The sequence below is a fragment of the Clostridium sp. KNHs216 genome, assembly GCF_006714885.1.
In the GTDB taxonomy this organism is placed as follows: Bacteria; Bacillota; Clostridia; order Oscillospirales; family Acutalibacteraceae; genus Caproiciproducens.
In genome coordinates this window covers 3398085-3854952 of the sequence record NZ_VFMF01000001.1, presented here as the reverse complement: position 1 = coordinate 3854952, position 456868 = coordinate 3398085, and the positions used below count along the sequence as shown (strand labels likewise).

Annotated in this window: 469 protein-coding genes, 4 tRNA genes, 2 other RNA genes, 1 riboswitch and 1 other annotated feature; of the genes, 145 read left to right on the top strand and 330 right to left on the bottom strand. The window is 51.2% G+C overall.

Features of this window, described 5'->3' with window-relative positions; translation table 11 throughout:
* Positions 1-27: 27 nt before the first annotated feature.
* The gene (locus LY85_RS18645) at positions 28-582 is read left to right on the top strand and encodes an NAD(P)H-dependent oxidoreductase (protein WP_141827850.1); all 555 of its coding nucleotides are present in this window, start codon (positions 28-30) and stop codon (positions 580-582) included.
* 81 nt (positions 583-663) lie between these two features.
* Here LY85_RS18645 and LY85_RS18640 read toward each other — a convergent pair whose 3' ends face one another.
* Together LY85_RS18640 and LY85_RS18635 are read right to left on the bottom strand one after the other, a co-directional pair.
* Positions 664-930, bottom strand: a complete 267-nt coding sequence (locus LY85_RS18640; protein WP_052010497.1) for an AbrB/MazE/SpoVT family DNA-binding domain-containing protein — start codon at positions 928-930, stop codon at positions 664-666.
* 288 nt (positions 931-1218) lie between these two features.
* The gene (locus LY85_RS18635; RefSeq protein WP_141827849.1) at positions 1219-1443 is read right to left on the bottom strand and encodes a helix-turn-helix transcriptional regulator; all 225 of its coding nucleotides are present in this window, start codon (positions 1441-1443) and stop codon (positions 1219-1221) included.
* 100 nt (positions 1444-1543) lie between these two features.
* Between LY85_RS18635 and LY85_RS18630 the strand changes: the two genes are divergently transcribed.
* On the top strand, positions 1544-1732 hold the full coding sequence (locus LY85_RS18630) for a hypothetical protein (RefSeq protein ID WP_141827848.1): 189 nt from the start codon (positions 1544-1546) through the stop codon (positions 1730-1732).
* Between the two features lie 57 nt (positions 1733-1789).
* Here the strand turns inward: LY85_RS18630 and ligD are convergent, their stop codons facing one another.
* Positions 1790-4231: a DNA ligase D gene (gene ligD / locus LY85_RS18625; protein WP_141827847.1), complete on the bottom strand. Its 2442-nt coding sequence runs from the start codon at positions 4229-4231 to the stop codon at positions 1790-1792.
* Positions 4232-4394: 163 nt separating this feature from the next.
* On the opposite strand from ligD, the gene LY85_RS18620 reads away from it, so the two are divergent.
* Positions 4395-5213 carry a Ku protein gene (locus LY85_RS18620; protein ID WP_141827846.1) on the top strand — a complete coding sequence of 273 codons (819 nt, stop codon included), beginning with the start codon at positions 4395-4397 and terminating at the stop codon, positions 5211-5213.
* A 206-nt stretch (positions 5214-5419) separates the two neighbouring features.
* Here the strand turns inward: LY85_RS18620 and LY85_RS18615 are convergent, their stop codons facing one another.
* From LY85_RS18615 to LY85_RS18590, 6 genes are all read right to left on the bottom strand, one after another.
* On the bottom strand, positions 5420-5767 hold the full coding sequence (locus LY85_RS18615) for a cupin domain-containing protein (RefSeq protein WP_185741290.1): 348 nt from the start codon (positions 5765-5767) through the stop codon (positions 5420-5422).
* A gap of 225 nt (positions 5768-5992) precedes the next feature.
* A complete protein-coding gene (locus LY85_RS18610; RefSeq protein ID WP_141827845.1) occupies positions 5993-6958 on the bottom strand; it encodes an alpha/beta hydrolase in 966 nt (321 codons plus the stop codon).
* Positions 6939-7520, bottom strand: a complete 582-nt coding sequence (locus LY85_RS18605; RefSeq protein WP_141827844.1) for a MarR family transcriptional regulator — start codon at positions 7518-7520, stop codon at positions 6939-6941. The genes LY85_RS18610 and LY85_RS18605 overlap by 20 nt, the downstream gene beginning before the upstream one ends.
* Before the next feature lie 399 nt (positions 7521-7919).
* A complete protein-coding gene (locus tag LY85_RS18600) occupies positions 7920-9485 on the bottom strand; it encodes a recombinase family protein (RefSeq protein ID WP_141827843.1) in 1566 nt (521 codons plus the stop codon).
* Between the two features lie 182 nt (positions 9486-9667).
* Complete coding sequence (locus LY85_RS18595) at positions 9668-10036, bottom strand: helix-turn-helix transcriptional regulator (protein WP_141827842.1); 369 nt, start codon at positions 10034-10036, stop codon at positions 9668-9670.
* A 148-nt stretch (positions 10037-10184) separates the two neighbouring features.
* On the bottom strand, positions 10185-11348 hold the full coding sequence (locus LY85_RS18590) for a hypothetical protein (protein WP_185741289.1): 1164 nt from the start codon (positions 11346-11348) through the stop codon (positions 10185-10187).
* Positions 11349-11571: 223 nt separating this feature from the next.
* Between LY85_RS18590 and LY85_RS18585 the strand changes: the two genes are divergently transcribed.
* Entirely contained in the window at positions 11572-11814 is a 243-nt protein-coding gene (locus tag LY85_RS18585) for a helix-turn-helix transcriptional regulator (RefSeq protein WP_141827840.1), read from the top strand.
* Positions 11815-12095: 281 nt separating this feature from the next.
* Here the strand turns inward: LY85_RS18585 and LY85_RS18580 are convergent, their stop codons facing one another.
* The gene (locus LY85_RS18580; RefSeq protein WP_141827839.1) at positions 12096-12275 is read right to left on the bottom strand and encodes a helix-turn-helix transcriptional regulator; all 180 of its coding nucleotides are present in this window, start codon (positions 12273-12275) and stop codon (positions 12096-12098) included.
* Between the two features lie 226 nt (positions 12276-12501).
* Between LY85_RS18580 and LY85_RS18575 the strand changes: the two genes are divergently transcribed.
* The 10 genes from LY85_RS18575 (at position 12502) to LY85_RS18530 (ending at position 19453) form a co-directional block, all read left to right on the top strand.
* The gene (locus tag LY85_RS18575; protein ID WP_141827838.1) at positions 12502-12738 is read left to right on the top strand and encodes a hypothetical protein; all 237 of its coding nucleotides are present in this window, start codon (positions 12502-12504) and stop codon (positions 12736-12738) included.
* A 79-nt stretch (positions 12739-12817) separates the two neighbouring features.
* On the top strand, positions 12818-13435 hold the full coding sequence (locus tag LY85_RS18570) for a hypothetical protein (protein ID WP_141827837.1): 618 nt from the start codon (positions 12818-12820) through the stop codon (positions 13433-13435).
* Positions 13419-13952: a DUF87 domain-containing protein gene (locus LY85_RS18565; protein ID WP_243122618.1), complete on the top strand. Its 534-nt coding sequence runs from the start codon at positions 13419-13421 to the stop codon at positions 13950-13952. The genes LY85_RS18570 and LY85_RS18565 overlap by 17 nt, the downstream gene beginning before the upstream one ends.
* 211 nt (positions 13953-14163) lie before the next feature.
* On the top strand, positions 14164-14346 hold the full coding sequence (locus tag LY85_RS19420; protein ID WP_185741288.1) for a hypothetical protein: 183 nt from the start codon (positions 14164-14166) through the stop codon (positions 14344-14346).
* A complete protein-coding gene (locus LY85_RS18555) occupies positions 14300-15316 on the top strand; it encodes a hypothetical protein (RefSeq protein ID WP_141827836.1) in 1017 nt (338 codons plus the stop codon). Before LY85_RS19420 ends, LY85_RS18555 begins: the two co-directional genes overlap by 47 nt.
* A 3-nt stretch (positions 15317-15319) precedes the next feature.
* On the top strand, positions 15320-15517 hold the full coding sequence (locus tag LY85_RS18550) for a hypothetical protein (RefSeq protein WP_141827835.1): 198 nt from the start codon (positions 15320-15322) through the stop codon (positions 15515-15517).
* Positions 15518-15683: 166 nt separating this feature from the next.
* Positions 15684-15932, top strand: coding sequence for a helix-turn-helix domain-containing protein (locus LY85_RS18545; protein ID WP_185741287.1), 249 nt, complete (start codon positions 15684-15686; stop codon positions 15930-15932).
* Positions 15925-17787 (top strand): N-6 DNA methylase, encoded by a 1863-nt coding sequence (locus LY85_RS18540; protein ID WP_141827833.1) that lies wholly within the window; start codon positions 15925-15927, stop codon positions 17785-17787. The genes LY85_RS18545 and LY85_RS18540 overlap by 8 nt, the downstream gene beginning before the upstream one ends.
* Positions 17780-18823 (top strand): restriction endonuclease subunit S, encoded by a 1044-nt coding sequence (locus LY85_RS18535; RefSeq protein ID WP_141827832.1) that lies wholly within the window; start codon positions 17780-17782, stop codon positions 18821-18823. Before LY85_RS18540 ends, LY85_RS18535 begins: the two co-directional genes overlap by 8 nt.
* Positions 18824-19162: 339 nt before the next feature.
* Complete coding sequence (locus LY85_RS18530) at positions 19163-19453, top strand: hypothetical protein (protein ID WP_141827831.1); 291 nt, start codon at positions 19163-19165, stop codon at positions 19451-19453.
* A gap of 228 nt (positions 19454-19681) precedes the next feature.
* Here LY85_RS18530 and LY85_RS19415 read toward each other — a convergent pair whose 3' ends face one another.
* The 15 genes from LY85_RS19415 to LY85_RS18460 form a co-directional block, all read right to left on the bottom strand.
* Positions 19682-19852 carry a hypothetical protein gene (locus LY85_RS19415; RefSeq protein ID WP_185741097.1) on the bottom strand — a complete coding sequence of 57 codons (171 nt, stop codon included), beginning with the start codon at positions 19850-19852 and terminating at the stop codon, positions 19682-19684.
* Between the two features lie 105 nt (positions 19853-19957).
* Entirely contained in the window at positions 19958-20293 is a 336-nt protein-coding gene (locus LY85_RS19805; protein WP_347562408.1) for a hypothetical protein, read from the bottom strand.
* Positions 20294-20324: 31 nt separating this feature from the next.
* Positions 20325-20606, bottom strand: coding sequence for a hypothetical protein (locus LY85_RS18520; protein ID WP_141825651.1), 282 nt, complete (start codon positions 20604-20606; stop codon positions 20325-20327).
* A 13-nt stretch (positions 20607-20619) separates the two neighbouring features.
* Positions 20620-21459, bottom strand: a complete 840-nt coding sequence (locus LY85_RS18515; protein WP_141825650.1) for a GH25 family lysozyme — start codon at positions 21457-21459, stop codon at positions 20620-20622.
* The gene (locus LY85_RS18510; RefSeq protein ID WP_141825649.1) at positions 21456-21596 is read right to left on the bottom strand and encodes an XkdX family protein; all 141 of its coding nucleotides are present in this window, start codon (positions 21594-21596) and stop codon (positions 21456-21458) included. Before LY85_RS18510 ends, LY85_RS18515 begins: the two co-directional genes overlap by 4 nt.
* Positions 21596-21961: a M3 family oligoendopeptidase gene (locus LY85_RS18505; RefSeq protein WP_141825648.1), complete on the bottom strand. Its 366-nt coding sequence runs from the start codon at positions 21959-21961 to the stop codon at positions 21596-21598. Before LY85_RS18505 ends, LY85_RS18510 begins: the two co-directional genes overlap by 1 nt.
* An 8-nt stretch (positions 21962-21969) precedes the next feature.
* Positions 21970-23070, bottom strand: coding sequence for a DUF6273 domain-containing protein (locus LY85_RS18500; protein ID WP_141825647.1), 1101 nt, complete (start codon positions 23068-23070; stop codon positions 21970-21972).
* The gene (locus LY85_RS18495; protein ID WP_141827830.1) at positions 23067-23525 is read right to left on the bottom strand and encodes a hypothetical protein; all 459 of its coding nucleotides are present in this window, start codon (positions 23523-23525) and stop codon (positions 23067-23069) included. The genes LY85_RS18500 and LY85_RS18495 overlap by 4 nt, the downstream gene beginning before the upstream one ends.
* Entirely contained in the window at positions 23522-24082 is a 561-nt protein-coding gene (locus LY85_RS18490) for a putative phage tail protein (RefSeq protein ID WP_141827829.1), read from the bottom strand. Before LY85_RS18490 ends, LY85_RS18495 begins: the two co-directional genes overlap by 4 nt.
* Positions 24082-25161: a baseplate J/gp47 family protein gene (locus LY85_RS18485; protein WP_141827828.1), complete on the bottom strand. Its 1080-nt coding sequence runs from the start codon at positions 25159-25161 to the stop codon at positions 24082-24084. The genes LY85_RS18490 and LY85_RS18485 overlap by 1 nt, the downstream gene beginning before the upstream one ends.
* Positions 25154-25543 (bottom strand): DUF2634 domain-containing protein, encoded by a 390-nt coding sequence (locus LY85_RS18480; RefSeq protein ID WP_141827827.1) that lies wholly within the window; start codon positions 25541-25543, stop codon positions 25154-25156. Before LY85_RS18480 ends, LY85_RS18485 begins: the two co-directional genes overlap by 8 nt.
* The gene (locus LY85_RS18475) at positions 25540-25782 is read right to left on the bottom strand and encodes a hypothetical protein (RefSeq protein ID WP_141827826.1); all 243 of its coding nucleotides are present in this window, start codon (positions 25780-25782) and stop codon (positions 25540-25542) included. Before LY85_RS18475 ends, LY85_RS18480 begins: the two co-directional genes overlap by 4 nt.
* A gap of 14 nt (positions 25783-25796) precedes the next feature.
* Complete coding sequence (locus LY85_RS18470; RefSeq protein WP_141827825.1) at positions 25797-26747, bottom strand: hypothetical protein; 951 nt, start codon at positions 26745-26747, stop codon at positions 25797-25799.
* A gap of 4 nt (positions 26748-26751) precedes the next feature.
* A complete protein-coding gene (locus tag LY85_RS18465) occupies positions 26752-27564 on the bottom strand; it encodes a hypothetical protein (protein WP_141827824.1) in 813 nt (270 codons plus the stop codon).
* A complete protein-coding gene (locus LY85_RS18460) occupies positions 27564-29024 on the bottom strand; it encodes a hypothetical protein (protein ID WP_141827823.1) in 1461 nt (486 codons plus the stop codon). Before LY85_RS18460 ends, LY85_RS18465 begins: the two co-directional genes overlap by 1 nt.
* 61 nt (positions 29025-29085) lie before the next feature.
* Here LY85_RS18460 and LY85_RS18455 point away from each other — a divergent pair, with 61 nt between their 5' ends.
* Positions 29086-29265 carry a hypothetical protein gene (locus tag LY85_RS18455; RefSeq protein WP_141827822.1) on the top strand — a complete coding sequence of 60 codons (180 nt, stop codon included), beginning with the start codon at positions 29086-29088 and terminating at the stop codon, positions 29263-29265.
* Between the two features lie 29 nt (positions 29266-29294).
* On the opposite strand, the gene LY85_RS19410 is transcribed toward LY85_RS18455, so the two are convergent.
* From LY85_RS19410 to LY85_RS18335, 25 genes are all read right to left on the bottom strand, one after another.
* Positions 29295-29441, bottom strand: coding sequence for a hypothetical protein (locus LY85_RS19410; RefSeq protein ID WP_185741286.1), 147 nt, complete (start codon positions 29439-29441; stop codon positions 29295-29297).
* Positions 29442-29470: 29 nt separating this feature from the next.
* A complete protein-coding gene (locus LY85_RS18450; RefSeq protein ID WP_141827821.1) occupies positions 29471-29860 on the bottom strand; it encodes a hypothetical protein in 390 nt (129 codons plus the stop codon).
* A gap of 70 nt (positions 29861-29930) precedes the next feature.
* Positions 29931-30371, bottom strand: a complete 441-nt coding sequence (locus LY85_RS18445; RefSeq protein WP_141827820.1) for a phage tail tube protein — start codon at positions 30369-30371, stop codon at positions 29931-29933.
* Between the two features lie 14 nt (positions 30372-30385).
* Entirely contained in the window at positions 30386-31690 is a 1305-nt protein-coding gene (locus LY85_RS18440; protein ID WP_141827819.1) for a phage tail sheath N-terminal beta-sandwich domain-containing protein, read from the bottom strand.
* Positions 31687-32196: a DUF6838 family protein gene (locus LY85_RS18435; protein ID WP_141827818.1), complete on the bottom strand. Its 510-nt coding sequence runs from the start codon at positions 32194-32196 to the stop codon at positions 31687-31689. Before LY85_RS18435 ends, LY85_RS18440 begins: the two co-directional genes overlap by 4 nt.
* A gap of 1 nt (position 32197) precedes the next feature.
* Positions 32198-32620: an HK97 gp10 family phage protein gene (locus LY85_RS18430; protein ID WP_141827817.1), complete on the bottom strand. Its 423-nt coding sequence runs from the start codon at positions 32618-32620 to the stop codon at positions 32198-32200.
* Positions 32617-32979 (bottom strand): hypothetical protein, encoded by a 363-nt coding sequence (locus tag LY85_RS18425; RefSeq protein ID WP_141827816.1) that lies wholly within the window; start codon positions 32977-32979, stop codon positions 32617-32619. Before LY85_RS18425 ends, LY85_RS18430 begins: the two co-directional genes overlap by 4 nt.
* 9 nt (positions 32980-32988) lie before the next feature.
* Positions 32989-33399 (bottom strand): hypothetical protein, encoded by a 411-nt coding sequence (locus LY85_RS18420; protein ID WP_141827815.1) that lies wholly within the window; start codon positions 33397-33399, stop codon positions 32989-32991.
* On the bottom strand, positions 33377-33637 hold the full coding sequence (locus LY85_RS18415; protein ID WP_141827814.1) for a hypothetical protein: 261 nt from the start codon (positions 33635-33637) through the stop codon (positions 33377-33379). Before LY85_RS18415 ends, LY85_RS18420 begins: the two co-directional genes overlap by 23 nt.
* 13 nt (positions 33638-33650) lie before the next feature.
* Positions 33651-34592, bottom strand: coding sequence for a hypothetical protein (locus LY85_RS18410; protein ID WP_141827813.1), 942 nt, complete (start codon positions 34590-34592; stop codon positions 33651-33653).
* A gap of 16 nt (positions 34593-34608) precedes the next feature.
* Positions 34609-35172 (bottom strand): phage scaffolding protein, encoded by a 564-nt coding sequence (locus LY85_RS18405; protein WP_141827812.1) that lies wholly within the window; start codon positions 35170-35172, stop codon positions 34609-34611.
* A 116-nt stretch (positions 35173-35288) separates the two neighbouring features.
* Positions 35289-36347 (bottom strand): minor capsid protein, encoded by a 1059-nt coding sequence (locus LY85_RS18400; protein WP_141827811.1) that lies wholly within the window; start codon positions 36345-36347, stop codon positions 35289-35291.
* Positions 36344-37942: a phage portal protein gene (locus LY85_RS18395; RefSeq protein ID WP_141827810.1), complete on the bottom strand. Its 1599-nt coding sequence runs from the start codon at positions 37940-37942 to the stop codon at positions 36344-36346. The genes LY85_RS18400 and LY85_RS18395 overlap by 4 nt, the downstream gene beginning before the upstream one ends.
* A gap of 4 nt (positions 37943-37946) precedes the next feature.
* Positions 37947-39227 carry a PBSX family phage terminase large subunit gene (locus tag LY85_RS18390; RefSeq protein WP_141827809.1) on the bottom strand — a complete coding sequence of 427 codons (1281 nt, stop codon included), beginning with the start codon at positions 39225-39227 and terminating at the stop codon, positions 37947-37949.
* Complete coding sequence (locus LY85_RS18385; RefSeq protein WP_141827808.1) at positions 39190-39765, bottom strand: terminase small subunit; 576 nt, start codon at positions 39763-39765, stop codon at positions 39190-39192. The genes LY85_RS18390 and LY85_RS18385 overlap by 38 nt, the downstream gene beginning before the upstream one ends.
* A 99-nt stretch (positions 39766-39864) precedes the next feature.
* A complete protein-coding gene (locus LY85_RS18380) occupies positions 39865-40332 on the bottom strand; it encodes a cupin domain-containing protein (protein ID WP_243122617.1) in 468 nt (155 codons plus the stop codon).
* A gap of 418 nt (positions 40333-40750) precedes the next feature.
* Positions 40751-41119: a hypothetical protein gene (locus LY85_RS18375; RefSeq protein WP_141827807.1), complete on the bottom strand. Its 369-nt coding sequence runs from the start codon at positions 41117-41119 to the stop codon at positions 40751-40753.
* Positions 41116-41325, bottom strand: a complete 210-nt coding sequence (locus LY85_RS18370; protein ID WP_141827806.1) for a helix-turn-helix transcriptional regulator — start codon at positions 41323-41325, stop codon at positions 41116-41118. Before LY85_RS18370 ends, LY85_RS18375 begins: the two co-directional genes overlap by 4 nt.
* Entirely contained in the window at positions 41322-41810 is a 489-nt protein-coding gene (locus LY85_RS18365; protein ID WP_185741096.1) for a class I SAM-dependent methyltransferase, read from the bottom strand. Before LY85_RS18365 ends, LY85_RS18370 begins: the two co-directional genes overlap by 4 nt.
* Positions 41807-42367 carry a hypothetical protein gene (locus tag LY85_RS18360; protein WP_141827805.1) on the bottom strand — a complete coding sequence of 187 codons (561 nt, stop codon included), beginning with the start codon at positions 42365-42367 and terminating at the stop codon, positions 41807-41809. Before LY85_RS18360 ends, LY85_RS18365 begins: the two co-directional genes overlap by 4 nt.
* Positions 42368-42372: 5 nt before the next feature.
* The gene (locus LY85_RS18355; RefSeq protein WP_141827804.1) at positions 42373-42912 is read right to left on the bottom strand and encodes an HNH endonuclease signature motif containing protein; all 540 of its coding nucleotides are present in this window, start codon (positions 42910-42912) and stop codon (positions 42373-42375) included.
* Positions 42909-43130, bottom strand: a complete 222-nt coding sequence (locus LY85_RS18350; protein ID WP_141827803.1) for a hypothetical protein — start codon at positions 43128-43130, stop codon at positions 42909-42911. Before LY85_RS18350 ends, LY85_RS18355 begins: the two co-directional genes overlap by 4 nt.
* Before the next feature lie 111 nt (positions 43131-43241).
* Positions 43242-44420: a hypothetical protein gene (locus LY85_RS18345; protein ID WP_141827802.1), complete on the bottom strand. Its 1179-nt coding sequence runs from the start codon at positions 44418-44420 to the stop codon at positions 43242-43244.
* 3 nt (positions 44421-44423) lie between these two features.
* Entirely contained in the window at positions 44424-44630 is a 207-nt protein-coding gene (locus LY85_RS18340) for a hypothetical protein (protein WP_141827801.1), read from the bottom strand.
* Complete coding sequence (locus LY85_RS18335; protein WP_141827800.1) at positions 44623-44997, bottom strand: hypothetical protein; 375 nt, start codon at positions 44995-44997, stop codon at positions 44623-44625. Before LY85_RS18335 ends, LY85_RS18340 begins: the two co-directional genes overlap by 8 nt.
* A gap of 56 nt (positions 44998-45053) precedes the next feature.
* On the opposite strand from LY85_RS18335, the gene LY85_RS19610 reads away from it, so the two are divergent.
* Positions 45054-45314, top strand: a complete 261-nt coding sequence (locus LY85_RS19610; RefSeq protein WP_243122616.1) for a hypothetical protein — start codon at positions 45054-45056, stop codon at positions 45312-45314.
* Between the two features lie 71 nt (positions 45315-45385).
* Here the strand turns inward: LY85_RS19610 and LY85_RS19405 are convergent, their stop codons facing one another.
* From LY85_RS19405 to LY85_RS18280, 12 genes are all read right to left on the bottom strand, one after another.
* Positions 45386-45547 (bottom strand): hypothetical protein, encoded by a 162-nt coding sequence (locus tag LY85_RS19405; protein ID WP_185741285.1) that lies wholly within the window; start codon positions 45545-45547, stop codon positions 45386-45388.
* Positions 45544-46329 carry a DNA adenine methylase gene (locus LY85_RS18325; RefSeq protein ID WP_243122615.1) on the bottom strand — a complete coding sequence of 262 codons (786 nt, stop codon included), beginning with the start codon at positions 46327-46329 and terminating at the stop codon, positions 45544-45546. Before LY85_RS18325 ends, LY85_RS19405 begins: the two co-directional genes overlap by 4 nt.
* On the bottom strand, positions 46326-47846 hold the full coding sequence (locus LY85_RS18320; protein ID WP_141827798.1) for a DEAD/DEAH box helicase: 1521 nt from the start codon (positions 47844-47846) through the stop codon (positions 46326-46328). The genes LY85_RS18325 and LY85_RS18320 overlap by 4 nt, the downstream gene beginning before the upstream one ends.
* Positions 47847-48139: 293 nt before the next feature.
* Positions 48140-49918, bottom strand: coding sequence for a DUF927 domain-containing protein (locus LY85_RS18315; protein WP_185741284.1), 1779 nt, complete (start codon positions 49916-49918; stop codon positions 48140-48142).
* Between the two features lie 128 nt (positions 49919-50046).
* On the bottom strand, positions 50047-50556 hold the full coding sequence (locus LY85_RS18310; RefSeq protein WP_279231008.1) for a CHC2 zinc finger domain-containing protein: 510 nt from the start codon (positions 50554-50556) through the stop codon (positions 50047-50049).
* On the bottom strand, positions 50546-50824 hold the full coding sequence (locus LY85_RS19400) for a hypothetical protein (RefSeq protein ID WP_185741282.1): 279 nt from the start codon (positions 50822-50824) through the stop codon (positions 50546-50548). Before LY85_RS19400 ends, LY85_RS18310 begins: the two co-directional genes overlap by 11 nt.
* A gap of 16 nt (positions 50825-50840) precedes the next feature.
* Positions 50841-51284: a single-stranded DNA-binding protein gene (locus LY85_RS18305; protein WP_243122614.1), complete on the bottom strand. Its 444-nt coding sequence runs from the start codon at positions 51282-51284 to the stop codon at positions 50841-50843.
* Entirely contained in the window at positions 51285-52055 is a 771-nt protein-coding gene (locus tag LY85_RS18300; RefSeq protein WP_141827795.1) for a PD-(D/E)XK nuclease-like domain-containing protein, read from the bottom strand. It lies immediately after the preceding gene.
* Entirely contained in the window at positions 52052-52642 is a 591-nt protein-coding gene (locus LY85_RS18295) for a hypothetical protein (RefSeq protein ID WP_141827794.1), read from the bottom strand. Before LY85_RS18295 ends, LY85_RS18300 begins: the two co-directional genes overlap by 4 nt.
* A complete protein-coding gene (locus tag LY85_RS18290; protein WP_141827793.1) occupies positions 52639-54072 on the bottom strand; it encodes a hypothetical protein in 1434 nt (477 codons plus the stop codon). Before LY85_RS18290 ends, LY85_RS18295 begins: the two co-directional genes overlap by 4 nt.
* 86 nt (positions 54073-54158) lie before the next feature.
* On the bottom strand, positions 54159-54680 hold the full coding sequence (locus tag LY85_RS18285) for a sigma-70 family RNA polymerase sigma factor (protein ID WP_141827792.1): 522 nt from the start codon (positions 54678-54680) through the stop codon (positions 54159-54161).
* A complete protein-coding gene (locus tag LY85_RS18280; RefSeq protein WP_141827791.1) occupies positions 54677-54859 on the bottom strand; it encodes a hypothetical protein in 183 nt (60 codons plus the stop codon). Before LY85_RS18280 ends, LY85_RS18285 begins: the two co-directional genes overlap by 4 nt.
* Before the next feature lie 70 nt (positions 54860-54929).
* Between LY85_RS18280 and LY85_RS19395 the strand changes: the two genes are divergently transcribed.
* Positions 54930-55091 carry a hypothetical protein gene (locus tag LY85_RS19395; protein WP_185741281.1) on the top strand — a complete coding sequence of 54 codons (162 nt, stop codon included), beginning with the start codon at positions 54930-54932 and terminating at the stop codon, positions 55089-55091.
* Here the strand turns inward: LY85_RS19395 and LY85_RS19390 are convergent.
* Together LY85_RS19390 and LY85_RS18275 are read right to left on the bottom strand one after the other, a co-directional pair.
* The gene (locus tag LY85_RS19390; RefSeq protein WP_185741280.1) at positions 55078-55227 is read right to left on the bottom strand and encodes a hypothetical protein; all 150 of its coding nucleotides are present in this window, start codon (positions 55225-55227) and stop codon (positions 55078-55080) included. The two genes, LY85_RS19395 and LY85_RS19390, sit on opposite strands and share 14 nt — an antisense overlap.
* A 426-nt stretch (positions 55228-55653) precedes the next feature.
* Positions 55654-56343 (bottom strand): antA/AntB antirepressor family protein, encoded by a 690-nt coding sequence (locus tag LY85_RS18275; RefSeq protein ID WP_185741279.1) that lies wholly within the window; start codon positions 56341-56343, stop codon positions 55654-55656.
* 127 nt (positions 56344-56470) lie between these two features.
* On the opposite strand from LY85_RS18275, the gene LY85_RS18270 reads away from it, so the two are divergent.
* Entirely contained in the window at positions 56471-56785 is a 315-nt protein-coding gene (locus LY85_RS18270) for a hypothetical protein (RefSeq protein ID WP_141827789.1), read from the top strand.
* Between the two features lie 91 nt (positions 56786-56876).
* Here LY85_RS18270 and LY85_RS18265 read toward each other — a convergent pair whose 3' ends face one another.
* A complete protein-coding gene (locus tag LY85_RS18265; protein ID WP_141827788.1) occupies positions 56877-57101 on the bottom strand; it encodes an XRE family transcriptional regulator in 225 nt (74 codons plus the stop codon).
* Positions 57102-57291: 190 nt separating this feature from the next.
* Here LY85_RS18265 and LY85_RS18260 point away from each other — a divergent pair, with 190 nt between their 5' ends.
* Positions 57292-57735 (top strand): XRE family transcriptional regulator, encoded by a 444-nt coding sequence (locus LY85_RS18260; RefSeq protein ID WP_207705562.1) that lies wholly within the window; start codon positions 57292-57294, stop codon positions 57733-57735.
* Positions 57736-58320: 585 nt separating this feature from the next.
* Positions 58321-59490, top strand: a complete 1170-nt coding sequence (locus LY85_RS18250) for a tyrosine-type recombinase/integrase (protein WP_185741278.1) — start codon at positions 58321-58323, stop codon at positions 59488-59490.
* 103 nt (positions 59491-59593) lie between these two features.
* On the opposite strand, the gene ssrA is transcribed toward LY85_RS18250, so the two are convergent.
* The 6 genes from ssrA to ffs form a co-directional block, all read right to left on the bottom strand.
* Positions 59594-59941: a transfer-messenger RNA gene (gene ssrA, locus LY85_RS18245) on the bottom strand.
* 78 nt (positions 59942-60019) lie between these two features.
* The gene (gene smpB / locus LY85_RS18240) at positions 60020-60484 is read right to left on the bottom strand and encodes an SsrA-binding protein SmpB (RefSeq protein ID WP_141827785.1); all 465 of its coding nucleotides are present in this window, start codon (positions 60482-60484) and stop codon (positions 60020-60022) included.
* Between the two features lie 76 nt (positions 60485-60560).
* On the bottom strand, positions 60561-61163 hold the full coding sequence (recR, locus tag LY85_RS18235) for a recombination mediator RecR (RefSeq protein ID WP_038323593.1): 603 nt from the start codon (positions 61161-61163) through the stop codon (positions 60561-60563).
* A 2-nt stretch (positions 61164-61165) separates the two neighbouring features.
* Complete coding sequence (locus LY85_RS18230; RefSeq protein ID WP_141827784.1) at positions 61166-61516, bottom strand: YbaB/EbfC family nucleoid-associated protein; 351 nt, start codon at positions 61514-61516, stop codon at positions 61166-61168.
* 25 nt (positions 61517-61541) lie between these two features.
* A complete protein-coding gene (gene dnaX, locus LY85_RS18225; RefSeq protein WP_141827783.1) occupies positions 61542-63179 on the bottom strand; it encodes a DNA polymerase III subunit gamma/tau in 1638 nt (545 codons plus the stop codon).
* 75 nt (positions 63180-63254) lie between these two features.
* Positions 63255-63353, bottom strand: an RNA gene (ffs, locus tag LY85_RS18220) — signal recognition particle sRNA small type.
* A gap of 195 nt (positions 63354-63548) precedes the next feature.
* Here ffs and LY85_RS18215 point away from each other — a divergent pair.
* The 5 genes from LY85_RS18215 to LY85_RS18195 all read left to right on the top strand — a co-directional run bounded on the left by LY85_RS18215 (position 63549) and on the right by LY85_RS18195 (position 67157).
* Positions 63549-63833: an autorepressor SdpR family transcription factor gene (locus LY85_RS18215; RefSeq protein WP_038323758.1), complete on the top strand. Its 285-nt coding sequence runs from the start codon at positions 63549-63551 to the stop codon at positions 63831-63833.
* Positions 63823-64458: an SdpI family protein gene (locus LY85_RS18210; protein ID WP_185741276.1), complete on the top strand. Its 636-nt coding sequence runs from the start codon at positions 63823-63825 to the stop codon at positions 64456-64458. The genes LY85_RS18215 and LY85_RS18210 overlap by 11 nt, the downstream gene beginning before the upstream one ends.
* 252 nt (positions 64459-64710) lie before the next feature.
* A complete protein-coding gene (locus LY85_RS18205) occupies positions 64711-65529 on the top strand; it encodes a MotA/TolQ/ExbB proton channel family protein (protein ID WP_141827781.1) in 819 nt (272 codons plus the stop codon).
* Positions 65530-65535: 6 nt separating this feature from the next.
* Positions 65536-66318, top strand: a complete 783-nt coding sequence (locus LY85_RS18200) for a flagellar motor protein MotB (RefSeq protein WP_141827780.1) — start codon at positions 65536-65538, stop codon at positions 66316-66318.
* 275 nt (positions 66319-66593) lie between these two features.
* Positions 66594-67157, top strand: coding sequence for a uracil-DNA glycosylase (locus tag LY85_RS18195; RefSeq protein ID WP_141827779.1), 564 nt, complete (start codon positions 66594-66596; stop codon positions 67155-67157).
* A gap of 52 nt (positions 67158-67209) precedes the next feature.
* On the opposite strand, the gene LY85_RS18190 is transcribed toward LY85_RS18195, so the two are convergent.
* The 6 genes from LY85_RS18190 to LY85_RS18165 all read right to left on the bottom strand — a co-directional run bounded on the left by LY85_RS18190 (position 67210) and on the right by LY85_RS18165 (position 73883).
* Entirely contained in the window at positions 67210-68463 is a 1254-nt protein-coding gene (locus LY85_RS18190) for a glycosyltransferase family 4 protein (protein WP_141827778.1), read from the bottom strand.
* Positions 68464-68500: 37 nt separating this feature from the next.
* Positions 68501-69595, bottom strand: a complete 1095-nt coding sequence (wecB, locus tag LY85_RS18185) for a UDP-N-acetylglucosamine 2-epimerase (non-hydrolyzing) (protein WP_141827777.1) — start codon at positions 69593-69595, stop codon at positions 68501-68503.
* A gap of 16 nt (positions 69596-69611) precedes the next feature.
* Positions 69612-70712, bottom strand: a complete 1101-nt coding sequence (locus LY85_RS18180; protein ID WP_141828201.1) for a Gfo/Idh/MocA family oxidoreductase — start codon at positions 70710-70712, stop codon at positions 69612-69614.
* 93 nt (positions 70713-70805) lie between these two features.
* The gene (locus LY85_RS18175) at positions 70806-72125 is read right to left on the bottom strand and encodes a nucleotide sugar dehydrogenase (RefSeq protein ID WP_141827776.1); all 1320 of its coding nucleotides are present in this window, start codon (positions 72123-72125) and stop codon (positions 70806-70808) included.
* An 18-nt stretch (positions 72126-72143) separates the two neighbouring features.
* Positions 72144-73271 carry a DegT/DnrJ/EryC1/StrS family aminotransferase gene (locus LY85_RS18170; RefSeq protein ID WP_141827775.1) on the bottom strand — a complete coding sequence of 376 codons (1128 nt, stop codon included), beginning with the start codon at positions 73269-73271 and terminating at the stop codon, positions 72144-72146.
* Positions 73272-73883, bottom strand: coding sequence for an acyltransferase (locus tag LY85_RS18165; RefSeq protein ID WP_243122613.1), 612 nt, complete (start codon positions 73881-73883; stop codon positions 73272-73274).
* A 313-nt stretch (positions 73884-74196) separates the two neighbouring features.
* Between LY85_RS18165 and LY85_RS18160 the strand changes: the two genes are divergently transcribed.
* On the top strand, positions 74197-75375 hold the full coding sequence (locus tag LY85_RS18160; RefSeq protein WP_141827774.1) for a DegT/DnrJ/EryC1/StrS family aminotransferase: 1179 nt from the start codon (positions 74197-74199) through the stop codon (positions 75373-75375).
* A 184-nt stretch (positions 75376-75559) separates the two neighbouring features.
* Here LY85_RS18160 and LY85_RS18155 read toward each other — a convergent pair whose 3' ends face one another.
* From LY85_RS18155 to LY85_RS18140, 4 genes are all read right to left on the bottom strand, one after another.
* Complete coding sequence (locus LY85_RS18155; protein WP_141827773.1) at positions 75560-76324, bottom strand: type III pantothenate kinase; 765 nt, start codon at positions 76322-76324, stop codon at positions 75560-75562.
* Positions 76325-76542: 218 nt separating this feature from the next.
* Positions 76543-78396, bottom strand: coding sequence for a ferrous iron transport protein B (feoB, locus tag LY85_RS18150; protein WP_141827772.1), 1854 nt, complete (start codon positions 78394-78396; stop codon positions 76543-76545).
* A 9-nt stretch (positions 78397-78405) separates the two neighbouring features.
* The gene (locus tag LY85_RS18145; RefSeq protein ID WP_185741275.1) at positions 78406-78927 is read right to left on the bottom strand and encodes a nucleoside recognition domain-containing protein; all 522 of its coding nucleotides are present in this window, start codon (positions 78925-78927) and stop codon (positions 78406-78408) included.
* Positions 78920-79468: a nucleoside recognition domain-containing protein gene (locus tag LY85_RS18140; RefSeq protein ID WP_243122612.1), complete on the bottom strand. Its 549-nt coding sequence runs from the start codon at positions 79466-79468 to the stop codon at positions 78920-78922. The genes LY85_RS18145 and LY85_RS18140 overlap by 8 nt, the downstream gene beginning before the upstream one ends.
* A gap of 210 nt (positions 79469-79678) precedes the next feature.
* On the opposite strand from LY85_RS18140, the gene LY85_RS18135 reads away from it, so the two are divergent.
* The 3 genes from LY85_RS18135 (at position 79679) to LY85_RS18125 (ending at position 81312) form a co-directional block, all read left to right on the top strand.
* Entirely contained in the window at positions 79679-79933 is a 255-nt protein-coding gene (locus LY85_RS18135) for an AbrB/MazE/SpoVT family DNA-binding domain-containing protein (protein ID WP_141827771.1), read from the top strand.
* Positions 79934-80049: 116 nt separating this feature from the next.
* Positions 80050-80523: an HD domain-containing protein gene (locus tag LY85_RS18130; protein ID WP_038323576.1), complete on the top strand. Its 474-nt coding sequence runs from the start codon at positions 80050-80052 to the stop codon at positions 80521-80523.
* Between the two features lie 54 nt (positions 80524-80577).
* The gene (locus LY85_RS18125) at positions 80578-81312 is read left to right on the top strand and encodes an MBL fold metallo-hydrolase (RefSeq protein ID WP_141827770.1); all 735 of its coding nucleotides are present in this window, start codon (positions 80578-80580) and stop codon (positions 81310-81312) included.
* 117 nt (positions 81313-81429) lie between these two features.
* On the opposite strand, the gene LY85_RS18120 is transcribed toward LY85_RS18125, so the two are convergent.
* The 4 genes from LY85_RS18120 to LY85_RS18105 all read right to left on the bottom strand — a co-directional run bounded on the left by LY85_RS18120 (position 81430) and on the right by LY85_RS18105 (position 86768).
* A complete protein-coding gene (locus LY85_RS18120) occupies positions 81430-82104 on the bottom strand; it encodes an HD domain-containing protein (protein WP_038323574.1) in 675 nt (224 codons plus the stop codon).
* An 11-nt stretch (positions 82105-82115) separates the two neighbouring features.
* Positions 82116-83474, bottom strand: a complete 1359-nt coding sequence (locus tag LY85_RS18115) for a Sapep family Mn(2+)-dependent dipeptidase (protein ID WP_185741274.1) — start codon at positions 83472-83474, stop codon at positions 82116-82118.
* A gap of 134 nt (positions 83475-83608) precedes the next feature.
* Entirely contained in the window at positions 83609-84361 is a 753-nt protein-coding gene (gene nagB, locus LY85_RS18110; protein ID WP_141827768.1) for a glucosamine-6-phosphate deaminase, read from the bottom strand.
* A gap of 160 nt (positions 84362-84521) precedes the next feature.
* Positions 84522-86768, bottom strand: coding sequence for an EAL domain-containing protein (locus LY85_RS18105; RefSeq protein ID WP_141827767.1), 2247 nt, complete (start codon positions 86766-86768; stop codon positions 84522-84524).
* Positions 86769-86971: 203 nt separating this feature from the next.
* Between LY85_RS18105 and LY85_RS18100 the strand changes: the two genes are divergently transcribed.
* From LY85_RS18100 to LY85_RS18090, 3 genes are all read left to right on the top strand, one after another.
* Complete coding sequence (locus LY85_RS18100; protein ID WP_042081644.1) at positions 86972-87358, top strand: hypothetical protein; 387 nt, start codon at positions 86972-86974, stop codon at positions 87356-87358.
* A 113-nt stretch (positions 87359-87471) separates the two neighbouring features.
* Positions 87472-87560: transfer RNA gene (locus LY85_RS18095), tRNA-Ser, on the top strand.
* 38 nt (positions 87561-87598) lie between these two features.
* A tRNA-Ser gene (locus LY85_RS18090) sits at positions 87599-87688 on the top strand.
* A 302-nt stretch (positions 87689-87990) separates the two neighbouring features.
* Here the strand turns inward: LY85_RS18090 and LY85_RS18085 are convergent.
* From LY85_RS18085 to LY85_RS18040, 10 genes are all read right to left on the bottom strand, one after another.
* On the bottom strand, positions 87991-88278 hold the full coding sequence (locus tag LY85_RS18085) for an HPr family phosphocarrier protein (protein ID WP_141827766.1): 288 nt from the start codon (positions 88276-88278) through the stop codon (positions 87991-87993).
* Positions 88279-88303: 25 nt separating this feature from the next.
* Positions 88304-90025, bottom strand: coding sequence for a phosphoenolpyruvate--protein phosphotransferase (gene ptsP, locus LY85_RS18080; protein WP_141827765.1), 1722 nt, complete (start codon positions 90023-90025; stop codon positions 88304-88306).
* The gene (locus LY85_RS18075; protein WP_141827764.1) at positions 90025-92139 is read right to left on the bottom strand and encodes a PTS sugar transporter subunit IIA; all 2115 of its coding nucleotides are present in this window, start codon (positions 92137-92139) and stop codon (positions 90025-90027) included. Before LY85_RS18075 ends, ptsP (LY85_RS18080) begins: the two co-directional genes overlap by 1 nt.
* A gap of 38 nt (positions 92140-92177) precedes the next feature.
* A complete protein-coding gene (locus tag LY85_RS18070; RefSeq protein WP_141827763.1) occupies positions 92178-92603 on the bottom strand; it encodes a GNAT family N-acetyltransferase in 426 nt (141 codons plus the stop codon).
* Between the two features lie 147 nt (positions 92604-92750).
* Positions 92751-93194: a PTS sugar transporter subunit IIA gene (locus tag LY85_RS18065; RefSeq protein WP_141827762.1), complete on the bottom strand. Its 444-nt coding sequence runs from the start codon at positions 93192-93194 to the stop codon at positions 92751-92753.
* A gap of 22 nt (positions 93195-93216) precedes the next feature.
* Positions 93217-94350 carry a hypothetical protein gene (locus LY85_RS18060; RefSeq protein WP_141827761.1) on the bottom strand — a complete coding sequence of 378 codons (1134 nt, stop codon included), beginning with the start codon at positions 94348-94350 and terminating at the stop codon, positions 93217-93219.
* Between the two features lie 21 nt (positions 94351-94371).
* The gene (locus LY85_RS18055) at positions 94372-96135 is read right to left on the bottom strand and encodes a class I mannose-6-phosphate isomerase (protein WP_141827760.1); all 1764 of its coding nucleotides are present in this window, start codon (positions 96133-96135) and stop codon (positions 94372-94374) included.
* Between the two features lie 94 nt (positions 96136-96229).
* Entirely contained in the window at positions 96230-97510 is a 1281-nt protein-coding gene (locus tag LY85_RS18050; protein WP_141827759.1) for a PTS transporter subunit IIC, read from the bottom strand.
* 74 nt (positions 97511-97584) lie between these two features.
* Positions 97585-97884, bottom strand: coding sequence for a hypothetical protein (locus LY85_RS18045; RefSeq protein ID WP_141827758.1), 300 nt, complete (start codon positions 97882-97884; stop codon positions 97585-97587).
* A 62-nt stretch (positions 97885-97946) separates the two neighbouring features.
* A complete protein-coding gene (locus LY85_RS18040; protein WP_141827757.1) occupies positions 97947-98906 on the bottom strand; it encodes a type I phosphomannose isomerase catalytic subunit in 960 nt (319 codons plus the stop codon).
* Between the two features lie 771 nt (positions 98907-99677).
* Here LY85_RS18040 and LY85_RS18035 point away from each other — a divergent pair.
* Positions 99678-100211 (top strand): cysteine hydrolase family protein, encoded by a 534-nt coding sequence (locus LY85_RS18035; RefSeq protein ID WP_141827756.1) that lies wholly within the window; start codon positions 99678-99680, stop codon positions 100209-100211.
* 254 nt (positions 100212-100465) lie between these two features.
* Positions 100466-101731 (top strand): hypothetical protein, encoded by a 1266-nt coding sequence (locus LY85_RS18030; protein ID WP_141827755.1) that lies wholly within the window; start codon positions 100466-100468, stop codon positions 101729-101731.
* A gap of 50 nt (positions 101732-101781) precedes the next feature.
* On the opposite strand, the gene LY85_RS18025 is transcribed toward LY85_RS18030, so the two are convergent.
* The 8 genes from LY85_RS18025 to LY85_RS17990 all read right to left on the bottom strand — a co-directional run bounded on the left by LY85_RS18025 (position 101782) and on the right by LY85_RS17990 (position 108947).
* A complete protein-coding gene (locus LY85_RS18025) occupies positions 101782-102417 on the bottom strand; it encodes a DedA family protein (RefSeq protein ID WP_243122611.1) in 636 nt (211 codons plus the stop codon).
* Positions 102402-102953 carry a phosphatase PAP2 family protein gene (locus LY85_RS18020; RefSeq protein ID WP_243122610.1) on the bottom strand — a complete coding sequence of 184 codons (552 nt, stop codon included), beginning with the start codon at positions 102951-102953 and terminating at the stop codon, positions 102402-102404. Before LY85_RS18020 ends, LY85_RS18025 begins: the two co-directional genes overlap by 16 nt.
* 169 nt (positions 102954-103122) lie before the next feature.
* Positions 103123-103815: a response regulator transcription factor gene (locus tag LY85_RS18015; protein WP_141827754.1), complete on the bottom strand. Its 693-nt coding sequence runs from the start codon at positions 103813-103815 to the stop codon at positions 103123-103125.
* Complete coding sequence (locus tag LY85_RS18010; RefSeq protein ID WP_141827753.1) at positions 103808-105259, bottom strand: HAMP domain-containing sensor histidine kinase; 1452 nt, start codon at positions 105257-105259, stop codon at positions 103808-103810. Before LY85_RS18010 ends, LY85_RS18015 begins: the two co-directional genes overlap by 8 nt.
* A 74-nt stretch (positions 105260-105333) precedes the next feature.
* Positions 105334-106566: an MFS transporter gene (locus LY85_RS18005; RefSeq protein WP_141827752.1), complete on the bottom strand. Its 1233-nt coding sequence runs from the start codon at positions 106564-106566 to the stop codon at positions 105334-105336.
* 23 nt (positions 106567-106589) lie between these two features.
* A complete protein-coding gene (locus LY85_RS18000) occupies positions 106590-107603 on the bottom strand; it encodes an ROK family protein (protein ID WP_141827751.1) in 1014 nt (337 codons plus the stop codon).
* A 27-nt stretch (positions 107604-107630) separates the two neighbouring features.
* Positions 107631-108491: a PHP domain-containing protein gene (locus LY85_RS17995; protein ID WP_141827750.1), complete on the bottom strand. Its 861-nt coding sequence runs from the start codon at positions 108489-108491 to the stop codon at positions 107631-107633.
* Positions 108492-108728: 237 nt separating this feature from the next.
* On the bottom strand, positions 108729-108947 hold the full coding sequence (locus LY85_RS17990) for a hypothetical protein (protein ID WP_141827749.1): 219 nt from the start codon (positions 108945-108947) through the stop codon (positions 108729-108731).
* 191 nt (positions 108948-109138) lie between these two features.
* On the opposite strand from LY85_RS17990, the gene LY85_RS17985 reads away from it, so the two are divergent.
* Positions 109139-109354: a hypothetical protein gene (locus LY85_RS17985; RefSeq protein WP_243122609.1), complete on the top strand. Its 216-nt coding sequence runs from the start codon at positions 109139-109141 to the stop codon at positions 109352-109354.
* 144 nt (positions 109355-109498) lie between these two features.
* Here the strand turns inward: LY85_RS17985 and LY85_RS17980 are convergent, their stop codons facing one another.
* Positions 109499-109708 (bottom strand): hypothetical protein, encoded by a 210-nt coding sequence (locus LY85_RS17980; protein WP_141827748.1) that lies wholly within the window; start codon positions 109706-109708, stop codon positions 109499-109501.
* 62 nt (positions 109709-109770) lie between these two features.
* Here LY85_RS17980 and LY85_RS17975 point away from each other — a divergent pair, with 62 nt between their 5' ends.
* Positions 109771-110301 carry a manganese catalase family protein gene (locus LY85_RS17975; protein WP_185741273.1) on the top strand — a complete coding sequence of 177 codons (531 nt, stop codon included), beginning with the start codon at positions 109771-109773 and terminating at the stop codon, positions 110299-110301.
* 96 nt (positions 110302-110397) lie between these two features.
* Here LY85_RS17975 and LY85_RS17970 read toward each other — a convergent pair whose 3' ends face one another.
* Positions 110398-111516 carry an aldo/keto reductase gene (locus tag LY85_RS17970; RefSeq protein ID WP_141827746.1) on the bottom strand — a complete coding sequence of 373 codons (1119 nt, stop codon included), beginning with the start codon at positions 111514-111516 and terminating at the stop codon, positions 110398-110400.
* Positions 111517-111845: 329 nt separating this feature from the next.
* Between LY85_RS17970 and LY85_RS19730 the strand changes: the two genes are divergently transcribed.
* Together LY85_RS19730 and LY85_RS17965 are read left to right on the top strand one after the other, a co-directional pair.
* Positions 111846-111968 (top strand): hypothetical protein, encoded by a 123-nt coding sequence (locus LY85_RS19730; RefSeq protein ID WP_279231006.1) that lies wholly within the window; start codon positions 111846-111848, stop codon positions 111966-111968.
* 102 nt (positions 111969-112070) lie between these two features.
* On the top strand, positions 112071-112571 hold the full coding sequence (locus LY85_RS17965) for a superoxide dismutase family protein (protein WP_347562448.1): 501 nt from the start codon (positions 112071-112073) through the stop codon (positions 112569-112571).
* Between the two features lie 62 nt (positions 112572-112633).
* Here the strand turns inward: LY85_RS17965 and LY85_RS17960 are convergent, their stop codons facing one another.
* From LY85_RS17960 to LY85_RS17945, 4 genes are all read right to left on the bottom strand, one after another.
* Positions 112634-114214: an FAD-dependent protein gene (locus tag LY85_RS17960; RefSeq protein ID WP_141827745.1), complete on the bottom strand. Its 1581-nt coding sequence runs from the start codon at positions 114212-114214 to the stop codon at positions 112634-112636.
* A gap of 10 nt (positions 114215-114224) precedes the next feature.
* Complete coding sequence (locus LY85_RS17955; protein WP_141827744.1) at positions 114225-115475, bottom strand: aminoacetone oxidase family FAD-binding enzyme; 1251 nt, start codon at positions 115473-115475, stop codon at positions 114225-114227.
* A 268-nt stretch (positions 115476-115743) separates the two neighbouring features.
* A complete protein-coding gene (locus LY85_RS17950; RefSeq protein WP_141827743.1) occupies positions 115744-116286 on the bottom strand; it encodes an NADH peroxidase in 543 nt (180 codons plus the stop codon).
* Positions 116287-116313: 27 nt separating this feature from the next.
* Positions 116314-116721 (bottom strand): transcriptional repressor, encoded by a 408-nt coding sequence (locus tag LY85_RS17945; RefSeq protein ID WP_141827742.1) that lies wholly within the window; start codon positions 116719-116721, stop codon positions 116314-116316.
* A gap of 204 nt (positions 116722-116925) precedes the next feature.
* On the opposite strand from LY85_RS17945, the gene LY85_RS17940 reads away from it, so the two are divergent.
* The 3 genes from LY85_RS17940 (at position 116926) to LY85_RS17930 (ending at position 118724) form a co-directional block, all read left to right on the top strand.
* Positions 116926-117771 carry a YitT family protein gene (locus tag LY85_RS17940; protein ID WP_038323486.1) on the top strand — a complete coding sequence of 282 codons (846 nt, stop codon included), beginning with the start codon at positions 116926-116928 and terminating at the stop codon, positions 117769-117771.
* Between the two features lie 123 nt (positions 117772-117894).
* On the top strand, positions 117895-118374 hold the full coding sequence (locus tag LY85_RS17935; protein ID WP_038323485.1) for a DUF6530 family protein: 480 nt from the start codon (positions 117895-117897) through the stop codon (positions 118372-118374).
* 5 nt (positions 118375-118379) lie between these two features.
* The gene (locus tag LY85_RS17930; protein WP_141827741.1) at positions 118380-118724 is read left to right on the top strand and encodes a GIY-YIG nuclease family protein; all 345 of its coding nucleotides are present in this window, start codon (positions 118380-118382) and stop codon (positions 118722-118724) included.
* Between the two features lie 42 nt (positions 118725-118766).
* On the opposite strand, the gene LY85_RS17925 is transcribed toward LY85_RS17930, so the two are convergent.
* Positions 118767-120335: a bifunctional diguanylate cyclase/phosphodiesterase gene (locus LY85_RS17925; RefSeq protein ID WP_141827740.1), complete on the bottom strand. Its 1569-nt coding sequence runs from the start codon at positions 120333-120335 to the stop codon at positions 118767-118769.
* Positions 120336-120718: 383 nt separating this feature from the next.
* On the opposite strand from LY85_RS17925, the gene LY85_RS17920 reads away from it, so the two are divergent.
* The 6 genes from LY85_RS17920 to feoB (LY85_RS17895) all read left to right on the top strand — a co-directional run bounded on the left by LY85_RS17920 (position 120719) and on the right by feoB (LY85_RS17895) (position 127442).
* Entirely contained in the window at positions 120719-121384 is a 666-nt protein-coding gene (locus tag LY85_RS17920) for a hypothetical protein (protein WP_038323482.1), read from the top strand.
* 27 nt (positions 121385-121411) lie between these two features.
* Positions 121412-124036 (top strand): ATP-dependent chaperone ClpB, encoded by a 2625-nt coding sequence (gene clpB, locus LY85_RS17915; protein WP_141827739.1) that lies wholly within the window; start codon positions 121412-121414, stop codon positions 124034-124036.
* Complete coding sequence (locus tag LY85_RS17910) at positions 124033-124452, top strand: PPC domain-containing DNA-binding protein (RefSeq protein ID WP_141827738.1); 420 nt, start codon at positions 124033-124035, stop codon at positions 124450-124452. Before clpB ends, LY85_RS17910 begins: the two co-directional genes overlap by 4 nt.
* A 49-nt stretch (positions 124453-124501) precedes the next feature.
* Complete coding sequence (locus LY85_RS17905; RefSeq protein WP_141827737.1) at positions 124502-124795, top strand: Dabb family protein; 294 nt, start codon at positions 124502-124504, stop codon at positions 124793-124795.
* A 173-nt stretch (positions 124796-124968) separates the two neighbouring features.
* Positions 124969-125205: a FeoA family protein gene (locus LY85_RS17900; protein ID WP_038323477.1), complete on the top strand. Its 237-nt coding sequence runs from the start codon at positions 124969-124971 to the stop codon at positions 125203-125205.
* A gap of 89 nt (positions 125206-125294) precedes the next feature.
* Positions 125295-127442 carry a ferrous iron transport protein B gene (gene feoB, locus LY85_RS17895; protein WP_038323475.1) on the top strand — a complete coding sequence of 716 codons (2148 nt, stop codon included), beginning with the start codon at positions 125295-125297 and terminating at the stop codon, positions 127440-127442.
* Positions 127443-127533: 91 nt separating this feature from the next.
* Here the strand turns inward: feoB (LY85_RS17895) and deoC are convergent, their stop codons facing one another.
* The 18 genes from deoC to LY85_RS17805 form a co-directional block, all read right to left on the bottom strand.
* Positions 127534-128178, bottom strand: coding sequence for a deoxyribose-phosphate aldolase (gene deoC, locus LY85_RS17890; protein ID WP_141827736.1), 645 nt, complete (start codon positions 128176-128178; stop codon positions 127534-127536).
* 101 nt (positions 128179-128279) lie between these two features.
* Positions 128280-129275, bottom strand: coding sequence for a substrate-binding domain-containing protein (locus LY85_RS17885; protein WP_141827735.1), 996 nt, complete (start codon positions 129273-129275; stop codon positions 128280-128282).
* 26 nt (positions 129276-129301) lie between these two features.
* On the bottom strand, positions 129302-130261 hold the full coding sequence (locus LY85_RS17880; protein WP_141827734.1) for a ribose ABC transporter permease: 960 nt from the start codon (positions 130259-130261) through the stop codon (positions 129302-129304).
* The gene (locus LY85_RS17875; protein ID WP_141827733.1) at positions 130258-131757 is read right to left on the bottom strand and encodes a sugar ABC transporter ATP-binding protein; all 1500 of its coding nucleotides are present in this window, start codon (positions 131755-131757) and stop codon (positions 130258-130260) included. The genes LY85_RS17880 and LY85_RS17875 overlap by 4 nt, the downstream gene beginning before the upstream one ends.
* A gap of 18 nt (positions 131758-131775) precedes the next feature.
* On the bottom strand, positions 131776-132174 hold the full coding sequence (gene rbsD, locus LY85_RS17870; protein WP_141827732.1) for a D-ribose pyranase: 399 nt from the start codon (positions 132172-132174) through the stop codon (positions 131776-131778).
* Positions 132175-132212: 38 nt separating this feature from the next.
* The gene (gene rbsK, locus LY85_RS17865) at positions 132213-133142 is read right to left on the bottom strand and encodes a ribokinase (RefSeq protein ID WP_243122608.1); all 930 of its coding nucleotides are present in this window, start codon (positions 133140-133142) and stop codon (positions 132213-132215) included.
* A 53-nt stretch (positions 133143-133195) separates the two neighbouring features.
* On the bottom strand, positions 133196-134221 hold the full coding sequence (locus LY85_RS17860; protein WP_243122607.1) for a LacI family DNA-binding transcriptional regulator: 1026 nt from the start codon (positions 134219-134221) through the stop codon (positions 133196-133198).
* A 478-nt stretch (positions 134222-134699) separates the two neighbouring features.
* Positions 134700-136049: an APC family permease gene (locus LY85_RS17855; protein WP_141827730.1), complete on the bottom strand. Its 1350-nt coding sequence runs from the start codon at positions 136047-136049 to the stop codon at positions 134700-134702.
* A gap of 135 nt (positions 136050-136184) precedes the next feature.
* Positions 136185-136334, bottom strand: coding sequence for a FeoB-associated Cys-rich membrane protein (locus tag LY85_RS17850; protein WP_141827729.1), 150 nt, complete (start codon positions 136332-136334; stop codon positions 136185-136187).
* Positions 136335-136351: 17 nt separating this feature from the next.
* Positions 136352-138358 carry a ferrous iron transport protein B gene (feoB, locus tag LY85_RS17845; RefSeq protein WP_038323465.1) on the bottom strand — a complete coding sequence of 669 codons (2007 nt, stop codon included), beginning with the start codon at positions 138356-138358 and terminating at the stop codon, positions 136352-136354.
* Positions 138355-138588, bottom strand: coding sequence for a FeoA family protein (locus LY85_RS17840; RefSeq protein WP_243122606.1), 234 nt, complete (start codon positions 138586-138588; stop codon positions 138355-138357). Before LY85_RS17840 ends, feoB (LY85_RS17845) begins: the two co-directional genes overlap by 4 nt.
* Positions 138589-138891: 303 nt before the next feature.
* A complete protein-coding gene (locus tag LY85_RS17835; RefSeq protein ID WP_141827728.1) occupies positions 138892-140127 on the bottom strand; it encodes an aminopeptidase in 1236 nt (411 codons plus the stop codon).
* Positions 140128-140198: 71 nt separating this feature from the next.
* A complete protein-coding gene (locus tag LY85_RS17830; protein ID WP_141827727.1) occupies positions 140199-140864 on the bottom strand; it encodes a SprT family zinc-dependent metalloprotease in 666 nt (221 codons plus the stop codon).
* On the bottom strand, positions 140865-141578 hold the full coding sequence (locus LY85_RS17825) for a DNA alkylation repair protein (protein ID WP_141827726.1): 714 nt from the start codon (positions 141576-141578) through the stop codon (positions 140865-140867). It abuts the gene before it with no gap.
* Positions 141579-141815: 237 nt separating this feature from the next.
* Positions 141816-143855, bottom strand: coding sequence for an ABC transporter permease (locus LY85_RS17820; RefSeq protein WP_141827725.1), 2040 nt, complete (start codon positions 143853-143855; stop codon positions 141816-141818).
* The gene (locus LY85_RS17815) at positions 143845-144612 is read right to left on the bottom strand and encodes an ABC transporter ATP-binding protein (RefSeq protein WP_141827724.1); all 768 of its coding nucleotides are present in this window, start codon (positions 144610-144612) and stop codon (positions 143845-143847) included. The genes LY85_RS17820 and LY85_RS17815 overlap by 11 nt, the downstream gene beginning before the upstream one ends.
* Before the next feature lie 104 nt (positions 144613-144716).
* The gene (locus LY85_RS17810) at positions 144717-145721 is read right to left on the bottom strand and encodes a sensor histidine kinase (protein ID WP_141827723.1); all 1005 of its coding nucleotides are present in this window, start codon (positions 145719-145721) and stop codon (positions 144717-144719) included.
* Positions 145718-146413, bottom strand: coding sequence for a response regulator transcription factor (locus LY85_RS17805; protein WP_141828194.1), 696 nt, complete (start codon positions 146411-146413; stop codon positions 145718-145720). The genes LY85_RS17810 and LY85_RS17805 overlap by 4 nt, the downstream gene beginning before the upstream one ends.
* 186 nt (positions 146414-146599) lie before the next feature.
* Between LY85_RS17805 and LY85_RS17800 the strand changes: the two genes are divergently transcribed.
* From LY85_RS17800 to LY85_RS17790, 3 genes are all read left to right on the top strand, one after another.
* Positions 146600-147595 carry an asparaginase gene (locus LY85_RS17800; RefSeq protein WP_141827722.1) on the top strand — a complete coding sequence of 332 codons (996 nt, stop codon included), beginning with the start codon at positions 146600-146602 and terminating at the stop codon, positions 147593-147595.
* Positions 147596-147700: 105 nt separating this feature from the next.
* Entirely contained in the window at positions 147701-148384 is a 684-nt protein-coding gene (locus tag LY85_RS17795) for an SGNH/GDSL hydrolase family protein (RefSeq protein WP_141827721.1), read from the top strand.
* A 325-nt stretch (positions 148385-148709) separates the two neighbouring features.
* Positions 148710-149036, top strand: a complete 327-nt coding sequence (locus LY85_RS17790; protein WP_141827720.1) for a hypothetical protein — start codon at positions 148710-148712, stop codon at positions 149034-149036.
* A gap of 13 nt (positions 149037-149049) precedes the next feature.
* Here the strand turns inward: LY85_RS17790 and LY85_RS17785 are convergent, their stop codons facing one another.
* The 4 genes from LY85_RS17785 to LY85_RS17770 form a co-directional block, all read right to left on the bottom strand.
* The gene (locus LY85_RS17785; protein WP_141827719.1) at positions 149050-149286 is read right to left on the bottom strand and encodes a helix-turn-helix transcriptional regulator; all 237 of its coding nucleotides are present in this window, start codon (positions 149284-149286) and stop codon (positions 149050-149052) included.
* Between the two features lie 52 nt (positions 149287-149338).
* Positions 149339-150364: a hypothetical protein gene (locus tag LY85_RS17780; RefSeq protein ID WP_141827718.1), complete on the bottom strand. Its 1026-nt coding sequence runs from the start codon at positions 150362-150364 to the stop codon at positions 149339-149341.
* Between the two features lie 115 nt (positions 150365-150479).
* Positions 150480-151901 carry an FAD-dependent protein gene (locus LY85_RS17775; RefSeq protein WP_141827717.1) on the bottom strand — a complete coding sequence of 474 codons (1422 nt, stop codon included), beginning with the start codon at positions 151899-151901 and terminating at the stop codon, positions 150480-150482.
* A gap of 198 nt (positions 151902-152099) precedes the next feature.
* Entirely contained in the window at positions 152100-152537 is a 438-nt protein-coding gene (locus tag LY85_RS17770) for a YaiI/YqxD family protein (protein ID WP_141828193.1), read from the bottom strand.
* Between the two features lie 226 nt (positions 152538-152763).
* Here LY85_RS17770 and LY85_RS17765 point away from each other — a divergent pair, with 226 nt between their 5' ends.
* The gene (locus LY85_RS17765; protein ID WP_141827716.1) at positions 152764-153537 is read left to right on the top strand and encodes a hypothetical protein; all 774 of its coding nucleotides are present in this window, start codon (positions 152764-152766) and stop codon (positions 153535-153537) included.
* A 56-nt stretch (positions 153538-153593) separates the two neighbouring features.
* On the opposite strand, the gene LY85_RS17760 is transcribed toward LY85_RS17765, so the two are convergent.
* The 3 genes from LY85_RS17760 to pglX form a co-directional block, all read right to left on the bottom strand.
* Positions 153594-154196 (bottom strand): DUF5050 domain-containing protein, encoded by a 603-nt coding sequence (locus tag LY85_RS17760; RefSeq protein ID WP_185741272.1) that lies wholly within the window; start codon positions 154194-154196, stop codon positions 153594-153596.
* 262 nt (positions 154197-154458) lie between these two features.
* Positions 154459-155121: an HAD family phosphatase gene (locus LY85_RS17755; protein ID WP_141827714.1), complete on the bottom strand. Its 663-nt coding sequence runs from the start codon at positions 155119-155121 to the stop codon at positions 154459-154461.
* 28 nt (positions 155122-155149) lie between these two features.
* On the bottom strand, positions 155150-158410 hold the full coding sequence (gene pglX / locus LY85_RS17750; protein ID WP_185741271.1) for a BREX-1 system adenine-specific DNA-methyltransferase PglX: 3261 nt from the start codon (positions 158408-158410) through the stop codon (positions 155150-155152).
* A gap of 130 nt (positions 158411-158540) precedes the next feature.
* Here pglX and LY85_RS17745 point away from each other — a divergent pair, with 130 nt between their 5' ends.
* Positions 158541-159233, top strand: a complete 693-nt coding sequence (locus LY85_RS17745) for a DUF554 domain-containing protein (protein ID WP_141827712.1) — start codon at positions 158541-158543, stop codon at positions 159231-159233.
* Between the two features lie 71 nt (positions 159234-159304).
* Here LY85_RS17745 and LY85_RS17740 read toward each other — a convergent pair whose 3' ends face one another.
* Positions 159305-160153 carry an HD domain-containing phosphohydrolase gene (locus LY85_RS17740; RefSeq protein ID WP_185741270.1) on the bottom strand — a complete coding sequence of 283 codons (849 nt, stop codon included), beginning with the start codon at positions 160151-160153 and terminating at the stop codon, positions 159305-159307.
* A 253-nt stretch (positions 160154-160406) separates the two neighbouring features.
* Positions 160407-160751 carry a hypothetical protein gene (locus tag LY85_RS17735; protein ID WP_038323437.1) on the bottom strand — a complete coding sequence of 115 codons (345 nt, stop codon included), beginning with the start codon at positions 160749-160751 and terminating at the stop codon, positions 160407-160409.
* A 389-nt stretch (positions 160752-161140) separates the two neighbouring features.
* Here LY85_RS17735 and LY85_RS17730 point away from each other — a divergent pair, with 389 nt between their 5' ends.
* Entirely contained in the window at positions 161141-161479 is a 339-nt protein-coding gene (locus LY85_RS17730) for a helix-turn-helix transcriptional regulator (protein WP_185741269.1), read from the top strand.
* Positions 161480-161641: 162 nt separating this feature from the next.
* Here the strand turns inward: LY85_RS17730 and LY85_RS17725 are convergent, their stop codons facing one another.
* Together LY85_RS17725 and LY85_RS17720 are read right to left on the bottom strand one after the other, a co-directional pair.
* A complete protein-coding gene (locus LY85_RS17725) occupies positions 161642-162028 on the bottom strand; it encodes a hypothetical protein (protein ID WP_038323433.1) in 387 nt (128 codons plus the stop codon).
* Between the two features lie 22 nt (positions 162029-162050).
* Positions 162051-162335, bottom strand: coding sequence for a hypothetical protein (locus LY85_RS17720; RefSeq protein ID WP_141827709.1), 285 nt, complete (start codon positions 162333-162335; stop codon positions 162051-162053).
* Between LY85_RS17720 and LY85_RS17715 the strand changes: the two genes are divergently transcribed.
* Positions 162327-163556 carry a class I SAM-dependent rRNA methyltransferase gene (locus tag LY85_RS17715; protein WP_141827708.1) on the top strand — a complete coding sequence of 410 codons (1230 nt, stop codon included), beginning with the start codon at positions 162327-162329 and terminating at the stop codon, positions 163554-163556. The genes LY85_RS17720 and LY85_RS17715 overlap by 9 nt on opposite strands.
* A 312-nt stretch (positions 163557-163868) precedes the next feature.
* Positions 163869-165149 carry an O-acetylhomoserine aminocarboxypropyltransferase/cysteine synthase family protein gene (locus tag LY85_RS17710; RefSeq protein WP_141827707.1) on the top strand — a complete coding sequence of 427 codons (1281 nt, stop codon included), beginning with the start codon at positions 163869-163871 and terminating at the stop codon, positions 165147-165149.
* 123 nt (positions 165150-165272) lie between these two features.
* Here LY85_RS17710 and LY85_RS17705 read toward each other — a convergent pair whose 3' ends face one another.
* Positions 165273-166094: a mechanosensitive ion channel family protein gene (locus LY85_RS17705; protein ID WP_185741268.1), complete on the bottom strand. Its 822-nt coding sequence runs from the start codon at positions 166092-166094 to the stop codon at positions 165273-165275.
* 137 nt (positions 166095-166231) lie between these two features.
* Between LY85_RS17705 and mltG the strand changes: the two genes are divergently transcribed.
* Positions 166232-167215, top strand: a complete 984-nt coding sequence (mltG, locus tag LY85_RS17700) for an endolytic transglycosylase MltG (protein ID WP_141827705.1) — start codon at positions 166232-166234, stop codon at positions 167213-167215.
* A 25-nt stretch (positions 167216-167240) separates the two neighbouring features.
* Positions 167241-167969 carry an MBL fold metallo-hydrolase gene (locus tag LY85_RS17695; RefSeq protein WP_141827704.1) on the top strand — a complete coding sequence of 243 codons (729 nt, stop codon included), beginning with the start codon at positions 167241-167243 and terminating at the stop codon, positions 167967-167969.
* Between the two features lie 101 nt (positions 167970-168070).
* On the opposite strand, the gene LY85_RS17690 is transcribed toward LY85_RS17695, so the two are convergent.
* The 3 genes from LY85_RS17690 to LY85_RS17680 are packed head-to-tail and all read right to left on the bottom strand — an operon-like array spanning position 168071 to position 170317.
* Entirely contained in the window at positions 168071-169006 is a 936-nt protein-coding gene (locus LY85_RS17690; RefSeq protein WP_141827703.1) for a TIGR01212 family radical SAM protein, read from the bottom strand.
* Positions 169003-169518, bottom strand: coding sequence for an HD domain-containing protein (locus LY85_RS17685; protein ID WP_141827702.1), 516 nt, complete (start codon positions 169516-169518; stop codon positions 169003-169005). Before LY85_RS17685 ends, LY85_RS17690 begins: the two co-directional genes overlap by 4 nt.
* Before the next feature lie 28 nt (positions 169519-169546).
* The gene (locus LY85_RS17680) at positions 169547-170317 is read right to left on the bottom strand and encodes a Crp/Fnr family transcriptional regulator (RefSeq protein ID WP_141827701.1); all 771 of its coding nucleotides are present in this window, start codon (positions 170315-170317) and stop codon (positions 169547-169549) included.
* 215 nt (positions 170318-170532) lie between these two features.
* Between LY85_RS17680 and LY85_RS17675 the strand changes: the two genes are divergently transcribed.
* Positions 170533-170907: a VOC family protein gene (locus LY85_RS17675; protein ID WP_141827700.1), complete on the top strand. Its 375-nt coding sequence runs from the start codon at positions 170533-170535 to the stop codon at positions 170905-170907.
* Positions 170908-171037: 130 nt separating this feature from the next.
* Here LY85_RS17675 and LY85_RS17670 read toward each other — a convergent pair whose 3' ends face one another.
* Together LY85_RS17670 and LY85_RS17665 are read right to left on the bottom strand one after the other, a co-directional pair.
* Complete coding sequence (locus LY85_RS17670) at positions 171038-171985, bottom strand: bile acid:sodium symporter family protein (protein WP_141828192.1); 948 nt, start codon at positions 171983-171985, stop codon at positions 171038-171040.
* A gap of 37 nt (positions 171986-172022) precedes the next feature.
* The gene (locus tag LY85_RS17665) at positions 172023-173606 is read right to left on the bottom strand and encodes a peptide chain release factor 3 (RefSeq protein ID WP_141827699.1); all 1584 of its coding nucleotides are present in this window, start codon (positions 173604-173606) and stop codon (positions 172023-172025) included.
* Positions 173607-174133: 527 nt separating this feature from the next.
* Between LY85_RS17665 and LY85_RS17660 the strand changes: the two genes are divergently transcribed.
* Complete coding sequence (locus LY85_RS17660; protein WP_141827698.1) at positions 174134-175609, top strand: glycoside hydrolase family 25 protein; 1476 nt, start codon at positions 174134-174136, stop codon at positions 175607-175609.
* 117 nt (positions 175610-175726) lie between these two features.
* On the opposite strand, the gene ndk is transcribed toward LY85_RS17660, so the two are convergent.
* Positions 175727-176131 (bottom strand): nucleoside-diphosphate kinase, encoded by a 405-nt coding sequence (ndk, locus tag LY85_RS17655; protein WP_141827697.1) that lies wholly within the window; start codon positions 176129-176131, stop codon positions 175727-175729.
* A 326-nt stretch (positions 176132-176457) separates the two neighbouring features.
* On the opposite strand from ndk, the gene LY85_RS17650 reads away from it, so the two are divergent.
* On the top strand, positions 176458-176628 hold the full coding sequence (locus LY85_RS17650; protein WP_243122605.1) for a hypothetical protein: 171 nt from the start codon (positions 176458-176460) through the stop codon (positions 176626-176628).
* Between the two features lie 140 nt (positions 176629-176768).
* On the opposite strand, the gene LY85_RS19385 is transcribed toward LY85_RS17650, so the two are convergent.
* The 11 genes from LY85_RS19385 to LY85_RS17605 all read right to left on the bottom strand — a co-directional run bounded on the left by LY85_RS19385 (position 176769) and on the right by LY85_RS17605 (position 186567).
* Positions 176769-176921 carry a hypothetical protein gene (locus tag LY85_RS19385; protein WP_170949883.1) on the bottom strand — a complete coding sequence of 51 codons (153 nt, stop codon included), beginning with the start codon at positions 176919-176921 and terminating at the stop codon, positions 176769-176771.
* A gap of 12 nt (positions 176922-176933) precedes the next feature.
* Positions 176934-177068, bottom strand: a complete 135-nt coding sequence (locus LY85_RS19725) for a hypothetical protein (RefSeq protein ID WP_275716845.1) — start codon at positions 177066-177068, stop codon at positions 176934-176936.
* Between the two features lie 66 nt (positions 177069-177134).
* Positions 177135-178019 (bottom strand): tocopherol cyclase family protein, encoded by an 885-nt coding sequence (locus LY85_RS17645; RefSeq protein ID WP_141827695.1) that lies wholly within the window; start codon positions 178017-178019, stop codon positions 177135-177137.
* Positions 178012-179346, bottom strand: a complete 1335-nt coding sequence (locus LY85_RS17640; protein ID WP_141827694.1) for an FAD-dependent oxidoreductase — start codon at positions 179344-179346, stop codon at positions 178012-178014. Before LY85_RS17640 ends, LY85_RS17645 begins: the two co-directional genes overlap by 8 nt.
* 141 nt (positions 179347-179487) lie before the next feature.
* Entirely contained in the window at positions 179488-181221 is a 1734-nt protein-coding gene (locus LY85_RS17635) for an ATP-binding protein (RefSeq protein WP_141827693.1), read from the bottom strand.
* Positions 181222-181248: 27 nt separating this feature from the next.
* Positions 181249-181944: a response regulator transcription factor gene (locus LY85_RS17630; RefSeq protein WP_038323413.1), complete on the bottom strand. Its 696-nt coding sequence runs from the start codon at positions 181942-181944 to the stop codon at positions 181249-181251.
* 11 nt (positions 181945-181955) lie between these two features.
* Positions 181956-182621, bottom strand: a complete 666-nt coding sequence (phoU, locus tag LY85_RS17625; RefSeq protein WP_141827692.1) for a phosphate signaling complex protein PhoU — start codon at positions 182619-182621, stop codon at positions 181956-181958.
* A 72-nt stretch (positions 182622-182693) separates the two neighbouring features.
* The gene (pstB, locus tag LY85_RS17620) at positions 182694-183449 is read right to left on the bottom strand and encodes a phosphate ABC transporter ATP-binding protein PstB (protein ID WP_038323411.1); all 756 of its coding nucleotides are present in this window, start codon (positions 183447-183449) and stop codon (positions 182694-182696) included.
* 13 nt (positions 183450-183462) lie between these two features.
* Entirely contained in the window at positions 183463-184335 is an 873-nt protein-coding gene (gene pstA, locus LY85_RS17615) for a phosphate ABC transporter permease PstA (protein ID WP_141827691.1), read from the bottom strand.
* The gene (pstC, locus tag LY85_RS17610) at positions 184325-185683 is read right to left on the bottom strand and encodes a phosphate ABC transporter permease subunit PstC (RefSeq protein WP_243122604.1); all 1359 of its coding nucleotides are present in this window, start codon (positions 185681-185683) and stop codon (positions 184325-184327) included. Before pstC ends, pstA begins: the two co-directional genes overlap by 11 nt.
* The gene (locus LY85_RS17605) at positions 185680-186567 is read right to left on the bottom strand and encodes a phosphate ABC transporter substrate-binding protein (RefSeq protein WP_038323407.1); all 888 of its coding nucleotides are present in this window, start codon (positions 186565-186567) and stop codon (positions 185680-185682) included. The genes pstC and LY85_RS17605 overlap by 4 nt, the downstream gene beginning before the upstream one ends.
* A gap of 377 nt (positions 186568-186944) precedes the next feature.
* On the opposite strand from LY85_RS17605, the gene LY85_RS17600 reads away from it, so the two are divergent.
* The 6 genes from LY85_RS17600 (at position 186945) to LY85_RS17575 (ending at position 192687) form a co-directional block, all read left to right on the top strand.
* The gene (locus tag LY85_RS17600; RefSeq protein ID WP_141827690.1) at positions 186945-187982 is read left to right on the top strand and encodes an ABC transporter substrate-binding protein; all 1038 of its coding nucleotides are present in this window, start codon (positions 186945-186947) and stop codon (positions 187980-187982) included.
* 73 nt (positions 187983-188055) lie between these two features.
* Entirely contained in the window at positions 188056-189030 is a 975-nt protein-coding gene (locus LY85_RS17595) for an ABC transporter permease (protein ID WP_141827689.1), read from the top strand.
* Complete coding sequence (locus tag LY85_RS17590) at positions 189027-189821, top strand: ABC transporter ATP-binding protein (protein WP_038323404.1); 795 nt, start codon at positions 189027-189029, stop codon at positions 189819-189821. Before LY85_RS17595 ends, LY85_RS17590 begins: the two co-directional genes overlap by 4 nt.
* A 404-nt stretch (positions 189822-190225) precedes the next feature.
* Positions 190226-191083, top strand: a complete 858-nt coding sequence (locus LY85_RS17585; RefSeq protein WP_141827688.1) for an amino acid ABC transporter substrate-binding protein — start codon at positions 190226-190228, stop codon at positions 191081-191083.
* Positions 191084-191270: 187 nt separating this feature from the next.
* Positions 191271-191912: an amino acid ABC transporter permease gene (locus LY85_RS17580; protein ID WP_141827687.1), complete on the top strand. Its 642-nt coding sequence runs from the start codon at positions 191271-191273 to the stop codon at positions 191910-191912.
* Positions 191913-191922: 10 nt separating this feature from the next.
* Positions 191923-192687 (top strand): amino acid ABC transporter ATP-binding protein, encoded by a 765-nt coding sequence (locus LY85_RS17575; RefSeq protein WP_141827686.1) that lies wholly within the window; start codon positions 191923-191925, stop codon positions 192685-192687.
* Positions 192688-192825: 138 nt separating this feature from the next.
* On the opposite strand, the gene LY85_RS17570 is transcribed toward LY85_RS17575, so the two are convergent.
* On the bottom strand, positions 192826-194619 hold the full coding sequence (locus LY85_RS17570) for an aminopeptidase P family protein (RefSeq protein ID WP_141827685.1): 1794 nt from the start codon (positions 194617-194619) through the stop codon (positions 192826-192828).
* Between the two features lie 253 nt (positions 194620-194872).
* Positions 194873-195358, bottom strand: coding sequence for a hypothetical protein (locus LY85_RS19605; protein ID WP_243122603.1), 486 nt, complete (start codon positions 195356-195358; stop codon positions 194873-194875).
* A gap of 387 nt (positions 195359-195745) precedes the next feature.
* Here LY85_RS19605 and sigK point away from each other — a divergent pair, with 387 nt between their 5' ends.
* Positions 195746-196432 carry an RNA polymerase sporulation sigma factor SigK gene (gene sigK, locus LY85_RS17560; RefSeq protein WP_038323394.1) on the top strand — a complete coding sequence of 229 codons (687 nt, stop codon included), beginning with the start codon at positions 195746-195748 and terminating at the stop codon, positions 196430-196432.
* A 237-nt stretch (positions 196433-196669) separates the two neighbouring features.
* Here sigK and LY85_RS17555 read toward each other — a convergent pair whose 3' ends face one another.
* From LY85_RS17555 to LY85_RS17515, 9 genes are all read right to left on the bottom strand, one after another.
* Complete coding sequence (locus LY85_RS17555; protein WP_141827684.1) at positions 196670-197347, bottom strand: transaldolase family protein; 678 nt, start codon at positions 197345-197347, stop codon at positions 196670-196672.
* Between the two features lie 37 nt (positions 197348-197384).
* Positions 197385-199019 carry a phosphoenolpyruvate--protein phosphotransferase gene (ptsP, locus tag LY85_RS17550; RefSeq protein WP_141827683.1) on the bottom strand — a complete coding sequence of 545 codons (1635 nt, stop codon included), beginning with the start codon at positions 199017-199019 and terminating at the stop codon, positions 197385-197387.
* 114 nt (positions 199020-199133) lie between these two features.
* A complete protein-coding gene (locus LY85_RS17545) occupies positions 199134-199397 on the bottom strand; it encodes an HPr family phosphocarrier protein (protein WP_141827682.1) in 264 nt (87 codons plus the stop codon).
* A gap of 58 nt (positions 199398-199455) precedes the next feature.
* On the bottom strand, positions 199456-200334 hold the full coding sequence (locus LY85_RS17540; RefSeq protein ID WP_141827681.1) for a class II fructose-bisphosphate aldolase: 879 nt from the start codon (positions 200332-200334) through the stop codon (positions 199456-199458).
* Positions 200335-200441: 107 nt separating this feature from the next.
* Positions 200442-201488, bottom strand: coding sequence for an alcohol dehydrogenase catalytic domain-containing protein (locus tag LY85_RS17535; protein WP_207705561.1), 1047 nt, complete (start codon positions 201486-201488; stop codon positions 200442-200444).
* Between the two features lie 210 nt (positions 201489-201698).
* Positions 201699-202541: a PTS system mannose/fructose/sorbose family transporter subunit IID gene (locus LY85_RS17530; RefSeq protein ID WP_141827680.1), complete on the bottom strand. Its 843-nt coding sequence runs from the start codon at positions 202539-202541 to the stop codon at positions 201699-201701.
* Between the two features lie 20 nt (positions 202542-202561).
* On the bottom strand, positions 202562-203341 hold the full coding sequence (locus LY85_RS17525) for a PTS sugar transporter subunit IIC (protein WP_141827679.1): 780 nt from the start codon (positions 203339-203341) through the stop codon (positions 202562-202564).
* Positions 203342-203380: 39 nt separating this feature from the next.
* The gene (locus LY85_RS17520; RefSeq protein ID WP_141827678.1) at positions 203381-203857 is read right to left on the bottom strand and encodes a PTS sugar transporter subunit IIB; all 477 of its coding nucleotides are present in this window, start codon (positions 203855-203857) and stop codon (positions 203381-203383) included.
* Between the two features lie 18 nt (positions 203858-203875).
* Positions 203876-204295, bottom strand: a complete 420-nt coding sequence (locus LY85_RS17515) for a hypothetical protein (protein ID WP_141827677.1) — start codon at positions 204293-204295, stop codon at positions 203876-203878.
* Between the two features lie 586 nt (positions 204296-204881).
* Between LY85_RS17515 and LY85_RS17510 the strand changes: the two genes are divergently transcribed.
* From LY85_RS17510 to sufU, 9 genes are all read left to right on the top strand, one after another.
* A complete protein-coding gene (locus tag LY85_RS17510; RefSeq protein ID WP_243122602.1) occupies positions 204882-205583 on the top strand; it encodes a ribulose-phosphate 3-epimerase in 702 nt (233 codons plus the stop codon).
* A gap of 44 nt (positions 205584-205627) precedes the next feature.
* The gene (locus LY85_RS17505) at positions 205628-206368 is read left to right on the top strand and encodes a GntR family transcriptional regulator (RefSeq protein WP_141827675.1); all 741 of its coding nucleotides are present in this window, start codon (positions 205628-205630) and stop codon (positions 206366-206368) included.
* A 62-nt stretch (positions 206369-206430) separates the two neighbouring features.
* A complete protein-coding gene (locus LY85_RS17500; RefSeq protein ID WP_243122601.1) occupies positions 206431-207813 on the top strand; it encodes a sn-glycerol-1-phosphate dehydrogenase in 1383 nt (460 codons plus the stop codon).
* Between the two features lie 335 nt (positions 207814-208148).
* Positions 208149-209627 carry a ribosomal protection-like ABC-F family protein gene (gene abc-f, locus LY85_RS17495; protein WP_141827673.1) on the top strand — a complete coding sequence of 493 codons (1479 nt, stop codon included), beginning with the start codon at positions 208149-208151 and terminating at the stop codon, positions 209625-209627.
* Positions 209628-209769: 142 nt separating this feature from the next.
* Complete coding sequence (gene sufC / locus LY85_RS17490) at positions 209770-210516, top strand: Fe-S cluster assembly ATPase SufC (RefSeq protein WP_141827672.1); 747 nt, start codon at positions 209770-209772, stop codon at positions 210514-210516.
* Between the two features lie 17 nt (positions 210517-210533).
* Positions 210534-211955, top strand: a complete 1422-nt coding sequence (gene sufB / locus LY85_RS17485; RefSeq protein WP_141827671.1) for a Fe-S cluster assembly protein SufB — start codon at positions 210534-210536, stop codon at positions 211953-211955.
* Between the two features lie 22 nt (positions 211956-211977).
* Positions 211978-213075 carry a SufD family Fe-S cluster assembly protein gene (locus LY85_RS17480; protein ID WP_141827670.1) on the top strand — a complete coding sequence of 366 codons (1098 nt, stop codon included), beginning with the start codon at positions 211978-211980 and terminating at the stop codon, positions 213073-213075.
* Positions 213050-214282, top strand: a complete 1233-nt coding sequence (locus LY85_RS17475) for a cysteine desulfurase (protein WP_141827669.1) — start codon at positions 213050-213052, stop codon at positions 214280-214282. Before LY85_RS17480 ends, LY85_RS17475 begins: the two co-directional genes overlap by 26 nt.
* Positions 214272-214721: a Fe-S cluster assembly sulfur transfer protein SufU gene (sufU, locus tag LY85_RS17470; RefSeq protein WP_038323369.1), complete on the top strand. Its 450-nt coding sequence runs from the start codon at positions 214272-214274 to the stop codon at positions 214719-214721. Before LY85_RS17475 ends, sufU begins: the two co-directional genes overlap by 11 nt.
* 71 nt (positions 214722-214792) lie before the next feature.
* On the opposite strand, the gene gpmA is transcribed toward sufU, so the two are convergent.
* The 9 genes from gpmA to LY85_RS17425 form a co-directional block, all read right to left on the bottom strand.
* The gene (gene gpmA / locus LY85_RS17465) at positions 214793-215545 is read right to left on the bottom strand and encodes a 2,3-diphosphoglycerate-dependent phosphoglycerate mutase (protein ID WP_141827668.1); all 753 of its coding nucleotides are present in this window, start codon (positions 215543-215545) and stop codon (positions 214793-214795) included.
* Between the two features lie 299 nt (positions 215546-215844).
* The gene (locus LY85_RS17460) at positions 215845-217746 is read right to left on the bottom strand and encodes an ABC transporter ATP-binding protein (protein ID WP_141827667.1); all 1902 of its coding nucleotides are present in this window, start codon (positions 217744-217746) and stop codon (positions 215845-215847) included.
* A complete protein-coding gene (locus LY85_RS17455; protein WP_141827666.1) occupies positions 217743-219986 on the bottom strand; it encodes an ABC transporter ATP-binding protein in 2244 nt (747 codons plus the stop codon). The genes LY85_RS17460 and LY85_RS17455 overlap by 4 nt, the downstream gene beginning before the upstream one ends.
* A gap of 6 nt (positions 219987-219992) precedes the next feature.
* Positions 219993-220460, bottom strand: coding sequence for a MarR family transcriptional regulator (locus tag LY85_RS17450; protein ID WP_141827665.1), 468 nt, complete (start codon positions 220458-220460; stop codon positions 219993-219995).
* Positions 220461-220791: 331 nt separating this feature from the next.
* The gene (locus LY85_RS17445; protein ID WP_141827664.1) at positions 220792-221637 is read right to left on the bottom strand and encodes an Mrp/NBP35 family ATP-binding protein; all 846 of its coding nucleotides are present in this window, start codon (positions 221635-221637) and stop codon (positions 220792-220794) included.
* A 282-nt stretch (positions 221638-221919) separates the two neighbouring features.
* The gene (locus tag LY85_RS17440) at positions 221920-222651 is read right to left on the bottom strand and encodes a GNAT family N-acetyltransferase (RefSeq protein ID WP_141827663.1); all 732 of its coding nucleotides are present in this window, start codon (positions 222649-222651) and stop codon (positions 221920-221922) included.
* A 106-nt stretch (positions 222652-222757) separates the two neighbouring features.
* Positions 222758-223714: an NAD(P)H-dependent glycerol-3-phosphate dehydrogenase gene (locus LY85_RS17435; RefSeq protein ID WP_141827662.1), complete on the bottom strand. Its 957-nt coding sequence runs from the start codon at positions 223712-223714 to the stop codon at positions 222758-222760.
* A 183-nt stretch (positions 223715-223897) separates the two neighbouring features.
* On the bottom strand, positions 223898-225328 hold the full coding sequence (locus LY85_RS17430; protein ID WP_141827661.1) for a HAMP domain-containing sensor histidine kinase: 1431 nt from the start codon (positions 225326-225328) through the stop codon (positions 223898-223900).
* Positions 225306-225998 carry a response regulator transcription factor gene (locus tag LY85_RS17425; protein WP_038323728.1) on the bottom strand — a complete coding sequence of 231 codons (693 nt, stop codon included), beginning with the start codon at positions 225996-225998 and terminating at the stop codon, positions 225306-225308. Before LY85_RS17425 ends, LY85_RS17430 begins: the two co-directional genes overlap by 23 nt.
* A 205-nt stretch (positions 225999-226203) precedes the next feature.
* Here LY85_RS17425 and LY85_RS17420 point away from each other — a divergent pair, with 205 nt between their 5' ends.
* Positions 226204-227064 carry a VanW family protein gene (locus LY85_RS17420; protein ID WP_207705560.1) on the top strand — a complete coding sequence of 287 codons (861 nt, stop codon included), beginning with the start codon at positions 226204-226206 and terminating at the stop codon, positions 227062-227064.
* 49 nt (positions 227065-227113) lie between these two features.
* Here LY85_RS17420 and cysK read toward each other — a convergent pair whose 3' ends face one another.
* On the bottom strand, positions 227114-228043 hold the full coding sequence (cysK, locus tag LY85_RS17415; protein ID WP_096832482.1) for a cysteine synthase A: 930 nt from the start codon (positions 228041-228043) through the stop codon (positions 227114-227116).
* A gap of 288 nt (positions 228044-228331) precedes the next feature.
* On the opposite strand from cysK, the gene LY85_RS17410 reads away from it, so the two are divergent.
* Both LY85_RS17410 and LY85_RS17405 read left to right on the top strand, forming a co-directional pair.
* Positions 228332-228766, top strand: coding sequence for an Rrf2 family transcriptional regulator (locus LY85_RS17410; RefSeq protein ID WP_038323359.1), 435 nt, complete (start codon positions 228332-228334; stop codon positions 228764-228766).
* Positions 228763-229194 carry an Rrf2 family transcriptional regulator gene (locus LY85_RS17405; RefSeq protein WP_141827660.1) on the top strand — a complete coding sequence of 144 codons (432 nt, stop codon included), beginning with the start codon at positions 228763-228765 and terminating at the stop codon, positions 229192-229194. Before LY85_RS17410 ends, LY85_RS17405 begins: the two co-directional genes overlap by 4 nt.
* A 92-nt stretch (positions 229195-229286) precedes the next feature.
* Here the strand turns inward: LY85_RS17405 and LY85_RS17400 are convergent, their stop codons facing one another.
* From LY85_RS17400 to LY85_RS17385, 4 genes are all read right to left on the bottom strand, one after another.
* On the bottom strand, positions 229287-230096 hold the full coding sequence (locus LY85_RS17400) for an ATP-binding cassette domain-containing protein (RefSeq protein WP_141827659.1): 810 nt from the start codon (positions 230094-230096) through the stop codon (positions 229287-229289).
* On the bottom strand, positions 230074-230991 hold the full coding sequence (locus LY85_RS17395) for an ABC transporter (protein WP_038323356.1): 918 nt from the start codon (positions 230989-230991) through the stop codon (positions 230074-230076). The genes LY85_RS17400 and LY85_RS17395 overlap by 23 nt, the downstream gene beginning before the upstream one ends.
* Positions 230992-231012: 21 nt before the next feature.
* Positions 231013-232068, bottom strand: coding sequence for an ABC transporter substrate-binding protein (locus LY85_RS17390; RefSeq protein WP_243122598.1), 1056 nt, complete (start codon positions 232066-232068; stop codon positions 231013-231015).
* Positions 232069-232529: 461 nt separating this feature from the next.
* Positions 232530-232895, bottom strand: coding sequence for an MmcQ/YjbR family DNA-binding protein (locus LY85_RS17385; protein ID WP_207705559.1), 366 nt, complete (start codon positions 232893-232895; stop codon positions 232530-232532).
* 315 nt (positions 232896-233210) lie between these two features.
* Here LY85_RS17385 and LY85_RS17380 point away from each other — a divergent pair, with 315 nt between their 5' ends.
* The 5 genes from LY85_RS17380 to LY85_RS17360 all read left to right on the top strand — a co-directional run bounded on the left by LY85_RS17380 (position 233211) and on the right by LY85_RS17360 (position 236832).
* Positions 233211-234014: a MotA/TolQ/ExbB proton channel family protein gene (locus LY85_RS17380; RefSeq protein ID WP_141827657.1), complete on the top strand. Its 804-nt coding sequence runs from the start codon at positions 233211-233213 to the stop codon at positions 234012-234014.
* A 15-nt stretch (positions 234015-234029) separates the two neighbouring features.
* Positions 234030-234839 (top strand): flagellar motor protein MotB, encoded by an 810-nt coding sequence (locus tag LY85_RS17375; RefSeq protein ID WP_141827656.1) that lies wholly within the window; start codon positions 234030-234032, stop codon positions 234837-234839.
* Positions 234840-234995: 156 nt separating this feature from the next.
* Positions 234996-235319, top strand: a complete 324-nt coding sequence (locus LY85_RS17370; RefSeq protein ID WP_038323352.1) for a DUF1540 domain-containing protein — start codon at positions 234996-234998, stop codon at positions 235317-235319.
* Between the two features lie 181 nt (positions 235320-235500).
* Entirely contained in the window at positions 235501-236355 is an 855-nt protein-coding gene (locus LY85_RS17365) for a GDSL-type esterase/lipase family protein (RefSeq protein WP_141827655.1), read from the top strand.
* Positions 236356-236367: 12 nt separating this feature from the next.
* Positions 236368-236832, top strand: coding sequence for a DUF4358 domain-containing protein (locus tag LY85_RS17360; protein ID WP_141827654.1), 465 nt, complete (start codon positions 236368-236370; stop codon positions 236830-236832).
* A gap of 163 nt (positions 236833-236995) precedes the next feature.
* Here the strand turns inward: LY85_RS17360 and LY85_RS17355 are convergent, their stop codons facing one another.
* Positions 236996-237718: an NAD-dependent protein deacylase gene (locus tag LY85_RS17355; RefSeq protein WP_141827653.1), complete on the bottom strand. Its 723-nt coding sequence runs from the start codon at positions 237716-237718 to the stop codon at positions 236996-236998.
* 154 nt (positions 237719-237872) lie between these two features.
* On the opposite strand from LY85_RS17355, the gene LY85_RS17350 reads away from it, so the two are divergent.
* From LY85_RS17350 to LY85_RS17340, 3 genes are read left to right on the top strand one after another with little or no spacing between them, the layout of a single operon-like run.
* Entirely contained in the window at positions 237873-238811 is a 939-nt protein-coding gene (locus LY85_RS17350) for a MoxR family ATPase (RefSeq protein ID WP_141828186.1), read from the top strand.
* Between the two features lie 9 nt (positions 238812-238820).
* Positions 238821-240008, top strand: a complete 1188-nt coding sequence (locus tag LY85_RS17345) for a DUF58 domain-containing protein (protein WP_141827652.1) — start codon at positions 238821-238823, stop codon at positions 240006-240008.
* A 17-nt stretch (positions 240009-240025) separates the two neighbouring features.
* Entirely contained in the window at positions 240026-242581 is a 2556-nt protein-coding gene (locus tag LY85_RS17340) for a transglutaminaseTgpA domain-containing protein (RefSeq protein ID WP_141827651.1), read from the top strand.
* A 337-nt stretch (positions 242582-242918) separates the two neighbouring features.
* On the opposite strand, the gene htpG is transcribed toward LY85_RS17340, so the two are convergent.
* From htpG to LY85_RS17145, 39 genes are all read right to left on the bottom strand, one after another.
* Positions 242919-244802 (bottom strand): molecular chaperone HtpG, encoded by a 1884-nt coding sequence (gene htpG / locus LY85_RS17335; protein WP_141827650.1) that lies wholly within the window; start codon positions 244800-244802, stop codon positions 242919-242921.
* 123 nt (positions 244803-244925) lie between these two features.
* Complete coding sequence (locus tag LY85_RS17330; protein WP_141827649.1) at positions 244926-246101, bottom strand: cation diffusion facilitator family transporter; 1176 nt, start codon at positions 246099-246101, stop codon at positions 244926-244928.
* A 2-nt stretch (positions 246102-246103) separates the two neighbouring features.
* Positions 246104-246634: a FumA C-terminus/TtdB family hydratase beta subunit gene (locus LY85_RS17325; RefSeq protein WP_038323339.1), complete on the bottom strand. Its 531-nt coding sequence runs from the start codon at positions 246632-246634 to the stop codon at positions 246104-246106.
* 92 nt (positions 246635-246726) lie between these two features.
* The gene (locus LY85_RS17320) at positions 246727-247650 is read right to left on the bottom strand and encodes a magnesium transporter CorA family protein (RefSeq protein WP_141827648.1); all 924 of its coding nucleotides are present in this window, start codon (positions 247648-247650) and stop codon (positions 246727-246729) included.
* Between the two features lie 313 nt (positions 247651-247963).
* Positions 247964-249055: a cell division protein FtsZ gene (gene ftsZ / locus LY85_RS17315; RefSeq protein ID WP_038323336.1), complete on the bottom strand. Its 1092-nt coding sequence runs from the start codon at positions 249053-249055 to the stop codon at positions 247964-247966.
* Positions 249056-249228: 173 nt separating this feature from the next.
* Positions 249229-250185 (bottom strand): FtsQ-type POTRA domain-containing protein, encoded by a 957-nt coding sequence (locus tag LY85_RS17310; protein WP_141827647.1) that lies wholly within the window; start codon positions 250183-250185, stop codon positions 249229-249231.
* A 23-nt stretch (positions 250186-250208) separates the two neighbouring features.
* Entirely contained in the window at positions 250209-251462 is a 1254-nt protein-coding gene (gene murA / locus LY85_RS17305) for a UDP-N-acetylglucosamine 1-carboxyvinyltransferase (RefSeq protein WP_038323335.1), read from the bottom strand.
* A gap of 65 nt (positions 251463-251527) precedes the next feature.
* Positions 251528-252649, bottom strand: a complete 1122-nt coding sequence (murG, locus tag LY85_RS17300) for an undecaprenyldiphospho-muramoylpentapeptide beta-N-acetylglucosaminyltransferase (RefSeq protein ID WP_141827646.1) — start codon at positions 252647-252649, stop codon at positions 251528-251530.
* 38 nt (positions 252650-252687) lie between these two features.
* Entirely contained in the window at positions 252688-253791 is a 1104-nt protein-coding gene (ftsW, locus tag LY85_RS17295; protein ID WP_347562456.1) for a putative lipid II flippase FtsW, read from the bottom strand.
* Positions 253792-254027: 236 nt separating this feature from the next.
* Positions 254028-255035 carry a phospho-N-acetylmuramoyl-pentapeptide-transferase gene (gene mraY / locus LY85_RS17290; protein ID WP_141827645.1) on the bottom strand — a complete coding sequence of 336 codons (1008 nt, stop codon included), beginning with the start codon at positions 255033-255035 and terminating at the stop codon, positions 254028-254030.
* 81 nt (positions 255036-255116) lie between these two features.
* Positions 255117-255617, bottom strand: coding sequence for a hypothetical protein (locus tag LY85_RS17285; protein WP_141827644.1), 501 nt, complete (start codon positions 255615-255617; stop codon positions 255117-255119).
* Positions 255618-255647: 30 nt separating this feature from the next.
* On the bottom strand, positions 255648-257867 hold the full coding sequence (locus LY85_RS17280) for a penicillin-binding transpeptidase domain-containing protein (protein ID WP_038323331.1): 2220 nt from the start codon (positions 257865-257867) through the stop codon (positions 255648-255650).
* Positions 257868-257997: 130 nt separating this feature from the next.
* Complete coding sequence (locus tag LY85_RS17275) at positions 257998-258495, bottom strand: hypothetical protein (RefSeq protein WP_038323330.1); 498 nt, start codon at positions 258493-258495, stop codon at positions 257998-258000.
* A 41-nt stretch (positions 258496-258536) separates the two neighbouring features.
* Positions 258537-259463: a 16S rRNA (cytosine(1402)-N(4))-methyltransferase RsmH gene (rsmH, locus tag LY85_RS17270; protein ID WP_141827643.1), complete on the bottom strand. Its 927-nt coding sequence runs from the start codon at positions 259461-259463 to the stop codon at positions 258537-258539.
* Between the two features lie 15 nt (positions 259464-259478).
* Positions 259479-259898: a division/cell wall cluster transcriptional repressor MraZ gene (mraZ, locus tag LY85_RS17265; protein ID WP_038323326.1), complete on the bottom strand. Its 420-nt coding sequence runs from the start codon at positions 259896-259898 to the stop codon at positions 259479-259481.
* Positions 259899-260135: 237 nt separating this feature from the next.
* Positions 260136-260609 carry an ATP synthase F0 subunit B gene (locus tag LY85_RS17260; protein ID WP_141827642.1) on the bottom strand — a complete coding sequence of 158 codons (474 nt, stop codon included), beginning with the start codon at positions 260607-260609 and terminating at the stop codon, positions 260136-260138.
* Positions 260602-261102: a pantetheine-phosphate adenylyltransferase gene (coaD, locus tag LY85_RS17255; RefSeq protein ID WP_141827641.1), complete on the bottom strand. Its 501-nt coding sequence runs from the start codon at positions 261100-261102 to the stop codon at positions 260602-260604. Before coaD ends, LY85_RS17260 begins: the two co-directional genes overlap by 8 nt.
* The gene (gene rsmD / locus LY85_RS17250) at positions 261099-261650 is read right to left on the bottom strand and encodes a 16S rRNA (guanine(966)-N(2))-methyltransferase RsmD (RefSeq protein ID WP_141827640.1); all 552 of its coding nucleotides are present in this window, start codon (positions 261648-261650) and stop codon (positions 261099-261101) included. The genes coaD and rsmD overlap by 4 nt, the downstream gene beginning before the upstream one ends.
* A gap of 68 nt (positions 261651-261718) precedes the next feature.
* Complete coding sequence (gene uvrC, locus LY85_RS17245) at positions 261719-263575, bottom strand: excinuclease ABC subunit UvrC (protein WP_141827639.1); 1857 nt, start codon at positions 263573-263575, stop codon at positions 261719-261721.
* A gap of 95 nt (positions 263576-263670) precedes the next feature.
* Entirely contained in the window at positions 263671-263934 is a 264-nt protein-coding gene (locus LY85_RS17240; RefSeq protein ID WP_038323319.1) for an HPr family phosphocarrier protein, read from the bottom strand.
* Between the two features lie 256 nt (positions 263935-264190).
* Positions 264191-264958, bottom strand: coding sequence for a tRNA (guanosine(37)-N1)-methyltransferase TrmD (gene trmD / locus LY85_RS17235; RefSeq protein WP_141828185.1), 768 nt, complete (start codon positions 264956-264958; stop codon positions 264191-264193).
* Complete coding sequence (gene rimM / locus LY85_RS17230; RefSeq protein WP_141827638.1) at positions 264948-265463, bottom strand: ribosome maturation factor RimM; 516 nt, start codon at positions 265461-265463, stop codon at positions 264948-264950. Before rimM ends, trmD begins: the two co-directional genes overlap by 11 nt.
* Positions 265464-265629: 166 nt before the next feature.
* Positions 265630-266184, bottom strand: coding sequence for a folate family ECF transporter S component (locus LY85_RS17225; protein WP_038323314.1), 555 nt, complete (start codon positions 266182-266184; stop codon positions 265630-265632).
* A 65-nt stretch (positions 266185-266249) separates the two neighbouring features.
* A riboswitch (THF riboswitch) is annotated at positions 266250-266346 on the bottom strand.
* 90 nt (positions 266347-266436) lie between these two features.
* On the bottom strand, positions 266437-266670 hold the full coding sequence (locus LY85_RS17220; protein ID WP_038323313.1) for a KH domain-containing protein: 234 nt from the start codon (positions 266668-266670) through the stop codon (positions 266437-266439).
* 17 nt (positions 266671-266687) lie between these two features.
* Positions 266688-266930, bottom strand: coding sequence for a 30S ribosomal protein S16 (gene rpsP, locus LY85_RS17215; RefSeq protein WP_038323312.1), 243 nt, complete (start codon positions 266928-266930; stop codon positions 266688-266690).
* A 67-nt stretch (positions 266931-266997) separates the two neighbouring features.
* Positions 266998-268323: a signal recognition particle protein gene (gene ffh / locus LY85_RS17210; protein WP_141827637.1), complete on the bottom strand. Its 1326-nt coding sequence runs from the start codon at positions 268321-268323 to the stop codon at positions 266998-267000.
* A gap of 15 nt (positions 268324-268338) precedes the next feature.
* Positions 268339-268701, bottom strand: a complete 363-nt coding sequence (gene ylxM, locus LY85_RS17205) for a YlxM family DNA-binding protein (protein WP_038323309.1) — start codon at positions 268699-268701, stop codon at positions 268339-268341.
* Positions 268702-268818: 117 nt separating this feature from the next.
* Positions 268819-269454, bottom strand: coding sequence for a hypothetical protein (locus LY85_RS17200; RefSeq protein ID WP_141827636.1), 636 nt, complete (start codon positions 269452-269454; stop codon positions 268819-268821).
* Positions 269455-269515: 61 nt separating this feature from the next.
* Positions 269516-269929, bottom strand: coding sequence for an EamA family transporter (locus LY85_RS17195; RefSeq protein WP_038323307.1), 414 nt, complete (start codon positions 269927-269929; stop codon positions 269516-269518).
* A gap of 22 nt (positions 269930-269951) precedes the next feature.
* Complete coding sequence (locus tag LY85_RS17190) at positions 269952-272330, bottom strand: endonuclease MutS2 (protein WP_243122597.1); 2379 nt, start codon at positions 272328-272330, stop codon at positions 269952-269954.
* Positions 272331-272376: 46 nt separating this feature from the next.
* On the bottom strand, positions 272377-272712 hold the full coding sequence (locus LY85_RS17185) for a branched-chain amino acid transporter permease (protein ID WP_141827635.1): 336 nt from the start codon (positions 272710-272712) through the stop codon (positions 272377-272379).
* A complete protein-coding gene (locus tag LY85_RS17180) occupies positions 272709-273422 on the bottom strand; it encodes an AzlC family ABC transporter permease (RefSeq protein ID WP_141827634.1) in 714 nt (237 codons plus the stop codon). Before LY85_RS17180 ends, LY85_RS17185 begins: the two co-directional genes overlap by 4 nt.
* Before the next feature lies 1 nt (position 273423).
* On the bottom strand, positions 273424-274191 hold the full coding sequence (gene recO, locus LY85_RS17175) for a DNA repair protein RecO (RefSeq protein WP_141827633.1): 768 nt from the start codon (positions 274189-274191) through the stop codon (positions 273424-273426).
* A 235-nt stretch (positions 274192-274426) separates the two neighbouring features.
* Positions 274427-275350 (bottom strand): GTPase Era, encoded by a 924-nt coding sequence (era, locus tag LY85_RS17170; protein WP_141827632.1) that lies wholly within the window; start codon positions 275348-275350, stop codon positions 274427-274429.
* Between the two features lie 12 nt (positions 275351-275362).
* Complete coding sequence (locus LY85_RS17165; RefSeq protein WP_243122596.1) at positions 275363-275845, bottom strand: diacylglycerol kinase family protein; 483 nt, start codon at positions 275843-275845, stop codon at positions 275363-275365.
* Between the two features lie 2 nt (positions 275846-275847).
* Complete coding sequence (gene ybeY / locus LY85_RS17160; RefSeq protein ID WP_038323234.1) at positions 275848-276357, bottom strand: rRNA maturation RNase YbeY; 510 nt, start codon at positions 276355-276357, stop codon at positions 275848-275850.
* A gap of 5 nt (positions 276358-276362) precedes the next feature.
* On the bottom strand, positions 276363-277322 hold the full coding sequence (locus LY85_RS17155) for a PhoH family protein (protein WP_038323233.1): 960 nt from the start codon (positions 277320-277322) through the stop codon (positions 276363-276365).
* A gap of 113 nt (positions 277323-277435) precedes the next feature.
* Positions 277436-278617, bottom strand: a complete 1182-nt coding sequence (yqfD, locus tag LY85_RS17150; protein WP_141827630.1) for a sporulation protein YqfD — start codon at positions 278615-278617, stop codon at positions 277436-277438.
* Between the two features lie 9 nt (positions 278618-278626).
* Entirely contained in the window at positions 278627-278878 is a 252-nt protein-coding gene (locus LY85_RS17145; protein ID WP_038323230.1) for a YabP/YqfC family sporulation protein, read from the bottom strand.
* Between the two features lie 106 nt (positions 278879-278984).
* Here LY85_RS17145 and LY85_RS17140 point away from each other — a divergent pair, with 106 nt between their 5' ends.
* Together LY85_RS17140 and LY85_RS17135 are read left to right on the top strand one after the other, a co-directional pair.
* Positions 278985-280046 carry a sporulation protein gene (locus tag LY85_RS17140; protein ID WP_141827629.1) on the top strand — a complete coding sequence of 354 codons (1062 nt, stop codon included), beginning with the start codon at positions 278985-278987 and terminating at the stop codon, positions 280044-280046.
* A gap of 95 nt (positions 280047-280141) precedes the next feature.
* The gene (locus LY85_RS17135; RefSeq protein WP_038323228.1) at positions 280142-280363 is read left to right on the top strand and encodes a hypothetical protein; all 222 of its coding nucleotides are present in this window, start codon (positions 280142-280144) and stop codon (positions 280361-280363) included.
* A gap of 148 nt (positions 280364-280511) precedes the next feature.
* Here the strand turns inward: LY85_RS17135 and LY85_RS17130 are convergent, their stop codons facing one another.
* The 3 genes from LY85_RS17130 to LY85_RS19440 all read right to left on the bottom strand — a co-directional run bounded on the left by LY85_RS17130 (position 280512) and on the right by LY85_RS19440 (position 285623).
* Positions 280512-281786: an MFS transporter gene (locus LY85_RS17130; RefSeq protein ID WP_185741267.1), complete on the bottom strand. Its 1275-nt coding sequence runs from the start codon at positions 281784-281786 to the stop codon at positions 280512-280514.
* A gap of 28 nt (positions 281787-281814) precedes the next feature.
* On the bottom strand, positions 281815-282372 hold the full coding sequence (locus LY85_RS17125) for a winged helix-turn-helix domain-containing protein (protein WP_185741266.1): 558 nt from the start codon (positions 282370-282372) through the stop codon (positions 281815-281817).
* 149 nt (positions 282373-282521) lie between these two features.
* Positions 282522-285623, bottom strand: coding sequence for an Ig-like domain-containing protein (locus tag LY85_RS19440; RefSeq protein WP_141827626.1), 3102 nt, complete (start codon positions 285621-285623; stop codon positions 282522-282524).
* Between the two features lie 237 nt (positions 285624-285860).
* Between LY85_RS19440 and LY85_RS17115 the strand changes: the two genes are divergently transcribed.
* Entirely contained in the window at positions 285861-286184 is a 324-nt protein-coding gene (locus tag LY85_RS17115) for a helix-turn-helix transcriptional regulator (RefSeq protein ID WP_038323226.1), read from the top strand.
* A gap of 85 nt (positions 286185-286269) precedes the next feature.
* Here LY85_RS17115 and LY85_RS17110 read toward each other — a convergent pair whose 3' ends face one another.
* Positions 286270-287604: a DEAD/DEAH box helicase gene (locus tag LY85_RS17110; RefSeq protein WP_141827625.1), complete on the bottom strand. Its 1335-nt coding sequence runs from the start codon at positions 287602-287604 to the stop codon at positions 286270-286272.
* Between the two features lie 217 nt (positions 287605-287821).
* Here LY85_RS17110 and LY85_RS17105 point away from each other — a divergent pair, with 217 nt between their 5' ends.
* From LY85_RS17105 to LY85_RS17095, 3 genes are all read left to right on the top strand, one after another.
* Positions 287822-288016: a hypothetical protein gene (locus LY85_RS17105; RefSeq protein ID WP_038323224.1), complete on the top strand. Its 195-nt coding sequence runs from the start codon at positions 287822-287824 to the stop codon at positions 288014-288016.
* A gap of 27 nt (positions 288017-288043) precedes the next feature.
* Positions 288044-288232, top strand: a complete 189-nt coding sequence (locus tag LY85_RS17100) for a hypothetical protein (RefSeq protein WP_141827624.1) — start codon at positions 288044-288046, stop codon at positions 288230-288232.
* A 585-nt stretch (positions 288233-288817) separates the two neighbouring features.
* Complete coding sequence (locus tag LY85_RS17095) at positions 288818-289681, top strand: patatin-like phospholipase family protein (RefSeq protein ID WP_141827623.1); 864 nt, start codon at positions 288818-288820, stop codon at positions 289679-289681.
* An 83-nt stretch (positions 289682-289764) separates the two neighbouring features.
* Here LY85_RS17095 and LY85_RS17090 read toward each other — a convergent pair whose 3' ends face one another.
* Positions 289765-290493 carry a LytTR family DNA-binding domain-containing protein gene (locus LY85_RS17090; protein WP_141827622.1) on the bottom strand — a complete coding sequence of 243 codons (729 nt, stop codon included), beginning with the start codon at positions 290491-290493 and terminating at the stop codon, positions 289765-289767.
* A gap of 354 nt (positions 290494-290847) precedes the next feature.
* Here LY85_RS17090 and LY85_RS17085 point away from each other — a divergent pair, with 354 nt between their 5' ends.
* The 8 genes from LY85_RS17085 (at position 290848) to LY85_RS17050 (ending at position 297316) form a co-directional block, all read left to right on the top strand.
* Positions 290848-292086, top strand: a complete 1239-nt coding sequence (locus LY85_RS17085; protein ID WP_185741265.1) for a BTAD domain-containing putative transcriptional regulator — start codon at positions 290848-290850, stop codon at positions 292084-292086.
* A 214-nt stretch (positions 292087-292300) separates the two neighbouring features.
* Positions 292301-292579: a hypothetical protein gene (locus tag LY85_RS17080; RefSeq protein WP_141827620.1), complete on the top strand. Its 279-nt coding sequence runs from the start codon at positions 292301-292303 to the stop codon at positions 292577-292579.
* A gap of 30 nt (positions 292580-292609) precedes the next feature.
* Positions 292610-293116 (top strand): hypothetical protein, encoded by a 507-nt coding sequence (locus tag LY85_RS17075; RefSeq protein WP_141827619.1) that lies wholly within the window; start codon positions 292610-292612, stop codon positions 293114-293116.
* Between the two features lie 27 nt (positions 293117-293143).
* Positions 293144-293803 (top strand): signal peptidase I, encoded by a 660-nt coding sequence (locus LY85_RS17070; RefSeq protein WP_141827618.1) that lies wholly within the window; start codon positions 293144-293146, stop codon positions 293801-293803.
* Positions 293800-294435, top strand: a complete 636-nt coding sequence (locus tag LY85_RS17065) for a SipW-dependent-type signal peptide-containing protein (protein WP_141827617.1) — start codon at positions 293800-293802, stop codon at positions 294433-294435. Before LY85_RS17070 ends, LY85_RS17065 begins: the two co-directional genes overlap by 4 nt.
* 56 nt (positions 294436-294491) lie before the next feature.
* A complete protein-coding gene (locus LY85_RS17060) occupies positions 294492-295634 on the top strand; it encodes a TasA family protein (protein WP_141827616.1) in 1143 nt (380 codons plus the stop codon).
* Between the two features lie 117 nt (positions 295635-295751).
* Positions 295752-296399 carry a TasA family protein gene (locus tag LY85_RS17055; RefSeq protein WP_185741264.1) on the top strand — a complete coding sequence of 216 codons (648 nt, stop codon included), beginning with the start codon at positions 295752-295754 and terminating at the stop codon, positions 296397-296399.
* 98 nt (positions 296400-296497) lie between these two features.
* Positions 296498-297316, top strand: a complete 819-nt coding sequence (locus tag LY85_RS17050) for a hypothetical protein (protein WP_141827614.1) — start codon at positions 296498-296500, stop codon at positions 297314-297316.
* Between the two features lie 261 nt (positions 297317-297577).
* Here the strand turns inward: LY85_RS17050 and LY85_RS17045 are convergent, their stop codons facing one another.
* The 8 genes from LY85_RS17045 to LY85_RS17010 all read right to left on the bottom strand — a co-directional run bounded on the left by LY85_RS17045 (position 297578) and on the right by LY85_RS17010 (position 303537).
* On the bottom strand, positions 297578-297835 hold the full coding sequence (locus LY85_RS17045) for an HPr family phosphocarrier protein (protein ID WP_038323206.1): 258 nt from the start codon (positions 297833-297835) through the stop codon (positions 297578-297580).
* A gap of 69 nt (positions 297836-297904) precedes the next feature.
* Positions 297905-298969, bottom strand: a complete 1065-nt coding sequence (locus tag LY85_RS17040) for a MupG family TIM beta-alpha barrel fold protein (protein ID WP_141827613.1) — start codon at positions 298967-298969, stop codon at positions 297905-297907.
* A complete protein-coding gene (gene murQ, locus LY85_RS17035; protein ID WP_347562447.1) occupies positions 298966-299874 on the bottom strand; it encodes an N-acetylmuramic acid 6-phosphate etherase in 909 nt (302 codons plus the stop codon). The genes LY85_RS17040 and murQ overlap by 4 nt, the downstream gene beginning before the upstream one ends.
* Positions 299871-300218 carry a PTS lactose/cellobiose transporter subunit IIA gene (locus LY85_RS17030; protein WP_185741263.1) on the bottom strand — a complete coding sequence of 116 codons (348 nt, stop codon included), beginning with the start codon at positions 300216-300218 and terminating at the stop codon, positions 299871-299873. Before LY85_RS17030 ends, murQ begins: the two co-directional genes overlap by 4 nt.
* Positions 300219-300222: 4 nt before the next feature.
* Positions 300223-300525, bottom strand: a complete 303-nt coding sequence (locus LY85_RS17025; RefSeq protein ID WP_038323282.1) for a PTS sugar transporter subunit IIB — start codon at positions 300523-300525, stop codon at positions 300223-300225.
* A 30-nt stretch (positions 300526-300555) separates the two neighbouring features.
* On the bottom strand, positions 300556-301230 hold the full coding sequence (locus tag LY85_RS17020) for a PIG-L family deacetylase (protein WP_141827612.1): 675 nt from the start codon (positions 301228-301230) through the stop codon (positions 300556-300558).
* 17 nt (positions 301231-301247) lie between these two features.
* Positions 301248-302192 carry a GNAT family N-acetyltransferase gene (locus LY85_RS17015; protein WP_141827611.1) on the bottom strand — a complete coding sequence of 315 codons (945 nt, stop codon included), beginning with the start codon at positions 302190-302192 and terminating at the stop codon, positions 301248-301250.
* On the bottom strand, positions 302185-303537 hold the full coding sequence (locus LY85_RS17010; protein ID WP_038323197.1) for a PTS transporter subunit EIIC: 1353 nt from the start codon (positions 303535-303537) through the stop codon (positions 302185-302187). The genes LY85_RS17015 and LY85_RS17010 overlap by 8 nt, the downstream gene beginning before the upstream one ends.
* A 245-nt stretch (positions 303538-303782) precedes the next feature.
* On the opposite strand from LY85_RS17010, the gene LY85_RS17005 reads away from it, so the two are divergent.
* Positions 303783-304541 (top strand): MurR/RpiR family transcriptional regulator, encoded by a 759-nt coding sequence (locus LY85_RS17005; protein WP_185741262.1) that lies wholly within the window; start codon positions 303783-303785, stop codon positions 304539-304541.
* Positions 304542-304756: 215 nt separating this feature from the next.
* Positions 304757-304999 carry a helix-turn-helix transcriptional regulator gene (locus LY85_RS17000; RefSeq protein WP_038323193.1) on the top strand — a complete coding sequence of 81 codons (243 nt, stop codon included), beginning with the start codon at positions 304757-304759 and terminating at the stop codon, positions 304997-304999.
* A 184-nt stretch (positions 305000-305183) separates the two neighbouring features.
* Here LY85_RS17000 and LY85_RS16995 read toward each other — a convergent pair whose 3' ends face one another.
* The 7 genes from LY85_RS16995 to thrS all read right to left on the bottom strand — a co-directional run bounded on the left by LY85_RS16995 (position 305184) and on the right by thrS (position 311375).
* Positions 305184-306065 carry a DegV family protein gene (locus LY85_RS16995; protein ID WP_141827609.1) on the bottom strand — a complete coding sequence of 294 codons (882 nt, stop codon included), beginning with the start codon at positions 306063-306065 and terminating at the stop codon, positions 305184-305186.
* A gap of 183 nt (positions 306066-306248) precedes the next feature.
* Positions 306249-307061, bottom strand: coding sequence for a hypothetical protein (locus tag LY85_RS16990; protein ID WP_141827608.1), 813 nt, complete (start codon positions 307059-307061; stop codon positions 306249-306251).
* Between the two features lie 90 nt (positions 307062-307151).
* Positions 307152-307715, bottom strand: coding sequence for a 50S ribosomal protein L25 (locus LY85_RS16985; RefSeq protein ID WP_141827607.1), 564 nt, complete (start codon positions 307713-307715; stop codon positions 307152-307154).
* A 199-nt stretch (positions 307716-307914) separates the two neighbouring features.
* Positions 307915-308130 carry a helix-turn-helix transcriptional regulator gene (locus tag LY85_RS16980; protein ID WP_141827606.1) on the bottom strand — a complete coding sequence of 72 codons (216 nt, stop codon included), beginning with the start codon at positions 308128-308130 and terminating at the stop codon, positions 307915-307917.
* 258 nt (positions 308131-308388) lie between these two features.
* Positions 308389-308462 (bottom strand) — tRNA-Gly (locus LY85_RS16975).
* 47 nt (positions 308463-308509) lie between these two features.
* On the bottom strand, positions 308510-309019 hold the full coding sequence (locus LY85_RS16970) for a DUF4358 domain-containing protein (RefSeq protein WP_141827605.1): 510 nt from the start codon (positions 309017-309019) through the stop codon (positions 308510-308512).
* Positions 309020-309434: 415 nt separating this feature from the next.
* Positions 309435-311375 (bottom strand): threonine--tRNA ligase, encoded by a 1941-nt coding sequence (gene thrS, locus LY85_RS16965; RefSeq protein WP_141827604.1) that lies wholly within the window; start codon positions 311373-311375, stop codon positions 309435-309437.
* 563 nt (positions 311376-311938) lie between these two features.
* On the opposite strand from thrS, the gene rny reads away from it, so the two are divergent.
* From rny to recG, 5 genes are all read left to right on the top strand, one after another.
* A complete protein-coding gene (rny, locus tag LY85_RS16960; protein ID WP_243122595.1) occupies positions 311939-313507 on the top strand; it encodes a ribonuclease Y in 1569 nt (522 codons plus the stop codon).
* A gap of 281 nt (positions 313508-313788) precedes the next feature.
* Complete coding sequence (locus LY85_RS16955; RefSeq protein WP_141827603.1) at positions 313789-314553, top strand: TIGR00282 family metallophosphoesterase; 765 nt, start codon at positions 313789-313791, stop codon at positions 314551-314553.
* A gap of 126 nt (positions 314554-314679) precedes the next feature.
* Positions 314680-314940, top strand: a complete 261-nt coding sequence (locus tag LY85_RS16950; RefSeq protein WP_038323180.1) for a stage V sporulation protein S — start codon at positions 314680-314682, stop codon at positions 314938-314940.
* Positions 314941-315120: 180 nt separating this feature from the next.
* Positions 315121-316785 carry a DAK2 domain-containing protein gene (locus LY85_RS16945; RefSeq protein WP_141828181.1) on the top strand — a complete coding sequence of 555 codons (1665 nt, stop codon included), beginning with the start codon at positions 315121-315123 and terminating at the stop codon, positions 316783-316785.
* Positions 316782-318809 carry an ATP-dependent DNA helicase RecG gene (gene recG, locus LY85_RS16940; RefSeq protein WP_347562446.1) on the top strand — a complete coding sequence of 676 codons (2028 nt, stop codon included), beginning with the start codon at positions 316782-316784 and terminating at the stop codon, positions 318807-318809. Before LY85_RS16945 ends, recG begins: the two co-directional genes overlap by 4 nt.
* Positions 318810-318958: 149 nt before the next feature.
* On the opposite strand, the gene LY85_RS16935 is transcribed toward recG, so the two are convergent.
* Positions 318959-319648, bottom strand: coding sequence for a metallophosphoesterase (locus LY85_RS16935; RefSeq protein ID WP_141827602.1), 690 nt, complete (start codon positions 319646-319648; stop codon positions 318959-318961).
* Between the two features lie 154 nt (positions 319649-319802).
* On the opposite strand from LY85_RS16935, the gene LY85_RS16930 reads away from it, so the two are divergent.
* On the top strand, positions 319803-321155 hold the full coding sequence (locus LY85_RS16930) for a D-alanyl-D-alanine carboxypeptidase family protein (RefSeq protein WP_141827601.1): 1353 nt from the start codon (positions 319803-319805) through the stop codon (positions 321153-321155).
* Positions 321156-321260: 105 nt separating this feature from the next.
* On the opposite strand, the gene rplL is transcribed toward LY85_RS16930, so the two are convergent.
* From rplL to LY85_RS16890, 8 genes are all read right to left on the bottom strand, one after another.
* Positions 321261-321635, bottom strand: coding sequence for a 50S ribosomal protein L7/L12 (rplL, locus tag LY85_RS16925; protein WP_038323173.1), 375 nt, complete (start codon positions 321633-321635; stop codon positions 321261-321263).
* 36 nt (positions 321636-321671) lie between these two features.
* Entirely contained in the window at positions 321672-322208 is a 537-nt protein-coding gene (gene rplJ / locus LY85_RS16920; protein WP_141827600.1) for a 50S ribosomal protein L10, read from the bottom strand.
* 34 nt (positions 322209-322242) lie between these two features.
* Positions 322243-322393, bottom strand: a sequence feature (ribosomal protein L10 leader region).
* A gap of 42 nt (positions 322394-322435) precedes the next feature.
* Positions 322436-323131, bottom strand: a complete 696-nt coding sequence (gene rplA, locus LY85_RS16915; protein ID WP_038323171.1) for a 50S ribosomal protein L1 — start codon at positions 323129-323131, stop codon at positions 322436-322438.
* 59 nt (positions 323132-323190) lie between these two features.
* A complete protein-coding gene (gene rplK, locus LY85_RS16910; RefSeq protein WP_038323170.1) occupies positions 323191-323616 on the bottom strand; it encodes a 50S ribosomal protein L11 in 426 nt (141 codons plus the stop codon).
* Between the two features lie 119 nt (positions 323617-323735).
* The gene (nusG, locus tag LY85_RS16905) at positions 323736-324257 is read right to left on the bottom strand and encodes a transcription termination/antitermination protein NusG (protein WP_038323169.1); all 522 of its coding nucleotides are present in this window, start codon (positions 324255-324257) and stop codon (positions 323736-323738) included.
* Between the two features lie 20 nt (positions 324258-324277).
* Complete coding sequence (secE, locus tag LY85_RS16900) at positions 324278-324511, bottom strand: preprotein translocase subunit SecE (RefSeq protein ID WP_038323167.1); 234 nt, start codon at positions 324509-324511, stop codon at positions 324278-324280.
* A gap of 20 nt (positions 324512-324531) precedes the next feature.
* Positions 324532-324681: a 50S ribosomal protein L33 gene (gene rpmG, locus LY85_RS16895; protein WP_038323165.1), complete on the bottom strand. Its 150-nt coding sequence runs from the start codon at positions 324679-324681 to the stop codon at positions 324532-324534.
* A 181-nt stretch (positions 324682-324862) separates the two neighbouring features.
* On the bottom strand, positions 324863-325651 hold the full coding sequence (locus LY85_RS16890; protein ID WP_141827599.1) for a hypothetical protein: 789 nt from the start codon (positions 325649-325651) through the stop codon (positions 324863-324865).
* A gap of 268 nt (positions 325652-325919) precedes the next feature.
* Between LY85_RS16890 and LY85_RS16885 the strand changes: the two genes are divergently transcribed.
* From LY85_RS16885 to LY85_RS16865, 5 genes are read left to right on the top strand one after another with little or no spacing between them, the layout of a single operon-like run.
* Positions 325920-326993: a D-alanine--D-alanine ligase family protein gene (locus LY85_RS16885; RefSeq protein ID WP_141827598.1), complete on the top strand. Its 1074-nt coding sequence runs from the start codon at positions 325920-325922 to the stop codon at positions 326991-326993.
* Positions 326994-327020: 27 nt separating this feature from the next.
* Positions 327021-327833, top strand: coding sequence for a glutamate racemase (gene murI, locus LY85_RS16880; protein WP_141827597.1), 813 nt, complete (start codon positions 327021-327023; stop codon positions 327831-327833).
* Positions 327834-327871: 38 nt separating this feature from the next.
* Positions 327872-328336 carry a DUF1934 domain-containing protein gene (locus LY85_RS16875; RefSeq protein WP_038323161.1) on the top strand — a complete coding sequence of 155 codons (465 nt, stop codon included), beginning with the start codon at positions 327872-327874 and terminating at the stop codon, positions 328334-328336.
* Positions 328305-329999, top strand: coding sequence for an arginine--tRNA ligase (gene argS / locus LY85_RS16870; RefSeq protein WP_141827596.1), 1695 nt, complete (start codon positions 328305-328307; stop codon positions 329997-329999). Before LY85_RS16875 ends, argS begins: the two co-directional genes overlap by 32 nt.
* A 34-nt stretch (positions 330000-330033) precedes the next feature.
* The gene (locus tag LY85_RS16865) at positions 330034-331263 is read left to right on the top strand and encodes a homocysteine S-methyltransferase family protein (protein WP_141827595.1); all 1230 of its coding nucleotides are present in this window, start codon (positions 330034-330036) and stop codon (positions 331261-331263) included.
* A gap of 211 nt (positions 331264-331474) precedes the next feature.
* Here LY85_RS16865 and LY85_RS16860 read toward each other — a convergent pair whose 3' ends face one another.
* Both LY85_RS16860 and rsmA read right to left on the bottom strand, forming a co-directional pair.
* A complete protein-coding gene (locus tag LY85_RS16860; protein ID WP_141827594.1) occupies positions 331475-331708 on the bottom strand; it encodes a hypothetical protein in 234 nt (77 codons plus the stop codon).
* A 51-nt stretch (positions 331709-331759) separates the two neighbouring features.
* The gene (gene rsmA / locus LY85_RS16855) at positions 331760-332611 is read right to left on the bottom strand and encodes a 16S rRNA (adenine(1518)-N(6)/adenine(1519)-N(6))-dimethyltransferase RsmA (protein WP_141827593.1); all 852 of its coding nucleotides are present in this window, start codon (positions 332609-332611) and stop codon (positions 331760-331762) included.
* A gap of 232 nt (positions 332612-332843) precedes the next feature.
* Here rsmA and LY85_RS16850 point away from each other — a divergent pair, with 232 nt between their 5' ends.
* Positions 332844-333332 carry a deaminase gene (locus LY85_RS16850; RefSeq protein WP_038323154.1) on the top strand — a complete coding sequence of 163 codons (489 nt, stop codon included), beginning with the start codon at positions 332844-332846 and terminating at the stop codon, positions 333330-333332.
* A 122-nt stretch (positions 333333-333454) separates the two neighbouring features.
* Here the strand turns inward: LY85_RS16850 and LY85_RS16845 are convergent, their stop codons facing one another.
* The 5 genes from LY85_RS16845 to LY85_RS16825 form a co-directional block, all read right to left on the bottom strand.
* Complete coding sequence (locus LY85_RS16845; protein WP_038323153.1) at positions 333455-333775, bottom strand: AzlD domain-containing protein; 321 nt, start codon at positions 333773-333775, stop codon at positions 333455-333457.
* Positions 333772-334491 (bottom strand): AzlC family ABC transporter permease, encoded by a 720-nt coding sequence (locus tag LY85_RS16840; RefSeq protein ID WP_141827592.1) that lies wholly within the window; start codon positions 334489-334491, stop codon positions 333772-333774. The genes LY85_RS16845 and LY85_RS16840 overlap by 4 nt, the downstream gene beginning before the upstream one ends.
* Positions 334492-334630: 139 nt before the next feature.
* On the bottom strand, positions 334631-335704 hold the full coding sequence (gene leuB / locus LY85_RS16835) for a 3-isopropylmalate dehydrogenase (RefSeq protein ID WP_141827591.1): 1074 nt from the start codon (positions 335702-335704) through the stop codon (positions 334631-334633).
* Positions 335705-335717: 13 nt separating this feature from the next.
* Positions 335718-337421: a 2-isopropylmalate synthase gene (leuA, locus tag LY85_RS16830; RefSeq protein ID WP_185741261.1), complete on the bottom strand. Its 1704-nt coding sequence runs from the start codon at positions 337419-337421 to the stop codon at positions 335718-335720.
* Positions 337422-337789: 368 nt separating this feature from the next.
* Entirely contained in the window at positions 337790-338494 is a 705-nt protein-coding gene (locus tag LY85_RS16825) for a histidine phosphatase family protein (protein ID WP_141827590.1), read from the bottom strand.
* Positions 338495-338668: 174 nt separating this feature from the next.
* On the opposite strand from LY85_RS16825, the gene LY85_RS16820 reads away from it, so the two are divergent.
* Complete coding sequence (locus LY85_RS16820; protein ID WP_141827589.1) at positions 338669-339373, top strand: helix-turn-helix transcriptional regulator; 705 nt, start codon at positions 338669-338671, stop codon at positions 339371-339373.
* A 66-nt stretch (positions 339374-339439) separates the two neighbouring features.
* Here LY85_RS16820 and LY85_RS16815 read toward each other — a convergent pair whose 3' ends face one another.
* The 6 genes from LY85_RS16815 to glgB are packed head-to-tail and all read right to left on the bottom strand — an operon-like array spanning position 339440 to position 347006.
* Positions 339440-339847, bottom strand: a complete 408-nt coding sequence (locus LY85_RS16815) for a hypothetical protein (protein ID WP_141827588.1) — start codon at positions 339845-339847, stop codon at positions 339440-339442.
* Between the two features lie 28 nt (positions 339848-339875).
* Positions 339876-341150 (bottom strand): glycoside hydrolase family 3 N-terminal domain-containing protein, encoded by a 1275-nt coding sequence (locus LY85_RS16810; protein WP_141827587.1) that lies wholly within the window; start codon positions 341148-341150, stop codon positions 339876-339878.
* 50 nt (positions 341151-341200) lie between these two features.
* Positions 341201-342634: a glycogen synthase GlgA gene (glgA, locus tag LY85_RS16805; protein WP_141827586.1), complete on the bottom strand. Its 1434-nt coding sequence runs from the start codon at positions 342632-342634 to the stop codon at positions 341201-341203.
* Between the two features lie 39 nt (positions 342635-342673).
* On the bottom strand, positions 342674-343789 hold the full coding sequence (gene glgD / locus LY85_RS16800) for a glucose-1-phosphate adenylyltransferase subunit GlgD (RefSeq protein WP_141827585.1): 1116 nt from the start codon (positions 343787-343789) through the stop codon (positions 342674-342676).
* Positions 343789-345012 carry a glucose-1-phosphate adenylyltransferase gene (locus LY85_RS16795; protein ID WP_038323138.1) on the bottom strand — a complete coding sequence of 408 codons (1224 nt, stop codon included), beginning with the start codon at positions 345010-345012 and terminating at the stop codon, positions 343789-343791. The genes glgD and LY85_RS16795 overlap by 1 nt, the downstream gene beginning before the upstream one ends.
* Before the next feature lie 23 nt (positions 345013-345035).
* A complete protein-coding gene (gene glgB / locus LY85_RS16790) occupies positions 345036-347006 on the bottom strand; it encodes a 1,4-alpha-glucan branching protein GlgB (protein ID WP_243122594.1) in 1971 nt (656 codons plus the stop codon).
* A 578-nt stretch (positions 347007-347584) separates the two neighbouring features.
* On the opposite strand from glgB, the gene LY85_RS16785 reads away from it, so the two are divergent.
* From LY85_RS16785 to LY85_RS16775, 3 genes are all read left to right on the top strand, one after another.
* Positions 347585-348412 carry a PRD domain-containing protein gene (locus LY85_RS16785; protein WP_141827584.1) on the top strand — a complete coding sequence of 276 codons (828 nt, stop codon included), beginning with the start codon at positions 347585-347587 and terminating at the stop codon, positions 348410-348412.
* Positions 348413-348458: 46 nt separating this feature from the next.
* Entirely contained in the window at positions 348459-349928 is a 1470-nt protein-coding gene (nagE, locus tag LY85_RS16780) for an N-acetylglucosamine-specific PTS transporter subunit IIBC (protein WP_141827583.1), read from the top strand.
* 93 nt (positions 349929-350021) lie between these two features.
* A complete protein-coding gene (locus LY85_RS16775) occupies positions 350022-350501 on the top strand; it encodes a PTS glucose transporter subunit IIA (RefSeq protein ID WP_141827582.1) in 480 nt (159 codons plus the stop codon).
* A 226-nt stretch (positions 350502-350727) separates the two neighbouring features.
* On the opposite strand, the gene gap is transcribed toward LY85_RS16775, so the two are convergent.
* From gap to LY85_RS16760, 3 genes are all read right to left on the bottom strand, one after another.
* On the bottom strand, positions 350728-351747 hold the full coding sequence (gene gap, locus LY85_RS16770) for a type I glyceraldehyde-3-phosphate dehydrogenase (protein ID WP_141827581.1): 1020 nt from the start codon (positions 351745-351747) through the stop codon (positions 350728-350730).
* 101 nt (positions 351748-351848) lie between these two features.
* Positions 351849-352841, bottom strand: coding sequence for a hypothetical protein (locus LY85_RS16765; protein ID WP_141827580.1), 993 nt, complete (start codon positions 352839-352841; stop codon positions 351849-351851).
* Positions 352842-352861: 20 nt separating this feature from the next.
* The gene (locus tag LY85_RS16760; RefSeq protein WP_042081539.1) at positions 352862-354235 is read right to left on the bottom strand and encodes a citrate/2-methylcitrate synthase; all 1374 of its coding nucleotides are present in this window, start codon (positions 354233-354235) and stop codon (positions 352862-352864) included.
* 392 nt (positions 354236-354627) lie between these two features.
* Here LY85_RS16760 and spoIID point away from each other — a divergent pair, with 392 nt between their 5' ends.
* Positions 354628-355698, top strand: a complete 1071-nt coding sequence (gene spoIID / locus LY85_RS16755; RefSeq protein WP_141828177.1) for a stage II sporulation protein D — start codon at positions 354628-354630, stop codon at positions 355696-355698.
* A 33-nt stretch (positions 355699-355731) separates the two neighbouring features.
* Here spoIID and LY85_RS16750 read toward each other — a convergent pair whose 3' ends face one another.
* The 10 genes from LY85_RS16750 to LY85_RS16705 all read right to left on the bottom strand — a co-directional run bounded on the left by LY85_RS16750 (position 355732) and on the right by LY85_RS16705 (position 366521).
* Entirely contained in the window at positions 355732-356445 is a 714-nt protein-coding gene (locus tag LY85_RS16750; protein ID WP_081928211.1) for an ABC transporter ATP-binding protein, read from the bottom strand.
* Between the two features lie 2 nt (positions 356446-356447).
* Positions 356448-357209 (bottom strand): ABC transporter ATP-binding protein, encoded by a 762-nt coding sequence (locus LY85_RS16745; RefSeq protein ID WP_141827579.1) that lies wholly within the window; start codon positions 357207-357209, stop codon positions 356448-356450.
* A gap of 3 nt (positions 357210-357212) precedes the next feature.
* Positions 357213-358238, bottom strand: a complete 1026-nt coding sequence (locus LY85_RS16740; RefSeq protein WP_347562445.1) for a branched-chain amino acid ABC transporter permease — start codon at positions 358236-358238, stop codon at positions 357213-357215.
* Between the two features lie 3 nt (positions 358239-358241).
* On the bottom strand, positions 358242-359123 hold the full coding sequence (locus LY85_RS16735; protein ID WP_038323126.1) for a branched-chain amino acid ABC transporter permease: 882 nt from the start codon (positions 359121-359123) through the stop codon (positions 358242-358244).
* Positions 359124-359240: 117 nt separating this feature from the next.
* Complete coding sequence (locus LY85_RS16730; RefSeq protein ID WP_243122593.1) at positions 359241-360425, bottom strand: ABC transporter substrate-binding protein; 1185 nt, start codon at positions 360423-360425, stop codon at positions 359241-359243.
* Between the two features lie 388 nt (positions 360426-360813).
* On the bottom strand, positions 360814-362469 hold the full coding sequence (locus tag LY85_RS16725) for a peptide ABC transporter substrate-binding protein (protein WP_141827578.1): 1656 nt from the start codon (positions 362467-362469) through the stop codon (positions 360814-360816).
* 70 nt (positions 362470-362539) lie between these two features.
* Positions 362540-363508, bottom strand: coding sequence for an ABC transporter ATP-binding protein (locus LY85_RS16720; protein ID WP_141827577.1), 969 nt, complete (start codon positions 363506-363508; stop codon positions 362540-362542).
* Positions 363505-364515, bottom strand: coding sequence for an ABC transporter ATP-binding protein (locus LY85_RS16715; protein ID WP_141827576.1), 1011 nt, complete (start codon positions 364513-364515; stop codon positions 363505-363507). Before LY85_RS16715 ends, LY85_RS16720 begins: the two co-directional genes overlap by 4 nt.
* A gap of 11 nt (positions 364516-364526) precedes the next feature.
* Positions 364527-365588, bottom strand: a complete 1062-nt coding sequence (locus LY85_RS16710) for an ABC transporter permease (protein ID WP_141827575.1) — start codon at positions 365586-365588, stop codon at positions 364527-364529.
* Between the two features lie 15 nt (positions 365589-365603).
* Positions 365604-366521 (bottom strand): ABC transporter permease, encoded by a 918-nt coding sequence (locus LY85_RS16705; protein ID WP_141827574.1) that lies wholly within the window; start codon positions 366519-366521, stop codon positions 365604-365606.
* 611 nt (positions 366522-367132) lie between these two features.
* Between LY85_RS16705 and LY85_RS16700 the strand changes: the two genes are divergently transcribed.
* Positions 367133-367504: a metalloregulator ArsR/SmtB family transcription factor gene (locus LY85_RS16700; protein WP_038323119.1), complete on the top strand. Its 372-nt coding sequence runs from the start codon at positions 367133-367135 to the stop codon at positions 367502-367504.
* The gene (locus LY85_RS16695; protein WP_141827573.1) at positions 367497-369524 is read left to right on the top strand and encodes a heavy metal translocating P-type ATPase; all 2028 of its coding nucleotides are present in this window, start codon (positions 367497-367499) and stop codon (positions 369522-369524) included. The genes LY85_RS16700 and LY85_RS16695 overlap by 8 nt, the downstream gene beginning before the upstream one ends.
* 75 nt (positions 369525-369599) lie before the next feature.
* On the opposite strand, the gene ptsP (LY85_RS16690) is transcribed toward LY85_RS16695, so the two are convergent.
* The 11 genes from ptsP (LY85_RS16690) to LY85_RS16640 form a co-directional block, all read right to left on the bottom strand.
* Positions 369600-371225: a phosphoenolpyruvate--protein phosphotransferase gene (gene ptsP / locus LY85_RS16690; RefSeq protein ID WP_141827572.1), complete on the bottom strand. Its 1626-nt coding sequence runs from the start codon at positions 371223-371225 to the stop codon at positions 369600-369602.
* Between the two features lie 13 nt (positions 371226-371238).
* Positions 371239-371496 (bottom strand): HPr family phosphocarrier protein, encoded by a 258-nt coding sequence (locus LY85_RS16685; RefSeq protein WP_038323116.1) that lies wholly within the window; start codon positions 371494-371496, stop codon positions 371239-371241.
* A gap of 117 nt (positions 371497-371613) precedes the next feature.
* Complete coding sequence (locus LY85_RS16680) at positions 371614-372807, bottom strand: DHHW family protein (protein ID WP_141827571.1); 1194 nt, start codon at positions 372805-372807, stop codon at positions 371614-371616.
* A gap of 92 nt (positions 372808-372899) precedes the next feature.
* Entirely contained in the window at positions 372900-374291 is a 1392-nt protein-coding gene (locus LY85_RS16675; RefSeq protein WP_141827570.1) for an MBOAT family O-acyltransferase, read from the bottom strand.
* Between the two features lie 255 nt (positions 374292-374546).
* Entirely contained in the window at positions 374547-377603 is a 3057-nt protein-coding gene (locus LY85_RS16670; protein ID WP_141827569.1) for a hypothetical protein, read from the bottom strand.
* Positions 377604-377956: 353 nt separating this feature from the next.
* A complete protein-coding gene (locus tag LY85_RS16665) occupies positions 377957-379210 on the bottom strand; it encodes a hypothetical protein (RefSeq protein ID WP_141827568.1) in 1254 nt (417 codons plus the stop codon).
* A 38-nt stretch (positions 379211-379248) separates the two neighbouring features.
* Positions 379249-380616: a hypothetical protein gene (locus LY85_RS16660; protein ID WP_141827567.1), complete on the bottom strand. Its 1368-nt coding sequence runs from the start codon at positions 380614-380616 to the stop codon at positions 379249-379251.
* A 92-nt stretch (positions 380617-380708) separates the two neighbouring features.
* A complete protein-coding gene (locus LY85_RS16655; protein ID WP_141827566.1) occupies positions 380709-382064 on the bottom strand; it encodes a hypothetical protein in 1356 nt (451 codons plus the stop codon).
* Positions 382065-382209: 145 nt separating this feature from the next.
* On the bottom strand, positions 382210-382725 hold the full coding sequence (locus LY85_RS16650; RefSeq protein ID WP_141827565.1) for a hypothetical protein: 516 nt from the start codon (positions 382723-382725) through the stop codon (positions 382210-382212).
* Positions 382722-383153, bottom strand: coding sequence for a type II secretion system protein (locus LY85_RS16645; RefSeq protein WP_141827564.1), 432 nt, complete (start codon positions 383151-383153; stop codon positions 382722-382724). Before LY85_RS16645 ends, LY85_RS16650 begins: the two co-directional genes overlap by 4 nt.
* Before the next feature lie 7 nt (positions 383154-383160).
* Positions 383161-384765: a hypothetical protein gene (locus LY85_RS16640; RefSeq protein WP_141827563.1), complete on the bottom strand. Its 1605-nt coding sequence runs from the start codon at positions 384763-384765 to the stop codon at positions 383161-383163.
* 251 nt (positions 384766-385016) lie between these two features.
* Here LY85_RS16640 and LY85_RS16635 point away from each other — a divergent pair, with 251 nt between their 5' ends.
* The 7 genes from LY85_RS16635 to LY85_RS16605 all read left to right on the top strand — a co-directional run bounded on the left by LY85_RS16635 (position 385017) and on the right by LY85_RS16605 (position 392513).
* Positions 385017-385433 (top strand): prepilin-type N-terminal cleavage/methylation domain-containing protein, encoded by a 417-nt coding sequence (locus tag LY85_RS16635; protein ID WP_141827562.1) that lies wholly within the window; start codon positions 385017-385019, stop codon positions 385431-385433.
* A gap of 146 nt (positions 385434-385579) precedes the next feature.
* Positions 385580-387172 carry a hypothetical protein gene (locus LY85_RS16630; RefSeq protein WP_141827561.1) on the top strand — a complete coding sequence of 531 codons (1593 nt, stop codon included), beginning with the start codon at positions 385580-385582 and terminating at the stop codon, positions 387170-387172.
* Positions 387169-387735: a hypothetical protein gene (locus LY85_RS16625; protein WP_141827560.1), complete on the top strand. Its 567-nt coding sequence runs from the start codon at positions 387169-387171 to the stop codon at positions 387733-387735. Before LY85_RS16630 ends, LY85_RS16625 begins: the two co-directional genes overlap by 4 nt.
* Complete coding sequence (locus LY85_RS16620) at positions 387732-388508, top strand: A24 family peptidase (protein ID WP_141827559.1); 777 nt, start codon at positions 387732-387734, stop codon at positions 388506-388508. Before LY85_RS16625 ends, LY85_RS16620 begins: the two co-directional genes overlap by 4 nt.
* Positions 388509-388519: 11 nt before the next feature.
* Positions 388520-390196 carry a GspE/PulE family protein gene (locus LY85_RS16615; protein ID WP_207705558.1) on the top strand — a complete coding sequence of 559 codons (1677 nt, stop codon included), beginning with the start codon at positions 388520-388522 and terminating at the stop codon, positions 390194-390196.
* Positions 390197-390207: 11 nt separating this feature from the next.
* A complete protein-coding gene (locus tag LY85_RS16610; RefSeq protein ID WP_141827558.1) occupies positions 390208-391251 on the top strand; it encodes a PilT/PilU family type 4a pilus ATPase in 1044 nt (347 codons plus the stop codon).
* Positions 391252-391268: 17 nt separating this feature from the next.
* Positions 391269-392513 carry a type II secretion system F family protein gene (locus LY85_RS16605; RefSeq protein ID WP_141827557.1) on the top strand — a complete coding sequence of 415 codons (1245 nt, stop codon included), beginning with the start codon at positions 391269-391271 and terminating at the stop codon, positions 392511-392513.
* Positions 392514-392591: 78 nt separating this feature from the next.
* Here the strand turns inward: LY85_RS16605 and LY85_RS16600 are convergent, their stop codons facing one another.
* Positions 392592-392774: a hypothetical protein gene (locus LY85_RS16600; RefSeq protein ID WP_038323089.1), complete on the bottom strand. Its 183-nt coding sequence runs from the start codon at positions 392772-392774 to the stop codon at positions 392592-392594.
* 115 nt (positions 392775-392889) lie between these two features.
* Between LY85_RS16600 and LY85_RS16595 the strand changes: the two genes are divergently transcribed.
* From LY85_RS16595 to LY85_RS16575, 5 genes are all read left to right on the top strand, one after another.
* Positions 392890-393390, top strand: a complete 501-nt coding sequence (locus LY85_RS16595; RefSeq protein WP_141827556.1) for a tRNA (cytidine(34)-2'-O)-methyltransferase — start codon at positions 392890-392892, stop codon at positions 393388-393390.
* A 130-nt stretch (positions 393391-393520) separates the two neighbouring features.
* A complete protein-coding gene (pgk, locus tag LY85_RS16590; RefSeq protein ID WP_141827555.1) occupies positions 393521-394714 on the top strand; it encodes a phosphoglycerate kinase in 1194 nt (397 codons plus the stop codon).
* 95 nt (positions 394715-394809) lie between these two features.
* Positions 394810-395577 carry a triose-phosphate isomerase gene (gene tpiA, locus LY85_RS16585; RefSeq protein WP_141827554.1) on the top strand — a complete coding sequence of 256 codons (768 nt, stop codon included), beginning with the start codon at positions 394810-394812 and terminating at the stop codon, positions 395575-395577.
* A 31-nt stretch (positions 395578-395608) separates the two neighbouring features.
* Positions 395609-397120, top strand: coding sequence for a 2,3-bisphosphoglycerate-independent phosphoglycerate mutase (gene gpmI, locus LY85_RS16580; RefSeq protein ID WP_141827553.1), 1512 nt, complete (start codon positions 395609-395611; stop codon positions 397118-397120).
* 172 nt (positions 397121-397292) lie between these two features.
* Entirely contained in the window at positions 397293-398912 is a 1620-nt protein-coding gene (locus LY85_RS16575; protein ID WP_141827552.1) for a peptide ABC transporter substrate-binding protein, read from the top strand.
* 299 nt (positions 398913-399211) lie between these two features.
* Here the strand turns inward: LY85_RS16575 and LY85_RS16570 are convergent, their stop codons facing one another.
* The gene (locus tag LY85_RS16570; protein WP_141827551.1) at positions 399212-399565 is read right to left on the bottom strand and encodes a helix-turn-helix transcriptional regulator; all 354 of its coding nucleotides are present in this window, start codon (positions 399563-399565) and stop codon (positions 399212-399214) included.
* A 192-nt stretch (positions 399566-399757) separates the two neighbouring features.
* Between LY85_RS16570 and LY85_RS16565 the strand changes: the two genes are divergently transcribed.
* The 5 genes from LY85_RS16565 (at position 399758) to LY85_RS16545 (ending at position 405232) form a co-directional block, all read left to right on the top strand.
* Positions 399758-400012, top strand: coding sequence for a hypothetical protein (locus tag LY85_RS16565; RefSeq protein ID WP_038323082.1), 255 nt, complete (start codon positions 399758-399760; stop codon positions 400010-400012).
* A gap of 156 nt (positions 400013-400168) precedes the next feature.
* Entirely contained in the window at positions 400169-401311 is a 1143-nt protein-coding gene (locus LY85_RS16560; RefSeq protein ID WP_141827550.1) for an LCP family protein, read from the top strand.
* A 201-nt stretch (positions 401312-401512) separates the two neighbouring features.
* On the top strand, positions 401513-403456 hold the full coding sequence (gene metG / locus LY85_RS16555) for a methionine--tRNA ligase (protein ID WP_141827549.1): 1944 nt from the start codon (positions 401513-401515) through the stop codon (positions 403454-403456).
* Positions 403456-404235: a TatD family hydrolase gene (locus LY85_RS16550; RefSeq protein WP_141827548.1), complete on the top strand. Its 780-nt coding sequence runs from the start codon at positions 403456-403458 to the stop codon at positions 404233-404235. The genes metG and LY85_RS16550 overlap by 1 nt, the downstream gene beginning before the upstream one ends.
* A 229-nt stretch (positions 404236-404464) precedes the next feature.
* The gene (locus LY85_RS16545; protein WP_141827547.1) at positions 404465-405232 is read left to right on the top strand and encodes a helix-turn-helix transcriptional regulator; all 768 of its coding nucleotides are present in this window, start codon (positions 404465-404467) and stop codon (positions 405230-405232) included.
* Between the two features lie 178 nt (positions 405233-405410).
* Here the strand turns inward: LY85_RS16545 and LY85_RS16540 are convergent, their stop codons facing one another.
* A complete protein-coding gene (locus tag LY85_RS16540; protein WP_141827546.1) occupies positions 405411-406079 on the bottom strand; it encodes a YjgB family protein in 669 nt (222 codons plus the stop codon).
* Between the two features lie 305 nt (positions 406080-406384).
* Between LY85_RS16540 and LY85_RS16535 the strand changes: the two genes are divergently transcribed.
* On the top strand, positions 406385-406588 hold the full coding sequence (locus tag LY85_RS16535; RefSeq protein WP_038323073.1) for a CopG family transcriptional regulator: 204 nt from the start codon (positions 406385-406387) through the stop codon (positions 406586-406588).
* A gap of 47 nt (positions 406589-406635) precedes the next feature.
* On the opposite strand, the gene LY85_RS16530 is transcribed toward LY85_RS16535, so the two are convergent.
* A complete protein-coding gene (locus LY85_RS16530; protein WP_141827545.1) occupies positions 406636-408960 on the bottom strand; it encodes a SpoIIE family protein phosphatase in 2325 nt (774 codons plus the stop codon).
* A gap of 288 nt (positions 408961-409248) precedes the next feature.
* Between LY85_RS16530 and LY85_RS16525 the strand changes: the two genes are divergently transcribed.
* The 3 genes from LY85_RS16525 to LY85_RS16515 all read left to right on the top strand — a co-directional run bounded on the left by LY85_RS16525 (position 409249) and on the right by LY85_RS16515 (position 413231).
* The gene (locus LY85_RS16525; RefSeq protein WP_141827544.1) at positions 409249-410442 is read left to right on the top strand and encodes a PLP-dependent aminotransferase family protein; all 1194 of its coding nucleotides are present in this window, start codon (positions 409249-409251) and stop codon (positions 410440-410442) included.
* A gap of 18 nt (positions 410443-410460) precedes the next feature.
* Positions 410461-411477 (top strand): tryptophan--tRNA ligase, encoded by a 1017-nt coding sequence (trpS, locus tag LY85_RS16520; RefSeq protein WP_141827543.1) that lies wholly within the window; start codon positions 410461-410463, stop codon positions 411475-411477.
* Positions 411478-411698: 221 nt separating this feature from the next.
* On the top strand, positions 411699-413231 hold the full coding sequence (locus LY85_RS16515) for an MATE family efflux transporter (protein ID WP_141827542.1): 1533 nt from the start codon (positions 411699-411701) through the stop codon (positions 413229-413231).
* An 80-nt stretch (positions 413232-413311) separates the two neighbouring features.
* Here the strand turns inward: LY85_RS16515 and alr are convergent, their stop codons facing one another.
* The 7 genes from alr to LY85_RS16480 form a co-directional block, all read right to left on the bottom strand.
* Positions 413312-414499, bottom strand: a complete 1188-nt coding sequence (gene alr / locus LY85_RS16510) for an alanine racemase (protein WP_038323063.1) — start codon at positions 414497-414499, stop codon at positions 413312-413314.
* An 18-nt stretch (positions 414500-414517) separates the two neighbouring features.
* Complete coding sequence (locus tag LY85_RS16505; RefSeq protein WP_141827541.1) at positions 414518-418282, bottom strand: phosphoribosylformylglycinamidine synthase; 3765 nt, start codon at positions 418280-418282, stop codon at positions 414518-414520.
* Positions 418283-418456: 174 nt separating this feature from the next.
* Entirely contained in the window at positions 418457-419683 is a 1227-nt protein-coding gene (locus LY85_RS16500; protein ID WP_141827540.1) for a DUF1015 domain-containing protein, read from the bottom strand.
* A 91-nt stretch (positions 419684-419774) separates the two neighbouring features.
* Positions 419775-420620, bottom strand: coding sequence for a metal ABC transporter permease (locus LY85_RS16495; protein ID WP_096832464.1), 846 nt, complete (start codon positions 420618-420620; stop codon positions 419775-419777).
* A complete protein-coding gene (locus LY85_RS16490; protein ID WP_141827539.1) occupies positions 420617-421360 on the bottom strand; it encodes a metal ABC transporter ATP-binding protein in 744 nt (247 codons plus the stop codon). The genes LY85_RS16495 and LY85_RS16490 overlap by 4 nt, the downstream gene beginning before the upstream one ends.
* A gap of 12 nt (positions 421361-421372) precedes the next feature.
* Positions 421373-422254, bottom strand: a complete 882-nt coding sequence (locus LY85_RS16485) for a metal ABC transporter substrate-binding protein (protein ID WP_243122592.1) — start codon at positions 422252-422254, stop codon at positions 421373-421375.
* A 107-nt stretch (positions 422255-422361) separates the two neighbouring features.
* Positions 422362-423216, bottom strand: a complete 855-nt coding sequence (locus tag LY85_RS16480; RefSeq protein WP_141827538.1) for a patatin family protein — start codon at positions 423214-423216, stop codon at positions 422362-422364.
* Between the two features lie 149 nt (positions 423217-423365).
* Here LY85_RS16480 and LY85_RS16475 point away from each other — a divergent pair.
* Positions 423366-423441 (top strand) — tRNA-Val (locus tag LY85_RS16475).
* A 1036-nt stretch (positions 423442-424477) separates the two neighbouring features.
* Here LY85_RS16475 and LY85_RS16470 read toward each other — a convergent pair.
* The 14 genes from LY85_RS16470 to LY85_RS16405 all read right to left on the bottom strand — a co-directional run bounded on the left by LY85_RS16470 (position 424478) and on the right by LY85_RS16405 (position 439560).
* Positions 424478-425455, bottom strand: a complete 978-nt coding sequence (locus tag LY85_RS16470) for an XdhC family protein (RefSeq protein WP_185741260.1) — start codon at positions 425453-425455, stop codon at positions 424478-424480.
* Between the two features lie 13 nt (positions 425456-425468).
* Positions 425469-426509 (bottom strand): ATP-binding cassette domain-containing protein, encoded by a 1041-nt coding sequence (locus tag LY85_RS16465; protein WP_141827536.1) that lies wholly within the window; start codon positions 426507-426509, stop codon positions 425469-425471.
* Entirely contained in the window at positions 426510-427178 is a 669-nt protein-coding gene (gene modB, locus LY85_RS16460; protein WP_141827535.1) for a molybdate ABC transporter permease subunit, read from the bottom strand.
* Between the two features lie 77 nt (positions 427179-427255).
* A complete protein-coding gene (gene modA / locus LY85_RS16455; protein ID WP_141827534.1) occupies positions 427256-428137 on the bottom strand; it encodes a molybdate ABC transporter substrate-binding protein in 882 nt (293 codons plus the stop codon).
* Between the two features lie 72 nt (positions 428138-428209).
* Complete coding sequence (locus LY85_RS16450) at positions 428210-429142, bottom strand: MOSC domain-containing protein (protein WP_141827533.1); 933 nt, start codon at positions 429140-429142, stop codon at positions 428210-428212.
* Position 429143: 1 nt separating this feature from the next.
* A complete protein-coding gene (gene moaA / locus LY85_RS16445) occupies positions 429144-430115 on the bottom strand; it encodes a GTP 3',8-cyclase MoaA (protein ID WP_141827532.1) in 972 nt (323 codons plus the stop codon).
* Positions 430112-430600: a cyclic pyranopterin monophosphate synthase MoaC gene (gene moaC, locus LY85_RS16440; protein WP_141827531.1), complete on the bottom strand. Its 489-nt coding sequence runs from the start codon at positions 430598-430600 to the stop codon at positions 430112-430114. The genes moaA and moaC overlap by 4 nt, the downstream gene beginning before the upstream one ends.
* Positions 430601-430618: 18 nt before the next feature.
* On the bottom strand, positions 430619-431644 hold the full coding sequence (locus LY85_RS16435) for a molybdopterin-binding protein (protein WP_141827530.1): 1026 nt from the start codon (positions 431642-431644) through the stop codon (positions 430619-430621).
* Positions 431641-432696 (bottom strand): histidine phosphatase family protein, encoded by a 1056-nt coding sequence (locus LY85_RS16430; protein ID WP_141827529.1) that lies wholly within the window; start codon positions 432694-432696, stop codon positions 431641-431643. The genes LY85_RS16435 and LY85_RS16430 overlap by 4 nt, the downstream gene beginning before the upstream one ends.
* A gap of 98 nt (positions 432697-432794) precedes the next feature.
* Positions 432795-433721 (bottom strand): NTP transferase domain-containing protein, encoded by a 927-nt coding sequence (locus tag LY85_RS16425; RefSeq protein WP_141827528.1) that lies wholly within the window; start codon positions 433719-433721, stop codon positions 432795-432797.
* A 12-nt stretch (positions 433722-433733) separates the two neighbouring features.
* Positions 433734-434219, bottom strand: coding sequence for a sodium/proton-translocating pyrophosphatase (locus LY85_RS16420; RefSeq protein WP_141827527.1), 486 nt, complete (start codon positions 434217-434219; stop codon positions 433734-433736).
* Between the two features lie 150 nt (positions 434220-434369).
* The gene (locus LY85_RS16415; protein WP_141827526.1) at positions 434370-436736 is read right to left on the bottom strand and encodes an FAD-dependent oxidoreductase; all 2367 of its coding nucleotides are present in this window, start codon (positions 436734-436736) and stop codon (positions 434370-434372) included.
* 12 nt (positions 436737-436748) lie between these two features.
* Positions 436749-439058: a molybdopterin cofactor-binding domain-containing protein gene (locus LY85_RS16410; RefSeq protein WP_243122591.1), complete on the bottom strand. Its 2310-nt coding sequence runs from the start codon at positions 439056-439058 to the stop codon at positions 436749-436751.
* Between the two features lies 1 nt (position 439059).
* A complete protein-coding gene (locus LY85_RS16405) occupies positions 439060-439560 on the bottom strand; it encodes a (2Fe-2S)-binding protein (protein ID WP_141827524.1) in 501 nt (166 codons plus the stop codon).
* A gap of 323 nt (positions 439561-439883) precedes the next feature.
* Here LY85_RS16405 and LY85_RS16400 point away from each other — a divergent pair, with 323 nt between their 5' ends.
* A complete protein-coding gene (locus tag LY85_RS16400; protein ID WP_141827523.1) occupies positions 439884-440543 on the top strand; it encodes a TetR family transcriptional regulator in 660 nt (219 codons plus the stop codon).
* Between the two features lie 35 nt (positions 440544-440578).
* Here LY85_RS16400 and LY85_RS19600 read toward each other — a convergent pair whose 3' ends face one another.
* The 17 genes from LY85_RS19600 to LY85_RS16315 form a co-directional block, all read right to left on the bottom strand.
* On the bottom strand, positions 440579-440989 hold the full coding sequence (locus LY85_RS19600) for a hypothetical protein (RefSeq protein WP_243122590.1): 411 nt from the start codon (positions 440987-440989) through the stop codon (positions 440579-440581).
* 247 nt (positions 440990-441236) lie between these two features.
* A complete protein-coding gene (locus LY85_RS16390; protein ID WP_141827522.1) occupies positions 441237-441557 on the bottom strand; it encodes a hypothetical protein in 321 nt (106 codons plus the stop codon).
* Complete coding sequence (locus LY85_RS16385) at positions 441554-441895, bottom strand: hypothetical protein (RefSeq protein ID WP_141827521.1); 342 nt, start codon at positions 441893-441895, stop codon at positions 441554-441556. The genes LY85_RS16390 and LY85_RS16385 overlap by 4 nt, the downstream gene beginning before the upstream one ends.
* Before the next feature lie 143 nt (positions 441896-442038).
* Entirely contained in the window at positions 442039-442761 is a 723-nt protein-coding gene (locus LY85_RS16380) for a helix-turn-helix domain-containing protein (RefSeq protein ID WP_141827520.1), read from the bottom strand.
* A gap of 65 nt (positions 442762-442826) precedes the next feature.
* On the bottom strand, positions 442827-444629 hold the full coding sequence (locus tag LY85_RS16375) for a type IV secretory system conjugative DNA transfer family protein (RefSeq protein WP_141827519.1): 1803 nt from the start codon (positions 444627-444629) through the stop codon (positions 442827-442829).
* Positions 444630-444701: 72 nt separating this feature from the next.
* On the bottom strand, positions 444702-446141 hold the full coding sequence (locus LY85_RS16370; RefSeq protein ID WP_141827518.1) for a hypothetical protein: 1440 nt from the start codon (positions 446139-446141) through the stop codon (positions 444702-444704).
* A 77-nt stretch (positions 446142-446218) separates the two neighbouring features.
* A complete protein-coding gene (locus tag LY85_RS16365) occupies positions 446219-447178 on the bottom strand; it encodes a DUF3991 and toprim domain-containing protein (RefSeq protein WP_141827517.1) in 960 nt (319 codons plus the stop codon).
* 12 nt (positions 447179-447190) lie between these two features.
* On the bottom strand, positions 447191-452068 hold the full coding sequence (mobP3, locus tag LY85_RS16360) for a MobP3 family relaxase (protein WP_141827516.1): 4878 nt from the start codon (positions 452066-452068) through the stop codon (positions 447191-447193).
* A 122-nt stretch (positions 452069-452190) separates the two neighbouring features.
* Positions 452191-452763, bottom strand: a complete 573-nt coding sequence (locus tag LY85_RS16355) for a hypothetical protein (protein ID WP_141827515.1) — start codon at positions 452761-452763, stop codon at positions 452191-452193.
* Positions 452764-452811: 48 nt separating this feature from the next.
* Complete coding sequence (locus tag LY85_RS16350) at positions 452812-453270, bottom strand: hypothetical protein (RefSeq protein WP_141827514.1); 459 nt, start codon at positions 453268-453270, stop codon at positions 452812-452814.
* A 314-nt stretch (positions 453271-453584) separates the two neighbouring features.
* Positions 453585-453887 (bottom strand): hypothetical protein, encoded by a 303-nt coding sequence (locus LY85_RS16345; RefSeq protein ID WP_141827513.1) that lies wholly within the window; start codon positions 453885-453887, stop codon positions 453585-453587.
* A gap of 144 nt (positions 453888-454031) precedes the next feature.
* Entirely contained in the window at positions 454032-454976 is a 945-nt protein-coding gene (locus tag LY85_RS16340) for a hypothetical protein (RefSeq protein WP_141827512.1), read from the bottom strand.
* Positions 454973-455179, bottom strand: a complete 207-nt coding sequence (locus LY85_RS16335) for a hypothetical protein (RefSeq protein WP_141827511.1) — start codon at positions 455177-455179, stop codon at positions 454973-454975. Before LY85_RS16335 ends, LY85_RS16340 begins: the two co-directional genes overlap by 4 nt.
* Before the next feature lie 332 nt (positions 455180-455511).
* Entirely contained in the window at positions 455512-455733 is a 222-nt protein-coding gene (locus LY85_RS16330) for a hypothetical protein (protein WP_141827510.1), read from the bottom strand.
* Positions 455733-455960 (bottom strand): hypothetical protein, encoded by a 228-nt coding sequence (locus LY85_RS16325; protein ID WP_141827509.1) that lies wholly within the window; start codon positions 455958-455960, stop codon positions 455733-455735. Before LY85_RS16325 ends, LY85_RS16330 begins: the two co-directional genes overlap by 1 nt.
* A 16-nt stretch (positions 455961-455976) precedes the next feature.
* On the bottom strand, positions 455977-456351 hold the full coding sequence (locus LY85_RS16320) for a hypothetical protein (RefSeq protein WP_141827508.1): 375 nt from the start codon (positions 456349-456351) through the stop codon (positions 455977-455979).
* Positions 456352-456424: 73 nt separating this feature from the next.
* Positions 456425-456652 carry a hypothetical protein gene (locus LY85_RS16315; RefSeq protein ID WP_141827507.1) on the bottom strand — a complete coding sequence of 76 codons (228 nt, stop codon included), beginning with the start codon at positions 456650-456652 and terminating at the stop codon, positions 456425-456427.
* Between the last annotated feature and the right edge of the window lie 216 nt (positions 456653-456868).

Sequence of the window (456868 nt, the reverse complement as noted above, 5' to 3'; positions counted from 1 at the left end):
TCAAATACTTTTAAGGGGTGACCTAATATGAGCAAAAAAGCAATTGGCGTCTTTGTAGGAAGTCTTCGAAAAGATTCTTTCAGCAAAAAGATCGCTCAAAATGTCATTGATCTTATGCCGGAAGATTTTACCGCGCAAATCATCGATATCGGAAGTCTTGAATTATATAATCAGGATTATGACGATACTTCCGCTCCGCCTGCTTCCTGGACTGAATTCAGACAAGCTGTCGGCAAATTGGATGCATTTCTGTTTGTAACGCCGGAATACAACCGTTCCGTCCCTGCCGTATTGAAAAACGCGCTTGATGTAGGCTCCCGTCCATATGGGAAAAGCGTCTGGGACGCAAAGCCCGGAGCAATCATCAGTGTATCCCCGGGGAAACTGAGTGCCTTCGGCGCAAACCACCATCTACGTCAGTCTTTGGTGTTTTTGAACGTTTACACGATGCAGCAGCCGGAAGCGTATCTTGGAAATGTAACGGACGTTCTGGGACCTGACGGTAAACTGGCTTCAGAAAATACCATATCGTTTCTGAAAAGCTATGTGGATGCTTTTGTAACATGGATTAACCATTTCTAATGGTTCCATTCGGCTCCTGCCGTAAGGCAGGAGCCTCTTTTTTTGTTTGTTCCGCGGTTTCCGCAGGATATCCGGGGTTTATTACGCTTTTGGTTTTTTTCTCACTTTGTCGAGATATTCCTCCGGGTTTCTTCCGGCATCCTTTGCGGCCGCGAACAGCGCTTCGCGCAGCTCTTCTTTCGTCCAATCCTCATATGGCACATATTTGTGCAGGATAATATTTTCTTCGTCATCCGTATAGAACTCGATCGGATCTCCGTCCTCGATTCCATTGATTTCGCGAAGCTCTTTTGGAACGACAATACGCCCCGTGTTATCAATTTTGCGGACAATGCCTGTTGCCCTCATAGATTTTTCCTCCCTTAAATTTCCCTATCTCATGTAAGACGGAAATACCCGATTTTCCGTCATGGTCTTTTCATCAATAGTATATCAAACAATACACAGAATCTGCTATTTAAAATCCAATCTGCCAGGGAAACGTTAAGACGGCTCTTTATATTTCTGCCTCTCCGAAGTTCTCTGTGGGCATCACACCAAAAAAGGAAAGCACCCCAAAGGGTGCTTTCCTTTTTATGTCATTCTGATATTGACGCGTCTTCAAATCAAAGCAAAAAATATTTCCCATCTTATCCGCTAAACAAACAAATCTTCATACCGAATTTCAAGCACTGTTTTCAACGCTTTTATCTCGTCTGGATATAGATGACGCTGTCCTACTTCAATTTTTGCCAAAGCACTTCTGGTAATATCACAACCGATAACCTGCAGTTGGGCAGATAACTGCTCCTGTGTTAAGCCTTTTAACTGCCGGATAGTGCTAAGATTTTTTCCAACTGCTTTACTATACTGATAATTCATATCCAATACCTCACTGCACTTATTCAGGTGCAACTATGTATTGATTTTACAGGTTATTTATGGTATCATTGCACTAATATAGTGCAATAGGAGAATCTTTATGCCAGATTACAAAGAAATGTATTTAAAAATGTTACGGACTTCCGAACAGGCTGTCAACATCCTGATTACGGCACAGCGAGAATGCGAGGAGCTTTATATATCCTCTCCACAGCCGGAGTTCCAAGTAATTCCGCCGCCATCAAAAAGCAATAATGGTGTGGGGCCGGACATAAAAAACGGCGGCTGATCTTCGGACATTTCAAAATGTTCCAAAATACCAGCCACCGTTCATTGACCGATTTGCTTATTTTAACACCTGATTATTTTGAAAAAAATCTTTCCAGGGGTCATTGCCGCCGATCCTCTGGAGTGCATCCTCCATAGTAATGCCGTCGGGGGCAACCGTTTCAAGTTCATCCCAGGCGATCGGCATGGACACTTTGGCCCCTTCTCTCGCTCTTATGGAATAGGGTGAAACACTTGTAGCGCCCCTGCCGTTTCGGATCCAATCGATAAAGATTTTGTTTTTCCGTTTTTCCTTCCGGATATTGCTCGTATAACGGTCGGGCCACTTCTGTTCCATCACTTCGGCAATGCGTTTTGCAAAATCGTGGAACACATCCCACGAAGCAACGGGTTTGAAAGGGACGACCACATGGTACCCTTTGCCGCCGCTGGTCTTAAGGTACGAGTTGAGCGAGAGCTCGGCAAGAATGCTTTTGACATCTTTCACCCCCTGGCGCACCGTTTCGAGGTCCATTCCCTCGTCAGGATCAAGGTCAAATACCATTACGTCGGGGTTTTCAAGCTTGTCTATCCTGCTCCCCCAGGTATGAAATTCCAGCGTACCCATCTGTGCTTCGGATATCAGTCCGGACACATTCTCAATATAGAAATAATCTTCCGTTTCCCCATCGTTGGTGGGGATCGATACTGAAACGACCCCTTTACTGTCCGAACCGGGATGCTTTTTAAAAAAGCAGCTCTGTGATATTCCCTTGGGACAGCGTACGATGCTTAAAATTCTGTTGGATACATAGGGCAGCATGTGCGCCGCTGCTTTTTCATAATACCGGATCACATCCGCCTTGGTTATGTCAGGATCGTGAAACATGATCTTTTCCGGGTGGGTAATCTTAACGCCTTCTATGATAAGGTCATCGTCAGCTGCTTTCATGGGTTTCTCCACATTTTTGGCGGATGCCCGAGGCTCTGCCTCATCATCCGCTTCCTCCTTTTTGATATCCTTTGGGTTTTTATCGGTCCGCAGGCCCTTGAAGCTTGCCTGCCGCAGCAGATTTTCTTCGGTCCACTGTGCGAACTTGATTTCCGCAACCAATCGGGGTTCAAGCCAGGTGATTTTTTCGTGAGTTCTCTCCTGGGGCGCCTGGCTGAAAGGAGCGGATCCTCTTTCTAAACTTTTAAACTGATGCTCAAGCTCTGCCGCGCTGCGGGCGCTCAGGCCCGTTCCGGCCCGTCCGGCATAGACCAGTTTTTCTCCTTTATAAACGCCAAGGAGCAGCGAGCTTACCCCGCTTGTCTTTTTATCGGACAGGGTATATCCTCCAATGACGAATTCCTGCCTTTTATCACATTTAAGCTTGATCCAGTCACCGTTTCTGGTCCCGCTGTATACGGAGTCGGCTTTTTTACCTATAATTCCTTCCAGATTCGCCTGACCGGCGGCCGCAAAGCTTTCTTTTCCATTGCCTTTGATATGCTGGCAATAATAAAGATTTTTCGGTGAACTCTTCATAAGGGTTCCAAGCGCTTCTTTTCTGTCAATCAGGCGCTGTCCCCTTAGGTCCGCTCCGTCCAGGGCCAGAAGGTCAAAAACGATATAGATGCAGTTTTTACCTTTCGGAGCTTTCATATGGTTTTGAAGAGCCTGAAAATCCGTCCTGCCGTGGACGTCCGTGACCGCTATTTCACCGTCCAGAACCATTGCCCTTCCGGCGGCCAGATCAATAAGGGAATTGGCGACTTCCGGAAACCGGTCTGTATAATCGTTGCCGCTGCGGGTTTGCAGCCGAACGTTGTTGCCTTCCATAAACGCCAGAATCCTGTAGCCGTCGTACTTTACCTCGTAAAGCCAGTCCTCGCCTTCGGGAACCGTGCCGACAAGTCTGGCAAGCTGTACATCTGCCTTTTCAAAAGGATTACGGGTGAATTTTTCACCCTCGCCTTTTTCAATTTCCTCTAGGGTGCGTCCGGTCCGGACGCTTGTGGTGAACCCGGAAATTCCATCGCCGGTTTTGCTGTAATCATCTTTTTCTTTGAGCAGAAGCCAGTTGCTTCGGGTCTCGTCCGCTTTTGCTTTCATTCGGATCAAAGCCCATTTCCCCTTTAGTCTTTTGCCTTTCAGGATAAACTTAAGCGAGCCTGTACGGAGTCCTTCCGCTGCATCCGCCTGAGGTTCCCAGAAACCTTCGTCCCAGAGCATTACGACTCCGCCGCCGTATTCGCCCTTGGGAATCAGCCCCTCAAAGTTTCTGTATTCCAGTGGATGGTCTTCCACCTGTACGGCAAGCCTCTTATCGTGGGTATCATAGGAAGGACCCTTGGGTACCGCCCAGCTTAAAAGTACCCCGTCCCATTCGAGGCGGAAGTCGAAATGATCCCTGCGGGCAATATGATGCTGAACGACAAATTTCAGGCGTTCTTCGGGATTTTCCGATTCACCCTCTGGTTCTTCGGTTTTTTCAAAATTTCTTTTCCGATTGTATTCTTCCAGCTTTGTAACCATTGATACGCACCCTTTTGACAAGCAGTTCCATCAGTCCGGAACCTGCGCTTTCCGTTATTATCCGCCGGTTCCCCAATATTTATCCTATTGAGAAATCACACGAGCCGAATTTCAATTATTTGCCGTTACTTTTGGTTATACTAAATCCGGAGGTGATATTTTTATGCCAGTAGCACATCATTCCGTTATTTCATTTGGACTTGTGGCGATTCCTGTGGCTATGTACACAGCCACTCAGGATAACGATATTCATTTTAATCAGCTGCATAAAGAAGACCAGAGCCGTGTACGGTATAAAAAGACCTGTGCTCATTGCGGAAAAGAACTGAAAAGTGAAGATATTATCAAAGGCTATGAGTATGACAAGGACCAGTATGTCGTTGTATCGGATGAAGAAATAGAAAAAATCAAAACTGAAAAGGAAAAATCGATCCAGATCCTGCATTTTGCGCAATTAAACCAGATTTCGCCGGTTTATTACGATAAGACGTATCAGGTGATTCCGGATAAGGGCGGAGAAAAAGCTTTTGAACTTCTGAGGTCCGCTCTGATGAAGGAGCAGAAGATTGCAATAGGCAAGACCGTTATGGGAACAAAAGACACTTTGATGGCGATCATCCCGCGTGAAAACGGGGTGTTGATTTCAACCATGTTTTATCAGGATGACATTAAGGATCTGCAGAAGTCTTACGATATTCCACAGCCAAACGAACAGGAATCAAAAATGGCTCAGGCTCTGATTGACACAATGGATACGCCTTTTGATCCGTCTCAGTATAAGGATGAATACCAGGGAAGGCTCAAAGAGCTGATTGAAGCAAAAATCGCCGGAAAAGACGTTGTCGCTGCCAGTTCCGAGGAACAGACCGGAAAAGTTATCGATCTTATGGATGCACTGAAAGCCAGCATTGAGAAGCAGAATGAGGATAGAACAAAGAATGAGCCGACAAAAAAGAAGGCAAGTAAAACGAAAGGTGCGTAAAGCACTAGATACTATATTTTTATTTTTGTTCTAGAATTATACAGGGACTGACAGTCATTGAGAATGCTGCTTCCTGCCTGCGCAGGAGTTTGCTGTGGGCACCCCACAATGAAAAGAGGCAGCCGGTGAAGGGTGCCTCTTTTCATTGTGTCACCAAGTCAAAATAGATACAGACATTTCGTTCTCATTATGCTCATTAGTGGAAGTTAATCTTCATATGCATCCCCACTATTTTCTTTGTTCAAAGTACCGTCAAGCTCGATCATCAAAAATTTAGTCAGCTCTTTTACAACAGGTCTATGCAGCTTTCCTTTTGGAACAATAATCAATTCGTTTTCATTAAGCTTAATAAGTCCTTCTTCGGTTTCAAGATGAAAACTCCCCTCAATCACGTAAAAAAGTTCATCTGAATCTTCATGAACATGAAAATCCAAAGTACGGTTTTCAACCTTAACAACGCTTAATACATGATCATTTAAGCGCCCTACCTTATTATAAACATATAGATTCTCAATAGCATCGACGGCTTTTTTTATATTCACTTTCTCCAACATATGAAACCTCTCCTGCATTATAAACAATTTGAAGTTGAAATATATTTTTTAGTATAACAGAAAAGCAAGCTAAAAGAAATACCATTCTGTATCTATTTTAGCCTGCTGACCTTGGTGAAGATAACTGCCCTAAATCCGAAGACATCTATCTCGTAAACGGTATGCTGGTTCTACATCTAAATCGATTTGCGTATTGAAAACTACAAGGGGCGCACGTTAGTTGAATCACGACCTTCTGCTTTCTCTATTACGAATGTCTACCAAGGTATCAATGAACAAGTCAGGCTGGTCAACCATTGTCATATGTCCAGCGTCAGGAATTAAATATATTTTTTTACGCGGCGCTTCAATTGTTTTGAAATACTCTTCAGAAATAACATGAGGGGTTTGCCAATCATTTTCACCTAAAACATAATAGATTGGCATTTTATATTCTGCCGATTCTGATCTTAGATCAAATCTACTCCAAAATTCAATTACTTCTTGATTAGGTTTATCCATTTTTATCAAAGCAGTAATATCTGATAACTTAAAAATCGGACTTTTAATTAAAGCTAGTATCGCAGAAGTATTTCCTGTAGCAGCTAAATTATATTTACCTTGAACAGCACGTAGTTTCGCCGATTTATTCTTAAAGGCAATACCATGGTTATCACCTGGATAATCTCCCAAAGCTTCAAGTTTTTGTAGAGATTTTTTATCATTGGCCCGCGATGCTAATTCTTTCACTTTTTCGTAACCGACATGCTCATTTTCAAACATATTTATAACTTGTCCTGTTCCGATATAATAGGATATTTCTTCTGGATGCTTTTTTATAAATATGCTTCCTAAAATAGTTCCCCATGAATGTCCGAATAGAATGATTTTTTGCTTATGATATTTTCCTTTTAGGTATTGAATTATTTCCAATAAATCCTCAAGTAATAAATCGATCGTAGGGTATTGATCTGGATTTTTCGTAAGTGTTTTCCCGGCACCGCGCTGATCCCAATGAATAACAGTAAAAATTTTTTCCCACTTTTCTTGAAAAATATAGGAAAGCGTTGATTCTGCAAAACCGGGCCCACCATGCAAAAAAAGCATCACTGGATTATCATACTTTGTACCAGCATGAAATAGGTACTGGTCGATTGTGTTGATATGTGCATATTCCTCAAAATAAATTAATCTATTGGATTTGTTTTTCAAATGATTCCGCTTCCCTTTCTAATTTTTGCTCTACTAATTTCAAATTTTTTGTTTGCCTGCAGTTGGGATTCTGAAAAAATTCTTCACTTTCGTAATTCATATTTTCTTGAAATCCATCCTGTTCAACCCCATCATAGCTGTACAGCTTTTTTAAAAGTTTCCACAGAATCTCCATATCTTGAGTAGTGAATTGCGAAAAAACATCAGTCATAAGTTCTAATGATCGTCCGTCACAAATTATAATGGCCTTTTTACCTAATTCAGTTATTTGCACATTAGACGCACGTTTATCCTGCTCAGAAGGTATCGTTACAACAAAACCTTTCTTCGCCATAAGTGCTATTAGTTGCTTTACGCTCTGCCTTGTAGTCCCAAGTTTTTTTGCAATATTATTATAAGTTGCCTTCTCACCAGGCAAATGTATAATAGCAAGCATCGCCATCATTTGCCTTGCGGTCAGAATTTGTAGTGACTGATCGCCTTTTGCTTGAATTTTGTTAGCCAATGCGAATATAGTAGCATAAATCTGTTGCATTAAATAAAGATCTTTTTCATAATTCATAAGAACGTCTCCTATATATGCAATATATTGCATATATAATTATAATCAAATCATATCATATTGTCAATAACTTACGGTTAATCAATGAGATGTGCAATATACGGAGCATTCGGATCAGTACGACGTGTAAGCATCGCAGGGGTAAATAGTTAGCGCCAGTGTAAAAATGCGGGAAAAATGTCCATGGGTTCAAGCCTGTGATTTGCTCACATTGATCGCTGCAAAAGTTGCTGATGCAAAATTACAAAGTTAAGCATTGCATAAAAATAGCATATATTCCAAATGAAGGAATATATGCTATTAATTACCATGGTGGAGATGACGAGAGTCGGGCGGTCTGGTTTCTGCCCGCGTTCCGCGAGTCCCTACCTATTTTCTATTGCAAATTTAAAAATCCTGCTACTTCCTGCCTGCGCCGGAGTTTACTATGGGCACCCCTTCAATGAAAAGAGACACCCCATGAAGGGTGCCTCTTTTCATTGGTGGAGCGTCTGCAATCATAGACGAACTAACAAATGCTCCATTATCGACTTCAATTTCATCAAGAAGAATATCGTCAATCGTGATTGGCTTGTCCCCGCCGTTCAGAATTAGCGTTATTTTATCGTCCCATAGATAAACTGCTCGAAGAAAAATATTGATAATCCCTTTGCGGTTGTTTTCATCGTCCACTTTACCCTTTTTCAGTGAATAGAGAAATGCTTCAATCTGTGGAGCAGTGAAAATAACCTGTTTTCCAGTTTCAATCGCAAGCTGCCCCTGCAATTCCTCTTTTTCCTGCTTTCGCTGGTTGATGCGTTCGGTTATCATATCGATGGCCTGTCCATGCTCCAAGGCTTTCCAGAGATTTTCAATCGCTCGGTCTGCTTCCTGTATCGCGTCCTTTATTCGCTTAATAGCTGAACTATCATAGTCCGCTTTGCAAGCAGTGGACACCGCTTCCGCAATTTTTATAATATTGCTGTCGGTCAGTAGCTTTCGGCACTCTGAAACAACTCTGTCCTCGATAGCCTGTTTGTTGACAACTTTCTTTTTACACAGCTTTTTCCGGCTGTTCTTGCAGATATAATAATGGTATGTAGTTCCAGTCTTACTTGTTCCGCTGTAACCAATCATCATTTCCCGGCAGTACCCGCAAAACAACTTAGTTGTCAAGATGTATTCTTCTTTTGCTCTCGCCCTCGCGGGGGCTTTTTTATTGCGGTCGAGAATTCGCTGCACTCGGTTAAAAAGTTCATCATCAAGAATGCGGGGCATTGCGTCCGGGACTTCCGTATCCTTGTAAATGTAATAACCAACATACCGCTTATTCCTCAAAAGCCGATGTAAGCTGTTTTTATTAAATTGATTGCCGTGGGTAGTTTTGATTTGCTTTTCATTTAGATACCGATTGATTTCCGTCACAGTTTTGCCGCTTGCATACATTTCAAAAATTTCACGGACAATGGGCGCGGTCTGCGAGTCAATATGGAACCGGCGTTCTTCATCAACCACATAACCAAGGCCGGGATTGCTACCGTTGCTCAAATGCTTTTCCGCATTAATGCTCATACCTCGGCGGATTTTTTGTGACAGCTCGGCAGAGTAATATTCCGCCATGCTTTCCAGCACACCTTCTACAAGAATACCGCTTGCATCGTCGCTGATGTTCTCCCGCGCGGAAATGACTCGTACACCGTTCTTTTTCAGCCTTTGCTTATTGATTGCACTGTCATATCGGTTACGCGCGAAACGGTCAAGCTGGTAAACAAGGACAGCTTCAAAAGTGTGTTTGTCGCTGTCAGAAATCATGCGTTGAAATTCGGTTCTGTTGTCTGTGGTGCCGCTCTGTGCGCGGTCGATGTATTCACCCACCACAATGTACCCATTATTTTTGGCATATTGGTAACAGGTGTCAAGCTGCCCTTCAATAGATTGTTCTGTCTGATTGTGACTGGAATATCGGGCGTAAATCACAATGTTCATTTGCGCACTACCTTTCGTAACTTCATGGGCGGTTTTTCAAAACCCGCCACACAGGGGGCGTTCCCCTTATTTGCCGCAGATTCAAAAATTCCCTCCTGTCAAGGTCTGATTGTAAATCAGTTCATTTTAACCTTGACTGGCGGGAATTTTTGAATATCATACGCAAGGGGAAACGTACCCGCCTATTTGCTTTGCTCCTGCAACATCTGTGTTAAAACTTCACGCAGCTTTTCACTGACTGGTGAAGATGGGTCAAAGCACATATCCACAAACTGCCGTAGTTCCTTATTATCCTGCGTGATAGCTTCAATCACTTTGAGTTTATGCTCGTATAGCTTGCCCTCTGGCTGCTCTGTTCGAGCGAATATATAATCCATAGAAACATCAAAAAAATCGGCATACCAAAGCAGAACTTTTAGCGGCGGCGAAGTCTGGCCGTTTTCATATCTGTTTATGCTGGCTTGCGTCGCTCCCATAAGTGCCGCTATCTTTGCTTGGGATAGGCTCACACTCTCCCGCAAACTCTTTAACCGCTGCGCTACCTCTTGCATAGTCAACGCCCCTTTCTTATAATTTAATAATACAATAATTGAGTTGTTTATTCAACTCTATTTTTGTATAATATAATAAGGCAGTTAAAGCCACTGCCTTAACTGCCCTGCTGATTTTAAATAATTCAGTTTTATATTGCGGAAAAACTCATTTCAACTTGGCTGTCAGAGTAGAAATTTTCACCGGGGTGGTCTGCATAGCGTATCCATATATATCTGTACTGTTGCTTGTGCTACCGTTCCCCAATTCACCACTGCGTCCACATGCCCATACGGAACCGTCCGTTTTAACGATAATGGTATGGAGCGTGCCACCGCTGACGGCTGCCACACCATCCATTAATTTGGCAGGAAGAGTTTGCACAGGGAAGTCCCCACGGCCTTGATTTATCTTCTCATTTCCGACGTAACCATTACCCAATGCCCCTTGACCATTATCTCCCCACATCCATAGAGAGCCGTCGCGCTTGATAGCTGCGGTATAGCTACTGCCACAGCTAACAGCAGCGACGTCATCCATCACCTTTACCGGGACTGTTGAGGTTTTTCTGGAGCCGTTACCCAATTGTCCGTATTCGTTACCTCCCCACGCCCACAGAGAACCATCAGTCTTGACCGCCGCAGTGTACATCATACCTAGACTGACAGCAGTCACGTTATCCATTACCTTGACGGGAACATCCTGCACAGAAATAGGCCCATCTAAACTATATGCTTCTTGATTGCCCTTTCCGCCGTTACCGAGTTCCCCGTTTTTGTTGTATCCCCACATCCAAAGAGATCCGTCGGTCTTAATAGCGGCGGTATGCCCCCAGCGACCACAACTAACAGCAGCTACATTATCCAACACTTTTACCGGAATTACAGAATTTCCGGGTACACCCTTGCCCAGCTGTCCATAGTTGTTATTTCCCCACATCCACAGGGAACCATCTGTCTTGATAGCAGCAGTATAGTTATTGCCACAACTGACAGCAGCTACGTTATCCAATACTTTGACAGGGACTAAAGAATCTTTAGTGGAATTGTTACCTAACTGTCCGTCGTAGTTTCCACCCCACGTCCATAGAGAACCGTCCGTTTTGATAGCGGCAGTATGATTTTCACCGCTACTGACGGACATTACATTGTCCAACACCTTGACAGGGATGGTTTGATATTTTCCAATGCCATCTTCACCGTTTCCAATGCCGCCGTTGCCTAATTGCCCCTCATAGTTAGCGCCCCACATCCACAGGGAGTTATTGGTATCTATTAATCCGCTATGATGAATTCCTGAGCTGACAATATTCGCCTTTCCAATCTTGCTCATATCGTGCGCCGAAGCTGGAACAGCCGTCCCCAAGCATATTAGTACAGCTAGAGCACAAGAAAGCCATTTCTTCCTCATTTGATTCGCCCCAATCTTTGTTCAGATTCGTAAACTATTATCATCTTATCATATCTTTTTAGGAAGCACAAGAAAAATTTGTGAGCCAATGCCTAACATACTTCCGCGTCGCCTTTCGGTACAATTTTGTTAGGTGGTGGCTAATATGAAAAAGGTGGAGCAATTACAGTTTGATGAGGATATTTATAACACGATACGACGCAATATTAAAAAATACCGCAATGAAAAAGAGCTGACGTCCGCTCAGCTTGCGGAAATGGTTGATCTCTCCCACGATTTTATACGGCAGATTGAAAGTGAAAAGACACGGTACAACTTTTCGGTAGAAACCTTTTATAAAATCTCCGTGGCGTTAGGGGTTAGCTTAGATAAACTGGTTGAGAAGTAAACGGGTTAAGAAAACAGCCAACAGTTTAATATCATTTGCACAAGAGCCAACTGGATTTGCTCCAGTTGGCTCTTGTGCTTTCATAGGCGATTATTTTTTTGCATCAGAATAATGGTTGCGCTTAGAAAGTTTAATCACGCCTGACGGTTCTTTCTCAGCAAGTTCTCGTTCTTGTATACAGCTAAGTGCCTCTTTTGCTCTTGCCTGACGTTCAGGGCTTAACATTTCTTCACCGCGCCCAAAAAGCCAGTCAAGGCTAATTCCATGCCTATCCGCAATTTTCAATGTATGTCAGATGAAAGGCTCATTTCTTCACGCTCAATACGGCTGATTGTATTGGGTGAAACTTCAATACTTTCTGCAAATTCGGCTTGTGTTAGCTTTTCCCACTCTCTTAAATCCTTAATACGCCCAAGTACAATATCCTTTTTGCGCTTGCTAGCACCCGTTTTATTGTTCATTTAATCTCCTTTCCAGAGTTTGTATTTTTATTTTACTATACAAGGTCGTATAGTGCCAATCGCGGAAAATGACGACCTCAATTAGACATATAGGTTCTCGCTATCGGAACGTAGCTCCGTTACAATAAAGCTACGACATGGCCATGTTGTCACGATTAACTCTGTGTTGCTCTGGCGTTCAAACGTATGAGGGACACATCATCAACAATTTAGGAGGAATACATTTATGAAAGCAAAACTGATTGGCGCTCGCGAACTGAATTTTCAGAGCGGTGATGGAACGACGGTAAAGGGTGTTCAGTTGTACATCAGCTTTCCCGAAGAAAGTGTTGTCGGCGAAATGACAGATAAACTTTTCCTAAGTGAAAACTTTGCACTGCCCGCTTGTAAGCCGGGAGATATGCTGGACATTACATTTAACCGCAAGGGCAAGCCGGAGACCATCACAGTTATTGGCAAGTAAATTCTAAACCGCACAGCTTGTACCGCTTGGGGAAATTTCTCCCGGCGGTGCAACTGGTGCTTGATGTGGAGGAAACAATATGAAATCAAAAAATATTGTTCATCAGACAAAAGTTCTGGCTCATAGGCGGCGTAATCGTTCCATTCTGCGGCTGCGATTGTGGTCGGGAATAAAAGAAGTAATTGCAAAGCCGTGGAAAGGAATTTTAATTCTGCTGCTGTGTGCTGCTTTTATCTTCCTTTGGAGTGCCCGTGATACGTTAGTACCCTTTCATAGCGATATACCACTGCTGATTACTGTTTGGGACTATATTATTGCCGCTTTCATCCCGCTACTGTTCCTGTTGCTATTGGTTGGGCTGCTGCTCCTTTTAGGAACACCGTTCCGGGCAAAGGCGGTTGAAAGCAGTCTGCTGCAAATCGGTCTTGCCAACCGCTACGGATATGCCCCGGCGTTGATTTCATGCAGGCGTATCAAAAATACACAGGTCAGCGTAATGGCGTTCTATTCGCTTGGTGTTGGTACGGAAACATGGGAAACGCACCGCACGGAAATACAGGATGCGCTTAACGTCCATTTTGTAGAGCCTATCAAGTACGGCGGCAGAAATGGACGAAACCGCAATATCATTGTCATTACTGCCGCGCCCGGAGCCGAAGTACGCAGAGAGGATGTGCTGCATGATGATGAATTCTGACGCGCCAAAGTTGCTGACGCTCGGTTACGATTTGGACGCATGGAACGGTTATGGGGCTAAAATCCCCATAATCACTGATGTTTCTCCAGCTGCTAACAGCCATATTCTCATTTGCGGGATGTCCGGTTCGGGGAAATCTTATTTTGAAAACGCCCTGTTTGCAAAGCTTATTATGGCAGAATCGGGCGGGGAATACCATTTCGCGGACTACAAAGGGGATGACAACTTTGCGTATCTGCGCGGATGTTCTCGATATTATTCTTACAAGAGTACACTGCAAGCGTTAGAGGCCGTGTATGCCCGCTTAAACGCCCGTCAGTCGGGAGAGGACAAAAGCAAGCATCCCATTACGCTAATTTGGGATGAATACATGGCAAATGTCTTGTCGCTTGTAAATGAGGATAAAAAAGCGGCGGCTGTGGTGATGAACAAGGTAAGCGAAATATTGCTGCTTGGGCGCTCCCTGTCTGTGCGCTTAAGACAATGCCTTTACGCATATCTGTCGCATTCGTTCTGAATTTTGTACCGTTCCTACCTTGATAAAATACAGTTGCGAAGCTTGAAGTAAGGCAACGCCTTCACTCTTTTCAAATATACGGCCTTTGACTTGCTCCATGAAATCAGGTAAGAGCATTTCATAGATACTCTTGATAGCCGCGCCGAGAACGATTACAACGCCGTAGTTAAGGCGTGAACCAGAAGGAAAAGCAACCGCATCAAGGCGCTGCATGGTGGTAATCAAAGAAACGCACGCGCTCGCCCGCCGCGCGAAGCGTAAGGCGGGCGAGCGCGTGTGTCTGGTTAGTATTACCCAGACACCTCTGTACCACCACTGCGAAAATCACGCAAAGGAAGTGAAAACCTTTGAAAAAAGATACACGACACAGAAAATACTTACTTACAATCAATAATCCCGGCGCTGAATGGACACACGATAAAATCCGTGAAGCACTTGGGAAAATGCAGCTGAAATACTGGTGCATGGCTGACGAACGGGGCTTACAGGAACAGACCCCGCATACGCATGTGTTCTTTGTCGCTAACAGCCCAATTCGCTTTTCTACCGTCAAAGGCTGTTTCCCAACCGCTCACATTGACCCGGCTCGCGGTACTTCTGATGAGAATCGTATTTATGTTCAAAAGAGCGGGAAATGGACGGATGATGAAAAGGCAGATACCAGTATTCCCGGCACGTTTGAAGAATGGGGAGAGTTACCGATAGAAAGCCCCGGTCAGCGCACCGATTGGGATATAGCGTTAGCCATGCTTGAGGACGGTCACAGCGCAATGGATATTATCCGTTCGCAAACCCACTTAATGCACTACCGCTCCACCTTGGAGCAAGTTAGGCAAGAACTGATTGCAGAAGAATACCGCACAAAGTTCCGAACGCTGGAAGTTACCTATATCAGCGGGTCAACCGGATTGGGCAAGACACGGTATGTCATGGAAAAATACGGCTATGAAAATGTTTGCCAAATCACCGGCTATCAGTATGGATGCTTTGATAAATACCAGAGCGAAGATGTAATTGTATTTGATGAGTTTTCATCCAGTATGAAAATTCAGGATATGAACAATTTTCTTGATGGCTACCCGCTGATGCTGCCTTGCCGCTATGCAAACCGTGTGGCGTGCTATACAAAAGCATACATCATCAGCAACATTCCGTTGGAATATCAGTATGCCAACGTGCGTTTAGATACCCCTGCGGTCTGGAATGCCTTTATACGCCGTATTCACAAGGTTGTGCATTTTACCGGCATTAACCAGTATGACGAAATGACCACACAGGAATATTTTGCACCACGCCAAAAGGCGTTGGATGGCTGGAGGGAAATCAAGGATACAAGGAGTTGCCCTTTCACAGAGGGAGGGTAGGCGATGGAAAAGTCTAAGGAACCACAGAATCCATATGATGTAGAATTACCGCAGTCAATTATTGAATCCTTTGCCCGATTCCTCGTGCCTGAGATATGCAAGTTTTACGACAGTGAACAGGGACAAAAGGAGTTTGCCGAATGGCAGAAAACGCTGGAGCAGAGCGAAAAAATGATTAATAAAACAAGGGTTAAGGAATAACTCCTTACCCTTGTTTTATTATGAAAAAGTCCTTGACGCTATAATAATTTATAGTATAATAATTTTAAAACCAATTTTATTTTAATATAAATTATTATAGAAGGATGGTGATACTTCTGTGTTAGATAAGTCAATAGAATTGTTTGGCTCGAAGGAGTATCGCTTTTTGAGTTGGTTGGAACGTCACGAGCAGAAAACCTCACGAGGGACAGTTATTAACTTCTCGCAAGAGGAAATCGCTACTGAGTATGGTAGCAGTCCTGCCACTATAAATAGATGGATTCAAGCGTTACAATCGGCTAATTGTGTGGAGCAAAAGAAAAAGGGCAGTTACAGCATCACAAAAACTGGACATGCAGTAATTACCAAAATGGAAGAAATTGAAAAAATTCTTGGGGGAAAGAAAAATGGCTAAGGTAATATATCGTACTGAAGATGAAGTTAGAGATAGTGCAAAGATTATCTTAGGCTTTGATAGGGCTGAAGCGAAAATAAAACAAGGCACAGGGCAAATCACAACGTTTAATCAGCTGGGATTCAAAGGTGTAAATGATAAACCTGATGGATGGTATCTGCCGGAAGATCATAATTCTCCAGCTATCATACTGGAAACAAAGTCAGAATCGGAGGACATTTCCCTTAAAAAATGGGTCAATGAGTTGATTAAGAATTGTAATATTGCATTGACACAATATAAACAGGTTGTAGGCATTTTATTTAATGGTAATGAAAACAGGGTTTTTCTTAACAATTTAGAGATTCCTAATCCTGCAAGTGAGCTTCAAGAAAAGTCATATTATATTTCTCTGTTTACACAAAATACAATTGATAAGCAGCGTATTTATAACCTAACAAAGCGCATAAACGATTGCCTTCACACAGAGTTCGGGATCAAAAATTTGTATCATAGAATGATATTTACTGCGTGCGCATTGGTTGCAAAAAGATATGGTGCTATGCTGATAAAAGGTATGGGGTTCACTTTGATGAAAAACTCCATTTTAAGCACACTTTCCAAATCGCTTGAAGAAAGCCGAAAACAAAACTTAAAACTCGATTTACTGACAGAAGTCTATTCTGAAATCAAAATGAACAACACCACCAATCAAGAAGCTATTGATAACTTTATTGAATGGATTGTTGAAATATCTAATTGCGTTAACTCTGACTACTGGAATGGCGAAGATGTAATGGGTATCTTTTTCAATGAATTTAACCGTTATAAAAAGAAATCCGAAAGTGGACAGGTTTTTACACCGGATCATATTACATCGTTTATGTATCGCCTCATTGAAGTCAATCAGAATGACATTGTATTAGACGCTGCTTGCGGTTCAGGTGCTTTTCTTGTCAAATCTATGTGTAACATGATAAAAGAGTCCGGTGGCTTAAAATCCAAAAAAGCTCAAATTATTAAGGATGTGCAACTATATGGTATAGAATTTGACAGAGAGATATATGCCTTAGCCTGTGCCAATATGCTTATTCACAAGGATGGCAAAACTAACCTAGAACAGTTAGATTCAAGGACTCAGGAAGCTTGCGACTGGATGAAATCCAAAAGTTTTGAAATGGATAAGAAAGGGGATTTCAAGAAGGACGAGAACGGTAATTATTTGTTATTGAAAAAACATATTACTAAGGTTCTAATGAATCCTCCATTTGAGCGAAAATATGGTTGTCTCACTATCGTAAACAATGTTTTGGAAAGTGTCCCGGAACATACGATGTGTGCTTTTGTTTTACCAGACAAAAAGCTAGAAAAGGACAATGGAAAAAAGCTGTTGAAGCACAGCAGACTTAAAAAAATAATCAAACTACCGGAGAAAGTGTTTTCGGAAGGTGTAACAACTTCTGTGTTCGTTTTTGAAGCAGGGGTGCCACAGAATAATCAAGAAATATTTGCTTGTTACATACAAGAGGATGGGCTTGAAACAGTTAAAAATCAAGGCCGTCAGGATATAAAAGATAGATGGCAAAGTATCGAAGATGAATGGGTTGAAATCATTCGGAAGCAATCAGGTGATGAAACAATTCAATGGATAAAGCCCTCTGAGCATTTGAGTTATCAAAAGCCTGAAAAACCGTTTGAAATTTCAGATGAAGATTTTACAAAGACTATGATGGACTATCTTATGTTTAAAGAAGGTATAGATGTAAAAGAGTTCAGTGAGAAGCTTGTAAACAAAGTAATGTACGAAAGCAGTATTTCTGCTGATGATAAAGCTGTCTCTATTTCGTTGAAAAGTGAGGCAAAGCCCAATGAGTAAAATTGATACAAGTAATTGGGAACACTTTCCTATAAGTTTATTTTTCAATATTGCTAAAGGAACTAGACTAACGAAAGCTGATATGAAGGAAGGTACCATTAGGTTTATTGGGGCAAGTTCGGTCAATAATGGTATTACTGCTTATATTTCAAATGATGAGCACTTACATTCCAAAAACACAATTACTGTCACTTATAATGGTTCTATAGGAGAAGCATTTTACCAGGATGAAAGATTTTGGGCTTCAGATGATGTAAACATTCTATATCCGAAATTTCAAATGAACAAAAGCATTGCAATGTTCTTTATTCCACTAATAAAAAAGGTCGGAAAACAATATGCATTTATTGACAAATGGAAGAAAGAGGATATGGAGAATGAGTTTATAAAAGTGCCTGTTGACTTAACTGGTAATCCGGATTTTGCGTATATGGAGTCATATATGCAAAACTTAGAAACCGAAGTCAGCGCTTCGCTAATAAAGCTACAGTCAGCGAGGCAATCACGAAACTCAAATATTGATATTTCTAAATGGAAATTATTTCACTTATATGATATTTTTGAAATTGATTCTGGAACAAAACTGGACAAGGTAAAGATGGACACCTCTCTTATTGAAATAGATTTTGTTGGAAGGTCAAATTTTAATAATGGCATAACTGAAAAAGTCAAAAAGATAGATGGATTGGTTCCGTATGAACCGGGAAACTTAACACTGGCTTTAGGTGGTGCTTATCTCGGAGCGTGCTTCGTGCAGGAAAATCAATTTTACACAAGCCAAAATGTTGTCGTACTTATTCCTAAAGTGAAGATTTCTTTCTGGGCAAAGCAATTTATTGCTACGGCAATTTTCAAAGAAAGTCAAAACAACTATCAGGCTTTTATAAAAGAACTAAATGCACATATAAAAAGGGATTTTTCTATAAAACTTCCTGCAACGCCGGAAGGTATGCCAGATTATGATTATATGGCTACCTACATGAAAAAAATGGAGTCAAAAGCGGAACATACGCTCAATTCTTTAAAGACTTTATAGCTTCATCAAACGCTTCGTTGACCAAACTACAGTTACAAAAGAAGACTCGAAACGTTAATTTTTAAAAGGCAAAAGAGCAGCCAAGGCTTAACCCTTGACCGCTCTTTCTTGTTGTTGGCATTACAACCACACCGTTACGGCAAAGCCGCCTTTGAAAAAGTAGGTGTTCGTGTAATGTCCATTTGGTGGAGATGACGAGAGTCGAACTCTATTAAAAGTCATGTTTATAGCCGTTTTCTTAATCACGCCTACCAAAACGCCTACTTTAATACACATACCTAAACATTTTTATTGCAATTCTTCGTTCAATCGCTCATAATAATTCGCGGAGGCGATTTGATGAATTTTCACGAACAAGGAGCAATACCCGGAATTATGTATTTTCAAAACAATAATGAATTTACGGGAGGCGTGGACAACAGGGGAACCGATTTGAAGCAGTTCAGGTATAGAATTTCCCCGTCCCAAAATACGATGACCGCGGAGGTCTGGTACGGTCCTTTCTGCCACGATAAAAGCGAAATAATCGATACCAGAGAATTCATAATGGACAATGAAAACCTAGAAGATATGATAAACTGGCTTGAAGAAAAATATACAACCATGATCGTTCATGGTGCAGATTCATGACCCGCGAATTAATGATGATCATAATGGTCATTTCCGCCGTATTGCTTGCTATCGGCCTGTCCCGTATCGTAATATGGGTGTCACATCGGGTCCGCAAGCCCGAAGCGGCCTGTATGATCAGTGCATTACTCGGGGTAGTCTTGTCTATTATTTTGATGGCTCTGGCGTACTGGGTGCTACCGGCGGTGAGTAGGGCGACGATGTGCCGGGAGTGGCGGTGTAAATGCTCTATCTTTTCCACTTCCACGCCATGTACTGTTCCATCAGATCATGGGTGGACAGGTTGTTTTCCTTTGCCCACTCTATCATAAGTTTGCGTAGCTTCGGGAAGCCGCTGCCGAACGGATCGACAATTAGCCGTACTCGTTTATCATAGCGTTTCCAATCTTCAGCATTCACGTTATAACCACCTTATCAATATTCTTTTGATAATATTATACTACAGAATTTGACAAGGCTGTGTGAAAAAAGCCCACCGGTTAATCCGATGCCCTTTCGTTAAGTCTATTCTGTTTTCTCGCTCCCGGACAGCGCCGCATCCGTCTTAACCTCCGCGGCCTGATCTGCTCCGGTCTGTGCGGCTTCAGCGGGTGCGGGGTCAACCGTTCCAATAATCGGCGCACTGAGCTGCGTGATCGATGCCGCCCCGGCGCTGGCAGCATCCACGAGGCCCTCACCGATGATGTAGGCTACGACGGTTGCACCGGCCATAATCAATGCAGTGATCTGCGTCGCCTGCGCCTCGGTGCCACCCAGGGCGACGACAAGCAACGCGGCAAACGATACGATTGCCGCCCACAGTTTCCGGGATGTAAGTTTCCGTTTCCAATCGATTTTCATATGTATCCTTCTTTCCTGCCGGGTTGACCGGCTATTTTAATATAAGTGCCAGTATTGCAGTTACCAACCCTCCGGCCAGTGTCGTAATAATCGCTTTTGTAAGCCAGTCCCATTTTTGCCCGGGCTGAGCGGTGATAGCTTTGACGTCTGATTTTATCTCTTTGACGTCGCTGTCCAGCCCGTCCACCTTTGTGCTGACTGTCGCTACTGCTGCCGTCAGGCTGCGGATGTCTTTGATTTCCTGCTCCATGCCATCAATACGGTGGTGAGCTGATTTCGCGCTGTCCAATGCCTCCTGTGCAATATCCGTCATGTTTTACCCTCGCTTATATAATATTCACCACAAACTGCTTGTCACCGTTAACATAGATTCCCGTGCCTGTACCCGGCTCACCCACGGCCACAATGTAGTACAGCCAATCGTCGCCCTGGGTAACACGGTGCAGAATTGTTACGACGCCCGGCGTACCGTCGGTAACACGTGGGGCTTCTTTTGTTGTGATTTTGACCTGATACGCCTTCCCGTGCTCAAGAGTAATTGGCATTGTGGTGTCGCAAGTGTAAGATTTGACCCCAAAGTCCCGATAAGACACATCCATATCAAGTCCATTGCTGGTAACACCGTCTGCCTCGCCATCACTCGCATACTGCCACATGTCGCACAGCGCGGACCGGTCGGTATTGTCCGGCGTCGCCTTGCTGTACCATGCCATCCAGATCGGGATGCCTGCAGCCTTGATACGGGCGACGTCAAGATACTTGGCAACGTACAGCCAATTGTAATTGCTGTAGATCATTGGCTGGTATCCGGCAGCCTTAATCCTCGCGCAGAAGTCAAGCACCATGTCGGTCAGCTTGTCCCGGCCCATTGAAAGCAGATCGTTGTGCTCCACGTCCACGGCGACCGGCCACGTAATCCGATATGGCTTAATTGCTGCCAGACAATCCCGTACCTGATCGGATACGCTCCCCGTGCGGAGGAAGTGATATACCCCGATCGGCAACCCTGCGGAAATCGCGGCCGCAGCGTTGGCCTTGAAACATGGGTCTATGTAGTTGACTCCCTCGGTCGCCTTGAGCATCACATACTGGATACCGGCTGCCTTGACGCGCTTGAAATCAGGACTCCCCTGATACCTGGCAATGTCAATTCCTTTTATCATCATGCGAATTCCTCCCCTGTAATCGTCTGAAACTGCTCCGGTGTAATCTGGCCGTATGGATTGCTGTCAGTCTTTACGGCCTGCCGGAGCTGATCGATCGTTACCCACTTGCGGGTAAAAGCAAGTGACCAAAATGCCATCAGGATGCACCTCCTTTCGCCGCGATATTTTCAAGTTGTAACTGCGCCACGGTCGCGCCCAGCGTGTCTACTGTGGAATTAAGCTGCATATTATCCAGCTGGAGCTGTGCGGCTGTCTGACCTAAGATATCATTCTCGGCCTGTAATTCATTGATTTTTTGCAGCAATTCCGGGTTGATAATCTCGATTGAATTGATGATGAACCAGTAATGGTACTTGCTATCCTCCTGCCACTCCCGGAATGGCGACACGTTGTACCGCTTATCGCCGTCCTCAATGACAGAGCCGTAAGATCGCTCCGTGTCGCTCTGAATCATAAGGACTTCCGTCCACACGTTGTTAAGATTAATATAATTAGTTATCATAATTCACCTCACAGTACGGTATAACAGCCGTTACCATCGACCGATAGCGAGCAGAGGACGGAAGAATCAAGGACGCAGAGCGGGCGAACGCCATATGTCCCACCGTTGTACGCATCGACATACGACTGTGCACCAGCGGTATTTACGGCCCTAACTATGCTTGTATAACTGGTCGATGTGGAACTGTGCGGAGTGCGGAGCAAATAGTTTGCTACTGGACTTGAAATCCGACTCGCATCATCTGAAAAGGCTGAAAGCTGTGTCCCTTCCGTATATCCAAATCCCGTATATCCAACCTCGGTTCCAGATGGTAGCCATATCCTTGCGGTGATCGTTTCGGTCCCGCCGCCGTCTAACGAAGGGATTCCGACCGTGACCGTTTTGGTTTTAAGGTAGTTTTTTTCTTTTGTACTGAATCCGTTGAGGAAGCCCGCCTTCGAGCTGTAGGGGTTCGCCGAAACAACGCTTGTGCTATCTGGGGCTTGATCTGCTGAGTGTTGCGCAGTGTACCATGAGCCAGCACCCGCATCAGAGTTAAGCCATTGATGGATATTGCTGTACTTATATCTATTGTTTCCTTTACTTTGACGGTTGGAATCGCTATTCAAAGGTTCCATCGCGTCAAAAGCATATGTACCCACCACTCCGTTTGAAATCAGAGTGATATCATTACCCGATTTATTGACTATCTTTTGTACAATCGGGTTTCCGGACGGATTTCCGGAAACAGAACCAAACTTAATTTTTGTTCCGACCGGAAAACTCCCCAGCGTATATCCGGCTTGCGGCGTCATGGTCGCAACACAATACTCGGTCTGGTATTCGTGCTTGCTGTTATACGAAAACGCACGATAATAATACTGTGTGCCGTTCTCCAAACCAGTGTCGGTGTACGTCTGCGCAGTTCCTTGATATATCTTCGTACCGTCACCCGGCTTCGCAGGATAACTGCCGGTCTTGCGGACAATCAGCACACCGGCGAAATTTTCATCAGCCGGGTTGCTCCATGTGAGTTTTACGGACGCGGCTCCAATAGTTGCATAAAAATTGCTTATTTGGGCGGGAAGCGTTCCGTAGCCGCCCCCGCCCTGCGCTGTATTAATAATCAAGATACATCCCCCCTGATGGTTACTGCAATCGGTATGTCAATCTCAGGCTTATCTCCGTCCGCCAGCAATGTAATGCTGTCCGTACCCTGCCCGCCACCACGTATCAGAGCAGCCCGCCACGCCGCCCACTGCGCCGCTGTTGCATCCGTTGTCGGCTGGACCTCTATGCGAGTCGGCTCCGGCTTCGCGCCCGCTACAGTGACCGTCTGGCTATATGGGGCCTCGCCGCCCGTCCAACCGGATGCCGGGAGGGTTGCGGTGGCGAGGGTGGATTTGGTGGCGGCGGCGGTGATCTTGTCGTGATCCGCTTGGGTGACGTGAGCGACGGCGTCGGCTTCGTGAGCGGAGAGGATGGAATCTTGCGCTTCAAACTCGGCGTTTGCCTCCTGTATTCTTTCATTAAAATTCGCTCGCGTTGCACCGTCTGTGCCCTGAAATTCTGTAATCGCGCTCAAATCCATTCCCCCTTTTCTAAATCAGTCATTGTCAGGTTTTTAGCGTCCAGTTGGTCGAATGTAAGGTTTTGTATGTCCAGTTCGTCCCATATCAGATAGAGGTACGCGATATCCAGCAGCATATTGGCCGGGATCTTTTCATATGCCGTTGCTATGAGCGGGTTTAAATCCGCAATCCGGGATTCCCCGCGGTATCGGATTTTCACGGTATATCCGTCGACAAGCACATCAACTTCCAGCCCCATATAAGCTTCCACAATGGCTTTTAAGGTCTGCAAATTGATAGGCGGCTTAGTCATCAGCTTCGCTTTGAGCGCATCCCTGCGGGCCTGTAGAGTGGCGTTCATCGGAGCGTTTACGCCCAGCATCTTTTCCCACCGGGCGCAGCCGTCTTCGTCCGCCGTGGATACACTTTTGTTATCGGCCATGCTCTTAACAATCGCGGACAGCTTGTCGATCTGGATATTGATCGTTCCGGCCAGTGCGTCTACCTCGACCACTTTCTGAAACGGTTCGGGCAAATAAGCTTTGTAGTCTGCTGGATCGTCATAAAACATCAGCTTGCTACCTCCGTAACTGTAACCGCCCCGACTGTCGGCACCTGATAGTTGTCATAAGTCTTGTTGAGCGCGATATTGGCCGAAGCCCCATTCATTGTGACGGTTCCCACATCCATGATCTGGTCGCTGCAATTGAGAATCGCTGCCACCAATTTTGCATAGAATACGGTTTCATCGGTGAAGCCAATGGACTCTATGTAATTGGTAATGGTCTGCTCTACAATCGGCTGAACGATTGCAAAGCTTGACTCGGGCCGGATTTTTATCTCTGCATCCACATTCACCGGTAAATCGGTCGAGGTTCCTACGGTTACTGTGTGCCCGATCGGGGCGATTCCGCTACCGTTCGCCCCCATAAGGTTTTGCACATCGTTGATCAGCGTTTGCGTCGCCCGGTTTCCCTGTTCGTCACCGATAATCAGTCCGACATTCCCCGGGCCCTGCGACACAGCGCTAAATACCTTTACGGAACCCACGCCGTCGATGGAAAGCGTTTTTTCCTCATAGTCCGCGATATTTCCGCCGTAGGGAGAACGCCGGGCGGCGGCATTGAAGCGCTCCCGTAGGCTGTCGTCGGTTTCTTCATCCCTTGCGGGAACCAAAGGCGCTGGAAGCAGCTCTGCACTGCCCAAGCCGTTAATATTGTCTTCCGGCAGAATCACACCGCTATAGGCGTTCCCCTGGGTGCCGATCTGCTCACAGGTTGCCTTAAACTGCCCCGTGGCAATCTTTTCAATCAGTTTAAATTTCAGGTCATTAACCCCGAACCGGCTGCCGATCGGAACATCCATCGCGTCGCCGGAAGAATCCAGCGTGTTGATCTGCCGGACAGAATAAGTCGCCGCATCTCTATCAATTCCGAAATCGCTGCAGACACGGGTAAGCCATTCCGCTTCTGCTGTGTCCGCAAAGAGCAGATTTGTAAGATACCCGATCATATACGCCTGCTGAGCGCAGAGAAAGGCACAGGGGGCAAGCGTGTTATAAATAACGCTCCCCTCGCGCTTGTCGAGCGTGTCCGGAACCCGGTCAAGCATTTCCTGCAGCAGGGCGTCATACTCATAGTTTTCAGCCAACCGTAACACTCCTTTCCCCCTGAAAATCACCAAATATGGAATTGACCGTGAATGTCACAAGGGCAGTTTCACGGTCAAAGTCAATATTAAAATCAGATATTCCGGTAATCCTGTCATCCTCTGCCAAAGTTTCGCGTATCCTTCGTTCGAGGTCCCCGCGAATATATTCACGGTCCGCACCGATCAGGTCTTTGGTTTCCACGCCATAATCAGTCGAGTAGATTTCATACTCGAACCGTTCTGTTGAAAGAAGCAGTTTAACGGCCTGTGCCACCGCGTCGACTCCGTCCAATATCCCCTCGATACGTTTATCTCTGATCTGATAGGTTTTGGAAGGGTGAAAGCTTTCTGTATCGCTGCCGTAGGTCTTCAATACACTCATCCCAGCACCCCCAGCAATGCATACCGCTGCCCGCCCTGCTTCTGCAGCAGTGACACGCGCTTTCCGACGGTGACGGTAGTCCCCTGCGGGACATCAACCATATCAATCGGTATGGGCATAGGCTTTGTATCGATTTTTACAGTAGACCCGCCCCAGGTGCCGTAAACAAGATCGGCCGGCTGGTAGTTCTGCAAGTAACTTTCAACAATCTGCTTTACCGCAGTATGTAAATAATCCATTATTTCAACTCCTATCAGGATGAAGATACACCGGAAAATATCAAGTCAAGTTTCATGGAATGGGAATCTTTCTTGAATTCGTGAGTGCAGGCATCTACCACCGCCCATTTGTCGATCCCGGCATCTGAGATAAGCGCTCGTATGCTGTTCCCGGCAAAAATTCGATTGTCCCCCATGCACTCAATGCTGAGTTTTTCCGTTTCCCGGTTCTTGACCGATAGTAGGCGGTTTGCTCGTGAAGCAAGCTGCGTATCGTTCAGATCGGCGGATACCTTGTCATAGATCATCAGCTTGCCCCATTTGGCGATGCTGGTGCTATCCTGAGAGACATACACGTTCCGAACACCCTTTTCGCTGTCGTCTTTCGCGACCTTGACGTAATTATAAGTATCGTCGTCGATGGACTTTTCATAATCGAAATCCTTCGCAAGCGACCCGTCGCCGATCACAATCGGCAGACGTAGGTTATACACATCTCGCAGCTCCAGCGCGCCGAAATTGTCCCGGAACACATACCAATAGCCGTTTGCAATTAAGTTGTCCTGGATGGACTGATAGACCATATCCAGGCGGGTTTTGTTGTCAAACAGATATTTCCCAAGCTTAACCTCAGTGCTTTCAATCGTACCAAGCCGGATACGGTCTCCGCAATCCAATGCAACGGTGTTCACCCAGTCTGACAGAGTGGTTACAGGGCGCATAAGGGAGTTGCTGCCTTTGAAATACCGGAGTTGATCGTAGCAGGTGCAGGAATATTTCTTTCCGCTTTGCTTTGTATTGAACAGCCAGCCATAAAATATATTGGATCCATCATGCTGGAAAGTCGCCACGGTGCCATTTGCATATCTTCCGGCCTTTGCTACCGGGTATTCAAAGGTCAGCTTTCCGGGTCCGTCATTCCATCGGGTTTCATGCTTGACAGCTCCGGCGATCTCCGAAATATCCTGATTATTTACAAGGAGCATACGATCACACCATTCCTCGTTTTGGGCTGCTACTTGACGACGAAATAAAATTATTAACTGCTTTTTTCATAGAATTAAAAATATCAATAGTCCATTTTTCCGATTCGGTTTGATCTCCCAATACAGCGCTTGTAGTGGCCATCCCGTTAATTTTATATGCCGTACCAGATTTAGCAGTGTTCGGATTTGTAAGAGGCTTTCCCGTTTTAGGCTCTATAAGATATTTTTCTCCCGTTTTCCAATCTGTTCGGGAAGTAAACGGATTACTATACAACCCTGTTTCCTTGGTTTTGCTATCGGTTTTAGTTCCCACACCCGTCTTTTTGAAACTTTTATACACGTCACTACTTTTCTTAATCGTTACCTTCGGAGGAATCGGAATCTTTCCCGGTCGTGCCACATAAGGTATATCCGTTGTTTTAACTCCGACCGGCTTATATTCTTCGAGCCGGAATGTAACATCGTATACTCCCGGTTCCTTTTCTTCTTTGGTATAGCCTTTAAACCATGCGAGCACAGAGATGTTTGCTGACGGATAATTCTTGTTGGTTACCACCAGCCGCGACGGGTCTTTAGCGTTGTCAAGCAACGAATCACAAGCTTTCATAATTTCAGAGGCACGCCACATATTGTATTTTGAGGATTCACTTAGTTCGGCTTCAATCTCCCATGTTTTCGGATTGCGGCTGTCCGGAACGTTGAATTTCCCGCCTCCTACACTGTCATAGCTGGACAGTTCACGTCCATTTTCATCGCGTACAGATGCAGCCGTATAGAGGGAAAATCCGCCAAAGCTGATATAATACTGTGAGCTCATCAGTAATTCCCTCCCCCGGTCACTCCGGCCGCTTCGGTAATCATCCCTGCCAACTGCCGGTTGATCTCCTGCACGTCAGCCTTTTCCGTGATATTTTGATTCTGGACCGTAAAGATCGGTTCGACTTTTGTTGCGTTGAATGAAGCAAAAAATTTCGCAGTCGATGCTTCAAACACATATTTCAGGTTTTCTTTCTCGATCTCCACAGTACCGGAGACCTTAATGGGGTCCTTGTTTGTAACGGTCGTGTCGACATTCGGAGAGAGGCCGGCTGCTTTTTGGTCAGCAGCATATTTTTGGGCGGCTTGCGCCGTTGTAAGTGCTTCTGCCGATTTTTTCAGTTCATCGTTCTGGCTGTTTAAAGACGTTGCAAGCCCTATTGTTGCGGCGGCTCCCGCAATAAGCGCAGCGGCTGTAATCCATCTTCCAGCCACGATGCTCATCGTTATTCCGGTCACCTCTGAAATAGTTCGTGCGAGGCTCATTGCTGTATTAAACACAACAAGAGCAGTAACAACCCCGCCTATAGTTGGGATTAAAAAGCCTGCGTTTTGCGCAACCCATGAGAGTCCATTCGCAAGGGCATTTGTTCCCTTTGACATCGTTGTGAAAAAAGGTTGAAATTTTCCTGCGTCCATATCAGCGTTTAGGCGTTGAAAAGTTTGAGAAAGCCCTTGAACTGCCCCAGTAGATTCATCCCCAAGGGCAGACATCAGATTTGACTTAAAAAGCTGCATTTGGACTGTCAGGCCTTTAAAGTTTGCATCTACTACACCCTGCGTCGCGCCAAAACGGTTAAACACCTGGTTCAGATAATTGATGGTCCCTGAGATATCTCCTTTTTGAGCAAATTTCTGGATTTGCTCCGCAGACACGCCGTTCATATTGAACCGGTTTTTCAAAGACATCGTCTGCCCGGTCATAACCTCTTTCAGAGCAAACACCGCACCCTCTGCCCCTTGCTCCGGGTTGAACATATACAGGCGCTGCGTCAGGTTTAAAAGCTGCTGAAGCTGATTCACGTCATGCGTAAAGGCCAAAAAAGAAGTAGTTGCACTTGATAAGTTCTCACGGTCAAGAGCAGATTTTTTAGCGTAAGCTGTGACGAAGTTGTATAGATCGGTTCCCACTTGTTGATTTTTTAGCAAGGACTGAAACGTTGTTCTCTGAACCTGTTGCTTTGAACCGGTTTGAATGGACTCCCACAGGAACCCAAACGCTTTTCTGACGAGGTATACTGTAGAAACAAGTGTGGTTAATCTTCCAACCAAACCGTTAACCCCCGCTTGAGCAAGCGACGCGGCAGGAGAAGTATTTCTGAGCGTATCGTTCAGCGACTTCGCTTCTTTTTCAGCGTTTCCCGTCGCCTTCCCGCCTTCCTCTGCGGAGCGCACAATTTTAGACATAGTTGCTGTATACTCGTCGGTCAGGCGCATAATGGATTCAAGCGTATTTGCCAAGGTATCACCCCTTTACATGGCGGGTTTAATGTGATATTCTAAATAAAAGGAGTTGGGTCTGATGATAAAAGTAAAACAAATATCTGAAAATAAAAACGAAAAAGCAGAAAAAGCTTTAGCCGATTTTTTAAATCAAATCGGAGAGGACAAAATAGTTAATATTGTGGCTTCTCCAGATGCAATCATGGCTCGTTCTCCAATAACCCCCACCACTTTATACACGGTAATCTACAGGGACTAAGCGGCAGGCTAACCACCTGCCGCTTTTATTTATCTTTCTTTCATATGCTTCGCCGCCACAAGGTCGCTCGCGACCAGAAAGGCCCGCTGCCTCGTCAGATCGACAAGCTGAAAGTTGAGGAAAGCTGCCGGAAGAATGTCATGGTTTTGGAAAATCATGTGCGCATAAGCCCACATGCCATCACCCTGGCCCCGGCAACTTTCCTCTATGCGTTTTTTGCGGTTTCAACATCCTTGGAATACTCGGCCGCCGTTGTTGTCAACTTACTATACTCGTCGATAAGTACCGCCATTTCGGAATCAGTGAACAAGGCCAGCGCCGCGTCATAAGGCTCCATGATCTTTTTACCGGTTTTCTCAGCAAGTGCATCCTGCAGTTCCTTGTTCCTGAGATTCGGCGTCACGAGCGATTCGGCGACATTCGGCATCATAGACAGTCCGGCGGGGACGCCTCTCTGGTCCGCGAACACAGCGCAATTGATTCCTTCCTGCGCAGTGAGCGCCCGCATCTCAAATTCCCCGTCAAATGCCGGGAGTCGAAACTTTACGTTCGGCTTGCGGTGCGGACGCAGAAACGATTCAAGTGTTTTATCCATATTGGTTCTCCTTAATGGTAATGTTATTGTTATTTCGTCCTGCCCCTCTATTTGAGGGCGGAACGGATATTCATAAGACATCAAAGTCGTCGAACGTATACGAGGTATCCAGTTTCTGCGCGTCGTTGCTGGAATCGTCCAGCGCGCCGAACGGGATGTTTGCCGGGATAGCGCCAGTCATGACAACCTCAACCCTTTCTGAATTGCTTGTCTCAGGGTCGGAATAATACTGCAGCTCAATGTCAGGGACGTCACCGCCGTTTTTATAGTCCCTCCATGCTTTGATGAACTCTGCCGTGACCTGGTAATATGACATGTCTCCGGTACCTTTAAGGCCCCGGACTGCGTGTTGCTGCATCCGGTCGCCGAGGAATTTCTTTTCTTCAACAATCGGCTCCAATTTGCCTGTGATTTTCGCGATCCGGAAAGCATCCAGACGGGAGCCATTCAAATTGAAATATGCCTTGCCGTCGCCCCCGGAAGGAACGTCCTGTAATCTTTGCTTATTCAATCCTTATCCCTCCTTTATGCCACTGCTTGGGCCGCCAGAGACGTCACAGCGACCTGAATTTTATCGGTCGTATCAACTACTTGAACGTCGACCGTCGCCGTGATGGCGTCACTTTCAGTTCCTATGTCAATCGTCACATCATCGGCTGTGAAATCCTCGATGTACTCGGGTTTAACATAGTTCTCTGTAATGAGTTTGACAACCATCGCCTTGATCTGCTGCCTCCCATTTTTATGGTTGCGAATCTTGCCAACCGCTTTCGTGTCGAGCAGCTTCTGGATATTCATAGCGATATTATCAAGTGTCCTCATAATCAACCCTTTATGGAAATCTTCCGGCTGATCATCCGTGTAAGTCGTCAGGCTGTTGATATCGTACAGGACCGCAGGAATGCCGTACAAAAGGGTAAACAGTATTTCCCCAGCCTGTGTACGGGATTCCATCTGCTCACGGGTTAAGTGCGGGTTAACGTCCGTCCAGCCTGTCAGACTGTTGTAATGCGTTAGGCTCCCGGTTATCCCCTGCTTTGCAATCAGGCCGGCCAATGTTGCGCAAGCCTCCCGAGCCGTCAGCGCGTAGTTCTCAGTGACTCCGCCGACTGTGGAATTGTAGACAGCAACATTATTCGCTGCAATACCACTCATAACTGCCTGAATCATATTGTTCTTTTTCCGCTGCTCCGCGACAAAGGCACGCAATTTGGTAATTGTGTCTGGCGTACTGCCCGTATAGCACAGTACGTTAAGCTCATGTTTTTCCAGCTCGGTAATAAGCAGGTCTACCGTACCGGGCTGAATCGTACCGTTTGCTCCGTTGGTCAATTTTACCGTAGCTGCCGCCAGAGTACCTTCTCCGGTAATGCTGAGGAAATCATTTGGCTGAAATTCACTCGGTTCCGAAACGATCTGCGAATCGACTTCAATAGACCCGAGCAGAGTCTTGATAATCCATTGCTCCCCACTCGCTGTTACGGTCACTGTAATATCATTGCCGCGGGTGCCGACATACTTCGCTGTCGCCGTGACATCTGCTGCCAATGTTCCGGATGCCTGTACCCCTCCGGCTGTGTTGGACCGGTAAAGGATCAGCTTGTCAGCATAATTCAGTACCTCGTTAATAAGCTTCATACCGGCGCCGGTAAAATCACTGCGCTTGTAGCCGAGGCTGTACAGCGTGTCGTTCCCGGAATTGATTTCCGCCAAAATGCCGCCCCAATTGAGCTCCAGCGGCATAGCGACAATCCCGGTCGAAACGAGCTGCGTCGGACGCGCCCCGGCTTTCACCGTTACCTGCGTGCCGGGCAAAATTTGTATACTCATGGAATAACCTCCGTTTCTGCTTTTCTAATAATCTGATCCGCTTCCTGGATAACCGGGGCTTCTTCGTCAGTTGGAACGCTTTGCTCCGCAGCCGTGATGTTTCCGGTGATATGCCCGAGGCTGTCCGTAGTGTCAGACGCCTTATCCCGGAGCCGGAACGTGCCGATATCACTATCCAGCCGGTCCAGTGAGAGCAGGAGAAACAGCGCGTGATTGATCTCCGCGCGGTCCGCAGAATCGGCAGGGATATAGGTAATCTCCACACTAAACCGATACTGGTTTGTATCTGCAAGCATCTGTCGGTTCGTCTGGCCGTACAGATTCACGCCGAGCTCCGGGGGCTTGACACCGGAGGTTCTGTTTCCAATATCCACCTTGGAATCCGGGAACAGCACGGCAACCGCGGAAGCGGCGGCAATCAGCACATGGTCTTCCAGCGTCAGAGCGTTGGCTTTGCGCCGAGCGGCCAGCGCCGGATTGAACAAAATGTTTTTCGGTATGCCCAAATCACCATCCGCCTTTCTGCTTCACTCGCTGAATTTCCTCGTTAAAAATAGCAGGGGCAGCCTCTTTCGCGGCCTCCTGCCCCTGCTCCAACATACGCCGTCCCTCAACATAACCGACCGTTTCATGACGGTGGTTTACCAGCCTGTGGCCATTGTTGACATAGCCGGAGTAGTACACGTTGTTGTAATATCGGCTTTCATGGCCATTACCGACTTTACGGGTGCCGCCGTTGTGCCAGTTTTTTCGGAGCGTGCCGCCCACCTTGCCGCTGCCCTTTGGGTACTGCCCGACCGGCGTGTTTTTGATTGTAATCTCCATGCCCTTGGCATTCATCCTTGACAGCGTCCTCTGAGCACTCTCATCGAGGTCTGCCCCGAGCTGCTTCAGGGCGGCCATATAAGTTGAAAAATCCATCGTACTCATGCGATATCCACCCCCGACAGCGGCACGGCGTTACAAAACGTCCGATGAAATGGCTTTCCGGCCAGACCTTTAAGGGTCTGGCCGTTGTGCTGCACCGTCACCGCGTCGCCACCGTGCAGGATAACCGCCGTGTCGACTTCCAGCGTAAAGACCGGCTCCGTCAGGGCGGCCGCCTCGCTGGTGTCGAGTGTCGGCGCGTTTTTCTGTACCAGGTGACAGACGATATTTTCATAGACCTTCTGGGGCTCCGTGGTCTGCTCTTCCTCGTTGTCTACCTCGCGGGTAACGGTTGCCGTGTCACTCCAAAGGGATTGCACGGCTGCTTTGCCGCTTGCCACAATGTTAGCCGGTAAATTCATGTTCTCACCTCAAAAGAGCGTCCGGAAGCCGTCCATAATCCGGATGTTGTTGGCGCTTACGCTGTTCAATGCCGCCGCCCGGTTGACTGTGGTTGACACGCTGGATGATGCACCGCCGAACTGGATGGAGGTGTCCCCGTCCGAAATGGACTTGATCGCTCCCGGCGTGGAATTGCTGGTAGACATGGCGTAAGATTCCGCCGTGCTGTTGTTCATAAGAGCGGTCGCAATCTCAACCCACGGGTATTTCAGCACGCCCGGAACCTCCTGAATGTTCTGCGGTAATGTGCAGTATTCCAACATGATCGGTTTGGCCTCGTCGATGTAGGACTGAATGGCGACATCGTCCAGCCCCGCAGGAATTGTTTGTGGGCGGGACCGGATCACAGCGAGAATATCACTTGCCTGTATTGCCATCATCCTCACCGGCTTCCGGGGCGGCTGGCGGCTCCTTGCCTGCCGCAGGTTTCTTCGGCTTCTTTTCCAGTTTCTCCGGGGCGGCTGGCGGCTCCTTGCCTGCCGCAGGTTTCTTCGGCTTCTTTTCCAGTTTCTCCGGGGCGGCTGGCGGGGTATAGACCTCGAACCCCTCCCCGGTATACTTTGTTACCTGAGTATCGTCCACAAGTAAGACCATACCTCTGCGTTTTACGTACGTCATAGATCAGACCTCCTTAAGCCTGTGCGGTCGCGGCGGTGTGGATGTAAACGCCCGCAGTGTCGTTGTCGTTGACAATCAGGTCGTGATGCAGGCGGTAAAAGATATCGTATGCGTCCGCACTCTGGTTGACGTCCGGCGTGACGATCTTGTCAGCGTTGCGCTTGATTACGCCGCGCAGTGATGCCTTGCGGGCATACAGGAAATTGATCGGCTTGTTGCCCGTAATAGTGACAAAACCGCCCGCGGTCTGGCCTGTGGTCTTGCCGTCGTTGAGCTGGATGAGGCTGTTAAAACGTCCCTGCGGCACCTTGATGATCGGCGTAATGCCGTCCAGCGATTCAATCCGCCGGTCGATGTTGGTATTGGACTGTCCCACATCAATTCTGCGGGAAATCTTGGAATCGGATTTCAGCATCTTGTAAACCGTGTTGGTGACGTACAGGACGCGGCCCTCTTCCGGGACCTCCTTCTCGTTCATCGCCGCTTCGGCAGCGTCGAACAGATCGAGAATGCTGTCGGAGGCCGTGAGGTCCTTGCTCACTACCGCTGCAAGCGTGCCGGAACGTGTGGCCGCTGCATAGATTTCTGCGAAACGTACAGCGTCGATCTCCGGTACCTCTTTCGTGCGCACGTACTCGGACGACACGCGGCGGTAAAGGTCAAATGCGACCTCGTCGTTGTCGATCACGTCGATACGGAACTTCCGGCCGCGGTCGTACTGCAGGGTGTGTTCCTCCCAGGTCACGCCGGCGGAACCCTGAACATAGCCGTTATCCCGGTCATAGGTCCCGGCGCCGTCCACGGACACTTTGGGCAGCTTGATTTTGTTGGTCCCGACGAACTGTGTGGCAAGCGCGGAGTCATCCAGATCAGACGTCTTGGACACCTGCTTGTAAATCAGGTCGAGAATTGGGATAAATTTTGTTACCTTTTCAGAGAAAGTATTGATAGGCATAAGTAAATATCACTCCTTAATTTGTCGTAGGCAAAGTAACGCCTGCCTCGGTCGCCCACTTTGCCATGTCATCTTTGTTCTCTTTCGGAGGTTTCCCGCCAACCGGAGGAGGCGGGTTCTGCGACTGAGCCTCACCGAACAGATACGAGGCATCTTTCTTAAGCTGTTCAAGTTGCTCGTTCAGGCCGAGCACATTCTCGCCGTCCAGGCTGATTTTGGATTCGTCCAGCAGAGCACGGGCCGCTTTGGTATTCTTTGCCTGGGCACCCAGCAGGGCGGATTCAATCTTGCTGTCGAGCGTAACCTTCTTGAGGTTAGCCTCATATTCAGACTTTGCCGTTTTGTTCGCCGCCTGAAGGTCTGTGATCTGCTTTTTCAGATCCTCGTTGTCCCCGGATGACTTTTTGAGCGTTTCAAGCTGCTTGTCACGGTCGCCGATCTGCTTTTGCAAATCTGCAAGCGTGGTTTTCGACGCCTCGGACGCCGATTTCAGTTCATTGATGTCCTTGCCGTTCTCGGCCATGATTTTTTCTATGGCTTCATCGGCAATGCCGAGGTCTTTCAGAAATTTGCGTTCCATATGAATCCTTTCTGCGGCTACGCTTTTTTACGAGGTCGCGCCTCGCGCCGCTCTGCCGATTACGCCCGCAGTCGGCGAAATGGTATAAAAAACGCCCTACCGCGAGGCGGGACGAATTAAACAATATTGTTTTCCTTGGCCCACTCGTCGTAAGTCTGCGCCGCAGTCGGCGCACTCTTACCCGTTACCGGGTCGCGGGACATGCGCTGGCCTATGATTCCGGCGGCCTCGGCAATGTAAGGCGCCGTGGTGCACCGGCAATTCACATGGAAGGACGGGTGATTGACGCCTTCGACCGCTTTTTCTACTGGGTAATGTTTTCCGTCTTGCGGTGCGCAGATTTCACAGGTGGCTTTGTCAAGCGTGGCGACGATCTCATACTCGTCAAGACCATCATCCCGATACGCCTGTAAATGTGCCTGATTTACCGCGTGAGCCGACTCGTTGTACAGTAGCCGGTACGCCTCGTACTTTTTACCGGTTCCGCCCGGCGTACCGTCCGGGTTAGTACGGACCGCGCCGATTACCTTTTGCAGCTCAGCGGCGAAGTCCTGCGGCGGTCGGCCGGTAACGAACATGTTGTTTAAGGTCTGCCGGATGCGGAAGCCTGTGTCGATATCCTGCCGCCAGATCCGTGTTGATATGTCCATACCCTGAACCGGCTGTGCAAGGACCTTGCGGATTGCTTCGTTGCCCGGCGCAGAATACTGGAACTGAAAGCCCGTGTACTGCTCAATGTCGAACAGGCGGCGGTAATACTCTTCGGTGTAGACGCCCGCCGCCGTGCTCTCAATCTGCCGCCGCTGCTCCTGATAGAGTTTTTGCAATGCTCCATCGCACTGAGTTAAAAGCGCCTCGTAGCGGGTGATCCGCGCCTTAACGGACAGGTTATCAACCTGAAGATTAAACGTGCCAATGGAATCTTTGGCGAGCTGCTCGAATTCATCCAGACTATCCCGAAACTCCCGCAATTCCGAGAGAGAAAGAACTTTCTGCGCCTCGTCCAGCGTGATGCTGTTGTTTTTGGCGTACCGGGCGTAAAAGCGGAAAACAGTATCATTCAGATCACGCTTGGCCTGCTCAAATGAGGCTATGAGATCGGGGAGCTGACCGTTTACGGCGTGTTCCATGCGGCCTATGCTGTCGACGGCCCTTTTCTCCCAATAGTTGCTCATGCGGCACCGCCATCATTTGCGTTCGGCTCCGGCTTACCGGGCGGCTGTTTCTGCCCCGGAGCGCCCGCCTGCTGGTTATATTGATCGAGCAGGTTCTTCTCCCGCTCCTGCTGTTCCTTTTCGATCTGCGCGCGCTCAGCCTGCCAATCATCAATCAGCGGGTGTACTTTGGTTTTGGTTTCGTCCGACATGACCGTGTCCGGTGTCTGTGCAATGATCTGCGAGGTTTCAACCGCGTTCTGCGGCTTCGTGCGCTTCCACGTTTGCACAAACTGCTTTGTTTCATCTACACCGAGATAGTGCAGGATCGCCCGGAGGAACTCGTCAATCGAGGACCGGAATTCCGCTTCCATGAGCCCGGCCTTTTCTTCCAACTCCCCGTACAAAAATGAGATATACACACCGGACTGATTGCCGACGGTATCGGGAGCCGGGTCAACAGCTTTGGCCGCAATCCAGAATTCTTTGTCGAGGATTTCGAGCAGCTTTGAGCGGGCCTCATACGGGACCTCGCCGTGGACAGCTTCCAAACCGCCCTTGTCATCGACGCTAACCCACTTTCTGGCCTTCAACATCTGTAAAAGGTCGATCGGCTTTGAAATCGGGTTGCCCTCGGCATCCGCCAGCGGCTTGCCTGTCTTCTCGTCGTAAGCCGGAGCCGACTGCTGTCCGGAATAATTCTTGATTACCCAGATGATTTCCTGCAGATCGTCCACGTCGTTACAGAATCCCGAAATAACTTTTTCCTCTGCGTCTATAATGTCTTTGTACATTGGCAGATCGGGCAGGAGCGCCGCTTTGTTGCGAAATTCAATAAATGGGATCCTGCCGTAGGCGTGCTGCTGGACGTTGTACTCGCCGCCAGGGAGAGCTTCAAAGTCAATCGCTGGGGCCGGATTTCCCGACGTCGCCAGAGGGCGAACGAGATATGCAACCTCGTTGTCATCCCAAAACTCATACCGCGTAACTGGGTTACCCCCGGCGTCCAGGTAGAAATAACAGTGGATCAGGTATTTCAGACGTTTTTTCACCGTGGACCGGTCGTAGATCGGCCAGACCGTCAGAGGATTGATGAACCAATAATCAAGCGGACCTCTTACGTCATTTTTCTGCGGATACCAATAGGTCAACCACGCCCGGCCAGTGTTTGAGGCGTCAATACCGAGTTGCTTGACCACCTTCGCCCATTGCGTCCCGATCGCATCGTTTACGCGCTGCAGCAATGCCTCGTCCGGATTGGCTTTCTGTTCCGGTTTCTTACCAAACAGTTTCCCGAGTAATCCCGGCTTTTTCTTCTGGACTGTTTCGTCTGCTGGCAAGTCAAATGATGGAGGCGTAGAAAACAGGTATCCGGCTTTCTGGTCCACAACAATGCTGTGCAGATTCAGGCCGACGCGATTGTCTGCGCTGTGCAACGGATTGGCGCCTTTCTTCTTCAAAAAGTCATTGACATCGTGGATCGCCGCCGCTCCGGTGTTCTTGATCTTGCCATTGTTGTCATAGTAGTCGAATCCTTCCTGTGCCTGTTTGCAAAAGGCTGCGTAATCCTGCTGCGTGTTCTCAATAAATTTTCGGATTGCTGCAAGGTCCTGCAAAGTTTCACCACCCTCCTATCGTTGTGCCGCCGCGGTGCATCTCGTCTTCTAATGCATAACGGCAGGCGTCTATCGTATGGTTATCCCGGTCTGGATACCCGGCCTTGAAATTTCCGTTTGCGTCCCGGTCCAGCTCGTAACCGTAAAACTCTCGCCAAGTGTTCGGGCATCGGTCCGGGTCGATAATGATTTCCTCAATCTCTTCTGCAAGCCACTTGACGCCGTAGTCCACGCTGTCCGGACCTTTGCGGGCGCCTCGGATGTGAACACCAGCCTCGCGATAATCCGCAATGCTCTTCGGCTCCGCGCTATCCGCCGTAACCTCCTGATTCAGAGGATTGTGCCGCTTCACCAACCGTGCAGACGCCGCGTTGCTCAATCGGACTTGATAGATTTCATCGAAAATATACAGCCGTCGGCGCGTCTTATCGTACTGGCAGGACACATAGGCGAATGGGTCAGATGCATAGCCCCAGTCGAGCCCTCGCCGGATGTGGTCGAAGTGTTTGATCTCCTCGTCGATGATGGTCCGGTGAGTCAAGTTTGTGAAGACCTCTGCACCGGTCCCGGTGATCTCTCCGAGATACTCATGCCGGTACGCTTCCGGCTTGACGGATTTCAGGTGCTCTGCATCGGCTATGAACTGCTCCCCGAGCCATGCCCGCGGCACCGTAAGGTAATTGCTATGGTGCTGAAGCATGTTGGGCGCCGAAAACTCGACCGGATCATTTACCCAGTTGCGCTGCGACTTTGGCGGGTTATAAGTATAGAACACCGTAAACTGCTCGCCGCCGCGTACAACCGACTGCCGAATGCTGCGGATTTTTTCGGAACCTTCGAATTCGTCCAGCTCTTCAAACCAGAGGTATTTAATATAGCCCTTCGATACCTTGATAGACTTGGACTTTTTAACCTTGTCAGCCCCGCGAAACAAAATCATCTGCCCTGTTGGGATATAAGTCAGGCGCAGCGGAGAAATGGTATCTTTCCATAACCCTGCTACGCCCAGTTTATCGATCGCCCATAAGAGCTGCTCATAAACACTGTCATGCAAATTTTCTTTATACCGGCGAAACGCAACGGCATTTGTCATTTTCCCTGCCGTACCATCCCGCATCATGCCAAGGATAATCTCGCAGCTCGCAAACGATGATTTTGTCGAGCCACGACCGCCGTCGAGTTTATAATAAGTGTGCTGCCCAGCTACAATATCCTGATGCACAGGATAAAACGCTGGCGCGATGATATCAGTCAGGCGGACTGTCGGCTTTTGGTATGTCGTCAACAATGGTCACCCCAACATCCCCGTTCAGATTCACATTATCTGTAAACAGGCCCAACCGACGTCCAAGCAGTTCCAGCGCTTTCAATTTGTCGGCCAGCTTTATTTCACGTTCAACACCTTCCCCATCGGACGTAGGAATCGTTTTAACTTTAACCGATGCAATGGCGGCGGTATCATCACGGCATGAACCTGATTTAATCGTTGCGCTGTCAAAGTTGATTACATCCTCTGCATTTACGAACGCCACCTTTGCGAGCTCCCGGACCACTCGATCAGCGGTCACGCCGGTTCTTTTCGACTGCTCCGCCAATGCGGTATCTATGCGCGCGCGAATTTCAGGTTTTTCAAGGTTTTCTCCCCCAATTGCACCTGCGCTGTTGGGGCTGTACCCGGCGCGAATAGCTGCCTGTGTGGCGTTCAGATCAATTAAGTATTCCTCGCAGAACTTTTTTTGTTTTGCTGTCAATCTGGCTGACACTATTCTCACCCCGCAATCTGTTTTTCCAATACCGGTCTGCACGTTTCTCAGCCGGTCCATATACTTTCGCGTTGAAATCAGGTCTGTAATGATAATGTTTCATAACGGCCCTCTCAAGGCATAAATAAAAGCGTACCGTCGAAGCGATACGCTGCTTAACTATTCTGCTGCCTGTGCGTCAGCCTTAGTTCTTTGAACCGTGCCCCACGGATGATGAGGCGGCGCATAAAGGGTGTATATTTTCAGTGGGATATTTCCAGTATTAATCACATTGTGCCATGTTCCTGCCGGTACTAATATTGCATATCCAGAACAGACCTTTTTCTGAAAGACTAAATTATCCTTGCTGCTCCCCATCTTTACAATTCCTTGCCCTTGCTCAATCCGAAGGAACTGGTCTGTATCGGGGTGTATCTCCAAGCCTATATCTTCATCAACCCTGATACTCATTAAAGTCAATTGCAGATGGTTTCCTGTCCATAATGCCGTTCGATAATTATTATTTTGCTTTGTCACTGCTTCAATATTAACCACAAACGGCTCCGGTCCATAATCTTCTAAGGCCATACTATTACAGTTATCCTGACGTGGACACCTATTATTCATATCCTTTTTTACTCCTTTCATATTCTTGCATGCTATCATATGAGAGGTACTCCGGGAAAGTGTTTAATAAAGAATTGATAATACAAAAGGACGGCCCGCTAAGGTCGTCCTTTGAAATACGAATCGGCGCGCTACAGGTGGCCGGTCTTCCCGCGCTCGAAGGTTCCTTTTTGGTAAGGCGGAAGCTTTTTGGTGCACCATTAACCTTGAATCCTAACCGCCTCGGAGTGGCCTCATGTAGAATCATAAAAGTTTGTGCCGAATGATCGGCTTGTGCCAGTGTCCGGCTCTGACCCGGTAAGCCCTCGGCGGCTGCCGTGCTCACTGACATATAGCGCCGCGAAAGGACGTTAGAACCTGCGCGGCGCTTGAAGGGAGGTTGTCGGATGAAAGCCCCTTGTACTCTTTACAATTTCCTACTTTCTAGTATAACGCGACATTAGTGGACATGGTTGGACATTTTAAAAAATCTTTGTAAATATTTTAAATCCGCATTATGCGATCCCCCCGTCTCTGCTTCAATTTCTTTCCAAGTGAGATTTCTCCGATATTTCATGTCGAGAAGCATTCTTGCCCTCACGTCGTCGAGCCCGTCTATGTACTCGTCTATGGCGTTTTTCTTTTGGGTAAGTATCTCTGCCTCCTTACAAGCTTTCGCGTCCCTGCGCACGCCGTGGATAGAAATTGGATGACTCGTATATGGATACTCGTCCGACGATCCGTTGACCGTATCTGTAACAATGGTCGAAGTCAGCATTTTCAAGCGGACCGTGATATCATGATATCTTTCAAGCTGCTCTCGTGTCATTCTCGGCGATCACTCCTTCCCAGTAAATAATCCGTCGTAACGTGGAAATAGTCGGCTAGGCAGCACAGCATGAACGATCTTGGGTCCGCTTTTCCCCGCTCGTACAGTCTCAGGGTATTCTCGTGGATGCCGACTTTTATCGATAGTTGCGGGATGGTAATTTTTTGGGCTGTGCGGAGGTGGTGGAGGCGGTCGGGGAAGGTCATGGGGCGTCAATTCCTTTCATAAAGCACAACCAGTGTGTTTTGTTTCCGCGCTTACGACAGCGGTTTCCGAATAACGGTTCTTGGCTAAACAGTGGAAGTACTTCTGACAACGGAATCCGTATCTCACTCCACTTGAATACAAGCGTTCCGTTTGGTTTCAATACTCTCATACATTCATTAAATCCCTTTGACAGCATTGTTTTCCAGTCGCCTTTGAGGCACCCGTATTTCAGCGCCATAATTGAGGTATCACCTGCATCCGGTAAATGCGGCGGGTCAAATACAACCAGATAAAAAGCATTGTCCGGAAACGGAAGATGTGTAAAGTCGCATACGGTATCTGGGGCGATCTCTATGTATCTGCCGGGATAGTATTCGTGGTACGGTACAACACGGTTATCGCAGTATTCAACACTTGGATTGTGTTTGTCAAACCAGAACATTTTGCTGCCGCAGCAGGCATCAAGTATCTGTTTTTGTTTCATGTTCTTCCCTCCTGTTCCGGCTTGCGGGCGTAAGCAAGCCACGTTTTGCCATAATTATTAAAAACGTCGTACCTTACTCCACACAGTACGTAAGCGGCGGCTCCACCATTGTTTATAACAGCTCCCTTAACAGTGCCATCAAGCAAAGATTTTACCCACACAGGTTCTGATTCCATCTTCCGCAACTGTTCCAGCGTCAGCGGCTTGTTTTCCGGGGTGTATTGCAGCATTTTAAGTTCTGCTAGCCAGTCCCGCAACTGTGCGTGGTTAGCACCACAAGCGTCACCAGATTGTGCCTTGTCATTACAATGCTTAATTGCTTCGTCCAGTGTCATGGCTTCGCAAAGTTCGTTTTCCGGGACGGTGCGGCGGTTCTCAAGTTCACGGCGCAGACCAAGCAATTCTTCCATGTAATTAAGTATTGCAGTTAAAAAAGCCTTGTTAACCTGCATAGTGCCGGTTTCTCCCATTTGAGATATCCCAAGTCCAAGATTAATTATTCTTTCATTGAGCTGTTGCAAATTGCACTGTAACGGGCACGGTTTCAATTCATCCATCGTTTTCACTCCTTTAAAGCATAAAATAATTCGCACCATTTGATAGCTGCAAGCGTGATTTCTGGGTTCTTAAAAAACCATTTGTTCATGCACAACATCATATTAATTTTCTTTGGCACCGCATATAAATTGCTTGGGTCAAAATTTCTTTTGTTTCCGTCCAGAGCTATAATCTGGTACCCGTCTGGCAATTCTTCATGTGCCTGTTCATAAACATATCGATTCTTTTGTACCCAGTTTCTTATTCTTGACTTTCCAGCAGGAACCAGGTTGTTTGCAATTTTTATGTATACCTTTCCTGCACTAACCATTTCTGATCCGATAGGGAGCGTAGGGGAAAACGGATTGCGTTCCCCCTTAGCAAATGTTGCTCCCGGGTGTCCGTGGTCAATACCAGTTCGCTTACAAATATGTTCTATCGCTGCTTTGGTCAGATTAAGCCCAAACTCTGCGTTAAATTTATTTTTTAATTCAGTATAGCTATTATTAGCTATGTTTTTTCGCAGAAATTCACGCTCCATTTCTGAATACTGATGCCGTTTCATCCGATCATCTTCTCAATATTAGAGCCAGTTATTTTTCCTTCTGCCTTAAGCTTATCGGCTCTCAAAACAATATCCGCGTTGTTAATCATTTGTTTTGCAAGGGAAGATATAGTCTGTGATAAATCAGTTTCCATTTTTCTTTCCTCTGTCGAAAGATTTTCGTTCTTTGCAATTAAAATTCTTTCGCCTAAAATATCTTGCAATTCTAATAATGTCACTGCTTTCACTCCAATCTAAATTTGTTTGGCTCTTGCTTTACGGCAGGAGCCGATTTTTTGTCCCTCCATCGTCATGGAGGCGGCGCGCCTTTAAACCGGTACCTATGACTCTTAAAATAATTTGGTTTGTTCTCCAGTAATAAAGCTTTTTTCAAGTGCTTTTCTGTTTTCTAATTCTTCTGCAATTTCGTCCTCCTCTTCGGGCTTGAACCACTTTCGGAATCGGTTAAGTTCGATATTGTCCAATCCTCCGAATCCTACTTCAAAAATTCGTTTTTTTAGCTTGTTCTTGTTGGCTTCTCTGGCAGAAACACGGCGTTCGTGTTTTTCGGCCTTGGCAGCTTTTTGTTGATCGCTTGCATGGATAATCTCTATCCCTTCACTGATGTCTGCCAAATCTTGCACCAGATCGCGAGCGTCTCTATTTTCAGCCCTGAAATTTGTGTACTGTATCGCGAACGCAGGGTCGCTCCTGATTTTCAGCCGTTCCTTGTGCTCATATGAGTTTGTTTTTTGTTCGATAATCCTCCACTTTGCGTATTTTGCGATTGCTTCACAGATTGTAAGTGATGCCTGGTGATTAAGTATCTTTTTGCCTTTAGTCGCCGTGGTAACCACTTTATCCGGGAATAGCCCTTTCCCTTTTTCGGTTCGGGTAACGATTTCGTCGTAATACACATTGCCTTTTTTACGGGATAATTCGGTTTGAAGTGCGCTGCAATAAGAGCAGCCATATTCAGCGCACATCCTCGGGTCGTAATTCATATGCCATTGCTTGGTATGTCGGTCGTAATAGCTTTGGAGTCTGCAAGCTCGACCGCTCTTTTTGGTGTTGAACACCTCGAAAAGCTCGTTGCTTTCCTTTTCCACATCATCAAGCACCTTATCAAGACTGTGCTCGTAATCGTAAGGCTCATTGACTTGATGACACGCGCAGGAAACCATCTCTCCTATCCGGCTGAAAAGTTTTTCCCCGCGCAGCAGTTCATGCCTGAGTAAGCAGGGCTCTTGAACGCTGAAATAAGGGCATGTGACAGTTGGATTGTCGTTTTCCGGCATCCATTCAACCCCGGCATATGACATGTGCCCGTTGGTAAAGTGACCCCCTGACAAGAGCAATCCGCATGGAGTCGAAAAAACCATTTCGCACAAATGCTTTGCTTTGTAGGTAAATCCACCATAAAACCAGTTGTAAGAATCCACATAATCCGGATAGCTTTCTCGAGTATACCCTTCTGCAAAAAGTCTTTTGGTAAGCTTGTTTGGTTCATGCTCTGGTTCCGTCCACATAGTTCATATCCCCTGACAGGGACGCATTCCAAAGAAATTTTCCATCGTGTCCCGAAGTTCATCGACCGTTTTGTCATACTCTTTGGCAATGCATTTTTCACAGATCGGGTGCTTATAGACCAGCGCTTTGCTGCATCGAGCATCCCAACTATTAAGCTGCTCTCCGCATATGTAGCAATTCTGGTCAAGCCATTTCACTTTTTCAGGCATTATTCCCAACCTCCGTTATGGTGACTTCCGTGCGGGGATTACTCCGGTCAATCTGACGTCCATCAAATATCCGCATCAGCTTTTTACACCGATCGCACGTCCCGTCTTCAACCTCTTTGGAGTAACCGGCCAGTTTCACGCGAATGTCGCAGGTGTTCCGATATATCTGTTCCCAGCGCTGATTGTCCATGAATCGGGCAATCAGCGCTTTCTTTTCGATCTGCGCCTGCTCGCGGTCGATCTTCCCGGCGTGGTACGCTATGTACAGGCACCGGAACGACTGGAATAGAAGCTGTTCAGGCTGAGTCAGACCCTCCGGCATGGGATCACCGTGCATGGCGTGGCGTTCAATACTTAACGGTTCCATTGGAATTCACCAAGATTCAAATACCATTCCAGAACACGCACGGCTGATTCCCATCCGTGGCAGCACTCGGCGAAATATCCTCGCTCCCGGAGCTCACCGAGCCACCAATCCTGATCCGGACTTGTACGTCCGTCATCGTCCTTCATTTCTATGCGCAAACCATGGTACTTTCCGCGAGGGACAGGGAGGTCAAGGTCAGGGACGCCGGGTTTCAAGCCCTCGTCTTGCAGGTGCTTTGCTTCGATTGGATCGCGCCTACCGCCATTCGGTACGGCATGCAGCAGTTTAAGATCTGGATATTGTGTCCGATGAGCTAAAGACCAGCGCATAACATTGACTTGGTGCTGATGCTCGTTTGAGGGGTGTGCATATAACTTAATCATCTGTTTCATGATTCGTCAGCCCCTTTCCAGTACTCCACGAAAGCAACCGCTTTACCGGTCCCGCGGTCCTTTTCACGACCTTGCCGGACAGTATAGCCATTCCGGGCGAGGATGACAATGACGGCTTCGCGGTCGTCAGGTTTGGCAATATGAAGTTTATTTTTCATTTGGCCGCCTCCTTAATCCATAAGGTTTCCGTGCGGCGCAAGCCTTTTTCGGCGGTAGTCAATATTTGATCCTTCTGCCAACCCGACAGCATATCGTTATACAGATCGTTATCGTAGCCAGAGAGTAACACCGGGCCTTTATGCTGCAGCAACACTTTCAGCAATTCGGCGTGATCGGTATCGGTCATTTCACAGGCATACTGCTTTTTCATCTTCCGGGTGCTAAGCAAATAAGGCGGATCGGCGTAAATCAGCACATCCGGCCGGTTAAACCGCTGAATAACATCTACGGCAGGACGGCACTCAATTTGGGCATCTTTGAGCCGCCAGCACGCTTGCATGACCCACTCGGGCAATTGATTCCAGTACCGGACAGCGTATGCATATTCGCGCCCCGCGACGTCGTTTTTCCAGCCAGAGCGGCAGTATGTACGGAAGCCGTGCCCCTGCCAACACTGCAAGAGAAACAAGCGTGCCTGTTCAAAAGGGTCTTCGGTCGGACTGTCAAAAGCCGAATAATATTCCTGCCTGGCATACGGAGTCGTTGCAACCATGCCAGCGAGTCGTTCAGGGTCTTCCCTGATGCGCGAAAACAGATTGACAATTTGCCCGTCTAAATCATTAATTGTCTCAATACGGCTTGGCTCTTTCCTAAAGAAAACGGCTCCGCTGCCGAAAAATGGTTCAAGGTAACTTTTATGTTCTGGCATATGGCCAATAATCCAGTCTGCAATGCGCCATTTTGCACCGGGATATTTTAGAACAGTTCTGGTTTGTTTCACGCCGTCCGCCTCCCGCCATTCATAACTCGGTTCAAAATCTGACTTGCTTCCATCTTGGTTAAGCCTGTCGGGTCAAAGTCTTTGCACCTGCGCTGAATAAGCTGCACCTGCTTCTCGCTGGCCGGAGCCTTGCCCCAGTACTTTGCCTTTTCAAGATTCCAGATATATTCCTGATCCTTGTAATTCGTCGTCAACCTGACATAGGCGAAATCCAAAGCGCTCTGCATCGGTATCAGCCGGCCATTGAAAAGGACACGACCCAGCTCGTCCTGACAGGGGATAACGATCTTTTCACGGTTCATTAGGCTGCATACCATGGAGCCGTCAGGCATCTTGAAGAAGTTCACGCCATGGGTGTTGTACTTCTGCTCCTGCGCCCAGAGGTCGACAATCTGCACGTTCTTGATCCAACTCTCCGGGCAGTCTGCAGCGCGTTCAACTTTTTCAGGCAGTTCAAAGAGCATACCGTCCATTTCAGAAAGCCTTTTCTCAGGTACATCAGATAGATCAATCCCGAGCAGCGACGGAGCCGTGCAGAGCGATGCCCTTCCGGACACGCCAACACAATCGATCAGATTTAGGCGTTCCTTCCCGGGATAGAGTCGCAGGCCACGCCCGACCATCTGCGTATAAAGGCTGTCGGATTGTGTGGGCCGTGCTACAATAACCGTTTCGACGCGGGGAATGTCGGTACCCTCAGTAAAGACCATGCAGTTTACGATGCAGGGAATCTTTCCGTCAGTGAACGCCTGAATAATACTTGCCCGGCTTTTTGTCTCTCCTGTGACGACCACGGCGCCCGGAATCTTTGCGGCGATGTCATTCGCATGTTGCACCGACACGGCGAAGATCAGCGTTGCGCCGGCCGCCATAGTGCGGTATGTCTCGGCGATTGCATCAGCGGTGCCGTCCATCGCCTTTTCTAGCTCGCCCGGAGCATAATCTCCACCGCGGGAATGAACGTTTCTGAGATCACACCCGATATTTACCCGCCGGCAATAAATGTCTGAGAGATAGCCGCTTTTGATGCCCCATTTCAGGTCACGCTGGAAGATAATGTCGTCGTAAATATCATTCATTCGGACATTGTCGGAACGGTTCGGCGTGGCCGTAAAGCCCAGAAGCAGCCGCGGAGTGAAATAGTCAAATATTCTGCGGTATGTCCTTGCTGCGCTGTGGTGGGCCTCATCACATACGATGATATCGAATTCGTCCGGCGCAAATCGTTCCAGACGGTGCGTCATGGTCTGAACCGACGCGGAAACAACTTGATCCATGGGTGTTGCGTGCTCTCCTGCCATCTCGACACCGGTCATGCAGTCGAAGTATTTTAGCGGCTGTCGTACCAGTTCTTCGCGATGCGACAGGATCAGCATTTTACCTTTGCGCTCGATATTTGCAAACGTTACTGTCTTCCCTAGGCCCGTTGCCATCTGGATCAGATAGGCGCCGGGATCTTTATTGTTTATGATTTCAGTGCACTCCCGCTGATAATCACGTAAAGTTATTGATTTCAAATAAATATAACCTCCTTTTGTGGGAATTTATTTGCCTTGTGGGACGGTGTGGGACAGGCTGTCCCACGGAAAAGATCAGTATTCATGCGGGTTCTCGGTATGTTGTGGGACCGTGGGACAGATTTGCACATTTTTTCTTACGCGCGAGAAGTGTGTGTATATCGTTACCACAACAGGGTATATACTCATGCAATATAAGAGTGATATTTTTTCGTCCCACTTGTCCCACAGTCCCACACGTCAGCATTCATGCGGGTTTCGGGACGGGAACTCTGTGGGACTGTCCCACAGAATCAGATTGGAAACGGAAGGTCATCATCTGGCGTGATTTCCTCAAAACCGTCATCGATCAACGGCATTTTCAGTGCAACGCATTCCGTGTTTACACCGTTGATACGCTTTCCGCGGGTGTTGTTGCGCCCCCTGATCAGTATCAAATCATTTTCCCTGAGATAACTCAGCAGGGCCGTCGCGGAAAATCCTGCGTCCTCTGCGGCGCGTCGGAATGTTGAATTGATTATGTATGCTATGCTCCGGCCGGTTTTTAGAATGCCGTCCATCTCATCCTCAATTACACCGTAAATATCGCCTTGCTTCGCGTCAATGCTGAATTTGTTACTGTTCTGTGCAACCCAGTCGCACATATAATGATATCCGCGTTCTCCGGCTGAAACAGATGAACGAGACGTAAGAAACTTTGAAATGTCCGCTACAGTCAATCCCTGACCGTCTTGAAAGATCCATTCCGTAGCAAGTTGATCCGCAGTAATGATTGCCGCTGCAGCCATCGCCTGTTTTTCGGTTGAACTGCCGTCAGAAAACTCTTTATAATAGCTTTGATACATTGCCTCCGCTCTTTTAATGGAGTCTTCATCCAAATGCTGAACAAATTGTTTTCCGGCAAATCCATAGTTTTTTCGAACTGAACTTGCTACCAACTGCGGGTCTTCAAACAACTTTTTCGTACATTCAATTTCAACCACCCTGTTGACAGCTCCGCCTCCGGACCCCACGCTGGTTATGGGGGTCTCACCATTTGTGATAATGCAATTCGACCAGGTAGGGATTTTATCAATCCCTCCGGTCTTTGTTCCTCTAAGCCGCCCAACTCCTTCAGCAAGGCTATAAATAATCGAATCAAACGTTTTTTTGTTGTTTCCTACCCTCTCAAGCTGAAAATCATCCATCATGAGCGGCATACTGTTGAAAAACGCAGCCGTTTTTTCCTGCCCGACATTTGTGGAATTGAATGTAAACCAGTAGCGACCTTTTTCGGGATTTGCCCAAACGGATGCCGCAAGCATAAGTGCGACTGTTTTTCCCGCTTCCGTGCCCCCCCACAAGTGGAGAAAAAACGGGAGGCACCCCAAAGGGCCAACCAACACGGATGAAAGCGATGCTGATAACACAATCTTTGTAATTACAGAGAACTTCCTTGCGCACCTCGCGATTGTAAGCCACTCTTTATTGCTTCCTTTGTTGCAAATGCTCTTGAAGAAAGTTCCGAAGTTTGTATCGCCGTCAAAAGTTAAGCCGTCAACGTATGGAGAAAACCCTTCACCTTCAATCCATCCCAACCGAGAAACACACTGCTTTTCCGGTATTTTGTCATAATTTAAATTCTCAACATCTGATATGTATCTAACCAGCGCACGGGAATTTTCACTTGTAACAGCAATTCCTAAGTCAGACAGTTGCAATATCTTTTGATTGCTGGCAAGCACGCTCTTGTCAACGATCGCATCCCGCCATTTTCTGCCTTTCGAATAGGCGATCTTGAGCTTTTCAATTCCGGTATCAATATTGACTAGCCGTTCGACCGGCTCAATCGGATGGCAGCAGGCAACTTCCTCACCAAACGGTCCGCTACTGCGGGAAACGCCGAGATCATTTGCCTGCCACTCTCCGGCATCCAACTCAAGCGGCTGATTTTGAAAGTTGGTCGCATTTTCAACATAGATTTCCGTTGAACTGCGTTTAAGTGAATTTGTATATTCAGCAAACAGCTTCTTGAAGTTTCTGATTCCAACTAATTCCGCTGCCTTTGCCATTTTTGAAAGCTTCCGTTCCATTTGAAACGGATCCTCGCGATAAGCATAGACTTCTTCATATGGCGTTGTGCTGTTAAAAAAGTCCTCTTGCGTATACTTTGGGGCCGGCGCGGTAATCTGCGGCTTATCGTTCTGTTTGTCCGTGCCCGTCACCTCCATTTGTTTTGAGTAAAATAGTAGTTATCCAGATAATCCAGCCGTCCGAGCAGTGCCGCATATTCGCCCCATAGCGGGCTGTCAGGCGGTGGCTTTAAAGCAGACCGAATCAGGTATGCTTCGCGACATTTCGCGTCGTAATCGGCGCGGTAGGCGGCAAGTTCAGCCTGCTCTTTTCGGCGCCGCTGCAGTTCCTTGCTGACTGCCGCCCGATCCGGTTTCTCCGTGGACAGGCCGAGCGCAAAATCATTGTCAATGCGGATCGCAGCTTGCCGGGTGTTGATGTTGAACAGCTTCGCGACGAAATCGATCACCGTTCCGCCCTCGTTGCAGACAAAGCACCACCAGCCGCGGGAGCCAGGATAGACATGCAGCGACGGCTCAGAATCATTGTGAAAGGGACAGAGCATATCGCCTGACCGGTTCACCTCGAAGCCGTACCGCGCCGCAACGTCCGCCATTGTGAGGGTTTCCTTGATACGGGAATAAATGTCACCGTACATTTTGGGAAAGTGCCTTTTCGAGCCGGTCAATTTTTCCGTGCAGACGACGGTTTTCAGTATTGGCACGGACAATTTCATCGGTCAGGCGTTCAATTGAATCCTTCCGGTTATAACATGCAGACAGAACAATTTCGCAAAGATAGCAAGACTTTTTTGATTCTGTAAAAGTGGAATCCGTTTTTTCAATCTGCAAAACAATAGCTGCGGAATCTCTAATTTGGTCCAGAGTATATAATGCAAATCTGCTATCAGGATGGGTTTTTACCATAATTTTTCAACTCCTTTTAAAATGGCAAATCATCGTCGATCGGCATCTGCTCAAAGTCACCGGTATCGCCTTTCGCATATTGTGGCGCATCAGGCGGAATATCAGGCGCGTGCGTAACAGGCTGATATGAGCCGCCAGAGTTGCCCTCGCTATCCGATTTGCTGCCGCAGAACTCAACATTAGAGGCGATCACGTCCCACGCGGTCCGTTTGTTGCCGTCGCGGTCTGTGTATTCCCGGCTCTGCATTTCACCTTGAACGGCGATTTCCTGCCCTTTGTGGAAGTATTTATCGACAAACTCGCCGGTCTTTTCCCATGCGGTCACATTGAAAAAATCCGCTTTATCCTTTTGAAATCGGCGGTTGACGGCTACGGAAAAGTTTGTTACGGATTTTCCGGAATCGGTATGCCGCATTTCCGGGTCGCGAACCAGGCGCCCTTTTATGATGATGGTGTTCAATTATCCCGCCTCCCGATACTCAACAATCTCACTCAACACAGCCGTTTCAGCGCAATAATCACACTGCTCGCACCGTTCCGCCTCGATCTCTCCACGCTTCATGGTAGCGAACCGCGGCGCTTCGTGCCTTACGATATCAAGGCAGTAATCGAGCCGCCCCGGGTCGATCTGGCCGATTTGCATACGGGTGGTTTTTTGCTTTGTGGCTGCGGCTATCATAAACGGCAGCGTGTCGCCGGTATTCTGCCGAACGATCTCGCGGTAGATAGCGCCCTGACAGTCATAGCCCCAAAATTGCCAGTACGGAACGCGGTGACCCTCCGCAGGGCTCCAGATATCCTCTAAGTCCTTGATGATCTTCATATCAACAATTACACGCCCTTGGTGAAAGCTATCCACCTTGATCTTAAACGGTACGCCGGCAATCTCGCCGGTCATGATGACCTGTTTTTCGCCCGCCATGTACCGCATGAACATTTCGTCACGTTCAATGCGCTGGATGATCTGCTCTGCCTGCACATAGTCGGATTTCAGGCCGCCGTCTTTTTTAAACAGCGTCGGGTGCTTTGCTTTGAAAACATCGAGCGTGCCCTCGAAATAAGCGTCAACGTAGGAACCAACCAGCAGCGCCGTTGTTTCTTCCTGCCGGTATTCGCCGCGAATTTCAGCGAGTGCGGCGGCAGGACAGGCCATGAATGCTTTGAATTGAGACGATCCCATATAGGCGAGCTGATTCTCTGGGGAGAAATAGTTTTCAGCGGTAAGAATCATATCATCTCACCATCCTCTCCGGACGAGACAGGCTGCTCCGGGGTGTCGACCGCCGTGTTAGCCAGCGGATCAGTCGGGTTTTCCGCTTTCTCTTTTTCGGCTCGTTTCTGAGCACAAACAGCGCAAAGTGGCTTTCCGTAATGCTGCTGATTCCGTTCGGCTATGTATTTTGCATCATATTTCCCGAACGGCTGAATTTCTGCGCCACAATCTGCACAAACCGGTTTTTCCGAGACTTTGACATCAGGCTTGTATGGTCTGATGCGGAGTGCGTCGACAACGTCACCAAATGCCTTGACTTGTGCGACGTAAATCTGAATCTTACAGCCGTGCCAATCCTCAATATACGGAGTCTTATAGATTTTGCTGATTGTCTTAGCGTTCGTGACATTCAGCACCATAGGCTTAATATCGCGCTCTGCGAAGTGAACAACGGTGCATTCTTCCTTTTTTCCGTCGGAGCCAATAACCTTTTCCTCTCCGACAGATTTGATTGTCGCAATCAAATCCTGACCTGGTTCGAGCGCATACGCGCCGAGGTAATCCGGGTTTTGGAGCTTTTTCCAGTGAGTTTTATGTTCATTCACAGTTCCGTCACCTTCAATTCATCATCGTTTGTGGTTCTCGTCGCGATAAACTGCAGCCCCTTGGCCTTGCACTTCGCGTACAGCGCTGCCCGGCTGTTATCGTCCAGACGTTCCGCACCGTCGATTAGGATGATCTGGAGCCCCTTCGGGTTCGAAATAGCAACATCCACACACAGGTCCAGCTTTTCGCCGTCGGACAAATTACTCAGCGGAAGACCATGAACCAGAGGAATGCCCTTTTCAACCGTAAGCCCCTCGACCGGGATTTTTGCCTCTTTGAGGATTTGGCCAGGAAGCTTCCGGGCGAGCTCAATCTTTTCGGTCAGAGCGTCGGATTTCTCCTGCAGATCATCAACTTCCTGCTGCATCCGGACCATACGGCGATATTCGTTGAGGTGCTTTTTCATAGCCTCCGCTGTGTTGATTTCCGCCTGTAAAGCGGACGTGTCCGTAACTGTACGGTCGGCATACTGCGAAGCAATCCCGACATTTGCGTCAAGTTCTGCCTTGGCAGCTTTGTATTCAGAATCGGCTACGGCAATTTTATCGTTTTGCTTCGATTCCAGATTGCCAAGTTTATCCTGCGCGGCTTGGATTTCCGCTTTCAGGCGCTCAATCGTCCGGAGCAATCCCTCCCGCTCGTTGGCAATTTCCTGCTTTGCGGCCGCAACCGCAATGTCCCGATCAGCCTGGATGCCGCGAAGCTTATCATCATAAGACGCTTTATAAGCTTTGGACTTTTCAATATTGGCGTTCTCGCGACGGATTTTTTCAAGTTCCTGATACTTCGCGCCGGTGTCGTACGCCTCCCATTTCTCGGCGTTGAAATTGTCGGGGATGGAAAGGCCGATATCTTCGGCCGCCTTGCGCTTAAACAGCTTTTCCGAATTGATCTGCTGCCGGGTCAGATAATAGACACCGTTTTCGGCCTGAATCTGATTCAGGACGGAAAGAATATTTTGATGCCAATCAACGCCTTTCGGAATCTCGCCAAACCATTCCTGAATCGTCTGCATGTCCCACTTGTAATCGATCAGATTCAGGATAATGCGGTTTTGCTCCGATATGGGCTTGCTGATAAATTCCACCGGGTTGAGCTGCAGGGGTGTGATGATATCATCCAAAAACGTCTGCGGCCGCGGCACGTTCAGGCCGTTCTCTTTAAGACCGAGCTGGGACGTATCCATGGATGCCTTGCGTTTCCGGTCTATCCGGATGCCGGTATCCGTTTCAATAATGATTTCCGCCTCGTCAGCGCCTTGCTTAACTATGTAATCCCGGTCGGAGCGGTTGGTCAGACCGTAACGGATCGCGTCCAGAACAGACGATTTTCCGGTCCCTTTCCGGCCTGTGATCTCAACCGATTTGTCCGTAAGTTGCTGTTCGGTAACACCAAACGCAGTACGAACTTTGATTAAACTGGTTTTCATTTGACTTTTTCCTCCAATCTGCTATAATGCAGGTAAGATATTTTTGGTTACGCCGCTATTCCGATGCCAGTCGGGAAGCGGCATTTTTATACGACTAATTTCTCGCACTCCTTTCTGATTTTGAATTTCTGAGCGCTGATTCTTTGCGCTGAAACCCCTAAAATTCTGGATATCTCCGTCTGGTTATACCCCGCCTTAAACAGTCGGATAAGGGTCGATCTGTTCGGCGGCACGCTCTTTTCGATGCATTCGGCGATACACTTGATTTCCACTGTGCTTTCGATGTTCTCTCCGCTTTCAATGCTTTCGATTCTTTCATCCACATAAGCGGCATCGTAGCTGATTACGTTCGCCGTGTTTTTCTGACGGCTCCTACGGTCAAACTCGTGGGATACCTGCCCGCCCATGTAGTAATAGGCCGTCCGGCTAAATGGATACTCAGGGTGCCTATGCCATTCCTTGACTGCCAGAATGTACCCGTATGCTGCGATATCGTACCACTCGTCATAAGGGAGCCTTTTACTGACCAGATAGGAATATATGAGATTATGGTTCCTTTCGGCAAAATCGCGCTCTTTGGACGTCAACGGTTCGACTGCGTGTTTCATGTCTTGCCCTCGCTGAGTATGTATCCCGCCAGTCCAATCGCCATACAGACAGCAGAAGCGGCGCACAGATATACAAGTTGATTAAGTGTTATCCGATCTGCATCAGAGGCACCGGCTGCGAAAAACATGCCGGAGAATCCGAGAAATGCGAGCACGGAGAATATTACTGATTTACGCAAGGTTGTCCCTCCTTTACTTGAAATATTTACCTTTCCGAAGTAGAATAATGTCGGAAAGGAGGTGATTGCATTGAATAAGTCTTATGTCGAGATTGCTGCCGAAATAACTATTGCCCACATACAGGCAAGGGCTGCGGGAACCGATTCGGCGACATTAAAAACGGATGAAGTGTGTAAGTCGCTTCGCGCAATTTATGACACGCTGCAAACTCTAGACACTAACAATCAGTAGTAGGATATACTGCAATTGCATTGACAATTTCTATCATTGCGTGGCTTAACGCTGGTAAATCCGAACCCGGTGTATCTGAACGCTCTGAAAGTAGCTGTAACTGCTTTTGGAGCGCTTCTTTAATTTCTGCATCCATCCCTTGCCCCTCCTTCCATCGTAATAATCCCCGCCCTAACAAGCCTGCCCCTCATGGCACAGTGCGGGCATATGTAACCGCCCCGGGGTATGTGCTGCAGGATACTGATTATCCAGCGCTTGCCGCAGCGGGCGCATAGGGCGGTCATGCGAATGCCCTCGCGAGCTGTTCAGCAGTGATGAAATGACTTAGACCCCGATTTTGAAGCGTCTTTGTGCAAACACCCATGATCTTTGCGGCTTCCTCTTGCCGAAAAAGCAGCTTATCCGGGTAAAGTTCTTTTGCGCGAGATCGGATGGATTCCAGCGTTGGTCCGTATAGTTCTTTTTCACGTGGCATAATTTGCTTTCCTTTCTTTGAAGTACCAAAAATGGGACTGCAAAATTTTGAGGGATTGTTAAATAGAACATTTGTGCTATACTTTTATTAAGCAGATTTTGATGTCGCTCCATATTTGACGGCCATCTCTTTAACAATCGCCATATAGATTTCGATCAGCTTTTTGTCATCTGCGATAATATCAACCTGCGTGAGCTTGTCCCTCTTACTCTTACAAATACCTTCGTCGGCCATGCGCTGGCGTTTGTTCGTAAGTCTTGTTTTTAGACTGACCCCGCCACGGGAATCGACCAGCCGAAAGATTTCGGTGTTGATGTCACGGATGTAATCGTACCCGCCCCTGACTTGGGCGATCCTGATAATTAGGTCGTGAGCGTCTTTACGCCATGAACGGGTGTCGAGTGCGATTACGTCACCGATGCGGTCAATCCGGTCGTTGGTTTCCTGCAGGGCCTTCTGCTGTTGTTTTTGGGAAACTTCCAATTTAATAAGCAGCCTGAGCTCAGGGGAAAGACTTTCGATATTTGTGTCGAGCTCGATCAGCTTGTCCCGGATCGCTTTGCCCTCCGGCGTGCGCTGTATCATGGAAATGTGCTTGGCCATGTCGAGAGTCATGATGTGATTGACTGACGGACGGCCACCAGAGGGTTTTTCCGATTTTTCGGAAAAACTGCTGTAGTCCTCATTTTCCGTGAACCCGTAGCCCACCATGCGTGGAAACCAGTCGGCATACTTTTCACTGATTTTGAGTTTCTCGTGAAGCTCCCTCCCTGCCACAACTTTTTCACCGGTATCTGTGGTATAAACCGGGATGACGTCGCTGTTGAATACTGTAAGATTGTTCGTAAAATCATTCCTTCCTTTTTGTTTTGGGTAATGGTAAAATATGGTTGAGGTGATGCCAATGCTCAGTAAAATGGAAATTGAGATTTTAAAAGTTCTTAAACTCAATCCCCGCTTGTTTATTGGTCAGCAAGAATTGCATGGGTATTTCAAGTTTTGCAAATTGGATAATATCAGAGAAGCGTTGTTTAACCTTCTGGAAAATGGCTGCATAGAAGCATTTCAGAAGCCGGCATATGGATATTTCATTACCGATAAAGGTAAGCACCAATTGTCCGAATTAAGAAAGCAGAGAACAAAAACAGCATGGGCGGTTTTTGCTACAGTCCTCGGGCTGATTTTTGCCGCAATCTCTGCATGGAGCGATTTGTTTTAGTTAATAAGATATGCCAATTTGATAATCCCAATAGAATTCAGGATGCACATCGCCAGTAAAGCCCACCAGCCCCACCAATATCTGTTATCTTTCATTGTTCACTTCCTTTCTCGGAGATTTTAAGAACATCCCGAACTGCGTTTTCAAGGCGCTTGCTATGCAGTTGCCCAGTCATGAGCTTGTACAGATTTGAACTGTCGACGTACATCCCGGTACATTCCTTTGCCTGAGCAATTAGCCATTCTTGCGTTTGCCCGATGGAAAGCAGTTTTGTTTTGACTTCCATCCCAAAGGGTGTTAATGCCCTTTTAAGCATAAAATTCCTCCTTTTTCTGCAAAATAAGGTTGACAATTACGGATAAATGTAATATATTATAACTGCTAAGCCAATAAATTACATTTTTCCGAATCTCTGACTATAGGATATTACATTTCGATGTAATTGTCAATAGCCGGTTTACAAGTTGATGTAATTTGTTGTATCCTACAAAAGGAGCAATAAATTTATGTGCGAACTGTATATGCGCATTGAGGCGCTGTGTAAAACAAAAGGAATAAATATTACCCAAATGTGCAAAGAAGCCCATGTGAGTCGCGCGTCATTATCCGAATTGAAAATGGGAAGAAGTGAAGTATTAGCTCCCGCTCCTTTATCCAAAATAGCGGATTACTTTGGTGTTACGGTTGACTATCTTTTGAACGGACAAAAAGAAACGCCCGCCCTTACTAAAAAGGACGAGCGCGACATATATAAAAAATGGAGAGCCGATCTGGAAGAGTTGGAGAATTCTCAGGACGGATTAATGTTTGACGGGCAGCCCTTAGATGATGAGACCAAAGAGCTTCTGGCCATCAGCCTAAAGAATAGCTTGGAACTAAGTAAAAAGATTGCGAAACAAAAATATACGCCTAAAAAATATCGAAAGCAGGATAAATCAGAGGGTGATTGAGTGCGAATTGAAAAGGTCGTAGAATCTCTTTGCCGGGAATGCGGAACCCGGAATCCCTATGAAATAGCTTCATATAAAAACATAAGGGTGTTGTTTGAATCTCTTGGGACGCTCAGAGGCTATTACAACAAAAGATATCGCTATAGGATGATACATATCAATAACGCTATGAGTGAGGAATCTCAGCGGTTTACTTGTGCGCACGAATTAGGGCATGCAATTCTTCATCCGGCGTACAATGCGATATATTTACAAACCAACACACTGTATTGTATGAATCGGTACGAAAACGAAGCAAATTATTTCGCTGCGGACCTTTTAATCTCAAATGAGGATTTGCGCGAATATGAAGCCTTTTCTATACCTGAACTCTCGTCAGTATTTTGTATGGACGAAAAGCTAATCGAGCACAGACTGAAAAGTCTGAGAAAATAAAAAAGCCGCCCCACCCTGTTTGCACCAGGATAGAGCGGCTCACCATCAGCAGGGCTGACAGTACGATAAATACGCAACTATATTGTACCAGTTCGGCCCGGAATAATCAATATCCCGGGCATTTTTATGCCCAAATTTTGGAGGTACAATATGTCACGACGTAAAATTACAGACGGACTACACCAACGAGCAGACGGGCGCTGGGAGCGAAAAGAAATCATCAATGAAAAACCGCGCTGGTTCTCTTCGATGGACCCGGCGAAGGTCTGGGAGAAACGAGATGCGGCTGTTGCCGCTGGAGTAGAAGAAAAGGAAAAACAAGATGCCGGGCCTCTTTTTAAAGAAGTAGCAGAGGTATATAAAGGCAAAGTAATGGAGATGAAGCACGGTACGCAAAGAAGTTATTTACCAGCGATCGCCCGTGCGAAAAAGCAATTCGGTGAACTCCATATGCGCGAAATTGAACCATACATGATATCTGAATATTTAGAATCCATTTCAAGCATGGCAAGAACAACAGTGTCAAATCAAAAATCTGTGCTCAATGCTATATTTCAGACCTGGATTAAAAGTCCGATTTGGCATGGGGATTATAACCCATCAAAAATTGTTAGCATTCCGCGTGGACTAAAGCATACCAAACGTGAGCCGCCTACGGACGACCAGGTAAAGATCGTAAAGGACCATTATCTCGACGCAGACGCCTTACCGGCTGTCGTGTTTCTGTGTACTGGGGAACGACGCGGCGAAGCTTGCGGGATACAACTTAAGGACATCGATTTTGATAAAAAAATAATACACATTCGCAATGCTGTCGAGCATATCGGAGACCGGCCACACGTCACTACAACAAAAACGCCGGCAGGTGTACGGCAGGTACCGCTTTTAAAAATGTTAGAAGAGGCCCTGCAACCGCTTAAAAATTTGCCTGGCGGCACTTATATTCTCGGTGGTGAAAAGGAACCGCTTACTACTTCAAAGTATAACCGCCAGTGGGCGAACTTCTGGCGCAAGTATGGATATGCAACCGAATTATGTTACAGCAGTAAAACAAGGCTTTCAAACGGTAAAACAAAAGAATACATACATAAAGAATGGCGTGCCGACGTGTGCGCGCACCAGTTCCGGCACGAGTATGTTTGTATGTTGGCAGAAGCCGAAGTCCCAGAAGCCATTGCAATTCAAATTGTAGGACATGCAAACGCTAAAATGATTCATGAAGTTTATATGAGCCTTAAGCCTAAGATGGTCGACAGCACTCGGTCAAAGCTCGACGCTCTTATTTTTTCGCCTACAACACCTACCAAAACGCCTACTTAAAATGTTCTTAAACGTTCTTTTACATACCGAACAATTTTGATTCATGATATAGCGAAAGCCGCATGAATACTGGATTTTTCAGTACCCACGCGGCTTTTAAATTTGGTGGAGATGACGAGAGTCGAACTCGTGTCCGAAAATCACTTACCAAAGCTTTCTACGAGTGTATCCGTTGATTTTACATTCCCTCCCCGCAGCGCCCAAAGGCAGGCTCTGCGGCTCAGTAGCCTTTTAGTCATGACCGGGGTAAAGGCGTTCCCCGGTTCACGTTCACCGCTAATCGACGCCCTTATCCGGGCCGCGGTGTACCCGGTAAGGACGGCAGCCTAATTAGGCTGCGTAAGCAACAGTATTGTTGTCGTTTACTTTTAAGTTTGCGGCTTTTAAAGCGGTTCCGCGCCGCTACTCGCTTACTAAGGCTCACAATCCCCGTCGAAACCTTTACATCCCCATATTAACCGACAGATAATTTGTTTGCCTGATCCTATTATACACGCATTCCAAAGAAAAAAATACAAGAATCTTTTTCTTACCGGTTCTTTTCCTTCATCGCGCGGTCAATGTCCCGCTTTGCGGATTTCGCCGCCATATCCGCGCGTTTGTCATAAAGCTTTTTGCCTTTGCACAAACCAACCTGCACCTTGACCATGGACCCCTTCAGATAAACGGACAGCGGTATCAGCGAATAACCGTCCTGCTTGACCAGCCCGAACAAACGCATGATCTCGCGCCTGTGCATTAAAAGCCGCCGCACCCGCATAGGGTCCTGATTAAAAATATTGCCGTGCTCATAGGGGCTGATATGCATTCCGTTGATCAGAAGTTCTTCCTTGACAATGGAACACCACGCATCCTTCAGGTTTACCTGCGCCTTGCGGAGCGATTTGACCTCTGTTCCGCGAAGCTCGATGCCCGCTTCCATGCTTTCTTCCACAAAGTAGTCGTGAAAGGCTTTCTTATTTTGCGCCAGCGTTTTTAAATTGTCTTTTGCCATCTAAAAAAGCCTCCCGTCCACGATGTTGATATATGAGCATATCATACTCGTTGAAAATTGTCAAGCATTCTGTCAGCTACATCTCGCTGCGGCCCTCGATCGCGCGGGTCAGCGTTACCTCATCCGCATACTCCAGATCGCCGCCCACGGGAATTCCGTAGGCAAGCCGCGTCACTTTGACGCCGAGAGGCTTCAAAAGGCGCGAAATATACATGGCGGTGGCCTCGCCCTCAACGGTCGGATTGGTCGCCATAATGACCTCTTTCACTTCGCCGTTGTTTACGCGCGCCAGAAGCTCCTTGATACAAAGCTGGTCCGGACCGACGCCGCTGAGCGGGGAAATGGCCCCGTGCAGCACGTGATAGGTCGCGTTAAACTCGTTGGTACGCTCCAGTGCGATCACGTCGCGGGGGTCCTCCACCACACAGATGACGGATTTGTCCCGCGCCTCGTTGCGGCAGACGGGACAAAGCTCCTGATCGGTCAGATTGCAGCATATTTTGCAATAATGTATTTTTTCGTGAGCGTCCATAATGGCGTCTGCGAAATTCTGCGCACCCTCTTTGGAAAGGCCGAGCACATAATAGGCCAGCCGCTGCGCGCTCTTATGTCCGATGCCGGGCAGCCGCTCGAACTGCTCAATCAGGCGCGACAAAGGCGCCACGTTATAGGATGGCATCGTTAAAGCATACCCGGCATATTGATTCCGCCGGAGATTTTCTCCATGCGCTGGCTCTTGTCTGCGGCGGCGGCCCGGAGCGCCTCGTTGACCGCGGCAAGAACAAGGTCGGAAAGCATTTCCACATCCTCGGGGTCGACGACCTCGGGCTTGATATCGATGGCCTTTACCTCCATCTTACCCGTCACCGTTGCCTTTACGGCATCCCCGCCGGCCGCTGCGGTATATTCCTTTGCTTCCAGTTCTGCTGTCGCCTGATCCATATCCTCCTGTATCTTCTGGGCCTGGCGCGCCAGCTGCTGCAAATTGGAAGCTCCGCCTCCGCCGTATCCCTGCGGCAATCTTGCTTTCATATAAAATTCCTCCTAATAAATCCTTTTATTTTTTAATAACCTGAATCCCCTCGCTCTCAGCCAGCCCGGCCAGCTGTGCGAGCGGATCCGTTTCCTTTTCGCTGTTATGGGTTTTGTAAGGGCCCAGCTTATAGGTTCTGCCCGTCACCTGCTGAATCGCCTTGCGCATATTTTCACGCTGCGCGGGCTCTCTCAGCAGCCGGAACGCCAGATCGTTCGGCGCGTCAATCAGCACATAGGCACCGCTGATATATGCGGCGGAGCCGTTGAACGCGGCCGCAATGGTATGGGAATAATTTTTCAGAATCTGAAGGATCTCCGGCCATTCGGAAAGGCGCTCCGCGTCCTTCTGCAGCTCCCCGATCTCTTTTTTCGGTTCCACAACGGGGTCGTCCGGCCTTTCAAAGGAGGGCTCCGGCGGTTCTTCCGGCAGCATTTGTGCAGGCGGGCTTTCCGGTACCCTTTCTTCCGGCTTTGGTTTCTTTTCCGGCTCCGCCGCTCTGACGGGCTTCGGCTTCGAAACAGCCGTACCGCGCTCAAGGGCTTCTATCCTGCGAATCAGCGCGTCTGGCGTGGAATCCAGCTCTGGCGAACACAGGCGGATCATCGCCATTTCAAATTCGATACGCCTGTCCCCTCCCCGGTACATCCGTTCCAGCGCGGACTGCATGGTATCCAGACCGTGCAGAATGGCGGGCAGCGGCGTGGAAAGCGCCTGCTTTGTCAGGCTTTCGTATTCCGCATCGGGTACGGCGATCATGTTGTGGGCATCCTTCGTGGTTTTTATCAGCATCAGATTCCGGAAATGGGATGACAGCTCCTCACAGAGCCTCGCCATATCCTTGGAAGAATTGTGCAGCCGATCGATCAGCTCCAGCGCGGCGCCGGAATCATGTTCCTTCATGGCGTCGGTCAGTTCAAAAAGATGTTCCCGCCCGACCAGACCGGCCGTTTCGTTCACCACTTCCACCGTGATGTTTTTACTTCGGCCCAGGCACTGATCCAAAAGGGACAACGCGTCGCGCAAAGCGCCGTCCGCCAGACGCGCAATCAGAAGCGCGGCCTGCGGGTCGAGCTCCGCGTTCTCCTGCCGGGTAACATAAGTAAGACGCTCCGCGATTTCCTTGGGCGGAATGCGGCGAAAATCAAAGCGCTGGCACCGTGACAAAATGGTCGCGGGCAGCTTGTGTACTTCCGTTGTCGCAAGGATAAAGATGACGTGGGCGGGCGGCTCTTCCAGCGTTTTGAGCAGCGCGTTGAACGCTCCTGTGGAGAGCATGTGTACCTCGTCGATAATATAAACCCGGTATTTCGCGGCGGCCGGGGTAAAATTGGCCTCTTCCCTTAAAGAGCGGATATTGTCTACGCCGTTGTTGCTGGCGGCGTCAATTTCCACAATGTCCATCAGCGAACCGGCGTCCGCTGCGCGGCAGATCTCACATTCGCCGCAGGGGTCGCCTTCCGCCGGGTTCAGACAGTTGACCGCCTTGGCAAGAATCTTCGCACACGTGGTTTTCCCCGTTCCCCTGGAACCGGTAAACAGGTACGCATGGGCAATGCGGCCCGCCGTCAGTTCATTTTTCAGCGTAACGGTGACCTGCGGCTGGCCGACAACATCGGCAAACACCCTTGGCCTCCATTTCCTGTACAGAACCTGATACATGCGAACACCACCCCCAGACAAATTGAAAGCAAGACAGACCGTCATAAAACGGTTTATCATGCATCAGGATATGCAGACGAACAGACCGCCTGTATCGCGCGGGACAGTCCACTTAATGCTGCTCGGTTCCCCGCCTGACATGGTTCATGGCGTCCCGCCGTACAGAGCCCGCCCGCCTGCATATCCTATTGCATGCATTTCTGCCTTGCTTCTCATTTCCGACTATCCTATTATAAACGATCCCGTTAAAAAAGACAACCTCTATTTTTTGAATTCCCCCGCCCGCATTGCTGAAAATCCATGTTGACAACGGAAGGAAACGTGCTATTATACATTTAGATAAATTTCTAAATGAAAGGAACTGATGTTGTGTCGTTCCCTGAAACGTTTAAGGCTCTCTCCGACCCGACACGCAGGGAAATCCTGAATATTCTGAAGAGCGGGGCGCTGCCCGCCGGGGAAATTTCAGAGCACTTTCCAATGACCGGCGCGACGGTCTCCCATCATCTGTCCATACTGAAGGACGCCGATCTGATTACGGACCGTAAATCCGGCAAATTTATCTACTATGAATTGAATCTGTCCGTCTTTGAAGAGGTCCTGAACTGGTTCCAGGGTTTTTTAGATAAGGAGAATGTATGCGATGAAAAATAAAATCGGTAAATATCTGTATTGGCTGGCCGCGGTGTTTCCCTTCCTTCTTTCGGCAGCCTTCTATTCCCGGCTGCCGGAGACGATGCCCACACACTGGGACATACAGGGAAATCCCAACGGCTATTCCTCCCGCTTTTTTGCCGCGTTCGGGCTACCCGCCATCCTTCTGATTTGCACGGTATTTGTAAATTTCAGCATTTCCGCCGACCCGAAGAAGCAAAATATCGACCGCTCCCCGCAGATGAAGCTGATCTCCAGATGGCTGATCGTCATCGTCGCCAACGTGACGCAGGCTTCCGTCATTGCGAAAGTGCTGTACAAGGACTTCAATATCAGTGTGCTGATCACCGTCCTTGTCGGCATTGTGATTGCCGTCTTAGGCAACTATCTTCCCAAATGCAAACCGAATTATACGGTGGGAATCAAGCTGCCCTGGACGCTGGCCAGCGAGGAAAACTGGAGAAAAACGCACCGGTTCGCCGGTTTTGTCTGGATTTTGGGCGGGATCATGATCGCCGCTTCCGCGTTTACCCCATACAAATGGCTGATGCTTGCGGCTGTTGTTCTGCTGAGCGTTATTCCGGCCATATACTCTTATTACCTCTACCGGAAGGGCAATGTCTGACACCGCCCTTTGAGAATTCCCTTCTGACCGGCGACAATGGCTGGTCTGAAGGGAATTCCTGTTTTATCCGCAAACACGTGTATTACCTTAAAAACGCAGAAAAGACGAAATAAAAGAGAAAGCAGCAGCCGGGTCACATTTTTTATGTTTTGGCTGTGTAATCATGATATTTGGGCTGATTCCCCTAAAATATCTGACGAATTGTCCGATATACAAAATAATGGGAAACTTTAGCTATTAGGGGGTCTTTCAATGAAGAAAACAGCCGTCTCCACAATGATTGGATTTGGGATCGGGATTTTTTGTATTATTTCTTCTATCAAGATGTCGGGAAATTTCAGTTCCTTTTTGAACTGGCCTTCTGTTTTTATTACGGTAGGCGGCACAACAGGTGCTGTTGTCGTTTCGTTCCCGCCAAATAAATTAAAAACGCTCGGGCATGTTATGAGAAAATCTTTCAGAAAAGTGCAGTATGATTTTGTAAAAGACATTCAGACGATCGTGTCACTCAGCGAGATTGCCAGAAGCAAAGGGCTTCTGGCCCTTGAAGATGCTGCCCCCAAGTATGCCGACGACGAATTCCTTCAGAAAGGAATCCTGCTGATTGCCGACGGCGTCGGCGAGGATGTCCTCAAAAAAGCCCTCCGGTCTGAAATATATTTCGCTAAGAAAAGGCATCAGGACGGGCACGCCATGCTGGATATGATTGCAAACACCTCGACCTCCCTGGGCCTGCTCGGAACGTATATCGGCCTGATTCCCATGCTGGAAAACCTGGAGGACCCGACAAAGCTGGGCCCCTTGATGGCCATCGAACTGGTCACTTCCTTTTATGGCGCTTTTATCGCTTATGTTGTTTTTATGCCGATGTCAAAAAGGCTCAAGGTAATGAGCGCGGATGAAGCGCTGAGAAAAGAATTTCTGCTTGAAGGATTGACCTCCATTATGGAAGGAAAAAATCCGAGGACGATTCAGGAAAACATGATTTCCTGCCTGACCAAAAAGGATGTCAAAAAAATGGGCTCGGTCAGTAAGCAGATACGCGAATTGAAGATGAAGGGGGTTGCATAATAACTCATGCCGGAAGATGAAAGATATTTCGATGAGGACGAGCCGGAAGGCGGAGATGATGAAGAAGCTCCCGCATGGCTGACCAGTTACAGCGACATGATGACCGACCTGCTGGCGATCTTTGTAATCCTGTTTTCCTTCGCCATGATGGCCGTATCCCAGCAAAACTACAGCATCAGGACCGAATTGGAAAAAAGCAAACAAGCCGCCGCCGGCAGCGCATCCGTTGCTCAGGAGACGGTAAGCGGAACGGCAGGCCAGGCAGAAAATCAAGCGGCAAGTAATGATTTTGACGAGATTTATGAATCCATTCAGAAAAAAATCAATCAAAGCGGTTATTCCGAATCTATTCTGCTTGAAAAAGGAGAAGGATTCATTAAATTTCGTTTTAAGGACAACGTGCTGTTCTATCCGGACAGCCCCACGATGAGAGAATCCAGCTTCGATATCCTTCAATATATGGGCGGTCTTCTTCTGAGCGTGGACGACCAGATCGGTTCCATAGAAATCAGCGGACATACCGCCATGGCGGGAGATGAGTCCCAGAACAACTACTTTGCGTGGGAGCTTTCGTCCGACCGCGCCATCGCGGTACTGAAATTCTTTTCCAGCAAATGCAATCTTCCTCAATCTAAAATGATTGTTTCGGGGTATTCCTACTACCATCCGGTAGCCGGCAACGAAGCGGAGGAAGGACGGTCACAGAACCGGCGCGTGGAAGTAAAGATCAACCAGACCGGTTCCTCTTCGGATAAAATGGCGGGCTTCGCCGAGGATGAAACCCACTAAGCCCGGAGCGGCAATAAACTTTTTCCCCGCAGAACAGTTCTCCCCTGCTGCAGCGCGTATGACGGCAGGGGAGATTTTTCGTCTTTCCCGTAAAATTTTCTGCACAACAGCATTCGATTTCGCGATATTCATGCTATAATAACCTTACGGCGCAAGCCGAAGCAAAGCTTCGGGCGCCTGAAAGAACATGGAAGCAGGACAGGCGCCGTCCGTACCTTTGCGGCGGTTGTCATGCTATCATAAAAGAGGATTCAAATAGGAAGGTGGATACCGCATTGTTTGATAACTGGGAAGAACTGAAATCCGCTTGTCTGGAATGCCGTAAATGCGATCTTTGCACCGGGCGGACGAATGTTGTGTTCGGTGTCGGAAACGAGAAAGCCGGCGTACTTTTTATTGGAGAGGGCCCCGGCGAAAACGAGGATTTGCAGGGGGAACCGTTCGTAGGCCGGAGCGGGCAGCTGCTTGACAAAATGCTGGACGCCGTCGACCTTGACCGGCACAAAAATATTTACATTGCGAATATCGTCAAATGCAGGCCGCCGCAGAACCGCGACCCGCTTCCGGAAGAGCAGGAGCGGTGCGTCGACTGGCTGCGCAACCAGGTGGCGCTGATCCGCCCGAAAATCATTGTCTGCCTTGGCCGCATCGCCGCTATGAAGATCATCAAGCCGGACATCAAAATCACCAGGGAACACGGTATTTTCTTTGAACACAACGGCGTTCTGATGATGGCCACGCTCCACCCCGCCGCGCTTCTGCGCAACCCAAGCAGCAAACCCGACGCGTTTGACGATTTCATCAAGCTGCGCGATAAAATCAAAGAGCTCGGACTATAAAAGAGGGCAGCCGGATCGGCTGCCCTCTTTGTCATTGCTGAAAAGCAATCAGCTATTTTGTTTTGGGTTCATAGGGCATGGAAAATACGTCGAGAAATTTCTGCGACAGCACGTCATACTCATTGTTCTGCAGGATGTATTCCCTGCCGCGGCGGCCCATGGCGCTAAGCTCTTCTTTGGAAAGGCCGGCAAGCTTCTTCGCCGCCTTCGCAATGGCCGAGCTGTCCTCCGGCGGAATGGAGATTCCGCATTTGGCGTCCTTCACCATGTCGTTTCCGGCCTCAATCGCAAAAATGACCGGCTTTGCAGCCATCATATAGTCCATCAGCTTGTTCGGGCTGACCCCAAAGCGGAACAGCGGCTGCCGCTGCAAGCCGACGTAAAGGGCGTCCATCTGACCCAGCAGCTCCGGAATCTGGTCGCGCTTGACCGGCTGCAGCATCTCCACGACATCGCGCAGGTTGCTGTCGACCACCTCCTGCGCGAGACGCTCGCGCTCGGGGCCGGGGCCGACCATAATCAGCTTGATTTTTTTGCCGCGGAGCTTCTCCCCCGCCTGGACAAGGCTGTCCAGCGCGTTGGCGATTCCGTGCGCGCCGGTGTAGCCGATCAGGAAATATCCCTCGTCATGGAACTGCTTCAAAAGCTCATAGTAAACCGGAGGGTCCGCCATCGGCTTTTCCCAGTCGGCTTTGACGATCCCGTTGGGGATGCAGATGTATTTTTCAGGCTTCAAGCCGTGCTCCACCATATGTTCCTTCGCGTTCGGCAGAAGCGAAACGACATAGTCGCTGTGTTTATAGCAGTAATTCTCCGCCGCCTGCATCAGCATGATGTAGGGGTGGCGCGGGCTCATGCCGCCGAGCTCGATCGGGCTGAGCGGCCAGAGGTCGTGCACCTCGTAAATCAGCATCGCCCCGTATTTTTTCGAGAGCCGGTGCGTGGGATAAATGTCCAGCGGATACGTGGAGGACGCGATGACCGCGTCGGGCTTTCCCTGCGCGGCAATCTGATCGGCGTATTGATAAAGGCCGTGCAGAAAAGACAGCATATTTCTGATTCGTCCCACGCCGTTGCCGTGGTACTCGGGGCCCTCAATCCAGAAATAGCGGACGCCGTCCAGCGTCTCCTCCATCGTCTTTTTCCCCTGCAGATCCGGATTCACGGTGCGCAGATGGGAATAGGAGCTGGCGACAACCGTCACATTGTGACCGGCGGCGGCCCAGCGCTTCGCCATAAAATACGGACGGAACTCCATTCCGTGCCGGTCGGAACCGGCGTAATGATTGATATAAATGATATTCATAAATTACCTTTTCCCCTTTTACAGGAATTGCCTTGGTTTACGGACGCGCGGCGCCTGTTTCCCGTGACAGAGCATCCGCGATCTTCTGCGACGCGTGACCGTCGCCGAACGGCATCTGTTCGTGCGCGGCCTCGTCCACGACGGTGTGCATCGCTTTCCGGTAAATGTCCTCCGTGGTGAGCGCGGAAAGCACGTTCCAGTTTCCTCTGAGCGTCTCCACCCATTCGGTTTCCCCGCGCAGCGTAATGCACGGCACCTTCATAAACCACGCTTCTTTCTGCAGGCCGCCCGAATCGGTCATGACCTGGCAGGCGTTGGAGGTCAGCAGCAGCATTTCCAGATAGCCGACCGGATCGATCAGTTTGATATTCCGGAAGCCGCATTTTTCAATCGCTTCCTGCGCGAGCGGCCTTGTCCTTGGGTGAATCGGCAGCACGACCAGCTGCGGAAGCCGCTCGAAGGCTTTGAAGATCGCAATGATCGCGTCAAGCCCGCCATCGGTCGTTTCCGCGCGGTGCAGGGTGGCAAGGCGGTAGTTTTTCGGCTCGATGCCGAGCTGAGCGAAAACGGCGGCTTTGGACGGATTGTTTTTCGCGACCTGCAGAAAATGCAGCACGGAATCCAGCATCACGTCCCCGCAGACGGAAACGCCCGCGGTAACGCCCTCTTTTTTCAGGTTGTCCGCCGCAGTCTGCGTCGGGCAGAAAAGCCATCTGGAAATATGGTCGGTCAGAACGCGGTTCTGCTCCTCCGGCATGCGCATGTTGTAGGAGCGCAGCCCGGCTTCCACATGGGCGACCGGAATGTGCAGCTTGGACGCGGCCAGAGCGCCTGCCAGCGTGGAGTTGGTGTCGCCGTAAACAAGCAGGATATCCGGCTTTTCCTCCAGAAGGACGTCTTCGATTTTCATCAGCATTTCGCCGGTCTGGTGTCCGTGGGAACCGGAACCGACCCCCAGATTGTAAGCCGGTCTGGGAATGGAAAGCTCCTCAAAAAACACGTCCGACATATTGCGGTCATAGTGCTGGCCGGTATGGACCAGCACCTCGGTGCAGACCGGCTTTAAGGCCGCCGATACCACCGACGCCTTGACAAACTGCGGCCTCGCGCCAACTACGGTTACAATCTTCATCTTCCGTTCCCCCGGCTCAGCGGCAGCGGACGTCGGAATCGTCCATGTCGAGCGTGGAGAAGCTCAGGCCCTCAAACGGGACCGCCTGGCCTGTTTTCTGGGACTTGTAGGCGGCCAGAATAATCTTCATGGCCTTGATTCCCTCTTCGCCGCTCACAAGCGGGTCGGTGTGCGTATTGACCGCACGGATATAATCGGCGTAAAGCAGGTTGTGGCCGCTTCCGTAAACATCCTTCGGGTCCGTGCCGGCCAGCGCGGCAATGCGGGAATCCTGTTCCGCCGGAGTCTCAAAGTTCCAGGTTTCCACACGGTTGACGGCAATCCCGCCGATGACCGCGGTACCGGTGCCGCCCAGAATCGTCAGCGTTTCCTCCAGGTTCTTGGGGTATACGCAGGTGGTGCCTTCCACAAGGCCGATCGCACCGTTTTTGAAGCGGATCAGGATGGCGCCGAAATCCTCGGCGTGAATATCGCGCAGATAATTTCCGGTCATAGCCATGACGGTCTCGGGTTCGCCGCCGAGGTTCCACTGGAGAAGGTCGATATCATGGATGCACTGGTTCATCAGCGTGCCGCCGTCCTGTTCCCAGGTGCCGCGCCACGGGGCCTGCTCGTAATACGGCATCCCGCGGTTCCAGAAGACGCAGGCCGTGCCGCTGACCAGCTTGCCGAAACGCCCGTCCCCGATCGCCTTGTGAAGCTCCTGAATCGGCGCGTTGAATCGGTTCTGGTGGCAGACGCCGAGGGCAACGCCTTTTTCCTTCGCCTCGCGGATCATCTGCTCCGCGTCGGCGGTGCTCAGCGCCATCGGCTTTTCAATCAGGACATGCTTGCCCAGACGGATGCAGTACAGCGCGATTTCCGCGTGATAGCCGCTCTCCGTGGCAATGGCGCAGCAGTCGATTTCCTGCTCGTCCAGCGCCTTTTTATAATCCTCGTAAACAGCCGGTTTGACGCCGGTCGCTTCCAGATAATCCCCGGCTTTTTTCTCGGCGTTTTCCAGCACCGGGTCACAAACCACGGCCAAATCCATGGTTTCGGCGTTTGCAATCGCCGCGGCGATATGATTTTTTGAAATGCGGCCGCAGCCGATCAAAGCAAAACGAAGTTTCTTCATCATCATTCTCCTTTATTACATTATTTTCCAAAACGTCCCTGTTTATTCCACACAAAATTCCCCCGTCACTTTTCGGAAACGGGGGAGAATATTTTATAAAAGCTCAATGTTGGAACGGTCTTTTACATCCTTCATGGCGTTTCTGGTATCAAAAACCTCTTTGGAGAGCTTTTGAATCCGGTCATAATCAAAGCAGGCGTGCGCCGTGCAGATGATGGCGATATCCGCGCTCTTCAGCAGGTCGTCCGTCAGCTCCTTCGCGCCGGTGTACGTAACGCCCTTATGCCTGTATTCCGGAATATACGGGTCGTAGTAAGTGGTATCCGCGCCCTCGCCGATTAAATGCTCGATGACGTTCAGAGCCGGGCTTTCGCGGTAATCGTCGATATCCGATTTATAGGCGACGCCGAGAACGAGCACCTTGGCGCCGTTCATCGCGGTCTTGTTGCGGTTGAGGACCTTCATGGCGCGGTCGACGACATACTCCGGCATGCCGGTGTTGATTTCGCCGGAGGTCTCGATCAGACGGGTGTGATAGTCGAACTCGCGGGCCTTCCAGGCAAGGTAAAACGGGTCGAGCGGAATGCAGTGGCCGCCGAGTCCCGGTCCCGGATAAAACGCCTGAAAGCCGTACGGCTTTGTTTTGGCCGCGTCAATCACGTCCCACACATTGATGCCCATACGGTTGCAGATGATCGCCATTTCGTTTGCGAGACCGATATTGATATTGCGGTAGGTGTTTTCAAGGAGCTTTTCCATTTCGGCAACGGCCGGGGAGGAAACCTCGTATACGCCGCCCTCCAGCACATTGCGGTACAGCGCGGCGGCAACCTCTGTGCCGTCTTTTCCGACGCCGCCGACGACCTTCGGGGTATTTTTCGTCTTATACTGCTTGTTGCCCGGGTCCACGCGCTCCGGTGAGAAGGCAAGGTAAAAATCCTCGCCGCATTTGAGGCCGCTTGCCTCAAGGATCGGCTTTAAAAGCTCCTCCGTAGTCCCCGGATAGGTGGTGGATTCCAGAATGATTACCATGCCCCTGTGCAGGTATTTGGCGACGGATTCCGTGGAACCCTTCACATAGCTGATATCCGGCTGCTGGTACTTGTCCAGCGGAGTGGGAACGGCGATCGCCACCGCGTCCACGCCCTTGATGAAGGAAAAATCGCTGGTCGCGGAAAGGGTCCCGCTTTCCACCACATGTTTCAGCGTATCGCCCACAATGTCGCCGATATAATTTTTGCCCGCGTTGACGGAATCGACCTTTTGGGACTGAACGTCAAAGCCGATGGTCCGGTAGCCGGCCTTTGCAAATTCCACGGCGAGGGGAAGCCCGACATACCCCAGACCGACAATGCCGACGACGGCGGACTTGTCCTGAATTTTATTCAACAACTCAGTTTTCACGTTTGACATTTAAATTCTCCTCATAAATCAGATATTTTGCAGCGTCGTGCAAATATAATCGATAACTTCTTCTGTGATATAACCATGCATCGGAAGGCTGAAAACCGTTTTGCTGAGCTTTTCGCTCACGGGCAGATCGCCCTCCCGGTAGCCGAGCGGCGCGTAAACCTTCTGCAGATGCAAAGGCAGGGGATAATAAACCATGGTGGGAACCCCCGCCGCCTTCAGCCCGTCTGTCAGCTTTGAACGCTGCTCATCGCTTTCCGCTTTCAGCGTATAATATCCATAACTGGAGAAAAATCCGTCCTTTAAGACCGGAACCCGGAATTTGCCCTTCAGAAGCTCGGCGTAACGGGAAGCGGCACAGTTGCGGTGCTGTGTCTCTTTGTCAAACTCGTGAAGCTTCGGCAGCAGAATGGCCGCCTGCAGGGTGTCCAGCCTTGCGTTCAAACCGATACGCACGTTTTCATATTTAAAAGAGCCCTTGCCGTGTACGCGGATGGAGACAAGCAGCCGATACATTTCTTCGTCGTCCGTAAAGACCGCGCCGCCGTCGCCGTAGCAGCCGAGTGCCTTGGCCGGAAAAAAGCTCGTCGCGGAAACATCGCCGAAGCTGCAGGCCTTTCTGGAGCCGATCGCGCCGCCGAAACCCTGCGCCGCATCCTCTATCAGGAAAAGGCCGTACTTTTTACAGAGCGGTTCCATTTCCGTAAAATCGGCGGGCTGGCCGAACAGGTCGACCGCGATCACGGCCTTTGGCTTTAGTTTGCCCTCTTCGAGCACTCTTTTAATCTGTTTTTCAAGGGATTTGGGGTCCATGTTGAAGGTGTCTTCGTCCACATCGCAGAAAACAGGGGTCGCTCCTACAAAGCTGGCTACCTCCGCCGTAGCGAAAAAGGTGAACGCGGGAACGAATACCGCGTCACCCTCGCCGATCCCCTTCGCCATCAGCGGCATCAGAAGCGCGTCGGTGCCGTTGCTGGTGCTGACGCAATATTTGCGCCCCGTATAGCGGCAAAGCTCTTTTTCCAGTTCCTCCGTCTGGGGGCCGGAAATAAAATGGCAGCCGTCGATCACATCGGCAATGCCTTTATCAATTTCATCCTTTAAATGGCGGTATTGCGCGCCAAGATCGTTAAAAGCAATCTTTTCCATTTATTTTGTTTCCTCCTGAAGGCCGTTTTCGGCCTGCACATATGTTTTCCCGCATTTTGGGCATGCCAAATCCTCACCCAGCTTCTCCCCGCATTCACAGGCCCACCCGTGCTGACGGGCGGGATTGCCCATCATGATCGCATAGTCGGGAACGTCCTTTGTCACGACGCTGCCGGCCGCGATAAACGCGTTTTTGCCGATTCTGTGGCCGCAGACGATGGTGGCGTTCGCGCCGATGCTGGCACCCTCCCCAATGGGGGTATGGGCGTAAAAGGCCGCGCCGCGCTGGGGATATTTGCAGCGCGGGCGCTGAACATTGGTAAACACCATGGAAGGCCCGCAGAACACATAGTCGCTCAGCTCCACGCCCTCATAAATGGATACGTTGTTCTGGATTTTGCAGAAGCTGCCGATCTTTACCCCGGGAGCCACAAATACATTCTGCCCGATGGAGCAGTTTTCGCCGATTTGGGAACCGCCGCCGATGTGGCAGAAATGCCATACTTTTGTACCGTTTCCAATTTTCGCGCCGTCATCCACACACGCGCTGGGATGTACAAAAAAATTTTCCTTGCCGTTCACTTTAACACCATTCTTTACAAACTGCGGCAAAATTTTTTCATGCTTTCGCCCGGCCCGACAGGCCGCCGCAGTTAAAAATTATTCTGCTATAACTTGTACATTATATAACCAACGGGGCTTTTAGTCAATATTTCAGGGGGCAATATAGTTGACATTAACCATCAATCGTATTATCATTTACTTTGATTTATTGGTAAAACTGATACTGCAACATTTCCAGTTAAGTTGTAGAATTGATATCCGTTTCTCCCCGTTTTTGGGGCCGGAAGCGTATCCCGTCTTACAGCCGCAAACGGATTTGCTGTGAAAAGGGAAAATCAACTGAAAAAAGAGGATGACAAGTATGAGTCAGTTCGTGAAACGAGAAAAATTCATTCCATACAATCTGCCCAACATCACCGATCTGGAAATCAACGAGGTCGTCGACACGCTGAAATCCGGCTGGGTGGCCAAAGGTCCCCGGACCAACGAATTCGAGAACGAATTCGCCGCATATCTGGGCGCGAAGCATGCAATCGCCATGAATTCCTGTACGGCGGCGCTGCACGTGGCGCTGCTCACAAAGGACATCGGCCCGGGCGACGAGGTCATTACCACGCCGATGACGTTCGCCTCCACCGCGAACACGATTCTCCACACGGGCGCGACCCCCGTCTTTGCGGACGTGGATTTTAAAACCGCCTGCATCGACCCGGACGAAATCGAAAAGAAAATCACGCCGAAAACCAAAGCGATCGTTCCGGTGCATTACAGCGGACAGGTCTGCGACCTTGACCGGATTTATGAGATTGCCGACAGGCACGGCCTGTTTGTTTCGGAGGACGCCGCTCACGCCCTTTGGAGCCGCTACAAGGGCAGGCTGATCGGCAGCAGGCTTCCGGGCGCCGCTTCCTACAGCTTTTACGCCACGAAGAACCTGTGCACGGGCGACGGCGGGATGCTGGTCACCGACGACGACGAGATCGACCGCAGAGCACGCATCTTCGCCGGACAGGGCATGAGCAAAAACGCATGGAACCGCTACGCCAAGGGCGGCACCTGGAAATACGATATCTGCGAGCCCGGCTTCAAGTACAACATGTTTGACATTCAGGCGGCGCTCGGCTTAAAGCAGCTGTCCCGTCTGGAGGAAATGCAGGCGGCGCGCCTGAAGATCGCCGCGAAATATCAGGAGGCGTTCGGCAAAATCGACGCGATGGACCCGCCGTACGTTCCCGACTACACGACGCACTGCTGGCATCTGTACGTCGTGCGCATCGTCCCCGAGCTGCTGACCATTGACCGCGACCGGTTCATCACCGAGCTGAACGAGCGCAACGTCGGAACCAGCGTGCATTTCATCCCGGTAACGTATATGAGCGCCTACACGGACCGTTACGGCTACAAAGAGGGCGATTTCCCGAATGCCGAAAAGCATTTCGACCGCCTGATTTCCCTGCCGCTCTACCCCACCATGACGGACGAGGAAGTCCAGTATGTCATCGACGCCGTGAAAGATATTGTGGAAACCTATCACAAATAACCGCCGATAGTCCCGACGGGACCGATCAAGCATATCCGAATAGAAGAAGGCGCTGTACCGGGACGGTCAGCACTTCGTTTGATTAAAAAAGATAACCGCGGCTTTGGACGAGCGGTTATCTTTTTTCTGCATACAAAAAACGGAGCCGTGTAACGCCGCACGGCTCCGTTTTCCCTACGGGTCTTTATTTGTTATCCTCGTAAATGATCCTGAGGCCTTCGAGCAGAAGCGTGTCGCAGAAATGGATGCTACGTTTACATAGCGGAACGATTTCACGCGAAAGGCCGCCGGTGGCAACGACCTCGCATTTCTCCCCAAGCTCCGCTTCCATACGCTCGATCATGCCGTCGATCATACAGGCGGTTCCCAGCAGAATACCCGAACGCATACTCTCAATCGTATTGTTCCCGATGACGCTCCTAGGCGGCTCCAGGCTGATGCGCGGAAGCTGCGAGGTACGGCGGGTCAGCGCGTCCAGAGAGATCGCGACACCCGGAATAATGGCGCCGCCCAGCATATTTTTATCCCTGTCCATCACCTCAAAGGTCGTCGCCGTCCCCATGTCCAGAACAATACACGGACCGTCGAACATTTTGCCGGCGGCGACACAGCCGACAACGAGATCCGCACCGGTCAGTTCGGGGTGTTCGATTTTGTTTTGAATGCCGGTTTTTGTCTTCGGCCCGACACAGATCGGTTCCACCCCGGTCAGGTAGCGGATGGCGCGTACGATATACGTGGTGAGCGGCGGAACCACCGAGCTGATCGCCGCGCCCGTAATATCGCACAGCGAAACGCCGTGGATGTCCAGAATATCCCGCAGTTCTATAGCATACTGGTCCTCCATACGGGAGCAGTCGGTCGCCATACGGGAGACAAAAAGCAGCTTTTTATCGTCGTAAACACCGATCGTTATATTGGTATTGCCCATATCCAATGTCAGAATCATCCTCTTAACTCCCCATCTTTTTCAGATTCTCAAATTATACCAACTATTTTTTTAATATGCAATGCTAAATTGATAATAATTTAACGATTATTGCAAAAGAAATTCTTTCCCTGTATAATTTAATTTGCGCGATTTTTGTCTTACCATGTTTTTCCAGGGAAAAAAAGGGGAAAACCGACCTAACTGCATAAAAATGCCTCGGCAGAGATTGCCGGGGCTTATTTACGGAATAAATTCTGAATCAGAACAGCGCACTGATAGAACATTGCGGACCAGTACCAGGCCGTAACCAGCTGGTAAATTGCCGTAACGGCCGTCCATTTCAGGCTGCCCATCTCACGGCGTACGGCGGACAGCGCCGCGACGCAAGGGGTGTAAAGCAGCACGAAAATCAAATAGGAGCACGCGCTCAGCGTGGTGAAGTTTGCGCGCAGGGCGTCTGTCAAGCTGCCCGGATACAGCACACTCATGGTGCTGATGACGGACTCCTTCGCGACAAGCCCCGTCAGAAGCGCGACCACCGGTTTCCAGGTGCCGAAGCCGCAGAGCGTAAAAACGGGGGCAATCGCCCTGCCTACCACGGCGATGATGCTGTTTGAGCTGTCGCCGGTCATCCGCAGCCCGACGGTAAAGGACTGGAGAAGCCATACCGCCACCGTCGCAATAAACACGGTGGTTCCGGCTCTCTGCAGAAAATCGCCCACCCGGCGCCGGACGTGAAGCCAGACCGTCCGCACCGTGGGCAGCCGGTAATCCGGCAGCTCCATGACGAACGGCGCGGGGGGCCCCTTCAGGATACTGTTTTTGAACAGCAGCGCGGACAGAAGGCCGATGAGAATGCCGAAGGAGTAAATCAGGAACATGGCAAGCGGTTTGTTACCAACAAAAAACGCCGCGATAAACAGGGAATAAATCGGAGTTTTCGCGCTGCAGGACATGAACGGCGTAATCAGGATGGTCAGCCGCTTATCCTTTTCGCTCTCCAGAATCCGGGTTCCCATGACCGCCGGAACGGTACAGCCGAAACCCATCAAAAGCGGGACGAACGCGCGCCCGGACAGCCCGATTCGGCGCATCGGCGCGTCCATGATAAAGGCGGCGCGCGCCATGTAGCCGCTGTCCTCCAGCAACGAAAGCAGCAGGAAGAGCAGCAGGATCTGCGGCAGAAATTCCAGCACCGCCCCCACCCCCGCTATGATCCCGTCCACAATCAGGCTGCGCAGCCAGGACGAAGCACCGGCGGACACGAGCGCTGTGTCCGCGTTCGGAGAAAGGCAGGCTGAGATAAAATAGTCAACGCCGTGGACCAGATAAGAGCCCACCGAACCAAAGGTAATGTAAAAGACGAAAAAGATCAGCAGAAAGAACACGGGAATTGCCAGAAAGCGGTTGGTCGCAATCCAGTCGATTTTTTCCGAGACGCTCCTGACCGACGCGCTGTGCTTTTTTACTGCTTTTCGCGTTATGGCCTCTATGTAACGGTACCGCGCGTCGGCCAGCGCCGTATCCGGGTCTTTGCTGTCCTTCCCCGGTTTGGGAATATGATGGTAGGCGGCCGGCCTTCCTGCCGCGCTGTCCGCGGCTTTCAGAAGCCCGGACAGCCCCTCCCCCTTTGACGCCGAAATCGGTACAACCGCAATGCCGGTCAGCCGGGACAGCAGCGCACAGTCCACCGAATCCCCGCGCTTTTCCACCACATCCATCATATTCATCGCGATGACGAGCGGGACGTTCAGCTCCATGAGCTGCGTAGTGAGATACAGATTCCGCTCGATATTGGACGCGTCGACAATATCGATAATCAAATCCGGCCTTTCCCGTTCAAGGAACCTTCCGGCGATCGCTTCCTCCGGCGAGTACGGCACGAGCGAATAAATACCCGGCAGATCAACGATTTCCAGCGTATCGTTCCCATACCGGGCGCTGCCGCTTTTCTTTTCCACGGTTACGCCGGGCCAGTTTCCCACATAGGCGGTGGAGCCGGTCAGGGCGTTGAACAGAGTCGTTTTTCCGCAGTTGGGATTTCCCGCAAGCGCAACGACATAATGATTTGTTGTTTTACGATCATTCATAGGCAGTCCTTAATGAAAAAACAGTCTGACGGTCAGCGCCGAAACCACAAAAGCGGTCAGGTCGGCGGTCATCGCCGCGGGAATCGTATGACGCGTTTTTTTGACGCCGACCGAACCGAAATACACGGCGATAGCGTAAAAGGTCGTCTCGGTGGAGCCGGACATCACCGACGCCACGCGGCCCGCAAAGCTCTCCGTGCCGTTGTTCTGAAAAATCTGTGCCAGAACCGCCGTCGCGCCGCTGCCGGAAACCGGCTTGATGAGCGCAAGCGGCATCACCTCCGGCGGCAAACCCAATAAACGGGCGGCGGGGGCCAGAAGCGAGGAAAGGATATCCAGAGCGCCGGAGGCGTTCAGCATGGATACCGCCATCATCAGCCCCACAAGGGAGGGAAGGATGGAGATGGAGGAAGAAAAGCCCTCCTTTGCCCCGGCGACGAAGGTGTCGAACAGGGGCACGCCGCGCATCAGCCCGAAAATCACGATCAGGAAAACGACCACGGGGATGGCGTACACGCCCAGTTTATCCACTTTTTCTTCCCTCCAGCAGCTTGGCGGCCGTAACCCCCACGGCAAGCGCACAGACGGAAGTCAGCCACACCGCCGGCAGAATGTCAAACGGGGCGGGGGAACCGTACTGAGCCCGCAGGGTCCCCATAAAGGTGGGGATCAGCTGAATGGACGCTGAATTGATCACAACGAACATGACCATGGAATTGTCCGCGGTCTGTGTCGGGTTCAGCTTCGCCATTTCCTTCATGGCGGCAATTCCCAGGGGCGTGGCGGCATTGCCGAGACCCAGCAGGTTTGCGGTAACGTTCATGCAGATCGCTTTTTCGGCGGGGCTCCCTTTTTTCAGATTCGGGAAAATCCGCCGCATCAGCGGGTCAAACAGCTTGGACAGCATCAGTGTAATCCCGCCCGCGTCCGCGATTTTCATCAGACCGGTCCAGGCGCACATCATGCCCATCATGGTAATGACCAGTTCCACCGCGCCGGCCGTCCCGCTCATAATTCCGGCGGACAGCTGCGGCATCCGCCCCGTAACGGCGGCGCAGATAACGCTCAGCACAATCAGCCCCGCCCAAATATAATTCAGCAGTGCGCTCACCCCTTTCCGGATTGTTCCGTATTATATGTATTCATAAAATTTTCCGCTTATCACATATTTTTTTGCTTTCCAAACATGCATTTAATTGACATTTTTGGAAAAATATACTATAATTTTGTCGTTAAATTGAATAATCAAACACTGATTTTAAAGTGAAAGGTGATGAATAAAATGAAGTCTACCGGTATTGTGCGCAAAGTTGACGAATTAGGGAGAATTGTGTTGCCAAAGGAGCTCAGAATAACCCTTAACATAAACGAAAAGGACCCTCTGGAGATTTTTGTTGATGAGGATGGAAAGATCATTCTGAAAAAATACGAGCCTGCCTGTATTTTCTGCAACAGCATGAATGACGTTGTTTCGTTTAAAGGCCATAATGTCTGTCACGAGTGCATGAAGAAAATCGCAAACAGACTGGAGGAATAGCAGCGTTAAAGCCGCCCTGCGCTGCAGGGCGGCTGATTTTTTTCATTTCCCCTTGCCATGAATGAAGAAAAGAATTATGATAAGAATAATTCCATAGTAAATACGGAGATGGCAAAATGAAATTATCCCAGAGTGAAAGACAGTATTTTACGGACTGTTCCCTGGAACTGCTGAAATCCGAGATCGTTCAGCGGATGGGGACGTTTATTCAGCACGCCAATGTTTCGTGCTTGGAGCACAGCATTTCCGTGGCTTATTACAGTTACTGGCTGTGCAGAAAACTGAATCTGAACGTGGACTGCCGGAGTATCATCCGGGGCGCGCTGCTGCATGATTTCTTTCTGTACGACTGGCACGTGACGAAGAACCCCAAGGGCCTTCACGGCTTTAAGCATCCTCTGACCGCGCTGGAAAACGCCGAGGAGCACTTTTCGCTCAACGACTGTGAAAAGGAGATCATCGTCAAGCACATGTGGCCGCTGACGCTGACCCCGCCGAAGTGCAGGGAGGCGCTGATCGTCAGCCTTTCGGACAAATTCTGCTCCATCATTGAGATTTTGAGAATCTACCCCGCGCTGATTTCCCGATAGCGCGGCTGATTGTCCCGCATCCATTCTGACACGAAAACAGGACGGAGGAATCAGATGATTAAACTGAGCGACAGAGTCTATTATACCGCGCACAATGACGAGACGGACAGATCGGTTTTGGGCTATGTACGGGGCAGCCGATACGCGCTGATGGTGGATGCCGGCAATTCCTCCAGACATGCGGAGCTTTTCCTGCAAAGCCTTCGGGAGGAGCGTCTGCCCTACCCTGATTATGTGGCGATCACGCACTGGCACTGGGACCACATTTTCGGCATGGACACGGTTCAGGCCAAGACGATTACAAACTCGCTTACCGATCGCCAGCTGAAGAAAATGCAGCTTTGGAAATGGGACGACGCTTCGATGGACCTGCGCGCCGCAAACGGAGAGGAAAGCCCGGTCTGCAACCGGAATATCCGGAAGGAATTGCCCGACCGGACAGGGCTGACGATTAAAAGCGGTGATATTGTCTACGACAGCCGGCTGACCGTGGATTTAGGCGGCGTTCACTGCGAACTGATCCGTGTCGGAGGCTGCCACAGCGAAGACTGCTCCGTTGTTTTCGTGCCGGAGGAGAAGGTCCTGTTTATCGGAGACGCGGACTGCGGCGGCAGTAAAACGGAGAATCCCCTCGAAAAGACCGAAAAGCTTCTTGCTCTCTTCGAAAGCCTTGATTTCGAGCTCTGCGTGCACGGACATACAGAGCACGAAGGCAGGCACGATTTTCTGGCTTCCCTCAGGGAGGACATTGAACAGTACCGCAGGGAAAGCGATAAGCGGCCCGTGTAATAAAACATACATATGATGATCGACCTGCAAAAAAAGCCCGGAGAAGCGTCTGACGACGCCAATCCGGGCTCTTTTACTTCTTGTCAGTAATTCTCCCCGACGTTACGGCGAAAACGCCTATAAAAGCCGGGTATCGTTGATAATCAGCTCAAACTGCAGGCCGAGGTAGATCGCCGCCTGACGGCAAAGCACCATGCGGGTCATAAAGATTTCAAAATACTCCATGACGGGGCAGATCTGCGTATCGATCTTAATGTCGAGCATAGCCGTCTTTTTTTCGGCGTCCACCTTGGTGGACGCCCGTTCCACAGCGTAATTGACACGGTCGTGGATATCCGCGCCGACGGTTTCCTTGTCGCGGACGCGGGTGCGGCGCACATCTCCTTTGTCGGAAAGGATCAGGGCCGCGGCAATCGGATTGACGGCGGCCGCGGTCCCCTCGTCGTGATTGCCGATGGCGGCGACGATCAGGGCCACTTCGTTCGGGGGCATCCCGAGCCGGTTCAAAATCTGAAAGGCCATCAGCGCGCCGCTCTGGGCGTGGTCGACACGGTTGACCACATTGCCGATATCGTGCATGTATCCCGCAATGGCCGCCAGCTCGCAGGTGCGGTCGTCGTAGTGCAGGGTGCGCAAAATATAGCTTGCGTAATTGGAGGAACGCTTGGCGTGGGCAAAGCCGTGCTCCGTATAGCCGATTACCCCCAGATTCTCGTTGCCGTTGGTGATATACGCATTGATTTCTTCATTTTTTAAGATGTCTTCGAGAGTGACGTGATTATATTTTTCCATTTATTCTCCGTTTACTGCGTCAGCATCCGATACATTGCTTCCAGGCACACCTGTGCGTGAACCATGAAGCGGTCAATGTCAATATTCTCATTCGTGTTGTGCAGGCGGCGGTCGGGTTCGTCGGGGAAAAACGGGCCAAACGCGACGGCGCGGCCTTCAAAGGCGCGCGCGTAGGTTCCGCCGCCGGTAGCGTAGAGCTCTGCCGGTTTGCCGGTAACCGCCGCGTAGGCATCCTGAAGCAGGGTGATGAACGGACTGCTTTCCGGAAGGAAGAGCGGCTTATTTTCCTGACTCAGCGTAGTTTCCAGTCCGTACTGCAGAGCCTTTTCCGCGATGGAAGCAAAGATATCCTTTCCCTTTGCGGTAACCGGATAGCGGATATCGATTCCGACAGACGCGGAGCTGTCATAAATGCCGGCAAGCCCGAGGTTCAGCGTCAGGGGACCGGATTCCTCGTCGCTTACGTAAACGCCGAGAGATTCGCCGTGCAGCTCAGTCCCGATATTCCGGTTGACAAAGCTGATCAGCCCGCCGAGCTCTTCCTCGGAAAAGATTTCACCCAGCAGTTTCATCAGATGGGTCGCGGCGTTGAAGCCCTCCTGCGGCTGCATGGCATGGGACGCTTTGCCGATGGACGTAATTTCGGTCCCGTCCTCCGTTTTTTCAAAGCTGAAATCCCCTTCCATACGGGAAGCGGCGCTTTGGAGCTTTGCAAGGACTTCGTCCGTACACATCACGACCGCCTTCGCCTTGGCAGGAACGGCGTTGACAACGGTACCGGCGGAAAATTCGCGGACCACCGCCGAGCTGTGCTCCCGTGAGGAGACAGCCAGACGCATGATCCCCTTTTCGCGGTTGCAGATACCGTACTCGGAATCTGGGGTGAACGCCATAACGGGCATCTGCTCCGATTTCAGGTACATTTCAAGATCGTTGCTCGCGGTTTCCTCCCCCGCGCCGAAAATAACCCGCAGGCGGCGTTTCGACTGAATATCTTCATCCTTCAGAGCTTTTAAGCAATACAGGGCGACCACCGCCGCTCCCTTGTCGTCCGCCGTGCCGCGGCCATAGTACAGGTTTCCCTTCCTGGTGAGCGTAAACGGGTCGGTATCCCAGCCCTCACCCGCCGGTACGACATCCATGTGGGCGACCACTGCGGCGACCTCGTTTCCCTCTCCGTACTCCGCGTGACCGGCATAGTTTCCGACATTCTTTGTGGTAAAGCCCATATCGGCGGCCATTTGCAAAACCCGGTTCAAAGCCTCTGCGGGCGCTTTGCCGAACGGCATTCCCTCCACGGCCTCGCCGCGCACGGAGGGGATGGCAACCAGCTGTTCCAAATCATGTATGATCGCATCTTGGTATTTCAAAATTTTGCTTCCAAAACTCACGGATATTCTTCCTTTCCTGTTTATGTCGCTTGTTATGTTGCTTTTATTATAGCACAAAAAATACCAAAAAATAAGGGTGAACCGAAGCTCACCCTGTAAAATCGCTATTAAATTTATCCGATCGCAGAGGGATACTTGCCGCGGATGACCGCAAGCGCCTCTTCGTCCGCGACAACCGTCAGGTCGTTGTGGAGCTGAAGAATGGATGCGGGGACTTCCGGGGTAATCGGCCCGAAGAGTGAACGGCAGAGGATCTCTGCTTTGCTGGAGCCGTTGGCGACCAGAAGAATCTTTTTCGCCTGCATGATCGCCTTGATGCCCATCGTGAGAGCACGCTGCGGCACTTCCGAGGCGTTTTCAAAGAAACGCGCGTTTGCATCGATGGTTTTCTGTTTCAGCTTCACACAGTGCGTCGTTTTGTCAAAGTCGTCGTCCGGCTCGTTGAACCCGATGTGGCCGGTGTGCCCGATGCCCAGAAGCTGCAGGTCGATGCCGCCCAGGCTGGTGATGACGTTGTCGTACCGTTTACATTCCGCGTCGATGTCCTTTGCAAGCCCGTTCGGGACATTCGTGTTCTCGATCGGAAGATTGACCTGGCTAAAGAAATTTGCATTCATATAATAACGGTAGCTCTGCTCATGCTCGCCCGACAGCCCGCAATATTCGTCAAGATTGACACTGTGTACCTTTGAGAAGTCGATATCGTCTTTTTTATACCATTCTATCAGCTGCTTGTATACACCAAGCGGTGTGGAACCGGTGGCAAGACCCAAAACCGAATTTGGAAACAGAATAACCTGTGCGGAAATAATGTTGGCCGCTTTCCGGCTCATGCTCTGATAATCCGGTGCGCTGATAATTTTCATAAAACTCTTCCTTTCCTGTGGCGGCTGAAGCTCGCAAATAAAAATTATTTTTATTTGCGGCGGAAATTATCGAAAATTTCTTTTCTAAATCAAATTATAGCACAAAAAGCAAAAAAAACTACGGGGCAAAATCAATCAATCTTACCCCGCAGTATGTCCATTATTTATGCACTCCATCCAACAGTGCGATTGCTTTTTCCCAGGGTACCGGCGGACTGATGAAGTACCCCTGAATCATCCTGCAGCCGCAGCTGTAAATACAGTCGACCTGGGCCTGCGTTTCCACGCCCTCCGCAATGACCTCCAGATTCAGCCTTTTGGCCAGCCGGACAATCATGTCCACAATATCGCGTCCCACCCGGTCGGTTACCACCTCGTCAATAAAGCTTTTATCGATTTTCACCGAATGGATGGGGAGATTTTTCAGATAGGTCAGCGAAGAAAATCCCGTCCCAAAATCGTCAAGGTACACGGAAATGCCGTGACCGCTCAGAATTTCGAGCTTTTTAATGACCCCGTCGAAAGATTCTATGAGGGTGGATTCCGTTACCTCGATCGCCACGCTGCCGGGAGCCAGCCCGTAGTAGCAGAAGCGTTCCAGCACATAATCCACGTAGTCCGCCTGCAGGAGCTCCACAGGGGAGGTGTTGAAGGAAACCCTGAGCCCGCGGCCCTGTACTTCCTGTGCAAAAGCAAACGTCCGGTCAACGACAAACCGTCCCAGTTCCTTGATGAAGCCGGTGTTTTCCGCCATCGCGATAAACGTAACCGGCGATACCATCCCGAATTTGGCGCTGTTCCAGCGGGCCAGGGACTCAAAGCCGACAATCGCCTTTTTCTCATAATCGTACTGCGGCTGAAAATAACAGCAGAGCTCGCCATTGTGAATGGACAGCTTAAGCTCCCGCTGCATCTGATGCTGGCGGTCAATCGTAATTCCGAATTCTTCGTTGAACAGGGCATAGCTTCCCTTCGACGAGCTCTTCGCTTCATGCAGGACAAATTCGCCGCGATTAATGATTTCGTCGAAGCGATCTTCCTCAATAATTTCACTGCAATTAAACAGGATGGCGCCGATGCTGCACGTCAGCTGAATGATGTTATCATGAATCAGAAACGGCTCCTCAAACAGACGCAGAATATTTTTAGCGTAGCTTTCAAGCTCTTCCGAAGTATTCACATTGGAAATCAGCAGGGTGAACTCATCCCCCCCGATTCTGCCGACCAGCATGTTTTCTCCTTCCACAGAGGCCAGACGGGCCGCCGCCGAAGCGAGGAAAGAGTCCCCGATGTCACTGCCGAAGGTATTATTGACCGACTGGAAATTGTCGATATCGAGAAAAAAAGCCGCTCCATTTTTGCTTTCCGCACGGCAGAGCCCGATCCATTCGGAAATATTCTTTTTCACTCCCTTGCGGTTCGGCAGATTCGTCAGAGGGTCGGTGTAAGTGTAATAGCTGATGTCCTCTTTGCGCCGCATATTCGCTTCATAGCTGCTTTTTTTAAATTTAAAAAAGCCGATGGAGGCAACGACGAATTCAAGAATCAGCAGTCCGAATAAAATTCCGCTCATGATCAGGATCTGATTGCCCGGAGCCATCATTTTATTTTTTTCCACCGTGACCACAAACATCCAGCCGTCCGTTCCCCGAATGCCGCTGTATCCAACCAGCCTGTCGATTCCGTTAACCTTACAGACTCCTTTGCCCGACTGCCGGGACAGAAAGTCCTCCTTCATTTTACTGATCTCCGTGTGTGAGGACTGTGCTCCTATGTATTGAAAGAAGTTGCTGAACTGATCCTGGCCGCTCCGGTTGGAAACCACCGTTCCGTCACTGGAAATAATATAAATGGAATAATCCGAATCAACGGCAATATTATCCATGATGTTCAGCTCTTCATCATCCGGCGTCGTCGCGACCAGTACGCCGACAATTTTTCGTGTACGGATCACCGGCACCGCATACGCGATAATTTTGTTTTGGGGGGCAAACAGATCATAGAGTTCCCCCGAAATATTGGCGTGACCGGCCAGTGCCTTCTGAAAGTATTCCCTTTCTTTAATCATCATCGTCTTGCCGTCGTTGGTAACCGCCCGGCCCGACCTGTCGACATAAGCCACCCGCACGAAATTCTTTCTTCTGGCTTCATCCGAAAGGACCTTCCTTTGCTCAGCCTCGCTCTGGGTAAGCCCGTTCTGCTCCGCAAGGGCGCTGAGTACATCCAGATTACCCACAATCGCCGCGCGAACCGCATTTGAACCCTGTTCCGATATTTTTTGCAGGGAGGTCTGCGTATTCGCTGTTAAAATACTGCGCACACCAAAGACAAAACCCAGCCCCAGCGCAATCAATATTGCGACAATCCCGACAATAATCGGAACCATTTTATTTCTCTGGTATTTCATTTAGCCACCCATTTCGACAGATTTTGCGTAATTGAATAAGTGAATGGTTCTAAATCTTTTATGAAATGATTTTAAAATATTTTACAAACTTTTAACACTATTTAACTATAATATCGGACCTTCCTTTTTAAATTTGAGTCCGAACGAATAAATTTATTCACCCTGCAAACAATTTCAATGAACGCAAAGTGGGGTGATATAGGATGAAAAAAAATGCGTTTCTATTTTTGACCGGAGGAACTGTATATCCGGCGCTGGAAATGATCTGCCGCGGGAAGACGGATATTTCCATGGCTGCGGCAGGCGGGCTTTGCCTGTGCCTGATTGACCGCGTATGCAACCACACGATGAGAAGCAGACCGATTTCCGTCAAATGCTTTGCCGGTTCGGGAATTATCACTACAGTGGAATTTGCCACCGGGCTTCTTGTAAATGTCGCTCTGAAGCAGAACGTTTGGGATTATTCCGCACTGCCGCTGAACATTATGGGGCAGATCTGCGTGCCGTTTTCCCTGCTGTGGTTTGTGGTCACTCTTCCCGCCATGGGACTCTGCGGGCTGTGTGAAAAAGCCTCTTTCCTTGCCGAATAGCAGAATATCCGCCTCCCCGCATAAAACGGAGGCGGATATTTGTTTAAGAAATTTAATGGAATGCATTGACACAAGCCCCTAAAATATGATATTATTATTCTCGCACTTGTGATGGAGAGGTGTCCGAGTGGTTTAAGGAGCTAGTCTTGAAAACTAGTGATCCCGCAAGGGACCAAGAGTTCGAATCTCTTCCTCTCCGCCATCTAAAAACTTCATAATTTGTTTTGTTTTCACCAATAAGGAGAAATACCCAAGTGGTGAAGGGGCTCCCCTGCTAAGGGAGTAGGTCGGGTAACCGGCGCAAGGGTTCAAATCCCTTTTTCTCCGCCAAAGCATTGTAATCCGAACTCATTATCGCCAGTTGGCGAGGGGTTCGGATTTGTGCTATTTATAGCATAAAAAAGACGAGGGATAACCGTAAAGGTTGTCCCTCGTCTTTTACAATTATGTATTATAAGATGATTTATACTGCATGGTATTTTCCCAGAATCTTTCTTTTTCAAAAGAGGCAATATCCACAACGAAACCTTCCCCCAGAAGTCGGATAAGATGTACTTACCTCCGAATCGTCAAAATCATCATAAGTGACCATCAACGCTTTCATGAGTTATCCTCCTTATCGATCAACATCTTTATCTTTTGGACGACATTTCTCCGAATCCGGAATCCATCAGTGCAATAAGCGCTTCTACTGCTGCCTTTTCATCATCGCCATCTGCGCTAATCTCTACAATTTCCCCTTGGGGCAATCCCAGCGAAAGCAACATAATAATGGATTTGGCATCCACTGCACTTTCGTTCTCTTTCATTCGCTTTATGTACACCTTGGATTTAAATTTGCCCGCGCAGGCAATAAAATCAGATGCGGGACGAGCGTGCAACCCAGTAGGGTTAATAATCTTCGTACTTTTTTTATACATCACAATTCCTCCATTTTTGTCTTGTTTACAAGCCTAGTTCCCTTAATTCATTTTTTAAAAGCTCTTCAGCTTCTGCTGCCGTAGGGCAATTCACCACTTTTCCGGCAATGAGCCTTGCCTGTTGGGTTGAAAGCAGCCCAATCATCTCTTTAATTTTCCCAACAGATGATCTGCTCATAGACAACTGCCTCATACCCATGCCAATCAATGCCATCGCCGAAAGGCAGTCTCCTCCCATTTCTCCGCATACACAAATCTGTTTTCCTGCTATTACAAAATGATGAACCACATAACTGATCAGTCTGAATACTGCCGGATGATATGTCTGATAATACCCGGAAACGGCAGGATTCATTCTATCGACTGCAATGGCATACTGAATCAAGTCATTGGAACCTATACTGGCAAAATCAACTTCCTGCGCCACCATATCCGCCATCAGTGCAATCGACGGGATCTCAATCATGATCCCAATTTTAATATTTTTGCTGTAGGATATTTTTTCTCTGTCAAGATCAAGCCTTACCTCTGCTAAAACCGTTTTGGCTCTGCGGACATCTTCTATATTGGCGACCATTGGGAACATTATGCGCAAATTGCCATAAGTGGACGCCCTTAACGCCGCTCTTAACTGTGTTTTGAAAATATCCATGTGTTCAAAACACAATCTCAAGGCCCGGTTGCCTAAAAAAGGGTTATCCTCCTTTGGCAGGTTTAAACATTCCAGTTTCTTATCACCCCCAATATCTAAGGTTCGCAATGTGACTGCACGGTCTCCGAATCTGATAAGCACCTTTTTGTATATTTCGAACTGCTCTTCTTCTGAAGGCAGACAGCTTCGGCCCATAAAGAGAAATTCCGTTCGGAACAGCCCCACTCCGTCTGTAAACTGGGCGCCTTCAAGCTCCAATTCATCCGCAGATGCAATATTCAGATTCACTTCAATGGGGATACCGTCTACTGTGATTGCCGCTGCTGCCTCAAACATTTTGGCCTTCTCAATTTCCGCCAGATAGTTTGATTGTTTTTTGCTGTAACTTTCCAACTGCTCTTTACTGGGGTCTGTAATCAGTAAGCCACCCATGGCATCTACAACCACTGGCCCGGGTTGGTCAAGAATCTTTTCTATATCACTGAACCCTGAGAGCGCGGGGATTCCGAAGTTCCTGGCTATAATGGCGCTGTGTGAAGAATAGCCGCCGTTCTCCGTGAGGATAGCTACTATTTTGGCCGGATCCATCATGACGGTATCGGATGGAGTGAGCTCATGGGCCGCAATGATTACCGGCTTTTCGAAACAGGCAATGTCCGCTTCCCTCTCCCCAGAGCAGTTGCGAAGAAGACGCATTTCCACATCTTTTAAATCAATTGCCCTTTCACGGATAACAGGGTCCTTCGCGGCACTCAGAATTTTAATATACTTTTCATACGTGTCGAAAATGGCCCAGTCGACATTGAAATGACGCCGTATAATCCCATCCTTGATTTCGCCGTTCATTACTGGATCATCTAAAATATCCAAGTGCGCTGTAAAAATTTTCGCCTTTTCAGCATCCTCCGAAAGTTTAAGCTTCAATAAATCAATCTCAGCTTTTGCCTTTATCCTGATCTCTTCATACCAATTAATTGCCTGTTCCTCTGTATCGGGTTCTATTAGGCTTTCTACCACTGACGGATGAAAAGTTTTGTATAGAAATACTTCTCCAATCCCTATTCCTTTGGAAACTGAATTCGCTTTATAGACCATTATGATTCTCCTTCATTGCTCTTTGCATATCTCGCTTCATATTTTTTGATTACGTCGATGATTTCCAGGGGTGTAGCAGCGGACCGCATCTCCTTGACAGCGGATTGATTGCATAGAATATTCATTAAACAAAACAGCAACGCTTTCCGTTCTTTGGCATTATCAAGAGAAACCACCGCTACAATATCAACAGGATCGTTATCTTTATGCCCAAATCTGGCGGGTTCTGACAGCATTAAGATGGATATTCCAAATCTCAATACTCCGTCTGTCGAATTTGCATGTGCGACGGCAACCCCCGGAGCAAAAACAATATAGGGCCCATGGTTCATGACGTTTTTAATCATGCTGTGAACATAATTCTCCGTCACGATCTTTTTCTGTACCAAAGGCCTCGCCGCTATCGCAAGCGCATCTTTCCAATCCGTTGCTTTTTCTTCAAAGACAATATTCCACGGGAAAAACCAATTGCTCAGCAGTACGGCTCTGTGAGTACCCACCATGATGCCTTTCCTTTTTTCGCTGCCTGTATCGACTGGTCTGCCGTCTTCCACAGAGTTTTCGCTACCTTCGTCTAACCGCGGTGCCTCAACCCCACCATTTACCGCGGATTCAGCCGTCACCTTGGACAGCATCTTTTGTATACCGCTCAAATCTTCTCCCGAGAGCATCGCGCCAACTTGTATCCAGGGTAAAGGTATATCTTTAAGAGGAATTGTGCTAATAATCAAATCACATTCCAGGTTCCGTTTATTTTTTGCAATCAGCAGTTCTTTCTTAAGGTCATGATAGGACAGAATGTGCGTTATATTTACATTAAAATGTTTCTTTACCATTTCTGAAAGAAACACAGAAGTCCCCAGCCCCGAATTGCAAACAATGATTACTTTTGGCATATTCACTTTCTGCTTAAGCCTTTCGACCGCAGCCAGCACATGAACTAGAATGAAACATTTTTCATCGTCATTCAACTCAATATGAATATAGTCTTGAATCACCCAAATATTTTTATTTATAATATCAAAGTCGGCACTGTATTTTTCGATAATCTGATTTTTCAGCGGATTCACAATTCTTTCGCCCTTTTTGATACGGTTACAAATCCCGGCAATATGACTGGTCAACAGCTCCTGCAGCTGATAATCCCGAGAAATCTCTTTTTTATATACATAAGCCAACTTATTCAAAAAACTTTTCACTATAAAATAGTAGTTATCCGGAACATCTCCCGCCGTTTTTTTGATGGTACATCCGTTCAGTTTTTCGGCAAGATACAATTCTTCCGTGCTGTTTTTCTGACTGTCTAATTCCACCCTATTCAACAGGTATTTCGCTACCTGGATGCAATTTGTTGCACCAGGATTGCCTGTAAAGGCCGATTCAATCATTTTTTCGCCACAAGTCCGTGCAATGGAAATGCAGAGTACCAGCACCGTCTCATAAAATTCATTATCCGTCATGGAAAAATTGAATATTTGTTCGGCAAGCATGACTGCCTCTTCTGCTTTCGGGTAATAGTCTTCCAAATTTAGTCTATGCCGAATAATCTTTGAGCAAATGTTAAACGTGTTCTCATCAAACAGATCCATGATCGGCATCGATACGTCTTTCACCAAGGAAAGAATGGCATCTCTCCGCTGGCTTTCCGTGAGCTTCGGCAAAAAGCCCCTATGCTTGTTTTCGTAAAATTCAATTCCGTTTTGATGAAAATAATTTTCAACTTCCGCAATATCTTTAAGAAGAGTCGCTCTGCTCACATATAGCAGCTCATTCATCTTTGACACAGTAATAGGTCCATCTGTCAGAAGCAGTGAGAACGTTATAATAAACTTTCTTTCTTTTGGGGAAAGCTTGTATTCATAAAAATCCTCTTTGATCGCCAAGTCAAGGACATAATCCGCTTGATCGGAGGATCTGTCGACAACAATATTCCCGGTCTTTACCGTAACCAGGTCGGTCATATTATTTTCCAGCAAAAATTCTTCAATCGCCGCCAGATAGTTTCTGATTGTGCGATCGCCAACCGCGAACTTTTCGCTAAGCGACTCAATCGTGAAGGTACTATTGCTATTTTTCAACAAATAGCGGAGCAGCTCATATACTCTCTCGTTCATTCATTTTGCCCCTTTCTTTCAGCGAAGGCAACATCCTCTCACAAATCAAAACGATAGATATATCTTAGCAGAGACGTTTTGGAACATAGTTCCAAATGAGACTCCGGTATCATCGTTCCCTCCAAAGTTCCTCCCAAATGATCACAAATCTTCTTTGTTACTATATTTTCCAAATTAAACGCAATATAAAGCGTTTGCATTCCTTTTGCCTTTGCTATCTCCAGCAATTGCCTGCAAGCGCTGGTCGCAAAGCCATTTCTTCTAAAGGGTTCGTCTATGTGAAATCCTATGTTTCCCATATGACTTGGCCTGCCGTCATTGACAATCAGGTAGCAATACCCACATGAATCAGTGCCAACAGATTTAAAAATTCGATAATGGCATATTTCCTGAATGCTCCCTTTTTCCTCGAATGCAAAAGGGATTTCATCCGGTACCAGAACAACATGCGATTCCCTACTCATTTTTTACTTCCTATCCAATTGATTAAAATCCTATTGTACTCCAAGCAATGCTCACTTTATACGCTGTTTAAGCTAATTTTAAATGCGGCCCCATGTAAAAGAGTTTGTGTGTACTCAGCCTTCTACGGCTAAGTACACACAGAAGATTTACTTTTGCATTTCTATCTGAAATAATTCCCGTATTTCATTCAGGGGCATCTCTTTCACCTTATCAAGGTCGTCAAACTCCTGAAACAATTTGGTAATTGCTCTTAGCGCGCTAAGCTGATCACTATTATCCATAATGGCAATATTGAACACAAAGCTGACGTTTACGGATTCTTCCGGATTCTGCATGCTGTTAAAAAGGACTGGCCGGTTCAGCCTCAGCAGGCAAGCACCCGGCTTATTCACATGGGCGCAACCTGTATGCGGCAGCGCCACGGGTATTTTGGTGGGTAATCCTGTCGGATATATTTTTTCTCTGTCGATGCAGCCCTGCAAAAAGCTTTTTTTCACATAACCGTGTTCAGCAAGAACACCGGCGGTCATTTGAATTGCCTCTTCCCAGCTTGCTGCATCTCCATCAATTACAAATATTTCTTCAATCATTATGTCCCTCGCAAAAAGGAGTTTAATCCATCATCTTCGCAACGCTGGCGTAAATAGCTTCTCCGGTCTCATCCATCCGCCACATTGCTCCGATTTTATCCAGCGTTTCCGCTTTGCTCAAATGATCTTCTTTAGCAAGATACTTTACCATCATCACAATGATGTGTATGCCGCTGTCTATCTCATATCCATTTCTTTTCAATACTACCAGCGGTTTTATAAATCGCTCATCATAGCTAAGTTTTCTCCACATGTCTCTTGCTATATCGACGAGTTTTCTTTCATCTTTTGACGAAGCTTTTTTTGATTGCTTGCCCCTTTCATTCCAGTAGAAGGAGGCCCACTTTTCCACTTCCTCTTTCTCCATTCCAAACCCAACTTCAAGACTCTTTTTTACAAGATCAAAATAAGGAGTGACTTCATTCATGATCTTTTCGCTCTTTTTCAATTCCGTAAAATTATTGAGGCCGTAATACAGACCGACAAAGGCTAAAGCGTCTACGCGGGTATTCAGCAAAAATCTTTTCCTATAAAAATGCTGTTCCAGATTGTCCACAGAGGGAATCAGGCGGATTCCCGTATCAGGCAGCTCTTTTTTATCCACACCAATTTCATAAAATCTCTCCGTATATACTACCGTGGGGTCGCTGTACGACTGAGAGCAGCCTCTGTCCACCATGGTATCCGGAACTTTGATTTTCATTAACCGTTCTTTCTGTTTTTCATCCCTGGCACAATCGGCTAATAAAGATTTAAAATATCCGGACGCATTTTCAAGATTCTCGCAGCAAATTACTGCTCTGTCTGAATTTTCTTCATCGCCCCAAACCTCGCTGATGGTTTTTGCAACATGAATAAGGTTCTCCTGTCTAACGGAGGTTGTTACCGTTTTTACTGTTTTCAGCACATCTTTCAGGATATCCGCGTCTGTTCTTGCCGACAAAACACGGTCCACTTTGATCTGCTTTTGCTGTTTTCCCTCTTCTTCGTCTACAATAACAAGGGTATAGCTATGAGTTTCCTTCAATTTATTCACCAATTCCTCATTGGCGTCAACCAGTGTTACGTTGCAGCCGCTTTCCAATAAAATAGGGACGATAAATCCTCTTCCCAGAGAACCGGCGCCAAAATGAACGACCAATTCTTTATGATCCATAATAATACTCCTAACATAAGCTTATTTCTGAGGATAGAAAATCTGTAAAACAGCCAGTTCTTCATTCACAGATTTCCCGTACGGCTTAATGACATACTGACCTATGTTTGCCGGAACAAAAACTGCCTCCGCATAATGAATCACATAAGGCTCAAAAGAGTTGTCCAGACTTTCAATCACGGCCTCTTCCCCTTCGACTAAAACATGAATAATAATTGCGTCATCCGTATTCAGGCAGATAGGCTTTGTAAACCAATATCTGTTGACCGTCATGGGTTCATAGCTCATGGTAGAGCTATTCTCCATCCTCCAGCCATTGCCTCTTGCCAGCTCTTTCTGTTTTGAAACCAAATTGTCGGTAACCCAGTCCCCTTGGAAATTTTCCTGAATATTATATTGGCCATGGTCGATGTTGATAGGACGCGGTCTGCCATCATAATCAACACGATCCCAATCCCACAGCTTGAAGGTTGCAAAACAAAACAGATCAATTTCCAGTACCACTGTTCCTTCGCCGGAACAATGCACCGTTCCGCCGGGAATAAACACATGGTCATGCTTTTTGACCGGCAGCTTGTTTATGTATTTTGTATCATCAAAGCCGACACCGGGATTTTGCGCATCCTTTAATGCCTGGACTAACTCAGGAACCTTCGTGCCCTCTTTGAGACCCAAATAGACAGAGGAGTGATCCGTGGCGTCCATAATATAGTAGCTCTCATGATGACCGTAGGAAGAATTGAATACTTCAAACGCGTAGTCCGTCGTGGGGTGAACCTGCAAGCTTAAATTTCCGCCGCCCCAGGTATCCAGATAGTTTACATGAACGGGGCTTTTGTATCCCCAGAAGTAGAAAATCTTATTCCCAAGAATTTCTCTTGGTTTATAGAACAGCAAATCATTACACGGAACTTCCAGCGTATTCTCTCCACAGCGAAGATTAATCGACTGAATTTCCAAAATTCCGGTCAGCGCCCAGCCAACGTTTTCCCAATCCGGCTTTGCCCCCAACACCTTTTGTAGCCATTGACCGCCCCAAATACTTTTCGTAAAAATCGGATTCGGCTTGAATGGCCGATTGGTGATCTCTTCAATGGCCTTTCTGTAATCATCGCCTGTTACGGCCACCGGTTTGTCTTCCTTGGTAAAATCAATCATATAATCCATTGCTTTCAGCAAAGGACGTTTATGGCGGTCTAACATCCGCCACTCGATAAACATGCCCCTCTTCTGTTTTTTCAGAAGCTCTTCGCTGTAATTCTTGGCTCCCCAGTTATCTAATCCCTGTGCAAGCCGGATATTCAGTTCCGGATATGCTATATTTCCATAAACAAGAATATCTCCGCGGGTCAGAATACTGGAGGCAATTCCGTAAACAACGACTAAGCCTGCCGCATTATCGATTTTTTCTTTTAATGCTTCCACCATTGCCTCATCAAAGTACTCATCAACGGTGCTGACACTATACATCCCATAAGTTCTATCTTCCGGAACAATGAACTTTTTGAACCTTTCAAAGATAACTTCTTCAGGGAGCCTTGCTGTCTCTGAATCAATGACCAAATCCGCGCCTAAACCTTTAATTATGTTTTTGTAAATTTTGCTTTGATTAACGCCGTGATAACTATCGAAGACTACGACCAATTTTTCCTTTTCCGCTTTTTCCTTTGCAATCCTGTTTTTCAAAAGTTGGGTGATTTGTTCATATCCACTGTATGAAGTGACACCATCAATGACAGTGACCGGATGCAAGTCAAAATTCGGTTGCCTGTTTTTTTCGTACATTTTCTTACCTCACATTACAATAAACGTCAAACTCGTAGTCTGCACCATAGCCGATTCACTCGGGACCGGATCGGCCATGATGCAAAAACTAAATTTATCCAATTGTGGACATTCCAAGCAAGTCAAAAAGCTTTCTGAAAGCAAAGCCGATAATACTGGAGCCTTCGTCCCAAAATGTGACCTTTGTTCCACTTTTAATAACATCCGTAAACTGACCTGTAAGTAACGCCATATTCGTAATAACATCAGCCATAGAACTCGCTATTAAACTCGCCATTACTACGTAGAGGGTCATGATGATTACATTATGTACAACGTTCCCTTTTGTGTAAGGAGTGACACCGCCAATCCAATAGGGCATTCCCGCAAGACTGGCAATAGGAACAAAAGCGACGCCGGGCACCAAAAGGGAGATAGCAATAGAGATTGGGGCCATGATAATAAAGGTCGCCATGACGGAGGGGTCCCCTAAAAGGATAGCGGGGTCACAGGCAACATTTAGCTTTCTGTCGCCAAATCTTTTTTTCATGAACGCAGTGATTGTCATTGACAACGGCACGATTCCCTCACAGAGCAGAGCTGCCATTTTGGGGAAAAGGGCCATCGTCGCGGACATGACAACGCCAATTGTCAATATACCGGCCAAAGAATACCCGGCCAAAATGCCTAGGAGGATGCCGACAATCATTCCAATGACCATTACTTCACCGAAGATACCGAACTTCTCTTTGATATCCTCTGAAGAAGCGTTAATTTTCTTAAGGAATGGAATTCTGTTGATCACTTTCATGACTAGAAATGCAAACAGCCCGGGAATAGTGGCAGAAGTTGCGATTACCGATACATTGTCTATATTGTTAAATTCTTGAAAAGTCGGCGCGGTCCAGTCCGCCAGTTTCATCATAAGAACTAATGTGACTATTCCAACAAGGATACTCACAACCACATTTCCTGTCTGTGCCCAGACGAAGGCCCCTATTACGACCCCATGCCACGTATTGTTAATATCACTCCACATGGTATTTGTCCATTTTAGCAGAATAAAAGCAACGTTAATCAATAAAATTGCAAGTAGACAGATAAAAAATCCCGGATAAAGGGCCATGCCGTTAACGATTGCATAGCCTCCGTCAACAACGTTAAGCGAAATTCCCAACCTCTGAGAGAGCGCGGTTGAAATAGATTGCATTTGTCCTACGCAATAATTCATAACCAGATTAATACCGGTAATTCCAATTGCGAAAAGACAGGCGCTTCGCAGTGCATTCTTAAATCCGCCGCCAAACACCAGACAAATCGTCCCCATGATCAGCCCAACTAATACCGGAGACGGTAAAGTGAATATCCAAGTTACAACTGCCGTTACATATTGCATGTTGACGCCTCTTTTCAATATATTAAATTAACAACCATTCCCCTATTAAACTGGTATCTCCGACTCCAATTGCATCAATTGGCTTTTAATAGTGCAACCAGTTCTTCAATGACCTTTTCTTCCCCCGCCTGATCCTGAACGACGAACGGCAATCCGTTTAACACTGGAAAACTATGCTTGGCAGTATAGGATGTTGAACAAACGAGAATGTCAATTCTGTCCTCATATCTCGGGATATCGCTGATCATCCCATGTTCTATCTTTACATCTTTAATTCCACGCTTTTTTAGACCATTTCGGACCCCCTCTGCAGCCATATAGGAGGTTAGTTTTCCCGCGCCACAGCAGACATAGATGAATTTTTTATCCGGCATAATCATTCTCCTCTCAAATATAAGCGTCAGGCCTTCAACATTTCTTTTTCAGAGTCTTGGTATTAACCATGTGCAGCTAAGACTTTCATATTCCCGTCCAGAGAAAACCCTTTTACTTTCGCCGTCAGGAGAAAACTGTCGCCCGCTTTAATGGGAATATCATTGATTTTGCCTTCCCCTTCAACGACAAAGCAGGCATAATAAGGCTTTTTCTTGACGACTTTCCCATTTCCGTTTACATCGAAGATTCTCACGGAAAAATTCGGATTATCTGTAAGTTCCCGTTCGTGCACATCCCCATATTCACTGTCAATAAAATTGTAGGTCATTTCTTCGTAAGGTATCAACACATTGGCCTTTACTTTGTCAATGTCTATTTCCCTCTCTTTTCCATCTCGATCTTTTCTGTGGTAATCATATAAGCGATAGGTCAAAAGGCAGGATGTACATACTTCAATAAATGTTGTCCCTTTTTGAAGAGCATGGATTGTGCCCGCTTCCAGATTAAAAAAGGAGCCTTTGTGAATTGGCTTTTCCTGTACCAGCTCATCAAAAGCATCTCTGGCAATGTAATCTTCGAATTGCTCCATTGTTTTTGCATTGTGTCCGAGTACTACTTTGGCGGGTTCGTTATCCACATCGGCAATATACCAGCACTCAGCCTTTCCATGAGAATTTTCGTATTTCATCGCATACTCTTCTCTTGGATGAACCTGAATACTTAAATCTGACGCCGCGTGGCATACAGCGACTTGAATCGGTATAATTTCCCACCTTCGCTCATTTTCACTTCCGAACAATTCCGGTTCCGAATCGTAAAGATCATGCAAGTTTTTTCCGGCATATTTACCGTTTACGATTTCATTAGATACTAATGGGTGCCCCGAGAACGCCAACAGACTTGATATCGTGCTCTTGTCCGCTTGTTCATCCACAGGTACCGGGTACCGCTTCAGGATACTGCCGTCTCCCCAAATGGTAGATCCCACAGGTGTTTTTAGAAATAAAATTTCTTCCGACATTTTTTATCAACCTTTCACAGTTTTTGTTGAATACGCCCAACTTCATCGTCTACATGATATCAGAATTGAAAGTCACGGAAAAGACTAGCTTCTAGCAAAAAATAGTGAATAAAATTATACCATAGTTTTTGTTTTATAATAGTAAACTTGTAGAATTCCTTACCTTTCCACGCGTATACTTCTCATTATGCAATTCAACAATGGTTGCATGGTGCCTTATTCAGTCTAGCCCGGCTAAGAAAATGCAATAGGTTAGGCAAATATTTTTGCATGCAAGAAAGGCCAGGATCAGGTAAGCCCTACGCCATAGGCAAGGATATACCTAATTCTGGAAAACAAAAATATGGCTTCCATGACAAATGCGCATACGGACCCTTATGATCCCTTGAATCTACGAAAAAACGCCACCCGTTGGTTCACTGGGTGGCGTTGCAAGGGTATTGTTCAATTGTCACTTTGGCGAATGATAAGCCCATAAGCCGCCTTTTTGCGGTCATGGTATTGATATTCTTCTCACTTTCTCCGCCAAAGACCGACAAATTTCATTTTTGAAATTTGTCGGTCTTTTTGTTTGTTTATAAGCTATAATAAAAATAAATGATTTATAATATGTGCAACCAAACAGGACTCTGATGAGATAAGGGCTAATGGTCGAAAAAACTTTAAAATCCGGGATCGGTATGTCGGCGTTGTTCTGTCTTGCTTTTTGTTTTCCAAGCTTTCAATAATACATATCCTCTATTTTTTATTCTATGTTTAAGGAGGGGCAAAATGAACTACGATGCATTGATTATAATAGATATGCAGACAGCCCTTGTTGAAGGGCATCCTTATAATGAAACTATCGTTATTCAAAACATAAAGAATTTGCTACAGGCATGCAGGAAGAAAAAAATTCCTGTTATTTACGTCCAGCACGACGGCGGGGCCGGTGATGAATTAGAACACGGCAGCAAAGGGTGGAAAATCTACAGGGAGATTGCGCCATTGCCCGATGATAAGATTTTCGAAAAGCAGTATAACAGCGCATTCCGAAATACGGGATTGCATGAGTATCTTCAAAAAATCCATACGAAAAATATTATTATGTGTGGCATGCAAACAGAATATTGCTTCGATGTTTCCTGTAAAGTCGCCTTTGAATACGAGTACAATGTGACTGTGCCGCGAGCAACGACAACGACATTTGATAATACATTTGCAAGCGCAGAAGCTTTATCTGAATACTATGAGAATAAAATTTGGAACAATCGTTATGCTCGGGTTATTTCAATGGAGCAAACCATTTCTGAGATAGACGACTAACTTGATATCATAGGCATAACGCGAGCCAACAGGCTTGCATCTTTTATTGCCTGACTTCTCAAAGCCGCACGAATGTTGAATTCGTGCGGCTTTTCTCTAAAAAGGCCTTCAGGCACTTGACAACACCGTTTCTGAATCATAGAATGACTCTGAAAGGGCTCTAAAACGAAAAATAGCGGATCATGGTAGTGATCCACGGTGCTAGCACCGTGAGAAAACTATTGAGGCAGCGGAGCGGAGAGGGGTGTTAAGTCATGTACAGGAAAAAAATCAAAGCGCAGGCTTTTGACTGCATGCAAAATTTCTATGGGACGGTACAGGAGCCGCGCATCCGTTGTTATGTCCGGTTCCATGACCATATCAGCGAAACCTCTCTTAAAAAAGCGGTTCAATTGTCTGTGGGAGCAATTCCGGAGCTTACCTGCGTATTTGATAAAAAACGGCATTGCTGGGAAAAACGGCCCTTTACCGCTGAAGACATGTTCTGCCTGATAAACATTTCAGGTGAAGGTGAAAGCTCTCGATTTCCATATTTGCTTACTGCAATCGAGCCTACCTGTGAACCTCAGATAAAAATTCTGCTTCTAAGAGACGAAAGGCATGACACGCTCTGCCTGATTATCAACCACATGGTTAGTGATGGAGCCGGCTTCAAGCAATACCTGTATCTGCTCTGTGACCTATATTCCAAGTGTGAAAAAGATGCGAAATTCAGTAAAAGTCCGGAGCCTCTCGGAAGGCGCAACCTGAATCAGCTTTTGAAAAATCTGAGTTTCAAAGAGAAACTGGCAATATTGTTTTCAAAATCAAATTATGGGAAGCCCGATCCCGCTATCGTTCTTCCGCTGACAGGGGACTCTTCCCATCCGATTATCTGCAGAACACAGATAGAAAAAGAACAATTTAACGCCATACGGCATTTTACAAATGATTGCCATGTGAGTGTAAACGACATGATCCTCACAGCGTATATCCGTGTTCTTCATCAAATAACAGGGTGCAAAAAAATAACGGTTCCATGTCCCGTTGATTTGCGAAAATATAAAAAGGAAGGCCAGCAGTGCGGAATTTGCAACCTGACCGGAAATTACTGGTGTGACACGGAAATAGCCCCAGGGGAAATATTTTCCGAAACCCTCCAAAAGGTGTCCGGGCAAATGCGTTCCCAAAAACAAAGCAACGATTGCCTGAAAGGACCAATGCTGTTTCATATGCTGTTCCATATACTGCCCTTTTCCGCCGTGCAGAAATCTTTTCTCAGGATTTCGCCCGTTCCCGTCACTTCCTATTCGAATTTAGGCATCCTCGATAACGAAAGGCTCTGTTTCGGCGGGCACGAGATTGAAGACGCATTTATCAGCACGGCAGTAAAAAAGGTTCCCTACTTTCAGCTTTCAGTTTCTACCTATCAGGGACGCTGTACCTTGACGAGCAGTTTGTACGGCTCGGAGGAAGATCGAAAACTTGTCAGCGGCGTTTTAAATCAAATCGTTCAGGAAATAAGATTGAATTTTGCATAAATAGAAAAATTCCGGCAAGCTGCCGCAGGCAAGACGCGTATTCCCCTATTCTACGATTTCTCCCTTTTTCTGAAAATCTTCCAGGCTGCATAACCGAAAGCAGCTATGATACACACAATCACTGCGACTGTAGAATACTGGCTGAGATAAGGCAGAGCAGATTCCCAGGCGCTTCCCAGAAAGGCGCCGGACAGAACCAGGGCAGTATTCCATACGGTACTGCCAATCACAGTCAGCACCAAGAACAGCGGAATATTCATTTCATTACATCCGGCGGGGATGGAAATCAGGCTGCGCATCAGCGGAATACAACGGCAGATAAATACGGCCTTGTTCTGATATCGGGAAAACCACCGTGTAGAGCGGTTCACATATTCCGGCTTCAGATGCATAACCTGTCCGAATTTACCGGCAAACAAAGTCTTCAGGCGCTCCGCTTTTAGAATGCGTCCGAGTCCATAGAGGACGACGGCTCCAGCCAGCGAACCGAACGTGGCAAAGACAATGACCAGTGGAACATTCATGGATGTGCTGAGTGTCAAAGCCCCGCCGAACAGCAACACCACTTCCGACGGAATAGGCGGAAAAATGTTTTCAATAAAGATCAAAAGAAAAATTCCAAGATAGCCAAAACTATTAATGATGGAAATGATACCGTCCTGCATAATCGTTACCTCTGATTCCATTTAGAATGCCTTTGATTCCACAGGGTAGAACCAATATCGGCAAATTTGTAGGCAACCCAGCCCAGAATAATCCCCAGAATTGCTCCGGCAAGAACATCGCTGGGATAATGCACGTAAAGATACAGTCTGGAAAAAGCCATCAGCACAGAAGAGATGGCGATTGGAATCCACAGCCTTTTCCTGCTGAAAAACAGTGCGGAAGCCGTCGCGAAAGCAGCAGCGGTATGCCCTGACGGAAAAGAAAAATCATTTGGGCGTGGAACAAGGAGTTGAATTGCCGTGACGTCGCACGGCCTGACGCGGGCAACCCATGGTTTAAGAATCAGGCTGCTGCAGACTGCGGTCATTCCAATCGCCAGAACAATCGTAAAGCCGGCCTTCCGGTATTTGGGAATAAGGCACAGAAAGGCCGCTGTTATCAGCCAAATTGCCGCATAGTCTCCCAGTTTGGAAATGAACGGCATGATCACATCTCCAAAGCCGCTGCGTAGGTGCTGCTGGATAAAGTCCAGGAGGGAGAGCTCAAAAGAAATCAACGAATCACATCCTTTATGCATTTGATGATGAGTATATCAGCAACATTTAAACTTTCGCTTTACAGCGGTTAAACAGGAGATAAACTATTATTTAAATGCATTTGAACCCAAAGACGCCCGCCCGTACTGATTTAAGTCAGTACGGGCGGGCGTTATGTCTCTCTTATGCTTAAGCTATCCCCCCGAAGCGGTATCCTGCACCCCACACCGTTTGAATGTAGCGTGGTCTGGCCGGGTCCCTCTCAATTTTTTCCCGCAGACGGTTGATATGAACGGCGACCGTCGCATTATCGCCCATGGCGTCCATCCCCCAAATTTTTTCATACAGTGTTTCCCGATCGAATACAATATCGACGTTCAGCATGAAAAAAAGCAACAGCTCATACTCCTTGTTTTTCAGTTCGATTTCTTTCCCATCTACATAAACACGGTGGGTATCCGTATGGACTGCAATCGTATCGATCGATACGATTGCAGGAGCTCTCCGGGAATGTGTCAGTCTGGCATATTGGGCCAGATTTGCTTTCACACGCGCCACCAGAACACCGGGAGAAAACGGCTTTTCAATATAATCGTCCGCACCAAGGCCAAGGCCGCGGATCTTATCGATATCCTCCCGACGGGCGGTCACCATCAGAATCGGAATATCGAGCGTTTCCCTGACTTTTCGGCATACGGCGAAACCGTCCATACCCGGCAGCATCAGGTCCAGCAGTATCAGATCGAATTCTCCGCTTAAAGCCCGTTCCAGCCCCGTCATCCCATCTGCGGCAATTTCCACTTCAAAACGGTCGATTTCCAGATAATCCCGCTCGATTGCAGCGATATCTGCATCGTCTTCAACGATCAGTATTTTACTCATCGGTTCCAATCTCCTTTGGCAGCGAAACAGCAATAGTAAGCCCGCCCCCCGCAGCGTTTCGCGCTTCCACGGAACCACCCATTTGCTGCACCGCCTTTGCGACAATGGCAAGCCCAAGGCCGCTGCCCTTCTCCGGATCGCGCCTTGCCGGATCCGTGCGATAAAACGTGTCAAACAGCTTCGGAAGGTCTTCCTCTGCAACGCTCGGTCCGTCATCCGTCAATGTAACGATCGCAAAATTCTCCGTATTCTGCAAAACAATGGTCAGATGTCCCATTTCTTTGTTCTTATATTTCAAGCTGTTGTCGGCAATATTCATCAGTACGCGGTGGAGCTGTTCCGGATCGGCATTCACAGCTGCCGGTTCCAGCGCAGGCTTTACTGCCAGACTCAATCCGCGTGTTGCATACTCCGCTCCAAAATTCTTGACAAAATCTTCGATCAGAGAGTCCAGGTGCAGCATTTTCATATGGAGAGGATACTCATCCAATTCCATTTTGGAAAACAGAAAAATCTGCGATACCATCCGCTCAATGTCCTCTGCCTTGGCCTTAATGGTAAGAAGATATTTTTTCCGCGCTTCCGGCGTCTTCGCAACGCCATCCAGTAACCCTTCCACATACGCTTGGACGGAAGTAAGCGGTGAACGCAGGTCGTGAGAAATACCCGCAAGCAATTCCTTTTGGCTTTCCTCATGCCGCCGAGTCTGTTCCACAGATACTTTCAGTCTTGCCGCCATTTCATTGAAGTCGGCGCATACCAATGCAAACTCATCCTGATTGTCATATTGGATACGAAAGTCCAGGTTACCGTCGCGGATTTGGTGCACACCGTCCGCCAGAATATCCAGCGGACGTTCAATTTTCTGAAACACAAACTTTGTCAGAAAACGATTGGTCAGCAGAATTGAGAGGAAAATCGTAAACACCAGGATAAGCGCAATCAGTACGATCAGCATTTTTAAAGTTGCATTGGAAAATTTGGAGGAACTGCACAGTAAAAAAATTTGATAATGATCGTTTCCAACTTTAATTTGATGGGCGTAAAGGCTGCGGTTTCCGCTCGAAAGAGTCCCCTCGTTTCCAAGCGAGGCTGAAGCTTTCAAGAGAGCAGCGTCGGCGGCGTTTGCATTTCCGTAACGATAGTAATTGGTACCGTTTGCTTCAACCGTCAATGTCATTGCTTCGCGGTCAAGCAGACTGCTCAGCAAAGTCAGTTTTTCCAGACGTTCTTCCGGGGCCGCTTTTAACGCTTTTTCAACAGCGGCAGAGATTCCCTGACCTGCATGGTAAAAATCTTCACTGTCGTCAAAGCTCAAACCCGTTCCGTTTGTGACCGCGTACCAGATAACTCCAATGCTTCCCAGTGCAATCAGCAAAGTAATGCCGACAGGGACTAGGATCATTAACAAATTAGACAGAAACAGACGCTTTTTAATGGTCATGCTGATTGCCGCCTCCAATTTATTTTATCATAGCATAAATTGATGACAGAAATGATAAACTCCAGATAAACTATTCAGGATTCCAATGTTTGTCCGGCTTCATGATCCCCGGCCTTATCTTCCGATCCCTGATCCGGGGATTTCTTTTTTGTGATTGAGATCAGATGTGTCCTGCAGGCAAGTAATCCAACAGCGCAGACCAGAAGCACACAGGGCATCAGCGAAAAGGAAACGTTCGCGAAAAGCTGCCCGAACAGAGGGGCCATTAAAGTGTTTCCTGTGTATGCAAACGACATCTGCAAGCCCATGACCGCCTGTGCGTTTTCTTTCCCGAAATAGACGGGCGTCTGGTGCAGCATGGAAGGATAAATCGGTGCAAGCCCCAGCCCGACGAGGATAAACGCGCCGATTGCAAACAGGGCGGGTAAAGGCAGGATCATAAAAACAAAACCGACGATCAGAAAGATGGTACCTATGTGGATTAATGCTTCGTTGCTTAATTTCATGGAAACAAACCCGCTCACCATACGCCCGACCGTTACACCAAGGAAGAACAGCGACACCCATCCGGCCGCGCTTTCCGGTAAAATCCCCTTCATTTTCACCAGATAGCTGGCTCCCCAAAGCATCATGGAAGCTTCCATCGAGGCATTCAATAAAAAGGAAAGCATGACAAAAACAGAACCTTTTGCCCGGAGCATCGTAAAAAGGCTGTGTTTTTCCTTGCCCTGCCGTATTTCCTCCACAGGCTCGGCGGATGGGTTTTCAAACTTTTTCCACATAGGAAGAGAGAATATCAGCAGCGCAACCAAAGCGAACTGGATAATGGATATGCTGAAATACCCGCTTCTCCAGGTGCGCCCCCAAAGTGCCAGGACAGAAATCAGAGCAGGCCCGAGCATGGCTCCCACGCCCCAGAAGCAGTGCAGCCAGTTCATATGCTTTGCCTCATAATGCTCGGCTACAAATTCATTCAGCCCCGAATCCACCGCTCCGGCTCCAAGCCCGAGCGGAACAGCACAGGCCAGCAGCCATAGAAAGGAAGGCGACACAGAAAAGCCCAGCAGTGCAACGGCCGTCAGGGCGACGCTTACGACCGTGACTTTACCCGTACCGAACCGTCGGATCAGCCGATGCGAAAATAAGCTGGACAGGATGGTGCAGGCCGATATCATGATGGAAACGAATCCCGCGTTTCCTACCGGAACCCTGAACTCCACATTCATGATGGGCCATGAGGAACCAAGCACGGCATCTGGAAGTCCTAAACTGATAAACGCTAAATAAATCAAAGCTAAAAAAATCATATGGAATCTCCTATATTCATCTGCTAAAATTCCGTTTTCTGAAATTGTCCCCTCAGCCCGGACTGGTAAACGGACACCGCCTGTGCGATTAATCCGGCAGTAATATCGGAATTCAAATCCCTTCGATAGATTACGGAGGGGAATATCTCCCGTATCGCCTGTGTGGGGACTTCCCTTTCAAGCGTTTTCTGAAAAGCATCGGTAAAAAAATCGCCGTACAAAACGACATGCCCCGGATTGACAATGCCGCAGAAAACACTGATCAATCTGGATATTGCGGGACCAGCCTCCTGCGGTTTTTCATAGTCGATCGAAAGCCAGTCGATCCCCAATGGCAGCAGGGTCACTTCACCGGCAAATCCGCAAGCTCCTTTCAGGATTTTGCCGTCAATCACGATTCCTGCACCGGGGCCGAAACGCTTCGGAAAGTAGATTCCCGCGATGACGGAAACCTCCACGTTTCTGCTGTATCCAAATACAGCGGCATTGACATCATTTTCTATGACCACAGGCAAATGATATTTCCCCTGAAAATGCTCTGTGAAAGAAGCGCCTTCCAATTCTGCATAGTCATTGGTCAGGATAACGCCGCCGCGCTCCACACCCGGCAGGGAGAAGGCGGCGATACTGATCGTCGGATACGCGCGCAGGGATAAATCCAGCATGGTCTCAAAGCTCGCAAGCCGTATATTCTCAAAGGATTGTTCCGTCCGCCATACTGCCTCGCCGTACAAATTTCCGACACAGGCACTGATGACATTTTTTCCGTTCCGTGTCCGTACCGACAGCGCGAGCACATGGGCGTATTCCGCATTGAAGGTATATGCCTGTGACGGCCTCCCGCCGGTAGCAGAATGCATTTCGCCCAGGGTCACTTCCCCGCTTTCCACAAAGCTATTCAATATATTTCCAACCGTAGCAAAGCTGAGCCCCGTCCGCTGCGTCATCTCTTTGATGGTGGAGGTTTTGCAGGAACACAAATCCCAGAGAACGGTCTGTGCATTGCTTTGTTTCATATCCAACATATTGATTCCCATCAAAATCACCTTTCTTATCAGCTGACCTTATCCCGCGCCACAGCAGCCCAGCCGGACCATTGGCTTTGTTTTACCGTGAAAATCGCTTCCGCGTGTAACAAACAAGTCAAACTGTTCCGCTTTATTCAAAAACCACCGGGCGGTTTCGGTGGTGTGGTAGCTGCTGTAAGCTTCTATCCCTTTCAGCCCCAAAGGAATCAGCTGATCGATCCTCTCAAAATTGCCCCGCAGATTGACCCCCGGATGGGCCAGCACGGATTTACCGCCGTTTCGGTGTATGATCCCGATTACATCCCTCATATCAGGAAAGGTCATGCCGGCGTAACAGGGCTTTCCCTGCGAGCAGTAATCCCAATAGAAATTGACATACGGGTTATCGCTTCGGCCGCCGCCCTCCCTGTAAGGGCGCAAAATGTCGCTCTCGAGATATTTTTCATTTTTTAGCAAGGCTTCGGCAAAAGCTTCTCCCGTCCAATGCTCGCTCCAATACCCTCCGGCGGTGATCGCTTTCAGCTCCGTTTCGGTAAGGGTAAAGCCCAGGCGGTTGATCAGCCGAAGTCTTTCTTTGGATGCATCGACACACTGTTTTCTCACATTTTGCTCTATGGCCCCAAAATCAGGACTTTCGAGCTGAATATCATAGCCGAGGACATGAAAATTGGTATTTTGATAAGTACAGTCAATTTCGACAGCCGGATAACACCTCAGGTGTTCATGCCTTGCCAGTTCAACTGCTTCCTGAGAACCTTTCACACAGTTATGATCGGCTATTGCCATGATGGCAACACCCGCTCCCACGCACATCTGAACAAGCTTTGCGGGTGTGTATTCCCCATCTTCGCTGTAACAGGAATGAATATGCAGGTCGATATTATGAAACCCATTCATCTGTTTGCCCTCCCATCGTTAATAGCAGGCGAACATTGCTCAATATTCTCAGAGGCTGATATATTTCACAAGTTATTATAATTAATATAATAACTAGCGAGATAAGTATAGATCAAGTGATCGGGAAAGTCAATAGCTTCAAATCGCCTGAACCACTCAAAGTATCTGCTAAAAATACCTGTTTGACGATTGTCTGAAATAAAAAAAGCGCCCCCAAACTGGCGGCGCCGGAATCGCTTAACGAAATGAGATATTGTCTTTTGAAATTCCAAACTTTCTGGTTATGGCAGATTTAATTTTTTCTTCATTCAAGAAAGGGACTTTATTTATCTCATCAATAAATCTCCTCGTTGCTTGAATGTGCATATTCCTGCTGCCAACAAAGATGTCTATGTCGATCACGCTCATTCCTTCTGCCGTACTGTTGGCGATCACGGTGACTTTGTTAGTATCCATCAAATTCCCCTCCCTATTTGTTTTTATAATAATTCCAATAATAAAAAAAGTCAACAGAAGAAAATGAGGATGCGACGTTTTTTCCTTCTTCGACAAATTATGCCATAAAACAGGAATAATTCCTGTTATAATAAACATGATCCCTCATAGAACACAAAGGGTGATAAAGCGTAAGAGAAAGGATGTTCAAAATGAAAATTATGGTTGATAGAAATGAATTGGAAAAAAGACTGACGCAAGCCCGAAAGGGAAAACTGATTGAATTTTGTATTGTCCCTTCTCAATTTGATTCCGGTAGATTGAATCCGGCTCTGTTACATATCGGTACCGTATATAACGACGGTTCCTATGAAGATCTGGAAAGCATTTACGAATTCAGAAGATTGCAGTTAGTCGACGATTTCTGATTCCCGCGGCCCCTGTCTTACGGCAGGGGCCGCTTCTATTTTATTTCCAGTAATTACACTTGCAAAATGATTACAATTTTGTTACTATTTAATCGTCCTCGAGAGACAAATAACAAAGGAGGTCGCTGTATGAATTGCCAGGAATTAATTCAACTGCTGCTCCAGTATATCAGCAAGTGTAATCAGTAAAAATGGAATATCAGTTTCTTTTCGGCTCCTGCTTATGACAGGAGCCGCTTTTTTTATAAAGCCGGACTCTCCGGACACCCTAAGTCCGAAAGAAGGCAGGTTCATGAACAGTAAAAATTCACCGGTATCGGATTCGGCAGGGTCACAGCGGTATTTTCCTTTCACTGAATAAACCGCCGAGCATTCTCATATATATGTAGATGTATCCGAATATAGGAGGCATTTGCATGGCAGTGACCAGCAATCATGTAATCTACCGTGGATATACCGATTCATCGCCGTATCCGCCAATCAGGATTCAAGCTCCCAACAAGGATTACGCCAACATATTGATGGATGACCTCGCCGGTCCAAAAGGGGAATTCACCGCAATGATCATGTATTTTTACCAGCATAACATGGCAGGTAAAGATTCAGGAGATTACGGCGCCGTCATCATGCGCATAGCCATTGCGGAGCTGCATCATATGGATATTCTGACGGCGGTAATACGCAAACTGGGCGGAAATCCTCAGTTTCGCGGCAGCAGCAAATCCAACAAGCGATATTGGAATGCGAACAGTGTTTCCTATAGCCAGGACCTGTGCAAAAGCTTGAAAATTGCCTTGGAGGGTGAAAATCACGCCATCGAAGCATATGAAAACCATATACAAATTATTGAAGACCCGAATATTAAGAACATCCTTACAAGGATCGTCGTTGACGAAAAGCTGCACAAAAATTATATTACACAGATGATTGAAAAATATTGTACATAAAAGTTCAGCCACAATGGATTTCTCCATTGTGGCCTTTTTATTTCGGGTCCGCTTTTGAAAAGATGAAAATGCCTGCAGAAGGCATTCCTTATTGTATTATTCCAGTGTTGCGGCTACGCGCTTCAGCTCAGATATGATGCCTATATGCTGGGGACAGACGGATTCGCACTGCCCGCACTCAATACAATCGCTGGCGGCGCTCCCCCCTTGCGTCGCCCACATATAACCGTGTTTCGCAATATCAAGGCTGCCGAAAATAAGCCGGCGGTTCATCGCATCAAAGATATCGGGGATGGCGATTTCCTGCGGACAGCCTTTCGTGCAGTACCGGCAGCCCGTACACGGGATGCCCGGAATCTGGTCGAACGCCTCTTTTGCCTTGGCAATCACCTGACGCTCGGAGGGCTCCAGCGGCCGGAAAGCCGACATCGTGGCAAGATTGTCTTTCATCTGTTCGACATTGGACATTCCGCTGAGCACAGTGATGACATGGTCGAGCGACGCAGCATAGCGGAGCGCCCAGGAAGCGAACGAAGCGTCCGGGTTCCCTTTGCGCAGCACCTCCGCCACCGACTCGGGTGGGTTGGCGAGCAGTCCTCCCTTGACCGGCTCCATGATGATTACAGGTTTGCCGTGCTTTTTCGCTACCTCGAAGCACTTGCCGGACTGTACGGTGGGGCTGTCCCAATCGGCGTAATTGATCTGCAGCTGCACAAATTCCATTTCCGGGTGCAGGGTGAGGATTTCATCGAGCGCCTCGGGTTTGTCATGCATGGAGAACCCCACATGCCTGATCAGACCTTTCGCGCGCTGCTCGAGCACAAAATCCCACATGCCGTAATCGTCGAACGCTTTGGTTCGGTCGCCGCCGCAGTTGTGAAGCAGATAAAAATCAAAATACCCCGCCCCGGTCCTCCTGAGCGACGTGTAAAACATCTGTCTGGCTTCTTCGGCGTTCTTTGCCCCGGCCCAGGCGGGCAATTTTGTGGCCAGCTGGAATTTTTCGCGCGGATAGCGGTCCACCAACGCCGTTTTGACTGCTTCCTCTGATTTTCCGCCGATGTAACCGTAAGCCGTGTCAAAATAGGTAAAACCCGCCGCAAGAAACTGATCCACCATGGTCTTCGTCTGTTCGATGTCGACCTCCTTGCCAAGCATCGGCAGACGCATCAGTCCAAAACCGAGTTTGGGAATGTCTTTACCCAGATAATCCATTCATTTTCCTCCTTATCCTATTGACTCTTACGCTGTTTTCCTACAGTATTTCCAGTTGATTCTGCAACAAGGTTATGTTCCTCCCCCGCCGAAGGCGGGGGAGGAACATGTTTTGCAAACTGAAATGGAATCGCTGTAGAATCATTCTACAACTTAAACTTAACTTTAAGTCAAGGCTTTTTTGAAAATATTGATACCCGCCATTGAAACAACGGCAAGATATGGAGATTCACCATGCGGATGTTGAGGCGCATTCGATAAATTCATCCAGCCATCACTGAAAATTCACAAAACATCAATACACTGAGAATGTTAAGGAGGCTTCTGCATTGGAAGAACTGGTTTCTCAGGTGTTGCTATACATACTGAATCATCCGGCCAAAATCTGTATCGCCGCCGTAGTCTTCGGCTGTCTTCTGGGGGTAATGAAAGCAAGAAAAACATGGCCCTGAAAATCCCGGATATTTCGGTTCCCGCCGTCGGCGGGAACCTTTTTTCTGTTTGGATTAACTGGAATGGAAGAAACAACATAAAATGGCTCAGGAGGTGTTCGTTTGTATTTAGAACCACAATTCGATCAAATGCAAAACATTTTGAAAAGTGTGCCCTCCGCATATGCCATGGTGAAAGGCGGCCCGGGGTTTCCTAATATAAATGGTATGGTCTGCTTTTATCAGTTAGCGGACGGCGTTCTCGTGCTCACACAGATCAACGGTCTGCCCCACAGCACAGGGAGCTGCCCTGCCGATATCTTTGGCTTCCATATTCACGAAGGAAATCAATGTACCGGGAACGCTCAGGACCCCTTTGCCAACGCAGGAGCGCATTATAACCCAAATCACTGCCCTCACCCCGCACACGCGGGCGACATGCCCCCGTTATTCGGGAATCATGGATTCGCTTTTATGGCGTTTATGACGGACAGATTTTCAGTAAACGAAATCATAGGACGTACCGTCATCGTCCATTCATCACCGGACGATTTTAAAACCCAGCCGTCAGGAAATTCAGGAAACAAAATAGCATGCGGCCAAATCGTGCGAAACGGCATGTAAAAAATTTTCATTGTCAGGGGGTGCAGAAAGCATTGTTTCGGGCAGACGCCCGCAAACCGTGCTCAGCATCCCCTGACGACCTGCTCCGCGCACTTGATTCCGTCCACCGCGGCGGAAATAATACCGCCCGCGTACCCCGCGCCTTCCCCGCACGGATAAAGCCCCTCTACGGCGACGGACTGCATGCCGTCACCGCGCAGAATGCGCACCGGCGACGAGCTGCGACTTTCCACCGCGGTCAGAAGGGCGTCCGGATCAGAAAAGCCCTTCAGCTTATGCTCCATCAGAAGAATCCCCTGCCGCATGGAATCGGTAATAAAGTCCGGCAGGCAGTTGTCCAGGCTGCAGGGCGTTACCCCCGGAAGATAGGTCGGCTGACAGCCGCCGATCTTTTTAGACGGCACGCGTTTGAGAAAATCTTCCACCCGCTGTACCGGCGCGCGGAAGTCCCCGCCCCCCAGCTGAAACGCCTGTTCTTCCAGCCTGCGCTGAAATTCCACACCGGCGAGCGGATGCCCGCTGCCGAAATCTTTCGGTCCTACGCTGACAAGCAGCGCCGCGTTCGCGTTTCTTCCGTTCCGGGCGAAATTGCTCATCCCGTTTGTTACCAGACGCCCTTCCTCGCTCGCGGCGGCGACCACCTGCCCGCCCGGACACATGCAGAACGTATAGACTCCCCTGCCGTTTTTCAGGTGTACGGCCAGCTTGTAATCGGCCGCTCCCAAAGCCGGATGCCCGGCAAACGAGCCGTACTGGGAACGGCTGACCAGTTCCTGTGGATGCTCGATCCGGGCGCCGACGGAAAATGGCTTCTGTTCCATCGGCAGCTTCAGGGAATACAGCATTTCAAAGGTGTCCCGTGCGCTGTGGCCGACAGCCAGAATGACGCGGTCCGCTTCCAGCGTATAGGACGAGCCGCCGCGCGGTTTCACCTCCACCCCGGTCACCCGGCCGTCCTTCATCAGGATATTTTGCAGACAGGTTTCAAAATGCACCTCTCCGCCGAGCGCAATAATCCGCTCCCGGATATTTTTGACCGCGCCGGGCAGCCTGTCCGTACCGATATGCGGCTTTGCCAGATACAGAATTTCCTGCGGCGCGCCCGCGGCCACAAATTCCTCCAGCACCTTGCGGGCGCGGGAATCCTTTGTCCCGGTATTCAGCTTTCCGTCCGAAAAGGTACCGGCGCCGCCCTCTCCGAACTGAACGTTGCTTTCCGTGTCAAGCTTCCCTGTTTTCCAGAAAAGGGCGACCTGCTCCTTTCGGCGCTCTACGGCGCTTCCGCGTTCAAACACGACCGGTCTCTGCCCCGCCTGCGCCAGAATCAGCGCGGCAAAAAGCCCCGCCGGGCCGAAGCCCACGACCACGGGACGGATTTCGCGCGGTTTCCCGGCGGGAAGCTCATAGCGGTATGGTTCGGCTTCCGTAATTTTGGGGTCCCGGGGGCTGTGATTTTGACCGCAGTCCACATCCACCGTACAAATAAAATGTACGTCGTTCTTTTTGCGTGCATCCACGGATTTTTTATAAAGCTTGAAAGCACGGATCTGGCCGGAAGAGACTTTCAGCCGCGCGGCGGCCTCCCGCTTTAAATCCTCCTCGGTTCCATCCAGCTTCATGCTGATTTCAGAAATTCGATACATGGTTTCCCCTCTACGATTTTAATAAGGAACGCGCGGCGGCGCTTCCCGCGGTAATTCCGGAGCTCCACGCCCAGTGAAGGTTGAAGCCGCCGCAGTCGCCGTCTATGTTCAGCAACTCCCCCGCAAGGTACAGGCCCGGACACGGTTTGGACTGCAGGTTTTCGTCCGTCTCCCCCAGCGGGACGCCGCCCGCCGTGACCTGTGCGTCTTTCCAGGAAAGCGTTCCCAAAACGGCAAAACGGAAATCCTTTACCCGACCGACAACGGAAACCAGCTCCGCCTGTTTCAGCTGTGCGGCACGCTCCGGCACCCGGGAAAGCGCAGCCCGGACCACTTCCCGCCCTACCAGCTTATGGACGCACCCGCTCAGAAGGTCGCCCGCCGGCAGCACTTCCAGCGCTTCTTTTCTGTCTTTGAGCATGGAAAGAATCTGCTGGACGGAATACTCCGGCAGCAGGTCGAGCGAGATTTCCGTTTTTCCGCCGGTACCGCCTTCCCCCACCAGACGGGAAAGCTCAAAAATGCAGATACCCGACAGCCCGTTTTCTGTAAACTGAACCTCGCCGCTGACGGTTTTTACAGGTTCGCCGTTAAAAAACAGGGTTGCAGCCGCCGCGCTGCGCGCCCCTTTCAGCGGTTTCGCCCGTCGGGGATCGGTTTTTACCTGAACCAGAGACGGAAACAGCTTCGTAACGCTGTGGCCCAGAGAGGACGCGATCTGATATCCGCTCCCGTCGGAGCCGAGCTGCGGATAGGCCTTTCCTCCGCAGGCCAGAATCAGGCGCTTTGCGTGAATCTGGCCGGACGCCGAGGAAATTTCAAACCCGGACGCGGACTTTCTGACCGCGGCAACAGGAAAATCGCAGACGGTTTCCACCTTCAGCCGCTCCAGCTGCAACCGAAGGACGTCCAGAACGGCGGAAGCCTGCAGGCTGTTCGGATAAACGCGGCCTTCGTCCAGTTCCCTGCAAAGCAGGCCGAACGACAAAAAGCGTTCGATGATCTCCTGCGGGGGACAGGCATTGATAATCGACGCCGCCAGACCGGTATCCCCGTGATAATGCGCGATGCCGGCGTTCCTGTTCGTCAGGTTGCAGCGCCCGTTTCCGGTCGCCAGCAGCTTTTTGCCGACGCGCGGATTGGCTTCCAGCACCGCTGTTTTCACGTGAATATGCCTTCGTCCGCATTCCTCAGCCGCAGCCGCGGCGGCCATCAGGCCGGACGCTCCCCCGCCGATTACGGCAATATCGCAAGAATCCATGATATCCTCCTAAAACTGCCGGACCTGCCCGGGCATTCGGCAAAAGTTACTTACAGTATAAGGCATTTTACGGGTAAATGGCAAGCTGTTTAAAGCATTCTGTTACGGGATTCTTCATTGCTGCGGACCTGTATTTGATTGATCCTGACAAAAGTTTCTCAGGATTTTCGGCGGATATTCCAAAGCTTTTGGATAAAAGACGACAAAACCGGCGCGGCTCAAAAGAACCGCGCCGGTTATCTATGAATATTCAGGGAAGGATAACAGCTTAGCCGAAATATCTTGCAAGCAAACCCTTGAAGCCGGCACCGTGGCGGGCTTCATCCTTTGCCATTTCATGTACGGTATCATGGATCGCATCGTAATTCAGTGATTTTGCTCTCTTCGCAAGATCGAGCTTTCCGGAGCAGGCACCCGCTTCGGCATCCGCGCGCATCTGAAGATTTTTCTTGGTGCTGTTGGTTACGACCTCGCCGAGGAGTTCCGCAAATCTGGAAGCATGGTCGGCTTCTTCCAGTGCGTATCTCTTAAACGCTTCGGCAATTTCGGGGTATCCCTCACGGTCGGCCTGACGGGACATTGCCAGATACATGCCGACTTCGCAGCATTCGCCGTTGAAGTTTGCAACCAGTCCGTCGTAAACTTCCTTGTCGATACCCTTTGCAATGCCGACTTCATGCTCGCAGGCAAACGGGGCTTCCGCACTCTGCTCTACAAACTTTTCCTTGGGAGCCTTGCACTGCGGGCAAAAATCAGGGGCCTCTTCGCCCTCGTAAACATAACCACATACAGAACATACAAATTTCTTCATCTTAAAAAATCCTCCATATTAAAATATTTATTCTAAAGGCGGCTGCCTTTTTAAGCATTCTGAGCACAGTCCGTGAAACTGAACATCCGTGGAATCGACAAGGACACAATATTCCCTGGCAATTGCATCTTTGACCGCCGAAGGGACAAATTCGCCGGGAATATCAATCACAGCACCGCAGGAGGAACAGATAAAATGCGTGTGCGGTTCCGTGTTTCCGTCAAACCGTTCCTGACCGTTCACCGTTCCCACGCTGACAATGACCCCGTCATTTTTAAACTGGGCCAGATTGCGGTAGACCGTACCAAGGCTCAAGTCCGGATAGACTGGCTTCAGCGTTTGATACACCCATTCCGCCGTAGGATGGATGGACGTGCTTTTGATCGCATTTAAAATCGCTTCGCGTTTTCTGCTGTAATTTTGTTTCTTTTCCATATCGCTCTCCGTAATTAGTAATGATTACTGTTCTTGTTTTATATATTAGCACACTGTTTCCGGGTTGTAAAGGGGTTTTACAAAAATATTTATAAATAATTGAAAATGTTGAAGCAGAAATCACAATTATCGGTTGATTTATGCCTGTTTTCTGATACAATAAGCAATGGATTTGAAAAAGAGGAATATTGGAAGAGGATTTTTATGAAATACGGGACAGTTATCAAAGAATATTTTTATATTACGGTCAGCACGCTGTTAATTGTTGTGGGTGTCTATTTCTTCAAATTTCCGAACAACTTCACCTTCGGCGGCGTGACCGGCCTTTCGGTCGTTCTCGGCAGGGTCACCCCTATCTCGCCGAGTACTGTCAACCTGATTCTGAATGTGCTGCTCCTGATTCTGGGCTTTCTGTTTCTGGGAAGAAATTTCGCCGTTAAAACCGTGTATTCCAGTCTGCTGCTTTCCCTGTGCCTTTCGGGCCTTGAGCGCTTTTACCCGATGAGCAGACCGCTCACCGATCAGCCGATGCTGGAACTGGTATTTGCGGTGGCACTGCCCGCGTTCGGTTCAGCCCTGCTGTTCAACATAGACGCTTCCAGCGGCGGCACGGACATTGCCGCCCTGATCATGCAAAAACACACCACCTCCGATATTGGACACGCACTGTTTTACAGCGACGTGCTGATTACCCTGTCCGCTTTTTTTGTTTTCGATATCAAGACCGCCCTTTTCTCCACCTTCGGCCTGCTGGCCAAATCGCTGGCCATTGACAACGTGATTGAAAGCATCAACCTCGCCAAATATTTTAACGTGGTCTGCTCCAATCCGGAGATCATCTGTCATTACATTGTACATGACCTGAAACGAAGCGCTACGGTCTGCGACGCGGAAGGGGCTTTTTCCCACAAGCACAAATATATTATCTTCACCGCCATGCGCCGCCCACAGGCGGTACAGCTCAGACGGTACATTAAAAAAGTGGAGCCCGACGCCTTCATCCTGATCTCCAACACCAGCGAAATCATCGGCAAAGGCTTTCACGGCTGACAAGAAAATCCGGCAGAAGCGAAGCGGAAACTTTCCGTTTCGCTTTTTTATTTGACAATTCCGCCGTTTTGATCTATTATAATTTAGTAATTTACTAATTTACTAAATTTTTGAGGTGAGGTTATGAAAATTCCTGCGACACTGAAGCACAAACCCGTGATCGTATCGGAAAATTACGAAAACATTGACGGAAGAAGCGCTTACCATTCCGACACAAAGGGGCTTTCTTTGGGGCTGGCGCAATGGAACGACCGCGGCAAGGTGGACATTTCCGCAAAGGTATGGCGCTATACGGGCGAAAAATGGTCGCGCCAGTCGGAAGAGCTGCCGCTGCACCGCGTGATCGACCTCGCCATACTGATCTGCCGGGCAAAGCAGTATTTTTCGGAAGCCTACCGCTTTGAAAAGCTGTACGACCCGGAGCATACCACCATCGACCGCATCGGGCTGCAGGGCGACGCCATGACCGTCTCCGTCTGTACGGACAACCCGATGATCGACGAGGATATCCGGCTTTTCTCACAGGCGCTCAGCAACAACGATGAATTTTTAAGCGAACGCCTGAAAACGCTCGCGCTTATTTTGAAGGACATGGGGTATTAGAAAAGATGGACAAGCAAAACAAAAAGGAACTGACCGCAAGATATAAGGAACGCAAAATTACCGGCGGCGTATACGCGGTTGTAAACAGCGCGACCGGCAAAATGCTGGTCCTGTCGGCCAACGACCTGCAGGGCAGCAGAAACCGGTTCGAGTTTTCCCAGAAAACGGGCAGCTGTATCAACTTAAAGCTGCGGGACGACTGGCAGAAATACGGAAGCGCCGCCTTCCGCTTTGAGGTTCTGGAGGAGCTGGCAAAAAAGGAGACCCAAACAACGGAGGAATTTGCACAGGATATCGATACTCTGTACGAACTCTGGGCGGAAAAGACCTGTATTGACCGGAAAATGTAAAAAGCCTGTCAGGCATCGATAAAGCTGCGGCAGGGCCGGCGCTCAAGCGCCGGCCCTGCCGTTGTCGTATGCCTGTTCCCAAACCAGCTTTTCATACTCCCCGACCGGCATCGGCTTCGCGAAATAAAAGCCCTGGATCGCATCGCATCCCGCTTTTTTCAGGAAATCCACCTGCTGCTCCGTCTCGATCCCTTCCGCGACGGTAGTAATGTTCAGCTGTTTCGTCATGGCAATAATATGATTCACGATGATTTCCGACCGCCGCTGCTCCTGTTCGTCACTGACAAGGAAAAAACCGCGGTCCAGCTTCAGCGTGTCCAGATTCAAGCATTTCAGGGTGTTCAGCGAGGAATATCCCGTACCGAAATCGTCCATGGAAAGCCGGAATCCGATCCGGTGAAGCTCGTCTATCAAAGTGACAAAGAGCCGAATGTTATCGAAAACGGCGCTCTCCGTCAGTTCGAGCTCAATCAGGTTCGGCGGAATTTCATGTCGAATCAGCGGCTGGCAGATGCTGTCCACAAAATCGGCCCGGTATAAATCCGTTCTTGAAATGTTGATGGAGACCGGCAGAGGGTCCAGCCCCAGATCAAGCCACTTGCGCTGCTGCCTGCAGACCTGCTCCAGAATATTGAGATCAAGGTCGATCACGGAACCGTTCTTTTCAAAGATGGGGATAAACTCGTTCGGCTGAAGCATGCCGTATTTCGGGCTGTTCCAGCGGACCAGAGCCTCCGCGGCGCAAACGGTCCCCTCCGGCAGCCTGTATTTCGGCTGATAATATACGATAAACTGGTTTTCCCGGAGCGCTTCCTCCATCTGCTCCTCTATTTCCCTGTTCCGCTTCATTTCCCGGCGCATGGCCTCGTCAAAGAAAGCGTAATTACCGCCGAGTCCGCCCGCAACGGCTTCGCGCGCAAGATTTGCCCGGTCGATCATTCTTCTGACGGAAATGCTTTTATCCGAAATTCTGTAAATTCCAAATGTAAAAGCCTGTTTTTCTATAAAATTCACATTGCTCAGCTGATGCGCCCTCGCGGTAAAACAGCGGATAAAATCAAGGGCTTCCTGATCGTTTCCGCACCGCACAAACGCCAGGAACGAGCCGTCCTTGCTTCTGCAGCACAGTTCCCCTTCCTTCAGGACGTCGGCCAGCGCCCGCGCAAGGCGGCAAAGAAGCTGGTCCACCGTCTGATGGCCGTAAATATCATTGATCACCGCCAGCTTATTGATATCGAAAACGAGGATGCAATACTTGCCTGACGGATTCCTGCCGAGCTTATCCCCCACATCCATTTCAAATTTATAGATATTGGAGATGCCGGTAAGACTATCGTAATAAGCCATCTTTTCCAGCTTGCTCTCACTCTGCCTGCGCCCGTGATAAATATAGAGAAGAAATCCGCAGTAAGCCAGCACCGTAGCGGCGGCAAGAACCGCTTCCCGGGCCATGAGCTCTCTGGAAATCTCCCTGAGGTACGGCTGGGCGGAAGCATTCAGCATATGATAAAGACTGATCGCATTGACAATCGCGCTCAGACAGACAAACCCAATGGAAGCAGCGGCCATAAAAACAGATTTTGTATCATTTCTTCTGAATTGTTTTTTCAATCGTACACCGCCTAACAAAAGTTGGATGGGAAACCGATTTCTATTTTAGAATACTACAAAATTCCCCAAATTACAATTCAAATTTCCCATAGGAAAATTTGAAATTTTCCGGGCTTTAAATTTTTGTAATTAAAATTATATAATCTTATTGACAAATTATATAACATGTATATAATGTTAATAAAGGAACCGAAGAGGTTTTTACCAGCAGGCCTACGCCCGGCGCACCGGAGGAAACGGACGCCGGCGGGGTTTTCCGTCACCCCCCTCAATCAGGCTTTGCCTGCCGGTTCCCTCAAAGAGGGCGCCTAAGGGAGCTGCATGGCCTGACCGGCTGCCTGAACAGAAATACACGTAATAACAATTGGATTGGGATGAGCATCATGGGAAGAAGCGTATACAGCCTGGTACTGATCGACGACGTTGTAGACGCCATAGACAAAATCGCGTATGAAAAGAAGACGAGCCGCAGCAATCTGATCAATCAGATTCTGGCCGAATACTGTTCGTACTCCACTCCCGAAATGCGCATGCGGGATATTTTTGAAGGCGTAGAGCAGATGATGTCCGACTGGGAAAGCTTTCAGGTACAGCTTCAGCCCAGCGACGCGATGATCTCTATCCGTAGCGCATTAAGGTACCGATACAAGCCCACTATCCGTTATATGTTGGAGCTGTATCGGACGTGCGGGCCAACGGTGGGCGAGCTGCGCGTTTCGATGAGAACGCAGAGCCGGCAGCTGATTGAAATTCTAAACGATTTTTTTGATTTCTGGTTTGCATTGGAAAACAAATATATCGGTTCCCTGTTCCCGCACGGAGAGGTTTTCTGCGAAATTACGCCCGGAAAGTACGCCCGGCAGTTTTTGCTGCCGCAGGACAGCGCCCGGCAGACAAACGAAGCCATCGCGGCCGCGATTTCAGATTATATTCACGTATTCGATACCTGTATGAAGCTGTACTTTGCCCATCTGGACGAACCGGAGAAGGCGCTTGCGGCTCTTGAGAAAAAATATCTTCAATATAGGAAAAACAGTGTCATGATATAGCAACGATGAGCAAGGAGGTTTGATTTTATGAACGCTCAGAAATTCACCCAAAAATCACTGGAGGCTATCCAGGAAGCGCAGAACATCGCGATTGAACACAACAATATGCAGATCGAGGAAGAGCATTTGCTGCAGGCGCTTCTGACGCAGGAAAACGGCCTGATTCCCCAGCTTTTCAAAAAGATGGATATCCAGCCGGAAGCAGTTCTGCGCAGCGTGGAACAGCAGGTCGCAAAGCTGCCCGGCGTGACCGGTCCGGGACGTGAGCCCGGAAAGGTCTATGTTTCGGCTGATGTGGACGCGGCGCTGGTCGGCGCGGAAAAGGAAGCCGAGCGCATGAAGGACGAATACGTCTCGGTTGAACATATTCTGCTGGCCCTCCTGAACCGCCCGAACGCCGGGGTACAGGCTGTTTTCAACACCTTCGGCATCAATAAGAACAAATTCCTCACCGCGCTGTCCACCGTGCGCGGCAATACCCGGGTGACGAGCGATACCCCGGAGGAAACCTACGATTCGCTTTCCAAGTACGGGCAGGATCTGGTGGAGCTGGCGAAAAACCACAAGCTGGACCCGGTCATCGGCAGGGACTCCGAAATCCGCAACGTCATCCGCATCCTTTCCCGCAAAAGCAAGAACAACCCCGTTTTGATCGGCGAGCCCGGCGTGGGCAAAACGGCCATTGCCGAGGGCCTTGCCATCCGCATTGTGCGCGGGGACGTGCCGAACAATCTGAAGGAACGAAAACTGTTCTCCCTGGACATGGGCGCGCTGATCGCCGGGGCAAAGTTCCGCGGTGAGTTTGAGGAAAGGCTCAAGGCCGTCCTGAATGAGGTCAAAAAGAGCGAGGGCAGGATTCTTCTGTTTATCGACGAGCTGCACACCATTGTGGGCGCGGGCAAAACCGAAGGCTCCATGGACGCGGGCAATATTTTAAAGCCCATGCTTGCGCGCGGCGAGCTGCACTGCATCGGTGCCACCACCCTGAACGAGTACCACCAGTACATTGAAAAGGACGCGGCGCTGGAACGGCGTTTCCAGCCGGTCATGGTGGAGGAACCCAGCGTTGCGGACACCATTTCCATCCTGCGCGGGCTGAAGGAACGGTACGAGGTTTTCCACGGCGTCAAAATTCAGGATCAGGCGCTGATCGCGGCCGCCGTGCTTTCCAACCGCTACATCTCCGACCGGTTCCTGCCGGACAAGGCGATCGACCTGGTGGACGAAGCCTGTGCGATGGTCCGTACGGAGATCGATTCGATGCCGACGGAGCTCGATGAGATTTCCCGGAAAATCATGCAGCATGAAATTGAAGAAGCGGCGCTGAAAAAGGAAACCGACTCCCTTTCCCAGGAGCATCTGAAGGAAATCCAGAAGGAGCTGGCCGATCTGCGCGCACAATTCAAGGAAATGAAAGCAAAATGGGAAAATGAAAAGCAGGCTATTTCCAAGGTTCAGAAGCTGCGCGAGGAAATCGAAAAGGTCAATGCCGAGATTGAAAAGGCGGAGCGCAGCTATGACCTGAATAAAGCGGCGGAATACAAATACGGCAAGCTCCCCGAGCTGACCAAGCAGCTGGAAGCGGAGGAACAGATTGCGGAACAGACGCAGGCTTCCGACTCCCTGCTGCGCGACAGGGTCACCGACGAGGAGATCGCAAAGATCATCGGACGCTGGACCGGTATCCCGGTTTCCAGGCTGATGGAAGGCGAGCGCGAAAAGCTTCTCAGGCTGGACGATATCCTGCACGAACGGGTGATCGGTCAGAACGAGGCCGTGGAAAAGGTGACGGAAGCTATTCTTCGCTCCCGCGCGGGCATTCAGGACCCTAACCGGCCGATCGGCTCGTTCCTGTTCCTCGGCCCCACCGGCGTAGGCAAAACCGAGCTGGCCAAGGCGCTGGCTCAGGCGCTGTTCGACGACGAGCACAACATGGTGCGCATCGATATGACGGAATACATGGAAAAATATTCGGTGTCCCGCCTGATCGGAGCGCCTCCGGGCTACGTCGGCTACGAGGAGGGCGGCCAGCTGACGGAAGCAGTGCGCCGGCACCCGTACTCCGTCGTACTGTTCGACGAGGTGGAAAAGGCCCATCCCGACGTGTTCAATATTTTGCTGCAGGTTCTGGACGACGGCAGAATCACCGACTCCCAGGGCAGGACGGTGGACTTTAAAAATACCATCATCATCCTCACCTCCAATCTGGGCTCCGGCACGATACTGGAGGGGATACAGCCGGACGGGCAAATCGGCGAGGAAGCCAAGGAGCAGGTACACGCCATGCTCAGGCAGCAGTTCCGCCCGGAATTCTTAAACCGGCTGGACGAAATCGTCTTCTACAAGCCGCTGACCAGACCGGAAATCAACCGGATCGTCGACCTGCTGATCGCGGACCTGCAGAAGCGACTGGAAGAAAAGCAGCTCGGCGTAAAATTGACGCCCGCCGCCAAAGAGTACGTCGTAGATCAGGGCTATGATCCCGTTTACGGCGCCCGTCCGCTGAAAAGGCTGATTCAGAGCAAGGTGGAGACTTTGATCGCAAAGGCCATCATCTCTCAGGATCTAAAGCCCAAAACAACGTTGACAATCGATTACGATGGCAGTAAGCTTATTGTAAAAGAAAAGGAAACGGGGAATGAACCATCATGATGTACAGGATTTTCGGGGACACCATCGTGGCCCGAATCGACCGCGGTGAGGAAATCGTCCAAAGTCTGAAGGCTATCTGTGAGAAGGAAAACGTCGGGCTTGCCAGCGTCACCGCCCTTGGCGCGGTGGGGCACGCGGTCGTGGGCCTCTACCGTGTCGGGGAAAAGAAGTATTATTCCAACACCCTTGACGGGGAAATGGAAATGACCGCGCTGACCGGCAATGTTACGCAAAAAGACGGAGAAGTATATCTGCACCTGCATGCCAATTTTGCCGACGCGCAGGGGCATGTGTTCGGCGGCCATCTGAACGAAGCCGTCGTCAGCGCTACGTGTGAAATGTTTATCCATACTCTAAAGGGTTCCGTGGGACGCCGTCCGGATGAAGCTACGGGATTGAACTTATTTGATATGTAAAAATGATCTGCTCAGATAAAATGATATAATAAGAAATGAGGAAAATCACATGGTAAAACACATCGTCCTATGGACTCTGACGGAAGATGCCAGGAAAAACATTGACACGGTTGCGGAGGATCTGCAAAAAAGGTTCAAAGCGCTGCTGGGCGTGGTGGACGGGCTGACGGCGATTGAAATTGGCCGCAACTACAACGGCGGGACCTTCGATTTGGTTCTGTACTGTGAATTCACCACCAGGGAAGCGCAGGACAACTATCAGGACCACCCCGCGCACGTCGCCGTGAAACAGGTTGTCCACTCGCTTGTGTGCGGCAGGGACTGCGTCGATTACGAAATTTAACAGGTTAATTCTTTAAAAGAAGCAGGGAAGACAGCGATCGGGCTGGCTTCCCTGCTTCTTTCGTTTCGCGCCGAATATTCGGCATCTGAATGGTACAAAAATCGTTTTCACCAATATTATAGTGTAAGAGGACTCAAAAAGAACGATATTCAGGATACAAGGAGGCTTCTGAATTGAATGAAATCAGTACGTTGAACAGCCTAAAGGTCGGCCAAACCGCTACTGTGAAAAAGCTGCGCTCAACCGGAAGCATGAGACGGCGGCTTCAAGATATTGGATTGATCGAAGGAACACAGGTCGAATGCCTTCAAAAAAGCCCTTCAGGCGACCCCATTGCCTATTTAATCCGCGGCGCGGTCATCGCGCTCAGACAGGAAGACAGCAGCAACGTGATGATCAGCGCGAATTAATCCGGACTCAATGCAATTCTGCGAATACAAATGAAAATTTGCGCTTGCAGAATTGCTTTTCCATAAAAAACTGATAAGGAGTGATTGTGGTGGGATTGGCTGCAAACCCGACCGGGATCAAATGGATTGATTCCGGTCTTACTATAAACAGGGAAAACCCCGACGACAGGGTCATAGCGCTGGCCGGAAATCCCAATGTGGGCAAAAGCACTGTTTTCAACGCCCTGACCGGCATGAACCAGCACACTGGCAACTGGCCGGGCAAAACCGTAACGAACGCACAGGGAAAATGCTCCTACGACGGGGTCAATTATATCATGGTCGATATTCCCGGTACATATTCCCTGATGGCGCATTCCGCCGAAGAGGAGGTAGCGCGGGATTTTATCTGCTTTGGAAGCCCGGACGCGGTCATCGTCGTCTGTGACGCGACCTGTCTGGAAAGAAACATGAATCTGGTGCTGCAGACCATTGAAATCACCGATCATGTAGTGGTCTGTGTGAATCTGATGGATGAAGCAAAAAAGAAACACATCCATATTGATTTCGGCAGCCTGCAGAAGGATTTGGGCGTTCCCGTAATCGGCGTTACGGCCCGGAGCGGAAAAAAGCTCGGGAAGCTGATGGAAACGGTCGGCAGCCTGAAAACGGAAAATTTCATCAGGCCGATTCAATTAAAATACACCGCGCCGATCGAAGAAGCCATTTCCATTGTGGAACCCGCCGTGAAAGCATGCCTCGGCGAAAAGCTGAATTCCCGCTGGGCGGCGCTGAAGCTGATCGACAACGACGAAAGTCTTCTCAGAAGCATGAGCGACTATCTTGGGTTCAATCCCGCGCTGGAGGAACCCGTCGCCTCAAAAATCGCGCAGGCAAGACAGCGTCTGGAGGAAAACGGCATCAGCGGCGAAGCGCTGCGCGACCAGATCGTTTCCTGCCTGATTATCACCGCCGAGGGAATCTGCGCCGACGCGGTGACGTTTGAATCCGACAGCTACAATGCAAGGGACCGGAAAATCGACCGGATACTGACCAGCAAATGGAGCGGCTTTCCCATTATGATTCTGCTTCTGATGCTGATTTTTTACATCACCATTACCGGCGCGAACTACCCGTCCGCGCTGCTTTCGGATGCCCTGTTCCGCTTTCAGGATATTTTGCTCGCGTTTTTCAGCCGGATCGGCGCGCCCTCGTGGGTTTCCGGCATGCTGGTCATGGGCATTTACCGTGTGCTTGCGTGGGTCGTATCGGTGATGCTGCCGCCCATGGCGATTTTCTTCCCCCTGTTTACCCTGCTGGAGGACTTGGGGTACCTGCCCCGGATTGCCTTCAATCTGGATAAATATTTCAAAAAAGCCCACACCTGCGGAAAACAGGCGCTGACCATGTGTATGGGATTCGGCTGCAACGCGTGCGGCGTGTCGGGATGCCGGATCATCGATTCGCCGCGGGAAAGGCTGATTGCCACCATTACCAACTGCTTTGTTCCCTGCAACGGACGGTTCCCCACCCTGGTCGCGATTATCTCCATGTTCTTTGTCGGAACGGTTTCCGCGCCGTTTCAATCCTTTTTTTCCACCTGCCTGCTGACCGGTACGATCATTCTGGGAATCTTTATGACTTTTATCGTCTCAAAGCTTCTCTCCGTTACCATTCTGAAAGGAATCCCCTCCTCCTTTACACTGGAGCTTCCCCCCTACCGCAGGCCGCAGATCGGAAAAGTGATCGTCCGCTCCATCTGCGACCGCACCCTGTTCGTTCTGGGCAGAGCGGTGGTCGTGGCCGCCCCCGCCGGGCTGATTATCTGGCTTTTGGCAAATATCCATGTCGGCGGAGCCAGCCTGCTGCTCCACTGCTCGAATTTTCTCGACCCGTTCGCAAATCTTCTGGGGCTGGACGGGGTGATTCTGCTCGCATTTATTCTGGGCTTTCCCGCCAATGAAATCGTGGTGCCGATCATCATTATGGCGTACATGTCCACAGGGAGCATTCTGGAACTGGGAAGTCTGGAAGAGCTGAAAAACCTCCTCCTCAGCAACGGGTGGACCTGGCTGACCGCCGTATGCACCATGCTGTTTTCCTTAATGCACTGGCCGTGCTCCACCACCTGCCTGACCATCCATAAGGAAACGCAGAGCTGGAAATGGACGGCTGTCTCGTTCGCAGTTCCCACCGCCGCGGGCATGGTGATCTGTTTCCTCTTCGCCGGCACAGTAAGGCTTTTAGGCCTGCTGTAATAAATAAAGCCTGATAACAAGGAAATGCCGTTACTGCACAGCTGGACTGTTGCAATACGGCATTTCCCTTTGTATTTTAGAGAATATTTTCTCAGTGTTCCATCATCTTGACGCCGTTGCTTGTACCGATCCGGTCCGCACCGGCGTGAATCATGTTCATGGCATCCTCATAGGTCCGGACACCGCCCGAAGCTTTTACCTTTGCTTTTCCCTGTACGGCACGTTTCATCAGCTCTACATCGTGGACAGTAGCACCCCCGGTGCTGAAGCCGGTCGACGTTTTCACAAAATCGGCGCCCGCCTCCACAGCGAGTTCACAGGCTTTTCCTTTTTGTTCATCGTTCAAAAGGCAGGTTTCAATAATTACTTTTAATAACGCCTTTGGATGTGCTTCGCGGACAACCGCCCGGATATCCTGAAGCACGGCCTCATAATTCCCGTCCAGCAACGCACCGATATTGATCACCATATCCACCTCTCCGGCGCCGTCCTGTACCGCCTGCTTTGCCTCAAAGGCCTTTCCCTGCGTGGACATTGCGCCGAGCGGAAAGCCGACGACACAGCACACAGTGACTCCGGAATCCTTTAAAAGCGTATTTGCCAAAGGGACATAATACGAATTGACGCAAACGGAAGCAAAATGGTATTGCCTTGCCTCCTTACAGAGTGTTTCTATCTGTCCTTTGGTTGCGTTCGGCTTTAAAAGCGTGTGATCAATATAAGTTTCCAGTTCCATAATCTTTCCTCCTGTATCATTCATAAAGGGCAGACTCCGCCCGTATTTTCACCGAAAACCGGTGGGCCGCTTCCGTGCCGCGGTCCACCGGTAAAATCAGACTAATCTCTGGTCTTTACGGAATCGACGTTTTCTTTTGTAACCAGAGTGGATTCAAGGATCACGCTCTTTTCAACCTTTTCGCCCTTCAGGTATTTTACAGCGGTCTGAACCGCGTTTTTGCCCAGGAAATAAGGGGGCTCGTTGATGGTGGCCTTCATCTTATCTTCCTTAATTGCTTTCATGGTATCATCGAGGCAGTCATTGCCGACCAGTACGATGTCCTTTGTCCGTCCGGTCGCTTCAATGGCTTCGAGGCATCCGAGCGCCATCTCGTCGTTCGCCGCGTAGACGGCCTGGATATCCTTGTTCGCCTGAAGAATATTTTCCATGACCTTCATTGCTTTGGCTCTGTCAAAATCCGCGCTCTGCGTGGCAACCTTCTTGATGTCCGGATATTTTGCAATGACATCGTTAAAGCCTTTGCTTCTGTCCTGCGCAACATTCGTGCCCATAATGCCCTGAATTTCCACTACATTTCCTTTGCCTTTCAGCGTATCGGCGATAAACTGTCCCTCAAGGCCGCCCGCTTTGATCGCGTTAAAGCCCATGTGGCTGACGACTTCTCCGCCCTTCGCGGCACGGTCAATCGTAATCACCGGGATTTTCGCATCGTTCGCTTCCTGAATGGCGGACACGATCGCGTCGCTGTCGGCCGGGTCGATGATGATGAGGTCCGGTTTCTGTGTAATCAGGTTTTCAACATCCTTCATCTGGGTGGACGCATCGTTCTGCGCATCGGTTACCACCAGCTTGGCTCCCAGCTCCTCCGCGCCTTTCTGGGCGCCCTCTTTCACGCTGACGAAGAACGGATTGGTCTGCGTATTCATTGAAAGACCAATGACGAGCTGTTTGTTTGAGCTTTGGGCGGGTGCGGCGCTCTCCGCCGCTTTTGATTCAGCGGTGCTGGTCGCGGCTCCGGTGGAACAGCCCGCGGCTGTCGCGGCAATCATTGCTGCGGATAGTACCAACGCCAATAATTTTTTTGACCTTTTCATAAACTTCTCCCTTTCTTTCTACCAATTTATTGATTAACTTTAGCTGACAAGTCCTTGAATTTCTTGTCGGCCAATACGGCGATAAGAATAACAACGCCCTTCACAATATTGGTGGCAAACGGGTTTACGTTCATCAGTGTGAGGATATTGTCAAGCACCCCCAGAATCAGTGCGCCGATTACCGTCGGAAGAATAAAGCCCTGGCCCCCCGCCAGACTGGTTCCGCCGATGATAACGGAGGCGATGGCATCCATTTCATATCCTTCCCCCGCCGTGGCGGCCGCTGTACCAAGCCTTGCGGTGAGGATGATGCCGGCCAGGCCGGAAAGCAAAGCGATGATGATATAGACAATCCATTCGTTCTTTACAACGGAAATCCCGGAAAGTCTGGCCGCCTCACGGTTCCCGCCGATCGCGTAAACCGTGCGCCCGTATGCGGTGTGCGTAAGTAAAATATAGGCGGCCAGATAAACGAACAATAGAATGATAATCGGAACGGGAATTCCGGCAAGGCTGCCTTTTCCCACAGCCTTATAGATATCCGACTGTACGGAGATCGGCGTGCCGTTGGTATAAACAAGAATGCAGCCTCTCAGGAGGGTCATCATTGCCAATGTGGCGATAAAGGCTGGAATTCCGCACTTTGCAATAAAGAATCCATTGATGAATCCACAAATAAGACCGGTTAAAAGGCCGATGCCGACGGCGAGCGGAACGGAGTCCGTCGTCTGCAGCGCACCGGCGGAAAATGCGCCGGCCAGTCCCACTACGGAGCCTACCGAAAGATCAATTCCGCCTGTCAGGATCACAAACGTCATCCCTGCGCCGATAATGGCGGTAATGGAAACCTGCCGGATTACGTTCAGCATGTTGGAGACGCTTAAAAAGGCGGGCGACAGGAATGCGGCAACAATCAGGATCAGGGCAAGAATGATGCTCGTTCTATGTACGGTTAAAACCCGAAAGGCTTTCTCTTTCGCATTCATTCACCAACACCTCCTGCGGCATAGGCCAAAATCAATTCCTGATTAGATTCATTTCTATTTAAGGACATGACAATTTTTCCTTCCCTCATAATCAGTATGCGGTCGCTCATCCCAATGAGCTCCGGTAAATCTGATGAAACCAGGATGATGCTTTTCCCTTCCTCCGTCATCCGGTTCATGATTTGATAAATTTCCGACTTGGCGCCGACATCGACTCCGCGGGTAGGCTCATCCATGATACAGATCGACGGGACCGTTTCAAGGATTTTTGCAAAGACCACCTTCTGCTGATTTCCGCCGCTTAAATTCTGTCCCAGCTGGTTGTAGGAACTTACCTTAATATTCAGGGAGCGAATGTTTTTGGTTACCATTTTCTCCTCTGCCTTATGGTTTACGAAAGAATGGCTGCATATTTTTTTCAGCGATGACAGCGAAATGTTTTCCTTTACGCTCCGGATGAGAATCAATCCCTCGTTTTTCCGGTCGTCGGAAACAAATCCGATTCCGGCCCGAAGCGCTTTGCGCGGAGTGCCGCAGTCCGCCGGTGCATTCCCGATTTTTATTTCGCCCTTTTCCATGGGGATGGCTCCGTACAAAATTTTGGAAAGCTCGATATTTCCGGATCCCATCAGCCCGGCGATTCCGAGGATCTCCTCCTTTTTCAGCTCGAAGCTGACGTCCTTTACCCCGCACCCCGTAATGTTCTTTGCTTCCAAAACCGTTTCCTGTCCGGAATACTCTCTGTGGGGATACAGGTCCGAAATGTCCTTACCCACCATCATCGACACCAGCTCCTGGTAACCAATATCCCCGATACTTTTTGTCGCCACATTTTTTCCGTCGCGGAAAACCGTGACCCGGTCAGCCAGCTTGAAGATTTCATCCAGACGATGGGATATGTAAATGATCGAAATACCTTCCTGTGAGAGTGACCGGATGATGGAGAACAGGATGTCGATTTCCTCATCGGTCAGCGCCGCTGTCGGCTCATCCATAATAATGACCTTTGCGTTTCTGGACAGGCACTTGGCAATTTCGACCATTTGCGCCTGTGCAACAGACAGCTTATTGACCGGAAGCTGTGGATCAACGTTCAGCTTGAGCCGATCCAGCAGCTCCTTTGCTTTCTGATTCAGCGTTTTCCAGTCAAACAGCCCGTTCTTCTTTTTGGGAAGAGCTTCCAAAAAAATGTTTTCGGCAACTGAAAGATAGGGGATCAGGTTGAACTCCTGATAAATCATGGAAATTCCTTTGTCCCTGGCTTCTTTCGTAGAGTGGAAAGAAACTTTTTCACCTTCAAAATACATGTTCCCGGAAGTATAAGGATGCGCGCCGGAAATAATCTTCATCAGCGTGGATTTGCCTGCGCCGTTTTCACCGCACAGAGCATGAATTTCGCCTTTTTTTATTTCAAGGTGTACACCGTCAAGTGCTTTTACGCCTGGAAAAATTTTGACAATGGAGTTCAGTTTTAAAATGATATCGTCTTCCGGCATTCTTTGACCTCCCTTCCTTCAGTAGGCACATGCACAAACCAAAATAACGCTTGGATAAGGGGTGAATTCCCCGGTGCGGACAATCGCCCTGGAGGATTTGCTTTTTTCTTTCAGGTCCACATGATCTACATATTCTATTGGAATATCCTTTGGAAGCACTTCCAGAATCTTCTGATGCATGTCCGGGCTGACCGTTTTCAGTTCTTTTGCAAGAATCGCCTTTTCCACCACAATGCTGCTCAGAATTTCTTTCAATACATCCAGATACTTTGGTTCGTTCGGTTTCCATGCCAAATCCACCTTTTCCACTCCGTCCGGAACGGGCAGACCGGCATCGCTGACAACCAGCGTATCCTTATGGCCGAGATCAGCCAGCACATGGGCAAGCTGCGCGTTTAAAATTCCACCTTTTAACATTTGCGTTCTCTCCTTTGACTGTTTTCAGGACGTTTGCTTTATTTATGTTCTGATAAGAACTGATCGATCTCGCTGCGCACAGGCATGGAGGGAGTCGTCCCCATCCGTGTGACGGAAATGGACGCCGCCGCGTTTGCAAACCCGCAGGCTTCCCAGATATCCTTGCCCTCCGCAAGAGATGCAACCAGCGCGCCGTTGAAGGCGTCGCCCGCGCCCGTAGTGTCAAGCACATCCACCTTGGGTACGGGAAGAATTCCGTGCTTTTGAGCCGTTGAAACGAACACGCCCCGTTTTCCAAGGGTGATGACAACGGTTTTTACTCCTTTGCCGAAGAAATACTCCGCCGCTTTCTGGGCGTTTTCCTCGCTGTCAACCTTAATGCCTGTCAGAATTTCCGCTTCCACCTCATTGGGCGTAATAATATCGACCTTTCTCAGAAGCTCGTCGCTGATCGGCTGTACGGGAGCCGTATTGAAAACAACGGTTACACCGTAACGGTGCGCCATGTCCACGACGCGCTCCACGGCATCCACGTTGGTTTCCAGCTGCGTTAAAAGATACCCCGAATTTTTGACGATTTCTTCAATGGAGTCCACGTCTTCCTTCGTAATTTCGGAACATGCGCCCAGCGTAACCATGATTGCGTTCTGGCTGGTCGTTTCATCCACCATGATCAATGCGGCACCGGTTTCACTTTTTTCCGAAAAAAACACATGGCTTGCATCCATATCCAGCTCCTTCATCGTATTCAGTGCAATATTACCGAAGGTATCGTGCCGGATTTTTGTCACCATTGTGACATCCGCGCCGGCTTTCTTGGCCGCGACCCCCTGATTGAAACCTTTTCCGCCGGGTCCGATCCGGAACATCGACCCTTTTACAGTCTCTCCGGGTACGGGCAGATGGGGCGCTCTGGACATTAGATCAACAACAAAGCTTCCGAATACGGTAATGTGCTGCTGTTTCATAATCATTCCTCCATTAAAAATATGTAACCGGTTCCATATCACGGCATAAAAAATCAGCTGAGCCCTTTTAATTTTTCGGAACCACGCAGAATCAGTTTCGGCATCAGAATGGTCCGCTGGATGTTATCCGTATTCTTGCTGGATTCCAGTTTTTCCATCAGCAGTGTAATGGCCACTTCACCCATGGCAAAAGTGGGACGGTCAATCACCGATATCTTGATATTGAGAATATTCAGCATTTCAATTTCATCGAACCCAAGCAATGAAATATCTTCCCCGATTTTCTTTCCGGTTTCATTCAGATATTTAATGCACCCAAGCGTCATCATATTGTTGGAAGAAAAAATAGCGGTGGGAAGCGGTGACATGGAAAATATTTTCTTCGTGATTTCATATCCGCTTTCAAGCCTGAAATCGCCGTAGAAAATCAGGTTTTCATCCAAAGGAATCTGATAGGCTTCGAGGGCCTGTTTGTACCCCCTGAGACGGTCGCGCCCCGGCTTGGAAGTCTTGGGGCCCGCGATAATGGCGATCCGCCGGTGTCCGTTCTGAATCAGCGCCTGCATTCCCTCAAAGGTGCCGGCAATATTATCAATAAACACGCCGTCAAATTTGGAATGCTTCACATCTCTGTCGATCAGGACAATGGGAATGCCGATGCTTTCCATAAATTTCAGATATTCCGCATTGAATTCATTGGCGTCTGAGGTTGGCGTAATAATGATTCCCTTCAGCTTCTGCCCTTTCAGCATTTTCAGTGAACGCCGCTCATTCTCTTCGCGCTCATTGGTATCGCAGAGCAGAATATTCAGGTTGGACTTCTCCGCTTTCATTGTAATTCCCTTGATGACCTCGCCAAAAAACGGATTGTTGATATCCGGTACCACAACGCCGATGGTATTTGTTTCATTTTTACTCAGATTTCTTGCCAGAACATTGGGGACATATCCGTTTTCGCGGATAGTTTCCTCCACAATGGTTCTGGTTTCCATCTTTACATAGCCGCTGTTATTGATGACTCTGGAAACCGTTGCAGGGGATACTTTTGCAATTTTTGCAATGTCTTTTATTGTAAGCAATGGCCAATACACCTTTCGCAAAGATTTTGCAGAAAATTTATAAAACTGGTTTCATAAAATTGTAGATTAATCAGTTCATCTCTTAGTGTGGTTTTATTATATCTTAATAATTTTTAGATATCAATTATAATATTATCCAATAATATAAAAAATAATTAAACAATTTAAATAATGGAAACGATTTCACTATATTTGTTCATATCTGAAATCAGGGCTTTGATATCAGATCCATTTAAAGAATTCTGACATAAAAGGAGAGCTTTGTCAGGCACAAAGATCAACCAGAAGAGCAAAATTTCAATGAATTCAAACGCTTTTATGGAATCCATTTCATATATTCAGGGACCAAACAGGCCTCTATTGATCCATAGCAAAAGGGCTCAGAACAATGATTGTTCTGAGCCCTTTTGCTATCATCGGTTTGCGAGGCAGACAGTTGTATGCCGTACATAAAACCCCTGCCTTTCAGGGAATCCATTCAATTTTGTGAAACGGATAAATGATGCCTGCGGTAATAAAGCAGAGCGGCCAGCACCACCAGAATGCAGAGCGCCGCATACAGGAAGAAGAGCTTGCTCTGCAGGCCGCCCGAAAGAATAAAGAGGGAGCCGAGCGTCGCCAGAATGGGAACGGCGACCCCGCGGAAAGCACTCTTGATTTCTCCCGCGCGGTAAAGCGCAAACACCTTGTAGTACAGAATAATATAAAAAATATAGCTCATAACGATAGCGATTTCAGAAACATCCGAATTGGGGAGCAGCCCGAATTTGACGGTAATAAAATGGATTGCCGCCCAGAATGTGGTGATAACATAGCAGAAGATTGCGGAATTCACCGGCATCCCGTGTTTTTCGTCCAGCTTTGAGAGCTTGTCCGAAAGCGGAAACATCCCTTCCCCGCGCAGGGCCATAGAGTATGGAAGGCGGATATAACCCAGAATAATGCCGTTTGCCGTACCCATTACCGCAATAATAACGAAAACCAGAACCAGCTGCGCGCCGAAACCTCCGAACAGATTTTTGGCGACCGTATAGACATGGGCGTCCTGCAGCGCGACGATTTTCTGAGGGTCCAGCAGGCTGGAAACGCCGACAAAATACGCGACATAGGTAATCAGGATAATGACCGGCGCAATAATCAGCGCGCGGGGCAGGTTCTTTTTGGAATCGCGGATTTCCGGCGCAATGGAAGTGGAAATGGACCAGCCGTCAAAGGAATAGGCGATCGGCCCAATGGCGGAAAGCCAGGCCGCTCCCCCCAGAGTACTGGGGGCAATGCTTTGAAACCCTTTGGCGGGATTGCCGAAAAACAGGCCGCATACCGCAATGACGGCCAGAGGAAGCATCTTGCTGACGGTGGAAAAATTCTGGAACCCGCCGCCCAGTCTGGCGGACAGGGAATTCATCATAAAGTTCAGCGTAAAAAAGAGGAAGCCGATCAGCATTTGATTTTCCAGTGTGCCATCCCATCCGAACAAAAGGCAGACGTAAATGCCAACCACCCACGAAACAACCGCGGCAATGGTGGGCAGATACACGAAAATCTGGAACCACCCCATCCCGCAGGCGAGTTTTTCGCTCGCGAATTCCTCTACATACGTGATGACCCCGCCCGGGCGGTCGGTGCGGGAGGCCAGCTCGCTGATACAGAGCCCCCCGAAAATAATGCTGGTCGCACCCAGCACGAAAACAAGTACACCAAGCGGGACGCTTCCTCCGGTAGCTGCCAGAATATTGTCGCTCTTAAAGAAAATTCCAGAGCCGATGCAAATACCGATAATCATGGTTACCGTAGTAAATAGTCCGTAATGGTGCCTTGTCTGTTCCATATATTATTATCTCCCCAAACCAATTTTCCTGCCTGATTGCAGCGTTTCTATTCTATCACAGCGCAATGCATTTGAATAGTGTCTGAGCAAGAAAAAATCTCTCTTTTGCCGGGAAGGCAAAGGAGAGATAAAACCCTATTTTTTATTCTTTCTGGTACAGGAATGGCAGGATGAGCACCGGCTGCAGTCGCCGCAGCATTCCTTTCTGTGCCGGTAGGAATACCGGATTGCGAACACAAGCAATACGGCGATCACCGCCAGAATCGCATAATCAATCAGCTGCATAACGCTCCCTTCCGCCGTCAGCGGCAAATCAAAAGGCCGATATGATAGACAAAAAATGCCACGATCCAGGCGACGCCCGTCTGGTAAAGCACCATGGCCACCGCATTTTTCGAGCTGTTCATTTCACGCCGGACGGCGCTGATTGCCGCAACACAGGGCGTATAAAGCAGCGTAAAGGTCAGGTACGACCACGCGGTCAGCGGAGTGAAAAGCTGGGACAGCGCCGCGGGCAGATTGGAAACGCTGGTTCCTGTCAGAACCGCAAGCGTGCTGACGACCGCTTCTTTGGCGGTAAAGCCGGTAATCAAAGCGGTGGAAACACGCCAGTCGGTAAAGCCGAGCGGAGCAAACAGCGGCGCGATCACCTTGCCGACGCCGGCGAGCATGCTGTCGGCGCTTGTGGCCACCACATTGAAGCGCGTGTCAAAGGTCTGAAGAAACCATATGATAATCGTTGCCACAAAGATAACGGTAAATGCACGCGTTAAAAAATCCTTTGCCTTATCCCACATCAGCAGCGCAACACTTTTCGCACTGGGAAGGCGATAGTTCGGCAGTTCCATGACAAACGGCACCGGTTTCCCGTGGAAAAGCGTGCTCTTCAGGATCAGACCGCTGATAATGCCGACGAGGATACCGGTAACATAAAGGGCAATCATCACCAGCGCACGGTGCTTCGGGAAGAACGCGACGGTAAACATCGCGTAAATCGGCAGCTTTGCGCTGCAGCTCATAAAGGGCGTCAGAAGGATGGTCATTTTGCGGTCGCGTTCACTGGAAAGAGTACGGGTCGCCATGATGGCGGGAACGGAGCAGCCGAACCCGATCAGCATCGGCACAAAGCTGCGGCCCGAAAGCCCGATCTTGCGCAGCAGCTTATCCATGACAAAGGCGACCCGGGCCATATACCCGCTGTCCTCCAGAATGGAAAGGAAAAAAAACAGCACCACGATGATGGGTAAAAACGAAAGCACGCTGCCGACCCCGGCGAATACGCCGTCGATCAGAAGCGAATGCACGACCGGGTTGATGCCGTACGCGGTCAGGCCCGCGCTGACGGCTTCGGTAACGAAGTCGATGGCAAGGGAAAGAAGGTCGCTCAGCGCGCTGCCGATCACCCCGAAAGTCAGGTAAAACACCAGCATCATAATGGCAAGGAAAATCGGAATAGCGAGATATTTGTGCGTCAGGATTTCGTCGATCGCCACACTGCGCCGGTGTTCTTTGGATTCCCCTATTTTTACGACGGAATCCTTGCACAGTCCCTCGATAAACGTGTAGCGCATATCCGCCAGGGCGGCTTCCCTGTCGGTGCCGAGCTCCCGCTCCATTTCCGTTACGCTGTGGCCCACCATATCCTTTTCGTTGTCCGAAAGGCCCAGCGCGTTCATCATGGGATCGTCGCCCTCGACCAGCTTCGTCGCCGCAAAGCGCGGAGGTACGCCGATCCGTTCGGCGTGATCCTCCACCAGATGGGCCACGGAATGAATGGCTCTATGTACTGCACCGGTGCAAAAGTCCTGGCGCCTCGGTTTCTGCTTTGCTGCGGCGGTGCTGATCGCCGTTTCAATCAGCTCGTCGATCCCTTCGTTCTTGCTGGCGGAAATGGGAACGACCGGCACGCCGAGTTCTTTTTGAAATTTCTCTATAATAATGGTCCCGCCGTTGGCGCGGACCTCATCCATCATATTTAAAGCAATTACCATGGGAAGATTCAGCTCGATCAGCTGCATGCTCAGGTAAAGATTGCGCTCAACATTGGTTGCGTCCACGATATTGATAATCCCGTCCGGATGGTTGTTCAGTATAAAGTCGCGGGTGACAATTTCTTCACTGGTATAGGGAGAAAGAGAATAAATGCCCGGAAGGTCCACCACCGTCACGTCGCGGTGCCCGCGGATGACCCCGTCCTTTCTCTCAACCGTAACCCCCGGAAAATTTCCTACATGCTGGTTGGAACCGGTGAGCTGGTTGAACAGCGTTGTTTTCCCGCTGTTCTGGTTCCCGGCTAACGCAAAAATCATCGGCTTAACGTCCCTTCCACTTCAATCTTTTTTGCATCCTCAATCCGAATGGTCAGTTCGTAGCCCCGAAGATGGATTTCAATCGGATCGCCCATCGGCGCAACCTTTCTCACCATCACCTCCGTGTGGGGAGTCAGTCCCATATCTAACAGCCTGCGCCGCAGCGCGCCCTCACCCCTGACTTCAACAATCTTTGATTTACGGCCGATTTGCAGTTCATTTAAGGTCATAAGAGCCTCCATCATCTGATTTCTTATTTACTTGTGATGCTCCTCAAGCATTATATGTTAGCCTCTGCTAACATATAATATTTTAGTCTGTACAATGGGATTTGTCAAGGAAAGCGTGGCTAATTGTTAAATGTTTTTCAAAAACAGATTCCCGCATTCCTTCCCTCGATTTTTTACTTTAGAGCGCAAAAAAGCGGCCGCAACAGCGAACCGCTTTTTCATATTGTGAGACAAAACACGTTCCTCCCCACCGAAGGCGGGGAGGAACGTAACCTTGTTGCAGAATGAACTGAAAATGCTGTATTATATGATGAAATTTCCGTTCCGGAACACAGCGATCTGTTTTCCGTCCCATGTGGTACCGGTAATCTCCATATCCGCGCTTCCGAACATAAAATCGCAGTGGATTTTGGAATAGTTGGAGCCGAGTTTTTCCCGTTCTTCCCGCTTTAATTCCGCGCCGTTTTTCAGATTGTCCGGATAGGAAGCGCCGAGCGCCAGATGACAGGAAGCGTTTTCGTCAAAGAGCGTGTTCAGGAACAGAATCCCCAGCCGTGAAATGGGAGAGTCGTACGGAATCAGCGCCACTTCGCCGAGGTAACAGCTGCCCTCGTCGAAGCCGATCAGATTTTTCAGGGTGTCTTGTTCCTTTTCCGCCTGAAAACCGATTACCTTTCCGTCCTGAAAATCCAGATGGAAATTTTCGATCAGCTTGCCCTGGTAGCTCAGCGGCTTTGTGGCGTATACACGGCCGTCCACTCTGTATTTATCCGGCATGGTAAAGACTTCCTCGGTCGGCATATTCGGATTGAAAACCGCGCCGTTTTTCGCCTTGTCGCAGCCGCCCGCCCAGATGTGGTCTTTCACAAGTCCGACCGTCAGGTCCGTTCCCATTCCGTTTTTAAAATGGAGGGACTTGAAACGGAACCCGTTCATTAAATCGCAGTGATGACTGAGCTCCTCATTGTGTCGCTCCCACTCGGCGACCGGGTCGTTGTCCTCCTTAATCCGGACGCTTGTGAGAACCGCGTCCCACAGCGCGGCAAGGGCCTTTTCGTCGCTGAGGTCCGGAAAGACTTTTTTCGCCCACGGGACGGTCGGAATCGCGACGATGGACCACTGGCCGTAGTTCGCCATCGTATAGTATTCAAACGGCTCAAACGCGGTTTCTTTGGCCATACGGACGGTCTGGAGCTTCTTTCCGTCAATTTCCGCCAGAAGTCCGGGAGTCGCGGATTCGACATACAGGAAACAACATTTTTGGTCGATGCAGTTTCTCTTCTGCTCAATTTTCCACGGGGCTATCCGGGCCAACGTTTCCGTGCTTTCATGCTGAAGGGCAAGCTTTGCCACCGCTTCGTCCTTCCAAAGGACAAGCACTTCCCCGGCGCCCGCCCGGTACGCTTCCTCCACGCACAGGCGGGTAAAATACGCACACTCGACGGACGACGTAAGGACAAGAAGCTGCCCCGGCTGCACATGGACCCCCATACAGACTGCCAGGCGCGCATATTTGCGCAATATTTCCTCTTTTACCATCAATAATCTTCCCTTCTTTTTGATGTTCAATGTTCCCGCTGCAAATCAGTTTATACCCATTGGGGCCGCAATCAATCCCATCCCTGCTGCTGAAGCTTCCGCGCGGAAGCTTTCAGCTGTTTGCGCCTCGCCGGATAGTCCGGCAAAACCTGCCCGACCAGCGCCCAGAAGCGCGGAGAATGGTTATGCTCTACGGTATGCGCAAGCTCATGGACGATCACATAATCGATCTGCTCCGGCGGTACAAGAATCAGTTTCCACGAATAGCTCAGACGGTTTTTTCCGGAGCAGGAGCCCCAGCAGGTACGCGCCGAGCCAATCCGCACGCCCGAGGGCCGAAAGCCGGTGCGCACGGCATAATCCTCCGTCCTGCGCGAAAGGACGTCCAGCGCAATCGACTGATACAGGCGGACAAGCTTCGGTTTCAGCGTTTCAAACGCTTCCTGCGGCAGGATGAACCCTGTCCCGTCAAAAGCGACGCGTTCCCCGGGCAGTACCGGGTATTCCTTCCCCATCAGCGGCAGCGTCGAGCCCGGGGAAACGCTGAATTCCTGCCGGGCCGCGGCGTTCGCCGCCATCTGAGAGGACTTCTCCTCTATCCATTCCTGCTTTTCACGGATAAAGCGGTCGATTATCCCCTGGGCGGCCCTCAGCGGGGCGCGAACGGTCACGTTGCCGTCCCGGTCCACACAGATGGCAATGGTTTTGCGCCGGGAGCGGATCAGCTGATATTCCATTTACTTCCCCCTGCGTTTCATTCCCCGTATGACCGCTTTGGTGCGGTCGTCCACACGGAAGGATTCCACGATTTTCTGCAGCGTTTTGTTGTAGGTCCAGTCGTCCAAGCCGTCCGTGCGCAGATAAGCCATGGTCTTTTCCGGATATTTCACAAAGCAGACGGACAGCGCCCACGCCACACCCATCCTGACATAATAGCCGTCGTGGCGCACCCGGTAGTAAATTTTCAGAACCGGATCGATGGTTTCGTCCGTAATAAAATAATCCATCAGCATGATGACGGCAAAGCGCAGCTCGTATTCGCTGCCGCTTTGCAGATACGGCTGTAAAAAGGCGAACAGCCTTTCCCGGTCCTTCGCCGCCGCTTTCAAAGTGGAGCAAAAGCCGTCGCACACCGCCCAGCTGTTGATTCTCGGGACAAAGTCCGCTATCAGGGCGAAAAGCTCGTCCTGCTCCATTTTGGCATAGCCGATGAGAAACCCGCGCAGCATAATTTCTTCCATGGAGGCGTCCCGCAGCCCAGCAAGGCAGGCGCGCCAGTCACCCTTTCCGATCTGCTTTGCAAGCGCCCGCAGCTTTGGGATACGCACGCCGAGAATATGCTCTACCCCGGGGACAATTTTATACTGCATCTCTCGGTACGGCTCGTCGGCCAGCGAAAGAAGGTGCTCCGAGAGCGAAGGATAACCGGTGTATACAAAATCGTTTTTCATATCATTTCCCCTGCTGTGATTTGGTAATTCCATTATATATTTTTTTGGGAAGAAAGACAACAGCCGCCGGTCATTTTGACCAGCGGCTGAGAGCTTCGCCTGCCAGCTCCCTTAGAGAGGGAGCCAGAGGGAGGAAAAACTACTTCTTTAACGGCGGCTGAAAGGGCTTAAAGAAAGCTTCCACAGCCGGAAAGGAGATAAACGAGCAGCAGCTTAACCAATAAAAGAATGATCATATCAGTTCTGCCTTTGATGAATCATGCTCCTGCTGCCGAAATAGGTCGTGAGGAAATAGCCCCCGTAAATAACAAGGAAAAACACGGCGGTAATGAGGGTGTTTCCCAAAATATCCAGATGGCCGAACTGCGCCACCACCGAATTGGCGACATAGATGCCGACCGCCGAATGGACGACCGCAAGAGAAAGCGGAAGCATAAAATAAATGGCGATCTGGACAAACAGGGAATGATCGATCATCCTCTGCTCCGCGCCGAGCCGTTTCAGCAGGCCATAGCGCTCCAGATTATCGGAGGCTTCGGAAAGCTGCTGCAGCGCAAGCACGGCGGCGCTGGTAATCAGGAAGACGAGCCCGATATAGATCGCGAGATACGAAATCATCGTTTTGATCCCCGTGCTCTGATCGTAGACCAGCTGTTTGGTAAGAGATGTGTGATAGGGAGCGGAAGACTCATCAGCCGATGCCTCGGGATAAACCTTTTCGACCGCCGTAACGAACTGTTCGTCGGTAACGCCGTCTTTATACTGGAGATTGAGAAAAGTGATCTCTTTTTTCAGGCCTTCCGCCAGCGCGTCCGGCACAATCAGCGTTCCGGGATCGGCCATCATCATGCTTGTCTGGAGGGCGGTATCCAGATACTGGCGGCTCTGCGCCTTCAGCGTTTTCCCGTTCAGCACAACCGTACCCTTATGATTCAGAAAATACTCGATCACGGGCTTCATATCGCTGTAGTTGCAGTTGATCAGGAATTCATCGTCCTTCAGGGAAACCGTGGGCCTGCCCTGCAGCTTCGCGGCAGCGTTGTAGTCGCTTTGCGAAACGCAGACCACCGCAACTTCCTTGCTTCCTTCCATCAGTTTGCCCAGTGACGGCGCACCGGGAAGGAACAGCTCGGAGTATTTCAGATGATCGGTGTAATAAACAGTCGTCTGTGCGTACGACCTGGTCAGTCCGTCCAAATCGACGCCATGGGCAATCATCTGCCCGGCGATATCATCCGCCAGCGCATTGCGTTCCAGTTCGTCCCCGCCGTACGAATAATAATAGGTATAGGTCGCGTCATACGGCGTAGCGCCCTTCAGGTCCTTGCTGAGCACGTCGGAAAGCCCCATCCCCGTGGACAGCGTCCCGATGGTGACCAGCAGCATGATGCAGATGACGGACATGGAGACGAAGGTCGTATTGATTTTGGAATTGATCTGGCGCAGCACGAACATGTTCAGGTTTTTGAGATACAGCCTTTTGTTCGCCTTCACCACGCGGAGCAAAAACCCGGACAGGGACATAAAGAACAGCAGCGTACCGACGCTGCCCAGAACAATGGCCGCCGTAAACTGGGAGTTCACCTCCAGCATACCGTTGTCGATAATCAGGCGATAGGCGGTAAGGATGCAGACAAGCGCCAAAAGAAACAGGATCACCGAAATCCAGAGATGCGTAAACCGCAGCTTCTGATTTTTCTTCGAAGCATTCAGCAGATCGATCAGTTTATACCGCGAGATTGCAATCGTATTGAAGACAATCACGATCAGAAAGATGATTCCGAAATACAGGACGGTCTTGTAAAACGCGTGGGCGGAAAATGTAAAAACGAACGCTTTCATGTCCACCTCGAACAGCTTCGCGGTGACAACGGAAAGCCACTGGGAGGCAAACACGCCGACCAAAAGGCCCACCGCAAGCGAAAACACGCCGATAATCATCGTTTCCAGAATCAAAATGCGCGATATCTTGCCTTTCGCCATGCCGAGCGTCATGTAAACGGCAAGCTCTTTTTTCCGGCGTTTGATCAGGAACTGGTTCGCGTAAACGACCAGAAAGCCCAGAATGACGGAAATAAAAACGGACACATAGTCGATCATGGTAATCAGCGATGCAATGATTCTCGCCTGCGCCTTGCTGACCTCCAGCAGCGCGGTCTGGGAATCGATGGAATTGAAAACATAAAACAGGCTTACACCGAACGTCAGGGTCAAAAAATAGACGGTGAAGTCGCGGATGCTTTTCGTGACATTCTTGAAAGCGAGCTTAGAGAACATTGGCGTTGTCACCTCCGAGCAGGGTCACGACCTCAATGATCTTATTGAAAAACTGCCTGCGGGTATCGCCGCCGCGGACCAGCTCGTTGAAAATCCTGCCGTCCTTGATAAACAGGATCCGGTGGCAGTAGCTGGCGGTAAACGCGTCGTGCGTGACCATCAGGATGGTCGCTTCCAGATTGCTGTTGAGCGTTTCAAAGCTTTCCAGCAGCATCCGGGAGGATTTGGAGTCCAGCGCGCCGGTGGGCTCATCCGCCAGAATCAGCGCGGGCTGGGTAACGATGGCGCGGGCCGAGGCGACGCGCTGCTTCTGCCCGCCGGACATCTGGTAAGGATACTTTTTCAGGACATCCTCGATCTCCAGCTTTTTCGCGACCTGACGCACGCGCACGTCGATTTCTCCCGCCGGGGTTTTGATAATGGTCAGCGCGAGCGCAATATTTTCATACGCGGTCAGTGTGTCCAGCAGATTGAAGTCCTGAAAGATAAACCCGAGCTGTTCGCGGCGGAACCGGGACAGCCTTGCGGAGTTCAGCCGGGTAATGTCCTTTCCGTCGATAATGATATGGCCGGCCGTCGGGGAATCAATAGTGGAAATACAGTTCAGCAGCGTCGTTTTTCCGCTGCCGGAAGCGCCCATGATGCCGACGAATTCCCCTTTTTCCACCTCAAAGCTGATATCGTCCACCGCTTTGGTCAGATTGCCTTTATTTCCGTAATATTTCTCAACATTCTCAACCGTCAGAATTTTTTGCATCTGTTTTTCTCCTTTTCAAATTGTATTAACAGTATAATACAATTTTGCGGAACAAACCATTGATTTCCCTTACGGCAGACTTACAGTTTTGTAAGCTTGAAAAATCATTCAAACATGTTGCTTCTCGGGAAAACGATGGAAACCAGCGTCCCCTTTCCCTCGGTGGAAGCGATGGAAATGCCGAGGCTCAGCTTATTGCAGAGCTTTTTGCACAGATACAGTCCGATCCCGGTCGATTTTGCGGCGGTTCTGCCGTTTTCGCCGGTAAAACCCTTTTCAAACACCCTGCCCAGGTCCTTTTTCGAAATTCCGATCCCGTTGTCGGAAATCATCAGCGTAACGCTGTTCGGATTCTGAAGCCCGTAAATTTTGATTTCCGGCTCCCTGCTCCGGTACTTAACGGAGTTCATCAAAATCTGGCCGATAATGAAGTCCGTCCACTTCCCGTCGGTAAACACCGTTTTGTCCAGCGCGGAGGTTTCCACATGGGTCCTGCTCTCGATCAGCGCGGCGGAATTCTTTTTGAGCGCCGAACCGACCAGCGCTTTCAGCGTGGTGCTTTTGATGACGTAATCCTTTTCCACATGGTTGCTTCTGGAATAGAAAAGCGCCTGTTCCACGTAATTCTCTATTTTGGATAGTTCCTCATTTAAGCTGAGTGTAATCTCATTTTTATTGTTTTCAATCATCAGCCTGCTGGAGGAAATCGGCGTTTTGACCTCGTGCACCCACGTCTCGATGTATTCCCGGTATTCGCGGGAAGCGCGGCGGTACCCGGCGATCTCGTCGTTCATCGCCTTGCCGGCCGTCTTTACGCATTCGCAAAGCAGCTTTCCCTCAAGAAAGGACGGCTCGTCCAGCATTTCGGAAATCAGATATTTTTTGTCCAGCTTTTCAAGGTTTTGAAGCATTCCGTTATAAAATTCCCTTTTTCTGAGAAATTCCAATGCCAGCGCAGCCGCTTCCCCCGCCAGAAACACCAGCGGAACAAAAAGGGCGGCATAAGCGCCCACTCTCAGAATGGACAGCAGCGCGGCCGCGAAAAAGGCCGTCAGCACCACAAAGAGTAAATGATAAACCTTATCCGCTAAAAAATTTTTCACACTCATACCAGATACCCCAGCCCCCGTTTGGTCGTCAGATAATCGCGCACGCCGATGCCGTCCAGCTTTTTGCGCAGCCGGTTGATGTTGACCGTCAGCGTGTTGTCGTCCACGAATTCCTCCGACTGCCACAGGTCGTTCATGATTTCCTCCCGGGAAACGATACGGCCCCGGTTGCACAGAAGCATGTGCAGGATGCGCAGTTCGTTTTTGGAAAGCTCCGTCTCGTTTTCCCCGAAACGCGCGGTCCCGCGGGAAAGGTCGAGCTCCAACCCCCGGTGGGAAAGGATGCTGACCGGTTCGGACGGATAAGCGCGCTTTAAAACGGAGACGATCCGCGCAAGCAGAATCTGCGTATTGTAAGGCTTCGTGATAAAATCGTCCGCGCCCAGACTCATGCTCATCAGTTCGTCGACGTCGCTGTCGCGGCTGGTCACGATGATAATGGGAAGCTGGGAGCCACGCCGGATTTCCCGGCAGATATGGTACCCGTCGTAAACCGGCAGGTTGATATCCAGAAGCACGAGCTGTGGATTCTCCTTCAGGATCACTTCCGGCATATGGGCAAAATCATCCGACGAAGCACAGGTATAGCCGTATTTTTCAAGGAGCCTTGTCAGCTCCTGTCTGATTTTCACATCATCTTCCACAATAAAAACAGAGGACACGCAAATCCCGCCCTTTCCGTTCAGTAGCATTGGTCCCATTTTTCTGATTTTCATTATAAAGCATTCCGTGTTGGGAAGCAATCGGGCGGTTTTGTAGAAACTGCGCGAAAAAGCTTGGGGAATGCCTCTGATTTTAGAGATCGCTTCATTTACTTTCTATGCTATTAATGATAGTATATTGTAAATCACGCTCATCAACATAACCGGGGTGTTACCATGAATCAATTACTGCTGATTACCACCGGGGGAACCATCGCCTCCGAACCGACGGACGAAGGTCTTGCGCCGTCGCTGAGCAGCCGGCAGCTGGCCGACTTCATCGGCGGGCTTACCGCCGAATACGACGTTGCGGTTGAAGACTTATTTCAGCTTGACAGCTCCAACATACAGCCTGAGGAATGGCAGTGCATTGCGCGCACCATTGCCCGCGAATACCGCAACTATGACGGAATCGTTCTGACCCACGGCACGGACACTATGGCGTACACCGCCTCCGTGCTGTCGTTTATGCTGCGCAATATCCCCATTCCGGTGGTCATCACCGGCTCCCAGCTGCCGATCAATCACCCCCTGACGGACGGCGCGGAAAACCTGCGCTGCGCCTTTGCAATGGCCTGTTCCAAAAGGCCGGGGGTCTTTCTTGCGTTTGACCGCAAGGTCATTTTGGGGACAAGGGCGGTGAAGGTGCGCACCACGGGCTTTGACGCCTTTGAAAGCGTCAACTGTCCCCCCGCCGCAACCGTCGACGCGGGCGGCCTAACGTTCAACGAAAGCATTCTGCCACGAATGGAAGGCGAATTCTTTCTGGAAGACCGGCTTTGCACCGATGTTTTTCTGATTAAGCTGACCCCCGGACTGAACCCGGAGATTTTCGACATGCTTCTGAAAATGAACTACAAGGGAATCGTGATTGAAGCGTTCGGCGCGGGCGGGCTGAATTTTATCCGCCGCGATCTGATCGCACAGCTGCAAAAGATCGTGGAGCGCGGCATTTCCGTTGTCGTATGCAGCCAGTGCCTGTACGAACGGAGCGACTTCACCATTTATCAGACCGGACAGAAGGCGCTGCAGAGCGGGGTCGTCCAGGGATTTGACATGACGACGGAAGCGGCTGTCACAAAGCTGATGTGGGCGCTGGGCAAAACAGAAAAATCCGAGGAAATAAAGCAGATTTTTGCCACAAATTTTGTGGGAGAGATCAGCCTTACATAATATTCTGCACTCTTTGCGTAATAATATTGACATATGGTCAATTATGTTATATAGTATTTAATACTATATAACAGATTTATTATAATTACAAAAGGGAGTGCTGTTATGATTCAATCCGTATGTGTATTCGGCGATTCCGTGGCTAAAGGGATCGCGTTTGACAGTGCCCGTAACAAATACACCCTGTTAAAGGACAGCTTTGTCAGCATGATTGCAAAAAACAGCCATATTGCCATCAAAAACTTTTCAAAATTCGGCTGTACCGTCACAAAGGGCGGCGAGGTACTGAAAAAGCACATGTCCGAGCTGGGCCGGTACGACTACACGGTACTGGAATTCGGCGGAAACGACTGCGATTTCAACTGGGCGGAGGTCTCGGCTTCGCCGGAAAGCAGCCATGTCCCGAACACCCCGGTTTCCGTATTTGAAGAATATTATTCCCAGATGATCGACGAAGTGAAAGCGTGCGGCGGCAAACCGGTGCTGCTTTCCCTGCCGCCGATCGACGCGAAACGGTACTTTGACTGGATTTCACGCGGGCTGAACCCGGAAAATATTCTTCGCTGGCTCGGCGACGTGGAATTTATCTACCGCTGGCACGAGATGTATAATCTTGCCGTCAACCGGCTGGCGATCCTGCACCATGTTCCGCTGATCGACATCAGCAGCGCGTTTCTGAAAACCGGAAATTATCAGGACCTGATCTGCGAGGACGGAATCCATCCCAATGAAAACGGACACCGGCTGATCGGCCAGACCATTGAAAAATACGCACTTGCAAACGCATAGTTTCGCGGTATTAAAGCCCATAAAACCGCGGGCGCAACCACCAAAAAGGGGCAGTTGCAATTTCCATTTTGCAACTGCCCCTAGACAAATTAAAAAGTTATTAAATTCATATACAATTATAGAAGAGCATATGTCACCTTTTTAATTCAAAATATAATACTATTAATAAAATTTGATTATAAATACTAAATATACAAAATGGAAGTGATTTCCAGAAATGAAGAAAAATAAATTATTATCTTTCGTTTTATGTATTATATTTTTCTTCTCTATTGCCTTAAATTTATATTTCCTAATTCCAAAGAAACATTCGGAGTCCATTTCAATGGGGTATTACCTTTCACGCGGTACGAATGGAATATCTTATAAACTTTCAGTCATGGAAAATAATGAAGTGCTTCTTTATGGTGATGAAGACAACCTGTTGTATAAAGGAAAACTAGAATACAATGAAAAAGAAAACTACTACTTGATTAAAACGGATTCAAGTACATATCAGGTTGTAGTGCGTGATGATGTTATTTTCCTACCAATCACTGAAAATGGCCGAATCGTCAGTAAGTTATTTACGAAAATAGGTTCTGTTCCTGTTTCCTATGTAAAAGCTTGCCGCCCGCTTTACACAGGCGACAAGCCCCTTTCGGTTGCTTAATCAAAATATTTGTCTAACTTTTTAGGGTTGCGCCTTCCATGGGATAAGGCGTTTTTGTATTGGTCAGGCTAACCAGATAATCCACGCTCACCCGATAATACCGGGCAAGTCTTACAATCAGATGCAGTGGAATCCCCCTTTCCTCCCGTTCGTATTTGGAGTACAGGGACTGATCGCACATTAAGTAGTCGGCTATCTGTTTTTGGGTAAGGTCCCGGTCTTCTCTGATATCACGGATCCTCAATTTCATTTATGATCACCAAATGCATTATACTTTAGTACAATCTGATTGTCTATTGACATTATGGACTATTTGCGAATACAGTATCCCTAATTTTCTTTTCGGCAAGGCCGAGCGCCTCAGCGCTGATTTTTGAAATGATTCCCTTTTGCACTTCGTCGTAATATCGCTTCGCGCGGGCCAATTGTTTGGCCGCCTTTGCGACTTCCGCCTTATAATCCATCATGATGGCCGTGATTTCCGTGCGGTATTTTTCGTCTGTTTTTTCCGCGACTGCGGCTTTGTAAATATCGATGACCTCGTCGTCCGGGCGGGACGGAAAATATTCGTGCGGGGAAGTGCTGTCAAACAGGACCACGCTCAGTTCCCGCAGAATCACCATATCCAGGCTGTTCGGGTCAAACGCGCAGTGGTAAATTTCCGTATCGAATCCCGCCGCTGCGGCATACTCCGCGATTTTCCCCAGAAAAGTCGATTTTCCAGTACCGGGCCGGCCTTTGATAAAGTAGCGTTTTTCAAGGTCCTCCGTCAGATTGTCAATGTAATCATAAGCGCCGTTCACGGTTGACGCGCCGAAGTAGCGGTGAACCTGCGCTCCCTTTTTTCCCAATGTTTTTTCTCCGATTACTTTTTCAATTGTCCGGGCCGTCAGCCTGTTGGCGGCGTCGAAATCCATATTGGAAACGTAGATTTGCTCCCATCTGTCATGGATAGTGCGTGCGGCGGAAAAATGCCGGACCGCGCCCGCCAGGCAGGCATGGGTCTGGCTCAGATTGTCGTCATTGAGAATTGCCGCCACGGGATATTCCTCTTCCCCGTAAAGCGGAAAATTGATCACTCCCGCGTTTTTTTCCGGGATAATGACCCCTTCCATGGAATTGTCCAGACAATTGTGGATCAATTGCGCATGACAGCCGCTGTCACGCGCGGCGGAGCAAAGCCCGCTCACAATGTCCGACACGACGATGGACGGATAACCGCTGAGACGGACAACCGTTTTCAGGCGGCCGAAATTCGATTGAAAAAAGCTGACATATCCCCTTGAGCTGTTGGAAGCGATAAAATAGTTCAAAGAAAAATCCGGCAATGAAACGTCCTCCCCCCAATATTGTTTATCACATTATATGATTGGATTTTTAAGACATGCATAAAAGCGGCAAACCCGCCGGAGGGGTTTGCCGCTTTCCAAACTTTTAAAAAAATCAGTTTTGCTTGTTCGCGATATCCCGCGCAACCACAACGCCGGTTACGGAAGCCTGCATCAGCCCGCGGGTAATGCCGGCGCCGTCGCCGATGGTGTACAGATTTTCGATTTCGGTCTCAAAATTCTTTTTGACCGATACCTTGGAGGAATAGAACTTGACCTCCACCCCGTAAAGCAGGGTGTTCTTGGAGTAAAGTCCCGGGGCCAGCTTGTCAAACGCGCGGAGCGACTCCACAATACTGGTCAGATGACGGTGAGGAAGCACAAAGGACAAGTCGCCCGGCACCGCGTTTTTCAGGGTGGGCACCGTTGTGGACTTTTTCAGTCTGGTATAGTCCGTGCGCCTTCCCATCAGAAGGTCGCCCAGCCGCTGCACCATAATGCCGCCGCCCGTAAGCATGTTCCCCAGCTGCGCGATATACCGGCCGTACTCGATCGGCTGATTGAACGGCTCCGTAAAACGGGTGGAAACCAGCATGGCAAAATTGGTGTTTTCGCTGTGCTTGTCTTCGTCGGCGTAGGAATGGCCGTTTACAACCGCGATCCCCCCGCCGATGCCGCCGTCGTAATGCTCCTCGCTGACAATGCCGCCCGGATTCATGCAGAAGGTACGCACCTTATTTTCAAACGTATCCGAATAATAAACCAGCTTCGCCTCATACAGGTTTTTGGTAAGGTGGTCCATCACCGCGTTCGGTACTTCCACACGCACGCCGATGTCGACCTCGTTGTTGGTGGTGGCCAGCTTGTTTTCCTGGGCAATGCGGGCCAGCCACTCGGCGCCGCCGCGTCCCGGCGCTGCCACCACGTAGGGTGCGCGGACAAGGGTGCGCTCGCCGGAACGGTCAACCAGCCACACGCCCTCCGCTTTTCCGTTTTCCACAAAGATGGAATCCGCTGTGGTGTGTTCCCTGAACTCGAAATTCGGTCTGCCGGAAAGGTAACGGTACATGCCCCTCAGCACTTCAAAGGAATATTCCGTACCCATATGGCGCACCGGGCAGGGAATCAGCTGGATATTTTCCCTGCGCGCCTCATAGGACACCTTTTCCGCGAATTTGTCGCTTTTTCCGAAAATCTTGTCCGGAGCCCCGTAATGCAGATAAATATCGTCGGCGTAGCGGATGAGCTCCCGCGCCTTTTGCACCGGCATATAATCCGTGATATTGCCGCCGACTTCCTCAGAAAGGGACAGCTTTCCGTCCGAAAAAGCGCCGGCGCCGGCCCAGCCGTTCATAATATTGCAGGTTTTGCAGTGGGCGCACTGCCCGGAGGTCCTCGCCGGGCAGGCGCGCCGGTCAATCGTGCTGCCGCTGTCTACCACCAGCATCTTTTTCCCGGGCGCGAGCTTATCCATCTCCAGCGCCGTAAAAATGCCGGCAGGGCCGGCACCGATGACAATCAGATCATAATCGTACATATTTTCAACCTCACAATATTCGTGTTAATCGCTATTTTTTAACCACAGCATTTCCAGTGGATTCTGCAAACAAGGTTGCGTTTCTCCCCAACCTTAGGCGGAGAGAAACGTATTTTATCTCGCAAACTGAAATGGATTTGCTATATGATCTTTTGCTTCAGGCAAAACAATGGTATTATAACATATCCATTTCGTTTGTCAAATATTTTCTTCCAGCATGCGTGAAAGGACCCGCTCAAACGATTCGTCGTCCTGCCTGCTTCTCTTTTTGAACTTCCCGCTCCTTGCCCCCGCGCGGCGCATTTCCTGACCGAGCGCGCGTTCAAACAAAAGACGGTCCATATTGGAATCGTCGTAGACCATGCCGTTTTGGTTCAGCGCCTTTGCGCCCTTGGCAAGCGCCATCGCCGCCACGCCGAAATCCTGAGTGACGACAATGTCCCCGCTCCCGGCCAGATTGACCAGACGGATATCCGCGCTGTCACGGCCCTTGTCCACCGTAATCACTTTGCTGTACCCGTCGTCGAGCAGATGGCTCGTGTCGGTCAGCATGATGACAGGCACCTTCTGTTTTTTCGCCAGCCGGACAATAATTTCCTTGACCGGGCAGGCATCGGCATCCACCAGAATATTCATCAAATAACCGCCGCCTTCTAAAATTTCCCAATCTCAGCGCCGGGGCTTCGCCCCGTTTTACGCTACGAGGTTATTATAGCACGAAACCGCAAAAGATGGATTGATGGATTGTATTAAAATATAACAGAATTGTAATGAATTATTACAATTTTTACATCATAATTGACTTTTACAAGCACCCGGAATATGATGTAGCTGTAAAGTTATGCCCGAATGGAGGAGATTTATGAGGAAACTGAAGCTTTTCATACCGTTACTATCGGTTCTGCTGGTTTTGCTGACCGCATGCGCGTCAAAAACGGAAGCTCCCGCTGTCATGCTTGCGGAAACCGCCCCGTCTGAAATCAGAGCCAAAAGCAACGCAAAAAGCAGTGCTGTTCAGAAATTTTATACAAACGACAAATTGAGTTTTTCACTTGCAGTCCCCGACAGCTGGGAGGATAAGAATTATACCCCGGTGGTTACTACGGAAACCATGTCGGACGGCGGCACAAAATATACGAAAGTGGATTTTCTTTTTCAAAATGACAAAAACTGCTCACTGCTTACGATTTTCCTTGTTTCAAAGGACTGGTGGGAGAAAACAAAGGGCGAAACGCTTGATCCCAAACCCACCTATCTGGGAACAAAGGAAGACGTCGTTTACTGCTTTACTCTGCCGAAGAACTCCCCTTACGAAGTAGGGGAAAAGTCGGACCTGTTCAACAGTATGGTTCTGCCGGACAGCGACGTCCTCAACCGGTTCAAGATTCTGGACGCGAATGCTTCCTCCAGCGGTATTTCCACTGTGGAAGGAACGCTGGAAGAGATCATGACGCAGACCATTACCATCAAGACGGACGACGGCCGCTCGATCACCTTCCTCAGGGACGGAACAGATGCGGATACTTCCGGCAAGGGTCTGCAGTTGGGGCGCAGGCTGAGAATCTATTATGAAGGTGCCATAGACGGCTCCAACACCAGAAGCGTTACCATCACCAAAATCGAAAGACTGAGCTGAACACGCGAAAAAGCTGCCGCACAAGCGGCAGCTTTTTTATTGGATCATCTCCGGCATTACTGGTCCTTCACTTCTGTTATCTGATTAGTATCCGGATCCAGTTGATAATAGTGCACGGGATACGAGCTGTTGTTTCCCACCTCATGGCATTGCTGCGTTGTATACAAAATAAATCCGTTTTGATACGCGGCGGTAATGGACATATTGCCATTTAGATTTTCTATTGCGTCGGTTCCGCAGACTTTTGTCCTCTGCGAACCATCCAGTTTTACTTTTTCAATTGTGCCCAGGTCCGAAAGAAAATACACCCATTCGCCCGCCACACACGGCGCTAACACAGGATCGTCTACCAGGACCTTGTCTTCGGTGCCGTCCGCTTTTTTGATATGAAGCTTGTAGCTGTCCTTGTTCGTGTCGTATGCCACCCACTCGCCGCCTTCCTCTTTTCTGCTGCTGATCCCGGGGGCGGAAGATATACCGGCCGGATTGCCGGGAGCCGGTTCAGAAACTATGCTTTGCGCGGATACTAAAGATTCGGGAGAAGAAACGCCTGATACCGGACCGGAGCCAACCGTGTTCACTCCGTTTGGCGCACTGCAGCCGGCCGTCAGAACGAACAGCGCCGAGAAACAAATAAAAAACAGCTTTCTTAATGTCATATAGAGCATACTCCTTTACTATTTTTTGATAGTGATCCCGGATGATGCAAAACATTCCGTAAGCTCTCGAAAAGCGCTTAAAAAGCTATTTTTTTATGGCAATCTCATCCCCCTTGATTGATTCTACCTTTAAGTTGGTTCCCGTGTCCAGCGTCCCGCGCCGGCGGCGGAAGAATAGCGCAAAAGCCGCAAGGCCCCTGCGCCATTGTAACATGATATGGAAAAACTTTTCTATTACGTCCTGACCCAAGCGGCAGCTTTTTTATTTTCCTTTTTTCAGGTTCTCCAGCACCGGAATGACGCCGCGAAGAGTGGAGACGCACGCAAAGAGCATTTCCTCCAGCTCCGGATTTGCGGGAACCGTGTCCGGTATCATAACGGTTTTCATCCCCGCGCGGTAAGCGGAAAGAATTCCGTTCGGAGAATCCTCCAGCGCCATGCACTCCTGCGGGGGAACCTGGAGCGCCTGGGCCGCTTTCAGATAAATATCGGGGTCGGGCTTACTTTTTTCAATCATGTCGCCGCAAATGATCTGATCAAAGTATCCGGTTATCTTTGTATTTTCAAAATGGCTCATGGTGCTGCTGCGTGAAGAGGACGTTGCGACCGCGATTCTGTAGCCTTCCCGTTTCAGATAGTCCAGCAGTTCAAACAGCCCCTCTTTTACCGGGACGCCGTTCTCTTTGATATAGTCCCTGCTGTAATCCACGCTGATCCTTCTGAATTCTTCAAACGGAAAGTCGGGGCCGTACTTTGTTAAAAACAGTTCTTTTTCAGCGGCGGCGGTAATTCCCATCGCCTGTTCAATCAATTCCATCACATTGCCGCACCCGAGCGCCTCGCCGGCCTTCTTCCAGCCGTCGATCGAAAGGCGTTCGGTGTCGAACATGGTTCCGTCCATATCCAGTACCACTGCTTTAATCATGCGTAAACCTCACCTATTCATTACTTATTCATTTGATTTGGGGAAAAAGCGCTTCCCCTCCCTGCACCTTTGCGTAATTCGTCAACACACCGTCATCCGGATCAATCCGGATTTTCTTTTTCGCGGCAATTTCCAGCCGTCCGCCGAAATCCCGCAGCCGGGTAAGCTGCTCCGTCAGTCTTTCCTGCCGTTTTTTGGTCAGCCCCTCCTTTTCCGTATATTTTTCAAGCCCGAACTGCGTTTTTTCCAAAAAATCCAGCCCGCGGGCGAAGGTGTTTTCATCATAGGCATGCATATAACAGAGCGCCTGAAAAGCGCCGCCGTCAATCATCCAGTAAATCGGCCTCTTTTTATAAATACGAATATGCTCACGGTAAAATTCATTCCCGTAATAGCTCCGGATAACATCCACCGCGCCGCCGCTCCCGCCGAGCGCGGAAACGATCAAAGAGAGATTCTCTTCCAGCGTTTCTTCACCGAACACAAGCTTCACAAAGGAAACCAGCCGCACGGCAAGGTCGTTTTCCAGATACGGGGTAACGGGCAGAAGATCTGTCCCTTCCTGCGGGTCATAGCCGGGGACGGCGTACCGCCCGAACATGCAGCCCACCGCGAAGCTGAGGAAGCTGCGGATATCGCGGGAAAGCTCCGCGCGGCGTATGGTGACGTCCCCTTCCTCCACATCCGGCTTCAGCTCGTTTTGCAGACCGTAAAGGTCAATAAAAATCCGGTTGAGCTCTTCCTCGTTTTGCTTCATTCGCTGAAAACGGAGGTCGGTAAAATCCTTCCATGCTGCAAAGGCATCGGCAATTTTACAGTTTTTTCCCTTCGTCCTGAAATGAAGCAGCGGATGAGTTCGAAAATTCCAGCTGGTTTCAAAGGAATCCCAGTCCTCCCTGGAAATTTCGATATTTTCAGCGACCAGCATACCGACCCGCTGTTTCACGGTTTCATCCACCCGCAGCGGAAGCTTGGCGATATTGCCCGCCTGATAATTCAGCGTGGGATTCATCAGGTTCAGCATGGAAAAAGCACAGCTGCTGGACAAAAACCCAAGGATATAATAGAAATCGTCCTCCCGGTTCGGGAAAACGGAGGACCCGGCGATGTCGAACACAAAGCCCTTCGGATAATACCTTACGCCAAATTTGGAGGAGCTGACGAACGACCAGGACACGCTCTGCTCAAAATAAAAGCCCTGGCCGGGAAAGGAAGCGGATTGTCCCGACTTTACGCGGAACTCGCTGATCTCCTGCCCGAAATGCTGAAAATTGACCACGTATTCCTGATTGCCGTACCATTTCCGGAAATCGCCGCCCTTGTTATAGGGATACCATTTCCGGCTGCTCTGCAGGCAGTCAGCCCGGTCGGTACAATGGAAATGGATGTTTTCAGGAGCTACCTCGTACCAGAAACGCAGGAAGCGTTTATTGTCACAGGTAAAAAGCCCGTTCGTAACCGCTGCGCTTTCGGAAAGGGGCGGGACGGAGGAAAATATCTCCCCCGGCTTTTCGCCCGCCCAGTAGGCGATCGGCATACCGGGAATACGAGCGAACTGCTTTGCAGAAGTCTCAAAGCGGTAGGAGCAGTGCGGGTTCTGCACCGCTTCCCTCACCTTTTGTTTCTGCACCTCCATGCCGCCCCGGAAGTCGGAGAGCTTCAGATACACGCCGGGCCTGGTTTCCGGCCCGTTTTTCAGCACAAAGGTACAGATCGGCACAGTGGCCTCGTCAAAAGCGGAATACTCCAGCTGAATCAGCGAGGAGATCGATTTTTCCCGGATGATGTATTCCCTTAATTTCTGATACGATTTGATGAACATCCAGACAAACGGCGACATAAACGCGCAGTAGCCGTCTGGAATGCAGAAGCCGAAGCTGCGGTAAATAAATACGGAGAACAGGTCCCCGGCATAGTCGCGGTAATGCCGATTGATATAGGATTTCAACCTTTTATTCATGCGGTTCAGATAAGGCGGATTGGTCGCAACCACCGTATATTTTCCTGCCATTGCCCGGGCCTGCCGCAGCAGCGGCAAAAGCTTATGAACGGTATCTTCCCGGTACGCGAGCGCAAACAGGCTGTCGCACGGCTGCCGCCTGATTTCCTCCACCCGCCGGAAAATCCGGTCAAAGCCGACCGGCTCCACACGGAGCAGGCTTCCGTATTCGGCGGCCCCGTGAAGGGCCGAAAGAAGATTCTGCAAATCCGCTTTGATCTGCCCGTCGCCGTCCGCCACAAAGGACAGCAGGTTCTCACCGATCCCGGGCCCTTCCCGGATGACATACAGGTTCAGCGGGATTCCAAGCGTCAGAATATCCGCATTGTATCCGCGCGCCTTCATCAGCAGCGCAAAGCAGGCAAGCTGCCAGGAACGCCTGTCGATGTCAAACCCGTAAAGGTTGCGGCGAAGAATCAACTCCGCCGCGTCCCGCGGGCTCACCCCGCATTCCCGGTAAATTTCAATCAGCAGGTCAAATGCGTAGACAAGGATATGCCCGCTGCCCATGCACGGATCGAGAAGCTTCAGCTCCTGAGGTGATATGTTTTCCCGGACGGCAGCATTTTCCGCCCCAAGATAAAATTCCAGCTTTTCTCTGAGCGCGCTGTCCGGATTCCGTTCCAGCCAGTACTGGCCGAGAGAATTGTCCACCATGCTGCGCACGACCCAGTCCGTGGTAAAAAACTGCGTGGCCGCCGGGACGTCCTCTTTTTTTACCCTGCCGCCGTAAAGGCTGATGACCTCGTTCCGGCGGGCGTCGTTGTAATACTGGTACAGCCAGCCGATGATCTCAACCGCCTCCCGGAAGTCCTCCTCGGAAATTCCGTCCACAAGGCTGCGGACAACCCCGTCCGCTTCCCGAAAGGACAGCTCCAGCAGCGGTTCCAGATAATTGCATTCTCTTTCAAAATACTCCGGAAGAACTTTGGCGAGGGACTGGCAGACAGAAATAAAAAGCGCGGTAAAGCGCTCGTCCGACCGGTCCTCCGGCGGCTCGGCCGCCAGGATATCCGGAAGAATCTGTCCCGGCTGTTCGGAAGAAAGGACGCGCACCTTCCCCGGGAGATAGCCGTTGACCTCCATGAACCGGATGCCGATGATACGGATAAACCACGTATAGGAAACTTCCTCCACCACGGTCTGAAAGCCGGTGTTTTCAATGTCCTGCGTCAGTCCGGGAAACGGGTTCCGTTTCTGCGCCGTCAGTTCGACGGTGCGCCGGGAGACGGACGCGATGAGTTTTTCTCTGGCGCCAACCGCAAAAGCCCGGATCGCCGCCTTATTCACCCTACCATCCCCCTTCTCTTCGAATGAGACTATCATACCATATCTTCGCCAAAAAGTTAATCTTATTGACACCGATTCCCAAAATGATATATGATTAAAACCATATGAAGAAACGGGGAAGTGCTGAAACATGTTAGGAACCATTGTCAACGCGCTGTCCATTGCGCTGGGAACGGCGCTGGGACTGATTTTAAAAAGCGGTATCCGGAATAATTACCGTGAAACCATTATGGACGGGGTCGCGCTGTCCGTCCTGCTGATCGGAATGATGAGCGCCATCAAAACAAACGATTTGGTGCTGCTGATTTTCAGCCTGGTGATCGGCAGCATCATCGGCGAGGCGCTGAAAATTGAGGACCGGCTCGCGGGGCTGGGCCAGCTGATCGAAAGCAGGACTTCAAGCACGGACGGCAGCGTCGCAAAAGCCTTTGTGACCGCCAGTCTTGTGTTCTGCGTCGGCTCCATGGCGATCGTCGGCTCCATTGAAAGCGGGCTGACCGGCAATCACCAGACGCTGTTCGCCAAATCGGTGCTCGACGGCATCGTGTCCATTTTCCTCAGCTCGACCATGGGCTTCGGCGTGATTTTTTCCGCCGCAGCCGTATTTCTCTATCAGGGCATTATCACGCTGCTGGCGTCTTCTCTCAAGTCCCTGCTGACCGACGAAATGGTACGGGAAATTTCGGCCATCGGCGGCGTCCTGATTATGGCGATCGGGCTGAACATGCTGAAAATCAAAAAAATAAAGGTCGGCAACATGCTGCCGGCCATTCTTCTTCCTTTTCTGTATTATTTCATCAAAAAAGCAATCGGTATCGCATAAGGTTTTTCCCGATATCGGCATATCCCGAAAAGGCCGCTGCCGGATTCTCGGCAGCGGCCTTTTCGGGTATCCTACCCTGTTTTCCCGTGGCCCAGCAGTTTTTCAAACTGCTTCAGCAAATCAGGATTGAACAGCCCTTCTTCTTTCTGCAGCTCCAGAAAGGCTTCGCTCATGCTTTTTTCTTTCTTATAGGGACGATAAGAAGTCATTGCGTCCAGAACGTCCGCAATCATGACGATCTGGGCTTCCTCTGAAATTTGATTTTCCTTCAGCCCGTTCGGATATCCGCTGCCGTCGAGCCTTTCATGATGCTGCAGAATAATGTTCAGACAAACGGACGGGACCTCAATGCCCTGTAACATTTCCGCTCCCAGAACACAGTGCTGCTTCATAATCGTATATTCGTCCCTGCTCAATTTGGAGGGCTTCTGAATCATGGATTTGGGGATCAAGAGTTTGCCGACGTCATGCAAAAAACCGCCCAGCGCAAGCTGAGTGAGCCGGGAATCGGAATACTGGAGCTCAATCGCCATCATCGTCGACAGAAGCGCAACATCAACACAGTGGGTATAAAGCCAGTCTATGTAATTTTCCAGAGCAAGCACCGCTGCCCACCACGGCATTTCTTTGGACTGAAAAAGGACGGCGGTCAGAATATCCGAAGCCTTTGACAGCAGAGCAGTGCAGTTTTGTCCCATTTTCTCCTGCATATGATCACAGCTTTTCCGTATGGTCTCTTCCGCACCGACGCCGTCTGTTTTTTCCGGTGAATCACTTTTGGGATACCGGAAATTCAGAGCGCCGATCGACTTCAGCCTTGCCTGTGCTTCTTTGGTCAGCAATTCATTTTTCGCTACCAGTAAGATTCCGTTTTTATTATAGACATCCCTGCTCGTGTATACCTTCTTTTCAGTGACCACCTTATCCATCTCCTTTATTTCGGTCTGTTTTCTGAAAGCCAAATTTGGTTTGATAATTTCGGTTTCAAATTCCATAGCAAAGAAAAAATGTTTTCTTGTAACTATTATGCATAATATGGATTAATATGTCAATATTAACCTATAGGTAAATATTTTCAAGATATTTCCGCTATTCATTTTCTATTCCGTGTAATTTCACAAAAAGGCGGCAGACGAGTCCGTCTGCCGCCCTATATTACAGAATTTCAGCTCATTATGGATCTGTTTTTTCATCCTGCAGAACCTGACAGTTCATTACACCCCTCCATCGTCCCTTATAGTAGTTCTGGCAATCCATTAACCCACGCTCATAGAACCACCGGTCAAGACCAAAATATTTCTGGCAAAGATGGTCCGTATAATCGATCAGCAGGCTCTTTTTATCCTTCTCCAGCAGGGTCAGCAGCTCGTTAAACTCCTGATCCAGCTTGCGGTTCAGCTTAAAATCACGTTTTTCCTTTTCCTGTTTATATTTTCTATGATGAATTTTCAGACGAAGCTTTACAAATTCCGTCAATCCTCTCTGCAGCGTTTTATCAACACTCTCAAACGATTCCATCTATTAAAATTCCTTCCTTTCATTTAAAAAAGCTCCGAAAAAAGCACACAACTTTAAAAGCCCACCTGATCAAGTCAACATCCACACCTTGATTATGTGAGCAGATTAACGAATATTTTCCGTCCGGTTTCTATTCCTGTTATGTCGACTTTTCTGGAACTTTTTGTCATTATAACATCCCATTTATTGACATGCAATGAGGGTAAAGGAAACAAGCCTTTCCGAATTCACCGAAAAATCGGGCCGAAAAATCGCCTGGTTGCGTCAACTCTTAATATAGCATAAGAACCTATATGATCAATATTTACTTATATATTCCTTTATGGCATTCTTCCATACACTATACTTAAAAATATCAATTAATGAAAAACATTGGACAGGTGGATTTTATGACTATTGATTATAAGGCGATCGGGCACAGGATTAAGCAGGCACGCCGTGACAGAAATTATACTCAGGCCCATCTGGCGGAACTGCTTTCCGTTACGCCGGAATATATTTCAAGGGTTGAACGGGCCAATACGCAGCCAAGTCTGAAAATACTGGGCAAAATCGCCGACCTTCTCTCGGTCAACTTAACCTATCTGTTGGAAGGGACCTCCACCGGAAACGGCAATTATAAGCTGGAGGAATTCACGGACCTGCTGAAAGAGCTCCCCGCGGAAAAACGAAAGCTGCTTTATGAAATAGCGGTCGTGCTTCTTCGGGATGAATCCGCAAGGGAATAAACGACCATTCTTTTTCCAGCCGCCTGAAGCCGCATACTGCCGCCTTTACGGAAAAGGAGCCGGACCTTGCGGTAAATTCCTGAAAAAGGTTATAAAAAAGCCGCCCGACGGGCGGCTTTTTCTGCTTAACAGCAGCTATTTATTGAGTGCTTCTGAAAGATGTTAGCATTTGGATTTGAATACTCCGTCCTGATAGACCTCCGTCACGGTGTCGTCCGGGTAATAGCAAAGGACGGTGCCGTTGTGCTTGCTGACAATGATGGACGGCTCTATGGACTCGTTTTTATCGGAAATCAGGAACTGATAGTACTGATTTCCCTGATATTCAAAATTTCCGTTGATCAGACCGATTTTGTATTTTGTATAATCCATACGGATCATATTTTTGACGGCGTTCATTGCTTCGTTCCGGTCGATGTTCTGTACCGACTGCGCGGGCTGAAAGATTTCCGGTTTCCCGTTCTGAGCCGTTCCGGCTTTTGAGCAGGCGGTCAGAATTGTCAATAAAGCCACCAAAACAATCGCAGCCGCAAACTTCCCTGTTTTCATTGAAATTCCTCCCATATCATTTTCACTTTACAAATTTATCATAGTACCCGCCGGCGGTGAAAGCAAGAAAAGCAACAAGACTGTAAGTGGTTGCTACAAAACTGTAAACGATGGCGGCGAGAAATGATAAATCTGTATTTTTTTGACGGATGGGAACAGAAAATGAATGAGACGCTTTCCTTGTAAGCAGGCAATTTTGTGCTATAATAAATCCATCATTACAGGCTTGTCCTTCGCCGCGCTTGATACGAAATCCGGCGGCCGGCTGTAAAATCATTTCAGGTTGTGAGGAAAATTCATGAAGCAAAACAGAAGATACCCTAAGATCACTCTGACCCGCAAGGCGGAAAACAGCATTCTGTCCGGACACCCGTGGGTCTACAATACGGAGATTCTCAACATTGAGGGCCCGTATGAAAACGGCGGTCTGGCCGACGTTTTCAGCATCCGCGAAAAATATCTGGGCACCGGATTTATCAACGACCACTCCAAAATCAGGATCCGGCTGATTTCCCGCAGCGCGAACGACGTCTTTGACGAAGCTTTTTTCGAGCGCCGCCTGCGTCACGCGTGGGAGTACCGCAAAACCGTGATGGGGGACGACGTCTCCTGCTGCCGGATCATTTTCGGCGAGGCGGATCTTTTCCCCGGGCTGACGGTGGACCGCTTTCGCAACATACTGGTCGCACAGACGCTTTCTCTCGGCATGGAAAAGCTGAAGCCCGTCCTCTTCCCCCTGCTGTGCAAAATTCTGAGGGAGGACGGCCAGAACATAGACGGCATCTACGAGCGCAACGACGTCGCTATCCGCGAGCTGGAAGGAATGCAGCAAGACAAGGGCTTCTTCCCTGTCGCCGGGGTGGAAACGCCGCAGGCAACCCGCACAACGATCACGGAGAACGGGATCGAATACGCCGTCGATTTTGAAAACGGGCAAAAAACCGGGTTTTTCCTCGACCAGAAGTACAACCGGCAGGCGGTCGCGAAAATCAGCCGCGGCAAACGGGTGCTGGACTGCTTTACCCACACCGGCTCCTTTGCGCTGAACGCGGCAAAGGGCGGAGCGGAACACGTACACGCGGTGGACATTTCCGCCGACGCGGTCGCCATGGCGGGGGAAAACGCCACTCGAAACCAATTGCAGGAAAAAATGAGCTTCCAGACGGCCAACGTGTTCGACCTGCTTCCGCAGATGCCGATGGGCAAAAAGGACGGCTACGACCTGATCGTGCTCGACCCGCCGGCCTTTACCAAATCGCGCCAGACCGTCGACCACGCGATGAAGGGGTACAAGGAAATCAATCTGCGCGCCATGAAGCTGCTGCCGCGCGGCGGCTACCTTGCGACCTGCTCCTGCTCCCATTTCATGACGGAGGACCTCTTTTGCAGCATGCTGCGCAGCGCGGCGTTTGACGCCCAAGTGTCGCTCCGCCAGATCGAAGCAAGGCAGCAGTCCCCCGACCACCCTATTCTATGGAATGTGCCGGAAACCAATTACCTAAAGTTTTACATTTTTCAGATTACCTGAACCATTGTGCGCCCCGGAAAATCAGGAGCTTTCGGGCCTGATACCGGGGCGCTTTTTTAGAAAAAAGCCCTTGACATTTCTCTTTTAACGTAGTACTATGTCAACAATATATATTACTAATTTGATATGAATTGTAATATTACATAAAAGGAGGAGCTCTATGAAGACAAAGTCCCACTCTTTTCACAAGCTGAATCGTCCCCTCTTTCTGTATAACCGAATGTGCACCTCCTATTGTTGTAACAGGAAATAAATTTTGTGATTTCCCGGGATACGAAATACGGAAATAAATATACAGAAGGAGTAACGACAATGAGTGAAAGAAAATACAAGTTTGAAACCATACAGGTACACGCGGGACAGGAAAAGCCGGATTCCGCAACGGATGCGAGAGCGGTTCCGATTTACCAGACCACTTCCTTTGTGTTTAAGGATTCCGCGCAGGCTGCGGGCCGCTTCGGCCTGACGGAAGGCGGCAACGTCTACGGCAGACTGATGAACCCCACCTCCGATGTATTTGAACAGCGCATTGCCGCTCTGGAAGGCGGCGTAGCGGCGCTGGCCACCGCGTCCGGCGCGTCCGCCATCACCTATGCGATTGAAAATGTTGCCCACGCGGGCGACCATATCGTCTCCGCCAACACCATTTACGGCGGGACCTACAATCTTCTGGAACATACGCTCGCGGCTTTCGGCATTACCACCACGTTTGTCGACCCCGACGTGGAGGGAAGCTTTGAAAAAGCGATTCAGCCGAATACCAAGGCGATTTTTATTGAGACACTCGGCAACCCGAACTCCAGCATTATCGACATCGACGCGGTCGCCGCGATTGCGCACAAAAACGGAATTCCCCTGATTGTGGACAACACCTTTGCGACGCCGTACCTTCTGCGCCCCATTGAGCACGGCGCGGACGTAGTCGTCCATTCCGCAACAAAGTTTATCGGCGGCCACGGCTCCTCTTTGGGCGGAGTCATCGTCGACGGCGGCAACTTCGACTGGGAGGCCTCCGGCAAATTCCCGTGGCTGAGCGAGCCCGATCCGAGCTACCACGGCATCAGCTTTACAAAGAATGTCGGTGCGGCGGCTTTTGTGACCAGAATCCGCGTGATCCTGCTGAGAGATACCGGCGCAACCATCAGCCCGTTTAACTCCTTCCTGCTGCTGCAGGGCCTTGAGACCCTCTCCCTTCGTGTGGAGCGTCATGTTGAGAACGCTCTGAAGGTAGTGGATTTCCTTTCTAAACACCCGAAGGTGGAGCGCGTCAATCACCCCGCCTTACCGGACAGCAAATACAACTTTTTATATAACCAATATTTCCCCAACGGCGCAGGCTCCATCTTCACGTTTGAGATCAAAGGCGGCGCCGAGGAAGCCAAAGACTTTATCGACCGTCTTGAAATTTTCTCCCTGCTGGCAAACGTGGCCGACGTGAAATCGCTGGTCATCCACCCGGCGAGCACCACCCATTCCCAGATGAACGAAAGCGAGCTGCTCCAGTCCGGCATCAAGCCGAACACCGTCCGTCTTTCTATCGGCACCGAGCACATCGACGATATTCTGTACGATCTTCAGCAGGCGCTGGCGTAAGCTATACATTTCCGGCAAAGCAGTTTCTAAAAGGCACGTCGAAAAGCTTGTCAGGCGTCCAGCCTGAAAGAGCGGCAGTCCTGTTTTACAGGGCTGCCGCTCTTCATCGTTTGGACCGCACTTTTATTCTCCGGTCTTTACATGGACATCGAGCTGATTGTGAGGAATCCGGATACCCGCTTCGTCAAACGCAAGCTTTACCTTTTCCTGCATGTCAAAATAGAGGGTCAGGTAATCGTCCGTCTTGCACCATGCCCTTACCTCCACAGTGATGCCGTTTTCCCCGTGTTCACCGACTACAACCAGCGGAGCGGGGCTGTCGAGCACCATCGAATTCCGTCCGGACAGATTTTCGAGCAGGCTTTTCACCTTTCCGATATCCTCGTCATAACCGACGATATATTTCAGGTCCAGACGGCGGGTCGCCATGGCGGAATAATTGACGATGACGCCGGAGGTGATTTTGGAGTTCGGAATGACGACCTCTTTATTGTCGAAGGTCCTGAGCGTGGTGAACATGGTTTCGATGCGCTCGACCGTTCCTTCCGTCTCCTCAAAGAGGATGTAATCCCCGACGCGGAACGGCTTTGTAAAGATGATCTGCGCGCCGCAGGCGATGTTGGCCATGTTGTCTTTCACGGCAAGGCCGATCGTCAGGCCCGCCGCACCGATCGCGGCAATAATGGAGCCGACGTTCATGCCGAGCTGGGCCGCCGCCGTAATGCATACGATCATCTTCAGCAGCACTTTGGCGAGAGAGCTGATAAAAGTAACGAGGCCCGTGTCCGTCTTTGAGCGCGACATCGCACGGAACATCAGTCTGACCGCCTGGTTGCTCAGCCACCAGCCGATCCCTAAAATCAGCAGGGCGCCCAGAATTCTCGGCAGGGACGATTCCAGCAGCAGAAGGAACTGCTGTCCATATTTTTCAAAGCTGAATTCCAAAAAAATTACCTCCCTTAACGGTTCAGTGATCTGTTTTCCTGTTTTTGGAGATGTCAAAGAATGACGCATTCTATTGAATTACATCAAAAAAGGTTATAAAATAGTAGAAAATGATAGAATAAAAGGTGATTCAATACATGAAACAATTTCTTGCAATGCTGACCGTACTGGCAGTCTGCTTTTCTCTTTCCGCCTGTTCAAAAAACGACGGAAGCAGTGAGTCCTCCAGTCAGGCAAGCAGCGCCTCAGTCAGCGAGACGGGTTCTTCCGAACCGGAGGCGTCCTCCAGCCCAGCGGACAGCTCCGGAGTTTCTTCCGTCTCCTCCCAGGCAGTGACCTCTTCCAAGGGGACCTCCTCCCAAAAGCAGAGTGCTTCTTCCGCGCCCGCTTCCCCTTCCCAGCCGGAAAAGGCCCAGACCGTGCGCGTGGTGATCCCCGAAGGATATACACTGTCGCAGATCGGCGACCGGCTGGAAGCGAACGGCGTCTGTAAAAAAAGCGAACTGCTGAGCACCGCGAATTCCTACGATTTCAGCTATTATTCCCTGATCGGCAAGCTGGGTTCCAACGCGAACCGCTGCTACAAGCTGGAAGGATACCTTTTTCCCGATACCTATGAATTTTACAAGGACATGAAGCCGCAGGACGCGCTCGGCAAAATGCTGAAAAACGCCGAAAGCAGAATCGGCGGCAGCTACAGCTATTCCGGTATGACCACCGACCAGATCGTCACCCTTGCCTCGATTATCGAGAAGGAATCGGGAAACGTAAACGAAATGGCAAAAGTGTCCTCTGTGTTCCACAACCGGCTGAAGGCCGGTATGAAGCTTCAGGCGGATGTAACGGTCATTTATGTGGAAAAATATCTGAAGCCCAACCTCACCGGCGATATCAACCGCTACAATTCCTATTATAATACCCGGAAATGCCCCGCTCTGCCGGTCGGGGCCATCTGCAATCCCGGCAAAGCCGCGCTGAACGCCGCGGTCAACCCGGCAGACACCGACTACCTTTACTTTGCCGCAGATTCCAGCGGAAATTACTACTACGCGAAAACCTATGAGGAACACAAGCAGAACCTGAACAAAGCGGGCATCATCGAGGGCGGCAGCATGCAGTAACCGCTCCGAACGGAAGGAGAATCGTATGAAAGCCGAAATCAGATATCTGTACAACAGCGGATTCACGCTGAAAACGGACTGCCATTTTTTTATCTTCGATTATTACCTTGACTCCCCAAAAGGCTGCGGGCTCGCAAAGGGCGTCATCGACCCGGAGGAAATCAAAGACCTCGATGTGGTCGTCTTTGTCTCTCACAGCCACCCCGACCACTATAACCCGAGGATTTTCAGCTGGCGCAAAACCGTCGAAAAAATCCGCTACGTACTCTCCGACGATATCAAAACCTCTGAGGACGTAATCAGGGTCGCTCCCGGACAGGAATACGACCTTGGCGACCTGAGCGTGCGCACGCTCGATTCCACCGATATCGGCGTGGCGTTCCTCATTCAGGCGGACGGCCTGTGCATTTATCACGCCGGGGATTTAAACGACTGGTACTGGAACGGGGAGCCCGACAGCGACAACCGCGAAATGACCCGCCGTTACAGGGAACAGATCGACACGCTGAAGGGCGAAGCGATCGATATCGCGTTTGTTCCCGCGGACCCCAGGCTGGAAGAACACGCGCTGCGCGGTTTGGACTACTTTATGAGAACCGTGGGCGCAGAGCTGGCAGTCCCGATGCATTTCAGCGAAAACACCGCTGTGTTTGAAGAGCTGAAAACCGACAGCCGTACGGAAAGCTACCGCGGCCGGATCGCGTTCTTTACCCAAAGGGGAGACATCATTCCCTATCCGAACGCCGACAGATAGAGCGAAAACGCGTTCCTGACAGCCGATAAAGCCGCACAGCCGCAGAATTGCCGGATATTTTACGACATCCCGGGAGGCCGAATTTGATTCGGCCTCCTTTTTTATGGATACCGTTTTCCCTGCCAGGTATCCTTTTGGACAAGCGCGCGGTCAATGCCGCCGAGCACGGCGATTTTATCCACACCCCAGCGCGGCGCGATCAGCTGATCGTGGGCGCCGTCCCCCGTAATCCGTTCGATCACCGTTTCGGGCGGCAGAACCTCCAGTTGGGAACAGACGACATCGAGATACCCTTCCCGCGTCATGGGAACGACTTCCCCCGCCGCAAGCTGGCGCTCCATGGGAGTCCCCCGCATGATCTGCAGAAGATGGATTTTCACCGCGTCCGCTCCCAGCGCGCCGACCGCCCGGGCGGTGCCCAGCATCATTTCCGGGGTCTCCCCCGGAAGCCCGTTGATGATGTGCACACAGACACGGATTCCGCGGGATTTGAGCGCCTGAAAAGCCTCGGTAAACGCGGCGTAAGAATGGCAGCGGTTGATTTTTTCGGCGGTGGCGTCATGGACGGTCTGCAAGCCCAGCTCCACCGTCAGATACGTTTTTCCGGACAGTCCGGCCAGATAATCCATCGTTTCGGCTTCCAGTGCATCCGCGCGCGTGGCAATGCTGATGCCGCACACGCCTTCGACGCCCAGGGCGGATTCATACAGCTCCCGCAGCCTGGGAAGCGGCGCGTAGGTGTTGGTGTGCGCCTGAAAGTAGGCGATCACATCCGCGCCGGGTGTCTTTTCGCGCACCCGACCAAGCTCCATGCGCACCTGTTCTGCAACGCTCCTGTCCGTCCCGTGGGTAAAGTCCCCGCTGCCGGACAGGCAATACGTGCAGCCGCCGAGGCCCTTGGAGCCGTCCAGATTCGGACAGGTAAATCCCGCGTCGATCACCGCCTTGAAAACCCGGCGGTCAAACCGCTTTTTCAGATGATAGCTCAGCGTATGATACCGTTTATTGTCATTGGAATAAAGGAAAGGACTTTTCAAACCGCCGCTCCGTCCCGGGAGCTCAGATACATTTCAGAAAGATATTCCTTACCCGTTTCCGTTTTGAAATATTTTTGCAGAACGGACCGTGCCTGCGCTTCGGCCATGCCGTCCTCATAAAGATTGACCAGAAAATCCGCCTCGACCAGAATCTGATAATCCAAACCGCTGATTTCCGTATAGGTGTGGTGGTGGCCGATCAGAAAGCAGACGCGGTCGATCACCGCCCGCGGGATACCGGCTTCCAAAAGGATTGCTTCCGCTACCGGAGGGCCCTCCAGCTCCTGATATTTTCCGGAGGAGGAGCCGTATTTCCGTTCGCTGTTCCGGATTCCGATATCGTGAAGGATGGCGGCAAGCTCCAGAATCTCCATCATGTTTTCATCCAGACCTTCCAGCTCGCCGATGGACTTTGCAAACGCATATACCTTCAGCGCGTGCTGTACCCTTTTCGGGTCCCCCTCGTTGTAGCGGACCATTTCTTTTAGAATCCGGCTGTTTTGGCTGTTCATTTGTCTCTCTCCTTCCGTTTTCAGGTTTCTACTGTACAAAGCTTTTCAGCTTTTCCACGTCGAGCAGTTCAAAGCTGTCCCCGCGAAAGGCGAGGATTCCCTCGTCGCGCATCCGGCCGAGCTCGCGGGACATGGACGGGCGGGAAACATTGAGAAAATCCGCAAGCTCATTGCGGTTGTACGGCAGAGTGAACCGCTGTTTTCCCGACTTGCGGTACTGCTCGAAGAGATAAGTGCAGAGCTTCCCGCGCATACTTTTGATCGTCAGAAAGTCGATCTTGCGGTTCAGATACAGCGCCCTGTCCGCCACAATATGAATCAGATTTTCTGTCAGCAGAGTATGCCAGCGGCAGGTTCTGCTGCATGGCATTAAAATTTTAGACGGCCTGATAAACATCACCGTGCTTTTTTCCAGCGCAAAAATCGTCGCGGGGGAACGCTGAAGGTCGGACAGAGCCGCCACTTCCCCAAAAATTCCCCCGGGCTGGATTTTGTTTAAAACGATCCGTTCACCGAGCGGGGTTTCCTTCGTCACCGCGACCGCGCCGTCAAGCACGATCCCGATTTCTTGCATCGGCCCCGAGGCCTGAGCGACCAGGCCGCCCTTTGCGTAATCCGCTCCGCGGGGAGAAAGGCAGTTCAGCATCTGTGCGATCTCACTGGGGGTAATGCCCTTGAACAGCACGCATTTTTCGAGAACGCCAATGAATGTCTCAAAAATAAAACCACTTCCCCTTGAGGTGTTTTCCCTTACTGTAAATCCGTATAGCCGCAGTCCTTCCAGTTGATTCTGCAACAAGATTGCGTTCTTTCCCCGCCTTCGGCGGGGAAAGAACGTGTTTTGTCTCGCAAACTGAAATGGAGTTGCTGTTGGGCATATTGGAAATACTTAAAATGATTATATCTTGATTTCCTTAAAAAAACAACCTGAGCGCTCTGCTTTTAGACGATCAGAGCATTGAAAAGCAGCCCGATATGAAATATAATAAACCCATAAAAGACGGAGGTGTTTTTATGAAAGCAAAATTTCTGCACAACAACCTGAATGTGTTTGATTTAGACAAGAGCATCGCGTTTTACAAAAAGGCGCTCGGGCTGACGGAAATCAGGCGCAAAACCGCCTCGGACGGTTCCTTTATCCTTGCGTTTTTAGGGGACGGGCAGACGGAGCATCAGCTTGAGCTGACCTGGCTGCGCGACCGCAAGGAACCGTACAATCTGGGCGACAACGAAATCCACATCGCGTTCAGTGTGCCCGACAAGGCAGAAGCCTATGCCCTGCACAAGGAAATGGGATGTATCTGCTACGAAAATCACGACATGGACCTGTATTTCATCGCCGACCCCGACGGATACTGGCTGGAAATTCTGGCGGAAAACAGGAACTGAACCGAAAGGCCACCCAAAACAGATATCAAAAAAACGCGCCCTGACCCGGATCAAGACCCCGGTCAGGGCGCGTTTTATGTGATTCAGTCATTTGATTAAGCACTGAAAGCAACTCTCTGTTCGTGGAAAGTCAGGCTGCTTTCTGAACGCCGCAGCGCTTTATAAGCAGCTGGGCAAAACACGCGGCCAGCACCTGCTGAAAGAGCGTCCCGATCATAACCGGGAACATGACCTCCGCCGGAAAATACGCCGCGGCAATGACCGCGCCCGCGCTGATATTTCTCATTCCGCAGCCGAACGTCATGGATACGACAAGCTCCCGTTTCAGTTTCAGCACCATCGCAAAGGCCCAGCCCAGTGCGTACCCCAGCACGGCAAGCAGCAGAATGGCCCCGGCCACCGCAAAGAGGCGCGGCGTCATATTGCGGATAAAGGGCGCCACCTTGGACGAATTGGCACAGACCACCAGCATCAGCGCGATTTTCCCGAACGGCGCGAGCCTGGGTGACAGGGTCTGTTTGACCGTGCCCCCGGTAAGCTGATTCAGCGTCATCCCCACAAGCGCCGGGATGCCCACCATCAGCAAAAGCTCCTTCATCATGCCCACGGTGTCGACCTGCACATTCGAGCCGACGAGAAGATGTAAGCTGAACGGTACGCTGAGCGGCGCCAGAAGCGTGTCGATCAGCAAAAGGGAAAGCGTGAACGGGGCGCTGCCGCAATAGATGGAAACCCACATGGTGCTGACCACGGCACTCGGCACAACGAATTCCAAAACCATCCCGGTAATGATATACGGGCTTTGGGGGAAAAACAGATTCCCCGCACCGAGCGCGAGAAGCGGCAGGACCGCATGCAAAATCAAAACGGACAGAAACAGCGGCAGCGGGTGCTGCACCACCCGCCTGATGTCGGAAAACCTTGACCCCAGGCTGCCGCAAAAAGTCATAAACGCGAAAATATAAGGCACCAGAAACAAAATCCGGCTGAACTGAGGCGCGAAAACCACGCCCATAAAAAGGCAGAACGGCGTAACCAGCGCCATCCATTTCTCAACAAACGCATTAAAGCTCCTCATAAACCGCACAAGAGCCCCTCCAATACCGTATTCGCCGTTATCTGCCGAATTCCGCGAGGTTCAGGCCCTGATTGTGCTCCTGTGCCCAGCGGATGCTCCATTCGTTTGCGAAAATCAGAAGGCGGCTGCCCTTCAGGTCCTGAATCCGCTTGGTGTCGGACGTCAGGTTCAGCGTTTTGGGGTCAAGCCCTTCGTTTTCAATCCAGCGGATATACTGATACGGCAGCCCTTCCATGCGGATGTCGACATTATACTCGTTTTTCAGACGGTATTCCAGAACGTCGAACTGAAGGGTCCCCACCACGCCGACGATCACTTCTTCCATACCGCCGCCCAGCTCCTGAAAAATCTGGATGGCACCCTCCTGCGCAATCTGCGAGATTCCCTTGACGAACTGTTTTCTTTTCATGGTGTCCACCTGCTGCACCCGGTTGAAATGCTCCGGCGCAAAGGTCGGAATTCCGCCGAACAGGAATTTTTGCGGCGGGGTGCAGATGGTGTCGCCGATGGAAAAGATGCCGGGATCAAACACGCCGATGATATCGCCTGCGTAGGCCTCGTCAATCACCTCGCGGTCCTGCGCCATCAGCTGCTGGGGCTGCGAAAGCTTCATCTTTTTTCCGCCCTGCATGTGCATGACTTCCATGTTCTTCTCAAACCTGCCCGAGCAGATGCGCATGAACGCGATTCTGTCGCGGTGCGCCTTGTTCATATTGGCCTGAATCTTAAAGACAAAGGCGGAAAACTCGTTGGTCAGAGGGTCGATCAGACCGGTGTCCGCCTCCCTGGGAAGCGGGGTGGTGGTCATGTTCAGAAATTCCTCAAGAAACGGCTCCACGCCGAAATTGGTGAGCGCAGAACCGAAGAAAACCGGAGAAAGCTTTCCGTTCCGGACGGCTTCCAGATCAAATTCGTAGCCCGCGCCGTCGAGCAGCTCGATATCGTCCACCAAAGCCCTGCGGTGATCCCCGCCGATCAGGGCTTCCAGCTTTTCATCGTTGAGTTCGACTTCCGTCGCCTCCACTTCCCGCTGGCCGTTGTTGGCGGTAAAGGCGATGATTTCCTTTTTATTTCTGTCGTAAACACCCTTGAATTCTTTTCCGGAACCGATCGGCCAGTTCATGGGAAAGGTCTGGATGCCCAGTTCCTTTTCGATCTCTTCCAGAAGATCGAACGGGCTTCTGGCTTCCCTGTCCATTTTATTGATAAAGGTGAAAATAGGGATATGCCTCAGCGTGCAGACCTTAAAAAGCTTGCGGGTCTGCTTTTCAACGCCCTTGGAAGCGTCGATCACCATGACGGCGGAATCCGCCGCCATCAGAGTGCGGTAGGTGTCCTCTGAAAAGTCCTGATGTCCCGGGGTATCCAGAATATTGATACAGTAATCGTTATAATTAAACTGCATAACGGAAGAAGTAACCGAAATTCCCCTCTGTTTTTCGATCTCCATCCAGTCGGAAACCGCGTGCTTCGCGGTTTTTTTCCCTTTGACTGAACCGGCCAGCGTGATGGCTCCGCCGTAAAGCAAAAGCTTTTCCGTCAAGGTCGTCTTTCCCGCATCCGGGTGGGAAATAATAGCGAACGTCCTTCTTCTCTTAATCTCATTTACATAACTTGACAAATTACTTCCTCCAACCAACTACAGCATTTTCAGTTGATTCTACAACAAGTTTGCGTTTCTTCCCCGCCTTCGGCGGGGAAGAAACGTGTTTTGTCTCGCAAACTGAAATGGAATTGCTGTAAAAATACACTTGTTCATTGTAAAGCATTTACTGAAAATAATCAAATATAATTTTGCCGTTCTTCCGGGTGCGAATAAAAAAAGCAAAAGGGAATTTATCCCAGAAAGCAGGGGACAAAGCAGGGGATTTTCAAACGCAATCCCAGAAATATTCAGGAATACTGCCACTTTTTGCTTTCATCGGTCTGTTTTGTTATTCTTTTGAGGGAATTTGACGTATTTTAAGGGATGGAGTTTTTTGGTGTAATTACTTGACATAATTAGTAATAAAAAATATAATTGAAATTGTATCGTTCCTGCTGTATTGTGCAGTGTTGCTACTTCAAAATCGAGAAGAAAAATGCATGCCTTTTGCGAATTTCAGTGGGTAAACATAGTGGAACAACGAAAACAATTGGAGGAAAATTATGAAAAGAAAGCTCGTCTCTCTCGTATTGGCGCTCGCAATGATTGCATCGCTCTGCACAACCGCCGCTTATGCGACGGACACCAGCACCGTTACTTCCGCAGCTATGACTCTTGACAGCACCAAGCTGGCTTTAAGAGTCGGCGAAAGCGCTTCCCTGACGGCTTCCGTTATGGGATGCATTATGAGCGACGCCGTGCTGACTTCCAGCGACCCCGGTGTGGCGACCGTCGTAGGCAACACGGTAACGGGCGCCGGTCTGGGAAGAGCGGTCATTACAGCGACAACAAGCGACGGACAGACCGCGACCTGCAATGTACACGTGGTCCTGAAAGGAATTGATGTTTCCGCCTGGCAGGGCAGCATTAACTGGACCAGTGTAAAAAGCAGCGGCGTTGATTTCGCTATCATCCGCACCGGCTACGGCAGTGAGCAGTGGGATAAGCAGACCGACGCTTATTTTAATGCCAACTACGATGGGGCGACCGCGAACGGGATCAAGGTGGGCGTCTATCATTTCAGCTATGCAACGACCGTGGCGGCTGCGGCTGAGGAAGCGAGAATGTGCCTCAGCATCTTAAATGGCCGCAAGCTCGATTACCCCGTATTTTACGATATTGAAGACAGCACTCAGCGTGTTCTTTCGCGGGAGCTTCTTTCCAGTATCGCCCAGACCTTCTGCTCCGCGATCGAAAGCGCGGGCTACAAGGCCGGTATTTACAGTTCTCCCAGCATCTTCAACTCCAACCTCTCCAGCTCCGTTCTGGACCCCTACGACAAATGGGTGGCACACTGGGGCGTAGACATTGCCCGGTACAGCAATCCTTATACCGTATGGCAGTACGGTTCCGCGAGTGTTCCCGGGATCAGCGGCGCGGTCGACCAGGACTACTCCTATGTGGATTACTCCTCCTCCAGCCAGCCCACCAATCCGGTGCAGGACCCCTCTCAGACGCCCTCTACCACTACTTTCAAATCAGATACCACAGCGCCGTATTCTTTCGGCACCAACAGCTCTTATATCTATAAAATAACCACCACCTCATCCACTATTCCCAAGGCGGTTTCCTCCAATTCTTCGGCGGTTTCCGTAGCGTTTTATCAGAAAACAACGGGCGGTTATCTTTATAGAATCACAAATGTGAACCAGGGTTCCGCTACCATTACCACCACCCTTGGGGACCTTTCCACCAGCTTCACCGCCAACGGCAAGGCAAACGGAGTGATTTCCGACACGACCTATCCGTTCACGATCAAGCGGGGCGGAACTTATCAGTTCAAATTTACCCCGAGCGGCACCAGCGCCACTCCGACATTCACTACGGGGAACGGCAGTGTGCTCAAACCCGTCCTTCAGCAGAAGGTCGGTTCGAGCTACTATTATAAAATCAGCGGCCTAAGCGCCGGCTGCACCGGCGTTTATTCCACACTGCCCGGCCAGCAGGCGGTCCGTCAGTGTATTGTGACCGTAGCGTAATATTATTAAAATTGAGCGTATCAAAAATCGTACAAGGCAAGGCGGCGGAGAATTCTCCGCCGCTTTTTTATCGCCTGATTTTCTCGCGGAAAAACGGTATGGACGGACGTCAGGCATTCACTGCCGGGCAAAAAACCGCCTGATTTCAATTTCCGCGCTTTCTGCCGAATCCGAGCCGTGAATCAGGTTCTGCCGGGTGCTGAAGGCATAATCGCCGCGGATGGTTCCGGCGGCCGCGTCCTCAAAGCGGGTGGCGCCGATGATTTTGCGCGTTCCCTCAACGACGTTTTCCCCCTCCACAATCATGGCGAGCACGGGACCGGATACCATGTATCTGACGATGTCGAGAAAAAAAGGCTGGTCTGCAAGATGGGAATAGTGCTCCCGTAAAACAGCCTCGTCCAGCTGCAGCATTCTGGCATCCGCAATTATGTATCCCTTGTCTTCAATCCTTGAAATAATTCTGCCCGCCAGCCGGCGTTTCAGCGCATCCGGCTTCAGTAAAATACAGGTTCTTTCCATCGTTTCATCCTCCTGTCGGCATTGATTGATTCCACTGATCTTTGATTCAGTATATCATAATTTCCGAAAGTTTTCATGGAAACGGATTTTTCTTTTCCTGTTTCTTCCGTCTACGGAAAGGTCCGCCAATCACAGCATTCCCATTTCAGTCTGCAAGACAAAACACGTTCCTCCCCCTCCGAAGGAGGGGGAGGAACGCAACCTTGTTGCAGAATCAACCGGAAATGCTGTCATTATTTTTATCAATCAATTTTCAAGCTGCTATCACGTAAATTTGCTGAATGATTCGACGCGCCGGGCAAACACTAATCCGGGAGGTGATAACAGTGGAGCTTCCGCTGGGTTTTGGCATGGCGCTCGCCCAAAACGCGCAGGCAATGGAATATTTTTCAGCTCTTCCTCAACAGAGGCAGGAGGACATTGTCCAGCAGACGCACGCGATCCAGTCCAAACAGGAAATGCAGGATTATGTGCAGGGCCTGATAAACAAATATTAACAGTCATATCTCCGCTGTGCGCGGAGAAGATATTAGCGGCGGGGCATTTATCATCTTTATAAAAACGTGCCTTGTGCATGGATATATACCCTGTTAGGGCGAGGCCCAAACCTCGCCCGGTCTACATATTGAATTACCCGCTACATGGGCGGGGCTTTCTCTTTGGTACGCTTTGCTTTTCCCTGAAGCTCCGGAACGGGCTGAACATCATTTTTCGGGATATGCGTCTTATGGTTGCTTTCCGTTCCGTGCGGTTCCTTCGGGTCCGGCCGTCTCATCCCTGCTTTTGCCAAGATTCTTCCCCCTTAAACGTCGTTGTTTTTGATGGACTGTTTTTTGGCGTTTTTATTTTGATTCTGATTTTCCCGGGTAATCGGCGTCTGTCCGTTCGCCTTTTTCACCCGGCTTTCCTTGTTGTCCGGCTGGCTGTCCTTCGGCAATGCATCCACCTCCCTTTGCCGTTATTATGTGCACGGGGAAATACCTTATTCAGTTTTAAGAGGGCGCTATTTTACATACTCGTACCCCGCGTCCCTGCCGGTCAGGTCAAAGAGAAGCGCATTGTCCTCATACAGGCGGAACCGTACACGGGAGGACATATTTTCACGGACGATCCGGGACATTTCGCCCGACTGCGGCGCAAACAGCTTGTGGGCGGGCTGGGAGAGGATGTCCGCTTCCAGCAGATATTTCCCCTGCTTCAGAAGAAATCCCTGCTCCGCACAGCGAAGTATTTTGACGCCGCAGTAGGTGGCAAAGCGGTATTCTTTGCCCTGAAAGCAGACAACGGCAATGCATCCCTGAAAACGAAACAGGCCGAACGGAATCCTGGCAATGGAAACCATTACGCTGCAGGAAGGATCGGGAAAACGGTTGCACTGCACCCAGAGATAGCTTGCGGGAAACGAAGTTCCCCAATCCTTTTCAATGTATCCGTCGCCCCCGCCAAAATCGATTTTTTCGCCGTTCAGGATCATGGAACCCGTCAGGGGATGCTTCATGCTGATGACGCCGTGATTGCACTCCATAAAAGGAACAAAACGAAACGGACCCATAATGTCCGACGCAATCGGCGTAAGCGGACCGTACCGGATATCCCCCGTACAGCGGATGTCCGGGCCGGCCAGATCAATATGAACACCCTTTTTGGTAAAAATATTTTTACCGATGCGTACGGAAAACCGTTTCCGGCAGACGCGGAACGCGGAATACGGATAATCCAGCTGAAAAGAGCCTTCCCGGGTAATCACCTGAAGGAAGGCTCTTTTTTCCCCCTGCGGGCTGAAGCTGACTCCCGGGATAAAGGCGACGGCGCCGTCCGCGTTTTGGTGCTTGAAATACCATCCCTCGAAGAAGGAACGGGTTTTGTGAAGGGCGTGGTAATCAGTCATGCTTGATCCCTCTTAACGCGGGATCGCCGATCAGCTCTCCCTGTGCGGTGAATCTTGACCCATGGCAGGGACAGTCCCACGTTTCCTCCTCCGGATTCCAGTGCAGGCGGCAGCCCAGGTGCGTACATTTCCGTTTCGGCGGGGAAAACAGACCGGCTGTCAGCTCCACGGCGGAGGTTCCGAAGTCGGCCAGCATATTTTTCGCGGACGCCGCCGCGTGGAAGCGCTGGGGAGAAAAGACTTCCGCTTCCCCGTTCCTCCGTCCGCAGATCATATCCGTAAGGATCATGGCGGAGGCCATGGAGGTCGTCATTCCCCATTTTTGAAAGCCTGTCGCAACATACAGGTTCGGGGTGGACGAAGCGTAGCGGCCGATATAGGGAAGATTGTCCCACGTCATGCAGTCCTGCGCGGACCAGTGGCAGACCTCTTCGCTTTGCGGAAAAAACTGTCTGGCTGCGCTGCGGAGCTTTTCATAGCAGCCCGTCCCCGGATGCTTGCCCGTACGGTGCCCGGCCCCGCCCAGAAGGACATACTCCCCGTAGGTGCGGAACGAATAGCCGTCCGGGTCCGCGTCGATATACATTCCCTCGAGCCGGCCCGCATTTTTCAGCGCGATAACATAGGAGCGCTCCTGATGCATCCGCGCAAAGTACCAGCCGGGAACATTGACGATCGGGAAATGCGTGGCAACGACGATCTGATCCGCCGTCACCCTGCCCCGGTTGGTAATAATGGAATCGTCGCGGACGATCAGCGCCCGGGTGTTTTCATAAACCGTAAGGTCCGCTGAGATGGATTTCAGAAATTTCAGGGGATGGAACTGGGCCTGACCGTTGAATTTCACCGCCGCCGGAACCGGAAACGGCAGGTCGGTTTCCGTTGTAAACTCCGCGTCGATGCCCAGTTTCTCCGCCGCCTGTGCCTCGGACATCAGCTCCTCTTCCCTGTCGAGGGAATAGAGAAAGGCGGGTTTTGTTTCAAACTCGCAGTCAATGCCGTTCTCCGTAATGATCTTCTCAAACTCGCCGATCGCCTTCTGGTTGGCAACGGCATACTGCCTTGCGGATTCTTCCCCGAAGTCCCGGATCATACTGTCATAAATCAGATCATGCTGTGAGGTGATCTTTGCCGTTGTGTTTCTGGTCACGCCGCCTGCGACCTGATCTGCTTCCAGTACAGCGACGTTTCGTCCTTCCTTCTGCAGAAGGTACGCGGTCAGAAGTCCGGCCATGCCCGCCCCAATCACCGCGGTATCGACCACGATATCGTTTTTCAGTGAATCTCTTTTTGGAAAACTGCAGCTTTCGCTCCATATTGATTTCATTTCAGATCCCTCCGCCATTAAGGTTTACTAAAAGAAAAACAATATGCAAAGAAGCCGCCTGTTCCGGCGGCTTTTTTGAATGGGGAGGAATACTCCCGCTCTCAGATATTCTATTTCTAAAAGATAATAGGACAAAAACTGTTATCCCTCGTTCAGCGCAAGAGGCAGACGGACGATAAAGGTGCTGCCCTTTCCGACTTCGCTTTCCACGCCGACCTCTCCGCCGTAAAGCGCGGCAAGGTGCTTGACGATCGACAGTCCCAGACCGGTTCCCCCGATTTCCCGCGAGCGGCTGGCGTCCACGCGGTAGAAACGCTCAAACAGCCGGTCAAAATGCTCCGGCGCGATGCCGATCCCGGTATCCTTCACCCGGATGATCGCCATCTGACGCTGGCGGCGCGCCGTAACGGAGACGCTGCCGCCGGACCTGTTGTATTTGATTCCGTTTTCGATCAGATTGCCGAACATCTGCTGAAGCCGGGTCGGGGAACAGGCGACAAACAGCGTGCTGTCGGCGTCCAGCGTAAGACTGATCCGGCTTTTTTCCGCCAGAGGCTCAAGCCGCTCAATGCACTGCTCCAGCTCGTTGCGGACACTGCACCGGCGCATGGAGGGGTCCTCCTTCGCATTTTCAATCTGCGACAGCGCCAGCATATCGTCGATCAGCCGGTGCAGCCGTTCGGCTTCTATATCCAGTACGTCGTAGAAATAGCGGCGGGTCTCCTCGTCCCTGTCCGCGCTTTTTAAAAGCTCGATACTGCCGCGGATGGAAGTCAGCGGCGTTTTCAGCTCGTGGGTGACATTCGCCACGAACTCGCTTCGCATCTGCTCCAGCTTGTGCATCCGCGTGACGTCGGTGATGACGGCGAGAGCGGACTGCTCCTGCGGCCCCGCTATGGGAGAGACATAAACGGTAAACTGCTTTTCATTGGGCCCGCCCAGCACCGTCTCTTTTCCGGCTGACGAATTCTCAATGGCACGCTTCATCATATTTGCGATTTTTCCAATCAGCAGACTGCCTTCCAGCTTTCCTTTTTCGGCAAGGCTCTGCTTTTCCAGAAGGCGGCGCGCGCTCTGGTTCAAAAACAGGATTTCATTTTCGGCGTTGACCGCGAGCACTCCGTCGTCCATGCCCTGAAGCACGCCCTCCAGCTGATTCTGTTTGCTGACCAGCTGGGAAACGGCTGTCTCGGTGCTCTGCGCCATCATGTTGAAGGAACGGGCAAGCTCCCCTACTTCATCCTTGTAACTCCCCGTCACACGGCTCGAATAATCGCCGCCGGAGATTTCCCTCGCCGCGTCGGTCAGCTGCTTGAGCGGTTCCGTCGTGCGGTAAACAAGAACGCCGGTCACAACGCAGACAATAGCGATGCCCAGAAGCATGCTGAGCGCGGCGACCATCCACAGCCGGTACAGGACCCTGTCGAGGTCCGCGGTGGGAAGCGCGGCGCGGATAAAGAAGCGGTCCTTAATATAGACGGCCTCGTAATAATAGCGCTGGTTCAGGCTGGCGCTGATGCGCGTATCGTATCCCCGGCCGTTTTTCCGCGCCTGAAGGATCTCCGGCCGGCTGCTGTGGTTCTGATTGATCTCTTCCCTGGCGCTGTCGCCGGTCACCTTGCCGTCCAGACCAATGATGCTGATGCGCATTTCCTGGCCGGTTTTTTCCAGCTCGACACCGACATTGGTCGCGGCGGTCTCGGGGTCGCGCTCGATCTCTTCGAGCTGCGTGGAAAGGATGCTCAGCGCGGTGTCGAGCCGCCGGGTGAATTCAGTCTGATACTGCCGCTGGATCTGAAGCGCGGCAAGCAAAAAAGCTGCGATAAATCCGAGCACGATAATGACTGCATTGCTGAGCATCAACTTCCTTTTCATAGCCGCGCCGCCTCCGATTCATTCAGATTAATTCTGTCCGCTGAATTTATATCCTACCCCGCGCACCGTCTGAATATAGGCCGGGTCGTCGGGATTATTCTCTATTTTCTGGCGCAGGTAGCGCACGTGGACGTCCACCGTTCTGGTATCGCCGTAATACTCGATCCCCCACACCTTATCCAGAAGGGTGTCGCGGGTAAGTACCTTGCCGCTGTTTTTCATCAGCATGACAAGCAGGTCGAATTCCTTCACGGTCAGTTCGATCGCGGCATCCCCTTTGGTCACGCTGTGCCGGGTAATATCCACGGTTAGGTCGCCGCTGGTCAGCACCTGATCCGCCGCATTGTCCTGCCGCGCCGCCCTGCGCAGAACCGCGCGCACGCGGGCGCAGAGCTCTTTGATGCTGAACGGTTTCACTATATAATCATCCGCGCCGATTTCCAGCCCCAGCACGCGGTCGATTTCTTCGCCCCTCGCCGTAAGCATCAGCACCGGTACGGCGCGCGTACTCTCGTTTTCCCGCAGCATGCGGCAGACGGCAAGGCCGTCCGGCTGCGGCATCATCCAGTCCAGGATGATTGCGTCCGGCACCTTCTGCCGGACAGCGTTCATCAGCTGGGTCCCGTCCGGAAATTCCGCGGTTTCAAACCCGCTGTCCTTCAGCCCGAAAGAAACCAGCTTACGGATATTCAGCTCGTCGTCCGCAATATAAATCAGAGCCATGTGGTCCTCCTTTAGCTTTCTTTGGTATTCAGGTCGGGATGCATCCCGGTTTCCATATAAATGACCCATTCGGCAATATTGGTGGCGTGGTCGCCCATGCGTTCAATATATTTTGAAATGAAGAGAAGGTCAACCTCGCGCATCACGTTCTGCGGATTCTGGGTAATGATGCCGCAGACCTCCAGTATGATTTTCGAGAACATTCCGTCGACGATATCGTCGCTTTCGCAGACCGCCTGAGCCGCTTCCACGTTGCGGCTGAGGAAAACGTCCATTGCGCGGCGGAACATGTCGTGCGCCGCCTCCAGCATCTGCACCACGTGCGTGATGGCCAGGCTGTTGGTGTTCAGCTCCCCGATGGTGAGTATATCGCAGATATCCGCGCACTGGTCGGCCTCGCGTTCAATATCCGTCAGGATTTTCAGGCAGGCCGCAATCACCCGCAGGTCCGTGGCGATCGGCTGCTGCATCGCAATCAGGTTCATGCACATTTTCTCGATATTGTGCTCGAGCCGGTCAATTTCATTGTCGCCGTTCGCAACCTCCGCGGCTTTTTCCAGGTCCATGGTGCGCAGGGCGGCAATCGTGTCCTCTATGCGCTGATTGACCGTGTTGCCCATATCGGTCATCTGTGTGATCAGACTGGCAAGCTCCCGGTCAAAGATTTTTCTCGGCATGATATTTCCTCCTTTATTATACAATTTCCTTTCTGAAATAGCTATAGGCAACTGACTTTTCCGGCTCCAAAATCAGCCGAAACGTCCCGTAATATAGCGCTCCGTGCGCTCATCCTTCGGATTGTTGAACATGGAAAGCGTATCGGTGTATTCCACAATTTCCCCCAAAAGGAAAAACGCGGTCATGTCCGCGATACGCGCGGCCTGCTGCATATTGTGCGTCACAATAATCACAGTATACCTGGCGCGCAGGTCGTCCATCAAGTCCTCGATTTTCAGGGTGGAAATCGGGTCCAGCGCGCTGGTCGGCTCATCCATCAGAATAATGTCCGGCTCCACGGCCAGCGCGCGCGCAATGCACAGGCGCTGCTGCTGTCCGCCCGAAAGGCCGAGCGCGGATTTTCTGAGCCGGTCCTTGACTTCCTCCCAGAGCGCCGCACTTCTGAGCGACTGCTCCACGATTTCATCGAGCTTCTGTTTATTTTTAATCCCGTGAACACGCGGGCCGTAGGCAATGTTGTCGTACAGTGTCATGGGGAACGGGTTCGGCTTCTGGAACACCATGCCGGCGCGCTTGCGCAGCAGGGTAACGTCGGTGCGGGGGTCGTAGATATCCTCGCCGTCGATCGTTACCTTTCCCGTAATTTTGCAGTTTTCAATCAGATCGTTCATCCGGTTGATCGTTTTCAGGCAGGTGGATTTTCCGCAGCCGGAGGGTCCGATAAAAGCCGTTACTTTATTGCGCGGGATTTCCATATTGACGCTTTTCAGAGCCTGGAAATCTCCGTAAAACAAATTTAAGTCCTGAATTGATATCTTCGTTTCCATATTCTTTTTCTTCTTATCCTTTCCTGAGAGTCCTGGAGAGCAGCGCCGCAAGCCGGTTGAGTAAAAAAACCAGAATCAGCAGCACGGACGCCGTGGCAAACGCGATGTGCATGGCGTCGGGCGAGTTGGCCTCCCGCGCGGTCTGGTAAAGGTGCAGGGTCAGCGTGCGGCCACTTGCAAAGATCTGCTGGACAAATCCCTTCGGCATATTATAGGACAATCCCGAGGTAAACAGAAGGGCCGCGCTTTCGCCCACGATTCTTCCCATCGCGAGAATCACGGCGGTCAGTACGCCGGGCATGGCGCAGGGAAGCACAATCCCCATCACGACGCGCAGCTTTCCGGCGCCGAGGGCCAGAGCGCCCTCTTTATAGCTGCCCGGGACGGACAGGAGCGACTCCTCCGTCGTGCGGATGATCGTCGGCAGAATGCACAGGGTCATGGTAAGGCATCCGGCCAGAAGCGACGTCTGCAGGCGGAACAGGATACAGAAGACCGTATAGCCGAACAAACCGAAGATAATGGACGGGATACCCGAAAGAATCTCCGTGGTAAAGCGGATCGCTTTGACCAGTCTGCCCTGCTTTGCATACTGTGTCAGATAAATTGCCGAGGAAATGCCGATGGGGGCGGAAATCAGCAGAGTGATGACCACAATATACATGGTGTTGATAATCATGGGCAGAATGCCCTTTAAGTCGTCATTCGTTTCCGAATAAGGGGTGGAAATGAATTTCCACGAAAGATAGGAGACCCCGTTGGCCAGGATGTAGAAAATAATCCCCAGAAGCACGATCACCGTGACCGCCGCGGCGGTATTGATCAGCACCTTCAGGAAGGTATCGAAGGGTCGCTTCCGTTTTCCGTAAAGAGAGCTACTCGGCATCCATCTGCACTCCCTTCCTTGAAATATAGGTAAAGCTGATATTGACAATCATGATAAACACAAACAGCACCAGTCCGATGGCAAAAAGCGCCTGACGGTGCAGACCGGAGGCATAGCTCATCTCCATGGCGATACCGGTCGTCAGGAAACGCACCGTTCCCAGAAGGGACGGCATGTTGGCGACGTTGCCCGCCACCATAATGACCGCCATCGTCTCGCCGATCGCGCGGCCGACGCCCAGAATAACGCCCGCGAGGATTCCGGACCGGGCAGCCGGGATACTGACCTTAAAAATTGTCGCGACGGGCGTTGCGCCCAGCGCGAGGGACGCCTCCCGGTAAGCCTCAGGCACCGCTTTTAACGAGGTCTCCGTTACGCTGACGATGGTGGGAAGCACCATGATCGCAAGGATCAGGATCGACGCCAGCAGGCTGTCGCCGATGGTGTTGTTCCGGAACGGCGGAAAATCGCGGATAGCCGGAACAATGACCAGCATCCCGAAAAAGCCGTAGATAACGGACGGGATTCCGGCGAGCAGCTCTATCGCCGGGTGGACCAGACGGGCAAGCTGTGGCTTCGCCGTTTCCGCAAGGAAAACAGCCGTCAGAATTCCGACGGGGACCCCCAGCAGGATGGCCCCCACCGTCCCCGCAATGGAGGAGAGAATCAGCGGCAGGATGCCGAAGATGTTCGCCTCCGCGTTCCACTCCCTGCCGAACAGGAACTGCCCCAGGCCGATCTGCAGAACGGCGGGAGAACCCGCGGCGAAAATGTACACGGTAATGAGGACGACCGAGCCGACGGACACACAGGAAAAGACCAGAAAAATGGATTCCGCAAGCTTTTCCGTTCCCTGCGTCCACAGGGACAGGACCGCGCACACGATTCCGCCGACCAGCACATAAATGGACGGCCAGAGGTAGGAAATCGAAATTTTGCTGATGTTCAGCTGCGTGACCGCCGTCTGGATGCTGGAGGTGGTAATCAGGACAATCAGGGGAGTAACCGCAGACAGCACAAACGCCGTTCCGGCCATCACCGGTTTTTTAAGCAGAAGCAAAAGGATTCCAGCGGCCGGAAGAAGCACCCCGGCAATCACCGAAATTCTGGTCAGGAGCGGGATCGTGACAAGACCGCTGAGTTCCGCCCCCTGTACGCGCATCCCTCGCACCGTCGCCAGCTGGAAAGCGCTGAGGACATATGTTGTATTTTTAAAGACAAACTGAATGTACGGAAGAAAAAACGCAAGGACGGAAATAAGGCCTAACAAAATTGCCAGGCCTTTTTTCACACTATTCTTTTTTTTGTTTTTCAGCGCGTTCTCCGCGCTGTCCATCGCTATGCTCATTTTGCCAGTACCAGTCCAGCTTTCTTAATAACATCCTGTCCTTCGCTCGATTTGATGAACTCAAACCATGCCTTCACAAGATCGCTGTCGGTGCCCTTTTTGTAGATTTCGATGAAAGGTCTCTGCGCTTTATAGCTTCCGTTTACAATATTTTCTTCATTTGCTTTGACGCCGTCGACATCGACCGCTTTTACGGTATCGTTTACCGAGTCGAGGGAAACGTAGCCGATTGCACCCTTGTCGCTGCCTACTTTGGTGACTACTTCACCGGTGGAGGAAAGCTCCGCGGCGTATTTGCACTTTTTCTCTACCTTGAAGATGCTTTCAAAGCCGTCGCGCGTGCCGCTTGCCGCTTCACGTCCGAGCACTGTGATTTTGGCGTCGTCGCCGCCGACATCTTTCCAGTTTGTAATTTCGCCTGTGAAGATTTTGGAAATCTGTTCGGATGTAAGACCGTTCACCTTGTTGTCCTTATTGACCGCAATGGCGATACCGTCGATGGCGATCTGTACGATTTCATAATCTTCCGGTTTCTCTTCGTCCTTCATTTTTCTGGAAAGGTCGCCGATCAGGGCCGTACCCGCGCTGACCGCCTTTGCCGCGTCACCGGAACCGGTTCCGCTTTTTTCAACCGTTACGTCGGGGTATTTCGCCTGGAAAGCTTCGCCCAGAGCCTGGCAGACCTTTGCCATGGAAGTGGAACCGTTGAGTGTCAGCTTGCCGCTCAACTGCTCCGTGGCAGACGACCCGCTCTCGGATACCGCTGTATTGGATGTATCTGCGGCGGAAGCGGCGGAAGAAGTTCCTTCAACTTCCGAACTACACCCCACAAATACAGACCCCAGAATCGCAGCTGTTAAAACAGCAGATATGATTTTCTTCATTTTGGACAGTCCTCCTACAAAATTATGTTTTTCGGTTTCTTTAACACATTGCCATTTTACGAATTCAATGTTAAATCCCTGTTAAGCTTAGTTTAGATTGAATTTAAATAAATATGCCGACTATAATCCGCTTTGAAATTCATTTTTCAAACTATATTTTCTCCTCTTTTTCTCCCTCTATATTATTAATCAGAAGCGTTTTTCAGCCATCGGGAATGATTTTGATCAATTTACCATAACCCGCCGGCATATTTTGTGAAATTAAAGATTGACGAACCGAAAAAAATATTGTAAAATTAATAAATCAATTTAAAGCGATAAAGTATTTATAGCTTTAAAGCAATAAAATTTGAAATAGGCGAGAGGATGGGTATTTCATGAAAAAAACACTCGCATTGCTGTTGGCCGGGGTGATTGCGCTTTCCGCGACGGCTTGTACTTCCAGTACTTCCGCTTCTTCTGCCGCAGGCCCGGCGGCCGGTTCGCAGGCGGCTTCCGGAGCGGCTGAAAAGAAACTGAAAATCGGCATTGTACAGCTTGTGGAGCATCCCGCGCTGGACGCGGCGTATAAGGGCTTTGTCGACGGGCTTGCAGAAGCAGGCTATGTTGACGGGAAGAACATTACGCTGGACTATCAGAATGCGCAGGGCGAGCAGCCGAACTGCCAGACCATAGCAAGCAAGCTGGTCAACGACAAATCCGACCTGATCCTTGCGATCGCGACCCCGGCCGCTCAGGCAGTCGCAAACACGACCAAGGACATTCCGGTTCTGGTAACTGCGGTGACCGACCCCGCGGACGCGAAGCTCGTCGCTTCCAATGAGAAGCCGGGCGGAAACGTAACGGGCACCTCCGACCTGACCCCGGTGGCCGAGCAGATGAAGCTGTTGAAACAGCTGCTGCCGAACGCGAAGAAGGTTGCGATGCTCTACTGCTCCAGTGAAACCAACTCCAAATTCCAGGTGGACATCGCGAAGAAGAGCGCTGCCGAACTCGGGCTGGAAGCGGTGGAAGCGACGGTTTCCAATTCCAACGAGATTCAGCAGGTGGTCCAGTCGCTGGTCAGTAAGGTCGACGCGATCTACGCTCCGACGGACAATATGATCGCCGCCGGCATGGCGACGGTTTCCATGGTTGCGCAGCCCGCGAAGCTGCCGATCATCGTGGGCGAATCCGGCATGGTGGACAACGGCGGACTTGCTACATACGGCATCAATTACTACGACCTCGGACTGCTTACCGCGAAACAGGCGGTGAAAATTCTGAAGGACGGCGCAAAACCGGCGGATATGCCGATTGAGTATTCCACCAACTGCGACCTGACCATCAACAAAGAGGTCGCCGAAAAGATCGGCGTGACCATCCCGCAGGAGCTGCTGGATAAGGCGGGGGCCGCAAGCACTGCCAGCAAATAAACACCAAAAACAGAATAGCACGGCGATAGGGGGAAATCCCCTATCGCTCATGTTGCGTTAAGGAGAATTTACAATGGGTCTATTACAGGCAATGCAGGGCGCGGCGGCGCAGGGTGTTCTATGGAGCATTATGACGCTGGGCGTTTACATCACCTTCAAGGTACTGGATTTTGCCGATCTGACGGTTGACGGCAGCTTTGCCACCGGCGGCGCAGTCACGGCGATTCTGATTTCTCACGGAATGAATCCTTTCCTCTCGCTTTTATTTGCTTTGGCCGCCGGTATGGCCTGCGGCTTTATCACCGGCTTTTTACACACCAAACTGGAGATTCCGGGGATCCTGGCGGGGATTCTGACCATGATCGCCCTCTACTCCATCAATATCCGCATCATGGGACAGGCGAACATTCCCCTTCTCGGCATCTCCACCATCATCACCACGGTTTCCGGGCTGTATCCGGTGCTCAGCGTGAACATGATTTCGCTGACGATCGGCCTGATTTTCACCGCCGCGGTGATCCTGTTCCTGTACTGGTTCTTCGGTACGGAGATCGGATGCTCAATCCGCGCGACCGGCAACAACGAATACATGGTCCGCGCGCTGGGCGTCAATACCGACAAGACAAAAATCCTGGGACTGGTACTGAGCAACGGCCTTGTCGCGCTGTCCGGCGCGACGGTGGCGCAGAGCCAGGGGTACGCGGATGTCGGCATGGGCACCGGCACCATCATGATCGGCCTTGCATCCGTCATCATCGGCGAGGTTCTGATGGGCAACCGCTTCTCATTCGCCTACAAACTGATTTCGGCAGTCGTCGGCTCCGTGATCTATCGCGTGATTATCGCCCTTGTACTGTGGTTCGGCCTGAAATCCACGGACCTGAAGCTTCTCACAGCGGTCATGGTTGCGGTGGCTCTGGCCATTCCGGTTGTAAAACGGAAGTTCCCCGCCTTTTTTAATAATCTGGTGGAAAAATGGAAGAGTTTCTTCAGCCGCTTCAGGAAAGGCAAAAAAGCATCTGCCGCGAACGGAGGGGAAACAAGATGATTCAACTGACAAATGTGAGCAAGACCTTCAATGCCAACACCATCAACGAGAAAAAAGCGTTGGTCGATTTGAATCTGACCATTGAGACCGGTGATTTCATTACGGTCATCGGCGGAAACGGCGCCGGAAAATCCACGCTGCTGAACCTGATCGCGGGCGTTTTCCCCTGTGACGGCGGGCAGATTTTGCTGGACGACATCGACTTGACTAAGCAGCCCGAATACCGCCGGGCAAAGCTTCTGGGCCGCGTGTTTCAAGACCCGATGATGGGCACCGCCGCGGACATGGGCATTGAGGAAAATCTGGCCATGGCGTACCGCAGAGGAAAGAAACGCGGTTTGGGTTGGGGAATCAAAAAAGGCGAACGGGCCATCTATAAAGAAAAACTGGAAACGCTGGAGCTCGGGCTGGAAACCAGGCTTTCCAGCAAGGTGGGGCTGTTGTCCGGCGGTCAGCGCCAGGCTCTGACCCTGCTGATGGCTACGCTTCAGAAGCCGAAGCTTCTGCTTTTGGATGAGCATACCGCGGCGCTGGACCCCAAAACCGCGCGCAAGGTGCTGGAACTGACCGACGAGATGGTCAGCCGGGACAGCCTGACCACACTGATGGTCACACATAACATGAAAGACGCCATCCGTCTGGGCAACCGCCTGATCATGATGCATGAAGGCAGAATTATTTTCGATATCAAGGGTCAGGAAAAGAAAAGCCTGCAGGTAAAAGACCTGCTTGAAAAATTCGAGACCGTGAGCGGAGACACCATGGATAACGACAGAATGCTCCTGTCATAGCTCACTTAAGAACCCGCCGTGCTTCAGGCTGTTGAAAGCCGCAACGCCTGACTGAGGGAGTTTCATAGAAGCCTGACGGGGTACTCCTTCCGACGCGCCGAGCGCGCCACCTCCCTCACAAAGGGAGGCTCGTTCGGTCTGCACTTGCTTTTTGAATGATTCATCGAAACCTGCCAGTTTTGGGACATTCTTGTGCGCGGCAGTTTTTTTGCCGCGCTCTTTCTGTGCCTTTGTTCTTTTTCAATCGGTATGTTTTGTCCATATCGCGGTGAAAGAAAGCGGGATTTCCGGTCATCCTTCGTACAATATCCCCAAATTTTAAAATACCCCTTTACTTTAGCGTGCTAATAAGGTAAAATACTGATATTGGAGAGTCCAATGAGAAGAGAAGTGGGGTATTTAAAATGAAAAAAATATTATCTTTATTATTAGCGGCGGGCATCGCCCTTTCCTGCGCCGCCTGCGGCGGCACCGCTGCCAGCAGCGCCGGCAGTACCGGTACCGCGTCGGCCGCGGACGAATCCTGGACCAAGGTTGAGAAAGCGGGCAAGCTGGTGCTCGGCCTTGACGACGCCTTTCCCCCGATGGGATATGTGGACACCAAAACAGGCGAGCTGGTCGGCTTTGATATCGACCTTGCCAAAGAAGCCTGCAAACGCCTCAACATTGAGCTGAAAACACAGCCGATCGACTGGGACAGCAAAACCGCGGAGTTAAACAACGGCAACATCGACTGCCTGTGGAACGGTTTCAGCAAAACCGACGAGCGCGAAAAGGAGTTCAGTCTGAGCATTCCCTATATGAAAAACGAGCAGATCATCCTCGTCAAAACGGATTCTTCCTATCAGGGGCTTGAGTCCCTGGCCGGAAAGACCATCGGCGTGCAGTCGGATTCCTCCGCGGAAGTCGCCCTGAACGAGAATGAGGATTTCAAGAAAACCTTAAAATCCGTTGTACAGATCGACGACTATTCCAAAGCGGTCATGGAGCTGCAGAACGGCACCATCGACGCGATCAGCATTGATGAAGTGGTTGCCCGTTACTACCTGACCAACAACCCAAACGCCTATAAGGTGCTTCAGGACAAGGACGGCAAGGACGCCTCTCTTGCCACCGAGGACTATGTCATCGGCTTCCGCAAGGCGGACAGCGCGCTGACAGAAAAGATCAACGGTGTTTTGAAGGAAATGGCGTCGGACGGTACGATGGCGACGATTTCCCAGAAATGGTTCGGCGAGGATGTTACCACCGTAGAAAAATAAAACGATTTCACGTTGCATTCTGAGGGATAACTGTAACCGAAGAATCCATGTTATAACTGTCGTCTGGGACACTCTCTTCACTCAGAAGGACAGATTCAGATTTTTCCCCTGCGCGGCATAGAGCCGGACTCTGTCCGGTTCTGTGCCTTTGGCTTTTTTACACAAACACTTTATGGAGGTCGCGTTCATGAATTATCAGGCGCTTTTGATACAGATGCTGGAAGCAACCCTTATGTCACTGCGTATCTTTTTTGTCACCCTTATTTTTTCGCTGCCGCTGGGTCTGCTGGTGGCCAAAGGACGCATGACGAAGGTCAGGCTCATCAATCTTCCGGTCAGGCTTTACATACTGCTGATGCGCGGAACACCGCTGATGCTGCAGCTTCTGTTCTTCTTTTACGCCCTGAAGCCCCTGTTCGGGATTCAGCTTAACCGCGTTCTGGCGGCGGAGGTCGCCTTTGTCCTGAACTACGCGGCGTATTTCGCGGAAATCTTCCGCGGGGGGATCGAGGGGATTCCCCGCGGCCAGCACGAGGCGGCAAAAGTGCTTGGTTTTACGCGCGGCCAGACCTTCTTTCGCATCATCCTGCCGCAGGTCGTCAAGCACATTATCCCGCCGATGGGAAACGAGTTCATCACGCTCGTGAAGGACACCTCCCTGGCGCAGGTGATCGGCATTGTAGAGCTGCTCAAGGTAACCTCCAACTGGGTTTCCTCGGCGGTCAACATGACGCCGCTGGTGATTGCAGGCGTGTTCTATCTTGTGATGAACGGCGTGGTCACCAGATTCTTTACGATGGCTGAAAACCGGCTGGACTATTATCGTTAGGAGGATGGAAATGCATATCTTAACCGCTAAAGACATCTGCAAAAGCTTCGACGGCACAAAAGTGCTGAACGGCATTTCAATAGAAGTAACCAAAGGGCAGGTGCTCGCGATCATCGGGCCGTCCGGCTCGGGAAAAAGCACTCTGCTGCGCTGCGTCACCCAGCTGGAAACGGTGGATTCCGGCGAGATCACCATCTGTGGAGATACGCTGGTGAAAAACGACGGGAACGGCAGGGCCGTCTATTCGGACAAGGCCGCATGCAGCAAAATCGGGCTGCATATCGGGCTGGTTTTCCAGAATTTCAACCTTTTCCCCCACCTCTCCGTGATGCAGAACATTATGGAAGCGCCCATCCGCGTACTGCGCCGTTCAAAGACGGAGGCGGAAGCCGCCGCGAAGGAGCTTCTCCAAAAAATGGATCTGGCGGATAAGGCGGACGCCTACCCCTGCCAGCTTTCCGGCGGACAGCAGCAGCGCGTGTCCATTGCCCGCGCGCTCGCAATGAATCCGGATATCCTGTTTTTCGACGAGCCGACCAGCGCGCTCGACCCGGAGCTGACGGGAGAAATCCTCAAGGTCATCCGCGAGCTTGCGGCGGAGCATATGACGATGGTGGTCGTCACCCACGAAATGAAATTCGCCCGGGACGTAGCCGACTACGTAGTCTTTATGGACAACGGAACGATTGTCGAGCAGGGAAACCCGGAACAGCTTTTCGGCAATACGCAGAACGACCGCACCAAAGCGTTCCTGTCCCGTTTCAATGAGAATTAAAAGAGTACTGTAAACGAAGCGGAATGAATCATACAAAGAACTTCCCAAAATGAAAAATGCGCCTTGAGACGGCTTTGAAAGCCCAATCAAGACGCATTTTTTATGTACTATTATACTGTTTTCAACAGTCTCTTTGCTTTATCCCTTTTTAACCGGCTGAGTATGGTCCTTCAGCCACTGTAGCTCTTTTCCGGAAAGGCCCGGGGAAAGCTTTTCACAGACCGTCCGATGGTAGTTGTTCAGCCATTCCAGCTCGTCGTCCGTCATCAGCTCGGTCAGGATTCCCGCGGTATCGATCGGGAAATACGTAATGGGTTCAAATTTTAAGAACTGACCGTACTCGTTATTGACAAAATCGGTGACAAGAAGAATGTTTTCGGTGCGGATTCCGTGCTTGCCCTCTTCATAAATACCGGGTTCGTCGGTGATGGTCATGCCCTTTTTGAAAACGACATTGTTGCTGATCCTCAGGTTCTGCGGGCCCTCGTGCACTCCGCTGAACATCCCCACGCCGTGGCCCGTTCCGCAGCGGTAATCGATACCGTGCTTCCACACCTGTTCGCGGCTGAGGATATCGATGTTGCCGCCGGTGCAGCCCTCCAGAAATACGGCCGCAGCCAGCGCGATATGCGCTTTCAGCACATAGGTGTAATGCTCCTTTTCCTCCCGGCTGAGCGGCCCTAAGACGAAGGTGCGGGTGATGTCGGTCGTCCCCTCCAGATACTGTCCGCCGGAATCGATCAGCAGGAAGCCCTGATTTTTCAAAATGCTGCAGGTTTCCGGTTTCGGGCTGTAATGCATCATTGCGGCGTTTGCTCCGTAGGCCGCGATGGTGCCGAAGCTCTCGCCCTTGTTGTTCGGCTGATTTGCCCTGCACTCCCGCAGCATATCGCACACGGTGCATTCGGTGACGGTCTCCCCGTTCTTCATCCTATCCTCGAATTGGACACAGAATTCAACGAGCGCGCGGCCGTCCTTGATATGCGCCTCTACAATATTTTTAATCTCCGTTTCATTCTTGACCCCCTTGAGGGCAATGACGGTATCGCCGCCCTCTTTGACGGTCACATGCCGGTTCTGCTTCAGAAGCTGATACAGGTCGTAATTCACGTTGACCGGGTCAACCAGAATCGTCTTATCGGAACTGATTTTTTCCAGAGCGCGGTCGATTTCCTCGTATTCCTTTACCGTGACGCCGTTTTCCTTCAGGTAGGCAAGCGTTTCCGGCAGAACGCGGCCGGTATTGATAAACAGGTAAGCGGAATCGGAATAAACCATCGCGTAGGAAACCGCGAGCGGATTGTATTCGATGTCGTCCGCACGGATATTCATCAGCCAGGCAACGCAGTCCAGCTTGGTAAAGATCTCCCCGTCGGCATGCTGCTTTTTCAGCTCCGCGCGGACCTGTTCCAGCTTTTCTTTGCAGGTATAGCCCGCGTACTTTGCGTCGTGAACAAACACCTTGCTTGCGGGCATTTGCGGCCTGTCCGTCCAGATATCCTTAATGAGGTCGACCGCCTTGATTTTCAGCTTTTTCTCGGCGAATTTCTCACGCATTTCCTCGACGGCGGCAGCGGAAAGCATTTTGCCGTCAAATCCAACCGTTTCGCCCTCATTCAGCTCCTCGGCCAAAAATTCGGTATAGGTCGGCACACCCTTGACCGCCATGCGGTACAGAGTAATTTCGCTGCCCTCCAGCTGATGCGCGGCCTGAATAAAATACCGCCCGTCCGTCCAGAGCCCGCTTTGCGTTTCCGTAACCACCAGCGTTCCCGCGGAGCCGGTAAAGCCGGAAAAATAGCTTCTTGCCGCCCAGTGATCGGGCAGGTACTCGCTCATATGCGGGTCGGCGGAAGGCACGATACAGGCCTGCACGCCGTTCTGCTTCATCTGGCGGCGCAGCGCGGCAAGCCTTTCATTTACGCTGTTCATGATTCATTTCTCCTTCTATCTTAAAATGGCATCTTCCCTGAATCTGTATTACAGATTTCCAGTCGATTCTGCAACAAGTTTACGTTTCTCCCCCGCAAACTGAAATAGAATCGCTGTAGTGCGAATATAAAAAAGTATAGGCTCAATCATAGGGATTGTCAAGCCGATCCCTCGCGGGCCACTTTACCTGGTCGGAAGTTTTCCCGGGACAACAAATGCCGCCCGGGTGCTGACTCGGACGGCATTTGTTCTTCTATTTTCGTTCGGATTTCTTTCCGTCCCAGCTGACGACCGGTACGGCTCCGTTCATGGCAGCCTGCTCCATCAGCTTGAGCATTTCCAGGGCGCTGCGGAAATGAAGCGTCTGATTCTGCTCAACCCAGGTAATCGTACCCTGCCAGGTGGCATTCTTACGGTACTGCACGTTTACGACAAAGGTCGCCGGTGTTTCACTCATGATTTTATTCATTGTCTCTTCCACAGCGTCATCCACCCTTTTTATTTTTGCCTTTACCCTTTTTATATCAAATTCCCGCTCCTGAAAAGAAGCCTGAGGAAAGGAAATGCTGTCAAACAGATCATCCATTCCGCGCAGAAGCTCGCATTCATTGCGAAACGGCATAATCCTGTTGTAGTACTCACTGTAGACATGCCCTCTCAGCATTTCGTTTTTTATGGGATTCAGATAGATAATGCTTCGGGAGTTGGCAGGAGCCTGTCCCCTTTGCCCGTTTGGCATCTTTATCACCTGTATTTCAAATATGTTCTGTTCCGCTCCCGTTGTCTTCCTGTAAACCCGGAACACAGCCGTCCGCCGGCATTTATTGCAGGCAGGACCAGCCAAGGCTATTTTAACATAACCATGTAAAATAATCAAAGAATTTCAGCGTTTTTTTATAAACCCATATATAATCAGGATACACGCCGCCATCGACACCGTACCCATTTTATTTTCCGCTTCCTGCAAATACTCCCTTCCTTCCTTCATCGTCCCCATTTTACACGATCATTCGGCCTTTTCCAACTCTGTTTACGGAAATAAAAGGGCTGCAAAACCTGCCGGACTTGCAACGGACAGGCGCCCGACGGCATATAATGGCAAACGACAATATAAAGGAGTGGTTATATGCTTGGTGCCGTACTTGGATTTGCGCTCTCCGGACTGCTGTTTTTTATTCTTCACGTCACAGGCTCGGGTTCCTTTCCCAGACCGCTTACGGCACAGGAAGAGCGGGACTGTCTGGAGCGGCTGAAAAACGGGGACATGAAGGCTAAAAATGAACTGATTGAACACAACCTCCGCCTGGTCGCCCATATCATCAAGAAATACTACGCCAACTCAAACGATCAGGACGACCTGATTTCCATCGGAACCATCGGTTTAATTAAAGCGGTAAACACGTTTGACAGCAGCAAGGGAATCCGCCTTTCCAGCTACGCGGCCCGGTGCATTGAAAATGAAGTGCTGATGTTCTTCCGCTCTTCCAAAAAAACCGCGCAGGATATCTCCATCAACGAGCCGATCGATACCGACAAGGACGGAAACGCACTGACACTGATGGACGTAATGGCTACAGAAGACAACATCATTGACAACCTTGACTGTAAAATCAAATCGGAGCAGCTCAAACGGTATATCCGCGAGGTCCTGTCCCCCCGGGAGCAGACCATTATTGAGCTGCGGTACGGTCTGACCGGCCGCAGTCCGCTGACACAGCGGGAAGTGGCTCAGAAGCTGGGAATCTCCCGCTCGTATGTATCCCGCATTGAAAAGAAGTCGCTTGGCGCTCTGTATAAGCGCTTTACAAAATAGTCTGGATGAGACTACATAACAGCTTCTTATTTATGATACCGCCGGGCAATCATGCTCCGTTTCTCTTGTGCACTGTAAAGATTCTCCCTACAAAACAAGAAAGAGGAAGGGCCGGGATGTTAACATCCCGGCCCTTCCTCTTCTGGTTTCCGCCTGACTGACAAAGATTTTTGAATATGAGAGAAGGACAAGAAGTCAAGACCGGCAATTCCCGATGCATAACAGCGGACACCGGCCTTAGAAATCGAGCATTGTTTTCCCGGTTCCTGCCAATTGATTGAAGTCCCTACGGAAATCAGCGTCCGCCTTATCGGTGGCAGGATGCCGGATCAGCATCTCCATCACGTCGGGAGCCGCCGTCACCGCCGATACCCCGGCCGCGCACAGCTCCGTAATCTGGCGGGAATTTTTAAAGCTGGCGGCCAGAACCCCGCAGTCCATTTTTTGTTCGGCAAAAATGGTTTGAATCTCTTTTACCGCCTGCACGCCATCCACTCCCATGTTATCGATCCGGTTTACATAGGGAGCCACATAGCTTGCTCCGGCTTTCGCTGCAAAAAACGCCTGCATCGGCGCATGGACGACTGTCGCGGTAACAGACACCCCTTCCTTGGAAAGGGCCTTTATGGCTTTAATTCCCTGCGCGGTTACAGGGATTTTCACATAAATATTTCCGCCGATCGTATTGACAATATGATGTGCTTCTATGACCATCTTCTCCGCATTTTCGGACAAGAGCTGCACATGAAGCTGTGTGTCTGAAGGCAAAATTTCTCTGATTTTCTTCAGATGTCCCATGGGACTTTGTTTTTCCCTGTTCAGGATGGTGGGGTTGGTAGTAACCCCGTCAATAGGAAACAGGTCGCATAATCTTTTTATTTCCTGCAGATCGGCCGTATCCAACAATAAAAGCATTCGTTTCTTTCCTCCATTTCAATATGATATATGATTATTACAGGCATTCTCTGTCGATCGCCCTCACCGTTTTTCTCAAAGGCAGAATCCGTGAGGCGGAAACGGACAGTTCATCGATTCCAAAGTCCAGAAAAGTCTGTGTCAGCTCCGAGTCCGCGCCAAGCTCCCCACAGATACCGACTTGAATCCCATGCCTGTGTGCGCTTTCCGCTGTCATCTGAATCAATTTCAGTACAGCGCTGTGATGCGGATGATAGAACCGCTCCAGATTTGGATTCTGGCGGTCCACCGCCAAAGTATACTGGGTAAGATCGTTGGTCCCGATACTGAAAAAATCCACCTCGGCAGCCAGTTCGTCACTGACAAGCGCCGCTGCGGGCGTCTCCACCATGATTCCCGTTTTTACATCCGGACGAAAGACCAGTCCTTCCGCCAGAAGATCATTTTGCACTTCCTGCACGATTTTCTTGCAATCGCGGACCTCTTCCACCGAAGTGATCATGGGAAACATGATTGCAAGATTGCCGTAAACTGAAGCGCGGTACAGCGCGCGCAGCTGCGTGCGGAAAATTTCCGGTCTGGTCAGGCAGATACGGATGGCCCGGCAGCCCATGGCCGGATTTTCTTCCTTAGGCATCTGAAAATAATCCACCTGTTTGTCGGCGCCAATATCCAGCGTCCGTATGATGACTTCTTTTCCTTCCATCTTCTCAACGGCAGTTTTATAAATCTGGAATTGCTCCTCCTCCGCAGGAAAGTCGCTGCGTCCAAGATAGATAAACTCGCTGCGGAACAGGCCGATTCCGCCCGCGTCATTTTCCAGCGCCGTTTCCACGTCGGACAGGCTGCCCACATTCGCGTATATTTTGATTTTCCTTCCGTCCTTTGTAATATTTTCTTTCCCTTTTAATTGCTGAAGCTCCGACGCGGTTTCCAGCTGTTCCGCCTTTGCCTTTCCGTAAACACGGAGAGTCTCTGCATCAGGGTCCAGATAAATGGTTCCGGAGGCCCCGTCGACAACGGCCTGCCGTCCATTGCAGTCCGGATTCAGGGACTCGCCCACGGCTACGACGGCGGGAATCCCCATGCTTCTGGCCAGAATGGCCGTGTGTGAATTCAACGACCCTTTCGCCGTGATGAAAGCAAGGATTTTGGATTTATCCAGTTTTATTGTCTCACCCGGAGTAAGGTCGTCCGCGGCGAGAATTACCGGCTGATCAGACTGAATTTCCTGCGCCGCCGCACCCGAAAGGATTTTCACAAGGCCGGAAAACACCTCCCGGATATCCGAGGCGCGCGACCTGAGGTATTCGTCCTGCGAGCCGGCAAGCACCTGCTCCGCGGCGGAAGCGGCCTGATGAACGGCATACTCGGCGTTGATTTTCTCCGTCCGAATGATTTCTTCAACCGACCGGAAGAAATCTTCGTCCTCCAGCATCATCTGATGAATCTGAAAAATCCGGGCGTCTTTTTCCCCTACCTCCTCTACGGCTTTTTTAAACAGCGTTTCCAGTTCCGCTGTTTCCTGCCGTACGGCCGCATGAAAGCGCCCGATTTCCTTTTCGATGTCTTCTACATTGTATTTTTCGATCTGTTCCTGATGGAATGTAAAGTAGCGGATTCTTCCTATTGCAATCGCGCTAAAAACGCCTTTACCATTCAAAGTTATCAACGTCGTTTCCTCCTTTAAAAGCCTGATGAAGCAGGCAGGGGTAATTGCTTCATCAAAATTCATCCCCGAAAAGAAGTCTGATCCACCGGATGATAAAAGCCGGTGGATCAGGCGTTATTCTCCCAGTCCGGATTCAATTGCCGGGATGATCGCATGCAGCGCTTTGATTTCATCCTCACCGGTACATCTGATCTGAATCTCCGTACCGTTCTGGATACCGGCGGCAAGCAGCCCCATGATGGATTTGGCATTATACTCTTTTTCGCCGATGACCACTTTTACATCCGACGCAAACTGCTGCGCGATTTTCGCCAGGACGCCGGCCGGTCTGGCGTGAAGTCCGAATTTGATTCTGATAACAATTCTCTGATTAACCATAAGATTGTTCTCGCTTTTCTGTTATTTTTTGAATTTTATGGTGGACCGTTATTCGGATTTATTTGTTGTTAAATACTTTCATCGCTCTTTTGGCGTCCTCTTTCATTCCTTCCATTCCCGCTAGGACAACGTCATGGAAAAATACCTTTTCGTCCTCTTTTTTGACTCTTACATGAGCGGCGACGGCATCCCCTCCCGCCAGGGACATATAGGTGTAATAATTGATCTTGGCAATGCCGCGGCTGATGGCTTCACGGTAGCCTTCATCCGATACCCCGGAGCCGCCATGCATGACAAAGGGCATATCAATCTTGTCCTTCACTGCCGTAATGCGATTGAAATCCAATACCGGCTTGGTAAGGTAAACGCCGTGCGTCGTCCCGAAGGCAATGGCCAGCGCGTCCACGCCGGTTTTTTCCGCAAATTCCTTCGCAAGGTCCGGATTGGTATAGCAGTCGTCCAGACTGGCGTAGCTGGAGGAATCCACCGCGCCGCGGCCTTCGCCGCCGCCGATCGCGGAGGTGAAAATATGGCCCAGCTCCGCTTCCACCGAAACTCCCACGGAATGGGCGATCCGGACAATCTCCGTCGTCTCCGCCAGATTTTCTTCATAGGATTTGCCCGAGGCGTCATACATGATGGAGGTAAAGCCCAAACGAATTGCCTGTATGCATTTGTCAAAGGAAACGCCGTGATCAAAATGGACACAAACGGGAACCTTCGCCTTTTTTGCAAAATCCAGCATAATGGGACCGATGACATCTATTGGTATGTACGAGTCGTGCAGCTCGGCGTGCGCTAAAATAACGGGCACATTCAGTTCCTCGGCCGCGCTCACCACCGCCATGACCGCTTCCAGATTCGGAACATTGAAGGCCCCGACGGCATATTTCTTTTCTTTTGCGTCCCGCAGGATTTCATTGAGTGTAACTAACATCTTCTGCATCTCCATTCTGTTTTTAGTCGAGAATCAAATTCTTCTGCCGTATGTATTCACAGGCAATTTATTCAGGATGTCGAATATAAATTTTCAGGCAGGCTCCCTCACATTTTTAAAACGACCCTGAATTTGTCTCCCTTGATTGCGGACTCAAGCGCGCTCTGAATATCTTCAAACTCGTAAACCTCGCTGACAAAGGGCTTTACATTTACAACGCCTTCCGAAAGCATGCGGGTCGCCCTGACAAAATCGCGTTCATTGGAATTGGCTGTGCCGAGAATCTGCACCGCCCCCTTGTGAAGCCAGTCCGGGCTGAATTTGACCGGGGTGTCCGGATAGAATGAGCTGTACAGGACGACTTTTCCCATCTGCCCGGCGCATTTGATCGCGTCTTCCGCGACAGCGGCGATCGGCGTCGTATCGAATACAACCTGCGCCCCGATTCCCCCGGAAATTTCTTTCACCCTGTCCCGCAGATTCTCTTCGGACGGGTTCACCGTATAGGCCGCGCCCAGCTCCTTCGCTAGCTTCAGCCGTTCCCCGTTTACGTCGGACGCGACGACAACCGCTCCTTTTCTGACGGACAGCAGCACATGGAGCAGTCCCATAATGCCGCAGCCGATGACAAGCACCGTGTCCCCGAACTGGACGTTTGCGGTCTCCACGCTGTGCAGGACACACGAAAGAGGCTCCGTGATCGTGGCTTCTTCGGGTGAAATTTTGTCATATTTAAAAAGGTTCTCAGAAGGGACCAGTAAATATTCGCTGAATCCTCCCATCCCCTTTTCGGGAAGGCCCTCCAGATGCTTGCTGTGGTCAAAGTATTCGCAGCTCTGCGTATTTCCCGTTTTGCAGAAGTAGCAGTTCTGGCAGGCAAGCATGACGCCCACCGCTACCCTTTCCTCGACTTTCCACTGACGTTTGTCCACCCTGGACCCCATTTCAACAATCCGGCCCACCATTTCATGTCCGCCGATAAAGGGAAATTCCACTTTTTTTACGCCGGTATAAACTCTCTGCTCCCATGTACAAATCGCACAGGCGTCAATTTTTACCAGCACATCTTCCTTTCCCACCTGCGGAATCGGGCATTGCCGAAGCTCTACTTTTTTCGGGCCTGTGAAAACAGCCGTTTTCATCGTACCATCCATTTCTTCAACCTCCAATTTATATAACATTTACTAAAATGTTTGTTGTCTGTGTAATATCGGTCATATTTCTATGACCGGCGATTTCCCATAATTCAGATGGAACAGTTCGTGCAGAAGGACACAAAAGAGTCCCATTTTTCACATAAGCCACATGCCTGACCAGATAATACCGACCGCCCGGCAGAGTTTCCGCAGGCGGCCGGCATACTATCAGAATATTCCAAACAGGCCGCAGACAGCGCCCAATGCAATCAGGATAAACAGGACGGTCGTAGACTTCATCCGTCTGTTTTTCAGCAGGAACAAGGTGCCCAGAGTAATAAGCAGCGGAATAATGCCCTTGAACAGCTTATCAAAAACGTCGGCCTGCAGGGACAGCTTCACCGCGCCGATCTGGATGATCAGGGGGGAAGAGACCGCCACAAACGAGGAGGCCAATGCACCCAGGACGATCGCCCCCATTGCCGAAGCGCCCGTGATAATCATTTTCAGCTGATTTCCGCCCAGCAGGGACTCCAATCCTTCTTTGCCAAGCTGATATCCTTTCATCCAAACAATGTAGGCAATCGGCAGCATGATGCCGAACATCAGAAGGCCGTAGAGCACCGGGCCCATCAGGTTCCCCTGCGCTCCCAGGCTGATACCGAACGCAAGCAGGATCGGCGTGAGCGTGCCCTGCCACAGTGTGTCGCCGATTCCCGCGAAGGGACCCATCAGGCCGGTTTTGACACCGTTGATCGCCTCATCGCTGATGTCCGCGCCGTTCGCCCTTTCTTCCTCCATGGCGATGACGATTCCGTTGATGACCCCGCCGAAATGCGGTTCCGTGTTGTAAAACTGCATATGGCGAAGGATCGCCGCTTTGTACTCTTCGGGATTGTCGCCGTACAGTTTTTTAATGATGGGAGACATTGAATAGACCAGTCCGGTTGCTTCCAGACGTTCGTAGTTGTAGTTGGCATGAGAGAAAAAGGTCCATCTCCAGAATGCCTTTACTACGTCCTTTTTCGATAATTTCTTTGCCTTTACGGCATTGTTGTTCGTTTCTGCCATTCTATTTCACCCCTTCTCCGTTATCCTGCAAGGCTGTTGCCCGCAGAAGAGTTTCCTTCCGTCAGTTTCGTATAGAAATATGCGACAATGCCGGCCATAATGGCGATGGTAATAACATTCAGACTGGTGTACGTCTTCAGAATGAAGCCAAGGATAAAGAACAGCAGGGTCCCGGGCCGGCTGATGGCACGAAGATTCATCGCGATTCCAATAGCCGGAAGGATCTGGCCGATTACCTGGAGTACGTGCAGCGGAGTCCCCGTCAGCGCCTTGATCATCGGGGAAATATAGCTGACGCCGAAATATGCGCCCAGCGTAACCGGAACCACACAGATGAGGAACATAAAGATCTGCGGCGGAACAATATGTAGGAAACAGATTTTCTTCAGATCGCTTTCCGCGGCGGCCTTATCCGCCATATGGACAAAGAACACATCCACCGTCATATGGAGAACCCAGATCAGTGTTCCCAGAAGGCCCAGCGGAATCGCGACCGTTGTGGCAACGGCCGGCTGCACATTCGCGGCCAGCGCCAGAGCGGTTCCAAGGCTTCCAGCAAGGCCCGGGTCCACCGGGACGGTTCCGCCTGCCGAAATAAACGCAATATACGGCAGATTGATCGCGGCGCCGATGATACATCCCTGTACCGGGTCCCCCATAATGAACCCGACAATGGTACCTGCCACCAGCGGTTTGTACATGAAGCTGATACTTCCCAACAGAGTCAGCCACGGTGTACCGACGGTGCCAAGGTAATAAACCACGCCGATCAGAAACGCTTGCAATAAAGTAATATGCACTGTTTTTTCCTCCCCTTTTTTAATATATAAATGCTGTACCTACAGCAATTTCGATATATCCGTCGCCTTGTCTTCGGCAATGATCTGGATCGTCACAGTACATCCGGTCGCTATTATTTTTTTGAAGATTTCCTTTTCTTCCTCCGAAACCGCGATATTCTTATAGAATTTCTTTCTGGTTCCGCTTACGCCCATTCCGCCGACATTGACCTTGTCAAGAGTCACGCCGTTTTCCATCATCCGCCAGATGGTAGCAGGTAATTTGGCCAGGATAATAACCTTATCCTTCGGTGAAAATCCTTTTTTGATTCTTTCACTCGCATCGGCAATGTCATAGATTTCGAGGGATATGTTGGCGGGCAGCACGGTAGCCAGCACGCTTTTCATAAACATATCCTTTGCGACGCCGTCATCAACGATCATAATTTTGTTCGCGCTGGTGTAATTCAGCCATGATGTCATTACCTGTCCGTGAACCAGTCTGTCATCGATTCTTGTCAAAACGATTTCGCTCATGATTCTTTCCACTCCTTCTTAATTCTCCGATCGATTCATCAGGGACCTGAACATTTCGTGAAGTTCAATGAAGCTGCTTTCCCCCGCCGCAATGCAGTTTTTTTCCAGCTGCTCCACTGTACAGCCCTTTCTCATAGTGAGCGCCTCGACCATCATGGGCATATTTACCCCCGCAATACACAGGAATTCACTGGAGCACATGCATTTCAGAACGAGGTTGGCCGGGGTTCCTCCGTAAAAATCAACCAGTACAAGTACCCCTTCCCCTTCATCCAGTTCCTTCACCGCATTGAGGATATCTTTTTCAAGTTCCTCCGGGGCGTCTCCGTGATGCAGACCCAGCGCCCTGACGTTGCTCTGAGGCCCCGCGATCAGTTCGACTGCTTCCACACACGCTTTTCCCAAATCGCCATGGGTAACAACCACCACTCCGATCATTCCTTTTCACCTCCTTCATTGTCATACCGAATTATTATACCAAATGTTATTATTATTAAAATACATTTGGTACCTATCTCTCGTGCTTTTAATATAGCATGCCATGCCATTAGTGTCAATAATATTTGATGTATTTAAATTAATTTGTATATTAATCACATATAGTCTTAGCCATATTCTTAACATTGCACAAATAAACTTAAAAATAAATTTATATATAGGCATTAAGTCCAAACCATTGGCATTTAATTAACAAGCAGCTTTTCTTTAAAATGAGCTCGTTATTAAAAATACAAAAGGTCTTCTACTTTTTTATAAATCTGCTCTTTCCCTTAAATATAGTATCCATTGGCGCACATTCTGTTCTATTGGAAGAATCCGCGCCGTTTTGCTCGAAAAATCCACTATATCTGTATAAAAATGGAAGAAACAGCGCATTTTAGAGATATCTTTTTATTGTATACCGGAATTTATCGAAAAATGCTTTTCAAAAATAAATACCACTTGTATTTTAAATAAATCAGTGCTATGATAATATCAGGTTTTAAAAGCAAGCCCTATTTCACAGAACTGGGGGAAGATGATCGTGCGTACGGTACAGCGAAAACCATTTTACATATCCGCCTCCGTATCCTGCATGGACCTGTGCAACCTGGAAAGTCAGATCAAAGAGGTTGAACAGTCATCCGTGTCCTTTTTCCACTTTGATGTTGTCGACGGACGTTTTAACGATTGCTTTATATTGGGACAGACCACACTGGAAAAAATGCGTCCGGTGACCGCACTTCCCATTGAAGTGCACCTCGCAGTCTACGAGCCTGAGAAATACATAGAGTCCTTTGCTAAGGCGGGCGCGGACTATATTTCCGTCCATTACGAAGCCATGCAGAACCCTCTTGCGACCTTCGACCTTATCCGAAAGTACGGTTCTCAGCCTGTTCTAGCCTATAAGTGCACGACCGAACCCGGCGATGATTTTATATCCCTCTCAAGGGAGGTCCCCATGATTCTCAAATTAACCGTAAACCCCGGATTTTCCGGCCAGAAAATCCAGAGCCAGGCGGTAGAGCATATCCGCAAAATGCGCCGGATGCTGAACAATGCCGGGCTTACCGCGGATATTCAGGCCGACGGCAACATAAACATCACAACGATACCACTTGTCACACAAGCGGGTGCAAATGTTCTTACGGGAGGAACCTCCGGACTTTTCACAGGCAAAAAGAGTATTTCAGAAAACGCACTGGATATGCTCCGAGCCATAAAACCCCATATTCCTGCTTCCTAAGGAAAAGAAAATGTCTCATTAACAGTATTCGGGAGGAATTTCCAATGGTAAAAAAAGAAACAGACAGCGAGAGCAAATCGCTTTATCTGCAAATTAAAAACGATATTCTGGAATTGTATGGCGACAAGGACTATTTTTTCAGTCTGCCGAGCGAACGGGAGCTGTGTGAAAAATTCGATGTCAGCCGCTCCACCATCAGAAAGGCGATGGATTTGCTGGAAGCGGACGGAAAAATCATCCGGATGCGCGGAAAAGGGGCCTTTTTCACAGGCAATCAGGCGGACAGCTGCCACCGGCTTCACAGTGGGATCGGTTTTTATAACGACGAGCTGGATCAGGGCAAAATCACCAAAAGCAAGGTGCTCCTTCAGAATGTGGAGCATGCGTCGTCCCAGATCGCGGAAAAGCTGGGGATCGCACAGGATGACGACGTTTTTCATCTGCTGCGTCTCAGATTTATCGACGATCAGCCCGTGACCCTGACGGAAAGCTATATTCCCCTGTACATTTCCCCCGATCTGATAAAGATCGACTTTACCGATAAGTCGCTTTACAATACTTTCCGGGAGCATGGGATTAATCCCGACGTGGAATATCAGGCCATTGAAGTCCGTCCGGCAAACGCTTATCAGGCCATGCACCTGCAGATCGACCCGGGAGACCCGCTGATGATCCTTTTCGCTCTGGCGCATGACAGCGACAACAGAATTATCGAATACGTCACTACAAAGGTCCCTGCCTATAAAACCCGGTTTGAATTTAACAGGGACGCACATACCCGGTAATCCGTTTCCGCGCAGCACATCTGCTCTGCAGAAACCGCTTATCAAGGGAAGGAGTAATAATCATGAATCCTGAAGCTTTTTCTATTTCCGATTACTTAAATCAGACCTTTCCCTGCGACTGTGGAAAAAGCCATAGCACAAGCCTGAAGGATGTGGACATATCCTCCGAAGCCGTGGAAAAGCTTCCATACTACATCCAAAAGAACGGCCACCGCAGATCCTTTCTTGTCTGTGATGCCAATACTTACAAGGCAGGCGGAAAGAGAGTCAAAGAAATACTGGATAAGGCCGGATGCGAAAATTCCTTGTATGTTTTAAACCAGGAGGACGTTGTTCCGGACGAAGAAGCCCTCGGCGAAGTAATCGCCGCTTTCGACAGGAGCGCGGACCTCATCATTGCCGTCGGCACCGGAACCATCAACGATCTCTGCAAATTTATCAGCTATAAGCTGGGGCTCGACTATTTTATCGTCGCAACCGCACCCTCCATGGACGGTTTCGCTTCCGACGGCGCCCCTTTGATTATCCGACATTTAAAAACGACCTACCCCACCCACATCCCACAGGTCATCATCGGGGATCTGGACATTCTCTGCAAAGCTCCTATGAATATGATTACGGCCGGGCTGGGCGACATTCTGGGGAAATATACCTGTATTACCGACTGGAAAATTTCTCATATAGTAAACGGAGAATATTACTGTAAAAACATTGTCAAGATGGTGGATATCTCCATTCAAAAGGTCGTCGGCAATATTGAACTGGTAAAGACCCGCGACCCGAAGGTGATCGGAAACATTATGGAAGCGCTGGTGCTGACGGGCATGGCAATGGGGTTTGCCGGAAATTCCCGTCCCGCCTCCGGCAGCGAGCATCATATTTCCCATTTCTGGGAGATGAAATTTTTATTTGAAGGGCGCAGGCCCGTGCTTCACGGAACGAAGGTCGGGATCGGAACGGTCGCCGTTGTTTATCTTTATAAAGAGCTTGCAAAGATGTCCGTTGATTTTGAAAAAGCGCACCGTACCGTCCAGAATTTTGATTACGGCCAATGGGAGAAAAAAATCACGGCTACCTTCGGCCCGGCCGCCCTGGGCGTCATCGAGTTGGAGAAGAAAGCCAAAAAGAACGCGCCGGAAACCCATGCGGTACGCATCCGGAGCATTGAGCAGCACTGGCCGGAAATTCTGGAAATCATTTCGCGGCTGCCGCCTGTGGAGGAAATAGAAAAGATGCTGTCCAGACTGGACGCGCCGATCAATCCCCGCCAGGTGGGCGTGGATGACGAAACGGTGGTTGACAGTATTCTTGTCGCCAAGGAAGTACGCGACCGTTACACGCTGCTGCAGCTTTTATGGGATCTCGGTATTGCGGAGGAAATGGCGCTGAAAGCAGCCGATTATTTTAAAAGCCTACAGCCGAAAGACCGGGCCTCCGCTGTTTAGATGTTTGTATCTCCCGTTCCGGTTTTGCCTGTTGACTTGACACGGCAAAACGGGCATGATATAGTAAGAACGATAAAAATAAGAACTGGAGTTGAAAAGATGCGCAATTTTTCTTGCTGACTATGAATTGAATAGTGTACTTCAAAAGAAACAGTGTTTGGGCTGTTTGTTTTGCTGTGCGTAAGCAGGAAAGTTGCAAGTTTAATACCCCGGAATTCGGAATAAAGTTCAGAACATCTCCATGCCTTTGGGTGTGGAGTGTCCGGCGCTGTATTTTCGGTCTGCAGGAATTGACTTTCCTGCAGACCTTTTATTTTTATCGGAGGTGTATGCTTATGTCGCTGATTCAGATCAGCAACCTGACCTTCTGCTATGACGGAAGCTATGATACCATATTTGAAAACGTCTCCTTCCAGATCGACACCGACTGGAAGCTTGGATTTACAGGCAGGAACGGGCGGGGAAAAACCACGTTTCTAAATCTTCTGATGGGAAAATACGAGTATGCCGGGACGATTTCGTCTTCCGTGCCGTTCGGCTATTTCCCCTTCGACATTCCGGACAAAGCGCAGGACACGCTGGACGCGGTCAACAGCATCTGCCCTCATGCGGAACTCTGGCAGCTGAACCGGGAGCTGTCCCTGCTGGACGTTTCTCAGGACGTCCTGTACCGCCCATTTAAGACACTGAGCAACGGGGAGCAGACCAAGGTTCTGCTGGCCGCGCTGTTTCTGAACGACCATCATTTTCTGCTGATTGACGAGCCGACCAATCATCTGGACATGGAAGCCCGCAAAATCGTCGGCGATTATCTGAACACAAAAAAGGGATTTATTCTGGTTTCCCACGACCGTGCGTTTCTGGACCGCTGCATCGATCACGTCCTGTCCATCAACAAAACCAATATTGAAATCCAGAAAGGGAATTTTTCTTCGTGGCTGCATAACAAGGAAATGCAGGACCAGTTTGAAACCGAGGAAAACGCAAAGCTGAAAAAACAGATCGGCCAGCTTTCCGCCGCGGCGAAAAGAACCGCCGGATGGTCGGATAAAGTGGAAAAAACAAAAATCGGCAGCCTGAATTCCGGCCTGAAGCCGGACAAAGGCTACATCGGCCACAAGGCGGCCAAAATGATGAAGCGGGCGGGCGCGATTGAAGCGCGCAAGGAAAAGGCGGCGCAGGAAAAGGCACAGCTTCTGAAAAATATCGAAACAGCCGAAAGCCTGTCCGTCAAGCCGCTGGAATACCCCAAAAACGGGCTGGTCGAACTCGAAAACCTCTCCGTTCTTTACGGGGACAAAAGGGTCTTCGGCGGTCTTTCTTTCACGGTCAGCCGGGGCGACCGGATTGCGCTGTGCGGCAAAAACGGCTGTGGAAAATCCAGTATCCTCAAGCTTCTGACCGGGGAAGAAATCAATTTCACCGGCAGTCTGCAAGTGGGAAAAAATTTGATCATTTCCTACGTTCCCCAGGATACCTCCTTTTTGCGGGGAAATTTAAAAGACTACGCGGAAGAAAGCCATATTGACGAAAGCCTGTTCAAGGCGATTCTGCGCAAGCTGGACTTTTCAAGGACGCAGTTTGAAAAGGACATGATGGATTTCAGCGGAGGCCAGAAAAAGAAGGTGCTTATCGCGAGAAGCCTCTGCGAGCAGGCGCATCTGTATCTTTGGGATGAACCGCTCAACTTCATCGACGTTCTGTCGCGTATGCAGATCGAAGAGCTCCTTCTGAAATACCGGCCGACCATGCTGTTTGTGGAACACGACAGTTCGTTTGTCGACTCCATAGCAACCCGCCGGATTCTTCTTTAAGCTTTGAAACATAATAACCAAAGTCAGCCGTGTGAAACTCTTGAATTTAATGGATTATTTCGCTTGTAAAACAAAAAAATGGTGTTATAATGATAATGTACACTAATTTAGTATACATTAAGTTTAAAAGAGGTGTAATGCGGTGTCACTGTTGGAAATAAAAAATCTGCGCGTCAGCGCAGATGACAAAGCGATATTAAAAGGGATCAACCTGTCCGTAGGCCAAGGGGAAATCCATGTGCTGATGGGACCCAACGGCGGGGGGAAATCCACGCTGGTCAATACGGTTATGGGACATCCTCAATACCGTGTGGACGAAGGTTCGATCGTGTTCGACGGCAAGGACATCACCCGGGAACCCACGAATGAGCGCGCAAAGGCGGGGCTGTTTTTATCGTTCCAAAATCCGGAAGAGGTTCCGGGGGTCACGCTGGAAAACTTTATGAGGACTTCACGCACGGCAATTACCGGCAAGCCCGTGAAGCTGTTTGCCTATCAGAAAGATCTAAAAGGAAAAATGGAAGAACTCGGCATGGACGGGGAATACGCTTCGCGCTACCTGAACGTGGGGTTCTCCGGCGGCGAAAAGAAAAAGTCCGAAATCCTTCAGATGCTGATGCTGAACCCGAAGCTCGCCATTCTTGACGAAACGGATTCGGGGCTGGACGTGGACGCGGTAAAAATCGTTTCACAGGGTGTGGAGAAATTCAAGAACAGGGACAATTCCCTGCTTGTGATTACGCACAATACCAAAATTCTCGAATACCTGAACGTGGATTATGTCCACGTCCTGATGGACGGAAAAATCGTGAAAACCGGTCCCCGCTCGCTGATCGACCAGATCAACAAAGCCGGCTTTCAGCAGCTCACCGCGGCCGCCGCGGGCTGACGGAGGAGGAAACCGAATTGAGAGATACAGGTGTCAGAAAGACCTATGTGGAAGATATCGACCGCAGTATTTACGATGTGAAAGACAAGGTCAACGCCTCTTTTCAGGTCGAAAAGGGACTGACCGCAAAGATCGTCAACGAAATTGCAATCAAGAAAAACGACCCGGAGTGGATGCGGCTTTTCCGGCTGAAATCCCTTCAGGTTTACAACCGCCTCCCCATGCCCTCGTGGGGCCCGTCGCTGGACGGACTGGATATGGAGCAGATCATCACCTATATCCGCCCGGATACCCGAATGAGCGCCAAATGGACGGAGGTCCCGGACGATATCAAAAACACCTTTGAACGGCTCGGCATTCCGAAGGCGGAACGGGATTATCTTTCCGGCGTCGGCGCGCAGTACGATTCCGAGGTGGTTTATCACAACCTGCGCGAGGAAGTCAGCCGCCAGGGCGTGATTTATACCGATATGGAAAGCGCTATTCACGACCCGGTGTACGGGCCGATGGTGAAAAAGCACTTTATGAAGCTGGTTCCGCCCGAGGACCACAAATTTGTGGCGCTGCACGGGGCGGTCTGGTCCGGCGGGTCGTTCGTATATGTGCCGCCCGGAGTCAATGTGGAAGTACCGCTGCAGTCCTATTTCCGGCTGAACGCGCCGGGCGCGGGGCAGTTTGAGCATACCCTGATTATCGTGGGCGCGGGCGCAAGCCTCCATTTTATCGAAGGCTGCTCGGCTCCCAAATACAACGTCGCCAATCTGCACGCGGGCTGTGTGGAGCTGTACGTGGGCGAAAACGCGCACCTGCGCTACTCGACCGTGGAAAACTGGTCGAAGAACATGTACAATCTGAACACCAAGCGCGCGCTGGTCGAAAAGGGCGCCAGCATGGAATGGGTTTCCGGCTCGTTCGGCTCCCATGTATCGTATCTGTACCCGATGAGCATCCTAAAGGGTGAAAAAGCCCGCATGGAATTCACGGGCATCACCTTCTCCGGCAAGGGTCAGTCGCTCGACACCGGCATGAAGGTCGTACACGCCGCGCCCTACACCTACTCCAATATCAGCACCAAATCGATTTCCAAGGACGGCGGGAACTGCACCTACCGCAGCTCCGTCAAAATCCTGCCGGACGCGCACGACTGCAAATCCTCCGTTTCATGCGAATCCCTGATGCTGGACGACCGCTCCCGCTCGGACACCATCCCGGTAACGGATATCCAGAACGACAATGTCGACATCGGGCACGAGGCGAAGATCGGGCGCATCAGCGATGACGCGATCTTCTACCTGATGAGCAGGGGGCTGTCCGAAGAGGACGCAAAGGCGATGATCGTCACCGGCTTTGCGGAGCCGATCGCGAAGGAGCTTCCGATGGAATACGCGGTGGAAATGAACAACCTGATCAGACTGGAAATGGAGGGGTCCATCGGCTGACGCCGGTGCAAAGGAGACATCCATGAATACAACTTTTCAGAAAATAAACAGCCTGCCCGTTCCCACCTGGGGCTGGCTTGGCGTAAACGGCACGGACGTTCCGGCGGAAATACCGGAAATCGTACCCTGCAAAAAAGAAAATAAAATTGTCCGGGTTCCGGACAGCGTAAAACTTTTCAGCGGCGTGCTTCCCGTCCCGGAGCTGGAAACAGCACTGGGGGCCGATGCCACAAATTTTGTCCAGGACCATTGGAATTGCGGCATCACCGCCGTCGTTCCCGCGGGAACCCGGCCGGAACAGCCGATTTTCCTTTCCTACCATATAGATGAAAGCAATCCGGCCATTGTAGACAGGAATACGTTGGTGGCGGAGGAGGGAAGCGAGGTCACGGTAGTCATGAGCTATCTCTCCAAGGAAGGCGTTTCCGGCTTCCACAGCGGACTGACGCGCCTGTTTGCGGGAAAAAACGCCGTCATCCATCTGGTGCAGGTTCAGCTGCTCGGTGACACCTGCGTAAACTTTGACAATATCGGCGCGGTAACACAGGAAAACGGCGCGGTCGACATCGTACAGGTGGAGTTCGGCGCCAAGAGCTCTTACGCGGGCTGCAAGACCCGTCTGCTCGGAAAAGGCAGCCGGATGGACTACAACACGATTTACTTCGGCGATCAGGACCGCTCCCTCGATATGAATGTCGTCGCGGAACACGCAGGTCCGAAAACGAACAGTGAAATCAGTGCCTCCGGCGCGCTGCTGGACGAAAGCAGCAAGATTTTCCGCGGCACCATCGACTTTCTGCGGGGCGCAAAGCAGGCGGTCGGCCACGAAAGCGAATACAGCCTGCTGTTCAGCCCGAAGGTGCGCAGCCGCACCGCGCCGCTGATTTTATGCGGAGAAGAAAATGTCGAGGGGCAGCATGCCGCGACAACCGGAAAGATCGACGAAAACAAGCTGTTTTACCTGATGTCGCGCGGGCTGGACGAACTCGCCGCCAAAAAGCTGGTGATTGAAGCACAGTTCCGTCCGGCAACCGAAAAGATTCCGGACGATGCGCTCAGGCACGCCGTATCCGATTTTGTGGAAAAGAGGCTGAATAAAATTGAATCCTTATCTCAATGATTTTCCCATTTTAGAGAAAAAAGGAGACGGCAAGCGTCTGGTCTATCTGGATAACGCCGCCACCACCCAAAAGCCTCTTTCCGTTTTGAAAGCCGTCGAGGAATACTACCGTTGTGAAAATGCCAATCCGTACCGCGGGCTATACGAACTGAGCGTTCAGGCGACACAAGCGTATGAAAACGCGCGCCATACGGTCGCCGAATGGATCGGGGCTCGGGACGACAGCGAGATCATTTTTACGCGCAACGCTACGGAATCTCTCAATCTTGTGGCGTACAGCTACGGTCTCCCCTTCCTGCGCGAAGGGGACGAAATCACCCTCTCCGTTCTGGAGCATCACAGCAATCTGGTGCCGTGGCAGATGGTCGCCAAGGCAAAGGGCGTCAAACTAAACTTTTTATATCCTGACGCGTCCGGGCGCCTGACTGACGAAGAGATCGAAAAAAAGATCACCCCGAACACCCGTGTGGTCGCGGTGACGTATGTTTCCAATGTTCTGGGCACGGTGAATCCGGCCGCGAAAATCATTGACGCGGCGCACCGCGCCGGCGCTGTCGTCGTTCTGGACTGCGCACAGAGCGTTCCCCATTTTCCCCTGAACGTCGGAGAGCTCGATGTGGATTTCGCCGCGTTTTCCGGGCATAAAATGCTTGCGCCGATGGGCATCGGCGTCCTGTACGGCAAAAAGGCCCTTCTGGAAAAGATGCCGCCCTTCCTCACTGGCGGCGAAATGATTGAATATGTATATGAGCAGGACGCGACCTTCGCCGAACTTCCGCAGAAATTCGAGGCCGGAACCCCGAACGTCGGCGGCGCTGTCGGCCTTGCGGAGGCAATCCGCTATCTGCAAAAGGTCGGCTATGATACGATTCAAAAGACGGAGGCCGAACTGCTTGCGTATGCGCTTCAGGGACTTGCGGCCATCCCCCACGTGTCGGTATACGGAGACAAAGCCGGCAGCCGGGACCGCTGCGGCGTCATCGCCTTCAATGTGGACGGGGTGCATCCGCACGACGTGGCCACGATCCTGAATGAGGACGGCGTGGCAATCCGCGCGGGTCACCACTGCGCCCAGCCACTGATGCGGTATCTGGGTATCAACGCCGCGTGCAGGCTGAGCCTGTATTTTTACAATACGAAAGAGGATATCGATATTTTTCTCGAGGGCCTGAAAAAGGTCAGGGGGTGGCTCGGTTATGGAGCTTAAAGAGCTTTATACACAGATTCTTACGGAACACAACAATTCCAGCCGCAACAAGCACCATATTGAAAATCCCACAACGGTGCTGAAAGGGGTCAACCCCAGCTGCGGCGACGAAATCGAACTCGAACTGAGAATAAAAGACAACGTCATTGAGGACGCCGCGTTCACCGGAGTCGGCTGCGCGATCTCGCAGGCGTCCGCCTCCATCATGATCGACCTGATCAAGGGCGAGCCCGCCGACGAAGCGCTAAAGCTTGCCAAGACTTTTCTGGGAATGATCAAAAACGAAATTACGGACGAAAAACAGTTGGAAGCTCTGGACGAGGCGATCGCCTTCCGCGATATTTCCCACATGCCCGCGAGAGTAAAGTGTGCGGTCCTGGGCTGGCACACGCTGGAGAACGCCGTGGAAAAAGACAAGGAAAAACACGAAGCAAATTAAAGGACTAACTAAAGGACGCCCGCCCGGCACAAAACCGGACAGGCGTCCTTTTTATAGGAAAAGATTGGAACTTATTTGACAGGGGAAGATTTCCCCTGATTCGCCACGCGGTCCATTTTGGCTTTCAGCAGTTCCTGATCGCCCAGATAGTATTTGCGCAGGACGTTGAACTCCCTGTCGAACTCATAGACGAGCGGCACACCCGTCGGGATGTTCACTTCCATGATTTCTTCTTTGCTCAGCCCGTCAAAATGCTTGACCAGCGCGCGGATGGAGTTGCCGTGCGCAGCGATCAGGACCCTTTTGCCGTCCTGCATATCCTTTTTGATCGCAGCCTCAAAATAGGGCAGCACCCTGTCTATGGTATCCTTCAGGCTTTCGCAGAGGGGAAGCTCCTGTTTGATTTCGTTTCTGTACGCGGGGTCGAATTTCGGATTGCGCTTGTCGTCCTCCGCGAGCTCCGGCGGCCTGACGTCAAAGGAGCGCCTCCAGATTTTCACCTGGTCCTCCCCGTACTTTTGGGCGGTCTCCGCTTTGTTCAGCCCCTGCAGCGCCCCGTAATGCCGCTCGTTGAGCTTCCACGATTTTACAACCGGCAGCCATTCGCGGTCAAGCTGCTCAAGCGTCAGATTCAAAGTCTGAATCGCCCTTTTTAAATAGGAAGTATAGCATATGTCAAAATCATAGCCCTCCTGTTTCAGCAGAACGCCGGCTTCCGCCGCCTCGCGCCTGCCGTTTTCCGAAAGGCCGACATCCGCCCAGCCCGTAAAAAGATTTTTCTGATTCCACTCGCTTTCCCCGTGCCGGACCAAAACCAGTTTCATTTTATGTCCTCCTTAACCGTCCGGTCTTGCTTAAACCGCTGGCGGACGGTATATTCTGTTATTGTCTACTATTTTAGTATACGATACTTTCTGCCAAAAATCAACAGCAATCCGGCATGGCGTGCAATTTCTACAGCAATTCCATTTCAGTTTTTTAGATAAATCGCGTTCTTCCCGCGCCTTCGGCGGGGGAAGAACGCGATTCTGTTTCAGAATCAACTGGAAATGCCGTAATAGCGGCTGCGCGGGTTTACCGATAGCAGGAGAGCGGCGAAGAAAATCTTCGCCGCTCTCTATGCTTACATGCTGGCTTCAAGCGCCTCCGCCCGGACGAACTGGCTGTTGTACAGGTTTGCATAAAATCCGTTTCTGCCGAGCAATTCCTCGTGGTTGCCCTGCTCCACAATATCGCCGTCCTTCATGACCAGAATCGTGTCGGCGTCGCGGATGGTGGAAAGGCGGTGGGCGATGACGAAGCTGGTACGGCCCTTCATCAGATGATCCATCGCCTTCTGAATCAAAAGCTCGGTACGGGTATCCACGCTGCTGGTCGCCTCATCCAGAATCAGAATCTGGGGGTCGGCGAGAATCACGCGGGCGATGGTCAGAAGCTGCTTCTGGCCCTGAGACACATTGGTGGTATCTTCGTTGAGAATCATATTGTAGCCGTCCGGCAGCGTCCGTACAAAATGGTCCACCTGAGCGGCCTTCGCTGCGGCGATGACCTCCTCGTCCGTGGCGTCCAGCCTGCCGTAACGGATATTGTCCGCAATGCTGGCGTTGTAAAGCCAGGTGTCCTGCAGGACCATGCCGAACAGGGAGCGCAGATCGTTGCGCTTGAAATCGCGGATATCGTAGCCGTCAACCAGAATCGCGCCCTCGTTCACGTCGTAGAAACGCATCAGAAGCTTGACCATCGTGGTTTTTCCGGCGCCCGTCGGGCCGACAATGGCGACCTTCTGCCCCGGCTGGATATTTGCCGAGAAATCGTTGATGATGATCTTATCCGGATGATACCCGAAGTGGACATGTGCGAACTGGACGCTTCCCTGAATGTGTACGTTCAGCTCCGTATCCGGACCGTCGCCGGTGTTGACGCTGATCGGGAAGCTGCTTTCCGGAACTTCCTCCGGCTGCTCCAAAAACGTGAACACACGCTCCGCCGCGGCCGCGGTCTGCTGCAGGACGTTGGAAATATTGGCGACCTGCGTCATCGGCTGCGTAAACTGGCGGACGTACTGAATGAACGCCTGAATATCGCCGACGGAAATCCTGCCGTTTGCGGCAAGATATCCGCCTAAAATGCAGACCGCAACATAGCCCAGATTGCCGATGAAGCTCATAACGGGCATCATCATGCCGGACATAAACTGGCTTTTCCACGCGGAGGAATACAGCGTATCGTTGTAATCCTCAAAGGTTCTGGTCGACTCGGCCTCGCCGTTAAAGGCTTTAACCACAACATGGCTGGCGTACATTTCCTCAATATGGCCGTTGACATGTCCGAGGTAAGTCTGCTGGGCCATGAAATGCTTCTGTGATTTTTTGACAATGGTCAGGATGAAGGTCATGGAAGCGGGGATGATGCAGAGCGCAACCAGCGTCATCTGCCAGCTGATGGACAGCATCATAACCAGAATTCCGAGAATGGTCGTTACGGAAGTGATAATCTGCGTGACGCTCTGGTTCAGGCTCTGGCTGATGGAGTCGACATCGTTCGTGATGTGCGAAAGCACTTCGCCGTTGCTGGTCGTGTCGTAATACTGAAACGGCAGCTTCTGGATTTTGGCGGCGATCTCACGCCGAAGCTGATAGGTTACCTTCATGGATACGCCGGTCATAATGTAACTCTGGATATAGGAGAACAGCGCGCTGATCAGGTAAAGGCCGACCAGCCACAGCATAATGCCCGCGATGTAGCCGAAGTCGATGCCGGTTCCGGCACCGGTGATCTGGCTCATGATGCCGGTAAAAAGCGCATTGGTCGCGTTGCCCAGAATCTTCGGGCCCACAATGGAAAACACAGTGGACGCCACGGCGAAAACGAGGACGGTAACCAGCGAAAATTTATATTTGCCCATGTAGCGGACCAGTTTTTTGAACGTTCCCTTAAAGTCTTTGGCTTTTTCCCCTTGTATCGTTATGCCGCGGGGACCGCGGCCCGGAATCGACTTGCGCGGCTGGGAGGTTGTTTCACTCATGCCAGTTCCTCCTTTGAAAGCTGTGACGACGCAATTTCATAATAAGTCGGACAGGACTTTAAAAGCTCCTGATGCGTGCCGATTCCTACGATTTTTCCTTCGTCCAGTACAATGATCTGTTCGGCGCTCATAATCGTGCTGACACGCTGCGCCACAATCAGAACGGTGCTCTCGCCCGTGTGTTTTTTCAGCGCAAAGCGCAGAGCCGCGTCGGTTTTATAATCGAGTGCGGAAAAGCTGTCGTCAAAAATATAGACAGGCGGTTTTTTCACCAGCGCGCGCGCAATGGAAAGGCGCTGCTTCTGTCCGCCGGAGACGTTTGTGCCGCCCTGCGCGATCTCCGAATGGAGCCCTTCCGGGTTTTCAGAGATGAATTCCATTGCCTGGGCAACTTCCGCCGCGGTGCGGACATCTTCCTCTGCCGCGTCTTTGTCGCCGTAGCGCAGATTGGAATCGATGGTGCCGGACAGAAGGATTCCCTTCTGCGGCACATAGCCGATCTGATCCCTCAGCTCCTTCTGGGAGACATCCTTTACATTGACGCCGTTCACCAGCACTTCGCCGGCGGTCACGTCGTAAAAACGGGGGATCAGGTTGACAAGGGTCGTTTTGCCCGAGCCCGTGGAGCCGATAAAAGCGGTCGTCTGTCCCGGTTTGGCGGTAAAGGTGATATGCTGAAGCACATCCTCGCTTGCGCCGCTGTACCGGAAAGAGACGTCCTTGAAATCGACATAGCCGGTTTGTTTCCCGTCAAAGGATACGGGATGCTCCGGGTCCTCAATGGAGGGCTCCACATCAAGCACCTGTGCAATCCGGTTGCCGGACACCGCCGCGCGGGGCACCATAATGAACATAATGGAAATCATCAGGAAGCTCATAATGATCTGCATCGCGTACTGCATGAATGCCATCATGTCGCCGACCTGCATGGCGGAAGCCGCGATCTGGTGCGCGCCCACCCACACGATCAAAAGTGTGGAGGCGTTCATGATCAGCATCATCACCGGCATCATGAAGACCATGATCCGGTTGACGAACAGCGAATTCTTCGTGAGATCGCGGTTCGCGATATCAAACCGTTCCTCTTCAAATTCCTGTGTTCCAAAAGCGCGGATGACCATCAGGCCGTTCAGGTTTTCACGCGAAACCAGATTGAGCCGGTCGACCAGCTGCTGCACAATTTTGAACTTGGGCAGGGCGACGCTGAACACGATCGCGATCATACCGACCAGCACGACGCAGGCCAGCGCGATAATCCAGCTCATGGACACCGATTTGTGCACCGCCATGATAATCCCGCCGACACCCATAATGGGGGCGTAACAAAGCATGCGCACGCCCATCATCAGCAGCATCTGCACCTGCGTGACATCATTGGTGGTACGGGTAATCAGAGAGGCGGTCGAAAATTCGTCGAACTCGCGGTTGGAAAAGTTTTCTACTTTTCTGAATACCGCACGGCGCAGGTCGCGCGCCACACCGGCGCTGAGCTTTGCGGCGAAATAGCCGACCATCACGGTCGCCGCGCCGCCCGCCAGAGCGATGAGAAGCATCAGCAGACCCATTTTGAGGATATAGGCGGTCTGGATGCCGGAGATATTCATCCCCAGTTCCCGGTAAAAGCTTCTGCACATTGCCGTGCCGCTTTGCAGCAGCATGGATTCGGAATTTTTCAGCGCTTCGCTGCGCGCATTCTCAATCACGCCGGCGGGCAGCTTTTCCAGCACCGGCCCCAGTGCGTAAACTTTGCTGAGGTCCATTTCCGAAACATCGGTCTTTCCTCCCGCGGCGTCCGTCAGGCTTTTGCCGGACTGCTGCGCAAGGGTCTTCATGGTGTTGATCAGGGTCCAGGCCGATTCCCCGAACGCCCGGTCCAGCTGCGTAAGGGTCGCACTGTCCACGCTGCCGCGCACATAGATATCCTCTGTTTTCAGCAGCGGATACCGCCTGGCGGCATCGTCATAGCTGTCACCCGAACCGGAGGAAGAAACAAGAGTGTAGCTGTCCGCGACGGCCTTTTTCTGCTCCTCCGTCATAAATCTGGTTACGAATGTAAGCCCTTTGGCACTGATTGCTTCCGGAGCGGCGTCTTCGATGCCGCTTTGCTGAATGCCGATATTGACGATCTCGGACATGTAGTTGGGCAGATTCAAATCCGCCATCGCCTGCCCGAACAGCAGGGCAATCGATATCAAAATCATGAGTGTATAAGGCTTTAAGTATTTCGCCAGTTTCTTCATATTTTGTTATAATCCTTTCATCTGGTCCGCCCGGAGATTTTCCATAATACCGTGCAGCTTATTGACAAGCCGGGTAAGCTCCGCGGTATCCTCCGGCCCCAGCTCTTCCATCACTCTGTCGAACCAATAATGGAACTGCCGATGGGTCTTTTCAAGCTGTTCCACTCCCTTTTCCGATAATTTCACATAAACGACCCGCCGGTCGCTTTTGGCCATGATCCGTTCCACAAGCTGCTTGTTTTCAAGGGAGTTCAGCATTTGGGAAACGGCGGGCCTGCTCATCTGCGCCGCCCTGCTCAGGTCGGTGACCTTCGCTCCGGGGCTGCTTTCACCCGCTTCCTGTGTCAGCCGCTGAATCGTATGCAGCGTAAAATACTCGCCCCGGGATACGCCCTCCATCGACGGCCCCCACGCATGAGCCCTTTTCAGGTTGTGCATTGCTTGAATCAGTTTCTCCTTTTCCGCCTGGTCCATACATTCGCTCTCCTTTGTTCCAGTCACGAATATTAAGTATATTAATAGTTAACTACATGAAACATTATTATACGCAATCTTATCAATAAATCAAGACCCTTTTTTCATTTTTAACGCATTGTTTACAGACTATCCATATATTTACCGGATTCTGGCAAGTTATGACACATAAAAAATGCCCGCTCCAAACCGGCGGCAGCTTGAAGGAAGGGCAAAAAAGAACATTGCCTCCCCCCGCCGAAAGCAGGAGAAGGCAATGAAACGAATTTCTCTGTGGGAGCCGCTGTAAAATCAGTTTGATAAGGGCAGAGATTTCTTTTATACGCGACGATTAAGACTTTGCCGGCTGCTGCTCGACCGCATCGGCGGCGGCTTCCAGCCACTGCGCATTGACCAGTTCGACCAGCCCGGAATCGCAGTTTTTTGCGACCTCGGGGTCAAGCGGACACTTGCCCAGGACCTTCAGACCGAATTTTGCGGCGATCTCTTCCACATGGCTCTCGCCGAAGGGCTTGATGATCCTGCCGCAGTCCGGGCACTTGACATAGCTCATATTTTCCACAATGCCGACAATCGGCACATTCATCATTTTCGCCATGTTCACCGCTTTGGCCACAATCATGGAAACAAGCTCCTGCGGGGAGGTGACAATGATGATGCCGTCCAGCGGAATGGACTGGAACACGGTCAACGGCACATCGCCGGTTCCCGGAGGCATATCGACAAACATGTAGTCCACGTCCGTCCAGATCACGTCCGTCCAGAACTGCTTGACGGTATTCGCGATGATCGGGCCGCGCCAGACGACCGGAGCCGTTTCCTCATCCAGCAAAAGATTGACGGACATGACGTCGATACCGGTCTTGCTTTTGACCGGAAGCAGGCCGAGTTCGCTTCCCATGGCCTTTTGGTGAAGACCGAAGGCTTTGGGGATGGAGGGGCCGGTGATATCCGCATCGAGGATGGCGGTGTGGCTGCCGCGGCGGTTGAGAAGGACGGCCAGCATGGAGGTCACCATGCTTTTGCCTACGCCGCCTTTGCCGCTGACTACGCCGATCACTTTATTGATTTTGCTCATTGCGTTTGGGGCTTCCAGAAAATCGGCCGGGCCGGCAGCGCGGGAAGGGCAGTCCTCGCCGCAGGAATCGCAGTTATGCGTACAATTTTCTTCGCTCATGATAATCATCCTTCATTTCAAAATACGATCTGCGGTAAGCCGCAGAATCCAATCCATAGAACAGATATATTGTAAAATTATATACTAAATTTGTCAACTTTATCCCTGAAATATTTAAAAAACAGGCCATTCTGCCAAATCACAGGAACAGCCGGATTTTCTGTTTGCAAACCTTCCGCCATACAAGAAAAGAGCGGGCAGGCTTCATTCAGAAAGAAGCCGCCTCGCCCTGAAAAATTCAAATTGCTACTGCCCCTGACAGCACTGATACGGAGAAACCCGTCATTTTTTGATATAGACGGTATATGGATGATCCATTTGGTATCCCAGCTTTTCCGCCAGCGCAACGGAGCGTAAGTCATGCGCGTCCCAGCTCGGATACAAACCGCGACTGAGACATTCTAAAATCAGCCTCGCACCGCAGGCCGTAGCAAGTCCTTTTCCCCGGAATTCAGGCTTTGTGTCAATTTCAATCTCTATTCCGCCGTGATAAACGGTATAGGAGGAAGCCCCGGAGACCGGCTTGCCCTGATAAATCGCTGCAACGCCAAGACCTCTTTTATGATAATCACTGTAATCTATAAATTGCGAGCAGAAATCTTTCGACCAGTTCTCCAATGCGACAAGACCATAGATTCCCTCATCAAACATTTTGAGCTCATACTCTTTTCCCAAAGACTCTGCGTATTGAGTCAGCCTTTCAGTGTCGAAAGCGTCGGGCTGCTTTTTCATTGCATATCTGCATGTCTTTTCCACCCGGTCTCCCCAAACGGCTTCAATAAACGGATTCCATTTTTCGTCTTTTGGGGTGATAATCGGCGCCGCCGCCTTAGCTATAAGGCCACCGTCCGGCGTTCCCGCATAGAAGCAAAAATCTCCTACCACAATCTGGGCCGCCGACGGATTTTCCTCATCATCCGCAATTGCATATCCCATGCATCCCTGTAAGCATGACCAGATCAAGGTTTCGTCCCATTCTGAAAAGAATGGCGCAATCCTGCATATATCAAGCATCCTCTGAAATCCTTTCCCCTGCGTGCAGACCTCTGCCGATTTTTGGGCATATGGCAAGAAAGCGGACGGGCAGTCTCATTTGGATAGCCAATCCGGTAAACAAAGGTCAAAACTCCATTTTCAGACTGCGCAGGAACAAATCCGAAAGCACCGTTTTCGGCTCCTTTTTCCCGTTGATCACCACATCCACCGCGCGGCAGATCGGCAGTTCCACCCGGTACTCTTCCCCCAGCCTCAAAAGCGCCGTGGTGGTCGCCACCCCCTCGGCCAGCTCGCCGTAATTTTCTCCCCTGACGAACAGCTCGCCGAACCTGCGGTTATGGCTGAAATCGGAAAAGACGGTCGCCTCGTAATCGCCCAGATGGCTGAGGCCGTAAGCGGTAATTTCATTGCCGCCCATCGCCTGGATCAGTCGCGCGATCTCCCTTGTCCCGCGGGACATCAGAGCGCCTTTCAGCGCGGTGCGGTTCAGCCCGTCCAGCATTCCGCCCGCAATGCCGATGACATTTTTGGCGGCCGCGCCCACCTCGTTGCCCAGCAGGTCGGTCCCGTAATAAAAGCGGATCAAATCGCTTGAAAACGCCTTGACCAGATATTCCTTGATCTCCATGCTGTGGCTGTCAATGACCATGCAGTTGGGGATTCCCCTTACGAAATTCTGCACATGTCCCGGCCCGACCCAAATGGCGCAGGGCACCTTCGGCGCGTATTCCTCCACAATCTGCGTCAGCCGCCTGCCCGTTTCCGCTTCCAGCCCTTTCATGCACAGCACAATCGTTTTGCCGCTCAGGCTGAACGCGGACAGCTCCCGCATCAGCGAGCGAAAGCTCTGCGCCCCGATGGAAACCACCAGAATTTCCGCAGTGCCCACCGTTTCGGCGAGATTTTCCGAAAGAACGATCCCTTTATTCAATGTAACCAGTCCATTGGTACGCGTCTCGAGAAGCGTGTTCATTTTCCGAGAGCCCGCGCGCCCATAGAGGGTAATACGATGATTTAATCTGTCAAGATACCATGCCAGGAAGCTGCCCCATCTTCCGCAGCCGATGACCGATATATCCATTCCATCGCCTCCTTTTTTTTATTATACCATGATCGCCCTGCTTTTTACAGCAATTCCTCTTGGAATCGGGCCCCGTTCATAAATGAAAATTGACGGATTTCAGGTGGAATAAACACGGCTCCCGATTTTACAGAAAGGGCCGGAACGAAATTCTCCCCCGCCGACAGCGGGGGAGAATGGATATTATAAAATTTCCAGCTCAAACCAGAACACGCTTCCGCTGCCCTCCTGGCTCTGCACGCCGTACGCGCCGCCGTGCATATCGAGGATGGCCTTTACAATGGAAAGTCCCAGCCCCGTGCCGATCTGGGCGCGCTTATGGGCTTTGTCTACCTTATAGTAACGGTCCCAGATATCGTTGAGTTTGTCCTCCGGAATCCCTTCACCGGTGTCGCGGACGGAAATTTTCACCCTGCCGTCCCGCACCAGCTGCGTAATTTCAACAACCTTATCGTTCCCGGTGTAGGTGATGGCATTGTTCACCAGATTGTAGACAACCTGGGAAATTTTCAGCTCGTCGGCGTTGACCGTCACGTCCTCATCAGCGTGAAAGGTAATGTTGTAATCCGTCAGCTTGGAATAGCGCTCCAGAATCGTCCGGATGCTCTGCGTCAGATTGAAATCGGCCGTGCTGAGCGGCTGTGTGCCGGACTGCAGCTTGGAAATATCGAGAACGTCGTTGACCAGCGTGGTCAGGCGCGTGGCTTCGTCGATGATGATCTGTACGTTTTCCGGGGTGTTTTCCCCGGGCAGATCGCGCATGACCTCGCTGTAGCCGGTAATCATGGTCAGCGGCGTGCGCAGGTCGTGGGAAATATTCGCGATCAGGTCCCGGCGAAGCGCCTCCGTTTTGGAAAGCTCCTTCGCCGCGTAGTTCAGGGTCTGGCCCAGCTCCGATATCTCCCTGTAGCCCGTCTCATCGAAGGATACGTCGTATTTCCCGGTACCGAGGACCTTTGCCGCCTCGTTGATTTTGATGATCGGCTTCGAGATCTTTTTGGACAGGAACAGCGCAAGCAGAAGAGACAGGATCAGCATGACAACGGTGATGCAGACAAGCTGAACCCGCAGGGTGTTTACGGTGGAATCGATCGGCGAAATGGTGGAATTGAGCAGCACCATTTGACGGGTGCCGTCCTTTTTCTCCACAATCTGCGCGTAGATAATACTTTCCGCGCGCGGCGGCTCAAGCCTGCGCTGATAATTTTCCACGCTGAAATCGCGCGTCAACCGCTCAAAATAAGTACCGCCCTGCGCTTTCGTCACGGCGTAGACCTGTGCAAGATTGAAAAGGCTCAGGCGGCTGATGACGCTGTTCGGCAGGGAATCTTCCTTATAGTAGATCACTCCGTTCTGGTCGGAGACAATAATGCACATCTGGTTTCTCTGCGAAAGGCTCTGCACCGTTGCGGACAGGTCGCCGGAATCGATGTTTTTTGCGATCGTCTGGGCGGACGTCCTGATTTCCCGGGTTTTGATGGCTTTATAGAAGCTGTTCAGAAAGACCACCTGAAACACCCACAGCAGGACCAGGATCACTGCCGTAAAACCGGCGAAAGAGGCAAAAATGCGCCATTTGATTCCGATGCGCTCAAAGTGTTCTTTCAACTTCAAAGCGGTACCCCACCCCTCGTAACGTGACAATGAACTTGCTGTATTGCTTCAGGCTGCGGCGAAGCAGCTTGATATGGGTATCCAGCGTACGGTCGTCCCCGTAAAAATCATAGCCCCACACATTGGTAATCAGCTTTTCCCGCGTCAAGGCAATGTTCTTATTGTTGACAAGATAGAAAAGAAGGTCGTACTCCTTGGGGGACAGGTCGACCTTTTCCCCGTCCACGGTGACGATCCGCCCCGTAAAGTCGACGGTCAGGCCCTCAAACCGCTGTACCTCCTTCTGAGCCGCGGCGCTTTCCGGGCTGGCGCGCTTGATGATGGCGTGAATCCGCAGCATCAGCTCCTTCGGGGAAAACGGCTTGACGACATAGTCGTCGATCCCCAGCTCAAACCCGTGGATTTTGTCGTATTCTTCGCCCCGAGCGCTGAGCATCAGGACGGGCGTGGTGCTGTATTTGCGGATTTCCCGTACGGCGGAAAACCCGTCCAGCTCCGGCATCATAACGTCCATCAGGATGATATCGAAATCGTTGGGGTGGCTGCGGCAGATGGAAACCGCCTCCATACCGTCCCCGGCCTCGGTGACGGTATGTCCCTCAAACGTGGCATATTTTTTAATCAGTTCTCTGATCTTTTCCTCGTCGTCCACTACTAAAATATGATACAAGCTGTCCGCCTCCGCTTTTTCCTTCAATTTATACATCATTATTATAAAAGATCATTGTGAAGACTTTGTGACCGTTCAACGATCGTTTGATACAATTCCCCGCGGAAAACCGCAGAACGGGATAGCTTTATTGTATCACAGATCATGCTTGCAGGAACAGTGTTTTTATGCAATAATGAAATTATAATGATAAGATGGATGGGGTATGAAGATGAAAAATCCATACGCGCCCGCAAATCAATTATTCCCCAAAAAGCGCACAAAGCTGCGCTTATTTTGCGGCGTAAAATATTATACCCTGAAAAGGTATTTCAAGTGGATGCTGAATGCCGGGCAATTCGCCCGCACGTTCAGCCGCGCCCCCCTGCCCTGTCTTTGCTTTGCTCACGCGACCCCGCTGCTGCGCAGCCTGAAGGATGTCGACATGCAGCTGCAGTATCATAAAATCACCAACCTGAAGCTGGCCGCCGAAAAGCTGGACGGCATTCTGCTCCGCCCGGGGGAAACGCTTTCCTATTGGAAAGCGATCGGCAGACCGACGCGCCGCAAGGGCTACCTGGAAGGCATGGTGCTGTTCTGCGGCACGGTACAGCGGGGAATCGGCGGCGGGCTCTGCCAGCTTTCCAATCTGATTTACTGGATGACACTGCATACCGGGCTGACCGTTACGGAGCGCTACCGCCACAGCTACGACGTATTCCCGGACTCCGGCCGCACACAGCCGTTCGGCAGCGGCGCGACCTGTTTCTACAATTACCGGGACCTGATGATCAAAAACGAGACCTCCGCGACTTTTCAGCTTTGCCTGCGGGTTACGGATACAGAGCTCCAAGGGCAGTGGCGCTCATCCGCAGAGCCGTACTGCACCTATGAGGTGTACGAAAGGGAGCAGCATATCACACACGAATACTGGGGCGGCTACACCCGAAACAACGTGCTGTACCGGAAAGCCTTCCGGCCCGACGGCACCCTATTGCAGGACGACTATCTTTCCGAAAACCACGCGATCATGATGTACGCCCCGTTTCTGGAAACCGGAGACAAAGAAGCTGCGGCAGACGAATGAAATCTGCCGCAGCTTCCTGGTAATGTATATGGATACTTGGGGGTATGAATCAGTCAAAAACGCCTGTGGAGAGGTAGCGTTCACCGGTATCCGGCAGCAGCGCCACAATCAGTTTCCCCTTATTTTCCGGGCGTTTTGCAAGCTGGGTCGCTGCAAACGCGGCGGCGCCGGAGGAAATACCGACGAGCAGTCCCTCGCTGGAAGCGAGGTGCTTGGTGGTTGCAAAAGCGTCCTCATTGGCAACAGTAATCACTTCATCCAGAATGTCCGTGTTCAGAATGTCCGGAACAAAGCCCGCGCCGATGCCCTGAATCTTATGAGGGCCGGATTTTCCTTCGCTGATAACCGGAGAAGAAGCGGGCTCCACGCCGACGATCTTCACGTTCGGATTCTGGGATTTCAGGTATTCGCCGACACCGGTAATGGTACCGCCCGTTCCGATACCGGCAACAAAAATATCGACTTTTCCGTCGGTATCGCGCCAGACTTCGGGTCCAGTCGTCTCACGGTGAATCTTCGGGTTCGCCGGGTTCACAAACTGGCCGGGAATATAGGAATTCGGAATTTCTTTCGCAAGCTCATCCGCCTTCGCAATCGCGCCTTTCATGCCTTTGGCGCCTTCGGTAAGAACCAGCTCGGCTCCCAAAGCGGCAACCAGCCTGCGGCGCTCAACGCTCATGGTTTCCGGCATGGCAAGGATCAGGCGGTAGCCCTTTGCCGCCGCGACAAAGGCAAGGCCGACGCCGGTGTTGCCGCTGGTCGGCTCAATGATGGTGGTATCTTTATTGATAAGCCCTTTGTCCTCCGCGTCCTTGATCAGCGCGTAGCCGATTCTGTCCTTAACGGAAGAAAGAGGATTGAAATATTCCAGCTTCGCCGCAACGGTCGCTTCCAGACCTTTTTCCTTTTCATAATTCGTCAGTTCCAAAAGCGGAGTGTTTCCAATCAGTTCGGTTAAATTTTTAGCGATAGACATAATCATCTCTCCTTAATTCATGATATTGAAGGTAACAAATTTTTTTGGGGCATCAACCTGCTTGGCAAGCTGCAACAATAAATATTGCGCCCCGCTCTAAGAAAGAACAGCCGGTTCACCAACATTCCCCCAATCAATATTAAACATATCTATTTAGTAATGTATTCGATTTGACTTTATTATAGAACCCATATATGATAATGTCAATAGGAAAAGTAATATTTTTTATTGCAACGATTGTAAAAACATAGTATCATGTTTAATAAGGAATTACAAAACAAGGAGTGGCCTATGAAACTTTCTACAAAAAGCCGCTACGCGCTGGAAGGAATGCTGTATCTGGCGGTCTTCGGCAATGAAAAGCTGCTGAGCATCAAGGAATTGTCCTCGGGGATTCAGGTGTCGGCAGCATATATGGAGCAGATCTTTTTCAGTCTGAAAAAGGCCGGGCTGGTGTCCACCATACGCGGCGCGAAGGGCGGTTTTGTCCTGAATCAGCCGGAGGACGAGATCACCGTCGGCAAAATTATTCGCGCGATGGAAGGCAATATGGTGCCCGTCGAGTGCGTGAGCAGTCTGTCCGCCTGCAAAAGCAAGGTACGGTCAAGCTGTATCAGCCGGAACGTATGGGTGCGGATTTCCGCGGCAATATCCGATACGGCCGACAGTCTGACCCTGCGCGAGCTGAAGGAAAAATATATCGCGGAAAACGGAGGGCGCTCATGAAAATCTCAACAAAAGGAAGATACGGGCTGCGCGCCCTGATCGATCTTGCCATGAACAGCGGCGAGGGCTGTGTCTCCCTCTCCGGAATTTCCCAGCGGCAGGACCTGTCCCTCAATTATCTGGAAAGTATTTTCGCTTCCCTGAAGCGCGCGGGAATCGTCATCGGAATTGCGGGCGCTCAGGGCGGCTATGTGCTGGCGAAGCCGGCGGAGGAGATCACCCTGCGGGACATTATGACCGTTCTGGAGGGCGATATGTCGGTTTATGACAATCTGGGAGAAAGAACCAGCATCCGCAGCTTTCTGAACCGCAACGTCTGGGATGTGATTGACCACAGCGTGGACGAGGTCCTGACCGGCACCACGCTGGAGGATGTGCTCAAGGATATTGAAGCCCGGCACCTTTCCGCCGATTGCTCGGAACTGTAATATCCGTCTGTAAAAAAAGAAGGAACGCCCATGGACTGAAATCAGTTCGTGGGAGCGTTCCTTTTCTTTATTTTATTGTATCTGCGTCACAGTCAGTTCCCGACCTCAATGCTGATTTCATTGAATTTATCCGTCAGGTCCTTGATGGCCAGCTCGTTTTTCCGCTCTCCGGCGGCATCGACCACAATCCCGCCGTGGTGCATCATCACCAGCCGGTCGCCGTAATTGACGGCGAATTTCAGATTGTGCGTGACCATCAGCGTCGTCAGCTTTTTTTCACGGACAAATCGTTCCGTGAGCTCCATGACGTTTTCACTGGAGCGCGGGTCGAGCGCCGCGGTGTGTTCGTCCAGGATCAGAAGATCAATCGGCGTCATGGTGGAAATGAGCAGCGCCAGCGCCTGACGCTGGCCGCCGGAAAGGCTGGCGACCGGCAGATCGAGCTTTTCTTCCAGGCCGAGCTTTAACAGCTCCAGCTGTGAACGGTAAAAATCGATTTTCCTTTTATTGACCCCAAGCTGCAGCCCGAAGGAACCGCCCTTATTGTCCGCAAGCGCCATATTTTCCAGAATGGTCAGCTCGGGACAGGTCCCTTTCGACGGGTCCTGAAAAACACGTCCGATGAATTTGGAATGCTGATACTCTTTCAGCCGGCTGATTTCCTGATGGTTCACGGAAACGCTGCCGCTGTCGACGGCGATACTTCCGCAGAGGATGTTGAGGATGGTGGTCTTTCCGGAGCCGTTGCTGCCGATGACGGAAACAAACTGTTCCTTCTCAATTTCCAGGTTGAAATCGGTAAACAGCACCACCTCGTTGACCGAACCGGGGTTGAAGGTTTTATAAATATGCTTCATACTGACGAAGCTTTCGCCCGTCTCAGATTTGGGTTGGATTGACATTTTGCTTTTTCCCCCTCCCCATGAACATATTGTTGGATATCAGCGCGACGGTGAACAGGACCGCCATCAGCAGCTTCAGATAATTGGTCGGCAGGCCGAGCTGCATGGCGATCACGAGGCACGCTTTATAAATAACAGCGCCCAGGATCGCTGCCGTGGTGGCTTTCATCAACTTGATTTTCCGGAACAGGTTCGTGCCGATAATCACCGAGGCAAGCGCCATTACCACCATGCCCGTTCCGCTGGCCACGCTGGCGGACTCCGTCTGCTGGCTTAAAATGCTGCCTGCCAAAGCCGTACAGCCGTTGCCGATGGCAAGGCCGATGACCTTCATGGTTCCGGGGTTCCTGCCGAGAGAGGTGACATACTGCGCGTTGTCCCCCGAAGCACGGAGCAGCAGACCGGATTTGGTCTTCAGGTACCCGTCCAGCAGGAGCTTTACAATGACGCAGGAAACCGCGGCGATGACCACCACCCGGTAATTTTCCGGAAGTCCGCCTGCCAGCAGGCCGGAAAACCCGGAATTGAAAATGGTGTTTTTGTCGTAAAACGGCATTACCGCGCTGCCTTTGGTAATGACAAGGTTCACACTCCAAAGTCCGGTCATCACGAGAATACCGGAAAGAAGGTCGGTAATCCCCAGCCTCACGTGCAGGAAGCCCGTCAGGCAGCCCGCGGCGGCGCCGCAGACAAAGGCCGCCAGGCACGCCAGCCAGGGGTCGGTTCCGACGGTAATCAGCGCCGCCGTCACACACGCCCCGAGCGGGAAGGTCCCGTCGACCGAAAGGTCCGGGAACCCCAGAACGCGGTAGGTGATGTATACGCCAACGGCCATGATCCCGTAAATGAAGCCCTCTTCCAGTACATTGACAACCAGGCCCAGAATGATATCCATGGAGAGTTTACCAGCTTTCTGTTATTTCGTTACCGCCGTGGCGTCGGAATATTCCGACGGCAGAGTCAGGCCGAGCTTATCCATGACCGCTTTGTTATAGACGGGGGTGCAGTCCTTGACCATATAAACCGGCGTTTCCGAAGCTTTTGCTTCCCCTTTCAGGATTTTCGCCGCCATCTTCCCGGTTTCCTTGCCCAGGGCGACATAGTCGATGCTCTGGGATGCAAGGCAGCCGTTTTTCACCTGTTCCTCTTCCGAACCGAAAACGGGGATGCTTGCTTTTCCGGCCGCCTGAAGAACGGAGGAAAGATTGTCGACGACATTATTATCGGTAAAATTATTGATGCAGTCAACGCCCTTGGAAACGGCGGTCGCGGCCGCGGCGGCAACCTCGGAGGCGTTGGTCACGCCGACGTCGACAACTTCAAAGTTGTATTTCGGGGCAAGCTCCTTGAACTGCGCGAGCTGGGAAACGGAATTCGGCTCGCTGGTGGTGTAGAGGATGCCGATTTTTTTCGCATCCGGCAGGAACGCGCGGATCATTTTGATCTGCTGTTCAAGCGGAAGCACGTCGGACGAGCCCGTGCAGTTGACTTCCGGCTTTTCGTTGGATTTAACGATTCCCGCGGCGACCGCGTCGGAAACGGCGGTGAACACAACGGGGATATCGGTGCTTTTTGCCGCGCTGTACGCGGACATGGCCGCCGGAGTGGCGATTCCCATCATCATGTCGTATTTCTTGGAAACCATGTTTTTCGCGATCAGGTCGCCGTTCGCGTTATCGCCCTGCGCGTTTTGAAAATCAATGGTGATGTTGTCCCCGTCTTTGAGTCCGGCTTCTTCCAGACCCGCTTTAAACCCGGTGTAGCAGTTGTCGAGCGAGGGATGCGTCGCGTACTGAATGACGCCGATCTTGAAATTTTTCGCCGCGCCCTGGCTCTGTGCTTCCGAACCGGCTGCGCTTGCCGCGGAGCTGGCCGCCGCACCGGACGAGCACGCCGTAAAGGAAGCTGCCAGCGCCACCGCAAGGACCCCCGCTATGACTTTTTTTACTGTATGATAAAATCTGTTTTTCATTGTCGTTTCCTCCTGAAAGTTAAGTTGTTTCGTTCTTGCCGCGGTTGATTGACACAGCCTCGCCATCGTATCCCGTACATTGCCATTTCCGTCACTCCTTAACCTGGATTTTAGAAATAAAAAAAGCCCTTGCCCCTGAAAACAGGGACAAGAGCATTCGCTCCTGTGGTACCACCCAAATTGACGGTTAAACCGCCCGCTTTTTCCATACACGACTTTCCATGATGTATGCTTCCTTGGTAACGGGCGAAGTTCCCGTCAAAAGCTACTGGGCAGAGCCAACTGCTCCGCTTTTCATTTTGCCCTCATAAGTCCATTCAGCCTGCCGCACTCCTCCGCAATCCCACCATCTGCGGCTCTCTACGCGAGCGATCTGCCTGCCTACTACTCTTAATCATCGGTTTGTGGTTTTTATTCTCTTTGACAGCTATTATATGCAAAACACAGAAACTTGTCAAGCACTATTTTTTTCTTTTCACGGTCCCGGGCCTGATGAGATCGTAGCTCTGGCCGATCCATGTGTAAATTTCCTGTTCCGGAACGGAACCGTCCACCCTTACGGTATTCCAGTGCACCTTGTTCATATGATAGGCAGGCGTCACTGCGGGATAAGCGCCGCGCAGCAAATCGGCAAACATCGGGTCGCACTTCAGATTGATATTGACGGCCCCGCCGCGCTCATAAAGAAAGGCAAAGGCTTTTTTGTTGACCCGGTGCCGCATAACGGCCCACGCCTGTGCCGATCCGGGATCGCCGTCAAACGGATAATCCTCATATGCACCGGGAAATGTCAGGCAAAATTCGATCAGGCCGCGTTTTGTCAGCATATTGAAATCCCCTTTTCATTATTAGCATCATGAAATATTTGCCATAATATATTCAAAAAACTATTCAAATTGTAAGCGATTTTACTGTAAAGTCAAGAGGATTCCGGCCGATATAAAGATTATATAAAGAAAAAACATTCCTTTCGCGGGGGCTACATATTTATGTAATCCTGTCGATATTTAGTATAGAAGAGGTTTGATTCCTGTCGAATAATACAATAAAAGAATTATTTTGAATGGGAAATGAGACTTGGGAATGGGCTTCTTTACCTATTTTATTCGACATGCATTTTTAAGATATCGGAGGAATTTCGTTTGGATATTTCAGTTGTTTTGGGAATTGTGATTTCGTTTGGTGCTTTGATTCTGGGATACACGTTGGAACACGGAATACTGAGTTCCCTTTTTCTGCTGAGTCCCTTCGTCATTGTTTTTGGCGGTACCTTGGGCGCTGTTGTACTTTCTTACAAGCTTACCGATATTCTGTCGGCGTTTAAATCCCTGGTCGGTACGTTTTTCAACAAATCGATGGGCAATCCAACCAAGGTCATTGAGAAAATCACCTTTATGGCCGATGCCTGCCGGCAGGGGGGAATCCTGAAGCTGCAGGAGCTGATCAACGACTCCGAACTGAACGACGACGAATTTCTTGTTTTAAAATCCGGCATGGTGCTGGCGCTGGACATGAAATCCGACGAGGAAATCCAGTACGCTCTGGAATCCAACATCCGTGTCTATACGGCGCAGAAGCAGCTGGAGGTATCCGTATTTACCAGCGCCGCGGGCTTCTCTCCCACAATGGGCGTTATCGGCACCGTAATGGGACTAATTCAGGTACTGTCGAACATGACCGACGCGGCGTCGCTCACGGCTTCCATCGGCGTCGCGTTTATCGCCACACTGTACGGCGTTGTATTGGCGAACCTTGTTTATATGCCTTTTGCCAGCCGCCTGAAAGGTGTTTTGAAGCGGCAGCAGATTTTAAGGGAAATGATGACGGAAGGAATCTGCATGATCGCGCGCGGAGAATCTTCGCGCAGCATCGAAAATAAGCTTTCCGTTTATTACCAGCTATTCCCGCACGGCGATAAAAAGTATAAGGAAGGTATCGAGAAATAAATCAGGGGGAAACATATGGCTATTAAAAAGCATGTTGCTTCAGAGCATGAAGAAGAAGAAAACAGCGAGAGATGGCTTCTGACCTATTCCGATATGATTACCCTTCTGCTCGCTTTATTTATTATTCTCTATTCCATGAGTACCATCGACGCGAAAAAAGTCGCAAAAATGGCTGAGAATTTCGGCACGGCGATGGGCAACGGTTACTCCACAAACGCCAACGCGACAGGAACAGGTACAGGGACGGGAACGGGAACTGGTACCGGCACAGGCACGGGAACAGGTACAGGAACCGGTACGGGGACAGGAACGGGCGGAACGGCAGTAAATCCCGACGCACTGGATCAGGTTTACGACGTGCTGGAAAACTATGTCCAGAAAAACAGCCTGCAAAACTCGGTCGGCCTTGTCAATTCGGACACCTATGTAAAGATTCACCTGAAGGATACGCTGATGTTTATTCCGGACAGCGCCAAAATGCTGCCCTCCAGCGAACCGGTGCTTCACGAAATTGAAGGCGCCCTGTCGCAGGTATACGACCGCATTGATTACATTACCATCAGCGGGCATACCGCGGACGTCGGCGAACATACCGTCGCGAGCGACCAGGTTTCCTGGAGGCTGTCCACGGAGCGCGCCATCACGGTAATGAACAGCTTTGTCAGCTACGGAATGAAGCAGGACAAGCTGTCGATACAGGGCTTCGCCCATTTTTCGCCGATTGCTTCCAACCTCACCGAGGAAGGCCGGGCCAAAAACCGCAGAGTAGAGATCACCGTGGTCAAAAACCCTCCTGCCGATAAAACGGAAAGCAAGGCAAATTAAAGAAAAATTCCAACTGTTTTGAACTGCTGACGAAATTAGAAAGATTCCCGGATAAAAAGAACTCCGTCTTAAAAACATAGAAACTGAGTTTCTGTATAAAAGTCCCAAGCCGGTACAGAATATTAAAAAGTAATTTTTAATAAAGAGGTGCCGACCATGACAAATTTACATTGTGACGTAATGACCTGTGCCAACAACAGGGACAACTTTTGCTGCAGACCCGAAATTCAGGTCAGCGGCCGTCAGGCCCAGGACAGCGAGGAAACCTGCTGTTCTTCTTTTCTGGACGCGACGGATGGCGCGCAGAACTCTGTTGGCTGTTCCCTTCCCAATACGGCTCTGGACATCTACTGTGAAGCGGAAAACTGCCGGTTTAACTCAAACGAGCGGTGCGACGCGAATGAAATCAGCGTCCAGTCCGGAAACGCCCAGCCGCATTCACAGTCCGCAACGGCATGTGCCAGCTTTGAGAACAGATAGGATTTCGGAAATCCCCATAACAACAGACGGAATGAGCAGCGCCGCAGGGCACTGCTCATTTTTTATATCTGGAATTGATGGGGATATCTTCCTGTCATATTTTGTAACAATTGTTGTGATACGGTCATACATATGCTATACTGTTTGTGTTAATTTTACTTGTTGATTAGAAGGTGCTAAGATGAATCATAATAAAAACGACAGCAGGAGGGGACTGGCTCTTCTGACGGCCGGGCTGCTGCTTTTATCCGGCTGCGGCGGAAATAAGCAAACCGCTTCCAGCGCCGCTCCCGCGAGTTCCGCAGTACAGAGCGAGGTTTCTTCCGCGGTAAGTTCACAGGAGGCCTCCTCGGTGGCGCCGCCCGCATCCTCTCAGCCGGAAAATTCCGATGCGGTGCAGGAGAGCGCCAAAGCGGACGCAAGCTACCTTGACGACGCGGTCTTTATTGGGGATTCCGTCTCTCTGAAGCTGAAAAACTATGTCACCGCGAAGCGCAAAACAGAGGCGGGCTTCTTTGGGAAAGCCCAGTTTCTGGCCGCCGGCAGCATGGGCAGCGGCAATGCGCTGAAGCCCCTCGGTACTTCTTCCATCCACCCGCTCTATAACGGAAAGAAGGCTCTTCTGGAAGACAACGTTGCGGCGATGGGCGCGAAAAAAGTTTACATTATGCTGGGAGCCAACGACCTGGCCCTGTACGGCATTGACGGTTCCGTAGAAAACATGTCCAAGCTCCTTGCGAAGATTCAGGAAAAATCCCCGGACGCCAAGCTGTTCGTTCAGTCCGCGACCCCCATCATCAAGGAGCAGCAGATGACGACCCTGAACAATCCGAATCTTTCCGCTTACGACGCGAAGCTGGCGGAAATGTGCAAAAAGAACGGATATTATTACATTGACGTTGCGTCGGTCATGCGTGACAGCGACGGGAACCTGATTCCCGAATACTGCAGCGACCCCAACGACCTCGGAATCCATTTTACGGACAAGGCCTGTCAGGTATGGATTGATTACATTTTGACACATACTGTAAAATAAGGGAGAATACCGATGAAAAAGCTTTTATCATTGCTGCTCGCCGCGGCAATGCTCTGTTCTCTGGCCGCGTGCGGCGGCGGAACAAAACAGGCCGACCTGACCAAGGTGATGGCGGATATGAAGGCGGTCCTCTCCAATAAGGAAATGACGGAGTATTCCGCCGAGGACCTGATGCCGAATTACGGAATTGACACCGCAGACGTCAAGCAGTTTGCCGCCTACGTCGATTCGACCGGCATCAAAGGCGACGAGATCATCTTTCTGGAGGGAAAGGACGCCGACGCGGCCAAGCGGATCAAGGAAAAACTGGACGCCCGCTACCAGCAGAAGGAAACCGAAATGAAGGACTATCTGCCGGAGGAATACGCGATGCTGAAAAAATGCGGCGTCAACCAGAACGGAAATTACGTCAGCATGATCGTCTCTCCCCAATACGAGGAGCTGAATAAAATATACGATGCCGCGGTCAAGGGATAAACAGACGCGGAACGGCTTTCCTAAAAACAATGGTACAAAAGCCCGGAGGAACGTGAAATCATGTTCTTCCGGGCTTTTTTCCGCTTTACTCCCTCCGGCGTGCCGGGCACGCCACCTCCCTCGCAGAGGGAGGCAAGGATCAAAAGGCGGCAAACTTCTAATGTCACACTTTGATTTTGTCAAGCACCTCGCCGATGCTGCCCTGAATCACCAGATTGGCGTTGCGGTCCTGCGGGGTACTGGTGCGGTTGATCAGGACCAGCCGATCCCCGCCGTAGTAGTCGATCAGGCTTGCCGCCGGATAAACCGCAAGTGAGGTCCCGCCGATGATCAGCATGTCCGCGCGCTCGATCGCCTCCACCGCGCCGTACAGCGTGCGCTGATTGAGGCCTTCCTCGTACAGCACCACATCCGGCTTAACGGTGCCGCCGCAGGTACAGGTCGGAATTCCCGTGCTGTTCAGGATGAATTCCGCGTCGTAAAGCTTATGGCAGCACCGGCAGTAGTTGCGGTGAACGGAGCCGTGCAGCTCGTAGACCGTTTTGCTCCCCGCCGTCTGGTGCAGGCCGTCGATATTCTGCGTGACCACCGCGGTCAGTTTACCCGCCCGCTCCAGTTCGGCAAGCTTCCTGTGGGCGGCGTTCGGCTTTGCAGTCAGGCAAAGCATCTTGGCCCGGTAAAAATCGTAAAATTCTTTCATATGCGTTTCATAAAAACTGTGGCTCAGCATCGTTTCGGGCGGATAGCGGTAATGCTGGTGGTACAGTCCGTCCACGCTGCGGAAATCCGGGATTCCGCTTTCGGTGGAAACGCCGGCTCCTCCGAAAAACACGATGTGTTTGCTCTCGTCAATCATGCTCTGCAGCTTTTCAATATTCTGTTCCATTACACATCCTCCATTCTTCGCTCTTTCTATTTTGCGCCTATGGCGGCAATTTTTCAAGAGAAAATTCTTCCGGAATAAAAACACCCGGTTTGCATAACGGATTGATTTCGACTATAATAATACAGAATATAAAGACGGGGCGGTGGCTTTGAAAATGCAGGAAAAGGCTTTGAGAATCATCAACGAGGTTAAAAAAGCAGTGGTCGGAAAAGACGTGATTGTCCGGAAAGTGCTGATGGTGATTCTGGCGCAGGGGCACATCCTTCTGGAGGACATCCCCGGCGTTGGAAAAACGACGCTGGCCCTTGCCTTTTCCAAGGCAATGTCCCTTGATTACAAGCGGGTCCAGTTCACGCCAGACGTAATGCCGACCGATGTAACGGGATTTTCCATCTACAACAAGGCGACCGGCTTATTGGAGTACAAGCCCGGCGCGGCGCTGTGCAACCTGTTTCTGGCCGACGAGATCAACCGCACCTCCAGCAAGACGCAGTCCGCGCTTCTGGAGGTCATGGAGGAGGGCAGCATCACGGTCGACGGAATCGCCCACCCCACCCCGAAGCCCTATATCGTGATTGCGACCCAGAACCCCATCGGTTCGGTGGGTACGCAGATGCTGCCCGATTCCCAGCTCGACCGCTTTATGGTGCGGCTGACCATGGGGTACCCAGAGCTGCGCGACGAAGTGGAAATTTTGAAGCGCAAACAGGGCGAGGACCCGCTGGAATCGGTCCGCAAAGCCGCCGACGCGCGGGAAATCATCGCCATGCAGAACGAGACGGACACCGTTTACCTTTCAGACGATCTGTACGCATACATTGCCCGGCTGGTGGGCGCGACCCGTGAAAACGGCCTGGTCCGGCTGGGCGCGAGCCCGCGCGGCTCCATCGCGCTCGTCAAAATGGCGCAGGCGAACGCCTATCTTTCCGGCAGGGACTATGTGGTCCCGAAGGACGTGCAGTCCGTCTTCACCGACGTGGTGGAGCACCGGATGATTCTGAAGCCCCAGGCGAAAATAGGCAACGTTACCGCAGCCGGCCTGCTCAGGGACATTTTAAGGGATGTCCCCGCGCCCGCCGTCGCGCAGAAATAGGGGCGCGCCATGTTCCGCTGTCGTGCCGCCTACTGCGCCGTGCTTGCCGCCGCAATTCTGTTCTTTCTCTTTTTTAAAGAATATCTGGCCTTCTTCACGCTGGTGCTGATTCTTATCCTGCCGTTCTTCTCGTGGCTGTTTCTGGTGCTCGCCGTACGCAGAACAACGGCGGGGCTTGCGGCGCAGAATGTCACCCCATACAAAAATCAGGAATTTTCTCTGTATATTACCCTGAAAAACGCGTCCGCCTTTCCCCTGCTCCGCGCAAAGCTGCACTTCTCCTGTGTAAACTCCCTCAGCGGCGAAAGGCAGGAGCAAACCCTGTTCACGCCGGTAAACGCCCGATCGGAGCAAACCGCGGAATACCGGATGCAGTCCCGTTACTGCGGCCGTGTCTCGGTAAAGCTGACGCAGCTTCAGTACTATGATCCCCTCGGAATTTTTCGTATCAGCCGGAAACCGGACCTTCAGGCCGAATGCTTTATCGCTCCCCGGGTGCATCCGATCGATTCTTCCATCGATATGACGGCGGCCGCGGGCACCGAAAGCAACACCTACTCGGAAGAAAAGCCGGGAGACGACCCGTCTGAAATTTTCGACGTGCGTGCGTTCCGCAGCGGCGACCGCCTGCGCAGCATCCACTGGAAGCTCAGCTCCAAGCTGGACGAGCTGATGGTAAAGGAATTCGGCCTTCCGGTCGACAGCGGGATTCTTGTGCTGCTGGAGCTGCTCTCGCCGGACAGGGAGGTGCTGGACGCACTGATGGAAACAGCCGCCTCTTTATCGCATTTCTTTACGGAAAACCAGATCATCCACCGAATCGAATGGTACGGAAAAGAAGAGGACCGGCTGCATACGTCGCTGATTCAGAGCGACGAGGATCTGGCCTCTCTGCTGAACAGCCTGCTTTCCGCGCAGTCCTACCGCGAGGAGCCGTATGTCCTGAAGTCCCGCAGCAAGACGGAGCAGGACGCCGGAAGCTTTTCCCACGCCGTTTATATCACGGGAAAACTGACCGAAGCGCTTACGGAGCTTTGTGACCGGCCGAACGGGGAAAAGATCACCGTTCTGGCTGTCGGAGCAGAAACGGACGACGAACAGCTCCGGCTGGCGGACGCGCTGCGCGCGATGAACGCGGAAGTGGTAACGGTCTATCCTGAAAAAATTCAGCAGTGCCTTTCCGGCCTGATTCTATAAAGGAACAGGTGAGCCGCATGAATACTGAAAATCATCTGCCGGATTCCCCCGGCCTGAAAATTTCCCCGCCCCGCCTGAGCGGACAGACTCCGTCGCCCGTAAGGAACACGGTGTTCCGGCTGATGCTGATTCTGTCCGGCGTTTTCGGCGCGGGCTGGTGTTTTATTTCCGCCTTCGCGCTCCCCGTGTTTCCCCTGACGGTTTTATCCTACACTCTGCTGTTTACGGCCGTATTCGCGCTGATCCATTCCTTTAAACGCTTTCAGCCCCTGTTGCTGCTGGTCTTTTGTCTGGCGTACTGCGCGGCGGTCTGGTACCTGCGCCAATTGATTTTTCAGGGCTTCCTCATCACCGTCAACCGGATGATGACCGCCTACGCGGAGCATTCCGACTTTGAATTCCCCATTTACCTTGTTTTGGCCCCGGCGGCGCAGTATTCCCAGCTATGCACGCTGTTTGTGCTGTTTGTGCTGTTCCCCGTCACGGGCCTGATGAGCAACGCCGTCATCAAACGGAAGAGCTTCTGGCTGGCCTTTTTGTCCACGTTTCCCTTTTTGCTTGCGGCGCTGGCCTTTACGATCACGCCGTATTTCCCCGCCGTGCTTCTGCTGTTTCTCTGCTGGACGCTGCTGATACTGACGCGCCTGTCCGCCGAAAAAAAGAAGCGTTCCGCCAAGGCGAAGGGCTTTTCTGTGAGAAACGACGCGGTATCGTCCCGAAGCGGCCTGCTGATGATTCCGGCGGTCCTTATAAGCTTCGTGCTGATTATGGGCACGTTTCCCCCGCAGAGCTACCGGCATCCCGAGGGGGCGGAAAAGCTGCGCGCGGAGCTGATCGACACCGCGACGGACGGCACCTTTCTGAACGGCGGCAAAGCCTTTGCCGGAAACGTTTCCCATGTGGACCTGTCCGGCGCCGGAAAAGTGGAATTTACCGGAAAAACCGCCCTGCGCGTCAAGACGGACCAGCCGTATCCCCTCTACCTGAAAAGCTTTGCCGGAAGCGTCTATACCGGCTCAAGCTGGGAGCTGCTGCCGGATTCCGACTACACCGGCATCAACCAAAAGCTGGACGGACTGAACGTTCAGAACCTATCCGGGCAGTACGCCTCCCTGTCCCGCCGCGGAAATACCCCGGACTTTCAGCCGTTTGGGCTTCAGGTTCAAAATATCGCGGCGGCAAAGCAATGTATTTACGCGCCGTACAACCTGACCACTACCCCGCAGCAGATTTCGGGCGTGCGGTTTATCAACGATGCGTTTATCCGCTCCGGCGCTCTTTTCGGCACCGGGCAATACAGCTTTTACGCATACGCCCTGTCGGAAGAGGCGACCCGGTCCGCTCCGTGGAGTATCCTTTTCACGCTGGCCCCGAATTCCATGTTCAGAACAAGGGACGCGGCAGATTATTTAAACGCACAGAGCAGACTGGACAGCCTGAATTCCACTAATATTGCGGACTATTACAAAAGTACGCTTCCCGATGATCTTCTGAACAAACTGGATGGGGAAACCAAAACCTTTATCAGTAAGGAGCAGGAGTACCGGCTGTTTCTGTACGACAAATATACGCAGCTGCCGCAGGGTGCAAGAGAAAAGACAGTAAGCCTGATGAAGCAGGATGAGCGGCTGAACGGATTCTTTGTACAGGACTTAGCGAGTTCCTACTCTTATTCGTCTGTAGACAGCATTGCCAACGCGGTCAAAAGCTATCTGAGCGACCACTGTTACTATACCCTTTCGCCGAAAAAGCCGCCGAAGGGCAGAGACTTCGCCGACTATTTCCTGTCGGAGAGCCACGAGGGCTACTGCGTCCATTTTGCCACCGCCGCCGCCGTGATGCTGCGGGCCATGGGAGTTCCGGCCCGCTACGCGGAGGGGTATATCGTCACGACCGGGGATTATCTGAACGCGGGAAGCGACGGCTGGGCGGATATCCCCGACAGCCGGGCGCACGCCTGGGTGGAGCTTTACTCCCCGGGGCTGGGCTGGCAGCCGTTCGACGTCACGCCCGGTTTCAATCCGGCCCGGAATCTGACACAGGACAACAACCCGGTAAATCAGCCCCCGGTTCCTAGCGCGGAATCCAGCAATCCATCCGCGGAAAGCGCAGTGCAGAGCGAACCGGAAACCGCTTCTTCCCAGCCCGCGCAAACCGAATCGTCTCCGTCCGCAAGCTCCGCCCCCGGCGCGGGGCCGCAGGGAACCCCGGATCTGAGCAATTCCACTTTGCCGCTTGTCCTTATCATCGCTTCTATTGCCCTTCTGCTTGCCTGTACGGCGTTAAAGCACAGAATCGCGCTAGCACACCGTTTAAAATTATTTGCGCACACAGACGTCAACAGGGCCGCAATCGCGGTCTATGCCTATCTCACAAAGCTCACGGAATACGGCGGAGAAATCAGTGAGGAAATCAGCGGCCTCGCGCTGAAAGCCCGGTTCAGCCGTCAGGGAATCACGGAAAAGGAAAGAAAAGTGATGACGCACTATGCGGAGCAAACGGCGCGCGAATGCTACGGACGCCTGCCGAGGGCAAAGCGCTTCGCATTCAAGTATGTGGATAATTTGATTTAGCTGCGCAAAACGATCAAAAAGCACCGGGAGCGGATGGATATTCCGCTCCCGGTGCTTTCGCTTGTAAAATAAAAATCACAGTATTTCCAGTTGATTCTGCAACAAGATTGCGTTTCTCCCCCGCAAACTGAAATGGAATTGCCGTAGTTATTTTTGTGATGGTATTAGGCCTTGTTTGTAAAATCAAGAGCCTTGTCTTATTCGGCTAAAATCGCGCCTGACCGCGTCAAAAATGCTCGGCATACGGGCAGTATTCCTGCGTTTTTTTCCTTGTCAGGCACAATTTTATCACGAAAATCCGTCGGTTTTTAATTTACAAACAAGGCCTAGTCGGTGTTTATTTTGTCATCAGGCCGCAGATCTGATTGGAAAACGCGACCGGGTCGTCGATGCTGACGCCCTCGATCAGCAGGGCCTGCGTATACAGCAGGGAAGCGTATTCCTTTAAGGTATCCTGATCCTTCTCGTAAAGCTCGCGGAGCTTTGAGAAAACCGGATGGTTCGCGTTGATTTCCAGCACCCTCTGCGCCGTGACCTTCTCATCCGTCGGCATGGCGTTAAGCACCTTTTCCATCTCGATAGAGATCGCGCCGTCGGTGGAAAGGCATACCGGGTGTGTTTTCAGCTTCTGCGACAGGATCACCTGTTTGACCTTGCCGTCAAGGGAATCCTTCATAAAGGTCAGAAGGTCCTTGTTCTCCTCCACCTGCTTTGCGGCTTCCTTCTTTTCCTCCTCGGTTTCCAGCCCCAGGTCGTCGGCGGAAACGGAGCGGAACTCCTTGTCATCGTACTTCATCAGCATCCGCAGGGCGAACTCGTCCACGTTGTCGGTCAGATAGAGGATTTCGTAGCCCTTGTCCTTCAAGGCCTCGGTCTGAGGAAGCATATCTACCTTATCTGTGGTTTCGCCGCAGGCGTAGTAAATATATTTCTGGTCCTCCTTCATACGGGAAACGTATTCCTTGAGCGTGACCAGCTTCTTTTCGCCGGAGGAGTAGAACAGCAGCAGATCCTGTAGGACATCTTTATGCATGCCGTAATCCTGATAAATACCGTACTTCAGCTGCAGGCCGAAACTCTTGAAGAATTCCTCGTATTTTTCACGCTCGTTTTCCAGCATCGTTTCCAATTCGGACTTGATTTTCTTTTCCAGACGTCCGGCGATGATTTTCAGCTGGCGGTCATGCTGCAGCATTTCACGGGAAATATTCAGCGAAAGGTCCTGAGAGTCGACAAGGCCGCGCACAAAGCTGAAATAATCGGGCAGCAGGTCCGCGCACCTGTCCATAATCAGCACCCCGTTGGAGTAGAGCTGAAGGCCCTTTTCATAATCGCGGGTGTAGAAATTCATCGGCGCCTTGGCGGGAATGAACATCAATGCGTTATAGGTTGCGGTGCCCTCGGTGCTGGAATGGATCACCTTCATCGGATTGACGTAATCCATAAATTTACTCTTGTAAAACTCGTTATACTCGTCTTCGGTGATCTCATTTTTATTTTTCCGCCAGATGGGAACCATGCTGTTCAGCGTTTCGTTCTCGGAATAGGTTTCGTATTCATCCTTGCTGCCCTCTTTCAGACGGCTTTTCTCTACGTCCATCTTAATGGGGTAGCGGATGTAATCGGAATATTTCTTGACAAGGTTCCGGAGGGTATAGGAATCGAGATACTCGTCGTAATTGTTGTCGTCCGTATTCGGCTTGATCTTCAGAATGATTTCGGTGCCGTGGCCTTCCTTTTCGCAGGGCTCCATCGTATAGCCCGCGGTGCCGCTGCTTTCCCAGCGGTAGGCCTCTTCCACGCCGTACGGCTTGCTGACGACGGTTACCTTTTCGCTGACCATGAACGCGGAATAGAATCCCACCCCGAACTGGCCAATGATTTCAATATCTTCCTTCTGCTCGTTTTCTTTTTTGAAATTCAGCGAGCCGCTCTTGGCAATGGTACCGAGGTTGTTTTCCAGCTCCTCTTTCGTCATGCCGCAGCCGTTGTCGGTAATGGTCAGCGTACGGTTTTCTTTATCCGGAAGAATCTGAATGCAGAAATCATCCCGGTTCAGTCCGGTGTCGCCGTCGCTCAGCGTCCGGTAATAAAGCTTGTCGATGGCGTCGCTGGCATTGGAAATCAGCTCGCGCATAAAAATTTCGCGATGGGTATAAATGGAATTAATCATCAAATCCAAAAGGCGCTTGGATTCCGCTTTAAATTGTTTTACTGCCATAATCAACCTACCTCTGTCCATCAATTTTAGCACTCTCTAGTTTTAAGTGCTAAAAGTATTTTAATACAAGCCCTTGGAAAATGCAAGTAGGTGAATTGTTAATTTTTTGTTGCGAGCGGCACATTATGGCTCCGGAACATAGCTGTGGTCGACGGTAAGAACCACAAAATAGGTCGGGTCCAGCTTGTTGATCTCCTCCGTAATCCGCCGGGTTAGCTCGCTGTCGCTCACGGGGAACGCGAAGGAAACGCAGACGTCAAAAATCAGATTGGAGTGGGTGGTGCCCCACACCACACGAAAATCATGCATGCTGATTTCCGGAGAAATGCCCCTGATGATCTCCATAACCTGCTTTTTCAATTGGTTGGTGCGCTCGTCGTCCGTCACAATCGGGTCAAGATGGATCACGAGGTGGATTCCCTTTTCTCTGAGAAAGTCGCGCTCAATATTGTCGATGATATCATGGCTCACCATAATGTCCTGTCCGGCAGAGACCTCGCAGTGAACGGAGGCAAAGCAGCGCATGGGTCCGTAATTGTGGACGTTCAGGTCGTGCATCCCCAGAATCCCGTCGTAGCTCATGATTTTGGCGTAGATTTCATCCACCAGTTCTTTGGTGGGGGCCATCCCCAAAAGCGGATTGCTGGTTTCGACAATCAGCCGGACGCCCGTAATCATAATGAGCAGGGCGACGATCACGCCCATGTATCCGTCAAGGTTGAAGCCCGTAAAATAAGTGATCAGGATACCGGCCAGAACGGACAGGGTGGAAAACACATCGTTCAGGCTGTCCGCCGCGTTGGCGGAAACGGTGGAGGAGTCGATGGTGCTGCCGACCTTCTTATAAAACAGGCACTGCCACAGCTTGATCAAAGCCGATAAAATCAGCACGCCGATGGAAACCAGGCTGAATTCGGCGTCCTCCGGGTTCAGAATTTTATCGAAGGAGCTCTGAACCAGCTGAAAGCCGACCATCAGAATGGCAAACGACACAATCAGGCCGGAAAGATATTCAATGCGCGCGTGGCCGTACGGATGCTCTTCATCGGCGGGTTTTCCCGCCATTTTGAAGCCGACCAGAGTAACAATGGCCGAGCCGGAGTCCGACAGGTTGTTGATGGCGTCCGCGGTGATCGCGATGCTGTGAAAAAGAACCCCCGTTGTGATCTTCATAAGGAACAGCAGGATATTCGTCACAATCCCGACCGCGCCGGAAAATTTCCCGTACCGTTCCCGCACCTTGCTGTCATCCGTTTTCTGATAATCCTTCACAAACAAGCGAATTAAAAACTGAAACATAGCTACACCTCAAAAAGGCTGCCTCCACAGCAGTCGATTGCCGTAAACAGCGGAAAATCCTCTATCTGCAGCTCTTTCACGGATTCACAGCCAAGGTCCTCAAACGCAAGGACCTTGACGGAACGGACACATTTTGCCGCAAGCGCCCCCGCGCCCCCGATCGCGCACAGGTACACCGCCTGGTTGCGCCGGATGGCGTCGACCACCTCCGGGGAGCGGCCGCCCTTGCCGATCATGCATTTTAGCCCCAGGTCCAGCAGGCGGGGCGCAAACACATCCATGCGCGAAGAAGTGGTCGGCCCGCACGCGCCGATCGGCAGGTGCTCCGGCGCGGGTGTCGGCCCGGCGTAATAAATCGCGGCGTTTTTCAGCTCGAACGGAAGCGGCTCCCCACTGTCAAGCATAGCGAACAGCCGCTTATGCGCGGCGTCGCGCGCCGTGTAAATCGTGCCGCTCAACAGGATCCGGTCGCCCGCGCGCAGTGTTTTGGCGGCCTGTGCCATATCGTTCGTATGAATTTGCAGTCTGTCCATGCTAACCTCACAACTATCAGAATAGGGAACTGTAATACAGTTCCCTACCAATTTATTTTATTCTCATTTATTATAGCATATACCGGAATCAATTAAAACATATTTTTCTTTCTCAGTATCAAATAGGCAATCCCCATACAGACCAGGGAAAGCGATACCGGGAACCAGAAATTCGTCAACGGAATCCCGCTCACATTCATGCCGTAAACACCCGAAATAACGGTCGGGATGGAAATCAGGAGGGTAAGGGAAGCCAGAACCTTCATGACGATGTTCAGGTTGTTGGAAATCACGGAAGCAAAGGCGTCCATGGTACCCGACAGAATGTTGAGGTGGATATTCGACATTTCGATTGCCTGTTTGACTTCTATCAGCACATCCTCGACCAGATCCTGATCGTCGTCGTAAAGCTTGACGACGCGGCCGCGCATGATTTTTTCAATGGTAATTTCATTCGCTTTGAGCGAAGAAGAAAAGTACACCAGGGATTTTTCAATATCCAGAAGCTGAATCAGCTCGGAATTCTTCATGGATTTGCGGAGCTCCCGTTCCACAAAGTTGCTGATCTTATCGATCTGTTTTAAGTATTGCAGATACCGCGACGCGACGCGCAGCATAAAAAGAAGGACAAAGCGGGTTTTCATGTTGGTCTGAACGCCCTTGACAACGTCCTCCGAAAATTCATTGATAATCGGATTTTCCTTGGTGGAAACGGTGATCACATTTTTTTCCGTCAGAATAATACCGACCGGCGTGGTAGTGTACGTAATATTTTTACCGGCCTTTTCAATCACCGGGATATCGATGATGATCAGCGTGCTCTCATCTTCCTTGTCGATATGGGAGGATTCCTCTTCGTCCATGGCCGCGCGGAAGAAATCCGGTTCAATCTGAAAGTCGGCAATCAGGCTGTTGATTTCCTCGTCGTCCGGCGCCACGCAGTTGATCCAGCACCCGGCTTCACAGGAAGGAATCGGCGAGATGTGACCGTTGATCGTCTTGTAATAGGATAGCATTGCGCTCATCTCCTTTATGAAATTGAATGAAATGTCGACTTAAAGGGTCAGGTTTCACAATGCCACCCCCAGTATGTTCAAATTTGGATGTCTTTATTCCAAAAGCTATTATAACACAATATCAGGAGATTACAAGAGCAATCGGGGTATTTTGAGCAATATTTGTTCAAATCTGTTCTAAAATGCTCTACATGGCTCATTTTGAATGAATTAGGGCAATTCCTACCGGATTTTATCGTGTATTTTGGATAGAAAGCAAAAAACGGCGGATACGAAAACGTATCCGCCGGAAGACCGCTATGTACTGTTTCACTTATTTGCGGTTGAAAATCGACATGATGTCGGTGAAGTCCTCGTCGTCGATCGGGTTGGGCTTGCTGACCGGCTTTGCGGGCTCGTCCCGTTTGGCGTCCTGCTCGGGCTTGTCCGAAGGGAAAACCGTTCCGTTGGTAGTGGCAAAGCCCGTGGCGATGACCGTAACGCTCATTTCGTCGTCCATGTTTTCATCGAACGCCGCGCCCCAGATAATATTGGCATCCTGATGCGCCTGTTCGGCAATCATGGAGGAGGCAGTCTCAATTTCATCCAGACCGATGTCCGGCGAAGAGGTAATATTGATAATGACGCCCTTGGCGCCGTTGATAGCGGTTTCGAGAAGCGGGCTGGAAATCGCCATATTGGCGGCGGTTGCCGCTTTATCCTTGCCGGAAGCCCTTCCCACGCCCATGTGCGCGTAGCCGGCGTCCTTCATGACCGCGGTGACGTCCGCAAAGTCCAGGTTGACAAGGCCGGGCAGCTTAATCAGATCCGAAATGCTCTGTACGCCCTGACGGAGAACATCGTCGGCAATGGAGAATGCGTTGATAAGGGTGATGCGCTGTTCGCTGACCAGCTTCAGTCTTTCATTCGGGATGACAACAAGGGAGTCCACATGCTCACGCAGGGCGGTAATTCCGTTTTCGGCCTGCTCCATACGGCGCCGGCCCTCAAAATCAAAGGGCTTGGTCACAATTCCAACGGTCAGCACGCCCATGTCGCGCGCAATCTCCGCGACAATCGGTGCGGCGCCGGTGCCTGTCCCGCCGCCCATACCGGCGGTGATGAAAACCATATCGCTGCCCCTGATGGCGGCTGCGATGGCTTCGCGGCTTTCATCCGCGGCCTTCTGCCCCATTTCCGGCTTGGAACCCGCGCCCTTTCCGTGCGTGACTTTTTCCCCGATCTGTATTTTCTGTGTGGCCTTGGAACGGTAAAGCGCCTGTTTGTCGGTATTTACACTGATAAACTCAACGCCCTGAACGCCCATAGTGACCATGCGGTCAATCGCGTTTCCGCCGCCGCCGCCCACACCGATTACTTTAATCTGCACAATGTTGTCAAAGTCATTGTCAATCTCGAAAGACATGTGCTGCATCCCCCTTAATATACGTCTATCATTCGCGCCCGGCGGGCTGCCGCGGCTGCAAACATTATTATTTTTCTATAATATTAATTTAACACTTATCGGTCACAATTTCAATAAAATTCTATCTTATTCAGTATAGTATAATTCATGAATATTAATATTCATTATAAGAACTATCCACTGCTATTTTGTGAAGGCTGACTCGCTGTGGAGGAGGACGCGGGAGAGGAAGCCGAATAGCTGGGATCAAAGAAGGCGTTGTTGTCTTCCACCGCTACGGAAAGATTCAGCGTGCCCCGTTCGTTGTCCTTGATTTTTCCCGCATCGAAAATGCTTTTTGCAAAACGGAGTTTATAATCCAGATCGGACGACAGGCCAAGGTTCATAATGATGCGTCCATCGTAGACAACCTGGATTTTGTATGGATTGCTGAAATCCATCTCCGTAATTTTTTCAAACTTGTTGCCGCTGATCGCGGCGCTGAGGCTCTGAAAGGTCTCTTTCTGGGAAGCGTCCGCGTAAACGACGGCTTTCCCGACCTCGGCTTTGGAAAGCGAAAGCCCCTTGATGGCGGTGCAGCTTTCCGGCATCTTTTGCGCCAGCTCAAGCACCTTGCCGTTTGCGCTGACCACCGCGTATTTTCCCTTATACTCGATTGCGCCGGAAACGGCTTCCTCCGTTACCTCGATCACAATCTTGGCGGGAAGGCGCCGGGAAACCTTCGCCTTGCCGATATACGGCAGCTTTTGCTGGATAGCGGCCGCCGCGCTTCTGGTATGGGCAAGGAAAAGATTTTCCCCTTTTTGGATTCCTCCCGCCTGCACAATCGCCTGTGCCGGATAGCGGGAGGTCCCGGCAACCTCTATGGTCTCTATTTTAAACAGGACGGTCAGAGAAACAACAACCGCCCCCACAATCACCGTGAGAAACAGGAAAATGTAAAACAGCAGAAGGAACCGTCGCCTGCGCCTTTTCCGGTTATCCGCCCTGCGTTTCGGCGAAGCGTATTTTGCGCCGCCTCGCCCGCCCGCACCCTGTTCTTCCCATTCGGAGACAGGACGGTATTCCCCGCTTTTCTTGTCGTAGACGCGCGGGATGGCATCCTTCCTGTTTTTTCGGTTCCTGTCCATTTGTAATTCCTCCGGTAGTGGGATTAAATTCTTTTAATGTCCGCTCCCAGCATAGCCAGGCTCTTTTCAATGCTCTCGTAGCCGCGGTCCAGATGCTTCAAACCGGAAATCAGCGTGGTGCCCTGCGCCGCAAGCCCCGCTACAACCAGGGCGGCTCCGCCGCGCAAATCCGCGGCCTCCACCGGTGCGCCCGACAGCCGGCTGACTCCCTCGACGATCGCGACGCGCCCTTCCACCTTGATATTGGCTCCCAGGCGCATCAGCTCTCCGACATGCTTATAGCGGCTTTCAAAAATATTTTCAACAAAAATACTGGTGCCGTCCGCCAGCGTGGTCATTGCCATCACCGGCGCCTGTGCGTCGGTCGGGAACCCGGGGTACGGCATCGTCCGGATGCTTTTGACTCTTCCCAGCCTTTTCGGCGCCGTTATTTTAATGTTGCGATCCAGAATATCGATCTGGCACCCGCACTCTTCAAAAACGGGGATAACGGGGGAAATATGTTGGGGGATCACACTGGCAACCGTGAGCGTGCTGCCGGTAATCGCAGCCGCCGTTAAATAGGTTGCCGCCGCGATGCGGTCGGGAATCACGTTGTGTTCACACCCGGTCAGGCCTGTGACTCCTTCGATCACGACGGTGCTTTCTCCGGCTCCCTGGACTTTAGCGCCACAGGAATTAAGAAAATCGGCCAGATCCCAGATTTCGGGTTCACGCGCCGCGTTGGTGATGACCGTAGTCCCCTTTGCGCGGCTGGCCGCGATGATAATATTCTCCGTCGCCCCCACGCTTGGGAACGACAGATTGATACAGGCACCCTGAATCCCGTTCGGCGCGCTGCATTTCAGGCAGCCGTGGTCTTCGTTGATAATGACTCCCATTTTCCGCAGTGCCAGAAGATGCAGGTCAATGGGTCTGGGGCCAAGCTCACAGCCGCCGGGGAAGGAAAGCTCCGCTTTGCCCATCCGGCTGACGATCGCCCCCAAAAAAACAATGGAAGAGCGCATTTCACGCATCAGAAGGTCCGGAATCTCATATTCATTCGCACTGCTCGGGTCAATGGTCACGTCGCTGCCGGAGCGTTCCACATGGCAGCCAAGGTATCGCAGAATTTTTAAGGATGTGTCCACATCCGACAAAATAGGACAATTATGTAGTATGCACTGGCCACTACAGAGTAAAGAAGCCGCCATAAGAGGCAATGTGCTGTTTTTTGCGCCGTGGATATGGATTTCACCCTGTAATTTATTCGGTCCCTGTATTAAAAGCTCTGACATAACAACACCCCCACATAGTCTAATCACATACTATGCGGTCTTTTGTTCTGCTGTGAATTGCTTTCTCAGGTGCCTGCCAATACCTCTTTCATGATTTTGTAAATTCGTTCATTGGTATCAAGAATCGCCATACTGTGCGCGTTTTCCCCCAGCGACCGGATGGTTTCCGGCTGCTGGAAAAGGTCGTCCACCATTTTGCACAGGGCCGGGCCGGAAAGATCTTTTTCCTCTAAAATGGCGGCCGCTTTGCGGCTGACCATGGCCATTGCGTTGTGATACTGATGATTTTCCGCCACATTGGGCGACGGAATCAGAATAGCCGCTTTCCCCTGCGCCTGCAGCTCGCTGAGAGAAATTGCTCCCGCGCGGCAGATCACAAGGTCCGCGGCGGCAAGGCATTCGGGCATATTGTTGATATATTCCCGGACATCGATACGGGGATGCTCCGACAGATTCAGCCCCTTTTCTTTCAGCAGATCGGGGAACCATCCCCCCCACTGGCCGTAGCCGTGGATATGCTGGAAACGGTCCGTCCGGGCACTTTTGACAAGCAGGTCGGCAACGGCCTCGTTGATTTTACGGGCGCCAAGGCTCCCGCCGAACGAAAGGATCATGGGACGCTCGTCCAGGTGCAGCGCTTTGCGGGATTCCTCCCGGTTCGCGCGGATGACGGCCTGTCTTACCGGGTTGCCGGTAAGCACGCATCTGGCCGTCGGATCAAGATATTTCTGAGCGTCCAATACCGCGAGCATCGTTCTGTCCGCGTGTTTGGAAAGCATTTTATTGGTCACGCCCGGAAACGCGTTCTGCTCGTGGATGACCGCCGGAATTTTCATTTTCATCGCTTCGCGCAGGACCGGCCCGGCCACATAGCCGCCGGTACCCACACAGAGATCGGGCTGAAACTCCCGAATGATTTTGTGGGCCTCCCGGCTAGAAGTGAAAACGTGGACCACGGTCTTTACGTTCTTTTTGATGTTTTTCCAGCTCAGCTTACGCTGAAAACCGGAAATGGTGATACTCTCAAAGTCGAAACCCGCGGCGGGAACCAGCCGTTCCTCCATACCGCCTTTCGCGCCGACGTAAAGAATCTGTGCGTCCGGCTCCTTTTCACGAAGATACCCGGCAATGGCAAGCGCCGGGTTGATATGCCCCGCGGTGCCGCCGCCGGCAAATAGAACTTTCATGGCAATACCCCTTTTATATTGACCGCCAATGGCGGGTGCTAAGTTTTTTCAATCGCCGACGTTCGCGAAATGGAAAGCACGATTCCCATCTCCGCCAGCAGGATGACCAGCGACGTGCCCCCGTAGCTGAAGAACGGCAGGCTGATACCGGTGTTCGGAATGGTGTTGGTCACAACGGCGATATTCAGGACCACCTGAAGTCCGACCTGAACGACCAGTCCGATCCCGAGCAGCATGCCGAATTTGTCCTTGGCCTTGAGCGAAATGGTGATGCCGCGCCAGACCAGCATGGCAAACAGGATGATGATGATCAGCGCGCCGATAAAGCCCAGCTCCTCACAGACGATCGCAAAAATGAAGTCGTTCTGCGGCTCGGGCAGATACAGATATTTCTGTCTTGACTGGCCGAGCCCCAGCCCGAGCAGGCCGCCGGAGCCGATTGCGTAAAGCGACTGCCGCGTCTGCCAGGTGTCCTCCATAATCGCCTTGCTCGCCGTGGAAAAAGGGTCCAGCCAGGCGACGATACGGTCGTTGGCGTAGCTGAATTTCTGCGTGAACAGAACCAGATAAGCGACCGCCGCTCCGGCGCCGCCGAACGCAAGCCCGAACCAGCGCAGGCGAACCCCGCCGATAAACAGCATTACCCCGGCCAGAAGCACCATGATGACCGTCGCGGAAATATGGGGTTCCAGCACCAGCAGGCCGACTGTGGCGCCAAGAATCAAAATATACGGCAGAACGCCGTACCGAAAAGTATCCATCCGCTTAAAATTGAGGGAAATCAGGTGGGAAAACACCAGTATCACCGCGAATTTGGCGAGCTCTGACGGCTGGAACTGCCCTAACGGGCCCAGATCGATCCAGCGGTGAACGCCGTTGATTCGCGGCATAAAAAGCACAAGGGCCAGCATCATAAAGGACAAAAGCAGAAAGGGAATGGCGAACTTGTGCAGATGATGATAGTCGAAATACGAGATAAAAATCATTGCGGTAACCCCCAGAACCGCAAAAACAGCCTGACGGCTGATAAAGAAGTAGCTGCTTCCATGGCGGTAGTACGCGTTGGCATAGCTCGCCGAAAAGAGCATCACCAAACCGATGACAAGCAGGGTGAGAATCAAAAACAAAAAGGGCATATCCATGCCTGAACGTACGGAAAAGATCCGGAACTTTTTCCGGATTCCGTTTGGTACCGACTCCCTGGTATCCTCTTCTTTTTTCCGGGCACCGCGGGGGGCGGTATGGTCTTTTTCTTTTGTTCTCGTCATGGTATCCCCCTTTTTCCATCTCAGGGTGTGCATTCCAGTCTATTTAAGCATATGCGAAACAAAATATTTGTCATAATTAAATACTGCTCACGCGCAGCGAAAATATTCGATCAAAATCCATAATATACGAGAAGGGCGGAGCCGATGCCGAACAGCACCGTCACCAGGCCGAACACCCGGCAGATTTTCAGTTCTCCCCATCCGCACATTTCAAAGTGATGATGAATCGGGCTCATTTTAAAGAGCCGCTTTCCGTGCGTTGCCTTAAAGTAAGACACCTGAAGCACAACGGAAAGAATTTCGCAGATATAAACAATACCGAGCGGCAAAATCAAAATCGGAAGATTCAGCCCGAAGCCCAGAGCGCACACGATTCCGCCCAGGAAAAGCGAGCCGGTGTCCCCCATAAAGACCTTTGCCGGGTTCATATTCCAGATCAGGAAGCCGAGGCACCCTCCCGCGGCGGCGGCGGCAAAAATGCTCATGCCGTGAATGCCGATCATGCCGGAGATCAGCATGAAAAAGATACTTACGAAAAAAGTAACCGTGGCGTTCAGTCCGTCAATGCCGTCCGTGAAATTGACGGCGTTCACCATACCGACAATGCCGAGCAGCGCGATGACCCAGTACCAGACGCCCAGATCAACACTGCCCACAAACGGAATCAGCGTAGCGGAGGTGCTTCCGGCCAGGCGCAGCGAATAGAGATAGGAGGCCGCGATGATAAACTGCAGAACGAGCTTCTGCCGCACGTTCAGTCCCAGGTTGCGTTTCTTGACAACCTTGATATAATCGTCGAAAAATCCGACCGCCCCAAAGCCGATCGCCATCAGCAGGCCGCCGAAAACCTTCGTCCTCATCATCATTTCCAGGGAATTCTTTTCGGTCACGCTGTAATAAAGCGGCACACAGACCAGAACGGCAGCGACAATCCCGATCATAAACATAAAGCCGCCCATCGTCGGGGTACCGTTCTTCTTCTGGTGCCACTTGGGGCCGACCTCACGGATCGTCTGGCCGAAATTGATCCTGTGCAGAAAAGGTACCATCCATCTGCCCAGCAGAGCGGTGATTCCAAAGGAAAGAATAACCGCGGAAATGATCCAAACCGAGTTCATATGTTCTGACTCCACCTTTTTATCGTTGTCGCCCGCACACAGAGCACGGACATCATATTATACCATAATTCTTGTGTTTTTTTAATCCCCGATTTTAAGGCTGTTCAGCGCGTCGAGCACCTCGGCAAACGAAATCCCGCAGGCAATCGCCGCCGCGGCGGCGGCCAGCGCGGGACCGACCCAGTCCAGACTGTCGGCCGCGAGCCTGACCCGGCCGATCACGCCGACCCCGATCATTTCAAAGGCGGCAAACCCTTCCGGAAGCTTCCGGATATTTCTCGCCGTAAAGTCTGCGCTGTCGCTGACCGTGGAATAAGTAAGCGGCTTCAGGGCGGCGATTTCAGGCATGGCGGAAAAGGCGTAGTCCGCCACGCAGACCGCAAATCCGTCGGCGGCCGGGCTCTGGGCGTCGCAGAGAAGCAGAACCGTGGGCTGCACATCTTCCGGAACACTTTCCCCCACCGGCGCGAGCAAATAATTTTCGTGGCCGCAGAAAGACAGAATATCGTTCAGCACCGAAATAGTATGCCCCTTTTTATCGCTTACAGCAATCAGCTTTTTCCCTGAATGAAAGTTTGCCAAAATTGTCATCCCCCTGCTCTAAATGATTACTTACTCCACCTGATTCGGCTCTATAAATCCGACGGTTACCACTGTTCCGGGCGCCACCTTGGTGCCCTCGGCAATACTTTGAGAATTGGATACCGGGTTGGTCCCGTTGGTCAGCGCCGCGCCGGAAATACTGATATTGATTCCCGCGTCCGCGGCCTTCTTGTTGGCGGCGGAAAGGGAAAGCCCGGTCAGCTTCGGCACCGTGACCGTCTTGCTGGAACCCGAATCGTCCGTAAACAGCACCACCGTACCGTTCTGCGGAATGGTTTTGCCCGGTTCCGGAACCTGAGAAACAATTTTGTCCCCGCTTCCGTAAACCTTCGGCGTCAGCTTCATCTTGGCCAGCTCCGCTTTGGCTTCTGTAATGGTCTTTCCCACAACGTCCGGAGCGTTTACGTCAAGCTTAGCCAGCTCCGAATCGGTATATTTGCGTTCCACGCCAAGGTACGGCAGGATTTCCTCCATCGTTCTGGAGAAAACAGGGCCGGCTACGGCGGCGCCGTAGTAGCTGTCGCCGTGCGGTTCGTCAAAGAACACCAGCATGGCTACCTGCGGATCGTCCGCGGGGGCAAAGCCCAGATAGGACGCGATGTACTGCATGGTTCCGGTCTTCTGGAACACATCCATCTTCTGGGACGTACCGGTCTTTCCGCCGACGCGGTAGCCCGGCAGATAACCGTTTTTCGCCGTACCGATGGTGGCGTTGGTCTGCAGAATTTTGCACATGCGCTGGGAAATGTCGGTGGAAATCACCTGACGCTTCGGCGTTGTATCGGCGGATTTCACGATATTGCCGTCGGCGTCGATAATCTGACTGACCACATGGGGCTGCACCATGTAGCCGCCGTTGGCGACCGCGGCGGCCGCGGTAATCATCTGAATAGGCGTAATACTGAAGTTCTGCCCGAAGGATTCCGTGGCAAGCTCCACGGGGTTCAGCTGCGCGGCGGTATAATAAATGCTGCGCGACTCGCCGGGCAGATCGATGCCCGTCTTGGCAGTCAGGCCGAACGCGGTAAAGTACTTAAAGAAATTGTCGGGGCCCAGCCTTTCGCCGAGCTGTACGAAAACCGGGTTGCAGGAATTGCAGAGTCCCTGCACAAAGGTTTCGCTGCCGTGGCCGTACGACCTCCAGCAGTGAATCGTTCTGTCGGACACCTTGATGGAACCGCTGCAGAAGAAGGTCGAGTTTTCATTGACCACGCCCTCTTCCATTGCGGAGGAGCCCGTCACCATCTTGAAAACGGAGCCCGGATAATAAGTATCGCTGACCGACTTGTTTCTCCACTGCTTTTCCTGCGCGGCTTTCAGCGCGGCGGTTTTCTCTTTTCCCTCGGGCATCGCGGCAATCTGGGCGGCCTCTGTCTGGTCGGCCACGACAAACGGATTGTTCGGATCAAAGTCCCCTTTGACCGCCATCCCTAAAATCGCGCCGGTCTTCACATTCATGACGATCGCGCAGGCGCGGTTGCCGACCTTGTTAGTGATAACGCCTTCCTCCAGATTTTTTTCAAGGAAATGCTGCACCACCTCATCGATCGTCAGCACAAGGCTGGAACCGTTCTGGGCTTCCACCTTCTGCTCATACTGAAAGGGCATATCCGTACCGATGGCGTTTTTCGCGGTGACCAGCTTTCCCGGCACGCCGGTCAGATAGCTGTCGTACTGCTTTTCAATGCCGTAAAGGCCCTGGCTGTCCGTACCGGTAAAGCCCAGAACGGAAGCCGCGAACGCGCCGTACGGGTAATATCTTTTATAGTCCTCGATCAGCCGGATTCCGCTGCCGATGTCATTGTCCGCCTTGAACTTGAGGACCTCATCCTTTACATCCGTTTCCACCTTGCGCTTGAGCTCGTCGTAATATGTTTTTTTCTTGCTGCGCTCGATGATTTCGTTTTTGTCCATGCCCAGAATCTTCGCCAGGCCGTCCGCGATTTTTTCCCGGTTCTTATCCGTAATGAACGCGGGCTCCAGCACTACCTTCCACACGGTAGCGCTCTGGGCGAGCGGCTTCATATTGCAGTCATAGATCGTACCGCGCTGGGCGCTGATGGAGGTATCCTTCAGCTGCTGATCGACCGCGCGGGTCTGAAGGCTTTCCCCTTCCACCAGCTGCAGTCTGGCAAGACTGAAAATAATCGCGCCGAAACCGACGGCGATCAGCACGACCAGCACAAAGATCGTACGGCGCCACATTCTGATTGTCGTCCCTTTTGCCATTGCTGTTCCTCCAAAAAGACTATGTTACAAAAATGAGAGTCAAGATTTGCTCTCAACTCTCCTTTTTCGCATACCAAACCAAACGTCTCAACAAATTTGGGTAGTAATACTTATTTATCAATTATTTTTTTTATGACAATAATTGCAGGATAGAGTTCCAAAGCGAAGTAAGCCAGTTTTCATCCCCGCTCTTCTGGACAACCTGCGTTTTATCCCCCTTGGAAAGGGAGATCGGCTCCACCTGATTCTGTTCAATTTTTTTCAGGCCGAGCTGATTGGTCGCATAGTTTTCCACCGTCTGCAGGGAAAGCTGGGAGTCGGATTTCATTTGAAGCTGCGTATAGACGCTTTCGCTTTCGTTGAGCGTTTTTGTAGCGGCGTTCAGGTCCTCGGTCAGTTCGGTCAGCTGTACCTGCCCGTAAACCATGGTTCCCACAATGCCGACCATAATGGCAAAGGTCAGGAAAGTGGATACGGCGCGGAAGAAGTTGGTCTTTGTCCTTCTGTTTTGCTCCAGTTTTTCCTTGGGAAGTTCTATAATATTGCTTTTTCTGGCGGGTTCCTGCTGCTGTCGTTTTGGTTCAAACAATGCAAAATCATACGCTTCGTTGCTGTTTGGAGAAGCCATATTTTCACTTCCTGTCCTGAAATTTATTTTGAATGGATTTTTTACAATTTAATGCAGACGCGGAGTCTTGCGCTGCGGCTGCGGGGATTCTCTTTCAGCTCCGCCTCACCCGGGGCAAGCCCCTTTTTGTAGAGCAGCTCCGCCTTCGGCTTTTTGCCGCACACACAGACCGGAAAATCCGGCGGGCAGGTACAGCCCGTACACCAGGAAGCCATGCGCTGCTTGACGATTCTGTCCTCCAGTGAGTGGAACGTAATGACCGCGAGCCTTCCGCCGGGCTTCAAGATGGAAAACGCGGCGTCCAGTCCCTCGGACAGCCTGTCCAGCTCCCCGTTGACCGCGATTCTGAGCGCCTGAAAGGTTTTTCGTGCGGGATGCCCCTGTTCACGGCGGACCGCTGCGGGAACGGATTCTTTAATGATCTCCGCAAGCTCAAGGGTCGTCTGAATCGGTTTCTGCTCCCGGGCCTTTACGATCCCCTTTGCAATGCCGCGCGCATTCCTGTCTTCGCCGTAACGGCTGATGATCTGCGCAAGCTCCTGCCACGAGAGGCCGTTGACCAGATCCGCGGCGGAAACGCCCGTCTGGCTCATGCGCATATCAAGGGGTGCGTCTGAATGGTAGGAGAACCCGCGCTCCGGGTTGTCCAACTGATAGGAGGACACCCCTATATCGAGTAAAACGCCGTCGGCGGGGACAAGCTTCAGGCTTGCCGCCACTTCGGCCATTTCGGAGAAATTCGCCTGATAAACAGTGGAACAGCGGTAGGATTTCAGCCTTTCGGTCACGGCTTTGACCGCGTCGGGATCCTGGTCGATGGAAAGGAGTCTGCCCGCAGTCAGCCGGTCCGCAATGGCCTGCGAATGCCCGCCGCCGCCCGCGGTCCCGTCAATATAGACGCCATCCGGATGAATATTGAGGCTTTCAATGGTTTCATCAAATAAAACCGGCTTATGAAGAAATTCCATACTGATACCGCCCGCTTAAAGCTCAAGCATATCCATTGCTTCGGCTATGCTTTCCTCTGTCAAATTGGAATTGAAGTCGTTCCAGCGTTTGCTGTCCCAAATTTCCGCCCGGCTTGACGTACCGATGAAGGTCACGTCTTTTGTAAGCTGCGCGTGGTCGCGCAGGACCTGCGGAATGAGGATACGCCCCTGCTTGTCCGGTTCGACTTCCGCCGCGCCGGAAAAGAAAAAGCGCTGAAGGCCTCTCGCTTTGGAAATCGGCATTGCCTTTACCTTCTCCTGAAGCCTTGTCCACTCCTCTGGTGAAAGCACAAACAGACAGCCGTCCAGCCCTTTTGTGATGTAAAAATGCTCGCCCAGATCCTCACGGAATCTGGCCGGAACAATCACACGGCCTTTCGCGTCTATATTATGTTGGTACTCGCCGATCAACATTGCAAGCCACTTTTCGGGTAAAAGCACGTCTTGAAAACCACTTTGTGCTACTTACCCCCACCTTTCACCACTTGTGTTTTGATTATAGCGTATTTATTTTTAAAATGCAACTGTTATTTTTTTAATTATGTCAACCAAATTCCCTTGTTTTCGCAAATAAAATCCTATATTGGTGCATCAAAAAAACCGCGGTACAACATCTTGTACCACGGTTTATGAGTAATTGGAAAAATTTGTTTAATTTTGACCGGAACGCTGGGACGCTTTAATATTCTGCCTGGTCTGGCGAAGCTCCGCAAGGTTGGCGGCAAGACCGTCGTCCGTGCGTTTCATCAGATCGTCTATGTAATCGTTGGAGGCCTTGCGCATTTCCCGGAATTTCGCCTGCGCCTGACTGAGCAGATCGTTTGCCTTCTGCTGTGCCTGTTTTACGATTTCATCCTGATTTACCATGGCCTTGGCGCGTTCCTCCGCCACACGGACGACAGTCTCGGCCTCGCGCTTTGCGTCGCTGATGATCTGCGCGCGGTCCGCGCAGATTGCCTTTGCCTGCCGGATTTCCTGCGGAAGGCTTTCGCGGATTTCATCAAGGATCTGTTTTACCTCATCACCGTCCAGCACCGCGCGGCCGCGGCTGAGAGGGAGGCTCCATGCCTTCTCTACCATATCGTACAGTTCGTCGATTAAATCTTCGGTGTTTAACTCACTCATCGTGCGGTTCCTCCCCTGCATTTAATCTTTCTTTCATGTCACCCAAAATACACTCCGGCACGAAATTGGAAATGTCCCCGCCGAAACGGGCGATCTGTTTGACAATGCTGGAGCTTAAAAACATATTTTCGGCGCTTGTGGTCAGGAACATGGTTTCCAGATTGGGATTCAGCTTTTTATTGGTAAGCGCCTGCTGAAATTCATATTCAAAGTCCGACAGGGCCCGCAGCCCCTTGACAATTGCCGTCACGCCGCGCTCGCGGGCATAATCGGCAAGCAGCCCGTCGAAACCGACCACTTCCACGTCACCCATCTTACAGGTGCAGCGTTTCAGAAGCTCGATTCGTTCCTCCACCGTGAACAGTGTGTGCTTTTCCGGATTTACCAAAACGGCGACAATGGTCTTGTCAAAAACCTTGCGTGACCGGTTGATAATGTCCAGATGGCCTAAGGTAACCGGGTCGAAGCTGCCCGGGCAAATTGCAATTTTCATGATTCGGTCACGTCCTTATGTCTGTATAGGGTAAGCTGGATTTTGCCGTGGCGGTAACTGCGGGCACGGATAAAATCGCCCGCTGTTTCCGGCATTTCCTCGTCGTGGGGATGCTCGCAGATAATCGTCCCGCCCGTGTTCATCACCTGTGCGGTCATCGGCAGCGCCCGCTGAAGCAGCCCGGTACGGTAGGGCGGGTCCAGAAACGCAAGGTCAAAGTGCTCGCGGTTCTGCAGCAGAAAAGCGGCGAAATCCATGGTTTTGATCACCGCGTTTTCGGCAAGGCCGGTATGTTCCAGATTTTTCTCCACGACAGCAATGGAATTCCTGCTCGCATCGACAAAAACCGTCTGCTTTGCGCCCCGGCTCAGCGCTTCAATCCCAAGCTGGCCGGAACCGGCAAAAAGGTCCAGCACCCGCCTGCCCTCAATCTGAAACTGAATGACACTGAACAACGCTTCCTTGACTCTCTCCGGCGTAGGACGGACGCTTTCGCCCTCCAGTGTGGTCAGCCGCGAACCGCGGGCAGACCCGGTGATTACTCTCATATATGGATCTCCTTAAAAATTACAAAATAATCCTATAACCGTTATTATCCCATTATAAAGGCGCTGTGTCAACTTTTTTCCTCTTCGGGATGGAAATAACGGAACAGACTCTGCGCGGACGGTTTCGTCATCCCCGGCGCGGCGGACAGTTCCGCCAGATCCGCATTCCGGATCGCCCGGATGGTCTTGAAGTGCTTTAACAGCGCTTTGGCGCGGGCCTGTCCCACACCCTCGATAGAGGTCAGTTCGGAAGAAATGGTTGTCTTTTTGCGCGCCTGTCTGTGGTATCCAATGGCAAAGCGGTGCACCTCGTCCTGAATGGAGGAAACCAGCGTAAAGGCCTTGCGGTTGGAATTGATGGCGATTTCTCCCCCGTCGGACGCGATGGCCCGGGTGCGGTGCTTGTCGTCCTTGACCATACCGAAAAGCGGGATCTTCAGCCCCGCGGCTTCCAGCACGGGCCGGACCGCGCCGACATGCCCTTTGCCGCCGTCCAGCAGTATCAGGTCCGGCAGGCGTCCGAAGCCGTCGGTAATATTTTTTCCCTGTGCGTCGAAATATTCATGAAAGCGGCGTTCAATTACTTCCTGCATGGAAGCGTAGTCGTCCTGCCCCTCCACCGATTTGATTTTGAATTTCCGGTAGGCGGATTTCAGCGGTCTTCCGTTCTCAAACACGATCATGCCCGCCACGTTCTCGCTGCCGGCGAGGTTCGAGATATCGTAGGATTCAATATAGAAAGGCGGCTGTTCCAGCCCCAGAAGCCGGCCGAGCTCGTCCAGGGCTGAGGCTTCCCGCACGGTCCGGCCAGTGGCCTGAGCCACCTGCTCCGCCGCGTTGTTGCGGCACATTTCCACAAGCCGGGCCTGCTCGCCCTTCTGGGGAACGGTGACCGTCACTTTTCTTCCCGCCTTCTGCGTCAGCCATTCCCCCAGAAGCTCCGTGTTTTCCGCGGGGCCATCCAGACAGACGCGCGGCGGAATCCGGTCGCGCATGGTGTAATAACGCTCTATAAATTCCCCTCGGGCGGTTTTGGGGTTTCCGGTTTCCCCCATTAAAAAAGCTTCGCGGTCGCAGAGGCGGCCGTTGAGAAAACGGAAAACTTCAAAGCAGCTTGTTTCGGCGCCCTGCGCCAGCGCAATGACATCCTGCTCCGGCACGCGCGCGGCCACCACCTTCTGCCGGTCACTCATGCGCCTGATGGCCGTCAGGCGGTCACGGATGCGCGCGGCGCGTTCAAACTCCAGCGCCTCGGCAGCGTCGTTCATCTTTTTTTCCAGCTGGTGCATGCTTTTGGCACTGCCGCCACGCAGGAAATCGATGGCTTCCTCCACGTACTCGTTGTACTCCTCCTCGCTGATCCTCCCGCGGCACGGCGCGCAGCACTGCTTGATATAATAATTCAGGCACGGCCTCGCCTTGCCGATATCCTGCGGAAACCTGCGCGAGCAGGACGGCAGACGGAAAATTTTCAGCGCCTCGTCGATGGCTTCCTTGGTCGCCCACGAGCTGACGTAAGGGCCGATGTAATTCGCGTCGTCGTCAAGGATCTGCTTTGCCTGTGAAATCCTGGGCCACGGCCCGGAGGTAATCTTGATATAATGATACCCCTTGTCATCCTTTAACAGGATGTTGTATTTCGGGGTGTGCTGCTTGATCAGGCTGCATTCCAGCACCAGGGCCTCGAATTCGCTGTCCGTCAGAATATACTCAAAATACTCCACGTTGGCGACCATGCGGCGCACTTTTTCGTCATGGTTCTTTTCGGAGCCGAAATACTGGCTGACGCGGTTTTTCAGCGCCTTGGCCTTGCCGATATAGATGATCTTGCCCGACTTGTCGTGCATGATGTAGACGCCGGGACTGAGCGGAAGGCGCATGGCGCGGCTTCGAAGCTCCTTGATATGTTTTTCATGATCTGTCATGATACCCTCCTCTGCTGCGCAACCCGGAACAATCGGCACGGGTTGTAAATACAAAAAAGCACCGCCGGTTAAGCGGTGCTGTTTGGCAGAATAAATTACTCGGTAAAACCGGACTGAACCAATTCCACAAGGCTGTTTACCGCCTCTTCTTCATCCGTACCGTCTGCAATAATGCGGATGGTGGTCCCGCCGACAATACCAAGGGACAAAACGCCCAGAAGGCTTTTCGCGTTCACGCGTCTTTCTTCTTTTTCCACCCAGATAGAAGATTTGTATTCATTTGCCTTTTGAATAAAAAAGGTAGCAGGGCGCGCGTGAAGGCCCACTTGATTCTGAACCAGTACTTCTTTAACACACATTACTTCATTCACTCCTAAACAGAAAAGTCATTTCCGCAAAACCAATCATTAATAAATAAAAAATATCAGTTTCATTGTTATTTTTCTATGATTCACAGTTATTATATCACAATTCAGCATACCGTCAACTAAATAAAAAAACTTTGGATTGATGACTGAATCGGGTGGATTATGTTCGGCATTGCTTTGTGCAATGTGCTATAATTGTTGAAAACTTTTGTTTTCTCTGCTGTACTGTTCCCATTTTTCTTTTGGTTCATGCTTCGTTTCCGTTTTCCATTTCGGCTTTTTTCGTCTCGGAAAGCAGTTTGGCTAAAAACTCCGTGTCCTCTTTTGTCAAATCGGCCTTTTCCAGCAGTTCCGGCCTTTTCTGCAAAGTACGCAGAATCGACTGCTGCCGACGCCATTTCCTCACATTTTCATGATGGCCCGTCATCAGTTCGTCCGGGACCTTGACCCCGCGCCACAGTGCCGGGCGGGTGTACTGCGGATACTCCAGAAGGGAATGAAAATGGCTCTCCTCCTGAAAGCATTCCTCGCTGGAAAGGACCCCGTCGACCATCCGGCAGACCGAATCCGCCAGCACCAGCGCCGGAAGCTCGCCGCCGGTGAGGACATAGTCCCCGATGGAGATTTCCTCATCCACGTACCGGTCGATAATGCGCTCGTCGATTCCCTCGTAGTGGCCGCAAAGCAGCGCCAGCTCGGGGAGCTGCGCCAGTTCCTTCACACGCTGCTGGGTCAGGGTTTTCCCCTGCGGGGACAGGTATACCAGATGGGGCTTTTTCCCCAGCTTCTCAATTAAATCGTCAATACACAGGGCAATCGGCTCCGCCATGAGCAGCATGCCCATGCCGCCGCCAAACGGGCAGTCGTCGACCCTGTTATGTTTATCATATGCAAAATCACGGATTTGGTGGCAGTACACCTCGATCGCGCCTTTTTTGCGCGCCCGCCCGATGATGCTCTCGGACATGACTGCCTCGCACATGTCGGGGAAAAGGGTAAGAAAATCAATCCGCATCATCAAATATCCCCCTAAGCGGCCGTATCTGCATTTTACCATTTGTAATATTGATATCTATAATTACTTCCGGTATTGCCGGAATCAAATAATTCTTCTTATTTTCCGACGTAATCTGATAAACGTCGTTTGCGCCGGTGCGCATAATTTCCGTCAGGGTCCCGTAGTAGATGCAGGTATCGGCGTCAAAAACCTCCAGCCCGACTAGGTCCTGCATAAAATACCGGCCCTTGTCCAGCTTTACGTCGTCGCGGCTGATGTAGAGAATCCTGCCGCGCAGCGCGTCCCCCTGCTCAATGGTAGAAATCCCATTCAGCTTTAAAAGCAGCTGCGTTTTGTGGACGCGCGAAGAAGCGACTTCCAGCTTTTGAGCGCCTTTGTCCCAATAGAGCGTTTTGAACTGAGCCAGGAACTCGGCCGAGTCGCACCAGGGGTCCACGCGCAGTTCCCCCTGAAGGCCGTGCGTCCCCACAATCTTGCCTGCCTCCAAAAACTGATTGAACATAATATCCTCCATGAATCAATAGGATTCCCCGCAGCGGCGTTTCCACACCCGCCGATTATGTCTGTGACTGTCCGAGAGCATCGCCGCAGGCGCTCCGGAAACCGGGGAACTCCCCGGTTGACCGGACTCCCTCAGTCAGGCTTTGCCTGCCGGCTGCCCGGAACGCCTAGTGCGTTTTCCGCAGTCGCAGGACGGGGATTTTCTGAACGAATTTCAGCAGCGTATAAAGCATGACCACATTTACCGGGAGTAAAAGCAGATTTGTCACGACGCGTACGGAGAGAACCGCAAGAAAGGCCTTGCCATACATGATGGAAAGCCACAGGGAATTCAGAAGGAAGTTCACCAGAACCATTACAATGGTATTGGCGGCCAGAACCCTCCATACCGTCACCGGTTTTTTGTAAAGAATGAGTCCGTAGACGAACCCGGAAAGAAAGGCGTTCAGGGTAAAGCCGGGAAAAAACGGACCCGCCGGGCGAAGCACGTAATTGACTACGTCCCCGATGGCCCCCACAATACCGCCGACAACCGGGCCGTACAAAAAGCCCGACGTTGCGATGGTCAGAAAGGAAAACCGTATCTGCAAAATGTCGGAAACGGGTACGGTAAAAATGCCCAGAACGGCATTTAAGGCGATCAACAGCCCGCACATTGCAATGGTTGTTACGTTCCGCAGCTCCTGAACGGATGATTTAACAGACTGAAAAGAAAAGCTCAAAGAAAATTCCTCCTTTATGTTGTGTATTCATCTGCTACATAAAAGAGGGATTCCTCAGAGTATGCAGCAGCGGGATGCGAATTTTGTACCGCAAGTTTCCTTTTCGTCCGCCTGACAACTCCCCGTTCAGGCGGCACTTAACGCACAAAATTCTACTCTGCTATAATTGTTTTCTGTTTGCCCCGTTACCCGGGGCGGCGCGTTTCTACAAAGCAGGGCCGCAACAGCACTGTTGCAGCCCTGCCTGAACACTTAGTCAATTTCAACGGATACTTTCCCGTTGGTACGGGTAGCGGCGGCACGCATGACAATGCGAATCGCTTTGGCAATGCGGCCCTGTTTGCCGATCACCCTGCCCATGTCGTCTTCGGCAACGTGCAGGTGATAAACAACGGTTCCTTCCTCGTTGGGCTCATCAACGTCCACGCGAACGGCGGACGGGTCTTCGACAAGTCCCTGTGCAATCGCAATCAGCAGTTCTTTCATTGTTTTATCCTCCGCGATTACAGTACGCCGTGTTTCTTGAACAGAGATTTCACGGTGTCTGTCGGCTGTGCGCCGTTAGCGATCCATTTCTTGGCCTTCTCAGCATCCACCTTTACGACGGACGGCTCCTCGAGCGGATTGTAATAGCCGATTTCTTCAATGAAACGGCCGTCGCGCGGGAAACGGGAATCTGCAACAACTATACGATAGAAAGGAGCTTTTTTGGCACCCATTCTGCGTAATCTAATCTTTACTGACATGATGTTTCACCTCCACAAATTGATCAATATCTTCACCAAAAGGGAAATCCTTCTTGGATGAATTCAATTAAAACGGCATCCCCATGCCGGAAAAACGCCGCTTTCCGCGGCCCTTCATCTGCTTTACCAGCTTCTGCATCTGCTCCAGCTGCTTGATCAGACGGTTGACGTCCTCCACCTTCATTCCGCTGCCCGCGGCCATGCGCCGCTTGCGCGAAGGGTTGATGACGGACGGCTTGCTCCGCTCCTCGGGGGTCATGGAAAGAATAATCGCCGCTACACGGTCCATCTGACGGTCGTCGATGTCCACGTCCTTGAGCTGTTTATCCATTCCGGGCATTTTGGAAAGTACATTCTTGAGCGGCCCCATTTTTCTTACCTGCACCAGCTGGTCGAGCAGGTCGTTGAAATCCAGCTTGTTCTGCATCAACTTCTGGGCGGTCTTTTCCGCGGCATTGCGGTCAAGCCTGCTCTGCGCGTCCTCAATGAGGGTGAGCACGTCGCCCATGCCGAGGATGCGGGAGGCCATGCGGTCCGGGTGAAAAATTTCAAGGTCCTGCAGCTTTTCGCCGGTACCGGCGAATTTGATTGGCTTGCCCGTCACCGCGCGCACGGAAAGCGCTGCGCCGCCGCGGGTGTCGCCGTCCAGCTTGGTCAGAATCACGCCGGTGATATTCAGCAGCTCGTCAAAGGTTTTCGCGACGTTGACGGCCTCCTGGCCGGTCATGGAGTCCACCACAAGCAGGATCTCGTGCGGGCCGATCTCATTTTTGATATTTTTCAGCTCGTTCATCAGGACTTCGTCGATCTGAAGACGTCCGGCGGTATCGATCAGGACCATGTCGTTGCCGTAGTCCCTGGCGTGCCTGACGGCGGCCCTGCAGATTTTCACGGGGTCTTCCTGGCCCATTTCAAAAACGGGAACACCGGCGTTTTCGCCGACGACCTGCAGCTGTTTGATGGCGGCGGGGCGGTAAATATCGCACGCGACCAGAAGGGGCCTGTGGCCCTTGTTTTTCAGCATCAGCCCCAGCTTTCCGGCGTGGGTGGTTTTACCGGCGCCCTGCAGGCCGCAGAGCATGATAATGGTCGGGGGGGACGCAGGGCTGGCGAGCTTCGCGTCGCTTCCGCCCATCAGAGCGGTCAGTTCCTCGTTTACAATCTTAATCACCATCTGCGCCGGGGTCAGGCTTTCCATCACCTCGGTGCCGACGGCACGCGCGCTCACGGTATTGGTAAAGTCTTTGGCGACCTTATAGTTTACGTCGGCTTCCAAAAGGGCAAGGCGGACTTCGCGCATTGCTTCCTTTACGTCGGCCTCATTCAGTTTTCCTTTTGATTTCAGCCGTTTAAATGCGGCTGACAGCTTATCGGCAAGACCTTCAAATGCCAACAGGGGCCCTCCTTCCTATTCGCAGAGCTTTTGGGAAATATCAAGAATCAGCTTCGCGTTGTTTTCAAGCTCATTGGAATATATGTAATGATCGTTGTATTCTTTAATCTGTTCGGCAGCGGAGCTGATGCGCTCCAGACCGCTTCTCATCTCACGGAAACGGCGGGCCAGGCCCAGACGCTCCTCCATGTCCAGCAGCTGAAATTCGGCACGTTTAATAGAATCGCGCACCCCCTGGCGGGTAATGCCCTGGTTGTCCGCAATTTCGGAAAGCGATAAATCCTCGTTGTAGTAATATTCGATTACCTCGCGCTGTTTGTCGGTCAGCATATCCCCGTAAAAATCAAGCAATAACGATATTTCCAGATTTTTCGACATCCGATACCCCTCCATTCAGCCTGTAAAGCAATTAACTTTACAGTTACGAATTATACAATAAAACGCGGCGCTTGTCAATAGGAAAAAAGGCCGAAGCGCCGCGCTTTTTATTTTTTATTAGGATGGATTCAGAAAGGATTTCAGCTGGTCTTTCAAATATTCCTCCAGTTTGGCCGTATCCACGGAAAAATTCAGCAGGAATTTCCCGTCGCGGACCTCCAGCCCGCCGATGTTGCCCGGAGCGTCGTTCGGCATTTCGTAGGTGCCGAACATCGGCGGCGGCAGGTACAGAACATTCCCCACCCGCTCAGTGCCGTCCGGAAGAGAATCCATGGCATGGGAAAGCGCCCACGCGGGATCGACCGGCAAACGGCCGATTTTCAGGGAGTTGACCGCGGCGCGGATATTGTTTTTCGCACTGTCCCAGCCGACCGTCAGGTTGGCGCTGACGCCCAGCTTCATCCCTTTGTAGGAAACGGGCAGATAGGCGGCGACGGTGTTGTCGCTGTTGACGGTAAGCCGCACCCCGGAAACGGTGTTCTGACCGTTCTGCGCAAGCTTCCGGGTCACCAGCGCGCTGACCTCTTCCCCGGTCAGCTCAGCCGGCTTTCCGGTACCGGCCGCAACAAGGAGCTTCACGGTCACCGCGGAAGAATCCGTTTCCCCGCTTGGCGCAAGGGGTGCATTGGGGTCGTTCAGCGCCAGCGCAAACAGGATTCCGATGACCGCGAGCAACAGAACAAGAACGGACACAAGAATGATCAGAGGCCCTTTTTTTCGGGTTTGCGTCGTTTTCAGGACAATCTCCCCCTCTTTACAGAATCAGGACGAACGTACCGGCAGTAATCAGAATTCCCCCGAGAATGGTCTTCATGTCTATCTTTTCATGCAGGAATGCAAACGCAAGGAAAATCGTGATGACCACGCTGAATTTATCGATCGGAGCGACCTTGGAAACCGGACCGATCTGGATCGCCTTGTAATAAAAAAGCCAGGAAAGGCCCGTTGTGATTCCGGACAGGACCAAAAACAGCAGGCTTCTCTGTGTAATGTTTTTGATTCCGGTATTCGCTCCGGTAAAAAAGACGATGCCCCACGCAAGGATCAGCACCACAACGGTTCTGACCGCTGTGGCGAGATTGGAGTTGACATTCTCGATACCGACTTTTGCCAGAATCGACGTCAAAGCCGCAAACAGCGCGGACCCAACTGCGTAAACAACCCACATCACGCCGCCTCATCTCCGATCATTATTTTAATTCCACAACGGTAACGCCGGCTTCTCCCTCTCCGAACACGCCCAGCCGGTAGCTGCGCACGCTCGGGTGCCTTTTCAGGTGCTGCTGCACCGCTGCGCGCAGGGCCCCCGTTCCTTTGCCGTGGATAACGGTGAGCTGCTCAATGCCGCTGAGCAGCGCCGAATCGATAAACCGGTCGACATTCATAATGGCCTCTTCCGTCGTCTGCCCGCGCAGGTCAAGCTCGGTCGTCACCTTTGCCTGCGCCCTGCCCGTCACGTTTCTGGTAACGGTCCTGCGTTTTTCCTTCCCTTTTTTCTCCTGCACCAGCCGCAGATTGGAAAGCGGCACCCTCGTCTGGATGATGCCCGCCTGCACCAGAACGTTCTGGTTATTTCCTTCCGGCAGCTGCAGAACCGTTCCCTGCTTGTCAATATCGTAAAGCAGGACGGTATCCCCCACCTGCAGCGGACGAGGCAGCACATACGGGCCCTCGTCCTTTCTGCCGTGAATGGGATCGGCGGTTTCCTCCAGAACGCGCAGCCCGGCTTTCAGCCTCGCCTTCTGCTCCGCGGAGAGTGTTTTGTTCTGCTGTTTTTTCAGTTCTTCCATTTCGTTCAAAAGGGCGTCGATCTGCCCCCGGGTACGGGAAACCAGCTCGGAGGCCTGCTGGCGCGCCTTCTCGATCTCTTTGTCCGCCTCGGCCTGGATGCTGCTGCGGATTTCCTGCGCCTCCTTCTGCGCCCGAACGGCTTCCAGATGCGCCTGCTCCGCCTTGGTGCGTTCGCCCTCCAGCTTCTGGCGGCTGGTTTCCAGGCTTTGGACCACATCCTCAAACCGTGTGTTTTCACTGGATACCAGCTCTTTCGCGCGTTCCACAATTTCCTCTTCCATCCCAAGGCGCAAAGAGATAGCAAACGCGTTGGAGCGGCCCGGCACGCCGATCAGCAGCCGGTAGGTCGGCCGCAGCGTTTGTACGTCGAACTCACAGCACGCGTTTTCCACGCCGTCTGTCTGCAGCGCATAGGCTTTCAGCTCCGCATAGTGGGTCGTAGCGGCCACCCGCGCGCCCTTTTTGCGCAGAGCCTCCAGAATCGCCATCGCGAGCGCCGCGCCCTCGACCGGGTCGGTTCCCGCCCCCAGCTCATCCAGCAGAATCAGGCTGTTCCCGTCCGCCTGACCGATGATCCGGATAATATTCGTCATATGCGCCGAAAAAGTGGACAGCGACTGTTCAATGCTCTGCTCGTCGCCGATGTCGGCCAGCACCTGATGAAAAACGGAAATCTCGCTGTTTTCCGCCACCGGCAGCATCAGCCCGCACATAGCCATCAGCGTAAGCAGGCCCACCGTTTTCAACGACACCGTTTTTCCTCCCGTGTTGGGGCCGGTAATCACCAGGGTATCAAAATGAATGCCGAGTTCAATGTCCGTGGGGACGACCCGGTTCTTGTCAATCAGCGGATGGCGAGCCTTTTTCAGCAGGATTTTCCCCTTGTCGTTCACCGCCGGAAGGCTGGCCTTCATCTTATAGCCCAGATTCGCCTTGGCGAAAATCAGGTTCAGCTCCACCGCGGCGCGGTACCCGCTGATAATCCCGCTGGAAAAGTTTCCGGTCTCCGCCGAAAGCTCGGCGAGAATCCGCTCTATTTCCGCCTGCTCCTGCGACTGCAGCACCCGCACCTCATTGTTGGCCTCAACGACCCCCATCGGCTCTACAAACACGGTCGCACCGCTTGCGGAGGTATCGTGCACCAGTCCGGCGATTTCCCCGCGGAACTCCGCCTTGACCGGCACGACGAACCGGCCGCCGCGCATGGTGACGATCGGGTCCTGCAGATATTTCTGATAGAGCGTGGAACGGATCATTTTGTCGAGCTGTTCCCGGACGCGGGAGGACGCGGAACGGATTTTGCGGCGGATGGACGCGAGCTGAACGGACGCGTTGTCCGACATTTCCTCCTCGGAAAGGATCGCGCCGTAAATCCGGTCCTCCAGATATTTGTTGGGCATCAGGGAATCGAACCGCCAGTCCAGGCAGCTTTTTACCCCCGCGCTTTTCGAGCGCCAGTCCACGATCCCGCGCAGCGTGCGCAGAACGCCCGCGACGCGCAGCAGCTCGGCCATGTTGAGCGTGCCGCCCGCCTCCGCGCGGCGCAGGGAATTGGTCATGTTGTACAGCCCGCCGAAGGACGGCGCGCCGAAGCGGGCCATCAGCGTAAAGGCCTCGTCCGTGTCGGCCAGAAGGCGCTGTACCTCGGAAAGGGAAACGGACGGGGTAAGCTGCAAAGCGAGCTCCGCCGCGTCCTCGCACGCCGTTTCGGCCGCCAGCAGCTTTCGTATTTTATCGAGCTCCAAAGCTCTGTAATGTCTTTGCATCGTATCTTCCATAAGTTACCTCTACCTATTTCTATGAAAATGAAGTCTTCTTTATCAATTATATAAAAATAAACTGAGTGAAAAACATGTAAAGGAGTGTTCCTCCCCCAATGCTCAAAAGCGTATTGTGCTTCCATTTGTGCAGAAGGACTACCGCTGCCACGGAAATCAGCTCCGGTGCGCCGAACGGCGCCGAGAAAACGGAAATCCCCTTCAGGCAGTAGACGATCAGCATCCCCATCACCGCGCAGGGGAGCACCCTGCCCAGATAGCGGACAAACGCCGGCGTCTCCCTCCCCTGCGGGAACAAGAAAAACGGCAGGGCGCGGGTAAACAACGTTATCAGCGCCATTACGAAGATCAGGATCACGGCCTGACCGGACGTCAGCGTCATACGGTTTCCTCCCTTTCAGAAGCTTTCCCGAAAAGGCTGAGGACGGCGGAGATCAGCACCATGGAGGGCAGGATAAAATTCCCCGGCCCGAACACGGCAAGGCACAAAACGGAACCGACCAGCCCGACAAGGGCGGGAAAATGGTTCCTGTTATTTTCCCACTGATCCACAAAGATAACCGTAAAAAGCGCCGTCATTACAAAATCGATGCCCTTTGTATTGAAGGAGACCAGAGAGCCGATCAGGCCGCCCGCCGCCGCACCGATGACCCAGTAAAGCTGGTCAAGGAGGGAAACCCAGAACAGAAACCGGTCCTCGTCGACGCCCTCCGGCGCGCGGGCGCTGCACAGCAGGGAAAAGGTCTCATCCGTCAGTGAAAAAATCATGTAAGGCTTTTTCTTTCCCATGCTTTTGAACCTCTCCAGCATGGAAATTCCGTAAAAGGTATGTCGGGCGTTGACCATCAGGGTCATCAGCGCCGCCTGCAGCGGCAGAAACGGGCCGGACAAAAGTCCGATTGCCACAAACTGCATGGAGCCCGCGTAGATAAACACGCTCATCAGCACCGCCCAGCCCCAGCCGTACCCTTTGCTGTTCAGCAGGATTCCGAAGGCGGCGCCTAAAAAAAGATAACCGAGCATCACCGGAATGGTGTGCGGGAAAGCCGCGCGCAGCGCGTTCTTATGCTTCAAAAGGTTTCCCCCAATCATTCTAACCGTTCGTTGATTCGTCCTCTGTTTTCATCTGCCTGTAAAATTCCAGCGTATTGAAGCTGCGCTCCAAGGTGGATAAAACATACTGCTCACTCGCCGCAGAAAGCTCCTTCAGCCCCTGTTGTGACAGGCTGAAGGAAAAGAGCTTCTCAAAATCGGCGTAAATAATATGCCGCAGACCGGTCAGCGCGCCGCGGCTCAGCCGGACGGCGGGTTCCGCGGAGTCCACGAAGCAGTCCCCGCAATAAATCAACCCTTTGCGGGGAAGGAAGAACATCTCCTCCGCCTCATAGCACGAACAGCCGGAGCAGCAGATCAGATTGGGCATATACCCCGCGAGCGAGAGCATTTTCATTTCCACGATCGCCTTGATCTGTGCGTTCGGCCTTAATCCCCTGCACAGAAAGTGGAAGGAATTGAGCATTAAACGCAAAAAATCCCCGGCCTCGGCTTCCTGCGGCGCCAGCGCACCCGCCAGCTCACAAAAATATTGGGCAAGGGAAAGACGCTCAATATCCCTGCGAAGGTCAAAAAAAACTTCAATGGGCTGTGCGTCGTCAATTATGTATTTATCCCGCCCCTTGAAAATCGTGAGACGGGAATAACTGAAAAGCTGCGTGGCGGAAAGTTTGCTGTTTTTTAATTTTTTGGCCTGCTGCGCAAAAGCGCGTACAACCCCTTCCCCGCTTGTAAGTACGGTGACAAGGCGGTCGCTTTCACCCACGGAATTCTCCCTGATGATCAGGCCTTTGGTCTCTATCTGCATCCGCGCCCTCCCGCATTTGCCTTTCTTCATTACTGTGTTTGCATTGGCTGTAGATCAGATAATCGCTGATATTTCCGGTATGTTCAAAACAATTCCATGCTGTTTGTTCATCCATATTTCCCGCTCCCTTTTCATTTTCTGATTTAAGTATTTGCCTTAATTCAGCTTATATGAGCGGTAAATAAATGAATTAAACCCATAATCAGACAAATTTCACTGCAAAAATGTGCTTTGTCTAACCGTTGAAGGAATTGCTGTCAAACCCAAGGCTGCGCAAAACCGCGGTGCGGTTGCGCCAGTCCTCTTTTACCTTTACCCAGAGTTTCAGATTGATTTTACAGTCAAAAAAACGTTCCATATCGGTGCGGGCCAGCGTGCCGACTTTTTTCAGCATCGCGCCGTCCTTGCCGATGATAATTCCCTTATGGCTTTCCTTTTCGCAGAAAACCGTAGCCTCCATATCGGTGATGCCGCTTTTGTCCCCGCGCTCGTGCATGCTTTCCACCAGAACGGCAATGCCGTGCGGGACCTCTTTGCTGCACAGGCGCAGCAGCTTTTCCCGGATGATTTCCGCAGCCAGAACGCGCTCGGGCTGATCGGTCAGCGTATCCTCCTCAAAAAAATGTCCGCCGGGCATCGCAAGCTTTTCCAGCTCGCCGGTAAGGTCCCTGACTCCGTTGCCGTCCATCGCCGAAACGGGGACCACGGCTTCAAAGTCGTAAAGTGCGGACAGTTCGGATATCTGCGCCATCAAAACGCTCTTGTCCTGCAGCAGGTCGATTTTGTTGATCGCCAGCACCGCCGGGATTTCGATCGACTTGAACCGTTCGATCAGCGCCTGGTCCGCCGGAGAGATTTTTTTGCCCGCTTCCACTACCAGAAGGCAGGCGTCCACCCCGGAAACGGACTCCGTAACGGAGCGCACCATGTATTCTCCAAGCTGATTATGCGGTTTCAAAAGACCGGGCGTATCAATAAAGACCAGCTGGTATTCTCCCTTGGTCAGAACGCCCATGATACGGGTGCGCGTCGTCTGCGGTTTATTGGAAACGATAGCGACCTTCTGTCCGATCATCGCGTTCAAAAGGGACGATTTCCCCACATTCGGGCGGCCTACTATCGCAATAAAAGCGGATTTATCCTGTTTCTGATCCACCATGGACTCTTCTCCTTATTTCTCTCGTTTTTTTCTGATATAATCGCGGACGCCGGTCGGTCCCATAACGATATAAACAATGCTTGCCGCAGTCACCGCGGCAAGCAGCAGAAGCATGGGCGGGCTGGAGGCAAAATAGCGGAGGATCCTTCCAAAGGCCTCGGGCTGCCAGAAAACGCACACGCCGACCGCAGCCGCGAAAACGGCACAGACCAGAACCGCGCCCGCCGCCATATCCTTGATAATGCGCACCACGGGGTGAAAGCTCGCCGCCGTCAGGTCGCAGAGCTCCTCCGCAACGGTATTGAACAGTTCGGCGGTCATCACCATGGCGGTTACAATCATCACAGCGGCATAGCTTGTCCGTGACATTTCAAAAAAGAACGAAAAGACAAATACATACAGTGCAGCCACCGTATGTATCCGCATATTCCGTTCATTATTGATGCAGTAGATGATTCCGCGAAAAGCATACCGAAAGCTTTTAAAAAACCGCAAGCTTATTCCTCATCCTCGTCCAATACATAGCTGCTTGTGCTGGGAAGGCCCAACTGGGTCATGACCAGCTCTTCCTTCTCGCGCATATGGACCCGCTGGATTCCGCCGTTTTCATGGTCGTATCCAAGCAGATGCAGCATGGAATGCACGGAAAGGTAGCCCACCTCGCGCTCAAGGCTGTGGCCGTAGCGTTCCGCCTGTTCCACCGCCTTTTCCATGGAAATGACGATGTCGCCCAGGATTTTCGCACCGGTGGAATGGTTGATGTCGTACACGCCGTTTTCCCCCATAGGGAAGGAAAGCACATCGGTCGGGACGTCCTTTCCGCGGTACTGCCTGTTCAATTCATGAATCTGCTCATTATTTACAAAGGTGACGCTGATTTCTGCGGGCGATCCGAATTTTTCCATACGCAGCACAGCATTGCAGCAGCGCCGCACCAGCATGCGCAAACCCGTAGGAATTTTGACCTCTTTCTGCTTATTTTCAATGATAACTCTCACTTTTTCCATGGTCTTTAATGCCCGGCCTCCTCATTTTTCTCATATGCTTTGATAATGTCCTGCACCAGTTTATGGCGAACGACATCTTTTTCGTTGAATCGTACCTGTGCGATATCGTCAATGTCGCGCAGGATTTTCACGACGTCCTTCAGGCCGGACCTGCGCCCGTCCGGAAGGTCTATCTGGGTGATATCCCCTGTAATCACCATTTTGGAATTGAATCCCAAACGGGTGAGAAACATCTTCATCTGCTCCGGTGTTGTGTTCTGCGCCTCGTCCAGAATAATAAAGCTGTCGTCAAGCGTTCTTCCGCGCATATACGCCAGCGGAGCCACTTCAATATTGCCGCGCTCCACATACTTCTGATACGTTTCCGCGCCCAGCATATCGAACAGCGCGTCGTACAGCGGGCGCAGGTACGGGTCCACCTTCTGCTGCAGGTCACCCGGAAGAAAACCCAGCTTTTCCCCCGCTTCCACAGCGGGACGGGTCAGGATAATGCGGTTGACCTCCTGCGCGCGGAACGCCGTAACGGCAAGGGCCACGGCCAGATAGGTCTTTCCGGTTCCCGCGGGGCCGACCCCGATGGTGATCGTGTGGTTTTTAATCGACGTACAGTACTTTTTCTGCCCGAGTGTTTTTGCCTTGACCGGCTTTCCTTTGGACGTTATACAAATGCAGTCCCCTGCAAGTGTCTCAATTTTATCTTCACTGCCTTCATTCACAAGGGAAATACAGTAACGGACGTTCTGTTCGCTTAAGGCCTCTCCCCGGTTGACGAGGGACAGCAGGCTGTCAATTGCGCGGACGGCCAGCGCGACATCTTCCGGATCGCCGGAAACCTTGATTTCACTTCCGCGTCCGACAATGCCCACATGGTACTCTTTTTCGATCAGCCTGATATTTTCATCAAAGTTGCCGAAAAGAGCGACCGCCTGTTCCATGCGGTCAATATTGATCCTTTGTTCAAACATTCTATCTCCTTTTGAAGATTTGCCCAGCGGTGGAAAACCTTCCCTCAGATAAATTAGGTTCATTATAACACAGTAAGCCTATTAAGTCACCATGATTAATGACAAAAATATCGTTATTTTATTAATATTTCCGATTCTTGGGCAATATTTTCCTCACATTTTGCTTTGATTGTGTAAATCAGCCTGGAATCGGTAAATTTGGCGTCCTCGCTGGCGGAAATGATCTTCGCGTCCTTCAGTTCCTCCTTCTTTTTCTGTTCCATTTGCTTCCTTGCCTCGGCAAGCGCCTGCTCTTTTGTCAGCGTGATATTTTCCGTTCTTTCCTCCGTCCACTTTTCCTCGTAAAAGCCCAGGGGCAAAACGGAGTTCATCAGCTTCAGGTCGGTGTGGACGCCTTCCGTCCGGTAGTTTCCCTGCGGCTTTCCCGCAAAGGTGAGCGGCACGCGCGCGCCGAACAGGAACAGGCATCTGCGCGTAAGCGTTTTCCCCGTTGGCTTCACCTCGCTGCGCTTCAAATCGACTTCGGTCGAAAGGGTGCGGGAGGTTTCGGCAATGATTTTCCCGGCCGCGTGCCTGAGCGTGGAGTAGCCGAGGTTATCCTCGACAACACAGCTGATCAGCAGCTGCCCCTCCACAACGGCGTCGCCCTTGCTGACCTGCGCGGTACCGGTGTAAACGTCCATGGAAAGGATCTGGCCCGTACGGGCCGCCTTGATATTGCAGATCGTTTCGTGCTTGTCGCCGACAATCAGCGGCCGATCGACCTTTTCCTCCAGATGGACCTCCGCGGAGCATCCTCTGGTGTTGACCGAGAGCCACCCGATCTGGGGAAATTTCAGCATGAGCTTCTGCTGCAGCAGCTGGGGCTGTACGCTTGATTTCAGCGCGCCGGGCGTAACGCCCAGGCGCACCAGCTCCGCCTCGATCTGTTCGGTCGGGATGGAGGTATTCCCTTTTACCTCGATGCTCCAGACATGGAGCGACAGCAGATGGACGATCACCATAAACAGAACGGCGCCCGCCAGAATCCCCCTGCGCCTGCGGATTCCCTTCGTAGCAAACGGAAAGCCGTGCCGCTCGCGGACTTTCAGCTTTGCGTTCGCTCTTCGCGCGCACGGACGCAGCGCACGATAGTTTTTTACGGCAACACAGGCCCCGCCCTCTTTTCCCGCCGCAATATCCCAAAGATAGATCCCGGCACGGGCACAGTTGTTCAGAAAGCGTTCATTGCTGCCGCCGACCACGGAAAACCGGGCGTAGCCGAGGAGCCAGCGCGTCAAATGTAAAGAAATCATCCCGCCACCTCACACAAGAAACTCAATTCCTGTCAGGAATCCAGTTACCACCAGGGAATCCGCCGTCAGGCATTTGATGACCAGTCCGCGCCCCGTGAAGCGCACAATCAGTTTTCCCGTCTTGATTCTGACCGCTTCGGTGTCGTATTCCAGCACGCCGCTGCAGCCGTCGACAATCACTTCCTGATTTCCGTTTATCTCCATATGAGTGGGCATCTGCATTGTTGACGTCAGCTTGCGGATATTGATTTTTTTCTCCAATTGAATCCCCGCCCTACATCGAATTTATCCTATAAAGCCTATGCGGCGGACGGCGTAAATATCCGCGCGGCGACATATATATAAGGTTATGAAAGGGTGGATCGTCATGAGAATAAAACAGGGCCTGCTGCTGACTGCAACATTTCTGGCCGCCTGCGCGCTGCTGATTTTTCCTGCGGCGGCGACGGCGGGGGCTAAAAACGGAATCGGATACTGCCTGCAGATTCTCGTCCCCTCGCTGTATCCGTTTATGGTGCTTTCCGTTTTCGTGGTCAAAAGCGGGCTGTCGGAAAAAATAGGACGGGTGTTTGAGGTTCCGTGCCGCAGTGTTCTGAAGCTGCCGGGCAGTTGTGCCGCGACCATTCTGATGAGCGCGATCGGCGGATACCCGACCGGGGCGCGCGGTATCGCGGCGCTTTATGAAAATGGTTCCGTCAGCGAAAAACAGGCTTCCCGCATGCTCTGCTTCTGTGTCAATTCCGGCCCCGCGTTCGTCATTACCGCCGTTGGGGTCGGATTCCTGCACGACGAGCGCTCAGGTGTCATCCTGCTGATTTCACAGCTTGTCGCATCCCTGGTTCTGGCCCTTGTGTGCAGCATCGGCGAGGAAAATGAAGCTCCCGCTCCCCAGGCGGGGAAAAAGCGCGTCAGGAACCGGGCTGCGGATGCCCTGATTCTGTCCGCTGCTGACGCGGCGCGCGCCATGATCAACATGTGCTGCTTTGTCATACTGTTCGCGGCTTTCCTGAATTTGCTGCGCCAGTGGGCGACGGGACCGCGCGCTGCCGCGGCGCTTTCGGCTCTGCTGGAGGTAACGGGCGGCTGCTCCGACCTTGCGAAGCTCGGGGTGCCGCTGTGGGCGGTTTCGCTCGCGATCGGCTGGGGCGGCATCTGCGTCCATTTCCAGGTTTTGTCCGCCGTTTCCAATATCCGTGTGAACCTGCCCCGTTTTATGCTGTTCCGTCTACTCCACGGCATTACCGCCGCGGCGCTCACCTGGGCTCTGCTGTGTATCTTTCCGGAGGATGTGGAGGTGTTCAGCACAACGTCTCAGCAGCTCGCGGGAAACTTTTCCGGCTCCGTTCCCGCAGCAGCCGCGCTGATTGCGCTCTGCGCGGCGCTGATTTTCAGCCTGCCGCGCGAAAAGCTGGAAATGAAGGAAGAATAATGTTATAATAATATTGTCAAATTTCGGATGGAAAATACAGGAATTTTAAAAATCGCCCGCTTACGGCGGGCGGGAAACCCTATAGGAGAATCAACATGTTTGGAAAAAAGAAAGCAAAGCTTTTCGGCAATCATATAGAAACAGACTGCAGGCACTGCGAAAACAGCTCCGACTTCGACGGCGCAAGCGTGTGCAGGCTGGGAAGATACCTGGACCCCGACGGCGGCTGCAGCCGTTTTGTCTACGACCCCTTAAAGCGCACCCCCGTGAGCATGCCTGCGCTCAAACCGCACAGCGCGGAGGAATTCAAGCTGTAGGAAAAAGCCCGATACATACGGAAAGCCGACGCGTAAAATCGCGCCGGTTTTCTTTTACCCTTTTGGGAACTGATTAAACGGCAGCAGCGGCCGTAACAAGAGCTTTGCCAATGCTGTATTGGAGACGCCCGCTCCGGATGATCGGAAATCATTGGATTTGTTCTGTGAATCCATCGCCGCCATCCTCATTTGCAAGCGCCTGCACTTTGGAGTCTTCTTTGTTAAGGAAATACATTCCCACGGAGCCTGCCAGCGCAACCGCCGCCACAAGCAGCCAGGAGAATCGGTAGCCGGAAAAGGGCAGGACCCTTCCCATCACCAGCGGACCCAGCGCGCTGGCAGTTCCCTGCAAAAACAAGCGGACCGCGTTCATCCGGCCAAGGTAGGCGTCAGGGGAATGTTCCGCGATAAACGCCCCGAGATTGATCACGATCAATATTTCTCCAAAGGTGTACAGCGTGCCGGCAATCAAAAAGACGGGAATAATCTTTGCAAAGGCAAACAGGACATAAGACGCAAAGTAGCAGATTCCCCCGCCGGTCACAACCGCAAGCGGATGGTATTTCGCGGTCAGCTTCGTCAGCAGCGGAGTAAAGACAGTGCAGATGACGGGGTTGACAATGCTGATAAAGCTGTAAAAACGGGCTCCGTTCGATCCGTACAGCTCATGGAACTGCAGCGGCAGCATAAAGCTCCATTGAATATAGGTAAAATCAAAGACAAACAGAAATAAAAGGAAAAAGAGCAGTACCGGCGTATTTTTCAATACTACGATTGAGAAAGCGTCCCTGCCGGTCTTCGCAGGGGTGGCAGGATCGGCGTCCTCCCCCCGGCTTTCTTTCGGAAGCCGGATGTACAGGGCGATCAGGCCGGTCGACAGCAGAGTCGTTACCGCGTCCAGAATAAATAAAAGCGGCAGGTGCTTTTCAAACAGCAGTCCGCCGATCAGCGGGCTGACTGCCATGCCGATATTGATTCCGAGATAAAGAAGGGAGTAGGAAGCTTTTCTGTTGTCTGGTACGGTGAGCCTTGCCACCATGGTCTGGTACGCGGGAGAGGCGGCCACAAACAAATCGGCCGCAATCATGATAAACACCAGAAGCGTGGTATGGTCTTTGATGAATCCGCACATAAAATAGAAAAGCGCACCCAGCGTCTGACAGAAAACCAGCATTTTTTTCTGGCCGATGGCGTCGATCAGCTTTCCTCCCAGAAGCAGGCACGGCCCCTGAGAGAGAATTAAAAGAGCGGCAAAATTTCCTGTCTCCGTTTCCGACATGCCCAGCTTCTGGGAGAGAATCAGTGTAAGAAGCGGGAGCACGAAGGAACCGATGCTGGTGATGATGCGGGCGGTAAACAGCAGGTATATTTCCTTTGGCAAACCGTTGTAAGCTGAAAAGCTGTCTTTAATTTTTAATTTCATAGCTGCTCCTGTTCTGAAAGTGAGATTGTTATTCTTCATCCCCGGTGCGGGCATAGAACAATGTGAATTCATAGGGCGCGGTTCCCTCCGTCGGCTGCGCGTGCGCGTCACAGAAGGTGCGGAGCTTGTTCAGGACAGCCATGTCCTGTTTGCTCAGATAGAGCGTACCTGAAAGAAGTTCTCCGATCTCAGGAGAGGACGGCACACCGGCTCTGTCAGAGGAATCCATCGTGTCGGCCCAGCGGTTAAAATTCTCGCTGACATGGTTCTGCAGCACCGCGCGCCGGACGCCCGCCGCCTCCGCGGGCAGCTTTCCCAGACTGATACTCACATTCGTCGCCCGGTAAAACTTCGCCGTAAAGCCGTGGATCTTCTCGGTGCGCGCAAGCTCCGCAAGACCGGCGGCCTCCAGCTCGGCAAGATGATGCCCCGCGCTGGACGGAGCAACTCCCAGCGCGTCCGCCAGCTGCTTTGCCGTCATTCCGTCTTTATTACGCCCCAAAAGAAACAAAATTTTTTGGCGCAGAGGATGCATATAAGTTCTCAGTTCCTTTTCCGTGGTAAGATAAAGGGTTTTCCGTTCCATATCGGCCTCCAACATAACAATAGTTGTTATGTTTAGGATTATATCATAACATTTATTGTTATGTCAAGATAAAAATGAAGGAACTGCCACAAAATTTGCGTTTTGCGGCAGTCCCTGTTTTTTCCCCTTTCGGGGCCGGTGGAAACAGATTAAGCGACAGTAGCAACCGTAACAGGCGTTTTGTCGGAATTGATATAGAATCCCGCCGACTGTCCGGCTTTTCCTACCGCTGTTACCTGATAGAAATAATCCTTTCCGGATTGCTTGACAAATTTCGCCTGAAACACCTGAGAATTTCCCGAAACAAAGGCCGGTTTTTCATCAGCCGTCAGTTTGAAAACATACGTTTTTCCCTGGGAAACCCTGATCGGCTTTGTGGTATCGCTCTTCACGGAGGAAGCCGCGGTTCCCACAGTAGCGACCAGCAGCTTTACACCATTGACATAAATTCCGGTCTGTTCGCCGGGCTTGCCGACAGCTGTCAGCTTAAAGTAATAATCGCTGCCGGATGTGCTGACAAGCTGTGTTTCAAAGACTCCTGCCGTACCGGCGATAAGGGACGGAGCCGCGCCGTTCGTGCTGGTAATCTTGAACTGATAGGCACCGTTCACGCTGAAATCCATCGTTGTGTCGCTGATAAAACTCGGAGTGGATGGAGTCGCGGAAGGGGTGGAACCGGAACCCGAGCTGGAATGATGATGGTTCGAATCAGGGTCCGAGCCTGAATTTTTGGGAGTTGAAACCAAAGTGAAGGTCGAGAAAGAAGACGTCGTAAAGGAAGCGTATCTGCCGTTAAAGGTCAGGTTCAACAACTCATTGATATCTTCTTCCTCATTTATGTGCTGGATTTGATAGGTTCTGGAAGAATTATAGGTGAAAGAATCCGGAAGCTTAAACGTAACGGTCACCGGGATGGCAAGATCGTGCGTTTCCTCTCCGTCAACGGAAAGGTTCAGTTCAAACGCGAGAAGCGCGTTCTCCGCCGTGGGAACAATCTGCTTCATCTCCAATTCGACCGCGGTTTCCTCCCTCTCGTCTCCCGTAATTCCGGAAGCGAGAAACAGCCCGGATACGGACGGCTGCTCTGTTATTTTTTTGCCGCTGTCTTTAATGCTTTCACTGTCCAAAGATACCGTCTTTGTGACAACGCCGTCCGTCAGCTTCGCAAGCAGGGACTCCAGGTTTTCAACTGCGGCGGCATCCAGTTTTTTCGTAACGTCCTCGCCGTAATGCTGAACGTTGGACACCGCGTCTTTGATGGCATCCGCCGTATCCGAATCGTTAACATCCGCGTCGGAGGCTTTCGGAAGCGCTTCAACCAATTTTTGAGCGTCCTCTACTTCCTTGTCATAATCTTCCTGACTCTGGACGGTTACCTCGCAGGAAGCAGTGTACCCGCCGTCCTCAGTGGTGACGGTGATTGTCGTCTGCCCATATGCAACATAGGTCATCCGGCCATTTTCGTCAATCGTGGCAACCGTGGGGTCGGAACTTTCCCATGTCACTTTTTTGTTTGTGGCATCGGAAGGCTTAAACGTCGCTTTCCACTGGCGTGTAGCGCCCAGTGCGCCGACGTAAAGACTCCGGGTAGGCAGCAGTATCCCTGTTACCGGTTTGATTCCCTCTGGATAAACGGACACCGTGACCTCCGGAGCAGTAACATCTTCGCCCAGTTGATAGCCTTCCGGCAGATCGATTGTCGGGACAAAGGGATACTCCCCTGCGGTATTACCGTCGTAGGTTTCGCATGTCCATGTGACGGGAACTGTTACATCTTTCGCCGTATCACCGTCCTGATAGTGTCCGGTCAGTGTTTCCGGAAGGCTAAGCTTCGCTTTCTCGGTGCCATACGGAACCTCTATAGGGTCAACCTCGTCGAAGGAAGTGATGGTTTTCTCTTCTACCGGCGGAGTAGTGTCTTCCGTCACCTCGACCGAAAGCTCTGTTGTAAAACCGTCCATCAATGTCAGTGTTTTGCTCAGAGTATTGTCTGTGCGAGTAAGAGTGCCGATCTCTACCCCTTTAAAGGTAGCGATTCTTCCTGACGGATACTTCTTCGTTGCATAGTTGGTGATAATAGAAACATCGGCATTCCCCAAGTCTCTTTCTGCAACGTCTGAATTCTCAAGGGTGATGCCGCTCAGGCTAACGCTCTTAATGCCCGTCAGTATATTGCCGTCCTTACTGATCTGCATCGTTACTTTCATCGAGGCATCGTCTGCCAGCGTGAAACCGGCATCCTCCGCATCCTCCATGGAAAGCGTATAGGTGACAGGTAAGTCTAAAATGTTTTCATTATCATCTTCGGGTTTGGCATTTTTCTCAATGAAAGTTTTCCAACCGTCCGCGGTAGGCTCCGATTCGAAACCAGAGACTTCCGCCCGAAGCGCGAAATTTCCAAGGGCGATTTTCAGCTCATCCGGCCATCCGATTTGGGTCAAGTTTGCCAAATGGTCTTTGTCAATAGGAAGCGGAAACAAAGCGTTTTCCTCATTGAGGTAATACTGCGTCTGTTTTGTTTTGTCGTCCTTCGTTACCTGCGTTTTAATAAGGTCCGAAGCAGTTACCGTATCCTCTACCCCGTCCTCCCAGATAGTCGGAAGCAAATAGGCTTCTGTGGTATTGATTATCTCAGCCCCGTCGGCGTTTAATTCCGGGTCATTTTCCAGGCCCTGCCCTTTGGAAACCTCGATTCCGCCGAACCCGTTGCCAGACACATCAACGGTACCTTCCAATGTAACGTCGGATCCGTTTACCAGAATGCCCCCGTTACCGCCTGTGGCGGTTACGTTTTCCAGCGTGGCGGTTGCATTGTAAACGTGAATCGCGTACGTTCCCACCCATGTTTCAGGGTCTTTCAGTCCCGCGTCTACGGTCAAATCTTTGACCTCAGCGTTGATGTCAGTATCGGTTTGTTTAAAGATCAGTCCGTCATCCTCCGTGGAGGCTACGTCTTCCAGCCCGGTAAAGGACAAGGTATGTTCATTTCCGTCAATTGTAACGGATTTGGTGATGATGACGGGTTTATCTGATTCGACATCCTTGTTCAGATAAACCGTGCCGCCTTCGTTAACATGTTCAATGGCGTCTTCCAAATTGCCGTAGTGTCCGTCTCCCTCTCCGCTATCCACATAGCAGGAATCATACGTCTGGTCGGCATTCTCGTCGGCAAACGCCGCGGTACCGGAAAAAACCGTGACGACCATGCTGAGCGCTAAAACCAGGGAAAGTGCCCTTTTCTGAATCTTCATTTTTTCTCCTTCTTTCTTTTTTTCTGCGTATTTATGGAAACAGCCGTCTCCCTCCCTTCTACCTGACGTACGCACGTCCCATTTTTTGGGTTTTTTCTAATCACAAATTTTATTATAATACTGCAATATGCAGTATTCAAGTATAAAAAACAACATTTCGCATAATCTAATAAGAGTGTTTCCCATTTACTTTTATACTATTTGATATCACAAATATTATTTAGGATGGTGTAAAAATTGAAGGAGGCATCTTTTGGAGAAAAATTGAAAGCATTGCGGACGGATTTGGATCTGAAGCAGTCGGATGTGGCTCAAAAACTAGGGATTTCCGCATCTGTTTACGGAAATTATGAGCAGGATAAACGCAGCCCGGATTATAAAACACTGGCCAAAATTTGTATTTTTTATCATGTCTCGGCAGATTATCTTTTGGGCGTACCAACGGAAAGCGGCTGCTTTAGCGCGTTATCCAATACGTTGCGGTCTATGCATCCCGCAGACCGGCAGCAAGTGAACGAGTATGCTGAGATGCTGTATTTTTACCGAAAGCACAAAAAATAAAAGGAGGCAGGAAAAATCCTGCCTCCTTTGACCGGCCCGGAAATTTCGGGCCGTTTTTCGGAGTCGAAGCCGGAGAGGACAAGCACTATCCCTTACGGGGATACGTTTTCTTCCATTTCGGTTTCTCCGTATATTTTTTAGCGGGCGGCTTGCCTTTCGAACTTTCGGCAAAGCCGCTTTTTCCGGCTGTCTCTTTTTTGGAGGAGACCTTTTTTCTCGGTTCGGCACCGGGCGCCATGGTACGGCGGCGGCGCAGCTCCGACTTCGGAGTCGGGGTGGTAATCAGCATGGGGTAGGGATTGTCCTGTACCACCGGAATGGTTTTCCCGATCAGCTTCTGAATATTGCGCAGGTCCGGCTTTTCGTCGATGCAGCAGAAGGAAACCGCCGTACCGCTCAATCCCGCCCGGCCGGTCCGGCCGATACGGTGCACATAGGTCTCGGGGACCTCGGGGAGGTCGTAGTTGAACACGCAGGATAATTCCTCGATATCGATCCCCCTCGCGGCGATATCCGTGGCCACAAGCACGCGGATGCTGCCGTTTTTAAAGCTGTTCAGCGCCGTCTGGCGGGCATTCTGCGATTTGTTCCCGTGAATGGCCTGCGCGTTGATGTTGGCCTTTTCCAGCTCTCTTACCACCCTGTCTGCGCCGTGCTTCGTTCTGGTAAATACCAGCGCGGAACGGATGGACGAATCCTCCAGAAGGGAGACCAGAAGCTTCCGTTTATTATCCTTGTCCACAAAATACAGGGACTGATCGATCCTGTCGACCGTTGTTGCCGGGGGCGTAATTTCCACCTTTGCCGGGTCGACCAACAGGGTGTCGACCATTTCTTCGATCTCTTTGGGCATGGTCGCCGAAAACAGAAGCGTCTGCCGCTGCTGCGGAATTTTGGCAATGATTTTTTTTACGTCTGCGATAAAGCCCATATCGAGCATGCGGTCGGCTTCATCCAGAACGAGGATTTCGATATTTTTCAGCTGAATATATCCCTGATTCATCAGGTCGTTCAGCCTGCCGGGAGTCGCAACCAGAATGTCCACGCCGCGGCGGAGCTTTTCCACCTGCATTTTCTGGGATACGCCGCCGAACACCACACAGGTATGCAGCCGCGTGTAGCGGCCGTAGGAATGAAAGCTTTCATAAATCTGGAGGGCGAGCTCCCTTGTGGGAGTCAGAACCAGGGAACGAATTTTCCTCGGCTCTTTTGGGTCTGCCGGGCGGCCGCTTAAAAGCTGCAAAATCGGCACCGCAAAAGCCGCTGTTTTGCCGGTGCCGGTCTGTGCGCACCCAAGAAGGTCCCTGCCGGCGAGCACAAGCGGAATTGCCTGCTCCTGAATGGGCGTCGGTACGGCATAGTTTTCTTTCTCAAGTGCATCTAAAATTCTGCGGCTGAGGTTAAGGTCTTTAAAATCCATATTTACTCCTAATTTATTATTTATAGATAACCTGGCGCTTTTTTGTTTTCAACCATGTTCTATATTTTCAATATTTTCAATTTTTTAAAATTATAGCACAATTTTGTCCAATAGTCTAATGATCCCCGGAATGTATTCCGTTCATGCGGTCCAATGCCGGACGGCGCGCATACTCTCCGCCCGAAAACACATACTAACCGCGAAGGGAAGTGCTTTCATGAGCAAAGACATCAAAAAGGCGGTAATCAACGAACTAGACCGCCGGATTGCATTGCTGAAGGAACACCAGTCCGAGCGGATTATTACCACCGGCGATCAGTACGAAGAGCTAAACCAGGCCCTGTCAAAGGTGATCGGCGTACCGCTGACGGGGGAACTGGAAAGCATCAGGGAATTCGTTCAAACGCTATAAAACACCGATAACTTGCGGAGGTAAATTATGTCTGATCATGAATTTGCGAAAAATCTGGAAAACAATCAATATTTTCTCTCGCTGCCGAAATTTGTGCAGGAAAGCATCAAGCAGACCAGCCCCGACTTGCGTTCGGAAGCGGATTTGCGAAAAATCGCCGAAAATCTGATCCGGGAAGCCGAGCCGGGTAAAACGGGCGGCACGCCCCGGTTCTGAGAAAATCACAGGCAGACGATAAAAACAGCCCATACCGGAGGCCTTCCGAAATTCATCGGATACCTCCGGTATTTTCATAGCCGGGCATTCCCTAACTTCATATTGACAAGCTGTTTCCTGTTTTCATAGTATATGACAGAGCCGTCGAAAGGAGCTGAGGGTTAAAAATGTGTTGCAACTCTTGCTGGCGATGGCGTCGGCGCAGATGGCGCTGGCGCCGCTGCCGTGGCTGTTTCTGATTCCGTAATTTCTGCCTCCTTAAAGTAACCGCGAACGTGTGGCGCCTGCTGTGACAGCGGGCGCCATTGCTTTTGCGCCCTTCCCTTCTCCCGCCGTTTGGAGTATAATCGCAGATGAGGTGATATCGTTGAAAAAAGGTGTGTCTGTAGCGGGCTTCGTTTTGGGCATTGTCATCACCGCCTGCGGTGCGGCCGTGACCGTTTTATGCTCTCTGGGATTTGCGAAAAAAGACTGAATTTCTCTCTTTTTAACTCTGATAACCGGCGGAAACCCGAACCGTTTTGCCGAGTCTCTAATATACTTTTATCAGGAAGGTCTGAATTTTTAGAGAGTCGGTGAAAAAAGATGTCATTTGGGCTTGCACTTTCAGGAGGAGGAACAAAAGGGGCTGCTCACGTAGGGGTCCTGCTTGCGCTGGAAGAAGCCGGGATGCGTCCCTCCTCCATTGCAGGAACCAGCGCCGGGGCTATCGTGGCCGGGCTTTACGCCACAGGGACGAATGCGCCGGCACTGAAACAAATGGTGATGGATCTGTCCAAAACAGGGATGTCCCTGTGTGATGCGGATTTTGTAAACCTTTTAAAGGCGGTGCCGCAGCTTTTATTCCGCCATAAGATCGACATTACCGGACTGTTCAAGGGAAACCGTCTGGAAAAGTTTCTTTGTGCGCAGACGGATAACAAAAATATTATGGATGCAAACATCAAAACCATTATTCCGGCGGTGGATATCAATTCGGGTGAAACCATTGTCTACACAAGCTCCCTGCGGAATGTCGACGCCGTAGAAGGGGTAACGTGGAAAACGGATATCCCCATCTGCCAGGCGATCCGCGCAAGCATGGCGGTGCCCGCCGTTTTCCGGCCCAAGCAGATCGGCGATCTGTGCCTGGTCGACGGAGGCGTAACCAACACCCTTCCGGTGGATCTTCTGACCGCGGCGGGCGAATCCAACGTTTTGGCCGTTGACGTCACCAAAGAGTACGAGGTACCCGCCAGAATGAATATTATTGACATTACAACGCATTCCCTGTCCATTATGAGCACCCGTTTAAAGGAGCTGAGCTCCCACGGGGAAAAATTGCTGCTGAAACCTCAGCTGCCAAGGGAATCCGGACTGCTGACGTTTGAGCAGATGGAGCAGTGCATGGACGCGGGATACGAAGCGGCACAGATGAGTATGGCCGCAATCAAGGCAATATTCAAATAGTCCCCGGAACAAAGACTGTCTATGCAAAAGAAACGGTGTTCTCCGAAAAGAGAGCACCGTTTCTTATACTCCTAACTCTTCTTTTAAATCATCTTTTCTTCTTCCAGATAGTTTTTCCACGCGCACAGCGCATCCTGATATCTCCGGCGCGCAACCGGAATCACGCTGCCGTCCTCGAGCACGAATTCATTTCTGCGCAAACGTCTCACGCAGGAAAAATTGACGACATAGCAGCGGTGGCAGGCATAGAAACGTCCCGCCGGAAGACGCCTGAAAAAATCGGTCAGCGGCCCGGCGGCGGTCAGAGTGCCGCCGTCTCTGCAATGCACCAGAATCATTTTGTTAAATACCTCAAGGTAAAAGATATCGCAAACCGCCAGTACGGTGATCCCCCTTCCGGCGGTCTCTATGATACAGACGGAGCCATCTTCATACTGCCGGAACGCCCTGCAGAGCGCCGTGTGCAGTTCCTGCTTTCGCACGGGCCTGAGCAAATAATGAACGGGCGCGGCGGCATAGGCGGCCAGAGCGGACTTTTCGTCGGAGGAGATAAAAACGATCGGGGAACGCAGACCGGAATCCCGCAGTTTTTCGGCAAACGCCACGCCGTCCTTTCCATCCAGCACGGTATCCAGAAAAAGGATGTGATGCTGCGTCCCGGGGCTCATGACCGCCGCCTCCAACTGTTCACAGGCAGTGTATCTGTCACAGGAAAAGGCCATACGCCGGCCGGCCAGGATTTCTTCCATCATTTTCTGCAGCTGCACGGCGCAGTTCGGGTCGTTTTCACAGACGGCAATATGGTAAACCATCCTCTTTCCCCCTGATTCGCACAGCCGGATTCCTTTCCGGCAAAATGCGGTTTTTTCTTTCTTAGCATATCACTGTGTCAGATTGACGTCTATAGGAAAAATAGCTGAAAATATTTTGTAAAAATTTACCATTTACGCTTTTAATCAACCATTCGCGCAAAAATATTTGTTATTTCAAAAATTTTCCATTATGATTGATTTAAATTAAGTTAAGGAATTATAATGTCACAAAAACTGTTCTTTGGAATATTGTTGTTTGAATATTCTCGGCTGGTTCCTCCGGTTCCAGCCCTCAAAACGGACACTGATGCAGGGATGCAATCGGGCAGGTGGCCAAAGGATGGAGGAAATCAAATGTCGGTGGAAGTATTTACTTTGGGAGGCTGGGACTTGCAGAAGGACGGCAGGTCTCTTTTTACCGGAAGCAGGCGGTCCCACAAAAGTCTGGAACTGCTGAAATATTTTATAGCGAACAGAGGAAAGCGCCTTTCTCCCGACAGTATCGTGGAGAATCTATGGGACGACGCGGATCTTGTCGATTCCAAAAACACTCTCCGGACTCAGATTTTCCGTCTGCGCCAGATGCTGCAGGAGGAAGAACTGCTTGGGAAAAGCGGAAATGATTCTTCGCCTTTCAACCTCGTCTGTGAGGGCGGCTTTTACATTTTTACCCTTGGAAAGGGCTGTACGGTGGATACGGACCTTTTTGAGAAGGAAATACGTGAGGCCGACGCAAAGCAGCACAGTGACCCAAATCTGGCGATCGGCCACTATGAGCGGGCAGTCCGGCTGTATCAGGGTGCTTATCTGGCGGAAATTTCCAACTGTGAATGGACCTTTCCCCTTCACACCCATTATTCCCGGCTTTATGTACAGTCTCTGCTCCGGCTTTTTACGCTGCTGAAGGGACAGGGCCGCCACTCCGAAATCGTGGAGTATTTCGAGCAGGCCGTCTGCCATGAACCGCTGGAAGAATCTTTGCATCTTTGCTTTCTGGAGGCCCTTCTGGCCCTGAACCAATACAGCGTGGCGCTGAGCCACTACAATTATATTACCGAGCGGATGTCCCGGGAGCTCGCCGTGAGACCTTCCGCGGCCATGAAGAGCATCTACCGGCGAATCACCGCGGGGGAACAAAACGTCCACCGGGCCGATCTGTCGGACCTGAGCAGGAATTTCTCCCAGTGTGACGATCCGGACGGCGCGCTGTACTGCGATCTGGAGTATTTCCGTATTATCTATAACCTTGAAGAACGACGCCGGATGCGCGGGAGCAGAAATACCTTTCTCGGTCTTGCGACTATTTCCGGCGCGGGAAACGATCTTTTCCCCGCCCGGATGGAGATAGCCTGCAAAGGCCTGAAGCGCATTCTGGAAGATTCCCTGCGCAGGGGAGACGTTTTTACACAGTGGAACCAGTACCAGATGATCCTGCTGCTGACGGACACAAAGCAGGAAGGACTGATTCTGGTCGGCTCCAGAATCCAGAAGCGGTTTGAAAAACAGGTCGGCAAAGGCTTCCTGACAGTCATGATGGAATTCACACCGTTCAGCGATGTACCATCTCATTATCTGGAGCAAATCAACCGATAAAATTCAGCTTTATTTGACAAATAGGAACACCCTGTGAGGATTTTATCCTTTTACAGGGTGTTTTTTTATTGCTGTAATCGAACTGTGCCTGAAAGATAATTGGAAATAAATTCCTGTGTGCGGAAAATGAAATCCATATAACCTCATAATGAAATTGGCGCCTGCTATAATGGGGACAAATCACAAAAGCAGAGAGAATACGGAGGACAATATCATGAAAGCTTGTTCAGGGAAGAGTGTGGTGCGAACGGCTTCCGACACTTCCCCCACTTTTTTAATCAAAGTGGTGCGTTCCGACCATTACAGCATACAGGGCTATATCCGCTGGCTGGAAGAAGATAAATATGTTCCGTTTCGGAGCAGCCTGGAGCTGTTTCATCTGCTTGAAACCGGCATCTGTCAAAGCCGCGGGGAACTGGCGCAGTTAAGATCGTGGGATTCCTGGGGCGGCAGCCGGAAAGAGGGCTATCCCAGCAAGAAGATCATCGGGTAAAATGACAAAACAGTGGAGGAGGAAGCGCGAATGCGCAGAGCAGGACATTCATGGAGCGATCGGCAAAAAACACAGAAGCCGGATCATGCGGTTGCCGGCAGAATAGGAAAAGCCCTTTTGCTGGTTCTCGTCTGCGCGGGCTTCCTGTTTTATACAGTCCCCCGGATGCACACAGGCGCCTATTTCACCGCCACGGCAAGCTCATCGATTGATTTCGAAATGACCGTAGGAGGATTATTCGCCAATGATGCGGCCGTACCGGACGCTCAGCTCAGGGGAGGAACTTCGGTGATTACCGAATCCGGCGCACCGGAAAGCAAAACCGAAAGTGCTGCTGCCCAAAGCTCAGCCCCAAGCACAGCGGAGAGTGCCGTGGAAAGTACGGCTCCTCAGTCCAAAACAGAGTCTTCCGAAACACAGAGCACCCCGCCGCATGACGGGGATGCGGAAAAACCGGATGCGGAGAATACAAACTCACATGTCCCCGGCAGCACTCCGGAAACCGGGGATCCCGTTCAGAACGGAACAGAATCTTAAAAACAGGCATATGCCCGGGAGGTAATTATGGAGACGGAAACAGTATCGATCGAAATATCGGAGCCCCAAAAGGACCCCCGTAAAATAGTACGGAAAATACTCAAAACAGTCGGAAATGTATTTTTTGCCTTACTGATGGTCCTGATCGCTTTTATGCTGTTCTTCATGGTGCGCAGCAAAATGACCGGCGGCGCGCCGAAGATTGCGGGTCATTATATGCTGGTTGTGCTCAGCGGCAGTATGTCCCCTCAGTTTGACACCGGCAGTGTTGCCTTTGTCAAACCGGTGGATGCCGCGGAGATCAAAAAGGGCGATATTATTACCTTCAAGGGTTTCGCGGGAAGCGATCAAATGACAACGCACAGGGTAGTTGGAATCAACCAAAAGTCAAACGGCTTGGAATTTCTGACCAAAGGCGACGCAAACCATGCCAACGACCCCGACCCCATATCGGGAGAAAACCTGATTGGCCGAGTCAGTTTCACCCTCCCCTATCTGGGTTATTTCATGAATTTCGCCCAGACCGGAAACGGGTTGCTGCTGCTGATTATCGTTCCCGGAGCGCTGCTGCTTTTCTTCGAATGCCGCAGTTTATATCAATCTTATTTGAATTCTAAAAAGCAGGCAAAGGAAGAAAGCAACTCGCAGGAAATTCTCGCGCAAGCCGTTGGAAAGGAGGAACGATGATCAGAAAATCTGTTTTTATCAGCGTTCTCCTTATCATTCTGACGGTCGGACTGTTGGGCGGGGCCACCTCCTCCTACTTCACCGACACACAGGCTCCCCAGGCTGAAATCACCACCGGCAACGCGGCGATTAAGATCATAAAGACAGAATCCGGCAGCACAAAAAAAGGCGGCTGCTACAAAGACGCTATGGACGCCGGACTGTCCGATTATCAGACGGAGTGCCTGCCCGACTGTTGGGGCGGGGACAGCGAGTATTACGCCACCTGGACCATTCGGAACACGGGCAGCACGCCGGTCACTCTGCAGGCGAAGCTTTCCCAGAAATGGGACAGAAAATCCTGTCTGCCTTTGCCGCCCCTGTGTCCACCGCCGCAAATAGATCCCGAATCGGTCGAAGGATGGTCGCTTGAAAAATCGGTCTACTCTTACGTAACCACAGACAAGGAACCGGCCAATCTTATTTTGAAGCCCAAAGGCGAAGCCGTTTTTCAACTGAAATTTCAGGTAAAGGGCGGCGGACTTCTCCCGCAAAATTATAAACTGAGACTGAATCTGGATGTCACGGCCACGCAGACGACGGAGCACGCGGTCTACTCCACGATGGACACGGACGAGGCCTCAGATGAATAATGAGGAAAAACAAATTCCACAAAGTTAGACAAAATACTAGAGGGGTGGATTATTGAATGACAAAATCAACAATGAAACTTCTGACGGGAATCGTCGGGGTCGTAACGGCCGTCGCCCTGGTCGGCGGCGGGACCATGGCTTGGTTTACCGACAAAAAGGAAGTAGCAGCCTCCAAATTTACCGCGGGCACGGTGGAAATCCAGGCGGGCCAGTCCGTAGTGGAGGATACCGATGAATCGGGCAAACCCCTTTACTACGAGGACGTGGCACCAACGAGTGTCTCCAGTGTACTAAGGGGAACCGACAAAAACGGAAAGAATCTTCCGTCACCAAACAATACCAAACGAAATAATCCGAATAAAGTTTTGACAAAAGCGCAAGAGCAGGATGAAACCGAGATTTACTGCATGGGCTACGGCGGGGAGATCGTCGTTCGGTTTGATGATGACAAACCGCTCCTGAAGGGCGATGTACTGGTAATAGAGGGTACCTGGGGAGGCAGCGCGACAGACTATGTTGAAACAGCCAAGGTTTATGTAAGCGAAGACAATAACGACTGGACTTATGCGGGAACGGTTTCCAATCAAACAAACCCAAAAGGTGACTACCATAAGAGCATGGTGCCTAACCCGATCGATACGGCTCACTATGTCAAACTGGTGGACACCACTCAGAAAACATTGTCGAACGGAAAAGAAAACCGAAGCGAAGACGGCTTTGACATTGACTACATCTGCGGCAGAAACATTATCGACGAAGCCAACTGGAACCCGGGCGACATCAACAAGCTTGCGTTCTACGTGACCAATTCCGGAACCAAGGACATTAATGTGCGCGTAAAGCTGGAAGGCCACTGGGAGACACTGCAAGGCAGCGAGTGGAAGGAAAATGATGATCTCGCCCATCCTGATATGATCTCCATCAATAATCCAAAAGGCTGGACGAAAAAGGGCGATTTTTACTATTGCTCCAGCAATGATAAAAGCGGACTGAAGGGTGTCAACGGCGGCGAATCTCCAAGCGCGACCGATACGATCGCCGTGCTCGATCTGGAGGTTACACTCAGCGGAAATGCCGACAATGAGTATCAAAATGCAAAGTATGTTCTGACCCCCACCTTCCAGGCGATTCAGCATTCACACAGCGACGGCTGGGATTGGGATAATTTTGATACGTACAACGGTACCTCTGAAGATTAAATACATTTCATAACGTCTGTCGCTTCATTGAAAAATCGGGCACAGACGCGGAAACAGATCCCCGCGGATAATACGGTAATCTTAAAAAATTATTTTATATGTATGGAGGAAAGAAAAATGAATTTCAAGACAAAAGTTTTAACGAGTGTCCTCGCAGTCGGGCTGACCGTGGCATTGGTCGGCGGCTCCACCATGGCGTGGTTCACAGATTCTAAGGTAGTCGAGGGCGCTACGTTCCAGGCAGGTACGGTTACACTCAGCGACTCTTCCAAAGACCTTACCATTGAAGGATTCGCCAGAAACAATATCAACCCCGGCGACGAGTTCAACGGAAGCCTGACCATTATCAACACGGGAACAAAACCCGTAAAGCTCAGAATCAAGGTTCCGGAAATCTCCTGGCTGAACGGCGAAGAGCCGACCGACTTGTCCACCAATAATGTAAAAGTAACACTCCCCGCAAATTGGGAAAAACACAGTGACGGCTACCTCTATTATACCGGAACAATTGGTAGCTTCCCGGCGGGCGTTATCCCCGGAACACAGGACGACGGCACCAGCTTCCCCGCTGGCAGTGAAACAGAAAGAACCATTTCCTTCGCGTTTACCGGCCTGTTCGACGGCGACCTTACGACAAACGCCTATCAGGGTATGATCTTAAATATGGGCCCCTCTTCCGTCGAAGTCATTCAGGCAACCAACGGCGCGGCCTGGACAACGACTCCCGTCCCCGCGGCAACCTCCTCAACCACACCGGTTGCGTAACCATTTAACGTTAACGGATTGAGAACTAAGCAAACTCCAACGAACGTCACTTTAAAAAATCGTACCGGCAAGGTATGGGAAAAGGAGGGAAACCGACCATGCTGAAAGCTTCAAAAACAGTAAAATTTTTCACGGCGCTTCTGGTTGCCGCCCTCCTTGTCCCCGGGATGGTTCAAGCGCAGGCGCAGAGTCTTGCCACGGGGTACCAGAACGACGGCCAGAGCAGCGGTCTGAGCATTACCGCCCCGGACCCGGCGGCCGACGTCGGCAACCTGAACCCCGGCGACACAAAGTCCTCCCGTCTGCAGCTGAAAAATACCGGCCGGTATACGCTGACCGTATACATGAAAATGCTGATCGAAGCGGAATCCGCGCCGAACGGCGGTTCTTTGGCGGACGGAATGACGCTGACCGTCAAAGACGGCGGCACTTATCTGACACAGGGAAAACTCTTCCGCACGGCAGACGACGATTCCGTTCTGGTGGGCGAAATGAGTCCGGGCGCGAGCAAGACACTGGACTTTAACATCGACCTGCCCGGTCAGGGAATCGGAAACCAGTATCAGGGCGCTTCCATGCAGGTAAAATGGGTCTTCACCACCACCTATACGACCGCAAGCAGCGGTGGAGGCGGCGGCGGTGGCGGTGGCGGCGGCGCAGCGGCGGCCAACGTCACTACGCCTACGGAGATCATCGGAGCGGAAAGTGTCCCGACAGCCGGAACAACCTCTGAAGAAACGGTCACCGTGGCACAGGAAACCGTTCCAAAGGCCAGCCCTGCTACCGGAGAACGATCCATCAGACCGATAGCCATTGTCGGAGCGGTGGCGGGGATGATCGCAATCTGCGCAATCCTTTCCCTGAGGAAACGGTGGCAAAGCCAAAATATCCCATCCGATCATCACAAACACTCTTAATGACAGCATTTCCAGATGATTATGCAAATGTGTTTGTATCCCTTCCCCCGCCTTCGGCTGGGAAGGGATACATCTTATTTTGCAAATGAAAATGGATTTACTATAGAACAGGAACTGCCCGTTAAACGGTACAGTTCCTGTTTTTTCATTCTGCAGTCCGCTCCCTGTTACAGTGGCTGGAAGTTTTTCACAAAATCGATTTTATAAAACCCGCAATTTTGCGGTTGCAAGATTTTATCGACAGCCTGAAAGAGGATAAGCTTATAAATTTTCTTTCAACACTTTCCCCAGCGCGGCGATTGCCGCGTCTTCGTCCGGCCCTTCCGCCGTGACCTTGACTTCCGTCCCCTGCTCGATTCCCATTCCGATCACCTGGAACAGTCTGGTCAGATCCGCGCTTTTTCCTCCCGCGTGGATCATACAGGCGGACTGAAAGCTTTTTGCCTGCTTGACCAACATGCCGGCCGGTCTGGCGTGTACGCCGATCTCGTCACGAATGACATAAGTAATACTTTTCATGGTTGATTCCTTTCCTTACGGCCGCAGGAACAGACATTTTTTCCGGCGGTCCTTCCTGAAATAATTCCGCTATCCTTCCGGGCCGACGACAAATCGGATTCCCAGACCGTTCCTGAGATAAGGCAGATACGGCAGCGCTTCCTCTTTCAGACGTCCGATCAGATTGATTCTGGGATCGGACGGCAGCGGAACGCGCGCGATTTCCAGTTCTCCCTCGTAACGCAGAAAACCGGTGTTGGACAGCAGAATATCCCCCGCTCCGTACGTGGTCTCTTCTGCAGGCTGAAGCAGCTCGCGGTCCGGAACAGGAATTCTGCGTGACTCTACCGATCGGAAAACGCAGTCGCTGGAATCCCGCCTGTCGTGATGAATCGTTTCCGCAAGATAATGATAGCGGCGGTCCAGTTCCGCCGGCAGGCTGACAAACCCCCGGCTGAGGTCCGCCCAGGCGGCCCAGGAGCTTTCCGAAAGGCTCACGTCCCCAACCAGCACCGTATCGCACGCCGCGTCAACAAAAAGCTCCAGCGCGTTCCGGACAATATCCGCACGGCGGCGGTGCGCCTCAACGGTCGGCAGTCCCTCATACAGCGGCCCGCGCAGCATTCCGTCGCCCGGAACGAAAGCCATCGTCTGGAACCCGTATGTTTTGAGCTGCCGGTTAACCTGCGCGACCTCCGCCAGCGACAGCCCCGTCCAGGGCTTTGGGTAATAATTGTGGCAGGCGGTAAAGCGGGTCAAATCCGCTCCCGCTTTCTGCCAGCCGGTGATCTCCGCAAAAGAAACCGTAGAAGCGTTGAACACGATCTGAAAGGCATGGGAAAGCTCCGCCGCCTGCTGCGGGGAATAGCCGTCGTCCAGACGGAGCTGGGTGACGCCCCAGTTCTGAAGGTCGTACAGGGAACGGCAGCCGAGACGCTCCGCCGTGTCCGGCCCCACATCCATCACCAGATCCATCCCGTATTTTTTACAGGCGGAAAGCAGATTTTGCGCGGAGGACCGGAGGCCGTTCCGGCTTTCTTCCGGAATCTGCAGAGAGGTAAACGCGCATCGGATTCCCGCATCCGCCGCGCGTGCAATAATCTCTGCGTTTTTTTCCTCCGCAGTGCCGCAATATAAACAAACTCCCGTATTCATTTCAATTTTCCGGCAAGCGCTTCGCGGACCCTGCCGTGCGCATGGGCCAGCACCTGCTCTCCCCTCTCCGCGGAAACGTTCAGCAGCAGCATCACGATCGCGGTTTTAACCCTGCCGCCCGCCTCGCGCAGCGCGGTTTCGGCGTTTTCCCTGTCGCATGCGGTTGCCGCCATCACCATGTTCTGTGCGCGTACGTTCAGCTTTTCATTGCTGGCCTGCATATTTACCATGAGATTCTCATACGCGTGCCCGATTTTCACCATACTGGCGGTGGAAATCATGTTCAGAACCATCTTCTGCGCCGTACCCGACTTGAGCCGTGTCGACCCCGTCAGAACTTCCGGACCGACATTCGGCTCTATGGCCACATCCGCCTCTTTTCCGATGTCGGAGTTCCGGTTGCAGGCGATTGCAGCCGTACGGCACCCCAGCTGTCTCGCGTAGCGCAGACCGTACAGTACATAGGGAGTACGGCCACTGGCGGCCAGCCCGATCACGGTGTCGCACGGCTTCAGCCCGATCCGCTCCAGTTCCTCCCTGCCCAATGTACAGCTGTCCTCCGCGCCTTCAACGGCCTCAATCAGAGCGCCCTTCCCGCCGGCAATCAGTCCAACGACAGTGTCCGCGGAAACGCCGAACGTCGGCGGACACTCGGAAGCGTCCAGAACGCCAAGTCTTCCGGAGGTTCCCGCGCCGATGTAAATGATTCTTCCGCCGGACTGCAGGCTGGCCACGGTATACTCGACCGTCTTTGCGATCTGCGGCAGAACGGCACGTACGCCCGCAACCACCTTTTCATCCTCGCGGTTCATCACGGAGACAATTTCCATGGCGGACATGCAGTCCAGATTCATCGTTTCCGGGTTTCTTGCTTCGGTAGTAAAGTGGGAAAGATCCGTCATCATAAAACTCCTTTGTCATTCATGGCCTGATACAGCGCCAGAAATTCTTCCGCCAGAATGCCAAAAGCCTCCGCGCTCATCAATTGGTCTTCCGCGTGCGCCAAAAGCATGATCCGTTCGTCCTTCTGAAAAACGGGAACATGATCTTCCCCGGACACTTCCCGGATCAGGTCCGCGTGAATATGGTGCCCCTTGTTAAAGGCGCCCTGTCCCTCGCGGATCAGCTCCTTTGCCTTATCGATCTCCTTTTCGCGCGCCGCCTGTATCGCCTCAATATATAAGCTCCGGGCGCTTCCCACTTCCGTTATGATCTCAAAAAGGACAGATTCTATATCCATTTCCTGCATATTTTCAACACTCCATAATTTTTCTGGCTTGCATAAGGGCCTGTTTGCCGTCCACCATTCCATAGATCCGCATATCAACGGCTTCGATTTTTTTATCCGGATATTCTTTTTTCAATTTTGACAGCATATAACGCACCTGAGGCCCCAGTAAAACAACATCCGCACCGGGGATCACATTCGGGGCCTCCGCCACGCCGTAAGCCTGAATCTCGCAGGGAAAATCGGTTTCCTTCGCGGCATTCTGCATTCTGGAAACCAGCAGGCTGGTAGACATACCCGCCACACACAGTAAAACAATCTTTTTCATCGTCATCCCTCGTTTCCGAAAATAGATAAATTATTCGCTATCGGTCAGCGCGCCGTGCATATACGCCTTGGCAAAGCCGTGTTCCCCGACCTCCACGGACCGGATCATGGCCATGGAATGATAGTATTCAAAATACGGCATATCGTTGACCTCACCGTTAAAGATACGATATTGTCTGAGTCCTGTAAACCATTGATCCAGTTCCTCCCGTGTCATGGAAAGATAGACCGTCGGGGTAAAGCCCGCCAGGTCTTCGCAGTTTTCGCCGTGGAACAGCTGAATCTTCTGTCCTTCCCGCCGCAGCAGGCGCACGGCCTCCGTCACGGCCTCGTACGTGTAATAATGCCTGGGATGCAGGGTGCCGCGGGCATGAGTGATCACACAGTCCGCTTTCTGTTCCCGCAGATAGTCCGCAAGGAGGGAAATAAACTTTCCCGTCTCCGGCAGCTCGCCGGAAAGATAGTCCATCGCATAACAGTCGCAGTCCAGTGCGGCCGCGGCCGCGGCGATCTCGCGGTGAAGCGCGAGATCGTATTCCTCCTTCTGTTCCTCCGTTGCCTTCGGGTCGGTCAGCCTTCCCTTTGTCACATGGACCAGCGTGCAGTGCGCATGGCGCGCCGCGTAGCGTATCAGCATCGGTCCCCCCATGATCTCCGCGTCCAGGGGATGCGCCCCGATACAGATTACCCGCTTATAATCTCCCATATTCCATCATCTCCGAATTAAATTTTTTTGCGGTACAGCTGATAGGTACGGTATACCTTCAGGCCGTGGCGCTCATAAAAACGCATGGCGGCCCCGTGGGTCCAGAGAAAATAAAGATAATAGATGCCGCGTTTTCTCATTTCCATCATCTGAAGGTCGATCAGAACGCCGCCGAGCCCCTCCGACCGCAGGGCTTCCGCCACACCGATCGGACCGAACCGCGCGTCATGCCCGTCGATCTTACGCATACAGTAGCCGATGACGTTGTCTTCCCGGTCCGTCACAAGCAGAATCGTATCCTCAGCCTCCCGATTGCGCAGGGCCAGCAGAATGTTGCGGACCCAGCCGGCGTCGAATTCCCGGTCTACAAAATTCAGAAGCTTTTCCATATACGGCATGGAAAAGGAATGAAAGGTGATTCCCTTTTCCGCCAGCTCTTCAATATGCTTTGCCGTTTTTTCGGGGAGAGTATAAGTAAAGAGGTCCCGCTGCATACTGACGGCGTCCGTCCCCCGCGCGTACCCGTTTTGATCGAAGAAAGGTACGCCGCCGGGATATTGCAGGTCAACGCCGGGAGCAAAATAATTGGGGCTGTATGCGCACAGGGTGATTTCCTGTGTTCCCGCGGCTTTCAGCCTGGCTTCCTCCTCTTCCAGAAGCCTTTGCCCGATCCCCCGGCGCCGGTATTCCGGAAGGACAAAGAAGCTGCTGATCCAGCCCCGCTGCTCCTCCAGCCCCCGCGTCAGATAGGGATATTTTCTTCTGATCCCCAGGCTGAAGCCGGCCACATGTCCGTCAACGACGGCAACCAAAGCCAGTTCGGGGTCGAAGTTCTCGTCAAGAAGAACCTCCTGAATAAAACGCTCCCGGGTAATCGTATCATAGAACAGGGAAGCGTTCCAGCCGGAAACAATCTCATCGATGTATTCCTGCCGATAAGGGTGTATATCTATTTCAGACATTCTTACTATCTTCCTTTTGTTTTTTGTATTCTTTTTCCGCTGCGAGTTCCTGCTTTTCCATGACTTTGAAGAACGGCAGGAACATAAAGAAAATAATGACCATATTGACCAGGGTAATCACCATGGACTGCAGCTTAAAACCGCTGCCGATAAAGGACGCAAGCGGAGCAGGCATTGTCCATACAACCATGGACACCATCGGCGGTGTGATTCCCAAAACGCCCAGAATGGCGTTAAGGATAAACAGCACGCTGAAGCCCAATACCCACGGCACGAACATCAGCGGATTGAGCACGACCGGCAGACCGTACATTACCGGCTCGGCAATGTTGAAAATCGTGCCGGGCAGGGAAAGCTTGCCCAGGACCTTGAAACGCTCGGCCTTGCTCATGGTGCAGAGCAGCGCAAGCGGGAAAACGGAGCAGCGCACGTAGAAGTTGATCCACTGTTCCGTAAACATATACGGAATCGCCTGATGCGCCGCAAAAGCATTGATGTTGTCCGTTATCATGGTCGTCCAGATCGGCTGCATGACGGAAGAGACGATGTTGGAACCGTGCAGACCGACAAACCACAGGATACGGTCGAGGAAGAAGCCTGCAAACTGCGCAACCGGTCCGCTGCCGCCGACCACAAGGTAAGCGCAGAGCTTGTTGAGCAGAGCCAGAAAATCAAAGCCTGCAAAGCCCTGACCGAGGATGGCGCAAATAACAACGACCACGGACACCGGAATCATGCTGGTGAAGGCCGCCGCAATCATCGGCGGAACGGCTTCCGGCATCTTGATGGTGATTTTTTTGCCGATCAGGAAACGATATACCTCTATGGCAAGAATGCTGATCAGGATGCCGCCGAAAAGGCTGGGAGAGCCGAGGATATAGGCGGGCCAGTCAAAATTTTCACTGAGCTTGGTAAAGTTGATAAAGCACAGGAACGCCACAAAGGATACGACCGCCGCCGCGATCGGGCTGACATTTTCGTCCTTCTTGTGATAATAATCTCCGAGGAAATATCCGTTCAGCACTGCCGTAATCAAAGCGAGCAGATTGATGGTCACAAAAACCACCTGCAGCAGCCACGGCCGGCAGGGTTCCACAACCGCGCTGATCGCGTTTGCGACACCGGGAAGGTTCAAGCCGCCGTCTTTCCCGAATAAGCCGCTCAGATTCAGAATCAAGGTCGCCGTCGCTCCCAGAATCATATACGGCATCAGCGTGACAAACGTGCGCTGAAGAGCCTCCAGATACCGCACCTGTGAAAGTCTCAGCAGCGGCGGCGCCACCTTTTCTTCAATAAGATTTGTCACACGGTCGAGAAGCCCGCTTTTTTTTGTCTGTTCCCCCATAACTGATCTCCTCCTTAAGCGTTTGTTTTTTTCATGTATGTACCTCACGAGAAAAACCGGCCGGTTTTCTAACCATAGTATAGCGGAACCGAAAGGCGAAATCAATACATTTACCAAAAGTTTTGGGAAATTTCTTAAAATTCTGCGAGGTTTCCCAAATCTGGCATATTAACGACCGAATTCTCTCAAAACTTTTTCCTTTTGTGCATGTTTTATGATATAATACGAAAAAGAGGAGAATGAAAATGAATCCAATTGAACAAATCAAGCTCTGCGAACCGCAGTTTACGCGTTCCGATCAGAAAATCTCGCAATACGTCCTGGAGCATCTGGATGTGATTGCTTCCTATCCCATTATTGAAATTGCGAATAAAGCCGACGTTTCAAAATCGGCCCTGCTTCGCTTTTGCCAGAAGCTGGGCTATACCGGTTTTTCGGAATTTAAATACGAGGTGTCGAAGCATCTGCTCTCCGGTTCCTTCAAAGACCCGAACGCCGTCAACGGCAGCAACGATATCGTCAATATTTATCTTTCCTGTATCAGTCATATCCCATCCCATATTTCGGACGGAAAAATTAAGGAACTCTGCAGTCTGATCGTTCATGCCGATAAAATCAAAATATACGGCGTTCATGAAAGCGGGCTTTCGGCCAACTATTTTGCCTTCCGCCTTGCCTCCCTTGGAATTGACGCGGAAACGATCACGCTGCCGGGAGTTTTTAATGAAAAAGCCAGCTTTTCCGGCGCGCGGGATCTGAATATTTTTATCTCTGTTTCCGGTATGACGGATTGCGTTATCGAGGCGGCGGGCACGTCGTTCCTCCGAAAGGCCAAAACCGCTATGATTACGCAGAACAGCAAAGCAAAATATGCCAACCGATATGACAGCCTTTTGATTATTCCTTCTCTGGAAACGGATAAAAACAAACTGTTTCTGGACTCTCAGGCCATCTTGTACATCTGCATCGACCTGATTATCAACAAGCTTGCCGAGCATCTATAAAGGGGAGCGCGCCTTTTACAGTGCCTATCAGAACACGAGCAGCCCGGTCAAAAAGCCGGGCTGTTTTTTTATCAGATGCGGCCCTGATACCGGAGCAGGCATCTTAATTCTCCTTTTCAGCAATTGACCTTTAGTAAAGGTCATATTACCGCTTATTTTAGCATATGCTTTTCTTAATGACAAGCACTGAATGTCAAAGCGTTAGGAGAAGCGTTATGTTTAAAAATAAAAATGCAGACGGAACATTCAATTTGTGCGGCGGCAAAATTACAGAACTACGCAAAGAAAACAATTTATCTCAGCGTGCTTTAGCGGATCGAATGCAATTGAGAGGTTTGGATTTAAACAAAAATGCAATCCAGCAAATTGAAAGCGGTCAGCGTTTTGTCACGGATATTGAGCTAAAAGCTTTTGCAAATTTCTTTGGCATCACTACGGATGAATTGGTTAGCAGATGATATTAATCACACAAATTCGGCCGCAGGCGACTTTGCTCTTTGGGAAAGTCACAGTATCTTTATAGGAGAAATCGTCTCTTTTGCTGCCGCAGGCTGCCTTTTCTTTCTCCATACCTGCCGGGATTCTCTTCCGCCATCCGCAAAAAAAACAGTCCGGCCTTTTGGCCGGACTGTTTTTTTCCGTCTAAGAAAGCGGATCTTCAATAAACCCGATTCCTGCCGCACCGGGGCCGGAATGCGCCCCCACAACGGCCCCAAGTACGCTGTGATAGATGGGACCCGAAAAATTTGTTATTTTTCTGAAATAATGAACGGCATAATCAATATCTTCCTGAAATTCTGCATTTTGAAAAGTAATAATCATTTTATTGATATTGGTAATTCGTGAAACCGCGACGTCCACCATGGTTTTCAGAGAATGCTTTCTTCCTATTACGACCTTCACCGGGTGCACCACGCCGCTGATGAATTCACACACTGGTTTGATCTGGACGAGTTTACCGACAAAAACGGCGGCTCCGCCGATTCTTCCGCCTGATTGCATATATTTTAAACTGTTCACTACAAAAAGCGTATTTGTTTTCTCGACGATCTTATGAATCAGATCAATCATTTCCTGGAAACTGCGACCGCTTTTAATAATTTTAGCAATTGCAATTTCTAACGCAGCTTGTCCACAGGCGCAAGTATTGGAATCAATTACTTCGATTTGTACGTCTCTGTTTTTTTCTATAAAAAAGTTTTTTGCCATAATAGCGTCCTGAAAGCTGGAGGACAACTTAGAAGAGATTGTTGTGACAACATAGTTTGTAAACCCCTTGGCATGTTCTTCTTCAAATACTGCCAGCCAATCGTTCATATTGGGGGCCGAAGTTTTGGGAAGATCATCCGGGTATTCGTCCATATGCCGATAGAAATCAGCCAAGCTATAATCAAGGTTTTCCCTGCGGTAATCGGTGTCTTCAAACTTCAAATAAAAGGGTACTTCTCTAATCTGATTTTGCTCAATGAAATCCCGCGCTAGTCCCCCTGAAGAGTCTGTAACCTGACATATCAATTCATTCATTCATCTGCACCCTTATAAATTTAGTTTGTAAAACCCATAAACTCGTCCTGCTTACTTACTTTTTGTATTCTGTAATGGGAAGGGTCCCGTTATTGGTAATTTCAATTATATTCTTTGCTTTTATGCTTTTCAAGTTTATACTGGATTTTTCTGTATAAAAATAAAAAGCACACTGGCAGGCCGTCACTGTTTCGCTTCTGACGCATCTTCTATCATGCTGATTTCCATAAGAGGGCGCAGACGATTTATTTTACAAAAATACTGGTAAAACGCAAGTGCCGATTCCTTCTGTTCCGTGTTTTCAAGCAGCCGTGTCATTTCGGACAGTATGTGATTCATTACCGTGCCGGAACAATACTTAAATGCCGTGTTTCCCCAACGCGGCGCTGCATTCTGATCGAAATAATTCCAAAACAGCAGGACATTCTCAAGCGGGACGCGCATTTGGTACTTGGGGTGTCCTTCGATCAGCCCGTCATGTACATCCTTGCCAAAGAAATCCTCTCTGACCATGAACGCACCTATCATTCGCCGTTCCTGCTCCGGCTGCCTGCTCTGGCGTTCAGTCAGCAGGCATACCGAATTCGGCTTCAGTCTCTCTGCAATTCTCGGCTGTCCTTTTGAATACCCACTTAAGTATCGTCCCGTAGAAACGATACAGGTCTTACACGTCTGTTCCGCATGTTCCGGTATAATGTCAAAAGCGGCGTGTGAGTTGGCTGTTATGGAGAAATTGAGCAATTTTTGCCTGCGCTCCTGTTCTGCCTGCTCCGCCTGACGCTGCCGATTTAATTCAGCATCTTTTTTAGCAATTTGTGCTGTGATATGCCGCTGGATATTCTTATCTTTCAAGACCAAATACTCTCTGAATGCATCCGGATAGATAAACTTTTTTTCGCCTTCAGAGAAGCAGACCGTTATTGTGTTGGCAGTTAAAGCCGTGACGACACCGCAGCCGAATGTCCTATGCCTAATTGCCTGACCGTTAATATCCATTTTTCTCCTTTCTAATGTGAAAAAGAACTTCTCATCCCGACCTGACAACCAGAGATGGAAGCTCTTTTCAAAAATGCGATGGATAAAAGATTATTGCTCCGTTCTCACATCGGCTCGTTTTTTTTCGCTGATGCGCAGAACAATATTACCCGCATCGGCCTGTAGCTCTACTTTATCGCTTTGAAATTCCGGGATATCACCGATTGTAATCGTTGTCCCGATCGGCATATTTTCAAGATTGACTGTAACGGTATCGAGCAGATATTCCGGTTCGGCGGCGTGAGGAACCTGCATCTGCATCTGCTCCAGAACTCCTGTCACTTTTTCTTTGTTGATAAGCACAATATCAGCAACGCTGTTGAATTTTTTTCCTTCAGCCAATACCTGGAAGCTGACATGGACTATTTCGTCGTTCATACTGTCATATTCCAAATCCTTAATTAGCGTCGGATAGGTCTTTCCATCTACCTGAATATTCACCTTGCTTCCGTTGCGCTTGGTACGCTGGAGTTGCCTGGCCGCCCTCTGATCGATCTGGACGGAGAGCGATTCCTTCAATCCCGCGCCATAGATAACGCACGGCACAATTCCTAAACGCCTCAGTTGTTTGGCCTTTGCGGCCGGGTCGCGCTTCTGCGCCAAAATGGTATTCATCTTAGCTCCTCCTACTAAAAAATTTTTTGGTGTCTTTTAAAAAAAAGAAGGGCTTTTTATAGTACGCCAATCGGCGCAATACCAAAAGCCCTTCTTAAAGACGGTTCTTTTATATTTAATTTTTATCAGTATAACACAGATTTAAGAAAAAAGCAAATCTGTAAGACTTGTCTTACGCCTAACGTGTGGGTTTAAACGATCAGTTGGTTTTCTTATTGTTGGTACGCCCCAAAATATAGTCTACACTAACACCGTAGAAATCCGCCAAATCACAAAGAACGTGCGGGGGAACCATCCGCTGACCGCTTTCATAGTAGGCATAGCTGCGCTGGGGTACATTGATTGCCCTGCCGACTTTTTCCTGCGTTAAATCCGCATCCTCGCGCAGAGAACGAATACGCTTATATTTTTCCATTCCTATCACCAATACCAGTATAGATAAGAACAATTTGTTCTATTGATATTTTGAACATATTGTTCCAAAATATACTTAGGTGAATATAATGCCAGATTATAAAGAAATGTATTTGAAGATGTCACAGGCATCCGAACAGGCTGTCAATATCCTGATTGAGGCAGGCCACCCCTCTTTTTCTCCTTACCTGCGCCGGGGTTCGATTCCGCCATCTTTCGCAAAAAAGAAACCCGGCCTATTCGGCCGGGTTTCTTTTTTTGGAGCGGGAGAGGGGAATCGAACCCCCGTCATCAGCTTGGGAAGCTGATGTTCTACCATTGAACCACTTCCGCATGTGCATTATTTTATCATAAAAATTTTAAAGAATCAAGTGAAAAATTCATTCCACAATTTCGGTGAACAATTTTTCGTTCGTGGAAGCCTTATTGCCGACAGTAACAAGAACATATCTTCCCTGCTGCACAATTACAAAATTTTTCAGCAGATTGTACTGTTCGGGATTCAGGCTTTTAAAACCCGCTGCCTTGGAATTGATATGGTTGGCGGCGGCGGCTTTCAATTCGGGAAACTTTGATTTATCCGTCAGCAAAAAGCAGGCGATTTCCGAAGCGCTGTCGGACGATTTGCTCATGTACAGCGAACTGTCGGTAATAATCCCGTCGGGAATACTGTAATGCTTGGACAGCTGATTCTGGCTGACCTCAATCATATCGGAATAATTCATTTCACTGATAATTTCGGCAGTAATACTGGCGGGAGAAGGCCCCACCGAATTTTCTTTCACATTTTTGGCCCAAAAAAAGGAGCCTCCAAAAATAGCAAAAGCAATCAGCAGCGCGGCTATGGAGAATATTTTCCATCCCTTCCGGCTCAAAACTATTCTGCTCAATTTCTCGCCCCCGCCCCACTGCTATTATTGTGTATTTTAACGCATGACGGAAACGACTTAATTTCATATGGGAATATTTTCAAAATATAACAGCATTTTATGGAAATTTCAAAATGTTTTTGTATAAGCGGAAGAAGCTGTTCCGCAATCCTCTAACTTTACATAAATCTCAACATAATATTTCCAAAATATCATAATAAACGATTTCTTCCACACTTTCAACCGAGTTTTCAACATATTTCCCTTACAGGAACCGGAATTTTCCCCATTTTTCAACTTATCAAATAAACGGTGGAAAGAAAGCGGTGGAATAATAGAAAGTTCCACAGGTTGACATAAAAACCGATTGTGTTGGCCGGACCGCAAAAGGAAAGGGCCGGATGTATGATACATCCGGCCCCGAACAAAAAGGAAATCAGTCTTTTGATTTTTCAGCAACCTGAGCGACCGCTTTTGCAACAAATGCAGCAACATCCATAGAGCCAATATCGCCATCCTTGCGGCTGCGCACGGAAACGGTACCCTCCTGCGCCTCTTTATCCCCGATAATAAGCATATAGGGAATTTTCTGAAGCTGCGCTTCGCGGATCTTATATCCGATTTTTTCGCTTCTGGTGTCGCAGGTTGCCCTCAGGCCGGATGCCTTCAGCTTTGCGACTACCTTGTCGGCTTCCGGCTGCAGGCGGTCGCTGATCGGCAGCACCCTGACCTGCTCGGGCATCAGCCACATGGGCAGCGCGCCTGCATATTTTTCAATCAGCAGGGCCAGCGTGCGCTCGTAGCAGCCGATGGAGGTGCGATGGATAATGTAGGGATTCTTCTGCTTCCCGTCCGCGTCCGTGTATTCCATGCCGAACTTTTCGGCCAGCATCTGGTCGATCTGGATGGTGATGAGCGTATCTTCTTTGCCGAATACGTTTTTAAGTTGAATATCAAGTTTCGGACCATAGAAAGCGGCTTCGCCGACGCCCTCCACATAGGGAATCTCAAGATGGTCCAGAATCTTGCGCATGACGCCCTGCGCTTCGTCCCACTGCTCCGGCGTCCCGATATATTTTGCGCGGTCGTTGGGGTCCCACATGGAGAACCGGTAGGAAACGTCCTCGTAAAGACCGAGCGTTTTCAGCATGAATATGGCAAGCTCCAGGCAGGCCTTGAATTCGTCTTCCAGCTGGGCGGGCGTACACATCAGATGCCCTTCGGAAATCGTAAACTGCCGCACCCGGATCAGACCGTGCATTTCTCCGGAAGCCTCGTTACGGAAGAGCGTCGATGTCTCATTGTAACGCAGCGGAAGGTCACGGTAGGAACGCTTCTTGTTCAGGTAAGCCTGGTACTGGAACGGACAGGTCATCGGACGCAGGGCAAAAACCTCGTCGTCCTTTTCCTCATCGCCGAGGACAAACATGCCGTCCTTATAATGATCCCAGTGCCCGGAAAGCTTATAAAGGTCGCTTTTCGCCATAAAAGGCGTCTTTGTCAGCAGCCAGCCGCGGCTTTGTTCCTCGTCTTCCACAAAGCGCTGCAGAAGCTGAATCACGCGCGCGCCGTTTGGAAGCAAAATCGGCAGGCCCTGCCCGATCAGGTCGCTGGTGGTGAAGTAGCCGAGCTGACGGCCCAGAATATTATGGTCGCGCTTTTTCGCCTCTTCCACCTTCGCCAGATATTCCTCAAGCTCGCTGCTCTTCGGGAAGGAAATGCCGTAAATGCGCTGCAGCATCTTATTTTTGGAATCGCCGCGCCAATAGGCCGCCGTATTCGCGGTCAGCTTAACGGCTTTTACGCAGCCGGTGCTCATCAGATGGGGTCCGGCGCAAAGGTCGGTGTAGTCTCCCTGACGGTAAAAGCTGATCTTTTCCCCTTTGCTGGAATGCTCCTCGATCAGTTCGACCTTGTATTTCTGGTTTTCCTTCTTCATCAGTTCAACCGCTTCCGCGGGGTCAAGCTCAAAGCGCTCGATAGGGATATTTTCCTTGATGATCTTTTTCATTTCCGCTTCAATTTTCGGAAGATCTTCCGGGGTCAGGGAGCGTTCCAGATCAATATCATAATAGAAGCCGCTGTCCACCGCCGGGCCGATGGCGAAGCCGGCGCCGGGGAACAGCCTTTTTACCGCCTGCGCCATAATGTGCGAGGTGGTATGCCAGTAAGCTTTCTTGCCCTCTTCACTGTCAAAGGTCAGGATTTCCAGCTCACAGTCGCCGGTTACGGGCGTTCGCAGGTCCACTGCCTTTCCATCTATTTTACCGACACAGGCGGCCTTGTACAGGCCCATGCCGATCGACTTTGCGATTTCGGCCACCGTGATGCCGTTTTCAAACTCCCTGACATCCTCTTTCAGTTTTACTTTTACCATATCTTTCACTCCTTCAAATAAAAAAAGCCTTACCCCAAAAAGGGGCAAGGCTATCGCTCGCGGTTCCACCCAATTTCAGCGGACGAATCATCCGCTCTCATTGCAGCAGGTAACGGTGCTGCCCGGCATGCCTTTGGCAACCTGCGTTCGGCATGCACTCGGAGGCGGTGTCCTTTCTGCCAAACTGCGCGCACGCTTTCAGCTGCTGCATGCGCTCTCTGTTGCAATTGCACGGCGTAAAGGCTTCCTCGTCAACATTTTTTACATATTCTTATATATTGTTCATATTAGCACCGTCTGCGGAACTTGTCAACGGACGGCTGGGCGATTTGTTACTATTATACAGATTTTTTTCGTATCATGTGACTGAAACAACGATCGTCCTTAAATAATATGAACAGTTTGTATCGATTGCAAGCGATATTTCTTGACATTAGGGTACCAGAAGTAATACAATTATGAATAAGATGCACATATATGCATTCATGGGCTTAACGCACCCATCTTAATTAATTTTAAACTAAAATATTGAAAAAGTAAGAAAGACAAGGAGGTGCCAACAATTGACCACAGCCACTGTTAGTTTGCTAACATGTATTATCATCGCGCTTGTCTGCGCGGTGGTTGCAGGTGTTATTGCTTTCTTAGGCGGAATCGCCCACCGGAAAAAGCAGGCCGAGTTTACCATCGGTTCCGCTGAGCTGGAAGCCAAAAGAATTATCAGCGACGCGATTAAATCATCCGAAGCCAAAAAGAAAGAAGCTGTTTTAGAGGGCAAGGACGAAATCCACCGTTTGAGAAACGAGTCGGAACGCGAGCTGAACGAACGCAGAAAAGAAGTACAGCGTCAGGAACGCCGCATCCAGCAGAAGGAAGAAACCCTGGATAAAAAAATGGAAAGTCTGGAAGCGAAAGACGAAATCCTGACCAATAAAAACAAACAGGCGGATGAAAGGCTTGCCGAAGCGGAAGCCGTAAAGAAAAGCCAGTTTGATATGCTGGAGCGGATTTCCGGATTCACCGTGGATCAGGCGAAGGATTATTTGCTGAAGAATCTGGAAGACGAGCTCACCCATGAAAAGGCCGTCAAGCTGATGGAATTTGAACAGCAGACCAAGGAAGACGCCGACAAATCCGCGCGGGAAATCATTTCCATGGCAATTCAGCGCTGTGCGGCGGATCATGTGGCGGAAGCCACCATTTCCGTTGTTCCGCTGCCAAACGATGAGATGAAGGGCCGTATTATTGGACGTGAGGGAAGAAATATCCGGGCGATTGAAACTCTGACCGGTGTCGATCTGATTATTGACGATACTCCGGAAGCGATTACCCTTTCCAGTTTTGAGCCTGTTCGCCGCGAGGTAGCCCGCATTGCGCTGGAGCGTCTGATTGCGGACGGCAGAATTCATCCCGCAAGAATAGAGGAAATGATAGAGAAGGCGCGCCGCGAGGTGGATGCCACCATCAAACAGGAAGGCGAGCGTGCTGTGATCGAGGCCGGAGTGAATGGAATTCACCCCGAGCTGATCAAACTGCTGGGACGGTTGCGTTACCGCACCAGCTACGGACAAAATGTTTTGAATCATTCGCTGGAAGTTGCTTTTTTATCCGGTGTGATGGCTTCCGAACTTGGTTTGGATCCTACAATCGCACGCAGAGCCGGTTTGCTGCATGATATCGGCAAATCGCTCGACCATGAAATTGAAGGTTCCCATGTCGACATCGGCGTCGACGTGGCTCGCAAATACAAGGAAAGCGAAACCGTTATCCACGCAATTCACGCTCATCACAACGATGTGGAGCCTAAAACAGTCATCGCCTGCATTGTACAGGCGGCAGACGCAATTTCAGCCGCCAGGCCGGGCGCAAGGCGTGAAAACCTTGAAAATTATATCAAACGGCTTGAAAAGCTGGAGGAGGTCGCCTCTTCTTTTGACGGTGTGGAACGCTGCTTTGCGATTCAGGCCGGCAGAGAGATTCGGGTCATTGTAAAGCCCGAAATGATCAGCGACGACAAAATGGTGCTTCTGGCCCGCGACATCTGCAACAAGATTGAAAACGAGCTGGAATATCCGGGACAGATTAAGGTAAACATAATCCGTGAAAGCCGCGCGATCGAGTACGCGAAGTAACAGAACGGGACGTACCGGATGGCGCATAAGCGGCGGAGCGTAATATAGGGCGTTTCGGCGCATTGGGGAGAAGTTTTTTGGGGGACAGCGAAAGCTGTTCCCCATATTCATTTCTTACGCGCCTTTCTTGCTGGGAATTCTCTGCTGTTTTTGACGGAAACAGGACCGGCGTAAATGCGTATTTAGGGATTTACTTGATAAAAATAAACTGTTACAATAAATTTATTACAGAAGAGCCCGCAGAAACACTGGGGGCATCCACATAGAAGGTAGGCTTTCGAATGAATATTCTTGCAATCGGCGACGTTGTCGGCAGCATCGGCTGCCGCTTTCTTCGCCAGCGTCTTCCGGCATTCAAAAAAATGAAAGGGATCGATCTGGTCATTGCAAACGGTGAAAATTCCGCTGACGGAAACGGACTGACGCCCGTTTCCGTCCAGTTCCTGTATGACAGCGGCGTGGACGTGATCACCGCCGGCAACCACAGCTTTCGCCGCAAAGAAAGCTACGAGCTGTTTGATTCCAGCGAATATCTGATTCGTCCCGCGAATTTTCCGTCTTCGGTTCCCGGCAGGGGCTCCTGTATTGTAGACATGGGTCGGGTCCAGGTAGGCGTCATCAATCTGATGGGGACGATTTACATGGAGAGCCTCGACTCCCCGTTCGACACGGCCGACCGCCTGCTTGCGGACATGCCTAAAATCACGCTGATAGACTTTCACGCGGAGGCGACCGGAGAAAAACGTTCCTTCGGCTATTATCTGGACGGGCGCGTCTCGGCGGTTTTCGGTACGCACACCCACGTTCAGACCGCGGACGAATGTGTGCTTCCACAAGGAACCGGATATATCACAGACCTGGGCATGACGGGACCCATCCAATCCGTGCTCGGCGTAAAGCCCGAACTGGTCATAGAGAAAATGAGGACCAAAATGCCGGTCCGTTTTGCGCTGGCCGAGGGCGACTGTAAAATGGAATGCGCCCTGTTTCAGATCGATGAAAAAAGCGGAAAAAGCGTCTCTGTGGAGCGAATTCAGATTCAATAACAGCAATTCGTTGGTTTTTACAGTTTTTTTTTCATAATTTACGTGTTTTTGGTAAATACTACTTGCAAAACTTTGTGATTCGTTTTATGATGATACTATGATTTTGCATAGTCTGGAGGATGGCCTATGGAAATATTGAAAGTATCGTCAAAGTCAGCGCCAAATTCCGTTGCGGGCGCAGTCGCAGGAGTGATTCGCGAAACAGGGTCTGTCGAGCTGCAGGCTGTCGGCGCAGGCGCCGCCAATCAGGCAATTAAGGCCATTGCAATCGCACGCGGATACCTTGCCCCATCCGGAATTGACGTTGTATGCATCCCAGCCTTTGCCAGTGTAGTGATCGACAATGAAGAACGCACGGCGATCAAATTGATTGTTGAACCCCGATAGTTCCGACCCGTATCGATATCCTCACATGATGTGAGGATATTTTTTATGGCGCCTTATGCCCTTTTCCCACCGCGCGGAAGGCCGCGAGAAATTAAGATTGAATCTGCCTGTGCACTATGATATAATATTAAGATGAAAAATAAGGTAATGCAATAAGTGAAATTTAGGGAGTGCTGAATGGTGATAAATGGAATTGACCTGAGAAACGCTATAATATCAGGCGCTAATAATATCGTAAAGCATAAAACATCGGTCGATGAGTTGAACATCTTCCCTGTTCCCGACGGAGATACGGGAACCAACATGTCCATGACGATGAGCTCCGCTTCCCGCGAGCTCTCAAAAAATACCAACAGCAGCGCAGGCGAAGTCGCGCGCACCGCAGCTTCCGCCATGCTCCACGGCGCAAGGGGCAACTCCGGGGTCATCCTCTCCATTCTGTTCCGCGGGTTCTCCAAGGGGATTGAGGGAATGGAAGAAGTCAGCGGCACCGATCTGGCCAACGCTCTGGGTGTTGGCGTGGAGGCCGCATATAAGGCCGTGATGAAGCCGACGGAGGGAACCATCCTGACCGTTTCCCGCGTTGCCAGCGAAAAGGGCAAGGCGGCGGCGGCCATCGACGATGACGTCGTTTATGTGTGGAGCGCAATTTGCAAGGGCGCTGCCGAAGCACTGGAAAAAACACCGGAGCTGCTGCCCGTACTGAAAAAGGCGGGAGTAATCGATGCCGGAGGAAAAGGACTCTGTTATATTTTGGACGGAATGCTGAGCGTATTTAAGGACGGTACCATCATTTTGAACGAGGCGGACTCCCCCGAGGAGCAGGCGGCTGAAACCGACTTTTTCAGAAACGCCGCCGCGGAATTCGATCAGGTCATCAACTTTACCTATTGCACCGAATTTATCGTGGGACGCGACCTTGAATGCAAGAAAGACCCGCAGGAGCTTCGCGGTTACCTGGAAAGCATCGGCGACAGCGTGGTTCTGGTGGATGACGACGACATTATCAAGGTGCATGTGCATACAGAAGAACCGGGCAATGCGCTGCAGTCGGCTCTGGTATTCGGCCAGCTGCTGACCGTAAAAATAGAAAATATGAAGGAACAGCACCGGAAGGCCGCGGAGGCAAACGAAGAGGCCAAGGCAAGGGCCGTGGCTTCCCTGGAACCTGCGGAGCCCGCCGACGAGGTCGGGTTTGTTTCAGTCGCCGCCGGAGAAGGCCTGAAAACCCTTTTCACCGACCTGGGCTGTACGCACGTCGTCAGCGGCGGGCAAACCATGAATCCCAGTACAAACGACCTTCTCGCCGCGATTCTGGCGACTCCCGCAAAAACCGTTCTGGTCCTGCCGAACAACAAGAACATCATTATGGCGGCCGAACAGACCATCCCGCTTGTGAACGACCGCAAGGTAATCGTCCTGCCCACCCGCACGATCCCGCAGGGCCTTTCCGCCATGCTCGCCTACGATCCGGATGCAAGCACGGAAGTAAATACCGTCGCGATGATGGAGGCCGCATCCAACGTCTCGACCGCTTCCGTCACCTTCGCCGCGCGCGACTCCGAATTCGGAGGCCACAAAATCAAGGCGGGCGACATTCTGGGCCTGAACAACGGCAAGCTGGAACTGATCGAAAAGGATATTGTCCATACCTGCAGCAAACTGACGCGCTCCATGATTACCCGCGGCACTTCGTTCATCACTATTATTTACGGGGCGGACGTTACGGAGGAGCAGGCAAACGAAGCTTATAACCGGATTAAGGCCAGGGTCGGCAACGAAACCGAGGTTACGCTCGTCAACGGCGGCCAGCCGGTGTATTATTTTATTGTTTCCATTGAATGATGCGTTCTTTATTTGAAAGAAATATCCGCGACCTGAAGGGCGTCGGCGAAAAGCGTGCCAAGCTGTTTGAAAAGCTCGGCGCGCCGACCGTCGGCGCTTTACTGCGTCTGTACCCCCGTACCTATGAGGACCTGAGCCACCCTTATCCGATCCGCCTGGCGCCGCTGAACGAGCCCTGTGCCGTACGGGCGACCGTTTTGGAACGGCCGAAGGAAACGAGAATCCGCGCCGGAATGATGATCTGCAAGGTAACGGTCACCGACGGCGAAAGCGATATGGAGCTTACCTATTTCAACAATCCTTATATCTCTTCCATGCTAAAGGCGGACGAGGAATACGTATTTTACGGAAAGGTAACCGCCAATTTTCTAAAACGGGAAATGACTACGCCGGAATTTGTGCGCGCGGCGGTCAGTCCCCCTATCCGGCCCGTTTATCATCAGACGCTGGGGCTGACCAGCCGGATGATCGAAAACGCGGTCAGGAGCGCCCTTGATCTGCTGCCGGACAGGATACGTGACCCGATTCCGGAAACGATCCGGGAGAAGTACGGGCTCTGCCCGCTGCGGTTTGCGCTGGAAAGCATCCATCTGCCGCAGAATATGGAGGCGGTGGAAACCGCCCGAAAGCGCCTGATCTTTGAAGAGCTGCTCATTCTGCAGCTGGGCCTTCTCCGGCTGAAGGGCCGCAGCCGCTCTGTAAGCCCCCTGAGGCTTGAGTACGACTGTTCCGAACGTTTTTACGGCTTACTTCCCTTTGAGCCCACACAGGCCCAGCGAAGGGCCGTAAAAGAAGCCGTAACGGATATGATGAGCGGATTCCCGATGAACCGGCTGATCCAGGGAGACGTCGGCTCCGGAAAAACCGCGGTCGCAGCGGCGCTTTGCTACTGCGCCGTTGGAAACGGGATGCAGGCGGCGCTGATGGCGCCCACGGAAATCCTGGCGCAGCAGCACTACGCTTCCCTGTCCTCCCTGCTTCGGGATACGCGCGTCGCGCTGCTGACCGGCTCGATGCCGGCTGCGAAAAAGCGGGAGATTCTGCAGGAACTGCTGGACGGGGAGATCCAGCTTGTCATCGGCACGCACGCCCTTCTTTCCGAAAACGTTGCGTTCCGGCGCCTCGGCCTGGTAATCACGGACGAACAGCACCGTTTCGGTGTGGCGCAGCGCGCGGCTCTCGCCTCCAAGGGCGACCACCCGCATATGCTCGTCATGAGCGCCACCCCCATCCCGCGCACGCTCGCGCTGATGATCTACGGCGACCTCGATATTTCGATTCTGGACGAGCTTCCTCCCGGCCGGCAGAAAATAGACACCTACGCGATTACGGGCGATAAACGCCTGAGGGCGTTCCGTTTTATCCGGAAGCATATCGATGAAGGCAGACAGTGCTACATCATCTGCCCGATGATCGACGAAGGCCAGAATGATATGGCGAGCGTGAACGAATATGCGGAAAAAGTAAGGACCCAGTGGCTTCCCGATTATACGGTCGGCGTGCTTCACGGAAAAATGAAGCCCAGGGAAAAAGAAGCCGTCATGACGGATTTTGCACAGGGAAAAATCGCGGTGCTGATTTCCACCACCGTTGTGGAGGTCGGCGTAGATGTGCCCAACGCGGTTGTGATGCTGATCGAAAACGCGGAACGGTACGGCCTCTCCCAGCTGCACCAGCTGCGCGGGCGTGTAGGACGCGGAAAATACAAATCCACCTGTATTTTAATATCGGACGCACAGAACGAAGAAACCGTCGCGCGGCTGAAAACCATGTGCGCGACCAACGACGGCTTTCAGATTGCGGAACAGGACCTGAAGCTGCGCGGCCCCGGCGATTTCTTCGGCCACAGGCAGCACGGACTGCCGGAGCTGAAGATCGCCGACATGGTCCATGATATGGACCTGCTGAAAGAGGCCCAGTCCGTCGCGCGGGGAATTCTGAGCATGGACGCCGAGCTGGAGTCCCCGCAGCACCGGGGTCTGCGTGCGGAGGTAAAACAGCTGTTTGAAAACAGGTCGGATTAATCGTCCATCAGTTGCGATGGGACCCCAGGAAATCGCTTTAGACAGAAAAATGCGCCTTGATCGGTGAATCCGTTTCAAGGCGCATTTTGTTGGGATCATTTCTTTAGTATACGATTTGCTGCCGCAAATCCATTTTGCAACAGCCGCTATTACCGGAATCTTTTAGACTGCGGGGGCTCCACCGGGATCATGTCATTGAACACCGCATAATTTTTGGCGGTGATTTTCCGGTCGACATGGATGGAGCCGAAAAACCATTTCTCGAATTTGACCTGCTTGACCAGCTGCTCGAAATATGCCTCCAGCTGATTGGTGCTTTCCTTGGGATTCACCGTATGGGACATCACCCTCGGCGCCGGTTCATGGGTCAGAATATAGTCGACCGCCATATCAACCGCGGAAAGGTTTCTGACGCCTTCGCGCATCTCTTCCATGCTCGGCATTTCGCGTTCCCACCATTTCCCCGCGGCGATGCGCATTTGCTTTTCCGTGCTTTCCCCGCCGCCGAACACAAACAGTTTCTTCCCTTCTATGGTATAAACCTGTCCGCGCATGAGGTGGTACAGATTCCCGCTGATGTTCTGCACGCGGCCGCCGTTCCACTCCGTCACGGGGTACTGCTCCAGCAAATCGAAATTTTCATGGGTTCCGTCAAGGAAAAGAATGTTGTATTTTTTCTTGCCCAGCCTTTTCAGAATCTTTTCCTCTTTCGGGCCGCCGTCCCAGAGAAAGCCGAAATCGCCGCATACGATCAGCGTGTCGCCCTTCTTCAGCTTCTTGGCCTGACCCGAGTCAAAACGACAAATTTCGCCGTGAGTATCCCCTGTTATGTAAATCACTGTGATTCCCCCATCAAATCTTACAATTTAATTACATTTCCAAACTGCCCTTTATCTTTTGCAGAAATGCTGTTATACTAATCTACAGGTCTGTACATCCCTGATTATCTATCAAACTTTACACATATAATATCACATCGGAGGAAAAAGTTCCATGAAAAAAATGCGCCAATTCCTGTCTGTTTCCATCCTTTTGATTCTGGTTCTGTTTTCGCCCGTCAGGGCGGGCGCGGCTACCTTCAATATTGATTTTGAACCGAATAGCGCCGCTATTGAGCTGGTCAATCTGGACACGGACACCGTCGTTTATCAGAAAAACGCGAACGAGCGCCGGGAACCCGCTTCCACCACCAAAATTATGACCTTTATCGTTGCCAGTGAACAGATTAAGGACCTGGAAGGGACTAAAATAACGATTACCAAAGAAGTCATGGACACGCTTCTCGGAACGGGCAGTTCCATGTCCAATATCAAGGTCGGCGACGAGCTGACCGCCCTTCAGCTGATGAACTGCATGCTGGTGCCGAGCGGAAACGACGCGGCGCTGTTTCTGGCGGACTATGTGGGAAAGGGCGATGTTGACGCCTTTGTCGATATGATGAACGCGAAGGCAAAGGAGTTGGGCTGTACCGGTACGCACTTCACCAACCCGCACGGCCTTCACGACGAGAACCACTACACAACGGCGCATGACCTTTACCTGATGACCAAATACGCGATGACTCTGCCGCATTTTGCCGAGATCACCTCACAGGCGCGCGCTTCCTACAAACCGGTGGGCGGTCCGGAGGCGGGGACCCTGCGTACCCTTTCCACCACCAATCTGCTGATCGACAAAAACACGGGAAGCCAGTATTACTACCAGTACGCGCGCGGCATTAAAACGGGCCATACAGACGAGTCCGGCTACTGCCTGGTTTCTTCCGCCACCGCGGAGGGCTACAGCTATCTGTGCATCGCGCTCGGCGCGCCGTCCGTAGACGCGAACGGCAAACAGATCAAAACGCGCGGCGAGCTGGTCGATACGAAGAAGCTTTACCAGTGGGCGTTTAAAAATCTGGAACTGAAAAATATACTGAACAGCGAGGAGTCCATCGGCGAAGTCAAGCTGAAAGACGCCTGGAACAAGGATAAGCTGCTGCTTGTGGCCGAAAAGGATTATTCCGCGATGCTGCCGATGAACGTGTCGGCAAGCAGTGTGATCGTCACCAAAAACGTCCCCGACGCCGTCACTGCGCCCGTCAAAAAGGGACAGGTCATCGGAACGGCGACTCTCAGTTATGCCAACCAGAAGCTGACGACCGTCAATCTGGTGGCCTCGGAAAGCGTTGAGCGCAGCGAGCTGCTGCATTCCGCCAATACCGTCAAGGCCATTTTCACTTCCGTCTGGTTCATCGTCATCGCGGCGGTGATCGTCCTTCTGGTTATCATTTACATTATCCTCGCGCTGATCTACAACCGCAAAAAGAAGAACCTGCGCAGAGTAAAGAAATATAGGAAAATGTGATCCGACAGCAAAGCGGAGCCCCCGGCGATGCCGGGGGCTCCTTTATGGAATAACAGAAAAACGCCCTGCTGTTAAACAGCAGGGCGTTTCGTATGAAAAGTAAAATTATTTAACTTCGACTTCTGCGCCAGTCTCAGCAAGCTTTGCTTTGATGGCTTCTGCGTCGTCCTTGGAAGCGCCCTCTTTAACAGCCTTCGGTGCGCCGTCAACGAGCTCTTTTGCTTCTTTCAGGCCAAGACCTGTGATCTCACGGACAACCTTGATGACCTGGATCTTGTTGGGGCCGACAGCCTTCAGAACGACGTCGAACTCCGTCTTCTCTTCAGCAGCAGCGGCAGCCGGAGCAGCGGCGGCAGCAACAGCAACCGGAGCAGCAGCGGATACGCCGAACTCTTCTTCCAGAGCCTTTACGAGCTCGGAAAGCTCAAGAACGGTAAGGGATTTTACATCTTCAATTAATTTTACAACTTTATCAGACATTGTGAATTACCTCCAAAATTTTTATTTTAGGAAACCTTATGCGTTGGCAGACTGCTTTTCCGTGATTGCGTTCAAAGCGACGACCAAGCCCTTCATTGTGCCGCTCAGCACAGTAACGAAGCCCGTAATAGGAGCGTTCAAGCCGCCCAGAGCTTTTGCAACCAAAACCTCTTTGGCAGGCAGGGAAGCCAGCTCTTTGACTCCGTCGGCATCAATGGCACCGCCATCGACAAATCCGGCCTTGAGTTCAAATGTTTTGCTGGTATCAGCAAATTTAGCGAGGATCTTTGCGCTGGAAACATAATCGTCCTTGCTGATTGCAAGTGCGGTCGTTCCTTCAAGGACATGGTCGAGGCCATCGATCCCGGCGTCCTTCAATGCAAGACGCAGCAGGGTATTCTTGACGACCATGTAGTCGCTGCCCGCTTCACGCAGCTCTTTGCGGAGCTTTGTGTCCTGAGCGACCGTGATGCCCTTATAGTCGACAATGACACCGGTGCATGAACCCTTCAGGCTCTCGGTCAAAGCGGCAACCGCCTGCTTTTTTTGCTCTAAAATCTTCTCACTTGGCAAATGTATTCACCTCCGTCAGTTGGAATGCGGCGCGCAGGAAAATGAAAAAGCCCTTCCCGCATGACCGCGGAAAGGGCATAAATACATCATCATAACAATGCGTATCGGCCTCTATCCTCGGCAGGCTGGGCCAAAACCCATTAAGCAAATGCGCCTGCTGTCTTTGGAATAAAGAACAGCGAATATTATACTATCACAGACCGTGCGGTCTGTCAAGCCTTTCGGAATCAGACGCCAACCTTATTCGGGTTGATTCTGACGCCGGGGCCCATGGTGGAAGCTACGACGCAGCTCTTGATATACTGGCCCTTGGAAGCGGCCGGCTTCGCCTTTACGATTGCGCCGAGCAGAGCGTCAAAGTTTTCCTGCAGCTTCTGTCCGCCAAAGGAAACTTTGCCGATTGTGCAGTGGATAATGTTGGTCTTGTCAAGACGGTACTCGATCTTACCGGCCTTGGCGTCGGTAATCGCCTTGCCGATTTCGCGGGTAACCGTACCGGCTTTCGGGTTCGGCATCAGGCCGCGGGGGCCCAGAACCTTACCTAAACGGCCGACAAGGCCCATCATGTCCGGAGTCGTGATCAAAATATCGAAATCCATCCAGTTTTCGGACTGGATCTTCTGTACCATTTCTTCGGCACCGACAAACTCGGCACCGGCAGCCTCGGCCTCTTTGACGGCGTCGCCTTTGCAGATGGCCAGTACCCGGACCTTTTTACCGGTTCCGTTCGGCAGTACGATCGCGCCGCGGACCTGCTGGTCAGCGTGACGGCTGTCTACGCCCAACTTGACATGGACCTCGACGGTCTCGTCAAACTTGGATGTTCCGGTCTTGACACAGAGGTCAAGAGCCTCGTTTGCATCATAAAGCTTTGTACGGTCGACAAGCTTCACGTTCTCAACGTATTTTTTACCGTGTTTCATTGGTTTTCCTCCCTATTGAGTGGTAAAATCGGAGTAGAAAAGTTCCTCCCACCCGGGTGTCAATCTACGACTTCAATCCCCATGCTGCGCGCCGTACCGGCAACCATGCTCATGGCTGTCTCAACGGAAGCCGCATTTAAATCGGGCATCTTTGTCTCAGCTATCTTTCTGACCTGCTCGCGTGTGATCTTTGCTACCTTCTTCTTGTTCGGTTCACCGGAACCGCTCTCAATACCGCAGGCCTTTTTAATCAGGACGGCAGCAGGCGGGGTCTTGGTGATAAAGGTAAACGAACGATCCGCATAAACGGTGATGACGACAGGAATAATCAGTCCTACGTCATTTTTCGTGCGCTCGTTGAATTCCTTTGTAAACGCCATGATGTTGACGCCGTGCTGACCGAGAGCCGGTCCTACAGGCGGCGCCGGGGTAGCCTTGCCAGCAGGTATCTGGAGCTTAATCAAGCCCGTAACCTTTTGAGCCATTTGTTTGCACCTCCAAAATTCGTGGTAGATGGCGGAGCGGATGCTTTGAGTTTATCCGTTCCTCCCACAGGGGCAGTGCCCCTCATAATCAGCGGTCTCCCGCAAATTATCGTGAAATATTATTCCATCGCTTCAGCCTGATCCAACTCAAGCTCAACCGGTGTTTCGCGCCCGAACATGGATACTGTTACGCGGACGCGGTTTTTGTCGACGTCAACTTCTTCAACAGTACCGACAAAGCCCTCCAACGGGCCGTCAATAATGTGTACGGAATCGCCGACGCTGTAAGAAACCTCGATTTCCTTCTGTTCAACGCCCAGCTTCGCCACTTCTTCATCCGTGAGCGGAATGGGCTTGGACGACGGGCCGACAAAGCCCGTACAGCCCCTGATGTTGCGGACAACATACCATGACTCATCGGTTAGGAGCATCTTCACCAAAACATAACCGGGGAAAATCTTGCGCTCGACATCGCGCCTTTTGTTATCTTTGATTTCCGTAACAGTTTCCGTGGGTACACGGATTTCCTGAATTAAATCATGGAGCTGACGGTTTTCCACAGTCTTTTCAAGATTAGAGGCCACCTTGTTCTCATACCCGGAATAGGTATGAACAACATACCATTTTGCGTCTTCAGGCATCGTAATTTCCTCCGCTTATCCTACTTTGCAACATTCATAATCAACCCAAGCAGGTTCATGAGCAACGTGTCGAGTCCAAAGATAAACAGGCCAATCAGAAATATTGTTGCCAAAACGACGCCGGTATTCCTGAATACCGCCTGCGGTGTGGGCCATACAATCTTTTTTACCTCATTTTTGCAGTCGCGGAAAAACTTGGAAGCGCTCTTGCCCGTTCTCGCAAAAAAGTTTTCCTTTTTTGATGTATCTGCCATTCTTCGTCCCTCCGTCCGGCTTACTTCGTCTCTCTGTGAAGAGTGTGCTTCTTACAGAATCTGCAGTACTTGTTCATCTCAAGCCTGTCCGGATCATTCTTCTTGTTTTTCATCGTGTTGTAGTTGCGCTGTTTGCACTCAGTGCAGGCTAATGTGATTTTAACTCTCATGACGGCACCTCCCGTTATACGGAAAAATATTTAGGCCTTTTTTAAGGCCTCAGCCTCCCTCTTAAAAGGGCGCAAAAAAATAACCCCTTTATGAGGTATAAACATCATAGCATTTCACGTGAAATCTGTCAAGTTTTTTTTACGAAACGGAGCGGATTTTGCCCGCCCCGATTTCCCGTCTTTATTTCATGTCGTTCAGATTGGCCGCGACAAATCTCTTTTCCTTCTTTTTCTTTTCGGGCTTTACCACTTTCCCCTTGAATTTCAGCCCCGCGGTGTAGCCTTTTTTCAGATCGTCGCTGAACATCGGCTTGATATTCTCCGCCGCCCGGTCGCTCACGCCGTTCAGCACCACGATCGTAATAATGGAACGCACGTCCATGTCGCCGTTGGCGTACATGTCGTTCAGAAGGTCGCAGCAGCGCTTGATGCTGTCCGCTTTTGTGCCCTGCGCGCAGAGCGCGTCAATTTTCGGCACCAGATGCTCCTTTGCGAAATGGATCGCGCGCACTTCCTCGTACTGATTTCTTTCGCCGTTGAGCTCCTCTTTCAGCTCCGGGAAAATACCGACGAAGCGATTGAAGAAAAACACCGGGTCGGCATTGTTTTCATCGTCTTTTTTGCGCTTCTTTTTCGTTTTGGCCGCCGCCACGCGCTTCGGCCCTTCAATGGTCTCTATAAAGTCGTTCACAATGCTGTCGGCCTCGGTCAGGCTGTCCGTCTCGGGGTCAAAAAGCCAGATGGAAATGGACTTCCACTTTAAGTCCGGCTCGCCGTCCTCGGCATCGCAGGTTCGAAGCTCAAAGCGCTTTTTGTCCTGATGATAAAGAATACTGTAGGCGGTATTCTCCCCCTTAAACAGCACCGAACGGCCGCTGCCTTCCTGTTTCTCACCGGCCTTTACGAATCCCTGTCCGTTTAAAACCGCGCCGACTTTTTCAGCAATCAGGTCAAATGCCTTCTGCTCCAAACAAATCACTCCTGAATCTGTATTTACGCACACCGCTTGTCCGCATTGGCGGGACCCCGGTATGCACCTGTATTTTCCTTCTATATTTAACCAAAGATAGTATGGCTCACGATATTTATAAATTATACTACATAAACATTTTTTTGTCACCATACAATTTAATAAAATTCCGATTGCACCGCTAAAAGCCTTGTGGTATGATATGTATTTGTAGGATTATGTATATTATATAAATAAGAAAAAGAGCAGAGCTTTGGAGGATATGATTATGAATAAAAAGAGGATTGCCGTCATTTTCGGCGGCAGCTCATCCGAACACGAAGTATCTTGCGTTTCTGCGGCATCGGTCATCAACAACCTGCCGAAAGACAAATATGAAATCGTCTGCCTGGGCATTACCAAGGACGGACGCTGGTATCTGTTCAGCGGCTCCCCGGAGGAAATCGCCGACGGGCGCTGGGAGCGCGACCCGCTCAACCAGCCCGCGTTTATCGCGCCCGACAGAAACATCCGTGGAATCGTGGTAGACGGAAAAATGGGGTTTGACGTAATCAAGGTGGACTGCGTGTTCCCCGTCCTGCACGGCAAAAACGGAGAGGACGGCACCATACAGGGGCTTCTGCAGTTGAGCGGGATTCCGTTCGTCGGCTGCCGCGCGCTTGCTTCCGCCGTGTGCATGGATAAGGCGGTCACCCACACGCTGCTGACCGCGGCGGGCATCCATCAGGCAAACTATCTTTGGTTTTATACGGAAAAATATAAAACCGGCGCCGAGAAAATCAAGCGGAAGATCGACGCAAGGCTTGGATATCCCATCTTTGTGAAACCGGCAAACGCGGGGTCCTCCGTGGGAGTCAGCAAGGTAAGCAGCGAGGCGGAGCTTGACGAAGCGGTGGCCAAGGCGGCACTCGAGGATGACAAAATCGTTGTGGAAGAGGCCATTGTGGGCCAGGAGGTCGAGTGCGCGGTACTGGGCAACGCGGAGCCGGAGGCTTCCGTTGTCGGTGAAATCGCGGCTTCCGCTGAATTTTACGACTACGACGACAAATATAAATCCGGAACATCCCAGCTCTATATCCCCGCGCATCTCGACGAGGCGGTGATGGAAGAAATCCGTTCCACCGCCCGCAGGGCTTACTATATGCTGGGCTGCACAGGCCTTTCCCGCGTGGACTTTTTCGTACGCGACGGCAAAGAGGTCATTCTGAACGAGCTGAACACCCTGCCGGGCTTCACTTCCATCAGCATGTACCCGAAGCTGTGGGAGGCTTCCGGCATCTCTTACGGCGAGCTGCTCGACAGGCTGGTGTCTCTTTCCTTTGAAATCCGGACACAATATTAATAAATCATTTTGGAGCGATGGAATAGAATGGACAACAGACCGATCGGCGTCTTTGACTCCGGGCTGGGCGGACTGACCGCCGTAAAAGAGCTATTACACATCATGCCGCACGAAAATATCATCTATTTCGGCGACACCGGCCGCGTTCCCTACGGATCGCGAAGCCGCGAAACGATTATGAAATACGCCGGACAGGATATGGCGTTTCTGGAATCCAAAAATGTGAAAATGATTATCGCCGCGTGCGGTACCGTCAGTTCGGTTGCGCCCGGAATCGGCGAAAAGCTGACCCTTCCCTACACCGGCGTGCTGAAACCGGCCGCGGCCGCGGCAGGGAAAGCCACCAGAAACGGGAAAGTCGGCGTCATCGCCACCACGGCGACCATCCGCAGCGGTTCTTACCGCCGCGAGCTTGCGGCCATCGATCCCGAAATCGAGGTTTTCGACCGCGACTGCCCGCTGTTCGTCCCGCTGGTGGAAAACGGGTGGATCGCCGAAGACGAGCAGGTTACGCGCCTGGTCGCGCAGCGCTACCTGACCCCGCTGAGGGAAGCCGGGATCGACACCCTGATTATGGGCTGCACGCATTATCCGATTATCAGGCACATCATTTCCGAAGTAATGGGCGACGGCGTGACCCTGATAGACAGCGGAAGGGAAACCGCCGCTTACTGTTCCGCCCTGCTGAGAAAACAGGGGCTTCTCTGCGACAGAAGCGCGGACGGCGACTGCTCGTTCTACGTCAGCGACCGGATGGAAGGCTTTTCTCAGATTGCGGGTATCTTTCTCGGGAAAGATATCAAACGCGAGGTCAGCCATGTGGATATTGATCTCTATTAATTTTGAAATGAACCGAATAAATTGCAAGGAGTAAACAAATGCTGGAAAATTACCTGATTTCCATTAAAGGCCGGCAGAAAATAGACAACGAAACCGGCGAAGTCGAACTGACCACCCTCGGTTCGTATGTAAAAAAAGGCAACAGCCAATATATCGTGTATAAGGAATACGATGCGGACAACAACAACGCGGCGCAGACCTCCGTCCTGAAGGTGGACGGCAGTTCTAAAGTAACCCTGATGCGCGGCGGGGCCGACAGTACCCGCCTGATTCTGGAAAGCGGGAAGCGGCATCTCTGCCAGTACGACACGGGCTTCGGAAATATGATGGTGGGTGTTTTCACCAGCAGGGTAAAATCCAGTTTGGGAGAAATGGGCGGAAATCTGGAAATCAACTATACGCTGGATATCAATTCCAATTTATCGAGTTTGAACGAACTCTTCATTACGGTCAAGGAGGCAAATAACAAAGATGTCAAAAATAGTGTTGCAGGCGACCAGTGAACTGAAAAACGCAATTCTCCGCGCGGTGGAAAAGGCACAGGCCGCCGGGGGTCTGCCCCAGGGGGAAATGCCCCCTTTTTCCATTGAGGTGCCCGCCGACCGCAGTCACGGAGACTGGGCGACCAACGCGGCCATGGTGTCCGCCAAGGCGTTCCGTCTCGCCCCGAGGAAAATCGCGCAGCTGATCACGGAGTATATCGCGCTGGACGGCACATTTTTTGACCGTTTTGAAATCGCGGGTCCCGGATTTATCAACTTTTTTCTGAATCAGCGCTTTTATTCGGAGGTTCTGAAGGATATTACGCAGAGCGGCGCTTCTTACGGCCGCAGCGATTTTGGCAAAAAGGAAAAAATTATGGTTGAGTTCGTTTCCGCGAATCCGACCGGCCCCATGCACATGGGCAACGCACGCGGCGGCGCGCTGGGCGACTGCCTTGCGGCAGTCCTCGACGCCGCCGGCTACGACGTATGGCGCGAATTCTACGTAAACGACGCGGGAAACCAGATTGAAAAATTCGGCACCTCCCTTGCCGTGCGCTACCTGCAGCTTTTTCAGGGCGAGGACGCCGTCGAATTTCCTGAGGACGGATACCACGGAGACGACATCCGCGAAAGGGCCGCCGAGTTTGCGAAAGAGCACGGCGACAGCTATGTTGGCGCAGACCCCGAGGAGCTGAAAAGGGCTTTGGTGGATTTTGCGCTTCCGAAAAATATCGCCAAGATGCAGGCAGACCTGAAAAAATACGGCATCGTTTACGACGAGTGGTTTCTGGAAAGCCGCCTGCACAATGACGGCGAGCTGGAGGAAACGATCCAGATTCTGAGGGAAAAAGGTATGACCTACGATAAGGACGGCGCCCTTTGGTACCGCGCGACCGATTTCGGCGCGGAAAAAGACGAAGTCCTGGTCCGCCAGAACGGAAATCCAACCTATTTCGCGGCGGATATCGCCTATCACAGAAACAAATTTGCAAAGCGCGGCTTTGACCGCTGCATCGACGTTTGGGGCGCCGACCACCACGGCCACGTGGCGAGAATGAAGGGTGCCATGGACGCGGTCGGGCTGGACGGCGGCAAGCTGAACGTCGTGCTGATTCAGCTGGTAAGGCTCGTGAAGGGCGGAGAAGTCGTGCGTATGAGCAAGCGTACCGGCAAAGCGATTCAGCTGGCCGACCTGCTTGACGAGGTGCCGGTGGACGCCGCAAGGTTCTATTTCAACATGAGGGAAGCCAATTCCCAGATGGACTTCGACCTTGATCTCGCCGTTCAGCAGGACGCGCAGAACCCGGTTTATTACGTACAGTATGCCCGGGCGAGAATCTGCAGTATTTTCAAGGCGCTCGCCGCCGAGGGAATCCTCCCGCGCGGCTGCACCGATGAGGAACTCGCGCTTTTGACCGAGCCCGAGGAAATTGAGCTGATCCGGCATCTTTCTTCCTTCACCGGGGAAATTGTGGCGGCGGCGCAGGACTACGATCCCGCCAGAATTACCCGCTACGTCATTACGCTGGCTACGCTCTTCCATAAATTCTATAACGCATGCCGTGTTAAAGGCGAAAACGAAGGTCTGACCGCCGCCAGGATGTACCTGTGCGGCGCGGTTTCCACTGTGATCTGCAACGTGCTTTCCATGTTTAAGATTTCCGCGCCGGAAAGCATGTAAGCAGGCTGAACATGTTAGGAGCAATGAAGAACAAATGAGTTTCCCATTTCATCTTCCCCTGCTGCTGGATGGCGCTACGGCCACAAATCTGGCCGCCGCCGGAATGCCGGGCGGCGTTTGTGTGGAAAAATGGATTCTGGAAAATCCCGAAAAGCTCACAAAGCTGCAAAGCGACTTTATCAAAGCGGGCGCTCAGGCAGTCTATGCGCCGACCTTTGGCGCAAACCGGGCCTGCCTGAGCAGCTACGGTCTGGAAGCGGAGGTCGCGGACATCAATCAGAAGCTGGTGGCGCTTTCCCAAAGCGTTGCGAAACCCGCCGGGGTACTGGTGGGTGGGAACGTCTGCCCCACCGGCCTGTTCGTACCGCCGTTCGGCGAATCGGATTTTGACGACATCTATGACATTTACCGCGAACAGATCCGCGCGCTGGACGACGCGGGGGTCGACTTTATCGCGATCGAAACGCAGACCTCGCTCGCCGACATGCGCGCGGCGGTGCTTGCCGCAAGGACGACCAATCTGCCGGTTTTTGTGACCGTCACCGTGGATGAAAGCGGACACACCCTCACGGGAGGAAGCCTTCTGCCCGCGGTGATCACCCTGCAGGCCATGGGGGCGGACGCGATCGGCCTGAACTGCTCCTTTGGACCGGAGCACATGCTGGAGCACGTGGAACAGGTTGCCCCGCATATCAGCGTTCCGATCATCGCCAAACCGAGCGCCGGGGTGCCCATGTGGAATTCTCCGGAGCACAGCGGAATCCTTTCCCCCGATGAATTCGCCGCCCGGATGCGCGGGCTGATGGAAGCGGGAGCGAGGATCGTCGGGGGCTGCTGCGGCTCCACCGCGGAGCATCTGAAAGCATTGGCGCAGGTGGCAAAGGAATTCGGCCCGCCGGAAATTCCGGAAGAACCGGACTGCTATGCCGCCGCAAATGAACGGGAAGCGTTTTTCCTGGGGGACGACATCGTATTCAGCGAACCGATTGCCTGTACCAGCTCGCTCGGCGAAGACCTGATCGATCTGGACGACGAGCAGGTTACCGCGGCGTTAGTGGAGGTCAACAGTGTGGACGACGCGCTACTGCTGAGCGAAAACAGCACGATGACGCGCCTGCCCATTGCCGTGTACTGTGACAGCCTGCCGGTGCTCGACGCGGCGCTCCGGTATTTTCAGGGCCGGTTGATCGTCGATTCCGCCTGTCCGATCGAAACCGACCTGATCGAACCGCTCGCGGCGAAATACGGCGCGATTGTTTATTAACGATATTAGGCCATGTTTGTAAATTAAGAGTCTTGTCTTATTCGGCTAAAATTGCGGCTGACCGCGTCAAAAATGCTCGGCATACGGGCAGTATTCCTGCGCTTTTTTCCTTGTCAGGCACAGTTTTATCACGAAAATCCGTCGATTTTTAATCTACAAACATGGCCTAGAAAGCCGGAAGCGAATGCTTCCGGCTTTTTCTCTTTGCATCTTATTTTTCATGCGCCTCTGTGTCGTGGGACTCCTCCGGCGGCTTTTCGTCTTCCTCGTCGGGCTCGTTCCAGCTGCAGAAAGCAAGATACATCCCCGCCAGCGCGACAAAACAGGCCACGGAAGCGGTGGCGAGCGCCCATCCGGTAATCTCAAACGGACCGAGCACCATGGAAATCAGCGTCAGTACGATGCCGGCTTCAAAAAACAGAACTGCAAGTTTTCCGTCGCTCATAAAAAGCCCTCCCTTGTGATGATGATCCCGCGATTTTTGAAACCACTTCCATTACAGAAATACTTCGTTGGACAGCGCTGCGAGCTGCTCCATGGAAAGCTGCTCCGCGCGCGCGGTCGGGGCGATTCCCGCCCTTTCCAGCGCCGCCGCTACCACTGCCCTGTCCAGCGAGAGCCCAGCGGCGACGGCGTTGAGCACCGTTTTGCGCCGCTGGCCGAAAGCCGCTTTGACAAGGGCAAAAAAGTCCTTTTCCCTGTTGATTTTCACCGGCGGCTTTTTGCGGATTTTCAGATGGATGACCGCCGAATCGACGTTTGGCGGCGGGAAAAAGTTGTCCCGGTTCACTTCAAAAAGGACCTCCGGTTCGGCAAAATAACGCACCGCCGCGCTCACCGCACCGCAGGCGCGGGTGCCCGGCAGGGCGCAGAGGCGTTCCGCCGCTTCCTTCTGCACCATGACCGTCACGGAGCGGATCGGCAGCCGTTCTTCCAGAAGCCGCATAATGACCGGCGAAGTGATATAATAAGGCAGATTGGCGCAAACGGCCACTTCTGCGCCGGAAAACTCGGTTCCGATCAGCTTTCTGAGATCGGCCTTTAAAATATCTTCATTCACGATTTTGACATTGCGGTACCCGGAAAGCGTGTCGTCCAGAACCGGCAGCAGCTTTTTGTCCAGCTCTACGGAAACTACCTTGTCCGCCCGCTTGGCGAGCTCCGCGGTCAGCACCCCCACGCCCGGCCCGATTTCCAGTACGCCGACTCCCTTTTGCGCGCCGCACTCCTCCGCCATGCGCGGGCAGACGTCCGGGTTGATCAGAAAATTCTGCCCCAGCGATTTGGAAAAGTGGAAGCCGTGACGCGCCAGTATATTCTTAATGACTCTGATATCCGATAAATCCATTTTCTGTCCCCATATCTTTTTGCTTACTCTTTTATTTCCTGATTATATCATACAAATTGCCACATTTCCATTGATTATCTGTCGAAAATACAATATGATAGGATTACTACAGCATCTCCAGTTGATTCTGCAACAGGGCTGCGTTCCACCCCTCCTTCGGCAGGAGAGGAACCTATTTTGGCTCGCAAACGGAAATGGAATTGCTATCATAAAAGGATTGGGAGGCATGAAAATGAACCGTACGGACAAAGAGAATTATTACCTTGATATTGCTGAAACCGTGTCGGAGCGCGGTACCTGTCTGCGCCGGAATTTTGGCGCGATCATCGTTCAGCATGACGAGATCGTATCGTCCGGATACACGGGGGCGCCCCGCGGCCGCCGCAACTGTATCGATACCGGCGTCTGTGTGCGCGAAACGCTGGGGGTTCCGCGCGGGGAACGCTACGAGCTCTGCCGCTCCGTCCATGCGGAGGCCAACGCCATTATCAGCGCCTCCCGCCGCGATATGATCGGCAGCACGCTGTATCTGGTGGGAAGGGACGCCAAGGCGGGCGGATATGTGGAAAACGCTTCTTCCTGTTCCATGTGCAAAAGAATGATTATCAATGCCGGCATCACGCGCGTGGTTGCGCGGAACACAAAAAATACTTTCTCCTCCGTTTATGTACAGGAATGGGTGGAGAACGACGAATCCATGAGCGGGAAATTCGGATACTGATTACATAAAAAATGCGCCTTGAAACGGGCTTGAAAAGCTCAATCAAGGCGCATTTTCTGACTATAAAAGCTGTTGTATTGTGTAAATGTCTATTGCACATTTCTTTGGCAGCAGCGGCATTTTTATGAAAAAAAACCCATGACCTGTTCCACGACAAAAACGACGGCGGTAGAGCCAAGCGCAACGGTAAGAAGGCCTTTGTCCCGATACGCGAGGAGAAGGGCCGCGGCAAGGCCGAACACCGCGGAATACGGATTCCCCGTGGAGTACAGAATTTCGGGAAAGGTCATGGCCGCAAGCACGGCGTAAGGCACATAAGCCAGAAACGACCGGATAAATCGGTTGTGAATCTTCTTCCTGAAAATCGCCAGCGGAAGCATACGGATGATATAGGTGACCAGCGCCATCAGAAAGGTACAGATCAAAATTCTCGGGTAATTCATTCCTGCACCTCCGGGTCGTCCACAGGGTAACGCAGCGCGGCGTAGGCCGACGCGACCACCGCGCAGATGATGATGACCCATCCGCCGGAAATCCGGTTCAGGAAGGGCGTCCACCGGAAAAGACAGCTTAAAACCACCGCAATGACGATGGCCAGCGCAACGGGGCGCGCATGCTTTGCGGGAGGAACGATAATGGCGATGAACATCCCGTAGATCGCAATGCCCAGCGCGGTGCGGACACTGACCGGCAGCAGGCAGGTAGCGGTTCCGCCGAGCAGGGTCCCCAGCGTCCAGCCGGTGTAAGGAGTCAGAATCAGCCCCAGAAGATACCGCGCGCCAATGCTTCCGTCCTGCTTCATGGCGACGGCGAAAATTTCATCGGTCACGCCGAAGGAAAGAACCAGCCGCTGGAGAGAGGTCATGGCACCGTCCACTTTTTGGGAAAGGGAAAGGGACATCAGCATATAGCGGATGTTGATGACAAAAGTGGTTACGACAAGCTCTATGTAATGCCCGCCCGACAAAATCAGCTCGGTCCCGGCAAACTGCCCCGCGCTGGTCATGTTGCTCATGGTAATCAGCATCACCGCCCAAAGCGGCAGCCCGCCCTGCGTCGCCATCATTCCAAACGTGAAAGAAACGCTGATATACCCCAGGCAGATCGGCAGCCCGTCCTTCAGTCCCTTTTTAAATGTCAAAGCCTCTGTTCCGTGCATTTCCATGCTCCCATACTATAGCAATTTTGAGAAAAACCAAAGGAATTCTCCCCGTCGTTGGGGAGAATCTTTTATTTTTTACTATTAAAATAATACTATTTGTATAATCGATAAACAGTAATACAAATCATGACAGGATTTACAGCAATCCGCAGACCAGATCGCCCATTTCCTCACAGGTGACCTGCTGCATCCCTTCCGTATAGATGTCCGGCGTACGGGCTGTTTTCAGGACTTCGGATACGGCGTCTTCGATTGCCTGTGCCGCCTGCGGTTCGTCCAACGAATAGCGAAGCATCATTGCGGCGGAAAGAATGGTCGCCAACGGGTTGGCCTTTCCCGTTCCGGCAATATCGGGCGCGGAGCCGTGGATGGGCTCGTACAGGCCGGATTTGCCTTCGCTCAGGCTGGCGGAGGCCAGCATCCCGATGGAGCCGCTGATCATGGACGCTTCGTCGGAAAGAATATCGCCGAAGATGTTGGAGGTGACGATCACGTCGAACTGCTTCGGGTTGCGCACCAGCTGCATGGCGCAGTTGTCCACATACAGATTGGACAGTTCTATATCAGGATACTCTTCTTTTCCGATTCTTTCAACCGTTGCGCGCCACAATCTGGAGGATTCCAGCACGTTGGCCTTGTCTACACTGCAAAGCCTGCCGCCGCGCTTTTGCGCCATGCGGAAGGCCACGCGCGCAATGCGCTCAATTTCCGGCACGGAGTACATTTCGGTGTCGTACGCGGCCTCGAAGCCGTTGACCGTCCTGCGGCCCCGCTCGCCGAAATAAATGCCCCCGGTCAGCTCCCGCACCACCATGATATCCAGATCGTCGCCGACGATCTCCGCTTTCAGGGGAGAAGCCTCGCGCAGCTGCTCAAAAATTCTGGCGGGGCGCAGATTGGCGAAAAGCCCAAGCGCGCCGCGGATGCCCAGCAGCCCCGCCTCCGGCCTTAGGTTGCCGGGCACCGTGTCCCATTTGGGGCCGCCGACCGCGCCGAGCAGCGTGGAATCGGCGGCTTTGCATTTTTCAATTGTTTCCGGCGGAAGCGGCACCCCGGCCGCGTCAATCGCACAGCCGCCCAAAAGCGCTTCGTCATAGGAAACGGTAAATCCGAACCGGCCGGCGGCGCGGTCCAATACCTTCACAGCCTGGGTTACGATCTCGGGACCGATTCCGTCGCCTTTCAGCAGGACAATTTGATAGCTTTTCATTGTGGTTCCCCCTTTAAGATTCTTTCACGGCGGCATTCTTCGTACGGTTGATCGCGCAGATGATGCCTTTGATGGAAGCAAGACTGATATTATTGTCGATCCCAACGCCGAACGCCGGGCTGCCGTCCGGCGCGGTCAGCTGGATATAGGAAACCGCCTTGCTGTCCGCGCCGCTGGAAACGGCGTGCTCACGGTAGGAAACAAACTGGTAGTCGGTGATGCCGACGGATTTGAGCGCGTGAAAGAATGCGCTGACAGGCCCGTTCCCGCTGGCGCTGATGGCATGGTCCTCGTGCCGGAAGCGAATCACTCCGTCGAAATGGACCTGTGTGTCCCCGCTGATATCGTTTTCCTCGTAAAGCTTATACTGCTTGAGATTGTACGGGGCGTTGACTTCGAGGAATTCCCTGCGGAAAATGCCGAAAATCTCATCGGGCTGAAGCTCGCGGCCCGCTTCGTCACAGACGGCCTTGACCATCGTACCGAATTCGGGATGCATCGCTTTGGGCAGCTCATAGCCGAAGCTCTGCTGCATCACAAACGCGGCGCCGCCCTTGCCGGACTGACTGTTGATGCGGATGATCGGCTCGTACTCGCGGCCGACGTCGGCGGGATCGATCGGCAGATACGGCACTTCCCAGTAGCCGCCGCCGTTTTTCGCCATATACTCGACGCCCTTTTTGATCGCGTCCTGATGGGAGCCGGAAAACGCCGTGAACACCAGATCGCCCACATAGGGATGGCGTTCGTGAATCTTCATCTTGGTGCATTTCTCAAAGATCTCCTGAACGGCGCGCATGTTGGAGAAATCGAGTCTGGGGTCCACTCCCTGGGAGTACATGTTCATGGCGACCACCATTACATCCGCGTTCCCGGTACGTTCTCCGTTGCCGAAAAGGGTCCCCTCCACCCTTTCCGCTCCCGCCATCAGGCCCAGCTCAGTCGCCGCCGTCGCGGTGCCGCGGTCGTTGTGGGGGTGCAGGCTGATAATGGCGCTTTCGCGGTTTTTCAGATGGCGGCAGAAATACTCGATCTGGTCGGCATAACAGTTCGGGGTGCTCATCTCGACCGTATTGGGCAGGTTCAGAATCAGCTTGTTCTCCGGCGTGGAGCCGAGCGCCTCCATCACCTTTTCGCAGATCAGCACGGAATTGTCGATTTCGGTCCCCGAGAAGCTTTCCGGGGAATATTCATAGCGGATATTTGCGCCGCTCTTTCCGATTTCCTCGTCGGTGAGCTCTTTAATCAGCTTTGCGCCCTCCACGGCAATATCGATAACGCCCTGCATGTCGGTGCGGAAAACCACCTTGCGCTGCAAAGTGGAGGTGGAATTATAAAAATGCACGATGACGTTCTTCGCGCCTTTGATCGCTTCAAAGGTCTTATAAATCAAATGCGGCCTTGCCTGAACCAGCACCTGGATGGTCACGTCGTCCGGAATCCGCTTTTGTTCGATCAGCGCGCGGAGGATTTCGTACTCCGTCTCAGAGGCGGCCGGAAAACCGATTTCAATCTCCTTGAACCCGACATCCACAAGGGTCTGGAAATACAGCAGCTTTTCCTCAAGATTCATCGGGTCAATCAGGGCCTGATTGCCGTCCCGCATATCCACGCTGCACCAGACCGGCGCTTTCGTAATGACTTTGTCGGGCCATTGACGGTCCGGCAGGCTGATCGGCTGAAACGGAATATACTTTTTGCAGCCTTCAAACATCATCCAACACTCCTTTATCAATTGATCAGTTGATCGGTGAAATAAAAAAAAGCCCCGAACACAGAATTCTGTGTTCGGGGCGAATAAACAAATCCGCGGTACCACCCAAATTCGGCTCCGCAAAGCGGAAACCCTCGGCAAACCTCTAACAAGGCTCCGGCCTTTAACGCTGCCACTGCGTCCGTTTCTCCGCTTTCACATCGAAGACGGCGGCTCCGGGATGAGCTATACACATGGGCTTCCGCGCCGGCTTGCACCAACCGCCGGTTCTCTGCAATGCTTCTGCCAATGTCTTTTTCCCTTCATCGCTTTTGCATATTAAATTATTTACTATTATATTTTATGCGGGTACCTTTGTCAAGGATTAAATTTTATTCCTGCTCCTTTTTTCCAAACGCGCGGTCGGCAGCCTCACGCGCAAGGTCGATGACCAGCCGTTCGCTGTTCTGCTCGGAATTTTTCCGCGGGGGAATCGTTTCGTATACCTCGGCCACCATGGAACGCATCCACAGGCCCGGCGTAATCCGCAGAGAATACCCGCAGCCGTTGCTGGTCATCCAGTCGTAAAAACTGGCGCGCGGCAAGCCGTAGGCCGAAAGGATGCACATGATGCTGCCCCCGTGGGCAACCAACGCGGCGCTGCTTGTTCCGGAGCGCATCATTTCCTGTACGATCGACTCAAACGCGGAGCAGACCCGCTGCATGAACACGCCGCCGGATTCCCCGTTCGGAGGGGTAACGATTTCTCCGCTGCCCACCCAGTCGGTAAAGCTTTCATCCTCCGCCGCAATTTCCTTTGCGGTTTTCCCCTCCCAGTCGCCAAAGTCGCATTCGCGCAGGCCGTCGACCACCGTCGGCTGTGCGCCGGGATAGAGAAGCTGCAGGGTCTGCAGGCAGCGCTGAAGGGGGCTGCAGTAAAACACCTGGGCGGACGGATAGGAGCTGTGCCGTTTCAGGTCCTCAAGCTGCGCGATCCCCTCCGGAGCAAGGGGCAAATCGGTGCGCCCCACATACTGACCCAGAAGATTGCCCGTCGTAATTCCGTGACGGATTAAATGGATAGTGTAAGATTTCATTTTTCGGCTCCTTAAAAATTTTTCTGACTCAAGCCTTGACAAACGCAAAATTTCTAGATACATGTAGGCGCAGAGCGAAAAGACACGATATCTAGCGGCTTTACAAAGCGTTATATTTGTTATATACTTTACAAGGCGTTAATTTTTCCATATTTCGACACAGGGGATAGTTCAATGAATAGCAGTTTCCCAAGAATTATTACTTTGCTGCGTAAAGAACGCGCATTAAGCCAGAAAAAGGCGGCCGAGGAACTGGAGGTTTCTCAGGCCCTGCTTTCGCATTACGAAAAGGGAATCCGTGAATGCGGGCTGGACTTTGTGGTAAAGGCCGCTGAATTTTATGACGTTTCCTGCGATTATCTCCTCGGAAGGACTCCGCACCGCAGCGGGGCCACCATTAAGGTGGACGATATTCCGGAGCCGGACGCCATCGGCAAGGAGAATATTCTGAAAGGCAGCCTGCTGCCCGTTTTGAACAAAAAGCTGCTTGCGAATTCGATGAATATTATTTTCAGCACGCTGCAAAAGTGCCAGAACAAGTCGCTGACCTCGGAAGTGTCGGCGTACCTCAATATTTCCGTTTACAGGAGCTTCCGGCTTCTGTATTCCGCCAACCCGAAAAATCCGCAGGGTCTTTTTTCCGTTCCGCAGAAGCTGAGCGACGGGCGTTCCGGCGCGGCGATGGAAATCGCGTATTCCAACGCGGCCTGTCTGGCGAGCGGGGAAAACGCCGACGGGATGGAAGGCTTGGGAAAAACCAATTTGCCCGTGCTTTCACCGGAAAAAATCTCCGAAGAGTACCCGCTGTTTTCCAGTTCGCTGTTTAATCTGATTCAAAATGCTGAAGCGCTGATGGGCGCGAAAAAGCCCGTTAAATAAATTATATCATATCCGACTTAAATTGCAACCGGCCCACCAGGCATTGGCGGGCCGGTTTTTTTATTTCTATTTCTTCCGAGCTTCTCTTATTCCTTTCAGCGTCAGGGTAGCGTAGCCCTTTCTCATATACGGCAGGTTAAAGACCGCGCCGGGCTGCTTTGCGCTTTCCATGACGGTACGGCACAGGAGCTCGTAGATTTTGCTCTTGTAGTAAACGTCATAATCGCCTGAAACCCATACGCGCACCGTGTAGTCGATAAAAACGAGGCCTTTTTCCATCAGGCTTTTCAGCGCGGCGGAACGCGTCTTGACCGTCTCCATGGAATCCTCTGCGTCGGTAATCCTCACGTAATTGAGCGCAATGGAAATCAATTCCTCATTTTCGGAATTGTGCAGCTCCAAACGCACAATCGGATATCTTTGTGATTCCCTGATCTCCGTCAGGATATTTTTTTCTTCTTCCGTTAAGTTCAATTGATCAGATCCTTCCGTAGTATTCTCTTTATATTATACCCATTTTATATTTCCATGCAAGGATGCGAAGCACACTTTCGTCAAGCCGCTGTTCGCTGACGGTCCCGTCCTGCACCGCGGCGTACAGCGCGTTGAAATCCCGCGCCATGTCGGAGGACAGCACAATATCATTTCCCGCTGTAAAGGCGGCGACGGAAGGGCTTTTCCCCGCTGTAAAATCAGTGATGGCGCCCATGGAGAGGTCGTCGGTCATAATGACGCCCGTAAAGCCCAGCTCGCCGCGCAGAATCTCGTGTACCTTCGGCGAAAGGGAGGACGGACGGGACGGGTCCATGCAGTTCACGATACTGTGCGAAACCATTACACACTGCGCGCCCGCGTCGATTCCCGCCTGGAACGGAACAAAGTCCTGCTTCTGGAACACGCTGTAATCACGCTTGTCGTAGGCGATTCCGGTGTGAGTGTCCCGGTTGTTTCCGTAACCGGGGAAATGCTTGAGCGTACAGGACAGGTTCTGGCTGTTGTACGCACTGACCGATACCCTGACAAAGTCCGCCGTTTTGGAAGCGTCTTTGCCAAACGTCCTGCCGTAAATAAAATCGGAAGGATTGGTGGAAACATCGCATACGGGCGCGAGGTTCAGATTCAGTCCGAGCTTTTTCAGAAGCTGGGCCTTCTGCACGGTGTCGTCATAAATCCCATTCAGGCCGGAAAGCCGGAATACCTGCTGCGGGGACCGGAACGCGGTTTTCCTGAGCGCCGGATATTTGCTGATGCGGACGACCGTACCGCCCTCCTCGTCCGTGCAGAGAATCATTCCGATCTTGCTTGCGTCCTGATAGGATTTGAGCGCGGCCTGCACCTGCGCCGTGGTTTTGCCGCTGAAATCCGAAGCCATCAGGCAGTACCCGCCCGGCTGATAGTCGGCGGCGGCTTTGGCCGCTCCCGTCTGGGGGCAGCGGAAAACAAACACCTGTCCCACCTTTTCCCTCAGACTCAGGGACATGAGCTTCTTTTGGGCAGGTACGCCGTAATCGGCAAAAATCCCGTCGAGCGGCGAAACGGCCGGGCCGCTTGACGCCGGAGCGGCCGAGCTGCCCGCGGCCGGGTTTGACGGACCGGAGGGTTTCCCCGCAGAACCGGCCGCAGAGGAGGTCTTTTCCCCGGACGAAGCTCCCGGCAGGAAGGGACTCCCGGAAGGATTTCCCCGGGTGTAAATCCAAAACGCGGCAGCGAGAGCCAGAACGACTCCCGCTGCCGTAAAAAGAATTTTCCTGTTCTTTTGATATCCTGTCTGTTTCATCTTTGTTCCCCATCAATCCGCCCCGCTGATGCCGGCAGTTGGCGGAGCGGTCAGGATTGATTTTCTTTCATCAGTTCCCGGTACAGGCGAATGTATTCGTTTGCGGAACGTCCCCAGCTGAAATCACATTTCATGGCGCGGTCCACCAGAATGCTCCACCCCTCCGGACTGGAGTAGCCCTCCAGCGCGCGGTTGATTGCGTACAGCATATCGCCGGAATCATAGGACTGGAAGGTAAAACCGTTGCCTTCCCCGTCGCCGCTGTCCTTGATGGAATCCTTCAGCCCGCCCGTTTCGCGGACGACCGGGACGGAACCGTAGCGCAGGGCGATCATCTGGGCAAGCCCGCAGGGCTCGCTCTTGCTCGGCATCAGGAAAATGTCGGAGCCAGCGTAAATTTTTCGGGAAAGCTCGGGTATAAAGCCGAAACAGGCACAGAGCCTGCCGGGGTACCGCTCCTGCATTTCCCGGAAGAAATTCTCGTACTCCCAGTCGCCGGAGCCCAGAATCACAAACTGCGTGTTCGTTTCCCGCATCAGCCGGTCGAGCACTTCCTTGACAAGGTCCAGCCCTTTGTGGGAAACCATTCTCGTCACCATTCCGATGAGCGGCGTAGTGGACTCCTGGTTCAGGTTGAGCCTTTCCTGCAGCTTCCTCTTGTTCTCCGCCTTGCCGGAAAGGTCCTCCGCCGAATAGGGGGCATAGATTTCGGAATCGTTGGCGGGGTCGTAGCTGACCGTGTCGATCCCGTTCAGGATACCGGAAAGCTTCCATTCGCGCGCCTGTAAGATGCTGTCCAGACCGTGGGAAAACCACGGGTCAAGGATTTCCTGCGCATAGGTCGGGCTGACCGTGGTAACGCGGTTGGCGCTTTCGATTGCGCCCTTGAGCAGATTGATACAGTCGTCGTACTCCAGAACCGGCATATCCGACTGGGGAATTCCCAGCACGTCCTCCACCAGCTCCTTGCCGTATTTGCCCTGATACTGAATATTGTGGATCGTCAGAATCGTTTTTATGCCCTTGTACCAATCATTATTTGCATAAAAGATGCTGAAATAAATCGGTACCAGCGCCGACTGCCAGTCGTTGCAGTGAATAATATCGGGCTTGAAATCAATATACGGAAGCATTTCAAGAGCCGCGCGCGACAGGAACGCAAACCGCTCCGCGTCGTCGTAATGGCCGTACAGGCCGTGGCGCTTGAAATAGTACTGGTTGTCGATCAGATAGTAGATCACCCCGCCGACCTTTGCCTCAAACACGCCGCAGTACTGGCGGCGCCAGGCGACCGGCACGGAAAGGCTTGTGATAAATTTCATGTTTTCCCGCAGCTCCTGCGGAATATCCTCGTAAAGCGGCATGACCACGCGGCAGCCGATCAGCCGGAGCCGGAGCGCCTGCGGCAGGGAACCCGCCACCTCCGCCAGACCGCCGGTGGCCGCAAAGGGCCTTGCTTCACTGGTGCAGTATAATACTTTCATTTTTAAGCCTCCCTAACTGAAATGTCGGTTCCGATCACATCAGACCACGCTGCCCTTGCTGATAAAAACGGGATAGGACTGGAAGCCGAGAAGCGAACGGTCGTTTTTAATGACGACGTCTTTATCCATGACGACATAGTTGAGCCTGCAGTTCGGGCCGATGACGCTGTCCTGCATGACCACGCAGTTTTCGAGCTTTGTCCCCTTGCCGACGCGGACGCCGCGGAACAGCACGCAGTTTTCCACCGTACCGTCGATCACGCAGCCGTCGGCGATCAGGGAATTGGTGACAATGGAGCCCAGCCCGTAGCGCGCGGGCATATCGTCGCGCACCTTGGTGAAAATCGGTCTGTCGGCGTTGAACAGCTCCGCCCGTACCTTTGGCAGCATCAGGGACATGTTGGCTTCAAAATAGGAATTCATGGAACAGATCGTCTGGGTAAAGCCCTTGAATTCATAGGCAAAAATCCTGTAATTGGAAATATTGCGCTGGAGAAAGTCGCGCTTGAAATTATACAGGTTGCGGCTCACGCAGTCCGCGACGATCTTCATCAGGGTCTCGCGCTTCATCAACAGCATGCTCAGACCGTAGCTGCACTCGCCGTCTGCGCGCGGGTTGATGAGCATGTCGCGTACGCGGTTGTCCGGGTCGATGGTGTAGACCGTGGGGTCACAGATTTTTTCCGGCAGCTTCCCGGAACGGTAAATGACCGTAATATCCGCGTTATGCTTGAGATGGGAGGACATCACGTCGGTAAATTCGATATTGCAGACCACGTCGCTGTCGGAGACGATGACAAACTCTTCCCTTGAATTGGAAAGGAAAGTACCGATGGAGGAAAGGGATTCTATCCGGCTGTTGGACATGCTGCACTCCCCGCTGAAGGGGGGCAGAATAAACAGCCCTTCCCTTTTTCGGGACAGGTCCCACGCCTTTCCGGAACCGAGATGATCCATTAAGGACTGGTAGTTGCTTTTGGTAATTACGCCGACCTTGTTGATCCCCGAATTCACCATATTGGAAAGCGGAAAATCAATCAGGCGGTATCTGCCGCCGAACGGCACCGAACCCATGGTCCGCTTTTCGGTCAGCTCCCGGACCCGTTCCTCATGCACATTTGAAAAAATCAGTCCAAGCACATTGTTCCCGCGCATTATTTTTCCGCCTCCTCTGCCAGCGTTTCGGCGTCGATCATCGCTTTCGGCGGCACGGTCGTGCCGGGGGCGATGACACACCCGTCGCCCACGACGGCGACGCCCCACTCGTCCTTGTTTTCAATGTCCTCCGGCCGCGCGCCCACAACGGCGCCCTTGCCGATCACGGCGTTCTCGGATACGATCGCGTACTGGACGATGGCGTTTTCCTCCACCCGGGAACCCGGCATGATGATGGAGTCCTTCACCACCGCGCCCGGAGCGATGTAGACGCCCGCAAACAGCACGGCAAAGTCGATTTCGCCGTACACGTTGCAGCCCTCCGCGACAAGCGAATTCTGCACCGTCGCCCCGCCGGCGACATAGTGCGGGGGCATGACCGGGTTGCGGGAATAGATTTTCCAGTTTTCCTCGCTCAGGTCGAGAGGAATTTTCGGGTTCAGCAAATCCATGTTGGATTCCCACAGGCTGTCGATCGTCCCGACGTCCTTCCAGTAGCCCTCGAAGCGGTACGCGAACATCCGCTCGCCGGCGTTCAGCATGGCGGGCAGAACGTCTTTTCCGAAATCGTTGGAGGATTTCGGGTTTGCCTCGTCCGCTTCCAGATATTTGCGCAGCTTGCTCCAGGTAAACACATAAATGCCCATGGAGGCCTGATTGCTCTTCGGCACCTTCGGCTTTTCGTCGAACTGATAGATCGAAGCGTCCTCATGCGTGTTGAGGATGCCGAACCGGGACGCCTCTTCCAGCGGGACCTCAATGACGGCAATGGTGCAGTCGGCTTCCTTTTCCTTGTGGTAGGCGACCATTTTGGAATAATCCATCTTATAAATATGATCGCCGGAAAGCACGACGACGTATTCGGGATTGTAACGCTCTATGTACGGGATATTCTGATAGATCGCGTTCGCCGTACCCTTGTACCAGTCCGATTTTCTGCCGCGCTGGTAAGGCGGAAGCACGCGCACCCCGGCGTTGATGCTGTCCAGATCCCACGGCTGGCCGCTTCCGATGTATTCGTTCAGCACAAGCGGCTGATACTGCGTCAGCACGCCCACCGTTTCGATTCCGGAGTTTACGCAGTTGGAAAGCGGGAAATCAATAATGCGGTATTTGCCCCCGTAGGGCACCGCGGGTTTTGCAAGGTATTTTGTCAGTACGCCCAGCCTGCTGCCCTGACCGCCGGCCAGCAGCATGGCGACTACCTCTTGTTTTGGCAACATTTTATGATCCTCCCCAATAATATTTACTTTTTTGCTGCTTTGCGCGCCGTCTTTATTTTTTGCGTAAGCGCCGCGGGTTGTTCGATTTTTTTCGCTTTGCGGCGGCATTTCAGAAAGATAACCGAAAGCGGGGGAAGCGTAAGCTCAACGGACTGCTCGAACCCGTGCATCGGTTTTGCGCCGGAATGGATGCTGCTGCCGTTTGTGATTCCGCTCCCGCCGAATTCAGCCCGGTCGGAAGAGAAAATTTCCGTATAGATTCCCTCAAACGGCACCCCGATGGAATAAGAGGTGCGCTCTACGGGCAGGAAATTACAGACGGCGAGAACCTCATTCCCCGACTTGTCGATGCGGCGGAAGGCAATAACGCTCTGCGTATAATCGTCGTTGGAAATCCACGAAAAGCCCTCCCAGGAAAAATCGACCTCCCACAGGGCCGCGGTTTCCAGATAGAAATGGTTCAGGCTTTTGAAGAAATCGTTCAGCACCTGATGCTCAGGCTTATTCAGCAGAAGCCAGTCGAGTCCCTGCTCGTAATTCCATTCGTTGCGCTGACCGAACTCGGTCCCCATAAAAATCAGCTTTTTCCCGGGATGCGCCATCATGTAACACATAAACGCCCGCACGCCCGCAAATTTCTGCGCTTCGTCGCCGGGCATTTTTTCAACCAGGGACCGCTTTCCGTAAACGACCTCATCATGGGAAATCGGCAGAATAAAATTTTCGGAAAACGCATAAAAGAACGAAAAGGTAATATTGTCGTGATTGAATTTGCGGTAGACAGGGTCAAGCGACATATAATGAAGCATGTCGTTCATCCAGCCCATATTCCATTTGTAATTGAAGCCCAGCCCCCCGCAGTACGTCGGTTTGGATACCATCGGCCAGGAGGTGGATTCCTCCGCGATCATCATCGCGTCCGGGAAAAGGCCGAATACGGACTCGTTCAGCTTCTGAAGAAAAGCGACCGCCTCCAGATTTTCCTTGCCGCCGTTCTTGTTCGGAATCCATTCCCCGTCCTTACGGCTGTAATCAAGATACAGCATGGACGCGACCGCGTCAACGCGGATTCCGTCGATGTGATACTTTTCGAGCCAGAACACCGCGCTGGAAATCAGGAAGCTGATTACCTCGCTGCGCCCGTAATCGAAAACCAGCGTCCCCCACTCCTTGTGCTCACCCTTGCGGGGGTCGCCGTACTCGTAGCAGGGCGTGCCGTCGAACCGGGCAAGCCCGCACTCGTCCTTAGGAAAATGGGCCGGCACCCAGTCCATGATCACGCCGATCCCCGCCCTGTGGCATTTTTCCACAAAGCTCATAAATTCCTTCGGCTCCCCGTACCGCGAGGTCGGGGCGAAATATCCCGTGACCTGGTACCCCCAGGAACCGTCGAACGGATGCTCCGTCACCGGCATCAGCTCGATATGCGTATAGCCCATGCTTTTTACATAGGGAACCAGCTCGTCGGCAAGCTTATCGTAGGAAAACGTGTTGCCGTCCGGATATCTTCTCCACGAGCCGATGTGAAGCTCATAGATATTCACCGGCTGGCCGTAATGCTTTTTCACCGCCTTATGTTTCATCCACGCGGTATCGTTCCAGTTATAGCCCTCAATATCATAGTATTTGGAGGCGTTGCCCGGACGCGTTTCAAAATGATAGGCATAGGGGTCGCTTTTGAAGGTCTGTTTTCCGTCGGCGCCGACCACACAGAATTTGTAAGACTGATACTGCCGCATGACAAACGGCAGGAAACACTCCCAGACGCCGTCGCTGATCTTTTCCATGGGATAATCCCCAGGCTGCCAATCGTTGAAGTCCCCGGCTACGGAAACCTCTTCGGCATTCGGCGCCCAGACACGGCAGACCATGCCTTCTTTTCCGTCTTTTTCTGCTTTATGTACTCCCAGAAATTCATAAGCTTTTATGTTGGTTCCCTGATGGAACAAATAAAGCGGCAGATTCCCGTTATTTGATGCAGTTTCCTTTTGCATTTTAAACAACTCCCTTCTGGGTTTCATCGTTCCTTTTATACTTGAATTTATCATATCACAATTTCCCAAAATATCAATACTTTAGTAGATTATTGGTAATAAACATGGTATCTATTTGATAATTTTAGCTATTTTGTTATAAAACCAGCCTGTTTTCAACTGTAACGACGAAATAAGCCGCCGGACCTCCGGCTTCTATTTTCCGAAAGGGTTTTTTGGTAAATGATTGTGCATAAGAATTAAAAATGATGTGAAAAAATAGTCAAATTCAACAATGAATATGGAATTGAAAATAAAATTTATGTATTTAATTTAAATTTTATATTGACAAATCCTTTGCGACCGGTATAATAGAAGTTGTTAAAAGAATATTAAGAGTGTGTAACTGATTCGATCAGGCATAAGCTTTCATGGAATTTTAATTTTCATGGTAGTTTATGCCTTTTATTTTTGTGTGAGAATTCTGACGAAATCCGGCCCGCGGCTCCTCTTCCCGTTCGGCGTATACAGGCAGACATGCGGTCGTCTGTCCGTAGCGGACCGCTGTTTCAATCAAAATTCAAGTTGAGGGGATGTAAATGAATTACAGGGTAGCTAAGGTTCTGAACAGCAACGCGGTCCTGGCTCAGGACGAAGAGGAAAATCAGGTTGTCCTCATGAGCAAAGGAATCGGCTTCGGCAAAAGGGTAGGAGAAAAAATTCAGGACAGCGCGGAAGACCGCAAAATATTTTATATCCATGAGGACAGCGTCAATTCCGCAAAATTGAAACAGATCGACTCCCAGGTCCAGCAGGTGGAGGAGGTCACCAGAGAAATTGTAGAGGTGGCGCGCGAAAGGCTTCACATTGACAACAGCAAGCTTTACGGCGCTTTACTGGATCATATCACCTTCGCGGTAGAATGCTTACATATGGGCTTGCCGATCGACAATCCTTTCTGCGGTGAAATCGCGATCCTTTACAGCAGGGAATACGAAACCGCACAGATCGCAGCCGAGATCATCAAAGAGCGTATCGGCGTGGAAATCGGGGACGGTGAGACAGGCTTTATCGCGCTCCACCTCTACTCCGCCAGAAAAAACCGGCATATCCGTTCCGCCATGAAGAGCACCCGCGTCTACAGCGAAATACTCAGCATGGTGGGAATTGCCATCGACAAAAGGCTTGACAACACCCACGCGCCCGCAAAAAGCTTTCTGCTTTCCCTGCACTGTCTGGTTACGCTGACCGTCAACCGTAATCCGATCGTCATGAAGCTGAACCAGCAAGTCAAGCTGAGCATGCTCGATTCCTACCGGACGGCGCTGCAGGTCGCAAAAATGATTTATGATGAGATGGACGTCCAGCTCAGCGAGGACGCGATCGCTTTTATTGCGGTCGATATTGAAAAGCTTAAACAGTTGTGACCTATTCGAGGGAACTCGATTCAAAATATTTTTAGGAGGAAAAACAATGCAAAAAGTTTTAGCGGCACTACAAAAACTTGGCAAGGCATTGATGCTGCCTATTGCATCGCTGCCGATCGCGGGTCTTCTTCTCAGACTGGGGCAGAGCGATATGCTCAATATTCCCCTTCTGGCGGATTCCGGCAACGCCCTGTTCAGCAATCTTCCCCTCTTATTTGCAATCGGTATTGCGGTAGGTCTTGCAAAAGACAATAACGGCGCTGCGGGTCTGGCCGGAGCGGTCGCCTATTTCGTACTCAATGCGGCCGGCCAGGCCGTCAACCATGCCCTGCAGATCGGCAGCATGTTCATGCCGGCGGCGGGCCTTCCCGAAGGAATCACCGAAATCAACATGGCGCATTTCGGCGGAATCATCGCCGGTGTCATCGCCGGTCTGTGCTACAATAGGTTCCACAGCGCCAAGCTGCCCGACTGGCTCGCGTTCTTCGGCGGCAGACGTTTCGTTCCGATCGTCACGGGCGGTTTCTCCCTTGTGATCGGCGGCCTGCTCGGTACCGTATGGCCGACCTTCCAAAAGGGTCTGGACGCGGCTGCAAACTGGATGACCGGCAGCGGCGGACTCGGCGAATTCATCTACGGCACACTGAACAGACTGCTCCTGCCCTTCGGCCTGCATCACGTTGTGAACACGGCTGTATGGTTTAACTTCGGCACCTACACGGGTGCGGACGGTAAAACCGTTTCCGGCGACCTGTGGAGATTCTTTGCCGGCGACCCCCACGGCGGCGTATTTACCGCCGGTTTCTTCCCGATCATGATGTTTGCGCTTCCTGCGGCTGCCCTGGCCATGTATGTATGCGCCAAGAAAGAAAATAAAGCAATTGTCGGCGGCGCTCTTTTCTCCGTTGCGCTGACCGCGTTCCTGACCGGCGTAACAGAGCCGATCGAATTCATGTTCATGTTCCTCGCGCCTGTCCTCTTTGTTCTGCACGCCGCTCTGACAGGTCTTTCCCTGGTGGTTTGCAACATGCTCGGCATCCGCGACAGCTTCACCTTCTCGGCGGGACTTTTCGATTACCTCATCAACTGGACCAAGGCGGCAAACGGCTGGATGATTATCCCGGTCGGCCTTGTATTCGCTGTTGTTTACTTCTTCCTGTTCGTCTTCTTCATCAAGAAATTCAACCTGAAAACACCGGGCCGTGAAGACGACGAGGAAACCAGCAGCTTCTCCGCGCTGGTTGAAGATCAGGGCTTCGATAATATTGCGAAGAAATACATAGCGGCGCTCGGCGGTGCAGAGAATATTAAGGAGATCGATTCCTGCATCACCCGCATCCGCCTGACCCTTGTCAGCAACAAGGAGCTGAATGAAAAAGATTTCAAGGCCCTCGGCGCTTCCGGCGTCATGAAAGCAGGCACCCAGGTTACCCAGGTCATCGTCGGCACAAAGGCAGAGCTTTTGGTTGACGCAATGAAAAAATACCTCCCCGGCCACGACCACGCGACGGCCTGATCCATCTCTCCTTTTTGTTTCCCTCCCCCATTTCGGGGGAGGGAAACGATCTTTATTATTATCATTCGTTGAAATCAACATCGGAGGTCTATCATGCAATTATTCGGCAGAAATAAGAAACAAACCATTTTAGCTCAACAAACCGGAAAAGCCATTTTAATAACCGAAGTACCCGACCCTGTATTTGCCGATAAAATATTAGGCGACGGAATTGCGATCCTTCCTTCGGAAAACGGGGTTTATTCGCCCGTATCCGGAACAATCGTACAAATCGCGCATACGCTCCACGCAATCGGAATAGAAAGCGACGATGGGATCGAAGTGTTGGTTCACCTTGGAATCGACACCGTAAAACTGAACGGCGAAGGCTTTACCTGCCATGTAGAGGTCGGCCAGCATATCGCCGCAGGGGAAAAAGTAATGGATATGGATATTCAGGCGATCGCGGAAAAGGGCTACAGCACGATTTCTCCCTGCATCATCACCAATCTTGACGCGGTCAAAAACCTCGAATGCGAGCAAGGCAATGTATCCGGCGGTAAATCGGTCGTCATGAGCTTCAGCAAGCAGTGAAGCCGGCCGCCTGTTAATCTGGAAAATAAAAGGGATGTTGCGCAGTCAGCGGACATTCCTTTTTTGTTTGCAGCAACCCCCGGCAAAGCTGAAAATCCCTGTGCGGGCAACAGCCGAACGATTGTCGGACTGTCAGAAGAGAAATGCGACAAATAAAGCACCCCACAGCGGGCAACTGCGCGCTGTGGGGTGCTGAGCATTTAAAAGAATTCAACCATAAGATAAATTATTTATGGTCAACAACATTCATGTGTTTGATCAGGTCCAGAACCTTGTTGCTATAGCCCCACTCATTGTCGTACCAGGATACGAGCTTGACGAAGTGGTCGTTCAGCATGATACCGGCATTCTTATCAAAGATGGAAGTGCGGGGATCGCCGAGGAAGTCGGAAGAAACGACCGCGTCCTCAGTGTAGCCGAGGATGCCCTTCATTTCGTTCTCGGAAGCCTCTTTAACGGCTGCGCAGATCTCTTCATAGGTAGTCGGTTTTGCAAGGCTGACGGTCAGGTCGACAACGGAAACATCCAGTGTGGGAACACGCATGGACATACCGGTCAGTTTGCCCTTGACTGCAGGAATAACAAGCGCACATGCTTTTGCAGCGCCGGTGGAGGAAGGAATGATGTTGCCGGATGCGGCGCGGCCGCCTCTCCAGTCTTTGCTGGAAGGACCGTCAACAGTCTTCTGGGTGGCGGTGGTGGAATGAACAGTCGTCATAAGTCCTTCCACAAGGCCAAACTTGTCGTTGATTACTTTTGTCAAAGGAGCAAGGCAGTTCGTGGTGCAGGATGCGTTGGAAACGACCTTCATGTCCTTTGTGTAGGTGTCGAGGTTAACGCCGCAGACAAAAGTCGGGGTCTCCTTATCCTTTGCAGGAGCGGAAATAATAACCTTCTTTGCACCGGCTGTAATATGGGCGGAAGCCTTCTCGGTTGTGCAGAACACACCGGTGGACTCTACAACATACTCGGCTTCTGCTTTGCCCCACGGAATCTGGGTAGGATCCTTTTCGGCAAAGACACCGATCTTTTTGCCGTTTACAACCAGCTTGCCGTCTTCGGCAGAGATATCACCCTGGAAGCGGCCGTGCATGGTGTCGTATTTCACCATGTAAACCATGTAGTCAACGTCAATAAACGGATCATTGATACCAACAATTTCAAATGTTTCCGGCTGAGCGACAGCTGCACGGAAGACCAGGCGGCCGATACGGCCAAACCCGTTGATGCCAATCTTAACAGACATAAAAATATACCTCCTGAAATTTAATCTTTCTTATCCTATTTTATAGCATTTTAAGATGTTTTACAAGCCATCTGACATAATTTTAACTAACTTTTTTCATCTTAATTCCGAAGGAAAGGACTTTTCATCCTTTCACAGAACTGCTCCTGACTGTGATACGCTTTTGCCAGAAATTCCAGGCAGCTCTCCTCTTTCAGAACGCCGTCGGAGAGTTCGTCCCCCGCATTGTCCGCCGTTTCGCTTACAGCCGCGTTGACCCGGGGTTCCTCCGCCGGAAGCTCATCGTCGGACTGGGGCTTGTCCTCCCCGATCTTCGCATACCGGATCAGGAACAGCACCACGTACAGCGCCAGCAAAACATTCACCGGGTACAGCCCGACCGGGAAAGTCCCGGCACTGTGAAGGTTGAAAAGGACCATTAACGTGCCCGGAATTCCGGTAGCCAGCAAAAGCAGCGCCGCCGGAAGGCCAAACATATAAACCATTTTTCCACTTTTTTCATCTTCTATGCGCGCGAACATTTTCGCCTGGGCGAACAGGAACAAAAGCAGAAAGATCACCGCAAACGTGTCGTAAATATTTTCCGAGACATTGACCACCGCCACATAGGTGATAAACAGCGAAACAAGGCTGGCACAGCCCCATACGGACGGAAGCAGCGCCAGAAGCGGGTGACGTTCAAAGGTGTTGCCGCCCGTCGCGAACTGATAGGAGGTCAGGATGATCACCCCGCCCGCGCAAATGCCGATCAGCGCGAGAAGAACGGAAGGAACGGGATTTTCTGATTCAGCCGAGGTGAAAATACCGACAGCGTACTGCAGGATGATCCCCAGTCCGGCCAGGGTGCCGAACACCGCCGCCGGAAGGCTTCTGATCGGGCTGTACTTCGGCTTTTTTCCCTTATCCAGGAAGCACATCAGGACCAGCAGAAGGACCCCCGCCGCAAGACCGGCAGCAACAAAGGCGGTCGTCTTCATGCCGTCGATATAAAAGCCGGTATCCTGATCCATCAGAAACAGTATCTGATAAATTCTGGTCGGCAGCGTAATCAGCAGGGCAACTGCGAATACAATCCAGGCATTCTTAATATTCATGATGTTCTGTCCTTCCAATCTTACTTTGCGTTTCGTTTGTCAAGAGATATGTACGGTTTGCTCTTCGACAGGGAACGATACGCCGGACGCATGATCCTGCCGCAGGTCTCCATTTCCTCTATGCGGTGGGCGCACCAGCCCGCAATACGGGAAATCGCAAAAAGCGGCGTAAACAGGTCGCTCGGAATCCCAAGCATCTCATAGACCAGCCCGGAGTAAAAATCGACATTGGCGGAAATGACCTTCATCTCCCCCTTGACCTTCGAAAAAGCCGCCGGCGCAAGCTTTTCCACGCGCTCGAACAGCTCGAATTTCTGAAGCATATCTCTTTCTTCAGCCATCTTGCGGGCTTTTGTCTTCAGGATGACCGCACGCGGGTCGGAAAGCGTATAAACCGCGTGCCCCATGCCGTAAATCAGGCCGGAACGGTCGCAGGCTTCCCCGCGGACGATTTTTTCGAGGTAATTCCCGAGCTCCGTCTCGTCTTCCCAGTTATGCACATTCTCCATGATCTCGTTCATCATCATCATGACTCTGTGATTGGCGCCGCCGTGCTTGGGGCCCTTCAGGGAGCCGATCGCGGCCGCGATGGAGGAATAAATATCCGTGCCCGTAGAAGAAAGCACGCGAGCGGTAAAGGTGGAGTTGTTGCCGCCGCCGTGCTCCGCATGGAGAATCAGGCAGAGGTCGAGCAGCTTTGCCTCCTCATCGGTAAACATGCGGTCCGGACGGATCGCGTTTAAAATAGCCTGCGCTGTGGAATGGGAAGGGTCAATGGGGTGGAAATACATGCTCTGCTTGTCAAAATGACGGCGCTTCACCTGATAGGCATACGTCATGATGGTAGGCATCCGCGCAATCAGCTGGATGGCCTGACGCATGTTATTCTGGAGGGAGGTGTCGTCCGGATTGTCGTCGTAGGAATACAGGGCCAGCACGGAACGCGCCAGCTTATTCATAATATTCTTGGACGGCGCCTTGATAATCATATCCTCCGCAAAATATTCCGGAAGCTCGCGGTAGCTGTTCAGGGTTTTACAGAAGGTCTGCAGCTGCTGCGCGTTCGGCAGCTCGCCGAAGAGCAGAAGCCACGCGACTTCCTCATATCCGAAACGCTTTTCCGCAAGGCACCCTTCCACGATCTCCCGAAGGTCGATCCCGCGGTAGGTAAGCTTGCCTTCGTCCGGGATACGCTCACCGTCCGCAATTAAATAGCCGTGTACGTTACAGATCGTGGTAAGGCCCGCCATAACGCCCGTGCCGTCCGGGTTGCGCAGGCCGCGCTTGACCTGATATAATTCAAATTTGTCCTGCGGAATTTTATTGTTCGCCCTGAATTCATCACACAGGCTCTTCAGGCCCGGATTGTCCTGCTCAAGTACAATTTCTGCCATATCAGTACACCATTTCCCCACGCAAATTCAATAAAAAAAGCCGTCCCGCTCCGCGTGGAAGAACCGACGGCGACGCCAATATCTCCTATAAACACTTTAGTATATAATATATATCACCGCGAAATCAAAGTCAAGTAACCTTGCATTGCAGAATCACCGATTTTGCAGCAAAAAGATTCAAAAATTTCATTTTTATGTCAAATTCCGCCTGTGATGAAATATATTTATAATTTTATGAATAATCTTTAATATGCTCATGTAAAATGTAATACGGTAGCTTTCCTGTTCAGAAAACGGACCAGCCAAACCGTGGATAAGCCGCTGAGATTTCCGTGCAAAATTCAGCCGCTTATCAGCCGATTCTATACTGCACGGAGGAATGGTGGTTGAAAATGAAAGGCAAAACCTTACTGGGACTTCTGCTTTTTCTGATAATGTTCCTGACCCCGTTTTTATCCATGGGTGCGAAAATTCCGGACAAGACAGACAAGCTGAGCTCCAAAAGTTCTTCGTCCGCCGTACAGTCCGGCCAGCAGTCGCAGGCAAAACCGCAGTCCCAGCCCGTATCCCAGACACCGCAAAGCAGCGCGCCCGCGGTCCAGAATACGGCCCAATTCAAGATACTCGATACCAAGAGCAATCAGGTTCTGACGGTAAACGACCGGGATTTTCTTTACGGAGCAATCGTCACCGAAATGTCTCCCGAATCCCAGCCGGAAGCGCTGAAAGCGCAGGGCGTCGCCGCGTATACCTATTACAGCCGTCTGCGTACACAGGAAAAGACCAATCCCACGGCTGCGCTGAAGGGCGCGGATTTTTCCGCAGACACACAGGGATGGCAGATTTACGTCACCAAAGCGCAGATGCAGGAGCGCTGGGGAACAAAGTTCGACGAATACTACAACAAACTTACGCAGGTGGTAAACGCCGTATACGGGCAGGTGCTCAAAAGCGGAAATGATCTTGCCGACGCGACCTACTACGCCATTTCCTCCGGCAAAACGGAAACCTCCGAAGACATCTGGGGCGGAAAGCGCAGCTATCTGGTCTCCGTGGCAAGCCCCGGGGACATATTCGCCGGCGGATACCAGACCACGGTCACACTCAGCGCCGACCAGTTCAAAGCGGCTGCCCTGAAAGCCGCTCCGAAGGCAAGCCTTGGAACGGACGCGGCCAAATGGGTCGGAACCGTCAGCCGCACCACCGCGGGCTCCGTGAAAACCATAGAAATCGGAGGGGTCTCCGTAACGGGCAACGACGCGCGCAGCGCGTTCGGGCTGCGTTCGGCAAACTTCGCCCTTACCTGTAAGGACAATGTTTTTACCTTTGTGGTAAAGGGATACGGACACGGCGTCGGCATGAGCCAGGTGGGCGCGGATTACATGGCTTCGCAGGGGTCGACCTACAAACAGATTCTGGCGTGGTATTATCCCACCACTTCGCTGACAGCGATTGCTACATAAAAAAGGCGGAAGCAAAGCTTCCGCCTTTTCACATCAGCCGCCCAGATAAGCCTTGCGGACCTTCTCGTCATTTGCAAGCTCATCCGCATCGCCTTCCATGGCGATCGTTCCTGTTTCCAGAACGTAGGCGCGGTTGGCGATTTCCAGCGCCTTCTTTGCGTTTTGCTCAACCAGCAGGACGGTAACGCCCGACTGGTTTACATCTCGGATAATGCTGAATATCTCGTTCACCAGAAGCGGGGAAAGGCCCATGGACGGTTCGTCCAGCAGAAGCATTTTCGGGTTGCACATCAGCGCGCGTCCGATTGCGAGCATCTGCTGCTCCCCGCCGCTGAGCGTACCGGCAATCTGTTTGCGGCGCTCTTTCAGCCGGGGCAGGCGCTCAAACAGCTTTTCAAAGTCGTCTTCGATTTTATCGCCGTCATTGCGGATATACGCGCCCATCTCCAGGTTTTCAAGCACGGTCATTTTGGAAAAAATACGCCTTCCCTCCGGGACCTGGGCCAGCCCGAGCTTGATAATCCTGTGGGGCTCCGTCGTACGCAGATCGTTGTCCATAAAGGTGATCTCGCCGTTTTTCGGCTTGATAAGTCCGGAAATGGAATGCAGCGTTGTGGTCTTTCCGGCGCCGTTCGCGCCGATCAGGGTAACGATTTCCCCTTCCTGCACTTCAAAGGAAACGTTTTTAATGGCATGGATGGACCCATAGAAAACATCCAAATTTTTTACCGACAGCATAACTCCCATTATCACTCACCTCCAAGATACGCGGCGATCACTTTCGGATCGTTGCGCACCGTTTCCGCGGAACCTTCCGCGATGATCCTGCCGTAATCCAGAACCACAATATGTTCGCAGATCCCCATGACGAAGTTCATATCGTGCTCAATCAGCAGGATCGCAACATTGAATTTATCACGGATCAGCATGATGGTTTCCATCAGCTCCATGGTCTCGGTCGGGTTCATACCGGCCGCGGGCTCGTCAAGGAGCAGGACCTTCGGATTGGTCGCGAGCGCACGGGCAATTTCCAGCTTGCGCTGCTTGCCGTAGGGAAGGTTTTTCGCCAGATCGTGCGCATGCTCGTCAAGGCTGAAAACCTGTAAAAGCTCGTGCGCGCGTTTGGATACCGCCTTCTCTTCCTTACGGTAGGAAGGGAGGCGGAACATCCCCGCCAGAACGGAATACTTCATCTGGCTGTTCATCGCGATCTTTACGTTGTCAATGACGGTGGCGTCCTTAAACAGACGGATATTCTGAAAGGTTCTCGCAATCCCGTTTTGGGTGATCTGATAGGTCTTTTTGCCGACAATGTTATTCCCGTCGAGCTCAATCACGCCCTTGGTCGGCGTGTAAACGTCGGTCAGCAGGTTGAAAACAGTGGTTTTTCCCGCTCCGTTCGGCCCGATCAGGCCGATGATTTCCCCTTCGTTGATGGAGAAATGCACATCCTCAAGGGCCTGAAGGCCGCCGAAAGCAATTCCAAGATTTTTGGTTTCCAGTACAGACATCGGTTAGCCCTCCTTATTCGAAGCCGGGTCCTGCTTTTTCCCTTTTACAGCACCTTTGATTTTATCCACTGTTTTCATCAGCGAAAATTCGCTGCGGCCCAGCAGCCCGGTAGGACGGAAGAGCATCACGCAGATCAGCACGATGGAATAAAGCAGCATACGGTAGCTGGAAAACCCGCGCAGCGCTTCCGGCAGAACGGTAAGCACGCCCGCGGAAATAATGGAGCCCGTAATCGAGCCCATGCCGCCCAGCACGACCATTACAAGGATTTCCACCGAACGGTTGAAGTCGAACTTCGACGGGTCGATGAGGCCGATCTGGTGCGCGTAAAGTCCGCCCGCCACACCGGCAAAGAATGCCGCCAGAATAAACGCAAGCAGCTTGTAATAGGTGGTGTTGATGCCCGAGGCTTCCGCGGCGATTTCATCCTCGCGGATGGAGATGACGGCGCGGCCGTGGCGGGAAGTCCCAAAGGTAAAGCTGATAAAGATCGCCAGAACAGCGATAAAGAACATATAGGTAAACATCGCCGTCAGGTTATGACGGGAGTTCAGGGAGTCGATGCCGTAAAGGCCCTTCGCCCCGTTGGTAATGGTCAAATTGTTGGCGATTACGCGTATGATTTCCCCAAAGCCCAGGGTGATAATCGCCAGATAGTCGCCTTTCAGGCGCAGGGCCGGTACGCCGATGATAACGCCGAAAAGCGCCGCAACCAGGCCGCCCAGCACCAGCGCAATGGGGAACGCGACCGGAAGCGGAAGCCCGGAGTGAAGGGTGAACAGGCCCGCGGCGTACGCGCCCACCAGCATGAATCCCGCGTGGCCCAGAACCAGCTGGCCCAGCAGGCCGGTCACAAGGTTCAGGCTGACGGCCATAATGATGTTGATGCACATCATGTTGATAATATCGGAATAATAGCTGTTCACAACGCCCTGGCGGATCAGCATGGTAAAGACCACATACAGAAGGATAACGATCACCAGATTCACAACGTAAGAAATCTTTTTTCTTCTTGAAATACCCAACATTCGTTACACCTTCTCCCTTGTATTTTTGCCAAGCAGACCCGCGGGCTTTACCAGCAGAACGATAATCAGGATTCCGAATACGACGGCGTCCGTCAGGTTGCTGCTGATATAGGCGTTTGTCAGGCTTTCGGCAACGCCCAGCAGGTAACCGCCCAGCATGGCGCCGGGGATGCTGCCGATTCCGCCCAGCACGGCGGCGACAAACGCTTTCAGGCCCAGCAGGCCGCCCATAATCGGCTTAATCTGCGGATATGTGTTGCAGTAAAGCACCGCGCCCGCGGAAGCCAGGGCCGAGCCGATGCCGAATGTAAAGGCAATGGTGGTGTTTGTGTTGATGCCCATCAGCTTGGCGGCACCCGCATCCTCAGAGGTCGCACGCATCGCCTTTCCGATCTTCATCTTGCTGACCATGAGCTGCAGCCCGGCCATCATGACGACGGATACCAGAATGTTCAGGACCGTGGACGAAGTGATCTGCAGTTCGCCGATCTGCAGCGGGCTGAAAGAGAACATTTTCGGCATTGATTTCGCATCCGACCCAAACAGCAGCTGGAAAAGGTTCTGCAAAAAGATGCTGACGCCGATTGCCGTAATCAGCAGGGAAATTCTGGGTGCGTCCCGGACCAGAAGCCTGTGGTATGCTACGCGCTCAATCACAACGCCGGCAAGCCCGCAGAAAATAATCGAACCCAGCACCGCAAGCCACAGGGGAAGATTCATCATAACCAAGATAACAAATACAACATAAGCGCCTACCATAATGATATCGCCGTGCGCAAAGTTAATCAGCTGAACGATACCATAAACCATACTGTAGCCCAGAGCGACCAGCGCGTAAATGCTGCCGATACCCAGGCCGTTGATGATTTGCGAAAAGAAATCCATAAACCGCACCCTCCTGCATTTAATTGAAACAGTGATATTGTTCGCAGAAAACCCGAAAAGAGGGCGAATTTCTTCACCCTCTTTTCCCATTTTAATTCCTAAACAGAATGGGTAAACTTACTTTTTAAAGTTCTCTACAAATTTGTATTTTCCATCCGCAATGGTCGTAATGACAGCCTCTCTGACCGGGTTGCGGTTTTCGTCAAAGGTGGTGTTGCCGGTAAGGCCCTTGTATTCAATGCCTTTGAGCGCTTCGACAATCTTGTCGGAATCCGTGGAACCGGCCTTCTCGATTGCGGAGACCATCATGCCCATGGCGTCATAGCCCAGAACAGCAAACATGTTTGCATCCGTGTTGTAGGTTTCCTTGTAGGTTTTCAGGAAAGCCTGCAGATCGGGATCGGAGCTTTCAGCGGAGTACTGGCTGCAGAAATAGCAGTCCTTCACGGCGTCGAGGTTGCTTTTGTCAATCTTTTCAAGAACGCCGTCCCAGCCGTCCGCACCGAGAAGCTTCGCGCTCAGGCCGACGTCCTTCGCCTGTACGGCAATCAGCGCTACATCGGAATAATAAACCGGAACCATAACGACATCGGGGTTGCCGGCCTTAATCTTTGTAAGCTGTGATTTGAAATCAACGCTTCCGCTCTGATAGGCTTCTTTGTTGGTAATGGTCATGCCGGCTTCTTTTGCGGCAGCTTCAAAAGCATCTGCAACGCCGGTGGAATAGTCGTCGCCGTTGTCATAGATAATGGCGGCGGTTTTTGCGCCGAGCTTCTGAGCCGCATAGGCAGCCATCAATTCGCCCTGGAACGGGTCGATAAAGCAGGCGCGGAAGATATTGTCGCCGGCCTTTGTAATGTCCGCCGCGGTGCCGGTAGCCGTAATCATCGGCAGGCCGTCTTTTACCGCCTTCTGCGCAACGGCAATGGTCGGTTTAGAGGTAACGTCGCCAACCAGCGCGACTACCTTATCGTCCTGTACAAGCTTGTTGTAAGCATTGACAGCCTCGATTGCATCGCCCTTTTCATCGTAAGCGATGTATTCAATCTGCTTTCCAAGGACGCCGCCGGCTTTATTGATCTTATCTACGGCCAGCTTAACGCCGTTGTTTGTAGCAATACCATAAACGGATACGTTTCCGGTCAGCGGCGCAAGTCCGCCGATTTTAATTGTTTCACCAGCCGCAGCGGCACTGCCCGCAGCCGCAGAGTCCGTGTTCCCGCCTCCCTGAGCGCAGCCTGTTGCGGAAGCAGAAAGCATTACAGCCGCCAAAACAGCTGCCAATAAACGCTTTTTCATCATGTTTTACCTCCCAAGTAAAATAGTCTCTTCGCATTTTTATACTACAGCCGAGCTGCCGAAACAACCCGGCTTCATGCCCTGGTCCTAATATTCTAATGTTTTTGATTATACTACTGATGAAGTATATTTGCAACTGCATATTTACAATTATTCGTTTTATTTCATAAAATCGTAAAAATTAACAGTTTTTATTTGCTTTTTAATCTTCGGTCGTATATAAATGAAATATTGTGCCCCTCATATTGCAAATTTATCGCTTAACTATTGCTTTAAACCAGTAAAATTTTGTTCTGGTGCAGTATAACCTATCCAAATCATTCAAATAGAGATAAAATTGTGCAAAAAAGCGTCCCCGTAAAACGGGAACGCTTAAAAGCTCTTTAACGAATCAGCCTTCTACAGAAGCATACATAAAGTAGTCGAAGCCCATCGGGGATTGATAGTATCCCTTCACCTTCGGGTTCAACAAAACAATACGGGTACGATAGGTCGTCGGTGCAACCACCATATCACGCATCAGAATATCCTCAGCCTGATGCAGAAGCGGCATTCTGACTTTGTTGTCGTCCGTTGCTTTGATCTGCTCAATCAGCTTATCATATTCCGGATTGGAATATTTACCGCTGTTGTTGCCGCCGTTGGTCACAAACAGATCAAGCATGGAAACTGCATCGTTGAAATCAACGCCGAATCCGCCGCGGGCGATCTGGAAGTTGGCCTTGTTGCGCGTATCAAGGAACACGGACCACTCCTGCTGGGAAATCGTAACGTTAATGCCCAGCTCGGTCTTCCACATATTCTGCAGTGCTTCGGCAAGCGCATTATTCATGGAAGCGGGATTGGTGACATACTCAACGGACGGGAAACCCTTGCCGTCCGGATAACCGGCTTCCGCGAGAAGCTTTTTCGCTTCGGCTACATTTTTCTCATAATCTTCCGACTTAATGGAAATATAATCTCCTCCGACATCACGGAACCCCTTCGAGGAGTCCTCATCCTGAAGACCGGTCGGTACAAAAGCGCCGGCGGGAGCCTGGGCTTTCTTTGTTACCTTTTCAGCAATATAATTGCGGTCGATCGCAAGGGAAAAAGCTTTTCTGACTCTTACGTCGTCAAAAGGTTTCTTCTCGCAGTTAAAAATACAATAGTTTGTGCTCAAATCCGGCAGAATTTTGAAATCGGGCTTATCCTGCCAGGTAGCGATTTCTTCAACCGGAATGGTATAACAGAAACTGATTTCGTCATTCTGGTAAGCGGCGAGTCTTGGAGAATCGTCTTCCAACAGAACAAATTTCAAGGTATCCAGTTTGATTTTATCTTTGTCGTAGTAATTCGGGTTCTTCTCTACCGTAATGCTCTCTTTATGACTCCAGTCCTTCAGCTTGAAAGCACCGTTGGAAATATAGGTTTTGGGGTCCTGCGTCCAATTGTCGTTCCCTTCAACAATATCCTTACGGACCGGGAAATAAGCCGTAAAGGAAAGGAGCTCATCAAAATACGCGCACGGAGCTCTCAAGGTCACAACCAGTGTCTTATCGTCTGTAGCCTTAACACCCAGCTTATCTTTATCCATTTTTCCCGCGGCAATTTCGTTCGCGTTGAGAACCGGATCAAAAATATAAACATACTGGGAAGCTGTTTTCGGATCGACCACTCTCTTCCAGGCGTATTCAAAATCGCCCGCGGTCACCGGCTTGCCGTCAGACCATTTAATGTCGTCACGGAGCGTGATCGTATACGTTTTATGGTCGTCGCTCTTTTTGATTTCCTTCGCCTGCGCATTGATAATCTTATGATCGGATGAATAGCGGGTAAGTCCTTCGAACAGATGGTTCATAACGGTGGTAACATCCGCCGCCTGGTTCAAGGCCGGATCCATCGTGGCCGGTTCCGCGCCAAGGCTGACGCTCAGCGATTGACTAGCCGGCGCCTTGCTGCCTGTTCCTTCTGCGGCAGAGGAGACGGCTGCACCATTTCCACAGCCTGCAAAGGCGGAAACCATCATCGCCGACGCAAGAACGAGGGCGACAATTTTCTTTTTCATAAAAATCCCTCCAATTTCTTTCTTATTTTCTCTTCAGATTATTTCAATTTGCAATGCAAATTAAAACCTGTTAAAACTCCCCGATACGATGACAGGCCGCAAAATGACCCGTTTCATATTCCTTGAATTCCGGCACCTCAGCCGCGCACTGTTCCGTCGCGTACGGGCAGCGGGTTCTGAAGCGGCAGCCGGAAGGCGGATTCAGCGGGCTGGGCACGTCGCCCTCAAGCACAATTCTCTTCTTTGCACGGCTCATCTTCGGGTCCGGAATCGGAATTGCGGAAAGAAGGCTTTGCGTGTAGGGATGGATCGGGTGGTCATAAAGCGAATCGCTGTCCGCAAGCTCGACGAGCTTTCCCAGATACATTACCCCGATCCGGTTGCTGATATGCTTTACAATCGCAAGATCATGAGCAATAAACAGATAGGTCAGGTCCATCTCCTGCTGCAAATCTTCAAACATATTGACGACCTGCGCCTGTATGGAAACATCCAGTGCGGAAATCGGTTCGTCGCACACAATAAATTCGGGATTCACCGCCAGCGCACGCGCAATGCCGATTCTCTGGCGCTGTCCGCCGGAAAATTCATGAGGATAGCGGTTTGCGTGCTCGGAATTCAGCCCCACTCTCTCCAGCAGGGAAAGGATTCTTTCGTTGCGCTCCTTGCGGCCGGAAGCCAGATTATGGATGTCGATCGGTTCGCCGACAATGTCGCCGACCGTCATGCGGGCGTCCAAAGACGCGTAAGGGTCCTGAAAAACAATCTGCATTTTTTTACGGTAAGGGGCAAAGTCCACATTTGTGACATCTTCCCCGTTATAGATAATTTTTCCTCCGGTCGGCTCATACAGCCGCAGGATGGTTCTTCCGGTCGTTGTCTTTCCGCAGCCGCTTTCTCCAACCAGCCCCAGAGTCTCTCCCTTATTGATATAAAAGCTGACATCATCAACAGCCTGCACATAATTTGTCTTGAATATACCTCCGCTTACCGGAAAATATTGCTGAAGATGCTGAACTTCCAACAGCTTTTCGCTCATTTTGTGTTTCCCTCCCCGGCATTCTCCAACTGCTCTTTCTGTAAGAGCCAGCAGGCACTTTTATGACCCGGAGAAATCTCGGTAAACTCCGGCATCTGCCTCAGGCAGATTTTCATGCACCTGTCGCAGCGGGAAGCAAACGGACAGCCCGCCGGAGGATACAGCAAATCAACAGTGGTCCCTTCAATCGGAATCAGTCTCTCGTGTCCCTGCTCATGGATTTTCGGGACGGAGTTCAAAAGACCGACCGTATAACAGTGCTTGGGATTATAAAAAATATCGTCCGTACTGCCGATTTCAACGATCTTGCCGGCATACATAACCGCAATGCGGTCACAAACGTCGGAGACAACGCCTAAATCATGCGTGATGATGATAATCGACATATTAATTTTCTTTTTCAGCTCCACCATCAGTTCCAGAATCTGGGCCTGAATGGTAACGTCAAGCGCCGTGGTGGGTTCGTCGGCAATCAGCAGCTTCGGCTCGCAGGCCAGCGCCATGGCGATCATCACCCTCTGGCGCATACCGCCCGAAAATTCGTGCGGATACTGCTTCATGCGTTTTTCCGGTTCGTTCATACCAACCAGAGCCAAAAGCTCGGTGGCTCTCGCCTTGCACTCCGCCCTGCTCTTGTCCGTGTGCAGACGTATCATTTCGGTAAGCTGGTTCCCGATGGTATAAACCGGGTTCAGGGAGGTCATCGGGTCCTGGAAAATGATGCTGACTTCGCTGCCGCGCATTTTCCGGAACTCTTTCTCTTTCATTTTTTCAATATGATGTCCGTTAAACTCAACGGTGCCGCCCACCACTTTACCTGGGTCGGCAATAATTCCCATCAGAGTGTAAGCGGAAACGCTTTTTCCGCTTCCGGATTCTCCAACGATTCCAAGCACCTCGCCGTGGTCAAGCGTATAGGATACGCCGCTGACGGCCTTTACCTCTCCGGCAGGGGTAAAAAAGGAAACTTGAAGGTTTTCTATGTCAAGCAAACAATTTGAACTCATTTTCAAATCTCCTATTTCTTAAGCTTCGGATCAAACGCATCTCTCAGGCCGTCACCGAAAAGATTGAATGACAAAATAATCAGGCTGATGGCAATGGAAGGAATAATCAAACGGTAAGGAAACGCGTTGATCCCGCCCAGTGCATCGGAAGCAAGCGAACCAAGACTGGCCATGGGAATCGCAACGCCCAGTCCAAGGTAGCTCAGAAAGGCTTCCGTAAAGATTGCAGAAGGAATCTGCAGGGTTGTTGTAACAATCAGCGTCCCGATGCAGTTCGGAAGCAGATGCTTGGCAATAATCTGACGGTTTGAAGCGCCCAGCGCCCTTGCCGCCGTAACAAATTCCTGTTCCTTCAGCGTCATGATCTGGCCGCGTACGATTCTCGCCATACCGACCCAGTACAGCAGACTGAAGGTAATAAAAATACTGATCAGCCCGACACCGATCTTCTGCAGTCCCTCAAAGGCGGGATTGCTGTCAAACAGCTGAGTCAGCGGTGTTTTCAAAGTTACCTGCAAAAGAATAATAATCAGCATATCCGGCACAGAGTAAATAATATCCACGATACGCATCATGATCATATCGACCTTGCCGCCGAAGTAGCCGGCAATCGCGCCGTAGATGCTGCCGATTAAAAGGACCAGCGCGCTGGCGATCAAGCCGACCAGAAGGGAAATTCTGGCGCCGATCATCACGCGGATACCAAGGTCGCGCCCGAAGCTGTCCGTACCGAAAATATGAGGAAAAACGTTCTCCCCCTGGGAAATGCTTTTCAACTCCATCTCCGAGTACTGCATCGGCGTCAAATCTTCGCTTCCGCGAATCTGCTGGTCATACTGATACGGGTAAAAACTAGGAACAATAAACGCAAAGACCAAAACGAACACAATGACAACCATTGCGGCCATGGCCACTTTATTTTTAGCAAAACGCTGCATTGCGTCTTTCCAGTAGGTTGTGCTTTCGCGCATCACAACCAAAGATTCTTTTTCATCCGAGCTGGCAGGCAAAAAGTCATCTGCATTCAACTGGAGGCTAAAGGGATTCTTTTTGAGCTTTATATCGTCCAACATCTTTTCCTGCCTTCCTCACTTCAGTTTAATTCTTGGATCAACCAGTTTGTAACAAATGTCCACAATCACATTCATAAAGACCAATAAAATGGCAAGGAAAAGAGTGGTACTCATCACCATCGGATAATCGCGGCCGGTAATACAGTTGATAAATTCACGGCCCAGACCCGGAATCGTAAATATTTTCTCAACCACGAAGCTTCCGGTCATCGTGTAGGCAAGCAGCGGGCCGACATAAGTGATTACCGGAATGATCGCGTTTTTCAGCGCATGCTTGAACAGCATGGAAAATTTACTTACGCCTTTCGCCTTTGCCGTACGTATGTAGTCCTGATTGAGCGCGTCCAGCATGCTGGAACGCATCAGGCGCGTAATATACGCCGTTGGATAAAATGACAGCGCCGCAACCGGCATGATATAATGCAGCGGCGTTTTCAAGCCGAGTGTCGGCAACACGTGCAGATTTACGCCAAACGTAATCAGCAGAAAAGACGCGACAACAAAGCCCGGCACGGCAATTCCCATGGTGGAAATGACCATCAGCAAGCTGTCGGCCCATTTCCCTCTGTTCAACGCCGCCACGGAACCCATCGTCACGCCCATAATCAGCGCCAGTAAAATTGAGATACCGGCAAGCCTTGCCGAAACGGGAAACGTTGAAAAAATAATATCATTGGCGGTCCTGCCCTTTTGCTTGATGGACAGACCGAAATCACCATGCAGCAAATTGTTCATATAATTCCCGTACTGCACATACAGTGGTTTATCAAGTCCGTATTTTACTTTTAAAGCCTGTGTCGTCTCCGGCGAAACCGCTTTCTCGCTTAAAAACGGGCCTCCGGGTATCATGTTCATCAGCGCAAAGGTGATGACGGAAATCAGAAAAATCGTCAAAAGCGCATAGGCGATACGCTTTATCACATAGTTTGTCACTACAGCCACTCCTTAAAATTCCTGTTTGCAGAAGGCAATATCATATTTCACGCATCAAATGAATATGACCGGGTATCCTAAAAGGAATACAATACGAAATTATATCACAAATATGTCCTTAATTCAACACAGTCTATCATTTACCTTCATACGCCTATGTAGGACACACCCTTGTCCGGATGTGTCCTACATACCTTACCTTATTTTGTTATTATATCAATTTTCAATTCAGAATACAAGCTAATTATGTGGAATACTCTTAAATATTCTGATTTTTTGCATATTTTTTTTTCTAATATTCAAAAAAACGAATCTGCGGAAACGTATGCCCATTGAGGCACAGCTTTTGTTCCCCCATAATTTGGAATCCTGTTTTGATAGGCCCTTGTCACTAAAATCAACCGCGTACCGCGCCAATCCCTGCGATACGGCAGATTGTGCCTGCACGCGCGTTTTGTACATAGTTTTCCCTGGAGTTTAGAATGATCAGAAAATCCGACGGGTATTTTCAAATATTTTTTATTTTTAAAAATCCATTGCATAAACCGTTGAATCGGAATATAATGGAACAAACAAATGAATATATGTTCATATGAACAGGAGTGATTATAATGGAAGAAATAACCGACTTATGCGAAGAAAAATGCATTCACCCCAATCTTGTTGAAAATACACTCCACAGCATGCCCGATCTGGATACACTGTTCGCCCTTGCGGAATTATTCAAGGTCTTTGGCGATACCACCAGAGTCCGCATCATCTGCGCGCTGTTTGAAAACGAGCTGTGTGTCTGCGATATCGCGGAAGTGCTGGACATGGGCCAGTCCGCCATTTCCCATCAGCTCCGTCTTTTGCGCAATGCCCACCTTGTACGGGTAAGACGCGAAGGAAAATCCTCTTTTTACTCCCTTGACGACGATCATGTTCGGCTGCTGTTTGAACAGGGCTTAAACCACGTAAAGGAGGAAAACCCGCATGCATGAATACGAGAATGAACAATGTGAACCTCGCTGTTCCTGCTGCGCGCATGACCACGAGCACCATGAACACGAGGAGTGTCATGAACAGAAACACGGCCATGACAGCCACGGCGATGAAAAAGTCCAGCCTGCTTTAGCCTCCTCCTGCGGCTGCGGATGCAGCCACTGTGAAGGAGAAGAAAACGACGAAGAAGAAAACTCAAACCGATTTAAAATAGAAATCATATCCTCCCTGCTGTTCTTTGCGGCAGGCTTTCTTTCGGAACATATTTTCCAGGCGCCGCCGCTGATCCAGGGAATCCTGTTCGGCCTGTCGGTTGTTTTATCCGGCTGGCGCGTATTCAGAAGCGGCTGGCGTTCCCTTCTGAAGCTCAGAATGGATGAGACCACGCTGATGGCGGTCGCGGTGATCGCCGCCTTCTGCCTCGGGCAGTACCTGGAAGCGGCAATGGTCGCCATCCTGTATCAGCTGGGAGAAATGATTGAAGACAAGGCGATCGATAATTCCCGCGAAAGCATCGGCAAGCTCGCAGAAATCCGTGCGGATACTGCGCGGAGAATCCGGGACGGAAACGAAGCGATCGTTCCCGCGCAGGAGGTGCAGGTCGGTGACACCATCGCGGTCTATCCCTTTGAGCGGGTCCCCCTGGACGGCACCGTCCTTTCGGGGACCTCCACACTGAACGCTTCCGCGCTGACGGGAGAGAGCGTTCCTATCGACGCCTCCGCCGGTTCCGAGGTCCTGTCGGGCATGATGAACGAACAGGGTCCCCTGACGGTTGAAGTAACGCACGATCTTCAGAATTCCGCCGCTTCCCGGATTATTGCCATGGTGGAATCCGCTGCCGCACGAAAGGGCAGGGCGGAAAAGCTCATCACCCGCTTTGCGGAAATCTACACCCCGCTGGTAATGGTGCTTGCCGTCCTGCTGATGATCCTTCCCCCTCTGTTTGGATTGGGCGAATTCCGTGTCTGGCTTTACCGCGCGCTGGTCTTTCTGGTAGCCTCCTGCCCATGCGCGCTGGTCATCTCGGTTCCGCTCGGGTTCTACGCCGGGATCGGCGCCGAAAGCAAAAACGGCGTCTTAATCAAAGGCGGCAGGTTTTTAGAAGCTCTTGCACTGGCCGACGCGGTTGTATTCGATAAAACAGGAACTCTGACCAGCGGCGAACTGAAGCTGAGCAAAGTGAACGTTCTGGGCAGTCTGGACGAAGCCGAACTTCTGCGGATCGCGGCCTCCGCCGAGCAGTACAGCTCCCACCCCGCCGCGAAAGCGGTGATAAAGGCCGCTGCCGGCGCGGAGCTTCTGCCCGCCGAGCAGGCAGAAGAAATTCCCGGCAACGGCGTTATCGCGATGATGGACGGTAAAAAAGTCATCTGCGGCCGCAGAAATCTTTTGGAAGAAAACGGACTGAATATGGAGAGCTTTTCCCCCGCCTCCATTTTTATCGCGGTTGACGGCGTCGTAGAAGGCAGCATAGAGCTGAGCGACACCGTGAAGCCCGATTCCGCAGAGGGAATCGGGCTGCTGAAAAAAATCGGCCTGAAGCGGATTGTCATGCTGACCGGAGACAACGAAAGCTCCGCGGCCGCAGCCGCAGGGGATTGCGGAATTACGGAGTACCACGCCGGACTGCTTCCGGAAAATAAAGTATCTATTATGGAAAGCATCCGCAGAGAGACCGGAAAAACCATCTTTGTCGGTGACGGCATCAACGACGCCCCGGTACTGGCCGCGTCCGACTGCGGGGTCGCCATGGGGCTTGGCACCGACGCTGCGATCGAAGCCTCCGACGTTGTACTTACGCTGGATAAACCGTCCAAACTGGCGCCCGCCATCCGTATCGCGCGCCGTTCGATGGGGATCATCCGTTTCAACATTGCCTTTGCGCTTACCTGCAAAGCACTGGTGCTTGTCCTTGCGGCTCTCGGCTACTCCTCCATGTGGATGGCCGTATTCGCGGATATGGGTGTCTGCATCATTTCCGTGATCAACGCGACAAGGATTTTGAAATTCCGTTAATTGTACAACTTCCTATGGTTAAAATAAACAGCCTTCCGTTCAGCTTGAACGGAAGGCTGTTTTTATGTGATCTTATCATTCGACTTGCTGGACCGCCTTGCGCAGCTCAAGCACCGCGGACGGAGTGACCGAAAGCTCGCTGATTCCGATTTTAACGTAGAATTCAGTCAGCGTGGTATCCGCAGCGGATTCCCCGCAGATGCCCACCCAGATGCCGGCATTCTTTGCGCTCTCCGCCGTCTTCTCAATCATGCGCAGCACTGCGGGATGGCGCGAATCGAACATCTTGGAAATGGTGTGGTTCATGCGGTCGACAGCCAGCGTGTACTGCGTCAGGTCGTTGGTGCCGATGCTGAAGAAATCGACTTCCTTCGCAAGCAGATCGCTCAGCATGACCGAAGCAGGCGTTTCAATCATAATCCCTATCTCAATATCCGGAGCGAATGCAATCTTCTCAGCGGTCAGATCCTTCTTGACCTTCTCCACAATTTCCTTGATCTGCTTTACCTCGTCAACCGAAATAATCATCGGGAACATAATGGCCAGCTTTCCAAAAGCGGAAGCCCGGATCAGTGCTCTGAGCTGGGTAACGAAAAGCTCCTGACGATCCAGACAGATGCGGATCGCACGGTAGCCCATCGCGGGGTTTTCCTCGTGCGGGATGTCAAGATAAGGCACCTGTTTATCCGCGCCCAAATCCAGCGTACGGATAATCACGCGCTTTCCGCCCATTTTTTCCAGCACCCTTTTATAGGCCTTGAACTGATCTTCCTCACTGGGAAAGTTTTTGCTTTCCATATACAGGAATTCACTGCGGAAAAGGCCGATGCCGTCCGCATCGTTTTCCAGCACCATGGAGACATCTTCCGGATGGCCGATATTCGCGTTGATTTCAATGACCGTTCCGTTCTTTGTAACAGCCTTGGTCCCTTTCAGCAGATTTAATTCATGCTGATAGTTTTCAAATTCCTGCTGCTTTTTCCGGTACTCTTCGAGCGTCTGCTCGTCCGGCTCAAGGATAACGTCTCCCGCGGCGCCGTCTACAATAAGGGAAGCCCCGTCTGTCAGCTCGCCGTATCCGCCGGCAAGCCCAACCACGGCGGGAATGCCCATCGTTCTGGCCAGGATAGCCGAATGGGAGCTTTTAGAGCCTTCGCGCGTTACAAAGGCAAGAACAAGGTTCTTATCCATCTGTACGGTTTCACTGGGCATCAGATCAACCGCGCCGACAATCGACCGGTCGGTCAGGCAGTCCAGTCCATTGGCAAGGGTTTCGTCAAGATTGCGGATCAGCCTCTTGGAGATATCGACAACGTCCGCCGCCCGGCCGCGCATATACTCGTCGTCCATCTGCGCGAACATCTCGGAAAATTGCCTGCCCGCCTGCCATACGGCGTATTCGGCGTTCACTTTGTCATTTTTGATTGCGTCCTGAATCGTGTTGTAATAGTCCTCGTCCTGAAGCATCATGATATGTATCTGAAATATCATGGAATTTGCTTCGCCAACACGCTTAAGCGCTTTCCTGTAAATTTCGTTGAGTGCCTCTACCGCCGCGTCTTTGGCGGAGTTAAGTCGGGACAGTTCCGCAGGAACGTCCGTAATGCTCTTTTTTTGAATATGATCGTCAATATTGACACAAAGGGTCAGTTTTCCAATTGCATAACCCTTCGATGCAGCGACTCCGTGTATTTTTTTCATCTTACCACCAACCTTACAGATTTTGTTCACAGAATTCTTTGATTTTCAGGCAGTCCGCCTCCTCATTTTCACCCTCAACCGTAATGGTAATTTCATCATCCTTTTTCGCACCAAGGCCCATAACGGCAAATAATTTCTTAGCACTTACTTTCTTGGAATGAAACGTAATGCTGATGTCCGATGAACAGGAAGACGCCAATTTTACAAGGAGCCCCGCCGGCCTTGCATGAAGCCCCACTTCATCCTTTACAATATGTTGGAACGCCTGCACACTAACCAAACCTTTCTTAAAATTTATAGTTTAATATTCCTAATAATCGAATTTTCTATTTTGTAAATATGACTAAAAATATTGTATCAATTTTTCATGATTTGTCAATCACTGTTTTTACCGTACACTCAACTTATTTGCCACTAATACATCACAAAGCTGCTTAATACTGTAGACCGCAGCCGTATCTGTGATTGCATTTTGTTGAATATAGTCATAAATATCCTGATTGTAATATCTTGGGTCGATAATATGAATTTCCTGAAAATTTGTCGCCAAAAAGGGCACCATGCTGTTCGCATACGAATCCTTGATAATCAGCAGCTTCCTGCCGTTGCTCACTGCGGAGTTCTTTACGACGTCAACACTGTGATTGCCGCCGAGAAATACGGAGTATTTATCTTTCTTTTCCAGGTATTCTTTCCAGTAAAGGCTGTCCCTTTGCTGCTTGCCGGTCTGCTGTGTCAGTGCAGCCGTCTTCTTATATACCGGCAGATACAGCACATCGGGCTCCTGCGTGGTCAAAATCGCTTTGGAATACAGCGTTCCCAGAAAGGAATCCGAAACCGCTTCAAAATCAAAATCCTCCTGCGGAGTCGGCTGGATATTCATGGCCTTTACAAGCGCCTCATAACCCTTATAGGCGCCGAAAGTGTTCCAATGATGATCTGTCTTATAGTAATAATCGTCTCCTGTCCGGTCACTCAGCGTATCAAAGAGATCGATTACCTTTGTATTTTCGCCCGCACCGGCCTGAATGGTGTTCAATTCCTCACGCTGGTCATGACTTGGCGCGGAAAAAGGAAGCCTGTCCTGCTGCTCCTGCGCGCCGGAAGGCACGGGCATAAAATAGAACGGAAGAGCCGTGTTTTTCGCGAAGAGCTGGATTGCCGCCACATTGCGTGCAAAAGTATCGGTATGATTTGGCAAAAGCACTTCATAAAGATGGCCGTCTTTTCCGAAATATACACCGCCTTCCGCAGGGGTCTGCCCGTAGTTGGAACCGAGGTCCCGTTTCCCCATCATCAGCTGGATGCGGGTGTTGAGCGCAATCGATGCTTTGCGAAACATAAAATGGTCGCCGACATAGCTCTCTATGGAATCCATAAAGGAACCGTTCGCAAGGGAGGCCAGCGTCACTTTTGGGGCTGACTCCAGCACACGGTTTTCGTCTTCTGAAAAATCCTGTTTCGGAGCAAAGATCAGGTACATGGCACCGATCAGGATCGTCACTAGCAGAACCATTGTGACAACGACGGCTTCGATCTCACATTTCTTACTATTTTCTTTTATATTCAGAAATAATTTCATGTTATCCCCTTAAAATACAGATGCAATTCTTATCATGATATTGTGGGAATCGACTTTCTGTCCGGCTGACCGAATAGAAAATGGAATCCTCATTAAAAGCGAAAATACAGGAACGGATTGTAGGAATTATCGATCAAAAAGGTCATTGACATCACAAAAAGACAGATAAAACCAAGGCTCCAGATGATTTTCCCCGGCGTTCCGCTCTTGCGAAGCCTTTCCGTCAAATTAGCAATCAATGTTGAACTGCAGAGCGCCGCAATGATCAGCAGAGGCGCACAGGTGACCAAAGAATAGACGCCAAGCTTGTCCGCGCCGGGTGCGAATCCAAACATCGCTCCAAGCACCCCAAACGCTTTTCCAATGTCCAGATAGGAGAAGAATACCCATCCGATCACCGCGGCTAAAAAGCTATATAACCACTGAAAGAACGCCGGAATCCTGTCAAGCCATTTTTGAAGGAACAGCTTCTCACAGATGATCAGAACCGCGTAATAAGCGCCCCACATGGCGAAGTTCCAATTGGCGCCGTGCCAGATTCCGGTAAGCACCCAGACGATCGCAAGGTTGCGGACATTTTTCATCGTAGAGCAGCGGTTGCCGCCAAGGGGGATATAAACATATTCGCGGAACCAGGTTCCCAATGTAATATGCCAGCGGCGCCAAAATTCTGAAACACTGCGGGAAATATACGGATACTGAAAGTTTTCAGGAATTTTAAAGCCAAACATACCGGCAAGGCCAATCGCCATATCTGAATAACCGGAAAAATCAAGATAAATCTGGAAAGTGAAGGCCAGCGCGCCGAGCCAGGCGGTCAGCGTAGTGGGATTCCCCAAATACTGCACTTTGTCGGCAAGGATTGCGAGGTTGTTTGCCAGCAGCACCTTTTTAAAGAGGCCAACCAAAAACCGTCTGCCGCCGGAGGTGAATTTCTCCAGCGTTTCCTGCCGGTTCTGCAGCTGCTCTGCCAAATCTTCATAGCGTACGATCGGGCCGGCAACCAGATGTGGAAAAAATGAAATATACGCACCGAAATCAATGATGTTACGCTGCGCCGGCGCTTCCCCGCGATAAATATCAATGGAGTAGGAAAGCGATTCAAACGTATAAAAGGAAATACCGATCGGTAAGGCCACCGCGGGCAGCGGCACGGAAAAACCGGAAATCGAATTGAAGGTTTCCACCAGTAGCCCGGAATATTTAAAAAAGCCAAGCAATCCCAGATTGACACAAATACTGATAATTAAAAAAACGCGGGCTTTTTTCTTTTCATCACGATATTTGCTGATAAAATACCCGGCAATATAATCAAAGACTGTGGTAAAAAGCATCAGGAAGACATAGACGGGTTCCCCCCACGCATAAAAAACCAGGCTGAAAAGAAACAGACACAAATTTTTAAACTTGCGCGGTACAAGAAAATAAACAATCAAAACCACCGGTAAGAAAACAAAAATAAAAAATAAACTGCTGAATATCATTTTACCGTTCCCCTGCGTTTTTATAATACTTCTATTTTACGTTATCCCGCCTGTTTTTTCAAGTGACAGTAAGAAACAATCCTTACAAAGTATTATATAATTACGTCGCTAACCCCCAATTGATATTCAGTTTTTAAAAAACAGCACAAAGCGGCGGCCTGGGCTTTCGCCCAAACCGCCGCTACGCAAATACAACTATACTTATTTTGTTGAGATAGTAATAATTTGATTAAAAGAGTCTGTGCAATAGATTACTTAGCCAACAGTAGCAACGAAAGTCTTAACGCCATTTACATAGACGCCAGTCTTTGCGCCAACTGCGCCAACAGAAGTGATCTTGTAGAGATAATCGTTACCAGTCTTGGAAACGAACTCTGCTTTGAAAACGCCTGCGGTACCGAGAGCAAAGGTCGGTGTTGCAGCGGCAGTAACCTTCAGTGTATAGGCACCCTTAACGGTAACGTCCTTGGTTGTGTCAGTTGTGAAAGCAGGAGCTTTTACAGTAGCAACAAGGAGTTTATTGCCGTTGAGGTAGATACCAGTGGAAGCGCCAACATTGCCGATTGCGGTGATCTTGTAGAAGTATTCGTTGCCGTTAACGGAAGCGAGCGCTACAGAGAAGACACCGGCAGTACCGGTTGTGAAGGTCGGAGCAGTTGCGGAAGTAATCTTGAACTGATAAGCGGAACCCTTCGCAACGGAGAAGTCCTTCGTTGTGTCGGAAGTAGCTTCCGGAACAGCAATTGCAGTGATCTTGCAGGTAGCCGCATCATAATCGTCGAGCTCATAACCGTCTTCATCGTAGAGAGTAGCGGTCAGAGTTGTGGTATTCTCAGAAGCAAAGTCAGTATCAATGCCTGTAATGTCAACCTTGGCAGTATTGCCAGTAGTTGTCAGTGTGAAGACATCGTCGCTGCCGCCGTCAAGTTCCCACTTAATGGTTGCACCAACCGGGAGAGATGTTCCGGTCGGATAAGCGGAAGCTGTGAAGGTCTCGGAATAGCCCTTTGCAATCTTGGAAGAAGTCTTGTTGATTGCAAGGCCCGCGAAATTCAGAGTCTTAATCTTGAAGGTATCAACTTCGTTTCCGGTAGATACGTCAAGTGTAAAGCCGAAAGTCTCAAAGTCATCCTCATCAACAGTATCGGAATCCGCCTTGAAAACGGTTGTACCAGGAGCCAGAGTTGTGTCAGAAAGCTTCAAGGTTGTGCTGGAAACGCTGCCGGTTACATAAAGCTTACCGGCTGCAATCTTCATAGCGCCGTCGCCGTCAATCGTATCAACGGTTACGTTGCTGTCAAAGGTGATCTGAGAATCGGAACCGACAGAGATAGAATCCAGAGTGATCGTACCGCTTACGGTAACGTCGGTGTCTTCATTCTCTGTATTGAATTTTGCGTTCTTAGCGTTTGCAGGATTCGTCAGAGTACCAACAAACTCATCATCGTCCGTACCAAAGACAACATTGGTCTCGCGATAATCAAAATCAACAGTGCCAAGAGTCAGATCGGTGCCCTTAAAGGTAAAGGTGCCGTCGTCGCTGGCCTTGATGCCGTTAATGGAAACTTTTGCGTCTTCCGCAAAAGCATCAACCGTGGGAGCCGTGATTTTACCGGTCGAAACTGCCTCGTCCTCGTCGGTAGAATCAATTGTAACAGTACCGTCGTCCGTTTCAATTGTGCCTACAGTACCGGCATAAATTGTAACTTCGTCAGCTGTTGCATCTGATGTGTCAATGTTGCCGGCCTTACCGCTGTTAACAGTCACAGTACCGGTAGTACCATCAGTGGTAATGTCGCCGGCTTTACCGCCGTCAACAGTTACAGCACCTTCGTCAAGATCAATCGAACCAACAGTAGCGTCATCATTGACAGAGACGGAACCAACGGTACCGGAAATTTTCTTGACAGAGCCTTCATCAACACTTACCGTACCTGTCGTAGCGAATACAATCTCAGAATCTTTTACGTTAGTCGTTGGCTCATAATTGCCTGAGCTGATAACGATTTTTCCCGAATCCTTGGAAATGGTATAATTTTCACTGCCAGCCGGAGTTGCTCCAGCATTTTTCAGCAGCTGGGTAGCGTCAACTTTCTTTTCGACTTTCGTCTTCAAGGTGTACTTGTCGTCGGATTCTTTAGAAACAGCGCCGTCGTCAATCTTTTTCACAGTAATTGTGAAATTGGTTACGGCAGCATCGTTGGTCAAAGCGCCCGCGCTGTTCCTTTTTCCGGAAACCAGAGTAATAGCAGCAGCTGAACCATCAATAGCGCTCAAATCCTCTTTAATCTTTACATTTTCTGTGCTAGACAGTTCAAGATAAGCAGCAGCGGTTAATGCAACATCATCATCTGCATCAGCGCCGTCCGCTAAGTTTGCAGCCGCAGCAGGCACAATCAGTGTGTCCTCTTCGCCCTCTGTTACAGTTGTTGCGACCTTAGCAGAGGCCTCAGCATCAATAGCATCTTTTACGGCTGAAGCTGTTAAGTCAGCTGTCTTACCTTTAACCTCAATTGCGTTGCCAGTCAAAGTAGCTGTAACAGAACTCGCTGCTCCGTCTTCAGTAATTGCAACGGTAATGTCATTTCCAGCTGCACCGGCAGTTTTAGCCGTTACAGTTAATGCGCTGTTTAAAGTAAGAGAAGCTTTTACAGCATCTACATCTGCAGCTTCCTTAGTGGTCGTAACCTTTACTGCCTCGTAAACAGCCTCTGCATCGGCACCTTTGGTTACCTTGTAAACATTGATTTGGCGCTCGCTGCCTTTGGTCTGCGCCAAGGTAGCAGGAGCTTCCAACTCTTTGCCGGTACGCTCGGACACGTCAGTATAAGTCTTGCCAACAACAAGGGAATCCTCGTCCAAAACATAAACGGTAAAGTTCTTTCTCGCCTTTACGGTAACGGTGTCGCCGTCATCGTTGTTGTAGGTGTCCTCATACAGAATAGAAAGGACTTCTTTGCCGGTCTTTGTATCGGACTTAACAGTCAAATCTGCGTCGCCCTCGTCATCATCAATTTCCCATTTTACCAGATTGTCGCCGGAAACATGGGAAATCGCCGCGATCTCAACATCATCATCCAGATCCTGATGATCTTTGGTGTCAAGTTCTGGCTTAATAACATTCGTGGCAATATCATCGATAGAATCATTAGCGCCACCGCCGTTTACGAGATAAATCTCGTCCCTGTCGGTACTGCTAACAGTGCCGCTTACGCTCTTGTTGGCAGCGAAAGCGAAGTTTGCCGAAAAGCTGGTAACTACAAGTGCTAAAGCAAGCACAAGAGAAACAACTTTTCCTGTGATTTTTTTCATCCTTTTTGTCCTCCTTAAAATAGTTCGTTTTGCGTATTTGCGTGTGCTATGAGAATTTAACATACATGTTCGCCATGGGTGTTAAGATTTTCTCCCCTGACTCGCAGCAATTTTGCGGTACACTCTGCCAATGATGCGTTTGACATAGCCGCAGCCGCAACTACCGCTCATATGTTTAATTGGATTATAAGATATTTGGTAATCAATGTCAAGTAGATATTGGACATATTTTTCAATAAAATTTGCACATTCCCTTAAGATTTTCCAGTATTCAAGCCATCTTTCCCCAAAACGATGGAAAACATTGGAACAACAGGAAAATGATGCACCGGAATTTTCCAGATTGTTCACAATCAGTTAATATTTGCCGGTTTTCCGTCGCATAGACACGAAGGCGCGCGGGTGGGAGAAATCACCAGAATTCCGCAGGGCGCGGCAGCTTCCGGGTCCCGGCAGCAGGGGCATTTGATCGTCAGTCCGGGGGGAGACAGCTCGTAGCAGCAGCTCAACCGGTTACAGGAGCACCCGCTGCCCTGCATCCACGGGCAGCCGGTACAGTCCGTACAGTGACGGATGGCGGGCAGATCGATATATTCACTTGCAATGGATTCATTTTCCATAGGATTCCCATGGGTCATTAAAATATGCGAAGCGCTGATTTCCCCGAAAATATGGCTCCACGCGCGGGAAACGCCGTGCTGGGGCGCTTTTAAGATATAATAACCGTCGTAAAGACGGCCGGACACCGCGTCCATGCTCTCGGGTTCCGCCGCGCCGGTCATCAGGATGTCGTCGATGCTGGCCTCGCTGCTGCGCCGGTTATGGAAAATCACGCCCGACGCGCGGCATTCAAACCCGTATGCGGTCCGTGTGGTCGGGCGGCCAAGAATTTCCGCGATATCCTGCGCGGGGGGCAGCTCCCGCAGCTGCGGAGCGAGCTTTCCTATCCTGTCATACAGTTCCGCCATGCGGTCGATGTTTACCTGTTCCACCGGCGAAGTGCGGCAGCAGGCCGCGTATGCGGCGCAAAACTGCTCCTTCAGGCGCAGAAATTCCTGCGCCGCCGCGGGCAGGAACGGCGAGGACAGACAGACGTTCATACTTTCAACCGCCGATGAAAAAAGGTCTGTAAACGGGAATGCCTGTACAGCAGGCCACAGCACGTCATAGTCCACTTTGTCGAAGCGAAAACTCCGGTCCGCCTGTAAAGGGAAAATACGGTCCGCCCCTGTTTTCGCCGCGAGAACCGGAAAAAGCCTCAGCACGGCGGTGCTCAGGTCAAAAATTTCTTCCTCCTGTTTTTGGAACACATGTGCAAACAGCGCAAATTCCAGCATCAGAGGTTTCCCCTTTTTATCGCAGGGAGAGACCGGCAGATAGATCCTGTGAAAATAGTTCGGATTGACCCGGAGAATCCGGTCCAGCGCCCGCAGCCCGTCGTTATGATAGTGGGTCAGCAGGAAGCTGCGGGACGTCATGCCCGCGTACCGCTTCATAAGGCCGGAAACACCGCCAAAAGCCGTTTCCCCACAGTCCGCCATCAGAATGTTTTTCTCCGCCCCGCGCAGCACTATGCATTCGCCGCGGTTCATTTGATGCAATTCCACACTCCGCATTTCCACACCCTCAGTCCAAGCAATCAATCCTAAATATGCTTATATCCCGAATAATACCGATCCTCACGGAATTCGCCCGTAAAGACGATTTCCCCATCCTGATTGTATTCCGTACCGTGCCCGTGGCGCAGGCCGTCTTTCCATTCCCCGGTGTAGATCAGCCGTCCCTCCGCGTCGAAAGCCGCTCCGCTGCCGGTGGGGATGTTGTCTTTCCACCGTCCTACGAAAATAGAACCGTCCCTGGAGCTGTAGGATACCCCTACCCCGTCGCGCTTATTGGCTTTCCAGCCGCCCACATAACAGATTTTGCCGGACTTATAATAATACGCGCCGAAGCCGTCGCGCTTATCATTCAGGTAATTCCCCTCATAGGCGGTATAGCCGTCGTGCATCTGGGTACGCCCCCGCCCCTGCCGAAGCCCGTCGATCACCTTGCCGAAATAGGTATAGCTTTCTTCCGCACTGATGACGATGCGTTTCGTGCCGCGCTTCACACGCAGGGGAAGATCGTCGCTGACCTGCGGTCCCCCGTTCAGCCCTTTTCCGGCGACCGTATAGCGGGTCGGCGGCTCTGGCGGCGCGGGCAGCTCCTCCGTGCTGTAGAGTTCATGGTCCGCGGCATAATCCGGTTCGACCGGGACCGACTCAGCCGGAACCGACTCAGCCGCAGCCAGCGGTTTTTCCGATTCCCGTCCGGGCTGAAGAGCAGCAGGCTGGTCGTTTTCAATATAGACAAAAGGAACCGCTTCTTCTTTCTTATCCTGATCGGGATCGGGCCATTGGGGGGTCGCGCTTTCTTTTCCCGCGCTCAGGTCCTTCATCACCGCCATGCGGCGCTCCGTTTCCTTTAACGGACAGTAGAAAAAGCCTCCCCCGTCGGTTTCCGCGTAAATCTCCGGTTCTCCGGCTATGGCATTCACCAGGCTTTGCCGGGCGGTTACGCCGCAGCTTTCGCTTGGAAAAAGCTCTACGCGCGCGTATCTTCCCGTCTCCGGAATCAGGCGAAGCAAAACGAGGCCGTCATTTCCCTCCTTCGGCTTTAAAACCGCCTCCGGGCTGGACGTATTTCCCGAGTAATAGGCAGTCTGCAGCCAGGTGTGGCCTCTGTCGAACCGGGCTTTGCTGACGGTTTCCCCCGCGCCGCTGCGCATCAATATGTAATAGCCGTATTTCTGACGATATGCCTTCTGGAGAACCGTCTTTCCGCTTGTCATCCTCCAAGAAAACTTTCCGGAGCTGATTTTATAGCGGACGGTGAACTCCATTCCGGCCAAACAGCCGCCGGTTTTGCCCGATTTGCTTTTGCGGGTCGTCAGATAGCCGCGCCGTACTTCCGTAAGAACCGCACTGTTTTGGGCACTGCCGTCATACCGTCTGTAACAGACCGTATAAAACATCCGAAAGCCTCCCTCTCATGCAGTTGTTTCTATTATATATGATAATGCACGGCGCATGCAATAGGTACCGGGCAATTGGCCATAGTTGTTTTTCACTCCCTGCCGCCGGCATATTTCAGCTCGTAGAGATTGCGGAAATAGCCGGTCCCGGGCATGGCCCAGTCATAAAAAGTAATCCTTTTCAGGTCGCTGGTTCCCCCGCTCTGAACAATGAGTTCGTCCGAGCACTCAGAAGTGCAGGCGCTGGTTGTCATAGGGGTAAAGAGCTTTACCTGAATCCCCCATTTTTTCTTTGTCTTCTCGTCAAGGGCAAATTCATGCTCCAAAAATTTGCAGGGATAAAACAGAGAAAAGCTGTAATTGCAGGAAATATTTTCAATAAACGGCGTAATAAAGCAGTATTCATAAGAAATGTTCACGGTTTCCCCCGCCACGCCCGGATAGAGACGGAACCGAAAATCCATTTCGGTACTGGTGGTCCCGCCGATATGATCGTGCACTTGCCTGACGGTCAAAAACTGCTCCGCGCTCGTATAATGCGCGTTTTCACGCATATTGAGATATTTCACAATCGGAATGTGGTTAATGGTACAGGTAAACTTCCGGAAGGTACTTCTGATGATTTCTTCATCGGGCATATCCACATAATGATTGAGCGACTGGCGCAGGACAATCTCCTGCGGCCTGAGCGTCTGAAGCACGATCTGCTGGCGGCCTTTGATCGTGCGAACCATTTGCGCGGCATCCTCAGAGATGGAAATCACTTCCGAACGGTGAACATAATTGTAAAACGGTTCGCCCGCCTGATTCTGCACAAACCTGTCAACAAGGTCCACCACGGACCTTCTGTCGGCAACGGTATCGATCTGGCGGCGGATATTCGCCGCGTACACCACATTTAAAAGCTGCCTGAGCTTCGCGTCGTCGAAGGTGTCGCGGTTAATGACATCGCATATTTTCTGATAAAGGATGTCGGTCTGCGCCGAGCACCGGGAGACCATGCTGCCGGAAAAATCCATTTCCGAATTGGCGTAGGCCTCTTCATAACAGCAGCGGATAAACTGAGGGATCTCAGCCAGGCACAGCTTTTTTGCGGCATCGTCGTCTACAGATACCGCTGCGGCCAGGGCTGACGCCGCGTTTTCCAGCTTTTCGGAAATCAGATAGCTGTCGCAGATCATCCGCGCATACGCCGAAAAGCGCCTGACGGTGCTGCCGGAGGGTGCGAACGACTGTACCACTCCCTGAGCAAAACCGGCGCCGATGACATCGGGGTGCATTGCGGACGGCATCTTGTTCAGCTTTGCATGCCTCAGCTTGGAAACGGTGGATTCCGAAACGTGAAAAATGCGTGCCAGATGCTTATACTTTATTTCAAGCGGTTCCCCTGAAAGAGATGTTAGAAAATCATTAAACAGCAATGCCTTTTTCATGCTTTTCGCATTCATATTTCTGCTCCCAACCTACGATGATACTATGAATTTCCTTTTAAATCATCATTTTTTGGTATTATTTACCATATTATAGCATATTCACCCTGGGAGGGAAATAGAAATTCTTCGATAATTTACCGAAATTGCGAAAGTTCCGGAATCAATCCGAGGACGTCGGAGCGGTGAGATCCATAAAAAGGCATTCTTCCCTGTTTCCGGTCAGGTCAGCCGCGTCACCGCCGGTACAATTATTCAGGACCGTTCCGCCCGCCAGCCGGTAGGTTCCGTCCTGCGATACAATCGTATAGGAAAGAAGAGTCCCTTCCACCTGAAATTCCACGCGCCCGATTCCGTCAATGGAGGCAAGCTCCTCCGAAGACGCGCCGTCAGCCGCCTGCTTCGTTACGCGCAGCATATTGTCGGAAAGCGTAAACACAACGCCCGCATCCGAACCCTTTGACGAAGAAATCTCAAAAGCGGTGGACGCGTACCGCTGAATATAGGTTTCCGCGAGGGCCGCCCTCTGCTGGTTGGAGGCACTTACCGTACCGCTCTTAAAAAAATCGCCGCCTAGGAACAGCACGGCGCACGCGGCCGCGATCACGATCGCCGTAAAGGCCACCGCGATAATCAGCTCCACCAGCGTCATGCCCTTTCTGCCGCACAGCTTCCTCATGGCGCGTCACCGTCCTTTGCCGAAAACGCGGTCATCTGCACGCATTTTCTGCCGCTGCCGTCCGTAAAATAGACGGCGGCTTTGATTCGATAGCCCTCAATGCCGTCCGCGTCCTTTTCCACGGGAATAAAGGTGAACTGCTTATCATCCGAGGAAGACGGGTCCGGGAAATCCGCGTTTTCCACATATTTCGCCCCGAGAACCTCGGCGGTTTTCAGCGAATCCGCGTCCGCGCCGTGCAGCTTCGTAATGAGAGCATCCGCGATTTCCTGCGCCTGAGCCGCCGCGCCGCTTTCGGTGCTTTTGGAAAGGATCGTCCGCTGGGAAAAGCCGATCGTCGAAAGCACCGCCGTAACGACCAGCGCCAAGATCACGACCGCGGCGAGGACCTCCACCATGGTCGTCCCTTTTTTGCTCCTGAAATTCAAAAACATCCTATTCCCCATCGGTATAAACACCCCCGGTAATTTCCGTTCCTCCGCCGCCAGAGCCCGAGCCGCCGGATTCTCCTATATCGGCAATTTTCTCGAGTTCTAAATCTTTATCGAACAAATCGATTTTAAAAGGATTCACAGTTCCTCCTACCCGATTATCGTCACCGATTCGGTACACCCCGGCGTCGATTGTAATCGTACCCTTTGATGTTTTAATAGTGGTATCGGTAACAAAAGTGATAATCGGCGATTCGTGTTCTGAATTTAAAATATAGAAATGAGATTCATTGTATTTTTGCTCAATTGGTGGATTTCCATAATTATTTTTCATATTGATAGAGATGTTCTTTACCTGGAAAGATACAGTGGCATAAGAATTGAAAGAAACAGCCATACTGCTCCCACTATTCCATTGAAAAACAATATTAGGAGCTATAAATTTCACTACATTTCCGCCTTGATACAAAAATTGTGACGCACATAAAAAAACCGTCGCATTTTCAGCCGAAATAGCGGTCGGATTGGTATTCTCCATTTTTCCATCGCTCGTCCACCGTACTGAACTGATTGACTCACTTGATAATATCGTAGGGATGTCGGCATTTGTATACCGCGCAGTCTGATACTGCTGTAATACTTCCTTGACTTCATCCTCTGTTAATTTTGTAGCCTTACTTTTTATAGTTTCCAAATCAAACAGATTGGTACCATTGGGAAAGCTATAATATCCGGCCTCAAATTCTACAGGTTTCGCTCGGGTATAGTCCGTCATAAGCTTATTGCTGGGATCAACAAATTCAATTTTCAGCTTTCTTGAAAAACGCACAATAACGCTGGATGAATTTGTTTTGGATTTTATATAAAGTTCAGGAGGATTTGGAAACCCGTTTTTAGGCGTATCCGACTGTACGTATGCCTTGCCAACGATATCTCCGTCAAAACCAATAAAATCTGCTTTTAACGTTGTTGCATTATCCCAGTTATTAGAAAAGAAACAGTTATAGGTATCCATTTCTTCTTTTCTTCCTATAAAATTAACCTCCGGAGCATCCATCATCTGAGTTCCCTGAAAAATTGCAGCTTTGGTAGCTACAATAGGAAACGCTATGGAGCCCTGTCCCACATAATCACCATTGTCATGAAATAGCCACACCATTCCGTTCTGGGAACCAAATTGAGTACCTACCGCTAAAAAAGAATACGGCAGGCCACTTCCCCCGCTTCCCCCATTCTCCTCCGTCGTAAACTGGTAGCCCAGCTTCCTGACGCGGTCGGAGGAACGGTACTTTGCGCTGGCCTTAATCAGCTTACGGGTGCTGTCGTACTCAGCTACCGCGTTTTCCCCGGAACCGATTTTAAAGCCCGAATCTTCGGAGGTTTTCAGGATGGTGAAACTGCCGGCGTCGGGATTCTGAAGTACATACGCGCGGCCGTACTCTATGGCGGACTTTGCGTCGAGGTAGGCCTGACGGCCTTCCAGGCTGTTCGTGGCGGAATCCAGATTGAATTTGGCGCTGAAAACCAAAGCGGACGCCAAAATCATCAGCGCCGCCGAAACCACGATGACATATGCAAGGGCAGCGCCCCGTTTGGAACCTGTTTTCATCCGTCCGCACCTCACTTTCAGAATCATCTTGATTATAGCCTGATTGCGGGAAGAGCGCAAGAATTTTCAGCGAATGGCGAATTTTGATATTTTATGAAAAAAATGGCTGCGGGAAAAAACATTTTTTTGTAATTGAACAGAGTTTATTGACAGAAAAAACAATCGGCTTTATAATCAGGATATAAAAGATAGAAGCGGTTCTTATTTTTCCTTTTTCACTGAAAATTAAACAAAAAAGAGGTAGAACGAACATGGTAGAAACCCTGAGAAAAACAAATAAAAAAGGCTTTACCCTTGTGGAGCTCGTCATTGTCATCGCCATCCTCGCCATTTTGGCGGCCATCGCCATCCCAACTGTCAGCAACGTCATCAAAACCGCAAACGAGAATGTTGACAAGGCCAACGCACAGACGGTGGAACTGGCACTGAAAACAGCCGATGCAGAAATTGAAGCCAAAACAGCGCCTTCAGGTGTTGATGCGGACGATACCGTTCCAGATGTATTGAAAGCGTATGGGATTACCGGGATTGATTTTGACGACACAGGAAAATCTGGAGAAGCGTGGACCTTTAAAGACAAAAAAGTGTATTGTGATTCTAAGCATAAAACCTCAGATGGATATACTGCACTGAAAAATGCGACAAAATTATCTGACATTTTATCATAACTAATAGCTTAGTTGATATTCTTTGCAAGCCCCGGGAAACCGGGGCTTGTTCTGTACACATGAAAAACCGATTGCCGCAAATAATAGGATATTGTATAATAGAAACGTATCGGAAATTGAAATAGTAAAGTGTGGTGTCAGCCGCTTTGAACGTGATTCTGCTGCAAACGACCCGCAGGGCGCTTTACCTGACGTGGGTAAAATATACGAGAAAACCGGTTTTCGGACTGCCGCAGTGTTTTGAGCTGCCCGAAAGCATGCGCGACGGCAAAACAGGCGACGATCTTTCCGCTTTGGCGAAATATGTGCGGGAGTGCGCGAACTCCGCAAACATGGGAACCAACAAAATTGTTTTCTGTCTGGAAGACGATTCCATCGTCAGCAAAGAGTACCAGCACCTTCCGTGTAAAAAGAAAGACCTGCTTTCCCTGGCCGGGCTGGAAGCCGAAACGGTGCTTCAGGACGGCGTGGACAGCTATATGATCCAGAACTACGAGTACAACCGTGTGAACCCGCTCACCGGCAAGCTGACAAGCTCCCTTTTCGCGGTAAAAACCAAGCTGCTCGGGGACATTCGGAAAGCCTTTTCCAAATACGGCCTTCACGTCATGAAGATCGTTCCGCCCATCAGCGGATTATTACACGCGGGCAAATCGATTCCGGCCGAACGGGATCAGACGATCGCCCTGCTTGATTTTGACTACGCAAAAACACGCCTTGTCCTTTTTCAAAACGGGATGCCCGTTTTTCAGAGAACCTTTGAAACGGTTTTCGACGACATTGTCGAAATCATCATGCGAAACCGCTCGGTGTCCTTTGCCGACGCGGTCAGAAGCGTGACCACCTACGGATTCACCGTGGAAAACGACGAAGCCGCGGCGCGGCAGATTTCCGATCTGCTGGACGCCAGCGTCAGCGAGGCCATCCGCAATATCCGCATGGTTCTTTCCAGCGAGCGTCTGGAACTGAACCGGCTGATTCTGTGCGGGGGCCTTTCCATTGTGCCTAAATTTGACGAATTCTGCGCAAGATTGGAACTGGATATTCCGATTGAAAATATCGCTTCCCTTTCCGTTCCCCTGCCCGCCGTCAACGCGGCCGCAAAAAGGGCCGGGTTCCAGCCCGCCGCCTTCTTCACCGCCGCGGGGATTCTGGCCACCAAAAAGGCCGAAGATATCGATTTCCTGCTTCTGGTAAAATCCATATCGGGCACGCGCGCGGCAAACGTGGCCGTGCTTGCCGTCATCACGCTGCTCGCCGTCGGGATCATGGCGCTGGAACCGATTATTTACCTGTCCGCGCTGAAACAGCAGGCGCAGGACAAGCTCTCCCTGAGCGACCTGAAATATCTGCCGGTAAAAGCCCTTTTACAGGAACAGAGCGAACTGGAGCAGCAGCTTTCCAAACTGAAAAGCGACCAGAAGCTGCTTCCCTCCGGCAAAAGCAACGCGAAAGAAATCACGGACCGTCTGATCAGCCAGATCACCTCAAAAGCAAAATCGGTGGACAGCTGTGAGCTGGACAATATGACCGGCACCGTCTCTCTTACCTTTACGACCGCAAATTACAGCGACTATCTGACCGTCAAGCGTCAGGTGGAGTCCGGCGGTTATTTTGCAATTGCCGTTCCGTTCCGGGCCGAAGTCGGCTCCGACGGCCTGTGCACCTGCAGCGTTTCCCTCAGCGTAAAGGACTTCACCCCCCTGGCATCGGGCAGTAAGGACGGTGGACAGCAATGAAAAGTATAAAAGTATCCGGCGTCCTGCTTTATCTGTTCGGTTTTTCCCTGGTGCTTCTGCTTTATGTAAACTATATCTTTCTCCCCCTGAACCAGAAGGTTTCCGATCTGAACGGAGAGCACCTCGGCAATCTGGAACAGCTGCAGACCTATGAGCTGCAGTCGGCCCGGTTCAGCGATCTGCAGCAGAAAATAGACGGTCTGAAAACGCAGCTGAATGAAGAGAAAGCCGATACGGCGGTAACGGGAAAAAATGTCGCCGAGGATATCGGAAAAATGGTGGGTTCCTCCGGAGTCACGCTGAAAACCATCGATGTCGGCCCGGAACAGGCCGAAAAGGGCAAAACAGCCGCAAGCGGACAACAGCTTTACACGGCGTCCGTTGAATTGAACGTCCTGTGTACCCAGACGCAGCTGCCCGCACTGGTCGGTTATTTTGAAAACGAATCCAAAGGGGTCTACCTCGTCAATCGCGTCAAATACGCGGGGCCGGACAGTACCGGAAAAGTGGACGCGGTGCTCACCATGACCCTGTATTATTTTTCCGGGGGCGCCAAGCAATGATCTCACTGAATTCAGCGGAAGCCGGGCTCGTTTACGACGCCGTTGTGTGTCTGTTCTGCATCCCTGCCGCGGCCGTACTGGCAAACCTCAGCGTAGGGCTGTTCAACGCGCTGCCCGCGAGATGGTTCTGCGACTACGACGAGCAGCCGGGAGAGGACCTTTCCCGCAAAAGGCTCTTTTTCAAGCCGCACGGCATCTGGATAGCGGTCGCCCTTTCCCTGTCGTTCATCCTGATTTATTTGCAATATAAAGGCGATCTCTTTTTCTTTTTCGCCTTCTGCGCCGCGGCTGTCGTCCTGCCGATGATTGCGGCGGCGGACAGTAAATATTTCATTATTCCCGATCAGTTTACGCTGGTGCTGTTTGTGATCTTTGCCGCCGTGTCCGGCTACGATCTTCTGAGCGGGACCCGCCTGTTCCACACGGGCTGGCTTTCCCCCCTTTACGGAGCGGCCGCCGGGCTGATCCTGATGCTTCTGTTTGCCGTCGTGGGGAGAATCGCCTACAGAAAAGAGGCGATGGGCTTCGGCGACGTCAAGCTTTTCGCCGCAGCGGGAATACTGACAGGCTTTCCTTCTTTCTTCCTCGTATTTTTGATGACCGTTTTCCTTGCGTTTTTCTACATTGTTTCTTTGCTGCTGCGCAGGCGGCCGATACGAAACCTCTATCTTCCGCTCGGGCCGTATCTGTGCCTCAGCCTGCTTTTGTTTATGGCGTTTCACCGCCAGATCGAGTCCTTCGCCGTCTGGTACATGTCTTTGCTGAATATGTAAAGGAGCCTATCATGAAAATTACGAATTTGAAGCTTGGACAGATTCTGATCAATTCCGGGGTGCTCACCGAGGAACAGCTCCAGCAGGCTTTGGAGCGGCAGAAGGGCACCAATGTGCGTCTGGGAAGGATTCTGATCGACAACCGCTTTCTGGCGGAAATGCAGATCATCCGTTCGCTGGAACAGCAGCTCTCCATTCCCTACCTGGACCTTTCCTCCGTCAGCGTGGACCCTTCCCTTTCGTCGCTGGTACCGGAGGAACTGGCGCGCTCCAATCTGATCGTCCCCATCAGCCGTTCGGGCAGCATTCTGACCGTGGCGGTCGCGGACCCGCTGGATTACAACGGGATCAACGATATCGGGATCTATACCAAGTTAAAGGTGAATCCCGTCATCGCGGAGCGCGAGAAACTGGAAACGAAAATCCGTGAGCTGTATACCACCCAGAAAGCGTTTGCCGCCGCGCGGGAGCTTTCCACCGCCCAGCCGGACATCCCGCTGGACCAGCTTGAGGGCCAGACCGGAACGGACCAGCCGATCATCCGCTTTGTCAACAATATGATCGAGCAGGCCGTCCTGCTCAAGGCGAGCGATATCCACATCGAGCCGGAGGAGAAATCCATGCGCATCCGCTTCCGGGTGGACGGGCGGCTCAGCCTTTATATGGAAACCAGCGCCGAGCTGATTCCCTCGGTGGTTTCCCGCATCAAGTTTATCGGCGGCATGAACATCGCCGAAAAGCGCATCCCGCAGGACGGCCGTATCAATTACCGGATCGGCGGCAAGGATATTGACATGAGAATTTCCGTCCTGCCCTGTGTATTCGGCGAAAAAGTGGTCATCCGTATCACGACCGCGCTCAGCTTCTCCCTTGTGAAGGAGGAGATCGGCTTTCTGCCGGAGAATCTTGAAAAATTCAACTCCCTGCTGAAAAACAATCACGGCATCCTCCTGCTGACCGGCCCGACCGGAAGCGGGAAATCCACCACCCTTTACACCGCGCTGAAAGAAATCATGCGCGAGGATATCAACATTGTCACCGTCGAAAATCCTGTAGAAATGATTATCCCGAACATTACGCAGGTGGACATCAACGCAAAGGCGGGCCTGACCTTTTCCGCCGTGCTGCGCTCGATTTTGCGCCAGGACCCCGACGTCGTTATGATCGGCGAAATCCGCGACACGGAGACCGCGGAAATCGCCAGCAGCGTCGCCATCACCGGGCATCTGGTACTCTCCACGCTGCACACCTACGACGCGCCGAGCTCCATTATCCGCCTGATCGACATGGGCGTGGAGCCTTACATGGTGTCCTCCTCCGTACTGGGCGTCATCGCACAGCGGCTGGTGCGCACCCTCTGTCCCCACTGCAAAGAGGAATATCTTGCGGAGGAAAACGAGCTGGAGCTTTTGGGGCTGCCCAAAGATACCCGGCAGAAGCTGTACCGGGCAAAGGGCTGCAGCTTCTGCAGCGGCAAGGGTTACCGGGGCAGAACCGCCATTCATGAGATCATGCCGGTTTCCACCGGAATCAAAGCCTGCATCAACAACGGAAAAAGCACGGACCAGATCCGGGAAACCGCCGTTCATGAGGGCATGATCACGCTCGACGAAAATATCAGGAGAATTGTAATAGAGGGAAAAACCTCCGTACGGGAAATGCTGGAAGTTTACTCCCTGCAAATGTGAGGCTTGCTAGTATGGATTTTTTACAAATCGTTTCGGACGGCGTTGCAAGACACGCCTCGGACATTCACCTGTCCGCCAATAACCGTCCCGCTTACCGCATCAACGGCAGAATGCATTTTCTCGACGTTCCCGCGCTGACGCCCGAAGAGGTGGACGGCATGATCCGCCAGTGCCTTTCCCACGAAAAATACGAAGAATTCCTGAAAACCGGCGATATGGACGCTTCCGCGGAAATCGGCGGGTGCGGGCGGTTCCGTATCAACGCGTTTCATCAGATCCGCGGCGAAACACTGGTCATGCGCATTATCAACGCCGCGACGCCGGAAATTTCCGAGCTGCGCCTTCCGGCTTCCATCAGCCGGATTTTGGAGCTGCAGGACGGCCTGGTGCTGGTGACCGGCCCGACCGGAAGCGGAAAATCGACCACGCTGGCGGCCATCATCAACGAATTCAACAAAAACCGGCACTGCCATATCATTACGATCGAGGACCCGATCGAATATATGCATACTCCGAAAAACAGCATTATTAACCAGAGGGAAATCGGGGCGGACAGCGTCTCGTACGCGCGGGCGCTGAAGGCCGCTCTGCGCGAGGACCCGGATATCATTCTGGTCGGTGAGATGCGCGACCTGGAATCGATCTCGATTGCCGTGACCGCGGCGGAAACCGGACATCTGGTGCTCTCTACGCTGCACACGATCGGGGCCGCCAAGACCATCGACCGTCTGATCGACGTGTTTCCTCCCCAGCAGCAGCAGCAAATCCGCACGCAGCTTTCCCTGGTGCTGAAAAGCGTCATTTCCCAGCGCCTGCTGCCCACCGCAGACGGCAGGGGTCGCGTCGGCGCCTTTGAAATGATGTTTATCAACTCCGCGATCAGCAACCTGATCCGCGAGGGCAGAACGGCCAACATCTCCCAGTCCATCCAGACCGGGATCAGCCAGGGAATGATTCCACTGGAACGCAGCGTCGACGACCTGCTGCGGCGGGGAATCATCACGAGCGGCACCGCCGGGGAATTCGGCTTTGATGCCGCCACGCGAAATTCATGACATAAGAGGGGATTTTATTGCGGTATCAATATACGGCGGTTGACCATAGAAATAAAAAATCCCGCGGCTTTCTCAACGCCGACAGCAAGGCCGACGCGATTGCCCGGCTGCAGAGCGAAGGCCTGACCGCGCTTTCCCTGACGGGCGGCGAGGGCAAAGCGGAAGCGGAGCCCACCTCGATCTGGGAGATGGAAATCACCGGCTCCGACATTCACAAGGCGAAAATCAAAAAGAAAAAGCTTCTCACCATCATGAACCAGATGGGGATTATGATGAAGGCCGGCGTATCCCTTTCCATGGCCATGGAGGTGCTGATCAGCGGGGAAAAAGACAAAAAGGTCAAGCGGATTCTGGAGGAAATGAACCGGGACCTGTACACCGGCATCCCGATTTCCGAGGCCATGTCGAAATTCAGGGCTTTTCCGAAAATCATCACCAACATCATCCAGTCCGGCGAAACGGACGGGCGGCTGGACACCGCGTTTGAACGCTGCGCAAAAATTCTGGACAAGGAAATCGTACTGACCGCCAAGCTGAAGGGCGCGACCGGATACCCGATTTTCCTTCTGTGTCTCACCCTGCTGCTGATGATCGTGATGAACGTGTTCGTGCTTCCGAATTTCGCGAATATCTTTCAGGAATTCAATACCGACCTGCCGGCCATTACGAGATTCGTCATGTCCTTTTCCTCGTTTATGATGACGAGATGGTATCTGATCCTGCTGGTGGTTTTTGTCCTCGTATTTTCCTTTATGATACTGAAAAAGAAATCCGCTCCGTTTTCCACCGCGGTGGACAGGCTGATCCTGCGGATTCCGGCGGTCGGGCCGCTGCTGCGCCAGTCGTATATCGCACGGTTGTGCCGCATCATGTCTTCCCTGGTGGAATCCGGGGTGGATATCGTAAAGTCGCTTGAAATTTCGCGCGACGTGATTCCGAACCGCTTTATGAAAGAGCAGCTGACACAGATCATTTCCGAGGTAAAATTCGGCTCCGCCATCAACGCCTCCATGGCGAAATTCCCGATTTTCGACGCGCTTCTCGTCTCCATGATAAAGGTCGGCGAGGAATCCGGGATGCTGTTTGAAACGCTGGACAAGATGGCGTCCATGTACGAAGAGGAGACGGACGAAGCTACCAAACGGCTGACCAGCGCTCTGGAACCGGCGATGACGATCATTATCGCCGTCATTGTCGGCACCGTGGTGATTTCCATCGTTATTCCCATGTTCAGTATGTACAGCGTCATCTCCGGCGGATAAAGCCGGTCAAACAACTGTCGGCGGGGTATTCCCCGCCGATGTCTTTGGAAATTTGCTGTTTTGTAAAAATACCGCCGTTTACTGTTTAAACATGCCCTGTACGTCGTCAAACATGCCGTTTACCGCGTGCATGGCTTTATTGGCGTTGCGTCTGAGCTTACGGTTGTTTTTCATCATTTTGCTGCCCATAGAGGCAACTGCGATGCCGGCTACCATACCGGTGCCGACTCCCCTTACAAATCCCATCGTCTCTTTGTACATAACGTAAAACCTCCCGACTGAAAATATAGAACCTGGGCCTTTCAATATCATCCCCTCTTTCTTTCCGTTTATATTTGAAAATTAATGCCAAATTTTTTGAATAAAGGAGTCTCCCATGCCAACACTGAACATTGTTATGGTCGAACCGGAAATCCCGCAAAACACCGGCAACGTTGCCCGCACCTGCGCCGCAACCGGAGCAAGACTGCATCTTGTCGGGCCGATGGGCTTTCAGATTGACGACAGAAAGCTGAAACGCGCCGGGCTGGATTACTGGCACCTGCTGGATATTACCTGTTACAATAGCCTTTCCGATTTTTTCAGTAAAAATTCGGGTAATTTCTACTTCTTTTCAACAAAGGCCCGGCAAATCCATTCGGACATCCGGTACCCCGACAACAGTTACCTCTTTTTCGGCAAAGAAACGGCCGGGCTGCCCGAAAATCTGTTGTATGAAAACCCCGGCCGCTGCGTCCGCATCCCGATGATCGACAATGCCGACGCGCGCAGTCTGAACCTGTCCAATTCCGTGGCGGTGGGCGTTTACGAGGTGCTGCGGCAATGGGGGTATCCGGAACTTTTGTGCAAAGGGCAATTAAGGGAATATAAATGGTGATACTTTTTTAACAAAGTTTCCGGAAAAGGCCGATTCGGCCCGCAATATGCTTGAATTTATCGACGGATTATTGTATAATAGCGGAGGTAAATCGTATTTTCTGTTATCATAATATAAAGGAGTGCTATGCATGAATTATCTCGACAAGAAAACCGTGGAGGACATTGATGTTGCCGGAAAACGGGTGCTGGTCCGCTGCGACTTCAATGTCCCGTTCGATGCGGAAGGCAATATCACCGATCCGAAGCGTATTGATGAGGCGCTGAAGACCATTCGGTATTTAATCGGTCACAAGGCAAAGGTAATCCTCTGCTCCCACCTGGGCCGCCCGAAGGGCGAATTCAACATGAAATACTCCCTCGCACCTGTTGCCAAATACCTTTCCAAGGCCCTTGGTCAGGAAGTAAAGATGGCTTCCGACGTCATCGGCGACAGCGCAAAAAGCATAGCCGCCTCCTTGAAAGACGGAGAAGTGGAACTGATCGAAAACGTCCGCTTCCATAAAGAAGAAGAAAAGAACGATCCTGAATTTTCAAAACAGCTCGCCTCTCTGGCGGAAATCTACGTCAACGACGCGTTCGGCACCGCGCACAGGGCCCACGCTTCCACAGCGGGCGTAGCGGCGTACCTTCCCGCGGTCTGCGGCTACCTGATCCAGAAGGAAATCACCATCATGGGCGGCGCGCTCAGCAACCCGAAGCGTCCGTTCGTCGCCATTCTGGGCGGCGCGAAGGTTTCCGACAAAATCGGCGTAATTACAAACCTGCTTGAAAAGGTCGACACCCTCATCATCGGTGGAGGCATGGCCTACACCTTTATGAACGCGCTGGGCTACTCCATCGGCACTTCCATCTGCGAGAACGACAAGGTCGAACTGGCGAAAGACATGATGGCGAAGGCAAAAGAAAAGGGCGTTAAATTCCTGATCCCGATCGACAACGTGGTCGCCACGGAATACAAACCCGACGCCGAGCATAAGATCGTCGATTCCGACCAGATTCCGGAAGGCTGGATGGGCCTTGACATCGGGCCGAAAACCTCCGCTCTGTTCTCCGAGGCCATTCAGGGCTCCGGCACAGTCGTGTGGAACGGACCGATGGGCGTTTCCGAATGGGACAACTTCGCCGCCGGCACGGTCGCGGTTGCGAAGGCGGTCGCAAACAGCGGCGCGATTTCCATCATCGGCGGCGGCGATTCCGCGGCTGCGGTTGAAAAGCTCGGCTTTGCCGATAAGATGACCCATATTTCCACCGGCGGCGGCGCTTCCCTTGAGTTCCTAGAAGGCCTTGAGCTGCCCGGAATCGCCTGCCTGAACGACAAATAAATAAAAAACAAGCGTTTGCTTGTACGTGAAAATGCGGCAGCCTGTCTGCCGCATTTATAACAAAACAGGAAAGAATTTTAAAGGAGATATGCTTTATGAACAAAAAGCTGAGAAAAGCAGTCATCGCCGGCAACTGGAAAATGAATAAGACTCCTGCCGAGGCAACCGAACTGATCAATGAGATCAAACCCCTGGTAAAAGACGCGGACTGCGACGTGATCGCGTGCGTGCCCTATATCGACCTTTCCGCCGCGCTGGAAGCCGCGAAGGGCTCTAACATCGGCATCGGCGCGCAGAACTGCCACTGGGAAAAGAACGGCGCCTTCACCGGGGAAATTTCCGCGGACATGCTGGTTTCCACGGGAGTGCAGTACGTCATTATCGGCCACAGCGAGCGCAGGACCTATTTCGGTGAAACAGACGTCACCGTAAACAAGCGTGTCCGCGCGGCGCTGGACAGCGGCCTTTCCGTCATCCTGTGCGTGGGCGAATATCTGGAACAGCGCGAGCAGGGCATCACCGACGAGCTGGTCGCCATGCAGACCAAGATCGCTCTCGGCGGCGTCAGCAAGGACGAGCTGAAAAAGATCATTATCGCGTATGAGCCGATCTGGGCCATCGGCACCGGCAAAACGGCGACCGCAGCGCAGGCCAACGAAGTCTGCGCCGTCATCCGCGCAACCGTCGCGAAGCTGTACGGCACAGCGAGCGCCGACGAGATCACCATTCAGTACGGCGGTTCCATGAACGCCAAAAACGCTGCGGAGCTGCTCGACCAGCCCGATGTGGACGGCGGCCTGATCGGCGGCGCTTCCTTAAAGCCGGCCGACTTTGCGGAGATCGTAAAGGCTGCAAGCAGGTAAAAATACTCCGAAAGGCAGGTTGGTCAAAAACATGAAAAAACCTTTAATACTGATGATACTCGACGGTTTTGGAATTGCCGGAGAGAGCGGCAACGCGATCAAGGCGGCGCACACCCCCAACATAGACCGTCTCTTTGCAAATAACCCAATTACGCAGATCGGTGCCTCCGGCCTTGACGTCGGTCTTCCGGACGGCCAGATGGGAAACTCCGAGGTCGGCCATACCAACATCGGAGCGGGCCGCATTGTTTATCAGGAGCTGACAAGGATTACAAAATCCATTCAGGACGGCGATTTTTTTGCAAATCCCGCTTTTCTTGCCGCCGCGGACAACGCGGCGAAAAACGGCGGCGCCCTGCACCTGATCGGCCTGCTTTCCGCGGGCGGCGTGCACAGTCACAACCGGCACCTTTACGCGCTGGTCGAGCTGGCCAAAAAACGCGGCTGTAAAAAGGTCTACGTTCATGCCCTGCTGGACGGCCGCGACGTTCCCCCGGATTCCGGAAAGGGCTATGTCGCCGAATGTGCCGAAAAGCTGAAGGAAATCGGCGTGGGTGAAATCGCCACCGTGATGGGCCGCTACTACGCGATGGACCGTGACAACCGCTGGGAGCGCGTGGAAAAAGCATACGCCGCCATGGTTTACGGCGAGGGAATCCAGTGTGACGACCCGGTTCAGGCTGTTGAGGATTCCTATCAGAAAAAAGTAACCGACGAATTCGTCGTTCCCACCGTCTGCGCAAAGGACGCCGCTGTCAAAGCGAACGATTCCGTTATTTTCTTCAATTTCCGGCCCGACCGTGCCCGCGAAATCACGCGCACCTTCGTTGATCCGGACTTTCAGGGCTTTGAGCGCAAAAACGGGTTCTTCCCCCTCACCTACGTCTGCATGACGCAGTATGACGCTACCATGCCCAACGTTCTGGTCGCCTTTAAGCCCCAGTCGCTGAAAAACACCTTCGGAGAATATATTTCCGACAAGGGCATGACCCAGCTGCGGATCGCCGAAACGGAAAAATACGCCCACGTCACCTTCTTTTTCAACGGCGGCGTGGAAAAGCAGTACCCGGGTGAAGACCGTGTCCTGATCCACTCCCCCAAGGTTGCGACCTACGACCTGCAGCCCGAAATGAGCGCGTATGAGGTCACGGACGCTTTGGTGGAACGCATCAAAAGCGGAAAATACGATGTCATTATCCTGAATTTTGCCAACTGCGACATGGTGGGGCACACCGGCATTTTCAGTGCCGCCAAAGCCGCCGTGGAAGCGGTCGATACCTGCGTAGGCAGAGTGGTCCACGCCATTTCCGAAATGGGCGGCGTCGCTCTGATTACGGCCGACCATGGCAACGCCGACAAAATGTACGAAGAAGACGGTTCGCCCTTCACCGCGCATACGACAAACCCTGTCCCGTTCTGTGTGGTCGGCTATCCGTGCAAGCTTCGCTCCGGCGGAAGGCTGGCGGACATTTCCCCGACCATGCTCAAAATTCTGGATCTTCCCCAGCCGCCGGAAATGGACGGCGTCAGCATCATCGAATAATTTTGAAATGACAAAAGCTCTTTCCCTTATGGGAAGGAGCTTTTTTGTGCTTATTCGACCGTAGGAATCCCCTCCGTGCAGAAAAAGATAACAATTATGTTAACCTCGTTGCAATAGCACGGAAAAGATGATAAAATAATGGAATCCCGTAAACCAAGGGGTGACTGAACGATTGCTGAAAAGAATGACGGCAGCTTTGCTCTGCCTGACAATATTATTTTCTTTTTCCGGATGCGGAAAAAACGAACCGAAAAACGCAAATAAAAAAATCAACTATTATCTCGATTCCGAACCGAAAACGCTGGACCCTCAGATCGCATCGGACAGTGCCGCCACAGTGGCGGTCGAAGCGCTGTTTGAAGGATTGGTGCGCCTTGGTGCGGACAATCGCCCCTACCCGGGCGTTGCGGAAAAATGGGTCAGCAGCGAGAACGATACGGTATTTACCTTTACCCTGCGCAGCAGCGCCAAATGGTCGGACAAGGAAAAGACGCCCGTCACCGCGAACGATTTTGTCTATGCGTTCCGGCGCGCGCTTTCTCCGCAGACCGGATCGCCGACCTGTTCCCGCATGTTCTGCATTCAAAACGCCAGAGAAGTAAACGCCGGAACGGTTCCCGCCGACCAGCTCGGGGTGACCGCCCCGGATGCCCATACGCTGGTGGTGCGGCTCAACTATTCCTATCCCGACTTTCCCTCCATCACCGCGGCGCCCGTCTTTATGCCCTGTAACCAGAAATTTTTTGAAAGCACTTCGGGACGTTACGGCCTGGAAATAAAATATCTGATCGGAAACGGCCCCTTTGAAATAGACGGCAAGTACGGATGGTCCCACGGCCAGTACCTTAATCTTGTCCGTTCCGGCACCTATGCCGGAAAACAAAAGCCGCTGCCGTCCAATCTGAAACTCACCGTACAAAACAAGGATAACGCCATTACCGACCCGGTCGACGCGCTGAAGAGCGGCACAGTGGACGCGATCGCCGTTTCCGGCAGTCAAACCGCCGCCGCGCAGGCGCAGGGCTGCACCATCACTTCCTTTGAAGACACAACCTGGGGCCTCTGCTTTAACACGCAGTCCGAGCTGATGAAAAGCAAAAATATCCGGCGGGCTTTCATCCAGGCTTTTGACCGGGCAAAGGTGCTGCAGCACCTGCCGAAAAACATGTCCGCCGCAAACGATATCATTCCCCCGTCCACCGCCCTGCTGGGCAAGCCTTACCGCAGCCTTGCCGGCGGCGGCTCCTACTTTTTAAAGCAGGACAAAAATGCCGCGTCTCTCCTGGCCGCGGGGCTGAGCGAGCTTTCCCTTTCAGAGCTGAAAAGCGTGACCGTCATTTGTCCCGACGACGCTAACGTCAAGCTGATGCTCAACGAAATGATTGCTTCCTGGAACGTTCAGTTCCGCAATTACTTCAATATGGAGCCGCTTTCCGAAGACCAGCTCGCTTCCCGTATTCAATCGGGAGACTATCAGGTTGCACTGTGCCCTGTCCAGCCGGCCAGCGACGGCCCGCTTTCCGTTCTATCCCTGTTTAAAAGCAGCGAAAAGAACAATCCCGCCAAATGGAAAGACTCCTCTTTCGACGCCATGCTGGACAGCGCGGAGAAAAGCGGAGGAGCGGATTCCGCCGCGATTTTCGCAAATGCCGAAAAGTATTTGAATGAACAGGGCGTGTTCTATCCCCTGTACTACGAAAAGCACTACTACGCCTCCTCAAAGGGCGTGACCGGGATCGTTTTCCACCCTTACGGCGCGGGTGTGGATTTTATCCAGGCCGGAAAAGAATAATATCCCAATACAGCAAGAAAGGCTTCCGCCCATGGGCGGAAGCCTTTTTATGAAGCTGTTATCCGAAAGCAGCAAGAAACACGGAGCCAATAATCACCGCCGCACAAAGGATGGCCACCGCGCGAATCAGCAGTTTGCGCATGTCGATACGGTGCCCCGGCGTTTTATGGGTCTGCATTCCGATCTCCTCCTTTTCCTGCTGGCTTATCAATTTATTATAACAAAATCACAAAAAGAGCCGTGAACATTCTGTGAATTTTCATAGCGAGCCTCTTATCGTTCATTTCATTTTAGCGGTATCAGATGACCGGCCCGGGAAAGTCTCTCCTTTTGATCCCTCTCTGATACTCCACTTTGGCCATTCCCATGACATTTTCCCGTCCCCGCTGGTCCATGGCCCGGTAATACTCCAGCAGCAGTTTTTCCTCACTCCCGAGCGGCCCGGTCAAATCCGACCGATCGGACCGCCCAAACAGATAATCCAGTGTCACATGATAATAATCGGCAAGAATACAAAGGGATTCGTAGTTTAATTGTCTTTTTTGATTTTCGTACATACAATATGCTTCTCGTGATATATTTAAAAGGGCTGCTATGTCATTCTGAGTGAGTTTATGTTCCGTGCGAAGCTCCTTTAATCTTCGAGCAACCACTTTATCATCCCCTTACGGAAATTATACAGTTTAGGAAATTTACAAGCAATTTATGTAACAAACAGTTACTAAATTTGCCGAAACTTGTGTAAATATGTTGACTAAGTAACAAAACGTTACTATAATGATATATGGTAATTCTATTACAGGATTTTTGTTACCGGCTTGTAAGTTAGGAAAGGCGGTGAGTGAATGAGTGAGAAGATGGTAGAGTATGTTGCTGAATCATGCAATCTGTATATTTCCAATATCCGGCTGTCGGAAAACAGCGCCGTCATTTTGCCCGTGGTAGAAAACATGGACCCCAGCCTTTTTTCCGCCGAGGATTGGAGCACCAGTCTTTCTTACATTTTCATGAAACCCCTGAGTTTTCAAACACCGGCCGCTGCCAAGGACTATTATTTAAAAGAGCTCCGACAGAAATTCTCCGACGGCGGCCTTACGTAATCTGCCTGTTCTTTGACAACACCCTTTTCCACCTGAAAACAGCGTACTGAAAGCAGAACTTCCGCTTTCTTTTTTTAGTTTACATAACTATTGACATGCAAGCGGAATTGCAATAGAATAAGACTGCTTTGTGTATTACGTTTTTTGAGGTGAAATATGAACAGACAAAACCGCGACAGCCGGTCGCAGCGCAAAGGTGTTGGTTCCGGGCCGCGAAACGCGGGTAGAAGAACAAATTTTGACACCGGGGAAATCGACCGGTACCATTATGTCGACCGCGATATTTACAGCAGCAGCCAGCCCGCACGGCGGGGGAGCAAAAAACACGGCAGGAAAAAAAGCGGCCTGAAGAAATTTCTCACGGGCCTCCTTTGCCTGATTCTGATTGTATGCGCAGGCGTCTTCGTATATGGAAAATATTTGATGTCCAAGCTGGACCGGTCGGAAGAAATCAACACTTCCAAATATATTGAACAGCCCAGCGCCGCACCCACGTGGGGAGTTATTTCGGACAACCAGATCACCAACATTCTGCTGATCGGCGCCGACAAGGGAGACGACGGAAACAGCAGCCGAAGCGATACCACCATGCTGATTTCCATCGACACCAAAAACAAGACGCTTCGTCTGGTTTCCTTTCTGCGGGATTTGTATGTTGAAATTCCCACAATGAAAAAGCAGAAGCTGAACGCGGCCTACACAAAAGGCGGCGCGGCGCTTACCATGCAGACCCTGGAGAACAATTTCAGAATTAATATAGACAAGTATATTTCCGTTGACTTTGAGAATTTCGCCACCATTATCGATAAAATGGGCGGCCTTGACATTCAGATGGATCAAAAGCTCTGCGACGCGGAAAATCGGAATATGGGCAGCAACCTGAAGCCGGGGGTCAATCATCTGGACGGCCGGCTGGCCGTGTATTACGCCCGGATCCGCGAGACGGACAGCGACTTTGGCCGTACCGGCAGGCAGCGCGAGGTCATGGAGCTGATGATCAAAAAGCTGGAGGGCATGAGCCCGATCAAAATCAACAGCATGATGAACGAATTTCTGCCGCTGGTCAAGACGAACCTCACCGATTCGGAGCTGATGTATCTTGCTTCCATCGCGGGCTCCGTCTCCAACTATCCCATGAAAACCATGCATATTCCAAACCTGAACACCTATACCGAGCCCACCATTAAGGGAATCGGCGAAGTGCTTGACCCCGATCTGCCGGAGAACTGTAAGCTTCTAAGGACCTTTCTCTACGGTGAAGACGCCGGAACCGGCGAATCCGGCACTGCTCCAAATTAATCATATCATAATTCTGTCGTCTCATTGTACCGCTTCGGGATTGATTTCAATTCCGGAGCGGTATTTTTCGACAAAAATTATAATTCCGGCGGGTAAGTCCGCCATGTTTCTTTATTTTATATTCACTATTGATGAAAATAATGGTATAATATTAGAATTAATCACTTTATTTGAGAATACTATTCTCTTGGAGGCTGAAAAATGGACAAAAAAACTTTTTACATCACAACGCCTATCTATTATCCCTCGGGTAAGGCGCACATCGGGCACAGCTACTGCACCGTTGCCAGCGACGCAATCGCGCGCTACAAGCGAATGCAGGGCTACGACGTGATGTTTCTGACCGGTACGGACGAGCACGGTCAGAAAATTGAGATCAACGCCGAAAAAGAGGGTGTAACCCCCAAGGAATATGTCGATAAAATTGTCGCGGGCTTTCAGGATTTGTGGAAGCTTCTGAATATTTCCAACGACCGGTTCATCCGCACCACCGACGATTATCATGTCAGGGCGGTACAGAAAATCTTCAAAGTTCTCCATGACAAAGGGGAAATTTACAAAGGAAAATACGAGGGCTGGTACTGCACCCCTTGTGAATCCTTCTGGACGGAAACCCAACTGAAGGACGGCAAATGCCCCGACTGCGGCAGAGAAGTAAAAAGGGCCAATGAGGAAGCCTATTTTTTCCGTCTGTCCAAATACGCGGACAGGCTGTTAAAGCTCTATGAGGACCAGCCGAATTTCATTCAGCCGGAGAGCCGCAAAAACGAAATGATTAATTTTATCAAGCAGGGACTGGAGGACCTCTGTGTCTCCCGCACCAGCTTTACGTGGGGAATCCCCGTCGATTTCGACCCGAAGCACGTTGTATATGTGTGGCTGGACGCGCTGACCAACTATATCACCGCGATGGGCTACGGTTCGGACGATGATTCCGATTACCGAAAATACTGGCCCGCCGACGTGCATTTTGTCGGCAAGGAAATCGTGCGTTTCCACACCATCATCTGGCCCGCCATGCTGATGGCGCTCGACCTTCCCCTGCCCAAGCAGGTCTACGGCCACGGGTGGCTTCTGTTCGGCGACGGCAGCAAGATGAGCAAATCGAAGGGCAACGTGGTCGACCCGGTCGTCCTGTGCGACCGCTACGGCGTGGACGCCATCCGTTACTTCCTCCTGCGGGAAATCCCGTTCGGCGCGGACGGCGTATTCACCAACGAAGCGCTGATCGGCCGCATCAATTCCGACCTTGCGAATGATCTGGGCAACCTTCTCTCCCGCTCTACCGCCATGGCAGAGAAATACTTCGGCGGCAAAATCCCCGCCGAACGGGAAAGCGCCCCCATTGACGACGAGCTGATTCAAATGGCGCTCGGCCTGCGCAAGAGATGCGACGACGCGATTGCCGGCTATCAGTTCAGCAACGCGCTGACCGAAATCTGGAAGCTGATCGCCCGCACCAACAAATATATCGATGAAACCATGCCCTGGGCTTTGGGAAAGGACGAAACAAAACGTGCGCGTCTGGCCGCGGTTATTTACAATCTCTGTGAGAGCCTGCGTATCGTATCGATTCTGATTACGCCCTTCATTCCGGAAACGGCGCCGAAAATCCAGGCGCAGCTCGGTGCGAAGGCGGACGTGCTGACCTATGACGCGGCGGCGAAATGGGGGCTTCTGCCCTCCGATACCGTGATCTCCAAAGGGGAAACCTTGTTCCCGCGTATCGACGTGGACAAGGAAATCGAAGAGCTGAACAAGCTGATCCCGAACCCCGGCGAGGAAAAGAAGGAAGCCCCCGCGGAAAAGAAAATCGAGGGCATTGCCCAGATCGGCATTGACGACTTCGGAAAGGTCGAGCTGCGCGTGGGCAAAATCATCGCGTGCGAGCCGATCAAGCGCGCAAAGAAGCTGCTGAAGCTGACGATCGACGACGGAGAAGGCCAGAGGACGGTCGCTTCGGGCATTGCAAAATGGTATCAGCCGGAGGACCTGACGGGACACAGCATCATTCTGGTCGCAAACCTGAAGCCCGCCGTGCTGTGCGGCGTGGAAAGCCAGGGCATGATTCTGGCGGCGGATGCCGGAGAAGATGTTAAAGTTATTTTTGTGGACGGAATTCCCGCCGGGAGCAAAGTCCGCTGATGGATACGCTGAAGCCTATTTTCGATTCCCACGCGCATTACGACGACGCGGCTTTTGACGAGGACCGAAACGCGGTTCTGTCCGGGCTTCCCGGCCGCGGAATCTGCAACGTGATCAACTGCGGGGCGGATCTGGACTCTTCCCGCACTTCCATCCAACTGGCGGCGGACTATCCGTATATTTACGCCGCGGTGGGCATCCACCCGGAGTGTGTCAAGGATGCCCCGGAGAACTACCAGGAGCAGCTGGAAGAGCTGCTCCATCGGGACAAGGTCGTCGCGGTCGGAGAAATCGGGCTGGACTATCATTTTGAGGACAACGCGCCGAGAGACGTACAGAAAGCGGCGTTTGAAAACCAGATTCTGCTGGCGAAAAAACACCATCTGCCGATCATCGTGCATGACCGCGACGCGCACGGCGACACGATGGAGATTCTTCGCAAGCACAAGCCGTCCGGCGTGGTGCACTGCTTTTCCGGCAGTGTGGAAATGGCGATGGAGTGCGTCCGGCTCGGCATGTATATCGGCCTGGGCGGCGCGGTCACATTCAAGAACGCGCGCGTACCGGTGGAGGTGGCGGCCGCCGTTCCGCTGGAACGGATGCTGATGGAAACGGACTGCCCGTATATGGCTCCGGTCCCATTCCGCGGAAAGCGCAACGACTCCACCCTGATCGCCTATACCGCCGCGCGGATCGCTGAAATCCGGGGAATCACCGCAGAAGAGCTTTTAACGGTTACACGCGGAAACGCGGAAAACCTCTTTTCCATTCAGAAATAAGAGTTCTCCCGGCGAAAGCAAACCGGAAGTAAACAGTAAAAGACATTGCAGAAACGGATACTCTTCGGGGTATCCGTTTCTGTCTTTTCCCCCGAAGTTCATGAACCTTTTTATCAACGCCGGATTCTTAATAAAACATGCTAAAATGCCGGTAAATCCTTCATTCTACTGTCAGTCGGTTGCCTGAAATCCCGGCAGAGAGTACAATGCTGTCAAGGAGGCTTCGGATATGTACGAAATTGACAATGAAAAATTTGGAGTTTTTTTAACGCAGTTAAGGAAAGAAAAAAATCTTACACAAAAGGAATTGGCGCAAAAACTGTTTGTTTCCGATAAAGCCGTCAGTAAATGGGAACGCGGGCTGAGTATGCCGGATATCGCTCTGCTTTTTCCGTTGTCCGACCTGTTGGGAGTAACCGTGACGGAGCTGCTCAGCGGGCAGTTTATCCGGGAGCCAGAGAATCTGAATGTAAAGGAAGTGGAAAAGCTGGTGACCGGAACCATCGGACTTTCCACAAAGGAGCGGCACGAGCGCAAGGAACGGCGGAAGCGGCACATTGCCTGTTACCTTGCCTGCCTGGCGGCCGTGGCCGTGGAAACCGGCGTCCTGCTGGCACTTGGATTTACCTGTCGGGAACTGCGGGAAAACCTTGCGCTTACCGAACTCCTCTGTCTGCTGTTCGGGGCATGGTTCTGCCTGTTTGTAAAGGAAACGCTGCCCGCGTATTACGACGAAAATAAAATCAGCAGCTACAGCGACGGCATCTTTCGGATGAATCTGGCGGGAGTCCGTTTTAACAACAGCAACTGGCCGTATATCCTCCGGGCGGGGCGTGTGTGGATCCTTTCGGTCGCCGTACTGTTCCCCCTGCTGTATTTCCTGATTGTGCGGCTTTTCCCCGCCTACGTCTGGGAATCAGGCAAGCTGTTTTTCAGCCTGACCGCCTGTCTCGGTCTTTTTGTCCCGATGATCGTCGCGGGAAAGCGTTATGAATAGCCTCATGGGCTATCCGCAGAGCCATTGCGCAAAGTCCGTATTCTCGCGTGTCACAGGCAGCGCTCACCGAAAGCTTTGTTAAGAAAACACCTTCTCCTCAAAAACTGGGGAGAAGGTGTTCTGATCTGTATTCAGTTCATCCCACAAGGGAAGCCGTCAGGACGCTTTGCGGCCTTTGTTACCACTGGCGACCGGGATCGTCGGCCATCATGTTGACCGTACCGGCAGGATAAAACACAGAGTAATGATCGAGCACGGCGTTCGCGCCGTTCGCCTTGGAATCCGGGAACACCATCAGCATTTTATAGTCTTTGCTGACAACGTATCCGATGATCCTGTCGCTGCCCGAAGTCACATCGTAATCCGGCTTGCCAAAAACCTCTTCCGTTTTGGAAAGGGTGATTTCTTTCAGATGGCTGTCAAAAGACCTGACTTCAAAAAGCTGAGAGCCCTTGTTGAAGCCAAACACGAAGCCCTTCTTGGAATAGGTCGCGTAGGTTCCCTTGGCGGCGGCAATGTATTCGGATTTGTCTTCCTTGCCCCACTTTTCCTCTACATCCTCAATTACATTGGATTGAACCGCAAAGTCGCAGTTCATCACTTTTCCTTTTACCGCTGTCTCTTTCATCAGCTTGAGAAGATCTGCCTGAGCGTCAACCGGCTGAGAAGATTCCTGCGCCGAGCTTACCTCGGAGGCGACGGAGGAGGAAACAGCTTCCGAAGAGACCGGTGCGGAAGAGGCGATCTGTGAGCTGCCGGAGTTGAAATTGGAGCAGCCTGTCATTACCGCGAGCGTACACGCCGCACAGATGCAGGCCGCCAGTGTTCTTTTTACATTCAATGTCATAATCGTACTCCTTAATTTTCATAGTATGGTTACGCTGTGCCGACGGATTTTTACAAGCTCCGCCATGAACAACATACTACATCTCCACAGAAAAAATATCAAGTACTATGTGGAAGTATGTAGAAGGCTATTTTGTAAATTTTTTCTAAAATTACTTGTCACCTTTATTTTTTACCCCGATTTGCATTTTACAAATGTTTCGTGCAAAGGAACCGCCCCACTATAGAATTTATTTTATAACATAAATTATAACATATATTCAATCTAATTTCAAACATATAATATGTTTGAAAGCAGGTGAACGCATGGAAAACCGAAAAATAATTATAAAGGCCAAGGCGCCGAAGGGCGAGGACGGGTACAAAACCTTTTCCATACGCATCAGGGAGGAAACGGCTGCGGCCATTGACGAACTCTCTTCAAAAAGCGGAAGAAGCCGGAATGAACTGATCGGCATTTTTCTGGAATATGCTGTTGAGAACTGCGAAATTGTACCGGAAGAGAAGTAAAATCAGGGCGGGAGGCAATGCCTCCCGCCCTCTTCCGGTCACCGTCCTTATTCGTTTTCTCTTACTTTTATTACCAAAGCAGTGATATCGTCGTCGTGGCCGTCGGTGCGGCGGGCAATCGCCTGTGTTACGATTTCCTCCGCAAGCTCCTGCGGGATCTGGCCGTTCCATTTCTCCACCGCTTCACAGATCCAGTCGTCCCCCGCGGCGAGTGCCCCGTCGGAAAGCATAATCAGCAGATCGTCTTTTCCCAGGCTGTCCGAGGACTTGGCAAAATTGATTTCGTTCAGGATGCCGATCGGCAGGCTGGGGGCGTCGATCACCACGGCCCGCCCCGATTTGCGCAGCAAGCTGACGGGCGCGCCGGCCTTCATAAATTCAAGGCTCCCGTTGAAAAGATCGATCGCGGCCAAATCAACGGTTGCGAGCGATTCGTCGCCCGATTTCACCATCAGTGCCGAATTCACGATCTTGAGCGAGGCGTCGAACCCGATACCGGCTTTGACCAGACGGGACAGAATCCCGCAGGCCATCGCGCCGTCCACCGCCGCGCGGCCGCCCGTCCCCATTCCGTCGCTGATGATTGTGATCTGGCGGCCGTTGCCGTCGGGGAAGGTGTCCCAGCTGTCGCCGCAGAGCTGCCTGTTTCCGCAGGAGTGCTGGGCGCATCCGGTCTGCACGCGGTAAAGGGGACGCTCCGAAATCTGAAGCCTGCACTTCCCTTTCACCATGCTGATACAGGGCTGCTGGAAGCTCCGGCCGCACGCGCGCGAAATTTCGTCCGTAAGCTCGGCTTTGTTCAGGCGGACGCCGTCCAGCTGGGCGGTGATGATTTCGATCGACATGCGGTCGAAACGGTCCGTGCGGCAGCTGATGTCAATGGGCAGGATACCCGCCCCGCGCAGGACTTCCCCGACCTTCTGCGCCGCGGCGAAATCAAACTGCTCGTAAAGCTCAAGCTCCGCCGCCATATCCTCCAGCATGTTGCTGGTGGTGGTAAACTGGTCGGAAACCATGCTCCGCACCTGCTGCGCGCGGCTGTCCGCCGCGTCCCGGATCATGAATTCATTATAATTGGTGTTGACGCTGTCCATAACCACCGGCAGCCTGCTGCAGTGTGTGGCAAACTGCGTGTTAAAGTCGGCGCGCTCGATCTTCCCTTTCGCCCTGAGCTTGTCCGTCAGGTCGTTGAACGCGTTCATGCTTTCGCTGTAGTTGCGCTCCCAGCAGTAAACCTTTAACCCGCAGCTGCAGCAGACGTCGTCCATCGTTTTCTTGTACACGCCGTTGATGTCCGGCGCACACGCGGTATAAAGCTTTTTGGAGACTTCCTCCACCGACTCGGAGACGCTGCCGAGGGCCTTCGCGGCGTAATCAAGCTTCATGATAACGGAACGGCGAAGGCCGTCGGAGCGGGAGGTATCGTCGGCGTGGGAAAACATGCCGATCAGCGGCGCTCCGACCTTCTGCGGCAGCAGCATATAAAAGACAGTCGCCGCCATCACTTCGTAAAGCCCCCCGATGACGGCTTCCTGATTGCCCACCTGAAGCGAGGCGACCGCGTTGGAAAAAATAAAGGCGACTACGGACGCGAGCTGCCCGACCGGGGAAAACACGCCCGCCATCATGCCGCCGAGCGCGTAGGCGCCGGAAAGATAGTTCAGGCCCGAGGTGGAAAGGCTGAACACAATACCCGCCGAAATGCCCGCCACGCTGCCGCCGGCAACGCCGCCGTAGCGCGCGGCAAACAGGATCGCCACCACCGCCAGCACGCGCCCAAGGGAGACTGGGCCGATGCTCAGGTTGGAAAGCGACAGCAGAACCACGCCCGCCGACAGCGCCGCACAGGCGATTTCCTGCGGGTTCATGGTGCCGATGCTCCTGCCGGAAGCGATCACCTTGGACGTGCGCGCAAAGAAGTATGCCATTCCGCCGGCAAGGAGCGCTTCCGCCACATACATCGCCACGGTCGTCGAAGCGGAGCCGTTGACAAAGACGATGGCCATGCCCGTACAGAACACCGGAAGAAACGCCGTCGCGGGAGCAAAGCCCGGATGCATTTTAAGCTTGATCAGGTCATTCAGCGTCCAGCGGATTGCCGCGGCAGCCAGAACCGCCGCTATATAATGTACCGGCACAGCCGCCGGAGAAGGCAGCAGATACCCCGCTGTGCTCCCCAGCACAACGCTCCAGATTCCCGCGTACGGGAATGCCGCGACCGCCGCAACGCCGAACGGCGCGTATTTGCCGAATACCAGTCCCCGTGAACAGAGCAGCGCCACCGTGAAATAAACTACCTGCTTTGCAACAGCCTTTGTAGGGTCCAAAGCGGCCGTCGTAAAGCTGACGCGCCCCGCCTTCGCTTTTAACATTCCTATCACCGCCATACATTATTTGGTAACTTGTCCATTTTTTGCTAAAAATAATTATACTATATGTATATGGTTGCTATTGTCATAACGCGCCGTAAAAATTTGGCGTTTCCAATCGCATTATAAGTATTTTTATAAATTGTACGGTTTTTTATAGTCTTTCCCCGGTTTCTGTGGTAAAATAATCGCAAGCGATGATTTTACCCGCTTCGCCAATTTGTAAATATACCACAACGCGCGGTGCGCCTGTGGTATCATAAAAATCAATCGTAATGAGAGGGTGACAATATGGAATACCAATTTTCCGACCGCGTTTTATCGCTGAAGCCGTCGGCAATCAGGGAGATCTTTAAGTATGCCTCCGATCCAAGCGTGATATCACTCTCTGCGGGCAATCCCGCGCCCGAGGCCTTCCCGGTGAAGGAAGTAAGTGAAATCTCCGCGCGGATTCTGTCGGAGCGGCCCATTGACGCGCTGCAGTACAGCATCACCGAAGGCTACGCGCCCCTGCGCGACTACCTCTCCTCCTATATGAAAAACATACACGGTGTAGGCCGTGATTTTGACAATATTCTGATTACCAGCGGAGCCCAGCAGGTCATGGACCTGGCGACGAAATCACTCTGCAACGAGGGCGACGTGGTGCTCTGCGAAGCGCCCAGCTTTATCGGTTCGCTGAACACCTTCCGCTCCTACAACTGCCGCCTGCGCGGAATCCCGATGGAAAGCGACGGCATGGACCTGGCCGAGCTGGAAAAGGCATTGCAGGAAGAAACAAACGTCAGGTTCATTTACACCATCCCCAATTTCCAGAATCCGTCCGGCATTACCATGAGCTGGGAAAAGCGGCGGCGCCTGTACGCCCTGGCCAAAAAATACGGCGTCCTGATTCTGGAGGACAACCCTTACGGTGACCTGCGTTTCTACGGGGAACATATCGAAGCGGTCAAGTCGCTGGACGAAGAGGGGCTCGTCATTTATGCCGGTACGTTTTCAAAGGTGATTTCCCCCGGCATGCGCGTGGGCTATGCGATCGCGCCGCGGGAAATTTTACAGAAAATGATCGTCTGCAAGCAGGGTGAGGACGTACACACCAACATCTGGTCCCAGATCGTCTGCCATGAGCTGATGACGAAATACGACTTCGACGCACAGCTGAAAAGGCTGCGCGAGGTTTACCTGAAAAAATCCGCCATCGCGACGGCCGCGCTCGACAAATACCTTGCGCCTGAAGTGACCTACAATCCGATCGAGGGCGGTTTGTTCCTGTGGTGTACGCTGCCGGACGGGATCGATATGATCGACTTCTGCAGTCAGGCGGTCGGGCGCAAGGTCTGCGTCGTGCCGGGCAACGCGTTTCTGACGAATGAAAACGAACCCTGCCAGTCTTTCCGCATCAATTTTTCCACTCCCACCGACATTCAGCTGTTGAAGGGAATTCAAATTCTGGGCGGGCTTGCCCGCGATATCATCAGGAATTAATTTTGGAGGCATTCAAAAATGGAAACAGCCAATACCGAGCGCAAAAAGGTCATCTTCAGCGCAATTCAGCCGAGCGGCACGATTACCCTCGGCAACTACCTGGGCGCGCTCAAAAACTGGATCAGCCTGCAGGATGAATACAGCTGTATTTTTGCTCTGGCCGATCTGCACACCATCACCGTCCGCCAGGAGCCGGCGAAATTCCGCCGCAATGTGCTGGAAGCGTACGCGCTGCTGCTGGCCTGCGGCATCGATCCGAAAAAAAGCCCGTTCTTCATTCAGAGCCACGTCTGCACCCATTCCGAGCTTGCGTGGGTCCTGAACTGCTACACGCAGTTCGGCGAGCTGCAGCGGATGACGCAGTTCAAGGACAAATCGGCAAAACATGCCGACAATGTCAATGCGGGCCTGTTCACATATCCCAGCCTGATGGCGGCGGACATCCTGCTGTATCAGGCGGACCTTGTCCCCGTGGGAGCCGACCAGAAACAGCATCTGGAGCTCACCCGCAATATTGCGGAGCGCTTCAACGGCATTTACGGCCAGACCTTCACCGTACCGGATGCCTATATTCCCAAGCAGGGCGCGCGCATCATGTCCCTGCAGGAGCCGACGAGAAAAATGAGCAAGTCCGATGAAAACGCCAACGCCTATGTCGCCGTTCTGGATAAGCCGGAGGACATCATGCGCAAGTGCAAGCGTGCGATTACGGACAGCGAAGCCTGCGTCCGCTTCGGGGAAGGCAAGGACGGCATCAACAACCTGATGGGGATTTACTCCTGCGTGACCGGGCTTTCCAACGAGCAGATCGAAAAAGAGTTCGAGAATAAAGGCTACGGCGATTTCAAGACTGCCGTGGGCGAAGCCGTGGTGGAGCATCTGCGCCCCATTCAGGAACGGTATGCCGACCTGATTAAAAATAAGGATTATCTGGAGCAGTGCTATACCGAAAGCGCACAGAAAGCGCTTTCCCTTTCCGTACGCACCCTTAACAAGGTCATGAAAAAGGTTGGTTTTATTCCAAGAGCCTTCTGAGACTGAAACAGTAATCAAGCAAAACAGGGACAGTCCCTTTCAGCGGGGCGTCCCTGTTTTTATTGCGCTGCTTTCTTTTTGGGCAGGAATATAAAAATTTCTTTGCTGCTGCGGAATTTGTCTGACATATACTGTTAATGACACGTCAAAGATAAATTCATAAATAAATGATAGGATAAAATATCCGGCGGAATTCATTTTGAACAGAAAGGCTGTGAACCATGCGCAGTAAGAACTCGATCAAGAATATTATTGTCAATGTCGGCAGCCAGCTGTTCAGCATTCTGCTGAGTTTCCTGTGCAGGACTATTTTTATCAGGACCCTCGGGGAAGCCTATCTGGGTATCAGCGGGCTGTTCAGCAATATCCTGACGCTGCTTTCCCTGGCCGAGCTGGGCGTGGGCACCGCGATCATTTTCAGCATGTACAAGCCGCTGGCGCAGAACGACCGCAAAAAAATCGGGGCACTGATGGCCCTGTACAAAAGGGCCTATCACACCATCGGGTTGATTGTCGGCATCGCAGGCCTTGCCTTTACCCCGTTTTACCCGCTGTTTATAAAAGAAGACCCCGGAATTCCGAATCTGACCGTCATTTATCTGCTGTATATTTTCAATACGGTCATCACTTATTTTTTCGCCTACAAGCAGTCCATTATTGTGGCTGACCAAAAAAATTATGTCTGCACTTTATATCAGTACGGTTTCTGCATTTTACAGAATATCCTTCAGATTGCCATTCTGTTTCAGACCCATAACTTTATTCTGTACCTCTGCGTTCAGATTCTGTTCAGCTTTTTCACGAACTTCTTCCTTGCTCGCAAGGCGGATCAGATGTACCCATACCTCAGACAGTACGAAAAAGAAAAACTCAGTAAAAGCGACAGGTCTTCCATCCTCAAAAATATCCGCGCAATGTTTATGCACCGAATCGGAAGCACCGTGGTCAACGGAACCGACATTCTGCTGATTTCCCGCTTTGTGGGCATCGTCAGCGTAGGTATCTACTCCAACTACTTCCTGATTACCAGCACCCTGCGCCAGCTAACCGCGCAGATTTTCAGCGGAATCACGGCCAGCGTAGGGAATCTGGGCGCGCTGGAGGACAGAAAAAGATCGTACGATATTTACCTTTCCATCAATTTTGCGTGCTTCTGGATTTTCAGCTTCTGCTCGATCAGCCTTCTCTGTCTTTTCAATCCATTTATCACCCTGTGGACAAGGCGGCAGGACCTTCTGTTTGCCCTTCCCATTGTCTTCGTCATTGCCCTCAATTTCTTCGTCACCGGCATGCGGCAGGCAACTCTGACCTTCCGCGACGCGTTCGGCCTGTTCTGGTACGACCGGTACAAAGCGGTTCTGGAAGCCGCGGTAAACCTGATCTTTTCCATTATCCTGGTGCAGCGGTACGGAATCATCGGCGTTTTTGCCGGGACCTTCATCAGCACAATGACGATCGATTTCTGGGTGGAGCCGCTGGTCCTGTTCCGGCACGGCTTCCACCGCCCGGTCAGAACTTATTTTGCGCGGTACGTTTATTACGCCGTGCTGACAGGCCTGACGGGGTATTTCACCTATCTGTGCTGTTCCTTCCTGCCCGGCGCCGGGTTCTGGGCTTTTGCCGTGAAATGCGTGATCTGCCTTCTTGTGCCCAACACGGTTTATCTGGTTCTGTTCTGGAACACCCGCGAATTTCAGTATTTGAAGGGCTTTGTAAAATGGCCCGGATCCCACAAAAGTGAACGGAAAGCGTAAAAATACCGTAAGCCTGAATTGGGCTTACGGTATTTCTTTTATATCATCAAACTGTAAAAGCTTATAGGGCGGAAGATGCCTTATTTACAGATATAATTCAGCTCGCCGACTTCTTTTCCGTCCTTGTAGTAGATGCGCGGCACGCGCTTTGAGATCATACAGACAAGCTCGTAGTTGATGGTGCTGTTGTACCCGGCAAGCTCCTCCAGCGTAACACAGGCGTCCCCGTCGCGGCCGAACACGGTCACAACGTCCCCCTCTTTTACGTCGGGAATAGAGGTGACGTTCAGCATCAGCTGATCCATGCACACCCGGCCGATGATCTTTGCCTTATGCCCGCGCACAAGCATGCTTGCCTTGATATAGAGATGCCGCGGGTATCCGTCCGCATAGCCGATCGGGACGGTCGCGATTTTTACCTGCTTCTTTGCAATATATTTCCTGCCGTAGCTGACGCTGGTCTGCGGTTCAACGGTTTTCACCAGCGACACAACGCTTTTCAGTTCCATCGCGGGCATCAGCTCCACGGCATTTTTCATCATATCCGACGGCATCAGGCCGTACAGAATCACACCGGGGCGCACCATGTCAAGCTGCATATCCGGGTAATCGAAGATCGCGGCGGAATTCGCGCAGTGGCGGATTTTGAAGGTGATGCCACGCTGTCCCAGCAGGGCAATCGCTTTCATCAGGTTGTCAAACTGCATGATGGTATAAGCGCGGCCGCCGTTGCCCTCGTCGGCGACGGCGAAATGAGTAAAAATGCCTTCCGGGTCAAGCGACGGCAGCTTGCAGACTGTTTCGATCTCATCGATCACGTCCCCGTCCCTGACGGGGTTCTGGTACATAAAGCCGATGCGGCTCATGCCCGTATCCAGCTTGATATGAACGCGCACCGTAACGCCCGCCTTGACCGCTTCGGCGGAAAGCGCCTCGCCGTACCCGACGGAGAACACGGTCTGAGCAATGTTCAGTTCGCACAGCTGCGCGGCCATACAGGGTGGTGTGTAGCCCAAAATCAGAATCGGCAGGCGGATTCCGGCGCTGCGGATCTGCATCGCCTCTTCCAGATTGGAAACGGCGAACCAGTCCGCACCCAGCTTTTCATATTCCTTCGCCAGGGCCTCCGCCCCGTGACCGTAAGCGTCCGCCTTGATCACACAGCAGACCAGCGTTTCCGGCCTGAGCTGTTCACGGATCGTTTTAAAATTATGGTCAATTGCGTCAAGGCTGACCTCGGCCCAGGTTCTTCTGAAAAATTCACTCATTCTATTCTTTCACCCGTATTACTTGAAGTATTTGACACCTGATTCAAAAATCATCTGGTCCTTCGCTCCGGGAACATTTGCGTACAGGTCTTTTCCTTTGCGCTCGGAATGGGCCATCTTGCCGAGAATGCGTCCGTCCGGGCTGGTGATGCCCTCCACCGCGCAGACCGAGCCGTTCGGGTTCCATTCGATACTGCCGCTGGGGACCCCGTCCGGGGTCCCGTACTGGGTCGCGATCTGGCCCCCGGCAATCAGGCGGTCCATGACCGCGCCGCTTGCGGCAAAGCGCCCTTCCCCGTGCGAAACCGGCACCGCGAACACATCGCCCGCGCTTACGCCCGCAAACCACGGGGATTTAACGGAGGTCACGCGGGTATACACCATGCGGGAAACGTGGCGGCCAAGGGTGTTGAACGTCAATGTAGGAGCATCCTCACTCGGCTTCGTAATCTCACCGTACGGCACAAGGCCCAGCTTAATCAGCGCCTGGAATCCGTTGCAGATACCCAGCATCAGACCGTCGCGGTTTTTCAGCAGGTCGCCCACCGCTTCGGCAATCTTTGGATTGCGGAAGGTGGTGGCGATAAACTTCCCGGAACCGTCCGGCTCGTCGCCGCCGGAAAATCCACCCGGCAGCATAATGATCTGAGACTGACGAATCGCCTTCTCCATCCGTTCAATTGTAGCTTCAATATCCGCAGAAGTCAAATTCCGCACAACCAGAATTTCCGGCTGTGCTCCCGCGCGCTCAAAAGCGCGGGCGGTGTCGTACTCGCAGTTGGTTCCCGGGAACACCGGGATAAAGACCCGGGGCTTCGCGGCCCTGATCGCAGGCGCCTTTGCAAAGCGCTCCGTAAAGAGCGGAACCTCCTTCGTAAACGGCTGCTCCTGCGCTTCGTTCGGGAAAATCTTTTCCAGCGTGCCGCACCATGCGGCAACGAGCGCTTCGATTGCAAGCGTTTCGCCGCCCAGAACAATCCGCGGCTCTTCGCTGACGGTTCCCAAAAGAACCGGATGGAATTTTTCGTCGACCCGGCAACCTTTTGCAAGCTCCACCACCAGAGCGCCGGAAGCGGGAGCAAACAGCGTTCTTTCATCGACCGCCTCTTCGCGGAACACAAAGCCCAGCCGATTGCCAAAGCACATTTTCGCGACCGCCGCGGCTGTGCCGCCTTCCTTGACAACGGAAGCGGACACCACTGCGCCGTGATGAATCATACTGTAAATTTCCGCGTAGTATTCCTTCAGCTTTTCCCAGTCGGGAAGCAAAGTATTCTGATTTTCGGGAACCGGAAGCAGGACAATGGACGCGCCCGGGTTTTGAAACGCGGCGGAAACGGTGCCGCTCGCCTTGGTCATGGCGACAGCAAAGCTGACCAGCGTGGGCGGAACGTCCAGCTGCTCAAAGCTGCCGCTCATGCTGTCCTTGCCGCCGATCGCGGGCAGTCCCATGCCGAGCTGCGCGCTCAGCGCGCCGAGCAGCGCGGCTGCCGGTTTTCCCCAGCGCTTCGGGTCGGTGTTCAGCCTTTCAAAATATTCCTGAAAGGTCAACCGGGCTTTCAGCGGGTCCGCGCCGACGGCGGCGAGCTTCGACAGGCTCTCCGTGACCGCCCAGGCCGCTCCGTGGAACGGGCTGAACCGCGCGATGCCCGGAAGATACCCGTAGGACATCGCGGTGGCGTCGTCCGTTTCTCCGTGCATGACCGGGATTTTCGCCGCCATTGCCTCTTCCGGGGTCAGCTGATATTTCCCGGCAAAGGGCATCAGAACAGTCGCCGCGCCGATGCTCGCGTCGAACCGCTCGGCAAGACCCTTCTGACTGCAAACCTCAAGCCGGGAAAGGTTCTCTTCGAACGCTTCGGCAAGCGGCTTGTTTTTCAGGCATTCCGGCACCAGGCTCCTGTAATACCGCGCCGGGTCTACCGCTTCAATGGTCACGCCGTTTTTCTGGGTCACGCCATTGGTGTCCAGGAACGCGCGGCTGATGTCCACGATCGTGTCGCCGCGCCACGTCATGCGCAGACGGGGCTCCTTCGTAACAACGGCGACCACCTGCGCGTTGAGGTTTTCTTCGTTTGCCGCCGCGATAAACGCTTCCACGTCCTGCGGGGCGAGCAGGACCGCCATTCTTTCCTGCGATTCGGAAATAGCCAGTTCGGTTCCGTCAAGGCCCTCGTATTTTTTAGGAACCTTATTCAAATCGATTCTGAGGCCGTCCGCAAGCTCGCCGATGGCGACGCAGACACCGCCCGCGCCGAAGTCGTTGCAGCGTTTGATTTTCTGCGCGACCTCCGCATTGCGGAAAAGACGCTGGATTTTGCGCTCGGTCGGCGGATTGCCCTTCTGCACCTCCGCGCCGCAGACCTCAATGGACTGTTCGGTGTGCGCCTTGCTGGAGCCGGTGGCGCCGCCGCAGCCGTCGCGTCCCGTACTGCCGCCCAGCAGCACGATGATATCGCCCTCGTCCGGCACGAACCGCACCACGTTCTCTTTTGGAGACGCACCGATGACCGCGCCGATTTCCATGCGCTTCGCGACATAGCCGGCGTCGTACAGCTCGGTGACCTGACCGGTCGCAAGGCCGATCTGGTTGCCGTAGGAGCTGTAGCCCTGCGCCGCGCCCGTCGTGATTTTCCGGGTCGGCAGCTTGCCCGCCAGCGTGTCCTCAAAGGGGACGCGCGGGTCGCCTGAGCCGGTCACGCGCATCGCCTGATAGACATACGCCCTGCCGGAAAGCGGGTCACGGATCGCGCCGCCGAGACAAGTCGCCGCCCCGCCGAACGGCTCGATTTCGGTAGGATGGTTATGGGTCTCGTTTTTAAACTGCACCAGCCATTTTTCTTCTTTCCCGTCAATGGTGACCGGCACTTCAATGGAGCAGGCATTGATTTCCTCGCTCAGGTCAAGGTCGGGAATCTGCCCCCGCTTGCGCAGAAGCTTCATGCCGATGACCGCCATATCCATCAGGGAGACGGGGCGGTCCGTTTCACCGTATACCTCGGAACGCGCCTCGTAATACGCTTTCAGCGCATCCTCAATCGCGCCGCTGACTGCCGACTGCTCAATCGTGATATTTTCCAGCCTTGTGGAAAAAGTGGTGTGGCGGCAGTGGTCGCTCCAGTAGGTATCGATGACGCGCAGCTCGGTCACGCTGGGGTCGCGATTTTCCTTCCGGAAGTAATCGCGGCAGAACGCCAAATCTTCAAAGCTCATGGCGAAGCCCATGGATTCGTAATAGGCCTTCAGTTCGTTTTCATTCCAACTGATAAAGCCCGTCACGCGAGCGACGTCCGGCGGAACATCCGCTTTCACGTCGAGGGTTTCGGGCTTTGCTAACGAGGCAAGACGGCTTTCCACCGGGTTTACCAGATAGCTCTTGATTTGATTCAGTTCCTCTTCGCTTAAATTGCCCTTTACGGCAATCACGCGGGCGGTAGCCACCTGCGGGCGCTCCCCCTGCGTCAGAAACTGGATACACTGCGCGGCGGAATCGGCGCGCTGGTCGTACTGCCCGGGAAGATATTCCATGGCGAACACAGTAAAATTCTCCGGAACCGGAACCGTCTCGTCATAAACGTCGTCCACATTGGGTTCGGAAAAAATAGTCCCCCTTGCGGCGGCAAATTCTTCTTTGGTAAGTCCGGATACGTCGTACCGGTTCATCAGCCTGAGTTCCTCAATGGAAGTCATGCCAAGATTGTCTACAAGGTCGGTTTTGATGTGCTGTGCTTCAACATCGAAGCCGGGTTTCTTTTCCACAAATACTCTGATTACGCCAGACATATTTCCCCCGTTCCGCCGCCTGAAAGCGGCCGATTCAACATACTTTATCCTCAATAGTATCACATTTGTTTTCCATTATAAAGAGAAGATGAAAACATTGACATTTTCCATAAAAAATCATGTTCTGAAAGCAAAAAAACCGGCGGAGAATCGTCCCCGCCGGCACTTTCGGATTCACTTGATTCTGCGGCACTCCATATAGAAGCGCTTGTCGCAGGCATGCCCCATGGAAAAGGTTTTCCGCGGAAGGGCCCCGTCGACGGCGACCGTTTCAAACAGGCTGCTTTTCTCCATATTGGGCAAAAAGAAAGCCATTGCGCTGCTGTCCCCGGCACAGAGCTTTTCCGCTACTTCTACGCCGTGTATGTAGTCCATTTTTCCGCCCACGTGCGCAAGGCGTGCGTCCAGAAATTTCTGCAGCGTACCGACCTCTAAATTGGACGGCGGATTCTTTACCCAGATATCCTTTTTCCGTCCGTCCACCAGACAGGTGATCCGGTGTCCCTCGCAGGGAACGTCGGAAACGTCGTAGAAACGGTACAGCTCCCGCATCAGCTCCCCTGGATTTGTCTGGAACACCACCCGCTGGATCGGTTCAAACTGCAGGAAATCGTCGTACAGGTTCACGACCTCCACAAGCGCCCAGCGCGCGGGATGAACCGCCGCTTCCTGCGGGGACAGCGTCTTTTTCAACTCCTCGTAACAGGCCTTTGCGGTCGCGAGGGAATGGTTGCCGTCGCCCACGGCAAAAAGCAGATTATCGCGGACCGGCAGACGGTCCAGCGCGTCTTCCAGCTTTTTGGCGGCCGCGGAATTCAGGCTGAAGCCGCGGATGCTCCCGCTTCTTTGCATCAGCTTTCCCTCGTACTCCGGAGTCAGCCCGGAAGGATCGATTTTCTCAATCACGCTGCACTGGGGATCGTCGATCAAAATCATGATATGCGGCAGCTCCAGCGGCGCGCCGCGGCGGATTTTCACGCGGGGCGGAATCCGTTCCAGCACCGTTCCCTCCGTCGCGCGGATAGGCGTCTTGCTGCCCGCCTCGTACCGGTACTGCTCCAGGTCGAGCGCCAACATGACCCCGCGGCGGAGCTTTCCGTCCGCCAGGGTGCGCTCCACGTAGAGGTAGCTGTTCTTTATTTCACGAAAAACACCGTCCGAGAGGTAGCGTTCCATGGCGGCGTTGATTCCGGCGGCGTACTGCTCCGCGTCGGTCGTTTCCAGATAACATTCGGGGTACACCATATGGTAGGTGGAGGGATAATCCCCCGCCGCCTTTTTCGCTTCCTGCCAGTACTCCGGCTGGGAAGTATATTGGTCACAGGCAACCACACACCAGTTTTCTGTCGGTACGTCCTTCGGCAGCAGGATATCCGCGGGTTTAAAATAAGGGTGCAACATTCAGAAATCTCCTGTTCTCTTACGAAATTCGGGACATCGCCCATTCAGTAATCAAATAGTAACACATTTCCGACAGTGTTCGCAACCTGTTTCAGGCCTTCTCCCGTGTCCGATTGAGAAAATAGCTGAAAAAGAAGATCGCCGCCGCGATCAGCACGATGGTGCCGCCCGCCGCCGTACCCGTATAGTAGGAGACGATCAGCCCGCTCACGCCGGAAAACAGCGAGATAAAGACGGCGATCAGGTGGTAGGAACGCATCCCCTTCGCAAGATTGCGGGCCGAGGCAGCCGGAAGCACCAGCAGGGAATTGATAATCAGCACGCCCACCCATTTGATCGACACGGTTACGATGGCGGCCACAATGATTACAAACAGCTTTTCAACAAAGCGCGTATTGATGCCCTTGCTCGCGGCCAGATCGGCATTGATGCTGGTCAGCAGCAGTTTATTGAAGAACAGGTCCCAGATCACAAGCACCGCCAGCAGAATAAAAGCCAGCATAACGATTTCTGCGGGCTGCACCGTTAAAATATCGCCGATGAGATATCCGGAATATTTCGCGAAGCCGCCGGAAGCCGACAGCAGCACGATGCCAAGCGCCAGCCCGGTAGAGGAAAACACCCCGATAATGGTATCCGCGGAGGAAGTGCCGGAATCCATCACGGCCGAGATGCACAGCGCGAACAAAAGCGCGAAGCCCATCATGGAAATCAGATAATTGTCAATGCCCATCAATACGCCGATGGCGATTCCGGTCAGCGCGGAGTGCCCCAGCGCATCTGAAAAAAAGGACATCTTGTTGTTTACGATCATCGTCCCGACCAGCCCGAACAGCGGGGTAATCAGCAAAACGGCGAGCAGCGCGTTTTTCATGTAGTTGAATTCCGTCCACTCAAACGGCAGAAGCAGATCGATCAAGGAATATATTGCGTTCATGATTTCACACCTCCGGTCAGCTTCAGGCCGAAGGCTTCCCGCACCTCGGGCGTTCTCATCACTTCCCGGACGCTGCCGCTGACCAAGACGGTGCGGTCCAGCAGTACGGCGCGCGTCGCGTATTTCTCCACATGGGAAAGATCGTGGGACACCAGAATGATCGGCATCTGGTGTTCCGCGCGCATTGAGGTGACCAGGTCGTAAAAGACCTCTATCCCCTTGCGGTCCACCGCGGACACCGGTTCATCCAAAAGCAGAAGGTCCGGCTTCGGGTCCAGGGCAAACGCGAGCAGCACTCGCTGCATTTCCCCGCCGGAAAGGCTGCCGATCCGTTTGTTTAAGAGCGCGGGGCTGCCCCCGACCGCGGCAAGCGTCTGCCGGACCCGGTTCAGCCTTTCTTTGTTATGGCCCAGCCAGACCGGGAACCCGCTCATGTTGGCACAGAGCATGTCGCCGACCGTAACGGGCATGGAGCGGTCAAATACCAGATTCTGCGGAACATAGCCGATGCGGGGATTGGAAATCTTTTCCCCCTTGGAATTGTGGAACACAACGGTCCCCGTATAGGGAATACGCCCCAGCAGCGCTTTGAGCAGCGTGGTTTTTCCCGCGCCGTTGCGTCCGATCAGCGCCAGAATTTCTCCGTGATGCACATCGAAGGAGACGTCGTGAAGAATCACTCCGTCGTGCTTTCTCACCGTAAGGCTGCGTATCTGTATGCTGCATTTGCAAGTATCCATGTCATTCCCCTTTTATTTCAGCGCCTCTTCGAGTGTCTTCAAGTTGCTTTCCATCGCGTCAAGATAGGCGTCTTTGCTGTTTTCCCCGGTCACCGCCGGGTCAAGCGAATATACCTTCACGCCACTTTCGTTCGCTACAATGTTGGCGGCGGATTTCGGATACTGCGGCTCCGCAAAAACGGCCTTTACACCGCTGCCCCGTATCAGCCGGATGGTTTCCGCCAGTTCGCGCGCGCTCGGCTGGCTGTCAGGCTCACGGTTGACCACGCTCACGATGTTCAGGTCGAATTCTTCGGCGAAATACGGAAAAGCTTCATGGAAGGTAATGATATCCCTGTTCGTGATATGACTCAATTCGGTGTGCATTTTATCGCGCAGTACGCTCAGCTTCGCCGTGTAAGCCTGTGCATTTGTCCGGTAAGCTTCGGCGTTCTGCGGGTCGGCCTGTGCCAGACCTTTTTCAATGTTGGAAACCTGCCGGATGCAGTTGGAAATAGAAACCCAGATGTGCGGGTTTTCCTCCCCGCTCTCATCCGCCAAAAGGGAAATCCCCTCGCTCGAATCAACCACCCGCAGATCGGGAAGCTGAGAAGTCACTTTATTCATAAAGCTTTCCATTCCCGCGCCGTTCATCACGAACACATTCGCCTGCTCTATATTTTTCATGTCCTTCGACTGCAGCTGATAATCGTGCAGGCAGCCCGCCTGCTGTCCCGCCATATTGTCCACCTGTACGCCGGGCACCCCGTCGGTAATGTTCAGGGCCATAATATATAAAGGATAAAAGGATGTCACCACCCGAAAACGGACATTCTGTGTTGTCCTTCCGGCACACCCCGCGGAAAAAAGCAGAATCGCAGCCGCCAAAATAGCGGCGGCAGCTCGTTTCAGCATTTTGTACGGCCTCCTTAAATGCAAATCATTAGCAATGTATAATATAGACCGATCACCGGTTATTGTCAAGTAAAAGGGACGGATAACATCCGTCCCTTCATCTTTATTTATGCGCGCGCCATCATAGCACGGATTTCCGGAAGTTTTCTTTCGCAGTCGCTCATTCCCATTTCGTAAATCCCTTTCAGCACCTCCGGGTTCTTCTCATACCGGCCTGTTACGATCGGCCTGCTGGGACGGACGATGACTGCTTTTTCCTCCGCCTCCTGCCTGCGGCAGACCTCAAGCTCATTGTTGTAAACCTCCGCGCGGACCTGCATGGAATTTACAAAATTCGGATACTCCCCATATTTTACACGAAGCACCGAACGCGGGAATTCCGGGCGCGGGCTTTTCCGGTAGGTGCTGTCACGGGTAAGCACGACCACATTCAGATTGTTTCCGTCAAAAATAGAGCGTTCGATCGGAATCGGAGTCGCGCAGCCGCCGTCCAGCAGTTCACGTCCCCGGTAGGAAACGGTGTTGGAAATGAAGGGCAGCGAGCTGGAAGCTTTGACCGCGGTGAAATCCTCATCCAGATTCGCCTTGTCGAAAAAAACCGTCTGACCGGTTTTCAGGTCGGTAGCGCCGACCTTGAGGTCAGCCGGAGAGTTGAAAAAGGATTCGTAGTCGAACGGAAGAAGCGTATGGAAAAGTTCTCCGAAAATAAAGTCAAAGCCAAACAAAGAACCCGTTCGGTTTAAATTTTCCACGCTGATATATCGCTTATCCCCGATATACTGATAAAAAATATCGTAATTTCTGTTCTTCTGTCCGGAAATATAGCTGAGCGCGTTGCAGGCGCCGGCCGAAATGCCGTAGACATTCGGGAACTCGATCCCATGATTCAAGAAAACTTCCAGCACACCGCTCGTGTATGCCCCACGCATACCGCCGCCCTCCAGTACAAGGCCTATCGGCATAGCAAACACCTCACATCACAAATATTATGTTCTATTATAGGCTAATCCCCGGTCGAAAACAAGCGAAGGAAATAAAAATGAGGTTTTTTGAAAATTTATATTGATTTTTAGAGCTATTTAAGTTATAATAATCGAGCACTCAAAAAAACGGACGTTTAGCTCAGCTGGTAGAGCATTCGCTTGACGTGCGAAAGGTCATAGATTCGAGTTCTATAACGTCCACCATAAATGATACAGGGCAAAAGGGTTACTTTTTGCCCTTGTTATCATAAAAATATGTATTCTTAAATAAAAGCTAGAATATATATTTTTATGATAACTCTCCAGTTACGCTGACCACATAGCCAGAGAGATATGATCATAAATTGATTGCTTGGCATCCAGAAGCCGGTACCGCCGCATATCCACATTTCTGGTGCAGATAAGTTCAATCGCGTTTTCAGGGAGTTCAGAGGCTCGCTCCGAGCTTTGTACCACCTCGTTTCATATTTTCGCTCATCGTTGCGTAGCTTAACTTTGGTTCGGTCCAATAAACTCCGGTATTACTCTTCCGGCAAGCATATTGTAGCAAGCCTACACGAGCATTTGAAGATGGAATTCAAATGTTGGTCTTGACTTACTAAATTGTCAAGGAGCGCCAACCTCACGCTGTGACAGCATCTAGCCACAAAGAGGTACGCAATGTTTATCATTGCGGAATTGTTTATGAAAAACAAAAGTCTGCACCCTCTTCGCGACAAAAGGGTACAGACCTTGACATGTATCCGAAATGCGTGTTAAAATAACACCACATAAACGGCATTCACAAGTCATATGGGTCTATCCACCCTTATGGCGTAAGGCGATTAACTGTTTGCTAGACGGTTTTTCGCCTGTGGATGCTTTTTTGTTCTCCACAGGGAGAATTATATACCAAATTTTAGTAATTTGCAAGTGTTTAGGATATTTTATACACTAATCTGAAAAATGATGCGGATCAGAAGATGTTGATTGATGAATTGAGATGCCGGAACGGCAATTTAAACATTTTGCTTACATTAAAGGAGTATGAGGCGCAAGTTCCAACCTATTAAAATCAGACTTGGGCTTGATAAGAAATAGGCTTGTTTAGGTTCTTACAGCATTTCCGGTTGAACGCAGCCTTGTTTCAGAATCAACTGAAAATGCTGTAGATGGTCCGCATAACAGAGGAATTTTTTATATTTTTACAAAGGCCGATTTCTCCAACCTGCTTTTTTCTTCTCCGACAGCTTTGAAAGCTTCACTCTGAAAATTTCGCCCGGTGTTCAATCAGCTGGGCCGCAATACTGACGGCGATTTCAGCGGGGGTTTCGCTATGAATATCAATTCCGATGGGGCAGTCTACCCGGTCAAGATCGGCCTGTGAGTATCCCTCTTTCAGCAGCTTTTGGCGCACGGTCGCCACCTTACATTCGCTGCCCACGACACCGATATAGGAAACCGAACTATTCATAGCAAAGCGCTCACAGTCGGTATCTCCCAAATGTCCTCTCGTCATAATGCAGACATAGTCCTGCTTCTGCAAAAGGATGCCGCTATCCGCAAGGCGGGAATAATCCTCTGTACGGACCTCCTCCGCGCCGGGAAAAAGCTTCTCTTCGGAAAACTCGCGCCGGTCGTCCGTTACTACACAGCGAAAGCCCAGATGCGCCAGTAGTGGAACCAACTCCTGAGCCAGATGGCCACCGCCGAAAATGTACACCCGGGCCGAAGTACCAAGCCTTTCCACAAAGCACGGCTTCCCTTCCGCTTCAGTCCGCCCCCGGACCCGGCCGTCCTCAAATTCATCGGGCCGCGCTATGAGTGCGAAAGGGATCGAGCCGTCCAGCGGCAGCGCCCACCAGCATTGCCTGTGTTCTTTCAGTAGCTCGATAAGCTGCTCGCAGACTCGGGCATAACGTTCATCTTCCAGCCAGAGAGTAAACAGCACCTCCACATTGCCGCCGCAGATCATTCCCAGATCAGCTACTTCGTTGGGTGCAAGACAAAACTTCCGCAGTCCGCTTTCCCTGTATGCCAGCATGTCTTTTGCCATCTGAATACACCGGAATTCCAGCATTCCCCCTCCGATAGTACCGTACAGCCGCCCCTCTTCGCCCACCAGCATATAAGACCCGGCGTGACGCGGCACGTGTGTGGTGCTGTCGGCGATAGTCACCAGTATGCTTTTTAATCCGATCGATCGTCTTTCCGATAAAATTTGCAGCAGTTTTTCCATTTCAATTACTCCTTTATTGGTATAGCGGTAATACGTTGACCGGGGACACACCCAGCTCGGCAGGCAGCGGCGACGATATCCTTCCTTTGGGGACGCGCCACCAGAGGTCCGGCGTCCCTTTCTCCTGCCCATTGTAGCGAAAGCTGAGGATGCTTTCAAAGGGCTCCTCCATTTCGCCGGTAAAGCGAACAGGGTGACGGTTTCCGGATGACTTTGGATGAAAATAATGAGCTCGGATCCCCACGGCGCATATTTCGTCCCGGATTGGCAAGGCCGTCTGCAGCCGGACTCCCCAATCCGGTACCTCGAGCTCGAATTCTCCCGTTTTATGAGCTCTGGCGATATTTTTGCAGCCGGTAAGCACCGCCGCCTGCCGGTTTTCAGGATTGGCAAACAGTTCCTTTGTTTCTTTACAGACCAGAAAGTCTCCATTTCCCATCACCCCGATCCGTCCGCAAAGGTGATACGCCTCGTCCCGGCTGTGAGTCACAAGAAGCACAGGACCGCCCAGTTCATGCAGCAGCCCCTGCATCCTCATCTGAAGCTGAACCCGCAAATGGCTGTCCAGCGCCGAAAACGGTTCGTCCAGCATCAACAGTCTCGGCCTGCTGACAAGAATGCGGGCAAGCGCTGCCCGCTGGGCTTGCCCCCCCGACAGCTGCGTGGGACGGCGGTCCTCCAGTCCGCTTAATTCCAATTGAACCAGAGCCTGCCCGTAGATTTCGTCCCGTTTGGCTTTCTCCTTTTCATTCCTTAGACCGCACAGAATATTTTGGCGCACCGTCATATTCGGAAAAAGAGCATAGCTTTGAAACAAATACCCCACCCGGCGTTTCTGGGGAGGAAGATTGATCCCTCTCCCGCTGTCGAATAGAGTCTCGCCGTCCAGCAGGATACGTCCCCGGTCGGGGCGCTCGATTCCCGCAATACAGCGTAACGTCATGCTTTTTCCACAGCCTGATTCCCCCAATATTCCCATGATTTCGCCGTCGGTTTCAAACCGCGCGCGCAGAGAGAAGGAGCCGATTTCTTTTTGAATATCCACCTGCAGCATTCAGCGGCGCACCTCCTTTTTGTTTTTTTGTTCCAAAAGATTCACCGTTAGCAGCACGGCGGTGGAGATAGCCAGATTGACGAGTACCCAATTCATGGCCCCCGCGTTGTCGTCGGTGCGCCAAAGCTGGTAGACCGTGGTGGAAATCGTGGCTGTTTTCCCCGGTGTATATCCGATCAACATGCTGGTGGCACCGTATTCGCCCAGGGCGCGGGCAAAGGCCAACACCGTTCCGGCCAGAATCCCTTGGCGGCAGTTCGGCATACGCACCCTCCAGAAAATATAAGAATTGGACAGTCCAAGGGTTTTTCCCGCGCAGGCAAGCGTTTCGTCAAAGCTTTCAAACGCACCCCGGGCGGTTCGGTACATCAGCGGAAAAGCAACGATGGCGGCGGCAAGGATACCACCGTACCAAGTCATGACAAACCGGATACCGAACTGCGCGAGGACTATGCCCAGCGGACGCTTCACACCGAATATCAGCAGCAAAAAATAGCCGCACACAGTCGGCGGCAGCACCATGGGCATGGTAAGCAGAACATCAAGAAGCCCCTTGACCGCGCGGGGCAGACGAGCGATGTAATAGGCGGAAAAAATGCCGAAAAAAAACACCAGCACACAGCTGACAGCGGCGATACGCAACGAGTTCCATAAAGGATACCAGTCCATAATCGGCGGTTCCCCTCCTTTCAGGGCCACGGACAGAAGCGGCGCTTCCTTCCGCGGCCCGAATTTTTCGTCTTATTTTAAGCCTTTGAAAATCCTACGGCTTTAAACACGGTCATGGCTTCGTCCGTAGTCAGATAATCCAGAAACGCCTGTGCTTCCTCCGCGTGTTTTGACTCTTTCAGAACGGCGGCGGGATAAATGACCTGTCCGCACATTTCGGCGGTCGCGTAGTCCACCGGGGTCAGCCCGGCGCTGAAAGCGTCAGTACAGTATACCACGCCGCAGTCCACGCTTCCTTCGATAATCTGGGTGGTGACCTCCTTCACATTGGAGCCGTAAGTAATGGCTCCCGATTTTGCCAGCGCCTTTTCGTCCAATTTATAGTACGCCAAAATTTTCTGCGTGTACTGACCCACAGGCACGTCGCTGTTGCCCATGCCCATGAGCACGCCGCCAGCGGAAAGCTTCTTCGCCAGATCGTCAAAGCTCTGAATGTTTTTCGGGTTTCCCTTCGGAACACAGAGGGTCACTTTATTTTCCAAAAGATTGACGCGGCTTTCTTTCGAGATAAAATCAAGACCCTCCGTGTTTACTTTTTTATCCGCTGTAATATCCAGCTGATTCATCTGTTTCTGTCCCGCGGAGATGAAGAGGTCACAGGTCGCTCCCTCCTGAATTTGTGTTTTCAGAGTTCCGGAGGAATCAAAATTAAAGGTCAGCTTGACGTTTGGCGTGACTTTTTGATATTGTTCGCCGATTTTTGTCAGGGTTTCAGTCATGGACGCGGCCGCGAACACGACCAGCTCCACTTTGTCCTCCGCGGCCGCGGAGGACGTGGCAGAGGAAGCGCTTTCCGCCGCGGACACTGTGGAAGACGCAGCCGATCCGTTGGAAGCTCCGCAGGCGGCCGTACCGAGCGCAATGACCAACGCCATTATCAGGGAACATAATTTTTTCATATGCCATTCTCCTTTTTGCTGTTCGCAAAATTTATTCAAAACGCGGTTTTACACGCTTTGTTCCTGTTGTTTTCAGCGGGCGCAGTCGCCCGTCACGCCACGCAGAAGCTCCATCGCGTGGGGAATCGTGTCCAGAAAAACATCCATACTCTCCTGACAGGCCTTCGGGCTGCCGGGAAGGTTGATAATGATCGTTTTGCCCCGGATCACCGATACTCCCCGGGAAAGCATGGCCCGCGGCGTAATCGTCAGGGAAGCCGCCCGGATTGCTGCGGAAATTCCCGGCGCGCTGCGCTGCGCTACTGCCAACGTCGCCTCCGGAGTAACGTCGCGGGACGCAAAGCCCGTTCCCCCTGTGGTGAGGATCAGGTCCAGCTGGCGCTGATCGCACAGGCGAATCAACTGCCGACTGAGCGGCTCTGCTTCGTCGGCCAGCAACAGCGTTTCCACAACCTCGTAGCCGGCGTTCCGCAGCCTCTCCGCAACGGCGGGGCCGCTTTTATCCTCCCTCTCTCCGCGCGCTCCCTTGTCGGACAGTGTAATCACCGCCGCCTGCCAGGGCAGAGGGGTCCGGCGCTCCTCCATCGTCATTTCATCTCCCTGAGAGATGGTACCCGGCTCAAGTACGCGCGCGAACACACCCTCCCGGGGCATAATGCAGTCTCCCATCCTTTGATAGATCGCACAGTGGTTGTGGCATTCTTTCCCGATTTGGGTAATTTCCAGCAGTACGCCGCCACAGCGCAACAGTGTGCCCACGGGCAGAGAACTGAAATCGAAACCCTCTACCACAAGATTCTCCCCGAAGGCCCCCGGGGACGCCCCCGCGCCTTTCCGGTTGAAATCTTCAATTCTATCCGCGCTCAGCAGGCTGATCTGGCGGTGCCAGTGTCCGCCGTGGGCATCTCCCTCTATACCCCAGCCGGGAGAAAAAATGCCGGTTCCGACATTCTGTTTCTGGATACCCCGTTTTTCGCTGGTACATACCGCGAGTACCTTTCCCATCTTATCCTCCAATCTGGCTCATGCTCCGGTGCTCGGTGACGTTCTGCGCACAGCTAAAGCAGTGGGCCTGCGGTTTCTTCTCAATCGCCCTCCGAACAGCGGCTTCCAGCTCTCCGTCGGTAGCTCCGCCGCGCAGCAGCGCCCTGAGGTCCTCCGCCGTATCGTAGCAAAGACAAGGCTTCAGCAGCCCGGTACTCGTCAAACGTACCCGGTTACAGCTTGTGCAGAAGCAACGGCTGACCGCGCTGATCAGGCCGATACGCCCCGTCAGCTTCCGGGTGGAATAATACCGGGCCGGGCCGTTGCCCCGCTTTTCCTCCGTGGGCTCAAGGTCCGGCCATTGGCGGCGCAGAAGATTCAGCGCGAGCTCCGTCGACAGCCCCTTCACCGTTGCTCCCTCACCGATCGGCATCAGCTCGATAAAACGGACGTCCACCGGCAGCTGCCGCGCCAAAGCCGCCAGCGGCACGATATCCCCATAGGTGTCGGCCATGAGTACCGCGTTCACCTTGACCCTCATCCCACGACGGACACAGAGCTCGACTGTCTGCCGGACGGTATCGGCACTGACGCCGTCCGTTCCGGTAACGTCTTTGTATTTCTCATTTCGCAGGGTGTCCAGACTGATGTTGACGCCGTCCAGGCCCGCGCTGCAAAGCGCGTCCAGCTGCGGGGCCAGCAGCTGTCCGTTTGTGGTCAGGGTCACCTGCTCCACACCGTTTATTTCCTTGACGCGTGCGGCAAACTCCGCGAAATTGCGGCGCAGCAGCGGCTCGCCGCCCGTTAGCTTATATTTTACAATCCCAAGCCCGACCGCCGCCCTGCACACGCGCAGAAGTTCTTCATAGGTAAGCAGGTCGCAGTGCCGAGCGAGCCGGATCCCGTACGGCATACAGTACTTGCAGCGCAGATTGCACCGGTCGGTAACGGAAACCCGCATATAATCAATCGTTCTTCCGAATCGGTCCGTCATAGGCATCCCTCACTTTCAAAATGAAAATCCCCGCTCTTGCCGCCTTGCTTCTCCACCAGATGGATGTTCCCCATTTCCATCCGCTTGTCAACGGCCTTGCACATGTCGTAGACGGTGAGCAGGGAAACACTTACACCGGTAAGCGCCTCCATCTCTACGCCTGTCTGACCTTCGCAAAGCACGGTGCATACCGCCTCTATTTCATAGCCTTCCGGATGAAGGGTAAACTCCAGCCGGCAGTTTGTCAGGTTGAGCCGATGGCACAGCGGAATCAGGTCGGCAGTGCGCTTCGCGGCCATAATGCCGGCTACCTGCGCCACGCCCAGAACATCCCCCTTCTTTGCCGCTCCGCTCCGAACAGCCAAAAAGCAATCCCTGCTCATGCGGATGCGGCCCGCTGCCACGGCCCGCCGCTTAGTCGGGGGCTTGCCGCTCACGTCCACCATCACCGCATTCCCGTTTGCATCAACATGTGAAAATTCCATGGCTTTTCTCCCTCCGTTTCACGTCCCCTTGCCGAAGCTGCAGTTCGGATAGTGGCACTCCTCGCAGTTCAGGCACAACCCTCCGTTTCCAAGACCCGCCAGCCAGTCCGCCGTAACGGGGACATCCGCCAGCAGGCGGGGCAGGACCAGGTCGAACACGGTTCTTTTCGCGTACATGACGCAGCCCGGCAGGCCGCACACTGGCCGACCGTCCGGCATGTACGCCGCAAGGAACATAGCCCCCGGCAGCACCGGCGCGCCGTAGCTGACGACGTTTGCGCCGCTGTTTTTGATGGCGAGCGGCGTCTTGTCGTCCGGGTCCACGCTCATGCCGCCGGTACACAATACCAGCTCGCAGCCCCGGTCCAGCATCTCCCGGATTGCCGCGGTGATCTTCTCATGACTGTCGTCCAGCACCTCATGGGCGATCATCGTACAGCCGTATTCCCCCATTTTTTCCTGAATCACAGGCGTGAAGGTATCTTCGATCCTTCCGTAATACACTTCGCCGCCCGTGGTCACAAGGCCGTACTTTTTCGCTCTGATCGGAGCCAGCTTCAGCAAAGGCTCACTTCCGGCCGTCTCAGCGGCGCGCGCCATCTTCTCCTTTTCGATAACCAGGGGGATGACACGAGTCCCACAAAGGTTATCTCCTTTTTTTACAGGAAATCCCGAAAGCCGCGTGGCGATCATCATTTCCCCCAAAGCGTTGATCCCGCGCAGCCGGTTCAAATCTACCAGCAACAGCCCGTCCCGGTCGGCAATCAGCTGGATCTTTCCCTCCTTTGGGGCCGTCGCATGCATTCCCGGCCCCTGACAGATGGAACGCAGAATGTCCGCCGCGTCGTCTTCATGCAGCATGGTTTCGTCGTTTTCCCAGATATACACATGATCCTTGCCCACGCTTAACAGTACCGGGATATCCTCCGGTGCGATCACATGCCCCTTGCGAAAGACAGCGTCCTTGACAACGCCCCGGACGATCCGGGTGATATCGTGGCACAGCACCTGCCCCACGGCTTCTTCAGTTTTTATCAGTTTCATGTCGTTGATCCCTGCAATTCTTTCATGATTTTCATGGCATCTCCGCGCCGTTTTCCCCAAACTGCCAGAGCCTGGGGCCCCAAGCATTTCTCCCTGCTTTTTTCAAAACGTTCTTCTACCGTAACTACGGTTTCTCCCAGTATCAGCTTATCCGCCAGATAAAGGAGCTTCGCTTCCGGCGTCGGCGCGTCGCCCAGATCATGGTGGCGTACCACGATCTCCGCCACCTGCGGCCATCCGGCCCGGTCAAGCAGTTCCGCCCCCCTGAGGTCGTGCCCATGTCCGTACCGACGGACGATGTCGTGCAGCAGGCAGGCCGCACGGAGAAGTTCTTGGTCCGCCCGCGGCACCGAAACAGCCAGTTCCAATGCTTTTTTCGCCACGGCACGGCTATGGGCCCTCACCGGACCGGGTGTGTCCGCCCGGTCAAGCAGCGACTCAATCTCCGGGTCTTCCGGAAACCGCGCGGGTTGAAGGCCCACGCTTTTTACCCCTAAGCCCTCGGCACCGTCGGTCAGAACAGTGACACCTCCCCACGGTTGCCGTATGGAAAGAACCGCGTCGAAAGGAAGGCCCATCACCGCGCACAGCCAGCCCCGGCCCGCTCCTCCGTGCCCAACCAGGACAATGTTCTCCGCGGTCTCGGACAGCAATCTTCGCACACAGCCGTCCATCCTCCTTCCCGCTCCGGCAAAACTTTCTCCGCCGGGCGGGGGAATCGTTCCCATATGTTCGCCACGAGCGGCGTACTCCGCAGGATACCGGACCTTGATCTCCCCGAAGGAAAGGCCCTCCCAAAGTCCCGGGTCCAGTTCCCGCAATTCCTGTTCCTCCCGAACGGGAACACGCCCGGCGGCCAGCAGGCACGCCGTTTGCACGCAGCGCAGAAGGGGGCTCGTGTATACGGCGGAAACCGATTTGTCCTCGAACCACCGTCCAAGACGCCGGGCCTGAAGGCATCCCACCAGGTCCAGCGCGACGGGAGAGCTTCCGGAGCAGCGGTGAAGCCCGTTTTCCGTCTGACCATGACGGACAAGATAAACCGTTCTCAAGGGGATCTCCTCCGATTTGTATTTTTATGGAACTCGCCCTCCCGAGCAGCGGGGTTTTGCCTATATGGAAAAACCCCGCTGATGAAGGCCAAAAAATCCTAATCTTTTGTCTTTTTAAAAATTTGCTGATAAATTTCTTTTACCGCCTGATTCGATTCCCGTACCATCTGGTCGTAGCAGCGAAGCAGCCACCTGCCCTTATCTGACAGCGATGTGTGGCCACCGCCCATGCCGCCGGGATGGCGGACAACAACGGAATAATCCAGCTGTTTTTCCATCTGGTTCAGAATTGTCCAGCCCTTGCTGTAGGACAGGTTCATCTGCCGGCAGGCTGTCCGGACAGATTCGGTCCGATCGATCAGGCGCAGCAGCAGCGCTGCGTCCGGCGTCAAAAAAATCTCTTCACGGGCTAATTCGATCTTCACCTGAGGGTGGAGCAGCTGTGCGTTATGCCACGAAAGCAGATTCTGAAAATCCTCAGGTGTATCAGCATCGAACAGAACGCCCTCGTCCTCCACCGGAATGCGACGCAGCTGCGCACGACTGCAGTCCAGAGCACCCCGAAGGCCGTTTTCACCTTCGTATTGCAGAACGCCCGGCAGAAGCCCGGTAGAAATCAGCAGCGGATGGCCCTCCTGGTCACCATAGAGGGGAATAGCCACGTCCGCACCGCTGGCCATCAACGTTTCGGCCGTTTGTACCGTAAACAGCGGAATATCCACCGGAGTAAAGAGCACCTGCCCGCATTCGCAAAGCAGATACCGGAACCCGATTTTCGCGGAATCCAACATCTGTGTAGAGGCGTACTCCGGATTTCTTAGGCAGATGACCCCCATTTTGGAAACATGCTTTTCCAAAATATCCGCCCGATTTCCAGTGACAACGACGACCGGATCGGCCCCCGCCTGCTGCAGCGTAAAAATGATTCTCCGGATTGTTGAAATGGACCCGACCTTCAGCATAGGCTTGAAGGCACCCATCCGGCTGGACATGCCCGCCGCAACGATAACCGCTCCGGTTTTCATCAAATTCCTCCCTTACCGCAGCATGCGGTTCTCCTCTTCTTTTCCGGCGGCTGCTTTTGTTCCCGTGATTTTATCAGCAAACCGGACAATAAACGGAGATACGATCAGCGTTACAAGGATGCCCGGCAAAAACAGAACCGGACAAATGGCAGCCCACGCCAGCCAGAACGCGGGGGTGAATCCGACATTCAAAAGCGTCATTCCCGCAGAGATGATGGTATTATACACAACCGTAATTACTACGGCGTTCAGCAGCGACTGCAGGAACGAACCGGGCTTCGCTTTGCAAAAAGTGCACAGCCTTGCGCTCCAGCTGCCCACGGGCAGTATCAACGCAGCCAGATAGTTAATAGTGAACGCGCTGGCCCATGTGGTAAAAAAAGATGGGAACGTCAAAGGATTTCCCAAAAAAAGGTTGGCCACCACGGCGATGACTGCTGCCAAGATAATCATCGCTACTGATGCGATCACACTTTCCACATAATTTTTATATAGCATCCGCGCTTCATCCTTTCACTTGAATTACAGCATTTCCAGTTGATTCTGCAGCAAGGTTACGTTCCTCCCCCGCCGAAGGCCGGGGAGGAACGTGCTTTATGTCACAAACTGAAATGGAATTGCTGTAGGGGGCCTCCGGTTCGAAAAGTCTTATTTCATACGCAGGACGGACGCTTTCAAAAGCGCTTCCAGCTCATTGATCTTATACCGGTTCTTTTCAAAGGGAACCGCGTCCCGGGTGGCAAGCTTTGCCGCCGCCTCGGCGGTCTCCTCCCCGACGGGCTTTCCGATCAGGTAACCCTCCACTTCCTTTGCTTCCAACGGGACGGGGGCGACGCCGCCCAACACGATCCGCGCGCCCGTAAACCGGCCGTTTTCCGTACTGTACAGGCTTGCGACACTGGCAATCGCGAAATCCACCGACTTGCGCAGGCGAAATTTGTCATAATGCATGACCGCGCCTTCCACAACGGGAATCTCAAACGCTTTGATCACCTCGTTGGGCAATAGCTGGTCGGATACCCTCAGCGCGGCGGTACAGAAATCCTTCGCCTTTATTCTTCGCCGGGTCGTTACCACGGTAGCGTCAAGCGCCATCAGGGCGGTGGACACGTCGGAAGGGTTCACCGCGTAACAGCCGCAGTTCATACACCGCTTTGCCTCTTCCTCTGCCACACCGTTCGCGTAGCTGCTTTCATCTTCGTCGGCGAGGGTGCGTCGGGAAACCGGAAGCTCACTCTGACGGTTGGCCTGATGTACCCGGATCCCCTCGCGGTCAAAGCGCAGGAAGCCGTCGTTCTGATCCCCCCTGCACTCATGGAGGGGATAGCCCAGATAAGCGCTGATGCTTTTTGCCGCGTTCCCGCCAGCGCGAATGGCGCGGATAGCGATATCGGGGCCGGTGGCCGCGTCGCCTCCGGCATAAACACCGGGCTTTCTGGTCTCGTTATGCGCACCGACCGCTATCAGGCCGCGGGCGGATTTGACCTCGTCCTTAAATTTGTCCCCCAAAAAATCCAGATCCACTCTCTGGCCGGTGGCCAGAATGACGCAGTCGGATTTTAAGGTAACAAGATCGGAATCGTCGTAAGTGGGATGAAACCGTCCGTTTTCATCCCGGACAGATAGGCAGCGGTTTGTTTCCATCCCGATGACCCTGTCGCCCTCGTAAATAACTTTGGACAGACCGCGTCCGTTGATGATTTCTATCCCCTCTTCAAGGGCGCGGGCGATCTCCTCTTCGGAAGCGGGCATTTCCTCCCGCTGCTCCAGACATACCAGCGTGACCTTTTCGGCTCCCAACCGGACAGCGGTGAGCGCGACGTCCATGGCCACGTTGCCGCCGCCGCACACCAGCACGTTTTTATCGATCTGCTTGCTCATAAACTGTTTGACTTCCACGAGGAAGTTCAGTCCGAATTGGGTCAGGCTTTCGCCATCCAAGCCAAGTATGGGCTGCTTCCACGCGCCGGTATCCAGAAAAACGGAGTCGTTGGCCGCTTCGATATCCTCAATCATAATATTCTTGCCCACTTCGGTGCCGCAGCGGAACTCCACACCCATATCCGCGATCGCTTTGACGACCGCGCGCACGTAATGCTTCGGGAGCCGGTACTCCGGGATGCCGTACATCAGGACGCCGCCCGCCTCCTCCATTTTGTCGTAAACCGTCACTCTATGTCCCTGCCCGCGAAGGTAATAAGCCGCGGTCAGTCCGGCGGGACCGCCGCCCACAATAGCGACCGTCTTCCCGGTTTCGGAATCGGGGGCCCGGTAATATCGATCCATATTTTTCAGGATATAGTCTCCCACAGAACGCTCCACACAATGGATATTGACACTGTCTCCGTGCTCGCACTGGTTGCAGCTCTTCTGGCAGGGATGGGGGCAGACGCGGGAGGTCAGCATGGGCAGCGGATTGACCCGCAGGAGAATTCTTGCGGCTGAATCCCAGTTTCCTTCTCGGATCTTCTGCATATACGCCGGGATATCAGTCCCGGCCGGGCACCCCACGGAACAGGGGTTGGCATGGGCCCTCATGCCGCCGAAGATGGAATGGTACCTATTGTCACCCTGACACGCATAGCACTGGTCACCGCCCTTACGGGCGCAGATCAGGCGGCCGCCCGTTTCATGCGGATAGCGGTAAAACCAGCAGCGAACATCCTGACAGACGTTGCCGCCAATCGTTCCTTTGTTGCGGATCAACGGAGTGGCGACGGATTTTGCGGCCTCCGCTAGCAGCGGCGCATACTTCTTTACTTCGTTGCTTTCCACCACCTGAGTCAGCGTGGCAAGCGCGCCAATTTTCAGCACGCCGTCCTCTGCGGAGACAGTGTTGGAACTGGGAACCCGTTTGATATCGATCAGAGCGTCCGGATAGTCCGGAAGGATACGGTCTTTTAAACCGCCGATCAGATCGGTCCCCCCCGCGATCAGGACATTCTTTCCTTTTTCGGCCAGCATTTCCCCGGCCTGCGAAAAACTTTCCGCGCGTTTATATTCAAAATTTTTCATGGAATCCCCTCCTTAAAGTCTGCCAAGCGCTTTCAGGATTACGTCCGGCGTTGCGGGATAGGTGGAAACCTGAACGCCAATCGCATTTGAGATTGCCTGCATGGTGGCGCTGGCCGCCGCCGCGCCGGCAATTTCGCCCACACCAACCGCCTTGAACTGGTAGGTGTCGAACTGAGAGCTCATCAGTACCGTCTGAAATGTTGGAAACTCGTTGAAGGGTCTCCACTTATAGTCGATCATATTATACGTCAGCGGGCGTCCGGTTGCCGGGTCGATAATGTGCTCTTCAAAAGTTGCCGTATCCAGACTAGCGGAGCCGATTCCACCGTGGCACTGCATTTCCAGCGTGGCAGGGTCAAGCACCTGGCCGGCGTCGGAGCCTCCGCACATATCGATTACGTCTACCTTGCCGGTTTCCTTGTTGACCTCCACTTCCAGAAAGACCATAAAGAAGTTCGGTGTGGAGAAATTTTCTAAGTGTTTCCCGTATCCGGTGAAAGAAGTAAACTGTTCCGTCAGCTTTTTGATGGGGACCTTCTTCCCGGGCCGGGCGTGAGTCACCACACAGAAGTCCTCAATTTCCATTTTATCGATGGTGACCTCCAAATACGGCTCCGCCTTTTCAAAGATCATACGCTTGACCTCGTCGCAGGCGTTGGCTAGCGCGTGGCCGTAGGTAATGGTACCACGGCTGCCGCAAAGACCCATCCCTGTGGGGTTAAGGGTGCTGTCGGCCGGCACGATGTCAATGTTTTCGTACGGAATATTGAGGGAATCCGCCACGATTTTCAGCATGTTGCTTCTCTGACCCATGCCGGACTCGGTAATGTCGGCGTGCACGATCACTCGAATATTATCGGAAATCAGGTCCGGCATCACGCGCACATAAACCTCGTTGTTATCCTCGCCGACATCTGCGTTTCCAATAATTCCACAGCCGACGCCCCGCACAACGTTACCGTCCTCACTGGTCCAGGTGGGTACTCCCCATCCCTTCCAGCGATTTTTCCAGCCAAATTTCTCTGCGATGGTGTCGATCGCTTTGACATAGTTAATGGAATGGGCTTTCCATTGGCGCCCGTCGCGCCAGGTATATACATCGCCGTCGCTGACGTAGTTCTTTTTATAGCATTCCACCGGATTAAAATTGCCTTCCCGCATGGTGCGCCCGATTAACAGTGACAGGCAGGAATTCAGTTCCTGTCCGCCGTAGCCGCGCACAATTCCGGCAGGCTGCTTGTTGGTAACGACAATATTGGTGTCCAGATCCCAGTTCGGACATTTGGCCATAACCAGTTGGGACTCGCCGATGCCTACGCCCACCTGCCCCTGCGTCGCATTGCAGAACGCACCGGTGTCTACCGCCCATTCCGCCTTTACAGCGCGGACGATTCCTTCCTTATCCATTCCGATTTTCGCGTGAACCTGGCTGCCCAAACGGGTCTCATGGTTCGTCATTTGCTCAATTTTTGTCTCTGCGTACTTAACAGGACGGTGGGAAGCCATGGCCAGCAGAGCGCCAAAAATAACAGGAATCCCAATGGTTTGTTTATTTCCGTAACTACCACCGACATTAAAAGTTTTAGTCTTTAGGTTGCAACCGGGAATTACCGTTGAATTGACAATGCGCAGGATAAAAGTACTTTGGGAGGTACCGTAAACCGTAAAGTCCAGATCACCGTCATAGCAGACGATCGCAGCAGGTGGCTCTGGCGCCATAGGAGCACACATTTTGTTGAACGCCACTGTATCCTCGGCAATATAGGTACATTCTTCAAATCCTTTATCCAAATCTCCCTTCACCAGATGCCAGAAGGGACCGTCTTTCTGGAAAGGCGGATACCCCGGGGGAACAATGTTGTGGGGCATGGATTCGTACAACTGGGGAGCTCCGTCTTCAAGGGCGGAAAACCCGTCGTAAACTGCGGGAAGCACATCATACTGCACTTCGATCAGATCCATTGCCTCATTGCAAATATCGACTGTGTCGGCGGCCACCAAAGCAACGGCGTCGCCAATATAGCGCAGATGCCTGTCAAGCACGGGTTTCTGGGGAGGCCAGCCGAACATCCATTTCTGATCCACGTCTTTATAGGTAAGTATGGCCCGCACGCCCGGGATCTGTTTTGCCTTTTCCACATTGATGGATTTGATAAGAGCGTGGGAATGTGGGGATTTCAGAGATTTCCCGTAAATCATATTGGGCAGAGAGAAATCGTCCAAAAAGACGGCCTTGCCGGTAAGAATATCCTTTGCGTCCTTGCGGGGGGTATTTTTTCCTACGTATTTGTAATTTTCTTTTTTAACAGGCTGTATGTTCATATTACTTACCAACCTTTCCCACAACTTCACCGATCGCCTCAAAAACATGGTACTGGCTGATACAGCGGCAGAAATTTCCACTCAGCGCTTCCTTGATCTCACCGTCGTCAGGGTGGGGGGTTTTGTCCAGCAGCGCTTTTGTAGCCATGATGATGCCCGGCGTGCAATAGCCGCACTGAAAGGCGTATTTGTCCAGAAAGGCCTGCTGAATGGGGTCCAGCTCGCCGGTCACGGGGTTCTGCAGTCCTTCGATGGTGATAACGTGCTTGCCGTCGCAGTCGACTGTCAATGTGATACAGGATGTAATGGCGTCGCCGTCCACAATCACTGTGCAGCAGCCGCAGACACCCTCTCCGCATGCCTGTTTGGAGCCTGTCAGCCCCAACCGGTTGCGAAGCGTTTCGGACAGTGTTTCACTGGGGGGAAGCTGGCCGAACATCGTGCCGACAGAAAACCGGTATTCTGTTCCGTTGACATAAAGGGTAATCGAATTTACCTTCATGCATTTCATTCCCTTCTATTTAATTAATCAAACGATTGATTAGAATCATGCTGAAAAATTCGCCGCTACTGCCAACGGCATTTCAATCGTTCATTTATTAACAATAATAAAGCAGCCATTGCTGATTTGTCAATATCTCATAAACAGTTTTCTGTAAATTGAACGATATTCGTACGATAGCACAAAAATAAAGAGTTGCACTAATGCAACTCTACGGATTTCTATTTTTTTGCAAGTCGGTTTTTCTTCATTGCTCTTTCCTAAAAAAACCGTTATAATAGAGATAATCATATGATTAGACAATAAAGACTAAGGAGAAGCCTATGCAGGATTCAAATAACCCTTCCGACACCAGGCAAAACTTAATCAACGCCGGGGTCAAGCTCTTTGCCATACACGGTTATGAAGCAACATCTACCCGTATGATTGCGAAAGAAGCAAATGTCAATATTGCCACCATTGCCTTTCACTTCCAAAATAAAGAGGGTTTTTACAGAACCGTTCTGAACTATGTTGCTCATGAGTTAGACAGACCCTTGCTTCCTTTGGTCGACCATGTCAGACGGCTGCGCGGCGCAAATTCCATCACTCCCGCGGTTGCCTGGGTGCTGATCGAAGAATACGTCGACTCCATGCTGAAAACCGTGCTTGAAATTCAGGATTTTGAACACGCCCACTATTTGAATCTGCTGTACCACGAGCAGTTGTATCACCCAGGCAACCAATATCCGATCACGCAGGTGATCTGCAAAAAAATGGAGAACATCCTCACGGAACTTCTGCAGGATTACCGCGGGGACATGAACCGTGACACGGCCACTACCATCAGCCGCATCGTTTCCAGTTCCATCGTCGCGTTCGGAGAACATCCCATGTTCATCCGCCGGGCACTGGGGCTTGAGGATGATGCGTTGCTTCCCACCCATATTATCGAAACTGTTAAAGAATATCTTTTAAACAGCATCTGTAGCTTCCGCCCGTAAACCTAGGTCGCGTTTGTCCTCAGTCTCAACTCTTGTTATTGGTTCATCATTCCAATCACATTACCGAAAAAACAAGACACGCCCCATGCAAGCATAAAACCGTTGACACCCATGAGATTCAACAGGTTTATAAAGACATCGACTCCTACGAGAAGAAAAAAGCTGTAGATTTTGCGGCTGATCTTGTCCGCTATATTCCGTTTAAGTAGAAAAGTCGCAACAGCCGCAAGTGCCTCAATAAACCCGGCGAACAATGATCCGCCTATCCATGCATGACCTGACATTTTTACCAGTATGGCAACTATAATGGTTACGACCGCACCAATCCAGCCAGCCGCTTTATCCTCCGCCCATACCTGCTGTGTTATGGTTTTCTGGCAGTTTCTGCTCTGCGTACACTGCGTCCGTTTCGGGCAGAGAACACAGTCGTAATATTGGCCATACACATATTCGTTGGGATCTTGTAACCGGCGTCGGCAACAACGCATTTGATTTCAGGGAACGTGGCCTTTACTTTGTCATAAAGCTTTTGTACATCACGCTGTCATGGACGTAGGCGGGAGAAAGTTCTACGCCAAGGATGAAATTGTGCCGGTCGCGGGCTATGTGCGCGGTGTAGGCAAAACAATTTTCATGTTCCCCCTTGTAGAACAATCCTTTGTCTTCAAGCTAAAGCGGAAGTGCTTCCGCTTTTTATAGCATATCCTTCTTGACGCTGACCTTTAGCCCGTTCTCGACGCCCAGCAAAAATAAATTGTCTTTCCCAGGCACTAATCCATTGCTCCTTATAAATCTTGTCGGTATGGTTGTGAATCCATTACGAATAACCACACGGGTTTCATTTTCATGTAAATCATGGCCGACATCAACCCGATAAATTAAATAGTCTTCGTGATTTTCCCGAATAACTGTGACCGACTTATCAGGTGATATTCCAAAATGCTGGATGTAAAGTCTAGGAAAGTAAATTTGCTTCGTTGCTGATATTTTTAATGGGCATCCTAAAATATTCAATAGCTTCTCTCCCCTTTTATACACAAAAACTCGGTTCCTTTCGGACAGATAATAATCCCTTCGGTTGTGGCCACAAGGTAAACACAGTCCCCGATCTGGATGTGGTTTGACCGCGCCCATTCAACCGGAAGATTAAACCGGCCGATGCTAAGCTCCTTTAGCTCCCTGCTCGGATTTCGATGGTGGACAGGAGTAATTATCAACAGGTTTTTATTGCATTGCATGTAGACCTCTGACGTTTCATGGATGCCATAAAGCTTGCGTATGCTTTTGTCGATCACGATACGATGCCTTGCTGAAACGATTGCCGGCAGGCCGATAATTTTTAGATATTTCATTTCTAATCTCCAATCATAAAAAATGAGCAGAGCAGGATTAATCCTGCTCTGCTCTTACTTTTTCAGTGCGGTTCCCCCATGCTTCCAAAGCAGGGAAAAAAAGGGTGGGCATTGCTTATTAAGAGTTATTTAATGGCTGCATTTTACCCATCAACGGATTTATCACTGCCATATTCTCTCTTACGTAGAAGCTTCCACTTAGCTATCTTAGAGATAAAGTCTTTTTTTCTCTGCTTTAACGTAACCTTCCTTGTGGAATTAGTTCCTTGGGGTGTCATATTGATATGGGGGGCCATATCAAATTGGCTTAAAAGAAGGCGGCAGAACAGCCGCAGCTTGAGCAGCTTGGACGCGGATAAAGGCTGTCCTGGGATACTTTTCTGCCGGCATGGGATTGTATGACGGCCGCTTTGCTTCTTCCTGCCGGGTGCCGTGCTTTCTGTAGGATTCTCACCGATCGGAAGATCTGCCGGCATGTTGGTTATGTATTCCGGAATTTCAAGCTGTTCAAAGGATTCCTCCATTTGCGGAAGATCCGGCACTTCCGAATTTGTTTCTTCCGGTTGATCTGTCGGCTCCGCAACCTGCGGCTCGGTGAATACCGTGTACCGGTTTGAAGTTTGTCCGTTATTCAGACGGTGACGTGGCTCGGAAATGACCATGCCCGCCTTTTCCAGTTCCCGTAAAGCCCGCGTTACCGTCGCTACACTGACCCTGCAAGCCTGTGCAATCGTCCTTTTAGACGGCCAGCATTCGCCGTTGATGTTGCTGCACTCCGCTAAATAGGAATAGACATGCATTGCTTTGGCTGTCAGCTCCAATTTCCGGACGATCTTCATCATATTCGATACAAAGTATCCCTTCATGTTGCTCCCCCTAAATATTCATAATAAAAGAGCGGGAGTGTCTATCCTCCCGCCCTGAAAGTTTATTAAATATCTTCTTCTTCAAAAGTAATTCTTCTTCTGGCCGATTTTCCGGAGCCGAGAGAAGTAATATCAAGCGGTTCCATTCTCTCTTTATGCGGAAACCTTGCCAGCACGGCCGCTTTCAATTCTTCCCGGCTTGCATATCTAACCGTGCGCGTCGCGTTTTCGGGCATTGCGAACGGCGTATCCAGCTTTATCCCCCACTCGTCGAACCGTTTTAAGACGGTTTTTAACGGATGGGTTCTGGTTTTCGTTAATATCCATTGATTCTCCGGCATTGTCCTGATCTGCTCGGCTGTCATCAGCGGTTTTTGAATCATCTGCAAGCTCTTTGTGGAGCTGTCACGTTCAAAGCTGCCGCTGCGGGAAGTGCTTCCGGACATGACGGTCTGGTTACCCAGCGCCCGGGAAACATCCTCCGCACCTTTGGACAAAGGGGTAAACCCTCCAAATAAGGCGTTGGTGCAGCAGTCAATGATGATTTCTCCACCTTCCCGGCCGTAATTCTTGTGCAGCTGCTCCATGGATTGAATCATCGGAAACAATAGAATGTTTCTCGATTTACCGGCTGTAAACATCTGCTCGGCATTATCGAATTTTGGCAGGGTGCCGAACTCATCCAGATAGAAATAGACACGCTTGTCCAGCTTGTTTTTACCATCCTGGTTTGCTACCACCAGGGATTCGTTGTAAAGCTGAGAAACAAACAGAGAGACAAGAAAATGCTTTGTGGCATCTTCCTCCGGGAATACAATAAAAACAGCAGTGTGGCCATTGCAGAACTGCTCCGCGTCTACATCACTATCAAAGCATAGTATCTGTTCCAGTTCAGAGTCAATGAATGAAAGCAAGCGGCTCATGGCCGTACTCATGACGCTGTGCATACTGGATTCCGCAGTGTTGAGTGCAGCACCGGCAAGCCAGCGCGCCTTGTGCTCTGCCGGCAGCAGCTCGATCAATTTCTGATATTCGTTCTTCGGCTTCACATTGTTTGCTTTATCACTGGTTGAAGGCAGTGCTTTCGTCTGCAGAAGCTCCTGTACGATTTTAAACACGCTTACGATATGACGCTCACCATAGCCGCAAAACTCCGCCACAAGCAAAATGGTGGACGCTATCAGCCCTTCGGCTGCATCATAGAAGTAAGCGTTCTGGCCACCGCCGTCAAAACCTTCCATTCGGACAATGGTTTTCGCGGTGATCTTTGCGTACCGCTCTGCCCGGGCCTTATAGGTAATGTCGCCGGTTTCCTTAAAGAGATCCGTGTATTTGTTGACCAAATGGAGAAGGTTGAATCCATGGCTGCGTGTGGGATTGCGCAAGTCGATGATGTACGGGATATAGTGATAATACTTCTGAGCGATCCCGGCGTAATCCCGGAAAACGTCTCCTTTGGTGTCGGTGGCCAGGAAGCTGCAACCGCAGGCACAGATAAATTCCAGGTTGGGATAAAGAAAACCGGTGGTCTTGCGACCGCCGGTTGTGCTGAGAATCAAAGTATGGCTGTCTGAGTTGTCTATCCGAGCGCGTATATCTCCACGCCCTTCCAACAATCCCAGAACAGCCGCGCCGTCCGGTTCATCCGGAAGATGTTTGCCTTTGCGCCACAGTTGCGGTTCAAAAGAGATGTCATCATAGGTTTCCTGAATTTCCTGTTTAGTTGCCCATCGTGCGGTACCGTATTGGCCGTCACCCACAGTTCGAGCCTTGATGTTTAGATTTCCGTGTACTGCTTCTGAAATAAAGAGAGCAGCCAGAAAAGCAACGGCGACTATAGACAAAACAATAGCAATTGTACTCGGCATGATTTTTCCTCCTTAAAAATGATATAAGAAAAGCACCTCCAAAGAGGTGCTTGGAATTGGAAATTATAATACTCAATCTGTATTGCCATCACCAGTTAAATCAGTTGCATCTGAGTCTTTAGATTCCGAATTGGTAGGTTCGTCATTATCATCTTCATCACTTTTTATATCGTTTTCTAAAGCTGTTTGATCGTTACTTGATAAATCATCGGAAATATTGTTATCTGACAAATGAGAAATTGCATCTAGATTAGAGAATAATAATTGTGCTTTCATGGCAGGAGAATTAAATATATAATCGTATTTAGCTTTCATAGCTTCAAGTGCTTGTATTGAAGGGCCTGTCAATCTGTCGATCTGAGCCTGCGTAGTATTAAACGCCCGCATCGACGGGCTATTCGTTAAGCTGTTAATTTTAGCTTGCATAGTTTCAAGTGCTCGTATCGAAGGGCTTGTTAATCTGTCAATCTGAGCCTGCATAGTATTAAACACTCGCATCGATGGGCTATTTGTTAAGCTGTTAATTTTAGCTTGAAAAGCTTCAAGTGCCCGTATCGAAGGATTAGTATTAATCTGGTACTGGTTTAGCCTTGAAGCTTGCATCATTGCAGGAGCCGATAATTTTTGATTTATGACATCTGATAGACGCGCAGAAATTAGTGCACGATCTTCATGAGAGAAAAGTTGTTTTTCCAAACCTATAATAGTGTAGTCCAAATCAGGAATTGCGGTGGTAAGTAACGATTTGAGTTCCATAAAATCAGATAAACTAAATTCTTTATTGTGTGCAACAGCGTTCCTATATTTTCTAACCTTTTTCAGAGTATCTTGCAAATCAATAATTTCTGTTTTATCGGAAAATAGCCGCTCCCATAATGTTCTGGGCCGGTATGCTTCAATATGATCTATAATTTCATCTTTAAGCATTTTCTGTAAATTTTCAGCACTAAGTTCTGACCAAATACTATTAGGTTCTTGTGGAGAATACTCTATGAACAAAAATTCTTCCATATCAAACATTGTAAGTTCATCGAGCCCGCTTTGAATTTGATTATCTGTAATAGATTCTGATTTCTTTGGTAAATTTGTTTCATGTACCCACTGAGATCCAAAGGATTTTAATACCACATCATAAACTAACTCACGTACTTTGCGCTCGAATCTTCCTAAGATCGGATATGCTTTGGAACAATAATATTCAGAGACTTCATCCATTACAGTGACGATTAGAAACCCTGCCCTCTTTGGACTTTTTGTAAGCAATTTATGCACTCTGTTTAATGCACGTGCAGTAAATTCTTTTTTCCCCTCGTTGCATTCGAATATTAGGAAACAGCTATTATTCCCATCATTGTAAACTTCTTGATAGGTTATATGAGCCGCTTTTAATTTACTTATATGTATTTCAAAATCATTTTTTGAAACATTTTCAAAAAGCTCACTGAAAAATAATTTTGAAGGAAAAAATTTTCCCTGTTTGTTCTTTTGAAAAAAGACATACTTTAATTTCATATAGGATCGTCCACTTCATTTCTATTTTCTCCATTATACTTTTATTTTTTGTCTAATTCAACTAACCATATTATGAATTAAAGATCATATTTATTACCTAAATTTTTTAAATCATCATTCCAATCTTTTTTAACCGATTTCAAAATACTTATTTCATAAGGCCTCCGCAGCTGCTCCCGCATTTCTTCAGACAGATCTTCCACATACATCCCTTGGGAAAGCCTTTGCAGCATTTCCTGAATGATTGCGTCGGCTTTGATACCGGCGTGGTCATTGTCCAGGCACAAAACGACTTGATGGATGCCTGGATACTCTGACAGGAAGCGGAGCAGAGCAGGGAGCGCTGTACAGCCCAAAGCAAGGTAGTTGTGCTTCTGCCAGCCTTTCTCTTTATGAAGATTAATAAAGGACAGCATGTCTATGGGCGCTTCAAAGACATAGAGCCGCGCGGATCCGCCGTGATAATTAAAGAAAAATTCTTTGTCCGATCCATCAACATCACCACGGTATGGCTTTTCGGTGAGCGTTCCCTTCTGATGAGCCGCCCGCGCCTTGCCGGTGGCATCGTACCCGACAAAGACGGCGTTATGCGTGTTGGCGCTCTCATAGAGGCTGCGGCTATGTACAAAGAAGGAAATCACTTCGGAATCAATATGGCGCTCCTGCATCAGGTAGGCATAAACACGCTTCATATTGCGGCTTTTGCCCGGCAGTACGAATGGGCGCCGTTTCCTCTCCTTTTTCAGCGTGGATCTCTCAAACTCGATCCCGTTGTAATCCCTGCAGTTAAGCGTACAAACAGCGTCTTGAAACCGCATATTGAAAAAGGTGCAGAGGAAATCAATCGCGGTACCTTTGTCGCCGGTGTTATGATCATAAAAAATATGTCCGCGAAACTTGACGCTATGGTTAGCCTCCCACAGCCATTCTGTACCGCTCCGTTCGTATTTTTCACCCTTCGCATCCAAAATGCTTTTAATCTCCGTGTGCGCGGCCAGGTAGATTTCCTCTTCCGTAAACGGTATGAATTTTGACAAGTGAATTCCCCCTTACATCATTTCTTCTTGCTCATCATATTGATGGCCGTGGACTTCTTTCAGTGCCTTTTGTTTTTGCATCAGTTTTCGGTCATGCCGGTATTTGCGTGTTGTGCTGTCCTTGATGTTATCGCCCAGGCTGTATGCAAAGGCGTTAAACAGTCCCATAACCGCGCTGACAGCCGCTTGATTTTGATAAGCTTGAATCTGATTCAGACGGAGCTGCGCGTGAACATTGCCCTCGGCCGCCGCTTCCGTGTAATACTGTTTGGCGGTAGAGAGGTCGCGCTTTGTTCCCAGACCGGCTTCATACATCATCCCGACTTTATAAAGCAGATCCGCGTCAGGTTTTTCCTGCAGGATTTTCAGAAATCCGGCAAGAGCAGATGCGTAGAGCGCCTGCGCCTGTTGCTTATTCGCGGCAATGCCTTCGCCCTTTTCGAACATGCGGGCGAGCTGAAATTGTGCGTAAGCGTTTCCCTTCGAGGCGCTCAGAGAAAACCATCGGAACGCTTCCGGGTCGTTTTTGACAGTCCCCCTTCCTGAACGATACATTTGAGCAATTTTGTATTCGAGCCTATCATCCGGATCTTTAGCTTCGGATTCAATATAACTATTCAAAGCCTTAGCGTAATAAGTGTTTGAATAAAAACGCAGCGCATTGATCAGCTGATATTTATCCATAGATTCGATTGCCTTTTTGCTTTCTTCCGAATAGTTATTTAAACTGAAATACAATCTTTTTAATTCTTCCGTATCCTTCGGCAGTTCTTTGTCGGAGAGCAGCTCGCCCAACTGATACGCGGCATAGGGATTGTTCTGCTTCGCACTCAGAGAGAACCATCGTACAGCTGCTGCAGTGTCTTTTTCCGTCCCCTTTCCCGATAGATACATGCTCGCAATACGGTATTCGAGCTGCGCGTCCGCTTCTTTCTTTTCCTGCTTCAAGAAACCCACGAGCGCCTGTTGGTAAAACTGCCCCGCCTTTTTCTGGTCACAGTAGGGCTGTTTTTCGTCGGAAAAGATTTCGCCCAGTTGGTACGCCGCATAGGAATTGTCTTTCCCGGCGCTCTCGGAAAACCATCCAACCGCCGCTTCCACGTTTTTTTCTACACCCTTTCCAGTCAGATACATATTCGCGATACGGTATTCAAGCTGGGCGTCCGCTTCTTCCTTTTCCTGCTTCAAGAAACCGTTTAGGGCCTGACGGTAATAATGGTTTGCTTTTTCCATATCCCGGCAAGGCTGCTTTTCGTCGGAAAAGATTTCGCCCAGCTGATACGCGGCGTAATTGTTCTCCTTCTCAGCACTTAAAGCAAACCAACGAACCGCCGCTTTCACGTCTTTTTCCGCTCCTTTTCCGGCAAAATACATACTTGCGATACGGTATTCGAGCTGGGCGTCCGCTTCTTCCTTTTCCTGCTTCAAGAAACCCTCAAGAGCCTGCCGGTAAAACCGGCTTGCCTTTTTCTGATCACGGCACGGCTGGTTCTCGTCAGAGAAGATCTCACCCAGCTGATACGCTGCATAATTGTTCTCCTTCTCAGCACTCAAAATGAACCACTGTACCGCCGCAGCTACAGCTTTTTCCGTCCCCTTGCCAGACAGATGCATACTCGCGATACGGTATTCGAGCTGCGCGTCCGCTTCTTCCTTTTCCTGCTTCAAGAAACCCTCAAGAGCCTGTTGGTACAACCGGCTCGCTTTTTTCTGATCACAGCAAGGCTGCTTTTCGTCGGAAAAGATTTCGCCCAGCTGATACGCGGCATAAGGATTGTCCCGTTTAGCGCTCTTTGAAAACCACTTAACAGCCGATTCAACATCTTTTTCAGTTCCCAGGCCGTCAAAGAACATGGAAGCGATACGATACTCTGTTTGAGCGTCTTCTTCTGCTTTTTCCTGCTCTATAAAACCGGCCAGAGCCAAAGCGTAGTACAGACGCGCCTTTTTTTCATCCAGCATATCCTCCTCAGAATAAATATTTCCTAATTGGTAAAAGGCATATAGGTTTCCTTTCTCGGCACATTTCCGGAACCAATCAACAGCGCCTTGCGCGTTCTTTTCCACCCCGTTGCCGTCCCGGTACATTTTCCCCAGTTCGTACATCGCAAAGGTATCTCCGCCTTTAGCGGCTTTTTGATACCACTTTACGGCGTCCGGATAGCTCTGCTCCGTGCCGGTTCCCTCGTAGCAGGCACGGGCGGTACAGTAAGCCGCGTGAGGATGTCCCTTTTCTGCCGCTGACACGAACCATTGAAAAGCTACTTCATCATCCTGCTCCGTACCATTGCCGTGCTTATACATGCCGGCAATCTGATATTCAACATAAGCTGCAGGTGTTTCTTTTTCCTGCTCCAAAAATCCGGCCAGCGCTTCATTGTACAAACTCTGCGCTTTTATTTCGTCCTGTGGGACGCCCTCTCCTTTCTGGTACATGCCGGCCAACTGATATTGCGCCCGGGCGTTTTTCTTTTCACAGCAGAGTTCCAGCCACTTTAAGCCTTCCTCTAGGTTTGCTTCCATACCCAGCCCTTTCAGATACATGTTGGCCACTCGGAATTCGGTGTCCGCATCCGGCTGCTGCTTGTCCTGCTCGATAAACTCATTTAGAGCCTTTTGATACAATACTCCGGCCAGCTCATCATCCTTTTCGACGCCCTGCCCGGTGCTGTACATCTGAGCGAGCCTGTAATCGGCATAGGAAACATCCTCCATGGAAGCCTTTGTGTACCACCCAGCCGCTACTTTGTAGTTCTGCTCGGCTCCGATACCGGTATCAAACATTTTCCCCAGCGCATAGTAAGCATATTTGTCCTTGCCGTTCGCTGCCTCCTTGTAATAGGACTCAGCAACCGCATAATCCTGCTGGATACCTTCTCCCGCGTAAAACATTTTTCCCAAACGATAATTGGAATGGATATGCCCTCCGTCAGCGGAAAGCCGAAACCATTGATATGCTTTCCTGTAGTCCCGGGAAATCCCTTGACCGGCATATTCCATCCGTCCCAACGTGTACATCAGGAAAGCGGCGTCTTTCCTTCCTGAAAATCCTGCCTGTTCTGCCGTACCGTCGTCGACGGAACGGCCCACATCAAATCCATAGCTTTTTTCAACCGAGGCCCGGAAATCCCAATAGGCGTCCAGACAGTATTCCGTGCCTAATTCCTGATTCTTTTCAATACCGATGCCATAGAGGTACATTTTTCCCAGCTCATATTTTGCGAAAGAATGCCCGGCCGCAGCCGCAAGTCCGTACCACATTTGCGCCTGCTCATAATCCCGCTCTACGCCGTTCCCATAGAAGTATTTCTTCGCAAGCTCATATTTGGCCTTTACATCCCCATTCATTGCTTTACCGAAACACTCTTCAAAGCTGTCCACAACCTTATTTTCAAAGGGCTTTCTTCTTTCCCAATCTCTATCTTTGCCGGTATCGGAAACCATAGCAGCGGATGCGGAATCCGATTCAAAAGGATTTTCTTCGTCCTGGGGCAGCATCCAGTCGAGCCGCTCATCCGGAGCGGACAGGAAAAGGGATGCATCGTCGGAAAGAGCATCTTCGGCACCCGTCGCGGAGCTTTGCGGTTTCTTACCGGTAACCTGCAGGTCGTTCGGGGCTGTTATGGTGATCAAAGATGCGTCCAGTTCGGGAGCGTTTTTACTGAGCGAGATCGCCGCGCGGATAATCTTATTCTTAATGCTGTCAAACTCATGGTTCTTGACGATCGGGCCGATATCTTTCGGGTCGTTCCGGTACATCCTTTGCAGGTCCTTGTGATCTTCGCAATAGAGTTCATAAAGCTGCCGGATGGCCGGAGTTTCCGCAAGCCCGGACATGATGTCTTTTACTTCTCTCCGGATATCAAGGTCTTTTATCCGGCCGTATTGCAGCCTTCCGGGCCTGTCCTTCAGCTGATCACCCAGAAGGAGAAGCTTTTCGCAAAGGGAGTCTATTTGCTTCCTGTTCAGCTGATCGGAGGAGCCGTTACGAATATCCGATAGAATATCATCGATCTTTTGTTTCAGGCTGTCCCGGATCTCCGTCTTATGCTCATAAATATGCCGCCTTTCATCGGCAAAAATCACCTCTGAAAAAGCGGCTTTCATTTCGTTAATGCCGGACACGTTCAGGTGGCCGACTTTAGGTTTATCGGTAAATACAAAAAGGTGGATGTGAGGATGATGAGTTGTGTTATGCATTCCCGCGTACCAGTGAAGATCGGACACGGGAATGTTGGACGCTTTCGCAATGACATCAACTTTCTGCAGGACCAGATCGCGCCAGGGCTTTTGATGGTCGTATCCCAGCGCGTCGGCATCCTCACGCCGCAGGGAGATAACATGCGTCCAGATATTTCCCCTGCAATTTGCGATTTCCTCCTGAGCTTTCCTGATATCCACATTTGGCTCAGAAGAAAAAAGACCGTGTTCCCCAACACGGTCAACTCCGGGACGCTTCCCAACATATTCAATCAGATTTTTTGCTTTCCCAAGGTCAACGGCAAATCCCAAACCCATTTCCGCAGCGTATGAAATAAGTTCAGACGCATTTCCAATCGTTGGATTTGCTTTAAAGTCCTGATATTCCAGCCCCTTTTTTGCTTCCGGTATTTCCCACAAGAGATCAGCAATGGTTTTCATTTGCTTGCCGGTCGCGGGCCGTGCGGCAACTTCGGCACTGAGCTTCAGCGGATCAAGGTTTAAGGCGGTAATTTCTTCTCCGTTCATCGAAGTCTGATTTACGTTCAGTTCCACACTTTCCCGCGTACCAACGTAATTGACAAGACCCATAGCGGCATCCTTCGTCATGGTATGTTTTCCGTCCGCTTTCTCGCCGGCGCGGGCAATGTGAAAGTAGCGGGAGTTTAAGACAATTCTTGCTCCTGCCATTTGCGGCACCTCCTATGATTTGAATCCTATAATAAAAAGAAAACGTTCCTGAATTATCAAGAACGTTTTAATAAATTAATTATAATAATATGTGATACTTAAACATAGACCTTTTATTCAGTTCAAATATTTAATTGTTCATCCATACCTAATTGTTCCTGCAAATCTGCTATTTGCTCTTTAAGAAGAGAATTCTCCTGTGTAAGTGTATCTACCTGTTTTAATAAAGTAAGTTTATCTTTCTGCAGATCCATCATTTCCTTTTGGAAACTACTCAGAACAGAAATACTCTGAACAATGCTCTCTTGATGACCAGTAAGTAATTGTCGTTTTGAAAATTCTTCCTTTTGAGCAGATTCAAAAGTATCTTTCAAATCTTTAACCTGAGCAATAATATTGATATTTTGGCCGCTTAAGGTTGTATTAGGCAGAACACCTATTTTAGCCAGCAATTCTTTTTGATTTTCGTTTGCGATCTGATGAAAATTATTTTGCAAATCGGTATGCTGTTGGCTTAAGGTTCTGTTTTCTAGGGTCTGGCCAATCTTTGTATCTATATCTTTATAGCCCTTTCTGTTTATTAGAGAATTGTTATAAATAGATCCTGCAACCGTTACCAGCGCTACTACAAGAGTAACACATGCTCCTATAATAGTCCCTTCTGTAATACCCATAATAAATTCGCTCCAATCCATAGAATCACCTCAATAATAAATTTATTTAAATATTTTGTCAAATAATTACTATTTCACAATTTCCTCTGACTCATTAATTGCTTCCAAAATATCAATTGAACCGTTGGTGCGTTTTACATCTTGAATTGCTTTCACGCGAAGCTTCTCATATTTATTTCGATCAATTTCAAAAACGGTCGCCAGCATACGTGTGAGCATGTCATTCTCAACAGCATTTCTGAAATTGCTTTTTGAAATTCTGGTAGCAAGATTACCGACAAGTCCTTCCATTTTCGCGCCGAATACGCCGCATAAATAGTCCTGACTGATTTGTGAAGTTGTGTAAGCGAAATAAAAGTCTATTGCTTTTTCGATCACTTCATTTCTTGATAGATTTGTACCTGACAGTTTTATCATGCTATCAATTTTTAAATAGGTTTCTTTCTTTAAATAAATTGATGTTCTAAGCTTTTCAGAAGCATCTATGCTGTTATCTGCAAGTCTTTGAGAATTCACAACACTATCCATTATTAAAATTCCTCCAAAAGTTATCAAAAAGTTAAAATGCTTGTAATCAGTACTGATTACAAGCATTTTTATAGGAGTCATGCGGCATATTGAACTTTTTTATAAAATTTGATTCGCGTATTGTAATCAGATTAAAATTTTTGATTACAACGGAAAAATCGTTCCACGCCCAGCACCGCTGGGCGTTGCGTCTTGCATTGTAATCTTTGATTACAATGCTTTATCCTGCAAAGTAGCTCAGACAGTTTTCCTTACACTGAAATCCCCTGGGAAGAACGCCAGAAAACCGCATAGCAGAGCCAAAAAACGGCAATTTAACCGCCGTAGGAACCGCCAGAACCGAAATCAGAACAATCTGTGTCGGAATCCGGTTCATTGGAATCGGATTCCGACGGCCCTCCGGGGGCAGAAGGAGAGGATTTTGCAGCGCGATCGCGGGGGGCGGTAGCCGTTTTTTCAATGTACTTCCGAACCGCAGACGGTACATATTTTTTATAAAAATTCTCCACGGCCTTGCTCAATTCTGTACTGAGATCAAGACCTTTTTCATCCATGAACTGCTGCGCGGCGGCGAATTTGTGCGGGTCGATTTTGAGCTTTACGGTGATTGTTTTCATAATGAAATTACCTCGTCTTTCTTAATGGAAAATATGTTTGGCCAGCTGGCCGGGAGCGCCTAAAGCAGAGAAAAAATAACAGATTTTATATCCTTGCTGGATACAAAAAGGCCACCGGATTTTCATTATCCGATGGCCAAAATCTTAGAATAGCTTTAGCTGTTCACCTTGCGGCTCTTGCTTTACTTTTTGTTTATGCGCTTTTCTAATCGCCTTTGCCTCCCTCATTTTTGCTGCAGTTGATTTTTGAAAATCACTATCATGGATGATCTCATAACCTTCTTTTGCATCAGCTAAATCTTGTTCCAGATCGCGTGTTTTACCTTTAGGAAGGGTGTATATTCTATCAGGCTTTCCTTTGCTATAATTGTCAATAAAATCCTTGTTGCTCATTAACTCCATTTCCGCGATCATCTTATCAGCTGTATACTTTGGATAGGGCTTGTTTCGAATCTTCACATTCTTTCGCGCAAAGTCATAAGAAAGAAAGCCATTATCAACGTGGACCAAATAATCCCCATAGATGAAAACCGGTGATAAATCTCTGTGTTCGCCGGTTATAGCACATACCGCCTTACGGCAGTCCTCACAATAGGTATTTAATGAGCATGGCCGCCAACTCCTGACCTTCTCGGCATAAACAGAAGTCCGAATACAACCAATGAATTCCGGATGGGCTTTATAGAAGGATTCTATAAAGGTTTGGTTCTTTTTATTCTGATCCGCCTCGGCTTTTTCTGCGGAATGATCATAATCATATGGGTCATCGGTGAGACATGCAATACATACTGCTGTGCCATACCATCGAATCATTACATCAAGATTTTTTTCACGAAGTTCACAGCTTTTGTTCCCCTCATAGGGACATTTAAAGTCTACCCGATTGAATTCTACACCATAATCAACTCCGCCGTAGCTTAGCCCGCTTGCTCGAATCGTCCCATTCTGATTCCCATTTATCAGCAGTCCGCAAGGGGTCTTCCATGTACCCCACATATACCTCTCTAATTGATATTCGGGGAATTCCAACTTGTTAGGATAATACCCAATAGTTCTGAAATTCTCTTTGCTAAAAACCTTCTCATTCATAATCCCATACAAGGCCTCATTCCAAAATAATTTTCTAAAGTATCCCGAAACTCTTCTATGGATTTATCATATTCTTTGGCGATGCATCTTTCACAATGAGGGTTTTTATAAGCCAGTGCTTTACTGCAGCGTAAATCCCAGCTGTTAAGCTGCTCGCCGCACAAGTGACAATATTTGTCGAGCCACTTTACATGATCTGGCATTACCTGACTCCTTCCTGCCGGGATTATCCGCCCGGCCCGGCTTTGTGCATCCTAGTTTGTCAAGGCTTATTTGATCACTGAATAGCAGCGATATCCTGGCCAATTGCATTCTGGATTCATCTCATGCCAACGCTCTTCACTATAGAAAGATGCGCAATTGATTATTCCTTTATGATGATCAGGGAAACGGGAACGAAACTTCTCATGTGCTTCCTCTAATGTTTCTGCGTGCACCTCTACCCGGCCATTTTGAAATGGGAAATTGTAGTCAGTGCTAAAGGTGTAGAAAAAGCATTTCATCAAAATACCCTTCTTTCATTCAATCTGATGCCTTAGTATGTAATCTGGTCGCTGTGATCTCTGATATCGTATATATAATCTTCTTTGATATCCATCTGAGTAATATTCCAACCGCCTCTCCTGAGTTTTTCTGTAACGTGCCGGCTTGCCTGATCACTGGAATAGGCTATGATGAAGTGTTCCGAAGTATCATGCAGTGTCGGCTCCATAAACCTTTCCTGATCGGCCTTAACGGTAATCTTATAAAACAGCATCACTTTTCCTTTCTGACGGGTACAACATCCAAAACACAAAGTTTCCCGCAGGCCTCGGTTAAGTCTAGGTGATGAAAACAATACAAGTGCCGGGTGATCTCCGTTTTCTGCTCGTCGGTGCAGTTGATATGCTTCCACAGATCGACGGGGCTTTCACAGAAGGTCACGCCCTCGCTGGTGATCAGGTTGATGCCTTCCCAAAGTTTGACTGTCCGCATTTCACTCATAACCTTATTTCTCCTTTTAAATAAAATCTTTGACGCTCATTCCGGGGGCGTCCCACGGATTGCCCGGTGAGTAGTCGCCTGCCGTAGAAGACGGTGTATAACGCTCCTCAGCAGCGAGAGCGGCGAGTTCTTCATCCAGCTCGAACGCCCACTCACTCAAATACTCATCGCGGGCTTCTTTGTTGATCCAGTTTCTTTTGTGTAGACCAACCTCATCAAGCACCATGTAACCGTCATCGTCGATGTTATAGAGCTTTCTGACATGTTTCTGCTCCCACTCGGCCTCGTCGGCTACCATTTCGGCATCAGCTTTTGCGATGTACTCAACCACACAGTGGTCAAAATCATATCGAAATATTTTTCCGTCCAACTCGTAGGGTTTGCTTTTCATTTTGTGTTCTCCTTTCTGCTCAGATTTGTGACCTTCTTTGGGCATTGCCCGCCTTCCGGCGGTCACTCTGCGATTACCAACTATCTCGGCAGGGGATAAACTCAATCTCTACGCCCTTGTAATGCTTTATAATCTCAATAGGGGTGTCCGGCTCGCCGTCAAACTCATTGTTTAGCTTCGTGCATATCTCCGGCTTTCTTCCCTTTCGCGGGTCAACATCAACATACAAACGTCCTTCGCATTCATAGACCGGCCGGTCCCAGCTATCGCGACCCTTGTGAATTAGTGTCAGTTTGTTCATGCTTTTTCCCTCTCCGCCCGTCTGGCCGGTAGCGCAGCCTATATTCTGGCCATTCGGTGTGCTCTCACCGTGCGGCTTCTTTTATTTTCGCAATGTAGAATTCAACAGATATCCCCGAATATTCCGATAAGTCGAAACAATTTATTGCCATTTCATTGGCTTCATTCCATTTGTACCCCTTATCTGCAATCATCCGGGTTGCCCTTTCCATGTTCT

Excerpts from the sequence above, each read along its gene's own strand:
- LY85_RS17930 (WP_141827741.1), top strand. The coding sequence starts at position 118,380 with ATGGACAAGCAAAACAAAAAGGAACTGACCGCAAGATATAAGGAACGC.
- LY85_RS16380 (WP_141827520.1), bottom strand. The coding sequence starts at position 442,761 with ATGAAGGGATACTTTGTATCGAATATGATGAAGATCGTCCGGAAATTG.
- LY85_RS17190 (WP_243122597.1), bottom strand. The coding sequence starts at position 272,330 with ATGGAAGATACGATGCAAAGACATTACAGAGCTTTGGAGCTCGATAAA.
- LY85_RS17355 (WP_141827653.1), bottom strand. The coding sequence starts at position 237,718 with ATGGAACAGAATATTGAAAAGCTGCAGAGCATGATTGACGAGAGCAAA.
- LY85_RS16675 (WP_141827570.1), bottom strand. The coding sequence starts at position 374,291 with ATGATATTCAGCAGTTTATTTTTTATTTTTGTTTTCTTACCGGTGGTT.
- LY85_RS18285 (WP_141827792.1), bottom strand. The coding sequence starts at position 54,680 with ATGAAACACGCAGTCGAACCGTTGACGTCCAAAGAGCGCGATTTTGCC.
- murA (WP_038323335.1), bottom strand. The coding sequence starts at position 251,462 with ATGTCAGAGCTTTTAATACAGGGACCGAATAAATTACAGGGTGAAATC.
- LY85_RS17030 (WP_185741263.1), bottom strand. The coding sequence starts at position 300,218 with ATGCAGGAAATGGATATAGAATCTGTCCTTTTTGAGATCATAACGGAA.
- LY85_RS17635 (WP_141827693.1), bottom strand. The coding sequence starts at position 181,221 with ATGAAAAGGAAGTTGATGCTCAGCAATGCAGTCATTATCGTGCTCGGA.
- LY85_RS16695 (WP_141827573.1), top strand. The coding sequence starts at position 367,497 with ATGCATGAATACGAGAATGAACAATGTGAACCTCGCTGTTCCTGCTGC.
- sufU (WP_038323369.1), top strand. The coding sequence starts at position 214,272 with ATGGAGCTTAAAGAGCTTTATACACAGATTCTTACGGAACACAACAAT.
- LY85_RS18105 (WP_141827767.1), bottom strand. The coding sequence starts at position 86,768 with ATGAAATACCAGAGAAATAAAATGGTTCCGATTATTGTCGGGATTGTC.
- LY85_RS18135 (WP_141827771.1), top strand. The coding sequence starts at position 79,679 with ATGAAGTCTACCGGTATTGTGCGCAAAGTTGACGAATTAGGGAGAATT.
- LY85_RS18375 (WP_141827807.1), bottom strand. The coding sequence starts at position 41,119 with ATGACACGAGAGCAGCTTGAAAGATATCATGATATCACGGTCCGCTTG.
- LY85_RS16640 (WP_141827563.1), bottom strand. The coding sequence starts at position 384,765 with ATGAAAACAGGTTCCAAACGGGGCGCTGCCCTTGCATATGTCATCGTG.
- coaD (WP_141827641.1), bottom strand. The coding sequence starts at position 261,102 with ATGAAAATTGCAATTTGCCCGGGCAGCTTCGACCCGGTTACCTTAGGC.
- LY85_RS18425 (WP_141827816.1), bottom strand. The coding sequence starts at position 32,979 with ATGAATTTACCGGCTAACATTGTGGCAAGCGGCAAAGCAGCCGTGCAA.
- LY85_RS16715 (WP_141827576.1), bottom strand. The coding sequence starts at position 364,515 with ATGAGTTCAAATTGTTTGCTTGACATAGAAAACCTTCAAGTTTCCTTT.
- LY85_RS17040 (WP_141827613.1), bottom strand. The coding sequence starts at position 298,969 with ATGAATACGGGAGTTTGTTTATATTGCGGCACTGCGGAGGAAAAAAAC.
- LY85_RS17095 (WP_141827623.1), top strand. The coding sequence starts at position 288,818 with ATGTCATTTGGGCTTGCACTTTCAGGAGGAGGAACAAAAGGGGCTGCT.
- LY85_RS16340 (WP_141827512.1), bottom strand. The coding sequence starts at position 454,976 with ATGAATGAGAAGGTTTTTAGCAAAGAGAATTTCAGAACTATTGGGTAT.
- rsmH (WP_141827643.1), bottom strand. The coding sequence starts at position 259,463 with ATGGAATTTCTTCATAAGCCGGTTTTATTTGATGAAACCATTGAAAGC.
- trmD (WP_141828185.1), bottom strand. The coding sequence starts at position 264,958 with ATGCGGATTGATTTTCTTACCCTTTTCCCCGACATGTGCGAGGCAGTC.
- LY85_RS18490 (WP_141827829.1), bottom strand. The coding sequence starts at position 24,082 with ATGTTTTATGACGATCCAGCAGACTACAAAGCTTATTTGCCCGAACCG.
- LY85_RS18380 (WP_243122617.1), bottom strand. The coding sequence starts at position 40,332 with ATGAAAGGAGTAAAAAAGGATATGAATAATAGGTGTCCACGTCAGGAT.
- LY85_RS18620 (WP_141827846.1), top strand. The coding sequence starts at position 4,395 with ATGCCAGTAGCACATCATTCCGTTATTTCATTTGGACTTGTGGCGATT.
- LY85_RS16875 (WP_038323161.1), top strand. The coding sequence starts at position 327,872 with ATGCTGGAAAATTACCTGATTTCCATTAAAGGCCGGCAGAAAATAGAC.
- rplK (WP_038323170.1), bottom strand. The coding sequence starts at position 323,616 with ATGGCTCAAAAGGTTACGGGCTTGATTAAGCTCCAGATACCTGCTGGC.
- LY85_RS18530 (WP_141827831.1), top strand. The coding sequence starts at position 19,163 with ATGAATTTTCACGAACAAGGAGCAATACCCGGAATTATGTATTTTCAA.
- LY85_RS16825 (WP_141827590.1), bottom strand. The coding sequence starts at position 338,494 with ATGAAATCTTACACTATCCATTTAATCCGTCACGGAATTACGACGGGC.
- LY85_RS16420 (WP_141827527.1), bottom strand. The coding sequence starts at position 434,219 with ATGCTATATAAAAATTATGTGGAAAGTGTGATCGCATCAGTAGCGATG.
- deoC (WP_141827736.1), bottom strand. The coding sequence starts at position 128,178 with ATGGAACTGGAAACTTATATTGATCACACGCTTTTAAAGCCGAACGCA.
- LY85_RS18590 (WP_185741289.1), bottom strand. The coding sequence starts at position 11,348 with ATGAGCAAGATTGGAAAGGCGAATATTGTCAGCTCAGGAATTCATCAT.
- LY85_RS17600 (WP_141827690.1), top strand. The coding sequence starts at position 186,945 with ATGAAAAAAACACTCGCATTGCTGTTGGCCGGGGTGATTGCGCTTTCC.
- LY85_RS18085 (WP_141827766.1), bottom strand. The coding sequence starts at position 88,278 with ATGTATAAAAAAAGTACGAAGATTATTAACCCTACTGGGTTGCACGCT.
- LY85_RS17375 (WP_141827656.1), top strand. The coding sequence starts at position 234,030 with ATGGCTATTAAAAAGCATGTTGCTTCAGAGCATGAAGAAGAAGAAAAC.
- LY85_RS17880 (WP_141827734.1), bottom strand. The coding sequence starts at position 130,261 with ATGAATGCGAAAGAGAAAGCCTTTCGGGTTTTAACCGTACATAGAACG.
- leuA (WP_185741261.1), bottom strand. The coding sequence starts at position 337,421 with ATGATGTTTGAAGGCTGCAAAAAGTATATTCCGTTTCAGCCGATCAGC.
- LY85_RS18155 (WP_141827773.1), bottom strand. The coding sequence starts at position 76,324 with ATGATTCTGACATTGGATATGGGCAATACCAATATAACGATCGGTGTT.
- moaC (WP_141827531.1), bottom strand. The coding sequence starts at position 430,600 with ATGGAATTTTCACATGTTGATGCAAACGGGAATGCGGTGATGGTGGAC.
- LY85_RS17005 (WP_185741262.1), top strand. The coding sequence starts at position 303,783 with ATGAATCCAATTGAACAAATCAAGCTCTGCGAACCGCAGTTTACGCGT.
- LY85_RS18635 (WP_141827849.1), bottom strand. The coding sequence starts at position 1,443 with ATGAATTATCAGTATAGTAAAGCAGTTGGAAAAAATCTTAGCACTATC.
- LY85_RS19440 (WP_141827626.1), bottom strand. The coding sequence starts at position 285,623 with ATGAAGATTCAGAAAAGGGCACTTTCCCTGGTTTTAGCGCTCAGCATG.
- ptsP (WP_141827572.1), bottom strand. The coding sequence starts at position 371,225 with ATGAAAAAAATACACGGAGTCGCTGCATCGAAGGGTTATGCAATTGGA.
- LY85_RS17675 (WP_141827700.1), top strand. The coding sequence starts at position 170,533 with ATGAAAGCAAAATTTCTGCACAACAACCTGAATGTGTTTGATTTAGAC.
- LY85_RS18430 (WP_141827817.1), bottom strand. The coding sequence starts at position 32,620 with ATGAGTACGATGGATTTTTCAACTTATATGGCCGCCCTGAAGCAGCTC.
- LY85_RS18005 (WP_141827752.1), bottom strand. The coding sequence starts at position 106,566 with ATGATTTTTTTAGCTTTGATTTATTTAGCGTTTATCAGTTTAGGACTT.
- LY85_RS17570 (WP_141827685.1), bottom strand. The coding sequence starts at position 194,619 with ATGAACAGCGTAAATGAAAGGCTTGCCGCGCTGCGCCGCCAGATGAAG.
- feoB (WP_141827772.1), bottom strand. The coding sequence starts at position 78,396 with ATGAATGATCGTAAAACAACAAATCATTATGTCGTTGCGCTTGCGGGA.
- LY85_RS16655 (WP_141827566.1), bottom strand. The coding sequence starts at position 382,064 with ATGAATGCGAAAAGCATGAAAAAGGCATTGCTGTTTAATGATTTTCTA.
- LY85_RS18640 (WP_052010497.1), bottom strand. The coding sequence starts at position 930 with ATGAGGGCAACAGGCATTGTCCGCAAAATTGATAACACGGGGCGTATT.
- LY85_RS18200 (WP_141827780.1), top strand. The coding sequence starts at position 65,536 with ATGCCGGAAGATGAAAGATATTTCGATGAGGACGAGCCGGAAGGCGGA.
- LY85_RS16735 (WP_038323126.1), bottom strand. The coding sequence starts at position 359,123 with ATGGATTTCTTTTCGCAAATCATCAACGGCCTGGGTATCGGCAGCATT.
- LY85_RS16995 (WP_141827609.1), bottom strand. The coding sequence starts at position 306,065 with ATGAATGAATTGATATGTCAGGTTACAGACTCTTCAGGGGGACTAGCG.
- LY85_RS17630 (WP_038323413.1), bottom strand. The coding sequence starts at position 181,944 with ATGGCTCTGATTTATATTGCGGACGACGAGCTGAATATCCGTAAGCTG.
- LY85_RS17855 (WP_141827730.1), bottom strand. The coding sequence starts at position 136,049 with ATGGAACAGACAAGGCACCATTACGGACTATTTACTACGGTAACCATG.
- ftsZ (WP_038323336.1), bottom strand. The coding sequence starts at position 249,055 with ATGTCTTTCGAGATTGACAATGACTTTGACAACATTGTGCAGATTAAA.
- clpB (WP_141827739.1), top strand. The coding sequence starts at position 121,412 with ATGAACGCTCAGAAATTCACCCAAAAATCACTGGAGGCTATCCAGGAA.
- LY85_RS18335 (WP_141827800.1), bottom strand. The coding sequence starts at position 44,997 with ATGGAACCGTTAAGTATTGAACGCCACGCCATGCACGGTGATCCCATG.
- LY85_RS17445 (WP_141827664.1), bottom strand. The coding sequence starts at position 221,637 with ATGAGCGAAGAAAATTGTACGCATAACTGCGATTCCTGCGGCGAGGAC.
- LY85_RS16315 (WP_141827507.1), bottom strand. The coding sequence starts at position 456,652 with ATGAACAAACTGACACTAATTCACAAGGGTCGCGATAGCTGGGACCGG.
- phoU (WP_141827692.1), bottom strand. The coding sequence starts at position 182,621 with ATGCCGAGAAAAATCTTTGACCGGGAGCTTGCCAGTCTGATCACACAG.
- trpS (WP_141827543.1), top strand. The coding sequence starts at position 410,461 with ATGGAAACAGCCAATACCGAGCGCAAAAAGGTCATCTTCAGCGCAATT.
- LY85_RS18370 (WP_141827806.1), bottom strand. The coding sequence starts at position 41,325 with ATGACCTTCCCCGACCGCCTCCACCACCTCCGCACAGCCCAAAAAATT.
- LY85_RS18340 (WP_141827801.1), bottom strand. The coding sequence starts at position 44,630 with ATGCCTGAAAAAGTGAAATGGCTTGACCAGAATTGCTACATATGCGGA.
- LY85_RS17020 (WP_141827612.1), bottom strand. The coding sequence starts at position 301,230 with ATGGGAGATTATAAGCGGGTAATCTGTATCGGGGCGCATCCCCTGGAC.
- LY85_RS16680 (WP_141827571.1), bottom strand. The coding sequence starts at position 372,807 with ATGAAATTATTTCTGAATATAAAAGAAAATAGTAAGAAATGTGAGATC.
- LY85_RS17540 (WP_141827681.1), bottom strand. The coding sequence starts at position 200,334 with ATGTTAGTTACACTCAATGAAATCCTGCGGGACGCAAAAGAAAAGAAA.
- LY85_RS18565 (WP_243122618.1), top strand. The coding sequence starts at position 13,419 with ATGATGATGAATTCTGACGCGCCAAAGTTGCTGACGCTCGGTTACGAT.
- LY85_RS16610 (WP_141827558.1), top strand. The coding sequence starts at position 390,208 with ATGGATTTTTTACAAATCGTTTCGGACGGCGTTGCAAGACACGCCTCG.
- LY85_RS16485 (WP_243122592.1), bottom strand. The coding sequence starts at position 422,254 with ATGCTGAAACGAGCTGCCGCCGCTATTTTGGCGGCTGCGATTCTGCTT.
- LY85_RS17940 (WP_038323486.1), top strand. The coding sequence starts at position 116,926 with ATGAAATACGGGACAGTTATCAAAGAATATTTTTATATTACGGTCAGC.
- LY85_RS18025 (WP_243122611.1), bottom strand. The coding sequence starts at position 102,417 with ATGGAATCAGAGGTAACGATTATGCAGGACGGTATCATTTCCATCATT.
- LY85_RS16730 (WP_243122593.1), bottom strand. The coding sequence starts at position 360,425 with ATGATGAAAAAGCGTTTATTGGCAGCTGTTTTGGCGGCTGTAATGCTT.
- LY85_RS16885 (WP_141827598.1), top strand. The coding sequence starts at position 325,920 with ATGAATAAAAAGAGGATTGCCGTCATTTTCGGCGGCAGCTCATCCGAA.
- LY85_RS17340 (WP_141827651.1), top strand. The coding sequence starts at position 240,026 with ATGAATACTGAAAATCATCTGCCGGATTCCCCCGGCCTGAAAATTTCC.
- LY85_RS18230 (WP_141827784.1), bottom strand. The coding sequence starts at position 61,516 with ATGAAAGCAAGATTGCCGCAGGGATACGGCGGAGGCGGAGCTTCCAAT.
- LY85_RS18450 (WP_141827821.1), bottom strand. The coding sequence starts at position 29,860 with ATGGATAAAACACTTGAATCGTTTCTGCGTCCGCACCGCAAGCCGAAC.
- LY85_RS17460 (WP_141827667.1), bottom strand. The coding sequence starts at position 217,746 with ATGAGTGAAACAACCTCCCAGCCGCGCAAGTCGATTCCGGGCCGCGGT.
- LY85_RS18440 (WP_141827819.1), bottom strand. The coding sequence starts at position 31,690 with ATGAGTATACAAATTTTGCCCGGCACGCAGGTAACGGTGAAAGCCGGG.
- wecB (WP_141827777.1), bottom strand. The coding sequence starts at position 69,595 with ATGAAGATTGTAACCGTAGTTGGCGCGAGGCCGCAGTTTGTCAAGGCG.
- LY85_RS17075 (WP_141827619.1), top strand. The coding sequence starts at position 292,610 with ATGCGCAGAGCAGGACATTCATGGAGCGATCGGCAAAAAACACAGAAG.
- LY85_RS17310 (WP_141827647.1), bottom strand. The coding sequence starts at position 250,185 with ATGGACAGGAACCGAAAAAACAGGAAGGATGCCATCCCGCGCGTCTAC.
- LY85_RS18180 (WP_141828201.1), bottom strand. The coding sequence starts at position 70,712 with ATGAAGAAACTTCGTTTTGCTTTGATCGGCTGCGGCCGCATTTCAAAA.
- LY85_RS17975 (WP_185741273.1), top strand. The coding sequence starts at position 109,771 with ATGGCAGTGACCAGCAATCATGTAATCTACCGTGGATATACCGATTCA.
- LY85_RS18420 (WP_141827815.1), bottom strand. The coding sequence starts at position 33,399 with ATGATGGCAATACAGGCAAGTGATATTCTCGCTGTGATCCGGTCCCGC.
- LY85_RS17180 (WP_141827634.1), bottom strand. The coding sequence starts at position 273,422 with ATGATTGGGGGAAACCTTTTGAAGCATAAGAACGCGCTGCGCGCGGCT.
- LY85_RS17505 (WP_141827675.1), top strand. The coding sequence starts at position 205,628 with ATGGTAAAAAAAGAAACAGACAGCGAGAGCAAATCGCTTTATCTGCAA.
- dnaX (WP_141827783.1), bottom strand. The coding sequence starts at position 63,179 with ATGTATCAGGTTCTGTACAGGAAATGGAGGCCAAGGGTGTTTGCCGAT.
- nagB (WP_141827768.1), bottom strand. The coding sequence starts at position 84,361 with ATGAAAATTATCAGCGCACCGGATTATCAGAGCATGAGCCGGAAAGCG.
- LY85_RS16465 (WP_141827536.1), bottom strand. The coding sequence starts at position 426,509 with ATGCTGCAGGTGGATATTCAAAAAGAAATCGGCTCCTTCTCTCTGCGC.
- LY85_RS17500 (WP_243122601.1), top strand. The coding sequence starts at position 206,431 with ATGAATCCTGAAGCTTTTTCTATTTCCGATTACTTAAATCAGACCTTT.
- LY85_RS17710 (WP_141827707.1), top strand. The coding sequence starts at position 163,869 with ATGAGTGAAAGAAAATACAAGTTTGAAACCATACAGGTACACGCGGGA.
- modB (WP_141827535.1), bottom strand. The coding sequence starts at position 427,178 with ATGGACTGGTATCCTTTATGGAACTCGTTGCGTATCGCCGCTGTCAGC.
- LY85_RS17000 (WP_038323193.1), top strand. The coding sequence starts at position 304,757 with ATGTTTAAAAATAAAAATGCAGACGGAACATTCAATTTGTGCGGCGGC.
- LY85_RS18540 (WP_141827833.1), top strand. The coding sequence starts at position 15,925 with ATGGCTAAGGTAATATATCGTACTGAAGATGAAGTTAGAGATAGTGCA.
- rplA (WP_038323171.1), bottom strand. The coding sequence starts at position 323,131 with ATGAAACACGGTAAAAAATACGTTGAGAACGTGAAGCTTGTCGACCGT.
- secE (WP_038323167.1), bottom strand. The coding sequence starts at position 324,511 with ATGGCAGATACATCAAAAAAGGAAAACTTTTTTGCGAGAACGGGCAAG.
- LY85_RS17955 (WP_141827744.1), bottom strand. The coding sequence starts at position 115,475 with ATGGATTCTTGCGATATTGCCGTAATCGGCGGGGGAGCGTCCGGCCTG.
- LY85_RS18470 (WP_141827825.1), bottom strand. The coding sequence starts at position 26,747 with ATGCTCCTTGTAAATAATCAGGATATTTCGGAGATCGCCGGAGCTGTC.
- LY85_RS18010 (WP_141827753.1), bottom strand. The coding sequence starts at position 105,259 with ATGACCATTAAAAAGCGTCTGTTTCTGTCTAATTTGTTAATGATCCTA.
- LY85_RS17195 (WP_038323307.1), bottom strand. The coding sequence starts at position 269,929 with ATGTGGGTTGTTTACGCAGTTGGGTCCGCGCTGTTTGCGGCTTTGACG.
- LY85_RS16370 (WP_141827518.1), bottom strand. The coding sequence starts at position 446,141 with ATGAAATTAAAGTATGTCTTTTTTCAAAAGAACAAACAGGGAAAATTT.
- LY85_RS16565 (WP_038323082.1), top strand. The coding sequence starts at position 399,758 with ATGAGTGAGAAGATGGTAGAGTATGTTGCTGAATCATGCAATCTGTAT.
- LY85_RS17100 (WP_141827624.1), top strand. The coding sequence starts at position 288,044 with ATGTCTGATCATGAATTTGCGAAAAATCTGGAAAACAATCAATATTTT.
- LY85_RS16795 (WP_038323138.1), bottom strand. The coding sequence starts at position 345,012 with ATGTTGCCAAAACAAGAGGTAGTCGCCATGCTGCTGGCCGGCGGTCAG.
- mltG (WP_141827705.1), top strand. The coding sequence starts at position 166,232 with ATGAAACAATTTCTTGCAATGCTGACCGTACTGGCAGTCTGCTTTTCT.
- yqfD (WP_141827630.1), bottom strand. The coding sequence starts at position 278,617 with ATGATTTCTTTACATTTGACGCGCTGGCTCCTCGGCTACGCCCGGTTT.
- LY85_RS17135 (WP_038323228.1), top strand. The coding sequence starts at position 280,142 with ATGTTTGGAAAAAAGAAAGCAAAGCTTTTCGGCAATCATATAGAAACA.
- LY85_RS18030 (WP_141827755.1), top strand. The coding sequence starts at position 100,466 with ATGTACAGGAAAAAAATCAAAGCGCAGGCTTTTGACTGCATGCAAAAT.
- LY85_RS17715 (WP_141827708.1), top strand. The coding sequence starts at position 162,327 with ATGAAGCAAAACAGAAGATACCCTAAGATCACTCTGACCCGCAAGGCG.
- LY85_RS16410 (WP_243122591.1), bottom strand. The coding sequence starts at position 439,058 with ATGAACATACAGCCTGTTAAAAAAGAAAATTACAAATACGTAGGAAAA.
- LY85_RS18600 (WP_141827843.1), bottom strand. The coding sequence starts at position 9,485 with ATGAACATTGTGATTTACGCCCGATATTCCAGTCACAATCAGACAGAA.
- LY85_RS18515 (WP_141825650.1), bottom strand. The coding sequence starts at position 21,459 with ATGATGATAAAAGGAATTGACATTGCCAGGTATCAGGGGAGTCCTGAT.
- LY85_RS17785 (WP_141827719.1), bottom strand. The coding sequence starts at position 149,286 with ATGAAATTGAGGATCCGTGATATCAGAGAAGACCGGGACCTTACCCAA.
- LY85_RS18190 (WP_141827778.1), bottom strand. The coding sequence starts at position 68,463 with ATGAATATCATTTATATCAATCATTACGCCGGTTCCGACCGGCACGGA.
- LY85_RS17520 (WP_141827678.1), bottom strand. The coding sequence starts at position 203,857 with ATGAGCGAAATCGTTTTGACAAGAATCGATGACAGACTGGTTCACGGA.
- LY85_RS17735 (WP_038323437.1), bottom strand. The coding sequence starts at position 160,751 with ATGGAATCGTTTGAGAGTGTTGATAAAACGCTGCAGAGAGGATTGACG.
- LY85_RS17960 (WP_141827745.1), bottom strand. The coding sequence starts at position 114,214 with ATGTATCGAATTTCTGAAATCAGCATGAAGCTGGATGGAACCGAGGAG.
- LY85_RS17885 (WP_141827735.1), bottom strand. The coding sequence starts at position 129,275 with ATGAAAAGGTCAAAAAAATTATTGGCGTTGGTACTATCCGCAGCAATG.
- LY85_RS17065 (WP_141827617.1), top strand. The coding sequence starts at position 293,800 with ATGATCAGAAAATCTGTTTTTATCAGCGTTCTCCTTATCATTCTGACG.
- LY85_RS17645 (WP_141827695.1), bottom strand. The coding sequence starts at position 178,019 with ATGACTGATTACCACGCCCTTCACAAAACCCGTTCCTTCTTCGAGGGA.
- LY85_RS18170 (WP_141827775.1), bottom strand. The coding sequence starts at position 73,271 with ATGGAAAAGATTGCTTTTAACGATCTTGGCGCGCAATACCGCCATTTA.
- LY85_RS17795 (WP_141827721.1), top strand. The coding sequence starts at position 147,701 with ATGATTCAATCCGTATGTGTATTCGGCGATTCCGTGGCTAAAGGGATC.
- LY85_RS17605 (WP_038323407.1), bottom strand. The coding sequence starts at position 186,567 with ATGAAGAAAATCATATCTGCTGTTTTAACAGCTGCGATTCTGGGGTCT.
- LY85_RS17775 (WP_141827717.1), bottom strand. The coding sequence starts at position 151,901 with ATGTACGATTATGATCTGATTGTCATCGGTGCCGGCCCTGCCGGCATT.
- LY85_RS16525 (WP_141827544.1), top strand. The coding sequence starts at position 409,249 with ATGGAATACCAATTTTCCGACCGCGTTTTATCGCTGAAGCCGTCGGCA.
- LY85_RS16535 (WP_038323073.1), top strand. The coding sequence starts at position 406,385 with ATGGAAAACCGAAAAATAATTATAAAGGCCAAGGCGCCGAAGGGCGAG.
- LY85_RS19605 (WP_243122603.1), bottom strand. The coding sequence starts at position 195,358 with ATGCCAAACGGGCAAAGGGGACAGGCTCCTGCCAACTCCCGAAGCATT.
- LY85_RS16820 (WP_141827589.1), top strand. The coding sequence starts at position 338,669 with ATGAATAGCAGTTTCCCAAGAATTATTACTTTGCTGCGTAAAGAACGC.
- LY85_RS17995 (WP_141827750.1), bottom strand. The coding sequence starts at position 108,491 with ATGAATGGGTTTCATAATATCGACCTGCATATTCATTCCTGTTACAGC.
- LY85_RS16405 (WP_141827524.1), bottom strand. The coding sequence starts at position 439,560 with ATGAAGGTAAATTCGATTACCCTTTATGTCAACGGAACAGAATACCGG.
- LY85_RS18580 (WP_141827839.1), bottom strand. The coding sequence starts at position 12,275 with ATGAACAATAAAACGGGTGCTAGCAAGCGCAAAAAGGATATTGTACTT.
- LY85_RS16670 (WP_141827569.1), bottom strand. The coding sequence starts at position 377,603 with ATGAAAAAAATCACAGGAAAAGTTGTTTCTCTTGTGCTTGCTTTAGCA.
- LY85_RS18065 (WP_141827762.1), bottom strand. The coding sequence starts at position 93,194 with ATGATTGAAGAAATATTTGTAATTGATGGAGATGCAGCAAGCTGGGAA.
- spoIID (WP_141828177.1), top strand. The coding sequence starts at position 354,628 with ATGAAAGGCAAAACCTTACTGGGACTTCTGCTTTTTCTGATAATGTTC.
- LY85_RS16810 (WP_141827587.1), bottom strand. The coding sequence starts at position 341,150 with ATGAAACAGACAGGATATCAAAAGAACAGGAAAATTCTTTTTACGGCA.
- LY85_RS18310 (WP_279231008.1), bottom strand. The coding sequence starts at position 50,556 with ATGTACGGTGACATTTATTCCCGTATCAAGGAAACCCTCACAATGGCG.
- LY85_RS17765 (WP_141827716.1), top strand. The coding sequence starts at position 152,764 with ATGAGGAAACTGAAGCTTTTCATACCGTTACTATCGGTTCTGCTGGTT.
- LY85_RS16745 (WP_141827579.1), bottom strand. The coding sequence starts at position 357,209 with ATGTCTGTACTGGAAACCAAAAATCTTGGAATTGCTTTCGGCGGCCTT.
- LY85_RS16720 (WP_141827577.1), bottom strand. The coding sequence starts at position 363,508 with ATGAGCGAAAAGCTGTTGGAAGTTCAGCATCTTCAGCAATATTTTCCG.
- LY85_RS18630 (WP_141827848.1), top strand. The coding sequence starts at position 1,544 with ATGCCAGATTACAAAGAAATGTATTTAAAAATGTTACGGACTTCCGAA.
- LY85_RS18060 (WP_141827761.1), bottom strand. The coding sequence starts at position 94,350 with ATGGATCATAAAGAATTGGTCGTTCATTTTGGCGCCGGTTCTCTGGGA.
- LY85_RS17070 (WP_141827618.1), top strand. The coding sequence starts at position 293,144 with ATGGAGACGGAAACAGTATCGATCGAAATATCGGAGCCCCAAAAGGAC.
- LY85_RS16760 (WP_042081539.1), bottom strand. The coding sequence starts at position 354,235 with ATGGCAGAAATTGTACTTGAGCAGGACAATCCGGGCCTGAAGAGCCTG.
- ylxM (WP_038323309.1), bottom strand. The coding sequence starts at position 268,701 with ATGTCGAAAAATCTGGAAATATCGTTATTGCTTGATTTTTACGGGGAT.
- LY85_RS16710 (WP_141827575.1), bottom strand. The coding sequence starts at position 365,588 with ATGTTGGACGATATAAAGCTCAAAAAGAATCCCTTTAGCCTCCAGTTG.
- murG (WP_141827646.1), bottom strand. The coding sequence starts at position 252,649 with ATGAAAGTTCTATTTGCCGGCGGCGGCACCGCGGGGCATATCAACCCG.
- LY85_RS17410 (WP_038323359.1), top strand. The coding sequence starts at position 228,332 with ATGAAACTTTCTACAAAAAGCCGCTACGCGCTGGAAGGAATGCTGTAT.
- ftsW (WP_347562456.1), bottom strand. The coding sequence starts at position 253,791 with ATGGATATGCCCTTTTTGTTTTTGATTCTCACCCTGCTTGTCATCGGT.
- LY85_RS18505 (WP_141825648.1), bottom strand. The coding sequence starts at position 21,961 with ATGATAACTAATTATATTAATCTTAACAACGTGTGGACGGAAGTCCTT.
- LY85_RS19400 (WP_185741282.1), bottom strand. The coding sequence starts at position 50,824 with ATGGTAAAAACCCATCCTGATAGCAGATTTGCATTATATACTCTGGAC.
- LY85_RS18050 (WP_141827759.1), bottom strand. The coding sequence starts at position 97,510 with ATGCAATATGTAACGGCAGTTGTAACTTGGATATTCACTTTACCGTCT.
- LY85_RS17015 (WP_141827611.1), bottom strand. The coding sequence starts at position 302,192 with ATGTCTGAAATAGATATACACCCTTATCGGCAGGAATACATCGATGAG.
- glgB (WP_243122594.1), bottom strand. The coding sequence starts at position 347,006 with ATGCAAAAGGAAACTGCATCAAATAACGGGAATCTGCCGCTTTATTTG.
- LY85_RS18410 (WP_141827813.1), bottom strand. The coding sequence starts at position 34,592 with ATGCCTATCAATACTTTCTCTGAAAAGGTAACAAAATTTATCCCAATT.
- LY85_RS18120 (WP_038323574.1), bottom strand. The coding sequence starts at position 82,104 with ATGGAAAAATATAATCACGTCACTCTCGAAGACATCTTAAAAAATGAA.
- LY85_RS17875 (WP_141827733.1), bottom strand. The coding sequence starts at position 131,757 with ATGCCGGAAGACGATATCATTTTAAAACTGAACTCCATTGTCAAAATT.
- LY85_RS17405 (WP_141827660.1), top strand. The coding sequence starts at position 228,763 with ATGAAAATCTCAACAAAAGGAAGATACGGGCTGCGCGCCCTGATCGAT.
- ndk (WP_141827697.1), bottom strand. The coding sequence starts at position 176,131 with ATGGAAAGAACCTGTATTTTACTGAAGCCGGATGCGCTGAAACGCCGG.
- LY85_RS17025 (WP_038323282.1), bottom strand. The coding sequence starts at position 300,525 with ATGAAAAAGATTGTTTTACTGTGTGTGGCGGGTATGTCTACCAGCCTG.
- LY85_RS18570 (WP_141827837.1), top strand. The coding sequence starts at position 12,818 with ATGAAATCAAAAAATATTGTTCATCAGACAAAAGTTCTGGCTCATAGG.
- LY85_RS17085 (WP_185741265.1), top strand. The coding sequence starts at position 290,848 with ATGTCGGTGGAAGTATTTACTTTGGGAGGCTGGGACTTGCAGAAGGAC.
- LY85_RS17585 (WP_141827688.1), top strand. The coding sequence starts at position 190,226 with ATGAAAAAAATATTATCTTTATTATTAGCGGCGGGCATCGCCCTTTCC.
- LY85_RS16930 (WP_141827601.1), top strand. The coding sequence starts at position 319,803 with ATGAAAAAAATGCGCCAATTCCTGTCTGTTTCCATCCTTTTGATTCTG.
- LY85_RS18290 (WP_141827793.1), bottom strand. The coding sequence starts at position 54,072 with ATGAAAACCAGTTTAATCAAAGTTCGTACTGCGTTTGGTGTTACCGAA.
- LY85_RS17990 (WP_141827749.1), bottom strand. The coding sequence starts at position 108,947 with ATGGATACTAACAAAGTCACCGTGATCGCCAACAGTACGGCAGAAGGA.
- alr (WP_038323063.1), bottom strand. The coding sequence starts at position 414,499 with ATGAGTGAATTTTTCAGAAGAACCTGGGCCGAGGTCAGCCTTGACGCA.
- rpsP (WP_038323312.1), bottom strand. The coding sequence starts at position 266,930 with ATGTCAGTAAAGATTAGATTACGCAGAATGGGTGCCAAAAAAGCTCCT.
- LY85_RS17325 (WP_038323339.1), bottom strand. The coding sequence starts at position 246,634 with ATGGACAGACTGCAAATTCATACGAACGATATGGCACAGGCCGCCAAA.
- murI (WP_141827597.1), top strand. The coding sequence starts at position 327,021 with ATGGACAACAGACCGATCGGCGTCTTTGACTCCGGGCTGGGCGGACTG.
- rsmA (WP_141827593.1), bottom strand. The coding sequence starts at position 332,611 with ATGGATTTATCGGATATCAGAGTCATTAAGAATATACTGGCGCGTCAC.
- LY85_RS16785 (WP_141827584.1), top strand. The coding sequence starts at position 347,585 with ATGAATTACAGGGTAGCTAAGGTTCTGAACAGCAACGCGGTCCTGGCT.
- LY85_RS16375 (WP_141827519.1), bottom strand. The coding sequence starts at position 444,629 with ATGCCGAGTACAATTGCTATTGTTTTGTCTATAGTCGCCGTTGCTTTT.
- LY85_RS18260 (WP_207705562.1), top strand. The coding sequence starts at position 57,292 with ATGTGCGAACTGTATATGCGCATTGAGGCGCTGTGTAAAACAAAAGGA.
- smpB (WP_141827785.1), bottom strand. The coding sequence starts at position 60,484 with ATGGCAAAAGACAATTTAAAAACGCTGGCGCAAAATAAGAAAGCCTTT.
- mraY (WP_141827645.1), bottom strand. The coding sequence starts at position 255,035 with ATGAACTCGGTTTGGATCATTTCCGCGGTTATTCTTTCCTTTGGAATC.
- LY85_RS18550 (WP_141827835.1), top strand. The coding sequence starts at position 15,320 with ATGGAAAAGTCTAAGGAACCACAGAATCCATATGATGTAGAATTACCG.
- LY85_RS17580 (WP_141827687.1), top strand. The coding sequence starts at position 191,271 with ATGAATTATCAGGCGCTTTTGATACAGATGCTGGAAGCAACCCTTATG.
- LY85_RS17350 (WP_141828186.1), top strand. The coding sequence starts at position 237,873 with ATGCAGGAAAAGGCTTTGAGAATCATCAACGAGGTTAAAAAAGCAGTG.
- rsmD (WP_141827640.1), bottom strand. The coding sequence starts at position 261,650 with ATGAGAGTAATCACCGGGTCTGCCCGCGGTTCGCGGCTGACCACACTG.
- LY85_RS16355 (WP_141827515.1), bottom strand. The coding sequence starts at position 452,763 with ATGGATTGGAGCGAATTTATTATGGGTATTACAGAAGGGACTATTATA.
- LY85_RS16600 (WP_038323089.1), bottom strand. The coding sequence starts at position 392,774 with ATGTACAAAGAGACGATGGGATTTGTAAGGGGAGTCGGCACCGGTATG.
- LY85_RS17575 (WP_141827686.1), top strand. The coding sequence starts at position 191,923 with ATGCATATCTTAACCGCTAAAGACATCTGCAAAAGCTTCGACGGCACA.
- sigK (WP_038323394.1), top strand. The coding sequence starts at position 195,746 with ATGCTTGGTGCCGTACTTGGATTTGCGCTCTCCGGACTGCTGTTTTTT.
- LY85_RS16345 (WP_141827513.1), bottom strand. The coding sequence starts at position 453,887 with ATGAAAACAATCACCGTAAAGCTCAAAATCGACCCGCACAAATTCGCC.
- gap (WP_141827581.1), bottom strand. The coding sequence starts at position 351,747 with ATGTCTGTTAAGATTGGCATCAACGGGTTTGGCCGTATCGGCCGCCTG.
- LY85_RS18210 (WP_185741276.1), top strand. The coding sequence starts at position 63,823 with ATGAAAAATAAAATCGGTAAATATCTGTATTGGCTGGCCGCGGTGTTT.
- LY85_RS16545 (WP_141827547.1), top strand. The coding sequence starts at position 404,465 with ATGTACGAAATTGACAATGAAAAATTTGGAGTTTTTTTAACGCAGTTA.
- pstC (WP_243122604.1), bottom strand. The coding sequence starts at position 185,683 with ATGAGCATAGCGATGGACAGCGCGGAGAACGCGCTGAAAAACAAAAAA.
- LY85_RS17685 (WP_141827702.1), bottom strand. The coding sequence starts at position 169,518 with ATGAACAGCCAAAACAGCCGGATTCTAAAAGAAATGGTCCGCTACAAC.
- LY85_RS17260 (WP_141827642.1), bottom strand. The coding sequence starts at position 260,609 with ATGAGTGAGTTAAACACCGAAGATTTAATCGACGAACTGTACGATATG.
- LY85_RS16435 (WP_141827530.1), bottom strand. The coding sequence starts at position 431,644 with ATGAAACTGATAAAAACTGAAGAAGCCGTGGGGCAGGTGCTGTGCCAC.
- pstB (WP_038323411.1), bottom strand. The coding sequence starts at position 183,449 with ATGGAAACGAAGATATCAATTCAGGACTTAAATTTGTTTTACGGAGAT.
- LY85_RS18045 (WP_141827758.1), bottom strand. The coding sequence starts at position 97,884 with ATGCCGGATAAAAAATTCATCTATGTCTGCTGTGGCGCGGGAAAACTA.
- LY85_RS18270 (WP_141827789.1), top strand. The coding sequence starts at position 56,471 with ATGCTCAGTAAAATGGAAATTGAGATTTTAAAAGTTCTTAAACTCAAT.
- thrS (WP_141827604.1), bottom strand. The coding sequence starts at position 311,375 with ATGGTAAAAGTAAAACTGAAAGAGGATGTCAGGGAGTTTGAAAACGGC.
- LY85_RS16415 (WP_141827526.1), bottom strand. The coding sequence starts at position 436,736 with ATGAAAAATTTTGAATATAAACGCGCGGAAAGTTTTTCGCAGGCCGGG.
- LY85_RS18595 (WP_141827842.1), bottom strand. The coding sequence starts at position 10,036 with ATGCAAGAGGTAGCGCAGCGGTTAAAGAGTTTGCGGGAGAGTGTGAGC.
- LY85_RS18615 (WP_185741290.1), bottom strand. The coding sequence starts at position 5,767 with ATGTTGGAGAAAGTGAATATAAAAAAAGCCGTCGATGCTATTGAGAAT.
- LY85_RS16425 (WP_141827528.1), bottom strand. The coding sequence starts at position 433,721 with ATGAAAACCGGAGCGGTTATCGTTGCGGCGGGCATGTCCAGCCGGATG.
- LY85_RS17840 (WP_243122606.1), bottom strand. The coding sequence starts at position 138,588 with ATGACCTTAAATGAACTGCAAATCGGCCGTAAATCAAAGATTGTTGAA.
- LY85_RS17590 (WP_038323404.1), top strand. The coding sequence starts at position 189,027 with ATGATTCAACTGACAAATGTGAGCAAGACCTTCAATGCCAACACCATC.
- LY85_RS18015 (WP_141827754.1), bottom strand. The coding sequence starts at position 103,815 with ATGAGTAAAATACTGATCGTTGAAGACGATGCAGATATCGCTGCAATC.
- LY85_RS18400 (WP_141827811.1), bottom strand. The coding sequence starts at position 36,347 with ATGAGCAACTATTGGGAGAAAAGGGCCGTCGACAGCATAGGCCGCATG.
- LY85_RS16325 (WP_141827509.1), bottom strand. The coding sequence starts at position 455,960 with ATGAGTGAAATGCGGACAGTCAAACTTTGGGAAGGCATCAACCTGATC.
- LY85_RS16955 (WP_141827603.1), top strand. The coding sequence starts at position 313,789 with ATGAATATTCTTGCAATCGGCGACGTTGTCGGCAGCATCGGCTGCCGC.
- LY85_RS16400 (WP_141827523.1), top strand. The coding sequence starts at position 439,884 with ATGCAGGATTCAAATAACCCTTCCGACACCAGGCAAAACTTAATCAAC.
- LY85_RS17395 (WP_038323356.1), bottom strand. The coding sequence starts at position 230,991 with ATGGATATCATTCTGGGCCTGGTTGTCAATGTACTGGAAGAGGGCTTC.
- LY85_RS18405 (WP_141827812.1), bottom strand. The coding sequence starts at position 35,172 with ATGGAACGCAAATTTCTGAAAGACCTCGGCATTGCCGATGAAGCCATA.
- LY85_RS16490 (WP_141827539.1), bottom strand. The coding sequence starts at position 421,360 with ATGGATACTTGCAAATGCAGCATACAGATACGCAGCCTTACGGTGAGA.
- moaA (WP_141827532.1), bottom strand. The coding sequence starts at position 430,115 with ATGACGGACCGATTCGGAAGAACGATTGATTATATGCGGGTTTCCGTT.
- metG (WP_141827549.1), top strand. The coding sequence starts at position 401,513 with ATGGACAAAAAAACTTTTTACATCACAACGCCTATCTATTATCCCTCG.
- LY85_RS17050 (WP_141827614.1), top strand. The coding sequence starts at position 296,498 with ATGCTGAAAGCTTCAAAAACAGTAAAATTTTTCACGGCGCTTCTGGTT.
- LY85_RS17010 (WP_038323197.1), bottom strand. The coding sequence starts at position 303,537 with ATGGGGGAACAGACAAAAAAAAGCGGGCTTCTCGACCGTGTGACAAAT.
- LY85_RS18000 (WP_141827751.1), bottom strand. The coding sequence starts at position 107,603 with ATGGGAATCAATATGTTGGATATGAAACAAAGCAATGCACAGACCGTT.
- mraZ (WP_038323326.1), bottom strand. The coding sequence starts at position 259,898 with ATGTTGATCGGCGAGTACCAACATAATATAGACGCGAAAGGCCGTGTG.
- nagE (WP_141827583.1), top strand. The coding sequence starts at position 348,459 with ATGCAAAAAGTTTTAGCGGCACTACAAAAACTTGGCAAGGCATTGATG.
- glgD (WP_141827585.1), bottom strand. The coding sequence starts at position 343,789 with ATGCGCGGGAACAATGTGCTTGGACTGATTTTTTCAAATGTGCATGAG.
- LY85_RS16845 (WP_038323153.1), bottom strand. The coding sequence starts at position 333,775 with ATGAATTACCCGAGAATTTTGATCTGTACCTTTCTGATGGCGCTGGTC.
- LY85_RS16470 (WP_185741260.1), bottom strand. The coding sequence starts at position 425,455 with ATGGAAAAACTGCTGCAAATTTTATCGGAAAGACGATCGATCGGATTA.
- LY85_RS17320 (WP_141827648.1), bottom strand. The coding sequence starts at position 247,650 with ATGCTATCCTATTACAAGACGATCAACGGTCACATCTCGCCGATTCCT.
- LY85_RS18520 (WP_141825651.1), bottom strand. The coding sequence starts at position 20,606 with ATGACGGATATTGCACAGGAGGCATTGGACAGCGCGAAATCAGCTCAC.
- LY85_RS18130 (WP_038323576.1), top strand. The coding sequence starts at position 80,050 with ATGAAATTATCCCAGAGTGAAAGACAGTATTTTACGGACTGTTCCCTG.
- LY85_RS16840 (WP_141827592.1), bottom strand. The coding sequence starts at position 334,491 with ATGCACGGAACAGAGGCTTTGACATTTAAAAAGGGACTGAAGGACGGG.
- LY85_RS18355 (WP_141827804.1), bottom strand. The coding sequence starts at position 42,912 with ATGAAACGGCATCAGTATTCAGAAATGGAGCGTGAATTTCTGCGAAAA.
- LY85_RS17515 (WP_141827677.1), bottom strand. The coding sequence starts at position 204,295 with ATGATCGGAGTGGTGGTTGTTACCCATGGCGATTTGGGAAAAGCGTGT.
- LY85_RS17530 (WP_141827680.1), bottom strand. The coding sequence starts at position 202,541 with ATGGCAGAAACGAACAACAATGCCGTAAAGGCAAAGAAATTATCGAAA.
- LY85_RS17055 (WP_185741264.1), top strand. The coding sequence starts at position 295,752 with ATGAATTTCAAGACAAAAGTTTTAACGAGTGTCCTCGCAGTCGGGCTG.
- LY85_RS17365 (WP_141827655.1), top strand. The coding sequence starts at position 235,501 with ATGAATCATAATAAAAACGACAGCAGGAGGGGACTGGCTCTTCTGACG.
- LY85_RS19410 (WP_185741286.1), bottom strand. The coding sequence starts at position 29,441 with ATGTGGGCTTATGCGCACATGATTTTCCAAAACCATGACATTCTTCCG.
- abc-f (WP_141827673.1), top strand. The coding sequence starts at position 208,149 with ATGTCGCTGATTCAGATCAGCAACCTGACCTTCTGCTATGACGGAAGC.
- LY85_RS17920 (WP_038323482.1), top strand. The coding sequence starts at position 120,719 with ATGGGAAGAAGCGTATACAGCCTGGTACTGATCGACGACGTTGTAGAC.
- rimM (WP_141827638.1), bottom strand. The coding sequence starts at position 265,463 with ATGTTCAATCAGTTTTTGGAGGCAGGCAAGATTGTGGGGACGCACGGC.
- feoB (WP_038323465.1), bottom strand. The coding sequence starts at position 138,358 with ATGATTTTTGCGTTAGCCGGGAACCAGAACAGCGGGAAAACAACGCTG.
- LY85_RS16990 (WP_141827608.1), bottom strand. The coding sequence starts at position 307,061 with ATGGATATTAACGGTCAGGCAATTAGGCATAGGACATTCGGCTGCGGT.
- gpmA (WP_141827668.1), bottom strand. The coding sequence starts at position 215,545 with ATGAAACTGGTTTTGGTCCGGCACGGGGAAAGCGAGTGGAATCAGAAA.
- LY85_RS17125 (WP_185741266.1), bottom strand. The coding sequence starts at position 282,372 with ATGGAACGGAAAACCCTTTATCTTACCACGGAAAAGGAACTGAGAACT.
- LY85_RS17985 (WP_243122609.1), top strand. The coding sequence starts at position 109,139 with ATGAAAATTATGGTTGATAGAAATGAATTGGAAAAAAGACTGACGCAA.
- LY85_RS16595 (WP_141827556.1), top strand. The coding sequence starts at position 392,890 with ATGCCAACACTGAACATTGTTATGGTCGAACCGGAAATCCCGCAAAAC.
- htpG (WP_141827650.1), bottom strand. The coding sequence starts at position 244,802 with ATGGCAGTAAAACAATTTAAAGCGGAATCCAAGCGCCTTTTGGATTTG.
- LY85_RS17810 (WP_141827723.1), bottom strand. The coding sequence starts at position 145,721 with ATGAGTGTGAAAAATTTTTTAGCGGATAAGGTTTATCATTTACTCTTT.
- LY85_RS17745 (WP_141827712.1), top strand. The coding sequence starts at position 158,541 with ATGTTAGGAACCATTGTCAACGCGCTGTCCATTGCGCTGGGAACGGCG.
- LY85_RS16860 (WP_141827594.1), bottom strand. The coding sequence starts at position 331,708 with ATGAGCGACGGAAAACTTGCAGTTCTGTTTTTTGAAGCCGGCATCGTA.
- recG (WP_347562446.1), top strand. The coding sequence starts at position 316,782 with ATGATGCGTTCTTTATTTGAAAGAAATATCCGCGACCTGAAGGGCGTC.
- LY85_RS18645 (WP_141827850.1), top strand. The coding sequence starts at position 28 with ATGAGCAAAAAAGCAATTGGCGTCTTTGTAGGAAGTCTTCGAAAAGAT.
- LY85_RS16480 (WP_141827538.1), bottom strand. The coding sequence starts at position 423,216 with ATGCCGATAGGCCTTGTACTGGAGGGCGGCGGTATGCGTGGGGCATAC.
- LY85_RS19405 (WP_185741285.1), bottom strand. The coding sequence starts at position 45,547 with ATGAAAAATAAACTTCATATTGCCAAACCTGACGACCGCGAAGCCGTC.
- LY85_RS18365 (WP_185741096.1), bottom strand. The coding sequence starts at position 41,810 with ATGAAACAAAAACAGATACTTGATGCCTGCTGCGGCAGCAAAATGTTC.
- LY85_RS17155 (WP_038323233.1), bottom strand. The coding sequence starts at position 277,322 with ATGTTTGAACAAAGGATCAATATTGACCGCATGGAACAGGCGGTCGCT.
- LY85_RS18415 (WP_141827814.1), bottom strand. The coding sequence starts at position 33,637 with ATGACGTACGTAAAACGCAGAGGTATGGTCTTACTTGTGGACGATACT.
- LY85_RS18300 (WP_141827795.1), bottom strand. The coding sequence starts at position 52,055 with ATGATTCTTACCGCTGAAAACTATTTCTCCCCAGAGAATCAGCTCGCC.
- LY85_RS18100 (WP_042081644.1), top strand. The coding sequence starts at position 86,972 with ATGAAAAAAAATGCGTTTCTATTTTTGACCGGAGGAACTGTATATCCG.
- LY85_RS16725 (WP_141827578.1), bottom strand. The coding sequence starts at position 362,469 with ATGAAAAAGAAAATTGTCGCCCTCGTTCTTGCGTCGGCGATGATGGTT.
- LY85_RS17400 (WP_141827659.1), bottom strand. The coding sequence starts at position 230,096 with ATGTCAATCCAACCCAAATCTGAGACGGGCGAAAGCTTCGTCAGTATG.
- LY85_RS18125 (WP_141827770.1), top strand. The coding sequence starts at position 80,578 with ATGATTAAACTGAGCGACAGAGTCTATTATACCGCGCACAATGACGAG.
- LY85_RS17545 (WP_141827682.1), bottom strand. The coding sequence starts at position 199,397 with ATGGTTAATCAGAGAATTGTTATCAGAATCAAATTCGGACTTCACGCC.
- LY85_RS17755 (WP_141827714.1), bottom strand. The coding sequence starts at position 155,121 with ATGATTAAAGCAGTGGTACTGGATATGGACGGAACCATGTTCGACACC.
- LY85_RS17045 (WP_038323206.1), bottom strand. The coding sequence starts at position 297,835 with ATGAAAAGTATTACTTATGTCATTCGTGACGAGATCGGCGTACACGCC.
- ybeY (WP_038323234.1), bottom strand. The coding sequence starts at position 276,357 with ATGGAAAAAGTGAGAGTTATCATTGAAAATAAGCAGAAAGAGGTCAAA.
- LY85_RS18175 (WP_141827776.1), bottom strand. The coding sequence starts at position 72,125 with ATGTCAAACGTGAAAACTGAGTTGTTGAATAAAATTCAGGACAAGTCC.
- LY85_RS17435 (WP_141827662.1), bottom strand. The coding sequence starts at position 223,714 with ATGGATATATCGGTCATCGGCTGCGGAAGATGGGGCAGCTTCCTGGCA.
- LY85_RS17360 (WP_141827654.1), top strand. The coding sequence starts at position 236,368 with ATGAAAAAGCTTTTATCATTGCTGCTCGCCGCGGCAATGCTCTGTTCT.
- LY85_RS16750 (WP_081928211.1), bottom strand. The coding sequence starts at position 356,445 with ATGGGAGTTATGCTGTCGGTAAAAAATTTGGATGTTTTCTATGGGTCC.
- LY85_RS16950 (WP_038323180.1), top strand. The coding sequence starts at position 314,680 with ATGGAAATATTGAAAGTATCGTCAAAGTCAGCGCCAAATTCCGTTGCG.
- LY85_RS17280 (WP_038323331.1), bottom strand. The coding sequence starts at position 257,867 with ATGGCAAAAGGGACGACAATCAGAATGTGGCGCCGTACGATCTTTGTG.
- LY85_RS17450 (WP_141827665.1), bottom strand. The coding sequence starts at position 220,460 with ATGGACCAGGCGGAAAAGGAGAAACTGATTCAAGCAATGCACAACCTG.
- LY85_RS16700 (WP_038323119.1), top strand. The coding sequence starts at position 367,133 with ATGGAAGAAATAACCGACTTATGCGAAGAAAAATGCATTCACCCCAAT.
- LY85_RS17670 (WP_141828192.1), bottom strand. The coding sequence starts at position 171,985 with ATGAGGAGCTTTAATGCGTTTGTTGAGAAATGGATGGCGCTGGTTACG.
- rplL (WP_038323173.1), bottom strand. The coding sequence starts at position 321,635 with ATGTCTGATAAAGTTGTAAAATTAATTGAAGATGTAAAATCCCTTACC.
- LY85_RS16515 (WP_141827542.1), top strand. The coding sequence starts at position 411,699 with ATGCGCAGTAAGAACTCGATCAAGAATATTATTGTCAATGTCGGCAGC.
- rbsD (WP_141827732.1), bottom strand. The coding sequence starts at position 132,174 with ATGTTAAAAGGTGGAATTTTAAACGCGCAGCTTGCCCATGTGCTGGCT.
- LY85_RS16650 (WP_141827565.1), bottom strand. The coding sequence starts at position 382,725 with ATGAGGAAGCTGTGCGGCAGAAAGGGCATGACGCTGGTGGAGCTGATT.
- ligD (WP_141827847.1), bottom strand. The coding sequence starts at position 4,231 with ATGGTTACAAAGCTGGAAGAATACAATCGGAAAAGAAATTTTGAAAAA.
- LY85_RS16335 (WP_141827511.1), bottom strand. The coding sequence starts at position 455,179 with ATGCCAGATCATGTAAAGTGGCTCGACAAATATTGTCACTTGTGCGGC.
- LY85_RS18055 (WP_141827760.1), bottom strand. The coding sequence starts at position 96,135 with ATGTACGAAAAAAACAGGCAACCGAATTTTGACTTGCATCCGGTCACT.
- tpiA (WP_141827554.1), top strand. The coding sequence starts at position 394,810 with ATGAACAAAAAGCTGAGAAAAGCAGTCATCGCCGGCAACTGGAAAATG.
- LY85_RS17850 (WP_141827729.1), bottom strand. The coding sequence starts at position 136,334 with ATGCAGCTGATTGATTATGCGATTCTGGCGGTGATCGCCGTATTGCTT.
- LY85_RS17695 (WP_141827704.1), top strand. The coding sequence starts at position 167,241 with ATGAAAGCCGAAATCAGATATCTGTACAACAGCGGATTCACGCTGAAA.
- gpmI (WP_141827553.1), top strand. The coding sequence starts at position 395,609 with ATGAAAAAACCTTTAATACTGATGATACTCGACGGTTTTGGAATTGCC.
- LY85_RS17330 (WP_141827649.1), bottom strand. The coding sequence starts at position 246,101 with ATGTTTCAGTTTTTAATTCGCTTGTTTGTGAAGGATTATCAGAAAACG.
- LY85_RS17935 (WP_038323485.1), top strand. The coding sequence starts at position 117,895 with ATGAAAATTCCTGCGACACTGAAGCACAAACCCGTGATCGTATCGGAA.
- LY85_RS17385 (WP_207705559.1), bottom strand. The coding sequence starts at position 232,895 with ATGCTGACAAAACGCGGCCTGATCGAATTTTGCCTGACATTTCCCGGT.
- LY85_RS18475 (WP_141827826.1), bottom strand. The coding sequence starts at position 25,782 with ATGGATTATTTACATACTGCGGTAAAGCAGATTGTTGAAAGTTACTTG.
- LY85_RS18035 (WP_141827756.1), top strand. The coding sequence starts at position 99,678 with ATGAACTACGATGCATTGATTATAATAGATATGCAGACAGCCCTTGTT.
- LY85_RS16385 (WP_141827521.1), bottom strand. The coding sequence starts at position 441,895 with ATGAAATATCTAAAAATTATCGGCCTGCCGGCAATCGTTTCAGCAAGG.
- LY85_RS17835 (WP_141827728.1), bottom strand. The coding sequence starts at position 140,127 with ATGGTAAAAGAGGAAATATTGCGCAAATATGCGCGCCTGGCAGTCTGT.
- LY85_RS16505 (WP_141827541.1), bottom strand. The coding sequence starts at position 418,282 with ATGTCTGGCGTAATCAGAGTATTTGTGGAAAAGAAACCCGGCTTCGAT.
- LY85_RS17420 (WP_207705560.1), top strand. The coding sequence starts at position 226,204 with ATGAAGATGAAAAATCCATACGCGCCCGCAAATCAATTATTCCCCAAA.
- LY85_RS18455 (WP_141827822.1), top strand. The coding sequence starts at position 29,086 with ATGATAAAAGTAAAACAAATATCTGAAAATAAAAACGAAAAAGCAGAA.
- LY85_RS17910 (WP_141827738.1), top strand. The coding sequence starts at position 124,033 with ATGATGTACAGGATTTTCGGGGACACCATCGTGGCCCGAATCGACCGC.
- ptsP (WP_141827765.1), bottom strand. The coding sequence starts at position 90,025 with ATGGTCTATAAAGCGAATTCAGTTTCCAAAGGAATAGGGATTGGAGAA.
- LY85_RS17060 (WP_141827616.1), top strand. The coding sequence starts at position 294,492 with ATGACAAAATCAACAATGAAACTTCTGACGGGAATCGTCGGGGTCGTA.
- leuB (WP_141827591.1), bottom strand. The coding sequence starts at position 335,704 with ATGAAAAGCTATCAAATTGTCCTGCTGAAAGGCGACGGAATCGGTCCC.
- argS (WP_141827596.1), top strand. The coding sequence starts at position 328,305 with ATGTCAAAAATAGTGTTGCAGGCGACCAGTGAACTGAAAAACGCAATT.
- LY85_RS16775 (WP_141827582.1), top strand. The coding sequence starts at position 350,022 with ATGCAATTATTCGGCAGAAATAAGAAACAAACCATTTTAGCTCAACAA.
- LY85_RS17905 (WP_141827737.1), top strand. The coding sequence starts at position 124,502 with ATGGTAAAACACATCGTCCTATGGACTCTGACGGAAGATGCCAGGAAA.
- LY85_RS16980 (WP_141827606.1), bottom strand. The coding sequence starts at position 308,130 with ATGGAAAAATATAAGCGTATTCGTTCTCTGCGCGAGGATGCGGATTTA.
- LY85_RS18605 (WP_141827844.1), bottom strand. The coding sequence starts at position 7,520 with ATGAATTATGAAAAAGATCTTTATTTAATGCAACAGATTTATGCTACT.
- LY85_RS17595 (WP_141827689.1), top strand. The coding sequence starts at position 188,056 with ATGGGTCTATTACAGGCAATGCAGGGCGCGGCGGCGCAGGGTGTTCTA.
- LY85_RS18070 (WP_141827763.1), bottom strand. The coding sequence starts at position 92,603 with ATGAGTAGGGAATCGCATGTTGTTCTGGTACCGGATGAAATCCCTTTT.
- LY85_RS17140 (WP_141827629.1), top strand. The coding sequence starts at position 278,985 with ATGAGAATAAAACAGGGCCTGCTGCTGACTGCAACATTTCTGGCCGCC.
- LY85_RS17185 (WP_141827635.1), bottom strand. The coding sequence starts at position 272,712 with ATGACGCTGACGTCCGGTCAGGCCGTGATCCTGATCTTCGTAATGGCG.
- LY85_RS17945 (WP_141827742.1), bottom strand. The coding sequence starts at position 116,721 with ATGGAAAAGAAACAAAATTACAGCAGAAAACGCGAAGCGATTTTAAAT.
- LY85_RS17950 (WP_141827743.1), bottom strand. The coding sequence starts at position 116,286 with ATGAAGAAATTTGTATGTTCTGTATGTGGTTATGTTTACGAGGGCGAA.
- LY85_RS16450 (WP_141827533.1), bottom strand. The coding sequence starts at position 429,142 with ATGGGAAAGGTACTCGCGGTATGTACCAGCGAAAAACGGGGTATCCAG.
- LY85_RS17370 (WP_038323352.1), top strand. The coding sequence starts at position 234,996 with ATGACAAATTTACATTGTGACGTAATGACCTGTGCCAACAACAGGGAC.
- LY85_RS17820 (WP_141827725.1), bottom strand. The coding sequence starts at position 143,855 with ATGTTCTCTAAGCTCGCTTTCAAGAATGTCACGAAAAGCATCCGCGAC.
- LY85_RS17805 (WP_141828194.1), bottom strand. The coding sequence starts at position 146,413 with ATGCTACTGAACGGAAAGGGCGGGATTTGCGTGTCCTCTGTTTTTATT.
- modA (WP_141827534.1), bottom strand. The coding sequence starts at position 428,137 with ATGAAAAAATTATGTTCCCTGATAATGGCGTTGGTCATTGCGCTCGGT.
- LY85_RS18480 (WP_141827827.1), bottom strand. The coding sequence starts at position 25,543 with ATGAGTGTATTGAAGACCTACGGCAGCGATACAGAAAGCTTTCACCCT.
- LY85_RS18160 (WP_141827774.1), top strand. The coding sequence starts at position 74,197 with ATGAGTCAGTTCGTGAAACGAGAAAAATTCATTCCATACAATCTGCCC.
- LY85_RS16635 (WP_141827562.1), top strand. The coding sequence starts at position 385,017 with ATGGTAGAAACCCTGAGAAAAACAAATAAAAAAGGCTTTACCCTTGTG.
- LY85_RS18205 (WP_141827781.1), top strand. The coding sequence starts at position 64,711 with ATGAAGAAAACAGCCGTCTCCACAATGATTGGATTTGGGATCGGGATT.
- LY85_RS16560 (WP_141827550.1), top strand. The coding sequence starts at position 400,169 with ATGAACAGACAAAACCGCGACAGCCGGTCGCAGCGCAAAGGTGTTGGT.
- LY85_RS17770 (WP_141828193.1), bottom strand. The coding sequence starts at position 152,537 with ATGAATATTCTGGTGGATGCCGATGCCTGCCCGGTCAAGGAAATTATT.
- LY85_RS17815 (WP_141827724.1), bottom strand. The coding sequence starts at position 144,612 with ATGCAAAAAATTCTGACGGTTGAGAATGTTGAGAAATATTACGGAAAT.
- era (WP_141827632.1), bottom strand. The coding sequence starts at position 275,350 with ATGGTGGATCAGAAACAGGATAAATCCGCTTTTATTGCGATAGTAGGC.
- LY85_RS17760 (WP_185741272.1), bottom strand. The coding sequence starts at position 154,196 with ATGACATTAAGAAAGCTGTTTTTTATTTGTTTCTCGGCGCTGTTCGTT.
- LY85_RS17080 (WP_141827620.1), top strand. The coding sequence starts at position 292,301 with ATGAAAGCTTGTTCAGGGAAGAGTGTGGTGCGAACGGCTTCCGACACT.
- LY85_RS17110 (WP_141827625.1), bottom strand. The coding sequence starts at position 287,604 with ATGGATTTTAAAGACCTTAACCTCAGCCGCAGAATTTTAGATGCACTT.
- LY85_RS17275 (WP_038323330.1), bottom strand. The coding sequence starts at position 258,495 with ATGGCTTCTCCAAACAGCAACGAAGCGTATGATTTTGCATTGTTTGAA.
- LY85_RS17660 (WP_141827698.1), top strand. The coding sequence starts at position 174,134 with ATGAAAAGAAAGCTCGTCTCTCTCGTATTGGCGCTCGCAATGATTGCA.
- LY85_RS18585 (WP_141827840.1), top strand. The coding sequence starts at position 11,572 with ATGAAAAAGGTGGAGCAATTACAGTTTGATGAGGATATTTATAACACG.
- LY85_RS16620 (WP_141827559.1), top strand. The coding sequence starts at position 387,732 with ATGATCTCACTGAATTCAGCGGAAGCCGGGCTCGTTTACGACGCCGTT.
- recR (WP_038323593.1), bottom strand. The coding sequence starts at position 61,163 with ATGCCATCCTATAACGTGGCGCCTTTGTCGCGCCTGATTGAGCAGTTC.
- LY85_RS16350 (WP_141827514.1), bottom strand. The coding sequence starts at position 453,270 with ATGGATAGTGTTGTGAATTCTCAAAGACTTGCAGATAACAGCATAGAT.
- LY85_RS16850 (WP_038323154.1), top strand. The coding sequence starts at position 332,844 with ATGAACCGTACGGACAAAGAGAATTATTACCTTGATATTGCTGAAACC.
- LY85_RS18075 (WP_141827764.1), bottom strand. The coding sequence starts at position 92,139 with ATGAACGAGAGAGTATATGAGCTGCTCCGCTATTTGTTGAAAAATAGC.
- LY85_RS17730 (WP_185741269.1), top strand. The coding sequence starts at position 161,141 with ATGACTATTGATTATAAGGCGATCGGGCACAGGATTAAGCAGGCACGC.
- LY85_RS17455 (WP_141827666.1), bottom strand. The coding sequence starts at position 219,986 with ATGAAGAAACTGGCGAAATACTTAAAGCCTTATACACTCATGATTTTG.
- LY85_RS19805 (WP_347562408.1), bottom strand. The coding sequence starts at position 20,293 with ATGAAAATCGATTGGAAACGGAAACTTACATCCCGGAAACTGTGGGCG.
- LY85_RS16500 (WP_141827540.1), bottom strand. The coding sequence starts at position 419,683 with ATGTTGCACCCTTATTTTAAACCCGCGGATATCCTGCTGCCGAAGGAC.
- LY85_RS16320 (WP_141827508.1), bottom strand. The coding sequence starts at position 456,351 with ATGAAAAGCAAACCCTACGAGTTGGACGGAAAAATATTTCGATATGAT.
- LY85_RS16660 (WP_141827567.1), bottom strand. The coding sequence starts at position 380,616 with ATGTTTTATACGGTCTGTTACAGACGGTATGACGGCAGTGCCCAAAAC.
- LY85_RS17970 (WP_141827746.1), bottom strand. The coding sequence starts at position 111,516 with ATGGATTATCTGGGTAAAGACATTCCCAAACTCGGTTTTGGACTGATG.
- LY85_RS16985 (WP_141827607.1), bottom strand. The coding sequence starts at position 307,715 with ATGAATACCATTTTGGCGCAGAAGCGCGACCCGGCCGCAAAGGCCAAA.
- murQ (WP_347562447.1), bottom strand. The coding sequence starts at position 299,874 with ATGATGACGGATCTTTCCCACTTTACTACCGAAGCAAGAAACCCGGAA.
- LY85_RS16765 (WP_141827580.1), bottom strand. The coding sequence starts at position 352,841 with ATGAATATTAAGAATGCCTGGATTGTATTCGCAGTTGCCCTGCTGATT.
- recO (WP_141827633.1), bottom strand. The coding sequence starts at position 274,191 with ATGCAGATAGAGACCAAAGGCCTGATCATCAGGGAGAATTCCGTGGGT.
- LY85_RS17130 (WP_185741267.1), bottom strand. The coding sequence starts at position 281,786 with ATGAAATTAAAAATTAAAGACAGCTTTTCAGCTTACAACGGTTTGCCA.
- LY85_RS16330 (WP_141827510.1), bottom strand. The coding sequence starts at position 455,733 with ATGCTGTTTTATAAGATTACCGTTAAGGCCGATCAGGAAAGGTTTATG.
- LY85_RS16495 (WP_096832464.1), bottom strand. The coding sequence starts at position 420,620 with ATGAACGCAATATATTCCTTGATCGATCTGCTTCTGCCGTTTGAGTGG.
- rpmG (WP_038323165.1), bottom strand. The coding sequence starts at position 324,681 with ATGAGAGTTAAAATCACATTAGCCTGCACTGAGTGCAAACAGCGCAAC.
- LY85_RS18315 (WP_185741284.1), bottom strand. The coding sequence starts at position 49,918 with ATGGAACGGAAGCTTTCAAAAATGGCAAAGGCAGCGGAATTAGTTGGA.
- LY85_RS17725 (WP_038323433.1), bottom strand. The coding sequence starts at position 162,028 with ATGAAAACAGGGAAGTTTGCGGCTGCGATTGTTTTGGTGGCTTTATTG.
- LY85_RS17240 (WP_038323319.1), bottom strand. The coding sequence starts at position 263,934 with ATGTGTGTTAAAGAAGTACTGGTTCAGAATCAAGTGGGCCTTCACGCG.
- nusG (WP_038323169.1), bottom strand. The coding sequence starts at position 324,257 with ATGCCTGAAGACGCAAAATGGTATGTTGTTCATACCTATTCCGGGTAT.
- LY85_RS17105 (WP_038323224.1), top strand. The coding sequence starts at position 287,822 with ATGAGCAAAGACATCAAAAAGGCGGTAATCAACGAACTAGACCGCCGG.
- uvrC (WP_141827639.1), bottom strand. The coding sequence starts at position 263,575 with ATGACAGATCATGAAAAACATATCAAGGAGCTTCGAAGCCGCGCCATG.
- LY85_RS17535 (WP_207705561.1), bottom strand. The coding sequence starts at position 201,488 with ATGGATGGTACGATGAAAACGGCTGTTTTCACAGGCCCGAAAAAAGTA.
- rbsK (WP_243122608.1), bottom strand. The coding sequence starts at position 133,142 with ATGAAACAGCAGCACATTACCGTATTCGGAAGCTTTGTTGTTGATCTA.
- LY85_RS16530 (WP_141827545.1), bottom strand. The coding sequence starts at position 408,960 with ATGTTAAAAGCGAAGGCGGGGCGCGTCAGCTTTACGACGGCCGCTTTG.
- LY85_RS16625 (WP_141827560.1), top strand. The coding sequence starts at position 387,169 with ATGAAAAGTATAAAAGTATCCGGCGTCCTGCTTTATCTGTTCGGTTTT.
- LY85_RS18385 (WP_141827808.1), bottom strand. The coding sequence starts at position 39,765 with ATGGACCGGCTGAGAAACGTGCAGACCGGTATTGGAAAAACAGATTGC.
- LY85_RS18345 (WP_141827802.1), bottom strand. The coding sequence starts at position 44,420 with ATGTGGACGGAACCAGAGCATGAACCAAACAAGCTTACCAAAAGACTT.
- LY85_RS17480 (WP_141827670.1), top strand. The coding sequence starts at position 211,978 with ATGAATACAACTTTTCAGAAAATAAACAGCCTGCCCGTTCCCACCTGG.
- LY85_RS16550 (WP_141827548.1), top strand. The coding sequence starts at position 403,456 with ATGGATACGCTGAAGCCTATTTTCGATTCCCACGCGCATTACGACGAC.
- LY85_RS17800 (WP_141827722.1), top strand. The coding sequence starts at position 146,600 with ATGAATCAATTACTGCTGATTACCACCGGGGGAACCATCGCCTCCGAA.
- LY85_RS17825 (WP_141827726.1), bottom strand. The coding sequence starts at position 141,578 with ATGAAAAACGATTTTGTATACACCGGTTATCCTTCGCTCTCGGAGCAC.
- LY85_RS16740 (WP_347562445.1), bottom strand. The coding sequence starts at position 358,238 with ATGTTGGGTATTTCAAGAAGAAAAAAGATTTCTTACGTTGTGAATCTG.
- LY85_RS16865 (WP_141827595.1), top strand. The coding sequence starts at position 330,034 with ATGAGTTTCCCATTTCATCTTCCCCTGCTGCTGGATGGCGCTACGGCC.
- pstA (WP_141827691.1), bottom strand. The coding sequence starts at position 184,335 with ATGCCGAGTAGCTCTCTTTACGGAAAACGGAAGCGACCCTTCGATACC.
- LY85_RS18510 (WP_141825649.1), bottom strand. The coding sequence starts at position 21,596 with ATGGCATTTTGGTCACTTGCTTTTACCCGCAAGTGGGTAACGATCGAT.
- LY85_RS19420 (WP_185741288.1), top strand. The coding sequence starts at position 14,164 with ATGGTGGTAATCAAAGAAACGCACGCGCTCGCCCGCCGCGCGAAGCGT.
- LY85_RS17830 (WP_141827727.1), bottom strand. The coding sequence starts at position 140,864 with ATGGAATATCAGCTGATCCGCTCCCGGCGCAAAACCATTGCCATCTGT.
- LY85_RS17555 (WP_141827684.1), bottom strand. The coding sequence starts at position 197,347 with ATGCTTTTATTGTTGGATACGGCCGATCTGCAGGAAATAAAAAGATTA.
- LY85_RS19390 (WP_185741280.1), bottom strand. The coding sequence starts at position 55,227 with ATGGATGCAGAAATTAAAGAAGCGCTCCAAAAGCAGTTACAGCTACTT.
- LY85_RS17390 (WP_243122598.1), bottom strand. The coding sequence starts at position 232,068 with ATGAAAAACAGATTTTATCATACAGTAAAAAAAGTCATAGCGGGGGTC.
- LY85_RS16615 (WP_207705558.1), top strand. The coding sequence starts at position 388,520 with ATGAAAATTACGAATTTGAAGCTTGGACAGATTCTGATCAATTCCGGG.
- LY85_RS18575 (WP_141827838.1), top strand. The coding sequence starts at position 12,502 with ATGAAAGCAAAACTGATTGGCGCTCGCGAACTGAATTTTCAGAGCGGT.
- LY85_RS16540 (WP_141827546.1), bottom strand. The coding sequence starts at position 406,079 with ATGACATTGAATGTAAAAAGAACACTGGCGGCCTGCATCTGTGCGGCG.
- LY85_RS18535 (WP_141827832.1), top strand. The coding sequence starts at position 17,780 with ATGAGTAAAATTGATACAAGTAATTGGGAACACTTTCCTATAAGTTTA.
- LY85_RS17220 (WP_038323313.1), bottom strand. The coding sequence starts at position 266,670 with ATGAAAGAACTGCTGATTGCGATTGCACAGGGACTTGTCGAAGACCCG.
- pgk (WP_141827555.1), top strand. The coding sequence starts at position 393,521 with ATGAATTATCTCGACAAGAAAACCGTGGAGGACATTGATGTTGCCGGA.
- LY85_RS18465 (WP_141827824.1), bottom strand. The coding sequence starts at position 27,564 with ATGAGCTCACAGTATTATATCAGCTTTGGCGGATTTTCCCTCTATACG.
- LY85_RS18265 (WP_141827788.1), bottom strand. The coding sequence starts at position 57,101 with ATGCTTAAAAGGGCATTAACACCCTTTGGGATGGAAGTCAAAACAAAA.
- LY85_RS18250 (WP_185741278.1), top strand. The coding sequence starts at position 58,321 with ATGTCACGACGTAAAATTACAGACGGACTACACCAACGAGCAGACGGG.
- LY85_RS17640 (WP_141827694.1), bottom strand. The coding sequence starts at position 179,346 with ATGAAATCAATATGGAGCGAAAGCTGCAGTTTTCCAAAAAGAGATTCA.
- LY85_RS17440 (WP_141827663.1), bottom strand. The coding sequence starts at position 222,651 with ATGCTTGATATATGCAGGATTGCGCCATTCTTTTCAGAATGGGACGAA.
- mobP3 (WP_141827516.1), bottom strand. The coding sequence starts at position 452,068 with ATGGCAGGAGCAAGAATTGTCTTAAACTCCCGCTACTTTCACATTGCC.
- glgA (WP_141827586.1), bottom strand. The coding sequence starts at position 342,634 with ATGAAAGTATTATACTGCACCAGTGAAGCAAGGCCCTTTGCGGCCACC.
- LY85_RS17345 (WP_141827652.1), top strand. The coding sequence starts at position 238,821 with ATGTTCCGCTGTCGTGCCGCCTACTGCGCCGTGCTTGCCGCCGCAATT.
- LY85_RS17090 (WP_141827622.1), bottom strand. The coding sequence starts at position 290,493 with ATGGTTTACCATATTGCCGTCTGTGAAAACGACCCGAACTGCGCCGTG.
- LY85_RS17790 (WP_141827720.1), top strand. The coding sequence starts at position 148,710 with ATGGGGTATTACCTTTCACGCGGTACGAATGGAATATCTTATAAACTT.
- LY85_RS18040 (WP_141827757.1), bottom strand. The coding sequence starts at position 98,906 with ATGTCGGAAGAAATTTTATTTCTAAAAACACCTGTGGGATCTACCATT.
- LY85_RS18360 (WP_141827805.1), bottom strand. The coding sequence starts at position 42,367 with ATGGATGAATTGAAACCGTGCCCGTTACAGTGCAATTTGCAACAGCTC.